This window comes from Flavobacterium azooxidireducens (assembly GCF_023195775.1).
GTDB classification, from domain to species: Bacteria; Bacteroidota; Bacteroidia; order Flavobacteriales; family Flavobacteriaceae; genus Flavobacterium; species Flavobacterium azooxidireducens.
Genome location: NZ_CP096205.1, coordinates 576,715 through 1,038,087, shown reverse-complemented (window position 1 = coordinate 1,038,087; position 461,373 = coordinate 576,715). Strand labels below are relative to the sequence as shown.

Annotated in this window: 402 protein-coding genes, 7 tRNA genes, 3 rRNA genes, 3 pseudogenes and 1 CRISPR repeat array (2 of these 416 cut by a window edge); of the genes and pseudogenes, 252 read left to right on the top strand and 163 right to left on the bottom strand. The window is 34.2% G+C overall.

Annotated elements, in window-relative coordinates:
* From ruvB to M0M57_RS04645, 4 genes are all read left to right on the top strand, one after another.
* Window positions 1–188, top strand: the final stretch of a protein-coding gene (ruvB, locus tag M0M57_RS04660) for a Holliday junction branch migration DNA helicase RuvB (protein ID WP_248435831.1). The gene continues 835 nt to the left of window position 1, outside the view; only the last 188 of its 1,023 coding nucleotides appear in the window; its start codon lies off the left edge, out of view; it ends in the stop codon at window positions 186–188.
* 74 nt (window positions 189–262) lie between these two features.
* Window positions 263–616 (top strand): four helix bundle protein, encoded by a 354-nt coding sequence (locus tag M0M57_RS04655; protein WP_248435829.1) that lies wholly within the window; start codon window positions 263–265, stop codon window positions 614–616.
* Window positions 617–690: 74 nt separating this feature from the next.
* Window positions 691–1,608, top strand: coding sequence for a tRNA epoxyqueuosine(34) reductase QueG (gene queG, locus M0M57_RS04650; protein WP_248435828.1), 918 nt, complete (start codon window positions 691–693; stop codon window positions 1,606–1,608).
* 94 nt (window positions 1,609–1,702) lie between these two features.
* Window positions 1,703–2,260 (top strand): hypothetical protein, encoded by a 558-nt coding sequence (locus M0M57_RS04645; protein ID WP_248435826.1) that lies wholly within the window; start codon window positions 1,703–1,705, stop codon window positions 2,258–2,260.
* A 276-nt stretch (window positions 2,261–2,536) separates the two neighbouring features.
* Here the strand turns inward: M0M57_RS04645 and M0M57_RS04640 are convergent, their stop codons facing one another.
* Window positions 2,537–3,538 carry an IS110 family RNA-guided transposase gene (locus M0M57_RS04640; protein WP_248435824.1) on the bottom strand — a complete coding sequence of 334 codons (1,002 nt, stop codon included), beginning with the start codon at window positions 3,536–3,538 and terminating at the stop codon, window positions 2,537–2,539.
* Between the two features lie 277 nt (window positions 3,539–3,815).
* Here M0M57_RS04640 and M0M57_RS04635 point away from each other — a divergent pair.
* Window positions 3,816–4,031 (top strand): annotated as a pseudogene (locus M0M57_RS04635) (tRNA epoxyqueuosine(34) reductase QueG); the annotation flags it as partial.
* 152 nt (window positions 4,032–4,183) lie between these two features.
* On the opposite strand, the gene uraH reads toward M0M57_RS04635, so the two are convergent.
* From uraH to M0M57_RS04595, 8 genes are all read right to left on the bottom strand, one after another.
* On the bottom strand, window positions 4,184–4,591 hold the full coding sequence (uraH, locus tag M0M57_RS04630) for a hydroxyisourate hydrolase (RefSeq protein ID WP_248435822.1): 408 nt from the start codon (window positions 4,589–4,591) through the stop codon (window positions 4,184–4,186).
* Window positions 4,592–4,615: 24 nt separating this feature from the next.
* Entirely contained in the window at window positions 4,616–5,143 is a 528-nt protein-coding gene (locus tag M0M57_RS04625; protein WP_248435820.1) for a GlcG/HbpS family heme-binding protein, read from the bottom strand.
* Window positions 5,144–5,207: 64 nt separating this feature from the next.
* A complete protein-coding gene (locus M0M57_RS04620) occupies window positions 5,208–5,777 on the bottom strand; it encodes a Crp/Fnr family transcriptional regulator (protein WP_248435818.1) in 570 nt (189 codons plus the stop codon).
* 295 nt (window positions 5,778–6,072) lie between these two features.
* Window positions 6,073–6,489 (bottom strand): hypothetical protein, encoded by a 417-nt coding sequence (locus M0M57_RS04615; RefSeq protein WP_248435816.1) that lies wholly within the window; start codon window positions 6,487–6,489, stop codon window positions 6,073–6,075.
* Between the two features lie 7 nt (window positions 6,490–6,496).
* Window positions 6,497–6,889, bottom strand: coding sequence for a GreA/GreB family elongation factor (locus M0M57_RS04610; RefSeq protein ID WP_248435815.1), 393 nt, complete (start codon window positions 6,887–6,889; stop codon window positions 6,497–6,499).
* An 18-nt stretch (window positions 6,890–6,907) separates the two neighbouring features.
* The gene (locus M0M57_RS04605; RefSeq protein ID WP_248435813.1) at window positions 6,908–8,188 is read right to left on the bottom strand and encodes a Glu/Leu/Phe/Val family dehydrogenase; all 1,281 of its coding nucleotides are present in this window, start codon (window positions 8,186–8,188) and stop codon (window positions 6,908–6,910) included.
* Between the two features lie 375 nt (window positions 8,189–8,563).
* Window positions 8,564–9,889: a sigma-54-dependent transcriptional regulator gene (locus M0M57_RS04600; protein ID WP_248435811.1), complete on the bottom strand. Its 1,326-nt coding sequence runs from the start codon at window positions 9,887–9,889 to the stop codon at window positions 8,564–8,566.
* A 5-nt stretch (window positions 9,890–9,894) separates the two neighbouring features.
* Window positions 9,895–10,986 carry a sensor histidine kinase gene (locus M0M57_RS04595; RefSeq protein WP_248435809.1) on the bottom strand — a complete coding sequence of 364 codons (1,092 nt, stop codon included), beginning with the start codon at window positions 10,984–10,986 and terminating at the stop codon, window positions 9,895–9,897.
* A gap of 201 nt (window positions 10,987–11,187) precedes the next feature.
* Between M0M57_RS04595 and M0M57_RS04590 the strand changes: the two genes are divergently transcribed.
* From M0M57_RS04590 to M0M57_RS04510, 17 genes are all read left to right on the top strand, one after another.
* Window positions 11,188–13,485 (top strand): NADP-dependent malic enzyme, encoded by a 2,298-nt coding sequence (locus tag M0M57_RS04590; protein ID WP_248435807.1) that lies wholly within the window; start codon window positions 11,188–11,190, stop codon window positions 13,483–13,485.
* A gap of 79 nt (window positions 13,486–13,564) precedes the next feature.
* Window positions 13,565–14,146 carry a Holliday junction branch migration protein RuvA gene (gene ruvA, locus M0M57_RS04585; protein WP_248435805.1) on the top strand — a complete coding sequence of 194 codons (582 nt, stop codon included), beginning with the start codon at window positions 13,565–13,567 and terminating at the stop codon, window positions 14,144–14,146.
* Between the two features lie 3 nt (window positions 14,147–14,149).
* Window positions 14,150–21,385: a T9SS outer membrane translocon Sov/SprA gene (sov, locus tag M0M57_RS04580; protein ID WP_248435803.1), complete on the top strand. Its 7,236-nt coding sequence runs from the start codon at window positions 14,150–14,152 to the stop codon at window positions 21,383–21,385.
* 71 nt (window positions 21,386–21,456) lie between these two features.
* Window positions 21,457–21,837 (top strand): glycine cleavage system protein GcvH, encoded by a 381-nt coding sequence (gene gcvH / locus M0M57_RS04575; RefSeq protein WP_248435802.1) that lies wholly within the window; start codon window positions 21,457–21,459, stop codon window positions 21,835–21,837.
* Window positions 21,830–22,204, top strand: coding sequence for a VanZ family protein (locus M0M57_RS04570; RefSeq protein ID WP_248435800.1), 375 nt, complete (start codon window positions 21,830–21,832; stop codon window positions 22,202–22,204). Before gcvH ends, M0M57_RS04570 begins: the two co-directional genes overlap by 8 nt.
* A gap of 49 nt (window positions 22,205–22,253) precedes the next feature.
* Window positions 22,254–22,976 carry an energy transducer TonB gene (locus M0M57_RS04565; protein WP_248435798.1) on the top strand — a complete coding sequence of 241 codons (723 nt, stop codon included), beginning with the start codon at window positions 22,254–22,256 and terminating at the stop codon, window positions 22,974–22,976.
* A gap of 98 nt (window positions 22,977–23,074) precedes the next feature.
* Window positions 23,075–23,851: an energy transducer TonB gene (locus tag M0M57_RS04560; RefSeq protein WP_248435796.1), complete on the top strand. Its 777-nt coding sequence runs from the start codon at window positions 23,075–23,077 to the stop codon at window positions 23,849–23,851.
* A gap of 55 nt (window positions 23,852–23,906) precedes the next feature.
* A complete protein-coding gene (gene deoC / locus M0M57_RS04555) occupies window positions 23,907–24,650 on the top strand; it encodes a deoxyribose-phosphate aldolase (protein WP_248435795.1) in 744 nt (247 codons plus the stop codon).
* 11 nt (window positions 24,651–24,661) lie between these two features.
* Entirely contained in the window at window positions 24,662–26,767 is a 2,106-nt protein-coding gene (locus tag M0M57_RS04550; RefSeq protein ID WP_248435793.1) for a capsule assembly Wzi family protein, read from the top strand.
* Window positions 26,768–26,854: 87 nt separating this feature from the next.
* Window positions 26,855–27,772, top strand: a complete 918-nt coding sequence (gene cyoE, locus M0M57_RS04545; protein WP_248436728.1) for a heme o synthase — start codon at window positions 26,855–26,857, stop codon at window positions 27,770–27,772.
* Window positions 27,773–27,774: 2 nt separating this feature from the next.
* On the top strand, window positions 27,775–28,353 hold the full coding sequence (locus tag M0M57_RS04540) for a cytochrome c oxidase subunit 3 (protein ID WP_248435791.1): 579 nt from the start codon (window positions 27,775–27,777) through the stop codon (window positions 28,351–28,353).
* 46 nt (window positions 28,354–28,399) lie between these two features.
* Complete coding sequence (locus M0M57_RS04535; protein WP_248435789.1) at window positions 28,400–29,413, top strand: cytochrome c oxidase subunit 3; 1,014 nt, start codon at window positions 28,400–28,402, stop codon at window positions 29,411–29,413.
* Window positions 29,414–29,435: 22 nt separating this feature from the next.
* Window positions 29,436–29,876 carry a cytochrome C oxidase subunit IV family protein gene (locus M0M57_RS04530; protein WP_248435787.1) on the top strand — a complete coding sequence of 147 codons (441 nt, stop codon included), beginning with the start codon at window positions 29,436–29,438 and terminating at the stop codon, window positions 29,874–29,876.
* Between the two features lie 75 nt (window positions 29,877–29,951).
* Complete coding sequence (locus M0M57_RS04525; RefSeq protein ID WP_248435785.1) at window positions 29,952–30,605, top strand: hypothetical protein; 654 nt, start codon at window positions 29,952–29,954, stop codon at window positions 30,603–30,605.
* 4 nt (window positions 30,606–30,609) lie between these two features.
* Window positions 30,610–31,299, top strand: a complete 690-nt coding sequence (locus tag M0M57_RS04520; RefSeq protein ID WP_248435783.1) for an SCO family protein — start codon at window positions 30,610–30,612, stop codon at window positions 31,297–31,299.
* 1 nt (window position 31,300) lies between these two features.
* Window positions 31,301–31,861, top strand: coding sequence for a DUF420 domain-containing protein (locus M0M57_RS04515; RefSeq protein ID WP_248435782.1), 561 nt, complete (start codon window positions 31,301–31,303; stop codon window positions 31,859–31,861).
* On the top strand, window positions 31,851–32,096 hold the full coding sequence (locus M0M57_RS04510; protein ID WP_248435780.1) for a hypothetical protein: 246 nt from the start codon (window positions 31,851–31,853) through the stop codon (window positions 32,094–32,096). Before M0M57_RS04515 ends, M0M57_RS04510 begins: the two co-directional genes overlap by 11 nt.
* Here the strand turns inward: M0M57_RS04510 and M0M57_RS04505 are convergent, their stop codons facing one another.
* Window positions 32,097–33,506: a DUF4403 family protein gene (locus M0M57_RS04505; protein WP_248435777.1), complete on the bottom strand. Its 1,410-nt coding sequence runs from the start codon at window positions 33,504–33,506 to the stop codon at window positions 32,097–32,099.
* A gap of 152 nt (window positions 33,507–33,658) precedes the next feature.
* Here M0M57_RS04505 and M0M57_RS04500 point away from each other — a divergent pair, with 152 nt between their 5' ends.
* From M0M57_RS04500 to tsaB, 3 genes are all read left to right on the top strand, one after another.
* Window positions 33,659–35,104 carry a TolC family protein gene (locus M0M57_RS04500; protein WP_248435775.1) on the top strand — a complete coding sequence of 482 codons (1,446 nt, stop codon included), beginning with the start codon at window positions 33,659–33,661 and terminating at the stop codon, window positions 35,102–35,104.
* 2 nt (window positions 35,105–35,106) lie between these two features.
* On the top strand, window positions 35,107–36,417 hold the full coding sequence (locus M0M57_RS04495; RefSeq protein ID WP_248435773.1) for an efflux RND transporter periplasmic adaptor subunit: 1,311 nt from the start codon (window positions 35,107–35,109) through the stop codon (window positions 36,415–36,417).
* 87 nt (window positions 36,418–36,504) lie between these two features.
* Entirely contained in the window at window positions 36,505–37,161 is a 657-nt protein-coding gene (gene tsaB, locus M0M57_RS04490; RefSeq protein ID WP_248435771.1) for a tRNA (adenosine(37)-N6)-threonylcarbamoyltransferase complex dimerization subunit type 1 TsaB, read from the top strand.
* Here the strand turns inward: tsaB and M0M57_RS04485 are convergent.
* From M0M57_RS04485 to M0M57_RS04470, 4 genes are all read right to left on the bottom strand, one after another.
* Complete coding sequence (locus M0M57_RS04485; RefSeq protein WP_248435769.1) at window positions 37,148–37,999, bottom strand: mechanosensitive ion channel family protein; 852 nt, start codon at window positions 37,997–37,999, stop codon at window positions 37,148–37,150. The two genes, tsaB and M0M57_RS04485, sit on opposite strands and share 14 nt — an antisense overlap.
* Before the next feature lie 86 nt (window positions 38,000–38,085).
* Window positions 38,086–38,649 carry a YtxH domain-containing protein gene (locus M0M57_RS04480; RefSeq protein ID WP_248435767.1) on the bottom strand — a complete coding sequence of 188 codons (564 nt, stop codon included), beginning with the start codon at window positions 38,647–38,649 and terminating at the stop codon, window positions 38,086–38,088.
* Window positions 38,650–38,705: 56 nt separating this feature from the next.
* On the bottom strand, window positions 38,706–40,718 hold the full coding sequence (locus tag M0M57_RS04475) for a thioredoxin domain-containing protein (protein WP_248435765.1): 2,013 nt from the start codon (window positions 40,716–40,718) through the stop codon (window positions 38,706–38,708).
* A 50-nt stretch (window positions 40,719–40,768) separates the two neighbouring features.
* Window positions 40,769–40,969 carry a dodecin family protein gene (locus tag M0M57_RS04470; RefSeq protein ID WP_248435763.1) on the bottom strand — a complete coding sequence of 67 codons (201 nt, stop codon included), beginning with the start codon at window positions 40,967–40,969 and terminating at the stop codon, window positions 40,769–40,771.
* Between the two features lie 136 nt (window positions 40,970–41,105).
* Here M0M57_RS04470 and M0M57_RS04465 point away from each other — a divergent pair, with 136 nt between their 5' ends.
* Entirely contained in the window at window positions 41,106–43,358 is a 2,253-nt protein-coding gene (locus M0M57_RS04465; RefSeq protein ID WP_248435761.1) for an inorganic phosphate transporter, read from the top strand.
* Between the two features lie 66 nt (window positions 43,359–43,424).
* Here the strand turns inward: M0M57_RS04465 and M0M57_RS04460 are convergent, their stop codons facing one another.
* Window positions 43,425–44,324, bottom strand: coding sequence for a NifU family protein (locus M0M57_RS04460; protein WP_248435759.1), 900 nt, complete (start codon window positions 44,322–44,324; stop codon window positions 43,425–43,427).
* A gap of 131 nt (window positions 44,325–44,455) precedes the next feature.
* Between M0M57_RS04460 and M0M57_RS04455 the strand changes: the two genes are divergently transcribed.
* The 3 genes and pseudogenes from M0M57_RS04455 (at window position 44,456) to M0M57_RS04445 (ending at window position 53,864) form a co-directional block, all read left to right on the top strand.
* A complete protein-coding gene (locus M0M57_RS04455; RefSeq protein WP_248435757.1) occupies window positions 44,456–52,291 on the top strand; it encodes a choice-of-anchor L domain-containing protein in 7,836 nt (2,611 codons plus the stop codon).
* Between the two features lie 7 nt (window positions 52,292–52,298).
* Window positions 52,299–53,308 (top strand): annotated as a pseudogene (locus tag M0M57_RS04450) (PorP/SprF family type IX secretion system membrane protein).
* Between the two features lie 40 nt (window positions 53,309–53,348).
* Window positions 53,349–53,864: a gamma carbonic anhydrase family protein gene (locus tag M0M57_RS04445; protein ID WP_248435755.1), complete on the top strand. Its 516-nt coding sequence runs from the start codon at window positions 53,349–53,351 to the stop codon at window positions 53,862–53,864.
* 2 nt (window positions 53,865–53,866) lie between these two features.
* On the opposite strand, the gene murI is transcribed toward M0M57_RS04445, so the two are convergent.
* From murI to M0M57_RS04405, 8 genes are all read right to left on the bottom strand, one after another.
* Window positions 53,867–54,643 (bottom strand): glutamate racemase, encoded by a 777-nt coding sequence (murI, locus tag M0M57_RS04440; protein ID WP_248435753.1) that lies wholly within the window; start codon window positions 54,641–54,643, stop codon window positions 53,867–53,869.
* 77 nt (window positions 54,644–54,720) lie between these two features.
* Window positions 54,721–55,221, bottom strand: a complete 501-nt coding sequence (locus M0M57_RS04435; RefSeq protein WP_248435751.1) for an OmpH family outer membrane protein — start codon at window positions 55,219–55,221, stop codon at window positions 54,721–54,723.
* Window positions 55,222–55,236: 15 nt separating this feature from the next.
* Window positions 55,237–56,259 carry an OmpH family outer membrane protein gene (locus tag M0M57_RS04430; protein ID WP_248435749.1) on the bottom strand — a complete coding sequence of 341 codons (1,023 nt, stop codon included), beginning with the start codon at window positions 56,257–56,259 and terminating at the stop codon, window positions 55,237–55,239.
* A gap of 41 nt (window positions 56,260–56,300) precedes the next feature.
* Window positions 56,301–59,018: an outer membrane protein assembly factor BamA gene (gene bamA, locus M0M57_RS04425; protein ID WP_248435748.1), complete on the bottom strand. Its 2,718-nt coding sequence runs from the start codon at window positions 59,016–59,018 to the stop codon at window positions 56,301–56,303.
* A complete protein-coding gene (locus tag M0M57_RS04420) occupies window positions 58,951–59,691 on the bottom strand; it encodes an isoprenyl transferase (protein WP_248435746.1) in 741 nt (246 codons plus the stop codon). The genes bamA and M0M57_RS04420 overlap by 68 nt, the downstream gene beginning before the upstream one ends.
* A 1-nt stretch (window position 59,692) precedes the next feature.
* Complete coding sequence (porG, locus tag M0M57_RS04415; RefSeq protein ID WP_248435744.1) at window positions 59,693–60,376, bottom strand: type IX secretion system protein PorG; 684 nt, start codon at window positions 60,374–60,376, stop codon at window positions 59,693–59,695.
* 143 nt (window positions 60,377–60,519) lie between these two features.
* Window positions 60,520–61,404, bottom strand: a complete 885-nt coding sequence (locus tag M0M57_RS04410) for an NAD kinase (protein ID WP_248435742.1) — start codon at window positions 61,402–61,404, stop codon at window positions 60,520–60,522.
* Between the two features lie 2 nt (window positions 61,405–61,406).
* Window positions 61,407–62,066 (bottom strand): CBS domain-containing protein, encoded by a 660-nt coding sequence (locus tag M0M57_RS04405; protein WP_248435740.1) that lies wholly within the window; start codon window positions 62,064–62,066, stop codon window positions 61,407–61,409.
* 102 nt (window positions 62,067–62,168) lie between these two features.
* Here M0M57_RS04405 and M0M57_RS04400 point away from each other — a divergent pair, with 102 nt between their 5' ends.
* The 17 genes from M0M57_RS04400 (at window position 62,169) to M0M57_RS04320 (ending at window position 78,541) form a co-directional block, all read left to right on the top strand.
* Window positions 62,169–62,882, top strand: a complete 714-nt coding sequence (locus tag M0M57_RS04400) for a pyridoxine 5'-phosphate synthase (protein ID WP_248435738.1) — start codon at window positions 62,169–62,171, stop codon at window positions 62,880–62,882.
* A 70-nt stretch (window positions 62,883–62,952) separates the two neighbouring features.
* On the top strand, window positions 62,953–63,717 hold the full coding sequence (locus M0M57_RS04395) for an alpha/beta fold hydrolase (RefSeq protein ID WP_248435737.1): 765 nt from the start codon (window positions 62,953–62,955) through the stop codon (window positions 63,715–63,717).
* 34 nt (window positions 63,718–63,751) lie between these two features.
* Window positions 63,752–64,099 carry a phage holin family protein gene (locus M0M57_RS04390; RefSeq protein ID WP_248435736.1) on the top strand — a complete coding sequence of 116 codons (348 nt, stop codon included), beginning with the start codon at window positions 63,752–63,754 and terminating at the stop codon, window positions 64,097–64,099.
* A 92-nt stretch (window positions 64,100–64,191) separates the two neighbouring features.
* Window positions 64,192–65,517 carry a trigger factor gene (tig, locus tag M0M57_RS04385; RefSeq protein WP_248435734.1) on the top strand — a complete coding sequence of 442 codons (1,326 nt, stop codon included), beginning with the start codon at window positions 64,192–64,194 and terminating at the stop codon, window positions 65,515–65,517.
* 95 nt (window positions 65,518–65,612) lie between these two features.
* Window positions 65,613–66,272: an ATP-dependent Clp endopeptidase proteolytic subunit ClpP gene (gene clpP / locus M0M57_RS04380; protein WP_112086031.1), complete on the top strand. Its 660-nt coding sequence runs from the start codon at window positions 65,613–65,615 to the stop codon at window positions 66,270–66,272.
* A gap of 54 nt (window positions 66,273–66,326) precedes the next feature.
* On the top strand, window positions 66,327–67,559 hold the full coding sequence (clpX, locus tag M0M57_RS04375) for an ATP-dependent Clp protease ATP-binding subunit ClpX (protein ID WP_248435732.1): 1,233 nt from the start codon (window positions 66,327–66,329) through the stop codon (window positions 67,557–67,559).
* Between the two features lie 231 nt (window positions 67,560–67,790).
* Window positions 67,791–69,674 carry an AHH domain-containing protein gene (locus M0M57_RS04370; protein WP_248435729.1) on the top strand — a complete coding sequence of 628 codons (1,884 nt, stop codon included), beginning with the start codon at window positions 67,791–67,793 and terminating at the stop codon, window positions 69,672–69,674.
* A gap of 4 nt (window positions 69,675–69,678) precedes the next feature.
* Window positions 69,679–70,368: a hypothetical protein gene (locus M0M57_RS04365; protein ID WP_248435727.1), complete on the top strand. Its 690-nt coding sequence runs from the start codon at window positions 69,679–69,681 to the stop codon at window positions 70,366–70,368.
* Window positions 70,369–70,430: 62 nt separating this feature from the next.
* Window positions 70,431–71,117, top strand: a complete 687-nt coding sequence (locus M0M57_RS04360) for a hypothetical protein (protein ID WP_248435725.1) — start codon at window positions 70,431–70,433, stop codon at window positions 71,115–71,117.
* 182 nt (window positions 71,118–71,299) lie between these two features.
* On the top strand, window positions 71,300–71,938 hold the full coding sequence (locus M0M57_RS04355; RefSeq protein ID WP_248435723.1) for a hypothetical protein: 639 nt from the start codon (window positions 71,300–71,302) through the stop codon (window positions 71,936–71,938).
* 244 nt (window positions 71,939–72,182) lie between these two features.
* Window positions 72,183–74,042: an AHH domain-containing protein gene (locus tag M0M57_RS04350; RefSeq protein WP_248435721.1), complete on the top strand. Its 1,860-nt coding sequence runs from the start codon at window positions 72,183–72,185 to the stop codon at window positions 74,040–74,042.
* 2 nt (window positions 74,043–74,044) lie between these two features.
* Window positions 74,045–74,791, top strand: a complete 747-nt coding sequence (locus M0M57_RS04345) for an imm11 family protein (RefSeq protein ID WP_248435719.1) — start codon at window positions 74,045–74,047, stop codon at window positions 74,789–74,791.
* A gap of 2 nt (window positions 74,792–74,793) precedes the next feature.
* Entirely contained in the window at window positions 74,794–75,615 is an 822-nt protein-coding gene (locus M0M57_RS04340; protein WP_248435717.1) for a hypothetical protein, read from the top strand.
* A 282-nt stretch (window positions 75,616–75,897) separates the two neighbouring features.
* A complete protein-coding gene (locus M0M57_RS04335; protein WP_248435715.1) occupies window positions 75,898–77,217 on the top strand; it encodes a hypothetical protein in 1,320 nt (439 codons plus the stop codon).
* Entirely contained in the window at window positions 77,138–77,560 is a 423-nt protein-coding gene (locus M0M57_RS04330; RefSeq protein ID WP_248435713.1) for a T6SS effector amidase Tae4 family protein, read from the top strand. Before M0M57_RS04335 ends, M0M57_RS04330 begins: the two co-directional genes overlap by 80 nt.
* Before the next feature lie 19 nt (window positions 77,561–77,579).
* Window positions 77,580–77,999 (top strand): hypothetical protein, encoded by a 420-nt coding sequence (locus M0M57_RS04325; protein WP_248435711.1) that lies wholly within the window; start codon window positions 77,580–77,582, stop codon window positions 77,997–77,999.
* A 119-nt stretch (window positions 78,000–78,118) separates the two neighbouring features.
* Window positions 78,119–78,541: a hypothetical protein gene (locus tag M0M57_RS04320; RefSeq protein WP_248435709.1), complete on the top strand. Its 423-nt coding sequence runs from the start codon at window positions 78,119–78,121 to the stop codon at window positions 78,539–78,541.
* A gap of 98 nt (window positions 78,542–78,639) precedes the next feature.
* Here M0M57_RS04320 and M0M57_RS04315 read toward each other — a convergent pair whose 3' ends face one another.
* Genes M0M57_RS04315 through M0M57_RS04295 form a run of 5 tightly spaced genes read right to left on the bottom strand, consistent with a single transcriptional unit; the run spans window position 78,640 to window position 81,484 of the window.
* Window positions 78,640–78,801 (bottom strand): hypothetical protein, encoded by a 162-nt coding sequence (locus M0M57_RS04315; protein WP_248435707.1) that lies wholly within the window; start codon window positions 78,799–78,801, stop codon window positions 78,640–78,642.
* Complete coding sequence (locus M0M57_RS04310; protein WP_248435705.1) at window positions 78,801–79,079, bottom strand: type II toxin-antitoxin system RelE/ParE family toxin; 279 nt, start codon at window positions 79,077–79,079, stop codon at window positions 78,801–78,803. The genes M0M57_RS04315 and M0M57_RS04310 overlap by 1 nt, the downstream gene beginning before the upstream one ends.
* Entirely contained in the window at window positions 79,080–79,313 is a 234-nt protein-coding gene (locus tag M0M57_RS04305; protein ID WP_248435704.1) for a hypothetical protein, read from the bottom strand.
* An 18-nt stretch (window positions 79,314–79,331) separates the two neighbouring features.
* A complete protein-coding gene (locus M0M57_RS04300) occupies window positions 79,332–80,858 on the bottom strand; it encodes a GH3 auxin-responsive promoter family protein (protein ID WP_248435702.1) in 1,527 nt (508 codons plus the stop codon).
* A gap of 11 nt (window positions 80,859–80,869) precedes the next feature.
* Window positions 80,870–81,484, bottom strand: coding sequence for an N-acetylmuramoyl-L-alanine amidase family protein (locus M0M57_RS04295; RefSeq protein ID WP_248435700.1), 615 nt, complete (start codon window positions 81,482–81,484; stop codon window positions 80,870–80,872).
* 89 nt (window positions 81,485–81,573) lie between these two features.
* Between M0M57_RS04295 and M0M57_RS04290 the strand changes: the two genes are divergently transcribed.
* From M0M57_RS04290 to M0M57_RS04275, 4 genes are all read left to right on the top strand, one after another.
* Window positions 81,574–82,368, top strand: a complete 795-nt coding sequence (locus M0M57_RS04290) for a DUF2797 domain-containing protein (protein ID WP_248435698.1) — start codon at window positions 81,574–81,576, stop codon at window positions 82,366–82,368.
* Window positions 82,369–82,500: 132 nt separating this feature from the next.
* Window positions 82,501–83,070, top strand: a complete 570-nt coding sequence (locus M0M57_RS04285; protein ID WP_248435696.1) for a YceI family protein — start codon at window positions 82,501–82,503, stop codon at window positions 83,068–83,070.
* A 30-nt stretch (window positions 83,071–83,100) separates the two neighbouring features.
* Window positions 83,101–84,387: a hypothetical protein gene (locus tag M0M57_RS04280; protein ID WP_248435694.1), complete on the top strand. Its 1,287-nt coding sequence runs from the start codon at window positions 83,101–83,103 to the stop codon at window positions 84,385–84,387.
* Between the two features lie 10 nt (window positions 84,388–84,397).
* Window positions 84,398–84,922 carry a YceI family protein gene (locus M0M57_RS04275; RefSeq protein WP_248435692.1) on the top strand — a complete coding sequence of 175 codons (525 nt, stop codon included), beginning with the start codon at window positions 84,398–84,400 and terminating at the stop codon, window positions 84,920–84,922.
* 74 nt (window positions 84,923–84,996) lie between these two features.
* Here the strand turns inward: M0M57_RS04275 and M0M57_RS04270 are convergent, their stop codons facing one another.
* The 3 genes from M0M57_RS04270 to sppA form a co-directional block, all read right to left on the bottom strand.
* Window positions 84,997–87,603 (bottom strand): AsmA-like C-terminal region-containing protein, encoded by a 2,607-nt coding sequence (locus M0M57_RS04270; RefSeq protein ID WP_248435690.1) that lies wholly within the window; start codon window positions 87,601–87,603, stop codon window positions 84,997–84,999.
* A 142-nt stretch (window positions 87,604–87,745) separates the two neighbouring features.
* A complete protein-coding gene (locus tag M0M57_RS04265) occupies window positions 87,746–88,381 on the bottom strand; it encodes a queuosine precursor transporter (protein WP_248436727.1) in 636 nt (211 codons plus the stop codon).
* Window positions 88,382–88,531: 150 nt separating this feature from the next.
* Window positions 88,532–90,301 (bottom strand): signal peptide peptidase SppA, encoded by a 1,770-nt coding sequence (gene sppA, locus M0M57_RS04260; protein WP_248435688.1) that lies wholly within the window; start codon window positions 90,299–90,301, stop codon window positions 88,532–88,534.
* Between the two features lie 158 nt (window positions 90,302–90,459).
* Here sppA and folK point away from each other — a divergent pair, with 158 nt between their 5' ends.
* On the top strand, window positions 90,460–91,593 hold the full coding sequence (gene folK / locus M0M57_RS04255) for a 2-amino-4-hydroxy-6-hydroxymethyldihydropteridine diphosphokinase (protein ID WP_248435687.1): 1,134 nt from the start codon (window positions 90,460–90,462) through the stop codon (window positions 91,591–91,593).
* Here folK and M0M57_RS04250 read toward each other — a convergent pair whose 3' ends face one another.
* Together M0M57_RS04250 and M0M57_RS04245 are read right to left on the bottom strand one after the other, a co-directional pair.
* Complete coding sequence (locus M0M57_RS04250; RefSeq protein ID WP_248435685.1) at window positions 91,594–93,720, bottom strand: Ig-like domain-containing protein; 2,127 nt, start codon at window positions 93,718–93,720, stop codon at window positions 91,594–91,596.
* Between the two features lie 45 nt (window positions 93,721–93,765).
* Complete coding sequence (locus tag M0M57_RS04245) at window positions 93,766–94,308, bottom strand: RNA methyltransferase (protein WP_248435683.1); 543 nt, start codon at window positions 94,306–94,308, stop codon at window positions 93,766–93,768.
* A gap of 339 nt (window positions 94,309–94,647) precedes the next feature.
* Between M0M57_RS04245 and mutS the strand changes: the two genes are divergently transcribed.
* The 3 genes from mutS (at window position 94,648) to M0M57_RS04230 (ending at window position 97,549) form a co-directional block, all read left to right on the top strand.
* Window positions 94,648–97,215, top strand: coding sequence for a DNA mismatch repair protein MutS (gene mutS, locus M0M57_RS04240; protein WP_248436726.1), 2,568 nt, complete (start codon window positions 94,648–94,650; stop codon window positions 97,213–97,215).
* Between the two features lie 138 nt (window positions 97,216–97,353).
* Window positions 97,354–97,426, top strand: a tRNA-Gly gene (locus M0M57_RS04235).
* Window positions 97,427–97,463: 37 nt separating this feature from the next.
* Window positions 97,464–97,549: transfer RNA gene (locus tag M0M57_RS04230), tRNA-Leu, on the top strand.
* 186 nt (window positions 97,550–97,735) lie between these two features.
* Here M0M57_RS04230 and M0M57_RS04225 read toward each other — a convergent pair.
* The 5 genes from M0M57_RS04225 to M0M57_RS04205 all read right to left on the bottom strand — a co-directional run bounded on the left by M0M57_RS04225 (window position 97,736) and on the right by M0M57_RS04205 (window position 103,161).
* Entirely contained in the window at window positions 97,736–98,239 is a 504-nt protein-coding gene (locus M0M57_RS04225) for a hypothetical protein (RefSeq protein ID WP_248435681.1), read from the bottom strand.
* 659 nt (window positions 98,240–98,898) lie between these two features.
* Window positions 98,899–99,096, bottom strand: a complete 198-nt coding sequence (locus tag M0M57_RS04220; RefSeq protein ID WP_248435679.1) for a hypothetical protein — start codon at window positions 99,094–99,096, stop codon at window positions 98,899–98,901.
* Between the two features lie 200 nt (window positions 99,097–99,296).
* Complete coding sequence (locus M0M57_RS04215; RefSeq protein ID WP_248435677.1) at window positions 99,297–101,444, bottom strand: S46 family peptidase; 2,148 nt, start codon at window positions 101,442–101,444, stop codon at window positions 99,297–99,299.
* Between the two features lie 21 nt (window positions 101,445–101,465).
* Window positions 101,466–101,912, bottom strand: coding sequence for a GNAT family N-acetyltransferase (locus M0M57_RS04210; RefSeq protein WP_248435676.1), 447 nt, complete (start codon window positions 101,910–101,912; stop codon window positions 101,466–101,468).
* On the bottom strand, window positions 101,899–103,161 hold the full coding sequence (locus tag M0M57_RS04205; RefSeq protein ID WP_248435675.1) for a 3-deoxy-D-manno-octulosonic acid transferase: 1,263 nt from the start codon (window positions 103,159–103,161) through the stop codon (window positions 101,899–101,901). Before M0M57_RS04205 ends, M0M57_RS04210 begins: the two co-directional genes overlap by 14 nt.
* 143 nt (window positions 103,162–103,304) lie before the next feature.
* Here M0M57_RS04205 and M0M57_RS04200 point away from each other — a divergent pair, with 143 nt between their 5' ends.
* The 5 genes from M0M57_RS04200 to M0M57_RS04180 all read left to right on the top strand — a co-directional run bounded on the left by M0M57_RS04200 (window position 103,305) and on the right by M0M57_RS04180 (window position 106,877).
* The gene (locus tag M0M57_RS04200; protein WP_248435674.1) at window positions 103,305–104,435 is read left to right on the top strand and encodes a DegT/DnrJ/EryC1/StrS family aminotransferase; all 1,131 of its coding nucleotides are present in this window, start codon (window positions 103,305–103,307) and stop codon (window positions 104,433–104,435) included.
* 13 nt (window positions 104,436–104,448) lie between these two features.
* Window positions 104,449–105,462, top strand: coding sequence for a UDP-glucose 4-epimerase GalE (galE, locus tag M0M57_RS04195; protein WP_248435672.1), 1,014 nt, complete (start codon window positions 104,449–104,451; stop codon window positions 105,460–105,462).
* A gap of 131 nt (window positions 105,463–105,593) precedes the next feature.
* On the top strand, window positions 105,594–106,313 hold the full coding sequence (locus M0M57_RS04190; RefSeq protein ID WP_248435669.1) for a hypothetical protein: 720 nt from the start codon (window positions 105,594–105,596) through the stop codon (window positions 106,311–106,313).
* Between the two features lie 115 nt (window positions 106,314–106,428).
* A complete protein-coding gene (locus M0M57_RS04185; RefSeq protein WP_248435668.1) occupies window positions 106,429–106,611 on the top strand; it encodes a hypothetical protein in 183 nt (60 codons plus the stop codon).
* Window positions 106,599–106,877 carry a hypothetical protein gene (locus M0M57_RS04180; RefSeq protein WP_248435665.1) on the top strand — a complete coding sequence of 93 codons (279 nt, stop codon included), beginning with the start codon at window positions 106,599–106,601 and terminating at the stop codon, window positions 106,875–106,877. Before M0M57_RS04185 ends, M0M57_RS04180 begins: the two co-directional genes overlap by 13 nt.
* Before the next feature lie 80 nt (window positions 106,878–106,957).
* On the opposite strand, the gene M0M57_RS04175 is transcribed toward M0M57_RS04180, so the two are convergent.
* The 5 genes from M0M57_RS04175 to M0M57_RS04155 form a co-directional block, all read right to left on the bottom strand.
* Window positions 106,958–107,212, bottom strand: coding sequence for a hypothetical protein (locus M0M57_RS04175; RefSeq protein ID WP_248435663.1), 255 nt, complete (start codon window positions 107,210–107,212; stop codon window positions 106,958–106,960).
* A gap of 60 nt (window positions 107,213–107,272) precedes the next feature.
* A complete protein-coding gene (gene fabD, locus M0M57_RS04170; protein ID WP_248435661.1) occupies window positions 107,273–108,145 on the bottom strand; it encodes an ACP S-malonyltransferase in 873 nt (290 codons plus the stop codon).
* Between the two features lie 238 nt (window positions 108,146–108,383).
* A complete protein-coding gene (locus tag M0M57_RS04165) occupies window positions 108,384–108,599 on the bottom strand; it encodes a hypothetical protein (protein ID WP_248435660.1) in 216 nt (71 codons plus the stop codon).
* Window positions 108,600–108,665: 66 nt separating this feature from the next.
* Window positions 108,666–113,012, bottom strand: a complete 4,347-nt coding sequence (locus M0M57_RS04160; RefSeq protein ID WP_248435658.1) for an Ig-like domain-containing protein — start codon at window positions 113,010–113,012, stop codon at window positions 108,666–108,668.
* Window position 113,013: 1 nt separating this feature from the next.
* Complete coding sequence (locus M0M57_RS04155; protein WP_248435656.1) at window positions 113,014–113,421, bottom strand: hypothetical protein; 408 nt, start codon at window positions 113,419–113,421, stop codon at window positions 113,014–113,016.
* 330 nt (window positions 113,422–113,751) lie between these two features.
* Here M0M57_RS04155 and M0M57_RS04150 point away from each other — a divergent pair, with 330 nt between their 5' ends.
* A complete protein-coding gene (locus M0M57_RS04150) occupies window positions 113,752–116,043 on the top strand; it encodes a hypothetical protein (RefSeq protein ID WP_248435654.1) in 2,292 nt (763 codons plus the stop codon).
* Window positions 116,044–116,114: 71 nt separating this feature from the next.
* On the opposite strand, the gene M0M57_RS04145 is transcribed toward M0M57_RS04150, so the two are convergent.
* From M0M57_RS04145 to M0M57_RS04125, 5 genes are all read right to left on the bottom strand, one after another.
* Complete coding sequence (locus tag M0M57_RS04145; RefSeq protein WP_248435652.1) at window positions 116,115–117,785, bottom strand: T9SS type A sorting domain-containing protein; 1,671 nt, start codon at window positions 117,783–117,785, stop codon at window positions 116,115–116,117.
* 203 nt (window positions 117,786–117,988) lie between these two features.
* On the bottom strand, window positions 117,989–118,702 hold the full coding sequence (locus M0M57_RS04140) for a pirin family protein (RefSeq protein WP_248435650.1): 714 nt from the start codon (window positions 118,700–118,702) through the stop codon (window positions 117,989–117,991).
* Window positions 118,703–118,940: 238 nt separating this feature from the next.
* Window positions 118,941–119,762, bottom strand: a complete 822-nt coding sequence (locus tag M0M57_RS04135; protein ID WP_248436719.1) for an IS3 family transposase — start codon at window positions 119,760–119,762, stop codon at window positions 118,941–118,943.
* A gap of 17 nt (window positions 119,763–119,779) precedes the next feature.
* Window positions 119,780–120,178 (bottom strand): transposase, encoded by a 399-nt coding sequence (locus M0M57_RS04130; RefSeq protein WP_248433141.1) that lies wholly within the window; start codon window positions 120,176–120,178, stop codon window positions 119,780–119,782.
* 123 nt (window positions 120,179–120,301) lie between these two features.
* Window positions 120,302–120,877: a Crp/Fnr family transcriptional regulator gene (locus M0M57_RS04125; protein ID WP_248435648.1), complete on the bottom strand. Its 576-nt coding sequence runs from the start codon at window positions 120,875–120,877 to the stop codon at window positions 120,302–120,304.
* 63 nt (window positions 120,878–120,940) lie between these two features.
* On the opposite strand from M0M57_RS04125, the gene M0M57_RS04120 reads away from it, so the two are divergent.
* Window positions 120,941–121,498 (top strand): sugar O-acetyltransferase, encoded by a 558-nt coding sequence (locus tag M0M57_RS04120; RefSeq protein ID WP_248435646.1) that lies wholly within the window; start codon window positions 120,941–120,943, stop codon window positions 121,496–121,498.
* 29 nt (window positions 121,499–121,527) lie between these two features.
* Here the strand turns inward: M0M57_RS04120 and purT are convergent, their stop codons facing one another.
* The 4 genes from purT to M0M57_RS04100 all read right to left on the bottom strand — a co-directional run bounded on the left by purT (window position 121,528) and on the right by M0M57_RS04100 (window position 126,579).
* The gene (gene purT, locus M0M57_RS04115) at window positions 121,528–122,694 is read right to left on the bottom strand and encodes a formate-dependent phosphoribosylglycinamide formyltransferase (protein WP_248435644.1); all 1,167 of its coding nucleotides are present in this window, start codon (window positions 122,692–122,694) and stop codon (window positions 121,528–121,530) included.
* Window positions 122,695–122,698: 4 nt separating this feature from the next.
* Window positions 122,699–124,108, bottom strand: a complete 1,410-nt coding sequence (locus tag M0M57_RS04110; RefSeq protein ID WP_248435642.1) for an AAA family ATPase — start codon at window positions 124,106–124,108, stop codon at window positions 122,699–122,701.
* 148 nt (window positions 124,109–124,256) lie between these two features.
* Entirely contained in the window at window positions 124,257–125,441 is a 1,185-nt protein-coding gene (locus M0M57_RS04105) for a pyridoxal phosphate-dependent aminotransferase (protein ID WP_248435640.1), read from the bottom strand.
* Between the two features lie 43 nt (window positions 125,442–125,484).
* A complete protein-coding gene (locus M0M57_RS04100) occupies window positions 125,485–126,579 on the bottom strand; it encodes a fatty acid desaturase family protein (RefSeq protein WP_248435638.1) in 1,095 nt (364 codons plus the stop codon).
* A 106-nt stretch (window positions 126,580–126,685) separates the two neighbouring features.
* On the opposite strand from M0M57_RS04100, the gene rsmG reads away from it, so the two are divergent.
* Window positions 126,686–127,315 (top strand): 16S rRNA (guanine(527)-N(7))-methyltransferase RsmG, encoded by a 630-nt coding sequence (gene rsmG, locus M0M57_RS04095; RefSeq protein ID WP_248435636.1) that lies wholly within the window; start codon window positions 126,686–126,688, stop codon window positions 127,313–127,315.
* 312 nt (window positions 127,316–127,627) lie between these two features.
* Window positions 127,628–128,602 (top strand): IS110 family RNA-guided transposase, encoded by a 975-nt coding sequence (locus tag M0M57_RS04090; protein ID WP_248434336.1) that lies wholly within the window; start codon window positions 127,628–127,630, stop codon window positions 128,600–128,602.
* Window positions 128,603–128,659: 57 nt separating this feature from the next.
* Here M0M57_RS04090 and M0M57_RS04085 read toward each other — a convergent pair whose 3' ends face one another.
* From M0M57_RS04085 to M0M57_RS04060, 6 genes are all read right to left on the bottom strand, one after another.
* On the bottom strand, window positions 128,660–130,933 hold the full coding sequence (locus tag M0M57_RS04085) for a T9SS type A sorting domain-containing protein (protein ID WP_248435635.1): 2,274 nt from the start codon (window positions 130,931–130,933) through the stop codon (window positions 128,660–128,662).
* Window positions 130,934–131,038: 105 nt separating this feature from the next.
* Entirely contained in the window at window positions 131,039–132,664 is a 1,626-nt protein-coding gene (gene pruA, locus M0M57_RS04080; RefSeq protein ID WP_248435633.1) for an L-glutamate gamma-semialdehyde dehydrogenase, read from the bottom strand.
* A gap of 292 nt (window positions 132,665–132,956) precedes the next feature.
* A complete protein-coding gene (gene apaG / locus M0M57_RS04075; RefSeq protein WP_248435631.1) occupies window positions 132,957–133,343 on the bottom strand; it encodes a Co2+/Mg2+ efflux protein ApaG in 387 nt (128 codons plus the stop codon).
* 2 nt (window positions 133,344–133,345) lie between these two features.
* Window positions 133,346–134,464 carry a DUF3667 domain-containing protein gene (locus M0M57_RS04070; protein WP_248435629.1) on the bottom strand — a complete coding sequence of 373 codons (1,119 nt, stop codon included), beginning with the start codon at window positions 134,462–134,464 and terminating at the stop codon, window positions 133,346–133,348.
* 3 nt (window positions 134,465–134,467) lie between these two features.
* Entirely contained in the window at window positions 134,468–135,718 is a 1,251-nt protein-coding gene (locus tag M0M57_RS04065; RefSeq protein ID WP_248435627.1) for a type IX secretion system plug protein, read from the bottom strand.
* A gap of 35 nt (window positions 135,719–135,753) precedes the next feature.
* Entirely contained in the window at window positions 135,754–135,930 is a 177-nt protein-coding gene (locus M0M57_RS04060; RefSeq protein WP_248435626.1) for a hypothetical protein, read from the bottom strand.
* A gap of 168 nt (window positions 135,931–136,098) precedes the next feature.
* Between M0M57_RS04060 and M0M57_RS04055 the strand changes: the two genes are divergently transcribed.
* The 11 genes from M0M57_RS04055 to M0M57_RS04005 all read left to right on the top strand — a co-directional run bounded on the left by M0M57_RS04055 (window position 136,099) and on the right by M0M57_RS04005 (window position 147,196).
* A complete protein-coding gene (locus tag M0M57_RS04055; RefSeq protein WP_248435624.1) occupies window positions 136,099–137,448 on the top strand; it encodes a Na(+)-translocating NADH-quinone reductase subunit A in 1,350 nt (449 codons plus the stop codon).
* Between the two features lie 10 nt (window positions 137,449–137,458).
* On the top strand, window positions 137,459–138,610 hold the full coding sequence (locus tag M0M57_RS04050) for an NADH:ubiquinone reductase (Na(+)-transporting) subunit B (RefSeq protein ID WP_248435622.1): 1,152 nt from the start codon (window positions 137,459–137,461) through the stop codon (window positions 138,608–138,610).
* 2 nt (window positions 138,611–138,612) lie between these two features.
* Complete coding sequence (nqrC, locus tag M0M57_RS04045; protein WP_248435620.1) at window positions 138,613–139,344, top strand: NADH:ubiquinone reductase (Na(+)-transporting) subunit C; 732 nt, start codon at window positions 138,613–138,615, stop codon at window positions 139,342–139,344.
* A 4-nt stretch (window positions 139,345–139,348) separates the two neighbouring features.
* The gene (locus M0M57_RS04040; protein WP_248435618.1) at window positions 139,349–140,011 is read left to right on the top strand and encodes an NADH:ubiquinone reductase (Na(+)-transporting) subunit D; all 663 of its coding nucleotides are present in this window, start codon (window positions 139,349–139,351) and stop codon (window positions 140,009–140,011) included.
* A gap of 29 nt (window positions 140,012–140,040) precedes the next feature.
* A complete protein-coding gene (gene nqrE / locus M0M57_RS04035; RefSeq protein ID WP_248435616.1) occupies window positions 140,041–140,658 on the top strand; it encodes an NADH:ubiquinone reductase (Na(+)-transporting) subunit E in 618 nt (205 codons plus the stop codon).
* A gap of 19 nt (window positions 140,659–140,677) precedes the next feature.
* Window positions 140,678–141,973 (top strand): NADH:ubiquinone reductase (Na(+)-transporting) subunit F, encoded by a 1,296-nt coding sequence (gene nqrF / locus M0M57_RS04030; RefSeq protein WP_248435614.1) that lies wholly within the window; start codon window positions 140,678–140,680, stop codon window positions 141,971–141,973.
* Between the two features lie 111 nt (window positions 141,974–142,084).
* On the top strand, window positions 142,085–142,426 hold the full coding sequence (locus tag M0M57_RS04025; RefSeq protein WP_248435612.1) for a transporter: 342 nt from the start codon (window positions 142,085–142,087) through the stop codon (window positions 142,424–142,426).
* Between the two features lie 8 nt (window positions 142,427–142,434).
* The gene (locus tag M0M57_RS04020; RefSeq protein WP_248435610.1) at window positions 142,435–142,851 is read left to right on the top strand and encodes an SH3 domain-containing protein; all 417 of its coding nucleotides are present in this window, start codon (window positions 142,435–142,437) and stop codon (window positions 142,849–142,851) included.
* A gap of 81 nt (window positions 142,852–142,932) precedes the next feature.
* Window positions 142,933–143,298: a Na(+)-translocating NADH-quinone reductase subunit F gene (locus M0M57_RS04015; RefSeq protein WP_248435608.1), complete on the top strand. Its 366-nt coding sequence runs from the start codon at window positions 142,933–142,935 to the stop codon at window positions 143,296–143,298.
* Window positions 143,252–144,295: an FAD:protein FMN transferase gene (locus M0M57_RS04010; RefSeq protein WP_248435606.1), complete on the top strand. Its 1,044-nt coding sequence runs from the start codon at window positions 143,252–143,254 to the stop codon at window positions 144,293–144,295. The genes M0M57_RS04015 and M0M57_RS04010 overlap by 47 nt, the downstream gene beginning before the upstream one ends.
* A gap of 93 nt (window positions 144,296–144,388) precedes the next feature.
* The gene (locus M0M57_RS04005) at window positions 144,389–147,196 is read left to right on the top strand and encodes a M16 family metallopeptidase (protein WP_248435604.1); all 2,808 of its coding nucleotides are present in this window, start codon (window positions 144,389–144,391) and stop codon (window positions 147,194–147,196) included.
* Between the two features lie 67 nt (window positions 147,197–147,263).
* Here the strand turns inward: M0M57_RS04005 and M0M57_RS04000 are convergent, their stop codons facing one another.
* From M0M57_RS04000 to map, 4 genes are all read right to left on the bottom strand, one after another.
* Entirely contained in the window at window positions 147,264–148,031 is a 768-nt protein-coding gene (locus tag M0M57_RS04000; RefSeq protein WP_248435602.1) for a class I SAM-dependent methyltransferase, read from the bottom strand.
* Complete coding sequence (locus M0M57_RS03995) at window positions 148,031–148,819, bottom strand: DUF3667 domain-containing protein (RefSeq protein ID WP_248435599.1); 789 nt, start codon at window positions 148,817–148,819, stop codon at window positions 148,031–148,033. The genes M0M57_RS04000 and M0M57_RS03995 overlap by 1 nt, the downstream gene beginning before the upstream one ends.
* A gap of 108 nt (window positions 148,820–148,927) precedes the next feature.
* Window positions 148,928–149,302 carry a GxxExxY protein gene (locus tag M0M57_RS03990; RefSeq protein WP_248435597.1) on the bottom strand — a complete coding sequence of 125 codons (375 nt, stop codon included), beginning with the start codon at window positions 149,300–149,302 and terminating at the stop codon, window positions 148,928–148,930.
* A 205-nt stretch (window positions 149,303–149,507) separates the two neighbouring features.
* Window positions 149,508–150,326, bottom strand: a complete 819-nt coding sequence (gene map / locus M0M57_RS03985) for a type I methionyl aminopeptidase (protein WP_248435595.1) — start codon at window positions 150,324–150,326, stop codon at window positions 149,508–149,510.
* Between the two features lie 269 nt (window positions 150,327–150,595).
* On the opposite strand from map, the gene M0M57_RS03980 reads away from it, so the two are divergent.
* Complete coding sequence (locus M0M57_RS03980; RefSeq protein WP_248435593.1) at window positions 150,596–151,882, top strand: acetyl-CoA hydrolase/transferase family protein; 1,287 nt, start codon at window positions 150,596–150,598, stop codon at window positions 151,880–151,882.
* A 105-nt stretch (window positions 151,883–151,987) separates the two neighbouring features.
* On the opposite strand, the gene M0M57_RS03975 is transcribed toward M0M57_RS03980, so the two are convergent.
* Genes M0M57_RS03975 through M0M57_RS03960 form a run of 4 tightly spaced genes read right to left on the bottom strand, consistent with a single transcriptional unit; the run spans window position 151,988 to window position 157,088 of the window.
* Window positions 151,988–153,388 (bottom strand): TolC family protein, encoded by a 1,401-nt coding sequence (locus tag M0M57_RS03975; protein ID WP_248435591.1) that lies wholly within the window; start codon window positions 153,386–153,388, stop codon window positions 151,988–151,990.
* 7 nt (window positions 153,389–153,395) lie between these two features.
* On the bottom strand, window positions 153,396–154,742 hold the full coding sequence (locus tag M0M57_RS03970) for an HlyD family secretion protein (protein ID WP_248435589.1): 1,347 nt from the start codon (window positions 154,740–154,742) through the stop codon (window positions 153,396–153,398).
* Between the two features lies 1 nt (window position 154,743).
* Entirely contained in the window at window positions 154,744–156,414 is a 1,671-nt protein-coding gene (locus M0M57_RS03965) for a peptidase domain-containing ABC transporter (RefSeq protein WP_248435587.1), read from the bottom strand.
* 2 nt (window positions 156,415–156,416) lie between these two features.
* Window positions 156,417–157,088, bottom strand: coding sequence for a TetR/AcrR family transcriptional regulator (locus tag M0M57_RS03960; protein ID WP_248435585.1), 672 nt, complete (start codon window positions 157,086–157,088; stop codon window positions 156,417–156,419).
* A 290-nt stretch (window positions 157,089–157,378) separates the two neighbouring features.
* Between M0M57_RS03960 and cas9 the strand changes: the two genes are divergently transcribed.
* From cas9 to M0M57_RS03940, 4 genes are all read left to right on the top strand, one after another.
* The gene (gene cas9, locus M0M57_RS03955; RefSeq protein ID WP_248435583.1) at window positions 157,379–160,753 is read left to right on the top strand and encodes a type II CRISPR RNA-guided endonuclease Cas9; all 3,375 of its coding nucleotides are present in this window, start codon (window positions 157,379–157,381) and stop codon (window positions 160,751–160,753) included.
* Window positions 160,754–160,796: 43 nt separating this feature from the next.
* On the top strand, window positions 160,797–161,036 hold the full coding sequence (locus tag M0M57_RS03950; protein WP_248435581.1) for a ribbon-helix-helix domain-containing protein: 240 nt from the start codon (window positions 160,797–160,799) through the stop codon (window positions 161,034–161,036).
* A complete protein-coding gene (locus M0M57_RS03945; RefSeq protein WP_248435579.1) occupies window positions 161,029–161,304 on the top strand; it encodes a type II toxin-antitoxin system RelE/ParE family toxin in 276 nt (91 codons plus the stop codon). Before M0M57_RS03950 ends, M0M57_RS03945 begins: the two co-directional genes overlap by 8 nt.
* Before the next feature lie 72 nt (window positions 161,305–161,376).
* Window positions 161,377–163,520: a CRISPR direct-repeat array (repeat unit 36 nt; unit sequence GTTGTGGTTTGATTAAAGATTAGAAAACACGATATT).
* Between the two features lie 285 nt (window positions 163,521–163,805).
* Complete coding sequence (locus M0M57_RS03940; RefSeq protein WP_248435577.1) at window positions 163,806–164,348, top strand: transposase; 543 nt, start codon at window positions 163,806–163,808, stop codon at window positions 164,346–164,348.
* Window positions 164,349–164,350: 2 nt separating this feature from the next.
* Here the strand turns inward: M0M57_RS03940 and cas2 are convergent, their stop codons facing one another.
* The 5 genes from cas2 to M0M57_RS03915 form a co-directional block, all read right to left on the bottom strand.
* Window positions 164,351–164,680: a CRISPR-associated endonuclease Cas2 gene (cas2, locus tag M0M57_RS03935; protein WP_248435575.1), complete on the bottom strand. Its 330-nt coding sequence runs from the start codon at window positions 164,678–164,680 to the stop codon at window positions 164,351–164,353.
* A complete protein-coding gene (cas1, locus tag M0M57_RS03930) occupies window positions 164,671–165,555 on the bottom strand; it encodes a type II CRISPR-associated endonuclease Cas1 (RefSeq protein WP_248435573.1) in 885 nt (294 codons plus the stop codon). Before cas1 ends, cas2 begins: the two co-directional genes overlap by 10 nt.
* Window positions 165,556–165,689: 134 nt before the next feature.
* Window positions 165,690–169,277 carry a T9SS type B sorting domain-containing protein gene (locus M0M57_RS03925; RefSeq protein ID WP_248435571.1) on the bottom strand — a complete coding sequence of 1,196 codons (3,588 nt, stop codon included), beginning with the start codon at window positions 169,275–169,277 and terminating at the stop codon, window positions 165,690–165,692.
* A gap of 5 nt (window positions 169,278–169,282) precedes the next feature.
* On the bottom strand, window positions 169,283–170,800 hold the full coding sequence (gpmI, locus tag M0M57_RS03920; protein ID WP_248435569.1) for a 2,3-bisphosphoglycerate-independent phosphoglycerate mutase: 1,518 nt from the start codon (window positions 170,798–170,800) through the stop codon (window positions 169,283–169,285).
* Window positions 170,801–170,851: 51 nt separating this feature from the next.
* Window positions 170,852–173,257, bottom strand: coding sequence for a DUF5916 domain-containing protein (locus M0M57_RS03915; protein WP_248435567.1), 2,406 nt, complete (start codon window positions 173,255–173,257; stop codon window positions 170,852–170,854).
* A 260-nt stretch (window positions 173,258–173,517) separates the two neighbouring features.
* On the opposite strand from M0M57_RS03915, the gene M0M57_RS03910 reads away from it, so the two are divergent.
* A complete protein-coding gene (locus tag M0M57_RS03910) occupies window positions 173,518–174,225 on the top strand; it encodes a murein L,D-transpeptidase catalytic domain family protein (RefSeq protein WP_248435565.1) in 708 nt (235 codons plus the stop codon).
* Here M0M57_RS03910 and M0M57_RS03905 read toward each other — a convergent pair.
* Both M0M57_RS03905 and M0M57_RS03900 read right to left on the bottom strand, forming a co-directional pair.
* Window positions 174,214–175,788: a L,D-transpeptidase family protein gene (locus M0M57_RS03905; protein ID WP_248435563.1), complete on the bottom strand. Its 1,575-nt coding sequence runs from the start codon at window positions 175,786–175,788 to the stop codon at window positions 174,214–174,216. The genes M0M57_RS03910 and M0M57_RS03905 overlap by 12 nt on opposite strands.
* Before the next feature lie 5 nt (window positions 175,789–175,793).
* Window positions 175,794–176,243 (bottom strand): GNAT family N-acetyltransferase, encoded by a 450-nt coding sequence (locus tag M0M57_RS03900; RefSeq protein WP_248435561.1) that lies wholly within the window; start codon window positions 176,241–176,243, stop codon window positions 175,794–175,796.
* A 188-nt stretch (window positions 176,244–176,431) separates the two neighbouring features.
* Here M0M57_RS03900 and M0M57_RS03895 point away from each other — a divergent pair.
* A tRNA-Gly gene (locus M0M57_RS03895) sits at window positions 176,432–176,504 on the top strand.
* A 454-nt stretch (window positions 176,505–176,958) separates the two neighbouring features.
* Here M0M57_RS03895 and pepE read toward each other — a convergent pair.
* On the bottom strand, window positions 176,959–177,666 hold the full coding sequence (pepE, locus tag M0M57_RS03890; protein ID WP_248435559.1) for a dipeptidase PepE: 708 nt from the start codon (window positions 177,664–177,666) through the stop codon (window positions 176,959–176,961).
* 293 nt (window positions 177,667–177,959) lie between these two features.
* Here pepE and M0M57_RS03885 point away from each other — a divergent pair, with 293 nt between their 5' ends.
* The 9 genes from M0M57_RS03885 (at window position 177,960) to M0M57_RS03845 (ending at window position 185,618) form a co-directional block, all read left to right on the top strand.
* Window positions 177,960–178,712 carry a carboxypeptidase-like regulatory domain-containing protein gene (locus M0M57_RS03885; protein WP_248435557.1) on the top strand — a complete coding sequence of 251 codons (753 nt, stop codon included), beginning with the start codon at window positions 177,960–177,962 and terminating at the stop codon, window positions 178,710–178,712.
* The gene (locus M0M57_RS03880; protein ID WP_248435555.1) at window positions 178,699–179,454 is read left to right on the top strand and encodes a carboxypeptidase-like regulatory domain-containing protein; all 756 of its coding nucleotides are present in this window, start codon (window positions 178,699–178,701) and stop codon (window positions 179,452–179,454) included. Before M0M57_RS03885 ends, M0M57_RS03880 begins: the two co-directional genes overlap by 14 nt.
* On the top strand, window positions 179,447–180,199 hold the full coding sequence (locus M0M57_RS03875; protein ID WP_248435553.1) for a hypothetical protein: 753 nt from the start codon (window positions 179,447–179,449) through the stop codon (window positions 180,197–180,199). The genes M0M57_RS03880 and M0M57_RS03875 overlap by 8 nt, the downstream gene beginning before the upstream one ends.
* Complete coding sequence (locus tag M0M57_RS03870) at window positions 180,192–180,905, top strand: hypothetical protein (protein WP_248435552.1); 714 nt, start codon at window positions 180,192–180,194, stop codon at window positions 180,903–180,905. Before M0M57_RS03875 ends, M0M57_RS03870 begins: the two co-directional genes overlap by 8 nt.
* Complete coding sequence (locus M0M57_RS03865; RefSeq protein WP_248435550.1) at window positions 180,895–181,695, top strand: carboxypeptidase-like regulatory domain-containing protein; 801 nt, start codon at window positions 180,895–180,897, stop codon at window positions 181,693–181,695. Before M0M57_RS03870 ends, M0M57_RS03865 begins: the two co-directional genes overlap by 11 nt.
* A gap of 8 nt (window positions 181,696–181,703) precedes the next feature.
* The gene (locus M0M57_RS03860) at window positions 181,704–182,207 is read left to right on the top strand and encodes a DUF6702 family protein (protein WP_248435547.1); all 504 of its coding nucleotides are present in this window, start codon (window positions 181,704–181,706) and stop codon (window positions 182,205–182,207) included.
* A 56-nt stretch (window positions 182,208–182,263) separates the two neighbouring features.
* Window positions 182,264–184,519, top strand: a complete 2,256-nt coding sequence (locus M0M57_RS03855; RefSeq protein ID WP_248435545.1) for a M1 family metallopeptidase — start codon at window positions 182,264–182,266, stop codon at window positions 184,517–184,519.
* A 185-nt stretch (window positions 184,520–184,704) separates the two neighbouring features.
* Window positions 184,705–185,052: a Sec-independent protein translocase subunit TatA/TatB gene (locus tag M0M57_RS03850; RefSeq protein ID WP_248435543.1), complete on the top strand. Its 348-nt coding sequence runs from the start codon at window positions 184,705–184,707 to the stop codon at window positions 185,050–185,052.
* A gap of 2 nt (window positions 185,053–185,054) precedes the next feature.
* On the top strand, window positions 185,055–185,618 hold the full coding sequence (locus tag M0M57_RS03845) for a phosphatase PAP2 family protein (protein ID WP_248435542.1): 564 nt from the start codon (window positions 185,055–185,057) through the stop codon (window positions 185,616–185,618).
* Here the strand turns inward: M0M57_RS03845 and M0M57_RS03840 are convergent.
* The 4 genes from M0M57_RS03840 to M0M57_RS03825 are packed head-to-tail and all read right to left on the bottom strand — an operon-like array spanning window position 185,615 to window position 187,254.
* Window positions 185,615–186,256, bottom strand: a complete 642-nt coding sequence (locus tag M0M57_RS03840; protein ID WP_248435540.1) for an O-methyltransferase — start codon at window positions 186,254–186,256, stop codon at window positions 185,615–185,617. The genes M0M57_RS03845 and M0M57_RS03840 overlap by 4 nt on opposite strands.
* Before the next feature lie 2 nt (window positions 186,257–186,258).
* Window positions 186,259–186,525: a hypothetical protein gene (locus M0M57_RS03835; protein WP_248435539.1), complete on the bottom strand. Its 267-nt coding sequence runs from the start codon at window positions 186,523–186,525 to the stop codon at window positions 186,259–186,261.
* On the bottom strand, window positions 186,518–186,838 hold the full coding sequence (locus M0M57_RS03830; protein ID WP_248435537.1) for a hypothetical protein: 321 nt from the start codon (window positions 186,836–186,838) through the stop codon (window positions 186,518–186,520). The genes M0M57_RS03835 and M0M57_RS03830 overlap by 8 nt, the downstream gene beginning before the upstream one ends.
* Before the next feature lie 47 nt (window positions 186,839–186,885).
* Window positions 186,886–187,254 (bottom strand): helix-turn-helix domain-containing protein, encoded by a 369-nt coding sequence (locus M0M57_RS03825; RefSeq protein ID WP_248435535.1) that lies wholly within the window; start codon window positions 187,252–187,254, stop codon window positions 186,886–186,888.
* 106 nt (window positions 187,255–187,360) lie between these two features.
* Between M0M57_RS03825 and M0M57_RS03820 the strand changes: the two genes are divergently transcribed.
* From M0M57_RS03820 to dnaG, 8 genes are all read left to right on the top strand, one after another.
* Entirely contained in the window at window positions 187,361–188,119 is a 759-nt protein-coding gene (locus tag M0M57_RS03820; protein WP_248435533.1) for a bacteriocin fulvocin C-related protein, read from the top strand.
* A 61-nt stretch (window positions 188,120–188,180) separates the two neighbouring features.
* Window positions 188,181–189,002 carry a TlpA family protein disulfide reductase gene (locus M0M57_RS03815; protein ID WP_248435532.1) on the top strand — a complete coding sequence of 274 codons (822 nt, stop codon included), beginning with the start codon at window positions 188,181–188,183 and terminating at the stop codon, window positions 189,000–189,002.
* A gap of 116 nt (window positions 189,003–189,118) precedes the next feature.
* Window positions 189,119–190,174: a 23S rRNA (adenine(2503)-C(2))-methyltransferase RlmN gene (gene rlmN / locus M0M57_RS03810; RefSeq protein WP_248435530.1), complete on the top strand. Its 1,056-nt coding sequence runs from the start codon at window positions 189,119–189,121 to the stop codon at window positions 190,172–190,174.
* 44 nt (window positions 190,175–190,218) lie between these two features.
* Window positions 190,219–191,199 carry a polyprenyl synthetase family protein gene (locus M0M57_RS03805; RefSeq protein ID WP_248435528.1) on the top strand — a complete coding sequence of 327 codons (981 nt, stop codon included), beginning with the start codon at window positions 190,219–190,221 and terminating at the stop codon, window positions 191,197–191,199.
* 318 nt (window positions 191,200–191,517) lie between these two features.
* The gene (locus M0M57_RS03800; protein WP_248435526.1) at window positions 191,518–192,078 is read left to right on the top strand and encodes an RNA polymerase sigma factor; all 561 of its coding nucleotides are present in this window, start codon (window positions 191,518–191,520) and stop codon (window positions 192,076–192,078) included.
* Window positions 192,065–192,742, top strand: coding sequence for a hypothetical protein (locus M0M57_RS03795; RefSeq protein ID WP_248435524.1), 678 nt, complete (start codon window positions 192,065–192,067; stop codon window positions 192,740–192,742). The genes M0M57_RS03800 and M0M57_RS03795 overlap by 14 nt, the downstream gene beginning before the upstream one ends.
* Window positions 192,743–192,778: 36 nt before the next feature.
* On the top strand, window positions 192,779–193,891 hold the full coding sequence (locus M0M57_RS03790; protein ID WP_248435523.1) for a cell envelope integrity protein TolA: 1,113 nt from the start codon (window positions 192,779–192,781) through the stop codon (window positions 193,889–193,891).
* A 122-nt stretch (window positions 193,892–194,013) separates the two neighbouring features.
* Entirely contained in the window at window positions 194,014–196,002 is a 1,989-nt protein-coding gene (gene dnaG, locus M0M57_RS03785; RefSeq protein ID WP_248435522.1) for a DNA primase, read from the top strand.
* A 38-nt stretch (window positions 196,003–196,040) separates the two neighbouring features.
* Here the strand turns inward: dnaG and M0M57_RS03780 are convergent, their stop codons facing one another.
* On the bottom strand, window positions 196,041–196,670 hold the full coding sequence (locus tag M0M57_RS03780; protein ID WP_248435508.1) for a response regulator transcription factor: 630 nt from the start codon (window positions 196,668–196,670) through the stop codon (window positions 196,041–196,043).
* Window positions 196,671–196,780: 110 nt separating this feature from the next.
* The gene (gene nadE, locus M0M57_RS03775; protein ID WP_248435506.1) at window positions 196,781–197,596 is read right to left on the bottom strand and encodes an NAD(+) synthase; all 816 of its coding nucleotides are present in this window, start codon (window positions 197,594–197,596) and stop codon (window positions 196,781–196,783) included.
* 118 nt (window positions 197,597–197,714) lie between these two features.
* Between nadE and gldB the strand changes: the two genes are divergently transcribed.
* Together gldB and gldC are read left to right on the top strand one after the other, a co-directional pair.
* Window positions 197,715–198,671: a gliding motility lipoprotein GldB gene (gene gldB / locus M0M57_RS03770; RefSeq protein ID WP_248435504.1), complete on the top strand. Its 957-nt coding sequence runs from the start codon at window positions 197,715–197,717 to the stop codon at window positions 198,669–198,671.
* On the top strand, window positions 198,671–199,003 hold the full coding sequence (gene gldC, locus M0M57_RS03765) for a gliding motility protein GldC (protein WP_248435502.1): 333 nt from the start codon (window positions 198,671–198,673) through the stop codon (window positions 199,001–199,003). The genes gldB and gldC overlap by 1 nt, the downstream gene beginning before the upstream one ends.
* Here the strand turns inward: gldC and yihA are convergent.
* Both yihA and M0M57_RS03755 read right to left on the bottom strand, forming a co-directional pair.
* On the bottom strand, window positions 199,000–199,617 hold the full coding sequence (gene yihA / locus M0M57_RS03760) for a ribosome biogenesis GTP-binding protein YihA/YsxC (protein WP_248435500.1): 618 nt from the start codon (window positions 199,615–199,617) through the stop codon (window positions 199,000–199,002). The two genes, gldC and yihA, sit on opposite strands and share 4 nt — an antisense overlap.
* Window positions 199,618–199,654: 37 nt before the next feature.
* The gene (locus M0M57_RS03755) at window positions 199,655–200,419 is read right to left on the bottom strand and encodes an alpha/beta fold hydrolase (RefSeq protein ID WP_248435498.1); all 765 of its coding nucleotides are present in this window, start codon (window positions 200,417–200,419) and stop codon (window positions 199,655–199,657) included.
* Window positions 200,420–200,816: 397 nt separating this feature from the next.
* Between M0M57_RS03755 and M0M57_RS03750 the strand changes: the two genes are divergently transcribed.
* The 17 genes from M0M57_RS03750 to M0M57_RS03670 all read left to right on the top strand — a co-directional run bounded on the left by M0M57_RS03750 (window position 200,817) and on the right by M0M57_RS03670 (window position 220,014).
* Window positions 200,817–201,290, top strand: a complete 474-nt coding sequence (locus tag M0M57_RS03750; RefSeq protein ID WP_248435497.1) for a division/cell wall cluster transcriptional repressor MraZ — start codon at window positions 200,817–200,819, stop codon at window positions 201,288–201,290.
* Window positions 201,265–202,173 (top strand): 16S rRNA (cytosine(1402)-N(4))-methyltransferase RsmH, encoded by a 909-nt coding sequence (gene rsmH / locus M0M57_RS03745; RefSeq protein WP_248435495.1) that lies wholly within the window; start codon window positions 201,265–201,267, stop codon window positions 202,171–202,173. Before M0M57_RS03750 ends, rsmH begins: the two co-directional genes overlap by 26 nt.
* Window positions 202,174–202,521, top strand: coding sequence for an FtsL-like putative cell division protein (locus M0M57_RS03740; protein WP_248435493.1), 348 nt, complete (start codon window positions 202,174–202,176; stop codon window positions 202,519–202,521).
* On the top strand, window positions 202,512–204,506 hold the full coding sequence (locus tag M0M57_RS03735) for a penicillin-binding protein (RefSeq protein WP_248435491.1): 1,995 nt from the start codon (window positions 202,512–202,514) through the stop codon (window positions 204,504–204,506). The genes M0M57_RS03740 and M0M57_RS03735 overlap by 10 nt, the downstream gene beginning before the upstream one ends.
* On the top strand, window positions 204,503–205,966 hold the full coding sequence (locus M0M57_RS03730; protein ID WP_248435489.1) for a UDP-N-acetylmuramoyl-L-alanyl-D-glutamate--2,6-diaminopimelate ligase: 1,464 nt from the start codon (window positions 204,503–204,505) through the stop codon (window positions 205,964–205,966). Before M0M57_RS03735 ends, M0M57_RS03730 begins: the two co-directional genes overlap by 4 nt.
* Window positions 205,967–205,973: 7 nt before the next feature.
* Window positions 205,974–207,200, top strand: coding sequence for a phospho-N-acetylmuramoyl-pentapeptide-transferase (gene mraY / locus M0M57_RS03725; RefSeq protein ID WP_248435488.1), 1,227 nt, complete (start codon window positions 205,974–205,976; stop codon window positions 207,198–207,200).
* Window positions 207,200–208,531, top strand: coding sequence for a UDP-N-acetylmuramoyl-L-alanine--D-glutamate ligase (murD, locus tag M0M57_RS03720; protein ID WP_248435486.1), 1,332 nt, complete (start codon window positions 207,200–207,202; stop codon window positions 208,529–208,531). The genes mraY and murD overlap by 1 nt, the downstream gene beginning before the upstream one ends.
* Window positions 208,532–208,618: 87 nt before the next feature.
* A complete protein-coding gene (locus tag M0M57_RS03715; RefSeq protein ID WP_248435484.1) occupies window positions 208,619–209,929 on the top strand; it encodes an FtsW/RodA/SpoVE family cell cycle protein in 1,311 nt (436 codons plus the stop codon).
* Window position 209,930: 1 nt separating this feature from the next.
* Window positions 209,931–211,025 carry an undecaprenyldiphospho-muramoylpentapeptide beta-N-acetylglucosaminyltransferase gene (gene murG / locus M0M57_RS03710; protein ID WP_248435482.1) on the top strand — a complete coding sequence of 365 codons (1,095 nt, stop codon included), beginning with the start codon at window positions 209,931–209,933 and terminating at the stop codon, window positions 211,023–211,025.
* A 40-nt stretch (window positions 211,026–211,065) separates the two neighbouring features.
* Window positions 211,066–212,418: a UDP-N-acetylmuramate--L-alanine ligase gene (gene murC / locus M0M57_RS03705; RefSeq protein WP_248435481.1), complete on the top strand. Its 1,353-nt coding sequence runs from the start codon at window positions 211,066–211,068 to the stop codon at window positions 212,416–212,418.
* On the top strand, window positions 212,402–213,127 hold the full coding sequence (locus M0M57_RS03700) for a cell division protein FtsQ/DivIB (RefSeq protein ID WP_248435479.1): 726 nt from the start codon (window positions 212,402–212,404) through the stop codon (window positions 213,125–213,127). Before murC ends, M0M57_RS03700 begins: the two co-directional genes overlap by 17 nt.
* Window positions 213,128–213,133: 6 nt before the next feature.
* On the top strand, window positions 213,134–214,495 hold the full coding sequence (gene ftsA, locus M0M57_RS03695) for a cell division protein FtsA (RefSeq protein ID WP_248435478.1): 1,362 nt from the start codon (window positions 213,134–213,136) through the stop codon (window positions 214,493–214,495).
* Between the two features lie 54 nt (window positions 214,496–214,549).
* Window positions 214,550–216,481 (top strand): cell division protein FtsZ, encoded by a 1,932-nt coding sequence (gene ftsZ, locus M0M57_RS03690; RefSeq protein ID WP_248435476.1) that lies wholly within the window; start codon window positions 214,550–214,552, stop codon window positions 216,479–216,481.
* A gap of 116 nt (window positions 216,482–216,597) precedes the next feature.
* Window positions 216,598–217,047 carry a GatB/YqeY domain-containing protein gene (locus M0M57_RS03685; protein ID WP_248435474.1) on the top strand — a complete coding sequence of 150 codons (450 nt, stop codon included), beginning with the start codon at window positions 216,598–216,600 and terminating at the stop codon, window positions 217,045–217,047.
* Window positions 217,048–217,085: 38 nt separating this feature from the next.
* Window positions 217,086–217,159: transfer RNA gene (locus M0M57_RS03680), tRNA-Arg, on the top strand.
* 592 nt (window positions 217,160–217,751) lie between these two features.
* A complete protein-coding gene (locus tag M0M57_RS03675; protein WP_248435472.1) occupies window positions 217,752–219,380 on the top strand; it encodes a hypothetical protein in 1,629 nt (542 codons plus the stop codon).
* 37 nt (window positions 219,381–219,417) lie between these two features.
* Complete coding sequence (locus M0M57_RS03670; protein WP_248435471.1) at window positions 219,418–220,014, top strand: hypothetical protein; 597 nt, start codon at window positions 219,418–219,420, stop codon at window positions 220,012–220,014.
* A gap of 70 nt (window positions 220,015–220,084) precedes the next feature.
* Here M0M57_RS03670 and M0M57_RS03665 read toward each other — a convergent pair whose 3' ends face one another.
* Complete coding sequence (locus M0M57_RS03665) at window positions 220,085–221,323, bottom strand: NAD(P)/FAD-dependent oxidoreductase (protein WP_248435469.1); 1,239 nt, start codon at window positions 221,321–221,323, stop codon at window positions 220,085–220,087.
* Between the two features lie 112 nt (window positions 221,324–221,435).
* On the opposite strand from M0M57_RS03665, the gene M0M57_RS03660 reads away from it, so the two are divergent.
* The 35 genes from M0M57_RS03660 to M0M57_RS03490 all read left to right on the top strand — a co-directional run bounded on the left by M0M57_RS03660 (window position 221,436) and on the right by M0M57_RS03490 (window position 254,876).
* Window positions 221,436–222,956 (top strand): HAL/PAL/TAL family ammonia-lyase, encoded by a 1,521-nt coding sequence (locus M0M57_RS03660; RefSeq protein ID WP_248435468.1) that lies wholly within the window; start codon window positions 221,436–221,438, stop codon window positions 222,954–222,956.
* A gap of 28 nt (window positions 222,957–222,984) precedes the next feature.
* On the top strand, window positions 222,985–224,094 hold the full coding sequence (locus M0M57_RS03655) for a WG repeat-containing protein (protein WP_248435466.1): 1,110 nt from the start codon (window positions 222,985–222,987) through the stop codon (window positions 224,092–224,094).
* A 27-nt stretch (window positions 224,095–224,121) separates the two neighbouring features.
* Window positions 224,122–224,853 (top strand): 3-oxoacyl-ACP reductase FabG, encoded by a 732-nt coding sequence (fabG, locus tag M0M57_RS03650; RefSeq protein WP_248435465.1) that lies wholly within the window; start codon window positions 224,122–224,124, stop codon window positions 224,851–224,853.
* An 11-nt stretch (window positions 224,854–224,864) separates the two neighbouring features.
* Window positions 224,865–226,085 carry a beta-ketoacyl-[acyl-carrier-protein] synthase family protein gene (locus M0M57_RS03645; protein WP_248435463.1) on the top strand — a complete coding sequence of 407 codons (1,221 nt, stop codon included), beginning with the start codon at window positions 224,865–224,867 and terminating at the stop codon, window positions 226,083–226,085.
* Window positions 226,086–226,094: 9 nt separating this feature from the next.
* The gene (locus tag M0M57_RS03640; RefSeq protein ID WP_248435461.1) at window positions 226,095–226,352 is read left to right on the top strand and encodes an acyl carrier protein; all 258 of its coding nucleotides are present in this window, start codon (window positions 226,095–226,097) and stop codon (window positions 226,350–226,352) included.
* 5 nt (window positions 226,353–226,357) lie between these two features.
* Window positions 226,358–227,242: an LpxL/LpxP family acyltransferase gene (locus tag M0M57_RS03635; RefSeq protein ID WP_248435460.1), complete on the top strand. Its 885-nt coding sequence runs from the start codon at window positions 226,358–226,360 to the stop codon at window positions 227,240–227,242.
* 48 nt (window positions 227,243–227,290) lie between these two features.
* A complete protein-coding gene (locus tag M0M57_RS03630; RefSeq protein ID WP_248435457.1) occupies window positions 227,291–228,940 on the top strand; it encodes a phytoene desaturase family protein in 1,650 nt (549 codons plus the stop codon).
* Window positions 228,941–228,999: 59 nt separating this feature from the next.
* Complete coding sequence (locus M0M57_RS03625) at window positions 229,000–229,902, top strand: dialkylrecorsinol condensing enzyme DarA (protein WP_248435456.1); 903 nt, start codon at window positions 229,000–229,002, stop codon at window positions 229,900–229,902.
* Window positions 229,903–229,918: 16 nt separating this feature from the next.
* The gene (locus M0M57_RS03620) at window positions 229,919–231,052 is read left to right on the top strand and encodes a beta-ketoacyl-ACP synthase III (protein WP_248435454.1); all 1,134 of its coding nucleotides are present in this window, start codon (window positions 229,919–229,921) and stop codon (window positions 231,050–231,052) included.
* Window positions 231,053–231,490: a hypothetical protein gene (locus M0M57_RS03615; protein ID WP_248435453.1), complete on the top strand. Its 438-nt coding sequence runs from the start codon at window positions 231,053–231,055 to the stop codon at window positions 231,488–231,490. It abuts the gene before it with no gap.
* Window positions 231,491–231,493: 3 nt separating this feature from the next.
* Window positions 231,494–231,958: an ABC transporter permease gene (locus tag M0M57_RS03610; protein ID WP_248435451.1), complete on the top strand. Its 465-nt coding sequence runs from the start codon at window positions 231,494–231,496 to the stop codon at window positions 231,956–231,958.
* Entirely contained in the window at window positions 231,955–232,359 is a 405-nt protein-coding gene (locus tag M0M57_RS03605; protein ID WP_248435449.1) for a hypothetical protein, read from the top strand. Before M0M57_RS03610 ends, M0M57_RS03605 begins: the two co-directional genes overlap by 4 nt.
* Window positions 232,359–233,354 carry a BtrH N-terminal domain-containing protein gene (locus M0M57_RS03600; protein WP_248435447.1) on the top strand — a complete coding sequence of 332 codons (996 nt, stop codon included), beginning with the start codon at window positions 232,359–232,361 and terminating at the stop codon, window positions 233,352–233,354. The genes M0M57_RS03605 and M0M57_RS03600 overlap by 1 nt, the downstream gene beginning before the upstream one ends.
* Before the next feature lie 6 nt (window positions 233,355–233,360).
* Window positions 233,361–234,116 (top strand): ABC transporter ATP-binding protein, encoded by a 756-nt coding sequence (locus M0M57_RS03595; RefSeq protein WP_248435446.1) that lies wholly within the window; start codon window positions 233,361–233,363, stop codon window positions 234,114–234,116.
* A complete protein-coding gene (locus tag M0M57_RS03590; protein ID WP_248435444.1) occupies window positions 234,106–235,392 on the top strand; it encodes an ABC transporter permease in 1,287 nt (428 codons plus the stop codon). The genes M0M57_RS03595 and M0M57_RS03590 overlap by 11 nt, the downstream gene beginning before the upstream one ends.
* Window positions 235,367–235,816, top strand: a complete 450-nt coding sequence (locus M0M57_RS03585) for an acyl-CoA thioesterase (RefSeq protein WP_248435443.1) — start codon at window positions 235,367–235,369, stop codon at window positions 235,814–235,816. The genes M0M57_RS03590 and M0M57_RS03585 overlap by 26 nt, the downstream gene beginning before the upstream one ends.
* Before the next feature lie 7 nt (window positions 235,817–235,823).
* Entirely contained in the window at window positions 235,824–236,978 is a 1,155-nt protein-coding gene (locus M0M57_RS03580; protein ID WP_248435441.1) for a beta-ketoacyl synthase N-terminal-like domain-containing protein, read from the top strand.
* Between the two features lies 1 nt (window position 236,979).
* Window positions 236,980–237,540 carry a 3-oxoacyl-ACP synthase gene (locus M0M57_RS03575; protein WP_248435440.1) on the top strand — a complete coding sequence of 187 codons (561 nt, stop codon included), beginning with the start codon at window positions 236,980–236,982 and terminating at the stop codon, window positions 237,538–237,540.
* A 23-nt stretch (window positions 237,541–237,563) separates the two neighbouring features.
* Window positions 237,564–237,821 carry a phosphopantetheine-binding protein gene (locus tag M0M57_RS03570; RefSeq protein ID WP_248435438.1) on the top strand — a complete coding sequence of 86 codons (258 nt, stop codon included), beginning with the start codon at window positions 237,564–237,566 and terminating at the stop codon, window positions 237,819–237,821.
* 10 nt (window positions 237,822–237,831) lie between these two features.
* Window positions 237,832–239,031, top strand: coding sequence for a beta-ketoacyl-[acyl-carrier-protein] synthase family protein (locus M0M57_RS03565; RefSeq protein ID WP_248435436.1), 1,200 nt, complete (start codon window positions 237,832–237,834; stop codon window positions 239,029–239,031).
* Entirely contained in the window at window positions 239,028–240,089 is a 1,062-nt protein-coding gene (locus M0M57_RS03560; RefSeq protein WP_248435435.1) for a beta-ketoacyl synthase N-terminal-like domain-containing protein, read from the top strand. The genes M0M57_RS03565 and M0M57_RS03560 overlap by 4 nt, the downstream gene beginning before the upstream one ends.
* The gene (locus M0M57_RS03555) at window positions 240,083–240,859 is read left to right on the top strand and encodes a polysaccharide deacetylase family protein (RefSeq protein ID WP_248435433.1); all 777 of its coding nucleotides are present in this window, start codon (window positions 240,083–240,085) and stop codon (window positions 240,857–240,859) included. Before M0M57_RS03560 ends, M0M57_RS03555 begins: the two co-directional genes overlap by 7 nt.
* Window positions 240,849–241,475, top strand: coding sequence for a LolA family protein (locus M0M57_RS03550; protein ID WP_248435432.1), 627 nt, complete (start codon window positions 240,849–240,851; stop codon window positions 241,473–241,475). The genes M0M57_RS03555 and M0M57_RS03550 overlap by 11 nt, the downstream gene beginning before the upstream one ends.
* Entirely contained in the window at window positions 241,441–242,073 is a 633-nt protein-coding gene (locus M0M57_RS03545) for a hypothetical protein (protein WP_248435431.1), read from the top strand. The genes M0M57_RS03550 and M0M57_RS03545 overlap by 35 nt, the downstream gene beginning before the upstream one ends.
* A gap of 11 nt (window positions 242,074–242,084) precedes the next feature.
* Complete coding sequence (locus M0M57_RS03540; RefSeq protein ID WP_248435430.1) at window positions 242,085–242,684, top strand: outer membrane beta-barrel protein; 600 nt, start codon at window positions 242,085–242,087, stop codon at window positions 242,682–242,684.
* 18 nt (window positions 242,685–242,702) lie between these two features.
* Window positions 242,703–243,287 carry an outer membrane beta-barrel protein gene (locus M0M57_RS03535; RefSeq protein WP_248435429.1) on the top strand — a complete coding sequence of 195 codons (585 nt, stop codon included), beginning with the start codon at window positions 242,703–242,705 and terminating at the stop codon, window positions 243,285–243,287.
* A gap of 30 nt (window positions 243,288–243,317) precedes the next feature.
* Window positions 243,318–243,689 (top strand): 3-hydroxyacyl-ACP dehydratase, encoded by a 372-nt coding sequence (locus M0M57_RS03530; RefSeq protein ID WP_248435428.1) that lies wholly within the window; start codon window positions 243,318–243,320, stop codon window positions 243,687–243,689.
* A gap of 64 nt (window positions 243,690–243,753) precedes the next feature.
* The gene (locus M0M57_RS03525; protein WP_248435426.1) at window positions 243,754–244,176 is read left to right on the top strand and encodes a hypothetical protein; all 423 of its coding nucleotides are present in this window, start codon (window positions 243,754–243,756) and stop codon (window positions 244,174–244,176) included.
* 10 nt (window positions 244,177–244,186) lie between these two features.
* On the top strand, window positions 244,187–245,359 hold the full coding sequence (locus M0M57_RS03520) for a DUF2062 domain-containing protein (protein ID WP_248435425.1): 1,173 nt from the start codon (window positions 244,187–244,189) through the stop codon (window positions 245,357–245,359).
* Between the two features lie 8 nt (window positions 245,360–245,367).
* Window positions 245,368–249,039, top strand: coding sequence for an MMPL family transporter (locus M0M57_RS03515; protein ID WP_248435423.1), 3,672 nt, complete (start codon window positions 245,368–245,370; stop codon window positions 249,037–249,039).
* Between the two features lie 2 nt (window positions 249,040–249,041).
* Entirely contained in the window at window positions 249,042–250,568 is a 1,527-nt protein-coding gene (locus M0M57_RS03510) for a phytoene desaturase family protein (RefSeq protein ID WP_248435421.1), read from the top strand.
* A complete protein-coding gene (locus tag M0M57_RS03505) occupies window positions 250,565–252,220 on the top strand; it encodes a C45 family autoproteolytic acyltransferase/hydolase (protein ID WP_248435419.1) in 1,656 nt (551 codons plus the stop codon). Before M0M57_RS03510 ends, M0M57_RS03505 begins: the two co-directional genes overlap by 4 nt.
* Window positions 252,221–252,225: 5 nt before the next feature.
* The gene (locus M0M57_RS03500; RefSeq protein ID WP_248435418.1) at window positions 252,226–253,518 is read left to right on the top strand and encodes a phenylacetate--CoA ligase family protein; all 1,293 of its coding nucleotides are present in this window, start codon (window positions 252,226–252,228) and stop codon (window positions 253,516–253,518) included.
* A 33-nt stretch (window positions 253,519–253,551) separates the two neighbouring features.
* Window positions 253,552–254,364 (top strand): zinc-dependent peptidase, encoded by an 813-nt coding sequence (locus M0M57_RS03495; RefSeq protein WP_248435416.1) that lies wholly within the window; start codon window positions 253,552–253,554, stop codon window positions 254,362–254,364.
* 92 nt (window positions 254,365–254,456) lie between these two features.
* Window positions 254,457–254,876: a CBS domain-containing protein gene (locus tag M0M57_RS03490; protein ID WP_248435414.1), complete on the top strand. Its 420-nt coding sequence runs from the start codon at window positions 254,457–254,459 to the stop codon at window positions 254,874–254,876.
* Window positions 254,877–254,991: 115 nt separating this feature from the next.
* Here M0M57_RS03490 and rpe read toward each other — a convergent pair whose 3' ends face one another.
* The 6 genes from rpe to M0M57_RS03460 form a co-directional block, all read right to left on the bottom strand.
* Window positions 254,992–255,657, bottom strand: coding sequence for a ribulose-phosphate 3-epimerase (rpe, locus tag M0M57_RS03485; protein WP_248435413.1), 666 nt, complete (start codon window positions 255,655–255,657; stop codon window positions 254,992–254,994).
* 481 nt (window positions 255,658–256,138) lie between these two features.
* On the bottom strand, window positions 256,139–257,002 hold the full coding sequence (locus tag M0M57_RS03480; RefSeq protein ID WP_007804760.1) for a sigma-70 family RNA polymerase sigma factor: 864 nt from the start codon (window positions 257,000–257,002) through the stop codon (window positions 256,139–256,141).
* A gap of 78 nt (window positions 257,003–257,080) precedes the next feature.
* Entirely contained in the window at window positions 257,081–259,498 is a 2,418-nt protein-coding gene (locus M0M57_RS03475) for a TonB-dependent receptor (RefSeq protein ID WP_248435411.1), read from the bottom strand.
* A gap of 137 nt (window positions 259,499–259,635) precedes the next feature.
* On the bottom strand, window positions 259,636–261,798 hold the full coding sequence (locus M0M57_RS03470; protein WP_248435409.1) for a polyribonucleotide nucleotidyltransferase: 2,163 nt from the start codon (window positions 261,796–261,798) through the stop codon (window positions 259,636–259,638).
* 166 nt (window positions 261,799–261,964) lie between these two features.
* Entirely contained in the window at window positions 261,965–262,234 is a 270-nt protein-coding gene (gene rpsO, locus M0M57_RS03465; protein WP_112086130.1) for a 30S ribosomal protein S15, read from the bottom strand.
* Window positions 262,235–262,328: 94 nt separating this feature from the next.
* Window positions 262,329–262,784, bottom strand: a complete 456-nt coding sequence (locus M0M57_RS03460) for a GAF domain-containing protein (protein WP_248435407.1) — start codon at window positions 262,782–262,784, stop codon at window positions 262,329–262,331.
* A gap of 71 nt (window positions 262,785–262,855) precedes the next feature.
* Here M0M57_RS03460 and xrtF point away from each other — a divergent pair, with 71 nt between their 5' ends.
* From xrtF to M0M57_RS03400, 12 genes are all read left to right on the top strand, one after another.
* Window positions 262,856–263,410 carry an exosortase family protein XrtF gene (gene xrtF / locus M0M57_RS03455; protein WP_248435405.1) on the top strand — a complete coding sequence of 185 codons (555 nt, stop codon included), beginning with the start codon at window positions 262,856–262,858 and terminating at the stop codon, window positions 263,408–263,410.
* The gene (locus M0M57_RS03450; protein ID WP_248435404.1) at window positions 263,388–263,831 is read left to right on the top strand and encodes an exosortase F system-associated membrane protein; all 444 of its coding nucleotides are present in this window, start codon (window positions 263,388–263,390) and stop codon (window positions 263,829–263,831) included. The genes xrtF and M0M57_RS03450 overlap by 23 nt, the downstream gene beginning before the upstream one ends.
* 38 nt (window positions 263,832–263,869) lie before the next feature.
* A complete protein-coding gene (locus M0M57_RS03445; protein WP_248435402.1) occupies window positions 263,870–264,703 on the top strand; it encodes a restriction endonuclease in 834 nt (277 codons plus the stop codon).
* Between the two features lie 4 nt (window positions 264,704–264,707).
* Window positions 264,708–266,063, top strand: a complete 1,356-nt coding sequence (locus tag M0M57_RS03440) for an MBL fold metallo-hydrolase RNA specificity domain-containing protein (RefSeq protein ID WP_248435400.1) — start codon at window positions 264,708–264,710, stop codon at window positions 266,061–266,063.
* A 53-nt stretch (window positions 266,064–266,116) separates the two neighbouring features.
* Window positions 266,117–266,533: an HYC_CC_PP family protein gene (locus M0M57_RS03435; RefSeq protein ID WP_248435398.1), complete on the top strand. Its 417-nt coding sequence runs from the start codon at window positions 266,117–266,119 to the stop codon at window positions 266,531–266,533.
* Window positions 266,534–266,595: 62 nt separating this feature from the next.
* On the top strand, window positions 266,596–268,830 hold the full coding sequence (locus M0M57_RS03430; RefSeq protein WP_248435396.1) for a TonB-dependent receptor: 2,235 nt from the start codon (window positions 266,596–266,598) through the stop codon (window positions 268,828–268,830).
* Between the two features lie 42 nt (window positions 268,831–268,872).
* Window positions 268,873–269,217, top strand: coding sequence for a heavy-metal-associated domain-containing protein (locus M0M57_RS03425; RefSeq protein WP_248435395.1), 345 nt, complete (start codon window positions 268,873–268,875; stop codon window positions 269,215–269,217).
* A gap of 94 nt (window positions 269,218–269,311) precedes the next feature.
* Window positions 269,312–269,701, top strand: coding sequence for a hypothetical protein (locus M0M57_RS03420; RefSeq protein ID WP_248435393.1), 390 nt, complete (start codon window positions 269,312–269,314; stop codon window positions 269,699–269,701).
* Between the two features lie 76 nt (window positions 269,702–269,777).
* Window positions 269,778–272,270 carry a YbcC family protein gene (locus M0M57_RS03415; RefSeq protein WP_248435391.1) on the top strand — a complete coding sequence of 831 codons (2,493 nt, stop codon included), beginning with the start codon at window positions 269,778–269,780 and terminating at the stop codon, window positions 272,268–272,270.
* A 4-nt stretch (window positions 272,271–272,274) separates the two neighbouring features.
* The gene (locus M0M57_RS03410) at window positions 272,275–274,143 is read left to right on the top strand and encodes a proton-conducting transporter transmembrane domain-containing protein (RefSeq protein WP_248435389.1); all 1,869 of its coding nucleotides are present in this window, start codon (window positions 272,275–272,277) and stop codon (window positions 274,141–274,143) included.
* 11 nt (window positions 274,144–274,154) lie between these two features.
* Window positions 274,155–275,771, top strand: coding sequence for a SulP family inorganic anion transporter (locus M0M57_RS03405; protein ID WP_248435387.1), 1,617 nt, complete (start codon window positions 274,155–274,157; stop codon window positions 275,769–275,771).
* Window positions 275,772–275,993: 222 nt separating this feature from the next.
* Window positions 275,994–276,734, top strand: a complete 741-nt coding sequence (locus M0M57_RS03400; protein WP_248435385.1) for a DUF2490 domain-containing protein — start codon at window positions 275,994–275,996, stop codon at window positions 276,732–276,734.
* Between the two features lie 80 nt (window positions 276,735–276,814).
* Here M0M57_RS03400 and groL read toward each other — a convergent pair whose 3' ends face one another.
* The 7 genes from groL to miaB all read right to left on the bottom strand — a co-directional run bounded on the left by groL (window position 276,815) and on the right by miaB (window position 283,838).
* Window positions 276,815–278,446: a chaperonin GroEL gene (gene groL, locus M0M57_RS03395; protein ID WP_248435383.1), complete on the bottom strand. Its 1,632-nt coding sequence runs from the start codon at window positions 278,444–278,446 to the stop codon at window positions 276,815–276,817.
* Window positions 278,447–278,495: 49 nt separating this feature from the next.
* Complete coding sequence (locus tag M0M57_RS03390) at window positions 278,496–278,771, bottom strand: co-chaperone GroES (protein ID WP_248435381.1); 276 nt, start codon at window positions 278,769–278,771, stop codon at window positions 278,496–278,498.
* Window positions 278,772–278,928: 157 nt separating this feature from the next.
* Entirely contained in the window at window positions 278,929–279,261 is a 333-nt protein-coding gene (gene secG / locus M0M57_RS03385) for a preprotein translocase subunit SecG (RefSeq protein WP_248435379.1), read from the bottom strand.
* Between the two features lies 1 nt (window position 279,262).
* On the bottom strand, window positions 279,263–280,465 hold the full coding sequence (locus tag M0M57_RS03380) for a tetratricopeptide repeat protein (protein WP_248435377.1): 1,203 nt from the start codon (window positions 280,463–280,465) through the stop codon (window positions 279,263–279,265).
* A gap of 77 nt (window positions 280,466–280,542) precedes the next feature.
* Window positions 280,543–281,049: an LPS assembly lipoprotein LptE gene (gene lptE, locus M0M57_RS03375; RefSeq protein WP_248435375.1), complete on the bottom strand. Its 507-nt coding sequence runs from the start codon at window positions 281,047–281,049 to the stop codon at window positions 280,543–280,545.
* 4 nt (window positions 281,050–281,053) lie between these two features.
* Complete coding sequence (locus M0M57_RS03370) at window positions 281,054–282,316, bottom strand: sigma-54 interaction domain-containing protein (protein ID WP_248435373.1); 1,263 nt, start codon at window positions 282,314–282,316, stop codon at window positions 281,054–281,056.
* 73 nt (window positions 282,317–282,389) lie between these two features.
* On the bottom strand, window positions 282,390–283,838 hold the full coding sequence (gene miaB, locus M0M57_RS03365; protein ID WP_248435371.1) for a tRNA (N6-isopentenyl adenosine(37)-C2)-methylthiotransferase MiaB: 1,449 nt from the start codon (window positions 283,836–283,838) through the stop codon (window positions 282,390–282,392).
* A gap of 177 nt (window positions 283,839–284,015) precedes the next feature.
* Between miaB and topA the strand changes: the two genes are divergently transcribed.
* From topA to M0M57_RS03330, 7 genes are all read left to right on the top strand, one after another.
* A complete protein-coding gene (gene topA / locus M0M57_RS03360; RefSeq protein WP_248435369.1) occupies window positions 284,016–286,532 on the top strand; it encodes a type I DNA topoisomerase in 2,517 nt (838 codons plus the stop codon).
* A gap of 3 nt (window positions 286,533–286,535) precedes the next feature.
* Window positions 286,536–287,684 (top strand): formimidoylglutamase, encoded by a 1,149-nt coding sequence (locus tag M0M57_RS03355; protein ID WP_248435367.1) that lies wholly within the window; start codon window positions 286,536–286,538, stop codon window positions 287,682–287,684.
* 205 nt (window positions 287,685–287,889) lie between these two features.
* The gene (porK, locus tag M0M57_RS03350) at window positions 287,890–289,290 is read left to right on the top strand and encodes a T9SS ring complex lipoprotein PorK/GldK (protein WP_248436725.1); all 1,401 of its coding nucleotides are present in this window, start codon (window positions 287,890–287,892) and stop codon (window positions 289,288–289,290) included.
* 65 nt (window positions 289,291–289,355) lie between these two features.
* Window positions 289,356–290,000 (top strand): type IX secretion system motor protein PorL/GldL, encoded by a 645-nt coding sequence (gene porL / locus M0M57_RS03345; protein ID WP_248435365.1) that lies wholly within the window; start codon window positions 289,356–289,358, stop codon window positions 289,998–290,000.
* Window positions 290,001–290,044: 44 nt separating this feature from the next.
* Window positions 290,045–291,595, top strand: a complete 1,551-nt coding sequence (gene porM / locus M0M57_RS03340) for a type IX secretion system motor protein PorM/GldM (protein ID WP_248435363.1) — start codon at window positions 290,045–290,047, stop codon at window positions 291,593–291,595.
* Between the two features lie 47 nt (window positions 291,596–291,642).
* Complete coding sequence (porN, locus tag M0M57_RS03335; RefSeq protein WP_248435361.1) at window positions 291,643–292,557, top strand: type IX secretion system ring subunit PorN/GldN; 915 nt, start codon at window positions 291,643–291,645, stop codon at window positions 292,555–292,557.
* A gap of 61 nt (window positions 292,558–292,618) precedes the next feature.
* Window positions 292,619–293,671, top strand: a complete 1,053-nt coding sequence (locus M0M57_RS03330) for an NAD(P)/FAD-dependent oxidoreductase (RefSeq protein ID WP_248435359.1) — start codon at window positions 292,619–292,621, stop codon at window positions 293,669–293,671.
* Here the strand turns inward: M0M57_RS03330 and M0M57_RS03325 are convergent.
* The gene (locus M0M57_RS03325) at window positions 293,668–294,057 is read right to left on the bottom strand and encodes a DUF983 domain-containing protein (RefSeq protein ID WP_248435357.1); all 390 of its coding nucleotides are present in this window, start codon (window positions 294,055–294,057) and stop codon (window positions 293,668–293,670) included. The two genes, M0M57_RS03330 and M0M57_RS03325, sit on opposite strands and share 4 nt — an antisense overlap.
* Before the next feature lie 66 nt (window positions 294,058–294,123).
* On the opposite strand from M0M57_RS03325, the gene M0M57_RS03320 reads away from it, so the two are divergent.
* Window positions 294,124–296,034 carry an ABC-F family ATP-binding cassette domain-containing protein gene (locus tag M0M57_RS03320; protein ID WP_248435355.1) on the top strand — a complete coding sequence of 637 codons (1,911 nt, stop codon included), beginning with the start codon at window positions 294,124–294,126 and terminating at the stop codon, window positions 296,032–296,034.
* Window positions 296,035–296,415: 381 nt separating this feature from the next.
* Here the strand turns inward: M0M57_RS03320 and M0M57_RS03315 are convergent, their stop codons facing one another.
* Window positions 296,416–297,564, bottom strand: a complete 1,149-nt coding sequence (locus M0M57_RS03315; RefSeq protein ID WP_248435353.1) for a GNAT family N-acetyltransferase — start codon at window positions 297,562–297,564, stop codon at window positions 296,416–296,418.
* An 83-nt stretch (window positions 297,565–297,647) separates the two neighbouring features.
* Between M0M57_RS03315 and M0M57_RS03310 the strand changes: the two genes are divergently transcribed.
* Window positions 297,648–297,923: a 4a-hydroxytetrahydrobiopterin dehydratase gene (locus M0M57_RS03310; RefSeq protein WP_248435351.1), complete on the top strand. Its 276-nt coding sequence runs from the start codon at window positions 297,648–297,650 to the stop codon at window positions 297,921–297,923.
* On the opposite strand, the gene M0M57_RS03305 is transcribed toward M0M57_RS03310, so the two are convergent.
* The 4 genes from M0M57_RS03305 to M0M57_RS03290 all read right to left on the bottom strand — a co-directional run bounded on the left by M0M57_RS03305 (window position 297,920) and on the right by M0M57_RS03290 (window position 303,971).
* Window positions 297,920–298,405, bottom strand: a complete 486-nt coding sequence (locus M0M57_RS03305; protein WP_248435349.1) for a DUF1761 domain-containing protein — start codon at window positions 298,403–298,405, stop codon at window positions 297,920–297,922. The two genes, M0M57_RS03310 and M0M57_RS03305, sit on opposite strands and share 4 nt — an antisense overlap.
* Before the next feature lie 88 nt (window positions 298,406–298,493).
* Window positions 298,494–299,801, bottom strand: coding sequence for a TolC family protein (locus M0M57_RS03300; protein ID WP_248435347.1), 1,308 nt, complete (start codon window positions 299,799–299,801; stop codon window positions 298,494–298,496).
* A gap of 7 nt (window positions 299,802–299,808) precedes the next feature.
* On the bottom strand, window positions 299,809–302,904 hold the full coding sequence (locus M0M57_RS03295) for an efflux RND transporter permease subunit (protein ID WP_248435345.1): 3,096 nt from the start codon (window positions 302,902–302,904) through the stop codon (window positions 299,809–299,811).
* A gap of 5 nt (window positions 302,905–302,909) precedes the next feature.
* Window positions 302,910–303,971, bottom strand: coding sequence for an efflux RND transporter periplasmic adaptor subunit (locus tag M0M57_RS03290; protein ID WP_248435343.1), 1,062 nt, complete (start codon window positions 303,969–303,971; stop codon window positions 302,910–302,912).
* 284 nt (window positions 303,972–304,255) lie between these two features.
* On the opposite strand from M0M57_RS03290, the gene M0M57_RS03285 reads away from it, so the two are divergent.
* Entirely contained in the window at window positions 304,256–305,110 is an 855-nt protein-coding gene (locus M0M57_RS03285) for a leucine-rich repeat domain-containing protein (protein WP_248435342.1), read from the top strand.
* A 313-nt stretch (window positions 305,111–305,423) separates the two neighbouring features.
* Here the strand turns inward: M0M57_RS03285 and M0M57_RS03280 are convergent, their stop codons facing one another.
* The 7 genes from M0M57_RS03280 to M0M57_RS03250 all read right to left on the bottom strand — a co-directional run bounded on the left by M0M57_RS03280 (window position 305,424) and on the right by M0M57_RS03250 (window position 315,127).
* Window positions 305,424–307,088, bottom strand: coding sequence for a sodium/sugar symporter (locus M0M57_RS03280; protein WP_248435340.1), 1,665 nt, complete (start codon window positions 307,086–307,088; stop codon window positions 305,424–305,426).
* Window positions 307,089–307,106: 18 nt separating this feature from the next.
* Window positions 307,107–308,156, bottom strand: a complete 1,050-nt coding sequence (locus M0M57_RS03275) for a UDP-glucose--hexose-1-phosphate uridylyltransferase (RefSeq protein WP_248435338.1) — start codon at window positions 308,154–308,156, stop codon at window positions 307,107–307,109.
* Window positions 308,157–308,243: 87 nt separating this feature from the next.
* Window positions 308,244–309,425: a galactokinase gene (galK, locus tag M0M57_RS03270; RefSeq protein ID WP_248435336.1), complete on the bottom strand. Its 1,182-nt coding sequence runs from the start codon at window positions 309,423–309,425 to the stop codon at window positions 308,244–308,246.
* 1 nt (window position 309,426) lies between these two features.
* Window positions 309,427–311,757 (bottom strand): glycoside hydrolase family 2 protein, encoded by a 2,331-nt coding sequence (locus tag M0M57_RS03265; protein WP_248435334.1) that lies wholly within the window; start codon window positions 311,755–311,757, stop codon window positions 309,427–309,429.
* A 212-nt stretch (window positions 311,758–311,969) separates the two neighbouring features.
* Complete coding sequence (locus M0M57_RS03260) at window positions 311,970–312,977, bottom strand: glycoside hydrolase family 53 protein (RefSeq protein ID WP_248435333.1); 1,008 nt, start codon at window positions 312,975–312,977, stop codon at window positions 311,970–311,972.
* A 2-nt stretch (window positions 312,978–312,979) separates the two neighbouring features.
* A complete protein-coding gene (locus tag M0M57_RS03255) occupies window positions 312,980–314,062 on the bottom strand; it encodes a glycoside hydrolase family 53 protein (RefSeq protein WP_248435332.1) in 1,083 nt (360 codons plus the stop codon).
* 9 nt (window positions 314,063–314,071) lie between these two features.
* Window positions 314,072–315,127, bottom strand: a complete 1,056-nt coding sequence (locus M0M57_RS03250) for an aldose epimerase family protein (RefSeq protein WP_248435331.1) — start codon at window positions 315,125–315,127, stop codon at window positions 314,072–314,074.
* Between the two features lie 103 nt (window positions 315,128–315,230).
* Here M0M57_RS03250 and M0M57_RS03245 point away from each other — a divergent pair, with 103 nt between their 5' ends.
* The 4 genes from M0M57_RS03245 to M0M57_RS03230 all read left to right on the top strand — a co-directional run bounded on the left by M0M57_RS03245 (window position 315,231) and on the right by M0M57_RS03230 (window position 319,591).
* Window positions 315,231–316,229: a GntR family transcriptional regulator gene (locus M0M57_RS03245; RefSeq protein WP_248435330.1), complete on the top strand. Its 999-nt coding sequence runs from the start codon at window positions 315,231–315,233 to the stop codon at window positions 316,227–316,229.
* A gap of 413 nt (window positions 316,230–316,642) precedes the next feature.
* On the top strand, window positions 316,643–318,295 hold the full coding sequence (locus M0M57_RS03240) for a sensor histidine kinase (protein ID WP_248435328.1): 1,653 nt from the start codon (window positions 316,643–316,645) through the stop codon (window positions 318,293–318,295).
* A gap of 20 nt (window positions 318,296–318,315) precedes the next feature.
* Window positions 318,316–318,963, top strand: a complete 648-nt coding sequence (locus M0M57_RS03235; protein WP_248435326.1) for a response regulator transcription factor — start codon at window positions 318,316–318,318, stop codon at window positions 318,961–318,963.
* A 555-nt stretch (window positions 318,964–319,518) separates the two neighbouring features.
* Window positions 319,519–319,591: transfer RNA gene (locus tag M0M57_RS03230), tRNA-Met, on the top strand.
* Between the two features lie 312 nt (window positions 319,592–319,903).
* Here the strand turns inward: M0M57_RS03230 and M0M57_RS03225 are convergent.
* The 9 genes from M0M57_RS03225 to M0M57_RS03190 all read right to left on the bottom strand — a co-directional run bounded on the left by M0M57_RS03225 (window position 319,904) and on the right by M0M57_RS03190 (window position 326,563).
* A complete protein-coding gene (locus tag M0M57_RS03225; RefSeq protein ID WP_248435324.1) occupies window positions 319,904–320,104 on the bottom strand; it encodes a YqaE/Pmp3 family membrane protein in 201 nt (66 codons plus the stop codon).
* Window positions 320,105–320,111: 7 nt separating this feature from the next.
* On the bottom strand, window positions 320,112–321,329 hold the full coding sequence (locus M0M57_RS03220; protein ID WP_248435322.1) for a PDDEXK-like family protein: 1,218 nt from the start codon (window positions 321,327–321,329) through the stop codon (window positions 320,112–320,114).
* A 133-nt stretch (window positions 321,330–321,462) separates the two neighbouring features.
* Window positions 321,463–321,966, bottom strand: coding sequence for a hypothetical protein (locus tag M0M57_RS03215; RefSeq protein ID WP_248435320.1), 504 nt, complete (start codon window positions 321,964–321,966; stop codon window positions 321,463–321,465).
* A gap of 229 nt (window positions 321,967–322,195) precedes the next feature.
* Complete coding sequence (locus M0M57_RS03210; protein ID WP_248435318.1) at window positions 322,196–322,924, bottom strand: hypothetical protein; 729 nt, start codon at window positions 322,922–322,924, stop codon at window positions 322,196–322,198.
* A 2-nt stretch (window positions 322,925–322,926) separates the two neighbouring features.
* Window positions 322,927–323,853, bottom strand: coding sequence for a hypothetical protein (locus tag M0M57_RS03205; RefSeq protein WP_248435316.1), 927 nt, complete (start codon window positions 323,851–323,853; stop codon window positions 322,927–322,929).
* A 301-nt stretch (window positions 323,854–324,154) separates the two neighbouring features.
* On the bottom strand, window positions 324,155–324,355 hold the full coding sequence (locus M0M57_RS16785; RefSeq protein ID WP_456071405.1) for a DUF7149 domain-containing protein: 201 nt from the start codon (window positions 324,353–324,355) through the stop codon (window positions 324,155–324,157).
* A gap of 296 nt (window positions 324,356–324,651) precedes the next feature.
* Window positions 324,652–325,728 (bottom strand): hypothetical protein, encoded by a 1,077-nt coding sequence (locus M0M57_RS03200; protein WP_248435314.1) that lies wholly within the window; start codon window positions 325,726–325,728, stop codon window positions 324,652–324,654.
* Between the two features lies 1 nt (window position 325,729).
* Window positions 325,730–326,140: a hypothetical protein gene (locus M0M57_RS03195; RefSeq protein ID WP_248435312.1), complete on the bottom strand. Its 411-nt coding sequence runs from the start codon at window positions 326,138–326,140 to the stop codon at window positions 325,730–325,732.
* Between the two features lie 111 nt (window positions 326,141–326,251).
* Window positions 326,252–326,563: a hypothetical protein gene (locus tag M0M57_RS03190; protein WP_248435310.1), complete on the bottom strand. Its 312-nt coding sequence runs from the start codon at window positions 326,561–326,563 to the stop codon at window positions 326,252–326,254.
* A gap of 264 nt (window positions 326,564–326,827) precedes the next feature.
* Here M0M57_RS03190 and M0M57_RS03185 point away from each other — a divergent pair, with 264 nt between their 5' ends.
* From M0M57_RS03185 to M0M57_RS03160, 6 genes are all read left to right on the top strand, one after another.
* Window positions 326,828–328,792, top strand: a complete 1,965-nt coding sequence (locus M0M57_RS03185) for a histidine kinase (protein ID WP_248435308.1) — start codon at window positions 326,828–326,830, stop codon at window positions 328,790–328,792.
* Between the two features lie 7 nt (window positions 328,793–328,799).
* Window positions 328,800–329,549, top strand: coding sequence for a LytR/AlgR family response regulator transcription factor (locus tag M0M57_RS03180; RefSeq protein ID WP_248435306.1), 750 nt, complete (start codon window positions 328,800–328,802; stop codon window positions 329,547–329,549).
* A gap of 219 nt (window positions 329,550–329,768) precedes the next feature.
* On the top strand, window positions 329,769–330,953 hold the full coding sequence (locus M0M57_RS03175; RefSeq protein WP_248435304.1) for a hypothetical protein: 1,185 nt from the start codon (window positions 329,769–329,771) through the stop codon (window positions 330,951–330,953).
* A gap of 12 nt (window positions 330,954–330,965) precedes the next feature.
* Window positions 330,966–331,988, top strand: a complete 1,023-nt coding sequence (locus tag M0M57_RS03170; protein WP_248435302.1) for a T9SS type A sorting domain-containing protein — start codon at window positions 330,966–330,968, stop codon at window positions 331,986–331,988.
* A gap of 22 nt (window positions 331,989–332,010) precedes the next feature.
* Complete coding sequence (locus tag M0M57_RS03165; RefSeq protein ID WP_248435301.1) at window positions 332,011–332,178, top strand: hypothetical protein; 168 nt, start codon at window positions 332,011–332,013, stop codon at window positions 332,176–332,178.
* A gap of 110 nt (window positions 332,179–332,288) precedes the next feature.
* The gene (locus M0M57_RS03160; protein WP_248435299.1) at window positions 332,289–336,329 is read left to right on the top strand and encodes a fibronectin type III domain-containing protein; all 4,041 of its coding nucleotides are present in this window, start codon (window positions 332,289–332,291) and stop codon (window positions 336,327–336,329) included.
* Between the two features lie 360 nt (window positions 336,330–336,689).
* Here M0M57_RS03160 and M0M57_RS03155 read toward each other — a convergent pair whose 3' ends face one another.
* The 5 genes from M0M57_RS03155 to porU form a co-directional block, all read right to left on the bottom strand.
* Window positions 336,690–338,363, bottom strand: coding sequence for a pyruvate dehydrogenase complex dihydrolipoamide acetyltransferase (locus tag M0M57_RS03155; RefSeq protein ID WP_248435297.1), 1,674 nt, complete (start codon window positions 338,361–338,363; stop codon window positions 336,690–336,692).
* 5 nt (window positions 338,364–338,368) lie between these two features.
* Complete coding sequence (gene pdhA, locus M0M57_RS03150; RefSeq protein WP_248435295.1) at window positions 338,369–339,367, bottom strand: pyruvate dehydrogenase (acetyl-transferring) E1 component subunit alpha; 999 nt, start codon at window positions 339,365–339,367, stop codon at window positions 338,369–338,371.
* Window positions 339,368–339,541: 174 nt separating this feature from the next.
* On the bottom strand, window positions 339,542–340,024 hold the full coding sequence (cdd, locus tag M0M57_RS03145) for a cytidine deaminase (protein WP_248435293.1): 483 nt from the start codon (window positions 340,022–340,024) through the stop codon (window positions 339,542–339,544).
* A 70-nt stretch (window positions 340,025–340,094) separates the two neighbouring features.
* Window positions 340,095–341,264: a type IX secretion system outer membrane channel protein PorV gene (gene porV, locus M0M57_RS03140; RefSeq protein WP_248435291.1), complete on the bottom strand. Its 1,170-nt coding sequence runs from the start codon at window positions 341,262–341,264 to the stop codon at window positions 340,095–340,097.
* 39 nt (window positions 341,265–341,303) lie between these two features.
* Window positions 341,304–345,167, bottom strand: coding sequence for a type IX secretion system sortase PorU (gene porU / locus M0M57_RS03135; protein ID WP_248435289.1), 3,864 nt, complete (start codon window positions 345,165–345,167; stop codon window positions 341,304–341,306).
* A 207-nt stretch (window positions 345,168–345,374) separates the two neighbouring features.
* Here porU and gldJ point away from each other — a divergent pair, with 207 nt between their 5' ends.
* From gldJ to M0M57_RS03095, 8 genes are all read left to right on the top strand, one after another.
* Window positions 345,375–347,090 (top strand): gliding motility lipoprotein GldJ, encoded by a 1,716-nt coding sequence (gene gldJ, locus M0M57_RS03130; RefSeq protein WP_248435287.1) that lies wholly within the window; start codon window positions 345,375–345,377, stop codon window positions 347,088–347,090.
* A 68-nt stretch (window positions 347,091–347,158) separates the two neighbouring features.
* Window positions 347,159–348,442: a UDP-N-acetylmuramoyl-tripeptide--D-alanyl-D-alanine ligase gene (locus M0M57_RS03125; RefSeq protein WP_248435285.1), complete on the top strand. Its 1,284-nt coding sequence runs from the start codon at window positions 347,159–347,161 to the stop codon at window positions 348,440–348,442.
* A 386-nt stretch (window positions 348,443–348,828) separates the two neighbouring features.
* Entirely contained in the window at window positions 348,829–350,106 is a 1,278-nt protein-coding gene (kynU, locus tag M0M57_RS03120) for a kynureninase (protein ID WP_248435283.1), read from the top strand.
* A gap of 115 nt (window positions 350,107–350,221) precedes the next feature.
* Complete coding sequence (locus M0M57_RS03115; RefSeq protein ID WP_248435282.1) at window positions 350,222–350,572, top strand: four helix bundle protein; 351 nt, start codon at window positions 350,222–350,224, stop codon at window positions 350,570–350,572.
* A gap of 155 nt (window positions 350,573–350,727) precedes the next feature.
* Complete coding sequence (locus M0M57_RS03110) at window positions 350,728–351,816, top strand: agmatinase family protein (RefSeq protein ID WP_248435280.1); 1,089 nt, start codon at window positions 350,728–350,730, stop codon at window positions 351,814–351,816.
* Between the two features lie 223 nt (window positions 351,817–352,039).
* Window positions 352,040–352,849: a hypothetical protein gene (locus M0M57_RS03105; RefSeq protein WP_248435278.1), complete on the top strand. Its 810-nt coding sequence runs from the start codon at window positions 352,040–352,042 to the stop codon at window positions 352,847–352,849.
* Between the two features lie 72 nt (window positions 352,850–352,921).
* On the top strand, window positions 352,922–355,321 hold the full coding sequence (locus M0M57_RS03100; RefSeq protein ID WP_248435276.1) for a penicillin acylase family protein: 2,400 nt from the start codon (window positions 352,922–352,924) through the stop codon (window positions 355,319–355,321).
* Window positions 355,322–355,390: 69 nt separating this feature from the next.
* Entirely contained in the window at window positions 355,391–356,734 is a 1,344-nt protein-coding gene (locus M0M57_RS03095) for an FAD-dependent oxidoreductase (RefSeq protein ID WP_248435274.1), read from the top strand.
* 1 nt (window position 356,735) lies between these two features.
* On the opposite strand, the gene M0M57_RS03090 is transcribed toward M0M57_RS03095, so the two are convergent.
* The 3 genes from M0M57_RS03090 to M0M57_RS03080 form a co-directional block, all read right to left on the bottom strand.
* Window positions 356,736–357,101 (bottom strand): cupin domain-containing protein, encoded by a 366-nt coding sequence (locus M0M57_RS03090; RefSeq protein ID WP_248435272.1) that lies wholly within the window; start codon window positions 357,099–357,101, stop codon window positions 356,736–356,738.
* A 75-nt stretch (window positions 357,102–357,176) separates the two neighbouring features.
* On the bottom strand, window positions 357,177–357,545 hold the full coding sequence (locus M0M57_RS03085) for a DMT family protein (RefSeq protein WP_248435270.1): 369 nt from the start codon (window positions 357,543–357,545) through the stop codon (window positions 357,177–357,179).
* Between the two features lie 40 nt (window positions 357,546–357,585).
* Complete coding sequence (locus M0M57_RS03080) at window positions 357,586–359,136, bottom strand: helicase HerA-like domain-containing protein (RefSeq protein WP_248435268.1); 1,551 nt, start codon at window positions 359,134–359,136, stop codon at window positions 357,586–357,588.
* Window positions 359,137–359,330: 194 nt separating this feature from the next.
* Between M0M57_RS03080 and M0M57_RS03075 the strand changes: the two genes are divergently transcribed.
* Genes M0M57_RS03075 through M0M57_RS03065 form a run of 3 tightly spaced genes read left to right on the top strand, consistent with a single transcriptional unit; the run spans window position 359,331 to window position 360,796 of the window.
* Entirely contained in the window at window positions 359,331–359,963 is a 633-nt protein-coding gene (locus M0M57_RS03075; RefSeq protein WP_248435266.1) for a 7-carboxy-7-deazaguanine synthase QueE, read from the top strand.
* Between the two features lie 30 nt (window positions 359,964–359,993).
* Window positions 359,994–360,395 (top strand): DUF2059 domain-containing protein, encoded by a 402-nt coding sequence (locus M0M57_RS03070; protein WP_248435265.1) that lies wholly within the window; start codon window positions 359,994–359,996, stop codon window positions 360,393–360,395.
* A 26-nt stretch (window positions 360,396–360,421) separates the two neighbouring features.
* Window positions 360,422–360,796 carry an energy transducer TonB gene (locus tag M0M57_RS03065; protein WP_248435264.1) on the top strand — a complete coding sequence of 125 codons (375 nt, stop codon included), beginning with the start codon at window positions 360,422–360,424 and terminating at the stop codon, window positions 360,794–360,796.
* 141 nt (window positions 360,797–360,937) lie between these two features.
* On the opposite strand, the gene M0M57_RS03060 is transcribed toward M0M57_RS03065, so the two are convergent.
* Window positions 360,938–361,645: a class I SAM-dependent methyltransferase gene (locus M0M57_RS03060; protein WP_248435263.1), complete on the bottom strand. Its 708-nt coding sequence runs from the start codon at window positions 361,643–361,645 to the stop codon at window positions 360,938–360,940.
* Window positions 361,646–361,722: 77 nt separating this feature from the next.
* Between M0M57_RS03060 and M0M57_RS03055 the strand changes: the two genes are divergently transcribed.
* Window positions 361,723–362,220, top strand: a complete 498-nt coding sequence (locus M0M57_RS03055; RefSeq protein ID WP_248435262.1) for a YkgJ family cysteine cluster protein — start codon at window positions 361,723–361,725, stop codon at window positions 362,218–362,220.
* Window positions 362,221–362,292: 72 nt separating this feature from the next.
* Here the strand turns inward: M0M57_RS03055 and M0M57_RS03050 are convergent, their stop codons facing one another.
* Window positions 362,293–363,558: an exo-beta-N-acetylmuramidase NamZ family protein gene (locus tag M0M57_RS03050; RefSeq protein WP_248435260.1), complete on the bottom strand. Its 1,266-nt coding sequence runs from the start codon at window positions 363,556–363,558 to the stop codon at window positions 362,293–362,295.
* A gap of 84 nt (window positions 363,559–363,642) precedes the next feature.
* On the opposite strand from M0M57_RS03050, the gene M0M57_RS03045 reads away from it, so the two are divergent.
* The 13 genes from M0M57_RS03045 to M0M57_RS02985 all read left to right on the top strand — a co-directional run bounded on the left by M0M57_RS03045 (window position 363,643) and on the right by M0M57_RS02985 (window position 390,348).
* Window positions 363,643–364,878 carry an ABC transporter permease gene (locus tag M0M57_RS03045; protein WP_248435258.1) on the top strand — a complete coding sequence of 412 codons (1,236 nt, stop codon included), beginning with the start codon at window positions 363,643–363,645 and terminating at the stop codon, window positions 364,876–364,878.
* 1,029 nt (window positions 364,879–365,907) lie between these two features.
* Window positions 365,908–367,423, top strand: a 16S ribosomal RNA gene (locus M0M57_RS03040).
* Window positions 367,424–367,520: 97 nt separating this feature from the next.
* A tRNA-Ile gene (locus M0M57_RS03035) sits at window positions 367,521–367,594 on the top strand.
* Window positions 367,595–367,682: 88 nt separating this feature from the next.
* Window positions 367,683–367,756: transfer RNA gene (locus M0M57_RS03030), tRNA-Ala, on the top strand.
* A gap of 212 nt (window positions 367,757–367,968) precedes the next feature.
* Window positions 367,969–370,864: ribosomal RNA gene (locus M0M57_RS03025) — 23S ribosomal RNA — on the top strand.
* A gap of 137 nt (window positions 370,865–371,001) precedes the next feature.
* Window positions 371,002–371,110: ribosomal RNA gene (gene rrf, locus M0M57_RS03020) — 5S ribosomal RNA — on the top strand.
* Together the 16S, 23S and 5S rRNA genes with 2 tRNA genes alongside form the textbook arrangement of a ribosomal RNA operon.
* Window positions 371,111–371,802: 692 nt before the next feature.
* The gene (locus tag M0M57_RS03015; protein ID WP_248432818.1) at window positions 371,803–372,843 is read left to right on the top strand and encodes an IS110 family RNA-guided transposase; all 1,041 of its coding nucleotides are present in this window, start codon (window positions 371,803–371,805) and stop codon (window positions 372,841–372,843) included.
* A gap of 355 nt (window positions 372,844–373,198) precedes the next feature.
* Complete coding sequence (locus M0M57_RS03010) at window positions 373,199–374,677, top strand: helix-turn-helix domain-containing protein (protein ID WP_248435255.1); 1,479 nt, start codon at window positions 373,199–373,201, stop codon at window positions 374,675–374,677.
* Entirely contained in the window at window positions 374,667–375,815 is a 1,149-nt protein-coding gene (locus M0M57_RS03005) for a tetratricopeptide repeat protein (RefSeq protein ID WP_248435254.1), read from the top strand. Before M0M57_RS03010 ends, M0M57_RS03005 begins: the two co-directional genes overlap by 11 nt.
* Window positions 375,816–375,983: 168 nt before the next feature.
* Window positions 375,984–383,093, top strand: a complete 7,110-nt coding sequence (locus tag M0M57_RS03000; RefSeq protein WP_248435252.1) for a choice-of-anchor J domain-containing protein — start codon at window positions 375,984–375,986, stop codon at window positions 383,091–383,093.
* 66 nt (window positions 383,094–383,159) lie between these two features.
* Window positions 383,160–384,095: a PorP/SprF family type IX secretion system membrane protein gene (locus M0M57_RS02995; protein WP_248435250.1), complete on the top strand. Its 936-nt coding sequence runs from the start codon at window positions 383,160–383,162 to the stop codon at window positions 384,093–384,095.
* Window positions 384,096–384,113: 18 nt separating this feature from the next.
* Complete coding sequence (locus M0M57_RS02990; protein ID WP_248435248.1) at window positions 384,114–385,985, top strand: OmpA family protein; 1,872 nt, start codon at window positions 384,114–384,116, stop codon at window positions 385,983–385,985.
* 157 nt (window positions 385,986–386,142) lie between these two features.
* Entirely contained in the window at window positions 386,143–390,348 is a 4,206-nt protein-coding gene (locus M0M57_RS02985; protein WP_248435246.1) for a T9SS type B sorting domain-containing protein, read from the top strand.
* 294 nt (window positions 390,349–390,642) lie between these two features.
* Here the strand turns inward: M0M57_RS02985 and miaE are convergent, their stop codons facing one another.
* A complete protein-coding gene (miaE, locus tag M0M57_RS02980) occupies window positions 390,643–391,224 on the bottom strand; it encodes a tRNA-(ms[2]io[6]A)-hydroxylase (protein ID WP_248435244.1) in 582 nt (193 codons plus the stop codon).
* Between the two features lie 75 nt (window positions 391,225–391,299).
* On the opposite strand from miaE, the gene M0M57_RS02975 reads away from it, so the two are divergent.
* A complete protein-coding gene (locus tag M0M57_RS02975) occupies window positions 391,300–392,520 on the top strand; it encodes a glycosyltransferase family 4 protein (protein WP_248435242.1) in 1,221 nt (406 codons plus the stop codon).
* A gap of 31 nt (window positions 392,521–392,551) precedes the next feature.
* Here M0M57_RS02975 and M0M57_RS02970 read toward each other — a convergent pair whose 3' ends face one another.
* A complete protein-coding gene (locus M0M57_RS02970) occupies window positions 392,552–394,069 on the bottom strand; it encodes a glycosyltransferase (protein WP_248435240.1) in 1,518 nt (505 codons plus the stop codon).
* 415 nt (window positions 394,070–394,484) lie between these two features.
* Between M0M57_RS02970 and M0M57_RS02965 the strand changes: the two genes are divergently transcribed.
* From M0M57_RS02965 to M0M57_RS02945, 5 genes and pseudogenes are all read left to right on the top strand, one after another.
* Window positions 394,485–395,651: a PAS domain-containing sensor histidine kinase gene (locus M0M57_RS02965; RefSeq protein ID WP_248435238.1), complete on the top strand. Its 1,167-nt coding sequence runs from the start codon at window positions 394,485–394,487 to the stop codon at window positions 395,649–395,651.
* 237 nt (window positions 395,652–395,888) lie between these two features.
* On the top strand, window positions 395,889–396,902 hold the full coding sequence (locus M0M57_RS02960; RefSeq protein WP_248435237.1) for a helix-turn-helix domain-containing protein: 1,014 nt from the start codon (window positions 395,889–395,891) through the stop codon (window positions 396,900–396,902).
* Between the two features lie 222 nt (window positions 396,903–397,124).
* Window positions 397,125–399,257, top strand: a complete 2,133-nt coding sequence (locus M0M57_RS02955; protein WP_248435235.1) for a catalase — start codon at window positions 397,125–397,127, stop codon at window positions 399,255–399,257.
* A gap of 44 nt (window positions 399,258–399,301) precedes the next feature.
* Complete coding sequence (locus M0M57_RS02950) at window positions 399,302–399,751, top strand: DUF2383 domain-containing protein (protein ID WP_248435233.1); 450 nt, start codon at window positions 399,302–399,304, stop codon at window positions 399,749–399,751.
* A gap of 50 nt (window positions 399,752–399,801) precedes the next feature.
* Window positions 399,802–399,999: pseudogene (locus M0M57_RS02945) on the top strand (YciE/YciF ferroxidase family protein); the annotation flags it as partial.
* A 112-nt stretch (window positions 400,000–400,111) separates the two neighbouring features.
* Here the strand turns inward: M0M57_RS02945 and M0M57_RS02940 are convergent.
* Together M0M57_RS02940 and M0M57_RS02935 are read right to left on the bottom strand one after the other, a co-directional pair.
* The gene (locus M0M57_RS02940) at window positions 400,112–400,591 is read right to left on the bottom strand and encodes a DNA-deoxyinosine glycosylase (protein ID WP_248435231.1); all 480 of its coding nucleotides are present in this window, start codon (window positions 400,589–400,591) and stop codon (window positions 400,112–400,114) included.
* A 91-nt stretch (window positions 400,592–400,682) separates the two neighbouring features.
* The gene (locus M0M57_RS02935; protein ID WP_248435229.1) at window positions 400,683–401,174 is read right to left on the bottom strand and encodes a hypothetical protein; all 492 of its coding nucleotides are present in this window, start codon (window positions 401,172–401,174) and stop codon (window positions 400,683–400,685) included.
* Window positions 401,175–401,399: 225 nt separating this feature from the next.
* Between M0M57_RS02935 and M0M57_RS02930 the strand changes: the two genes are divergently transcribed.
* Window positions 401,400–402,041 (top strand): hypothetical protein, encoded by a 642-nt coding sequence (locus M0M57_RS02930; RefSeq protein ID WP_248435227.1) that lies wholly within the window; start codon window positions 401,400–401,402, stop codon window positions 402,039–402,041.
* Window positions 402,042–402,320: 279 nt separating this feature from the next.
* Here M0M57_RS02930 and M0M57_RS02925 read toward each other — a convergent pair whose 3' ends face one another.
* The 7 genes from M0M57_RS02925 to M0M57_RS02895 all read right to left on the bottom strand — a co-directional run bounded on the left by M0M57_RS02925 (window position 402,321) and on the right by M0M57_RS02895 (window position 408,092).
* Complete coding sequence (locus M0M57_RS02925) at window positions 402,321–402,632, bottom strand: HPF/RaiA family ribosome-associated protein (RefSeq protein WP_248435225.1); 312 nt, start codon at window positions 402,630–402,632, stop codon at window positions 402,321–402,323.
* 17 nt (window positions 402,633–402,649) lie between these two features.
* On the bottom strand, window positions 402,650–403,825 hold the full coding sequence (locus M0M57_RS02920) for a baeRF3 domain-containing protein (RefSeq protein ID WP_248435224.1): 1,176 nt from the start codon (window positions 403,823–403,825) through the stop codon (window positions 402,650–402,652).
* 332 nt (window positions 403,826–404,157) lie between these two features.
* Window positions 404,158–404,775: a DUF4142 domain-containing protein gene (locus M0M57_RS02915; protein WP_248435222.1), complete on the bottom strand. Its 618-nt coding sequence runs from the start codon at window positions 404,773–404,775 to the stop codon at window positions 404,158–404,160.
* Window positions 404,776–404,844: 69 nt separating this feature from the next.
* Window positions 404,845–405,408 carry a hypothetical protein gene (locus M0M57_RS02910; RefSeq protein WP_248435220.1) on the bottom strand — a complete coding sequence of 188 codons (564 nt, stop codon included), beginning with the start codon at window positions 405,406–405,408 and terminating at the stop codon, window positions 404,845–404,847.
* Between the two features lie 68 nt (window positions 405,409–405,476).
* Window positions 405,477–406,073 (bottom strand): YciE/YciF ferroxidase family protein, encoded by a 597-nt coding sequence (locus tag M0M57_RS02905; RefSeq protein WP_248435218.1) that lies wholly within the window; start codon window positions 406,071–406,073, stop codon window positions 405,477–405,479.
* Between the two features lie 307 nt (window positions 406,074–406,380).
* The gene (locus M0M57_RS02900; RefSeq protein ID WP_248435216.1) at window positions 406,381–406,893 is read right to left on the bottom strand and encodes a MepB family protein; all 513 of its coding nucleotides are present in this window, start codon (window positions 406,891–406,893) and stop codon (window positions 406,381–406,383) included.
* Entirely contained in the window at window positions 406,890–408,092 is a 1,203-nt protein-coding gene (locus tag M0M57_RS02895) for an NAD(P)/FAD-dependent oxidoreductase (RefSeq protein WP_248435214.1), read from the bottom strand. Before M0M57_RS02895 ends, M0M57_RS02900 begins: the two co-directional genes overlap by 4 nt.
* A gap of 430 nt (window positions 408,093–408,522) precedes the next feature.
* On the opposite strand from M0M57_RS02895, the gene M0M57_RS02890 reads away from it, so the two are divergent.
* Together M0M57_RS02890 and M0M57_RS02885 are read left to right on the top strand one after the other, a co-directional pair.
* A complete protein-coding gene (locus M0M57_RS02890; protein ID WP_248435212.1) occupies window positions 408,523–409,539 on the top strand; it encodes an AraC family transcriptional regulator in 1,017 nt (338 codons plus the stop codon).
* A gap of 347 nt (window positions 409,540–409,886) precedes the next feature.
* Entirely contained in the window at window positions 409,887–410,339 is a 453-nt protein-coding gene (locus M0M57_RS02885) for a DUF2383 domain-containing protein (RefSeq protein WP_248435210.1), read from the top strand.
* Between the two features lie 204 nt (window positions 410,340–410,543).
* Here M0M57_RS02885 and M0M57_RS02880 read toward each other — a convergent pair whose 3' ends face one another.
* The 8 genes from M0M57_RS02880 to M0M57_RS02845 all read right to left on the bottom strand — a co-directional run bounded on the left by M0M57_RS02880 (window position 410,544) and on the right by M0M57_RS02845 (window position 416,380).
* Window positions 410,544–412,088, bottom strand: a complete 1,545-nt coding sequence (locus M0M57_RS02880) for a hypothetical protein (RefSeq protein WP_248435208.1) — start codon at window positions 412,086–412,088, stop codon at window positions 410,544–410,546.
* Window positions 412,089–412,476: 388 nt separating this feature from the next.
* The gene (locus M0M57_RS02875; RefSeq protein ID WP_248435206.1) at window positions 412,477–412,686 is read right to left on the bottom strand and encodes a hypothetical protein; all 210 of its coding nucleotides are present in this window, start codon (window positions 412,684–412,686) and stop codon (window positions 412,477–412,479) included.
* 30 nt (window positions 412,687–412,716) lie between these two features.
* Window positions 412,717–413,121: a hypothetical protein gene (locus M0M57_RS02870; protein WP_248435205.1), complete on the bottom strand. Its 405-nt coding sequence runs from the start codon at window positions 413,119–413,121 to the stop codon at window positions 412,717–412,719.
* An 11-nt stretch (window positions 413,122–413,132) separates the two neighbouring features.
* Window positions 413,133–413,930 carry an endonuclease/exonuclease/phosphatase family protein gene (locus tag M0M57_RS02865; protein ID WP_248435203.1) on the bottom strand — a complete coding sequence of 266 codons (798 nt, stop codon included), beginning with the start codon at window positions 413,928–413,930 and terminating at the stop codon, window positions 413,133–413,135.
* Window positions 413,931–414,137: 207 nt separating this feature from the next.
* Window positions 414,138–414,275, bottom strand: a complete 138-nt coding sequence (locus M0M57_RS02860) for a hypothetical protein (RefSeq protein ID WP_248435201.1) — start codon at window positions 414,273–414,275, stop codon at window positions 414,138–414,140.
* A 113-nt stretch (window positions 414,276–414,388) separates the two neighbouring features.
* Complete coding sequence (locus tag M0M57_RS02855; protein WP_248435199.1) at window positions 414,389–414,685, bottom strand: hypothetical protein; 297 nt, start codon at window positions 414,683–414,685, stop codon at window positions 414,389–414,391.
* 16 nt (window positions 414,686–414,701) lie between these two features.
* A complete protein-coding gene (locus M0M57_RS02850) occupies window positions 414,702–415,760 on the bottom strand; it encodes a type I restriction endonuclease (RefSeq protein ID WP_248435197.1) in 1,059 nt (352 codons plus the stop codon).
* Between the two features lie 296 nt (window positions 415,761–416,056).
* A complete protein-coding gene (locus tag M0M57_RS02845) occupies window positions 416,057–416,380 on the bottom strand; it encodes a DUF1508 domain-containing protein (protein WP_248435195.1) in 324 nt (107 codons plus the stop codon).
* Window positions 416,381–416,796: 416 nt separating this feature from the next.
* Between M0M57_RS02845 and M0M57_RS02840 the strand changes: the two genes are divergently transcribed.
* Genes M0M57_RS02840 through M0M57_RS02830 form a run of 3 tightly spaced genes read left to right on the top strand, consistent with a single transcriptional unit; the run spans window position 416,797 to window position 418,033 of the window.
* Window positions 416,797–417,195, top strand: coding sequence for a transposase (locus M0M57_RS02840; RefSeq protein WP_248433141.1), 399 nt, complete (start codon window positions 416,797–416,799; stop codon window positions 417,193–417,195).
* A 50-nt stretch (window positions 417,196–417,245) separates the two neighbouring features.
* The gene (locus tag M0M57_RS02835) at window positions 417,246–417,608 is read left to right on the top strand and encodes a hypothetical protein (protein ID WP_248435192.1); all 363 of its coding nucleotides are present in this window, start codon (window positions 417,246–417,248) and stop codon (window positions 417,606–417,608) included.
* Window positions 417,554–418,033 carry a DDE-type integrase/transposase/recombinase gene (locus tag M0M57_RS02830; RefSeq protein ID WP_248435190.1) on the top strand — a complete coding sequence of 160 codons (480 nt, stop codon included), beginning with the start codon at window positions 417,554–417,556 and terminating at the stop codon, window positions 418,031–418,033. Before M0M57_RS02835 ends, M0M57_RS02830 begins: the two co-directional genes overlap by 55 nt.
* A gap of 223 nt (window positions 418,034–418,256) precedes the next feature.
* Here M0M57_RS02830 and M0M57_RS02825 read toward each other — a convergent pair whose 3' ends face one another.
* From M0M57_RS02825 to M0M57_RS02815, 3 genes are read right to left on the bottom strand one after another with little or no spacing between them, the layout of a single operon-like run.
* Window positions 418,257–418,922: a response regulator gene (locus M0M57_RS02825; RefSeq protein ID WP_248435188.1), complete on the bottom strand. Its 666-nt coding sequence runs from the start codon at window positions 418,920–418,922 to the stop codon at window positions 418,257–418,259.
* Between the two features lie 6 nt (window positions 418,923–418,928).
* Window positions 418,929–419,435, bottom strand: coding sequence for a sensor histidine kinase (locus M0M57_RS02820; protein WP_248435186.1), 507 nt, complete (start codon window positions 419,433–419,435; stop codon window positions 418,929–418,931).
* On the bottom strand, window positions 419,432–420,574 hold the full coding sequence (locus tag M0M57_RS02815) for a hypothetical protein (protein ID WP_248435184.1): 1,143 nt from the start codon (window positions 420,572–420,574) through the stop codon (window positions 419,432–419,434). Before M0M57_RS02815 ends, M0M57_RS02820 begins: the two co-directional genes overlap by 4 nt.
* Window positions 420,575–421,137: 563 nt before the next feature.
* Here M0M57_RS02815 and M0M57_RS02810 point away from each other — a divergent pair.
* The 3 genes from M0M57_RS02810 to M0M57_RS02800 all read left to right on the top strand — a co-directional run bounded on the left by M0M57_RS02810 (window position 421,138) and on the right by M0M57_RS02800 (window position 423,592).
* Window positions 421,138–422,007 carry a hypothetical protein gene (locus M0M57_RS02810; RefSeq protein ID WP_248435182.1) on the top strand — a complete coding sequence of 290 codons (870 nt, stop codon included), beginning with the start codon at window positions 421,138–421,140 and terminating at the stop codon, window positions 422,005–422,007.
* A 149-nt stretch (window positions 422,008–422,156) separates the two neighbouring features.
* Window positions 422,157–422,609 carry a KTSC domain-containing protein gene (locus tag M0M57_RS02805; RefSeq protein WP_248435180.1) on the top strand — a complete coding sequence of 151 codons (453 nt, stop codon included), beginning with the start codon at window positions 422,157–422,159 and terminating at the stop codon, window positions 422,607–422,609.
* 515 nt (window positions 422,610–423,124) lie between these two features.
* A complete protein-coding gene (locus tag M0M57_RS02800; protein WP_248435178.1) occupies window positions 423,125–423,592 on the top strand; it encodes a PA2169 family four-helix-bundle protein in 468 nt (155 codons plus the stop codon).
* A 232-nt stretch (window positions 423,593–423,824) separates the two neighbouring features.
* On the opposite strand, the gene M0M57_RS02795 is transcribed toward M0M57_RS02800, so the two are convergent.
* Window positions 423,825–424,202 (bottom strand): hypothetical protein, encoded by a 378-nt coding sequence (locus M0M57_RS02795; RefSeq protein ID WP_248435176.1) that lies wholly within the window; start codon window positions 424,200–424,202, stop codon window positions 423,825–423,827.
* Between the two features lie 125 nt (window positions 424,203–424,327).
* On the bottom strand, window positions 424,328–424,891 hold the full coding sequence (locus tag M0M57_RS02790) for a DUF4256 domain-containing protein (protein WP_248435174.1): 564 nt from the start codon (window positions 424,889–424,891) through the stop codon (window positions 424,328–424,330).
* Window positions 424,892–424,979: 88 nt separating this feature from the next.
* Between M0M57_RS02790 and era the strand changes: the two genes are divergently transcribed.
* Complete coding sequence (gene era, locus M0M57_RS02785; protein WP_248435172.1) at window positions 424,980–425,864, top strand: GTPase Era; 885 nt, start codon at window positions 424,980–424,982, stop codon at window positions 425,862–425,864.
* 282 nt (window positions 425,865–426,146) lie between these two features.
* Here the strand turns inward: era and M0M57_RS02780 are convergent, their stop codons facing one another.
* Window positions 426,147–426,641 carry a hypothetical protein gene (locus tag M0M57_RS02780; protein ID WP_248435170.1) on the bottom strand — a complete coding sequence of 165 codons (495 nt, stop codon included), beginning with the start codon at window positions 426,639–426,641 and terminating at the stop codon, window positions 426,147–426,149.
* A 348-nt stretch (window positions 426,642–426,989) separates the two neighbouring features.
* Between M0M57_RS02780 and der the strand changes: the two genes are divergently transcribed.
* Window positions 426,990–428,300, top strand: a complete 1,311-nt coding sequence (gene der / locus M0M57_RS02775; protein WP_248435168.1) for a ribosome biogenesis GTPase Der — start codon at window positions 426,990–426,992, stop codon at window positions 428,298–428,300.
* A 97-nt stretch (window positions 428,301–428,397) separates the two neighbouring features.
* On the opposite strand, the gene M0M57_RS02770 is transcribed toward der, so the two are convergent.
* Entirely contained in the window at window positions 428,398–428,679 is a 282-nt protein-coding gene (locus tag M0M57_RS02770) for a Txe/YoeB family addiction module toxin (protein WP_248435166.1), read from the bottom strand.
* Entirely contained in the window at window positions 428,661–428,888 is a 228-nt protein-coding gene (locus M0M57_RS02765) for a DUF2683 family protein (protein WP_248435164.1), read from the bottom strand. The genes M0M57_RS02770 and M0M57_RS02765 overlap by 19 nt, the downstream gene beginning before the upstream one ends.
* 203 nt (window positions 428,889–429,091) lie before the next feature.
* Between M0M57_RS02765 and M0M57_RS02760 the strand changes: the two genes are divergently transcribed.
* Window positions 429,092–431,875 (top strand): TonB-dependent receptor, encoded by a 2,784-nt coding sequence (locus M0M57_RS02760; RefSeq protein WP_248435162.1) that lies wholly within the window; start codon window positions 429,092–429,094, stop codon window positions 431,873–431,875.
* Between the two features lie 72 nt (window positions 431,876–431,947).
* Here the strand turns inward: M0M57_RS02760 and M0M57_RS02755 are convergent, their stop codons facing one another.
* The 7 genes from M0M57_RS02755 to M0M57_RS02725 are packed head-to-tail and all read right to left on the bottom strand — an operon-like array spanning window position 431,948 to window position 436,649.
* On the bottom strand, window positions 431,948–432,739 hold the full coding sequence (locus tag M0M57_RS02755; RefSeq protein WP_248435160.1) for a TPM domain-containing protein: 792 nt from the start codon (window positions 432,737–432,739) through the stop codon (window positions 431,948–431,950).
* On the bottom strand, window positions 432,739–433,176 hold the full coding sequence (locus M0M57_RS02750; protein ID WP_248435158.1) for a TPM domain-containing protein: 438 nt from the start codon (window positions 433,174–433,176) through the stop codon (window positions 432,739–432,741). Before M0M57_RS02750 ends, M0M57_RS02755 begins: the two co-directional genes overlap by 1 nt.
* A gap of 2 nt (window positions 433,177–433,178) precedes the next feature.
* The gene (locus M0M57_RS02745; RefSeq protein WP_248435156.1) at window positions 433,179–433,766 is read right to left on the bottom strand and encodes a LemA family protein; all 588 of its coding nucleotides are present in this window, start codon (window positions 433,764–433,766) and stop codon (window positions 433,179–433,181) included.
* 42 nt (window positions 433,767–433,808) lie between these two features.
* Window positions 433,809–434,753 carry a M48 family metallopeptidase gene (locus M0M57_RS02740; protein WP_248435154.1) on the bottom strand — a complete coding sequence of 315 codons (945 nt, stop codon included), beginning with the start codon at window positions 434,751–434,753 and terminating at the stop codon, window positions 433,809–433,811.
* A 3-nt stretch (window positions 434,754–434,756) separates the two neighbouring features.
* The gene (locus M0M57_RS02735; RefSeq protein WP_248435153.1) at window positions 434,757–435,320 is read right to left on the bottom strand and encodes a LemA family protein; all 564 of its coding nucleotides are present in this window, start codon (window positions 435,318–435,320) and stop codon (window positions 434,757–434,759) included.
* 19 nt (window positions 435,321–435,339) lie between these two features.
* Complete coding sequence (locus M0M57_RS02730) at window positions 435,340–435,669, bottom strand: MerR family transcriptional regulator (RefSeq protein ID WP_248435152.1); 330 nt, start codon at window positions 435,667–435,669, stop codon at window positions 435,340–435,342.
* Window positions 435,669–436,649, bottom strand: coding sequence for a M23 family metallopeptidase (locus M0M57_RS02725; RefSeq protein WP_248435151.1), 981 nt, complete (start codon window positions 436,647–436,649; stop codon window positions 435,669–435,671). Before M0M57_RS02725 ends, M0M57_RS02730 begins: the two co-directional genes overlap by 1 nt.
* 180 nt (window positions 436,650–436,829) lie before the next feature.
* Here M0M57_RS02725 and alaS point away from each other — a divergent pair, with 180 nt between their 5' ends.
* From alaS to M0M57_RS02675, 10 genes are all read left to right on the top strand, one after another.
* A complete protein-coding gene (gene alaS / locus M0M57_RS02720) occupies window positions 436,830–439,466 on the top strand; it encodes an alanine--tRNA ligase (RefSeq protein ID WP_248435150.1) in 2,637 nt (878 codons plus the stop codon).
* Window positions 439,467–439,485: 19 nt separating this feature from the next.
* Window positions 439,486–439,920 (top strand): lipocalin family protein, encoded by a 435-nt coding sequence (locus tag M0M57_RS02715; protein WP_248435148.1) that lies wholly within the window; start codon window positions 439,486–439,488, stop codon window positions 439,918–439,920.
* Window positions 439,921–439,955: 35 nt separating this feature from the next.
* Window positions 439,956–440,906 (top strand): GSCFA domain-containing protein, encoded by a 951-nt coding sequence (locus M0M57_RS02710; protein WP_248435146.1) that lies wholly within the window; start codon window positions 439,956–439,958, stop codon window positions 440,904–440,906.
* 156 nt (window positions 440,907–441,062) lie between these two features.
* Complete coding sequence (locus M0M57_RS02705) at window positions 441,063–441,593, top strand: DUF6252 family protein (RefSeq protein WP_248435144.1); 531 nt, start codon at window positions 441,063–441,065, stop codon at window positions 441,591–441,593.
* An 88-nt stretch (window positions 441,594–441,681) separates the two neighbouring features.
* A complete protein-coding gene (locus M0M57_RS02700) occupies window positions 441,682–442,659 on the top strand; it encodes a hypothetical protein (RefSeq protein WP_248435142.1) in 978 nt (325 codons plus the stop codon).
* 85 nt (window positions 442,660–442,744) lie between these two features.
* Window positions 442,745–442,885 carry a hypothetical protein gene (locus tag M0M57_RS02695; protein ID WP_248435140.1) on the top strand — a complete coding sequence of 47 codons (141 nt, stop codon included), beginning with the start codon at window positions 442,745–442,747 and terminating at the stop codon, window positions 442,883–442,885.
* 85 nt (window positions 442,886–442,970) lie between these two features.
* A complete protein-coding gene (locus M0M57_RS02690; protein WP_248435138.1) occupies window positions 442,971–444,869 on the top strand; it encodes a tetratricopeptide repeat-containing sensor histidine kinase in 1,899 nt (632 codons plus the stop codon).
* 74 nt (window positions 444,870–444,943) lie between these two features.
* Entirely contained in the window at window positions 444,944–445,210 is a 267-nt protein-coding gene (locus M0M57_RS02685) for a hypothetical protein (RefSeq protein WP_248435136.1), read from the top strand.
* Between the two features lie 5 nt (window positions 445,211–445,215).
* Window positions 445,216–445,866 (top strand): response regulator transcription factor, encoded by a 651-nt coding sequence (locus M0M57_RS02680; protein ID WP_248435134.1) that lies wholly within the window; start codon window positions 445,216–445,218, stop codon window positions 445,864–445,866.
* A gap of 29 nt (window positions 445,867–445,895) precedes the next feature.
* Window positions 445,896–446,588, top strand: coding sequence for a DUF4230 domain-containing protein (locus tag M0M57_RS02675; protein ID WP_248435133.1), 693 nt, complete (start codon window positions 445,896–445,898; stop codon window positions 446,586–446,588).
* Window positions 446,589–446,590: 2 nt separating this feature from the next.
* On the opposite strand, the gene M0M57_RS02670 is transcribed toward M0M57_RS02675, so the two are convergent.
* Complete coding sequence (locus M0M57_RS02670) at window positions 446,591–446,899, bottom strand: rhodanese-like domain-containing protein (RefSeq protein ID WP_248435131.1); 309 nt, start codon at window positions 446,897–446,899, stop codon at window positions 446,591–446,593.
* A 136-nt stretch (window positions 446,900–447,035) separates the two neighbouring features.
* Here M0M57_RS02670 and M0M57_RS02665 point away from each other — a divergent pair, with 136 nt between their 5' ends.
* The 15 genes from M0M57_RS02665 to M0M57_RS02595 all read left to right on the top strand — a co-directional run.
* A complete protein-coding gene (locus tag M0M57_RS02665) occupies window positions 447,036–447,605 on the top strand; it encodes a TetR/AcrR family transcriptional regulator (RefSeq protein WP_248435129.1) in 570 nt (189 codons plus the stop codon).
* A gap of 131 nt (window positions 447,606–447,736) precedes the next feature.
* Entirely contained in the window at window positions 447,737–448,810 is a 1,074-nt protein-coding gene (gene paaE / locus M0M57_RS02660) for a 1,2-phenylacetyl-CoA epoxidase subunit PaaE (RefSeq protein ID WP_248435127.1), read from the top strand.
* A 267-nt stretch (window positions 448,811–449,077) separates the two neighbouring features.
* Window positions 449,078–450,034, top strand: a complete 957-nt coding sequence (gene paaA, locus M0M57_RS02655) for a 1,2-phenylacetyl-CoA epoxidase subunit PaaA (RefSeq protein ID WP_248435126.1) — start codon at window positions 449,078–449,080, stop codon at window positions 450,032–450,034.
* Between the two features lie 72 nt (window positions 450,035–450,106).
* Window positions 450,107–450,388, top strand: a complete 282-nt coding sequence (gene paaB, locus M0M57_RS02650; RefSeq protein WP_112086245.1) for a 1,2-phenylacetyl-CoA epoxidase subunit PaaB — start codon at window positions 450,107–450,109, stop codon at window positions 450,386–450,388.
* A 108-nt stretch (window positions 450,389–450,496) separates the two neighbouring features.
* Window positions 450,497–451,249 (top strand): 1,2-phenylacetyl-CoA epoxidase subunit PaaC, encoded by a 753-nt coding sequence (gene paaC / locus M0M57_RS02645; protein WP_248435124.1) that lies wholly within the window; start codon window positions 450,497–450,499, stop codon window positions 451,247–451,249.
* Window positions 451,250–451,300: 51 nt separating this feature from the next.
* A complete protein-coding gene (gene paaD / locus M0M57_RS02640; protein WP_248435122.1) occupies window positions 451,301–451,801 on the top strand; it encodes a 1,2-phenylacetyl-CoA epoxidase subunit PaaD in 501 nt (166 codons plus the stop codon).
* Between the two features lie 31 nt (window positions 451,802–451,832).
* Window positions 451,833–452,615: an enoyl-CoA hydratase-related protein gene (locus M0M57_RS02635; protein WP_248435120.1), complete on the top strand. Its 783-nt coding sequence runs from the start codon at window positions 451,833–451,835 to the stop codon at window positions 452,613–452,615.
* On the top strand, window positions 452,605–453,765 hold the full coding sequence (locus M0M57_RS02630; protein WP_248435118.1) for a 3-hydroxyacyl-CoA dehydrogenase NAD-binding domain-containing protein: 1,161 nt from the start codon (window positions 452,605–452,607) through the stop codon (window positions 453,763–453,765). Before M0M57_RS02635 ends, M0M57_RS02630 begins: the two co-directional genes overlap by 11 nt.
* 183 nt (window positions 453,766–453,948) lie before the next feature.
* The gene (locus tag M0M57_RS02625; RefSeq protein WP_248435116.1) at window positions 453,949–454,353 is read left to right on the top strand and encodes a PaaI family thioesterase; all 405 of its coding nucleotides are present in this window, start codon (window positions 453,949–453,951) and stop codon (window positions 454,351–454,353) included.
* 202 nt (window positions 454,354–454,555) lie between these two features.
* A complete protein-coding gene (gene pcaF, locus M0M57_RS02620) occupies window positions 454,556–455,758 on the top strand; it encodes a 3-oxoadipyl-CoA thiolase (RefSeq protein WP_248435114.1) in 1,203 nt (400 codons plus the stop codon).
* Window positions 455,759–455,818: 60 nt separating this feature from the next.
* Window positions 455,819–458,314, top strand: coding sequence for a phenylacetic acid degradation bifunctional protein PaaZ (gene paaZ, locus M0M57_RS02615; RefSeq protein WP_248435112.1), 2,496 nt, complete (start codon window positions 455,819–455,821; stop codon window positions 458,312–458,314).
* A gap of 64 nt (window positions 458,315–458,378) precedes the next feature.
* Window positions 458,379–459,131: an enoyl-CoA hydratase/isomerase family protein gene (locus tag M0M57_RS02610; protein WP_248435110.1), complete on the top strand. Its 753-nt coding sequence runs from the start codon at window positions 458,379–458,381 to the stop codon at window positions 459,129–459,131.
* A 92-nt stretch (window positions 459,132–459,223) separates the two neighbouring features.
* Window positions 459,224–459,808, top strand: coding sequence for an acyltransferase (locus M0M57_RS02605; protein WP_248435109.1), 585 nt, complete (start codon window positions 459,224–459,226; stop codon window positions 459,806–459,808).
* 51 nt (window positions 459,809–459,859) lie between these two features.
* Window positions 459,860–461,143, top strand: a complete 1,284-nt coding sequence (locus M0M57_RS02600; protein ID WP_248435107.1) for a dihydrolipoamide acetyltransferase family protein — start codon at window positions 459,860–459,862, stop codon at window positions 461,141–461,143.
* Window positions 461,144–461,185: 42 nt separating this feature from the next.
* Window positions 461,186–461,373, top strand: partial view of a branched-chain amino acid aminotransferase gene (locus M0M57_RS02595; RefSeq protein ID WP_248435105.1) — the beginning only. 877 nt of this gene lie beyond the right edge of the window; the window shows 188 of its 1,065 coding nt (coding positions 1–188); its start codon is at window positions 461,186–461,188; its stop codon lies beyond the right edge, outside the window.

Below are 461,373 nucleotides of genomic sequence, written 5' to 3'. Positions count from 1 at the left end.
GCCCAGTTGGTCTATCTACGCTTGCAACTGCTGTTTCCGAAAGTGGTGAAACCATCGAAGAAGTCTATGAACCTTTTTTAATTCAAGAAGGTTTCATTATGCGAACACCACGTGGAAGGGAAGTAACCGAGAAGGCTTATAAGCATCTTGGTAAAATTAAAACCAATATACAAGGCGGTCTTTTTTAGGAGAAGACGGGAAGAAGGAAGATGGAAGAGGGAAGAAAAGCACATGTTTTGTGAATTAAATTGAATTTTTAGTTATGGGATTTAAATTTGAAAAATTAATTATTTGGCAGAAGGCGATGGATTTTGGTGAAGAAATAAATCTTTTAGCCGAAAGTTTTCCCAAAAGAGAAATTTATAATTTATCCTCGCAAATTTCTAGAGCTGCCGATTCTATCGCCTTAAATATTTCTGAAGGTTCAATTGAGCAATCAAAACCGGAATTCAATCGTTTTTTGGGATATTCTGTTCGTTCTATTGCAGAAGTAGTCACTTGTTTGCATAAAGCAAAACGGAGAAATTATATCAATCAAGGATTATTCGATAAATTATATAAAGATGCTTTTGATTTAATGAATATGACATTAGCATTCAAAGCACAATTAAAATAATAGCAGAAAGTTAGCCCGAATTTCTTCCATTTTCCCTCTTCCCGCTTCCCGCTTCCATCTTCCATCTCCCATCAATGAACAAAGATCACCTATCATCCATCATAAAATCCGAAGCCAAACGCCTCGGCTTCCTCTCCTGCGGAATCTCCAAAGCTGGTTTCCTCGAAGAAGAAGCACCAAGATTAGAAAGCTGGCTCAACAAAAATATGAACGGTCAAATGAGTTATATGGAAAACCATTTTGACAAAAGATTGGATCCAACGTTATTAGTGGATGGAGCCAAAAGTGTCATTTCATTATTGCTGAATTATTATCCTTCCGAATTTCAAAACGAAGAGAGTTACAAAATTTCAAAATATGCTTATGGACAAGACTATCATTTTGTAATCAAAGAAAAACTCAAAGAACTTTTACATTTTATTCAAACCGAAATAGGCGAAGTTTCCGGACGAGCCTTTGTTGATTCGGCTCCGGTTTTAGACAAAGCTTGGGCAGCCAAAAGCGGTCTGGGTTGGATGGGAAAAAACACCAACCTCATTACCCAAAAAGTGGGTTCTTTCTATTTTATTGCCGAATTAATTGTTGATTTAGAATTAGAATACGACAACCCAACTACCGACCACTGTGGCTCGTGCACAGCCTGTATTGATGCTTGCCCAACCGAAGCCATCGTTGCTCCGTATGTGGTGGATGGCAGCAAATGCATTTCCTATTTTACCATCGAGTTAAAAGAAAATATTCCCACAGAAATGAAAGACAAATTCGATAATTGGGTTTTTGGTTGTGATGTCTGCCAAGATGTTTGTCCGTGGAATCGTTTTTCAAAATCACATAACGAACCGCTTTTTCAAGCGAATCCCGAATTACTTTCTTTTACCAAAAAGGATTGGGAAGAAATCACCGAAGATGTTTTTAAAAAAGTATTTAAAAATTCAGCGGTTAAACGAACTAAGTTGGAAGGGTTGAAGAGGAATGTGGAGTTTTTGAAGTAAAATTTATTATTTTAAATTTTAAAAAAATAGATATGATTAAATTAATAAATTTGTAAAAAAATACCTGAAAATTTTATCTTGTTGAATTTTATATATGAAAGCAATATTTTTAAGTTTATTATTAATGCTATTAACTTCGTGTTCAAGTGAGAACGATATTATTGATTCTTCACCAATAACTAATTATACTTGGGTTTTAAATTCTTTCAAAACTAGTGTTCCAATTGATCTTAATAGAGATGGTGTCACCTCTACAGATATGGTATTAGAATTTGAATGTATAAAAAATGAAGGATATAGTTTCCTAAATCCCGGTATGGTTCGATATTTTATTTCCGGATTAAATACAGAAGGTGAATTTATAAATGGTAATTTTATAATTTTCAACATCGGTTGTATTGAAGATGAAGAGTTGATTCCAACGATTCCTATTTTTGGAGACTATAAAATGATAGATAGTAATAAAATAAAATTTAAATACCATAATGTTGTTGTAGTTGAAAATGGTCCAGTTGAAGAAGAATTAACACTGGTAGAAGATAAATTGATTAAAGTAACAAATCAATTGTATCCAACAAATTATGATTCTGTAAATCAAAGGTGGATAAGAACAAATATCACAACTACTCGAGAATATATAAAAGCTTTTTAAAATTTATCAAAGATCATTTTTTTTAAGATATTATAGGTCTTTCAGCATTACGAGGTATTTGACTCTTGTTGCCTCCAAAATTTAACCCCAAAAGAATTCCCATTAAAATTTCCTTTTTCCCCTGATAACTATGGTTTAAGCAAATAAAAAATGTTAATTTTTTCATTGATATTTTGAGAATAATTCAATAAATTTGATTTAGGAAAAACACAAGTCTTGCGAAGGGGAAGAGAGTTTTTATCTTTTCCCTTTCAAAAGAAAATATGTTTTTAAAGTTTAAGCTATTTGTCTTTTCTCGTACATTTTATCTTCTCTGATACAAGCACAAACTCGATGTATTAATTTGTTTCTAACATTGTTTAATACAAGCATTTTATTTTTCCCTTCAGCAACTTTTCTTTGATAGTATTCTTTTATCTCAGAATCGTAAGTCGCAGCACAGAGAGCACATAGATGTAATTGCTTTTTTAATTTTTTATTTGCCATATAATGGACTTTAGGTTTTGCCCTGACTGATTTACCCGAAGTGTATTCAAATGGAACTACGCCTGCATAACAAGCCAATTGCCTTGGATTTGAATATAGCGTAAATTCATTAGTAAAACATATTAAAAACAAAGCAGTTATTTTACCTATTCCTGGAACTGATGTAGCTTGATTGAAAATTTTATTGATATTTTCATCTTCTATTATTAGTTCATCTAATTGCTTTTCAATTTTTTTTAAATCTTCTTCAATTCCTTTGATAGTATTTTTTTGAAATTTGTCTAACAATTTTGATAGTTCTAAATCGAAAGTTTTAAGTTCTTTAACATTACGAATCAAACAAGCTTTAGTAGTGGTTAATTTATCTCTAAGAGAAAGTAGTTTTCTAATCTTCTCTACAGACATACTAGGTGCTTTATAAATAGTTGCTTCATCAGCATTTTTCATTGCATAATAGGCAATTCTTTCAGCATCAACTTTATCATTTTTTCCACGTTGAACTCCTATACTTCGTATAATTTTAAGAGACATTTCAACCCAAAGCGAGAAGTTATAACCCGTCAAATACTTAATAATTAACTTACTATACATCCCTGTATGCTCTAAACATACAAGTGTGTTATCAAACGTTGCGTCTTGATCTTTAAGCCACTTGCATAGTGACCTAATCCCTTTGAAATCATTAGTGAATTGATTGTGAAATGTTTTCTTGTTATTACCATTCAAAATCACAACAGCATCAAAATATTCTTTTGATACATCAATACCTAAAAAATGTTTAAATTTGTTCATAAGAAAAGTTTTAAAAGGTTAGCAACCAAACATTGAATACAATCACAACCTTAATAATAGGCCTAAATGCCTGAATAACTATTTGATGCTTATTCAATATAAACTGACAAAGTCCTAATCTGGGGATAGACCTTAAATTCTTGCCACCGAACTGGTTCACTTTGTCAGTTTGGTTGTTAATCTAAAATTACGAAATTTTCAATGAACAAATCTAAAGGCTATCCGAAGTTTACAAAATACAATGCAAATGTCTTTTTTATCATAGAATGCAGAGCATGGTTGTGACGTATGCCAAGATGTTTGCCCTTGGAACCGATTCTCAAAACCACATAACGAACCGCTTTTTCAAGTAAATCCCGAATTACTTTCTTTTACCAAAAAAGATTGGGAAGAAATTACAGAAGATGTTTTTAAAAAAGTATTTAAAAATTCAGCGGTGAAAAGGACTAAGTTGGAAGGGTTGAAGAGGAATGTTGCGTTTTTGAGAGATTAATTTGTAGATTAAGTTTTTAAAGCTTTAAATTGCTTTGTCTTTCTTAAAAAATAATCCTCACAAATGAAAATGTACAATACCTCTTAAATTACTTGGGATGATATTTAAAAATAAAAATATCATCTCAAGTAATTTTTTTGAATTTGAAAAGTTTAATTCCCTCTGTAAGTGGAATAACCAAATGCCGAAAGAGTAATAGGAACATGATAATGACTATTGTCTTTTATCTCAAAAACAACTTCAATAAATGGATAAAAACTCTCAGTTTTATTTTCTTTGAAATAATCACTAGTAAAATAGGTCAGTTTGTAAATTCCATTATTGTCTTTTTCAGTACTAAGAAAGTCAGTAATTCTTCCATTTTTGTCTGTTTTCTTCTCTTCTATAAAAGTCCATACTTTTGTTTTTTCATTCATTTTCTCTAATTTAATGGATACATTCGAAGCAGGCATGCCTTTAGAAATGTCTAAAATGTGACTCGATAATTGGTGTCTACTTGTTTGAGCAAAAGAAGTCATCGAAATTAAAATAAATAGAAAGGTTGAGATTAAATTTTTCATAGTTTATGTTTTTTAAAGTTAAAATTAATTTGAAGGTTGAATACCAAATTCAGGAATCGAAGCCGATTTTGCAATAGCATCATCATTTTCAGGACTGCCTCCGCCGGCAACACCAATACTTCCGATGACTATTCCATTATGCCATAATGGAACTCCACCACTTAACAACAATAACTCCGGAAGTGTATTTAAATTTTTAGTATCATTATTGCTTTCTGCATTTCTTAATAGCATTAAGGTTGAAGTTTTAGTTGATAAAGCGGTATAGGCTTTTCGTCTGGCAGCTTCGGTATTGTGAGGGCCAACACCATCTCCTTTTACCAGTAAAACTAAAGTTCCTGAATGATCTAAGATAGCAATAGAAACATTTTTTGAGAGGCGTTGGGCTTCTTGATTAGCACGTTTCATCAATTCAAAAGCAGCATCTTGAGTCAACAAATCAACAGTACTTAAATACTTATTTTCCTGAATTGGTTTCAACTGCTCCGGTACTTTCTTTTGACTATAACCGAAAGAAGTTATAAAAACAAACAAATAGATTGAATATTTCATAGTGTATTTTTTCTGTAAAGTTACTATACAGAAAAAGCACAACTGTTGTCCTAAGTCAACGTTTTTAAAGCTTTGATTTAATTCTACTTAATGTTGAAGGGGATATTCCTAAATAGGAGGCGGCCATTTTATTTGAAACTCTTACTAGTAATTGCGGTTGATTTTTTATGACCCACTGCACTTTTTCTTTGGCATCAAAACCTTGAAATCCGTAGATTCTTTTTTGTGCTACGATGAAGCCCAGTTCAAGTATTTCGGTATAGATTTTTGCAAATTGAGGAAATTTATTTACTAATTTATAAAAATCAGTTCTTGTAATCGAAAGTAATTCAGATTTTTCAATGGTTTGTAAAAACTCCTCAGTAGGATGCTGATCAATAAAACTAGGCAATGCTGTAACAAAATTACCTTCGTAGGCAAAATACCTCGAAATTTCTTGTCCTGCATTAGTTGTTGTAAAAAGCCTTATACAACCCTTGTTGATAAAATAATAGTTTTTTGCAATGTCGTTATAACTGATTAAAATTTCATTTCGCTTAGTTTTCAAAGGTTTAAAATGAAAACAAATGAATTCAAGCGATTCTGTATCAAATTCAGCTTTTTTGTTTAAAAATAGTTTTAAGGTGGAATACATTATTAAATTTATCAAAAAACAACAACTATTACTAGATGATGTTAAATTCAAAAAGTTTTTCAGATTTAAACTGATGTAAATATAGCTAATAAATCGTCCTAAATTTCAAAATGGATTATAAATAGAATCAAATCTTAGCCATTGTATTATGGTAAAACAAAAGCTTAAACAAAAAAAAAACACCGGCAAAAACCGGTGTTGAAAAAGCAATTGTAACAAACGAAAACGTTCTACGCATAACAGATGAAAAGCAAGAAAGTATTCCAATTGCATTTTTGTTGAAAAAAATAAGAAACTAAAAACTATTTTCGCTTTTGTTATAACTGTTTATCTTTAAAAAAAGAGTTTTTTTGAGCTTTCTGTATTGGGACAAAAAGGATTCAATTTGTATTTTGAAATCCACAAAATCATTAAAATAGAACGTTTCGCATTGAATATCGTCGCATTCATTCATCCCTTCTAATTTGATGGAAAAATTGTTTAAACGTGATAAAAAAACTTCATTTTCCAATTGTTTTACATTGAGTTTAAGCGTTAACTTGTCTGAAATTAATTCTTTAATAGCTGTGTTTTTTGCTGTTTCAAAGAAGTTTTTCAAAAAAATAATTTCTTCCTCAATTCCTTCCAATTCTTCTCGCCAAAGTTTGATGTCACGATCAAGAAATTGATGTTGAATGGTATCTTGACTGTAAAATTTCTTCAATAAATTCATATCCCAATTATAGTGGTTGTTCTACTTTTATTATTTTAATAGTGTTTAATCCCGACGGGAACTCCCATTCTACTTCATCATTTTCCGCATAGCCAAAAAGAGCAAGTCCCATTGGAGCCATAACCGATAATTTGTTTTGAGATAAATCACTTTTTGACGGGATGACTAATTGAAATTTTTTCTCTCCACCAAAATCTGTTTTTATCGTAACTACAGAATTTAATCTAATTACGTCCGAAGGCATTTTAATTGAATCTACAACTTTAGCCTTTTTAATTTCTTCCATCAATTTTTCAAATGATAATCGGTATGTTTTGTCTTTTTCATTATGAATAGTTGAAAAAAGATTTTTTAAAACATCGAGTTCTTTTTTGTCAACTACTACTTTTTCGTACTTCATGATTTTTTTGATTATTATTTATGGGAAAATACCTCTTTGAATGTAGGCTGTTTCAATTCGTTTGATGGCTAGAATATAAGCCGCAGTTCGATGGTCAATTTGATCTTCGTGAACTAAATTTTCAACTTTTTTGAAAACTTCGGTCAGTTTCTTTTCAATTTTTACCATCACTTCGTCCAATGGCCAAAGTTCACCATTTCTGTTTTGAAGCCATTCAAAATAACTTCCAATTACACCTCCCGAATTACAAAGAATATCCGGAATAATTGTTACACCATTTGCCAATAAAATTCGTTCTCCTTCATTATTCGTTGGTCCGTTTGCTCCTTCGGCAATTACTTTCGACTTAATTTTCCCTGCATTTTTTTCAGTAATTTGATTACCTAACGCCGCCGGAATAATGAAATCACATTCTAAACCGAAAAAGTCTTCCGGTTCCATTTCTGTTGCTCCTTCAAAACCTTTTACCGAACCTTTTCTTGGTTTGCAATGTTCGTATAAATTGGCAACTGAAATTCCATTTTCATTAATCAAAGTGGCATGAGCATCTTGAACAGCGATTAAAATAGCACCATCATCAGTTAAGAATTTCGAAGCCCAATAACCTACATTTCCAAAACCTTGCACGATGAATTTTTTGCCTTTCAAGGTTTCTTTTCGTCCTTCAAAAAGTAATCGCAACGTGATATAAACACCAAATCCGGTTGCTCTATCACGTCCTTCTAATCCGCCTGAACCTACTGGTTTTCCGGTAACTACATGTTTATTGTTTGATCTTTCCGATGGTGATTTTGTCGACATAAATGTATCGGCAATCCAAGCCATAGTTTGTTCATTTGTATTCACATCCGGTGCAGGAATGTCGTACTCCGGCCCGATATTTTCGCCTAAAGCAAACGTAAATCGACGAGTGATTCGCTCTAATTCACTTAAAGAATAATTTCTCGGATCAATTTGAATTCCTCCTTTTGCACCACCATAAGGCAATCCGGCTAACGAGGTTTTCCAAGTCATCCACATCGCTAACGCTTTGGCATCATCAACATCCACAGTAGGATGATAACGCAATCCACCTTTATATGGCCCCAATGCGTTGTTATGTTGCACACGGTATCCGGTGAAAATTTCAATGGAACCATCATCCATTTTTACAGGAAAATGAATAATAATTTCATTGTTTGTAATTGATAAAATTTTTCGAATATTTGGATTTAAATTCATTGAATCGGCGGTTTTATCAAACTGCTCAATTACATTATCCAACATTGTTTTCTGTTTTTGTTCTTTTAAAATTTCCATTTTCTGTTTGTTTTTAACTATATTCTTCACATTCTATTTTTTTGTTTTCCATCCAAACACAATTGTTGTTGTTCAAACAATTGCTACAGATGCCAAACACCATTTTATTGTTTTTTAAATGAGATGAAACTTTAATTTTGTTCTCAAAGTTCATTTTTTCCCATAGCATTTCCTTCCCTTTTTCAAAAGAGGGGTTATTTAAGATTTCCATAATAATTGTAAACTTGTTTCGATCTACTCCAAAGCAAGGTGTGTGCCAAAAGAAATTCATTAACTATAAAGCGTTGATAATGAATAAAATGTAAATAGAGGTCGTAAAATAGAAAAATTTTTAACTGAGGAATAAACGCTCGACCGGTTCATTTCTCCCCGATTTTAGAGAAGTTTTTGACGAAGCGTTTTGCGGTCAATTTGAAGAATTTCTGCCGCTTTTGTTTTATTATTGTTTACAGCTGATAGCACTTTTAAAATGTATGCTTTTTCAATCTCGTGAAGTGGTTTTAATGGTGAACTTTCCGATGGTTGTTTGTATTTCAATTGTTTCGGAATTAAGTCAATATCAATTTCGTAGTCACACATCACAATTAATCGTTGCATAATATTTTCTAATTCCCGAACGTTTCCCGGCCAATCGTGACGAGTTAAAATTTCAATCGCTTTTGGAGTAATGGTAATGTTAGATTTTCCATACTCTTTTTCATATTTTTTAATGAACGTATTGATTAATGGTAATAAATCCGACTTTCGATTTCGTAAAGGTGTCGATTCAATACTCACAACATTCAAGCGATAATATAAATCTTCTCTGAAAGTTCCGTTTTTAATCATATTTTGCAGATTGCTATTGGTCGCAGAAATTATTCTAATTTCAATTTTTTCTGCTGTTTGCGAACCAACCATCGTGATTTCTTTTTCTTGCAAAACCCTCAATAATCTGCTTTGAACGGTTAATGAAGCGTTTCCAATTTCATCCAAAAAAATAGTTCCGCCTGCGGCCGCATGAAACAAACCTTTTTTCGTTTCATTTGCACCGGTAAAAGCTCCTTTTACATAACCAAATAATTCCGATTCAAGTAAAGTTTCAGGTATTCCACCACAATTAACGGTAATAAATGGCTGTGAAGCGAACCGGCCATTGTAGTGAATCGCTCTTGCAATAAGTTCTTTTCCGGTTCCACTTTCTCCTTCGATTAAAACAGTTACGCGATTGTCTTTTACACGTTCAATTACATCAATCAATTTATAATGTTCTTCAGAATCACCTACAATTCCGGCATAAAATGTTTCTTTTAAAACTTTTTTATCGATAGATTGATTCGAATTTTGAACAGAATTCTTCAAACAAATTTGAATAGCTTTTTTTAATTCTTCACTGGTAAAGGGTTTGATTAAATAATCTAAAGCTCCCGATTTTACAGCAGTTATGGCTGTATCAACAGATGGAAAACCTGTAATCACCAATTTTGGAATAGAAGGAAAATGTTCCGAAGCATATTTGATTAATTCAATCCCATTAATTTCAGGCATCTGCAAATCGGTAATTAGTAAATCGATGGAAGTTGATTTTAAAACCTCAATCGCCTCATTAACAGAAGAAGCTTTGTAGGCATGAAAATTAAATGATTTCAAATGGCGTTGAAGCAGTTCCAACATATCATAATTATCATCTACAATTAAAATATTTTCTTTTTTAAGTTTCATGATAATTATTTTAGAGGTAATTTAATGCTGAAAATCGTTCCTTTAGGTTTGTTGTCCAATGCTTCAATCGTTCCTTGGTGACTTTTAATGATTCCATGTACTACGCTTAATCCTAATCCGGTTCCTTCACCAAGTGGTTTTGTGGTGAAAAACGGTTCAAAAATTTTATGTTTAATTTCATCATCAATCCCTTTTCCGTTGTCTTTAATTTCTATAACAAAATGACTTTCAGTTGAAAAAACATTCACGTGAATTTCACTTTTTGGAGGCGAAACATAGATGGCATTCAAAAGTATATTAAACAAAACTTGAGTAAGTTGAATGTTGTCAATTTGTGCCTTAATATCATCATCTGCAAAACTAACTTTATAATTAATTTCACCTTTTTTAAAATTCGGGCCAAGCAATGTTAATGCCTGCATAATAATTGGTTTGACAGCAAAAACACTTTTATTTTGAGGCATTTCGCATGAAAAAAACATTAAATTTTTTACTATTTCACGGGAATAAATGGCGGCATTAATAATTTTTGCAATATCGCGATCAATTTGAGGATTATTATTTTGTTGTTTAATTAATTCAGCAAAGCCTAAAATATTTCCCAGTGGAGTATTCAATTCATGAGCAATTCCAGCGGTAATTTCTCCTAAAATTGATAGTCTATCAACCCTTTCTGCACTCCTTTTTAGATGAGCTTCTTTAAGTTGATTTTCCTTTTTTTCTAGGTAGAAACCAACTTCGTAACATACTTTTTTTAATAATTTTTTTTCATCTTCCAAAAAATCGTTTTCAGTAAAATCATCTGCCGGATAATGAATTTTTATTTCACCAACAATACTTTCATCAATGAGTAAATTATCTTTTACAAAAATTGTGTTTTCAATCTTTTCATTTGTAAAAAAGCACAAATCTTTAAAAGAAATTTCTACAATTGCCTTTTCAGAAAAACGCCAAGCTTCCTTTAGTCTCGATGCAATTGCAACAAATACTTCCTCGTTAGTCAATTCCTGTTGATTAAGAATATTTGTCACTTCATAAAGACAACTTAGTTCTTTAATTCGTTCGGTTAATTTTTCTTCTGTTGAGAATTGATTCATCTTAGTATGATTCTTATATTAATAATCGGGTAAAATTTACCCGTTTCAAAGGTATTTAAAAATTAGATTGGTTCGCTTTTTATTGAAATTAAAAATTGTTTTCTCATTTGATAAGTTTGATTTAGGTGGAAGTGAAATTTATTTTTTTTATTATCTTCAACTCTCTTACCTTTGTGAGTCAATCATAGAAGAACCAAATTCATGCACAAAGATTCAAAACGTAGAGAAGCCCTTTTATACCACGCCAAACCAAATCCCGGAAAGATACAGGTCGTGCCAACCAAAAAATATGCCACTCAACGTGATTTGTCGTTGGCCTATTCACCAGGTGTAGCCGAACCTTGTTTGGAAATAGCCAAAGATGTAAATAACGTTTATAAATACACCGCTAAAGGGAATTTAGTAGCCGTAATTTCTAATGGAACTGCGGTTTTAGGTTTAGGAGACATTGGTCCAGAGGCCTCAAAACCTGTGATGGAAGGAAAAGCGTTACTCTTTAAAATCTTTGCCGATATTGATGTGTTTGATATAGAAGTTGACACAAAAGACATTGATGCTTTCATTGAAACCGTAAAAAATATTGCACCTACTTTTGGAGGAATAAATTTAGAAGACATCAAAGCTCCCGAATCTTTTGAAATCGAACGCCGTTTGGTGGAAGAATTAAACATTCCGGTGATGCACGATGATCAACACGGAACCGCTATTATTTCTTCAGCAGCACTTTTAAATGCTCTTGATTTAGCCGGAAAAAAGGCAGAAGACATTAAGTTAGTAGTTTCAGGAGCAGGTTCGGCAGCACTAGCATGCGTAAACCTTTATCTTCTATTAGGTGTAAAGGTTGAAAATATTGTAATGTTTGATAGCAAAGGAATTTTGTATAAAAACCGTGAAGATTTATCAGAATTGCAAACCAAATATGCAAACGGCAAAATTGGCGGAACTTTACATGAAGCTTTAGTTGGAGCCGATATGTTTTTAGGACTTTCTGCAGGAAATATTTTGACACCAGAAATGCTATTATCTATGGCAAATGATCCAATTGTTTTTGCTATGGCAAATCCAATTCCGGAAGTAGATTATAACGTAGCCATCAATACCAGAAAAGACATTATTATGGCAACGGGCCGTTCAGACCATCCTAACCAAGTGAACAACGTGCTTGGTTTTCCCTATATTTTTAGAGGAGCGTTGGATGTAAGAGCAACCAAAATTAACGAAGCAATGAAAATGGCTGCTGTTAAAGCATTAGCCGTGTTGGCTAAAATGCCTGTTCCTGAACAAGTAAACATTGCGTATGGCGAAACAAAGTTGAATTTTGGTCGCGATTATATTATTCCAAAACCATTCGATCCACGATTAATTACCATTGTTGCACCTGCTGTTGCCAAGGCAGCTATGGATTCTGGAGTAGCTTTGAATCCTATTTTAGATTGGGATAAATACGAAGAAGAATTAGCTGAAAGATTAGGTTCTGATAACAAAATGGTTCGACTTTTAGCCAACCGTGCGAAAACCGACCCAAAACGAATTGTGTTTGCCGAAGCAGATCATTTAGATGTGTTGAAAGCGGCTCAAATTGTCATGGAAGAAGGCATCGGAAAACCCATCCTTTTAGGAAATAAAGAAATTATTTTAGAATTAAAAGAAGAAATTGGTTTTGATGTTGATGTGCCAATTTTAGATCCAAAAACAAAAGAATGTGATGATAAGCGAATGCAATATGCCACCACTTTTTGGGAAAGCAGAAAACGCAGAGGAATTTCGTTATTGGATGCTCAAAAGTGGATGAGAGAACGCAATTATTTTGCCGCGATGATGGTCAACGAAGGTGAAGCAGATGCTTTGGTAACCGGATATTCCAGAAGTTATCCAACCGTGGTAAAGCCAATTATGGAACTAATTGATAAAGCTCCTGGTGTTAGCCGAATTGCCACTACCAATATGATGATGACCAACCGAGGGCCGATTTTTTTCTCCGATACGGCTATCAATGTTGATCCGAGTGCAGATGATTTAGCAAAAATTGCCTTAATGACAGCCAAAACAGTTAAAATGTTTGGAATGCAACCGGTTATTGCCATGGTTTCCTATTCAAATTTTGGCTCTTCAAGCAACGAAAGTGCTGTGAAAGTTCGTCAAGCAGTTGCTTATCTTCATAAATATTATCCGGATTTAATTGTTGATGGCGAAATTCAAGCTGATTTTGCTTTAAATCCTGAAATGTTAAAAGATAAATTTCCATTTTCAAAATTAGCAGGAAAAAAAGTCAACACATTGATTTATCCTAATTTGGAAGCGGCAAATATCAATTATAAAATGTTAAAAGAGTTGTATAAAGTAGATTCAATTGGACCAATAATGTTAGGGTTAGACAAGCCTGTACATATTTTTCAATTAGGAGCTAGCGTAGAAGAAATGGTCAATATGGCAGCAGTTGCTGTGGTTGATGCTCAAGAAAAAGAAAAGCGTTACAAATCGCTCAAAGTAAGTTTTTAACTTATTTTTTAGTTATTAATCGTTTTATTGATTGGTAATTAAAGTTTTTTGTTACATTTGAAAATTACTTATTTCATCCATGATAGCTCATATACAAGGTCGTTTGGTAGAAAAATCGCCAACTGATGTGGTCATCGACTGCAACGGTGTGGGCTACCATCTACATATTTCTTTGCACACGTTTTCATTAATTCCAAATTCAGAAAATATCAAGTTGTTTACCCATCTTCAAATTAAAGAGGATGCCCATACCTTATTTGGTTTTGTGGAAAAGTCTGAACGTGAGATATTTAAATTGTTGCTTTCTGTTTCAGGAATCGGAGCAAGCATTGCCAGAACAATGCTATCTTCGATGGAACCTAAACAGATTTTGCACGCCATTGCTACGGGAGATGTGGTTTCTATTCAATCTATCAAAGGAATTGGAGCAAAAACCGCACAACGAGTAATTTTGGACTTGAAAGAAAAAGTGTTAAAAGTGTATGATTTAGACGAAGTTTCTATGTCGTCAAACAATACAAATAAAGATGAAGCGTTATCTGCTTTGGAAGTTTTAGGTTTTAACAAAAAATTAGCAGAAAAAGCAGTAGAAAAAATTGTGAGAGAAAGCCCCGACGCAACTATCGAATCAATCATTAAACAAGCATTAAAAAATTTATAGTTCTTGAAAACTACGTATAATTATAATTTTGTTGTGTCAATTAAAGCATGCTTTTTTTGGCTCATTTTACTTTTAAGTTTCACCGCATTTTCGCAAGAAGATGATGATTTAGAAACTCCCACAGATTCTGTTGGTTATAATGTTGGAAAAGTAGAATTGAACAATCCACCAAGTATTGTCTCGGCTTATACCTATGATCCGGTTACTGATCGTTATATTTACAATAGTAAGTTGGGCGAATTCAATATTAATTATCCAGTTATTTTAACGCCAAAAGAATATGAAGAATTGGTGCTTCGCGAGTCGATGCGAAATTATTTTAAGCAAAAATTAGACGCTATCGATGGTAAAAAAGAAGGCTCAGAAGATGCTAAAAAAGATTTACTGCCGCGTTATTATGTAAACTCCGGTTTTTTTGAAACTATTTTTGGAAGTAATACCATTGATGTTCAGCCACGTGGATCAGTTGAAATAGATTTGGGAGTTCGTTATACCAAACAAGATAATCCTTCCTTTTCTCCACGAAACAGAACAACTACTACTTTTGATTTTGATCAACGGATAAACATGAGTTTAACCGGAAAAGTTGGAACAAGATTAAATGTAAATGCCAATTATGACACGCAATCAACATTTGCATTTCAAAACTTAATTAAGTTAGAATATGCTCCCGAGGAAGATGCTATTCTGCAAAAGTTAGAAGTAGGTAACGTTAGTATGCCGCTAAACAATACTTTAATTCGTGGTGCACAGAGTTTATTTGGAGTGAAAGCACAGTTGCAATTTGGGCGAACAACAATTACCGGTGTTTTCTCCGAACAAAAATCACAAACACGCTCCGTAACCGCAGAAGGAGGAGGAACAGTGCAAGACTTTCAAATGTTTGCTTTGGAATATGATGCAGACAGACACTTTTTCCTTTCTCAATATTTTAGAAACAGATATGACGGTTCTTTAAGACAATATCCAATGATTGATAGCCGTGTTCAAATTACACGTATCGAAGTTTGGATTACGAATCGTCAAAACAGAGTTAATACTTCGCAAGAAGGAAATAATTTAAGAAATATTATTGCTCTTCAAGATTTAGGAGAAGCTCAATTGCCCGGATTAACCGATGCCGAAGTTGTAGGGATAGATCCAATTCCTCCAGGTTTCTTTAATGTGATGGCTAACACACCTTCCAAAAACTCTAATAATGACTTTGATCCAGCTTTGATTCAAAGTGGTAGTGGTTTGTTGCGTCCACAAATTAGAGAAATAGTAACTTCAAATGAGGGGTTCAACTATAATGCTGTTGAAGGATTAGATTATTCAAAACTAGAAAATGCCAGAAAATTAACGCCCAATGAATTTACTTATCATCCACAATTAGGGTATATTTCGCTTCAGCAAAAATTAGCAAACGACGAAGTTATTGCAGTAGCCTATCAATATACAATCGGAGATGATGTCTATCAAGTAGGAGAGTTTGGAAATGATGGTGTAGAATCAACAGTTGTAGATCCGGGAACAAATATTCCTGTAACTCAATGTTTGGTTTTAAAAATGTTAAAAAGTAATTTAACAAATGTTGATAAGCCAATTTGGAATTTGATGATGAAAAACATCTATCAAATACCGGGTGCATTTCAACTTGAACAAGAAGATTTTAGATTTAACATTTTATATTCGGACCCATCACCTTTAAATTACATTACATTAACCAATCCGTTGCCTTCGCCTGAAGATGAAGTTTCGGAAACGCCACTATTAAGAGTTTTTAACGTTGACCGATTAAATTATACAAATGATCCGCAACAAGGTGGAGATGGGTTTTATGACTTTATACCCGGTTTAACTGTTGATAGTCAAAACGGACGATTGATTTTCACCACCGTTGAACCTTTTGGTAAACACTTATTTGAAAAATTGAAATCAAGTCCTGGTGAAGATTATAACAATACAATTACGGGATATAATGCCAATCAAAATAAATATGTTTACCGCAGTATGTATCGCAGCACGCAGGCGGCCGCACTTCAGGATAGTGAGAAAAACAAATTCTTACTTCGCGGACGTTATAAATCTTCTGGAGGAGACGGAATTCCAATCGGAGCATTTAACGTACCAAGAGGATCGGTGGTTGTAACGGCTGGCGGACGAACATTGGCAGAAGGAATTGATTATACCGTAAACTATCAATTAGGAAGAGTTAGAATTTTAGACCCTTCACTTCAAGCATCTGGAACACCAATCAACATTTCGGTAGAAAACAACTCCGTTTTTGGTCAGCAAACAAGACGTTTTATGGGAGTGAATGTGGATCATAAATTTTCAGATAAATTCCAAATTGGTGCAACCTATTTAAGAATGACAGAACGACCATTTACACAAAAATCTTCGTTTGGTCAAGAGTCTGTAAACAATTCTATTTTTGGATTTAATGGAAATTATTCAACAGAAGTTCCTTTTTTAACTAGATTAGTAAATAAATTACCAAATATAGATACAGATGTTCCCTCTAACATTTCTGTTCGTGGTGAAGTCGCTTTCTTAAAACCAGGTACACCAAAAGCAGATAATTTTGATGGTGAATCAACATTATATGTAGATGATTTTGAAGGTTCTCAATCAACAATTGATATGAAATCTGCATTAGCTTGGAGCTTGTCTAGTGTGCCGCTTCATAATAATGAAAGTACCTATAATTTTGGTGAAACATTAACGGGAAGAGATACAGGTTTTAAAAGAGCAAAATTAGCATGGTACACTGTAGATCCAATTTTCTATACAAGTCAAAGGCCAAATAGTATTTCTGATGAAGAAATGGCTTTAAACAGAACAAGAAGAATCTTTATAAACGAAATTTTTCCTGTAACAGACATCGCTCAAGGACAACAAACTGTTATCAATACTTTAGATTTAACCTATTTCCCTACAGAGCGAGGACCATACAATTACAATCCTTTAACAACATCAGACAACACATTGCCAAATCCGGAAACAAATTTTGGAGGGATTATGCGAGCCATAAATTCTACTAATTTTGAACAAGGAAATGTGGAGTATATTCAGTTTTGGATGATGGATCCTTATCATGGAACAGACGAATTTAATCCGGCAAATACGGGAGAAATTTATTTGAACTTAGGAGAAATTTCAGAAGATGTTTTAAAAGACGGAAGAAAGCAATATGAAAATGGTTTGCCGGGAGTAGGCTCAACTCAGCCAACCATACCTACATTTTGGGGTAAAGTTCCTGCTTCTCAATCGCTTATTTATGCATTTGATACAGAAGATGGAAATAGAGCTCTTCAAGATGTTGGTCTAGATGGTGTTAATGATGAAGAAGAAGCTCAATTAGACGGATTGCCTGCTGTTTTTCAAGGTTTTACAGATCCGGCGGCAGACAACTATCAATTCTATTTAGATGCAACCGGAAATGTGATCGAACGCTATAAAAACTATAATGGTTTAGAAAGAAATTCTCCTGTAAATGTTTCAGATAATAATAGAGGAAATTCAACCTTACCGGATACAGAAGATATCAATAGAGATAATACGATGAATACGATTAATGCGTATTTTGAATATAAAATTGAAGTAGCTCCCAACATGGTAGTTGGTCAAAATTATATAACAGACATTGTTCCTGTTGCAGCAATTCCACCAAGCAGCAGTGGGCCTGGTTTACCTGAGGCAAGATGGCTTCAATTTAAAATACCTGTATCTCAATTTCAAAATAGAATTGGAAGTATCTCAGATTTTCGTTCCATTCGATTCATGAGAATGTTTATGACCGGATTTACAGAAGAAATGACAGTGCGTTTTGGTGTTTTAGAATTAGTACGTGGCGAATGGAGAAGATTCTTAGGTACATTAGATCCAAATGAAACTGTAGCAGAAGATGAAGATGATAATACAGCTTTTGATGTTCAATCTGTCAATATTCAAGAAAATAGCAACAGAACACCAGTTCGATATATAATGCCTCCTGGAGTTAATCGTGAGCAATTGTTCAATAACAATACCGTTATTAATCAGAACGAACAATCGCTTTCTCTTCGTGTTGCCCAAAAAAATACTAGTCTTCCTGGAGGTTTGGAACCAGAAGATTCAAGGGCTGTATTTAAAAATTTAGAGGTAGACATGCGTCAGTTTGAAAAACTAAAAATGTTTATTCATGCCGAAGCAATAGAAAATAATGTTGATGCAAATAGATTGCAAGACGATGAAATGGTTGCTTTTATCCGTTTTGGAAATGACTTTACGCAAAACTTCTACCAAGTTGAAATTCCGCTGAAAGTTACGCCTCATGGAGCAACCGTTCCAGAAGAAGTTTGGCCGGAAGCTAATGAAATCGACTTAAATTTAGCATTGCTTACTCAGCTTAAAATTTTAGCAATCAATGGAGCCAACCCTAATCCGGATGAAATTTATTTTCAAGATGAGGATCAATTGGATCCTTCAACAGCATCCAAACCCAATAAACTTCGTTTAGGGATAAAAGGAAATCCAAACTTTGGATTAGTAAGAACGTTGATGATTGGATTGCGAAATACCAAAACGGGTCAGGTTGAATTAGAAAGTATTCGAGGTGAAGTTTGGTTCAATGAATTACGTGTAGCCGGATTAAAAAATAAAGGTGGATATGCCGCTATTTTGAATGTAGATGCCAATGCCGCCGATTTTGCTACAGTTTCTGCAACCGGTAGAATGAGTACTATTGGTTTTGGAGCTTTAGAACAAGGCGTAAATGAAAGAAGTCGAGAAGACATGCAACAATATGACATTGTAACCAATATCAATGTTGGTCAGCTGCTTCCAAAAAAATGGGGAATTAATTTACCGTTTAATTATGCTATTGGCGAACAAACCATTACGCCAGAGTATGATCCTTTTAATCAAGATATCAGACTCGAACAACTAATTGACATAACACCGGATGCTGCAGAAAGAGAAAATATTGAAAAAAGAGCGGTCGATTATACCAAACGAAAAAGCATAAACTTTATCGGTGTAAGAAAAGAACGCGGAGCCGAACAAAAAGCCCGTGTGTATGATGTTGAAAATTTCACGCTTTCTCATTCGTTTAATGAGGTAGAAAAACACAATTATGAAATTGAAGATTTTATCGATCAACAAACCAGAACATCTGTAGATTATGCCCACACATTCCAAAACAAACCGATAGAGCCTTTAAAAAGCAATAAGTTTTTGAAGAAATCGCAGTATTGGAAATTATTGAGCGACTTCAATTTTAATTATTTACCATCAAATATAAACTTTAGTACAAATGTAATCAGACAGTTCAACCGTCAGCAATTCAGACAAGTTGAAGTAGAAGGAATTCCTCTATCTGCTTTGTATAGAAGAAATTATTTATTCAACTATCAATACGGTTTCAATTTCAATTTAACAAAATCATTGAAATTAAATTATACTGTTAGCAGAAGTAATATTGTTCGAAATTATTTTGACGAACAAGGATTTCCGGAAGAAGAAAATAGAATTTTTGATGATTATTGGAATATTGGTACACCCGATCAACACAACCAACAATTTGTGTTGAATTATGAAATTCCTTTGAATAAATTACCGTTTTTAACTTTCTTAAAATCCAATTATTCTTATACGGGTACTTACAGCTGGATGCGTTCTTCCGATGCATTATCAACATTTGAAACAGAAGACGGATTTGTGTATGATTTAGGAAATACTATTCAAAATTCTGGCTCTCATCGATTAAATGCAACCATGAACATGGATATGTTTTACAAATATATCGGTTTAACAAAAGGACCAAAAAAGCCGGCAACGCAACCAAAACCTGCTGCACCGAAACCGGGTGAAAAAATTGTGAGTACCAGACAGCCACAACAATCGGAAGGTAGTGTGTTTATGGATGGATTGATTGGTGTTGTAACAAGTGTAAAAAACATTCAAATAAATTATACTCAAAACGAAGGAACAGTTTTGCCTGGTTATACACAATCATTAGGCTTTTTCGGAACATCAAAACCAACTACCGGATTCGTGTTCGGACTTCAAGACGATGTGCGTTACGAAGCTGCACGTAGAGGATGGCTTACCATTTATCCAGAATTTAACCAAAATTATACGCAAGTTGTTACAAAACAATTAAACGGTACAGCAAAAGTTGATTTATTCCCTGATTTTACCATCGACTTAACGGCCGATAGAAATTATATGGAAAATTATACCGAACAATATGATGTTGAAAGCGGTATTTATAATTCAAGATCACCATATACAACAGGAAATTTTTCAATTTCAACTGTTTTAATTAAAACTTCTTTTAGTAAAAGTGATGAGTTCAATTCCGCTGCTTTTCAAGATTTCAGAGATAATCGTATAGAAATTGCTAATCGTTTGGCAGCACAATATTATATAGGTGATATTCCAAGAGTAACTGATCCGTCTAATCCTAATTTTGGTTATCCGGTAGGATTTGGAAGAAATAGCCAAGCCGTTTTAATTCCATCATTCTTAGCAGCTTATTCAGGAAAAGAATCGGGCGGAGTTTCTCTAGGTGCATTTAGAGATTTTCCTCTTCCAAACTGGACAGTAAAATATAGTGGATTAATGCGTTATAAATTCTTTAAAGATAGATTTAAGCGTTTTTCATTACAACATAGTTACAAAGCGGCTTATACAATTAACTCTTTCCGTTCTAATTTTGAATTTGAACAAAATCCTAATCAGTTAGATCAAGGAGGTAATTTCTATAATAAAACGCTGATTCAAAATGTAAACCTTGTTGAGCAATTTAATCCATTGATTCGAGTAGATTTTGAAATGCAAAACTCATTTAAGTTTTTAGCCGAAATGAAAAAAGATAGAGCATTATCTATGAGTTTCGATAATAATTTGCTTACCGAAATTCAAGGATTAGAATATGTGGTTGGACTTGGTTTTCGATTTAAAGATGTCACTTTTACCTCTGCTTTAGCAGATAATCCACAAGGTGTGATTAAAAGTGATATCAATATTAGAACAGATTTCTCATTTAGAGATAATAAAACAATTGTACGTTATTTAGATTATGATAACAATCAATTATCTGGAGGTCAAAATATCTGGTCTGCTAAATTAACTGCAGATTATGCGTTTAGTAAAAATCTTACAGCAATTTTCTATTACGATCACACTTTTTCTAAAGCAGTAATTTCTACGGCTTTCCCGTTAACCAACATTAGAGCAGGATTTACTCTACGATATAATTTTGGAAATTAACAGAAAAATTAATCAAAAAATAGTTTAAAATAATCGTATAAAAATTACATTTGTAGAAACAATTTACAATAATGAATATACCATCAAATTTAAAGTACACAAAAGACCACGAATGGGTTAGTTTAGAGGGAGACGTTGCTACTGTAGGAATTACCGATTTTGCCCAAAAAGAATTAGGCGATATTGTTTATGTAGAAGTAGAAACCCTTGATCAAACATTGGATAAAGACGAAGTTTTTGGAACTGTAGAAGCAGTAAAAACCGTTTCCGATTTATTTTTACCTTTAGCTGGTGAAATTATAGAGTTTAATGAAGACCTTGAAACCAAACCGGAAAGTGTGAACACAGATCCGTATGGAGATGGGTGGATGATAAAAATTAGAGTTTCTAATCCAAACGATTTTGCTGATTTATTAACCAGTGAAGCTTATAAAGATTTGATTGGTGCATAAAAAAAACTTTCTTATTCTTGCCTTGTTTTTTTGGATAGTATTTATCACAACATTAAGCTTGGTAAGTTTGAATGGTTTGCCGAAAGTTTCTCCTGAAAATGGAGATAAATACGTTCATTTTATATTCTATTTTGTTTTAACTTTATTACTTATTTTAACTTTGGTAAATAAGTTTGGACTAAAACGTTCAATTATTATCTCTTTCGTTATTGCTGTTTTTTATGGCATAATTATTGAAGTATTACAAGGTGTTTTAACCGAAAACAGAAGACCCGAATTAGCAGATGCTTTATTCAATTCCTTTGGAAGTTTTGTAGCAACAATTGTTGTTTACCTAAATAGAAAAAGGTTAAATTTTATAAAATAATTTTAATTTTTTTGACAAATAGCTATATTAGCAACTCAATTAACGAATTATGGAACCAAAAAAGAACTCAAATGTTGACCCTAAGCGAAATAGTTCGCTCTATTTTCAGCTTGGATTAGCTGCTATTGCTATACTTTCTTATTTAGCAATAGAATTAAAAACATATGAAAAAGACTTATCTGGTCTTGAAAAGAAAGTGGATAACAGTTTCTTAGACGAAGATGTGCCGGTTACAATGCAATTGAATACACCACCGCCACCGCCACCGCCACCGCCACCAGCTCCAGAGGTTATTAAAATTGTAGAAGATAAAAAGGAGATCAAAGAAGTTGAAATTCAATCTACTGAAACAAACCAAAAAGAAGAGGTTGTTAAAGCAGAAAGAGTGGTTGTTGCAGAAGTGGAAGAACCAGAGGTTGACGTTCCTTTTGCAATTATCGAAGACGTTCCTTTGTTTCCAGGTTGTGAAAGCGTAGCTAAAGACAAAAGAAAAGACTGTTTTCAAGAAAAAATTCAGGCTCACATTAAGAAAAATTTTACCTATCCGGATGCAGCAATAGATGCAGGTCACCAAGGAAAAGTATTCGTGAGTTTCGTAATAGAAAAAGATGGTAGTGTGTCAATTGCAAACATGAGAGCACCTTACCCAACTTTGGAAAAGGAAGCAAAAAGAATTATGACTAAACTTCCGAAGATGACTCCAGGAAAGCAAAGAGGAAAACCAGTTAGAATGACGATGAGTATTCCAATTACTTTCAAATTAGATCAATAGTTTTTAGATAAAACATACCATAATCCGCTCAATTTGAGCGGATTATTTTTTTGGCATAACTTTTGGTTTCTATTTTTTATAACTAATCCATAGAAACCATGAGAAATTTAGATGACTACCCAAATGTAAAGCACAACGGAAAAATTTACTTCCAACTTGGGCTTTTGGCAAGTTTAATTGCTGTTTATTTTATTATTGAATTAGAAACTCCGGCATCAGACCTAGATGCTTTTGAAAGAAAACAACCGATTGATCTTTCAGAAAAGGATTATATTCATGATTTTACTATTGAAAAAGAACCTCAAAAGGAAATTGCAAAAGTTGAGCCCAAGCCGAAATTAACACCTCATAAGCCGGTTGTTGATACATTTAAGCCAATTGACAACAGTAATCCTGAACCTGAAAATGTTGAAACAGCTTCACCTGATGATACGCCTTTGGAGAATCTTATCCCAACAGAAACACCAACAACTTCATTAACAGCAGACATTCCAACAGTGAAAAAAAGTTCTTATGAAGGATATGAATTAGACGAATTGCCAACTTTTGCAGCTTGTTCAGGTTTAAAAGGAGATGCTCAAAAAGTCTGCTTTAATGAACAAATGAAAAAGTACTTGCAAAGGAACTTACAATATCCTGAAACAGCACGAGAAAACAACAAACAAGGTTCGGTTTATGTAGAGTTTGTTATTAATTCAAATGGTTCAATTAGTGGTGTAAAACCTGCAAATGCGGCAAAATTCAACGATAAAGATTTAGAAAAAGAAGCCTTAAGAGTAATCAGTAAATTGCCAAATTTAAAACCCGGAAAGATAAAAGGTGAGCCGGTTAATGTGCGTTATACAATCCCAATTACATTTCGCTTAAGTAAATAAAAATATTTATAGCTAAAAAGCATCCCACTTCGGTGGGATTTTTTATTTTTACGCAATGGATATCAAACAATATTTAGATTCAACGTATTTAAAAACAGCTGAGCAAGCCGGATTGTCTTTTGAAGAAAATAAAAAAGTAGTTCAAGGTTTCATTTCCGAAGCCATTCAAGAACGCTTTAAACTTATTATGATTCGACCGGATATGGTTGCATTGGCAAAAAAAATGATTTCAGAAGCCAAATCAAAAGTGTTGATAGGAACTGTTATTGGTTTTCATGAAGGAACAGTTAGTATTGAAGAAAAACTTTCAGAAGCAAAAAAAGCTATTGAAGACGGTGCAGATGATCTGGACTTTGTTGTTAATTATGAATTGTTTAAAGTCGGTCAATCAAGTTTAGTGAAGGAAGAAGTTTTAAAATGTACACAACTCGGATTATCGCACAACAAAACTGTAAAATGGATTATTGAAGTTGCCGCTTTAACAGACCAACAAATTGTGCAATTATCTGCATTGATAAAAAATGTTGTAATTGCCAATTTTAAAGAAGACAGCTATTCGTCAGTTTTTGTAAAATCGTCTACTGGTTTTTATAAAACACAAGATAACAAACCTAACGGAGCAACAGTTTCAACCATCATAATGATGTTAGAAAACAGTTCTCCGTTGCCTGTTAAAGCAGCGGGTGGAGTACGAACGTATCAAGAAGCAATAGAAATGATTAATCTTGGCGTAAAAAGAATAGGAACTTCTTCAGCAAAAGCAATTGCAGCAGGATTGGTGGCAGATGGTAATTATTAATTAAGTCTCAAATGAAAAAATATAGTATTCTTTTAGTGCTTTTTGTTTCAGGGTTTTTGTGGTCTCAAGGCAAAAAAGTAGAACAATTTCCGGTTTTTCCATCGTGTGAAAATAAATTCAACGAAGAGTTGGAAAGTTGTTTTTATGATGAAGTACAGCAAAAAGTTTTCACAAATTTTAAAGTTCCACAAAATGTGATAGACAATAATTTTAAAGGAAATTTTATTGTTTTGTTTGAAGTTAATAGTGAAGGAAAATTCATCATGCAATATTCGGATGCTGCTTATCCTGAATTAAATGAAGAAATCAAACGAGTTTTTAATGAAATGGAACCAATTGGTCCGCCAACTTATGCAGGAAATCCAACGTATTCAAGATATTCTATTCGCATCAGTATTCCGTTGCAAGATCCGGTTCAGGCAAAATTGGCTAAAGAAGAAGCAGCTAAAAAAAGTGCTTCCGAATTTAAAGTCAATAAAAATGAATTGGATGAATATGATAATATCAAATATGAAAAATTTTCAAATCCTCAGTTTCAAAGTCATTTAAATATACCATTTTCTCACAGTAATTATGCTCAATTTGATGCAGCTTTAAATCAAGTGGGTTCAAATAATCACACATCTTCCAAACCATATACATATTCCGAAGTAAATAAATATTATAATTTGGAAGAAGCCAATCAAAAATTAATGAAAAATAAAACCGGTTGGTGGGGAAGAAAATTTTGGAACGAAAATTTAGTCGCCATTCAAGGGAAAGATTATTGGTTTACAATGAATCCTATCTTAGATTTAAGAGTTGGAAAAAGCAGCCCAAGCGAAGCAAGTTACACCTACCAAAACACCAGAGGTCTTCAAATTCAAGGTGGTTTGGGCAAGCAATTAAATTTTACAACTTCCATTTATGAAAGTCAAGGAAGATTTGCCGATTATTACAACCAATATGCCGAAAGTATTGCTCCTTCCGGAGGAAATCCAGCTGTCATTCCGGGAGTAGGAATTGCCAAAAGATTCAAAGATGATGCCTATGATTTTCCGTTATCCGAAGCAAATTTAACTTATACACCAAGCGATTTTATCAATCTTCAATTGGGTTACGGAAGAAATTTTATTGGTGATGGTTATCGTTCGCTTTTAACAAGTGATGGAGCCAGTCCGTATCCGTATTTTAAAATCAACACCACTTTTTGGAAAATAAAATACACTAATACGTATATGTGGTTAAAAGATATTCGTCCGGAAGCCACTCTCGACGGGACCTATGGAACTAAATATATGGCCAATCATTATTTAAGTTGGAATGCATCCAAACGTTTAAATATAGGTTTTTTTGAATCTGTAATTTGGACAAATACCAATGACAGAGGTTTCGATTTTAGCTTTGTTAATCCAATAATTTTCTATAGAACAGTAGAATTTAATTCATCTTCCAAAACAGGAAATGCTCTTTTGGGATTAACCGCAAAATATAAATGGAGCAATCAAGTTGGATTGTATGGTCAATTTTTAATTGATGAATTTTCATTAGCCGATGTAAAGGATGCCAATCAAAGTTGGAAAAATAAATTTGGTTATCAAATTGGAGCAAAATACTATAATGCTTTCAATGTAGAAAATCTGTTATTGCAATTGGAATATAACCACATCAGGCCTTATGTTTATTCGCATAGCACACCCATCACAAACTATGGTCACAATAACCAAAGTTTAGGGCATCAATGGGGTGGGAATGCCAAAGAAGTAGTTGCCATTGCCCGATATTTTAAAGGAAGATGGTTTGGTGATGCAAAATTAACCTACGGTGTTCGTGGTTTAGATTTTGATACAGCCGAAAATTCTTTTAATTATGGAGGAAATATTTATAAAGATTACGACGATCAAAGACCTTTTGATACTGGTGTAAGTATTGGTCAAGGAAATAAAACCACAATTATGATTGCCGATTTGCAAGCGGGTTACTTAGTAAATCCGGCTTCAAACCTAAAAGTTTTTGCCAATTTGATTTACAGAAGTTTTGATCCAACGCAAAATACGCTAACCACTTTTAAACAAGATACAACTTGGTTTTCTGTTGGATTGAGAGCAGATTTGTTTAATTGGTATTTTGATTATTAATTTAACACCAATTTTCTAATTTGTTCAATTCTTTTTAAAGTTTCTAATTTGTATCTTTGCCGAAGTTTACAAACAATGAAACAAGTCTTGAACGCAACCCAAAATTCGTTTACAATTCAATCTCTTTATTTTGATTTTAAGCAAATCACTAAAGCAGGGTTGTCTATTAGCGTTGTTTTTTCATCAATAGCAGGTTATTTTTTAGGGATTTTAGATATTTCAACCTTCAGTTGGATTACTTTGTTGATGCTTTCTGTTGGTGGATATTGCATGGTTGGAGCTTCCAATGCGTTTAATCAAATTATCGAAAGAGATTTAGATGGTTTGATGGAACGAACTAAAAACCGTCCAATTGCTGCCGGAAGAATGTCAGTAAACACAGCCTTTATTTTAGCGACGGTTCTAACCCTAATTGGATTGATAATTTTATATCTGATAAACCCTAAAACAGCGATGTTTGGGGCGATTTCAATTTTTTTATATACTAGTGTTTATACGCCATTAAAAACCCTTACGCCACTTTCTGTTTTTGTGGGAGCCATTCCGGGAGCTATTCCGTTTATGTTAGGATGGGTAGCCGCAACCGACGATTTTAGTTTAGAAGCAGGAACGTTATTTTTAATTCAATTCTTTTGGCAATTTCCACATTTTTGGGCAATTGGTTGGTTTTTATATGATGATTATAAAAAAGCAGGTTTTTTTATGCTTCCAACCGGAGAAAAAGACAAAGGAACGGCCTTGCAAATCATATTATATACCATTTGGTTGATTATTGCTTCGTTGTTACCGGCAATTTTTCCGTACATCGGAATAGTAGGAAGTCGATTATATTTAACGCCGGTTTCAGCAATTGTTGTATTTTTGCTCGGAATTTGGATGTTGTACTCCGCATTTGAATTATATAAAAAACGTGACAGCAAAGCTGCCAGAAAATTAATGTTGATTAGTGTGAGCTATATAACCCTTCTTCAATTGGTTTATATTGCAGATAAATTTTTACGATAATTATGGAAATGACCGCTCAGGAATATCAAAGTAGAAAAGGACAATCGTATAAATTGTTGCTTTGGTTTGCTATGATTAGTATGGTAATGATGTTTGCCGGATTAACGAGTGCATACATCGTGAGCACTTCGAGAAAAGATTGGCTTGAGGATTTTGTGTTGCCCCAAGCATTTATCATCAGTACCATTATAATTATCATTAGTAGTTTAACCTTTCATTCGGCATTAACTACAATTAGAAAAAATGATCGAAACAAAACATCTTTGTGGTTGTTGGTTACGTTGGCATTGGGAATTTTGTTTGTAATTTTCCAATTTATAGGATTTGGTCAAATCATAGAAATGGGCTATTTTTTTACAGGAAGTGAAAGTACAGTCAATACTTCTTTTCTATATATCATAGCAATTTTGCACATGGCTCACCTTTTTGCAGGGCTGTTGGCACTTTTAATCATAATTTATAATCATTTTAAACAAAAATACAATTCAACTCAAACCCTTGGAATTGAGCTAGGTGCAATGTTTTGGCATTTTCTTGATATATTATGGATTTTGTTGTTTTTATTTTTCTATTTTTACTAATAGAAAAAAAATGTAAATTTGGGAACTTTTTAACTAATAACTAAATATGGGAGCGACAGTTACTACAACTGAAGAAAAAATCTGGGACGGCGGAAACGAGCCAATGGGAGCAAGTTATGGCAAAATGATGATGTGGTTTTTCATTTTATCAGATGCTTTAACCTTTACAGGGTTCTTGGCAGCTTATGGCTTTTCTCGATACAAATTTGCCGATAGTTGGCCAATTGCCGATGAAGTGTTTAATCACTTTCCTTTTTTGCATGGTCATGATTTGCCGATGCTTTATGTGGCGTTAATGACTTTTATCTTGATTTTCTCATCTGTAACGATGGTGCTTGCCGTGGATGCAGGTCATCACATGAAAAAATCGAAAGTAGCTTTTTATATGTTTTTAACCGTTATTGGCGGATTGATCTTCGTTGGATCACAAGCCTGGGAATGGAAAAACTTTATTAAAGGTGAATACGGTGCAATCGAAACAAAAGGAGGAAGTATCATCCAATTTGTTGATGCAGAAGGAAAACGATATAAAGTGTCTGATTTAGCGGTTACTTTGCCAAAAGATCGTGCTCAACACGAACGTAAAAACGGTATTTGGTTTACCAGTGAAGCTTCTTTGCCGGACTATTCTGTTGCAGAAGTAATAGAAGGTTTCAAAGCCAATCCCAACATTTATGTTAGAACGCAAGAAGCCTATTTTGATAAAAATGATAAAAAGGGAGTTCATCCAACTTTAAATAAAGAGAAGCACAAAACTATTTTAACCAGAGAAGAATCATTAGCTCGTTTAAACGATGCAGTTCATGTGGTTCAAGGAGCTAGTTTGGTTAGAAATGAATACGGAAGCAAGCAGTTTGCTAATTTCTTTTTCTTTATTACCGGATTCCACGGATTCCACGTTTTTTCTGGGGTTGTAATCAACTTTATCATCTTCTTAAATGTAATTTTAGGAACGTATGAAAAAAGAAGAAGTTATGAAATGGTTGAAAAAGTTGGATTGTATTGGCACTTTGTAGATTTAGTTTGGGTATTTGTATTTACCTTCTTCTACTTAGTATAATTTTAAAAAAGTATTTAAGAAAATGGCACACGAACATAACTTAGCAATTTTTAGAGGTAGACTTAAATTTAAGTCGAATGAACAAAAAATTTGGGGTGTACTGATTTTACTGTCTATCATTACAGCAATAGAAGTAGTATTAGGTATCTATAAGCCAGCCGGATTAATGTCGCCTTGGATGACTCCTTTTGAAGGTGGTTTGGGAGCAACATTGATGAATATCATTTTATCTCCTTTCATCTTTTTGATTCCGTTAAACTTTATCTTTTTAGTTTTAACTATCGTAAAAGCCTACTACATCACATGGGATTTTATGCACATGAGAGATGAAAAAGCAAGTTTGAGAAAAGCTGTGGTTTGGACATTTGTTTTCCTTGCACTATACATCGCTTTGATCTTTTTGTTAGAAGGTGATTATATTTATGAGATTTATAAAACTTCCTTTATTAAATGGAATTTTTAACACCATATTAGTTAAATAAAAAGGTACGCATTGCGTACCTTTTTTTATTTTTGCACTAAATAAAATGCAATTGAAATGAAAAAGAATATCGTTCTGTTTTCTTTGTTTATACTTCCCATCGTAGCTTATCTTTTCTTTGCTTCCGGAGTACATAATTTTACTCATTTACCAACCGTTACAGAGTCTATTCCTGATTTAAATAACTGGAAAAATAATAAAGGAGAACAATTTTCATTAGAAGATAAAATTACCGTTTTAGTTTTTCCTGGAACACAAATTCTTTACAATAAAGGAGATGCTTTCAATTTGAATCAGAAGATTTATGAAAAAGTAATGGGTTTCAAAGATTTTCAGCTTATTTGCATTGCTCCGATTGGAACAGAAGAGCAAACGGTTGATTTAAAAGAAGAGTTAGGTAGAATTTCAGACATGTCTAAATGGAATTATGTTTTTGCATCTCCTGAAGAAATTAAGAATTACTACAGTCAATTAAATTTAATTGGTCAATTAGATGAAAATTTAAGAACACCCAATGTTTTTATCATCGATAAAGAAAGAAACCTAAGAGGTAGAAAAGGAAACAATAAAAAAGGAGAACCCGAATACAAAGAAGGTTATAACTCTATTTCAGCTGCAGATTTGCACAATGAAATGGGCGACGACATTAAAATCATTTTAGCACAATACCGTTTGGCATTAAAGAAAAATAGTGCCGACAGAAAGAAATAAGAGCATGAAAAACAAATCATACATCGGAATATCATTTATCATTTTAATTTTCGGAATTATTTTTATTCCTAGAATTATTAATCGAATTAAAAATGATGATGTTACAAAAATCGATCGATTAAATTCTCCCGGACAAGCCGAAACATCTGAAGATTTATTGGTAAAAATAGGTAAAGCTCCAAAATTCAATCTTACAAATCATAACGGAGAAACCATTACCAACAAAAATTATGAAGGCAAAGTTTATCTTGTTGAGTTCTTCTTTTCAACCTGTCCAACTATTTGTCCGATTATGAATAAAAACATGGTGGAATTGCAAAATCATTTTGAAAAAAATCAAAGCGATTTCGGAATTGTTTCCATCACAATTAATCCTGCTCATGATACTTCCGAAGTTCTAAAAGAACATGCTAAACATTTAGGTATGAAAAATCCTAATTGGAACTTTTTAACCGGTGATAAAGAGTATATTTATGACTTGGCTAATAAAGGTTTTAGTATTTTTGCAGGAGAAAATAAAGAGAGTGATGGCGGTTTCGAACATTCTGGTTTATTTGCCCTAATTGATAAAAATGGAAACATCAGAAGTCGCAAAGACGATTTTGGAAATCCAATTGTTTATTATGACGGAATTGAAGCAACCGGAATTCAAGCTCTAAAACAAGATATTAAAGTGCTTTTAGAAGAAAAATAATATGAAAGAAAAGAACATAGACGAAAAGTATTCGATTGAAAAGAAGTTCAATGCATTAATTATTACTCTTTCCATTGCCGTTCCGGTGCTGGTGGCCATTTTATTCAAAGTAAAATTGAAAGATTACGGTATAGATGTTGAGCCATTAACCTTTTTACCTCCAATTTATGCTTTCATCAACGGTATTACTGCCATGTTGTTGATTTTAGGTGTTTATGCGATTAAAAACGGCAACAAAAAAATGCATCAAAACCTGATGCAAAGTGCAATAGCTTGTTCTGTAGTGTTTTTAGTGATGTATGTGGCTTATCACATGACTAGCGACAGTACGCCCTTTGGCGGAGTTGGAATTATTCGTTATGTTTATTTCTTTATTCTTATTTCGCATATCTTATTGTCAATTGCCGTAATTCCTTTGGTTTTGATTACCTACGTGAAAGCACTTTCAGAACGATTTGATAAGCACAAAAAAATCGCTAAAATTACTTTCCCAATTTGGTTGTATGTTGCAGTAACAGGCGTTATTGTTTATTTAATGATTGCACCGTATTATGTTTACTAAATTTTTAAAATACATTTTCGGAGTTTGTATTTTCCTTATCGGATTTTCCTCTTCTGCTCAATGTGCCATGTGCCGAGCAGCTTTGGAGAGTGCAGGAGATAGTTCTAAAGCAGAAGCCGTTAACGACGGAATTGTCTATCTCATGGCTTTTCCATACATCATGGTTGCCATTGTTTTTTATGTGGTTTATCGAATGAAATATAAAAAGAAACCGGCTTCAGAAATAACTTCCTGATTATTCAATCCCATCAATTTTTACATCCACTTGACCGCTTCCTTTTATAAAAGCTAAGATGGCTTTGTTGGTTAACTGAATTTTTTGAAACTCAAAATCATTCAACGTTCCATTTACAAAAACTCCTTTCATCGGTGAATAATTTTGAAGATATTGCATCACATTGGCTTTTCCTTCATCCAAATTAGGTTTAATAGAATAACGACAACTCTCCTGAATTTTTCTCAAAACATAACCTTGAGCCAACCAATTGGCAGAACGAACCAAGAAACTTTTCGTGTTTAAAACATAATCTAATTGATCAAAATAAATTTCTTTTGTTTCTTCATTATATTGAGGAAATCCTGCTAAATATACGGTGCCGTTGATGCTTCCAAGCATGTCCAATGCAATAATCATTTTGCCGTTTTTATGCCAAAGATCAACTTTAGTTACCTTTACTTTTTGCTTTCCATCACCAAATTCTTGACCTTGAAAATTTTTAGTCATAATTCTCGAAGCATCTGCGTAAGTAGAAACCGCAATAATATTAGCAGAAATATGATCCGGCATTTTAGTAACCGGTTTTAGTACAATTTTATTTTTATCAAATTTTTTCTCGGGAGTTTTTCCAACAATTGTTTCCATTGAACATTTTAAACCCATGTCTAATTTGATTTCCTTTTTTTGTAAAATGGCATCAGTTACATAAAGTTCTATCGGAACAATTCTGAGCCAACTGGCATATTGTTCACTCATTTCAAACGGCGTGGCAATTTGGTCTAATGCATCTAAAACTTGAGGTTTAAAATTCAGCGATTCTTTAATTGAATCGTCTATGCTTTTTTCAATTTTCGATTTAAAAAGTCGCACAGCCGGATTAATAATATACGTAATTGGAATGTTTTTCCCGGCAATCACCACAGAAGGACTTTCGGTCCAGTCCAGCGATTTAATCTTTGTGTTTGTTTTAAGTTGCCAATTCGTCAAACCAACATCGCTAATTAACGTGACAACGCCATTGAGGTTAAATTCTTTGGTGTCATAAAGACTAATTCCCATTTTTTCAAAACCATAACGGTATTTTCCATTCACTTTTAATGGTAAAGTGGTTTTTATTTTGGTAATATTTCCGTCTTTTTCCATTTCAATTTTAATGGGAGCTTGTTTCCAAACTTTTAATTCTAAATCATCATCTTTTAAAATAGAATCGTTGTATATCAATCCATTCAATAATTTGTTGGTTTGATTTTCAATATCCTTAAGTTGAATAGTAACCGGAAGATTAATGAATGAAGTTGTTGTTTCATATTCAACCGGATCCGCATTATCGGGTTCTGGTTTAATAAGGTCTAACTTTTTTGCAGTAGAACAAGACGATAAAATAACAATTATAACAAAAAGTATAACGGGAATTAAAAGATATTTCATTGTTTCAAATTTCATTTGAGAGTGTAAATGTAATTTATTTTCAGATTTTTTCATTTTGTTGTAACACAAAAATAATTTAAGCGTCCTATGGGTATAAAATTCTAATGAATTAAATTTGTATTCTAATGCAGCAACTATTTCAAAAATTTCTAATGAAAAGTTCGACAATAAAAAAAATGGTTTGGTTTTGGATAGTTTTATTCGGAATTACATCCCATTCTCAATCTAAAAAATGGACATTGGATGAGTGCGTAAATCATGCACTTGAAAATAATATTTCCATCAAAAACACAGCACTTGATAAAGAGTTGGCCGATATTGAACGAAGTGCAGCTATCGGAAGTTTTCTGCCTTCAGCCAATGCAACGGCATCTCATTCTTGGAATATCGGTTTAAACCAGAATATTACAACGGGTTTGTTAGAAAATCAAACTACGCAGTTTACATCTGCCGGTGTGAATGTTGGGGTTGATATTTATAACGGACTTCAAAATCAATACCGACTTCGTAGAGCGAGTTTATCTCAAATTGCGAGTCAGTATCAATTAACTAAAATGCAGGAAGATGTTGCTTTAAATGTAGCGAATGCTTTTTTGCAGATTTTATTCAACAAAGAAAATTTAAAAGTTCAACAGGAACAATTGCTCAATAACCAAAGGCAAATGGAGCGTTCTGAACAGTTATTGGAGGCCGGTGTTATTCCAAGAGGCGATTTGATGGATATTAAAGCCACCGTTGCAACAAGTGAACAAATGGTTATTAATGCTGAAAATATATTGTTGATTTCAAAATTAAGTCTTGCCCAGCTTTTACAAATAAAAGATTTTAAAGATTTTGATATTATCGACAGAGAATATGAAGCGACTCAAACACCATTGTTACTTCAAACTCCGGAAGCAATTTATCAAAAAGCAAAAGAAACAAGAACAGAGCTAAAAATTGCTCAAACTAATTTAGAAATTGCAGAAAAGGATGTTTCCATTTCAAGAGGGGCTTATCAACCAAGATTACAAGGTTTTTATAGTTTTAGCACCAGAGCTTCCAACTTAGATCGTGTAACGGGAATTGAATTGAATCCTTCCAATCCAACTTCTGTAATTGGTGTGGTGGAAGGAACAAATCAAAATGTTTTGCAACCCAATTTCAATGCAGTTTTAGGTAATCCTGCACCTATTTTTGATCAATTTGATGATAATAAAGGTCAGAATTTTGGGGTTCAGTTAACGATTCCGATATTTAATGGATTTGCCACCCGAAACAATGTGCAACGTTCAAAAGTGGCTTTGGAGAGAAGTAAAATTGCGTATGAACAAGAAGAATTAACCTTAGAAAGAAATGTTTTTACAGCCTTTACAGATGTAAAAGGAGCGTTGAAATCCTATGAAGCAGCTATCACAACAGTAGAAGCCAGACAAGAAGCCTATAATTATGCCAAAGAACGTTTTGAGGTTGGTTTAATGAATGCCTTCGATTTCAATCAATCGCAAACGTTGTTGGTTAACGCACAATCAGAAGTTTTAAGAACCAAATACGATTATATCTTTAGAACCAAAATTTTAGAATTTTATTTCGGAATCCCAATTATTCAAAAACCATAATTATGTCAAAAAAAGTAATATATACCTTTTTAGGAGTCGCAGTAGGATTGATAATTCTGTTAGTAGTACTTTCAAAATCCGGAGTCATCGGCAATAAAAACAAAGGAAAAGAAGTTGAAACTGCCGCTGTTAATGAAATGACGATTGTTGAAACCGTTTCGGCAACCGGAAAAATTCAACCGGAAACAGAAATTAAAATATCTTCTGAAGTTTCGGGAGAAATTATTGAATTGCCAATTAAAGAAGGTCAATTAGTTAAAAAAGGCGATTTGTTGGTTAGAATAAATCCCGATTTATACACGTCTAGCTTAAACAGATCTGTGGCTGGATTATCGAACACAAAAGCAGGTTTGAGTCAGGCAGATGCAACGTTTAAAGAAGCCCAAGCGAATTATAACCGAAATAAAACACTATTTGATAAAGGAATTATTTCTAAATCAGAATGGGATAGAGTAGTGGCTACTTTTGAAGGTGCACAAGCAGCAAAACAAGCAGCTTATTATGGAGTACAGAGTGCCGCAGCGACTGTAACAGAAGCTAAAGATAACTTAGGCAGAACAACCATTTATGCTCCGGCAGATGGAACAGTATCGTTACTTTCAGTAGAATTAGGTGAACGCGTTTTAGGAACACAGCAAATGACCGGAACAGAGATTTTGCGAGTTGCCAACTTAAATAATATGGAAGTAGAAGTAGATGTAAATGAAAATGATATTGTAAAAGTAAGTGTTGGCGATTCTACCAACATTGAAGTAGATGCTTATTTGAAAAAAGAATTCAAAGGAATTGTGACAAGCATTTCAAACTCTGCCAGCAACGCCGTTACTGCCGATCAGGTAACCAATTTTAAAGTGAAAGTTAGAATTCTAAAAGAATCCTACATGGATTTGTTGGAAGGAAAACCGGAAAGTTATTCTCCATTCAGACCCGGAATGACAGCAACGGTTGATATTATTACCAAAAGAAAAGAAAAAGTAATCGCTGTTCCAATTAGTGCAGTGGTTATGAAATCGGATACGTTGGGTTCAAATAAAATTGAAGTGAAACCAGAAGATGGAAATAATGAATCATCTGTAGTTCAAAAAACAGATAAAAAATTAGAGTGTGTTTTTGTGAAAGACGGTGATAAAGCAAAAATCAGAATCATTAAAACCGGAATTCAAGACGATTCCAATATCGAAGTAATTCAAGGTTTGAAAAAAGGAGATGTGGTGATTGTTGGGCCTTATACAACTGTTACCAAAGATTTGAATTCAGGAGATTTAGTCTTTATAAAAACGGAAGAAGAAAAAACCAAGGAAAAGAAAAAATAACTTCGGTTTAAAAAATTGAAAAGGAAATTAGATTAAAATTTAGTTTCCTTTTTTTTATGTCTTATTTTTGCAACTTCAATTTCAATTATGGCATATATACTTAACATAGAAACATCAACCAAAAATTGTTCTGTTGCTTTAGCAAAAGCGGGTGAAATGATTGTTTGCAAAGAAATAGCAGAAATGGGTTATTCACATGCAGAAAAGTTGCATGTTTTTATTGAAGAAATTTTAACCGAAGCCAATTTGAAATTCTCAGATTTAAAAGCCATTGCTGTCAGTCAAGGTCCGGGTTCCTATACCGGTTTGCGTATTGGAGTTTCTGCAGCAAAAGGATTGTGCTACGCATTAGATATTCCTTTGATTGCAGTTGATACATTAGAAGTTTTGGCTTCTCAAATTTCAATTGAAGAAGGTGTGATTGTTCCAATGATTGATGCCAGACGAATGGAAGTTTATTCGGCAATTTTCGATAAAAATCATCAAAAAATTAGAGATATAAAAGCAGAAATTCTAAACGAAGAATCATTTTCAGACATGAATGAAACTATTTATTTTGTTGGGGATAGTTCTCAAAAAGCGAAAACACTTCTTCAAAAAGATAATTTTGTGTTTGTTGATGATGTTATTTATCCATCCGCAAAACAAATGACTAAAAAAAGCTACACCCTATTCGCGAATAATCGCTTTGAAGATGTAGCTTATTTTGAACCTTTTTATTTAAAAGATTTTATGATTTCTTAGGAAGAGCTTCTTTAATATGAATATCGCGTTGCGGAAACGGAATTTCAATACCATTTTCATCAAACCTAAGTTTTACTTGTTCTAAAATATCGGAACGCATTACAAAAAAGTCGGGTAAATTTGCCCATGGTCTTACTGCTAAGTTGATTGAACTATCGGCTAAATCACTTACCAAAACTACAGGAGCAGGGTCTTTTAAAACAGAAGGATGATTTTCCATCACTTCCATCGCAATTTGTTTCGCCTTTTTAATATCAGAACCATAACTAATACCTATTACTAAATTGGCTCTTCGAGTTGTAGCATAAGAATAGTTGATAATTGTGCCATTTGATAAAGCTCCATTGGGCACAAATATAATTTGATTATCAACCGTTGCTAATTGAGTAACAAAAATTTGAATTTGTTTCACAGTTCCCGAAACACCTTGTGCCTCAATAAAATCGCCTACTTTAAACGGTTTGAACATGATGATTAAAACACCACCTGCAAAATTAGACAACGAACCTTGTAAGGATAAACCAATTGCAAGACCAGCTGCACCAATTATCGCCACAAAAGAGGAATTTTCAACCCCAAGCCTCGATATTACGGTTACAAAAAGTAGAATTTTTAATGTCCAAATTAAAATATCAGCTAAAAATTTTGACAAAGTTGGTTCCATATCCCGCTTTGTCATGATGCTCATGATTAATTTTTTAATCAAGCGAATAGCCGTCCAACCAATGACTAAAATTATAGTGGCAGAAATTAATCTTGGCGAATATTCCATCAAAACCTTGGTAAAATAATCCCAATATTTTGTTACGTAATCAGTGTTTACAACAATTAAATCCATAAAAAAACTCTCAAATCATTTAGTGATTTAAGAGTTGCAAAGGTATAATTTTTAATAAAGGAATCCTTTTAAAGAAAACTTAAAATTTAGTCAGCATTTTCGTCTGCTGCACGCTTAATTTCATCTACTTTTTCTTCTAAATCTTCCGAAACTTCTTCTGCTTTTTCTTCAAAAGTTTCAACAACTTCTTCTACTTTTTCAGTTGCTTCTACTGCAACTTCTGTAGCTTTTTCTTTTACCTCTTCCACTGTTTCTTCTACATTTTCTACAACTGTTTCAGATGTTTCTTCTGCTTTTGCTATAAAATTTGAAGCAGTTTCTTGTGTTTCTTCTTTTGCTGAGGAAGTGAACGAACTTACTTTTTCTTTTACATCATCCACCACATTTTCGATAGCATCACCAGCTTTTTCGGCATATTCTGAAACTGTTTCTTTTGCTTTTTCTGCAAAATCTTCTACTTTTTCTTTTACTTCAGGATAAGATTCCTTTACGTTTTCAACAACTTTCTCAACATAATCTTCAGCTTTTTCAGCATATTCTGATGCTTTAACTTTTGCTTGATCCAAAACTTCTTCTGCTTTGTCTACTGTTTCCGATGCTGTTTGTTTGGCCGAACCAAACAAATTTTTAAAAAAACTTCCTAGTCCCATGGTGTTTATTTTTTAGTGAGTGTCAAAACTACTAAATTTCATTAACTTTTTTATAATTAGTGATTTAAATCTTTGTAAATAGCAGAAATATTATTTTTTGGAGCTAAACACATTTTATTTTGACAGAGATAAAATAGCGTTTCATTTTCTACAAATCGGTTTTGTAAAAAGGGTAAATCTGATTTTTTTTCACTTCCTGAAAGCACTACCGAAGGGAAATAATTTTGATTGATGTCTTTCAAATGAATCAAACTCTCTTTTCCGCAAATAGCTAATTCTTTTTGATACTCCGAAAAATGTAACGCTGCCATTAACCAATTAGAAAAAGCAGAAGGATAATCAATCGATGGAACAACTTGTGCAATCATTTGACGAGAAATTTCTTCGTAATGCGAATTTTCAAAATATACACTAAGTTTAAACAAATTGCTCGCCATAATCGAATTGGAAGCCGGAATCACATTGTCTTCCAGTTCAAAATGATTAGAAATCAGAGCTTCATCCAAATCAGAAGTAAATCGGAATAATTGCTTTTTTTCATCATAAAAATGATCCAAACAATAATTGGTTAAATTTTTACTGTGTAAAAGCCAAGTTTCGTCAAAAGTGGCTTCGTAAAGAGCAATAAAGCCATCAATTACAAATGCATAATCTTCTAAAAATCCATTGATGGAAGGTTTTTCATTTTTGTAAGTGTGCCTCAAATTTCCATCGGAAGACCAAATTTTATTCACAATAAAATGAGCATTTTTTATGGCTATTTTCAGATGATTTTCATTTCCTAACGCTTTATAAGCATCCACAAAACCTTTTAGTAAAATGGCATTCCATGATGTAATGCATTTGTCATCCAATCTCGGTTTTGGTCTTTTTTCTCTTGTTTTGTAAAGAATTTGTTCCCAGTTTTTCTTTTTCAAATGAAGTTCATCAATTGAAATGTGATTTTTCTCTGAAATTTCATCCAAACTTTTATTCTGAATCAAAACATAATTTCCGTGTTCCCAATGTCCGAAGTCATTGATATTAAAAACTTCTGAAAACAATTCAAAGTCGTCTTGTATTAGATTTTTTATTTCATCAATTTTCCAAACATAAAAAGCACCTTCTTCCAAATGATTTTCAGTAGTTAAACTATCTGCATCCAAAGCAGAAAAAAAAGCTCCTTCATTTGTTAACCATTCTTTTTCAATGAAAGTGGTGGTTTTTTCGATTATTTCTTTATAAAGTTCATTTTTTGTCAATTTGTAAGCATTCGCATAAAGCGATAAAAGTTGACCATTGTCATAAGCCATTTTTTCAAAATGAGGAACGTGCCATTTCACATCAACCGAATAGCGTGAAAATCCACCATCAATCGTGTCGAAAATTCCGCCATAAGCCATTTTGGTCAGTGTTAAATCGACATATTCTAACAGTTTTTCATTTTGAGTTATAAAACCATACTGCAACAAAAATTGATAATTCGTTGGCATCATAAATTTAGGAGCACGAGAATAGCCGCCAAATTCCCAATCGAAACTTTTTTGCCATTTTGCTAAGAAAGTATCTAAAATAGTGATGTTAAATTCAGTTGATTTTTCTTCAGTTAAACCTAAAGTTTCAATTCCTTCATGTAATTTTTCGGCATATTCAATTAGTTTTTCGGGTTGTGATTGATACAATTCATGCAATTGTTCCAATGTATTAACCCAATCATTTTTTCTGAAATACGTTCCGCCCCAAACAGGTTTTCCATCCGGAAGACAAACTACATTGAGTGGCCAACCACCACGACCTGTCATGAGCTGAACGGCTTTCATATAAATGGCATCCACATCAGGTCGTTCTTCGCGATCGACTTTAATGTTGATGAAATGTTGGTTCATGGTATTTGCCACTTCTTCATTTTCAAAACTTTCGTGTTCCATCACATGGCACCAATGACAAGCAGAATAACCAATGCTGATTAAAATGAGCTTCTGATTTTCTTTCGCATTAGCTAATGTTGTTGAATTCCACGCTTTCCAATGCACCGGATTGTTGGCATGTTGAAGTAGGTACGGACTTGTTTCTAATTTTAGTTCATTCATATAAAAAAAGCGTTCCTTTTGAGAACGCTTAAAATTACGATTTTAATTGATTATTCTAATTCAAAAGTGATTTTTAAATTCACTCTAAACTCTGAAACCTGACCGTCTTTCACAGCTGCACTTTGGTCTTGCACATAAACAGAACGGATGTTTTTTAATGATTTTGCTGCTTGAGCAACTGCTTTGCGTGTAGCATCCTCCCAACTAACTTCTGAGCTGGAAAGGACTTCGATTACTTTTAATACTGCCATAATGATATGATTTAAGAATTAAAGGTAATGAATTTTGATAAAATCTCAAAAAAAAGCATCTTAAATTGATAACATTCGCTTAACATTAGATTGAAATAGTTAACGGAATTTTGCATTAAATTATTAACCATTTGTAATGGAACAAATTTATGTAGTGATGCTCGTGGTTTTGGGTGTCTTGGCTTTAATTGATTTGGTAGTTGGCGTAAGTAATGACGCTGTAAATTTTTTAAATTCGGCCATTGGTTCAAAAGCGGTTTCCTTTAAAACAATCATGATTGTTGCCAGTATTGGAGTAGCTTGTGGAGCTCTTTTTTCCAGTGGAATGATGGAGATTGCCCGAAGCGGTATTTTTGTTCCTTCCATGTTTAGTTTTAATGATGTCATGATCATTTTTCTGGCAGTAATGATAACCGACATTCTTCTTTTGGATGTTTTTAATTCGATGGGATTGCCTACTTCTACAACAGTTTCCATTATTTTTGAATTATTAGGAGCAGCTGTTTGTTTGGCACTTTATCATATTTATATTTCTGAAGATAGTACCAGAAGTTTAGGAGATTATATCAACACCAAAAAAGCAACAGAGATTGTATCGAGTATATTGCTTTCGGTTGCATTATCGTTTGGATTAGGAAGTTTGGTTCAATATGTTTCGAGGTTAATATTTACTTTTCAATATGAAAAAAGGATAAAATATATTGGCTCTCTATTTGGTGGATTAGCCATTACTGCGATTACTTTTTTCATTTTAATAAAAGGTCTAAAAGGAGTTTCATTCATTGGAAAAGAAACACATGTTTGGATTCAGGATAATCAAATGATGATTATTGGAATCAACTTTTTATTTTTCACATTACTATCACAACTTTTAATTAGTGTATTTAAAATAAATATTCTTCGAATAATTATTGTTATCGGAACTTTTGCATTGGCATTAGCTTTTGCAGGAAACGATTTAGTAAACTTTATTGGTGTGCCTATTGCGGCATATAATTCCTATGAAATTTTCTCAGCTTCAGGACTTTCAGGCGATAAATTGATGATGGGTGATTTGGCCAATGAAAATATAGTAGCTCCCTTTTATTTTCTTGCTTTTGCAGGGTTGGTGATGGTGGTTACACTTTGGACATCCAAAAAAGCTAGAAGCGTTATTGAAACCGGAGTAAACTTATCCCGCCAAGGTGATGGTGTTGAAAAATTTTCACCAAATATGTTGTCGCGATTTATTGTGAGAAGTGGCGTTTATTTAGGACAAGGGATTAATTATTTTTTACCTCAATCTGTTCAGATAAAGATTGATAAACAATTTGAAAAACCGGAAGTAAAAGGTAAAAAACGCAAAGATGAGCCTGCTTTTGACATGGTAAGAGCATCCGTAAATTTGATGATTGCCAGTATTTTGATTTCCATAGGAACATCCTTAAAGTTGCCTTTATCAACCACTTATGTAACCTTTATGGTTGCTATGGGAACATCTTTTGCCGATAGAGCTTGGGACAGAGAAAGTGCCGTGTACAGAGTGGCAGGAGTTTTTAATGTAATTGGTGGATGGTTTGTTACGGCTATGGTTGCTTTTATTGGAGCATTTGTTATGGCATTTATCTTAAAAACAGGTGAGGTTTATGCGTTCATCGGATTGTTGGTTTTATTAGCAATTATTCTTTATCGTAGCTCTAGAAGACATTCTAAAAAACAAAAAGAAGCAGATGATTTAGTTAAGTTAAAGCGTGAAGATATTGTCACAATCAATGAAATTATCAGTGAAAGTTCACATCAAATTTCAAGAGTAATCGGTGCTACTAATAATGTGTACAGCGATGTTATTGATAATTTAGGTTTGCAAGATTTAGCCAAATTAAAAGAAAACAAAAAATCACTTAAAAAACTCGAAAAAGAAGTTGATGAACTGAAAAGCAATGTTTATTATTTCATTAAAAATTTAGATGAAACTTCGGTTGAAGCAAGTAAGTTTTACATCATGATTTTAGGCTATTTGCAAGATATGATTCAGTCGTTGGCGTTTATTACTCAAAATAGTTATTCGCATATTAATAACAATCACAAGCAATTAAAATTTAATCAAATTAGAGATTTAAAAAGTATTGATAACGATTTGCAAAAGCTTTTTGATTCATTAGAAACTATTTTTAAAGACCAAAGTTTTGATAAACTCGATGGTGTTTTAAAAGAAAAAACACAAATTCTGAATAATGTTTCAGAATTAATCCAAAAGCAAATTACTCGAATCAGAACAGTAGAAACCAGTCCGAAAAACAGTAAATTATACTTCGGATTATTACTTGAAACAAATGATTTGATTAAAGCAACCATGAATTTACTCGAACTTTTTCAAGAATTCAATATCCATGTAAAGAGTAAAAAATAATAAAAGCACAAAAAAAATCCTTGAAATGTTCATCTTCAAGGATTTTTTGTTTATTATAGTTTTGATTTATCCGTTAATCGCTTCCACTTTAATCGCTTCGTCATTCAACATATCTTTCAACATATTTTCAATACCGTTTTTTAATGTAAAAGTTGAAGATGGACAACCACTACATGCTCCTTGTAAAACAACTTTTACACGCTTTTCACTTTCGTCATACGAATCAAAAAGAATATTTCCGCCATCTGCTTGAACGGCCGGTTTTACATATTCTTCTAAAATATTAATAATTTGTTGCGAAGTTACATCCAACGATTCAAAATTAGAAATCGCTTGCTTTTCTGAACTTGCAGCGGTTGAAAGCAGACTTACATTGATGATTTCATTCCCGTTTTCAACATATTCTTTAATGAATGAACGAATTTCATTTGAAATCTCAATCCATTCAATACTCGCAAATTTGGTGATTGAAATATAATTTTCATCAATAAAAATCTCCTTTACATATGGAAATTTAAATAATTCTTTTGCTAATGGTGAAGCAATCGTTTCATCTATGTTTTTAAATTCGGCTGTTTTTGTTGTTAATAATTTATTTGCAACAAACTTGATAACCGCTGGATTTGGCGTTGTTTCAGCATAAATTGTGATAGGTTGTTTTTTGGTTGAAGTTTCAGATTCTATAACAATTTTTCCACCTTTGTCAACATATTCTTGAATTTGTTCTGCCACGGCATCTTTTACATCATCCCATTGAACAATACTATACCTTTCTATCGCAATAAAATTTCCGGATATAAAGACAGTTTTAACAAAAGGCAAATAAAATAATTGTTGTGCTAACGGACTTTCACCTGCTTCATCAATATTTTTAAATTCATAGCTTTTATTTTTTGTAATAAAATCAGGAAATTCAAATTTAATGATGGCCGAATTTTGGGTTTCTTTTATCGATAATTTAGTCATTTGAGCTTTTTTCTGCAAATTTAACAAAGTTATTTTTTGTATTTGGTTATATTTGAACTTTAAATTTTTATTAACACAACTTTACCAAGTGTTTTGACAATCATGATTGTTGAAACATTTTTTTAATAACTATGAAAAAACAACTACTTCTATTTATTCTTTTTATTTTTCCGTTTTGTGTTCATGCACAGTTGTTTGTGAATAACACAACGCTTACTCCGGCAGAATTAGTTCAAAATACGCTCTTGGGAAATGGATTAACAGTGTTTAATGTTACCTTTAATGGCAGTGCAGCAAACGCTAATGTTCCAAGAGATCAGGTTGGTTATTTTACTACTGGTGTTACTTCAACTAATTTAGGTTTAGTTTCTGGTGTCATATTGGCACCTGGTCAAGCTAATTATGCAATTGGTCCAAATAATTCCGATGGTTTCGACCCACCTGCTGCTACTGCTAATCCGGTTGTGGGAGACCCCGATTTAGCGATGCTAACTAATCAAGGCATAAGAAATGTAGCTGTTTTAGAATTTGATTTTATTCCTTCGGGTGTTGAATTAGATTTTAATTTTGTCTTTGCATCAGAAGAGTATCCTGAATTTGTTGGTACTATATGGAATGATGTCTTTGGTTTTTTTTTAAGTGGCCCCGGAATTACAGGTCCGTATAGTGGAGGAATAGCTGCTAATATTGCCTTAATTCCTTCTACTACTATTCCTATTTCAATCAATAATGTGAACGGTGGGTTTGCGAATGGATGTCCTACAACACTGCCAGGAGGAGCGAATTCAACGTATTATGTTAATAATTGTGGAGGTACATCTATACAATATGATGGTTTTACAACTGTATTAACGGCATCAGCAGATGTTCAATGTGGTGAAGTTTATCATATTAAATTAGCAATTGGAAATGCTTCGGATGATGCTTATGAGTCTGCTGTTTTTCTTGAAGCCAATAGTTTTAATGTTAATCCAATTGATTTAGGTTTTGATCTTGTTGGAGGGTCTGCTTTGTGCGAAGAAGATACAAAAGTATTAGATACAGGTTTAGACCCTTCAGATCCGCATGAGTGGTATTTAGGTACTGATTTAATAGTGGGAGAAACAGGGCCAACACTTACTGTTACTGAACCCGGCGTTTATACAGTTATTGCTTATCCATATGGCCCGGCTTGCCCTGTAACAGATACTATTACGGTAGAATTTTTTCCGCCAATTCCGGTAGCAGAGCCTATTGATCTGGTGATTTGTGAACCTGATAATGTTTTTGATTTAACGATTAATACTCCGATTGTTTTAAACTCATTAGACCCATTTTTATTTGAATTAAATTATGCACTTTCTATTGAAGATTTAGAATTGTTTAATTATATCCCAAATCCATCGACGTATGTGAGTTCCGGTTCTGGGGAAATTATATTTGTTGGTGTGGTTGATGTTTTTGGCGGAGGTGGATGTTCTAGTATTCAGTCTTTCGAATTAATTCAATCCCCATGTACACTTGATCCTCAAGTTAATGATTTAGTTTTATGTGATGAAGTTACTCTAGATGATGACTTTGAATTTTTCGATTTAACCCAAAATGATGCACTTGCTTTAAACGGTTTAGATGAAACTTTATACGAAGTTACTTATCATAATACACAATTAGATGCAGATACAGGTGATTTTCCAATTTCTCCAGCTAATAGTTATAATGGAACAAATGAAACAATTTATGTTCGGGTTGTAGAAATTTCATTTCCTTCAAATTATGGGACCAATTCATTTACGTTAACTGTAAATCCTTTACCATTTATAGCCGATGTAGTTCAGACTATTTGCTCAGAAGGTATTTTCTCAGTAACACCGGTTTCAAGTGGTTCAGATATAGTTCCAGCAGGAACCACTTATACATGGACAGCTGCAGTCGCTGCAGGAATAACTGGAGCTTTAGATGAAGCGACACCACAAACAAGTATAAGTCAAATTTTAACTAATACTACTAATGCTCCGATTGATGTAGTTTATAGTGTTACAGCCTCCATAGGAACAGCACCGAATATTTGCACTGATACTTTTGAAATAACCGTCACAGTAAACCCCAACCCAACCGTTACAGTCAATAGTCCATCTGTATGTGATGGTACATCCGCTACTGTTACAGCCACCCCAGGAGTAGCAGGTAGTTATGATTATGTTTGGAGTGTTCCATCAGGGCCAAATCCGGGTAATGTAGCTAGTTTTACAACCGCCATTGCAGGTGTTTATAGTGTAATTATCACTGATACGGTAACCGGTTGTTTTTCCGCAAGTGCTTCGGGCACAGTAACGATAGATCCAAATCCAACAGTCACAGTTAATAGCCCAAGTGTTTGTGATGGAGCAGCGACTACTGTCATCGCAACCCCAGGCACAGCGGGAACTTATGATTATGTATGGACAATTCCTTCCGGAAGCAATCCGGGCAATGTAGCGAGTTTTACCACTACAATACCCGGTGTTTATAGTGTTATTATTACAGATACAGTAACCGGCTGTTTTTCAGCGAGTGCATCGGGTACAGTAACATCCAATCCAAATCCGACAGTTACAGTCAATAGTCCAACGGAGTGTGAAGGCACGCCTGCGACAGTTACTGCCACACCATCAGGAGCCAGTACTTACGATTATGTATGGACAGTTCCTTCCGGAACTAATCCTGGTAATGTTGCAAGTTTCACCACCACAATAGCAGGTGTTTATAGTGTTATTATTACTGATACAGTTACGGGTTGTTTCTCAGCGAGTGCCTCAGGAACAGTGACAATAAATTTAAATCCAACCGTTACAGTCAATAGTCCATCGGTATGTGATGGTACATCCGCTACTGTAACAGCCACCCCAGGAGTAGCAGGTAGTTATGATTATGTTTGGAGTGTTCCATCAGGACCAAATCCGGGTAATGTAGCTAGTTTTACAACCGCCATTGCAGGTGTTTATAGTGTAATTATCACTGATACGGTAACCGGTTGTTTTTCTGCAAGTGCTTCGGGCACAGTAACGATAAATCCAAATCCAACAGTCACAGTTAATAGCCCAAGTGTTTGTGATGGAGCAGCGACTACTGTCATTGCAACCCCAGGCACAGCAGGAACTTATGACTATGTATGGACAATTCCTTCCGGAACCAATCCGGGCAATGTAGCGAGTTTTACCACTACAATACCCGGTGTTTATAGTGTTATTATTACAGATACAGTAACCGGCTGTTTTTCAGCGAGTGCATCGGGTACAGTAACATCCAATCCAAATCCGACAGTTATAGTCAATAGTCCAACCGAGTGTGAAGGCACTCCTGCGACAGTGACAGCAACACCAGGAGTCGCGGGGAGTTATGATTATACATGGAGCGTTCCGTCAGGGCCTAATCCTGGTAATGTTGCAAGTTTCACCACCACAATAGCAGGTGTTTATAGTGTTATTATTACTGATACAGTTACGGGTTGTTTCTCAGCGAGTGCCTCAGGAACAGTGACAATAAATCTAAATCCAACAGTAAGTGTCAATAGTCCATCGGTATGTGATGGTACATCCGCCACTGTTACAGCCACCCCAGGAGTAGCGGGTAGTTATGATTATGTTTGGACAGTATCATCAGGACCAAATCCGGGTAATGTAGCTAGTTTTACAACCACCATTGCAGGTGTTTATAGTGTAATTATCACTGATACGGTAACCGGTTGTTTTTCCGCAAGTGCTTCGGGCACAGTAACGATAAATCCAAATCCAACAGTCACAGTTAATAGCCCAAGTGTTTGTGATGGCACAGTAGCTACCGTAATTGCAACCCCGGGTACAGCAGGAAGTTATAATTATGCTTGGACAATTCCTTCCGGAACCAATCCGGGTAATGTAGCGAGTTTCACCACTACAATTGCGGGTGTTTACAGCGTGATTATCACTGATACAGTAACCGGCTGTTTTTCAGCGAGTGCATCGGGTACAGTAACAATTAATTCAAATCCAACAGTAACAGTAAATTCTCCAACAGTTTGTGCGGGAGATTTAGCCACGTTAACTGCTACGCCAAGTACACTGGGTACCTACGATTATGTATGGACAGTGCCAACTGACGCCACAAACCCAGGCAATGTAGCGAGTTTTAACACAGCAGTAGAAGGTGTTTACAGTGTAGTTATCACCGATACGACAACAGGTTGTTTCTCAACAAGTGGCTCAGGTACAGTAACGTTGTTACCCTTGCCAACAGCAAGTGTATCGGGCGATATAATAATATGTCCAACGGGAGAAGCCACGATTACTTTCACCGCTACACCGGGATCTACGATAGAATATACCATCAATACGGGAGGCGTTCAAACCCAAGTAATAGATGCTTCCGGTATTTATACCATAACAGATACCTATACCATAACAACCACTTATACGTTAATTGGTGTTTTCACCAATACAATTCGGGTTTGTTCGGTGCCGCTCAATCAAACTGCTACAGTAACCGTTGCACCTGCTCCACTAATTTTTACTCATCCTGATTTAGTGCTTTGTGATGATAATAATGATGGACGAGGTCTATTTAATTTGGCTCAAACCGAAAATATTATCACAGGCGGAGCTACTGGATTAACAGTAACGTATCATGAGACGTTAACTGATGCTCAATTAGGCGGAGCACCGATACTGAGCCCTGCAAATTATTTATCGCTTAATCCATGGCTTCAAACCATATATGTTCGAGTGATAAATACAGGAGCAACCGATTGTCCTTCAATTACCACGTTTAATTTAATTGTTAATCCATTCCCGGTAATCAATACGACTCCGGATGATTATGCGTTGTGTGATGATGATACGGATGGTGTTCAAGTATTTGATTTATCTTCTCGTTTAACTAATATTTTAGGCGGATTAGATCCAAGTTTACATACGGTAACATTCCACCCAAGCCAGGCGGAGGCAATTGTTGGCACACCACAACTTCCACCGTCATATAGCAGTTCAACACAAACTATTTGGGTTCGTGTGACCATTAATGCCACGGGTTGTTATGATGTAGCACCATTAGAATTAGTTGTTAATCCGTTACCGATTGCTAATTTGCCAACACCATTAACCTTGTGTGACGACAATAATCCGGGAGATGAAGAGGAAGAATTTGATTTAACGCAAGCCATTGCCGAGATTGTGGGCACACAACAAGGATTAGTGGTTACGTTCCATTTCACGTTGCTTCAAGCACAACAAGGCACCAATGCGTTACCTACATTATATACAAACACGTCTAACGTTCAAACTATTCATGTTCGGGTGCTTAATCCGGTTACGGGATGTTATTCGACCACTACTTTAGATTTACGAGTAGAACCACTTCCAATATTACTTATTCCGATTAACCCAATCACGTTGTGTGACGACAACAATGACGGTTTGGCTACTTTTGATTTAGGAGCACTTATACCGGACTTACTCAATGGAGCAACGGATATTACTGTTACCTTCCACGAAACCGAGCAAGAGGCATTGGATGGTAATAATGATTTACCGCTTTCATACTTAACAATTTTGCCATGGCAACAGTTTATTTATGTTCGAGCAGAGCATAACACAACAGGTTGTGTGCGAGTGATGATGCTTGAACTAGTAGTAAACCCAAGCCCGGAAGTACCAACAAATTTACCGGATATCGTTCAATGTGATACCGATGGTAATCAGCAAAACGGCTTTAGTACCTTTGATTTAAGTGTTCAAACGCCCATTATCTTAGCTGCTCAAAGTGGAGCTGCTTCAGATTATCAAGTGGCTTATTTTACATCACAAGCTGATGCAATTGGTGGTACTTCAGCCATTGCGAATATAACAACGTATCAAAACACAAGCAATCCACAAACCATTTGGGTACGAGTGACTGATATTGCCACAGGTTGTTTCCATACGGGAAGTTTCAATTTGATTGTAAACCTGCCTTTGGCACTCACCATACCGGATCCGATATCGTTGTGTGATGAGGCTTTACCAAATAATCAATTTACAGTATTTGACTTAACTATCCGCAATAATGCAATTACTAATAATTTAGGAGGTTATACCGTTACGTATTATCCAAGTTATCAAAATGCGTTGGATAATGTCAATGCAATTCAAGACCCAACGGCTTATACTAATGCAGTTGCAGCAGTGCAAACCTTAGGGGTGAAAGTGACGAGTGCGGCGGGATGTTCGAGCTTTACGACTTTAACCATTCGAGTAATTCCAAGACCGGAACCACTATTTGATCCGGCACCGATAGAAGAGTGTGATGACAATAATCCGGGTGATGGTTTAGAAAATTTTGATCTAACTCAGCGAGCGATTTATATCTTAAACGGAGCTAGTTTAACAGAGTTTTCTTTGACGTATTTTGAGAGTTATGCTGATGCAGAAACAGAAACTAATCCGATTCCTGTTCCAACTAGCTATGACAGTACAAATCCAAATACACAAACCATTTATGTTCGTGTAACCAGAATACCAACCAATCCGATGGAGCCAAGATGTTATGAAATTGTAGAGCTTCAATTGATTGTTAATCCGCTACCGGATATTGTTTCGCCGGTTAATTTATACCAATGTGTGGCAATAGATCAACCGATTTTACCATTCACATTAAGTTTAGCCAATGAAGATGTTTTGGGAGCCAATCAAACTGAGGCCGACTTTAGCGTAACGTATTATGCATCACAGGCTCATGCAGATGCGGGTAGTCCACAATTGCCAAACACGTACCCAAGTACAAGTGTTCAAGGCACACCGGAGACTATTTATGTAAGAGTAGAGAATAAAATCACAGCATGTTTTATTGTTGGAACAGTAGATTTAGTGATTGAAGAAGGAACCTTTGCTAATCCAATTCCGGTAGATGATCCGGCCGTAACCAAATGTGACGATCAAGATGCTGATAACGATGGTTTAGCTGCGTTTAATTTAGATGCAGATGTAACGCCACTACTATTAGGAGCTACTATAACACCACCAAATAATTATGCAGGCACAGTGGTTTACTATTTTGAAAGTCTTACTGCAGCACAGCAAGCAGCAGAAGAAAACGATTATAGTGGAGCACTATCAGGAACTGATTTAACAGCCTTTGTCAACACTACTCCTTTTAGTCAGGAAATCTATGCTGTTTTGGTGAACCCAAACACGCAAAGTGGCTGTCCGAACATTGTTCCGGTAACCTTGACAGTGCATAAAATACCTGAGCCAACGGTTCAAGACGACTTTATCTGTACCGATCCGATTACAGGCGATGTAATTAGAGAAGCTATTTTAGAGAGTGGATTAGATCCATTAACACATAATTTTGTATGGACAGATTCACTTGGCAATGAACTAGGTACCGATGCAAACTTGACGGTAAATACTCCGGGAGCTTATACCTTAACTGTTACAAATAACGAAACGGAACCAAAATGTTCAAACACGATAACAGTGAATGTGGTTCAGTCCGAGCAAGCTACCTTGAGTTATGTGCAGAGTAATTATTTTACCGACAACGCCACTATAACGATCATTGCAAACGGAATCACGATTCCGGATCAAGGCAATGCGAATTATGTGTATAGTTTAGACAACGGACCATTTCAAACCAGTAATGTGTTTACCAACGTGAGTGCGGGAAGTCACCTTGTTACAGTTCGAGACTTAAATGGTTGTGAAGATGCTACGATCGAAGTATTTGTTGTAGATTATCCAAAATTCTTTACACCAAATGGAGACGGTTATAATGACACTTGGAATATTTTTTCGCTAAGAGACACCAATCCTAACGCAAAAATTTATATATTTGACCGCTATGGAAAATTAATCAAACAAATTATTCCTGCAGGTCAAGGATGGGACGGAACATTCAACGGTCAAAACCTCCCTTCAAACGATTACTGGTTTACAGTAGAGTACCTGGAAAACGATCAAACCAAAACATTTAAAGCACATTTTTCATTAAAAAGATAGAAACCCCATGAATCTAAATCTTAATTTTAAAAAATCTTATTTACTAATAGTATTGTTTATTTCGCAATTCTCGTTTTCTCAAGAAGGAATAGCGGTGTATTCAGATTATTTAACAGATAATTATTACCTTATTCACCCATCCATGGCTGGAGCTGCAAATTGTGCAAAATTAAGAGTTACGAGTAGAGCTCAATGGTTTGGTCAAGAAGATGCTCCTAGCTTGAGCACAGTAAGTTTTAATGCTGGTGTTGGAGAAAAATCTGGGGTTGGAGCCATTTTGTTTTCTGATAGAAATGGTTATCATTCACAAAAAGGAATTAAATTAACGTATGCTCACCATATCATGTTCTCACGAAGTGAAATTGATTTGAATCAGTTGTCGTTTGGTATTAGTGGGGCTTTAGTTCAAAGTCAATTAGACGAAACATCTTTTATTAATAACCAACCTTTTGATCCAATTATTGGAGGGATTTATCAAAAGGATTCTTACTTTAATTTAGATTTGGGAGCATCATATAATTATTTAGAATTTTATGCTCACTTTACTGTAAAAAATGCAATTGCAAATGTTAGACGAGAAATTTATACTGAGTTTGAATCAGATAATTTAAGAAAATTCTTGTTGAGTGCCGGTTATGTTTTTGGAAGCAGCGATCGTTTGCAATGGGAACCATCTATTTTATTTCAGTTAGTGGAAGAAACAAAGGAGAAATCTATCGACTTAAATTTAAAAGTTTATAAAAATGTAGATTTTGGAAAAATTTGGGGGGCTTATCTTATAGAAGAAGTTTTGACGGTGCTCAATATGTTGATGGGAATAGCGTTAACGATCAACGTTTGCAGTATTTTACCCCAATAGTTGGTGTTAACTACAAACAGTTTATGTTTGCTTATACTTATTCATACTTAACAGGTAATGTTCGTTTTGATAATTCTGGTTTCCACCAAATCACTTTGGGTATGAATTTATTCTGTAAAAGAGAGAAATATCAATGTAACTGTCCTGCAATTAACTAATAAATTATATCCTGGCTCTTGTCAGGATTTTTTTTGATCTATGATAATTAAGTCTGTAAACGGGAAATCCCCTGTTATTCCAAGTGATTGTTATGTGGCTGAAAATGCTACTATTGTTGGAGATGTTCAACTAGGTTCTTTGTGTAGTATTTGGTTTAATGCTGTGTTGCGTGGTGATGTTCATTTTATTAAAATTGGCAACAAAGTAAATATTCAAGATGGAGCTATTATTCATTGCACATATCAAAAGCATCCTACAATCATAGGGAACAATGTTTCTATAGGGCATAATGCCATTGTTCACGGTTGTACTGTTCATGATAATGTTTTAATCGGAATGGGAGCAATTGTAATGGATAATTGTGTGATAGAAAGTAATTCAATCATTGCGGCCGGTGCTGTTTTAACTCAAAACACACATGTTGAATCCGGAACTATTTATGCTGGTGTGCCGGCAAAAAAAGTAAAAGATATAGATCAATCGGATTTTGCTGGTGAAATAGATCGGATTTCGAATAATTATGTAATGTATTCCGGTTGGTTTAAGGACGAATAGTTCTAAAAGTCTTTTTCTATTACCTGATATTTATTTTTCAGAATCGATTTTAATACCTTCGGATTATAGTTGGTATAAAAGATTTGCGAGCTTTTCTTCTGTTTGCTAAGTAAATCCATTTCTAATAAAATATTCTTCGTCTGACGTGCCACAGCATCGCCTGAATCAATAATTTTGATGTGTTTTGGAATGATTTTTTTTATCTGAGGAATCAAATAGGGGTAGTGACTACACCCTAAAACCAAGTAATCAATATTGGCCTCGACCATTGGTTCCAAATAACTTTTGAGTAAAAGAGTCATTTCTTCTGAATTCATTTTGCCTTCTTCAATCAGTTGAACTAAACCAAAACCAACTTGCTCAATAATTTTTGTTGTTGGATAGTTCAAAACACTTTGGCTAAATAATTCGCTACTCAATGTTCCTTTGGTTGCTAAAATGCCAATTGTGTGTGTTTCTGAGCTAATTGCGGCGGGTTTAATGGCAGGTTCAATTCCAATAAACGGAACGTCATAACTTGCTCTCAGTTCTTTTATTGCGTTTGTAGTGGCTGTATTGCATGCTACAACAATTAGTTTTGCATTTTGATTTAATAAAAATTCAGTATTTTTTTTGCTAAGAGCAATAATTTCATCTTTCGATTTTTGTCCGTACGGAGCATTTTTGCTATCCGCTAAATATATAGTGTCTTCGTTTGGAAGCAAAGTATTAATTTCTTTCCAAATGGAAGTTCCGCCAATGCCGGAATCAAATAGACCTATGGGTGCTGAATTTGTCATACTTCAAAAATAAAAAAAAACTGCTCAATTCCCGTTAGTTTGGGTGAGCAGTTTTTATATTTTTTTTGATTAGTTTTTTAGAAACCTAAATCTTTTTTAACATCACTAGTTAAATCTGTTCCATCTGCAAAGATGGCAGAGTTTACGTCTAAAACATAGTTGAAACCTTTTGCTTTTCCAACTTTAGCAATAGAAGCTTTGATTTTTTCCATTAATGGTTTTGCCAAATCAGACTCTTTTTGTTGCAACTCTTTTTGAGCAGTTTCTCTGTAATCTCTGATTCTTTTTTCCATATCCTGAACTTCTTTCGCTCTTTCTTCGTTTACTTTTTCAGTAACTTTTCCAGCTTCTTCATCATATTTTTTCAATTTAGCATAGTATTCATCAGCCATTGTTTTGAATTCTGCATCATACTGTTTGCTAAGCGTTTCTAATTGTTTCTGAGCTTCAATCATAGCTGGCATTTTCGTAATCAACTCATTTGTATCTACATGTGCTATTTTTGTTTGTGCAGTAGCAGTTTGACTTGCACTGAAGAATAAAATAGTCGCAATAAATAAAGTTTTCAATTGTTTCATCATTTCTAGTTATTATTAATTATTGTTTTGTTTTTCTTTGTTCTCGTTTTGTTTTTCTTCTCTTGCTTTTTTAGCGGCTTCTCTATCGGCTAATATTTTTTGTTTTCTTTCTTCAATTTGTTTTTTTCTTTCGTCTAATTTTTGTTGTCTGTCTTCTTCGGCTTTTTGTCTAGCTTCTGCTGCTGTAGTGGTTGTGTTTTTTGTTTCTACATTACCATCTGTTTTTTCTTCAGTAGAAGAATTGCTATCACTTGTTTTCTCATCTTTATCAGAAACTGTGCCATTCTTTTTGCCGTCACGTTCTTCTTTCATTTTTGCACGTCTGTCTTCAAAGTCTTTTTTCTTTTGTTCGGCAAGTGCTTTGCGGGCTTCAACAACACTGTCACGTTTGTTTTTTCGATCTTCAAGAATTTTTTTACGTTCTTCTAATGCTGGATTAGTATCGTCTTTGTAATCTTCAATACGTTCTTTTTCTTCTAGTGCTTTAAGTTGTTTTTTACTCATTTGTTCACGCTTTGAAGCACGGGTTAACGAACGAATTACTCGGTCGCTAATGTCGTGTCTTTTGGCCGCAAAAAGCACTGTTAAATCGGAAGATTTATCTAAGATAAAATCGAATTTTTGAGCTTCTGCTAAATCTTGAACAGCTGTAAAAACTTGATCTTGAATTGGTTTAATCAATACAGCTTTTTGCACAATTAAATCACCGTTTGGACCAAATCTTTTTTGTTGGTAATCCATAAGTTCTGTTTCAAGAAACTTGATTTCCTCTTCTTTTTCTTCAATCAATTCCTTTGTTAATAGTACTCTTTCGTTGTTGAGACTTTCTTTAAACGCATTGATTTCATTTTGTTTGGTTTCAATTTCTTGTTTCCATCTTTGAGCTTTTAGCTCTAATTGGTTTTTAGCTTCAGTGTAATCCGGCACATTTTGAAGGATATATTCCATATCAATATAACCAATTCTAACACCTCTGGTTTGTGCTTCAACAGCAAGTCCAGATAGTGTTAATAGTAATAAAAAAACTAATTTCTTCATATTCTTTAAAATTATCATGTAAATATAACAGAAATTAACAATTAAAATTGTTGTCCGATGATAAAATGTGTTTCCCAGCCATTTTTAATTGTCTGACCTGGCAATGCATCAAAGCCGTGACCGAAGTCAATTCCTAATAAACCAAAGGCAGGCATAAATACTCTTAGACCCAAACCGGCAGACCGTTGAAGTTTAAACGGATTGTATTCTTGAAAAGTATTATATGAAGCTCCAGCTTCCAAAAATCCTAAAACATAAATGGATGCGGCAGATTTCAATGTTATTGGATAACGAAGTTCCATTGTGAACTTATTATAAATTGTACCACCATCTACAGGTGATAAAGATTGGTTTGGATAACCTCTTAACTGGATAATTTCTCTTCCGTCTAAGGCAAAGTTTGCTAAGCCGTCTCCACCAAGGAAGAAACGTTCAAATGGCACTAATCCTCTTTCGTTGTTGTAGGCTCCCATGAATCCAAATTCGCCTAGGGTTCTAAATACAAGGGCATTTTGATTCGTTCCGGCAATTTTTGTGTACCAATCTACTTTTAATTTAATTTTATAAAATTCTAACCAATTAAATTTTTTCTGATCCACTTTTGCTCTATCAACGGCGGCATCTTCAAAACTATCAACTCTGTTTCCTCCTGCAGCATCAACATAATCTCCAGGCGAAACTAAATTTTCATTTGAATCAAAATATGATTCTCCTGTGTGTCTTAGTTTGTATTCTGCTTCGTTTTCTAAATTTTTATAATCTACACCATTAAATAATGAATAGGGTGGAGTGAATTTTGCGGTGATAGAAAATTCAGAACCATAGACAGGGAAAATTGGATTAACTCCTTTGTTATTTCTTGTTAGTCCAATGGTATAAGCTAAATTTCTTGCTGATCCATCTCCAAAAGTAAATAAACCGGTGTTGTAATTATTCAAATCATAGTATTGAAAACTTACCGATTGTGATAATACGAAGAAATCATCCGGCACAGTCAATCTTTTTGCAATACCGACAGAAAGTGATGTAATGTTGAAACTTCTACTTCTATCCACATCTCTGGTTTGAAAATTATTTAAAAATTGTTTACTGTGTGATAAAGATGTTGAAAATTGAATTGGTTTTTTCCCACCTAACCATGGCTCAGAAAACGTTAAGCTGTAGGTTTGAAAGAAAGAACTTCCTTGTAAACGCAAAGACATACGTTGTCCATCTCCCATTGGCAGGGGTTTGTAGGCATCTTTCTTAAAAATATTTCTAGCCGAAAAATTATTGAATGATAGTCCAAGTGTTCCGATGAAACCTCCACCACCATAACCTCCTTGAAGTTCAATTTGACTCGATCCTTTTTCAACAAGATTGTATTCAATATCAACGGTTCCTGCAGCTGGATCTACATTTTTAAATTTTGGATCAATCGCTTCCGGATCAAAAAATCCTAACTGACCAATTTCACGAATGGTTCGTACTAAATCTTCTTTGCTGTACTTTTGTCCTGGTTTTGTACGTAGTTCACGATAAATTACGTGGTCATTTGTTTTATCATTACCAACCACAGTGATTTTATTAAAGTAGGCTAAAGGTCCTTCTAAAATTCTGATTTCAAAATCAATAGTGTCATTTGCGGTGCGAACTTCTACAGGATTAATTGTTGAAAATAAATATCCGTTATTTTGATATAAATTGGTAATGTCGTTTGCTTCAGGGTTTTTCTTGTTGGCAATTCGCTCTTGAAGCATTACACCATTGTAAGTTTCCCCTTTTTTAATGCCTAATACACGACTTAATCCTTCGTCTGTATAGATTGTGTTTCCTAAGAATTTTATATCACCAAAATAGTATTTTCTTCCTTCTTCTACCTTTATCTTAATATCTACGGTATTCTTTTTGTTGTTAAAAATTACACTGTCATAGATAATTCGGGCATCGCGAAAACCTTTTTCTTTGTATTTGTCAACTAAGCTAACAAGGTCTTCTTTGTATTTGTCTTTGATAAATTTTGAGCCTTTCCAAAATCTTCCTGGAAATTTAACTTTGGTATTAGACATGGCACCTCTTAGTTTTCCGTCTTTTATCTCTTCGTTTCCTTGAATATCTATGCTGGAAACTTTGATTTTTTTACCTTTATCAACATTGATTACCATTTTTACTTCGTTTCCACTGGTTGTGTCCGGGATGGTGTTAATGGCTACCTTAGTATTATAAAAACCATCTTTTTTATACTTATTTTCAATAGTAGTTTTAGTGGTGGTAATTAAATTTTCGTTTACAACTTTGCCTTTAGTTAAGTTAACTTCTTTAAGTAAAGTTTCGGCTTTGTTCTTTTTTAACCCTTGAATTTTTGCTTCATTTAATTTAGGAAGTTCTACCATATTTAATTCTAAGAATATGGTGTCTCCTTTGATTCTATTGATATACATATCAATATCACTGAACAAGCCTAATTTTCCTAGTTTTTTTATAGCTGTACTAATTTCTTCTCCAGGAACAATAATTTTTTGTCCTTTTTCCAAGCCGGAAAATGTAACAACGGTTTGCTCGTTAAAAGTAATTTTACCGGTTACTTCTACACCGCCTAAAATGTATTGGGAGCCTCTTTCATAAGTTGAAGATTCTTGTGCTTTTAACTGAAAAATACTTCCCAAAAAAAGTATTGCAAAAAATGACGTAATGTTTCTCAACACGTTTCTTTTATTTAATTTGTTCACTTGTTTTTCCAAACCTACGTTCTCTTTTTTGATAACTAATGATAGCTTCATATAAATGTTGTTCTCTAAAATCCGGCCAAAGCACATCGGTAAAATATAATTCTGCATAGGCAATTTGCCACAACAGAAAATTACTGATTCGATGTTCTCCACTGGTTCTGATTAATAAATCAACATCGGGTAGATTGTGTGTGTAAAGATGTTGATTAATAATTGTTTCATCAATAGATTCTGGCGAAATTATATTATTTTTAACTTTATCACTTATAGTTTTTATTGCGGAAACCAACTCTTCTCTGGATCCGTAACTCAAAGCGAGTGTTAAAGTCATTCGTTTATTTTCCTTGGTTTTGTTAATTACTTCTAAAAGTTCTCTGTGTGCAGTAGTAGGTAAAAGCGATATATTGCCAATAGAATTTAGTTTAATTTCGTTTTTTTGAAGTGTTTTCAACTCTTTTTTCAATGATTTTATTAATAAATTCATCAAAGTGTCTACTTCTAATTTGGGACGATTCCAGTTTTCGGTTGAAAAAGCATACAAAGTAAGGTTTTCAATTCCGAGTTTTGCACAACTTTCAACCGTTTCTCTCACTGATTTGGTACCTTTTTCATGGCCAAAAGCACGGAGCATTCCTTGTTGTTTTGCCCAACGACCATTTCCATCCATAATGATGGCTAAATGTTTTGGTAAATTGTCTTTATTTATGTGCTCTTCTAAAATCATTTTATTCCGGACAAAAACATGGGTTTTCTCCAAATGTATAAGTTAATGTAAATCCGGTAAACATATACCAATCTTTACTATTTATATTTCCAAATTGTAGTGGTGTTAGGTTTTCGTTTTTTGGATTACTTCCGTCTAAATTGTCTGTAAACGTAAAACGTGCTCCAACTTCTAAACCAATAACTAAATCTCTTGTTAATTTTGTTTTTACACCAAGAATCATCGGTATAGCTAGTGCTCCTTCCTGATAATCTTCGGTTGCTTTACTGTCAGTGTAATATAATTCTTTGTATGCAAAATAACTCAAACCAGTGTAAACATAAGGTGTGAATTGTGGTTTCATACTATGTAAATCAAATTCAAAAAAATTAAATTCCATTCCGGCTGAAGCTTCATGAATGGTGTTTTTGAAATTATATCCTCTCAAATTTCTGTCTGCTACATCAGAATCCAAATCATTTGATTTTATTTTTCCGTAGGTATAACTAAAACGATAAGTGTGTCTGGTACTTCGGTTCCATTTATAAACTATTCCTAAAGCAACATCGTTTGGAGCAATATAGGTAGTTGGCCCAACATCACCAATATAATTAGCTCCTCCGGCAAAAATACCAATTTCGTTAATTTGGGCATTTAATCCGGCGTAAATGAGCGTAAAAAATAATGCAATCTTTATTCTATTCATCTATTTTTGAAATAGCGTGCAAATATAACAATTATGACTAGTTTACAGTCAAATAATTGCGATTTATCACAAATTAATTTCAAAAAAAACGGAAATAAAAGAGCGGTAGTATAGTTGAAGAGGTTTATTTTTTTAAAATGAAGTTAATTTCTTTTGTCAACACCCCATAATAATTTGTTGCGAAGGGTTTTTAGAAACGTTTCATCCAGTATTTCAACCATGTTAATTTTAAATTGTGTTTTTTTGATGGTTAACACCGTTTCGTTATTCATGGTTGCGATTCTGCTGTCTAAGGAGACCAAAAATTGAGGTTCTCTTCCCGAAACTTTTAAAATAATTTCAGTCTTATCAGGAATAACCAATGGTCTTGCGTTTAAATTGTGCGGAGCGATAGGTGTGATGACTAAACTTTTTACATCCGGTGTTAAAACCGGTCCACCACAACTTAACGAATAACCGGTAGATCCGGTTGGCGTAGAAATGATTAAGCCATCTGCCCAATACGAAGTTAAATATTCTCCATTTAAGTACGTTTCAACCGTAATCATCGAAGTGGTATCTTTTCTACTGACAGAAATTTCGTTTAAAGCAAAATTAATGTCTTTGATTTCAGGGTTTTTTGGACTACTGTCTATACTTAATAATGTTCGTTTAGAAACAGTGTAATTTTTATTTAGAATCGATTGCAAAAATAATTCGATGTTGTCTTTTTGAACTTTTGCTAAAAAACCTAATCGTCCCGCATTAACTCCCAGAATAGGAATTCCGGAATTTCTGACATAGGTTATAGCTCTAAGAATAGTTCCATCACCACCAATGCTTATCAAAAGATCAAAACTGCTGTCTAAATCTTTGTAGGTAGAAAATGTTTTGTATTCTTTTTTCAGAATTTCTTCGGCGTACAAAATTTTCAAAAAAGCGGCTTCTATCACTAACTCAACATGATTGTGGTTTAAATAAACAAAAATGTCCTTAATAATGGGTCGAGTATCGTTTTGATAATATTGTCCGAAAATGGCAATTTTCATGTTTAGATATTTAAGTATTTATCTAAATAATCTGAACGTTCTTTCAAATTGTTCAGATAGGTGTCTTCTTGATGATCTGAAATAATTTCGTAGTTATATCGTCTAAAGGTTTGAATAATTTCATTCATTCCGCCAAGCGATAATTTTATAGTGATTTCTACAAATTCTGCATTTGCATCTGAAATAAAAATTCCCAAAATCTTACCATTGTTAGTTTCAACAATTTGAGCAATTTGACTCATAGAAAAATCAATTGTTGGTTTTTTTACGATAATAATACCGCCTTGTTCCTTTAAAAATGGTGTTTCAGCAAAAAATTGAACAATATCATTCAATTCATAATAACCTAAATATTTGTTGTGGTCATCTAAAACCGGAATTAAGTTAGTGTGATTTTGAGCAAAAACCTCCAAAACATCCAACCAAATCATATTGTTTCGGGCAAAAAAACCTTCTAACGTATAGCGGTAGTCAATTGCCGATTTGTGGTTGTCAAAGGTGATGACATCATCGGCAGCAATGCTTCCAATATAAATTCCTTCTTGAACAACAGGAAAATGTGAAAACGTTAAATCGGCAAAAAAACTTTGAATAGATTCAATGGTTTCCTTACTGTCAAAAGGTTTAAAATCGTTGTTTATATAGTTCGTTATTTCTAACATAGCCATTTAATTTCGTTGCAAAATAATCAAAAAATACTATAAAAGAGCATGTTTTAGTTTGTATTTTTGCAATCATTTACTAATTCAATCGTTTCTAAATACATGACAAAGTTAAGTGTAAATATCAATAAAATTGCAACCCTACGAAATTCAAGAGGTGGAGATACACCAAATGTTATGCAAGTAGCCAAAGACGTACAGCGTTTTGGAGCTCATGGTGTCACAATCCATCCTCGTCCGGATGAGCGTCATATTCGTTATCAAGATGCCCGAGATTTAAAACCGATTGTTTATACGGAGTATAATATTGAAGGGAATCCGGTTCAAAAGTTCATTGATTTGGTTTTGGAAGTAAAGCCCACACAAGTCACTTTGGTGCCGGATGCCGATGATGCTATTACTTCCAATGCCGGTTGGGATACCATTAAAAACAAAGATTTTTTAATTGAAGTGATTCAAGAATTTAAACGAAATAACATTCGAACTTCTATTTTTGTTGATCCGGTTTTATCGATGATTGAAGGTGCAAAAATCACCGGAACAGACCGAATTGAATTATACACTGAAGAGTTTGCTCATCAATACAGTTTAGGAAACAAAGCCGGAATTAATTCATATGTTGAAGCAGCAATTTTATCCAATCAACTCGAAATGGGCGTGAATGCCGGACATGATTTAAGTTTGGATAATATTCAGTTTTTAAAAGAAAATATTCCGGGATTGCTTGAAGTTTCTATCGGTCATGCATTAATTAGCGAATCACTTTATTTAGGAATCGAAAATGTAGTGAATATGTATTTACACAAGCTTAAATAGATTGAATTCATAGACCTGACAGGTTTTTAAAACCTGTCAGGTCTAAAAAACGATATTAAAAAATAGTAAAATGTTATATTCAAAAATAGAAGGAGAAGGAAAACCATTGATAATTTTACACGGTTTTCTTGGTATGTCTGATAATTGGAAAACACTCGGAACACAATTTGCAGAGCAAGGTTTTCAAGTTCACATGCTCGATTTGCGAAATCACGGAAGAAGTTTTCATTCGGATGATTTCAATTATCAAGTGATGACCGAAGATATTCTGAATTACTGTCAATTTCATAAACTACAAAAAATTGATATTATTGGTCATTCGATGGGAGGGAAAGTGGCTATGTTTTTGGCAACAAATCATCCTGAATTGATTGATAAATTAATAGTTGCTGATATTGGCCCAAGATATTATCGTCCGCACCATCAAGACATTTTAGAGGGATTAAATGCGGTTGATTTTTCTTTAAAACCGGAAAGAAGTGAAGTAGATGAAATTCTAAAAAAACACATTCCAGAAGTTGGAACTCGTCAATTTTTAATGAAAAGTTTATATTGGAAAGAACCCGGACAATTGGCATTTCGATTTAATTTGGATGTTTTTAATAAGGAAATTGAGCAAGTTGGAAAAGCTCTTACGGAAGAATCACATTTTGAAAAACCAACTTTGTTTATCAGAGGCGGAAATTCAAGATACATTTTAGATGAAGATTTTGAAGCAATTAAAAATCAATTTCCAAAAGCTGAATTTGAAACAATTCCAAACGCAGGTCATTGGTTGCATGCCGAAAATCCGCAACTATTTTTTGAAATTGTGATGAAATTTTTAAAACCTTAATATTTTTTTTGTAATTTTAATAAAAATTAAATTTATGGGTTTACTTCTTCGAATTCTTATCACAGCAGCATTAGTAATGCTTATTTCAAATTTTTTACCGGGAGTAACGGTCGAAAGTTATCTGCAATCTATTTATGTAGCTATCATTTTAGGGTTACTTAATTTGTTTATCAAACCAATCATAGTGTTGTTCACCTTGCCGGTAACCATCCTAACATTAGGGCTTTTTCTGCTAGTAATTAATGCTTTTATTGTTTTAATATGTAGCAGTATAGTTGGCGGTTTTGAGGTAGAATCGTTTTGGACAGCATTATTTTTCAGTATAATTTTATCCATATTTCAATCGGTCGTTTATAAATTAACTGCAGGAGAAGATAAATAACAACTCTGAATTGTTAAAATTCAAGTTATTAGTATTGGTTGGGTGGCGAAAAATTTGTACTTTTGCCACCCAATTTTAGTATATAAATAGAGATGAATATCACAAGAACAAATGTGGACGCTTTGAATGCGGTGGTTACCGTGGCGGTTTCCAAAAATGATTATGCTTCTAAAGTAGAAAAAGTATTGGCAGATTATCGAAAAAATGCTTCAATTCCGGGTTTTAGAAAAGGAGCTGTGCCAATGAGTTTAATTCAAAAACAATACGGAAAAGCTGTTTTGTTGGAAGAAGTAAACAAAGTGTTACAAGAAAACTTAAACAACTATTTAGTTGAAGAAAAATTAGATATTTTAGGAAATCCTCTTCCAAAAGTTACAGAAGATTTTGATTGGGAAAAAGAAGATTTTACTTTTGATTTCGAATTAGGATTAGCTCCTGAATTCTCAGTTGATTTAGCTGCTAAAAACAACATTACATCTTTCAAAATTATTGCAGATGATAAAATGTTGAACGATCAAGTGGAGAGAATTCAAAAACAATACGGAAAATTAATTTCAAAAGATACCGTTGAAGAAGGTGACGATTTGAATGTAACGTTCACAAACGAAGCAAACGGAATCAATAATACAGCTTCTATCTCTTTGGATGTTTTTAAAGATAAAAAAGCAGCTAAAAAATTCATTGGAAAAAAAGTAGGTGATGTAGTAGAAATCGGGACCAAAGGTTTATTTGATGATGACCATAAATTAATGGATTATTTAAAAGTAGATCACGATTTAGTGCATGGTTTAGATATTGAAGTTTCGGCTAAAATTGAAGGTATTACAACTAGCGAAAAAGCAGAATTAACACAAGAATTATTTGATAAATTGTTTGGTGAAGGAAATGTTTCTTCGGTTGAAGAAGTAAAAGCCAAAATCAAAGAAGATGCCGAAAAGCAATTTGCTCAACAAGCGGATCAAAAATTCTTAAACGATGTTACCGAATTTTTATTAGAAAGCACCAAATTTGATTTACCATCAGAATTTCTAATCAAATGGTTACAAAATGCAGGTGAAAAACCATTGACTGAAGAAGAAGCAAGAGAAGAATTTGCAAAATCAGAAAGAGGTCTTCGTTATCAATTGATTGAAGGTAAGATAATGACTGAGAATAACTTACAAATCACTTTTGAAGATTTAAAAGCATTTACATCTGAATTAATCAAAAAACAAATGGCTCAATTTGGTCAAATGAATCCAACACAGGAAGACATTGACGGAATCGTAGCTCGCGTACTTTCTAACCAAGACGAAGTAAAAAGATTGTCTGAGCAAGTGATGAGCGAAAAGATGTTAGGTCTTTTCAAAGAAAAAGTAAAAGCGAAGTCAAAAGAAGTTTCCTACGAACAGTTCGTTAAAGAAATGTACGGAGAATAAGTATTTTCAAAAAAAGTAGTATATTTGGGCGTCGAATGTTAATTCGACGCTCATTTACGTTTAAAAGAGCAAACAAAAAATTAGCCTATTTTAAAATGAACTTCGGAAAAGAATTTAAAAAATTTGCTACCAAACACCATGGTGTTAACAGCATGTACTACGATAAAATTGTAAGCGGAATGACCCCTTACATCATTGAAGAACGTCAGATGAATGTTTCACAATTAGACGTTTTTTCACGTTTAATGATGGACAGAATTATCTTCTTGGGAACAGGAGTAGATGATTATGTGGCGAATATTATTCAAGCACAATTATTGTTTTTAGAGAGTGTTGATGCTTCTAAAGATATTCAAATTTACATCAATTCACCGGGCGGAAGTGTGTATGCAGGATTGGGAATTTACGATACAATGCAGTACGTAAAACCTGATGTAGCCACAATCTGTACAGGTATGGCCGCTTCCATGGGAGCTGTTTTATTGTGTGCCGGTGCAGAAGGAAAACGTTCGGCATTACCCCATTCAAGAGTAATGATTCACCAGCCATCGGGCGGAGCTCAAGGAGTTGCAACCGATATGGAAATCAACTTGAAAGAAATGTTGAAGTTAAAAAATGAATTATACGAAATCATTGCCAAGCATTCCGGTCAAACTATTGAAAAAGTTTACCAAGATTCTGAACGCGATTATTGGATGATTGCTGATGAAGCCAAAGAATACGGAATGATTGATGAAGTTTTGAGAAGAAAATAAAAGTGGTTTTGGAATTTAATTATTCCATAAACCCATAAATGATTACCAAAAAAAATGGCAAAAGAAATGTTGGAATGTTCTTTCTGTGGAAGAAAGAAACCCGAAACAAATTTGTTAATAGCCGGAATTGATGCTCACATTTGTGATAAATGCATCGAGCAGGCACACGGCATTGTTTTAGAAGAACTGAAACAAAGCAAGCATTCTCATGGTTTGGGCGATTTGGTACTCAAAAAACCAAAGGAAATCCGTGCTTTTTTAGATGAGTATGTAATTGGTCAAGACCAAACTAAAAAAGTAATGTCTGTGGCGGTTTACAACCATTACAAACGATTGATGCAAAAAAGTAATGACGATGATGTTGAAATTGAAAAGAGCAACATTATCATGGTGGGTCAAACCGGAACCGGGAAAACATTAGTAGCCAAAACCATTGCTAGAATGTTAGGCGTGCCGCTTACCATTGTTGATGCAACAGTTTTAACCGAAGCAGGTTATGTAGGAGAAGATGTTGAAAGCATTTTAACTCGCTTATTACAAGTAGCCGATTATGATGTAGCAAAAGCCGAAAGAGGAATCGTTTTTATTGATGAAATTGATAAAATTGCCCGTAAAAGTGATAATCCATCCATCACTAGAGACGTTTCTGGTGAAGGAGTTCAGCAAGCATTATTAAAGTTGTTGGAAGGAACCGTTGTAAATGTTCCACCAAAAGGAGGAAGAAAACATCCGGATCAAAAGTTTATTGAAGTAAATACACAAAATATCCTTTTTATTGCCGGCGGTGCTTTTGATGGCATCGAACGCATTATTTCAAAACGACTAAATCGTCAAGCAGTGGGTTACAGTGCTTCGGCTAATTTGGATCAAATCGATAAGGATAATTTGATGCAATACATCATCCCAAAAGACATCAAAGATTTTGGATTAATTCCGGAAATTATTGGTCGTCTTCCTGTTTTGTCCTACATGAATCCGTTAGACAGAGAAACCCTTCGTTCCATTTTAACAGAACCAAAAAATGCTCTTATCAAACAGTATAAAAAATTGTTTGAAATGGATGGTGTAGAATTTTCTATCTCAGAAGAAGCTTTAGATTATATCGTAGATAAAGCCTTGGAATACAAATTAGGAGCTCGTGGATTGCGATCGCTTTGCGAAGCCATTTTAACCGATGCAATGTATGATTTACCAAGTTCTGATGAAAAAATATTACACATCGAAAAAAGCTATGCCGAACACACGTTGAACAAAAACATGTTACAACGATTAAAAGCTGTTTCTTAGAATTACTTACTATATTAAATTATACTAATCCTGAAGTTTTTGCTTCAGGATTTTTTGTTTGGTAAATTAATTGAGTTAAACCAAAAATTTATTATTTTTAAACTATAATAAAAATCCCCATTTGTAGGGATTGATTTGTATAAAATAAAATCATAAAATTGTCAAGAGTTACATTTTATGATAAATGATAACCGCCAAACACTGAATTATAAACCAATAAATATATTTATCATGAAAAACAATTTTAATTTACTACTCGGCATTATCGCTACGTTTTTATTATTCATTTCCTGCGACAAAGATTTTTACGAAGATGTTGAGTTGCAGAAAAACAATTTAGAATCAATTGATGTAAAAACAATTACCTATGATGAGTTTAAAAGAAAACTAAAATCATTAGAAAACAAGCCGGCTGTAAAAATGATTATAAATAATACAAATTCAACAAATCATTATGCCAGATCTGAGGATGATTCTGATATCGAAATTTTTACAGACGTAATCAAGGAAATAACCTCAGGAACTTATAAGTCTTATACGATGTATATTAAAACATCGGACACGATAGCCAGTAAATTTTACAATCTTACTTTAGAAGAGAAAGAAGGAAACACCGCTGCATTTATTACAAAATATAGCCCTACCGAAAATTGGTTAAATGACAAAAACCAACCTTTTGAAGGTGACATTAGAACATTCCGAGTAATTGAACCAGGCCCTGGTGGTTCTATCAAGTTTACACACATTGATGAAAATGTAGCAGGAGGTTCAAGTTATCCATTTGATTGTGATGGTTATGTACAAACGTCAATAGTTTTAGAACCATATCAGTGTGGATGTGGACCCGAACATTGGCCATGGCAAACTTGTGAATGTACTAATAGTCATCCTGGATATACCCCTAATCTTTATTATGAATGTATTCCTAATAATTTCGGAAATCCAGGAACTGGAAATCCAGGGTCTGGCTATTCACCTGGAGGAAGTAGCCCTGGTTCATCTCAACCCGGCGAACCATCTAACAACTCACTAACAACAATTGTGGGTGTGCCAGATATGCCACGAGTGAGTTATTTAACAGAGCCGTTGTCATTAGATGCCCGTCAAAATGATTATTTAGTTGATAATCCAGATGTTGAATACCAGTTGGGCAGTTATATAGATCAAAATACAATTAATGATGTAATCGATCCGGCGGCAATGGCATTTGCACAGGAGCTGATAGATTTAGCTAGATTTGAACCCAACCAAGCGGATGTTCCAAATTTAGTTAGTTTAAGTATTATAACAAAAAATCATGGTTTGGACAATTCTTTAAACAATGACTATATTAACCAAATTGATCCATATGTTGATTTAGATTTAAGTAGTTTAAGTGAAGAAAATCATGAACTTATATTAATAAAACTACAAGTTAAATATCAAGTATTAAAAGCGTTAAATCCAACTTGGTCAGAAGGAACACTAGTATGGGAAACTTTAAAAGAAGCTATTCATATGGGGCTAGATGTTTTGGGTTTAGTTCCTTTGCTTGGGGAACCAGCTGATTTATTGAATGGTGTGTTATATTCACTTGATGGAGATACTTTAAATGCAAGTTTAAGTTTTGCAAGTGCACTACCAATTGTAGGTTATGGTTCTACTGCAACAAAATTTGGTCTTAAGGCAAAAAACTATTATAACGCAGCAACAAACATAGCATCAAAAGAAGTTTTGGTTTGGAAAATAACTTCTAATATAATTTCTTTTGGCGATAGGGCTCAACTAAGAAATGTTTTAGGCCTAGGCTCTTTTGCTTCAAACGGGCTGCATGCACATCATTTAATTCCTTGGGACTTTAGAAACTGGTCAATAATTCAAAAGGCGGCAAAATCTGGGGATGCTTGGCACATGAATGATATTATTAACGGCATTCCATTACCTTCAACTAATCATTTAACAGGGCATAATCTTTATAACAATAAGATCGGGCAAAAATTAACACAGCTGAATGCAATATCGAACACACCACAAGAAGCATATGTTAATTTAGTTAATTTTACAAATCAAGTAAAGACTTTGATTCAAAACAATCCAAATATGAATTTAGGTCAAATTGCAAATCTAATTAATTAGAAAAATGAAATACTATTGGTGTAAAGAGAGTATAAATACAAGAGAAATAGGAATATATCCACAAGCACTTTCAGCTAAGAATATTCTTGATTTTAATGAATTTCGATTTGGTGTTGACGAGCCGATTCAAAGACAATTTACTTTGCCCGAACCGATTTTGCAAAGTAAGGCAAAAGAAACAACCCACCTTTCCGTAGTTTCTATTGATTATTCTGTTTTTTTAGTTTTAAAGAACTATTTTATAGATTTTTTAAAAGATTTTAAAATAGCAGATTTTCAATTTTGGAGTATAGATGTTCATCATAAAAAGCAGCTTCTAAAAGATTATTCTTTATTTCATCTTTCTTACCCAAGTCAAAAGGAGATTATTGATTTTGAAAAATCGAAATTTGAAATTAATGAAGACTGGGTTATGAGAAATAGTATCGGTGAAGTTGTAAAGTTTTACAATTATGAAGATTATCATGCAGAATTGAAAAAGCACACTACTCCTCCTTTTTTACTTGCTCACGAACTTGTATTAGATTTTTCAAAACAAGAAAATGATATTTTAAGGTTAGCAAATATGCCGATGACAGGTTTAGGATATTATGTTTCTGAAAGGTTAAAAAATGCTATTGAAGAAAAAAGATTTACTGGTTTTGCATTTCAGGAAATAGAAGAAATGGATAAAAGAATAAAGGTTATATATTAGATTATTCAATATCTGAATAAGAATTTGCAACAAATATCAAATCTAATTCAATATCCATAAAAATGAAATATTATAAATTAAATTATAATTCTTTGAACACAAAAGAAACAGGAACTCAATTTCAGAGTACTGAGGGAATTATTGGAGATATACAAAGTGATTTTATTCCATTTGAAGGCAAAATTAATTTTGCCTTCAAATTACCTGAACCTTTTTTAGAAAAAAAAGCAAAACAGACAACCTATCTCAATGTTATTATGATTCCAAGTTGGTTTAATGTTTTTAAGGATTATTTTATTGATTTTCTTAATGGATTCAAAATTGGAGAATACCAAACGTGGAGATTAAAAGTTCATCAAAATGGCAAAATTATTAATGATTATTGTTTGTTCTTCTTGAATAACACAAAACAAAATGAATTGGTCAAGTTTGACGAAAGCGAATTCTATTTAGGAAAATACTCTGATTATATGTATGTTGGAGAGGATATTAAAATTTTAAATTATGAAAACTACCTAGATATTTTAGATGTAATGAAAAACGATAACGACAACTTTATTAAATGTAGAAGTATTGTTCTAAATTTAAAAAAAGTGAAAGAAGATTTTTTTAGAATAATTAATGTTCCTTCATGTTCTGGCTTCTATGTATCTGAAAGGTTGAAAAATGCTATTGAAGAACAAAGATTTACAGGTTTTGCATTTAATGAAATAGAAGAAATTGATAAAAAGATAAAAGTTTTATATTAAAAAATGAAAAAAATATTATACTGTTATTATGCTTCTTTATAGCAACAATAGCAAATTCCCAAAGCAAAATAATTATTCCAAAAAACGGAAAAATTACTTTTTTTAAAAAAGAAGTTATCACCGATAAAGTAAAACACAATGAATCGTTAAGAACTTTTATCCCTGAACTTATTCAACAATCAATGAAATCAGTGTTAAAAGAAAGAGAGTTAAGTGGTGAAATGGTTGATTCTACAAATCTAAATACTTTATCTGGAATGCTTATGGATGAAAGTGTAACCGAACTTTTTATGAACGAGCTTTTAAGCGAAGAGGATGATAGACACGTAAAATACCATCATATTTATAAAAACGAATCTATTTATGAATATGTAACATCATTTGATTATCCTATTAAAGATTATTACAAGTTTATTGATACAAAAACAGCACTAGAAAAAAATGTAAGTCATGATTCCATTACTGTTGTAAAGCCAGAAGAACCGTACGGCTATTCTTTTGATGAAATTATTAAATTGGAAGAATTTAGAAATGAAATCAGGGAGATAAATAGCTTTAAATGCTTTAAAGTATTGTTAGAATATAAATTCGGAGAAAATGCGGATGAAGGTTTAGGCGACCAAGATTATATTTCTTTTGTGAATTCAAAAAAACAAACAAAAGAATTGTGGGTTACCGAAAACATTAAGTCGCATTATCATCCGGTTTTAAAGTATAAATCAATTCTTGAAAAATATTATCCTTTAGAAATTTCTGAGTTTAGCGAAGCAATGAATGGCATTAAAACAATGTATATTATTGATGAATTTGATTTAAAGTAGTTTTATAGGTTGACTATTAAAATCAATCAAATCAAACTAATCCTGAAGTTCTTGCTTCAGGATTTTTTTGTTTGGTAAATTAATTGAGTTAAACCAAAAATTTATTATTTTTAAACTATAATAAAAATCCCCATTTGTAGGGATTGATTTGTATAAAATAAAATCATAAAATTGTCAAGAGTTACATTTTATGATAAATGATAACCGCCAAACACTGAATTATAAACCAATAAATATATTTATCGTGAAAAACAATTTTAATTTACTACTCGGCATTATCGCTACGTTTTTATTATTCATTTCCTGCGACAAAGATTTTTACGAAGATGTTGAGTTGCAGAAAAACAATTTAGAATCAATTGATGTAAAAACAATTACCTATGATGAGTTTAAAAGAAAACTAAAATCATTAGAAAACAAGCCAGCAGTAAAAATGATTATGAATAATACAAATTCAATACGTCATTTTGCAAGATCAGGCGATGATTCTGAAATTGAAATTTTTACAGACGTAATCAAAGAAATAACCTCAGGAACATACAAATCTTATACGATGTATATCAAGACATCGGACACGATAGCCAGTAAATTTTACAATCTTACTTTAGAAGAGAAAGAAGGAAACACCGCTGCATTTATTACAAAATATAGCCCTACCGAAAATTGGTTAAATGACAAAAACCAACCATTTGATGGAGGAATAACTACCTTTAGAGTAGAACCAGGTCCTAGTGGCTCAATTAAATTTACACATTTTGATGAAGGAGGTGGAGGAACAAGTTATCCACCGTATTGCGATGGTGTAGTTGTTGCCACAACAGTGTTTACAGAAGTATTGTGTGGTTGTGGCCATACATGGCAAGATTATTTAATGAATCTTTGTACAGGTTGTACAACTGGTTATCCATCTTTTCCAAGTTTTGCACAATCTACTTTATATGAATGCATTTCTACACCAGGATCTGGCTATTCACCAGCAGGCGGAAGTAGCCCTGGTTCATCTCAACCCGGCGAACCATCTAACAACTCACTAACAACAATTGTGGGTGTGCCAGATATGCCACGAGTGAGTTATTTAACAGAGCCGTTGTCATTAGATGCCCGTCAAAATGATTATTTAGTTGATAATCCAGATGTTGAATACCAGTTGGGTAGTTTTATAGACCAAAATACAATTAATGATTTAATAGATCCGGCGGCGATGACATTTGCACAGGAATTAATTAAAACATTAGAAGAATTTAATTCTGAAAATGAAGACACTTCACTATTATTGGATGTGACAAAATCAACCATTTATGCATTTAATAATGGTTATTTTACTCAGCCTCTTGATGATGGGTTTTTTAATTATATAGATGATTATTCATCATTAGCTTATACGGATCCAAATACAGCTATCAACTTTGCGAGAATGTTCGTTGCTCATTGTGCTGTTATTAAGCAAGAGAACCCTACTTGGTCACATGTTAAAGTTTTTGCAAGAGCTTATGTTGATACTGTTCAATTGCTTTTAGATTTTGCTGGACTAGTACCCGCAATAGGTGAGGTTGCTGATTTAGCAAATGGTACAATTTATTTAATTCAAGGAGACGGTGTAAATGCGTCACTAAGTTATGCTTCTGCAATACCTGTAGCAGGTTGGTTTTCAGCCGGTGTAAAGTTTGCAAAAAGAGCAGACGGATTGAAATATTTGGTTAAAGGAACAAATAATTTAATTACTTTTGGAGCTTACAATAGTAAAAAATTCAGACAGGCTTGCGGAATTGCTACAGGTGATGCAACCAAACAAGCTCATCATCTCATACCAAGAGGTTCGCAAATAATTGAACATGAAGTGGTACAGAGAGCAGCGAAAGCAACTAATAACGGTGGTTTTCATATTGACCAAGCATTAAATGGGGTTGCTGTTGCAACTTGGAGAAATCAACCTAATCATCCAAATTACAACAACAAAATTTACACAAAATTACAAAACTACATTCAACAAAACCCTAGTGCGACACCAACTCAATGTTATAATCAATTAATGGTTATTTTAAATCAAGCAAAACAAGCTGTCATTAATAATCCAAATACACATTTAAACGATTTAGTTTTTTAATTATGAAACATTATAAATTGAATTTCACTTTAAGCACAAAAGTTAGAGGCAATAGTGATTATGTGAAAAAAAATCATATAAAAATTCCTAATGAAAAAATGTTTTGGGAAGAGCCTAAATTTATTGGAAGTATTAGAAATGAAAAAATTGATTTTCAACCATATCTTTTAGATATTGAACTTTTTCCAAATTCTAACGTTAATGATTTAATAATGGATGGAGGGCCTATATCTACTAAATTAATTATAAGTGGTAAATTGAAGTCTATTATAGAAGAATACAGAAAGTCAGGGATGCAATTTTTTAATATTAATATTCTAAAAAAGAATGAAGTGTTTTCAGATTACTGGATATTAAATATGTATGAGTTTAATCAAGAATTTATAGATTTTTCAAAATGCAAAATTATTTATCAAGAAAAGGAGGCAGATTTTGAAGTTTCTTATTTAATAAATGAGAAAGTTGTTTTTATTAGTAATCAAGATGAATTTTATGCACTTATTAAAAAAGCAAGAATAAAAGATGAAATTATTTGGATAGAAAAATTAGAATTAAATAATGTCAATGAAGACTTTTTTATTCTCAAATATGTAAATGGTGGTGTTGGATATTTTGTTTCCGAGACACTTAAACAAGAAATAGAAGATGCCGGTTGTACCGGCATCGAATTTCAGCCAGTAGAATTAAGTTATAACGAATGGACAGCTCCCGGAGGCGAAAGAGAACAAGTGTATGGGCAATACTTTTAAACATGAAAAAATATAATTATCAAACTTTAATAAAACTACTTTTCTTATTCCTATTAACAATCCTTTTTTCGTTTTGCAACGCTAAAAAAGAAGTTTCAAAATATAAACCAATTGAGATAAAAGAAATTGTATTTAAAAAATCAACAACAAATGATAAAGATTTGTTAAGTAAATCGATGAAAGATTTTAATGAAAAATTAATCGTTGAATTAAAGAATTCTATAACAGAAGAAATCAAAGAACAAAATCAAGATAGTAATCTAGAAGAAATAAATCAAAAAATAGATTCTTTAAATCCTTTTTTAGAAATGGTGTCTTCTGAACTGTTTATTTCTAACAATGAATTCAATCATTTTAGATTTCAAGATTCTTTAATTGTATCCTACGTAACCATAAATAACAAAATCCATGGTGATTACAGAATAATAAATAGAAATAAAAACACATTTCATTATTTGGCAAAAATTGATTCGACAACTACTTATTATAACTATACTCCTTATAAATATAGAGATGAAAAAGGATTGATAATTAACGAATTTAGGAATGAAAAGAAAATTATTCAAGGTATTGAGTGTTTTAAAATTGTTGTAAGAGCTCAAGACGATATTGGTAATGAAGAAATGCCAGATTTTTTCCAAAACCTAACAACAGAATATACAATGTATGTAACTGAAAGAATAAAATGTTCTTTTCATCCTGTAGTTTGGTATAAAATTATTTTGGACAAATACTATCCGTTGGAAATAGAAGAATCTAATGAGGTTTTAAAAGGTTCTGTCATTAAGTATGAACTAGAAAAGTTAGTTTTAAATGATTATTAAAAGTCAACGAGAATTAAAATTCACTTTTGATATAAAGCAAGATAAGGTTGACTATTAAAATCAATCAAATCAAACTAATCCTGAAGTTCTTGCTTCAGGATTTTTTTGTTTGGTAAATTAATTGAGTTAAACCAAAAATTTATTATTTTTAAACTATAATAAAAATCCCCATTTGTAGGGATTGATTTGTATAAAATAAAATCATAAAATTGTCAAGAGTTACATTTTATGATAAATGATAACCGCCAAACACTGAATTATAAACCAATAAATATATTTATCATGAAAAACAATTTTAATTTACTACTCGGCATTATCGCTACGTTTTTATTATTCATTTCCTGCGACAAAGATTTTTACGAAGATGTTGAGTTGCAGAAAAACAATTTAGAATCAATTGATGTAAAAACAATTACCTATGATGAGTTTAAAAGAAAACTAAAATCAGTAGAAAACAAGCCAGCAGTAAAAATGATTATGAATAATACAAATTCAATACGTCATTTTGCAAGATCAGGCGATGATTCTGAAATTGAAATTTTTACAGACGTAATCAAAGAAATAACCTCAGGAACATACAAATCTTATACGATGTATATCAAGACATCGGACACGATAGCCAGTAAATTTTACAATCTTACTTTAGAAGAGAAAGAAGGAAACACCGCTGCATTTATTACAAAATATAGCCCTACCGAAAATTGGTTAAATGACAAAAACCAACCATTTGATGGAGGAATAACTACCTTTAGAGTAGAACCAGGTCCTAGTGGCTCAATTAAATTTACACATTTTGATGAAGGAGGTGGAGGAACAAGTTATCCACCGTATTGCGATGGTGTAGTTGTTGCCACAACAGTGTTTACAGAAGTATTGTGTGGTTGTGGCCATACATGGCAAGATTATTTAATGAATCTTTGTACAGGTTGTACAACTGGTTATCCATCTTTTCCAAGTTTTACACAATCTACTTTATATGAATGCATTTCTACACCAGGATCTGGCTATTCACCAGCAGGCGGAAGTAGCCCTGGTTCATCTCAACCCGGCGAACCATCTAACAACTCACTAACAACAATTGTGGGTGTGCCAATAATTAGACCAGCTGTAACTTATTTAGCTGATCTTCTATCTCTAAACGGCAGACAAATTACTTTTCTATCTAACAATCCGGTTATTGAAGGTCAAATTAGTAATTATATTAGTGAAAATACGGATAGTAACAATGTGGTTAACCCTGAAGCAATGGCGTTTGCTTTGGAGCTGATTAATCTAGCAATTCAAAACCCCACATTTTATACATCTGAAAACATAATAAATTGGTTTTTTACTCCAAGGGAGGGTCAGGATTTTTTTTATGACGCAACTTTTTGGGATAATCCAAATTTAAGTTTCCCTCAGCAAGACTTGCCAACATGGGATGATTTTGATTTGGCATATCCTAGAGATAACGGTGCAGATTTGGTGCTAATAGTTGGAGGAGCAGTACAACAAGCTTATAATGATTATCCAAGTCTATCTCGTGGGTATTGTGCTAAAAGTTTCAAGAGCATTAAATTATTCTGGAATAACAATCCCACAAATTACTACAACTGCAAATAATCCTGGGACAATTCAAGGAAATGATGGGAAGTATTACTTTTTAAATGCCAAAGCATTGAATAAGTGGATGAAGAAAACATTTGGCACAAATCCAGCAACAAGTTCTACTCCTTATAATAAAAATCATATTCATATAGATGGTAGTGAAGGAGGAGAAAATGGTATAAATTTCCCTAGTTTAGTCTCTGGTTTAAAGGGAATTTATTCAATGGTTTCCACTAATCCTCAATGGGCTTCTGGTCATGCTGATTTAATTCAAGACGGATTATGTGTTTTTGGTTGTCATTTTCAGGACACACCTCCTGTACCAATAGATTATATTGACATATGGGTTTTAGAATAATAATTAAACTTTATTTAAGATGAAAATATATAATGTTATTTTAGTAATTCTACTTACTTGTTCATGTAGCTCAAATAAACGAGATAGTTTTTCATATGATTACAAATCAAAAGATTTTTGGATAAACAGTTACAAATATGAAGTGTTTTATGGATGTATTAAAGAAGGTTTGGTTAATGATAGTTTAAGAATCATATTGAAGGATAAAGATTTGTTTAATCCAAATTCTGATTTAGATTTTTTAACCATAGATAATGCAAGAGAGAAGGGAAAAAAAATCATCAGAGATATGCCTGATGTATATATTAAAATAGACTCAGGAGAAGAAAAATTGAAAACGAAGAATTTTATTTTATTCAATTGTCTAAACTACTATAAAAGTAAAGAACTTGATTCAATAGCGAATAATGCGTATAAAATCTTCCAAAGTAAGCAGTAAAGAACAAATAACCGGACACGCAGATATTTTGTATGAAAATGGAACATGTCTAGCAAATTGCAATCTACAAATGCCAAATTTTCAAAGAATAGATATTTGGGTTTTAAATTAGATCACATATGAAAAAAGTATCATTATTAATTTGTATATTTTTATTTTCGTGTAAAAGCTTAAATAAAAACATTATAACCGAAAAAAATCAAGTTCAAAAAGAAGAGGAAAATTATGTTTTTATATTTAAGGAAAGTGTTTTATTTAATTGTTTGAGATGTTCTTATGGTGACTCGTTAATAAAGATAATTTCTAAAAAGGAATTATTTAATAGTTATGACGATTTTAATTTAAATTTAGAGAGTTATAAAAATTCAAAAAAAATAGCATTTGAACATTGTAAAAAAATAGGTGAAGTAGAGTATAAATTTGATGACTATAAAGAAGGTCAAAATTATTATTTATCACATTGTTTAAAACTTTATAACAGCAAATATTTAGATTCAATTGCCCAATCTGAGTTTAGAGAAAAAGGTTCTGTTGGTTATTAATTTCAAATTGCTTTTGTTTTATAAAATGAATTTAAATTTGAAAGGAATATATTCCATGGTAATAAGTCAAGGACAAATAATTGGTCATGCTGATAAAATCAAACTAATCCTGAAGTTCTTGCTTCAGGATTTTTTATAGGATTAATGTTGTAATTTTCCTTTTCAACATTAATATCACAACCTCTTGGTCCACAACCGAGTCTTCTTGGTCCACAAGAACAGAATGTGATTAAAAATAGAAGTAAAAGTAATTTTTTCATTAAAATAAATGATCAGATTGATTGAATAAAAACGTAATAATTTCTAAATTTTTGTTTTCTATTCTGTAAATCAATGAAATATGTTTATTAACAACACATATGTGAAAATTCTCAATTTTAGATTTTGGACAGATATGATTATGATGAGCTATTTTTGAAATCAATTCAACTGTTTCTGTTTCAAATTTTTCAACAATCGAAAAATTCCATTTTTCAAAAAGCTGTTCGATGATTAATAGATAATAATCCTTAGCTAATTCAGACCAAATAATTTTCATTTATTTTTTTAACGTTGATATTTTCTTTTTGGCTAATAACATTACTTCTTCCTGCGAATAAGTTCTTCCGTTTTCTAAATCATTTATTCCTTTTTGAATTTCTTTTTTTTCTTTAAGAGAAAGATTTTCATACCAATCATTATCTTCTACAATAGAAACAAAATCCATGCTTTTTAATAACTCTAAAAAGAAGGAGTACTTATTGTCTTTTATTTTGATAGTCAATTGTTTCATGTTATAAAGATATAATTTTTACACTTGTTCCGCAAACTGCATTCGTAATAATTGCTCCAAATATGTCCGCTCATTCGATAACCTCGGAATTTTATGCTGTCCGCCTAATTTATCCCTTTCTTTTAACCAATCATAAAACAAATTTGGTCTGGCAACATTGATTACTAGTGGATTTAACGTCATGTTATTACGCCTTTTTGCTTCATAATCAGAATTCAGCGATTGCAACGTGTCGTCTAATATTTTTCTAAAATAGTTAATGTTTTCAGGTGATTTTTTAAATTCAATTATCCATTCATGAGCTCCTTTTTCCTTACCATCCATAAAAATAGGGGCAACCGTGTAGTCAATTACTTCCGATTCGGTTTCATGACAAGCTTTTGCAATGGCTTGATCGGTGTTTTCCACAATCAATTCTTCTCCAAATACATTGATAAAATGCTTAGTTCTTCCGGTAACTCTAATCCGATACGGATTTAAAGAGGTAAACCGAACCGTATCACCAATCAGATATCTCCATAAACCGGAATTGGTAGTAATTACAAGAGCATAATTTTTAAATAATTCTACTTCCGCCAAACGAACAATTTTTTGTTCAGGAGTACCAAAGGTATCCATCGGAATAAATTCATAAAAAATTCCGTAATCCAACATCAACAACAATTCGTTGGAATTATTCAAATCCTGAATGGCAAAAAAACCTTCGGAAGCATTGTATATTTCGTAATAATTAAAATCGTTACTCGGAAACAGTTTTTTATATTGTTCACGATACGGATCAAAACTTACACCACCATGAAAATACACTTCAGCATGAGGCCAAATTTCCAATAAATTTGTTTTACCGGTTTCTTCCAACACTTTATTTAGTAAAACCAACATCCAAGAAGGAACGCCGGCTAGACTGGTTACATCTTCATAAATTGTTTCCTGAACAATAGCCATCAATTTAATTTCCCAATCGCCCATGAGCGAAACTCGGTTGCTGGGTGTGGAGCTAAATTCGGCCCAAATAGGCATATTGTCAATCAAAATAGCCGACAAATCGCCAAAAAAAGTATTGTTATCTTCGTATAATTCCTTACTGCCACCTAAGCGAAGACTTTTTCCTACAAACAATTGCGAATCTTCATTATTGTTTAAATACAAACTCAATAAATCTTTGCTGGCTTTGTAATGGCAATTTTCCAAGGCTTCGTTACTCACCGGAATAAACTTGCTTTTGGCATTGGTAGTTCCGCTGGATTTAGCAAACCATTTAATGGAAGTTGGCCAAAAAATATTTTGCATTCCTTTGCGAGTTTGTTCAATCATCGGTTCTAAATCTTCATACGTAGAAACAGGAACTCGCTCTGAAAAGGTTTGATAATTTTTTGCTGAATGAAAGTCGTATTGTCTGCCAATAACTGTATTTTCCGATGTTCTGAGTAACGAAAGAAGCAATTCTTCCTGCACTTCATTCGGGTATTTCATAAACAATTCAATTTGATGAATCCGTTTTTTTAAGATCCAGGTAGCAATTGAATTGATGATGGGTAGTGGCATTGTTTAGTTGATTATTGTTTTAATTTTGATGCAAAATCGATAATGGTAAGTGCAATTTTGTTTTGACCTTCTTCGCTAGTGATAAATTTTCTATCTTCTTCGTTTGAAAGAAAACCTAATTCTAATGTGATAGCCGGAACTTCAGTTTTACTAAGTAATAAAAAAGGAGCATTTTTAACTCCGCGATTATTCATCGATGTGTTTTGAGCAATTTCATCTACAAGTTTAAGAGCTAATTCATTTGATTTTTCAAAAGCAACTGATTTGTCTGAAACAAAAGCTTCAACGCCACTTGCTGTTTCATTTTTAGTGTAATTAGAATGAAGCGAAATAACTAAATCAGGTTTGTGAATAGTAATAAATTCTACTCTATCTTTTAACGATAAAAAATAATCATCTGTTCTTGTAAAAAGAAAAGTAACTTCAGTATTGGTGTTTAAAACATTGATTTTGTCTGAAATCTGCTTCATTAATTCTTTTTCCAACACTAATTCAGAAGTTGAACCATGATCGTGACCACCATGTCCGGCATCAATAATTACGGTAATTTTTTTATTATCATCTGATGTGAATGACAAATTTAAGAAGACTGCTAAAACGAAAATAATTTTGATGAGGTTTTTCATGGTAATTGAATTATTGGTTAACAACTCCTATATTTACGCTAAATTAGTAAAATTATTGTTAACTCCACTTACAAATAGCAAATTCAAAAATGACATACGAAGGCGTTCTAACGAAAATGCAAACCGAACTCGGTAATCCAATTCAATATTATTTGGTGTTTGAAAACAGTTTTTTAAACCTCAATCAATTGTTAGACAAAGAAATGGAAATTACATTTCAAGGTTATCAATGTTTAAATTGCGGAAAGAAAAAGAAAATTTTCCGTCAAGGTTTTTGTTATGATTGTTTTATGTCGAGTCCGGCAGTGGGTGATTGGATTATGAAACCAGAGTTAAGCACGGCTCATTTAGACATTGAAGACCGTGATTTGGTGTATGAAAAAAAAGTACAATTGCAACCGCATGTTTTGTATTTGGCCCTTTCAAGCGAAGTTAAAATTGGCGTAACCCGAGGAACACAAGTGCCCACCCGCTGGATAGATCAAGGAGCTTCACAAGCCATTCCTATTGTGGAAGTTCCCAATCGCTATTTGGCCGGAATTGCCGAAGTTGCCTTAAAAAACCAATATGTTGACAAAACAAACTGGCAAAAAATGCTCAAAAATGAAATTCTTCAAGTTGACTTAATTCAAGAAAGACTGAAAGCGGGAACTTATTTACCACAAGAAGTAAAAGAATATTTCTCAGATCAACATCCAAATATAGTTGAACTGCACTATCCTGTATTAGCTTATCCTAAAAAAGTAACGAGTCTAAGTTTAGATAAAATTCCAAACTTTAAAGGAAAACTTTCAGGAATTAAAGGTCAATATCTACTCTTTCAAGATGGAACTGTTTTTAATATCCGAACCTTTGAAGGGTATGTTGTTAAAATTCAAATCTAGTTGTTAACTATTACGATTTCGAAGCTTTATCCTTTAAATAATATATAAAATTCTATATAAAGACTGACATTCGTCATGTTTTTTACGCTTATTTGGGCGGAAATTTGTCTCATAATTCAAAACCTCACAATTATGAAACGATTATTCAACCTAGAAAAAGGCATTTTGCTATTGATTTTCATAGCAACTTCTACCTTCGGTTTCGCTCAAAAGACACTTACACTTGATGCAAAACCACAATTAAAAATTTCCGGAACTTCCAGTTTGCACGATTGGGATATGGTTTCAGAATCGGCTACCGGAAAATTGGTAGCAACTGCTGAAGGAAATAAATTGATAACTATTAATTCTCTAGTAGTAGAAATGCCGGCCGAAAGCATCAAAAGTGGTAAAGGCGGAATGGACAAAAATGCCTACAAAGCATTAAAAACGAATCAATTTAAAACTGTAAAATTTGATTTAAAATCATCAACTAAAAATGCTGATGGTACTTGGAATTTTACCGGAACATTCGCCATCGCAGGAGCAACCAAATCGGTAACGTTAAAAATCAAAGAAACTACAATAGGAGGTCAATCTGTTTTGGAAGGAAGTTATTCTTTTAAATTGACCGACTACAAAATCACACCACCAACCGCTTTAATGGGAACCGTTAAAACCGGTGATGATGTTAAAATAAGTTTTACACTAAAATTCAAATAAATCTAAATTCAACCTCTAATTAATTAAAAAATGAGAAATCTATTTACACTTGCTCTTGTATTGATAAGTACATTAGCTATAGCACAAAAACAACAGTATCAATTAGACAATTGGCGGCCTTATGATAAAACTGGATTATCCATGTTTGAGGCTCCAAAAGACACAACATCTACGTTTGAAAACGTGAAAGTAAGAATTGGCGGAGCATTTGCTTTGCAATACCAAGCATTAGATCATGAAAATAATGCCGATGTAGTTTTAAATGCAAATAATGTTAACACCAATCAATTAGTAAACTTGGGTAACAACTTTAACTTAGCAACAGCCAATTTAGATATTGATGTGGCTTTGTATGATGGTGTAAACCTTCACTTAAGAACCTATCTTTCTTCTCGTCACCACCCGGAACCTTATGTAAAAGGTGGATATATTCAAATTGATAAATTAGACTTTATCAGCAAAGGATTTATGGCAGAAACAATGAAAAATCTTACCATCAAAATTGGTCACATGGAAAACAATTATGGTGATGCTCATTTTAGAAGATCAGACAATGCCTTAGCGATTTATAATCCATTTGTGGGTAACTATATCATGGATGCTTTTACAACAGAAGTTGGTGCAGAACTATACTACCGCAAAAACGGCTGGATTGGAATGGTTGGTGCCACAAACGGTAAATTAAACCAAACAACCAATGCTCCCGGCGTAACAAGTCCATCTGTAATGGCAAAAATAGGTTATGATAAACAATTGAACACCGATTTACGATTCAGATTAACAGGATCTTTGTATAACACTGCTCAATCTGCAAGAACATACCTTTACGGAGGTGACCGTGCAGGATCTAGATATTACTTTGTAATGGAAAACACATTGGCTACATCTTCTGCAAATTACTCTTCAGGTTTAATTACTCCTGGTTTTACAAATGAGTTAACAGCAATTATGATTAATCCATTTGTGAAATACAAAGGATTAGAGTTCTTTGGTATGGTTGAAAAAGTAAGCGGAAAAACAAGAGCAGAAGTAGATGAAAGAGATTTTACTCAACTTGGAGCAGAGTTAATCTACCGTTTCGGTAAAAATGAAAACCTTTATGTGGCCGGTCGTTACAACAACGTAACTGGAGAAACTGCAGCCAGCGAAGATGTAGACGTGACTCGTTTCAATATTGGTGGCGGTTGGTTTATGACAAAAAACATTTTGGTTAAATTTGAATATGTTAATCAAAAGTATGATGGTTATGCTAAAACAAATATCTTAAACGAAGGAAAGTTTAGTGGATTTGTTGCCGAGGCAGTAATTGCATTCTAAAACAAACAATATGCGTGTTTTTGGTCTCATATTAGTTGTAACAGCAGCACTGTTTTCAACACCTAAAGATTATCTGTTGGTCAGTACAAAACAGTTCACTGTTCAAGGTACTACTTCAATTGGAGGTTTTGAATGTAACTACGATATGAATGCTAAAGACACGCTGTTTTTTAATCAACCCAAAAGAACGAAGAAAATCTCACACAGTGTTCCGGTCAAAAGTTTTGGATGTGGTAATTTTATTCTAAACAATGATTTTAGAAAAACATTAAAAGAAAAAGAATTTCCTAACGTAACAATTGAGTTATCAAATTTTAGAAAGAATAATGAAAATTACAGTTGCGATTTAACATTGAACTTGGTTGGAAAACAAAAAATATATAAAAATCTCCCTTTGAAGTATGATAGAAATCAATTGATTGGAAATATAACATTACAGTTCAGCGATTTCAATCTCACTCCTCCAAAAAAAATAGGAGGTATGATAAAAATAAATGAAGAAATTAAATTGTTTGTGAGTTTACAAACAGAATAGTAGAGTTAGTTATTTAGTTTAAAAAGAACCCCAAATTGCACGTTTCAATTTGGGGTTGCTTTTTTATTCTTTTTTTACTCTTTTTTCTTTTTATTAAATAAACTGTTTAAACCTTCTTTCACTTTATCTTTCACAGCTTCTTCAGTTTTGGTTTTCACCTCTTCTTTGGTTGCCGGAGTTGTGGTTTTTGTAGTGTCTTTCGGGTCTTTGTTTTGGTTTAACAAATTGCCCAAAGCAGAAGTTCCTTGGTTTATAAGTTTTTGTTTCTGATAATCCACTAATTGATTCACTAATTTTGTTGTGGCTTGTTTGGTATCAGTACTTATTTTTGGATTAGAAAAATTACCGGTAAGCAATGCCGTAATCGGAATTGATTCTACTTTAGCAGCATCGGCCGGAGATAATTTTGCAATTAAACTATTAATTTCTGTTCCCAAATATTTAGCCGGTACATCAAATTTTACATTATAATTCATTGCTTGATCAAAACCGTGTGAACCACCCACATTTAAAGTGATGTCTTGGTATTTGATGTCAAACGGTTTCACGTTTACTTTTCCGTTTTCAAAGGATAAACTTGTTTTTAAATCATTCAAATTTACTTTTTTCAAATCAATAAAATTCACTTGATTGTCCAAAGCACTAAGCAAAGTTGAGTTGGAAGCATTCACCGTTGTAGAAAGTAACTGCCCAACCAAATCTCCTGTTAAAGATTTTAAATCCGGTGTCATTTCTTTCGCATCCAAATTACCTGAAAGTTTAATAGTAGAATTCAATTTTCCATTGATGATATTAGCAATCGGAGCAATGCTTTTCATCATATCCAATTGCGTAAATGTTTCACTAATGTTTACTGAACTTAAATCCAAATTCATCGCAAATGTTGGCACTTTTGTTTTGGTGGAAACATTTCCGTTTACACCAATCATACCACCAAAAATGTTTGTTTTCACATTTTCTAAGGTAACTCGTTCATCTTTCACAATTAACTTTCCTGAAACATCTTTCAACGTTAAATTATCATACAAAACAGTGTTGGCTTTTGCGTTTAACGTAACATCTAAAAAAGCAGGAATCTTCATGGCTTCGCTTGGTTTCTGACCTTCTTTGGTTGGTTCTTCTGTTGTCATAAAATCATTCACAGCCAATTGATTAGAACTCATGTTGAAATTTCCTTTCAAATTCTGATCGTTAAATAAATAACCATAGAAATTTTCTAAAATACCATTAACATTAATGTCGCTTTTTCCGGTTTGTGCCGCAAATTTCTGTAGGTTCAACGTACTTGGATTAAACTGAACAATCGCTTCGCTAATGTTCATTCCTTTTCCGTTTTCATCGGTATATTTAAATCCGGTAACACTTACCAATCCTGCATTTTGAATGTTTTGGTATTGCTCTTTTTCCACCGATTGCATATCAAATTTTGTTGTTACATCTGCTTTTAAAATTCCTGAAAGCGGCGTGTCTAACTTAATTGGATAGGCTTTGCTGAGGTTTCCTAAATTAATTGTTCCTTTCAAAGCCGCATCAACCAACGGGTTTTCTGAAACATTTCTAATATTTGCCTTCGCATTAAAAACATCTTGATCAATCTTAAACGACAAATTATCGATGTTCACATACGTGTCGTTCATCAAGCCGGTTTCGTTTTTAATTTTTGTATCAATAACGATGTTTTCCACTTTTTTAGGTAAGTCAGGAAACTTAAATGATGCATTGTTAGATGCAATTTCCAAATTAAACTTCGGAATCGTTGTCTCAGAATACAATCCTTTTGCAAAACCCGAAACTTTAAAATCTCCCGTAGTTTGAATTTTATCTAAATCACCTTTATATGCCGACGGAACCAATCCTAAAAAGTTTTTAAACGATGAGGTTGGGGTGTTAAACGTTAAGTCATATTGTTGTCCGGCTTCAACCAATTGAATAAAACCTGTAAATTTTAAAGGCAATTTGTTAATCAATGCTTCATTGTCTTTAAACTCATATTTGCTGTTTTCCAAATCAATTCCCAACACGGCATCCAACGTTAAAGAAACGTCTTTCATATAATTGGTTTTGTCCATATCCAAACTCATCATGGCGTTGGTTTCAGTATCTAAATCCAATTTAGATGCTGCAAAATTTCCGGTTCCGGTGTGATTAATTTTATCAACAACCATCTTGATTTTTGAACTTTCATCCAAAAAAGTAAATTTCAAATTTTCAATCGAATAACTCTGAATATTCATCGCAAAAGGCTTGCTGTCCGAAGGTTTTTCTTCTTGATCATCTTTCATAGCAATATCAAAATTGCCAATTCCGTCTTTGTTAAAAATGATGTTCACAATGCCATCCACACTCGAAAACGATTCCAATTCCATCGCTTCTCCATCCGATTTAAACAATTCTTTCACCGACATTTTCAGGTTCAATTCACCTGAATAAAACAGCGTATCGCCTTCAAACGGAGCTTTATTAATAATGCTCAATTTGTCAATCGTTACATTGGCACGCGGAAAACTCTTAAACAAACTCAAACTCACATTTTCAAACGCCACATTGGCATCCACATTTTCGTTAATCGATTTCAACACTAATTGCTTGATTTTGTCTTTAAACAAAAACGGTGCAGCAGCCAAAGCAATAATGACTACCAACAAAAAAATACCTAAACCTTTTAAAATTTTCTTAATCATAATTTTACATTTATTTATATGGAGCGAATCTATAGTTGTGTTTGGTTCCGTAATTCCTGCCCTCCTTTCTAGTCTCGTTTAAAAAAACGAGAGCTAACCAGTCGGTCAGGGCTAGGCGGGTTTCCATTTTCGTTTTCAGCGGTTATTCCAAACTTAGCTCTTCGCCACGAGCAAGGTTAAATCGCTTTTGAAAATAATACACCGCAACATACAAAACGGGTGTGTCTAGAATGGCTATCAGCACTTTAAACAAAAAACCGCTCAGTAATAATCCGGGAAACAAATCCCAACTCAATATTTTAAAACTACATAGCAAAAATAATACCGCAAATGTATCAACAAATTGTGATGTAAAAGTAGAAAAGTTATTTCGCACCCAAAGCATTTTTCCTTTGGTTACTTTTTTCCAAAAGTGAAAAATATAAATATCGATGTATTGTGCCGCCAAATAAGCAATCATCGAGGCTAGCACAGCAAGAGCAGTTTGTCCAAAAACTTTAGAAAACAAAACATCATCAACCGGAGAATTTTCTATCGCAGGAGCAGCATTCGCCACATAAATTATCAACAACGAAAACACTGAGGCAAAAATTCCCGTGGTCACCACTTGATTGGCCTTTTTCTTCCCGTAAACTTCCGAGATTATATCAGTAATTAAAAAAGTAATCGGGTAGGGCAAAATTCCCACCGAAATCTCAAACCGATAAAGACCGAAAAAATCCCAATAAAAAAATTTCTGAAAAATTAAATTCGACACCACCAACGAAGCAATGAACATGGCTCCCAGCGTGAAATAAATTTTATAGGCAAACAACTTGTCTTTTGTTTCCAAATCTTTTTTTAACAAAAATAATAAATTAGAAAGGAAACAGTTGTTAACTAAATTAAAAAAACCTGACAGTTTTTAGTTGCTGTCAGGTTTCTATAATTATTTAATTTTTAACTCAAAAGGCATCAGCGTTTGAATGCCGGTTCGAGCCGTTGTTCTTTTTACTTGTTGTAGTGTTTGATAAGCTTCTTCGCCAATTTCTTCCTTAATCATAGCTTCTTTCGATTTCATAAACGGAATGCCATTTTTGTCACTTAAAAATTGCATAAACGACTTGTCAAATTCGGGATAGTTTTCGGTTTTATATTTTTTTATTTTTGCCAACGTAGCAGCTTCGCTTAATGCTATATCTAAACCACCTAATTTGTCAACCAAACCATTTTGCAATGCTTCAGTTCCGGTCCAAACTCTTCCTTGGGCAATGGCATCTACTTGTTCAAAAGTCATTTTTCTTCCGGTAGCAACGCGGTTTACGAAAATAGTATAAATGTTTTCTACAGATTCTGTCGTTATTTCTTTAAACTTTTCATCAATCGGTTTAAATGGGCTGTAGCCAATAGCATGATCGTGGGTTTTTACTTGCGAGGTGCTAATTCCGATTTTTTTAGACAATTCGGTCATATTCGGCAATACACCAAACACACCAATCGAACCGGTAATTGTGTTGGGTTCTGCAATAATTTTATCGGCATTACAAGCAATATAATAACCACCCGAAGCAGCTAAATTACCCATAGAAACCACAACCGGTTTTACTTTTTTGGTTAATTCAATTTCTCTCCAAATTAATTCCGATGTCAAAGCACTACCACCCGGACTGTCAACACGAATCACAATGGCTTTCACTTTTTCATCTTTTCTGGCTTCTTGCAATGAAGTTCTCATAGCACCTTCGCCAATCACATTCACATCGCCATCGCCACCCATGATTTCACCTTGAGCATAAATAATGGCGATTTTGTCTTTAGAATCTACGTTTTGAGGGGTTTTCGAAACGTTTTTAGCATAATCCATAATAGCTATGCTTTTGTAGTCTTCGTCTTTTTTTACTTTCAAGGCTTTTTTAATTCCGTCGTGGTACTGATCTTCATAACCAATTTTGTCAATTAGTTTTTTAGATTTAGCCATTTCAGGAGTTCTAGCCGATAGTTTATTTGCAATACTGTTTAATGAATCTACCGAAATATTTCTGCTTTTAGAAATATCACTTACAATTGAACTCCAAGCCGAGTTCAATAAAGCCGAAATTTGTTCTCTGTTGGCGTCACTCATTTCGTTTTCCAAAAACGGTTCAACTGCACTTTTGTATTTTCCATGACGAATTACTTCCATTTTTACGCCGGTTTTTTCCTGAATGTCTTTGAAAAACATGATTTCAGAAGCAAGACCTTTAAAGTCCATTTCACCCACAGGATTCATATAAATCGTATCAGCAACAGAATTAATGTAGTATTCACCTTGCGTAAAATAATCTGCATAGGAAACAATAAATTTTCCTGTTTTTTTAAAGTCAATCAATTTGTCTCTCAACGCTTTCGATTGAGCTAATCCTAAACTGCTTTTGCTGTTTAAGATAGAAATTCCTTTGATTTTATCATCGGTTTTGGCGTTATCAACAGCGTTTAACACATCAATTAAACCAACTGAGGCTTCTTCATTTAAAATAGTTACCCAAGGATCGGTAAATTTTCCGGTATAATCTAACGATACATTTTCCATATCTAAAACCAAAACGGAATTAGATTCTACTTTTGCAACATCAGAACCGCTGCCGGCAATTGCTCCAACAATCATTATACCAAAAAATAATATCATAAAGAATACAAATAATCCTATGATGGTGGCTAATACATTTCCTAAAAATTTCATTTTATACTTATTTAATTGAATATTGTTTCCTAATTAGTAGTCTTTCATTGCATTATGTTACAGGTTGTGTTGAAAGAAATTCATAATTACAGAAACTTATTAACAGGATTGGCAAAGATACTTTATTTCTGAAATAGTTTTAGTTATTTTGCTCTACCATGAATAATCAAAGCCAAGTTATTTTATCGTTAGGAAGCAATTTAGGTAACCGTTTGGAAAACATCCAGTTGGCTATCATTTCAATTCATAAAACCATTGCTACAGTAGTCAAGGTTTCTTCGTTATATGAAACACCTTCGTGGGGTTTTGATAGCGAACCGTTCTATAATTGTGCTTTGGTTTTGCAAACGTCAAAAGGAGCAGAACAAATTTTAGACGAAGTGTTACAACTCGAAACCAAATTAGGAAGAGTTCGAAATAACGAAGAAGGCTATCTGCCGAGAATAATTGATATTGATGTAATTACCTATAACGAGGAAATTATCAACACCGAAAGATTAAAAGTTCCGCATCCACATATGCAAAACAGAAAATTTGTTTTGTTGCCCATGCGTGATTTGAATTTGGATTGGCGTCATCCTATTTTGCAAAAATATTTGCCGGAATTAGTTGCTTTGGCAGAAGACAAAAGCAATTGCAAAGTGGTGCAAAAATTAGAGGCTCCCCTTGAAAAAATTAATCTTCAACAGTTTAATTACATTGCCATTGAAGGAAATATCGGAGCCGGAAAAACTACTTTGTCCTCCAAAATTGCAGAGGATTTTAATGCAAAATTAGTGTTGGAACGTTTTGCAGACAATCCTTTTTTGCCTAAATTTTATGAAGATCAAAGTCGGTATGCTTTTCCTTTAGAAATGTCTTTTTTGGCCGACAGATACCAGCAATTATCGGATGATTTAGCTCAATTTGATTTGTTTAAAGATTTCATCGTCGCCGATTATCATATTTTTAAATCCTTAATTTTTGCTAAAGTAACCTTGGCAGAAGATGAATTCAGGTTGTACAAAACCATGTTTGACATCATCCATAAAGAAATGCCAAAGCCGGATTTGTATGTCTATTTGTATCAAAATACAGATCAACTTTTAGAAAATATCAAAAAAAGAGGCAGAAGTTATGAAATGCAAATTCCCGCAGAATATTTAGAAAAAATCAATCAAGGCTATTTAGATTTCATCAAAACACAAACCAATTTAAATGTGTTAATCATTGATGTTTCCGATAAAGATTTTGTGAACAATCAAGAAGATTATGTTTTTATCTTAGATCAAATTCAAGCAAAATTGCACTAATTATCGCAATAGCGAAAAATGTCCTTTTCGCTCAGGAGTTGTGTCATCAATTTTCAAAACATACCAATAATCATTAGCCGGAAGTTTTTCACCTTCAAAAGTTCCGTCCCAAAACGGATTAGAAGGAGTAATTTGTTTGATTAATTTTCCGTAACGATTAAAAATTGTTATCGATGAATTTGGATAAAACTCCATTCCTTCCAAATAAAAGATATCATTAAACCCATCACCGTTGGGTGAGAAAAATTGTGGAACTAAAATCACTACAAAAGTTTGCTCGTCTGAATAACCGCAATTGTTAATTCTCTCCCGAACATAAGCTGTGTATAATCCACCTTCGCCAACGGTAAATAAATTAGAATCCTGATAATTAAATCCATCAATAGAGTATTCATATTCTCCATTTCCAGTGGCAATGATTTCAACAGAAGTATCATTTACAACAACTGTTTCAATCACCGGAATATCATATTGAACAATAGTAAAGTTTTTTGTTTTAGAACAATTTCCCGCTGCCAAAGAAGTGACAACAACCGAATAATTAGCATTGTTATTCACTTGAATGGATTGCGAAGTTTCTCCGGTTGACCAAAGATACGTAGCATTTGAAACACCTGCGTTTAAAGTAATCACACTTCCTTCGCAAAGCGTAACCGTTTCATCTTCCACATCCGGCAAATCATAAACAAGTACGTTTAGAGGAATTCTATTCCCTGACGAACATCCGTTATTAAAGGCTTCCACATAAAATGTAGTATCTTCTGAAAGAATAGGTGTGGTAAATGTATTTCCTGAACCTAAACTAGTTCCTCCAGTTTCTGCACTATACCAACTTATTGTTCCTGCAGTAGTAGAAGCAGTTAGAATAGCCGAATTCTCTCCACACACAGGATTCGGGTCAACAATGATAACTTCCGGAATTTCATTTATCGTGGCTTGTACAGCAGTTCTTGTTCCAGTTGTACAACCCACTTCAAACGCATCAATATAATATGTTGTAGTTTGAGTTAAATTGGGTGTAGTAAAACTGTTTCCGGTAGCTATTGGGGTTCCTCCGTTTGGAGTAGTGTACCATTTGACTGTTCCGGCAGAAGCATTCGCTGTTAGCGTTACCGAACCCTCTCCACACCTTGATTGACCAACAGAAGAAATAATACTCGGAATAGTAATGGTTGTACTTGTTGAAATCTGCAAAACCGGATCGCCGGGCATTCCGCCATATTCCACGATGTATCCTTTCGGCTGATAGTCGCCACTTGCTTCCCCTGTGTTGCTTAAATCATTCCATGAGCCGGGAATACCAACTCCAGGAGCAGTTATGTGTGCATAATCTTCATCACCTGCATTATTTGGCTCGCCATTATTCCAATTGGCATAATTGGGTGTTGTGCCATTCACGCCACCATTCCAAAAAATGGTTCCGGCTTCAGGTCCGGTCATCCATCGCCAAACACCTTCATTTGCTTCATCGCTTCCGCCAATCCAACCGGCACCGGCTGCTTGTTCGCCGGAAAGTTGAGCTTCATCGGCTGCTGTGATGGTGGCTAAATAGCCTTGCAAACCGTAGTAAGTTCTATTAGCAGCGGCTGTTCTTGCTGCAGACCATGTAATTCCTATATTGGGAACATATTCATAATAATGACCATTTGACGGCAGGTAGTTTGCTTGCCCTACTGTAATTGAAAAAGTTCTGACACCAGTAGGATTTGCAGAAGAATTTGAAAAAACCACATCTTCAATAGCAGCAATTAAATCTACATAAGTTGGCTGTCCGGCAGAACCGGTTAAAGTTAGTTTTCCGGTGGGAGCATCCCAATTAAAAACAATAGAGGGATGAGTTCCGGTTAAAGTCAATATATCTTGCCCAAAAACATAACCAGATGAAATTTGAATGTAAATGGCATCAATTCCAGTATCATCTGGGTCAGTTATGCTCATGTTGGTGACAATATTTATTTGCGAACCCGGACAATAAATTTGATTTCCTGTAGCAATTAAAATTGGAGCATCATTTAAAAGGGTAGGCTTTTTACTTGATAGTGAATTTACATTCATCAAAGAAGAAAAAGAGCCAAGGCATAAAAATAAAGCTATAAAAGTATAGCGAAGTATTGGAAATCCGTTCATTTTGTAAAAATAGGAAAATGAGAACAAAAATTGAATAAACAATTGCTAATTTCCTTTTAAAACAATGAGCTTTTTAAATAAATCCCACACGACAATTCCGGCACTAACTGAAATATTTAAGGAGTGTTTTGTTCCCAATTGCGGAATTTCAATCACACCGTCACATTTTTCAATTGCTTGTTGCGAAACGCCTTTGACTTCGTTACCAAAAATCAAAGCATATTTTTTGCCTTGTTCAACTTTAAAATCATTCAACATAATCGAATTTTCTACTTGTTCGATGGCAAAAACGGAGATTTCTTCTGCTTTCAATTGATCAATCACCGTCAACACTTCTTTTTGATATTCCCAAGTTACTGTATCGGTTGCTCCTAAAGCCGTTTTGTGAATTTCCTTGTTGGGAGGAGTGGCTGTAATTCCGCACAAATATATTTTTTCAATCAAAAAAGCATCCGAAGTTCTAAAAACCGAACCAATATTATGCAAACTTCTAATGTCATCTAAAATAATGATGATGGGTGTTTTTTGAGCTTCTTTAAACTCATCAATATTTTTGCGTTCCAGTTCAGAATTGGCCAATTTTCTCATCTTGCAAAAATAAGTAATGAATTTGAATTTTTACATTTGATATTGAAATTGATTTTTGAAATTGTCATTGAAATTGTCATTGAAATTGTCATTGCAATTGATTTTTTGTCATTGCCATTGATTTTTGTAATTGTCATTGAATTTTGTAATTGTCATTGAATTTTGTAATTGTCATTGAATTTTGTAATTGTCATTGAATTTTGTAATTGCTATTGCCATTGATTTTTGTCATTGCTATTGCATTGAAATTTTATTTCCGTATTTTTGAAACCAAACCTAAAACCAACAAAATTGTCAGCCAAAGCTACCGTCGTCAAAGAACCGAAAGAAACGCCTTTAATGAAGCAATATAACGAAATCAAACGGAAATATCCCGATGCTTGTTTGTTGTTTCGCGTAGGGGATTTTTATGAAACGTTTGGCGAAGATGCCGTTCGGGCTTCACAAATTTTAGGCATTGTTTTAACCAAAAGAGGTGCCGGTTCTGAAACTGAAACTGCTTTAGCGGGTTTCCCACATCATTCGTTAAATACCTATTTGCCAAAATTAGTCAAAGCCGGACTTCGAGTGGCGATTTGTGATCAATTGGAAGATCCAAAAATGACTAAAACTATTGTGAAACGCGGTGTGACCGAATTAGTCACTCCGGGTGTTTCAATGAATGATGAGGTGTTGCAATCCAAATCGAATAATTTTTTGGCTTCGGTTTATTTTGGTAAGAAGCAAATTGGCGTTTCATTTTTGGATGTTTCAACAGGCGAATTTTTGACATCTCAAGGAAATGAAGAATACATAGACAAATTATTACAAAATTTTAGTCCAAGTGAAATTTTAGTAACTAAAAACCATAAACAACATTTTAGAGAAGTTTTTGGCGAAGATTATCACACTTTTTTTCTGGAAGATTGGGTGTATAATGAAGACTATGGCAATGAAGTGTTGACCAAACATTTTCAAACCAATTCTTTAAAAGGATTTGGAATTGAAGAAATGCAAGAAGGAATCGTCGCTTCGGGTGCGGTTTTGTATTATTTATCGGAAACACAACACAATAAAATTCAGCATATTACGTCAATTCAACGCATTGCGGAAGATGCGTATGTGTGGATGGATCGATTTACCATTCGAAATTTAGAATTGTATCACAGCACCAATCCCAATGCAGTTACGTTGTTGGATGTGATTGACAGAACCCTTTCGCCGATGGGTTCACGATTGTTGAAACGTTGGTTGGCTTTACCGTTGAAAGATGCAACTAAAATCCAATCTCGTCATGAAGTGGTGACTTTTTTAAAGGATAATTCGGAAGTTTTACAGAAAATTCAATACCAAATTAAACAGATTTCTGATTTGGAACGGTTGATTTCCAAAGTCGCCACCGGAAAAGTTTCGCCTCGTGAAGTGATGAACCTTTGTCATTCGTTGGATGCGATAATTCCAATTAAAACTTTGGCTTTGGCAAGTGCAAATGAATCGTTAAAAGCGATAGGCGATAGTTTACACGCTTGTGATTTACTTCGTGAAAAAATCAAAACGACGTTAAATCACGATGCACCGGTTTCCATTAACAAAGGAAATGCGATTGCGAAAGGAATTCATCCCGATTTAGATGAATTGAGAGCTATTTCAACTTCCGGAAAAGAATATTTGGAAGGAATTGAGCTGAGAGAATCACAAAAAACAGGAATTTCATCATTGAAAATTTCGTTTAATAATGTTTTTGGTTATTACATCGAAGTTAGAAATACGCATAAAGATAAAGTTCCAACGGAATGGATTAGAAAGCAAACCTTAGTGAATGCCGAACGATATATTACGGAGGAATTAAAAGAATACGAGATAAAAATTCTTGGAGCAGAAGACAAAATTCACCAATTGGAATCGCAATTATTTGAACAATTGGTGATTTGGATTGGCACCTACATTAAACCCGTTCAGTTGAATGCGGCTTTAATTGCTCAGTTGGATTGTTTGAATTCATTTACGCAATTAGCGATTGAAAACAAGTATGTTCGACCAATTTTGGATGATTCGTATGAATTAGAAATCACAAATGGTCGTCATCCTGTCATTGAAAAACAATTGCCGGTTGGTGTTCCGTATATTGCAAATGATGTTTTTTTGGACAGAGATTCGCAACAAATTATTATGATTACGGGTCCGAATATGTCGGGGAAATCGGCTATTTTGCGACAAACGGCTCTAATTGTGCTGTTGGCTCAAATGGGAAGTTTTGTTCCGGCAGAAGCAGTTCGAATGGGTGTGGTAGATAAAATATTTACCAGAGTAGGAGCGAGTGATAATATTTCGATGGGTGAATCGACTTTTATGGTTGAGATGAATGAAACTGCTTCGATTTTGAATAATATTTCTGAACGAAGTTTGGTTTTGTTGGATGAAATCGGGCGAGGAACCAGCACGTATGACGGAATTTCGATTGCGTGGGCCATTGCAGAATATTTGCACGAACATCCTAACCGACCCAAAACGTTGTTTGCCACACATTATCACGAGTTAAACGAGATGGAAGTCACATTTGACCGCGTTCAGAATTTTAATGTTTCCGTAAAGGAATTGAAAGATACCGTTCTTTTTATTCGAAAATTAGTGAAAGGCGGCACCGAACACAGTTTTGGTATTCACGTTGCTAAAATGGCGGGAATGCCACAAACCGTGATTCAAAAAGCACAAAAGATTTTAAAGAAATTAGAAAAAAATCATTCGAGTGAAGAATTATCCGGCATAAAATCTCCGAAGGATGAATTACAGCTTAGTTTTTTTAATTTAGATGATCCATTATTGGAAGAAATCAAAGAAGAAATTCTAAACTTAGACATAAACACGTTAACTCCCGTTGAAGCTTTAATGAAATTGAACGAAATTAAGCGAATGTTGACCAAAAAATAAATGCTATAACTTTAACATTCAAAACATTAGTTTTTGAAGTAAATTTTTTTGCAAAAAACGCTTGTAAAAGTAAATAATTATAGTACATTTGCATCCGCATTGCTAAACAAGTAGTGCAGTTCTTTTAAAAACCTGTACGCGAAAATAGCTCAGTTGGTAGAGCGCCACCTTGCCAAGGTGGAGGTCGCGGGTTCGAATCCCGTTTTTCGCTCTTCTACCTTATAGTGCAAGCAGTTTGCTCGCATCAGGCTCGAGTGGTGGAATTGGTAGACACGCTGGACTTAAAATCCAGTGGGCAGTAATGCCCGTGCGGGTTCAAGTCCCGCCTTGAGTACAAAAGCTTCATTTGTTTTTACAAGTGGAGCTTTTTTTATTGATTTATTTTGAAATTTATTTGATAATTAAGCAGAAATCTTTGTCAAAGTTTTAAACTTTGACAAAGATGAAATGTGGTTTAAAAAAAGATTACTTCACTGTAATAACAATCTTGTGAAAGCATCAAATCTTTGTTGCTTATCAATTATTCGATACTTTTTACTATTGCTTCAACTTTAATTTTGAACTCTTCGTGATTAAGTTTGGTGATAAGATTATTTGTCTTTTTTACAAATTCAGAAGCTAATTCTTTGTCTTTAATTTTATATTTTATTTCTTCTCTGAATACTAGGTTTCTTGTATATAAAATGTCTGGATTAGATTTATCAAGAATTTTAAAACGATAATTTTTTTTACTTTTTTTTGTTATTATTTTATATTTTTTTGTGTTTTTGAACTCAATTTGAAGACTATCAGACACCAGTTTGTTTTCGGCTAGTTTCAGAGTATCTTTAGTTACGCCCCAAAAAATTCCCATTCCAGAGGGGTATCTTTCCAAGAGATAAGTTGTATCACTAATTTTTAGAAGAACATTTTTTTGACGAATCAAAAAACCTCTTTTATTTGATACAAATAATTCTGAGTATGATGGTTGTGCATAGATTGAACAAGTGAATATGAGTAAAATTTGTATTAAATTTTTTTTCATTTTTTATTCAACGGTTAGAAGTTTGTTTTGACTTACTTACTTACTTTTATAAAAATATAAATTTTTTGTGAATCTTTGTCAAAGTTCAAAACTTTGACAAAGATGAATTTGCTATCAAGGTTTAGTTTTGCCAAAAAGTAAAAAAAGCACAAAGTTTTGGATGACTTATTTGAGGGAAGGCTGCCAGCTTTGGCGGGAGATTTCTATTTCGACTTCGTCATCTTGCGAAATGACAAGATTGTGGGAGAGGCAGATTCTGAAAACTGGGACTGCGACTGAAAACTCTACTTTTTTGTAAATTATTTTCCTCTGAAATGCTTTGTTGTACTGAAACCGCGTGAGGGATTGAAGTGGAAAGCCCGCAGGACAAAGGTTGAGTTTTTGCGGGTTGTGCCGGCGACCAAAGAAGCCGAGCAGAACCCGATAAAAACCAACCTTTGGACGAGGACTTGGAACGAAAGCCCGACCCGGAGCTTGTCGGAGGGGCACGCCCAAAAAAGATTGTTAGATTGTTAGATTTTTGGATTTTCAGAAGTTGAGGAAGATTTTTTATAAGAAAAGTTGAAGGAATGATCTGTGAATGCTATAATTTCCTTCACTTTAGAGCAAAAAAAATCCCGAACAAGTCGGGATTAGTTTTTTTGTTAGCTTGTTGCTAATTACTGAGCTGGAGTTTCAGCTGGAGCTTCTGTAGTTGTAGCAGCAGAATCAACTACTTCAACAGCTTCTTCAACTGGTACAGCAACTTCTTCAACTACTTCTGTAGTAGTTTCTTCAACTACTTCAGTTTCTTTTTCTTTACAAGATACTACTGTTAAAGCAGCAACAAATACTAAACTTAAAATTACTTTTTTCATCTTACTTTATTATAAAAGGTTAATTATTAATTCGGAGCAAAGATATAAATTTTTTGGTTCAACAAAATATTTTACGAAATATTTTTAAAAAAAAATAAACTATTTGTGTTTCAAACGTTTGAGTCCCCATTTTTAGGGTGTTTTTAAATAGTAAACCCCTTTTTCGAAAGGGGTTTATGTAAGATTTTAGTCTGAAAATATTATTTTTTAGCTTTTTTGCCCACTACTTTCATTTCATTTATCAAATGTTTCGCTCCGGCATACTTGTCAATCACGAAAAGTACGTAACGAATGTCGACCATAATGTTTCTGCAAATGGCCGGATCATAATAAATATCGCTCATAGTTCCTTCCCAAACGCGGTCGAAATTTAAGCCGATTAAGTTTCCGTTTTTGTCTATTGCCGGACTTCCTGAATTACCTCCTGTAGTGTGATTTGTTCCGATGAAATTGACAGGAAGTTTTCCGTTTTCGGCATATTGTCCGTAATCTTTGTTGTTGTATAATTCAATCAACTTTGGCGAAACATCAAATTCGTAGTCGCCCGGAACGTATTTTTCCATCACACCGTCTAAATAGGTCACCGGACTGTAATAAACCGCGTCGCTAGGTGCGTAGCCTTTTACTTTTCCATACGTTACACGCAACGTTGAGTTAGCATCCGGGAAAATGCGGGCTTCTTTTGGACTTAATTCCAAAATTCCTTTCATATACGTGCGTTGCAAAGCGGTATTTTTAAGGTTGATTTCTTCGTATTTTGGAACTACGTTTTTGGTGTAGGCTTCGGATAACATTTTTACGAATGCAAATCCGCTATCGTTGTTTAATTTCTCAAGAACGGTTTTGGCATCTCCCGTTAACAATTCTTTTAAGCCATTGTAATTGGTTAATTTTGAAGTTTTATAGATTTCAGTTGTTTTGGCTTTTAAATCTTGGTTTAACAAACCTTCGGGTAAAAATTGTTTTGGCGATTTGGTGGCGTACAATTCAATTAATTGCTCCATTACTTTTTCGTCAACAGTAGCATTGAAATCTTTGTATAAATCGGCAAAACCGGTGATGAAATTTTCTTTTCTATCCATAAACGCTTGTTCGCCTCTAGTTTTGTGAAGGTTTTCCAACTGTACCAAACGGTAACCAAAACTCAATAATTCGGTGTTACGCATTACGACTTCCATAAAATAATCACGGCTTAATGCATACGGAGCGATTTCAGCGTAATTTTTCTCAAATTCTGAAAGTAAGTTGCCGTATTCAGCTTGTTTTCCGGCTTTCGCCACTTTATTCATGAAATCTTTTTCAAAATCTTTTTTGATTTGAACCGCATTGGATTTTTTTAAACCTTTGGTTTCGCCGATCCATTTTTTCCAATAATTGGCAACCGAAGCGTATTTGGCAGCATATTGAATTTTAATCGCTTTGTCTTTTCGCATAAAACCGTCTTGTACTTTCAAGGCGGCATCACGAATTTCGATTTTGGCAGGATTGAGTTCGTTGACAATTTGTTCAACAGCAACAGCCGGCAAATATTCTTGCGTTCTTCCCGGATAGCCGAAAACCATTGTGAAATCATCTTCTTTTACACCGTCAATAGAAACTGGGAAAAAGTGTTTTGGCGTATAAGGAACATTGTCTTTGGAATATTCTGCCGGACGATTGTTTTTGTCGGCGTAAATTCTGAACAACGAAAAATCTCCGGTATGACGAGGCCAAACCCAGTTGTCTGTATCAGAACCAAATTTTCCGATGGATGACGGCGGAGCACCTACTAAACGAACATCTTTATAGGTTTCAACCACAAACCAGATGTATTGATTTCCGTCATAAAACGTTCTTATTCGGTTTTCTTGCCAACTTTCTTTAGGTAAAGAAGTGGTTAAAGCTGAAATGTTTTCTTGAATTTTTTTCTGTTTGTCTGCTTCGTTCGAAATGGATTGCGTGTTTTCCAAAACTTTTGAAGTGACATCTTCAATTTTGACGATGAATGTTACCACTAGTCCTTCGTTTGGAAGTTCTTCGTCTAAACTCATTGCCCAAAAACCTTTCTCTAAATAATCATTTTCAACGGTAGAATGGGATTGAATTTCGCCGTAACCACAGTGATGATTGGTTAATAAAAGTCCTTTAGAAGAAATCACTTCCGATGTACAGCCGTTGTTGAAATGCGGTACAGCGTCTTTCATACTCGATTTGTTCACGGAGTAAATATCTTCGGCAGACATTTTCATGCCGAGCGATTTCATTTCTTTTTCGTTCATTCCTTCCAAAAGTGACGGAATCCACATACCACCTTGTTGGGCAAATGCAGAAAAGGAAAGAAACAGGATGAGTAAGCGTAAAAATTTCATAATGAGTTGTTTAGTAAGTTCTTATTTTACAGTGTGTTTGAATAATTTTCGTTTGTGTTCTTCGAAATCGTTTGCAATATACAATTTTTGAGCAGGATGATTATGTGGTTCCACCTCCAAATAGATGATTTTTAACGATAATTTATGAGCTTCTTGGCGAATGAAATGGAGCGTTTGTTTGCCAAAGCCTTTTCCTTGAGCAGTATTTTTGATGTATAATTCGTCTAAAAAAGCAATTTTTCCTCGGTATTCGAAACTGAAAACGAAGGTGAGAATGACATAGCCAACGATTTCATCTTCATTCAAAATTAGCCAAGCTTTTCCGAGGTTTTCATCTTCAAGAAATTGATGAAAGAGTTTTTTGGATGTTTCGATTTCAAAAGGATAATTGTCGATGGCGTAAAATTCCTTCATCATTTGAAGGATTTCATCAATCTCTGATGCGGATAAAGGTTTAAAGGTTGTCATTATCTAAATGGTTTAAAATAACGTCCGATGCACCTTTGTTCATTTGCACGAAAGTGCTGCAAATATGACCTTTTTCGTGTCGGATATCTTCGTTGGAAAGTAAGGTGGAGAAAGTTTCATTCAATTCATTTTGATTGGAAATGGAAACGCAACCTTCCATATTTACTAATGCGGTCGCTTCGGCAAAATGAGAATAATTGGGTCCGATTACAATGGGAATGCCAAAAGTTGCCGGTTCTAAAATGTTGTGCACACCTGGATTTCCGAAGCCACCGCCAACGTAGGCAATGTCGGCGTAGTTGTAGATTTTGGTTAAGATGCCGATGGTGTTGATGATGAATACGTCATATTCCCGTAGGGACAGGTCGCGACCTGTCCGTACATACAATTCCAATTCCGAAAATAAAATTGATTTTTTTGTAATCGATTTTTGCAATTCCGAAATTTGTTCCGATTTAATATTATGTGGAGCAATAATGAATTTCACATTTTCAGATGAATTATTAATGAAATTCACCAATAATTCTTCATCTTTTGGCCACGAACTTCCAATAACAATGGTGGTTGTGTTGTTTTTGAATTCTTCAATAAAATCTAGTGTATTATCTCTTTCCAAAATCGAAACTACGCGATCAAAGCGAGTATCGCCGGAAATTTTCACATTTTGATAACCTAACGATTGTAATAGTTTTTTGGATGATTCGTTTTGTACAAAAAAGAAGTCGAAAGCAGTTAAACATTTTCTATAAAATCCGCCATACCATTTAAAAAACACTTGATTTTTTCTTAGAATTCCTGAAATTAAATAGGTTTTAATGTTTCTGTTTTTTAACTCATTCAAATAATTTGGCCAATATTCATATTTGATAAAAAACACCAACTCCGGATGAACTAAATCTAAAAATTGTTTGGCGTTTTGTTGCTTGTCTAAGGGTAAATAAATCGTTAAATCAGCAATTATGTTGTTTTTTCTAACTTCAAAACCGGAAGGCGAAAAAAATGTCACAATAATTTTATGATTAGGAAATTTAATTTTGATTTTTTCCATCACGGGAATTCCTTGTTCAAACTCGCCTAAAGAAGCGGCGTGAAACCAAATCGTTTTATCATGCGAAGAAATTTTCTGTCTGATTTGCTCAAAAACTGATTTTCTTCCATCCACAAAAAGTTTCATTTTCGGATTGAAAAGAGCAACGATTTTCAGTAAAAATCCGACAAAATGAACCAATAAATTGTATAAAAAAAACATATAGCTAAAATTGTGTCGCTAAAATACATCACTTTAAAGAATTTTCATTGTTATAACTTCCTAAATAATTACTTTTGTTATATTATTAAGGTGAACTCATTCAAAATGAAAACATCTTGCACTTTAAAATTAAATAAAAAGTAATGCGTAAACTTCAAATGGTTGACTTAAAAAGTCAATATGATAAAATTAAGACTACGGTTGATGCTTCAATTCAAGAAGTTTTAGAAACCACAACCTATATCAATGGACCGAAAGTACACGAATTTCAAAAAAATCTGGAAGATTATTTAGGAGTAAAGCACGTGATTCCGTGTGCAAATGGAACAGATGCTCTTCAAATTGCTATGATGGGATTGGATTTAAAGCCCGGAGACGAGGTCATCACAGCCGATTTCACGTTTGCCGCAACGGTAGAAGTAATTGCCTTATTGCAATTAACGCCTGTTTTGGTAGATGTTGATATGGTGAATATGAACATTTCATTAGACGGAATCAGGAAAGCAATTACATCAAAAACCAAAGCCATCGTGCCGGTTCATTTATTTGGAAGAGCTGCCAATATGGAAGCGATTATGCAAATTGCCAACGAACATAATTTATATGTTATCGAAGATAATGCACAAGCAATTGGAGCAGATTATACCTATCCGGACGGGACAAAAAAGAAAGTAGGAACAATTGGTCATGTGGGAGCGACTTCCTTTTTCCCTTCAAAAAATTTAGGTTGTTATGGTGATGGTGGTGCAATTTTTACGAATGATGATGCTTTGGCTCACACCATTCGAGGAATAGTAAATCACGGAATGTATGTGCGTTACCACCACGATGTCGTGGGTGTGAATTCTCGTTTAGATAGTATTCAAGCAGCGGTTTTAAATGCAAAATTGCCTTTGTTGGATAGTTATAATGCAGCTAGACAAAATGCAGCTCGAAGTTATTCAAAAGCATTTGAAGGGCATAAAAATATCGTTGCACCAACTATTTGTGAAGTGTGTGATTGTCACGTTTTTCATCAATATACTTTACGAATTATTGATGCTGATAGAAATGCGTTGATGGATCACTTGCAAAGCAAAGGAATTCCGTGTGCGATTTATTATCCTATTCCGTTGCATTCACAAAAAGCGTATGCTGATGTTCGTTATAAAGAAGAAGATTTTCCGGTAACAAATCAATTGGTAAAAGAAGTAATTTCGTTGCCAATGCACACCGAATTAGATGATGAGCAAATTAAATTTATAACGGATTCAGTTTTAGAATTTTTCAACTAATCATATAAAAAACATGAAAGTACTTGTAACCGGAGGCCTTGGATTCATTGGTTCTCACACAGTTGTAGAATTACAAAATGTAGGTTTTGAACCTGTAATTATTGATAATCTATCTAATTCTTCCATTGAAGTTTTAGATCGAATTACTAGCATTACCGGAAAAAAACCGCTTTTTGAACAAATGGATTTACGAGATAAAACTTCGGTTCAAAATTTTTTCAAAAAGCACAATGATGTTTCGGGTGTAATTCATTTTGCCGCTTCCAAAGCAGTAGGCGAAAGTGTTGAAAATCCGTTGTTGTATTATGAAAATAACATCAATGCGTTGGTTTATATTTTACAAGAATTACAACAAAAGGAAGAGGCACATTTTATTTTCAGTTCCTCATGCACTGTTTACGGTCAAGCCGAAAAGATGCCAATTACCGAAGATGCATCAGTTCAACCAGCCATGTCGCCTTATGGAAATACTAAACAAATTGGGGAAGAAATTATTACAGATGTGGTAAAAGTTTCGAATATCAATTCAATTCTTTTGCGGTATTTTAACCCGATTGGAGCTCATCCAACAGCAGAAATTGGTGAATTACCGATTGGTGTTCCTCAAAATTTAGTGCCATTTATCACACAAACCGGAATTGGATTACGACAAGAATTATCTGTTTACGGAGATGATTATCCAACACCGGACGGAACAGCCGTTCGCGATTATATACACGTTGTCGATTTGGCAAAAGCTCACGTTGTTGCTTTACAACGATTAATCGAAAAGAAAAATGCATCAAAAATTGAAACGTTCAATTTAGGCACGGGAACCGGAAGTTCTGTTTTGGAAGTAATTACTGCTTTCGAAAAAGTTTCAGGAAAAAAATTGCCCTATAAAATTGTTGGTAGGAGAGAAGGAGATGTTACTTCTGCATATGCCAACACAGACAAGGCTAATAACGTTTTGGGATGGAAAGCACAATCAACATTAGAAGAAAGTTTGGCGAGTGCTTGGAAATGGGAACTGAAAATTAGAAGTTAAGTTTTTTTAAATAAAATCATCTAAAGTCTAAAGTAAAATTTAGACTTTTTTTGTAAAAAAAATAGGATTTTTGCTTTGAAATTTAAAAAATTAATTGACATTTGTCTTTTTAACATAAAATTTATTTAATAATGAAAAAATTAATTGTTTTTGTATTTGCCTCCTTTTTGATTTCATGCAGTAGCGATGATGGTTTTGAGAATGCTAATGGTAGCGTAGATAAAAAATACGTTACAAAAACCACAACAACCGGAAACGGTGATTCAAATGTTTCAACTGTCACTTATGACACAAATAAAAAAGTGCTTACTGCATCAGATGGTGAGCAGATTAAATATTTTACCTACAGGAGTGACGGAAGTCTCGAAAAGATATCAGGTGGTGGAGATAATCTATTTACAAGTGAAGTAATCTCAACTATTTATGATGCTTATGAAATTGGGGATATTTTACAGTATGATTCAAACGGAAATCCAACAGTTTTAGAATTATATGAAGATGATTATTGGTCAGGAGAAAGATATGTTTATACTGCTACCATTTCTTATGATGACAAGCCCTTTACATTTTATCACACACTTGATGCTGCGGGTATTATAGATGTTTTAAATAGTACTCAATTAAATTTCGGAATGGCACCATCATCTCCAGAAATTATCATGGCAAAATTATTGTTGCCAGTAAATAACCCTTACCGAGCAATCATAAAAGATGAGGATAATGTTGAAATTGGAAGGGTAGAAGTAAGTTATAATTATGGTACAGACAAATACCCAATATCATCAACAGTTGTAATTAATGATGATGGTTATGTTGATCAATATAGCGTTCTATATGAGTATTTACCGTAAAGGTTAATGAATTTATTAGAAAATAATAGACAAAGGAGCTGATTTTATAGTCAAGCTCCTTTTTTTAAACTTGATTTCATACTTTTTTATTAAATTTGTTCAAAATCAAAGCAGTATGAAAGATAAAAAGCCAAAAAAAGACAAAGTTGAAGAGCCAACTTCCCTCTACGAAAAAACCAAACCTCAAGGAATTGGTGAAGATTTTGATTTTGATAAAGAGTTTGAAAAAGGATTAACACCAGAACAATTTAAAGCCGAAATGACCAAACGTATAAAAGCCTATCCTTGGAAAAAGTAATTTTTAAAAATGAAGTTCTACTCTACCTTGACGAATTAATTTATCTTCTTTTTGCAGAGGAATATTTTGCATATCCTGAAAATGCAGTGATTTATGTGAATAAAATTGTAGATTTTACAATAAATGAAATATCAACTTTTCCTCACAAGAAAACTCCATTCAAGTTGAAAAATCTCGGTAGTCGTTATATTTTCTACAAATCAAATTCAAGAACTACTTGGTACATTTTTTTCGAAAATCATAAAAACAAAATTCTTGTCACCTGAATTTTAAATAATCACTCTCCTTTAGCCAACGATATAAAATAAAATATCCTCACTTTGTGGGTGAGGATATTTTTTTAAAATTATTCCGCTGCGTTTTTCAGTTTTTCTTTACCGTTTTCAACAGCCTCTTCTGTTTTTTCTGCAGCATTTTCTAAAGCTTCACCTGTTTCATTCGCTGCATTTTCAACTGCATCTCCGGTTTCGTTTGCAGCATTTTCAATATCGTTTCCAACAGATTCAACTGCATCTTCTACTTTTTCTTCAGTTGTTTTTTCTTTACAAGAAACCACAAATAATGATCCCATCAATACTAATCCTAAAAGTGTTTTTTTCATTTTTGTTTATGTTTTAAAAGTTAATAAATCCTAATTATCAAATCAAGTGCCAAACTTAAATTAGGCCGAGATTGTTTCCACTTCTTTGTCAATCTTATTCACTAAGCCAACCAACACTTTTCCGGGTCCAACTTCTGTAAAGCTAGTCGCACCATCGGCTATCATTTGTTGAACCGATTGCGTCCATCGCACCGGAGCCGTCAATTGAATAATCAAATTCTTTTTTATTTCCTCCGGATCAGAAACCGCACTCGCTGTTACATTTTGATACACTGGGCAAATCGGTGTAGAAAAAGTCGTCGCTTCAATCGCAGCAGCCAATTCTTCTCTTGCCGGTTTCATCATTGGCGAATGAAATGCTCCGCCAACAGGCAAAATCAACGCACGTTTTGCACCTGCTTCTTTCATTTTTTCGCAAGCCAATTCCACGGCTTTATATTCGCCTGAAATTACTAACTGTCCCGGACAATTGTAATTTGCCGCCACCACAACACCATCAATCGAAGCACAAATATCTTCCACAATTTTATCTTCTAAATTCAAAACCGCAGCCATTGTAGAAGGGGTGATTTCACACGCTTTTTGCATTGCCAACGCACGTTTCGAAACCAATTTCAAGCCATCTTCAAACGACAATGCTCCATTGGCAACCAACGCCGAAAATTCGCCTAACGAATGTCCCGCCACCATATCCGGTGCAAAATCGGTTAAGGTTTTAGCCAAAATTACCGAGTGCAAAAACACCGCCGGTTGTGTAACCTTAGTCTCTTTCAATTCCTCAGCCGAACCTTCAAACATAATGTCTGTAATTCTAAAACCCAAAATATCATTGGCTTTTTCAAACAATTCTTTCGCCAAAGCCGAGTTTTCATATAAATCCTTACCCATTCCGGTAAACTGAGCTCCTTGTCCAGGAAAAACGTATGCTTTCATATACTATTCTAAAAAATTAATTCATTAAAGTTATAACAAATGTACTATTTATTTTTTTTGGAGCCGCAGCGTTTGGGCTTTTTTGGAATCGCAGTTCCCGCTGTCCGTTCCAATTTTTTGTTTTTCTGAAAAAAAACAAAAAGATTTCCACTACCATCGGGAGCAGAAAGGAAATTATTCGCATTTTTGGAAACAAAAAACCCGACAAATTTGCCGGGTTTAAGAATATAAAGTGATATTAGATTTTGTTTATTTTCTTCTGTCTTTGAACAACATAGAAAGCGAAAACAATTCCAATAATTATTAAATAAATTAAAGCAGTATCTATTGGAGCTCCCGGTAGTGGATCATCATCAGTTGGATGTGGGTCAATATCGTCATCTGCAAATAAACTGATAGGAAAACTTAAAATAAAAAGCGTTACTATCCAGTTGTAGAAACTTTTGTTTTTCATGGTATTTAGTTTTTTGGAAATTTTTATAAATTGTAATCCGGCGAACCAACACCGGATTACAACAAGTTATAGTGCTTTTTTAACTAACGTTTTATTGATTTTAACAAGCAAAACTTGATCTGCAAAATTGTTTTGACAAATAAACGTATCTGAATTTACATCTTTCTGATTCAACAACAATCTTCCTGTTAAATCATAAATCTCAATTTCATTGATTTCAAAGCCTTTTGATTCAACAGTTATTGTTTGTTTTACATTGTCTTTATAAACAATCCAATTGGAATTGTTTAAACTAGTTTCATCAATTGATAAAGGTTCGTTTTGATATACAATTTCAAAACGGTTTTCAAAAGTTCCAATTTCAGTTAAGAAAGTGTAATCAGCTTCACTAAGATTATGTATAATTCCTAAGTTCAAATCTCTTAAATAAATGATTTGATCATTTTCAAACAATCCATCTTTTTTACTAATATTAATTGTAAAAGTACCGGCATGCGTAGCTTTAAATCCTAAAGGAACAACATCCTGAACATCAAAAGGCAAACTTCTTCCTTGAATAACATACTTTTCATTGTCAATCAAACTGTAAATTGAATTATCAGAATAGCCAAACAATTTTGCATCAATTTGATGATCTACAGCCATTGTTGCATTTTCAACATAACCTAATAAAATTTGATTATAATTTGTTGTGCTATCATTTAAATTTAGCCACATACGGTGCTTTTCGGTATCAGCAGATCTAAAGAACTGACCATTACTGTTCGGGATACGCAAGTCATTTGTAAATTGTAATAAGAATTGTTGCTCTGCTTTAATAACAAAACCTTGTCCCACTTGAATAATTCCGTCTGGTTCTTCACCTCCGGCTGCAGCCATAGTTCCACCCATAGTTGTGAAAGAAGCATAATTATTAGCTGCATATTCACCATCAATTGGCGGAGCTTCGTGAGTCCAAAAATGCAACGAGGCAACATTACTATTACTGGATAAAAATTCTTCGGCATCAATTGGAGAAGGATAAGGATTTCCAACATAATTGTAGCCTAAATTATTGGCGGTTACATTAATTCCTATATCTCCATTGTTCGGACGACCGTAAAATAAACCTTCAAATACAGTTGGTGTTGCTGTTTCATTATACGAATTATAGGTGTTTGGAGCACGTACAGAATATCCTCTTCCAAGTTCAAATACTGAATTTGTTGCAATTCCGCTTGCGGAGAATGCATTGGCAGTTTCATCATAAAAATACACTCTTCCAAAAACGGTTCCAACAGCAAAGTCATACAGTTTCTGATTCTCTACCGGAGAACCCCATCCTGTTGCTTCCAATCTGAACATCGGATTACTGTTTTTATTAACTGATATTTTACCAACATTTGAATTCGTAGCCGTGTTCTGTGTTTGAACTAAATAACCATCGTTTTCAATTGTAAACGTGGCCAAAGTTTCTTCGGTAATAGCATCAACAGCTAAGTTTACTGTTTCAGTTACAGTTAAAGTTGCTTCACTTTGTACTAATAAAGAAGCATTCTCTAATAATGTAAGTGATTTTGCAAAACCTTCATTTCCGGTTGAGAGAATTGGTGCATTGGTTACGTCTGCAATCACAACACAATTTGATGAAGTAGGTACTCCACTTGGAGTCCAGTTATCTCCTGTGTTCCAATCTGTACTTACAGATCCGTTCCAAGTTTTAGAATTTATAGTTGCTGTTATTTCTATTCGTTCCGATTCGCAACTTCCTTCGGCAGCCGCAACATAAAACAAAGTTGTTTGTGCTAAACTCACCGTATAAGTAAATCCTGTGTGAACCAAATTCCCACCTGTTTCAGCATCATACCAATTAACTGTATAAATTCCGTCATTGCTCGTTTCAGCAAATAAAGTAACATTTCCAGGCTCACAAGTTGATGCTCCTTCAGTAAATATAATTTCTGCATCAGTTGGAGTGAATGTGGCGGTTACGGCTACGCGAGCTGATTCACATTCGCCATTATATGAGCTAACATAGTAAGTCGTGGTTTGTGTTAAAACAGGAGTTGTCCATTCGCCAATTGTAGTCGTGTCAACTAAGTTTCCACCAACTTCGGCATCATACCAACGGTATTCTGTGGTTGAAGTAGAACCTTCTGCTTCTAGCGTTATAGCACCACAACCTGAGCCATTTGATACAGAATCAATTGCAGCCGTACAAGGATTTTCAAATTCCACCGCCCAGTCGTGCAATGTTACAGTTGATGTCCCGCTTAAGGTTGCTACCAAACGAATTTGGTCATAAGCAGTCATTCCTGATAAATCGTGTGTTTTTTCACCGTCTCCACTTGCTGTAATGTTTGTATAACCTGCAACATCTGCCCACGTAGAGCCATTGTATTGCTGAATTTTTAATGCAACATTTCCTCCATTAAGCGTTTGGTTCCATTTTAGTTCACCATATTCCGTTACGTTTTGAACAGAAGCTAAATAGATTGGTGTTGAAGTAGCTGTTCCGTTTGGTGAAGCGATCGCTTGAACATTATCAAGGTATAAGTATCTTTCTGCATAATCGTTACCCGTAAAGTACATTATTATTTTCAATAGCTTATTGCCGGTAAAGCCATAAGATTCAACATTAATATTAATAGCATTACCTGTTGTTAATGTTGAATTAGGAGTCCAAGTGTGTACTAGCGTACCATCAGTATAACCTGTTTGGTTTGTTTCTGAAACATAGACTCTAAGTTGTGCTATAAATGCACTACCGCCCGTAGCTTCATAACCAGCATCTAAACTAATGTTTGATATTCCGTTCATGTTTAATGATTGGTAGGCTCCTGCTGCATCTCCATTAAAGTTACCAAACGAACTAGGATTACTGTTATAGATGTTTAAAGCATTTGCTCCTTGTGTGTTTCCATAAGGTTCTGAAGCAACAGTAAACCAACTTGGCTTTAATATTGTCCAGCCAGTTGTGCCTGTTTCAAAACTTCCATTAGTGACAACATTTCCACCACCACTTGATAACACAATATTATTACTACTGTTGGCCAATGTTCCGGAATGCGTAGCTGTTGCCAACTGTGCTTGAGTAGTTTGTAACCAAGAAGGAGTTGTGGCAGATGTTGTATGTGTAAAGCTATACGTTTCTGTTGACCAACTGCTCCATACATTCGCAGCTCCTCTTACTCTTGCTCTTACATAATATGTTGTGTTATCACTTGGAGTAAAACTGTTAGTAAAAGAAAAGTTCGCCGCTGTATTAATTGGATAAGTTCCTGTAAAAGTTTGTGTCCAACTTGTACCACCCGAAAATGTTGGGTTTGTATTAATTTCTACTTGATAATCTGTAGCTGGGTCGGTGGCATGACTCATTCTGAAAACAGGCGTAGTCGTATTAGTGCTACTGTTGTTAAACGTGAGTTGCTCGCTACCACCCGTATTACTAAAAGAAACATTGGTAGGAACTCCTACTTGTTGCCATTGCCAAGTAATACTTGAATTTTGTGCAATTGTAAAAGTAGCAGAACCACCAGTACCCGTTGCAGGTACACTTCCTGTTCCTGTCCAGCCCGTTACATTATATCCCGCTCTTGTTCCTGATGTTGCCGTAACCGATGCATTATTTGCAAAAACGTGAGGGCCATTTGCGTAGGTTGCTCCAGTGTAAGCTTGGGCTACGGTTAGGGTTCTGTCGGTAGCAAGAGGAGTTCCTCTGACAATAATGTCATCTACAATAAATCCGCCGCCTGTACCATCACATTGGTCAACTACCATTCTAAATGCCAGTCTGAAATTTGCTTGATTATTTCTTGTAGCTGGTAAAGTTAAAGTAGTTGTTTGAACACCTGAATTTCCATAATACAATCCACTAGGAAATGTACCATGAGCACCAGTTGTTCCACCTTGACCGCCAGTTTGATCCATTAACCAAGTTGAACCTCCATCTATTGAAGTATTGATTGTTCCGTAGTCATAAACGATACCTCCGCCAACTTCACCTAAACATCTCCACTTAAATTCTACTGTAATATTTTCATAGCCAACTGTAGATAAACCCACATGAGCCCATCTAGTTGTAGTAGGTATTACAGAACAATTAGCTCCATCCCAAGTTCTAAAAGGTTGATTTGTAACATTTGGATTGTTCCCATTATAGAAACCCATACCTAATGAACGACCGGAAATAGGTAATACGTTTGCATTTCCACCAGATATATTATTGGAAAAATTCCACATATGTCTATAGTTACCATATTGTGCAGCAGTGCTACTTGCTCTCCATCCATTAGTTCCTCCTTCTGAAACTATGGTATTTGTGTATGATCCGTTATTGCCATCAAAATTTTGTTGATAAATAATTGTCTGAGCATTTGTGATGGTTTGGATTAGGCAGAATAATCCAAGGATACAGGAGTATAAATTTTTCATATTACTCAGATTTTATTTTTAAATTAATTGTATTGATTTCTTGAGTATAATCTTCATTTGTAAAAGATCCACTTTGTGAATAAAGATTTTTTATACGTGTTTTTGAGGTAGATTTTTTTTCAGAATTTGATTCTACAGATTGTTCCAAAACCTGACTGTCTAGTACATTTTGATTTGGAGGAAGATTTGTTTCCTTTTTGTCATGTGTGTTACTTCTTAATTCCGATAAAATACTATTTTGAATAGTATGAGAATTGTTTTCCTGAATAATAGCGGATGGAACATCCTTTGCAATTCTGTTTAAAGAATTTTGAGCATTCCCCAAAAAAGGCAGTAAAAAAAGAAACAAAAAGCCTACGGTGTAGAGCAAAGAAATTTGTTTCCTGATAGAATGAGTAGTTCTAATCATGATAATGAAAATTGTTGTTAAAAGTTTGTTTTCGGAATAGCAATAACTCTATTTATTCTTAAAAGAAAAGAACAATATTGCCGAGGTTAAGAAATTGAATAGTTGGGGAAAAATTCTGAGCAAACATATATAAACTTTTGTCAATAAGCAAAATATAAAATTATAATTGATGAATTGTATGAAAATATCGATAAAAGTTGCTTTTTTGCTATTTTCAACTATTCATAATTATGAAAAAGTAATTTGTTTTTAAATTTTGTGATAATAATTACAGTGTTTTGCTTTTTTATTCAATATTTTTATATATTTGACAACAAACTAAATCCAAAAATGAATAAATTTTACTTAATCCTAACACTAGTGTTAGCAGGATTTTTGCATCCTGTTTTTGCTCAAGTAGGCGTGGGGACCACAACACCCCAAGGAGCATTAGATGTCAATTCTACTACAAACGGAATGTTAATTCCACGTGTTACACTTACCTCTGCCATTGTTGCTAATCCTGTCGTAAATCCGCAAGGCGGAGCTTTACAAAATGGAACTTTAGTTTACAACACTGCTACAAACGGAACTGCTCCTAACAACGTTGTTCCCGGCTTTTACTATTGGTTAACCAATCGTTGGGTTGCCATCGGCGGAAGCATTCCTGCTCCAACCGATGCATGGGCAATTAGTGGAAATGCCGGAACAAATTCTGGAACAAATTTTGTAGGAACTACAGACAATGTAGATTTACATTTTAGAACAAATGGTTCCAATAAATTTAGATTACCTTCTGCATCAAACCAAATTTTAGGTTATGGAGGAAGTTCTGCCTCGCCAACGTATAGCTGGGATGGTGGTACAGATACCGGAATGTGGCTACAAGGAGCAAATACAATTCGTTTTTCTACTGGTGGTACTGCTCGTTTCCAAATTCCTAATGAATTTCAAGTTCATGCCATGAATAGAGGAACTGCACTTTTACCATTTTATAGTTTTTCTGCCGATGCAAATACCGGACTTTTTAGCCCTTCTGCTGATAATTTAGGATTATCTACAAATGGTGGAGAAAGAGTTAGAATTACCAATACGGCGGTTGGTATTGGTGTAACCACACCCAATGCAGCCTTAGATGTAACATCAACAACAAGTGGTTTTATTGCTCCCAGAATTATCCTTACCGCTACAAATGTTGCTGCACCGGTAGTAAATCCAAATGGTGGCGGTGCACCGCTAGCGGGAACGATTGTTTATAATACAGCAACAGCTGGCACAGCTCCAAATAATGTGACCCCTGGTTATTATTATTGGGATGGAGCTAGATGGGTTAGAATGGAAGGAGGAGCTACGGCAAGTGCTCATAACACTTTAGACCTTGCATATGATGAAGGAGGTGCGGGTGCCGGAAGAGCAATTGTTGCCGATGCAGGTTCGGTTTTAATTTCTGGAAACAATAGTGATAGCGGACTACAAATAATTAATAATTCTACTGCAAGTGGAGTGAGTGGACAATATAATTCTGTTATTAATAATGGTACAATTGCTTATGTAGCCGATGTCAATGCAGATGGAGTAGGTGTTTTGATAGATCATAACGATACAAATAATCCCTATTCTGGACTTCAAGTAACTACCTTGTCAAATAATACAAATTCTGCAGGAATATATGCAAGCTCTGTTGGTACATCATCTGCCCTAGCTATTGAAGGAGGTTTTGGAGGCACCTCAACAATAGACGCAATGACATCAACTAATTTTAGAACAAATGGTGGTGCCGCTATTGATGCTTTGGGGGCAATTGGAATCCGCTCTACAAGTCAAGTAAATGGCGGTTCTGCTTACAGTGGTTATTTAAATGCAACGCAAGGAACTGCCGGTCAGTTTAACGGTGCTGGCACAGGTTCTTTAACTCCGAGTTCTTTATTTACGGGTAATCAAAGATACGGTCTTGTTTCTCAAGGAACTCTTGTGGGAACGAACTCCTCTTTTACGGGAACTGTGGGGGCTGCTTTTGAAGGAGTTATGAGTTATTATGGTTATAATATATTATTTTCTACCGCTATTGCGTTTAATGACTTATGGGATATTTATTTTAGATCTTCTCAACCTAACTCAAACAAGACATTAATAGCAAATGTTATTGGACCAGGGGTCAATGCTACAACTATTAAAAAGGACGATAAGACTTTTGTGATGCCAGCTGTTTCTGCACCAGAAAGTTTGTTTCAGGATTATGGAACAGGAAGATTAATTAACGGACGTGCTCAGATTAAAATTGATGAAATTTTGTCCGATAATATTTTGGTTGATGAAAGACATCCTTTAAAAGTTTTTATTCAGTTAGAAGGAGAGTGTAACGGTGTTTATGTAACTAATAAATCCGCAAAAGGATTTGATGTAATTGAATTAGCTAACGGAAATTCAAATGTAGAATTTTCATATTCTTTAGTTGCCACAAGAGCATCTGTTAAAATAACTAAAGAAGACGGAAGTCAATCAGAATTAAACTATTCTGCAAGATATATGAATATTGATGCAGAACCAACTACAATACCTTTAATAGAAGATAAAGGAAGTGATAGAACAAACCCAATTAAAAAATTAAATCAATCCAAAAAGGAAATAGAAAGTAAAAAATAAATCATCTTTAACAAAAACAAAAAGAGGAGCTGTCTAAACAACTCCTCTTTTTTTATCTTAAAACTTTCCGCTTAATTCTTCACAAATTTTTGATTAACAACTGATCCATTATCTAAAGTAATTTGAACAGCATAAATTCCGTTTGCTAACGAAGAAACAACTATGCTGTTTGTTCCGTTTGATTTTGCTACAGATTGCCCTAGCATAGAGATAACTTCAATAGATTCAACATTATAATCCGACTTAACAAATAATTCTGATTGAACCGGATTTGGATATAATCCAATGCCTTTTGAAGCATCACCAACGCTCATAGTGCTTTCAGTATAATTAATAACTAAATACGGTTTTTCATCTGTATCCCAACCAGAGGCAATTAAATATTCACCTTCAAAAAAGTCTCCTTGTGGCATAAATCCAACCGAAAAATAATTTTGGGCTAATTGATTTTGAATGTCTATGGCTATTTGATTTGCTGTAATAGTATGATTTTTCCAACCAATTGTGTTTAATGGTGCAGTAATTACCGGAGAATATCCGTTTTGATTAATGGTGTTATAAAGCGTTGTTCCGTTTGCAGTTACCGGATTTATAGTAGAAGGTATTTGAGAAATTACCATTGAATGTCCGTTAGCTGGGCTGTAATCAGGACTGCCATCTTCAATATAAAAATGAATAGTTGTTCCGGCATCAATGGTAGCATCATCAGGAATTGAAGTGGTGTTAAATCTCGCCCATCCTCTTAAAAAATCTTCTTGCCCTAAAAAATCTTCATCTCTTCCAAAGCTAATAAAACTATCAACTTTATATCCATCAGAAGAATAAACACATCCGGTGTGCATTTCAACTTCATCTGGATAAGTTGTTACGGTTGGATCAACTAATATTGGAAATGTTCTGGCTTGGCTTAATAACCAACTTGTTTTTACTTTTGTTAAAATAGTTAATCGGTTTCCGCTTGCAAATACGTCAATAAATGTATTTTTTTCACGTAATTTTCTTTTCCCTCCATCAACAGAATAGGGAGATTCATATAATAAAACAGCATTGTTTTTTTCGTCAAATATATAGATACCTTTTTCTGTTGAAATATGTTTCCATGTTTCTGGAAGTAAAATTTCTTCCGAAAAAACTAAATAATCTGCACCAACAGGAGCATTTGCAATTGCATTTTGTGATGGGATGATGAAGTTTAATTTTCTTTTGCCATTTGTGATTTTGAATTCGGCATCAATTTCTCCAAAAATGTTATTATAGCTTGCTTTGTTATTGTTTACAACAATTGTTGAGTTCGATTGATCAACAGTTGCTGTAAGCTGACCATTAACTTCCCAATGCATTTTTGTATTTAAAAATTCAGAGACTGTTTTTCCTTCAATCTTATTTTGAATTCCATGAGCAGAAGTTGCTCCAAAATGAGATTCCATCAAATTTTCAGTATTGGCATAAGGATAATTCGTGTTATTACTATTTTTAATTGATGTGTTAATGGGATGAAAACTACCGTCTTTTCTATAGTTAATAGGTGATGTGCCTATTGCTGCTGAAAAAGTTCCGTTTTCATTTAAATAATGGTTAGCAAATAAATCACGTTTTGAAATTATTTCTTCTCCTTTCATCGATTTTAATGGAGATTCAACCTGTTGAGCAAAAGTAATACTAGAAGAGAGTAGAGCAAGTGCCAAAATCGATTTACTCAACATCTGCTTGACTTGAGTTGTTTCAAATGTAAAATTGTTCATGTAAAATTGTTTAAGATTATTGATTTAGTTTTCAGGGTAAACCTAACAAAAAAAAGTTAAATTATGAAATAATTATAAGTAAATTCGCTTGTTTATTGAATTAATTAACTAATTATGTTTTGATTTTGTTTATAAATACTAAAAGAAAAGACCTGACAATTCTTAAAAAAAAGCCAGGTCTAAAAAATCAATCAATCAATTATTTACTCCATCGGAACATCCATCAACAAAATTTCTGCATCCGAAGTAGAAGTAATTTCTAACTTTTCAGTATCCCAGACACCTAACGCATCGCGGGTTTCTAAAGTCTGACCGTTAATTGTTACACTTCCCGAAATCACAAATGCATAAACACCATTTCCCTCTCTTTTTATAGTGTAATTTTCAGTCAATCCTTTTTCAAATTTACCTAAATGAAACCAAGCATCTTGGTGAATCCACACACCGGCATCTTCCGGATTTGGCGATAAAATTTGTTGTAATTTGTTTTGTCGGTCGTTTACGTCCAACGTAATTTGTTGGTAACGAGGTTCCACATTTTGCTTATTTGGAAACAACCAAATTTGCAACAATTTTGTTCTTTTATCCGCATTCGGATTAAACTCACTGTGTCTGATTCCGGTTCCTGCACTCATCACTTGAACATCGCCAAACTTAATGGTTTCAGTGTTTCCCATACTGTCTTTGTGAGCCAAATCGCCTTCCAAAGGAATTGTTATAATCTCCATATTATCGTGTGGATGAGCTCCAAATCCCATTCCACCGGCAACAGTATCATCATTCAACACTCTCAAAACACCAAATTGAACTTTATCCGGATTATACCAATTGGCAAAACTAAAACTGTGGTAAGCATTCAACCATCCATGATCGGCATGACCTCTTTCATTGGCTTTGTGTAAAATTGTATTTTTCATAACTAATAGATTTGTTGTTATTTATAGTACAAATTTACAACCATAAGAAGGGTTTAGCACTTAATGTAGATTAAGAAAGTTGTCGGTTGTCCGTTGTCGGTTTGTAAATCCCTAAATAAGGTTGACCGGTTTTTAATACTAATGTTTAAATTTATCACTGATCAAAAATAAAAGTTATTCTGAAATTTTTAGCCCTTTTAACTGGCTAAAAAAATTTTGGAAATAACTTTTATGATTTTTATCCCGAACCATTGTCATAGATTTCAATAATTGGATTTTTATAATTCTTTTTGAAACAATTTTCATAAAACTCTCTCGGTGTCATTTTGTTTAAATTTTTATGAATCCTCTTTTCATTATAATGCCAAACTGCTTTGCTTATATTTCTTTGTAATTCCTCAAATGTTTTTGGCTTCCAATAATCCAAATATTCTTCTTTAATTGTTCTGTTTATCCTTTCAGCATAAGCATTATCTTGAGCAGAAATTGCCATACTGACTCTTGAACCCCTTGACTTTAATAGATTTATATACTCATGATATAAATATTGACTTCCCCTATCGGAGTGATGAATTTTTGGAGCATCATACTCTTTCAAAGCTATTTCTAACGCTTCAAGGTTTGCTGTTCCTCTCATATGGTTAGATATTCTGTGACCAACAATCAACTTTGTATATACATCAACAATAAAAACAGCATAATAAAATCTTTCCCCCAAAGCGATATAGGTAATATCTGATTGCCATATTGTTGACGGTTTATTAACCAAATATCCTTTTATTAAATTTGGATATTGATTTGCAATGGAATAAGTTGTCCGTTTGTAATTCTTTTTATACTGAACTCTAAATCCTAAATCCATCATAATATCTATAAACCTATCTCTTCCTAAAAACTCTGGTCGAAGTACGTAATACATTTTTTCAACCCCACAACCCGGATGCTCTTTCCTTAATTCTTGAGCTTCGATTACTAATTTCTCTACTTTTTCGGTGAATAATTTTTGTTCTTTACAATATTTATTCACAGCTTGTTTAGATATAGTAACAACCTTGTACAGACTATTTAAAGAGAAACTTACTTTTTCTTTGTTCTCTCTAAACCATTGGATTGTAGGGTGCTTGAGTTTTTTTTAATGTCAATATTTAGCTCATCTTTGGCAATATCAATCATCTTTTCCAAATACTCAATCTGAATTTGCTTCTGACCAACTATTTGCTCCAAACTTTTAATTTTCTGCTCTAGCTCTTTTAGCTTTTGAGTGTTACTTTCTTTCATCTCAACAACCCGTATTCCTTTTTTGTTAAAGGTAGAAAATTTATAAATCCATTGATAAATAGATTTATTACAGATACCATATAATTTTTCTAATTGATAAACACTGTAAATTCCGCTTTCATATAACGAAACTATTTCCTGTTTAAACTCGGTAGAATAAAATCGATACTTCTTAATTTTTCTCAAATTTGCTTTCATATAAGTTGACTTTTGTGGTCAACCTATATCAGGGACGTACAGTTATCAGAGAACAGAGAACAGACAACAGACAACCGACAACAGGCAACAGAGAACAGACAACGGATAACAGACAACCGAAAACTACTTCCTCAACATCCGACTTTTCATCTTACTAAAAAACTCAGGAGTTACACCTATATAAGAAGCAATCTGTTTTTGAGGTACTTTTTGAATGAGTGTGGGGTATTTTTTGCAGAATTTTTCAAAACGATCTTCAGCAGGCAAACTTAAATTATCCATCAAGCGTTCTTGATGAGCAACCAAGGAGTTTTCGGTTAAAATTCTGAAAAAGCGTTCGAGTTTCGGAATTTCAAAATACAATTGTTCTTGGTTTTCTTTGGATAACAAAACCACTTCCGAATCTTCTAAAACTTCAATAAATAAATTGCCCGGTTTTTGAGAAAGTAAGCTGTACATATCGCCAATCCACCAACCTTCGCAGGCAAAATGTAGCACGTGCTCCACAATATTGTCATTAATATTGAAACTTCTCAGCAATCCCGAATTGACAAAATAAGAATGTTTGCAAATTTCTCCGGCATTGTGCAAAATGGTTTTTGCTTTGAAGTGTTGAACTTCGATTTTTGATAAAAACAGTTGTTCCTCGTCTATAGTTAAGGAAATGTGTTTAGAAATGTTTTGAAGAATGGATTTCATTAAGTCAAAAATACAATTTTAATTTTATAGAAATGGTATCTTTGAAAGATTGAAATTTAAAGAATGAAAACCGAAAAAGATAAAATGTTAGCCGGCGAAATTTATTTTGCAAATGATAAAATTTTAGTTGCAGAACGATTACGTGCCAAAAAGTTATTACATAAATTAAATGTGACCGAATATGTAATGAATGGAAATGCAAGAAATATTCTTCATCAACTGATGCCAAACGCTCATAAAAGACTGTATGTTGAACCACCATTTCACTGTGATTATGGTTATAATATTCATGCAGGAGAAAATGTGTATTTCAATGTCAATTGTGTCGTTTTAGACACGATGAAAATAACGATTGGTAACAATGTTTTCTTTGGTCCAAACGTTCATGTTTACACAGCAACACATCCTCTAAATCCAATTGAACGACGAACGGTTGAGTTTTCAAAACCAGTTTCAATTGGCAATGATTGTTGGATAGGCGGAAATACAGTGATTTGTCCGGGTGTTACAATCGGGAATGGTTGTACAATCGGTGCCGGTTCGGTTGTTACAAAAGATATTCCCGATAATTCATTAGCCGTTGGAAATCCTGCAAAAGTGATAAGAAAGTTAAGCTTTTGATGGATGTTAAAATGAGAATTTATGTTGATTTATGAATGAACAGAAACCATTTTAGCGGCTGTTTTTGCATTTTCTACAATATCTTCCATCTGAGTTTCTAACGAATCATTTACCAAAGCAACACCCATTCTGCGATAAGGTCGTGAAGTAGGTTTCCCAAAAATTCTGAAATCTGTTTTTGGTAAAGCGGCAATTTTTTCAATTCCGGAATAAGTAGGATGATTTGAATTTTCAGTAGCTAAAATAACCGCACTTGCTCCTGCTTTTTCTAACGTAATTTCCGCAATTGGTAAACTCAAAATTGCTCGTAAATGCAATTCAAACTCATTAAAATTTTGCGTTCCGGCTAAGGTAACCATTCCGGTATCGTGTGGTCTGGGCGATAGTTCTGAAAAATAAACGCCTTCATTTGTCAAGAAAAATTCGACTCCAAATAACCCGGCTCCACCTAATGCTTCAGTCACCTTGCGAGCCATTTCTTGAGCTTCCAAAATGTCTTTTTCAGAAACGTTTGCCGGTTGCCAACTTTCTTGATAATCGCCTCGTTCTTGTCGGTGACCAATTGGTGCACAAAATAAAGTGGGTAAATTATTGTTTTGCGTTACGGTTAATAAGGTGATTTCGGAATTAAAATTGACAAACGCTTCCACGATTACTTCTACTACATCACCACGAGAACCTTCCACGGCATAATTCCAAGCTTTGGCAATATCTTCGTTTGATTTGATAGTCGATTGACCTTTTCCGGATGAACTCATTAATGGCTTAACCACACACGGAATGCCGACTTCTGAAACCGCTTTTTCTAATTCTTCTGCTGAAGTGGCGTAACGATAATTTGCTGTTCGTAAGCCTAAATCATTCGCAGCCAAATCACGAATGGCTTTTCGATTCATAGTAAAATTTGCTGCTTTCGCAGATGGAACAACGGTTATGCCTTGTTTTTCGTAGTCATAAAAACGTTCTGTTCTAATGGCTTCAATTTCGGGAACAATGAAATCGGGTTGGTGTTTGGCTACAATTCGATCGAGTTCGGCACCGTCTAACATATTGATGATTTCAAAACTGTGAGCCACTTGCATCGCAGGAGCATTTTCATAACTATCGACAGCAATGACGGTTTGGCCAATTCGTTGTGCAGCGATGACAAATTCTTTTCCGAGTTCTCCGGAACCGAGTAGGAGGATTTTTTTCATTTTTTTATTCTTGAAATAAACAATCCATGTTCAAATCGTTTTGAACATAACCACTGTTTTCATTAATTTTTAAACCATAGGTTGTTAACATAGATAAAAATACAGCTTTTTTTGTTTTTGTCTCTCTTTTGAAAACACCAATTTTTTGCCGTAATTCACTACTGTATTTTGCCGTAATCAAATAATCTTCCTGAGAATATTTAATTTCAAATAAGTTAATTACTTGGTCGCGTCTGTCGATTACTAAATCTATTTGGACATTTTGTTCTTCAGTACGGCTTATCCAACTAGATATTTCAGTGTAAACACCACTTATTCCCAATGCTTTTTTAATTTCTGAAATGTGTTGTAAACATACTATCTCAAAGGCATATCCACTCCAAGCACGTACTTTAGGATTGTCAATATTATGAAGCCAATATCCTTTTTTAATTTTATTTTTTTCTAAAAAGTTGTGGTAAAATAAACTGTATGCATCAGTTAATTGATATAAACTATTTCTTTTTTTCTTTCCGAAGGGTTGATAAACTCGAATAAAATCTGAAAGTTCCAAATCATTCAAAATAGCACTTAGAGTTCCGCCTGTTTTGAACTTTGCAATTTTGACAATTTCATCACGAGTTAGACCCTTGTTTTTAGTTGCTAATGCTTTTACAACACTTATATAATTTTCAGGATTTGAAAACAATGCTTGATATAGATTTTGATATTCTTGATATAACAATCCACTTTCATCAAATAATAAATCATCAATACATTGATCAATACTTTTGCCTTTTTCTATTCCTTCTAAATAAAAAGGAACACCACCAAAAACCATATACGCCTTTACAAGTTGATAACGATTGAATGCGATGTTTTTACTTTGAAGAAATTCTTCTGTTTCTGCTAAATTGAATGGTTTTAAGTTGATTTTGTGCGTTACTCGATTATGTAAACCGCCTTTGTTATTGAATATTTTTTTAACAATCCAAGATGTGGCGGATCCACAAACAATCAATAATATGTCTTTTCTGTGTGCTGCCCAGCCATTCCAAAAATGTTCTAAAGCAGAAAGAAAATTTGATCTTGGCGTGTCTAACCATGGTAATTCATCAATAAAAATTACTTTTTTTTCTTTTTTTGACGCTACTAAAACTTTTTTCAAAATTTCAAAAGCTTCCAACCAATTGTTTGGTTGAGGTGTTTTTTTTGATGAATAGTATTGTAAAGAATTTGAGAAAGCTTCTAATTGCTCTGTCATTCCTACATTTGCGATTCCTGTATGTTGAAATGCAAAAGTTTTAAAATAGTTTTTGATTATGAAAGTTTTTCCAATTCTCCTTCTCCCATAAACAGCTACAAAATGAGACTTTTCTTCCTCATAAAGTCTCTTAAATACTGCTTTTTCTCTATTTCTACCAATGGCTTCCATTCAATTATAATTAGCCACAAATATAATAAAAAATTAATTTATGGCTAATTATGATGTAGAATGTTTAGTATGTTAAAAAAAATAATCAGCCATAAGTGGTTAAAAATATACACTTATGGCTGATTATAAACGGATGTTTTTTGAGATACTATGCTAAAACTTCTTTGATTCTTCGCATTGCTTCGGTGAGTAATTCTTCGCTGGTTGCGTAGGAAAATCTTATGCAATCAGGGTTTCCAAAGGCATCTCCGGTTACGGTCGCTACGTTGGCTTCGGCAAGCAAATACATCGAAAAATCGGTTGCATCTTTGATTAAAGTTCCGCGTAATGTTTTTCCGAAGAATGACGATACATCCGGAAATACATAAAATGCACCTTCTGGAACGTTGATTTTTAGACCCGGAATTTCTTTGATTAAACCTACGACTAAATCTCTTCTTTTATGGAAAGCTTCCACCATGTAATTCAACACTTTTGGGTCGGCATCCACAGCGGCAATCGTTGCTCGTTGAGCAATAGAATTGGCTCCGGATGTGACTTGACCTTGCATTTTTGTACACGCTTTTGCGATAAATTCCGGTGCTCCGATGTAACCGATTCTCCATCCTGTCATCGCGAATGCTTTGGCGACACCATTCACAGTGATGGTTCTTTCAAACATTCCCGGAACGGAAGCAATACTGCAAAAAGTTCCAGAAAAATTGATGTGTTCGTAGATTTCGTCGGCTACTACATAAATGTTTGGATACTTTTCCAACACTTTGGCAATGGCTGTAAATTCTTCACGGCTATAAACAGATCCGCTTGGGTTGCAAGGCGAGCTGTACCAAATCATTTTGGTTTTTGGTGTGATGGCTTTTTCTAATTGTTCGGCGGTGATTTTGAAATCACTTTCTACTGAAGTTGGGACTTCAACCGGAATTCCACCTGACATTTTGATGATTTCGTAATAACTCACCCAATATGGAGCGGGTAAAATTACTTCATCACCATCATTCAACATACATTGAGCAATGTTGTAAAGTGATTGTTTTGCACCGGTGGAAACCACAATGTTTGCCGGTTTGTAATCTAAATTGTTATCTCTTTTGAATTTTCGGCAAATGGCTTCTTTTAATTCGGCATAACCATCAACAGGCGAATAAGTGCTGTAATTTTCGTCGATTGCTTTTTTTGCCGCTTCTTTAATAAAGTCGGGCGTGTTAAAATCAGGTTCGCCTAAACTTAAACTGATGATATCTTTTCCTTGAGCTTTTAATTCTCTCGCCAAGGCTGCCATAGCTAAGGTTTGAGAAGTAGATAAATTGTTAATTCTATCCGATAACGAATTCATTGTAGTTGTGTTTTGTGTGTTTAAATTTTAAAAAGTAATCTACTTATGCCATTTGAGGTTCTTGACCCAACTCTTTCAAATGTTTGAAGTGAGCGATAACTGCAGCTCTCATCGTTTTGAATTCGTGATAAGGCAGATCACATTCTTTGGCAGTTTCTCTCACAATATCAGCAATTTTACCGTAGTGAACGTGACTGATATGAGGGAAAATATGGTGTTCGATTTGGTGATTTAAACCACCGGTGTACCAGTTTACTATCCAGTTTTTAGGAGCAAAATTGGCAGTCGTGAACAATTGGTGAATTGCCCAGGTATTTTCGATTTCACCAACTTCGTTTGGAACCGGATTTGTGGTTTCATCAACAACGTGAGCTAATTGGAAAACGATGCTTAAAATTAAACCGGCTGTATAATGCATTACTGCAAAACCAAGAATAACTTTCCACCAAGTGATTCCCATAACCATTGGTAATACTAACCAAATTGAGAAATAAATTACTTTAGTAATGATTAATGTTGTCCAAAGAATTTTAGGACTTTTAGGTTCACCATATGATAATTTACGTTTTAAATAGGCTCTCATTTGTTTGAAATCGGTAGTGATTGCCCAATTGAATGTCAACAAACCATATAAGAAAACAGAGTAATAATGTTGAAATTTATGAAAATATCTCCATTCTGATTGTTTTGAAAAACGGATAACTCTACCAGCATCTAAATCTTCGTCGTGACCAACTATATTGGTATAAGTATGATGTAAAACATTGTGTTGTACTTGCCAATTGTACACATTTCCGGCTAGAATATAAATGCTTCCACCCATAATTTTGTTCAACCAAGGTTTGTTAGAATACGAACCGTGATTTCCATCGTGCATTACGTTCATTCCAACGCCAGCCATTCCAACACCAATTACGACGTTAAGTAATAGATACGTCCAAAATGGCATATCCATAGCCAAAAGGAAGAAGTAAGGAGTTAAAAAGATAGTAAACATCACGATTGTTTTCAAGTGAAGTTTCCAATTTCCGGTTTTTTGTATGTTATTTTCTTTGAAGTAGTTGTTCACTCGACTATTAAGCGTTCTAAAAAACTTTAGATTGTCGTCTTTAGAGAATGTTGGAATTGTGGTATTCATGTAATTAAAAATTTTTTCAAAGGTAAGTATTAATATAAATCATAACGTTGAACAAACAATAAAATTTCAACACCAAAATGTTTACTTTTGTTAAAAATAGCACAATATGGAAGAAATTTTGAAGTATTTTCCTAACATTACTGAAAATCAGGTTGTTCAGTTTCAAAAATTAGGCGAATTGTATCCCGAATGGAATGCCAAAATCAACGTAATTTCCCGAAAGGATATTGATGAATTGTATGTGAAACACGTTTTACATTCATTAGGAATTGCCAAAGTGATGGAATTTCAACCGAAATCGACTGTTTTGGATGTGGGAACCGGCGGTGGTTTTCCCGGAATTCCGTTAGCGATTTTGTTTCCGGAAACTCGTTTTTATTTGATTGATGTAATTGCCAAAAAAATAAAAGTGGTTAATGAAGTGGCTACTGCGTTAGGTTTAAAGAATGTAAAAGCAGAACAATTGCGTGCCGAAAATGTCAAAGGTGATTTTGATTTTATCGTTAGTAGAGCAGTCACAAATATGCCGGATTTTGTTTCTTGGATAAAAGACAAAATTAAAAAACAAAACAACCACGAACTTAAAAATGGTATTTTGTATTTAAAAGGTGGCGATTTAACAGAAGAATTGAAAGATTTTCCAAAAGCAACGGAATTTAATTTAGCCGATTATTTTTCGGAAGAGTTTTTTGAAACGAAGAAAGTGGTGCATTTGCCGTTGAAGTTTAAAGTGTAAAAACCATTTAAATACTTCGCCTTTTTGTGTCATTTCGACGAAGGAGAAATCACATATCGTTTACCTACTTTATGTGATTTCTCCTTCGTCCTTTAGATTTGTTTTTAGAAAAAATCAATAAATTTATGATTGAGAAAGGAAGCAAAAGTACACTATTCCTGCGTCAGAGTTAATTACTCATATTTCGATTAAGACTTTAGCTTCCCTTTTCATCAAAGACTCAAATAGAAATTAGGGAACCAGACCCATTATTAAGGAGTTGAGCTTATGATGAATTTCTCAAATCACTTGTTTAACGTTAAAAGCAAAGTTATGAAAAACATTATTATTGGCATTGACATCAGTAAGAAGACTTTAGACATTTGTATCAAAGATGAAAAAGTTTCCTATTTTACTATTGAAAACAAAGTACAGAGTATTAAGCGTTTTTTTAAAATTTATTCTACTAGCTATCCTATTGTAGCTATGGAAAATACGGGTAAATATAATTGGAATTTGTTGCAGGTCTTGGAATCTCACAACTTTAAAGTTTATATCATATCACCCTTACACTTAAAGAAGAGTATGGGCCTTACAAGAGGAAAAAATGACAAGGTTGATGCACTTCGAATTTGTAATTTTATCGAGAAGAACCATCAAGAAATTACACAATGGAAACCTTCATCCTTGACAATCAGAAAAATTAAAGTACTGCTTACAGAAAGAGCAGCAAGAATAAAAATGAGAAAACAATTGACGAGCCAGCAGGATGACTACAAACTGATGAAAGGAATTAATATGGACAAGGAATTGCTGAAATTAAATTTGCAACTTGTTAAGAGTATTGATATTCAAATTAAAAACATAGAAAAAAGTATAGAAGAAGTTATCTCTAGTGAATCAGATTTAAAAAATAATTATCAATTGATGAAGTCTGTTCCTGGTGTAGGTAAAGTGCTCTCGTGGATTATTTTGGCAAAAACGGAAGGGTTTACAACTATAACAGATCCAAGGAAAATGGCCTGTTATAGCGGAGTTGTTCCTTTTGATTTTCAGTCAGGCACATCAATAAAGCGAAGATCCGGAGTGTCAAGGCTTGCTGATAAAACAGTTAAAAGTGTCTTGCATCTAGGAGCGATGAGTGCTATTAGGAATGATAATGACTTAAGAAATTATTATCTTCGAAAAGTAGAAGAAGGTAAAAATAAAATGAGCGTTAGAAATGCAGTTAGAAACAAAATAATACATCGGGTTTTTGCAGTAATTAAAAACCAAATTCCTTATCAAAAAAATTTGGTTTTATCATAGAAATCGAAATGACACGACGGAGTCTATTTCTGTTTTAAAGAAATATAATCATAAAAATTAATTTTTAATCAACTTCTGCACAAAATTTCTTTCAGCAGACTCAATTTTAATCAAGTAAAATCCGTTCGATAAATTGACATCCAATTGATGATTTCCTTCAATTGAAATGTTATTTTGAGAGAAAACTTTTTTCCCCGAAGCATCAACAATCGAGATAGTTACGTTTGAAAGTAAGCTAGAACTATACATTTCAATCGTATTTTTAATTGGGTTTTTGATTAAAAACGTTTCAGATAAAATAGGTTGTTCAACAGATAAAGGTTCGTTTAAAATTTCCTCTAAAGCAAATTCTACATTTCCGGCGGATAACGTCACGTGATCTTCATTTTCTGTTGGTACAAAAGTAGCGGCAAAAGGTGTAATTGAGGCATCAGTCACATTTGCATACCAATTTGGATTAGAAATTGCCAACGAACTCAACGTTGGAATAAAACAAAAACGATCGATAGCCAAATTGTCTAAAAAGGCATCTAAAGTTGGATTTCCACTTCCGGCTTCAGCAAAATCAGCGACATTAAACATTCCGCCCGGAGCAGAATCTAATCCGGAAGATGTTGCCGGAGAGGTTGCATTCGCCTGACTTGAAAATATCGTTAACCAAATAAATACAAATTGTTGTCCTCTAAATCGGCTTACCAATTGATTTGAAACGCCTGCCGGTGGTGTAAAACGCACATCAAATCTTGCTCTTTGCGTGTCAGTTGCATTCACAATATAATCGTTTAATACAAACATTCCCGGGGTTCCGGTCATGGTTCCGCTTCCGCTTCCGTTGCTAATGGCAACATTTCTTGTTTCTGTTGGGAAACCCATTGTGTTTAATTCATTTTGAAAAGCTGTTCTAAAATTCGGAGCTCCGGTTGGTAATTGAGTGGCATTATCAAACTCGGTTGCACTTCCGGTTTGCAAATGGCCGGTGTAATGATCGAGTAACATTTGTTTGGCTGCCGGACTTGACAACACACTATTCACAATTTCTTGAAGCGTTACATCTCCCAACGGACCGTTTGCCATATAATTAAAAAGATGTTGAAACCCAATGGGTACATTAGCACCTAAATGCGGCGAATCAAATGAAATATACAAACGAGTATCGTGTTCCATATCGTTTTGTTCCATATATCGCAAGGCATAACGCGAGATGAGTCCGCCCATACTTGGTCCGATCACGACATTTTTTTCTGTTCCAACTTTTTGAGCATTAATTTGATTGATAAGTTCTACTAAAATCATTGCGTTTCGTTGAATAAAATCGGCACCACCATCAATCACAATTCCGTCTGCGGGAGAATATTGCGGAAAGTTTAGTACAACGATGTCAAAACCTTCGTTGCGAACAATATCGGCTAAGTTTTGATCTGTTCCGCCATAATTCAATAAAGAGTAAATTAATTCTGTGTTTCTCGTGTCGCCCGGATCAAAACCATCAATTAGAAAAATGGGTTTATCTAAAACTTGATCAACATTATCTAGGTAAATTTCATATTCGCCTTGACCTAAATAAGCCGCACTTTCGCCGTAACCTTGATACGGAATTGATGCGGTAATTGTTTCTGCTAAAATTTCATTTCCGTTGCGATTGGCAATGGTTGAACTTCCTTGAATTTCGAAAGTTGATTTGATGATTTTACTTTCTCCGTTGGTGAATTCAATTTTAAATGAAATTGATTTTTTACCGGAAGTTCCAAAATCCACATGAATTGGTTGATTAATGATAACTGTCTGCCAAAGACTTTCGTCGATAAAACTGATATAAATAGCTTGAATATTTTTGGAAGTTGTGTTGAAAATATTTTTGTCTTTCAGAATAAATTCAACTGTTTTATTTTTTGATCTGGAAACCAACGGAGCCATCAATGCAATTTCGTGGTTTTGAAAAGCATCGGCTGATGGATTATTCAAAACAAATTGATTGTTATTTTTTGAAATAGTATTGTTTTCTAAAGCTTCTGTTTTGATGGTTTCCACTTCGGAAATTAAAATAGAAAGTGGAATTTGTTTAGTAAAAAAAGCATCATCTGCTTCTTTTTTCAGAATTTCATATTTTGGCAATCGCTGTAAATAATCAGCTCGTTGAATTTCGTGATAAACTTGTCTGAAGTACATCGCAGAAATTTCATCCTTTTTGGTTTTGGTGATTTTAGAAATATCGAAAACTTGATCGTACAAAATCTTAGTTTGTGTATGTTCTTTCAATAAATCATATTCTCCTTTTTGAGCAAAAGAAAATAAAATTGAAAATAAAGCGAAAATCGTAATTTTTGTTTTCATTAGCGAGAGATGATTTTTGAAGTTAATAGGTTTATTTCTATCAAATATAAAAAAAAGTCCGAATAATTAACATTCGGACTTTTAAATTTTTTGATTTATACTTAATTAACCCAAGAATGGATAACGGTAATTTTCAGGTGTAACAAACGTTTCTTTGATTGTTCTTGGCGAAACCCAACGTAATAAGTTCTGTGCAGAACCTGCTTTGTCGTTTGTTCCGGAAGCTCTTGCCCCTCCAAAAGGTTGCATTCCAACAACGGCTCCGGTTGGTTTGTCGTTCACGTAGAAGTTTCCGGCACAATTTTCTAAAGCTTGTGTTGCTTCGGTAATAGCATAACGATCTTGACTGAAAACAGCTCCGGTTAAGGCATATTCTGAAGTTTCATCAATTAACTTCAGTGTTTCTTTCCATTTATTATCGTCATAAACATAAATGGTTAAAACCGGTCCGAATAATTCGGTTTCCATTGTGGCATATTTTGGATTGGTGGTTAAGATAACCGTAGGTTCGATAAAATAACCAACTGATTTATCATAATTTCCACCGATGATTACTTCGGCATCTTTGTCTTTTTTAGCTTGATCGATGAATTTAGCTAATTTATCAAATGAACCTTCGTGAATTACAGCGGTGAAGAAATTTGAAAAATCTTCCGGTGAACCCATTTTGATGGTTGCCATTTCCGATTTTAATTCGGCTTCAACTGCCGGCCACATACTTTTTGGAATGTAGGCTCTGGAAGCTGCTGAACATTTTTGTCCTTGAAATTCAAACGCACCACGAATTAATCCGGTAGCTACTTGTTTTACATTCGCACTTGGATGAGCGACAACGAAATCTTTTCCGCCTGTTTCGCCAACGATTCTTGGATAAGTTTTGTATTTGTGAATGTTGGTTCCGATTTTTTTCCAAATTTCTTTAAACACGAAGGTTGAACCGGTGTAATGAACTCCGGCAAAATCGGCGTGATCAAAAATAGTATCTGAAATCATCACAGCATCTCCAAAAACAACGTTGATAACACCATCCGGAACACCGGCTTCTTTGAAAACATCGATAATTATTTTTGCTGAAAATACTTGACTATCACTTGGTTTCCAAATCACAACGTTGCCCATCATGGCAGCACTGGCAGGAAGATTGGCGGCAATAGCTGTAAAGTTAAATGGCGTAATAGCATACACAAATCCTTCTAACGGACGGTATTCTACGCGATTCCAAACTGAAGAATCGGAAGCGGGTTGATCGTTATAAATTTGTGTCATGAATTCGACATTGTATCGCAAAAAATCAATTAATTCACACGAAGCGTCGATTTCAGCTTGGTGAATGGTTTTGGACTGAGCGATCATTGTGGCGGCATTGATTTTGGCACGATACGGTCCGGCAATCAATTCGGCAGCTTTTAAGAAAATAGCGGCACGTTGTTCCCACGGCATAGCTGCCCAAGCTTTTCTTGATTCTAATGCGTTTGTGATTGCTTTTTCTACGTGACTTTTTTCGGCTAAATGATAGGTTCCTACGATGTGTTTGTGATCGTGTGGAGCCGTCATGTTACGCGTATTTTTGGTGCGAATTTCTTCGCTACCTATATATAATGGTACATCGATTTTGCTGTTCCACATTTCTTTGTAAGCCATTAAAACAGCTGCTTTTTCAGGACTGTTGGGAGCGTATGATTTTACGGGTTCGTTAATGGCTTTGGGTACGTGAAAAAATCCTTTTAACATAAGTGTGTTGTTTGATTATTAGACATTTTGGTAATTATATAATTCTTTCTGTGTGAATTATGTAATGGAACACAAAAGTACAAAGGTTTTTTTGAATTTTTGATAACTGTGTTTGTATTTTAGGGAATTGTTAGCACTCTCGCCTAGCCCCGATAGAAGTGGAAAGCCTTTTGTGAAGAAAACCTATTTTTTCTTGGTTTGGCAGAGCGACCTTGGGAGCTACTGCCGGACCTTTGAAAAAAAGGTTTTAGAGCAAAAGCTTGTAGCGGATAGCGGGAATAGCTTCTGAAAATTAATTTAAAGCAAATGGAGCTCCTAACTTGAAAGTAGGCACAATCACTCTGAAATTGCGGGTTGACGTGAAATTAATCATATTAAAATGACCTCGCATTGCACCGAAAGGCGATGACAATAAACAACCTGAACTATAGGTGTGACTTTCGCCGGGTTTTAGAACGGGTTTTTTTCCTATAACGCCTTCGCCATCAACGATTTCGTTGTGGTTTAGTGAGTCGAAAATTTCCCAATGACGCGACATCAATTGCACGGAATCTTTGCTGTGGTTTTCGATGGTAATGTGGTAACTAAAGGCAAAATGAAGCTTGTAGTTCTTGAAGTAAGTTCCTTCAAAACTAGTAGTAACTGAAATTTTTATGCCTCTTGTAATTTGTGAAACCATGATTAATACAACAAAAATCCTATAAGTAAAACCAAAAGTGCTACAAATGAAGCAGTTGTTGGTAATAGAAAGTTCAAAATTACAAATTTTAAAATTGTTTTCCACCTACTTTGTTGATAAAAATTTCTTAAAGATTTGTAGAAATAAATGGGCGTTATGATTAGAAATATCCAACCTAAGTCTAAACCTGTAATTAGACCGATAATCTCCTTTGTAAATATGAGTAAAAACATGAAACTCATAAAATTGAAAACAAATACCATGTGTTCTGCATAGGATAGTTTTTTTCTATAATACAAAACAGCAAAAACAATTGTTAAAAAGGGTAAAGAGATAAATAAAATAAAAGGCATTTTTTCTAACAAATAGTCAAAAAATAGCTCAAAACCGTTTTTACCATAATTATCCTCTTCATCCAATTTTTTAAATTGATACGTTTTTTTGAGTAAATATAAATTCCATTTCGATTTTTCATGTTTTAATGAATCGAGAATTTTAGGCGGATAGGTTGTTTTAGAATGGTCAAAAAAATTGGCATATGTTTGAACTTTTCGAGACGTTCTCTTTAAAAAACCAAAATCGGCAATTTGTTTTTCGGTGTAAAATTTTTGTTTTTTTACTGTGTCTTTTTTTATTTCAACATTTCCGAGGTTGATTTGAACGGGAGAATTCGGGTCGTTTAAATCGAGTTGATCGTTAGTTGTTTTTGTTGAATCTTTTTCTTGATTTTTTTCTTCGCTTTTTTTGATGGTAGTTTGCTCCAAATCAACAATTGTTTCATCGTTAAATTTGGTCACTAATCCACTAAAAATAAAATATATTAAGGAAACACTTAAATAAAAGCGAAACGGATTGGCATACGTTTGTCTTTTACCATCAATAAATTCTTTTGCAGCTTTTCCCGGTTTGGTAAAAAGTTTGATTATTGTGTTTCTAACTTTAGAATCGTATGCATAGAAATTAGCCAAAAACTCATCTACAAAGTCTTTTAGACTTAGTCTTTTGGTGGTGTTTTTTTGCCCGCAATTGGGACAAAATTTATCTGAAATGTCTAGCGGATGGTTGCAGTTTAAGCATTTTAATCCGCGGTAATTTTTAATTTCTCTTGTAGATTCAGACATATATTATTTAATAATATCAACCGAACTTGCCATTCCTTTTCCGATTACACGGTCAAAACGGTCGTTGTTGGCACGGTAATAAACTATACAAAAATAATTATTTTCCGTTTGAAAAAAGTTGCCATCTAATGCATTTTCAAAATCTACTCGGCCATTAGAATCGGCTAATGTGTATTCATAATTTGTAAAACCTTGTTTTACAATCAAGGCTTTTTCATAGATGCCTTTTTCTTTATTATAATCCATTTTATATTCCGGTGTCAAAGCATAATTGTTGAACATTCCGGTTATATAAATATCTTTTTTGCCGTAATAGGTAGGGGCACTTAGGGTGAAGAACACCCAAGAATAATCAGCTTCTACGTCAACATTTTCTCGTGCACCAACGTTGTTAATTAAAAAGTTTCCGTTGTAATCCGGAAAAAAAGTATATTCTAAATTTCCACGAGTGGAATTAGGCATTAGATAAGTGTTATAAATTCCTTTTAATTCAATATAACGAACATTGTTCACGGCATTTCTAATGTCTTTATTCTCATAAAACAAAAATTCATTTCCTGCCCAAAACTGTGTTTCTTTATCATATTTATAAATCAAATCGTTGCCTAGCGTAAACATTGGTTTTACGTTGGTAATGGCGGTATTCCAAATACCGTTTTTCAACAGCATAATTTTAATGTTCTGAATCGGATTCTGCAACAACATATTATTAGGCAAAATCGAAAATTCTAAATTGTGTTTCTGATTCAAGACCCGAACGTCACGAGCACTTTTCACCTGCATAGGAACCGAAACCAAATCTTCATACAAAATAAATTTTCGCGTAAAAACCACTTCCTGATTATTGTTCATGATTTTCAACATATAGTTTCCACTCACTTTAAAACCTTTCGTGAATTGATTCGGAAACGAAACCCGATAATGCGAATACAATTGCAACGTATTGAACGAATTTTCATAATCCATGATGCGTTGATTGTCCAAACCAACAATATATTCGTTCAAATTCAACTGCGATTTAGTCCAATTATAATCGCAATGCGTGATCGTGTAGTAGTAATTTGCTTCATCGCCATACAAATCATCAAAAACAAATTGAAACGGATCGCCCAACCTAAAAATCGGAATCGCGTTAATGTTATTCTGAATAAACGTAGCCGTTTTAATGTTATAAGGCGGAGCAATTTCTTGTTCAGCTTGAGCCAAAGAAACACTACTAATAAAACAAAAAACGAGTAAAAAAAGGTTTCGCATGAGAGAATTTTTTAATCAAAAGGTAAATATACTATTTATTTGCTAACATAAAAGATGCCACATAATTTTCCGATACAATATTTTTTAAATTTCTTGGAGCGAATGGTTCGGGCTTTTTCAGCCAACCATGTTCCTGCTTTTTGCCATAGTTTTTGTTCTGAACACCAGAACAAAAAGCTATTGGCTTCAATCAGGGCTAAGAAGGAATTCATTAAAAGCGAATCATTTCAATTGAAATTAAAACACTATTTAGAATTAATATAAATAAATGAAAAACCATTAGACATTTGTTAATCATGTCGTTCAATTGTTATTTAATTTTTAAATTTGCACCGTTTAAAATTATGTAAAACTATTTACTAATCATATCTTCATAAAATATGTCAAAAGACATTCGAATCAAGAAAGGGTTAGACTTAAAACTCGTTGGAGAAGCAGAAGCAAAAGTTGATGCAACTTCACGATCACAAGTTTATTCCATAAAGCCTTCTGATTTTCATAAAGTTACACCAAAGCTGGTGCTTAAAGAAGGAGCCGAAGTTAAAGCAGGAGAAGTCATTTTTTATTCCAAAAACGATGAAGCAGTGAAATTTGTTTCACCCGTTTCCGGAAAAATTAGTGAAATCAAGCGTGGAGAGAAAAGAGTTATTTTGGAAATCAACATTCTTGCCGATGCTCAAGACACTTTTGTGGAGCACGGAAAGAAAAATCCAAAAGAAATGTCAGCCGAACAAGTTAAGTCACATTTGCTTGCTTCCGGTTGTTGGCCTTTTATCAAACAACGTCCGTATGATGTTGTAGCAACTTCCACCGATACTCCAAAAGCAATTTTTATTTCCGCTTACAATTCGGCACCATTATCTGCCGATGTTGAAGTGGCTTTAAAAGATAAATTAACTCAATTTCAAGCCGGAATTGATGCTTTATCAAAATTAACCCAAGGAAAAGTTCATCTTTCGGTAAACGGAAAAGTAAATTCAATTTTCAGTTCTGTTTCAGGAGTAGAATTACATAAAGTTTTTGGTCCGCATCCATCTGGAAATGTTGGTGTTCAAATTTCAAAAATTGACCCAATCAATGCCGGAGAACGCGTTTGGATTGTTGCTCCACAAGACGTTGCCATCATTGGTGATTTATTCTTAACCGGGAAATTTGATGCAACCAAAGTAATAGCATTAACCGGTTCAGAAGTAACAAAACCACAATATTATACCGTTCGAATTGGAGCTCAAATGAAAGAAATTGTTTCCGGAAAATTAGCTTCAGACAATGTTCGAATCATTTCCGGTGATGTTTTCACAGGCGATAAAGTTTCAGCAAACGGAAATTTAGGCTATTATTCAAACACTGTAACGGTTATTCCGGAAGGAAATCAATACAGAATGTTTGGTTGGTTGCCATTTGCAGGAGTAAACAAACACAGTATGCAACGTACTGCTTTATCTTGGTTAATGCCGGGTAAAAAATATGTTGCCGATACTAATTTAAACGGTGAAGAAAGAGCATTAGTTGTAACAGGCGAAATGGAAAAAGTAATGCCGTTGGATATTTATCCAATGCAATTGCTAAAAGCTTGTTTGGCAAATGACATCGATAAAATGGAAAGTTTAGGAATCTACGAAGTAGCTCCTGAAGATTTTGCTTTGATAGATTACACAAATACTTCAAAGTTAGAAGCACAAGTAATTATCAGAGAAGCATTAGATTTAATGATTAACGAAGTAGGTTAAAAATATAGCTATGAAGTTTTTAAGAGATAAAATAGACCAAATAAAAAAGCCTTTCGGAAAAGGTGAAAAATTGGAAAAATTTGCACCGGCTGTCAATGCATTGGACACATTTTTATATGTTCCAAATCACACAACAAAGCACGGAGCTCACATTAGAGATGCAGTTGATTTAAAGCGTACCATGATTACGGTGGTTTTAGCTTTAATTCCAGCATTAATTTTTGGAACTTGGAATGCAGGTTACCAAAGTTTGTCGCAAATTCAAGAAGTAGTTCCGTTTATGGATGCTTTAATTCACGGAATGTGGAAAGTATTACCAATGATCGCCGTTTCTTACGGAGTTGGATTAGGAATTGAATTCTACTTTGCCATCGTAAGAGGACACGAAGTAAACGAAGGATACTTAGTAACCGGATTATTAATTCCGATGATTATGCCAATCGACTTACCTTTATGGATGTTGGCATTGTCGGTGATTTTTGCCGTTATTATCGGTAAAGAAGCCTTCGGAGGAACCGGTATGAATATTTTAAATCCTGCTTTAACAGCGAGAGCATTTGCCTTCTTTGCTTATCCTACTTATATGTCTGGAGATAAAGTTTGGGTTTCTGATGCCACTACAACGGATGCAATTTCTGGAGAAACAATTTTAGGAAAATTAGCTGCTGGGCAAGAAGCAGGTTATGATACGTGGAGTATGTTTGCGGGAACCATACCGGGATCTATTTCAGAAACATCTGTACTTTGGATTCTAGTTGGTGCTGCGATTTTAGTCATCACCGGAGTTGGAAGTTGGAGAATCATTGTCAGCGGATTTTTAGGAGCTGCGTTTACCGCTTTCTTATTCGAATTATGGGGAGCAAATCCTTTAATGAACTTTGGTATGAGCCACCTATTAGTAGGAGGTTTAGCATTTGGTATCGTATTTATGGCAACAGATCCTGTATCTGCCGCTCAAACAACCAGAGGAAAATGGATTTATGGCTTCTTAATTGGATTCTTTAGTATTCTAATTAGAGTTTTCAATCCGGCCTATCCGGAAGGTGTGATGATGGCGATATTGTTACTGAATGTATTTGCACCAACCATCGATCATTATGTGGTGGAAGGTAACGTCAAAAGAAGAAAGAAAAGAGTTGCTAAACAATTAAAAACTGCTTAATCATGGATAGAAATAGTAACGGATATACGTTTTTATTTGCCGGAATTATGGTGGTAGTCGTGGGAGCTTTGTTAGCTTTTGCAGCTACTTCATTAAAGCCGATGCAAGATGTCAACGTAAGAAATGAAAAAATGCAAAATATTCTAACTACTGTAGGAGTTACCGGAATCAGTAGAGAAGAAGCACAAGCAAAATTTGATGAAGTAATCAAAAGTGGTTATTTAATTAATGCCGATGGTACTGCTACGGAAGATAGACAGAAAACGTTTGAAATTGATTTAAAAACGGAAGTAAAGAAAGATGTAGCTCAACAAAAATTTCCACTATTTGTAGCAGAAAAAGATGGAGAAACTTTTTACATCATTCCGCTTCGTGGAGCAGGTCTTTGGGATGCAATTTGGGGTTATGTTTCTTTAGAAAAAGATATGAATACGGTAAAAGGTGTTGTTTTTGATCACAAAGGTGAAACACCTGGTTTAGGAGCTGAAATTACTCAGCCTTGGTTTTTAGATCGTTTTGTAGGTGAAAAAATATTTACAACCGAAGGTCAATTAGTTGGAATTGAAGTAAAGAAAGGATACACTGGCGGAAACGATAAAGACGATAATAAAGTAGATGCAATCTCTGGTGCAACGATTACCGGCGATGGAGTATCAGCGATGATCAAAGAAAGATTATCTCATTACGGAAATTATTTTTCCAGTCAAAAATCTAAACTTGCACTAAAAAATTAGCATTATGTCAGAAGAAAAAGAACCGTTGTTCTCAAAGAAAAATAGAACATTGTTGTCTGATCCATTCAATGATAACAATCCAATCACCGTTCAAGTATTAGGAATTTGTTCTGCATTAGCAATTACTGTTCAGTTAAAACCGGCTATCGTTATGGCAATTTCGGTATTAGTAGTTTTGGCAGCCAGTAACGTAATTGTATCGTTAATCAGAAATTTAATTCCAAACAGAATTAGAATTATCGTTCAACTTGTAATTGTTGCTTCATTAGTAATTTTAGTTGACCAAGTTTTGAAAGCATTTGCCTATGATGTTAGTAAACAATTATCAGTATTCGTAGGTTTAATTATTACCAACTGTATCGTAATGGGACGTCTGGAAGCTTTTGCTTTAGGAAATGGACCATGGAAATCATTTTTAGACGGAATTGGTAATGCTTGGGGTTACGGAGTAATTTTAATTGTAGTAGCGTTTTTCCGTGAATTACTTGGTTCTGGCAAATTGTTAGGTTATGAAGTTTTAGGAAACGTTACTGATAAAACCGGACTATATGCTTACGGATATGAAAATAACGGTTTGATGTTATTATCGCCAATGGCATTAATAGTAGTTGGAATCATCATATGGATTCAACGTTCAAAAAACCGTAAATTAATTGAAAAACACTAATCATAGCGTAGCTATTAAATTATTATAACATGCAAGAATTAGCAAGTTTATTTGTAAAAAGTATTTTCATCGAAAATATGATTTTCGCCTACTTCTTAGGAATGTGTTCCTATTTAGCAGTATCAAAAACAGTTAAAACAGCCGTAGGTTTAGGTGTTGCTGTAATTTTCGTATTAGCGATAACAGTTCCAATCAACTACTTATTGGATAATTATTTATTAAAACAAGGAGCTTTAGCATGGTTAGGTGAAGATTATGCTTCTTTGGATTTAAGTTTCCTTAGTTTCATTATGTTCATCGCAGTAATTGCTTCTATGGTGCAATTAGTGGAAATGGTTGTTGAAAAATTTGCACCGGCACTTTACGGAGCTTTAGGTATCTTCCTTCCATTGATCGCAGTTAACTGTGCGATTTTAGGAGGTTCGTTATTTATGCAACAAAAAGATTTCGGAGGAATTTCTGAAGCAGTAACCTATGGCTTAGGTTCAGGTATCGGATGGTTCTTGGCCATTCTAGCTATTGCTGCTATTCGTGAAAAAATTGCTTATTCACACGTTCCTGCTCCATTACGTGGATTAGGTATTACTTTCCTCATTACAGGTTTAATGGCGATTGGTTTTATGAGTTTCATGGGAATTAAAATATAATTAAATAAGATACAATATAATGAATACACCAGTAATCTTAGCCAGTGTTGTAGTTTTCCTAGTCATCGTTTTCCTTTTAGTGGGAATGTTGTTAGGAGCCAAATCAAAATTACTTCCGTCGGGTCCGGTAAAAATTAAAATTAACGGAGAAAACGAATTAGAAGTAGAATCAGGAAATACACTACTTACTACACTTGGAAACAGTAAAATATTTCTTCCATCTGCCTGTGGTGGTGGTGGAACTTGTATACAATGTAAATGTATTGTAACGAATGGAGGAGGATCAATTCTTCCAACAGAAGAACCACATTTTACAAGAAAAGAAATTGCCGAAGGATGGCGATTAGGTTGTCAAGTTAAAGTAAAAAACAATATGGTTATCGAAGTACCTGAAGAGGTTTTCGGTATTAAAAAATTCGAAGCAAAAGTATATTCAAATTACAACGTTGCTTCGTTTATCAAAGAATTTATTGTTGAATTACCGGACGATATGCATTATGAAGCAGGCGGATATATCCAAATTGAAATTCCTAAATGTGAAGTAAAATATTCCGATATTGATATTGCTGCTCATCCGGAAGAACATCCTGGTGAACCTGACAAATTTAAAGCAGAATGGGATAAATTTAATTTATGGCCATTAGTAATGAAAAATACTGAATTGGTTGAAAGAGCTTACTCAATGGCTTCTTACCCAGCAGAAGGAAGAAAAATTATGCTAAATGTTCGTGTGGCTACTCCACCTTGGGACAGAGCTAAAAATGGTTGGGCATCTGTTAATCCCGGAATTGCATCATCATACATTTTCTCAAGAAAAGCAGGTGATCCTGTAATTGTATCGGGACCTTATGGAGAATTTTTCATCAACGAAAGTGAAGCCGAAATGCTTTATGTGGGTGGTGGTGCCGGAATGGCTCCAATGCGTTCACACTTATACCACCTTTTCAGAACCGTAAAAACAGGAAGAAAAGTGACCTATTGGTATGGTGGTCGTTCAAAACGTGAATTATTCTATGTTGATCACTTTAGAGCTTTGGAAAAAGATTTCCCTAACTTTAAATTCTATATGGCTTTATCTGAACCATTACCGGAAGATAACTGGAAAGTAAAAGACGGAACAAGTGGAGAAGGAGATGGTTTTGTTGGATTTATTCACAACGTTGTAATTGACAACTATTTGTCTAAACACGAAAATCCGGAGGATATTGAATTGTATTTCTGTGGTCCACCAATGATGAACAATGCCGTTCAGAAAATGGGAGAAGACTTCGGAATGCCACCGGAAAATATCCGTTTTGATGACTTTGGAGGATAGTCCAATTTTAATAATAATACTTAAACCGATTCAGAAATGAGTCGGTTTTTTGCTTTTTGTAATGTTTTTTATCATAGATTTGTTAATATTTATACACACATATTATTTATTATGAAAAAAACATTCAAAATCGCAGCTTTATCATTATTGATGGCTGCAGCCGTTGTTTCTTGTAAAAAGAAAGCAACAGAGCCTGTTTCAGTTGAAACACCAGTAGAAGTTGTAGAACCAACTCCAGTCGAACCCATTCAAGTTGAAACTGTTTCTGCAGTTTCTCCAGAAGTTGTGCAAAAAGTAAACGATGCTTTAAAGGATTTTCCTAACGTAAAAGCAGAAGTTGTCAATGATGAACTTACCATTACCGGTAAAGTTACTCCGGATCAAGCCAGAAAAATCAAAATGTCTATTGATGCTTTGAAAGTTGGTAAAGTAAATTATAACTATACTAATTAATTCAAACTATGACATTATCAAATAAATACGCAGGCGTTGTAGCAGCTGCTCAATCTGCAGGAATTAATAATTTGCAAGTAGTTGAACAAGATGGAATTCTTTATGTTTCAGGAACAACTTCATCTAATAAAGGAAAAGATGCAGTTTGGGATGCTTTAGGCCTAATCGATCCAACTTTTTCTGCTAGCGATATCAATGTTGATGTTCAAGTAGCTGGTTTAGCACCGGGTACATCTTTAGTCGTAGCTACTGAAAGTAGTAACTTAAATATTAGAAGAGAAGCATCCACAGAAGGAGCAATTGTAGGTAAAGCTGCAAAAGGAGAAGTCGTAGTTTTAGTTGAACAATCATCAGACGAATGGTGGAAAATTAGAACCAAAGACGGCGAAGAAGGTTATGCCTACGCAAGGTATTTAAGAGCATAATTTTTTAATCAAAAATTATAAACCGATTCAGAAATGAGTCGGTTTTTTTATGAATAACAATTAAAAACTTACCTTTGTGAAATGGAAATTTTATCAGATCAAGACCTCCACAACATTGCGATGAATTATGTTGGTAAAGAACTCGAAAGCCAAGGATTTGATTTCATTGCAGTCAATAGTCAACTAAAGCGTCACCCTCAATTTGTTTGTGTGGATAAACCAACCAACACATTGCATTTTGTTTTGGTGACCGTTTTTAATTATCCAAATAATCCCGAAGAATACGATTCAATTTGGATGGAAACGTTTAAAGAACACGCTGTTAAACTCAAAGCAAAAGTCCTTTATGCCGGAGTCGGAATTGCCAATGCATCAGATTATGAAAAACCAGTTACAAAAAATGAAGATTATATCATCAATTACAATGGAATTAAAGAAATTAGTTAGTGTTTTCGTTTTTGCATTATTGCTATTTTCCTGTCAAAAGGAAGAAACAGAAAAAGTTTTTATTATCCAAGGAGAAGCTCAGGGAAGCACTTATGCTGTAAAATATGTCAGTAAAAGCGAAATAATTAACAAACAAAGCATCGATTCTCTTCTGCTCGCTTTTGATATGTCGCTTTCAACATATCGACCGGATTCCAAAATTTCCAAAATCAACGAAGGAGATTCAACAATTGTTGTAGATGATTTTTTTATAGAAACTTTCAAAGTATCACAACAAATTCACACTGAAACAAATGGACTTTTCGACCCAACTATTGGTGTTTTAGTGAATGCTTACGGTTTTGGTCCAACCAAAGAAAAAATCGATTTAAATCAATCCAAAATTGATAGTTTATTACAATTCGTTGGTTTTGATAAAGTCAAATTGAATGAAAATAAAACTATTTCAAAAAAATTCAATGAAACTTATTTTGATTTTAATGCCATTGCTCAAGGTTATTCAGTTGATTTAGTGGCGGATTTTCTAAAATCAAAAGGCATTCAAAATGGTATTGTAGAAATAGGTGGTGAGATTTTCGCTTTTGGAAAAAATAACGTTGAAAATAAAAATTGGGTAATCGGAATTGATGATCCAACTCAAAAACCGGAAGAACGAACACTGATTGCCAAAATTAAATTAGAAAACCTCGGAATGGCAACCTCCGGAAATTACAGAAAAGTAATGACAGATTCGGTATCCGGACAAAAATTCGTTCACATAATAAATCCAAAAAACGGACTTTCTCAAAAAGGAATAATTTTAAGTGCAACTGTTTTATCTCCAAATTGCATTGAAGCAGATGGTTATGCAACAGCATTTATGATTATGGAAATGGAAAACATCAAAAAGCTACTTCAATCAAGATCTGATTTATATGTTTTGCTAATTTACGCTGATGAAAAAAATCAAATTCAACAATTTAAAACAGATAATTTCAAGAAACTTATTTTAGAATGATTCTAAAAGTAGGGTTTTTCGTTAAAGAAAATATAATAAATAATTAGAAATCGAGTTATTCTTCTAAATTTATAATCCAATAAATATAATTTTATGAAGAAACTTAACAAATTATTACTGTTTTTGTTAGCATTACCATCGTTAGTATTCGCACAAGAACTAAAACTTGACAGCCAAATTCCGATGGATCCATCGGTAAAAACCGGAAAACTTAAAAACGGTTTGACCTATTACATCAAAAAGAATGCAAAACCCGAAAACAAAGTTGATTTAAGACTTGTTATCAATGCTGGTTCGATTCTTGAAAATGATGACCAACAAGGCTTAGCTCACTTCATGGAGCACATGTGTTTCAACGGAACAAAAAATTTCCCAAAAAATGAATTAGTAGATTATTTGCAAAGTATCGGTGTAAAATTCGGTCAACACTTAAACGCTTACACAAGTTTTGATGAAACCGTTTATTTTTTACCTATTCCGTCCGATGATCCTGCAAAATTGGAAAAAGGTTTTCAAATTATTGAAGATTGGGCTTTCAATACAACCTTAACACCAGAAGAAATTGACAAAGAAAGAGGTGTTGTTTTAGAAGAATACAGAATTGGTTTAGGAGCAGATAAACGTATGATGGGTCGATTTATGCCTAAAATGATGTACAATTCTCATTATGCAAAACGCCTTCCTATCGGTCAAAAAGAGATATTGGAAAACTTTACCTATGATAAAGTGGTTAGCTTCTACAAAGATTGGTATCGTCCAAATTTAATGAGCGTTATCGTTGTTGGCGATATTGATGTGACTGAAATGGAGAAAAAAATTATCGCTCATTTTTCTAAATATAAGAATCCTAAAAATGAACGTCCAAGAACTAAATTTGATGTTCCAAATCACAAAGAAACATTTGTAGCAGTAGAAAGTGATCCTGAAGCTGCTTTTACACAAGTTCGTTTGTTGTATAAAGATTATGAAGAACCAAAAGTTGTGAAAACGATTGGTGATATGAAAGATGAATTAACTATCGGTTTATTTGCTACAATGCTAAACAATCGTTTAGAAGAAAAGAGAAATTCACCAAACCCACCTTTCACATACGGATATTCATACTACGGTGAAACGTATGCTAAAACAAAAAAAGCTTTCCAATCGTTCGCAATGGTTCCACAAGACAAACAATTGGAAGCTTTAAAATTATTAGTGGAAGAAAATGAAAGAGTAAAGGCTTTTGGTTTTACAGCTGGTGAATTAGAAAGAGCCAAAACTGAATTTTTATCTCAAATCGAACAACAATATAACGAAAGAGACAAAACAGAATCAGAAAGTTATGTGTGGGAATACCAAGGCAATTTTTTACAAAACGAACCGGTTCCCGGAATTGAATGGACATTTACAACCATGAAAAAACTATTGCCAACTATTTCAGTAGAAGAAACCAATAAATTAATTAGTGGCTATATCAAAGAAGATAACAGAGTAATTATTTTAACCGGACCTGAAAAAGAAGGTATGGTTAAACCAACTGAGCAAGAAGTTTTAAATTCTATTAAAGTTGATAAAGCCTCAATCACTGCTTATGTTGATGAAGCTGTTGCTGAAAGTTTACTTAGAAATCCTGTAAAAAAAGGTTCTGTTACCAAAAAAGAAACCAATGATAAAATAGGAACAACTACGTTAACTTTATCAAATGGAGCAAAAGTAACTTACAAAAAAACTGATTTTAAGAACGACGAAATTCTTTTTGAAGCTCTAAGTTTTGGAGGTTCAAATTTAATTGGTAACGAAGAATACGAAAAAGTGCAATGGGCAATGGGCGGACTAACGGAAGCCGGTTTCTCTGGAATGAAATTGAACGACATCAATAAATTTATGACTGGTAAAATCGCTAGAGTTAATCCGTATGTGGGAGGTACGCAAGAAGGTTTTAGAGGTTCAGCAGCACCAAAAGATTTGGAATATCTTTTCCAAACAGTATATGCTTACTTTACTGATTTGAATTTGGATAAAGAAGCGTTTGAAAGTTATAAAATCAAACAAAATGGTTTTATGGCTAATATGAAAGCTATGCCAACGATGCATTTTCAAAATGAACTATATACCTATTTGAATCAAAATAACCCGCGTTTTAAAGGAATTATTCCGGATGATGCCGCTTGGGAAAAAACTGATTATGAGTTGGCTTACAAAAAATTCAAAGAGCGTTTTGCCAATGCAGGAGACTTCCATTTCTATTTTGTTGGAAACATTGACGATCAAAAATTAGAAGAATTTGCAAGTCAATATTTAGCATCCTTACCATCAAATGGAACATCTGAAAAAGCAGTTGATTTAGGCTACAGAATGTTGAAAGGCGACTTGAAAAAGGTAGTTAAAAAAGGGAAAGATCCAAAAAGTACCGTTAACATTATGTTCTATGGTGATTGTACGTATGATGCAAAAGAAGCTTTGGCTTTAAGAGCTGCCGGAGAAGTTCTAACCATCAATTTAATTGAAGAACTTAGAGAAAATGAAAGTGGTGTTTACGGAGCGAATGCGAGAGGAAGCATGAGCAAAGTGCCAAACGGAAGCTATAATTTCACAATAAATTTCCCTTGCGGACCGGAAAATGCAGAAACATTAGCACAATCTGCCTTAAGAGAATTGAACAAAATCATCGAAAATGGCCCGGATGAAAAAGACTTAAACAAGTTTAAAGAAGCTGAAAAATTAGATTACAAAGAAAAAATCAAGCAAAATAACTATTGGATGTCTTATCTAACCCGTTCATTTACTTACGGAGTTTCAGCAGATGAAATTTTACAAGTAGAACAAAAAATTGATGCAGTTACTGCAAAAGATATTCAGGCTGTGGCTAAAAAATACCTTTCAAAAGATAAGGTTGTGGCGATGTTAATGCCGGAAGAATAAAACACTAATTATATGATTTTATTTACTAGCCCACGGTTTCAACCGTGGGTTTTGTATATTTAAAAATCTAATTTTTAAAACAAACCGGAATAATTTCCCCTTTTGCCAAACAATATTTTTCCACCAATTCAGGCGAAATTTTGGAAGTGTAATCTTCTTCCACAACTCTAAAACCAATGCTTCTCAATTTGTCAAAATAATCTCTGCCATAAACACGAACGTGGTCATATTGACCAAAAATTTTTGCTCGTTCTTTTTGATCCGTAATAGAATCATCTGAAAAAGTAACAGCTCTTGATAAATCTTGCGGAATCTGGAAAATCCCCATTCCACCAGGTTTTAAAACACGATATAATTCCTGCATCGCTTTTGTGTCATCCGGAATGTGCTCCAAAACGTGATTACACAAAATCACATCATACGAATTATCTTCAAACGGAAGATTGCAAATATCCGCTTTCACATCCGCTAAAGGCGAAAATAAATCAGTAGTAGTATACTCTAAATTCTTTTGATTTCTGAAACGTTTATAAAAAGCTTGTTCAGGAGCAAAATGCAGTACTTTTTTTGGAGCTGTAAAAAAATCAGTTTCTCTATTCAAATACAACCACAACAACCGATGTCTTTCCAACGAAAGTGTACTCGGTGACAAAACATTATTACGCTGTTTTCCATAGCCATAAGGTAAAAACATCCTAAAACTTTTCCCATCAATTGGGTCGGTAAACCGATTTCCTTTCAACAAAAATTCCAAGACAGGTCTTGCCACATAACTCAACCTAATGAGAATCGGTCGCGGAATAGTATTTAGTATAAACTTAAAAACTTTTTTCATTACATCTTAGTTAAAAAGAAGATTATGACAAAAAGAAATGAGAAGATAATCATTACTCCTAAATACAATCCAAAAAATAAAAGGACATATTTAATGCCCGAAAAAATGGTTCGTTTTAAATTTTGATTGTACAATTTCTTTAAAATGTATACTGTATAAAATACAAATACAATCATAAAAAGAGTAGCATAACTTTGAAAAGTCATACCTAATAAGCTAACCAATAGTACTTGTAAAGCCAACGATATAAAACCTAGATTTGTTTGAATGTAGCTATTGAAAACTAAATGCTCAAAGAAATTATGACCTCTTTTATGATAAACTATATAACTTGTAAGTGCATAAATAGGCATAAGTAGTAAAACCAAAAAGTTATAATAGTTCATCATAGCCTCCATAAAAGGCTTCATATCAATCTTTGGAGCGTTAGCACCATTTGAAGAACTTTTAGAAACTTCATTAGAAATTCCATCAGAATATTCCATGATAGATTCCATCGGGAAAAACTTATAGAAAAAAACGGCTACAGTTGCATATAAAATAATATACGAAAACGGGTGAAAATATTTCTTTCTTGCTCCACTAATATACGCCTCTAAAACATCTTTAGGATTTTTGAACATACCAAAAAAGGTTCTCCAAAAATTATTATCCCAACTAAAAAACGGACCAATAAATTCCTCCCAAGTTCCTTTTAAAGAAAGTCTTTCATCAACTATTTTAGCACCGCAATTAGGGCAATATCTTGCATTAGGATCGATGGAATAATCACACGTTTTACAATTCATAAGTTGAATGTTTTATGGTAAATGTAAATGCTTTTTTTGTTTTTTGACACGGATTTCACGGATTTCACGAATTTTAAAATTTCACAGAGAAAAGGATTGCGTAAAATATTATAGAATAACTCTTTGGTGCTTTAAAGAATCTTCTCCAAAGTTCACTAAAAGACCTAACTTATTTTTTGAAGCAGCTAAATAATTTAAAGTTTGTTTAATATCGCTTTTGGTTAAACATTCTATTGCCTTAACCTCAAGAATTATTTCGTCAAAAACCACAAAATCTGCATTATAATATCTTGAAAGAAAGATTTCTTTGTATTCAATTCGATAACTTTTTTCTCTTTCATAGGGAATACCATTCATTCTAAATTCGTATTCCAAAGCATCTTTATAAATAATCTCAGAATGACCTTTCCCTAAAATTTTATGAACCTCCATACAAAGTCCAATAATTTTATACGTTTCTTCTTTTAAATATAAATCAATCATAAAAGAGTATTTAAAAAGGCTTAGAAAAAAAAATAAAATTTTAGAGGCTCTGTGTAATTGATTAATTCGTGAAAATTCGTGAAATCCGTGTCAAAATTAAAATTCTTAAGAGTTTAGTATGATTTAAAGCTTCCCAAGTTCTGTGTAATTTTAATCCGTGAAAAGCCGTGACACGAGCGAAGCGAACTGACGAAGTAAATCCGTGTCAAATCACCAAAGGTAACTTTCTAAACTCCTTCTCCTCATCACTCACAATCCCCAACGCATCATACACATATTGAAACGTAGAAAGCAACTCCGGTTTTCCATCAATCAACGCCACATTGTGCTCAAAATGAGCACTTGGCTTCATATCAGCTGTCAAAATTGTCCAACCGTCTTTCAACTGTTTGATATTTTTTGTTCCCATATTAATCATCGGCTCAATCGCAACCACCATACCTTCTACAAACAATTTTCCGCGACCGCGTTTACCATAATTCGGCATTTCCGGATCTTCGTGCATTTTTCGTCCCAATCCGTGACCAACCAATTCTCTCACAACACTATAGCCATTTGATTCGCAATACGTTTGAATCGCATTTCCCACATCTTCCACACGATTTCCCGCCTTAAATTGGCGAATACCAACATACAACGATTCCTTCGTAATTTTCAATAACCTTTTTGTTTCCGGTGCCACATCGCCAATCTCAAAAGAATAGGCGTGATCACCATAAAATTCATTCTTCAAAACTCCGCAATCCACCGAAATCACATCGCCACTTTCCAACGGTTTATTGTTTGGAATCCCGTGCACCACCTGAGCATTCGGACTCATACACAACGAATTCGGAAAATCATACAACCCCAAAAACGCAGGAACGCCACCGTGGTCACGAATAAATTCTTCCGCCAATTTATCTAAATAAAGCGTTGTTACACCAGGCTTAATCTCCTTTGCAATCATACCAAGCGTTTTCGAAACCAGTAGCGAACTCTCTCGCATCAACTCAATTTCTTCTCGGGTTTTCGGAATAATCATAATCAAAATTTAAAGAGGCAAAGGTAAACAAATTTATCATTTTTTTTAAGAAGCAAAATCCCGCTATCCGTTCCAAGCTTTTTTGTCTTGTTGCGTTTTTCTAAGGCAAAAAAAGAGCTTCCGTTGGTCGCTTTTTTTTACCAAGAAAAACTGCAACAATCCTGCAAAAGGCTTTCCACTACTATCGGGGCTAGAAATCCCAAAAACAATGAGAATTATCAGGTTTTAAACAGTTTTTCACCCTTATCTTTGTTCAAAATTTAGGAAATATGAGTAAATATGTCACCGCAGAACAAGCAGTTCAAGTAGTAAAATCCGGCGATAGGGTTTACGTTCAGGCTGCAGCTGCATCACCAACCGTTTTAACCAAAGCATTAACCCAACGAGCATCCGAACTAAAAAATGTAGAAATTTGTCACCTTCACACCGAAGGCGAAGCACCGTATGCCAATCCGGAATTAGCGGCAAGTTTTCACGTCAATTCTTTTTTTCTAGGAGCCAATGTACGTCACACACTTAAAGCCGGAAACGGTTCGTATACACCGGTTTTTTTAAGTGAGTTGCCTAATTTATTTCGAAAAAATGTATTGCCATTAGATGTTGTTTTTATACACGTTTCACCACCGGATAGACATGGTTATTGTTCCTTGGGTGTTTCTGTAGAAGCTTCCGTGGCTGCTATCGAAAACGCAAAAATTGTTATAGCACAAGTTAATCCGCAAATGCCAAGAACCTTTGGCGATGGAATTCTACACGAATCTGAAATAGATTATTTAGTGGATGTAAACGAAACTATTTATACGCATGGCATTGAAACTTTTACGCCAGAAGAAGAAAAAATTGGAGAATATGTTGCTTCCTTAATCGACGATAGAAGCACACTTCAAATGGGAATTGGATCTATTCCAAATGCCGCATTGAGCAAATTAGGCAATCACAAAGATTTAGGATTGCACACCGAAATGTTCTCAGATGGTGTGATCGATTTAATTGAAAATGATGTCATCAATTGCAACTACAAAGGAACAACTCGCGGACGTGTTTTGGCAACTTTTTTAATGGGATCACGGCGTTTATATGATTTTGTAGATGATAATTCATTTATCGAGATGAAGGAATCTTCGGCTGTCAATGATACCGCAAGAATCCGTAAAAACCCAAAAATGGTCGCTATCAATTCTGCCATCGAAGTCGACGTAACCGGGCAAGTTTGTGCCGATTCCATCGGAGGAAAAATGTATTCAGGAGTAGGAGGTCAAATGGATTTTATGCGAGGAGCTTCATTGAGTGATGGCGGAAAAGCAATTATTGCACTGCCATCTCAAACAAAAAGAGGAGAAAGTAGAATTGTACCGTTTTTAAAACAAGGAGCAGGTGTTGTTACGACTCGTTCACACGTTCAATACATCATCACAGAATACGGAATCGCAAACCTTTACGGAAAAACACTCAAACAACGTGTAGCAGAAATGGTCAAAATTGCCCATCCTAACCACCGAGAATGGATTGAAAAAGCATATTATGACATGATGGAGATTAAAAAGGTTATTTGTTAATTACATTCATAATTCATCTTCGCCACAAACTCAATTTTTTATTTGATTACAAGTTTACTTAACCTGGCAGATTTTTAAAATCTGTCAGGTTTAAATCATTTAAAATTAATTGTTAAACTGCGGATTCGCTATCAACTTAAACAAATCTGCATTGGCAACAAAAAACCGAAATTCGGTTTCAATTTGTTGCAAACTTGTACTTAGCAAACTGTTTTCTCTGGAATTAATTAAGAACAATGAACTTTCTCCATAAAAAAACATTCTTTCTTCGGCATCGAGCATCGTATTAAAATCATTCACCAATTCACTTGCAATTGAAATCTGATTTTTTAAAGACCTAATTTCTTCCAATTGATAATCGATTTTGTTTCTGAGCACTTGATCTTCAAATTTCAAATCTAATTCAGCATCTTGTAGTTTCAATTTGGCAATTTTAAAATTTCCTCTTTCTTTCCTTAAAAATAAAGGAAAACTAAAGTTTACTCCATACTTATAATTCACAGTATTAAAATCGCGAACAAATTCCGGTTCAGATAAATAATTGTAATTTAAATTGATCGTCGGTTTCAGTAAATCGCCTTTTAACCGTTTGTCAACCTCTAAAATAGAAACCTTATTTTGTAACGATCGAATCTTCGGATGATTTTGAAAATCGATATCGGCCAATAATAATCCGTTTGTTTGTAATGTATTTTCAACCTTTTTTTCTAATTCACTTTCCGGTGAAATGCCATCTTGCAATTCTACCGGAAGATTATTTTCAAACCATAAAAAATTTGATAATTCCAGTTTCGATTTAAGCAATTTCAACCGTGATTGTTCTAAACTTAATTTTCTGGATTTCACTAAAATTCCGGCTTCAATGCTATCAATCGCAGGTCGATCTCCGGCAGTGATTAATCCTCTAATTCCATTAAATCGTTCTTCTGAATTTTTTAAAAAAGTTTCATATAATTTGTATTCATTATAACTCCTATACCAATTAAAATAGCTATTTGCAGCTGCATAAAGTACATTGGCAACTTCCAAATCTCGTTCGGCTTGCGATAAATTAGCATAAATTTTGGCTTTTCTCAAATCGGCCATTCGGTTATTAATCAGCAAACCTTGACCAAGCGGAACAGAAATTCCTGCCATTGCCAAACCGTTTGGAGGTACAGTATTTTGTGGATTCAAATACACACCTTCCATTTGATCAAATCCGGCTTTAATTTCAATTCCATACCAAGTCGGAATTTTAAACGTAGCATTCAATAAATCATAATATTCCGTCGATTTGAATTGTTTGTTTTCATAGTCCACTTCAATTTTAGGATCAAATCCGCCACGAGCGGCAATAATTCCGGCTTGAGCTTGACTCACTTCTAAGTTGGCTTGTTTTACCAAAGGATGAAATTGTTTGACATAACCCAAATACGCATCCAACGTCAAAATGGAATCTGCTGGACTATTTTGCGACCAAGAAATAGCTGAAAAAAACAATAAAATTGGCAAAATTCTTTTCATCAAATACCTATTTTTTAGTTTCATTGGTTTGTGTTGGTGTATAAAAATTCGGTGGAAATCCGTTTAATTTTCGCCATAATTCATACCAAATCGGAACATTGTCTAACAAAGCAAACGTTTGAGCACCCGCACCAATGTTGAGTTCTTTTGGCCAAGGTTTATCCTTTGGATCTTGAGCAATTAAAACGCGGTATTTTCCATTTACACTAATAAAATTTTCGACAGCAATAATTTCACCGCCAAATGTTCCGTAGGAAGAATTGGGCCAGCCGCTAAAAACGATGGTGGGCCAACCGTCAAACCAAACACGCACTTTTTCACCTTTATGAATTAACGGCATATCGATGGGTTGAATATACGTTTCAACAGCAATATCATATTTTGATGGCATGATACTCACCACCGGTGTTCCTTCTTTAATCGTTTCGCCAATTCCGGATTGCAAAGCTCTGTTTACATAGCCGTTTTGAGGAGCTTTAATGTAATAAAGTTCGTTCCGCATTTTGTAATTTGTGACCTGATTTTGTAATTTATTCACCTGAGCTTCTGTGTCAAATTGACTACTTAATGCGGTAAAACGTTCACTTTGAGCTTTCGAAATTTTATCGGTATATTCTGCTGTGATTCGATTAATTTCAACTTTTGCATTGATTAATTCGTTTCTAGCAGTTAACAATTTATTTTGTTGCGTAATGATTTTAGCTTCCGAATCTTGTAATTTCAATCGCTTGTCTTCCACATCAGTCATCGGTTTTAGACCTTCTTTATTTAAATCTTCCGAACGTTTAAATTGGGTTTGAGCGATTTTAAGTTGTGTTTTCACCGCTTCCAAATCCATACTATCACTTTTTACCTTTAGAAGCGATTGTTCAATTTTATTTCTGGCTTGTTCTAATTTTAAAATTCGTTCACGTTCAATCGCTGTAATTTGAGCTGAAAGTGAATTGGCTTTTCCTTCATACGATTCTTCCGAAAGCATTTTCGCCTTCATTTGGTTTTCGGTATTGTCCACCAAATTTGGATCGAAATAATCTTCTTTTACTTCAGAAATAAATAAAATCGTGTCGCCTTTATTCACATATTGACCTTCGGCCACATACCATTTTTCAATTCTACCGGCAATGGCTGTGTGAATGGTTTGCGGACGTTGTTCCGGTGAAATGGTGGTGACAAATCCATTTCCTTGAATGTTTTGCGTCCAAGGCAGCAAAACAAACAGAAAACTTCCGATAAAAAACCAAATTAAAATGCGATTAAACGTTTTAAAATAACGTCTTTCACCCAATTTACGAATGGTTTTAAATCGAGATAAATTTACTTTTTCGTTGATATTATTTTTAGCGATATTCAGCATATTACTTAGTATCAGAAATTAATTTTCCTTTTTCTAATGTGATGATTCGGTCACATTTTTGTTTCCAGTATTCATTTTTAGATGTAACAATTACCGTCCAATTATTTTCTTTTGACAGAATAAAATCGATAATTTCTCTGCTTTCATCTTCATCCATTTTATCAAAAGGATTTTCTAAAAACAGCACTAGTGGATCATTTACAATTGCCCTAGCCAAAAGAATTTTTTGTGCTAAAGAAGAAGGTAGTTGCTTTCCTTCGGTTAGAATTTTTTCATCTAATCCTTTGGGCATCTTTTTTATTACTTCGGCTAATTTTATTCTTTCTAATATTGATTTTAATTTTTCAGTAGAAATATCAGGATTTTTAAACGTAATATTTTCCAAATAAGAACCTTCAAATAGTGATTGACCTTCTGTAATTACGCCAATTTGAGCACGGTATTGTTCGATGTTTATCTTATTATAATGTTCGTCATTAATATAAATCGAACTTCCATTGCTGTGAATTAATCCTGCCAAAATGCGAAGCAGTGTTGTTTTTCCGGAACCGTTTCTTCCCTCCAAATATATTCTTTCACCTTGATGGATATGGGTTGAAATTGCATTTAAAATCTTTTTCGTGGAGTTCGGAAAAGCATAATTTAATTCATCAATTTCAAAATGAATATTTTTATAACAGTAGGTGTTTTCAGCAGTTTCTTCTTCTTCAATTTCCATATCAACTACTTGTCCGATTTTTTCGATTGACGTTAATACATCATAAAAAGTTTCTAATCCAACAATTATTTTCTCAACAGAATTAATTACCAAAAGAATGATGATTTCGGCAGCCACAAACTGACCGATATTTAATTGTTGATTGATTACCAAATAACCTCCAATGAGTAATAAACCAGATGAAATTAAAGCCTTAAAACCAATCAATTGTATGAATTGTCGTCTGATAACTTCAAAATGACTTTCTCTGGATTTGAGGTATTCGGTTACTAATTTATCGTTTTTAGTCAACGCAAATTCCGATTCGATTTTACTTTTAAATCCAAAATAATTTCGAGCAATTTCTTGAATCCAATGAGCTACTTTGTATTTGTATTTTGATTCGGTTAAACTTGTTTTTAAACCTGTTTCAAAGGAAATTCTGAAAATTAAATACAAAACAATAAATAATAAAAGCCCAAACAATATAAAAAGCGGGTGATAAATCGATAGCAAAAGTAGTCCGAAAACAATTTGCAGCAATGATTCTGAATAATCTAACACTAATTTGGCAACACTTTTTTGAACTGTTATGGTATCAAAAAAGCGATTGGCTAATTCGGGAGGATAATTGTTATGAAACTCGGTATGTTTGATTTTTGGAAATCGATACGAAAATTCAAAAGACGATCGAATGAATATTTTTTGTTGAATGGTTTCTGTAATTCTAAGTTGCATTAAACGCAAAATTCCGTTAAAAACAACGCCTAAAATCACAACTGCAACTAGAATTATCCACGACAGACTCACTCTTCCGCCTTGAATAAGGTTGATGATGGCTTGAATTCCTAATGGTAATGAAAGACTAACAATTCCTGAAAAAATGGCATAAAAAAACACTTGATAAATGTCTTTTTTGTCTAGTTTTAGGAGGTTGATAAAACGTTTTAAAGGCGATTTTGATGCTTTTTCCATAATTAGTTAATCTGTTTTAAAACTAAGTTTTTGAAAAATTCAGTCGGCGTAATTTCATCCGAACAGTCTGTTATCGATTTAAAGTGACTTTTTAAAAAATGTTGGTGCAAAGCTCCTTCCACAACAGTGGAAATTAAGCTTTTAGCATAAGGAAAAGTTGGGTTTACCTCGTTCACCATTTCTATAATTCGGTTAATGACACGTTTGTAAATTAAAAAATAGCCTTCTTTGTTTTCATCATCTACCTCTTTGGTTAGATAGGATTTTGAAAATTCACAAATGATGATTTTATTTAAAATAACTTCGTTAATGTGTGGTTGATTTGTATCACTGATAATTTCTTCGGTTACAATTTCAATGGCTCTCATCAATTTATCTTTTGGGTTAGAAATACTGTTGGTAGAAAGCACTAATTTGAATTCTATCCAACCCCAATACCAAGAACTAAGGTACAACAAAAGTTTGTGTTTGCTTTCAAAATAGCGATAAATTGAACTTTCATTTGAACCAATTTTTAGCCCCAATTTTTTAAAAGTAAAATTATCAAACCCGATTTCATCTATCAATAGAATACTGTTTTCAAGTATTTTTTTACCCAATTCAGAAGTCTCCGGGTCCTTAACATAGATTTTGGGACTAATGTTTATTTTGATGCCATCTAGAATATTCTTCATACGCCAACTTTTACAAAAGTAAATTAACAACGCAAAAGTAATAGTATTGCTATTGATTTTGAAATTGATTAACTTAATTTTGGGAATTGTTTGATATAAAAAAAGTCCCACCGAAGCAGGACTAAAGGTTAAAACCTACGGCATATAGCCTTATTGTGATAAGATTAAAGATTAGAAAGTTTAATCTGAGACAAATATAGAAAAAACTTTTTTTGGTTGGATTACGGGTTTCCGTAAAATTGTTAATTTTCTTTTTATTACTTTTAAAAATTGTTTAAAATTAGGTTATTATGGCAAAGATTTTAGGGTTGGATTTGGGAACGAATAGTATTGGGTGGGCATTGATTGATGATGCTCATAATAAAATTTTAGGTATTGGAAGTAGAATATTTCCAATGGGAGTTGAAAATTTGGGCGAAGGAGAAGGAAGAGAAATGTCGAAAAATGCTGGAAGAACTGGAGCAAGAGGTGTTCGTCGTCAATTTTTCAGAAGAAGATTGAGAAAGAAAATTTTACTAAAAGCACTTTCAGAAAATAAAATGTGCCCAATGGTTGCGTCTGATTTTGAAGATTGGAAAAAAACTAAAGAATTTCCATCTGAAAAATTATCAAATTGGTTTTCGTTAAATCCTTATGAATTGCGTCAAAAAGCATTGAATGAAAAATTATCTTTAGAAGAAATTGGTAGAATTTTTTATCATTTAATACAAAGAAGAGGATTTTTGAGTAATAGCAGAAAAGGCGGAACAGATGACGGAGCTATTTTTAAAGGAAATCCAAAAGAAGGAAAAATTGGTATTATAGAAACACAAGAAAACATTCAAGATAAAACGTTAGGCTCTTATTTATTTGAAATTTATCCAAAAGAAAATCAACCTTTTCAAGATGGTTTGGAACGAATTCGTAACCGATACACAACTCGTAAAATGTATGTTGATGAGTTTGAATTGATTTGGAACAAGCAATCTCAGTTTCATTCTAATCTTAATGAAGATTTAAAAACATTATTTGGCGGAAGAAAATTAGAAGGTTATAAAGAAGATGGAATTTTATTTCATCAACGACCATTGCGTTCACAGAAGCATTTAGTGGGTAATTGTTCTTTTGAGCCAACGAAAACCAAGTGTCCACTTAGTGCAATTCCATTTGAGCAATTTAGAGTTTGGCAATGGCTAAATACGGTTGAATATAATGGAAAGAAAATTTCGCAAGAAGAAAAGGAAAAAATTGTAGAGTTTTTGTTTGCCAATGAAAAGCCGGAATTCAAAAAAATTAGAAAAGCTATTGGAAAAGAAAGTGCTGAATTTAAATTTAATTATAAAGATGAAGATAAAATAGTTGGAACTCATACTATTTCTAATTTATCCAATAAAAAGTATTTTGGTAAAAAATGGTTTGAATTTTCAGAAAAGGAACAAGAGGATATTTGGCATGTTTTGTATTTTTTTGATAGTAAATCTAATTTAAAAGAATATGCTATTAAGAACTGGAATTTTACGCAAGAACAGGCTGATTCTATCTCAAGATTTAATGTTAAAGATGGCTATTCCAATTTAAGTAGAAAAGCAATTTCGAACATACTACCGTTTTTGCAAATAGGATTTACTTATGATGTTGCTGTAGTTTTAGGAGGAATTAAAAATGTTTTTGGCTCCGATTGGAATAAATTATCAGAAGAAAAACGTAATTATTTAATAGATAATATTGAAGGGATTGTTCGTTCCAAAACAAAAGGTGGATTTATTGAGATAATTAAAGATATTTTACGAAATGATTACAATATTTCAGACAACCAACTTCGTAAATTATATCATCATTCCGCAACTATTGATGTTTCAGAATTATTAGAAAAATTACCATTAGGAAAAGAAGCTGACAAAGAAATTCAAGCTATTCGAAATCCTATTGTAATTACGGCACTTTTTGAATTAAGAAAATTAGTTAATGAACTAATTGAGGTTCATGGTAAGATTGATGAAATAAAAGTAGAAATGGCTCGTGATTTAAAAATTTCAAAATCACAACGAAACAAAATACGAAAAGAACAAAATAGATTAGAAAGAGAAAATGATAGAGTAAAAGACAGATTAGTAGAAAATAATATCAGAATTACTCACGATAATATTTTGCTTTATAAACTTTGGGAAGAATGTAAAAAAACGTGTCCATATACAGGAAAACCTATTTCGGTTACCCAATTATTTACCGGAGAAGTTCAAATTGAACACATTCATCCTTGGAGTCGCTCGTTAAACGATAGTTTTGGTAATAAAACGTTGTGTTATGCCAAAGAAAACATTCTTAAAGGGAATAAAACACCATTTGAATATTATGGAAACGATGAAATCAATTGGTCGGCGATAAAAGAGAGAGCATTAAAATTATTTTCAGATACTAAAGAATATCCAAATGCATATCAAAAATTTAAACGGTTTGTTCAACAGAAGTTTGATGATGATTTTTCTTCAAGACAATTAAATGACACAAGATATATAAGTAAAGAAGCCAAAAATTATCTTTCAAAAGTATGTAGGCATGTTATAGTTTCACCAGGTCAAGCCACTTCAAACTTGCGTCAGAAATGGGGAATGAATAATATTTTGAATGATGAAAATGCAAAAACACGTGAAGATCATCGTCATCATGCTATTGATGCTTTGGTTTTGGCTTGCACAAAAGTTTCGTATGTTCAAGAATTATCAAGATGGAACAGATACAATAGAAATTCAGAATTGAAGAACTTTCCATTGCCTTGGGAATCGTTTAGAAGAGATGCAGAAATAGCAGTAGAGAAAATTTTAATTTCTCATAAAAAAGCTTCCAATGATATAACTGTTAGAAGACACATTACAGAAAAAAATGGAATTAAACATAAAAATGTTGGTGTTGCGGCTCGGGGACAATTACATAAAGAAACCGTATTTGGTAAAAGAAATTTTAATGGAGAAGAAGCTTTTCATGTTAGAAAATCAATTGATAGTTTAGAAACAGCCAAACAAATTGAAAAAGTTGTTGATGAAACAACAAAATTGTTGATTTTAAAACGGGTGAATGAGCTTGGAGGCTTTGTAAAAGATAAAGTTCCAGCCAATACTTTTTTCATTGTTGACGAAAAAGGAATAAAGCAACCACAAATATTTTTATCCAATAAAAATGGAGCACCAGTTCCAATTTTAAAAGTCAGAGTAAAAGAGAATATTGGTGGAGCAGAAAAACTGAAAGAAAATGTGAATCAATGGGTAAATCCAAGAAACAACCATCATGTTTTAATTTATAAAGATGAAAAAGGTAATTTAAAAGAAGATGTGGTAACTTTTTGGACTGTTGTTGAAAGAAAAAGAACGGGACAATCGGTTTATCAGTTACCATTGGATGGGGAAGAAATTGTAACAACTTTGCATATTAATGATATGTTTTTGTTGGGATTACATGAAGACGAAATAAATTGGATAAATCCCAATTATGAAGTATTGAAAGAACATTTATATAGAGTACAGAAATTTACTTCTGGAGATTATTATTTTAGAATTGCAAAAACCTCAACGATTAATAATGATAATGAACGAATTTATATTAAGAATTTTTTGAATGGTAAAACAGGTTGGTTTACATATAATCCAATAAAAGTAAAAATTTCAGTATCAGGGAAAATAAAAAATTTGTAAAATTATTTAGTGGTGTATATTTACACCACTAAATAATTTTATTATGGCAAGACAAAGTATCACTTTAGCCAATCAAAACGATGAATGGTTAAAAGAACAAGTAGCTAAAGAAGAATTTACAAGTAAAAGCGAAGCGGTAAATTATCTCATCAAACAAGCACGAGAGCAAGATGCTTATGTGGAATTTGTGCGAATGAAAATTGAAAAAGCAGAAAAAAGCGGTTTTAGCACAAAAAGCAAAGAAGAATTATTAGCAGAAATTAAAAAAAAATTGAATGTATAGTTATAGACTTAACATTCAAGTTGAAGAAGATTTGACTCGGATTTTTGAATATAGTATTGGTCAATTTGGATTGGAACAAGCCAATAAATATTACGAAATGTTTTTTGAATGTTTTTCTAAAATAGCTTCAAATCCATTTCTATTTCCCAATGCTAATCATTATAAAAAAGGATATCGCTATTGTGTTTGCGGAGTCGATACCATTTTTTATAAAATCAAAGCCGATGAAATAGAAATCATGGCAATCATTGGCAGACAAAATTTTTAAAATTTCATTGACATAAGTTTTTCAAACTCTTAAACAACTCAAACCACAACGGAGTTTCTACGCAGTCACTCCGTTGTGGTTTGATTAAAGATTAGAAAACACGATATTGGTATAGAAATAGACATAAAATCAATATATGTTGTGGTTTGATTAAAGATTAGAAAACACGATATTAATGTGTCCTACAACGGTATTAAATACTCGGTTGTGGTTTGATTAAAGATTAGAAAACACGATATTACAAAAAACTCTATCCCCTACACTTGCATTGTTGTGGTTTGATTAAAGATTAGAAAACACGATATTATCATTACCATGGGTTCTGTGATGACCATAGTTGTGGTTTGATTAAAGATTAGAAAACACGATATTAGGAGAAATATCAAACATTCAATCGAATACGTTGTGGTTTGATTAAAGATTAGAAAACACGATATTCAATTGAAGGAATGGGTAATCTATTATCAGTTGTGGTTTGATTAAAGATTAGAAAACACGATATTATTTGATAGTCTTAGTATTCAAGCTGAACAGTTGTGGTTTGATTAAAGATTAGAAAACACGATATTTGAAAAATCAATAGTTCATCACTTAGGGAGGTTGTGGTTTGATTAAAGATTAGAAAACACGATATTTTGGTATAGTGATTGAAATAACAACAGAGAGTTGTGGTTTGATTAAAGATTAGAAAACACGATATTATGTAGATAGATTTCACATAGTGACCTCCGGTTGTGGTTTGATTAAAGATTAGAAAACACGATATTTGGGTATGAGCAGACGTTTAACCCGCTGTGTTGTGGTTTGATTAAAGATTAGAAAACACGATATTTCTTTGCGTAATCAAGTATTTCATCCCACTGTTGTGGTTTGATTAAAGATTAGAAAACACGATATTTAATAAGCCGCAATAGTCATGTAAGGTTCTGTTGTGGTTTGATTAAAGATTAGAAAACACGATATTACGTTCGATAAACCCACCTAATCCACCATTGTTGTGGTTTGATTAAAGATTAGAAAACACGATATTCAATAGTACAAAATGAAACTCACTTTACTTGTTGTGGTTTGATTAAAGATTAGAAAACACGATATTATACAGTCTATTCTTTGCCAACTTGTTTTTGTTGTGGTTTGATTAAAGATTAGAAAACACGATATTATTTTTATTATGAATCATTTCCAAAACAATGTTGTGGTTTGATTAAAGATTAGAAAACACGATATTGCTGTTTTCTTTATTGCATCTGATTCACTTGTTGTGGTTTGATTAAAGATTAGAAAACACGATATTGATAGAAAATTATTCCTTTTGGTAAATAGGTTGTGGTTTGATTAAAGATTAGAAAACACGATATTAAAACGCACCAATAAACACAATACAGCGGTGTTGTGGTTTGATTAAAGATTAGAAAACACGATATTTTGTGGTGTTTACGTCAACAATTAAGCGATGTTGTGGTTTGATTAAAGATTAGAAAACACGATATTCGTTGTTTGTCATGTGAACGGCTGCAACTTGTTGTGGTTTGATTAAAGATTAGAAAACACGATATTTTACTGACGAGGCTAAAAAAGAATGGATGCGTTGTGGTTTGATTAAAGATTAGAAAACACGATATTGATTTAGCTATTATGTCAGATGAAATGTTTGTTGTGGTTTGATTAAAGATTAGAAAACACGATATTTCCAACCGTTGTTGTTTTCGATGTTACGTGTTGTGGTTTGATTAAAGATTAGAAAACACGATATTTTGTTTTTATAAGTAGCTTCGTTTGGTATTGTTGTGGTTTGATTAAAGATTAGAAAACACGATATTCGTTTGGAACGATACAAACACAACGGAAAAGTTGTGGTTTGATTAAAGATTAGAAAACACGATATTCATAGCCTTTAAGAACATAAGCGGGTTCTTGTTGTGGTTTGATTAAAGATTAGAAAACACGATATTGCATCAATACCCGCCCCAATTGTTACAGTAGTTGTGGTTTGATTAAAGATTAGAAAACACGATATTCAACAGTTAGATCAATTACGCTTCCAATTCGTTGTGGTTTGATTAAAGATTAGAAAACACGATATTTGTACCCAATAGAATTCTTTGGGACAACTGGTTGTGGTTTGATTAAAGATTAGAAAACACGATATTCCGTCAATATTAAATAGTTTCTATACAGAAGTTGTGGTTTGATTAAAGATTAGAAAACACGATATTAGTTGGCTCGTTACCTTCTAATAATCAAGAGAATATCGGGGTATGTCGTGATAAAAAATGCTTCTTTTTTGCAGTGATAAGGCAAGATTGAAGCATTTTTTTATTTGTGTTGCGTAGGGACAGGTCGCGACCTGTCCGTACATGCATCCTGAAATCATTATCCTGAAAATCGTTATTCTAATAATCATCATCCTGAAATTTTGTATTAAATGGTTGATTTTTATAAGTTTGTAATTGAATTTTTTTAGTATTCATTATCAAAGCCATTTAAAAAATATATAAACCATGAAAAATCGAAAAAGTAATCGAATGAAAGGATTCGATTATTCCAGTAATAATTTATATTTTGTCACAAGTTGTGTGAAAAATAATTTGTGTTGTTTGGGTCGTGTGATTGCCGTAGGGACAGGTCGCGACCTGTCCGTACAATCATCCCTGTCCGAAGTTAATCCAGAAATAGAATGTAAAGTTGAATTAAATCAATATGGATTAATTGTTGATGAAAAAATCAAATGGTTAATGAGTCAGTATGAATATGTGGATATTCATAATTATATTGTTATGCCCAATCATTTTCATTTAATCATAGAAATTGACAGTCAAAAAGTAGTGGAAAAGGAAATTAAAATAAAATCATTATCAAGTTTGATGGGGGCAATGAAAACAAAATCATCCAATCAAATTCATGAATTAGGTTTTAAGGATTTTGCATGGCATCGTTCATTCCATGACCATATTATTAGAGATGAAAAAGCTTATGTCAATATATTTAATTATATTTCAAATAATCCTACTAACTGGTTGAAAGATAAGTTTTATCAAAAATAAATTTAAAACAACTCCAACTGCGTAGGTTGCGGAGCTTTTGGCACTTCGGCTTTGCCCCAAAAATTTAAAATATTGCCAAATTGTTTATCGGTTATTCGCAAAACACTCACTTTTCCTAATGGTGGCAAGAGTTTATGAATTCGTTTTTCGTGCACATCCGCACTTTCGCTACTCGCACAATGACGCACATAAACCGAATATTGCATCATACTAAAACCATCTTTTAGCAAGTTGTTTCTAAAACCGGAAGCATTTCTTCGGTCTTTTTTGGTTTCGGTTGGTAAGTCAAAAAATACAAATAGCCACATAATTCGGTATCCGTTTAGCTCCATAATTTTGGATATTTTATTTTCTTTCGATCGCCCGAATAACATTGCTGTAAGGAACTGGCTGTTTTTTGCAATGCAACCATAAGCGGACTTTTCTCTTCTTTAAAATAGACCGTTCGGGTTAAAATTTGTAAGAGTTCAGATTTAAGTAAAGTATTCAGTTCCTGTTCATCATAGTTTTGCATTAATTCAAAAACCTTTTCATCCACAATTGGGCGAAATGGTTCCATAATGTCATCGGCTAATGCAAAAGCATTGTACTTGCTTTTGTGATGAATGCCAAGTGTGTTGAGCAATCCACTTCCCGACAAAGCTCTTGCAGTGGCCGCTCTTAAAATAGCATAGCCGTAATTGAGAAAATTGTTTGGATAATCGCCAAATCGTTCTCGTTTAAAATCTAAATCAAAAAATGATTTCCAATATTGGCTCGCCGCCACACCTTCCATATTGGTTGTGTCGCCACTTTGCACTTTGGAAGCCAAAAACTCAAAATGATTTTTTGAACCGCTTATTTTTTCTAATAAAATGCCTTGGTTTTTAATTTTTTCAACTATGGTTTGTTGCCATAATTGTTTTTTTAAAGGTGCAGAAGCATCAATTTGTTTTTTAAAAATCTCTTGTTGGATATGATGACTATTGAGGTTCAAGAACATCCCATTTGGCAAATGATTTGTATTGCAAATAATAAAAGATGAATTGTTTTCAATGAGTAAATTCATAGCCGGAATACTTATATAAATCTCGGGATGATCTAACACAATAAATCCAATGTCTTCTATAGGAATTGTGGCTTCTCTTTCTTCTGTTTTGATAACTAATTGAAGATTTTTATAGGAAAGAGAAGCTTTTTTTTCGAGTAAAATTGTTTTTTTTAACATAAGAGTTGTTGTTTTCTTATGCAAATTAAAAAAGTTAATCGATTCATTTTTACGGGAATCCGTAAAGGTAGATTTCAAAAAAAATCATTTCAGTAATGAAACCGAAATGATTTTTTATATGATGTTTGTTTTTTCTATCGTTTCAAACTAAAATTAGATCTAAATTCTTGCTTTACTCCATCCTTAGTATAAATCGCTTTAAACCAATAATCGTCAGACGGCATTGGTCTTCCGTTAAAAGTTCCATCCCATCCGTTGCCGTTTTGACCAATTTCTTTCAGTAATTTTCCATAACGGTCAAAAATATAAACATGGTTAATTTCGATAATTGGTGAGCCAATAACTTTCCAACTATCGTTAAAACCATCTCCGTTTGGAGTGAAAAATATAGGAAAATCTAAAACAGTAAACGAGGTGCTTATTTCATCGCAACCAAATTTATTGCGAACTTTCAAGACAAAATCACCTGCCGGAATATTGGTAAAAATTGGACTTTCTTGCCATAAATCCGGAATTATAGAATATTCATAATCCGCAGAAGTTGGTGTAGCCGTTGCAGTGATTGTATTCTCATTTTCAAATCTAATTAAGTTTTGTGGGGAAACCGTAACAGCGTTTGGAGTTAAAGTTTTTATCGTTGTAAAATTAAAAACGCTCGAACAAAGTGCCGCATTAGAAATGTTTGTTACTAAAACTGAAAAATTTCCTTCGATGTCAGTTGAAAATGTGCTTGAAGATTCTCCTGAAATTTCATTTCCTGAAAGAGCATCAAATTCGGTAAACCATGCAAAAGTATAATCGGTTTCATTTAATAATGTTCTAATAAACGCCTCTCTCAAGATATTTCCATTTTCATCCACACAAATATAATATGGAAATGTTCTCAGATTATTTTCCGGAAACGGACGAACATAAAGGTCTAATTCTAAAACTCTAAAACAGGCTAATCCAGTCTCACTATCAAAATTGGTGGTGCTGGTTACACGGACATAAATTGTTTGAAAATCCTTAATTGTATTGGTGAAATTTGTTGGATTTTGAATGAAAAAATTGTTGTTGCTTTGAGCATCAGTAAAATTTTCATAATATCTGATAACAATATTATTTAAGTTAGAAGGTCCTGCAATTTCTGCAATTCTTTCGGTTAAGTCAAAAGCATAAAACCCGCTATCATCACAATTTTCAATAGGAGTTGGGTTGTTTAAACTTCCAGGAATTGTTACTACCGCTAAACTTAAAGTAGTGGTAGAAAAACAATTGTTATTAGTTGGGTCAACTACTTTTACAAAAATAGTTTTTGTAGCAGATTGATAAGCATCCGGCTGTGGAATAAAATTATCTGCTGTTAAATCGGCAGGAGTCTCATAATAGAATACTTGATAATCGCTGTTTCCGCCCGTAATTTGATTGTTTCGAAGTGTTAAATCAAACGTTGAAACCATATCGCCACATATAGAAATCGGATTTGGATTAAAAATAACCGGATTTGGAAAAACTTCAATAGTGAAATTTATAATCGAAAAACATTGTGTTGCCGTATCAAATAAACGAACAAAAATGTCGTTTTCGCCAACCGGAAATGCTTGCGGAATATTTTTATTTAAAGCACCAGAATTGTTTTCTGCCAATAGAAATGTTCTGAAATAAGTTGTTTGGACAGTTGGATTTTGGTTTAACAGAGCTTCCGCATCAAAACTATTTAAAACAATACTTTCATTTTCACACAAAGCAATGGAAGCAACAGTGTTTTGAAGAGGTGGCGTAATTATTTCTACTTGAAAAACACCAACGCCTTCGCAAATAGTATTGGTTTCAATTCGTGCATAAATAGTTTGAATTCCAACCGGAATTTGCGACAAATTTGTTAATTGATTTGTTTTTACAGAAGCATCTGTATCTGTTAAGTAAAAAGTAATTTCAACCGGATTGCCGCCAAAAAAGTTAGTTCGGATAATGTTTTCCTGAGTTGAAAAATTCACCAAACCATAATTTTGATTCAAAACCGGACAAACAGGAGCCATATTTGGATAGGATGATAAACTCGTAGGATTTACTGTCAAAGCAATGGTTGCTACAGTGGTTGAAGTACAATTTGGAGTTGCATTTTCATTCACCGCAATCACATAAATGGTTTGGTTCGCTGTTGAATTCACAAACGCTTCGGGAGTCAAAATCGGTTGCGTTAAACCGCTATCTAAAAAATAAAACAAGGTTAAACCGGAAACATTGTTGGTGATTTGATTATATGCTTCGGTTAAATTTGTAGTGGCAATTCCATCATTGTTTGGAGCAATATAATCACATTGTTCAACTATAATTGGGCTTGTGTTTAATACCGGAACTGGATTTATTTGAACGGAAACAGTATTCGAATTTCCTACACAAATTCCTTCTTCTGTAACTTCTAAATAATAGGCTGCGGTTGAATTATTAGCTTGAATTGCCGTTGAAACAACCAATGTGTTTCCATTTGCACCAGCAATCGGATTGTTGTTTTGATACCATTGATAGGTTAGATTATTCAAATTTCCGCTATTAGCAATTGTAGAAGTAATCGTAAAACTATCATTATCACAAATCGAAGCATTGTCTAAAATACTAACTTGAGGCGTGTCGTAAATAAAAATTGAGTTAGAAATAACTTCGTTACAACCACCGTTTTTTATGCCCAAATTATACTTTCCGGGAAGTGTTGGTGTAAAGCTATTATTAGAAATACCAGAAACAGGCACATCATTTCTATACCATTGATAAATTGGATTATCAATTAATTGATCAAATAAATTTTGGTTCAAAATAGTGCCTTGTAAAACCGGATTTGAAGTTAAACATACTGTTGCAGAATTCTGTATAGAAATATTCGGTAAAACAAAGAATTTTAATTCAATTTCAGCTTCACTGACAGGTAAATTAGTTAGATCAACCGTTGGGTCGGTACTATCATAAGTGGTTGTTTCTACTCGATAGATGCCGGATTCTGCAATGTTGGCTAATGTGTTTGTGCTTATTGTGCTATCTGTAATTGTACTTAACACTACATCATTTCTATACCAAGTATAATTAAAACGTAAATCCCCGGGATTTCCATCAAAATCGGTTACGTCAATTCTCGCAGTGATACTTTTTGTCTGTGGTTTACAGTATTCAGTTTGTGTGATTTCGTTTCCGCTATCGTCTATGATTTCTACCGAAGATAAAAAACTACAATCTGAACTTCCGGTTCCATCAATTTGCGAAATAGAAATTTGTCCTGATTGGTTAGAATAATTGTCGATCAAAAGCACATATAATTCACCAGTTTGTCCGTTTGGAATAGAAACAATTTCGATGCTGCTATCAGACCAACTGCAATCTACTTCTCTTGAAATATTGAGCTGGCTACAAACGTTTGATAAATCTGTAAACGGTCCCCAAAGCACAAAATCAACATCAGTACCAATACCGGCATCATTCACTTGACTAATTTGTAAAGTAATACTTCCGGGTGTTTGAATTTGAATAAAAAACCAAGTTGGTCCTCTAAAAGCAGCACCTATACAAGTGGTTGAGAAACTCTCGCTATTGGCACCTGTTGAATTTTGAAACGGAATGCTTGTAGCACACGATTGATAAGATTCAAAATTTGCTTGAAATTCTTGACAACTAGGAGCACCTCCTTGAGCAAAAGCGTCTTGGATGATTAAAAGCCAAAGTAGAACGAAAAAATTATAAATTGATTTCAATATATTTACAGTAAGGAATGCCTTGTCATAGCATCAGGTTTTTCTATTCCCATCAAGTCTAAAACGGTTGGAGCAATGTCGCCTAAAACACCATTGTTAATTGTTTTTAAATCGTTGTCAACCAAAATCACCGGAACAGGATTGGTGGTGTGAGCTGTGTTTGGTGAGCCATCTGAGTTCATCATTGTTTCACAATTTCCGTGATCGGCAATAACGATGGTGGTGTAATTGTTTGCCAAAGCCGTTTCGATTACTTCTTTTACACAAACATCTACTGCTTCACAAGCTTTTATGGCTGCTTCCATCACACCGGTATGACCAACCATGTCGCCGTTAGCAAAATTTAAACAAACAAAATCAACTTCTCCTTTTTTGAGTTCTTCTACCAAGGCATCTTTTAATTCAAAGGCACTCATTTCAGGTTTCAAATCGTAAGTGGCTACTTTTGGTGAGTTTCTTAATATACGGGTTTCGCCTTCAAAGGGTTCTTCTCGACCACCTGAAAAAAAGAACGTTACGTGTGGGTATTTTTCTGTCTCTGCAATTCGGATTTGTTTTTTATGATTTCTTTCTAAAACTTCTCCCAACGTTTCTGTGATATTATCTTTGTTGTAAATTACTTTGATGTTTTTATACGTTTCATCATAATTCGTTAACGTTACATAATACAAATCCAACTGATGCATATTTTGTTCATGACAATCAAATTGAGTTAAAACTTCAGTTAATTGACGACCTCTATCGGTTCTGAAATTGAAGAAAATAACAACGTCACCGTTTTTTATGGTGGTTAATGGTTTGTCATTTTCATCGACCATCAAAATAGGTTCAATGAACTCATCGGTTATATCATTAGCATAATTATCTTGAATACTATCAATAGCATTTTGAGAATGCTTTCCTATTCCATTCACCAATAAATCATACGCCAATTTTATTCTTTCCCATCTTCTGTCTCGATCCATAGCATAATAGCGACCAATAACGGATGCTAATTTTGCAGTGGTATTTTTGCAATAATTTTCTAATTCTGATATAAATCGAACACCTGATTTTGGGTCAACATCTCGACCATCTGTAAACGCATGAATATAAACATTGTTTAAACCAAAATCTTGTGTAGCATCAACCAATCCTTTTACATGATCAATGTGTGAATGCACGCCACCATCTGAAACTAATCCTAAAAAATGAACATCTTTATGATTTGTTTTGGCATATTGAAAAGCTTCTTGCAACACTTTTTCGTTGTTCAAGGTCTTATTTTGAACAGCCAAATTAATTCGAGTAAGTTCTTGATAGATAATTCTCCCGGCTCCTAAATTCATATGACCCACTTCGGAATTTCCCATTTGACCTTCGGGAAGACCAACATTTAAGCCATCAGTGCGTAATTCGGCATTGGGATAATTTTGGTATAATGAATCAATAAATGGCGTGTTGGCATGGTCAATAGCAGAAACTTTTGGGTCCGGCGAATGTCCCCATCCGTCTAAAATCATAAGGATTACTTTCTTGTTCATAGAAAAAATTTTAAACAAAGATAATGAAACACAGCTTTCTGAAAGAATGATTTAGACTTTTTTAAACCAGTTTTTAGCTTTGTTGTAATCAATAAAATAGCGAACACTCACAGAAAAAACGTGGTTGAGATTATCTTCAAACACATTGTTGAAATTTGAACCATAGCTTTTATCAATGTCGTTGGAAAAATTCTGAGCATTATTGCGATAAAGTGCTGTAATTTGACTTCCCGGAGCAAACCACCATGAATACGACAAATCAAAATTCCACAAATTAAAATTAGCATCTTTATCGGAAGCATAGCTGTTGTTTGGTGTGAAAGTTCCATCTTCCAATAATGTATGAAATTGAACATTTTCGGCAAAAGACCAGTAATGTCTAGTGGTTAAATTCAATGTCATTTTGTTGTTGATGGCATATTTCCCTGAAATGGAATTGGTCAATGTTGTTCGATTTCTTTCTGCTAAAATAATGTCGTTTTCAGAAAAATCTACCCAACCGATATCGCTGTTTTGACGGTTATAATTGGTTGAATAAATTAACGTCAATTTGTCGTTAAAACGATATCTTGGACTAATAAATAAACCATAGTTTATCCGATTTTCTTGATCAAAAATTCTAATAGAAGGTTCAATGTCTAATGCAAATTTTCTATTATAATTGGATGAAAAATAAACCCAAGCATTTCCAGTAGCCGGAAAAGCCAATGGTCTGCCCGGAACTCTTGATTCATAAAAATTATAGGTTACAAACGGACTTACTAAAAACCCATAACCTATAAAATCATTTTTTAATGTACTGGAATTTACATTCAAATTAATCCAATGATCTTGAGCTTTTCCGGTGGTATTTTCAAGTTCAATGTAGTAATTTGTATTTAGGTTAAAGGAATTGAATCGTTTGGTGGGATTCAAAATACGGTAATTAAAATTCGCAGCTAAGTTGTGATAATTCGTTACAAAATTAATTCCTAAATCGTTAATGTCAAATTCTTTAGAAACATATTGCGAAGCAATTGAATAACGGTATTTTCCGAAGGTTTTTCCAAAATTTACAAAAGTAGAATAGCCATTTCCTTTTTCATCATCATAAATGCTGCTCATTTTTAAATCGCCGGAAAAATTATATTTGTTTCCTTTTGAATTGATGTCATACACAATTCCGGTTACGTTGGCATCTCTAAAATCACCAACACGAGTTACATTGGTGTTGATAAAGGAAACAGATGAATTTTGGTTGAAACGTTGATCAAAAACCAAAACATTATAATTTGTTAATGGTTCAACCAATTCATTCCGAATTTCATTTGTATCAGTATTTCTGATTCTGGCATAGGTTTTTTCGGTAATAGCATTTAAAAAACCAATTCCCAAACCTTCTGCTGTTCTTCCGGAAACTTTTAAAGCATTCAGAAGATTTACAGTGTTTGGATAAGCTTCAACTGTTTCGTTTTGATTTGTAGCAGGGTAAGAAGAAGGTGCTCCGCCAATTCTTCTGGAATAAACCAAATTTCCTTTGGAAAACAAATCAGTTCCTTCGGTAAAAAAAGGTCTGTTTTCATTGAATTGTTGTTCAAACGGACCTAAATTTAATTCTACATTATCAAAAGCAGTTTGCCCAAAATCTGGAACTAGAATCGCATCTAAGGTAAAAGAATCATTGATGCCGTATTTAATATCCATTCCGGCTTTAAAAGTGCTTTCTGTTACCAAATTGTTTGATTCAACATAACCTGATGTATAAGGAATTAAGAATAATCGGGTAGGGGTTTTGATGTTTTCAATTCCTTCCAAAATACCGGCTTGATTAATTACTGAACCAACCGCTCGGTCGATTTTACTCCATGTTACTTTTTGCCTAAAACGACGAATTTCTCTAAAAAAATTCACACCCCAAGTTTGAATGTTTTCTTCCGAAAAGCGAAGAGCGGCATACGGAATTTCCATTTCTACCACCCAACCAAAATCAGTGATTCTCACTTCGCTATTCCAAATCGCATCCCAGGAAAAATCTTCGTTGTTTTCGGTCGCTAAACAATCCATTTGAACTCCGGAAGCGGAAACGAAAAAGCGAAAATCTTGCTGACCGTCGTTAAATCCATTGATGAAAATTCCGAAATGATCTGCGGTTCCAAAAATATCCCGTTGTGTTATTTCTTTTTCTATTTTGGATGCTTCATTGTCATATAAAATAGCTCCTATGTAAATAGCATTGTCATCATAAATCACTTTAACTTCCGATTTTCTTTCTGGAGATTCCGGCATACCATTGTCCGGTTCGAGCATAATGAAATTATTGGCTACAGGTGTTTTCATCCAAACAGCTTCATCTAATTTTCCATCAATGGAAATAGATTCATTGACACGAAGAGCAGTTGTTTTTTTCTGACTATGCGATTGGGTTGTTCCTATTATAAAAATTAAAACGATAGAAAAGAGTGGCCTGATTGAATTCATAATTCAAAATTAACTATTGGATTTATAGTAACAATTACTTTATCATTTCATTAAGAAATATTTTATAAAGACGTTAAAGTTTCGTTATGTTACATTTTCGCGATACGAATTGTAGTTTTTTTCCGTTTTCTGATTGGTTCACTCTTTGAAAGTGAGCTAATTTCCAAAAAAGATGATATTTAGTTTAAAATAATTTGGTTTTAAACTTTTAATTTATATTTTTGGCATCCCAAGTCTAATTTTTAACCTGTAGATTACCAATGAATTACAAGATTTTATCGGTTTTGTTGTTTGGATTATTTTCATTTACAACACCATCAAATAATACCACAGACCCTAAAATTATCGCATCCAATAGCAAAGTAACTTTTGAATCAAAAGTGATTTCTTTGTATAATAATTTAGATGCTAAAAATTTTAAACTTCCGCAATTAGAGAGTTTTACCAAGGCTTTAGAGGGTTTTTACCAACTAAAGCAAAAAGGTTTAATTCAAAATGATATCCTTACGCTTGTCGATTTTAGTTTGTCTGCCAATTCCAAAAGAATGTGGGTAATTGACATGAGCACCAACACGGTTTTATATCATTCCTTAGTGGCACACGGAAGAAATTCAGGTGAAGAATTTGCTACCGCTTTTTCCAATAAATCAGAATCATATCAAAGCAGTTTAGGTTTTTACTTAACCGGAGAAACGTATCAAGGAAAGCATGGTCTTTCACTTCGTTTGGATGGTTTGGAAAGAGGAATTAATGACAAAGCTCGCGAAAGAGCGGTTGTGATTCATGGTGCAGATTATGTGTCTGAGCAATTCATCAAACAAAACAAACGTTTAGGAAGAAGTCAAGGTTGTCCAGCGTTGCCGGTAGAATTGAACCAAGAAATTATCAAAACGATAAAAGACAAATCATGTTTGTTTATTTATCATCCGTCAAGAAGTTATAAAGTTGCTTCGAAGTTAATTTCGTAGTTTTTTATACAATTCGGCATCCAAACCGTAAATATCATCTCTAAAAATTAGTAGATTTTTATCGCTCCAAGCTGTCCAATATAAAAGATGCAGGTAAATTGGTTTGGTAAAACTTACATTTTTTGTTTCTGATTCAGCCAACACTTCATCAATTTTTTCTTTATTCCAATTTTCAGGATCATCAAGAAGATATTCGGTTAATTCAAACGGATTTTGAACCCTAACACAGCCTGAACTCAACGAACGATTCTCTCGTTCAAAATATCCTCTTGTGTTCGTGTCATGCAGATAAACTGAAAAGCGATTTGGAAACATAATTTTAACCAATCCGAGCGAATTGAAGCTTCCCGGAGATTGCACATAACGGTACGATCTTCCTTTGGCCGGATTCCAATCATACGGACTCACAACAGTGCTTCCGCTATAAATTGTAATGTTTTTGGAAGCAAAATAACCTCTGTTTTTGGTAGCTGCCGGAATCACGTCTTCTTTTAAAATTGTGGGAGGAACGGTCCAGGTTGGATTAAAAACCACATAACTCAATTTGGAAGACAAAATAGGCGTGCTTCTACTGGCTTTTCCCACAATAATTCGGTGTGTTTTTACCGTATCTTTTTCTTTCACCACCTGCAACGAATAGTCGGGAATGTTGATGATGAGGTATTCTTTTTCAAAATTTCGCGGAAACCATCGCCAGCGTTCCATGTTGGCAATAATTTGTTCTTTTCTTTTTTGTTTGGTAAAATTCAGCGAGGCAATTGTTCCTTTTCCAATTACGCCGTCGGGAGCCAAACCGTGCCGACTTTGGAAATTTTTAACGGCATTAAACGTAGTTTCATCATAAATGTTAGTCAACGAATCCGGTTTTTTCATGTCGTACCAATAGGCAAGTCGTTTTTTTACTTCGATTAACACATCATTTGTATCATTTAGTACAATTTTGTCTTTGATTTCCAGTTTTTTGAAATTTTCATCCGGAAATTGATTGATTATTTTCAAACTGTTTTTTAGTTTTTGATAAACAATATGTTGAGGTTTAACTTCGTTTACCGCAAAATCAAACGAATCTTTTCGCTGAAAATTCAAAAGCAATTGTTGCACATCGATTTTGTTTTCTTTTAAATCCCAATCTTTGTATAATTCTTTAGGGTTTAAAGAACCTTTGGCCGTTTTTTCTACATATTTTTTTAGATTTTGCGTAAGCATCAAATCATATTCAACCAATTCTTTATCAGATAACGATTGAATTGATTTTTCGAGTTTTGTAATTTTTTTTAAATCGAAATCTTTTGAATTTAAACCTTCTTCTTCCACAGTATTCAAAATAGTTAGAAGGGATTCTCGACAATTGAATGCCAACCAAAACGTTCTGTTTTCATTCGATTGATAGAATGTAGCAACAATAGAATCGTTTGTTTTTGAAATGAAAGTTGAATCAATTGCCAATACTTTTCCTTCGTCGGTAATTTCAACAGGAAGAGGTTTTTTGGTGGAATCAGGGTTTTTTTTCTTGTTGCAAGAAATCAAAACGAGTACAAAAAAAAGTAGGTAAAAATGCTTCATAGCAACTAAGAAATCGGGTTCATTTTTTTATACATAACAAAATGAGTGCCAATATCGCCAATTTCAAAAGGATTTCCGTGAACGGAATAGCCTGTTTTTTCATAAAACGGAATGGCGTTTTCGCGGGCGTTGAACCACAATACATTACACTTATATTTTTCTGCATGCAATTCGGCTTCGTGGAGTAATTTTTCGCCGTAGCCTCTTTTTTGATGATGTTTTAAGACTGCCATTCCCCGAATTTGAAACTGCGTTTTTTCTTCAAAGGCTTCGTTTTTGTTTTTAAAAAGTGAAACAACACCAATTAAAGCACAGTTAATATACAAACCAAGATGAATGGTTGACTGCAAATTATCTCCTTCAAAGTGGCAGGTTTCCACCGGTTTTCCTTCCCGAAGAACGGGATGCCGCACAGAATAAGTATCCAAAGCCGTTATTTCTTTTAAAGTAAGCATAATTTTTGTCGTAAAACTTGGAAAACTAAAGGTATAACTTTTTCAGAATAAATTGGTTATAAATTCTGTTAGCTTTTTAATAATTTTTTTGAAAAAAAATTTGCAACAAAGAAAACTATTTGTCTATATTTGCACTCACAAACGCAGTTCATCGAACACCAATGAAAATAAGCCTTTGTGAGATAAATGCGGAAGTAGCTCAGTTGGTAGAGCTCCAGCCTTCCAAGCTGGTTGTCGCGAGTTCGAGCCTCGTCTTCCGCTCTGCTAAAACCTCAAACGAAAGTTTGGGGTTTTTTGTTTATATAAAAATGATTGTTGATTAGCATTTCTTTTCTTAGCGGATAATTAATTTAATGAAAATAAATACCTCAATTAGTTCAAAAAACGCCTGCATTTACTTTTTTAGCATTTTTATCTCGGTTTTTTGCTGGAATTTTTACTTCTGGCGAGCAAAGAGTTATTTTGTATAAATCAACTATTTCTTTTGAAAACAAATTTCTTCCCTAGCACTCATTCGCGTGAGGGATAGCAGCGGAAAGCCCACAGAGAGGAGGCACGACGAACGAGGACTTGCAGCGAATAGCCCGACCCGGAGTTTACGGAGGGGCACGCCCAAGAAAAGATTGTTAGATTGTTGGATTTTTAGATTTTTGAATTGCTTTTTGTAATTGAAATTGATCTTTGCTATTGCCATTGATATTTGAAATTGTCATTGCTATTGAAACTTCCCCATCTCACTCCCACTTTCCACCTCAATCGCTTCCTGATTCTGCCGAAATAATCGTGCGGATAATTCTCCTTTTAACACAATTTGATCTCCTTTTACATCGAGCCAGCTGCCTTCTCGCAAACCAATCACAGGTTGTTGATTGAATTGATGAAATTCTTTGATGCGTGTTTCGCGAGTTTCGCCCATGTGTTTCGACTGCAAATCGGCATCGAAGTAGTGCGGATTCAAATTAAACGGAATGGCTCCCAACGTTTCAAAACTCGGCGGATAAATAATCGGCATGTCGTTGGTGGTTTGCATCGTGAGTCCGCAAATGTTGCTTCCGGCACTGGTTCCCAAATAAGGTGTGCCGTTTTCGATGGCTTTTTTGAGCGTTTGCATTTGGTTGTTTTGGTGGAGTTGCGTAACGAGTAAAAACGTGTTTCCGCCTCCGGTAAAAATACCTTCTGCTTTTTCTATAGCTTCGGTTGGATTATTGAATTCGTTTAGACCTCTCACTTCTTTGTTCAGCAAGGCAAAAAATGTTTTTACTTTTAGCGTATAATCATCATGCGAAATTCCGCCCGGTCTGGCATACGGCACAAAGAGAATAGTTTTGCATTGGGCAAAATGAAGGGTTATTTCGGGTAACAAATAATCGAGATAATTTCCGCCATGTAGGGTAGAAGTGCTGGCAATAAGTAGGTTTTTCATGTGTATTGTTTTTACAAAAATACGCATCGAGGCGATTCAATTTTCATCAGATTAACAAAAAATTACAAAGTTGTTGGGAAATTCTTGGCAAGGATTTGTAATACTTTTACTTTAAATAGCACATGCAACAAAATTATGTTTTCAGATAAGTTTTTATTTTTTTCTCGCAAAGTCGCAAAGACGCGGTGAATGCTTTGCGTTTTTGCGACTTTGCGAGAAAAAAATGATAAGTAACAAAATGAATATGCTTCAAGATTTTGCAGTTGAGTTACGAGTGCTTGAATTTTAACTTTATGACCAAAAATTACTTCTTCCTTTTAATGCTGTTTACCTCGCTAAGCTGGTCGCAAGACACGATTACAAAGGTATGTAAAGGTAAAATTATAACCGATTCTAATCAGTTTCAGGATATTCACATTATTAATCTTAGCACCAAACGAGGTTCTGTTTCTTCTAAAGAAGGATATTTTACGATTCAAGCCAAAAAAGGCGATACATTGGTTTTTTCTGCCGTGCATTTGGTTGGTTTAGAAGTAGTTTTGGATGATGAAAACTGGGAAAATGAGCTGCTCATCATCAAAATGGAAAACGTAACGGAGCAGTTTGATGAAGTGATTGTGCAAGCTTATCCGCATATTAATGCAGTTAGTTTAGGCATCATCCCCAAAGGACAAAAAAGTTATACGCCGGCTGAAAGACGGTATAGTGCTGCTTCCAATTCCAATGCACAATTGGGTTTAAATACTTCTTTTTCTGTAGATCCGATTATTAATATGTTTTCTGGAAGAACGGCAATGCTTAAAAAAGCATTGGAAACGGAAGGAAAAGTAAATTTAATTTCTCGAATCAAAGAGTTGTTTGATGATGCGTTTTTGACTCAAAAATTGTCGCTTCCTTTGGAATATTTGAATGGTTTCCGTTTCTTTATCGTAGAAGATGCTAATTTTATCAATTCAATTAAACGCGATAATAAAAATTTGGCCACTTTTTTGATAGGAGAATTAGCAGAAAAATATAAAAACATCCTGCTCAATGAGCAAAAGTAAAATTGTACTAATCGGTTTTTTGTTTTGGGTTCCGTTGTTGTTTTCGCAAACCATTATCAAAGGGAAAGTGGTGGTGAAAGAGCAATCGGCCGAAGGTATTCATGTGCTTAATTTGGTTTCGGAAAAAGCAGTGATAACCAATGCAAACGGTGAGTTTTCGATTGATGTTAGCGAAGATGATTTACTCGTTTTTTCTGCTGTTCATTTGGATTATTGGCGAAAGAGTATTTCGGCAAAAGACATTAAAAACGGTTTTATTGAAGTGCAAATTACACCAAAAGATATAAAATTAGAAGAAGTTGTTGTAACAGAATATACCAAAATTAATGCTCAGAATTTGGGAATCATTAATTATAAACCGAAAACGTATACACCGGCAGAACGTCGATTGAAAACCGCAACCGATTTAGATCCAACGTTGGGAGCAGGAACAATGGTGGGCGGATCAATTTCGTTGGATCCATTGCTTAATTGGATTTCCGGCAGAACAAAAATGCTAAAGTCAGAACTGGAAGTGGAAAGAAAAGAATTTCTCCGCATCAAATTAGATAATTGGAATCAAAATCTGTTTTATATCAATGAATTGAATATTCCAGAGGAATATGTGGACGGATTCAAATATTTTGTTGTGTATGATGAAGAGTTAACCGGTTATTTGAATTCAAACAGCAAAGTGCTCGGAAATTTCAGAATTACTCAATTAGCAGATGAATTTTTAACCTATTTGAAAGCGGATGAATAGAACTTTATTTTTCTTACTATTTTCGTTTTTTACAACAACTTTTGTTTTGGGTCAAAAGCAGATTCATGGTGTTGTAAAAGTTGAAAACGCTTCCGCAGAAGGCATTCACATCACCAATTTAGTCTCTGAAAAATCAACGGTCACTAATGAAAAAGGCGAGTTTTGGTTAGATGTAAAAGAAGATGATTTACTTGTTTTTTCTGCGGTTCATTTGAATTATTGGCGAAAAAGTATTTCGGAAAACGACATCAAAAATGGCTTTATTGAGGTAATTATGACCACAAAAGAGCAAAAATTAGAAGAAGTAGTCGTGACAGAATACACAAAAATCAATGCTCAAGATTTGGGAATTATTGATTATAAACCAAAAAAATATACGCCGGCAGAAAGACGATTGCGAACCGCCGAAAAATTAAAATGGTATAGTCCGCTTCTAATTCCGTTAGGTGGAATGAGTGTTGACGGGCTTATTAATCAAATCAGCGGAAGAACCAATCAATTAAAAAAAGAGGTTCAAATTGAAAAAAAGGAGTTATTACTAAAAAAGTTGAACGATTGGTATGAAAATGAATTCTACGTCAATCAGCTAACTATTCCTGTAGAATATATAAACGGTTTCAAAGTTTTTGTAGTTTATGATGAAGAATTTATAGACTACCTTAATTCTAATGATACTATTAACGGAAGTTTGCGTATTTCTAAATTAGCAGTTGAATTTTTAACGTACCTTAACACCGATGAATAGATTTTTTTTGTATCTTATAATCTCAATTTTAACCACGGTTTTTAGCTATGGTCAGAAAACAATTTATGGTGTTGTAAAAGTTGAAAACGCTTCTGCGGAAGGAATTCACGTTACCAATTTGGTTTCAGAAAAAGCAGCCATTACCAATGAAAAAGGTGAATTTTGGTTGGATGTAAAAGAAGACGATTTGATTGTTTTTTCTGCTGTTCATTTAAATTATTGGCGAAAAAGTATTTCTTCAACCGACATCAAAAACGGCAAAATAGAAATTGTAATGTCTGCCAAAGTAAGTGAATTAGAAGAAGTGGTGGTAACAGATTATTCCAGAATCAACGCAAAAGATTTAGGGATAATAAATTACACACCCAAAACATATACATCGGCTGAAAGAAGGTTGAGAACCGCTACAACAGGACTTTTAGATCCTTTGTTAAATTGGATGTCAGGTAGAACCAAACAATTGAAAAAGGACATCGGAATTGAAAAAAAGGAATTTATGATTAGTTGGTTAGATGATAATTTTGAAGACACAGATTTCACTAATACATTCAAAATTCCAAAGGAATATGTAGACGGATTCAAATTTTATGTGGTGGAAGATATTGATTTAGCCCAAGCCATACAAGCCAAAAATAAATCACGTGTCACCTTTTTGTTAGGCGAATTGGCACAAGACTTTTTAAACTATTTAAACAATGAAAAATAACAAACTACTACTCTTACTGACTTTACTTTTTGCTCAATTTTCTTTTGCTCAATTGGGTTCAAGAGAAATTATAAAAGGACAAATTATTTCCGAAGCAACAGCAATCGATAATGTTACTGTGTTTAACATTTCATCCAACAAAGGAGCGGTAACCGATAATTTAGGCTTTTTTACGATGTATGCCAGACCATCGGATACGTTGGTTTTTTCGAGTGTGATTTTTAAATCGAAAAAATTGGTTTTAACCGAACACGATTTCAAAGTCATCATTTTAAAAATTAAATTAGAAGAGTTTATCAATGAATTGGATGAAGTTATTGTAACGCCTTCAACCCTTACAGGTAATCTAGAAAAAGATGCCAAAAACATCAAAGTTACCGATAAACAAAGTGCTTTTAACAGCAGCGAAATTTCCGATATGCAAATGGAAAAAGATTTTCAATCTACGCAATTTAACACCGCCATGCCAAGCGATTTGTCGATTCCGTATGGGATGGATTTTGTAAAAATTGGAAAAATGGTTGGCAAACTTTTTGGATATGAAAAAAGTAAAAATCAACCCATTGTTTTCACCTCAAATAAAAATTTCCAAGAAGCAGTGAAAGACAAATTCACCTATCATTTTTTCACAGAAACCTTAGGTTTAAAACAAGAAGAAATTGGTTTGTTTCTCAATTATTGCGACTCCGACCCTAAAGTCAGAAAACTATTGGCAACCGACAAAGAAATCGATTTAATTGATTTTTTAATCAGTAAAAGCAAAGAATACAAAAACCTTCCAAAAGATTAATTCTTACGATGAAAAATAAAAGATTTCTTCTTTTTTTGATTGTATGTTCTCTTGCCATTTCGTCTTTTGAAATGCACAAATTCTATGTTTCGGTCACACAAATTAACTTTGCTCAAGACAAAAAAGCCATTCAAATTACTAGCCGAATTTTTATTGATGATTTGAATAATGCCTTAGAAAAAAAACATAAGAAGAAATTTTACATCGGATCAACCAAAGAATCAGTCGAAGAAATTCAAATTTTGAAGAATTATTTCAGTGAAAATTTTTCAATAAAAGTCAATAGTAAATCAAAACCAACCGTTTATTTAGACAAAGAAATTGAAGATGATGTGATTATCTTATATCACGTTATCCGAGATGTTTCTAAAATTAATTCGTTAGAAATAAAAAACACCACACTTTTTGACTTCCTTCCCGAACAACAACACATCATTCACACCCAAATTTCAGGTAAAAAACTGAGTGCTTTGCTCACTTTTGAAAACCGTGAAGAGTTGTTAAAATATTGATAAATAGTCAACAGCATCCGTAAAATGTTTATTTTAGACGATTCAAAAAAACAAGCATGAAGAAGTTTTTATTTTTGGGTTTGCTTCCAGCATTGTTATTTGCCCAGGAAAAAACCGAAACCAAACGCGAGCCGGGTCATTATGATACCAATAAATTCAGTCAGATGTATGACTTATTGGCAACGCCCAATATGTTCAGAACGGCTTCCGGTGCTCCGGGACCGGCTTACTATCAACAGCAAGCCGACTATAAAATGGACATCGTTCTAGATGATAAAAACAAACGTTTAGACGGTGTTGAAACCATTACCTATCACAACAATTCTCCAGATGAATTAGAATATTTATGGGTTCAATTAGACCAAAATATGCGTTCTCGTCAATCGAAAACACCATTAATCGAAAGCCAAAAAATGGACGGTTCTATTCCTGTGGATGGTTTTGTGAAAAAATATATGAATGAAGGTTTCGATGGCGGTTTCAACATCGATTATGTACATGATGAGGCAGGAAAACCACTTTCGCATACCTTCAATCAAACGATGATGCGAATTAATTTGCCAACACCTTTAAAACCAAATCAAAAAGTTTCTTTCTCTATCAAGTGGTGGTACAACATCAATAATTATAGAGTAGATGGCGGTCGTTCAGGCTACGAAGAATTTGAAAAAGACGGTAACAGATTGTACGTTATTGCTCAATTTTTCCCAAGAATGGCGGTTTATAATGATGTAGAAGGTTGGCAAAATATGCAATTTTGGGGTCGCGGCGAGTTTGCTCTTCCTTTCGGAAATTATGACGTTAACATCACGGTTCCTGCCGATCACGTGCTAGAAGCAACCGGCGTTTTACTCAACCGAAAAGATGTTTTTACATCCGAACAAATCAAACGCTACGAACAAGCTGAAAAAACATTTGATAAGCCGGTTTTAATCATCACACCGGACGAAGCAAAAGCCAATGAAAAAGGTTTTTCTACCAAAACAAAAACGTGGAAATTTAGGGCAGAAAACGTGCGTGATTACGCCTTTTCAACATCTCGAAAATTCATTTATGATGCGATGGCGGTGAAATTGGATACCAAAAATGTGATGGCGATTTCACTTTATCCAAACGAAAGTAATCCGTTATGGGAAGAATTTTCAACTCGTGCAGTTGCTCAAACCTTGATTACGTATTCACGTCACACATTCGATTATCCGTACCACAAAGCCATTTCTATTTCTGCCGAAGATCAAGGAATGGAATACCCAATGATTTGTTGGAATTACGGTCGTCCCGATGCCAACGGATTTGTGTCAGACCGTATCAAATACGGAATGATTAGCGTAATTATCCACGAAATCGGACACAATTATTTCCCAATGATTGTCAATTCCGACGAACGTCAATGGTCTTGGATGGATGAAGGTTTGGATACATTTTTGCAATATTTAGCCGAACAGGATTTTATCGAAAATTACCCATCAAGTCGCGGTCCGGCGAGCAAAATAGTTCCTTATATGAGTGGCGACCAACGGTTTTTAGAACCAATTATGTCCAACTCTGAAGGCATTCACCAATTTGGAGCCAACGCTTATTCCAAACCTGCAACCGGATTAAATATTTTGCGTGAAACCATTATGGGTCGCGAGTTGTTTGACCACGCTTTTAAAACCTATGCCAACCGTTGGAAATTCAAACATCCAACTCCGGAAGATTTCTTCAGAACGATGGAAGACGCTTCTGCCGTTGATTTAGATTGGTTTTGGAGAGGCTGGTTTTTCTCCACCGATTACGTCGATATCGGCATCAAAGAAGTCAAACAATTTTTCGTGACCGATGAACCAACGGCCGAATTGAAAGACGTAAAAGCCCGCAGAGGTCGTTTCGGAACTGCGACCGGACCTTACGTTTATTTGGTCGAATCTAATCATAAAGAACTCAAAAGTAATCGTAAAAAAGCATTAGCAAACGAAGATATTAGTTCGCTAAACGACTTTATTTCAACCAAGTTCTCAGCCGAAGAAAAAGCAAAATTAAAATCGCCAAAATATTTCTACGAAGTAGAATTTGATAAACCGGGCGGAATGATAATGCCAATTATCGTTGAGTTACAATTTGAAGACGGAACATCAGAAACACATCACTTTCCTGCACAAATTTGGCGAAAAAGCAATCAAACGGCTACTCGTGTTTTTGCAACAGAAAAGCCAATCAAAAAAATTCAACTCGATCCAAAACTGGAAACAGCCGATATTGATGTTACCAACAATACATGGCCAAAAGAAGCAGTAAAATCAAAATTTGACGAATTAGATAAATCAAAATAAGAAGCTAATCCTGCTATCCGCTTCAATCTTTCAGCAAAAAAAGTTATTTTCTAAAACCCAAAAAGAGCTTCCGTTGGTCGCTTTTTTGGGTTAAGAAAAATATACTTTTTTTCGCTTCAAGGATTTCCGCTACTATCAGGGCTAAAAAATCTTCGTACATTTGTAGTCAAAATAACAATAGTATTATGTTTGGAATAGGAGGAGGAGAATTCATACTCATCATATTAGTGGTACTCATGCTTTTCGGATCCGATAAAATTCCCGAAATAGCCAGAACATTGGGCAAAATGTTTCGTCAATTGAAACACGCCACCGATGATATTAAAAGCGAAATCCAAAAAAGTGCCGAAGCTAACGGAATAGATACCAATAGCCTTACCGGCGGAATTTCGGAAGAAATTGATAAAGTAAAACAAAGTTTTAACGATACTGTCGATTCTACTACTGGAGTCGATACCAACTTTACAACTGAAATAGAAAAAGTAAAAGAAGACATCGAAGAAATCACCGGACCCATCAAAAGACAATTTTAACCTTGGAAGAACTCATTCAACTCGACAAAGATTTATTTCTTTTTCTCAATAATTTAGGCTCAGAGCAATGGGACAGATTTTGGTTAATCATTACCAAACAAATCTATTGGTCGCCCATATTTATTTTTGTTTTCTACTTTATCATCAAAAAAATCGGTTGGAAACAATTCGGAGTTTTAGTGCTTTTTTTGGCGGCTTTAATTACATTCACAGATCAATTAACTAATCTTGCAAAATTTAGTTTTGAACGTTTACGGCCTTGTAACGACCCTAGTTTAGATGGGCAAATGAGAGAAGTGTTAATTCGCAAGTCATTTGGCTATTTTTCCGGGCATGCTTCCAATTCGATGGCAACAACAACTTTTATTTTCTTATTATTTAGAAAACACTTCAAATACATATTTTTGTTATTCCTCTTTCCGTTAATTTTTGCCTATAGTCGCATTTATCTTGGTTTGCATTTTCCGGGTGATATTTTAACAGGATACCTTTTTGGAATGTTTTTAGGAACTTTATTTTATCGATTTTATAAAATAATCCAGCCCAAATATTTTCCTGCTTCTTAAAGTACCCGACTCACCGTCAACCCATCTCGAATAGGCAACAACACCGATTCCACTCTTGGGTCATTGTTCAATCGTTGGTTATATTCCAATAAAATTTTAGTACTCAAATCGCCTTCTTTCAAAGGTTCAACTACCTTTCCGGACCACAACACATTATCCGATAAAATGATGCCACCTTTGCTCATTTTCGGAACTATTAATTCATAATAGTTGAGGTAATTTTCTTTATCCGCATCAATAAAAACTAAATCAAATTCCGTGTCTAAAGTTGGAATAATATCCACAGCTTCACCCAAATGTTGCACAATTTGATTACCCCAAGGCGATTTATCAAAATATTTCCGTTGAAAATCAACTAATTCTTCTTTAATATCAATGGTATGAACGATGGCGTTTTCTTGCATTCCTTCACATAAACATAAGGTAGCATAACCAGTATAAGTGCCGATTTCCAAAATAGAAGTTGGCCGAATTAATTTGGATAACATACTCAAAACCCGTCCCTGAAAATGACCACTCAACATCCGTGGCAATAAAATTTTCTGATACGTTTCTTTATTTAATTGTGCCAATAATGCCGGTTCATCTTGCGAATGAGCCGCGACGTAATCTTCTAAATCTTCGGAAAGGAAATGCATAATTATTTACTTTTTTCTGGATTGTGGCGTGAATTAAACACCCGAATTATAAAAATGGTATGATTTGAAAATCGATAAAGTAGTTTGAAATTGTCAACAATGATTCTTCTGCAATCATTTCGATATTCATCAATTTGAAATTGTTCTGCAAAAGTAATCTCTTTTGGAGCATTAATTAATCTAATCATCAATGATTTGGAAATATTGTTTTTTATTTTGTTCAAATCATTACGAGAATTCAAAGTCCAAAAAATCGAATAGTTATTCATTATACCAACTTTCAATTTCTTTTTCTAACTTTTCTTGACTTATTACTCTGTTGTTTTTAATGTCGTTTAGACCTTCTTCAACTTTGTTATTATAATCTAAGAGATTTAATGCTTTTCCATCTGCATCATAACCAATGATTTTGTTTTCGGTTTCAGAGAGTATTTTCTCAGTTGGTTCTTCCACTAAAGATAATGGAGGTTCAGAAGTTTCAAACTTATTTTCAATAATTTTTTGGATTGTAAGCAAGACGGTTTTATCTTCTTCTTTGAGAATAAGGCGTATAATTTCTAATTTAAGTTCATTTATATTCATTACAAAAAAAGTTTATATATCAAAAATACAAAACAAAATTATACAAATCAGTTTTCTAAATTTAATCTTTTTTCTAATTGTTCAATTCTTTTTATCATATTTTCTAGAATACCTTCGGGCATTGAATTGTTTAAAACTTCAATTTTACCAACAATTATATTATTATTTTCATTCTTTTTAAAAATAAATTTTTCTTTATCACTATCTAAGAAATAATCAAAACCAACATTGAAAACTTCACAAATTTTTTGCATAACAATAAAATCAGGAATCGTTTTACCTACTTCAAAATTTGATACAGAAGTTTGAGCAATTTGTAGATTATCTGCTAATTCTTCTTGACTCATTTTATTTTTTATTCGTAGTTTTCTAATTTTTGTACCTACATTCATAAGTTTTATTATTTTATTGCTCAAAAATAGCAATTATTTGTTTGATTTTATTAATATTATGATGAGGTGAAATTCAATTCGTAATTAATTTAGCTCTATATATATTTATTAACACAAAATTATTTACATTATGAGAAAAGCAGAGCTTAATTTAGATTTGAGAAAATCAGAAAAAAATCAGTGTTTTTGGAATGCAATATTTCAAAAACCGAAATGTTTATTTGGTATAAATATGACATCAATAGTTTTATATATGTCATTTTCATTCTTTATAATTGGTTGTAGTACTGAAGATAACATGTCTTACAGTGAAGATGCTAAAATTGATTCATGGGTAAAATCAAATAAATCAAAATTTGATGATATAAATCTCAAGGATATTTCAGGTTACATCGGAGAGGAGCAAAGAGCTATTTTTAGATTTATTGATGAAGATAATAGAAAATCAATTTGGATTGAAAAATTTGAATTACTAAAAATAAATAATCCAAATCAAAAAGATATATTTGAAAAAGTTTTTAATCATATAAGTAAGATGAAATTTGACAAGTCACTTTCAAATGATGATTTTATTTTTTTTAACAATATTATTGAAGAAGGACGTCAAAGATTTAATTGGTCTGATGAATTTATAGGAATTACTTTTTGTTCGTTTGAGTTTTATAATTCTGATTCTGAATATAATATTCATTCTACAGCAAGAGACGTTTTAACTCATAATCATGATGATGGATCTAATGGAGGGGGCGGACTGCCAGTGTGTAATTGTAAGTGGGGAGGTATGTTTGCTTGTGGACCAAACACCTGTAGTAAAGGTAACTGCAGAGACGATAATCAAAAAGGATGTGGGTTTTTATTGTTGGAAGATTGTACTGGTAAATGCAGATAAAAAAAACAGCGTCTTTTCCAAAAATGAACTTTTTGGAAAAGACGTTTTTAAATTGAATTTAATGAAATATTTTCTATACATAGTTCTTGTTTTTTCTAATCAAACTTTAATTGGTTTAATTAATCCATATTATAGTTTTTATTTGCCTACTTTTCAAATAGCTGTTTTTTTTATAACTCTTGCTTACCTTAAATTTGGAATTAATTTAAATAAATATTTTATGTATTTTTCATATTCATTTATTTTAATCTTATTCCATATTTTTAATTTAGTTGATTTTCAAAAAATTTTGTTTTTTATTGTGCTTACACCTATTACAATATATCTTGCTCATCGATTTTATAAAAGTTCATTATTAAAAAAAGCAATCACTCTCATTGTTGTGTTTATTTATTCTTGGTTTTCGGCAACTATTTTAATGAGTAATATTTTTTCATACAATAATTATAAAAAAAATTATGAAAAAGATATCGCAATCAACTTTTATGATTCAAATAAAGAGGTTATTGAATTTGATAAAAATAAAATCTATGTATTAGATTTTTGGACAACAAGTTGTGGTATTTGTATCGAAAAATTTCCTGATTTTGATAAACTAAAGAAAAAGTATGCTTCTAACAATAATTTAGAGTTTTATACTGTAAATGTTTCTTTAAAGAATGATGATATTGAGAGAACAAAATCATTTATTGAAAATAAAAAATACTCTTTTCATAATTTATACCTACTTTCAAGTGCTGATGCAATTAAGATTAATGTTTTTGAGTATCCAACAATAATAATAGTTAAGAACAACAAAATAGTTTATAATGGTTATCCCAGTTATGATCGAACTGTTGTTTTTAATAACATAAATGATGTTATTGATGGTTTTGTTCATTAATATAATTGATAAAAAATAAAAAGTCATCTCTTTTTTTATTGGCAAAAGTTTTAAGATTTCAATTTATTTATAGCATTAAAGCTTATATTGAATTGAAAACCTTTTAAATTTGCACCATGAATACCACCAAAAAAGACATTCGGGCATTGACCAAAATACAACTACGGGATTTTTTTGTAGCTAACGGCGACAAAGCTTTCCGTGGCAATCAAGTGTATGAATGGTTGTGGAGCAAAAAAGTATATTCTTTTGAAGATATGACAAATGTTTCCAAAGAAACCCGTCAAATGTTGGAAGATAATTTTGTCATTAACCACATCAAAGTAGATCAAATGCAACGCAGCGAAGACGGAACTGTGAAAAACGCCGTTCGTTTGTATGATGGCTTGGTGGTTGAAAGCGTTTTGATTCCCACCGCAACCAGAACCACCGCTTGTGTTTCCAGTCAAGTAGGTTGTAGTTTAGATTGTAATTTTTGTGCCACCGCTCGTTTAAAGCGAATGCGAAATTTAAATCCCGACGAAATTTACGATCAAGTGGTTGCCATCGATAACGAAAGTCGTTTGTATTTTGATCGACCGCTTTCTAACATCGTTTTTATGGGAATGGGCGAACCATTGATGAATTATAACAACGTCATCAAAGCCATTGAAATGATTACTTCGCCGGAAGGATTAGGAATGTCGCCAAAACGAATCACACTTTCTACTTCGGGGATTCCTAAAATGATTAAAAAAATGGCCGATGAAGAAGTCAAATTCAAATTAGCCGTTTCGCTTCATTCTGCAATTGATGAAATTCGTGCTGAAATTATGCCTTTTTCCAAAAGTTTTCCGCTGAAAGAATTGCGTGAAAGTTTAGAATATTGGTATCAAAAAACTAAAAGCAAAATCACTTATGAATATGTGGTTTGGAAAGGAATCAACGACGATAAAAAATCGATTGATGCATTGGTGAAATTCTGTAAATATGTGCCGTGTAAAGTCAATTTAATCGAATACAATCCAATTGATGACGGGATGTTTCAACAAGCTTCGGATGCTGCTTTGGACGAATATGTGAAAGCATTAGACAAAATTGGCGTGATTGCCAAAGTTCGAAAAAGTCGCGGAAAAGACATTGATGCCGCTTGTGGTCAGTTGGCGAATAAAAATGAAGCCGTATCTGAATAATTCCAGTTGTGATTTTCTAACTTTCTAACTATCTTTGAACTTTCATGAAAATCACCGAACAAATTAAGCAACCCATCATCAAAGAGATGGAACTTTTTGAAAAAAAGTTCTACGATTCGATGTCTTCCAAAGTGGCGTTGCTCAACCGAATCACCTATTATATCGTGAACCGAAAAGGAAAACAAATGCGTCCGATGTTTGTTTTCTTAACCGCCAAAATGGTTTCCGAAGGTTTAATAAACGAACGAACCTATCGGGGTGCTTCGGTTATCGAATTAATTCACACCGCCACATTAGTGCATGATGACGTGGTGGACGACAGCAATCGCCGTCGTGGATTTTTCTCCATTAATGCGTTATGGAAAAACAAAATCGCTGTTTTAGTGGGCGATTTTTTACTATCTAAAGGATTACTGCTTTCGATTGATAACAATGATTTTGATTTATTGAAAATCATTTCAGTTGCCGTTCGTGAAATGAGTGAGGGTGAATTACTTCAAATCGAGAAAGCCCGAAGATTAGATATTACCGAAGACGTTTACTACGAAATCATCCGTCAAAAAACAGCTACGTTAATTGCGGCTTGTTGTTCGCTCGGAGCATGTTCTGTTTTGCCCGAAAATCAGGAAATCGTAGAACGAATGCGAAAATTTGGGGAACTTATCGGAATGGCATTTCAAATTAAAGATGACTTGTTTGACTATACCGACGATGCCATCGGAAAACCCACCGGAATTGACATCAAAGAGCAAAAAATGACATTGCCGTTGATTTATACTTTAAATAATTGTACGCCAAAAGAAAAAAGTTGGCTTATCAATTCCGTTAAAAACCACAACAAAGACAAGAAAAGAGTAAAAGAGGTAATCAATTTTGTGAAACAAAGCAACGGACTGGTTTATGCAGAAGAAAAAATGATTACTTACCAACAAGAAGCTCTCCAGTTATTGAATCACTTTCCAACATCACCTTATAAAGATGCTTTGATTTTGATGGTGAATTATGTTATTGAGAGGAAGAAGTAGTGTTCAGTTGGCAGTTTTAGTTGACAGTCACAGTCGCAGTTTGCAGTCACAGTTTGCAATCGTAGTTTTGTCATTTCGCAAGATGACGAAGTCGAAATAGAAATCTCCTGCGAAGCAGGCAAAACTATTTTTACAATAAGTGCTAATTATATTTAATTAATTTTAAACTATTGATTTTTAATTTGTTGCAACTTTTTTCATTTTTTTTTCAAAACCCATGCAACTAAATTCAAACTTCATTCGTCTATGTAAATAGAACACTAATTAATCTGTAAAGCCTGAAAACTGCGACTGAAAACCGCGACTGATTTTGTAAAAATGAAAGTAATCAACTTACATCAAGACGAGAAAAACACAATCCGATTAGCTGTCGAAAATAACCGGCATGCTCAACATCAGATTTACACAAAATTTTCGCCAAAAATGTTGGGCGTTTGCAGACAATACATCAAAGATTTGCAGCAAGCAGAAGATGTCATGATTACCGCTTTTATGAAAGTTTTTTCAAGTTTAAAAAATTTTGAGCACAAAGGCAGTTTTGAAGGTTGGATTAGACGAATTATGATTAATGAATGCATTTCGTTTATCAGGGTTCAAAAGCAAGTGAAATTTATAGAAGATGAAACTTTTTTTGAAGAAAGACATAACGACATCGAAAGCAAATTTTCAGTTGATGATATTCAGTTTCTCATCGATAGTTTACCGGATGGATATAAAATGATTTTTAATCTTTACGCCATCGAAGGTTACAAACATCAAGAAATTGCCGAAATGTTGGGAATTAATGAAGGAACATCAAAATCGCAATTGTCACACGCCAGAAAGATGCTTCAAAATCAGATTAACAGATTAAAAAATTATGACAATGGAACCGAATAACATAGATAAACAAATCAAAGAAAAGTTGAATCAACGAGAAATTCAACCTTCGTCAAATGCTTGGGATCGTTTGGATGCTATGCTTTCGGTAGAAGAACAAAAACCAAAAAGAAGTTATAAATGGCTTTCTATTGCGGCAGTTTTTGTTGGATTTACGATGTTTGGAATTTTTATGATGAACAAAGAAAATTCAACTGAAAATGTAATTCCAACCAACCAAATTGTTTTGGAAAATGAAACTAAATTGATTGAAAATGAGTCAACTCCTGAAATAGAAAATTACTTACCAGAAGTAAAAGAAAATGAAGCAGTCGTTCATCAATCAACAAAAAAAATAGAAAAACCATCCGCTGAAATAGATCCTAAAAAAGATTTTTTATTGGATAATCATTCAAAAAAAGAAGAAACAATTGTTGAAAATCAACCCAAAATATCTACTCCTAAATATATCAATGCCGAATCACTTTTAGCCGAAATTGAAACCGGAGAAAAGATTGAAATTCCAAACATTTCAAAAAAACCATCCGTAAAAGTTGATGCAAATGCGTTGCTTTCTTCGGCAGAAAAAGAAGTAGATGAAACATTTAGAGATAAAGTTATTCAATCGATTAATAAAAAATACAATTCGGTAAAGTCAACCTTGGCCAATCGAAATTACGAGTAAAAACAATCAAATCACGAACAGTTAAATTTTAAAATTATGCAAAAAATTATCCTTTATGCAGCAGTATTGCTATGCACGTTAGTTACCCAAATGTATGGACAGGAAACATTTGATGGCAGAGCAAAAACTATTTCAGAAAACATCAAAAAAATCACTAATCAAGAAAAAGAAGCTCTTAAACAAGAAGTGGAAGACATCAATAAATTGTTAGAAAACGGAACAATTTCAACCGAAAAAGCAGAGTCGGAAAAACGAAAAGCAGCCGAAGTAAGAGCCAAAAACATTGAAGAAAAAGTAGCCATCGAAGAAGCTAAATTACAACAACTGATAAAAGATGCAGTTGATGGTAAAGTAAAACATTCCGAAGAAAAGGTAAGAGGCGGAACCACCATTATTCTAGGTTCGAGTGCAAATGATTCTATTGGTGAAGATCATACCGAAATTAATATTGGTTCAATGAAAATTTTCAAAGGCGAAAAAGAAAAATTCAAAAGAAATTCTAAACGAACTACGTCTCAATTTGTGTTTGCTTTTGGGTTAAATAACCTTGTAACCGATGGCGATACCGGCTCGTTGGAAGACAGCGATTACCGCGTTTGGGGTTCACATTTTTATGAATGGGGTTTGACTTACAACACCAGAATTTTCAAGAACAACAACTTGTTACATGCCAAATACGGTTTGTCATTAATGTATAACAATTTGCGTCCAACCAATAATCGTTACTTCGTAAGAAATGGAGAGCAAACCAATTTAGAAGAATTTGATTTAAATTTAAAAGAAAGTCGTTTTAGAAATGTAAGTTTGGTTTTACCACTTCATTTAGAATTTGATTTTACACCAAAATCGGTTAGCGAAAACGGTGATGCGAGATTTAGATCACACAAAAGTGTCCGACTAGGAATTGGTGGATATGCCGGATTTAACGTAAAATCAAAGCAAATTCTAAAATTCAATGAAGATGATGTTCGTGTAAAAGTAAAAGAAAAAGGAGATTTTAATACATCTGATTTTACCTATGGTTTGTCAACCTACATCGGTTATCGTGCCACAAGTTTGTATCTAAAATACGACTTAAATCCAATGTTTAAAAACAATACAGTCGATCAAAACAACATTTCGTTAGGGTTACGTTTCGATTTCAATTAAAATTTGTTTGAGTTAATATACATTTGTTTAAAGGTGTTTCATTTTGAAGCACCTTTTTTTTATTTTTAATTCCTTATTTTTAAAAACTGAATTGTACTTTTACAGGCTACGAAAAAACACCAATGATTAAGCAAAACACCATCGATTTAGTTTTTGAAACCGCCCGAGTTGAGGAGGTGATTGGTGATTTTGTCCAGCTCAAACGTGCCGGTAGTAATATGAAAGGATTGAGTCCGTTTTCCAATGAAAAATCGCCTTCGTTCATGGTTTCTCCGGTAAAGCAGATTTGGAAAGATTTTAGCACCGGAAAAGGCGGAAATTCTGTTACTTTTTTGATGGAACATGAGCATTTTTCGTTTCCGGAAGCCATTCGCTACTTAGCCAAAAAATACAATATCGAAATTGAAGAAACCGTTTCAAGTGACGAAGATAAGCTGGTTGCCAATGAAAAAGAGAGCATGTATTTGGTTTCCGAATTTGCCAGCAAGTATTTTCAACATGTTTTATGGGAAGAAGAAGAGGGCAAAGCTATCGGATTATCCTATTTTAAAGAACGCGGTTTTACTAACGAAACAATCAAAAAATTCAATTTAGGTTATTCGCCAAACACGTGGGATGCGTTGACCAAAGAAGCTCTCGGAAAAGCCTATAAATTAGAATTTCTTGAAAAAACCGGACTCACAATTGTTGGAGAAGACAAACAATTTGACCGATTCAAAGGTCGTGTGATGTTCCCCATTCAAAGTATGTCGGGAAGAGTGCTCGGTTTTGGTGGACGAATTTTGACGAATGATAAAAAAGCCGCCAAATATCTAAATTCTCCCGAAAGCGAAATTTACCATAAAAGTAATGTGCTTTACGGAATTTTTCACGCCAAACAATCCATTGCGAAACTTGATAATTGTTTTTTGGTGGAAGGTTATACTGATGTGATTCAAATGCATCAAGCCGGAATTGAAAACGTAGTTTCTTCTTCCGGAACGGCTTTAACACCAAACCAAATTCGATTAATTAATCGTTTAACGAAAAATATTACTGTTCTTTTTGATGGTGATGCGGCGGGTTTACGAGCATCCATTCGGGGAATTGATTTGATTTTGGAAGAAGGAATGAACGTTAAAGTGTGTTCTTTTCCTGATGGCGACGACCCGGACAGTTTTGCTAAAAAAACACCGTATGATGAATTGGTGAAGTATTTGGATGAAAATGCTAAAGATTTTATTCAGTTCAAAGCTTCTTTATTGATGCAAGATGCAAAGAATGATCCCATCAAAAAAGCCGATTTAATTAGGGATATGGTGATTAGTATTTCAAAAATTCCGGATCGAATTAAACGTGAAATCTACATCCAAGAATGTAGCCGAATCATGGATATTTCTGAAGATGTTTTGTTTAGCACGTTGGCACAAATGGCTCAAAAAGATTTGTCTGAAGCCAACAAAAAATTCAAACAAGAGCAAAAAGTATTTGATGTTGTTAAAAATGATTCAACCGAAACCATCGCTAAAATTGATGTTGTTACGTTATTGGAAAAATCAATTCTGGAAATTCTACTATTATATGGTCACCATGAAGTGGAATTTGAAAATGTTTTTATTCAATTTGATGATAACGGAAAGGAAATTGAAACCATTGAAAAAGTTAATCATAAAATATACGAACGCATTTATTTGAGTTTACAAGAAGACGAAATTGAATTGGCTAATCCGATTTTTAATGCCATTTATATTGATTTAGTTGCACAATTTCATCAAAATGAATCGTTTGATAAAAATCATTACCTCAATAATTTAGTTCCCGAGCATGCAGAAGTAGTTACGGATATTTTAATGAATGATGAAAAATATCAATTGCATGGATGGTTGGATAAAAAGCAAGTTTTTGTAAAAGAAAAAGACGATTTCGAAATTCTTTCTCGATTGGTTACCGAAACAATCGTAACATTTAGAGAATACTTAATCAATAAACTGAATCGTGAATTGATGCTTCAAATTCAAGAAGAAACTCCCGAACTTTCGCCGGAAGAAATTATCACGATGATAAATGATTACAACAAGTTAAAAGTTAACATCACTCGACGAATTGGCAGAATGCGTTCGGATTATAACTAAAAAAAGACCCCAAATCGAGGTCTTTTTTCTAAGTATTTTTACACAATCTCCAATGTTTTTGCTTTGTTAACTAAATCGACCAAGTTAGTCACATTTAATTTTGTGAGCAGTCTCAATTTATAGGTACTGATGGTTTTTTCATTCAGTCCTAAAATTTTAGAAATTTCATTGTTCTTTTTTCCATCACTTAAGAATCGTAATACCTCAATTTCTCTGTTAGAGAGTTTTCGATAGAGTCTTTCGCTCTTATTTTGTTTAGCAATCAGAGCTAAACTTTTCTTAATAGCATCGTTAAAAATAACGGCACCATTATTTACTTTTACAATTACGTTTCCAAGTGTTTCTAATTTAGATGTTTTGTGCAAATAGGCAGAAACACCCGCTTTTAGTGCGTTTGGAGCATAAATGTTTTCAGAAAGATTACTGAAAATAATAATTTTAGTACTCGGAAACTCCTTGAGTATATACTTTACTAAGTTGATACTCGTTAGCCCTTCAAGTTCCAAGTCTAAGACTAAAATGTCAATAGGCTTAATTTTAAGCATGTCTAAAATCATATTGTAGTTACCAACATGGCCTACAATACTAATTTCAGCATGGTCTTTAAAGTACGATTTAACACCGAAGTGAACTACGGGTTGATTATCGGCTAAACAAACTTTAATCATGATAAGTGGTATTTTAGTTAGAAAATGATTAATATTTTTTTAGGGCTGTTAAAGATACTATATTTTTTTTTAATGGAATGTAATTCTGACAAATTATTTTAAGAAAAATTTTAGATTTCTCTTAAATATTTGGGAATTTCACAAACAGGTATCGGGTTCATCTTGTGTTTGTTAGCGTTATTGAGCCTTTTGTAAATGTTAAAGACTTCTAAATTTCTTCCATTAAAATCTGTAGTATTTTTTCCCGCTTCGTCTTGAAGCATTGCCCATTCTAATTCGTTGTAACTTGCTCCTAATTGGTCTTCATCCGAACGATCATCACCAAATAAGCCATCTGTTGGAGCAGCAATTAAAATTGATTCCGGTACTTTTAAAAATTTCCCAAGAGCATAAACTTCCGATTTCATTAAATCGGCAATCGGACTCAAATCTACTCCGCCATCGCCATATTTTGTATAAAAACCCACACCAAAATCTTCTACTTTATTTCCGGTGCCGGCAACAAGTAGTCCGTGAATTCCTGCAAAATAATATAACGTTGTCATTCTTAATCTTGCTCTCGTGTTGGCTAGTGATAAATTTAATTTAACCTCATTTTCAGAAGTTGGAACATCTTTTTTAAATTGTTCAAACGTATTGCTTAAATCAACAGAAGCACTTTCAACATTAGGAAAACGTTGTTTTAACTGTGCAATATGCTCCTTTTTTCGACTAACATGAGAAGCAGCTTGATGTATTGGAAGTTCAAGACAAAGTGTTTTTAAACCCGTTTGAGCACAAAGTGTTGAGGTTACCGCACTGTCAATTCCTCCTGACACACCCACAACAAAACCATTTACTTTTGCGTTCTCCGCATAGGTTTTTAACCAATTAACAATGTATTCATTTACTTCTTCTACTTTAATTGTAGTGTTTTTTTGTGTCATCTTATTCAAGTTATACGATTTGGCACTGTATATTTGCAATTCAATTTTAAAAAGTAAAAGTAGAAAAATCAAATTGATTTTCTAAATCAATTTAAAGTTATCATAATTCAAATTTAAAATGAAAAGAATCGTATTAATTTTTCTGTTGATTATAGTTGCTTCTTGCGATAAAAAGTCAAAAATAGAAAAGCAAATAGAAGAAATTCCGGTTTCGTTAACAGTCGAACGTTTTGATAAAATTTTTTATGAAACGCCTGTTAAAGATTTTCAAAAAATGAAAGCAGAATATCCGGCTTTTTTTCCAAGTCAGTTTCCGGATAGCATTTTTATTAGTAAAATGACAGATCCTTTATATCGTGAATTGTATGATGAAGTGCAAAAAAAGTACAGTGATTTTACGCCTGTTCAAGAAGAGTTAGAAGAGGTTTTTCGTTATATAAAATTTTATTTTCCCAACCAAAAAACACCTTCAAAAGTAACCACTTTGATTTCTGAAATGGATTATCAAAATAAAGTGATTTATACTGACAGTCTTTTGTTGATTTCGTTGGATTTGTATTTAGGAAAAGAACATAAATTCTATGAATTTCCTGATTATTTTCGTCAAACCTTTCAACGTTCGCAGATTATGCCTGATGTGGTTTCCGATTTTTCCCCGCGAGTGATTGCTCAACCACGAGAAAAAACATTTTTAGACCAAATGATTTATTTTGGAAAAGAAATGTATATCAAAGACTTAATTCTTCCTAAGTATGAAGATTTTGATAAAATAGGATATTCAAAAGAGCAGCAACTTTGGTGCGAAGAAAACGAAGGCGAAATTTGGCGATACTTTATCGAAGACAATATATTGTATGATTCTGATACCAAATTAGTGCAGCGTTTTATTGCTCCGGCACCATTTTCTAAATTCTATCTCGAAATTGATGCTGAGTCGCCGGGAAGAACCGGAGTTTGGATTGGCTGGCAAATTGTTCGTTCGTTTATGAAAAATAATGAAGTATCTTTGGCTGATTTTTTAGCAATGGATGCAAAAGAAATTTTTACCCGTTCAAAATATAAACCCAAAAAATAATGAGTTTGATTACCTCCGAAATAAAGTTTGATGTTACGTTAGATGAAAATAAAGTGCCTGAATCTTTAAAATGGACTGCCAAAGACGGTGGCATCGAAAACCAAGAAACCAAAGCAATTATGTTATCTGTTTGGGATTCAAAATCAAAAGAGTCTCTGCGAATTGATTTATGGACCAAAGACATGCCCGTGGATGAAATGAAAATTTTCTTTCATCAAACCTTAGTAGCAATGGCCGATACGTTTCAACGAGCCACAACCGATGATAAAATGGCCGACACAATGCGGGACTTCTGTGAGTATTTTGCTGAAAAATTAGAATTGAAAAGTTAGAAACTATCGTTTTTAAACATTTCTTGATTAATTTCATCAATAAACGAAAGTAATTCTTCTTTTCCGGTAGATTCTGTTGCAGAAGTAATAAAGTGTTGTGGCATTTCTTCCCAACCGCTGGCTAAAACTTGTTTTCTGTAAGCTTCAATGTGTGAATGAATTCGGGTTTTGCCAACTTTATCTGCTTTGGTAAAAATAATGCAGAAAGGAACTTCGGTCACGCCTAAATAAGTAAAAAATTCCAAATCAATTTTTTGAGCTTCTAATCGAATGTCTATCAATACAAAAGCACAAACCAATTGTTCTCTTTTTTCAAAATAATCAGTCACAAATTGTTGAAAGACTTCTTTTGATTTTTTAGAAACCTTTGCATAACCATAGCCAGGCAAATCGACCAAAAACCAATTGTTATTTATTTTAAAATGATTGATTAATTGTGTTTTTCCTGGTTTAGAGGAGGTTTTTGCCAAACTTTTGTGGTTGGTCAACATGTTAATCAAGGATGATTTTCCCACGTTCGATCTTCCAATAAAAGCATATTCCGGAAGCGGGTCTTTCGGACATTTACTCACTTCAGAATTGCTGATTACAAATTCGGCGGTATTAATTTTCATAGTATTTATTTAAAACAAAAAAGTCCATTCGGACTCTTTATAGTTTATTTTTTTCTAACCACTCCAGCATGATTTTATTAAACTCATCAGGATGTTCCATCATCGCTGCATGACCACAATTGTCTACCCAGTATAAGTCGGAATTTGGTAGTAACTTGTGAAATTCTTCTGCGACTTCAGGTGGCGTGACTTTATCGTCTTTACCCCAAATCAAACAAGTTGGGGTTTGCATTTTTGGCAAATCTTTTGCCATATTATGTCGAATGGCACTTTTGGCAATAGTTAGTGTTTTGATTACTTTAATGCGGTCATTTACAATTGCAAAAACTTCATCTACCAATTCTTTTGAAGCCATTTCAGGATTGAAAAATACATTTTGGGTTTTTAGTTTGATGTATTCATAATCACCTCTTTTTGGATAACTATCACCCATGGCACTTTCATAAAGTCCTGAGCTTCCGGTTAGTATTAATGCGGCAACTTTTTCAGGATACATTTTTGTGTGATATAAACCAACATGACCTCCCAATGAATTTCCCAATAAAATAACGCGTTCAAATCCTTTGAAAACAATAAAGTCTTTTACAAATTTTGAAAAAGCTTTTACGTTGGTTTTTAAAATGTTTTGTGTGTATAATGGAAGTTCAGGAATAACGACTTTATATCCATTTTTTGGAAAAAAATCAGCTACTCCGCCAAAATTGCTCAAACCGCCCATAAGACCGTGCAAAACAATAATTGGAGTTCCTTCTCCGGCTTCAAAATAAGTATATTTTCCTTCTTTCTTAAAGTTTTCTTTCATCAAAAATGAGATCTTTCAATTCAACACAAATATATGATTTTATCCATAAAAAAGAAGAATTGTACTGTTTATTTGAAATGAATTTTAGGGTTTGATTAAAAAAAATGCACCAATTGGATAAGTGGTTAATTATCAACATTTTTTCAAGTCAAGTCAATTCATCCAATATAACACAAATCATATAAAAACTGAAGCCAGTTTGTTAAACTGTTGAATATTTTCTTTCAAACTGTACAATTCTAAATGTTTTGTTAAATAATGTGCAATAATTCAGTTGGTTACCTCGAAATCGTTTTGAAGAGCAAAGTGGTAAAACTTATTAACAAAGTGGTATTTTGTGGTAAATTGTGGTAAAATGTTTTTATATTTGCTATCAAACCATCAAAATTGTAACTCCTTGAATACCATTGTTGGAACATATGAATGTAAAGTCGATGCCAAAGGAAGGCTGCTCTTGCCTGCTCCTTTGAAAAAGCAGTTGGCTGCTTCATTGCAAGATGGTTTTGTCTTGAAGAGATCGGTTTTTCAGCCGTGTTTGGAATTGTATCCGATGGCAGAATGGAACGTTTTGATGAATAAAGTAAACAAACTCAATCGTTTCGTAAAAAAGAATAATGATTTTATCAGACGATTTACGGCAGGAGTGAAAGTGGTTGAAATTGACGCATTGGGTCGTTTGTTGGTTCCGAAAGATTTAGTGGTTTTTGCCTCTATTTCCAAAGATATTGTGCTGTCTTCGGCAGTTAATATTGTGGAAATTTGGGATAAAGATTTATATGAAAAGTCAATTGATGATGCAACAATCGATTTTGCTGATTTGGCAGAAGATGTAATGGGAAATGTTAATGATGATGACAATGGAATATCATAATCCGGTTTTATTAAAAACATCCGTAGAAGGTTTGGCAATCAAGCCGGACGGAGTTTATGTAGATGTGACTTTTGGTGGTGGCGGACATTCAAAAGAGATTTTGAGTCAGCTAGGTCCGGATGGGAAGTTATATGCTTTTGATCAGGATGAAGATGCGATAGCGAATGCTTTGCCAGATGAACGTTTCAAATTGATTAATGAAAATTTTAGAAACATCAAACGCTATTTGCGATTTTATGGTGTGAAAGAAGTAGATGGAATCTTGGCCGATTTAGGTGTTTCTTCTCATCAATTTGATGTAGCCGAAAGAGGTTTTTCTACCCGATTTGATGCTGAACTCGATATGCGAATGAGTCAAAAGGGCGAGTTAAATGCTTTTATGGTTGTGAATGAATATGATGAAGCTACGCTTAAAAAAGTATTTGCAGAATTTGGTGAATTATCCAATGCAGGAGCGATTGCCAACACCATTATAAATGCCAGAAAAGATATTCCAATCAAAAATACGGAACAATTAAAACAAGTTCTTTCAAAATTTTTACCGGCTCACAAGAGTCATAAAATATTAGCTCAGATTTATCAAGCGATCCGAATTGAGGTAAATCAAGAAATGGAAGTTCTAAAAGAATTCTTAGAACAATCATTAGATATTTTAAAGCCTGGCGGAAGATTAAGTGTGATTTCGTATCATTCTCTCGAAGATCGTTTGGTGAAAAGATTCATGAAAAACGGAATGTTTGAAGGCGAACCGGAACGTGATTTCTTTGGAAATTATTCAGTTCCATTCAAATCAATAGGAAAGTTGATTATTCCGGATAATGCGGAAATTAAAATAAATAATAGAGCTCGTAGTGCCAAATTGCGAATTGCTGAGAAAAAGTAAATGAAAGCCGGAATATACGACATATTAAAAGCAAGATTTCTGGTTAACCAAGATGCGGTTAAAAACTGGCGATTCATCGTTTTTTTAATTGCATTGGCAATGGTAATGATTGCAAATATTCATCATTACGAAAAAAAAATATTCAGAATTGTTGAATTAAATAAAGAAGTAAAAGAATTGCGATCAGAATTTGTAGATCGTCGTTCGGAATTAATGAAATTAAAAATGGAAAGCACTATTTCAAAAAAAATGGAAGAAAAAGGAATATTTCCTTCTACAGTGCCTCCAACAAAAATAAAAGTGGTTAAACCTAAAGAAAAAACATTAACAGAAAAAATATGGAAGTAACAGATAAACATATCTCTTACCGAATTTATTTGGTTGCCGTAGTCGTCTTTTTGATGGCTATTGGTGTTGCTGTTAAGTTAACCAATATTCAATGGGTTGAAGGCGATTATTATCGAAAATTAGCCAAAGAACGAAGTGTAAAAAACTTCGTAATACCTGCAAATAAAGGGAATATTTATTCTTCTGACGGAAGTTTATTAGCCACTTCTATTCCAAATTATAAAGTTCGTTTTGATGCGGTGGCTCCCAAAAAAGAAGATTTTGATAAAAACCTTCAACCGCTTTGCGATTCATTGTCAAAACTGTTAGGAAAATCATCACAGTTTTATAAAACGGAATTTTTACGAGCGAGATCAACAAAAAACAGATACTATTTGGTAGCTAGAAATTTGAGCTATACCGAATACATGAAAATCAAAAGTTTTCCGCTGTTTAACAAAGGAGCTTATCGTGGCGGAATCATAACCGAGCAAAAAACAGTTCGTGAACATCCAATTGGTTTGGTAGCCGAGAGAACTATAGGTTATGAGCGAATCAGACCAAACGGAACTCCGGACGGAAAAGGAATCGAATGGGCGTTTAGAGATTATCTAAATGGTAAAGATGGAAAACGACTCATGCAAAAAATGGCAAAAGGTCAATGGAAACCTATTCGCGACGAAAATGAAGTAGAACCACAAGATGGTTATGATATTATTTCTACTATCGATGTATATATTCAAGACATCGCTCATCATGCTTTGTTAAAGCAGTTAGAATACTACGAAGCAGAACATGGATGTGTGGTTGTGATGGAAACAAAAACAGGAGAAGTAAAAGCAATTTCAAATTTAGGAAGAGATAAAAATGGCCAGTACAGTGAAACTGTAAATTATGCGGTTGCCGAATCACATGAGCCGGGTTCTACCTTTAAATTAATTGATTTAATCGCTCTTTTTGAAGATAAGGTAGCAGACACAAGTGATATTTATGATACTAAGGGTGGCGAAATATCCTATTACAACAGAAAAGTGCGTGATTCTAAAAAAGGCGGTTACGGTAAAATTTCCTTGGGAAGAGGTTTTGAATTGTCATCCAATACGGTATTAGTTCAAGCTGTTTATAATAATTACAAAAGTAATCCGCAGAAGTTTGTTGACCATATCAAACGCATGAAACTGCACGAGCCACTTGGTTTACAAATAAAAGGAGAAGGAAAACCAATTGTTCCTCAGCCAGGAGAAAAAAATTGGTATGGCACCACTTTACCTTGGATGGCTTATGGTTATAATGTTTCAATGACACCACTTCAAACCTTAACATTATATAATGCTGTGGCAAACGATGGTGAAATGGTCAAACCATTATTCGTAAAGGAAATTAAAGAATGGAACAAAACCATTAAAAAGTTTGATAAAGAAGTGATTAATCCAAAAATTGCCTCACAAGAAACAATCGACAAAATAAAAGCCGTTTTAGAAAATGTAGTCAAAAAAGGAACGGGTTCTAAATTATATTCCAAAGATTTTTCGATGGCAGGAAAAACAGGAACAGCCCAAATGGGTTATTCAGACAAGGCTAATTTGTATTATGCTTCATCATTTGTGGGTTATTTTCCGGCAGATCAACCAAAATATTCGTGCATTGTTGTCGTGCACAAACCAAGTAAGTCAAAAGGATATTACGGAGCAGATGTTTCCGGACCGGTTTTTAAACGAATTGCACAAAAAGTGTTTACCGATGTTCCTTCTACCAACGAAGTGAAAAGTTTGGAGAAAAACATTCCGATACAGGATAAAAATTATGATACATATTATGCTAATTCATCCAAAGAACTAAACACCATTCCAAATGTAAAAGGAATGTCTGGTATGGATGCAATTGCCTTGTTAGAAAATTTGAAAATAAAAGTGAAAATTATAGGAATAGGAAAAGTAAAAAAACAATCTATTCAACCCGGAGAACCATTACTAAAAAACAGCACAATTATATTAGAATTATCGTGATAACGCTAAAAGACATATTATATAAAGTAAGCATTGAAGCTGTAAAAGGTTCAACCGATGCCACCATCAATAAAATTGAATTTGATTCCAGAAAAGTGGAATTGAATGATGTTTTTGTGGCCATTCGCGGAACTGTTTCAAACGGACACGATTTTATCGAAAAAGCTCTTAATCAAGGTGCAGCCGTTATTGTTTGCGATACTTTCCCAGAAATAATTGTCAATGGAGTAACTTATATTCAAGTGAAGGATACCAATTTAGCATTAGCTTTCTTGGCATCAAATTATTATGAAAATCCATCCCAAAACTTAAAATTAGTTGGAATTACAGGAACAAATGGCAAAACCACCATTGCTTCTTTGTTGTATCAATTGTTTAAAAAAGCTGGTTATAAAGTAGGATTGCTTTCTACAGTAAAAATTTTGGTTGATGAAGAAGAATTTCCAGCCACACATACTACTCCGGATTCACTAACGATAAATTATTATTTGTCAGAAATGAATAAAGCCGGTGTTGAATTCTGTTTTATGGAAGTCAGCTCACACGGAATTCATCAAAAAAGAACAGAAGGTTTGCTATTTTCCGGCGGAATTTTCACAAACCTTTCCCACGACCATTTAGATTATCACAGCTCATTTGCCGAATATAGAGACGTAAAAAAATCATTTTTTGATTATTTGCCAAAAACAGCTTTTGTGTTAACGAATGTAGATGATAAAAACGGCAATTTGATGTTGCAAAACACGAAAGCTAAGAAATTAACTTATGCTCTAAAATCGTATGCCGATTACAAAGCTTCCATTTTAGAAAATCAGTTGAGCGGATTATTATTGAAGATAAACGGAAACGAAGTTTGGGTAAAATTAATCGGAACGTTTAATGCCTATAATTTACTCGCAATTTATGGAACTGCTGTCGAATTAGGGTTGGATAGTTTAGAAGTTTTACGATTATTATCCGAATTAGAAAGTGTTTCAGGACGTTTTCAATTCATCGTTTCAGATGATAAAATCACCGCCATTGTTGATTATGCTCACACACCCGATGCGTTGGAAAATGTGTTAGGAACAATCAATGACATTCGAACCAAAAACGAACAATTAATCACAGTTGTGGGTTGCGGAGGAAACAGAGATAAAACGAAACGTCCGATAATGGCCAATATTGCATCGACGTTAAGCAATAAAGTCATTTTAACGTCAGACAACCCAAGAGACGAAGACCCAACCGACATTTTAATGGATATGGAAAAAGGTGTTGAACCACAAAATCATCGCAAAACACTATCCATTTTAGATAGAAAACAAGCCATCAAAGTAGCGTGCCAATTGGCAAAACCAAACGATATTATTCTGATTGCCGGAAAAGGTCATGAAACCTATCAGGAAGTCAAAGGAGTTCGTCATCATTTTGACGACATGGAAACCGTAAAAGAACTATTAGAAGAACGAAACCAATAGAACCGATATGCTGTATTATTTATTTGAATATTTAGACAAAACACTCGATGTTCCCGGAACAGGAGTTTTTCAGTACATTACATTTCGTTCAGGTTTGGCGGTTCTTTTATCGCTTTTAATTTCAACCATTTTTGGAAAGAGAATTATCAATTTTCTTCGAAATCAACAAGTTGGTGAAACAGTTCGTGAACTAGGTTTAGAAGGTCAAACCCAAAAAGCCGGTACACCAACCATGGGTGGATTAATAATTATTTTAGCCACCTTAGTTCCGGTAGTTTTATTGGCAAGATTGGATAATATTTATATCATTTTGTTGATTGTCACCACATTATGGATGGGAACTATTGGTTTTATTGATGATTATATTAAAATTTTTAAAAAGGATAAAGAAGGTTTAAAAGGAAAATTCAAAGTTATTGGTCAGGTTGGTTTGGGTTTGATAGTTGGTTCAGTTTTGTATTTCAATCCGGGCGTTACTGTTCGAAAAGATACTCAGTTAACCAATATTCAAACAACCACACAAACAATCGTTGATCCTGCTGCTTTAGAAGAAAAATCAACAGCAACAACAATTCCATTCTTCAAAAATAACGAATTTGATTATGCTGATTTGTTATCGTTTTTAGGTGATGGTTACGAATCTTGGGCTTGGTTAATTTTTATTCCGATAGTAATTTTTATCATCACAGCCGTTTCAAACGGAGCCAATTTAACAGATGGAATTGATGGTCTCGCAGCCGGAACATCCGCAATATCTGTCCTTACACTTGGGATTTTTACATTCGTTTCGGGTAATATCATTTTTTCAAATTACCTCAATATTATGTACATCCCCAATTCCGGTGAAATGACAGTGTTTATCTCCGCATTTGTGGGATCACTCATCGGATTTTTATGGTACAACAGTTATCCGGCAGCCGTTTTTATGGGCGATACAGGAAGTTTAACAATAGGCGGAATCATTGCGGTAATCGCCATTGCCATTCGAAAAGAATTACTGATTCCGGTCATCTGCGGAATTTTCTTAGCCGAAAATTTATCTGTAGTGTTGCAAGTCAGCTACTTTAAATATACCAAAAAGAAATTTGGTGAAGGAAGACGAATTTTTCTCATGTCGCCCTTGCATCATCATTACCAGAAGAAAGGCTATCATGAAAGTAAGATTGTAACCCGATTCTGGATTGTTGGAATTTTGTTAGCCATTTTATCAATCGTAACCTTAAAATTAAGATAATGCGATTGGTTGTTTTGGGAGGAGGAGAAAGTGGGGTAGGAACCGCCATTTTAGGAAAGAAAAAAGGATATGATGTTTTTCTATCCGATTTTGGAAAAATAAAAGATAATTACAAAGAAGTTCTGTTGCTTAATGAGATTGCATGGGAAGATGAAAAACATACCGAGAAACTGATTTTAAATGCAGATGTGGTAATGAAAAGCCCCGGAATTCCTGATAAAGTGGCAATTGTCAAGAAATTGAAAGAAATGCAAATTCCGGTTATTTCAGAAATTGAATTTGCATCCCAATTTACAGATGCTATCACCATCGGAATTACAGGAAGTAATGGAAAAACAACCACAACAATGCTCACGTATCATTTGTTAAAATCCGGTGGTTTAAATGTAGGATTGGCAGGAAATATAGGAAAGAGTTTCGCCTGGCAAGTAGCCGATGAAGATTTTGATGTGTATGTGTTAGAATTAAGCAGTTTTCAATTAGACGGAATCATTAACTATAAACCGCATATCGCCATTCTCACAAATATCAGCCCGGATCATTTGGACAGATATGACTATAAATATGAAAAATACATCGCTTCAAAATTTAGAATAACAATGAATCAAACCGAAGATGATTATTTGATTTATGATGCAGATGATGAAGCAATAACCGATTGGTTACAAAACAACAAAACAAAAGCACAATTAATTCCATTTTCGCTTAAACAAAAGCACCAAATGGGAGGATTTATAAACAACGACACTATGGAAATGTACATCAACGAAGAAGAATTTACAATGGAAACCAAAACAATGGCTTTGGAAGGCAAACACAACATGAAAAATGCAATGGCAGCAACCTCGGTAGCTCAACTGATGCGAATCAGAAAACAAACCATCAGAGAAAGCTTGTCTAATTTTCAAGGTGTTGAACATCGTTTGGAGCGTGTATTGAAAATTCAAAATGTGCAATACATTAATGATAGTAAAGCAACCAATGTAAATGCCACATTTTTTGCTTTAGACAGCATGTCCACACCTACCGTTTGGATTGTGGGTGGCGTTGATAAAGGAAACGATTACTCCGAATTAATGTCGATGGTTCGCGAAAAAGTAAAAGCAATCATTTGTTTAGGTGTTGATAATAAAAAAATTATAGATGCTTTTGGAAATGTAGTCGATGTAATGGTGGAAGTAACTTCCATGAGTGATGCCGTTCGAACGGCTCAACATCTAACAGAAAAAGGCGATACTGTCTTATTATCACCAGCTTGTGCCAGTTTCGATTTATTCGAAAATTATGAAGACAGAGGAAGACAATTTAAGCAAGCAGTTCGGAATTTATAAGAGAATGGTTTTAAAAACTTTTTGTCATTTCGCAAGATGACGAAGTCGAGATAGAAATCTCCTACGAAGTAGGAAAAAAAGCAAAACATGTTAGCACTAATAAAAAGTTTAAGAGGAGATAAAGTCATTTGGGCATTAATAGCCCTATTGGCTCTGTTTTCATTTATGCCGGTTTTTAGTGCCAGCAGCAATTTGGCTTATGCCGGAAAAGGAACGGGAAACACAGTTAGTTATCTGATTAAACACTTGGTACACGTTGCTCTTGGTTTTTTTATTGTTTACCGAATTCATAAAATTCCTTATCATTATTTCAGAAGTATTTCTAGAATTTTATTGCCATTTATTTGGCTATTACTTGCCTACACATTGTTTAAAGGAACAGTAATTGCAGGTGCTAACGCAAGTAGATGGATTCAAGTGCCGTTTGTTGGAATTTCGTTTCAACCTTCTACGTTTGCATTTATTGTGTTGATGATTTTTGTGGCTCGCTACTTATCCAAAACAAGAGAAGAACCACTCACATTCAAATCATCATTCATCGATTTATGGCTTCCGGTCGGAATCACGTTGATGTTTATTCTTCCTGCCAACTTCTCCACTGCAGCATTGATTTTTGCAATGGTTTTAATGTTGGTTTTCATCGGAAAATATCCATTAAAATATATCGGAGCAGTGTTGGGAATCGGAATCGTTTCTTTTGCCTTTTTTATTCTGATAGCAAAAGCATTTCCAAATCCTTTAACAACTCGTGTCAATACATGGGAAGCTCGTATCGAACGATTTTTTAATGATGATGTCCAAGATCCGGACGAAGTATATCAAATTGAAAGAGCCAAAACTGCTATCGCAACCGGTGGCATTTATGGATTAGGACCGGGAAAAAGCGTTCAGAAAAACTTTTTACCTCAATCTTCTTCCGATTTTATTTATGCCATTATTGTGGAAGAATTCGGATTAGCCGGCGGATTAGCAATTCTTGGAATTTATCTTTTACTGTTTTTCAGAATCGTTATTGCCGCTCACAAAGCCAATACATTATTCGGAAAATTAGTCGTCGTCGGACTCGGTTTTCCCATCGTGTTTCAGGCGATGATTAATATGGGAGTTGCTGTAGAATTATTGCCCACAACCGGACAAACACTTCCGCTAATCAGTAGTGGAGGAAGTTCAATTTGGGTAACTTGTTTGGCGTTGGGAATCATCATCAATGTAACCAAAAAAGAAGAAGAAATTGCTGCCGAAAATAAAGAAAAAGCCATGCGAGATGCAGCTCTTCAAAAAATGATTGACAAGCAATTGAAAGAAGATGAAGAGGCATTGATAAAATCTGATGAAGAAAAGGATGAAGATTATTCTATCGAAGATAATCCAATGAATGCAGTTTTAAACAAAAGTTAAGATGAGCAGTTTTAAATTCATATTAAGTGGTGGCGGAACCGGTGGACATATCTACCCGGCGATTGCTATTGCCAATGAATTGAAAGCTCAATTTCCGGATTGTGAAATTTTGTTTGTTGGTGCAAAAGATAAAATGGAAATGCAAAAAGTGCCACAAGCCGGATATCCAATAAAAGGGTTGTGGATTGCGGGTTTACAACGAAAATTGACCTTGCAAAATTTAATGTTTCCGGTAAAAGTTATTGATAGTTTAATAAAATCAAGACGTATCATAAAAGCATTCAAACCGGATGTGGTTATAGGAACCGGAGGCTTTGCTTCAGGACCTTTATTGCGTGCGGCTTCTGTCATGAATATTCCAATTGTGGTGCAAGAGCAAAACTCTTTCCCGGGAATTACCAATAAAATTTTAAGCAAAAGAGCTTCTGTGATTTGTGTGGCGTATGACAATTTAGAACGCTTTTTTCCAAAAAATAAAATAAAATTAACGGGAAATCCTGTTCGCGAAGATTTGCTTTCCATTGATAATAAACGATTGGATGCGTTGACTTATTTCGCTTTAGATGCAACAAAAAAGACCTTATTGGTTTTGGGAGGAAGTTTAGGATCAAGAAGAATAAATCAACTTATTGCAAAAGAATTGGATTTTATAACCAATCAAAATATTCAAGTGATTTGGCAGTGTGGTAAACTTTATTTTGACGAATACAGTCATTTTAATGAAAAACCGAATGTAAAAGTTGTTTCGTTCATCGACAGAATGGATTTGGTTTATGCAGCGGCAGATATCATCATTTCCCGTGCAGGTGCATCTTCAGTATCGGAACTTTGTTTAGTGGGCAAACCGGTCATTTTTATTCCGTCTCCCAACGTGGCAGAAGATCATCAAACTAAAAATGCAAAAGCAATTGTAGATAAAAACGGAGCAATTTTGTTAAAAGAAAGTGAGTTAGACGGAAAATTTCAACCTGTTTTTTCTCATTTAATTGACGATGAAAATCATCAAATAGAATTAGGTAATCAAATCAGGAAATTGGCGAAACCCAATGCAACACAAGATATAGTTAAAGAAATTAGTAAACTAATAAAGAAATAAAGAAGACTTTGTGTCTTTTAGCCTTTGTGGCAAAAAAAATATGAATCTAAATCAAATCCATAACGTTTATTTCATAGGAATCGGAGGAATCGGAATGAGTGCCCTTGCCCGCTATTTCAGTTTCTTAGGAAAAGAAATTGCTGGCTACGATAAAACCGAAACTGAATTAACCAAAGAGTTACAAGCGATTGGAATGCAGATTCATTTTGATGATAACATTGATAAAATTCCATCTGGTTTTGATAGAGAAAACACGTTGGTAATTATCACTCCGGCAGTTCCAACTTCGCATAGCGAGTGGAATTTCTTCAGAGAAAATGGCTATGTCATCAAAAAAAGAGCAGAAGTGTTAGGAATCATTACCAAAGACACGTATTGTTTTGCGGTTGCAGGAACACACGGGAAAACAACAACTTCCAGTATTTTAGGACATGTTTTGTATGAATGTGGCGTCGATGTAACCGCATTTTTAGGCGGAATTGTAGAAAATTATAATTCCAACCTAATCGGAAACGGAAAAACAGTTACCGTGGTGGAAGCTGATGAATTTGACCGTTCCTTTCTTCACCTTCATCCAAACATGGCATGTGTAACCTCAATGGATGCCGATCATTTGGATATTTATGGAAATTCAGATGAAATTGAAGCAACTTTTGTAGAATTTGCAGACAAAGTGGAAGATAAAAAATTGCTTTTCACTCCAAAAAGTTTACCACTTAAAGGAATGAAAATTGGAATCAACGAAGAAGCAGATTTTACGGCTTTCAACATCAGAATAGAAAATAGTGCTTATGTTTTTGATGTAAAAACACCATCCGAAACAATTAAAAATATACATTTCAATTTGCCCGGAAGACACAATTTAATGAATGCTCTCATGGCTTTGGCAATGGCTAAAACATATGGATCCCCAACCGACGGTATTGCCAGAGCTTTGAGCACATTCAACGGAATTAAACGTAGGTTTTCCTATCAAATCAAAACAGAAAAATTGGTTTTTATTGATGATTATGCACATCATCCTACTGAGATAAATGCGGTTCACCAAGCCGTTAGTGAATTGTATCCCCAACAAAAAGTGTTGGCTGTTTTTCAACCGCATTTGTTCAGTAGAACGAAAGATTTTGCAGATGATTTCGCTAAAAGTCTTTCGCAATTTGATGAAATTATTTTATTAGATATTTATCCTGCAAGAGAACTTCCCATGGAAGGAATTACCTCACAATGGCTATTGTCTAAAATCGATAATCCAACCAAAAAATTAGTAACAAAAAATAGTTTAATAGAGGCAATTTTAGCCTCAGATGCAACCGTAATTGTAACCATCGGAGCAGGTGATATTGGCGAATTAGTTAAACCGATAAAAGAGCGATTAAATGAAAAAGTACTTTAACTGGACAAATTTGCGTTTAGTGCTGATGGTCATGCTTTTGGCTTTTTTGTATTCATTTACATCCAAAAGAAATGACAACAGAAAATTGCAAAATGCTACTGTTGAATTTCAAGATGGCGAGCAACTTTTTGTAACACATGAAACGGTTAATAAATTGTTAATAGAAAATAAAAAAGATGCTTCCAGTATACGGAAAGTTGCGTTAGATTTGAATAATTTGGAGAATACCATCAATCAACACGACATGGTTGAAAAAGCGGAAGTTTTCGTGAGTGTAGATGGTCATTTAAAAGCAGTTGTCAAGCAGAAGACACCAGTTGCTAGAATATTTGAAGGCAATGGTTCGTATTATATTGATTATAAAGGAACTAAAATGCCATTATCAGCTATTCACACTGCTCGTGTTCCGCTTGTTTCGGGGGGGATAAACGACAAAAACAGAGAAGATTTAAACGAATTATTTCGAATGATTCATGACGATGAGTTTTTGAAAAAAAATATCATTGGCATTCAAGTTCTGCCGTCCGGTAGCTTGAAAATGAAGAATAGAAATTTTGATTATGATATTGATTTTGGAAAAACCATCAACATGGAAAAGAAATTTAGGAATTATAAAGCCTTTTTTCAAAAAGCAGTTTTAGACAGTTCCATCCATGGTTACCAACTAATTAATCTGAAGTTCACGCAACAGGTAGTTTGCACAAAATAGAAGCACATGAAAAATGAAAACATCGCAGTAGGTTTAGACATCGGTACCACAAAAATTGTGGCCATGATTGGTCGTAAAAACGAGTATGGCAAACTCGAAATCTTAGGTGTGGGAAAATCCAAAAGTTTGGGTGTTCACAGAGGAGTGGTTAACAATATTACGCAAACTATTCAGTCTATTCAAACGGCTATTGCAGAAGCAGAAGAAAATTCGGGCTACATGATCAAAGACGTTGTGGTGGGAATTGCGGGTCAACATATCCGTAGCATTCAACACAGCGATTATATCAGTCGTAGCAATCCGGAAGAAGTAATTTGCGACAAAGACATTGAGCAATTGATTAATCAAGTGCACAAATTGGCTATGTTGCCTGGTGAAGAAATTATTCACGTATTGCCACAAGAATTCAAAATCGACGGTCAAGCAGAAATCAAAGAACCTATCGGAATGTATGGCGGAAGGTTAGAAAGTAGTTTTCATGTAGTGGTTGGTCATGCCGCTTCCATCCGAAACGTGGGTCGATGCATTCAAAGTGCCGGAATTGAATTGTCTGGTTTAACACTAGAACCACTTGCTTCTTCTGATGCGGTTTTAAGTCAAGAAGAAAAAGAAGCCGGAGTAGCTTTGATTGATATTGGTGGTGGAACTACCGATTTAGCTATTTTTAAAGATGGAATAATCCGTCACACAGCTGTAATTCCTTTCGGAGGAAATGTGATTACCGATGATATCAAAGAAGGATGTTCAATCATCGAAAAACAAGCCGAATTGCTAAAGGTAAAATTCGGATCAGCTTGGCCTGGAGAAAATAAAGACAACGAAATTGTTTCTATTCCGGGATTAAGAGGTCGTGAACCAAAAGAAATTTCACTAAAAAATCTTTCAAAAATAATTAATGCTCGTGTAGTTGAAATTATTGAACAAGTTTTTGATGAAATTAAAACCTATGGATGTGATGATCCTAAAAAGAAATTAATTGCCGGAATTGTTTTAACCGGAGGAGGTTCGCAATTAAAACACATTAAACAATTGGTAGAATATATCACCGGAATGGACACCAGAATTGGCTATCCAAACGAACATTTAGCCGGAAATTCTGACGAAGAAATGTCAAGTCCGTTATATGCTACTGCGGTGGGATTAATGATGAATAGTATCAACAATAACACCAAAAGTGCCATTTTGATGTCAGAAATGGAGCAATCACTTCCAAAAGAAGTAAATGTTGAAGAACCAAAAATTGAGTCTGTTGCCGAAACCCCAAAAGCAGCAGAACCAAAAAATGAAAGTACAGAGAATAAAATCAAACGTTCTTTCTTTGATAAGTATGTAGAAAAGATTAAAGAATTTTTAGATAATGCGGAATAGAACCTAATTCTGCACTATTGAAAAATTTAAAATGAATTAGAAAAACCAAGTAGTATGACAAGCAACTCAGATTTTGGAAACATTTCATTTGATTTACCTAAAAATCAATCAAATGTAATTAAAGTAATTGGTGTTGGCGGAGGCGGAAGCAACGCCATCAACCACATGTTTAAACAAGGGATTAAAGGAGTAGATTTTGTGGTTTGTAACACCGACTCACAAGCACTTCAAAACAGCCCTGTGCCTAACAAAATTCAGTTGGGTGTAAACCTTACCGAAGGTCTAGGTGCCGGAGCAAACCCGGAAGTAGGCCAACAGTCTGCCATAGAAAGCATGGAAGACATTGATAAATTATTGGATAGTAACACCAAAATGATTTTCATTACCGCAGGAATGGGTGGTGGAACCGGAACCGGTGCAGCTCCAGTAATTGCTCAAATGGCTAAAGATAAAGATATTTTAACGGTAGGAATTGTTACGATTCCGTTTCAATTTGAAGGTAAAGTTCGTTCGGAACAAGCGATGTCCGGAGTAGAACGTTTGCGTAAACAAGTTGATTCATTGATCGTCATCAATAATAATAAATTAAGAGAAGTGTATGGAAATCTTGGTTTCAAAGCCGGATTTTCAAAAGCAGATGAAGTGTTAGCCACTGCTTCTCGCGGAATTGCAGAAGTAATTACGCACCACTACACGCAAAACATCGATTTAAAAGATGCAAAAACCGTGTTGTCAAACAGCGGAACGGCTATCATGGGTTCTGCCATTGCCGAAGGTGAAAACAGAGCCAAAGATGCCATTGTTTCTGCTTTAGATTCACCGTTATTAAATGACAATAAAATTACAGGAGCCAAAAACGTATTGTTGCTTATCGTTTCTGGTTCAACCGAAATTACGATTGACGAAATTGGTGAAATTAATGACCATATTCAAAATGAAGCTGGTCATAACGCCAATATCATTATGGGAGTTGGTGAAGATGATTCGTTAGGAGATTCTATCGCAGTAACTATCATTGCTACGGGTTTTAATGTGGAACAGCAAAAAGAGATCGTGAATGCTGAGCCTAAAAAAATAATTCATTCGTTAGAAGAGAATCAAACCAATACGATCGACTTGAGTCAAAAAATTGTGGCTCCGATTTTAGATGTTGCCATTGAAAAAGAGACACCAAAAGCTGCTACAGAAGATAAAATTGTTTTTGAATTAATTGATGAAATGGAAGTGGTAGAACCTAAAATGGTTTCCGAACTAATTCCAACAACCGATTTAATCAGAAATATAGATGTTACGTATGAAATCGTTTCACCTTTTTCAGAAAACCATTTGTTTGCTACAACACCGGAAGTTCGTGAAATTATCGTAAAAGAACCTGAATTTGTGATTGTTGAAAAAGAACAAGTAGCCTTATCTTTTGACTTGTCAATTGAAAAAAAGGTTGAAGCAGAAGTGGAAAAAACAGTTCTATTTGAATTGGATCCAATTGCGACAAACGAAATTATTGTGAATGAACCAAAACAGGTTATTCCAATGACGGAAGTAAACGAAACCGGCGTAGTGCGTTATTCTTTAGAAGAATACATGGAAGTTGAATCGGAACTGGTGAATTCTAAACCAATCGTAAATGTGGTGGAAGAACCGATTAATGAAGAAATGAATATCACGATGAAAAAAGTGGAAACACCTTCCTCTTTCACCCCTTCATTTGATGAAATCAATCCAACAGCAGAATTAACCATCGAAGAAACGTTGAAAATGCGTGCCGATGAAAGAAGAAAAAAATTAAAAGAATTCAATTATAAGTTTCACAACAATTCTTCTCGTTTAGATGAGATGGAAAAAGTACCGGCTTACAAAAGAATGGGAGTGGATTTGCCAACGAATTCACCTGTAAATAATCAATCCAGAACATCGTTGGGAACCGATAGTAATAATGATACTCAATTGAGATCAAACAATTCTTTTCTGCACGATAATGTGGATTAACTAACTCAAACAAATCCTTTTTAGCCCGAAAATCAGAACATGGTTTTCGGGTTATTTTTTTTATCTTTGCAGGCCTTAAGAATTAATTTCAAAGGATAATTTAAAAATAGATAGATATGAGTTTGCAAAGCCAAATCAATGAAGAAATTAAAAATGCTATGCGTGCCAAAGATACAATTGCGTTAGAATCATTACGTGCCGTTAAATCAGCTATTTTGTTAGCATTAACAGAAGGCGGAGCAAAAGATGAATTGTCTCAGGAAGATGAAATTAAACTTTTGCAACGATTGGTTAAACAACGCAAAGACAGTGCAGCAATTTATGTAGAGCAAGGCAGACCAGATTTGGCAGACCCAGAAGTTCAACAAGCAGCAATTATCGAAAAGTTTTTACCTAAACAATTAAGTGAGTCAGAGGTGGAAGCAGTTGTATCTCAAATCATTGCAGAAAACGCATTTTCAGGAATGGCTTCAATGGGTCAGTTAATGGGGATAGCCTCTAAACAATTGGCCGGAAGTGCAGACGGAAAAACAATTTCAACAATTGTAAAAAAGCTTTTAGCATAACATAATTTATTTGTAGATTCGCATTCTCAAAATAAAACGGCCTCGTAGTTCAACTGAATAGAATATCAGATTTCGGCTCTGAGGGTTACAGGTTTGAATCCTGTCGAGGTCACGAATGAAACAAATAGGGGAGTCAAAATTCTCAAGCTTGCTTGAGAATTTTGACTCCCCTATTTGTTTCTCAAAGCGGAGCTTTGAGGGATGGCTGCAAGCAATCCTTTTGTCATAAAGTAATGTTTCCAAGCAAGCTTGAGAATTTTGACTCCCCTATTTGTTTTTCAAAGCGGAGCTTTGAGGGATGGCTGCAAGCAATCCTCTTGTTATAATGAAATTTTTCCAAGCTTGCTTGAGAATTTTAAACATCCTATTGGTTTTTCAAAGCGGAGCTTTGTCAGGAAGGACGAAGTCAATCCATATTCGTGTGTACACTTATACATGATTTCTATAGTTGTTTTTCTCAAAACTAAGTTACAAGGAGAAAAAACAATCCATTCATAATCAAAAAAATAATACTCCTAGTTTTTCTTTTTTTATTAAATCAATCAACATTTTTATATAAGTAATTGTTTTTCAATTTTTTAAAAAAATATTATTTGTGTCTGTGAAAATATTTCATATAAAACTCACAATAATTCAACTAAATAATGTATTTATGCAATTAATTCCTAATAATTCAATTAAATAACCACGTAAATTCTTAGTTCATGAAAAAATTATTACTTGTTTTTTGTATTTTTATCTCAATGATGAGTTACTCTCAGAAGAGTCTTTCAACTGATTATTCGTATAAAGCTAGTCAGCCTTATAAAGTTTTTGATGCTTCAAGCAAATATTATTTTGCCAATGGAAATGAGGCAATGACAGTGAAAGTTCATAAAGATGAAGTGTTGATTCAAAAGTTTGATGCAACTAAGCCGGCTTTTTTAAAAGAAAAATTATACGAAAAAAGATTTCCTAAAAATTTCTCTTTAGAGAGCGTTTTGGAATTGAACAATAAATATTATTTGTTTTATTCTTCATGGGATGGGGATAAAGAAAAAGAACAACTTTTCTACAATGAAATCGATTTCAAAAGTGGTGAGTTTGTAGGAGAACCAAAATTGCTTTTTGATGTGAAGGGAAAACTTGCAGGTTCTATGGTAGCAGGAGGATTTATGAATTTTTCGGTTGGAGTTACTGATAAATTTGATTTTTTATTGTCTCACGATAAAAAAAATATGCTAGTTCAATACAGAAAAAAACCTGAAGTAAAAAGAGATGTTAATAGTTATGATATTATTGGTTTGCATGCTTTTGATGGAGATTTAAAAAATACATCCAGCAACGAACTGAAAATGCCTTACACTGAGAGAAGAATGGATAATTTGGATTATCACTTAGATAATTATGGGAATTTATATTTGTTAACAAAAGTTTTTCATGATGACAGTAATAAAGATAAAAAGAAAAAGAAAGATGAAGAAGCTAATTATCATTTAGAATTGTTTATGATTAAAGCAGGCACAAATAAGATCGATATTACAAAATTTGAAAATAAATCAAAGTTTATCAATAGATTATGGATTTTTGATACTTCCAAAGATTTTCTGGTAGCGGGTGGTTATTTCAGTAACGGGAAAGGAGATAAAAGTGATTCAGATGGGATTTTAGCTTTTAAAATTAGTCAAGACGGCAAAATTTATGATGAAGTTTACCACGATATTCCCTTAGAACTTTTAAATCAAAATGAAAGTAAGAAAGTGGTTAAGAAAAATGAAAAAAAAGAAAAAAAGGGGGATGGAGCTAAGTTTACGAATCTAAAGCTGAAGGATTTGGTTGTTAATCCGGATGGGAGCATGATTTTGGTTGGTGAACAAGAATTTATAACCTATCATACTAGCGGAACCGGAAATAATATGAGAACTTATACAAGACATCATTTTCAAGACATTTTTATTTCAAAAATTAGCGTGAGCGGTCAGTTAGATTGGATGAAAAAAATTCCTAAATCTCAAATTGGAAGTTCTAAAGGAGGGATGTCATATAAATATTTTAATGCCAATAACAGTCATTACCTTGTTTTTCTTGATAATGTTAAGAATATCGACCTTGAAGATGATAAGGTTCCTGCGGTTCACCAAGATGGAAAGGGTGGTTATTTAACGTCAGTTAAAATCTCTGATGCAGATGGTTCATATAAAAAAGGATCAATTTTAAATGCTAGAGATGTTGAAGATTTTAAATTACACCAATTTTCAACAAATAGAGTTTTTAAGGTTTCAGAAAATTCATTTATGTTTGAATCATACAAAAAACAAAAAGAAGACATTATGATTAAAGTTGAATTGAATTAACCAATTAAAATATGTTTAATCTATAAATAAATAAACAATGAAAAAAGTAGTATTTTTTGCAGTTTTGTTAATTTCTTGTGCAATGAGTGCACAGAAAGTAAAAGTTTTATCCGGTAATCTAAAAAATCTCAAAGGAATTTCTGAGTACAATTTAACTTTTGATTATAAAGACATCAAAGTGGATAAGTTTAAGACAGAAGAAGAGTTTTTGGCTGATAAAATGAAAAAGAGAGAAGAAAAAGGAACAGATGAAGATTTTAGAAAATCTTGGTTTGCCGACAGAGAGGATAGATATGAGCCAAAATTTATTGAATCTTTTAATAAAAGATTTGAAAACGGAGAGATTAGAGTTGGAAAAGAGTTAAGCAATGCAAAATATACCATGAATGTTAAAACAGTTTGGATTTCTCCCGGTTTTAATGTTGGTGTTGTTAGAAGAGATGCTTATGTTACAGGAATTGTTACAGTTTTTGAAACAGCTAATCCATCCAATGTTTTGGTTTCTATTGAATATGAAAAAACGCATGGAGAAGGAGCAATGGGATTCGATTTTAATTCAGGACATCGAATTTCTGAAGGATATGCCAAGATGGCTAAGGAGTTAGCACAAGGAATTAAGAAGAACACTAAATAATAGAAGTTTACTATTGAAAAAGCCGTTGAAATTTAGTTTTCAACGGCTTTTTTATTATATAAAACTGATTTTAAGCTTCCTTCTCCATATTAATCATATGTGCCATATTCTTAATTACATTGTCATGTTTTTTAACAAAAGGATTGGTATCGTCCCAAACATATCCCGCCAAAACTGCACAGATTTTTCTTTTTACATCTGGGTTTTCCGGTTGATGGAAGAATAAAGTTTGTAAATTACCGGTGTACCATTCTTTTACATAAGTGGTAAACACACCAATACCTCTTTTCATATAACCTGTGAATTCAGTTTCCCAATCAACGGTTTCACCTTTAAATTCTTTATGTATTAATTTGGCTGCCAAAATCCCGGATTCGGTTGCAAAAGCAACTCCTGATGAAAAAACAGGATCTAAAAATTCAGAACTGTTGCCGGTTAATGCAAAACCATCACCGTACATTTTTTTTACTGAACGGGAATAATTTTCCAATTTCACCGGTTCAAACAAGAAATCTACATTACCAAAACGTTTAATGTAATAGTCAGATAATTGAATGGCATTTTTCAACGCATCGGCATTATTTTTATCCGATAAAGAATTGATAAAAGTGGTTGGGCCAACTACACCAAGACTCGTGTTTCCATTCGAAAACGGAATAACCCACAACCAAACTTCCGTTTCTAAAATATCAAACGAAATCAAAGTTCCTTCTTCACCTTCCGGACGATTCACATCTTTAACATGCGTAAAAATAGAAGAATGAGGGTCTAATTTCGAAGGAGTATCCAAGTCTAATAAACGAGGTAAAACCCTTCCATAACCGCTCGAATCAATAATAAATTTTGCTTTTATTTCTTTTAAATTTCCTTCTTTATCTTTGATAACTGTTGTTGAATTCTTTCCTTCAAATGATACAGAAATCACTTCGCTTTCAAATTCTAGGTCAATCCCTTTTTTAAGGACTTCTTGAGCTAAAGTATTGTCAAAATCAGCTCTGGGCACTTGCCAAGTCCAATCCCAACCTTCCGAATACTTATCGCTAAAATCAAATACACAAATTTCTTCACCACGAATAAAACGAGCACCTAATTTCTTCTCAAAATTCATAGCATCAAGTGCAGGAAATAATCCAACTTCATCAAAATGATCCATTACTCTGGGGATCAAACTTTCACCAACAACCAATCGCGGAAATTTTGTTTTTTCAACAACTTTCACCGAAACACCATTATTATATAGATAGGATGCCGAAACACATCCTGATGGTCCAGCTCCAATTACCAAAACATCTACTGATTCTGTTGTCATTATTTCTTTTTTTTGTATTTTAGAATATAGTATCTTTGTCGCTCAAATGTAATTACATTCCCAGTAAATTAAAAATAAAATCATAAAAAAATTAGTAAACAAAATAACTATAATGAGTGTCATTGGAGAGTATTTAGACTTGCAACAATTTGTGTCAATCGTTTTTAAAAATGATAAAGCAGAAATAAGTGATAAAGTTTTAGAAAGAGTAAAAGAAAGTTATAGTTTTTTAAAAGAGTTTGCTCAAAACAAAGTGATTTATGGCGTTAATACAGGCTTTGGGCCTATGGCTCAATACCGTATTAAAAAAGAAGATCAAATTCAATTGCAATATAATTTGATTAGAAGTCACTCTTCAGGAACAGGAAAACCATTAAATCCATTCTTTGTAAAATCGGCTATTTTAGCTAGATTAAATACACTTTCATTAGGAAATTCAGGTGTTCATCCGTCGGTTATTCATTTAATGAAAGAATTCATCAACCGAGATATTACACCTTTAATTTTTGAGCATGGCGGAGTAGGTGCAAGCGGAGATTTAGTTCAATTAGCTCATTTAGCATTGGTTTTAATTGGTGAAGGCGAAGTGTTCTATAAAGGCGAAAGAATGTCAACCCAAGAGGTTTTTGAAATTGAAAATCTTAAGCCTATTCAAGTAGAAATTCGTGAAGGTTTAGCCTTAATGAATGGAACTTCGGTTATGACAGGAATTGGTGTTGTTAACGTTTTTCATGCCGAAAAGTTAATCGATTGGGCATTAAAAAGTTCATGTGCTATCAATGAAATTGTTTCCGCATACGATGATCATCTGTCTGCTGAATTAAATGAAACAAAACTTCATTTCGGGCAACAAGAAGTCGCTAAAAGAATGCGAAATAATTTAAAAGACAGTCAACTCATCCGAAAAAGAGAAGATCATCTTTATTCCGGTGAAAATAATGAGGATATTTTTAAAGAAAAAGTACAAGAATATTATTCGTTGCGTTGTGTACCGCAAATTTTAGGACCGGTTTTAGATACAGTAAAATCAGTTGCTTCTGTCTTAGAAAAAGAAATTAATTCGGCCAATGATAATCCGATTGTTGATGTAAAAAACAAACATGTTTATCATGGTGGTAATTTTCATGGCGATTATATTTCACTTGAAATGGACAAGTTAAAACTCGTAATTACAAAATTAACCATGTTGTCTGAAAGACAATTAAATTATCTTTTGAATTCAAAATTAAACGAAATTTTGCCTCCTTTCGTGAATTTAGGTACCTTAGGCTTCAATTTCGGAATGCAGGGAGTTCAATTTACCGCCACATCAACTACAGCAGAAAATCAAATGTTGTCTAATCCAATGTATGTGCACAGTATTCCTAATAACAATGATAATCAGGATATTGTAAGTATGGGAACCAATGCAGCGGTGATTACTGGCAAAGTAATTGAGAATGCTTTTGAAGTGTTAGCCATCGAAATCATAACGATTGTTCAAGCTATTGATGCGTTGGGATATGATAACAAGGTTTCATCTGTCACTAAAAAGTTATATGATGATGTGCGTGCAATCGTACCGCAATTCAAGGAAGATCAAGTAATGTATCCGTACATTCAAAAAGTGAAAGAATATTTAATGTCAATATAAGTTAGTACTAACCAAAATATTTATAAACATGAAAAAGCTTACTCTTTTAGTAGTGTTGTTTGCTCAATTTATAACAGCACAAGAACTTGCTTTAGTGAAGCAAGGTGACAAATATGGTTACATCTCTAAAAATGGAGAATATGCCATTTTACCTAATTTTAAAGATGCTAAAAATTTTTCCGATGGATTGGCTGCCGCTTTAGACAACGGGAATTGGGGATTTATTAATTCAAAAGGAGAATGGGTTATTCCGGCTACTTTTACCAAAGTAAAATATTTTAATAGCGGACTTTGTCTGGTTGAAAAAGAAAAAAGATGGTTCTATATCGATAAAACCGGAAAAGAAATACAAATGCCGGCATCCGAAAAATTGTATGATTTTGAAGATGGTGTGGCATTCATCCGTCAAGGAGAAAATGTAGGTTTGATTAATCCAAAAGGTGAAGTGATTCTACAACCAAAATACCAAGTAATAAAATCTTTTGAAGGAAACTACGCCCGTGTGAAAAATAACGACAAATGGGGAATTATTGACAAATCCGGCAAAGAAGTAGTAAATACAGAATATGACGAAATTGGGAATTATCATAAAAACACAACTTGGGCTAGAAAAGGAGAAGCGTTTGGATTAGTAAAGGCAAATGCATTCAAACAAGTGGAAGGAGCCGATAAAATTTGGGATTTCCATTCGGATGATTTAACCTACGCTAGAAAAAATAAAAAAATGGGCTTCATCGATTTAAATGGCAATTGGGTAATCGAACCAAAATATGATAAAGTTAGAGCTTTTTCAAAATCATTAGCTCCTGTTTTAGAAGGAAAAAAATGGGGCTACATCAATACCAAAGGTGAGTTTGTAGTTCAACCGATGTATGATGATGCCGAAGTTTTTTCTGCAGATGGTTTAGCCGCCGTAAAATCAAAAGATTGGGGATTTGTTGATACAACCGGAAAATTAGTAATTCCAACAAATTATCAAATTACCGCTGTTGGTTTTAGCATGTTTAATAGCGAAGATAAAGGATTTGTAAATGGTTTAGCAAGAGTAAAAGCAAACAAGAAATGGTGTTTTCTAAAACCTGACGGATCAATTTTAGGAAATCAATATTTTGATAACGCCGAACTTTTTCAAAAATAAAATAAGAATAAAAAGTATAATTATAGTATGAAGTGTGCATTAGTAACCGGTGGTTCAAGAGGAATTGGTAGTGCAATTTGCCAAAAATTAGCAGAAGAAAGCAATTACCACATTCTCATCAATTACCACAGTAATAAAGAAGCTGCCGAAAAAACGCTTCAAGAAGTAATCAGCAAAGGAGCAACAGGAGAGATTATTCAATTTAATGTTTCCGATGCTCAGGCAGTTACTGCTGCTCTAACAGATTGGCAGGAAAAAAATCCGGAAGCCATTGTAGAAGTTATCGTAAATAACGCCGGAATCACAAAAGACGGTCTTTTTATGTGGATGACGCACGATGATTGGAGCAATGTGGTAAACACTAGCTTAAACGGGTTTTTTAACGTAACAAACTTCTTTATCCAAAAAATGCTTCGCAATAAATACGGTCGAATTGTAAATATGGCTTCAGTTTCCGGTGTAAAAGGAACTGCCGGTCAAACCAATTATTCTGCCGCAAAAGGAGCAATCGTAGCTGCTACAAAAGCATTGGCTCAAGAAGTAGCTAAACGAAATATTACAGTGAACGCAGTAGCTCCGGGATTCATTCGTACAGACATGACAAGTTCGCTTGACGAAAAAGATTTAGTTAAACTAGTGCCTGCCAACCGCTTTGGTGAGGCAGAAGAAGTGGCCGATTTAGTGAGCTTTTTAGTTTCTAAAAAAGCAGGATACATTACAGGTGAAGTAATTAATATTAATGGTGGGATATATTCTTAACTAAAATAAGAATGGATAGAAGAGTCGTTATTACCGGAATGGGAATTTATTCCTGCATTGGAACTTCGTTAGACGAAGTAAAACAATCGCTCTATGAAGGTAAATCAGGAATTGTTTTTGACCAAGAAAGAAAAGATTTCGGATTTCGTTCAGCCTTAACCGGAAAAGTTCCTAGACCCGATTTGAAAGCTTTGCTTACACGTAGACAGCGAATCAGCATTGGTGAAGAAACCGAATATGCCTACATGGCAACCATTGAAGCTTTGCGAAATGCAAATATCGATGACAGTTTTTTTGACACAAACGAAGTCGGAATTCTCTACGGAAATGACAGTGTTTCCATGGCAATTATTGAAGCAACTGATATAATTAGAGAGAAAAAAGATACAACTTTAATTGGTTCAGGTGCAATTTTTAAATCGATGAATTCTACTGTAACAATGAATTTATCTACGATTTTCAGATTGCGAGGAATCAATTTAACCGTAAGTGCAGCTTGTGCAAGTGGTTCGCATTCAATTGGATTGGGTTATCATTTGATAAAAAGTGGTTTACAAGACACCATTATTTGCGGTGGAGCTCAAGAAATAAACAAATATGCCATGTCGAGTTTTGATGGATTAGGTGTTTTTTCTCTTGACGAAGCAAATCCATCCAAAGCATCCAGACCATTTGACGCTTCTCGCGATGGATTAGTACCAAGCGGTGGCGGGGCAACTTTAATTTTAGAAAGCTATGAATCGGCCGTAAAACGAGGAGCTCCAATCATTGCCGAAGTAATCGGTTACGGATTTTCTTCTAATGGAGGTCATATTTCTACACCAAACGTTGATGGACCTTCCACAGCTATGAAACGTGCGATGAAACAAGCAAACGTTACACCCGATCAAATAGATTATATCAATGCTCACGCCACTTCAACTCCTGTTGGAGACGGTAATGAGGCCAAAGCAATTTTTGAAATTTTTGGAGAAAATAATACGCCTGTAAGTTCTACAAAATCAATGACAGGTCACGAATGTTGGATGGCCGGAGCCAGTGAAGTAATCTATTCTATCCTCATGATGCAACATTCTTTTATTGCTCCAAACATCAATTTTGAAAATCCCGACGAAGATTCTGCAAAATTAAATATTGTGAAAAGTACAATAAATTCAAAAATTAATATATTTTTGTCGAATTCCTTCGGATTCGGGGGAACAAATTCAGCACTTGTAGTTAAAAAAGTATAATTTTACAAAATGAATAAAGCAGATATTATTGAAACTATCAATGGTTTCTTAGTAGAGGAGTTTGAGGTGGATGGAGATACAATTTCTCCCGAAGCAAATTTAAAAGACACACTTGGATTAGATAGTTTGGATTATGTGGATTTGGTTGTTACAATCGAATCTAATTTTGGTGTAAAGCTAGGCGAAGCAGACTTTGTGGGAATAGCTACCTTCCAAAACTTTTATGATTTAATTGAAAATAAGATTAAAGTAAAAGAAAAAGTATAACCGTCATGAGCAAGTGGGACGGAAAATCGAGAGGAACACTACTGGGTTATAAAATTTTTGTTTTTTGTATAAAGAAGTTAGGAATTAAAGCATCATATTTTGTGCTTTACTTCGTAGCTTCTTACTATTTTCTATTTCTAAAGAAAAGCAATCAAGCCATTGGTTATTATTTCAAAAACAGATTAGGTTATTCGAACTTTAAAACCAAAATTGCTGTTTTTAAAAGTTATTTCACTTTTGGTCAAACAATCATCGATAAAACCGCCATCTCTGTCGGACTTCGTCATCGATTTACCTATGAATTTGATGGAATTGATGTGCTGAAAAATCTCTTAGCTCAAAAAAAAGGAGGAGTGCTTATTAGTGCTCACATTGGAAATTTTGAAATTGCAGAACATTTTTTTGCAGACATCGACTTAGATTGTCAAATAAATCTGGTTACCACAGACTTAGAGCATACCATCATCAAAGAATATTTAGATGGAATTGCTCATAAATCTTCCATAAAATTTATTTTTGTAAAAGAAGATATGTCGCATATCTTTGATATTAATAATGCTTTGGCAAACAATGAATTAATTTGTTTCACAGGCGATCGCTATTTTCAAGGAACAAAATGTTTAACGGAAGAAATGCTCGGCAAAGAAGCAAATTTTCCGGCAGGACCTTTTTTAATCGCATCCAGATTGAAAGTTCCTGTAGTTTTTGTTTATGTAATGAAAGAAAATAACCTGCATTATCACCTTTATGCCAGAGAAGCACACGCAAAATACCGAGACGAAAAAGGATTGCTCAAAACATACATAGAAAGTGTGGAATCTATGCTAAAAAAGTATCCGTTGCAATGGTTTAATTATTTTGATTTTTGGGATGATATAAAAAGTAACTAATTAATGATAGCTAATCAAATTTTATTTAGCTAAATACCAACATAAAGTATGGAAGAATTTGATTCAATCATTATTGGTTCAGGAGCCGGCGGATTAACAACTGCTCTTTGTTTAGCTCGTGCCGGTCAAAAAGTTTTAGTGTTAGAACAACACGATGTTCCCGGCGGGTGGTGTCATAGTTTTACGTTAAACGGTCAACGTTTCAGCCCCGGAGTTCATTATATAGGATTATTGGGCGAAGGTCAATCTACCAACCAACTCTACAAAAGTCTAGGCATTGCCAATGATCTGATTTTTTTCAGAATGAATAAAAATGGTTACGATCATTGCCACATTGGTGATTATCGATTTGATTATCCGGCTGGTATTGAAAATCTTAAAAATAAACTCGCTTCGGAATTTCCTCATGAAGCAAAAAATATCAAAGAATACCTTTCGTTAATTGAAAAAGTGAACTACGAACTTCAGCTAATTCCCAAATTAAAAGGGCTTTGGCAAAAAATAACGGTTCCTTTTCGCACGAAGCATTTTGGAAAATTTGCTTTATTTTCCCTAAAAAGAGTTATTGACTGGCATATAAAAGATCCGATGGTTAAAGCAATTTTAAATGCTCAATGTGGCGATCACGGACTTCCTCCAAACAGAGCAAGTTTTCCCGTTCATTGTTCGGTTATGAATCATTATTTTGAAGGAGGTTATTATCCGATGGGCGGCGGTGGTGGAATCGTAAAAGCCATGACAACCAAAATTAAAAGTTTTGGCGGAGTAATTAAAACACAGCAAAAAGTCTGCAAAATTTTACTCGAAAATAAAAAAGCAATTGGTGTAGAATTGCAAGATGGAAAACGTTTTTATGCTAAAAATATCATTTCAAATGCAGATCCATCGACTACTTTTTTAAAATTTATCGGAAAAGAAAATTGCAGTAAAAAATTACTCAAAAGACTTGATAAAACTCGCTATTCTGTAACTTCATTGATTTTGTTTTTAACGGTAGATATTGATGTTACTCTTTTTGGTATTGATTCCGGAAATATCTGGAAATTTAAAAATGAAGATATCGACGGACATTTTGAAATCCTTACCAAAGGAAACATTACTGATGGCGATGAATTTCCTGCTCTGTTTATGAGTTGCACAACACTCAAGGATCCGGTAAGTTTTAACGGAAGATACCATAATTTTGAAATTGTGACGTATGTTGATTTTGATAGTTTCAAACAATTTAATCAAGATGATTACCACACACCGGAATACGAAGTGTTTAAAAATAAAGTCATCGAGAAATTTCTAAATACGATAGAAACTATAATTCCGCCTATTCGTCAACATATCGTGCAAGCCGAATTGGGAACTCCTAAAACAAACCAATTTTACATCAACAGCACCAGAGGAAATGTATACGGTACCGAAAAAACATTACGACAAATAGGCCCTTTTGCCTATAAAAATCAAACCGAATTTGAAAATCTCTATTTGTGCGGAGCTAGTACTTTATCACACGGTGTAACAGGTGCAAGTTATTCGGGTTTAGAATCCGCCGCAAGAATATTAAACTGCAAATCAACTGATTTTCTCATAGAAGATGAATCGCAAAAAATAACCATTTTTGATGCTGAAGATTCTTCCACTTGGAATGAGTATGTGTTAGCCAAACGAGAAGATAAAATCAGGACTTTTAAAGAAGTAAAAATTTAATAGAATTGATTTAAATTTTTTTAATATCTTTAAAAACCAACGAAAGGAACAATGAAGTAATGAAAAACGTTATTGTAATCTATTACACGCAATCTGGTCAATTAGCAGAAATTGCCCAAAATATAGCCAAACCACTCTTGAATGACGAAGAGATTTCGGTTACTTTTTATAACATTGAAATGGAAAAACCTTTTCCTTTTCCATGGCCTAAAGCTGATTTTTTTGATGCTTTTCCCGAATCTTTTTTGCAAATACCGGCACCTATTCATCAACCTTCTCATGAAATTTTAAGTAAAAAATATGATTTGGTTATTTTGGCTTATCAAGTTTGGTATCTAACACCTTCTATTCCAATTAATTCATTTTTAAAAAGTGATTTTGGTCAGCAAATCCTGAAAGATACTCCGGTAGTTACTGTAATTGGTGCCAGAAACATGTGGATAATGGCTCAGGAAAAAATGAAAATTAGTTTAAAAAACGCAAATGCTAAATTAGTCGGAAATATTGCTTTGGTTGACAGACATATCAATCACATTAGCGTTATCACCATCGTGCATTGGATGTTTACCGGAAAAAAAACAAAATATTTAGGTTTTTTTCCTAAACCAGGAGTTTCAGATGAAGAAATTTCAAATTCATCAAAATTTGGAGAAATCATCGTAAAACATTTAAAAATAAATCAATTTGAATCACTTCAAAAAGAGCTTGTTGCCAATGATGCTGTAGAAATTAGACCATTTTTAATTGAAATGGATAAAAAAGCCAATAAAATGTTTACCAAATGGGCCAATTTTATCATCACAAAAACGGATTCAAGACCAACATGGTTAAAATTCTTTAACCTATATTTGTTTGTGGCGATATGGATAATTTCACCAATTGTATATATATTGCACCTTTTTTCAATTCCATTTAAAACTAACCAAATTAAGAAAGAAAAAACTTACTTTAAAGGAGTTTAATCTGCCAACTGAATATATGTTTGAAGTTTACATAACAAAATCTGGAAAATTTTTGCCAAACAAAGCTGTTTCTAATGACGAAATGGAATCTTTTTTGGGTTTAATTAATAATTCCGCTTCAAAAGCAAGAAAAATAATTCTTCGTAAAAACGGGATTGTTTCAAGATATTATGCTTTAGATGAAAATAGTATTCCAACACATACAAATGCTGAGTTAACAAATTTAGCAATAGAAACGCTGTATGATGATTCATTTAAATCAACAGATGTCGAAGTGCTTTCTTGCGGAACATCTACTCCGGATAACTTATTGCCATCTCATGCAGCAATGGTTCACGGTTTGATGAAAAATAAATCGGTAGAATTAAATTCATCTTCCGGAGTATGTAATGCCGGAATGAATTCGTTGAAGTTTGGGTTTCTTTCTGTCAAATCCGGAAATTCAAAAAATGCCATTTGTACTGGTTCAGAAAGAGTTTCAACATGGTTGCTTGCTGATAAATATGAAGCAGAAATTGTGCATGAGCAAAGCATTGAAGAACATCCCATTTTAGCATTTAAAAAAGATTTTCTTCGTTGGATGTTGTCCGATGGAGCCGCTGCTTTTTTATTAGAAAATAAACCAAAAGGCGAAAATCCATTAAAAATTGAATGGATGGAAGCTTTCTCATACGCTCATGAATTGGAAGCATGTATGTATGCCGGTGGCGATAAATTAGAAAATGGAGAAATCAGACCATGGAGTGATTTTCATTCAAATGAATGGTTAGAAGAGTCGATTTTTGCTATCAAACAAGATGTAAAATTATTAGATAAATATATTTTGGAAAAAGGAGCAGAAAGTATGAAAGCTGCTTTGGACAAAAATAATATCAATCCGGATGAAATAACCTATTTTCTTCCACACGTTTCTTCGCATTATTTTGTGGATAAATTGGCAAAATCATTAGCCGAAAGAGGAGTGGAAATTCCGATGGAAAAATGGTTTATGAATTTAAAAGATGTAGGAAATGTTGGTTCTGCTTCCATTTATTTGATGGTGGAAGAAATCATGAATTCCGGAAAATTGAAAAAAGGAGATAAATTATTGCTTTCAGTTCCTGAGAGTGGTCGTTTTTCGTATGCTTATGCCTATTTAACTGTTTGCTAAATGGAAAATGTGGTTTTACCTATTTTAGATAAAAACTTTGTAGAAAATTTAATTCCGCAAAAATTTCCATTTGTCATGGTGGATAAGCTCATTGATTTTAAGGAAAATGAAATTGTGGTGGGTTTGACAGTTCCTGAAAATAACATTTTTGTAAAAGATGCAGTTTTTCAAGAATCAGGTTTAATTGAACACATGGCTCAATCAGTAGCTCTATACACCGGATATCAGTTTTATTTGAAACAACAGCCTGCTCCGGTGGGTTATATTGGTTCAATAAAAAGTATTGAAATTAATCAATTGCCAAAATTGAATGATGAAATCGAAACAATTGTAACGGTTCTTCATGAATTTATGGGTGTAACTTTGGTCGATATTTCATCTAAATTAAACGGAGTTGAAATTGCCAAAGGACAAATGAAAACTGTTTTAGCAAATTAAACTATGCAACCGCTGGAAAATTTAATCGAAATACAAAATTATCTACCGCATCGTGCACCGATGTTGATGGTTGATTATATTGTTGAGTTTAATGAAGATGAGGTTGTGACAGTTTTTGAAATTAAAAAGGATAATCTTTTTGTTGTGAATTCTTTTTTTTTAGAAATTGGATTAATTGAAAATGCGGCTCAAACCTGCTCCTCAATTGTTGCAAAATCCTATTTTATTGATGATAATCACAATGAAAAAGAAGATGTTAGTGTAGTTGGTTTTATCAGCGGAATAAAAAAATTGCAAGTTCATTCCTTACCACAAGTTGGAAATACTATTCAAACCAAAGCAGCTCTAATCTCTAGATTTGATGCCGACGAATACAAAATATGCAGTATGAAATGTACCACTTATTTTGAAACAGAATTACTCTTTGAAGCCGAGTTGAACCTCTTTATCCAGAAAACGAATCAATGAAAAAGGAAGAAGTACCTCAGGATAAGGGCAATTTGTCCAAAAATAACATCAAAGAATTGTGTTATGCAACCGATGAAAACGGCAATTATACCACTGCCTTAAGCACCGGTTGGGAACCAAAAACCATCGCTTTGCAAAATTCTCTTCAAGATATAAATGAACGAATAGAAAAAGCAAAAGAAGATGTGAAAAATGGCATTTCAAGTCCAATTGTTTACTTCATGGAAGTACATAAAATGGATTGGGTTGTTTTATCTTCTTATGTGGGAATGTGGATTTGGAGAATAAAAAGACACAGAAAACCATCCGTTTTTAAACGATTAAGCAATAAAGTCTTATCAAAATATGCCGAAGCTTTTGAGATTTCGGTCGAAGAGCTAAAAAACTTTAAAGGAGAATAATGGAAACAAATTTTATTCATCATCAATCCGCTCATTGCGAAAATGGTGTTGCTTCCAATCTCTTGAAGCATCAAGGAATTAATATTAGCGAACCAATGGTTTTTGGAATTGGTTCCGGAATCTTGTTTTTCTATCTTCCAATTTTAAAAGTCAATCATGCTCCGGCAATTAGTTATAGACCAATGCCCGGTTTTATTTTTAACAGAGCTGCCAAAAGACTCGGAATAAAAGTAAAACGCATTAAATTTTCAAACGAAAAAAGTGCTCAAATTGCATTAGAAGAAAATTTAAAAAACAATATTCCAACCGGACTTCAAGTTGGGGTTTATAACTTAACTTATTTTCCTGACGAATATCGTTTTCACTTTAATGCTCACAATTTAGTGGTTTACGGTAAAAAGGACAATCACTTTTTAATTAGTGATCCAGTAATGGAAACCGTAACCACATTAACAGAAGCTGAACTGGAAAAAGTACGTTTTGCCAAAGGTGCATTAGCTCCAAAAGGACAAATGTATTATCCCATTCATATTCCCACAGAAATTGATTGGGAGGGAGCCATTAAAAAAGGAATCAAAAATACCTGCCGTGAAATGTTGGCACCAATTCCGATTGTGGGTGTAAAAGGAATCCGAATGGTCGCCAGAAGCATTCCAAAATGGGCCGATAAAAAAGGAAATAAAATAGCCAACCATTACCTTGCTCAAATGGTTCGTATGCAGGAAGAAATTGGCACCGGAGGTGGAGGTTTTCGTTTTATTTATGCCGCTTTTTTACAAGAAGCTGCTCCAATTCTAAAAAATGAAAAATTGTATGAACTTTCCAAAGAAATGACTAGAATTGGTGATTTGTGGAGAGATTTTGCTGTGAATGCTTCCCGAGTTTATAAAAACAGAAGTAGTCAAACAGATGTTTATAACAGTCTTTCAAAAGAACTTTTGCACATTGCCGATTTAGAAGAAAATTTCTTTAAAACGCTTAAAAAAGCAATTTAAGCTTTCATGAAAAAATCCATAATTCATATCGAACAGCTTTTTAAAAAGTATAAAGATGCCGATGATTTTTCTATAAATAATCTAAATTTAGTTATTGAAGAAAAAGAAATCTTTGGGTTATTGGGACCAAACGGAGCAGGAAAAACTACGTTGCTTTCCATTCTTTGCGGATTAATCAAACCTACTTCAGGGAAATTTTCCATCAACGAATTAACCTATCAAAAAAACGCAACAGAAATTAAAAAATTAATGGGCGTTGTTCCGCAAGAATACGCATTATATCCAACCCTGACAGCAAGAGAAAATTTGTTGTATTTTGGAAGTATGTATGGGTTAAAAGGAAAAGAATTAAAGTCAAAAGTGGAACAATCGTTGGATCATTTAGGTTTATTGAAATTTGCCGATAAAAAAGTAGAAACTTTCTCAGGCGGAATGAAAAGGCGAGTAAACCTGATTGCCGGAATTTTGCACAATCCGTTGATTTTATTTTTAGATGAACCAACCGTTGGAGTAGATGTTCAATCTAAAAATGTAATTATCGATTACCTGAAAGAACTTAATTCTAAAGGGACAACTATCATTTATACTTCTCATCATTTAGTTGAAGCTCAAGATTTTTGTACGCAAATTGCCATAATCGACCGCGGTAAAATTTTTGCACAAGGAACGCCAAAGCAATTGATTGCCGAAACTGAAAATGCTTCCAATTTAGAAGACGTTTTTATTTCATTAACCGGAAAAGAACTTCGCGATGTTATATAAGTTTTTCATGTCGGTTTACAAAGAAACGCTACTACTCAAAAGAGATTTTGGCGGTTTGGTAATACTTTTTGTTATGCCATTGATACTTATCATCACTATCACACTCATTCAAGATGGTACTTATAAATCGATGTCTGATGTGAAGATTCCAATTTTGTTGGTGGATAATGATAATGATACAATTTCAAAAACAGTTCGTAAAAATCTAAATGAAAGCGGTTCGTTTGAAGTGCTAACGCAATTAAACGGAAAAAATATTACTGAAGAAGTTGCTCAAGAAGCCGTTTTTAAAGGAAAGTATCAATTAGCTATCATAATTCCGGAAAAATTGAGTGCTGATTTACAACTAAAAGTAAATCAAAATGTGGATCGAATCGTAAGTTCATTTGGCTTAACCGATTCACTTTCTTCCAGTATTGAAAATCAAAAAATAGAACCCAAGGAAATAAAGTTATATTTTGACCCCGCAACGCAATTGTCGTTTAAAAATGGAGTAAAAAATGCCATTGACCGAATGATTTCTCAAATTGAAACGAGTTCCATTTACACCACTTTTCAAGAACAATTGGGCGAAGGCGACGAACCCGTTTTTGAACAAGAAAGTTTTATTTCCTTCAAAGAAATTGTGCCAACTATCGATAACAAAGAAATTTTACCCAACTCAGTTCAGCACAATGTGCCGGCTTGGACGTTGTTTGCCATTTTTTTCATCGTAGTGCCGCTTTCCATCAATATTGTAAAAGAAAAAAGTCAAGGAACACTTGTGCGATTAATCACTAATCCTGTTCCTTATGCCGTTGTTATTGCCGGAAAAACAGCAACTTATTTGGTAATATGTATGATTCAATTCTATTTGATGGTTGCTGTTGGAATTTATCTTTTTCCACACATCGGCTTACCTGCTCTTGACGTAAGCGGAAAATTATTTTTAATGAGTATCGTAGCCATTTTTGCCGGATTAGCAGCAGTTGGTTTCGGAATTTTATTGGGAACATTAGCCAAAACCCAAGAACAATCGGCACCTTTTGGAGCAACTTCAGTGGTGATTTTAGCAGCGATGGGAGGAGTTTGGATTCCGGTTTTTGCCATGCCAAAAGTGATGCAATTCATCGCACACATTTCGCCAATGAATTGGGGATTGAACGCTTTTTATGATGTTTTACTTCGTAATGGCGGTATTTTAGAAATTTTGCCCGAAATAAGTTTATTACTTTTGTTTTTTATAATTACAGTAACCATTGCAATCGCTTATGACAAAAAGAAAAGAGCAGTATGATGAAGCTTCGCAGTTAACCATTTCCAAAGATATCAGAGTTCGATTTAACGAAACTGATCCGCTCGGAATTGTTTGGCATGGCTATTATATCACCTATTTTGAAGATGGGAGAGAAGCCTTTGGTCGTGAACACGGAATTTCCTATCTCGATGTGCATAAATATGGTTTTACAACTCCAATTGTAAAATCGGTTTGCGAACATAAATTGTCTTTACGTTATGGTGATGTAGCTCGAATTGAAACAACCATTGTTGATACTCCGGCAGCAAAAATGATTTTTAGATATAAAATTTTTGATGCCAATAATGAAATTGCCTGCACTGGTGAAACAATTCAGGTTTTTGTGGATGTAAACGGAAATTTGTCACTCAATAATCCTCCATTTTATGAAGAATGGAAACGAAAAGTGGGCCTTTTAAAATAATTTTTTGATGAACAATAAAAGTGTCTATATTACCCAAACTAATTGCATCACTCCGTTAGGTTTTGATGTCAATTCCAATTGGGATGCACTTCAGCAAGGAAAAAGCGGCATTCAGTTACATAAAAATATTGGAAATTTAGAACAATTTTACGCTTCGATAATTTCAACTTCTAAGTTGGATGAGGTTTTCAATAAAGCTGTTTTTCCTTTTTCTGTTTCGGATAAAAAGTATACCAAATTAGAAAAAATGTTGCTGTTGGCTTTATTGCCTTTGGTTGAGAAAAATAGAATTTCTAACCGAACGGCTTTTGTTTTTTCTACTACAAAAGGAAATATAAGTTCTTTAGAATTAGATTCAAATCCGGTAAAAGAAGCTCAATTGGCTTTCTTAGCCAAAAAAATAAGTTCATTATTTGGCTTTACAACAGAACCCATTGTGCTTTCAAATGCATGTGTTTCAGGAGTTTTGGCAATTGCAGTCGCTAAACGAATGATTCAAGTAGGTGTTTATGACGATGCTTTTATTTTAGCAGGTGATGAGGTTTCGGAATTTGTATTGTCAGGATTTAGTTCCTTTCAAGCCATGAGTGAATTGCCTTGTAAACCGTATGATTCAGAACGAAATGGAGTAACTTTAGGTGAAGCAACTGCAGCAGTTTATTTAACTTCGGATAAAGATAAAATTACTTCAAATGATATAAAAATTTGTGGAGATGGAGCAATAAACGATGCCAATCACATTTCTGGGCCATCAAGAACCGGCGAAGGATTGTTCAGAAGTATCGAAAGTGCTCTGAATGAGGCAAATATTAAAGCCGAAGAAATCAATTATATTTCCGCACACGGAACCGCTACTTTATACAATGATGAAATGGAAGCAATTGCATTCAATAGATTACATTTGCAAAACGTTCCGGTAAACAGCCTCAAAGGATTTTACGGTCACACGTTGGGAGCTTCCGGTTTGTTGGAAACAGTTATCGCAATAGAAAGTGCCAAGCGAAATCAATTGATTTTATCAAAAGGATTTCAGAATGACGGAACAACCCAATCTATTGCTGTGATTAAAGAGAATAAAACGGCTGAAATCAATTGTTTTTTAAAAACTGCCTCTGGTTTTGGAGGGTGCAATACAGCTGTAATTTTTGAAAAGATAAACTAATTTGGAAAACCAATTTACCATAACAACTTCTTGCATAATTGAAGCAAATACAATTTTTATCAATGATGAAAAAGTGTTTGAATCAGACGAGGATTCATTTGTAGAATTTGCTAAGTCTGCTTATAAAAATTTCGGAATTAATTATCCAAAATTTTTTAAAATGGACAATTTGAGTAAATTAGCATTTTTAGCATCAGAAATGGTCTTAAATGAACAAATAGTTGCCGAATCAGAAAACAATATTGCTTTGGTTTTTGCTAACCAATCATCTAGTTTAGACACCGATGTAAAGTACCAGCATTCCATTGATGACAAGGGAAATTATTTTCCAAGTCCTGCCGTTTTTGTTTACACATTACCAAACATTTGTGTAGGAGAAATAAGTATTAAACATCAGTTGAAATCTGAAAATGCTTTTTTTGTTTTTGAAGAAAATAATGAAGTATTTTTGACGCAATATGCCAAATCACTTTTACAAAGTAAAAAAGCATCAAAAGTGCTTTGCGGATGGGTAGAATATTTTGAAGAAAAGTATTTGGCAAAACTATTTTTAGTAGAATAATAAAACAAAGAACAAATAATAATATGGAAGCATTAAAGCAAGAATTAAAAGCAAAAATTATTGCAGCATTAAATTTAGAACACATTTCAGTAGAAGAATTTGATGATAACGAAACATTGTTTGGAGACGGAATTGGTTTAGATTCAATCGATGCTCTCGAATTAATCGTTTTGTTAGACAAAGATTACGGTATTAAATTAACCGATCCAAAAGAAGGAAAAACCATCTTTCAATCGGTTGAAACAATGGCTAATTATATCGCTGCAAATCGTACAAAATAAATAATTGTTAATGAATAAAAGAGTTGCAATAACCGGAATGGGAATCATTTCTTCAATAGGAAATTCTGTTGAAGAAAACTTTCAATCGTTAAAAAACGGTAAAACCGGAATTTCTACTATCGAAAATTTAGAAACAATTCACAAAGAGGTAATTATGGTGGGCGAAATTAAATTAACCAACCAACAATTAGCTCAAAAACTCAATTTGTCTCAAGACAACAATTTTTCCAGAACAACTTTATTAGGAGCAATTGCTGTTTGCGAAGCTATTGAAAATGCCAACATTAGCAACATAAACGATTGCCGTAGCGGATTTATTTCTGCCACAAGCGTTGGCGGAATGGATTTAAACGAAAAATATTTTTATGATTATTATCAAGATGAATCAGTCAGACGATTCCTCAATAGTCATGATGCGGGCGATTCTTCTCATCAAATAGCCGATTATATTGGTTTGAAAGGAATGGTTACAACCGTTAGCACGGCTTGTTCTTCTGCTGCAAATGCCATTATGTTAGGTTGCAGATTAATTCAATCCGGGCAATTAGACCGAGTGATTGTGGGCGGAACCGATGCTTTAGCGAAATTCACAATCAACGGATTTAAAACGTTGATGATTTTGTCTGACACATACAACACACCTTTTGATAACGACCGAAAAGGTTTAAATCTCGGTGAAGCAGCTGCTTTTTTAGTGTTAGAATCCGATGAAATTGTTCAAAAAAACAATAAAAAAGTATTGGCTTATGTCAGCGGTTTTGGAAATGCCAACGATGCTTTTCATCAAACTGCTTCATCTGAAAATGGCGAAGGAGCGTTTTTAGCGATGCAAAAAGCATTCAAATTGGCTGATTTGAAACCGGAAGATATTGATTACATCAACGCTCACGGAACGGCAACACCAAACAACGATTTGTCTGAAGGAAGAGCCATTTTGAGAATGTTTACAGATAATGTGCCGGATTTTAGCTCCACAAAAGCATTTACAGGTCACACATTAGCAGCTGCTGCTGCAATCGAAGCAGTCTATAGTGTCTTGGCTTTACAGCATAATTTGGTTTTTCCGAATATGAATTTTAAAAAACCAATGGAAGAATTTAATTTGATTCCACAAACCACATTGAAAGAGAAATCGATCAATCATGTGCTGTCGAATTCGTTTGGTTTTGGAGGAAATTGTTCAACTGTTCTATTTTCTAAAAACAAATGAAAAAGAGTTATATCAATGGTATAGGATGCATTTCGGCTCAAAAAGTAGTTGATTCCAATTTTTTATCAGAAGTTGAAATCAATACAACAGAAACAGTTTTGAATGCCAAACAACCTTCTTATACCGAAGTTATTTCGCCTTCTTTCATTAGAAGAATGGCTAAAGGGGTAAAAATGGGAATTTTTACATCAACACAAGCCTTAAAAGAAGCCAATCTTGCTCTCCCGGATGCCATTATAACCGGAACCGGAATGGGATGTTTAGAAGATTCTGAAAAATTTCTTAAAGCCATTTTAGATAATAATGAACAGTTTTTAACGCCAACTTCTTTCATACAATCTACGCATAATACGGTTGCAGGACAAATTGCACTTGGGTTACAGTGCAAAGGATATAATTTTACGTATGTAAACGGAGCAGTTTCTTTTGAAACAGCATTGTTAGATGCTAAACTTCAAATTGAAACAGACGAAGCTAATTCGGTTTTAGTAGGCGGAATTGATGAAACAGCTCAACACAATATTGATGTGCAACGTATTGCAGGTAAAATTAAAAAGCAAGAAGATGCACCGTTTTCAGTTTTAAATCCAACTTCTAAAGGAATGATTTTGAGCGAAGGAGCAAGTTTTTTTGTGCTTGAGAATCAGCAAAAGGAAAGTTCTTATGCAACGTTGGAAGCTATTTCCATCCTAAATTCATTGGAAGTTGATGAAGTTCAGGATTATGTAAAAACATTTTTAAGTGATAATAAAATCAATCCAAACGATTTAGATTTAGTTGTACTTGGCAATAATGGTGATGTGGAATTTGATGTATATTTTAATCAAGTTAGCGATTTATTGAACACAACTCCTCAAGCTTATTACAAACATTTAAGTGGTGAATTTTACACTGCTTCGGGGTTCGGACTTTGGATGGCACTGAATATGTTGAAATTACAAACTATTCCCACCGATGTAAAAATGAATTCTGCTGAAAAAGGAAATTATCAAACCGTTTTACTTTACAATCAATACCGAGGAAAAGACCATAGTTTAACCTTACTCAAAAAATGCTAAAACATAAAAAAATAGTTCTTTTTTGTGTTGCTGTTGTATTGGTTTTGTTTACTCTCACCTTTTTTACAGCAGTTCATTGGACAATTTTTTTACTTCTTTTTTTAGTTTGGTTGGGATTAACCGCTTGGGGTTCTTTTGATATTCGATTAAACTATTTTACCAAAGCGTATTCTTCAAAACCAAATTCTACTACAAAGGAAATTGCGTTAACATTTGATGATGGTCCGCACGAAATGACCGAAAAAGTACTGGATTTGCTGAAAAAATTCAACGTGAAAGCCACTTTTTTTTGCATCGGAAAACAAATTGAAAATAATCCCGAACTTTTTAAAAGAATTATTTCTGATGGTCATTTAATTGGCAATCACAGTTATTCCCATTCTGAAAATTTCGGATTTTTTTCTTCTCAAAAAGTTGTAGATGAAATTACCAAAACAAATAAATTGGTAGAACAATTATCAGGTATTAAAATGAATTTTTTCCGTCCACCGTTTGGTGTAACCAATCCAATGATTTCCAAAGCAGTTTCAGAAACTAAACACCTTGTGGTTGGTTGGAATATTCGCTCTTTAGACACGGTTTATGAAGATGAAAATACTATTTTCGAACGCGTAAAAAATAAAATTAAACCGGGCGGAATTATTCTTTTGCACGATACTTCTCAAAAATCAGTAAATGTATTGGAACGGTTATTGCTATTTTTGAAATCAGAAAATTATTCCATTGTTGCAGTGGATGAACTTTTAAATCTTTCGGCTTATGAAAATTAGGATATTGCTTTTTGTTTTATGTATGAATTTTTCTGTTTTTGCTCAAGAACAGAAAATGTCAGCAGCTGAAATTTCTACCTTTAAAACTTCGGTTGAAAAAGAAACCAAAACAATCAAATCATTAAAAACCGATTTTGTTCAATATAAACACTTGAGTTTTTTATCAAAAGACATTGAAACTTCAGGTAAAATGTATTTCAAATCGCCTAATTTACTGAATTGGCAATATACCAATCCTTATCAGTACAGCATTGTTTTTAAAAATAATAAAGTCTACATTAATGATCAAGGTAAAAAAAGTAGCATCAATGCAGGAAACAGCAAGATGTTTGAAAAAATTAATAAATTGATAGTAGGAAGCGTGAGCGGAAACTTGTTTGATGACGAAGAATTTTCAATCGAATATTTCAAAAACAAAGAATTTAACATCACCAAATTAACACCTAAAACGGCTACTATAAAAAAGTATATTAAGTTGGTAGAATTATATTTTCCAATCGGAGAATCAACTGTTTCTCAAGTAAGATTAATTGAACCATCGAACGATTTTACCAAAATTGTATTTAAAAATAAACAGCTAAATGTCAAAATTGATGATGCGGTTTTTAATCATTAGTAGTTTGTTTGTGTTGTTCATTTCATGCAAAACGTATGAAATTACAAATACAACCAAGATAGAAAGTAACCAAAAAAACTTTCAAAATCTCTACTTCTCCGATTCTGAAAAAGATTATGTTTACAAAGCCAGCATTGAAGTTTACGGAAAACAGTTAGGAGGAATTTTTGTTGCAAAAAAAATGAATGACACGCTTCATCGTGCCGTTTTAACTACAGATTTTGGCAATACGTTACTTGATTTTGAAGTATCTGAAAACAGTTTTAAAGTGAATTATTGTGTAGATGAATTGAATAAGAAAATTGTGCTCAACACTTTAAAAGATGATTTTAGGTTAGTTTTTAGACAAAATCATAAAGTAGAAGAAGTTTTTGAAAATCAATCACATACAATTTACAAAGTAAACGATGGTAAACGATTCAACTATTTGTATGAAAGTAAATCTGAAAAAAAGTTAATACAACTCTCACATACAACCAAAACAAAAGAAAAAGTTGTTATTCGCTTTGAAGGAAAAAACACTACTTTTGCCGAAAAAATTAACATTGAGCATAAAAATATCAAGTTAAAAATTGAATTAAATCAAATTAGTAATTAAATAATCAAGTTATGAAAAGAATAGTTATTGCATTATTGTTTTTCTTCGGATTAACACAAGTAAACGCTCAAGTAACCTTTAAACCGGGACTTAGAGCAGGTTTGAATTTGTCTAAAATCACACAATCAGACGCTTCCACACGAACCGATTTTTATATTGCAGGTTTTGGAGAATTGAAACTTACAAAATACTATACTTTGCAACCTGAAATTAGCTATTCTAAACAAGGTGGAAATGATGTGTTAGTTGAGGTTTATAACAATCAAACAGGTAATTATGATGCTTTTAAACAAGATATTTCTGTTGATTATATTTCTTTCGCTATTGTGAATAAATTTACGTTTAATGATAAATTTAACATGCATTTCGGACCAACAATCGACTTTCAAGCGGGACAAAGCAGATTTACTCAGTCGGATGTTGATTTAGCCTTCTTGTTAGGATTAGGGTTTAATGTTACTAAAGATTTATCAATTGAAGCCAGACTTAAAAAAGGAGTTATCGATATTTATGAAACAGATTATTTTAGCAATAATTCGTATGATGTTGGGAATTATAACACCAACTTTTTGTTTCAATTAGGCGTTTCTTATACTTTTGACTTAAAATAAACTTTAAATATTTTAATCATGAAGAAGTGTTTAGCAATTTTCGTTTTTATTTTTTCAGGAACTTTGGTTTCAAATGCACAATTTGAGTTTAAACCGGGAGTGAGAGCCGGGGTAAATATTGCAAAGGTCACAAACTTTGAAGTTGATTCAAAAACTGATTTTTTTGTTGGTGGTCAATTTGAATTAAAATTTGTAGATTTCTACTCTTTACAACCTGAGGTAATTTATTCAAGACAAGGGTTTAAAGCAGACAATGACAACTATTCAATAGACTATTTATCTTTGGGAATTACAAATAAATTTACTTTTGGGGGTGGATTTAATGTTTTAGTTGGCCCAACTATCGATTTTAAAGTAGGTGATAATTTACCAACTTTTTTTAGTGATGAATTAATAGGAGTTGATTTTGCTCTAATGGGTGGAATTGGCTATACTTTTAAAAACGGATTAGCTGTTGATGTTCGATTCAAACAAGGTTTAGTCGATATATTTGGCGATAATTATAATGAATACAACGATGAAAACGGGAACGGAAATTTTGATGATGTGAGATTAAATCAGTTATTTCAATTCGGCGTTTCGTATTCTTTTGATTTAAAATAAAAAACGTATATTTCATATAAAAATAAACCCATGTTACTAAAGGATTTTTACACAGTTGAAAATATCGATAAAATTTCAGATGAAAAATATAATGCTACTGTTTTTTTAAACAAAGAACATGCCATTTTCAAAGGTCATTTTCCCGGAAATCCAGTAACGCCGGGTGTTTGTATGATGCAAATTATCAAAGAACTTTCTCAAGAAATCTTGGGAAGTTCTTTGATTTTAAAAAGCTCTTCAAATGTCAAATTCATGGCATTAATTAATCCGGAAGTAAATGCAAAATTACGTTTGGAGCTCGATTTAAGCGGAGATTTAGATTCTGAAATTAAAGTAAAAAACACTACTTTTTTTGATGAAACCGTTGCGTTAAAATTATTCAACACCTACAAAAAAGCATAATTTGAAGTTTTTATTTTCCATAGTATTCCTAATTTTTTTCTCCGGTAGTCAGGATCTTTCAATCGTGAGAGAAAATTATATTCAGGCTTCAAAATCAAAGGAAAATGCTGAAGAATTCAATGATTCCATGGCAAATTATGCCGGCGATAATAAAACAATGTTGGCCTACAAAGGTGCTTCAATCGCTTTGAAAGCAAAATTTGCATCAGACAGAAAAACAAAAAAAGACCTTTTTACAAAAGGAATTCAAATTCTTGAAAAAGCATTGAAAGCAGATCCAAACAATGCCGAAATTAGATTAATCAGGTTAAGCATTCAAGAAAATACACCAAAAATCCTTAATTACAAAGGCAACATTCAAGAAGATAAACAACTTATTTTAACTACATTTGATAAACAAAACAAATCCTTAAAAGAACATTTGTTAACGTTTATCAACCAATCACAATCGTTTACCGCACAAGAGAAGGAGTTATTGAAAAACTAACCCTAATTTTATGAATGAAATCCACATCAATAGTAAAATTCAAGCGGAAACGTGTGTTATTATTCCAACCTATAACAACCAAAAAACGCTTCAACGAGTTATTGATGGAGTGCTCAATTATACGCAAAACATCATCATCGTAAACGATGGTTCTACCGATGAAACGTTTTCAATCTTAAAAAAATATACTCAACTGACTCAAATTCATTTTCCTGAAAATAAAGGAAAAGGAGTTGCTTTGCGGGAAGGATTTAAAAAAGTAAAACAATTAAATTATAATTTTGCCATTACGATTGATTCTGATGGACAGCATTTTCCGCATGATATTCCCCTTTTTTGGAAAGCTTTGGAAGAAGAAAATAGAGACGTTTTACTCATCGGAAGCCGGAACATGAACCAAGACGGCGTGCCCAAAAAAAGTAGTTTTGGCAATAAATTTTCCAATTTTTGGTTTTGGTTTGAAACAGGTATTAAACTTGACGATACGCAATCAGGTTATCGATTATATCCATTAAATTCGATACCTAAGAAATTCTTTACCCGAAAGTTTGAATTTGAAATCGAAGTCATCGTTCGTACAGCATGGAATGGAATTCCGGTAAAAAATATTCCCATCAATATTTTATATGATCCAAATGAACGGGTTTCACATTTTCGTCCGTTTCGTGATTTCAGCCGAATTAGTGTGTTGAATACGGTTTTGGTAATCATCACACTATTTTATATCAAACCAAGAGATTTTTTTCAAAAATTGGTAAAAAAAAAGTTTAAAGATTTCATTCGCGAAGATGTCTTAGCCAGTTCAGATTCAAACATCAAAAAAGCAACTTCCATCGCTTTGGGTGTTTTTATCGGAATTGCTCCTTTTTGGGGTTTTCAAACCATTTTGTCCATTTCTTTGGCCGTTTTATTTAGGTTGAACAAAGCTTTATCTTTCGCTTTTTCAAACATAAGCTTTCCGCCAATGATTCCGTTTATTATTTTTGGGTCATTAGAAATAGGGTCTTTTTTTGTGGGAAATACAAAACCGCTTCAATTTGATCATTCTATCACATTGGATGTTGTAAAATCCAATTTAACACAATATCTTGTGGGAAGTTTTGTGTTAGCAACTGTTACAGCAATTGTTTTTGGACTTGGAAGTTATTTGCTACTTTCGCTGACCAAAAAATCGACTAATTAAAAGGAAGCATGCATCAATTTTTTATTGCCATTTATCGCTTTGTCGAGCGAAAAAAAATCTTGGCTATTGCAATGGCAGTTGCTGTGTTGTGCTTTTTTGGGTTTTTTGCAGCTCAAATTCAATTTGAAGAAGATGTTACCAGAATTATTCCCAAAAGTGATAAATCGGATGTAACGGCAAAAGTGCTTCAGCAAATTAATTTTTCAGATAAAATAACTGTCATTATCGAAAAAGATAAAAATGGTTCAGAAGAGGATTTGATTGAAACCGCTACTGCATTTTTAGAAAAAACAACTTCACTAAATCAATATATTGAGGAAATTCAAGGAAAAGTGGATGATGATAACATTCAACAGACCATTGAATTTGTGTATGATAATTTACCACTTTTTTTGGATGAATCCGATTATGCATTAATTGATAAAAAACTTAATAACGATAGTATTTCTGTTCAGGTTGAAAAAAACTATAAAACCCTTATTTCTCCAACTGGAATTGTAGCCAAGGATTTCATTCTAAATGACCCGCTCGGCATTTCTTTTATGGGTTTAAAAAAATTACAGGAACTCAATAGTGGCGATGATTTTCAATTGAAAGATGGTTTTTTACTTACCAAAGACAATTCCAAACTATTACTTTTCATTAGCCCAAAATTAGCCGGAACCGAAACCGAAAAAAGTCAGTTGTTTGTAGAGAAACTACAAGAAATTCAGCAACAGCTTAACGATGAATTTAAAGGAAAATCCGAGTTAACCTATTTTGGGTCTTCCTTTATAGCGGTTGCAAATGCCAAGCAAATTAAGCAAGACATAATGAAAACGATAATCATTTCATTAAGTCTATTGGTCTTGATTTTAATATTTTTTTACCGAAATATTTTAGTGCCAATTATCATTTTTCTACCAACTGTTTTTGGAATTGCAATCGCTTTGGCTGTTTTGTGTTTTATGAAAGATAGCATTTCGGCAATTTCATTGAGTGTGGGAGCCGTTTTGTTGGGTGTCACCATTGATTATTCACTGCACATTCTCACGCATTACAAACACAACAACAATGTTGAAACGCTTTATAAAGACATTGTAAAGCCATTGCTCATGAGCAGTAGCACCACAGCAATTGCCTTTTTGTGTTTGCTCTTTGTGCATTCGGAAGCTTTGAAAGATTTAGGAATTTTTGCAGCGGTTTGTGTCATGGTTTCGGCTGTTTTTTCGCTTTTAATTGTACCACATTTATACAAACCAAAAGTGAAAATAGAAGAGCAATCTAGTTCTGTTTTAGATAAAATTGCTTTTTTTTCGTTCCATAAAAATAAATTTTTAATCATTTCTTGTTTGATAATTATTGTGGTAAGCTTGTTTACGTTTAAAAATGTAACCTTCAACAACAATTTATCCGAACTGAATTATGTTCCTGATGAAATTAAATTGGCAGAAAGCAAATTAGAAAATGCGACAAATTTAACTTCAAAATCAATTTATCTCACTTCTTACGGGAATACGATTGATGAAGCCTTGGCTCATGCCAACACAATTTATAAAGACCTAAGCGAACGAAAAGAAAACAAAGAAATATTAACTTTTAGTTCCATAGGCGGATTGGTTTTGTCAGAAAACGATCAAAAACAAAAAATTGAAAAATGGAACACTTTTTGGACTCCTAAAAAGAAAGAGTTTCTCGAAAAAAGTTTGATTGCAAACGGCGAATCATTCGGATTTAAAGAAGAAACACATCAGCAATTTTTTACTTTATTAAAAGAAGATTTTGCAACCATACAATTCAGCGATTATGAAGCAGTAAACGCGTTGTTTTTAAAAGAATTTGTTTCTAAAAAAGAAGGTTTTTACACAATTTCTTCTCTAGTCAAACTGAATTTGAATGAAAGAGAACAATTTGTGGAAGCTATTTCAAAGAATGAAAATCTAGTCATAATCGATCGAAAACACATGAACGAAACCTTTTTAGGTCAGTTGCGTGATGATTTTACAAACTTGATAAACTATTCTTTAATTGCTGTTTTTATAATTCTTTTTGTGTTTTTTAGAAGAATTGAATTAGTGATTCTGAGTGCCATTCCAATCATCATTACCGGAATTGTAACTGGTGGCTTAATGAATCTATTCGGATTGCAGCTCAATATTTTCAGCACTATTGTTTGCACGATGATTTTTGGATTGGGAGTCGATTTCAGTATCTTTATGACTAGTGCTTTGCAGAAAGAACATACCTATGGTAAAAGTGTTTTGCCCACTTACCGAGCTTCTATTTTAATGGCGGTAATCACAACAATTTTGGCAATTGGAGCTTTAATTTTTGCGAAACATCCCGCTCTAAAATCAATTTCAACAGTTTCTTTAATCGGGATTTTTTCAGCATTAATTATCACATTTGTTTTCTATCCGATTTTGTTTGCCATTTGCATTACTAACCGACCAAAAAAGGGGAAATCACCTATTTCACTTCGATTGCTGGTTCATTCTACATTGTCTTTTATTTATTATGGAACGGGAGGTTTAATTTTTTCTTTCTTTGGAAGAATCATATTGTACTTATTGCCCGTGAATGCCAAAACAAGAACAAGTTGGTTTAGAAAAATCATTTCTAAATTCATGAAATCGGTTTTATATTCTAATCCGTTTGTTAAAAAGAAAATTCTGAATTTGCATGGTGAAAAGTTCGAGAAATCGGCTATCGTAATTGCCAATCATACTTCTTTTTTAGACACGTTAGCAACCGGAATGGTGACGCATCGTGTGATTTATTTGGTAAATGATTGGGTGTATAAATCGCCTGTTTTTGGTGGAGTGGTTCGCTTAGCAGGCTATTATCCTGTTTCGCAAGGACTCGAAGGCGGTGTTGAGCATTTGAAAAAAAGAGTCGAACACGGTTATCTTTTGATGGTTTTTCCGGAAGGAACGCGTTCTGAAGACAATGATATTAAGCGTTTTCACAAAGGAGCATTCTATTTGGCAGAACAGTTTGATTTGGATATTTTACCGATTTATATTCATGGAAATGCAGAAACTCTTCCCAAAGGAGATCATATTATTTATGATGAAAACATTACTGTAATAATTGGAAAACGAATTGAAGCTTCAGACACTTCTTTTGGAGTAAATTATTCCGAAAGAACCAAATCGATTAATAAACTTTTCAGACAAGAATTCGCTAAAATTAGAAGTGAAAGAGAAGATGAAAATTATTTTAAAAATAAACTCTTTTTGAGTTTTCTCTATAAAGAATCAGAAATTATTAAAGCTGTAAAATCTGATTTTGAAAAGAATAAAATGATCTATTTCAATCTAAATGATGATATTTCTTCGTCTGCAAAAATTCTTCATTTTGCGAATGATTATGGTCAATTAGATGTTTTGCTCACCTTGCAACAAGCCAAAAGAAAGATTCAAAGTTATATTCTAGATGAAGAAAAAAGAAGTGTAGCAAGAACTAGTTATTTAGTCAAAAAACGTGATATTTGTTATGTTGAGGAATTGACGGAAATTGGTAATTTTGATACCTTACTAATTTCTTCAAAAACAGAAGAATCAATTTTGACTGATTATATTTCTAAGCCGAAAAAAATCATCTTACTGAATAATTTTGAATTGAAAGATGCTATTCTAAAAGCCGGATTTAATATTTTAAAAGAAGAAACAACCAAATTAGTTTTTATTAAACCGTGAATTTGAAAAAGAAATATGATGTTGTCATTGTGGGAAGCGGTCTTGGCGGATTAGTTTCAGCCATTATTCTTGCCAAAGAAGGAAAAAGTGTTTGTGTCTTAGAAAAAAACAACCAATTTGGTGGTAATCTGCAAACCTTTGTTCGCGATAAAACTATTTTTGATACCGGAATTCACTATATCGGCGGTTTGAATAAAGGCGAGAATTTACACAGTTATTTTTCATACATCGGAATCATGGAACATCTTAAACTAAAAAAGATGGATGAAGATGGTTATGATGTCATTACTTTTGAAGGCGATCCGAATCAATATCCGCATGCTCAAGGGTATGAAAATTTTGTGCAACAATTGTTGAAATATTTCCCGGATGAAGAAGAAGTGCTCAGAAAGTATTGCGAAAAACTGGTTTATGCATGCGATTCATTTCCGCTTTATAATTTAAAAAATGAAGGTGGTTACCAAAACGAAGTGCTTTCCATTAATGCAAAAGCCCTTTTGGATGAATTAGTTCCCAACGAAAAATTAAGAGCAGTTTTAGCCGGTTCCAATTTTTTGTATGCCGGAGATGATTACAGAACGCCTTTTTATGTGCACGCTCTTTCTGTAAATTCCTATATTCAAAGCTCTTGGCGATGTTTAAATGGAGGAAGTCAAATCACAAAACAACTTATCAAGCAATTTAAAAAATTTGGTGGCGAAACCTATAAACACAACGAAGTAGTTGGTTTTGGTTATGAAGACGGCAAATTAATTTCTGCAAAAACTAACAACGGAAACGAATATTTTGGAGATATTTTTATTTCTAATATAGAACCTAAAACAACGTTGAAATTAATAGGAAAGGATAAGTTCAGAAAATCGTATTACGACAGAATTCAGGGTTTAGAAGCAATTGTTGCTCCATTTAGTATTTATATTGTGTTGAAATCCGAGTGTTTGCCTTATCGAAATTACAATAATTACCACGTAAAAGATGCAGCTCGAATTTGGAAAGCAGCCGAATATACACAAGAATCTTGGCCGGAATGTTATATGGTTTCGATGAATGTTTCAGAAGAAAATCAAGTTTGGGCAGAAAGTTTAACCGCCATAACCTACATGCGTTTTGACGAAGTAAAACAATGGGAAAACACCAAGAATACAGTTGCTAATAAAGAAGATAGAGGAGAAGAATATGAAAAATTCAAGAACGATAAAATTGAAATTTTTCTAAAAGAAATCGAAAAGAAAATGCCAAATATCAGAGAATGCATTAAATCGGTTCATGCTTCTACGCCACTTTCTTACCGAGATTATATTGGCGGTCATAATGGAAATTTATATGGTTATGTAAAAGATTCAAACAACCCAATGGTAACTTTTATTTCCCCAAAAACTAAGATCGAAAATCTTTTTCTTACTGGTCAGAGTATCAGCATGCACGGCGTTTTAGGTGTAACAATTGGAGCTGTAGTAACTTGTTCTGAAATTCTCGGAAAAGAATATTTGGTCAATAAAATAAACAACGAACTCAAAGCAAAGGAATGAAAATTGTATTCAAAATAATACTTTTCCTTTTTATTGGAACCACTTTTTTGTCGTGTGGAATTTCCAAATCGCTGCAGGATAAACCACAATTAGCATCTTCTAAATTTGAGAAACCAATCATCGAAAAACGGAATGATTCTCTTTTTGTCTCAGGCGAAAATTTTTTAATAAAAAACAAACAGCAACTTTGGGAACTCCATGTTACCGGAGATGAATTACAAAGAGGATTATTAATTGGAGGTTTATCGGAAGATTTATTTTTAAATCAAGAACGTATTTTTTTTTCGAAAATACAGGAAATGGTTCCGTCAACGTTCAAACAAAAAGTATTACGGCAATTTCTAAAATGGTATAACCGAAAACTTTATCTGCATATTCCGGAAGAATTTAAAACAGAAATCTACGGTATTTCAGAATATGCATCAAACGATTTTAATTCTATCGCACCCAAATACCTCAGAAATCTCTACCTTCACGGAGCACACGATATTGGCCATGCTTTGCAGGATTTGGCTTTGGTAGGCTGTTCTTCCATGGCGGTTTGGGGCGATAAATCGGAAGATGGTTCGCTACTCATCGGTAGAAATTTCGATTTTTATGCAGGAGATGATTTTGCAAAAGATAAAATAATTCTGTTCGTTAAACCTGAAAAAGGAATTCCGTTTATGAATGTTACTTGGGGCGGAATGATTGGTGTGCTTTCCGGAATGAATGCTGAAGGATTAACCGTAACTATCAATGCAGGAAAATCGGATATTCCGTTGGTTGCAAAAACGCCAATATCAATTGTAACCAGAGAAATTTTGCAGTATGCTTCCACGATAGATGAAGCAATTGCGATTGCCAAAAAAAGAGAAGTGTTTGTTTCCGAATCAATTATGGTGGGAAGTGCCAAAGACAAAAAGGCAGTTTTGATTGAAATGGCTTCCGATAATTTTGATGTTTATGAAGTTGAAAATTCTAATCAACTTGTTTGTTCCAATCATTTTCAAAGCAAAGCGTATCAATCAGATGAGCGAAATGTTGAGCATATCAAAGAAAGTCATTCCAAATATCGTTTTGATAGAATGAATGAATTGTTGGATGAAAAAGATAAAATGAATCCACAAAAAATGGCCGAAATTCTCCGAAATAAAGATGGACTTGCCGAACTCAAAATCGGGTTTGGAAACGAAAAAGCTCTCAATCAACTTCGGGCTCATCATGCCGTGATTTTTAAACCGGAACAATTGATGGTTTGGGTTTCTTCCAATCCCTATCAATTGGGCGAATTTGTAGCGTATGATTTGAATGAAGTTTTTAGTAAAATGAAAGGAGATTTTACTGTTTCTGTCAAAGAATCCGCAATTATTCCAAAAGATGATTTTTTAAACACGAAAGAATATGCCGATTATGAAAAGTTTAGAATTTTAGATAGAAAGTTAGATAAGGTTTTAAAAGAAAAGTTAACTTTGGAAACAGGGTTTGCTAAGGAATATCAAAATTTAAATCCTGATTTTTGGTTGGTTTATTCCAAAATAGGTGAATATTATTTCCAAAAAGGATGGTATAAAGCAGCTGAAATTGAATTTAAAAAAGCTCTCGAAAAAGAAATCACAACCCTTCCGGATAGAAAAAAGATTGAAAATTATTTAAAGAAAATTAATAAATAAACAGAATGATTCCAGCAATAGAAAAGGCTTCGGTTGAAGAAATTTATGCATTTCAGAGTGAAAAGCTCAAGGAATTGTTGGCTTATTTGAATCAAAATTCACCTTTTTACAAACGACTATTTTCTCAATATAAAATTGATGTTGATTCAATTCAATCACTGGAAGATTTGCAGCAAATTCCGGTGACCACTAAAACGGATTTACAGGAATTTAACGACGACTTTTTTTGTGTTACCCGAGACAAAATTATTGATTACGTTACCACTTCTGGAACATTAGGAAGTCCGGTAACTATTGGTTTAACTGATAATGATTTGGAAAGATTAGCCTATAATGAATCCATTTCTTTTCAATGTGCCGGAATTCAAAAAGGCGATGTAGTTCAGTTGATGACCACGATGGATCGACGATTTATGGCCGGATTAGCTTATTTTTTAGGTTTACGAAAACTAGGAGCGGGTGTCATTCGAGTGGGTTCCGGAATTCCTGAATTACAATGGGATTCCATTTTAAAATACAAACCGGCCTATTTAATTTCAGTACCTTCTTTTTTATTGAAACTGATTGAATATGCCGAAAATCATCAAATTGATTACAAATCATCAAGTGTAAAAGGTGTAATTTGCATTGGCGAAGCCTTGCGTGATCAGGATTTTAATCCCACTTTGCTTTCGGATAAAATCACACAAAAATGGCCTATTCAGTTGTTTTCTTCTTATGCTTCTACAGAAATGAGTACGGCTTTCACCGAATGTGAAACTTTTCATGGCGGTCATCATCATCCGGAATTAATTATTGTGGAAGTGTTAGATAATGACAATAAACCCGTTAAACAAGGCGAAACAGGAGAGTTGGTCATTACCACATTAGGAGTAGAAGCCATGCCGCTTTTGCGATTTAAAACCGGTGATATTGTTCAGTTGCACACCGATGCTTGCCAATGCGGAAGAAATTCATTGCGTTTGGGTCCGGTGGTTGGTAGAAAACAACACATGATTAAATATAAAGGAACCACTTTGTATCCGCCGGCTATGCACGATTTGCTCACTTCTTTTGAAGCAATTGAAAACCATGTTATCGAAATTTTCACTAACGATTTAGGAACAGATGAGATTTTAATTAAAATTGTTACTCTCAATAATTCGGAGGAATTTATTCACGAAGTGAAAAATCATTTTAAAGCAAAATTGAGAGTTACTCCAAAATTGGAAGTGGTGACTAAAGAAGATTTATTACCGATTATTTTTTCTCCGGAAAACAGAAAACCAACTACGTTGATTGATAAAAGAACGAATTAGTAAATTGATAAAATAACCAGAAAAAGCATAGTGATGGATGACATGAACGTTTTTATTTTGGTTGTTTTATTATTAGGATTTGTCTTGATTTCAATTGTTGTTTTTTATGTTGTAGAGTATTTTTATGCCAAACTATTTCACAAACCAATTTTTGTACATTTCTATTTTATACCAAAAAAGTTGACACAAGAGCAACAGCGAATTTTGCGACAGAAAATTACTTTTTATAACCGTCTATCCAATAAAAAAAAGAAACATTTTGAGCATCGGTTGGCTACTTTTATGGCCAATTATCAATTTATTACCAAAGAAGAATTGGTTTTAAATGAGGAAATAAAAGTTTTCATTTCAGCCACAGCGGTCAAGTTAACTTTTGGAATGCGAAAGTATTTGATCGATGTTTTTGATAAAATTATAATTTACCCTGAGCCTTATTATTCCACTTCTAATGATGCTTGGCACAAAGGCGAATTTAATCCGAGAATGAAAGCCATTGTCTTTTCATGGAAAGATTTTTTGGAAGGATATGAATACCACAATGATAATCTGAATTTAGGTTTGCATGAATTTGCACATGCCATACATTTTCACGGGTTGAAACGAACAGACAAGAGCTCAATTCTTTTTGCCAGAAATTATAATGCAATTTTAGATTATACGGCTCAAAAACAGGTGGCTCAGAAATTAATAGAATCTAATTATTTTCGAATTTATGCTTTTTCAAACAGTTTTGAATTTATAGCCGTTTTGTTGGAACATTTTTTTGAAACACCGGATGATTTTAGAAGAGAATTTCCGGAATTGTATGAAAAAGTAAGAAAAATGATAAATTTTCAGTTTGAATAAGATACAAAAAAAGTCTCAATTAAACTATGATATCTGTCATTTGTGTGTGTTCATTTAATGCTGAAATTTGTTTAGAATTAAAGTAGATTAAGATGAAAAAGCAGGTTCCGGTTTCGACCATAATGACAAAAAATGTTATCAAACTCAATTTAACGGATGATTTGACTAAAGCAGAAATGCTGTTTAAAAAGCACCATATTCGACACATTCCGGTTGTCAATAGCAATAAAATTATCGGAATGTTAAGTTATACGGATTTACTGCGAATTTCATTCGTAGATGCCGTTGACGACGATGATGAAGTGGTTGACGTAACTGTTTATAATATGTTTACCGTTGAACAAGTAATGGCAAAAAAGTTAGTGACAGTTGCACCGGAAACCACCATCAAAGAAGTGGCAGAAATTTTATCTACAAGAGAGTTTCATGCACTTCCCGTTGTGGAAGGCGATTTGTTGGTTGGTATTGTGACAACTACGGATATTATAAAGTATTTGTTGGAACAGTATTAGGGAATTTAATTTTTAAAGCTTTTCGAGAATTGATTTGTGTGATTTCTCCATGCAGTGTGTCATTTCGACGAAGGAGAAATCACATAACGTTAAACTTAAATTTAGTTCAAAAATTCTAACAATTTTCCAACAACTTCTTCAAATCCGATATTGTCTGAGTCGGATTTTCTGATTTAAAAACAAAGTTTCCTGCCACTAACACATCGGCTCCGGCTTCGGCTAGTTGTTGGGCATTTTTATTGGTTACTCCACCATCAATTTCAATTAAAGTTGAAGCGTTGTTTCTTGTGATGATTTCTTTTAGTTCTTTTACTTTTTTATAGGTTTTTTCGATGAATGATTGTCCTCCAAAACCAGGATTGACACTCATTAGACAAACCAAATCAATGTCGTTAATAATGTCTTCTAATAAACTAACCGGCGTATGCGGATTCAAAGCAACTCCAGCTTTCATTCCTTCGGCTTTAATGGCCTGAAGTGTTCTGTGTAAATGTGTGCAAGCTTCATAATGCACAGTCAGGTTGGTTGAGCCTAATTGAGCAAATGTTTTGATATAGCGATCGGGATCGACAATCATTAAATGCACATCGATTGTTTTTTTGGCATGTTTAGCAATAGCTTCTAAAACCGGCATTCCGAAAGAAATGTTTGGCACAAAAACCCCATCCATAATGTCGATGTGAAACCAATCGGCCTCACTATGATTAATCATTTCAATATCGCGTTGTAGGTTGGCAAAATCGGCTGCTAAGACAGAAGGAGCAATTAGTGTGTTTTTCATTGTGTTGTTGTTTGTAGGGACAACTCGCGAGTTGTCCGTACGAGTTGTTTGTGCAAAAGTAAAATTTTAAAGGCAAACGGGGAAGTCTTTTGTTTAAAACCTGAATTTTCTTTTCAGCACTGAGTTGCGTGAAGGATTGAGCAATTGTTTGAGCTCTTTTTTTATTGTGTAACGCAGTGGAACAATGAAAAAAAGCGAGTGCGAAAGCCTGACCCGTAGCTTGTCGGAGGGGCACGCCCAAATAAAACATTAATTTATATAAAAAGCAAAACTCCGGAAACCCGAGCGAAGCGAACAGACTGGAGTTTTGCTTCCTAAAAAAGCAAAACTCCGGTAATCAGCCGGAGTTTCAATCATCAATCAAAAAACGAACAGTTTAAACTGTTTGTAATTTTACTATTTTTAGTATATACGTGTCAATTTTAGACTCGCAAAATACGAATTACTTTTATAAATCAAAGGCAATTGGTATAGAAAAAATTTATCCTAAATAAGTTTTTAATATTTTACTTCTTGAGGTGTGTTTTAATCTACGGATTGCTTTTTCTTTAATTTGACGAACACGTTCGCGGGTTAAATCGAAGGTTTCTCCGATTTCTTCTAGGGTCATTGGGTGTTGATCGCCTAAACCAAAGTACAAACGAACTACGTCTGCTTCTCTTGGGGTTAGGGTTTCTAATGAACGTTCGATTTCTGTGCGAAGTGATTCATGAATCAATTCTCTGTCAGGATTTGGTGACTCACCTGAACGCAAAACGTCATATAAATTTGAATCTTCACCTTCAACTAAAGGAGCATCCATGGATAAATGACGACCGGAGTTTTTCATTGACTCTTTTACATCATTTACAGTCATATCAAGTTCTTTTGCAATTTCTTCAGCAGAAGGTGGTCTTTCGTTAGATTGCTCTAACAAAGCATACATTTTGTTGATTTTGTTGATAGAACCAATTTTGTTTAATGGCAAACGAACGATACGCGATTGTTCTGCCAATGCTTGAAGAATCGATTGACGAATCCACCATACTGCGTATGAAATGAATTTGAATCCACGGGTTTCATCAAAACGTTGTGCGGCTTTTATAAGTCCTAAGTTTCCTTCGTTAATTAAATCGGGAAGTGTAAGTCCTTGATTTTGATATTGTTTAGCAACAGATACCACGAAACGCAAATTAGCTTTGGTCAACTTTTCCAAAGCACGTTGATCGCCGGCTTTGATGCGTTGAGCTAACTCTACCTCTTCATCGGCTGTAATTAAATCAACCTTTCCAATTTCTTGTAGGTATTTGTCTAGGGAAGCAGTTTCACGATTAGTAACCTGCTTGGTGATTTTAAGCTGTCTCATTTATTTTCTACTTGAATAATAGTTTCATGTAGTTATACGTAAAGAGATATATAAAAGTTACAAAAAGCAGAAAAAAAATTATTTTAGGCGATCTTTAATTTCTTCGTTGCCTGTTTCTCGTTGGTTTACTGTAAGTTTTTTATTTCCAAATTTATAGGTTACACCCAATAAAATTTTTCTTTCGTCATAATAGCTGTTGTTGAGTTGTCCAACATTATTTACAACACTAGTGAAATCGGCTTGGTAACTTCTGAAAACATCGGAAGCCATTAGAATAAAGTTCAATCCTTTTTCTTTGATAGAATAACGAAGTCCAAGATCGAGTTTGTTGTATTGTGTGGCGGAAAAATAGTAATCTCTTCGGGCACTATGAAATTCATAGTTTACCTCGGCTTTGAGTGATTTGTTTTTGTTTAAGTTGAATGTATTGTAAGTGTAAAAATGATATTGAAATCCATTTCTTGCTTCAGTGGGAACATCTTTGATAAAGGCTGTTACATTGTTGTAGCCATTGATTGTGTTTGAACTTTCCCACCAAGAAATTTTATCAAAATAGTAAGTGATAGTACCACCAAATTGGTATCGATCTACGTAATTATCTCTGAAATAGCGTAATGTTGTTTCGTTATCGTTTGTTTCAACGATGGGTAGTTGCATACTTCCGTCAATTGTATTGGAATAATAAATTTTGAAACTTAGGTTTTCTTTGAAATTGTAATTTATTTCATAATTGTCTGTAAACGAGGGTTGTAGAAATGGATTTCCTTCTGCGTAGGTAAATGAATTTATATACACTTTAAACGGATTCAAATGCCAAAAGATAGGGCGACCAATTCGTTTGCTGTAATTAACTGAAAAATTGTGGTTTTCGTTTGGGGTATAAGTGAGATACATCGTTGGAAAAATACGGTCGTAACTGAAATTGTTTTCCTGATTTTGTGTGACATCCAGTGAAGTTGTTGTGCCCTCAACAATTGTGTTTTCATACCGAAAACCGATTTGTGTTTGCCATTTTTCGCTGAGTGATTTTTTAAAGTTTACATAGGCAGATTGCGTGTTTTCAGAATAATCAAAATCGTTAGTTTGATTAATGTCTAAAATTGGAGTTCCGCTGGAGAGATTAAAAAAAGCAATATCACTTTTGTTTTTTACAAAGCTTAACTTTCCACCAAAACCATAGGTTGCCCATTTGGTTGGTAAATCGAAATCTATTTTTCCGCTGTAGTTTAAAATGTCTTGCAAGCTTGTGTTATTAGCGATAAAACTTGAACCAATTTGAACATTTTCAGGTGAAAATTCACTGGTTGTAAAAACTCTGTTTTGATCATCTGTATATTTAAAATAATCAAAATCAACCGAAATTTGTTTGCCTAATGTGTCAAGTTTTTGAACATAGTAAACGTTTAACGTGTGATTAGAACTTTCATTTTTATTGAAACCATTTGTATAAAAAGTAGAAGTAATGTCGTTGGAAGAATTATCTCTAACAGCCGTGATATTTCTGTCGGCCGTATCCGGATTGTCGAGTAATCCGATGTATTTTGTTCCAATACTGGCTTTATCAGAAATTTTATAATCTAATGTAAAGGCTAGTCGATTGATGTCGCGGGTGTCTTTTCTTTTGGTGCTTCCTTCCCAACTTTCTGTTTCAAATTGGTTAGATAAGTTTTCCCAATATTTATCATGTCCGGTTTGTCTGATGTAATCGGTAAAAAGACTTAATTTATTTTTATTAAAAGTAAAACTCACTCCGCCCAAATAGGAAGGATACGAATTTTGCATGTAATAATTACGAAGATTTACTGCCCAAGAATCTTCGGGAGCTTTTTTTAATTTGATATTGATTAAACCACTGTTTCCCTGTGCATCATATTTTGCCGGTGGAGTTGTAATTACTTCAATGTTTTTGATATTTTCTGAACTAATACCTCGCAAATAATTGATTAATTCGTTACCGGATAAATTGACCATTTTATCATCAATCATTACACTAACAGTACTTTTTCCAACAATGCCAATTTGATTTCCTGAAATAAACACACCTGGTGTACCTTTTAGTAATTCAAAACCATCGCTGCCGGTAGAACGGATACTGTTTTCTACATTAAAGACTGTTCGGTCTACTTTGTTTTCAATAACCCGTTTTTTGGAGGTAACTTCAACTTCTCTCAATTGCGTAGAATTGTCGAAAGATTCAAGCGTACCTAAATCGATATTTTTATCGAGGTTAAAATCAGTTTGATAAATAACTGTTCCAACAAAATAAAAACGAAGAGAATATAAACCCGGTTTATTTTTAATAGTAAAGTTTCCATCACTATCAGTAATGGCAGAATTAACTATGTTTCCCTCACTCAACAATATAATTTCTGTTCCTTCAATACCTGTTTTGTTCTCGTCGATAATTTTTCCTGTAATTGAATATTCCTGGCCTAAAACAGTTGTTAAACATAGTAAATGAAGAAGAAGTATTGTTCTTTGTATTGAGGAAGTCATAGTTTTTTTTGTGGCTTGTTATTGCAAATATATAATAATTGTTAATATATTCACAAATGTAGTAGTTGAATTACAAATAAATCCACAAAAAAACCCGATTCTGTTTTGAATCGGGTTGAGATATGAGTTAATTAAAATTAATCCTTTTTAGGCGTAATTTTATTTTCTTCTGATCTTGGAGGTCTTGGCAAAAGAGCTTTTCTTGACACTTTCTCTTTTCTTGTTTTTGGATCTACGCCTAAGTATTTCACTTGGAATATATCGCCCATGTTTACCACATCGGTTACATTTTCGGTTCTTTCCCAAGCTAACTCAGAAACGTGTAATAAAACTTCGTTTCCTGGAGCGGCAGTATATTCTACAACAGCACCAAAATCTAACATTTTAATTACTTTTACTTCGTAAGCTTCACCCATTTGTGGTTTGAATAGTAACGAATCAATTTTAGCTAAAACTGCTGCAATTCCATCCGGATCTGTTCCTAAGATTTCAACAACACCTTGCTCATCTACTTCGTTAATAACAATCGTTGTTCCGGTAGCTTTTTGTAATTCTTGAATTACTTTTCCTCCAGGTCCTATTAATGCACCAATGAAAGCACCCGGAATGGTACGCATGATGATTTTTGGAGCGTGTTTCTTAACATCTTCTCTCGGAGTAGCAATCGTTTCAACCAATTTGCTTAAAATATGTAAACGACCTTCACGAGCTTGATCTAACGCTTGCTCCATGATGTCATAACGCAATCCGTCAATTTTGATATCCATTTGACAAGCGGTGATTCCGTCTGCTGTTCCGGTTACTTTAAAGTCCATATCACCTAAGTGATCTTCATCACCTAAAATATCAGACAAAACAGCAAATTTTTGACCATCTGTAATCAATCCCATCGCAATACCTGAAACAGGTTTTACCATTTGAACTCCTGCATCCATTAAAGCCATTGTTCCTGCACAAACTGTTGCCATAGAAGAAGAACCGTTTGATTCTAAAACTTCAGAAACAATTCTGATTGTGTAAGGACATTCGGCAGGAATCATATTTTTTAAAGCACGTTGAGCCAAGTTTCCATGACCAACTTCTCTTCTGGATGTTCCTCTTAACGGTTTTGCTTCACCGGTTGAGAAAGGAGGGAAGTTATAGTGCAAGTAGAATTTTTCTTCACCTTGTTCTGATGGAGAGTCAATTTGATTTGCTTCTCTTGAAGTTCCTAAAGTTACAGTAGCTAAAGCTTGTGTTTCACCACGTGTAAATAAAGATGAACCGTGAACAGATGGCAAATAATCGATTTCACACCAAATTGGTCTGATTTCAGTTGTTTTTCTTCCGTCTAAACGAATTCCTTTTTCAAGAATTACATTACGAACAGCTTCTTTGTTTGTTTTGTAGTAATATTTTCCAACTAAACCGGCTAAGTCTGCATTTTCTGCATATTCTTCTTCAGTAAATAAAGCTTTACACTCTTCTTTCACTAAAGCAAATTTTTCAGTTCTTTCGCTTTTTCCGGAAGCTGCTTGAGCAATTGCATAACATTTGTCATACGCAGCTGCTTTTACTTTGGCATAAACTGCTTCATCTTCAGGTTCACCTTCGTAAGTTCTAATTTCTTTTTTGCCAAAAGCTTCTTGTAAACGCAATTGAGCATGAATTTGAACTTTGATAGCTTCGTGAGCAAATTTAATGGCTTCCACCATTTCTTTTTCTGAAATTTCTTTCATTTCACCTTCCACCATGGCTACTGAATCCAAAGAAGCACCAATCATCATATCGATGTCTGATTGTTCTAATTGAGTTCTGCTTGGGTTGATGATAAATTTTCCATCAACACGAGCAACACGTACTTCAGAAATTAAATTGTAAAAAGGAATGTCAGATACTGCTAAAGCTGCAGAAGCTGCTAAACCAGCCAAAGCATCAGGCATTACATTTTCGTCATGACTCATTAATTGAATCATTACTTGTGTTTCTGCATGATAATCATCCGGGAAAAGTGGACGTAAAACACGGTCAACAAGACGCATGGTTAATACTTCACTGTCGCTAGGACGAGCTTCTCTTTTGAAAAAACCACCCGGAAATCTTCCTGCAGCAGCAAATTTTTCACGATAATCTACTGTTAAAGGTAAAAAATCTACGTTTGGATTTGCTGTTCTGGCAGAAACAGCTGTAGCTAAAAGCATACAATCGCCTAGGCGAACCACTACAGAACCGTCTGCTTGTTTCGCTAATTTTCCGGTTTCGATCGAAATGGTTCTTCCATCTCCTAAATCGATAACTTCTTTCGTTACGTTTGGAATCATAAAAATTCTAATTTGGTATTAATTATTAGGTTTCGTTGTGTTGTTGTGTGTAGTTGTTGTGTAACCCAATGAAAAACCAAACTTTTTTATTCCCTACCCAAAAGGTTAATGGGAACTTTACTTTAAAATATATAAAACAAAAAGGGGCACAAAGCCCCTTAGTTGATTATTTTCTAATTCCTAATTCTTTAATTAACTCACGATATTTTACAACATCTTTTTTCTTTAAGTAGTCAAGAAGACTTCTTCTTTTACCTACTAAAAGTACTAATGAACGTTCAGTGTTGTAATCATGACGATTTTTTTTCAAATGCTCAGTTAAGTGAGCGATTCTAAAAGTAAAAAGGGCAACTTGTCCTTCTGTAGAACCAGTGTTTTCAGCTTTTCCTCCGTGTTTTGCGAAGATTTCCGCTTTTGTTTCTTTCGTTAAATACATTCCAATATTATATTAAATGATTTTTATGTATGAATTTAGGATTTTCCTAATTCGGTTGCAAAGGTACTTTTATTTTTTAAATGGACAAGTTTTTCTAAAACAACTTTGCAACTTCTTCGTTTACAAATTCCAGAAATTTTTCATCTTTTTTAGAGAATGGATCCAGCACATGACTGTCGATATCGATTTGACCAATGTTTTTTCCGTTTACAAAAAGCGGAACAACAATTTCAGACTTTACGGTAAAACTACAAGCGATATAATTTTCTTGGGCAGAAACATCAGGGACGACAAAATTTTTGTTGGAAACGGCTACTTGACCGCAAATTCCTTTTCCAAACGGAATAACGGTATGATCGGTTTCTGCTCCAACATATGGTCCTAAATGCAGAGTTTGGGCTTCGTGATTGGCAAAATAAAATCCGACCCAATTATAATAATCTACTTCGTCATGAAGTAACTGACAAATTTTTTGTAGTTTTTCTTCTCGTGAAAGATCAAACAAAGTTGAAATTTCACTTATTTTTGGTTTTAGGGCATCCAAATTCATAGGTTAAATTTTTTACAAAGTTAAAACTTCAAAACTGCATTAATTTACATATTTTTGTTAAAAATTACGTTTTGAAAAAATACATAATTCAATATAAGCCATTTTTGATTTTTTTATTAAAATTCTTCTTGAGTTATCTTATTCTAACGTTTTTGTATCAATTTTATTTGAATTCCTTTGATAGTTCTTCGTTAGAAGTAGATTCAATTACGCAACTAGTTAGTGTTCAAACGCAACAAACTATTGAACTTTTTCAATATAATTCGTATTTAGAGCCTCATCCCAAACAAAATTCGACCATGCTTTTTGTAGAAGGAAAAAATGTTGCCAGAGTTGTTGAAGGTTGTAACGCCATTAGCGTAATTATTCTTTTTATCGCTTTTGTGATTGCATTTAAAGGAAATTGGAAAAAAACAGTATTGTTCATCTTGGCGGGTTCAATTCTAATTTATGTACTCAATATAATCAGGATTGCGTTAATAGCCATTGCTTTGTATCATTATCCACAACATGAACATCTTTTGCATGGCGTTATTTTTCCGTTGTTTATTTATGGCGTTGTGTTTTTGTTGTGGGTGATTTGGGTAAATAAATTTTCAGTTTATGCAATACAAAAAAAAGCCTAAAATAGTTGATTTCCTTTTGATTGCATTATGCGTGCTTGCTTTGGCATTCATTCGTTTTTTTGAAGAAACTTTGTTTTATGATCCATTTTTAAAGTATTTTAAAAGCGACTACCTCAATTTGCCTTTTCCGGATTTTAATGGTATCGGACTTTTTTTTAGTTTGTTGTTTCGCTATGTTTTAAATGCTTCTTTATCTATTGCGGTGATTTATTTTTTGTTTAAAGATGTATCGCTTACCAAATTTGCTTCGATACTTTATCTGTTGTTGTTTATACTTCTGATTTTGATGTTTTTTGGCGTTGTTTTGTTTTTTGATGAAAAAAGCAATTTTATACTTTTCTATGTGCGAAGATTTATCGTTCAACCATTATTTTTAGTGCTTTTTGTTCCCGCTTTTTACTTTCAAAAAAAACATTCATAACTCTTTTTTTTGTACCTTTAAGGTAAGATAAATGAGTTATGAAAGTCACTAAATTTTCAGGCGAATTAGTTTTATTTGATAAAGAAAAACTTCAACATTCTTTGCGAAAATCAGGAGCTGATGAAAATGCTGTATTTCAAGTGATGCATGAAATCGACAAGCAATTATACGAAGGAATTCCAACCAAAAAAATTTACAAACTCGCTTTTCAATTACTTAAAAATTTTTCCAATTCTCATGCGGCTCGTTATAATTTAAGATCGGCAGTGCAAGCTCTTGGTCCCGCAGGGTTTTATTTTGAAAAATTTGTTGCAAAATTATTTGAATTAGAAGGATATCAAACACAAACCAATTTAATTTTGGATGGAAAATGTATTTCTCATGAAGTGGATGTTTTGCTCAAAAAAGGAAATGTAGTTTCGATGATTGAATGTAAATTTCATGGAAACCAAGATGCAAAATCCGATGTGAAAGTTCCGCTTTATATTTTATCTCGATTTAATGATTTAAAAGAAAAAGAGTTTTCGGTTTTTAATGCTAATTACCAAATTGAACATTGTTGGATTGTAACCAATAATCGATTTACCGATGATGCCATAAAATTTGCAATTTGTTCAAACTTGAATTTATTAAGTTGGGATTATCCAAAAGGAAACAGTTTGAGAAACAAAATAGATTCTGCTCAAATTTATCCTGTGACTTGCTTGACAACTTTATCGCAGCTTGAAAAAGATAAATTATTAATGCAAGAACTCATCACCGTGAAAGATTTGATTAATAAATCGGAATGGCTTTCAAAAATCGGGTTGAGTAAAAATCGTATCAAAAACATTCTAAAAGAAGCAAATCAATTGTGTAATGTAATTCATTAAAATCATGAAAATTCATTTTTTAGGAGGAACAGGAACCGTGACAGGATCAAAAACATTGGTCGAACATAATGAAACCCGCATTTTAATCGATTGTGGTCTGTTTCAGGGAATCAAATCATTGCGTGATTTAAATTGGCAACCGTTGGCAATCGAACCTGCTACGATTGATTTTGTGTTGCTCACGCATGGCCACCTTGATCATTGCGGTTGGTTGCCGTTATTGATAAAAAATGGTTTTAAAGGGAAAATATTTTGTACCGGTCCAACCAAACAAATTGCCAAGCTCATCTTAACCGACAGTGCAAAAATTCAGGAAGAAGAAGCATCAAAAGCAAATCAGGAACATTTTTCTAAACACAATCCGGCCGAACCTTTATATACTGTAGTTGATGCAGAACGAGTAACATCTTTTTTTAAAGTGGTTGAAAAAGATATTGAAATTCGTTTAACAGACGAAAGTTGGTTTACCTTTTTTCAATCCGGACATATTTTAGGAGCTTGCTCAATCAAATTAAATATAAATGAAAAAGTTTTGGTTTTTTCCGGAGATGTGGGTCAAGAAGATGATGTGTTGATGTATCCGCCCAAGAAACCACAAAAAGCCGATTATGTGTTTTTAGAAAGCACTTACGGCAATCGTCTTCATCCACAAAATGATGTGTTGTTGGATTTGGAAATGATTATCAATACAACCATCAACCGAGGAGGAAATGTGGTGATTCCGAGTTTTGCAGTCGAACGTGCACAAACAGTTATGTATCTTCTTTGGCAATTGCGTTTGCAAAATCGAATTCCGGATATTCCTTATATTATTGATACGCCAATGGGAATTAAAGTATTGGATATTTTTAATGATAATCCGAAATGGCATAAATTAAATCCAAATCAATGTGAAGAAATGTGCAGTATGTTTTCGATGATTTCCGATTTTGAAGACACTGTCAATGCCATTTATGACAAAAGACCAAAAGTGGTTATTGCCGCAAGCGGAATGATTACCGGTGGAAGAGTTTTGTCTTATTTAGAACGATACATCGTTAAACCTGAAAATACCGTAATGCTGGTTGGGTATCAAGCTGAAGGAACTCGCGGAAGAAAATTAGTAGAAGGAGCCAAAGAAATCAAATTTTTCGGAAAATATTATCCGGTTGAAGCAGAAGTTGTCTTGGTAGAAGGGCTATCCGCACACGGCGACCAACAAGATTTACTTAATTGGTTGAGCGAATTAAAACAAAAACCTCAAAAAATATTTTTAGTTCACGGCGAAAATGAAGCGGCCGACACCTTACGAACAAAGATTTTTGACACGTATGGAATTGAAGCAACTGTTCCGCTTTTGGGTCAAGTTGTTGAGATTTAATTCAATTAACAGATTTTTTTGAAGCTAGTAATCAAAAAAAGTACCTTTGCACTATGAACTTCAAAAAGTGCACCAGTATAATTATGGCTTTTTATCTGCTGATCTCTTCCAGCGGATTGGCCTTTAATGTGCATTATTGTGGTGATACGATTGCTTCAGTTTCCTCAGTTTTTACTACAGAAGAACCTTGCGTGATGGACGTTCATCCGGAAGAAAAATCATGTTGTGCAGCTTCTTCAGACAGTCACGACGGTTGTTGTTCTGATGAAACAATTCAAGCCGATTTTGATGATGTAGTGATAAAACAACTGCAGTTTGACTTCGATTATGTTTCGGTTTTACCAAGTGTTGAATTTTCTTTTTATACCAATAGAGTAGGGCTAATCAATCAGCAATTTTTTGATTATTATTGCGATGCAAATGCTCCGCCACTCTATCAATTGTATTCCCAATTTGTTTTTTACGCCTGATTTTAGATTAAACTACGTTTCACTTTTGTGAAAAAATCACGTTTAATTTAAAATCATTTTTAATGAAAAAACAACTTATAATTTCATTATTTTTATTGTTTTCCACTTTACTTTTTTCGCAAGAAAATGTCACGGGGAAAATTACTTTTGATGATAATCAGCCTCTTCCGGGAGCAAATATTTATTGGCAAAACACACAAATTGGTGCCGTTTCAGATGATAAAGGAAATTTTTCGATTCCTTTTACTGCCGAAAACACGGTTCTGGTAATTAGTTATGTAGGTTTTCAAACTGTTACTTTAGCGATTACTGAACCTAAATCAATTACACAAAATTTAGAATTTGACACTACTTTAGATGAAGTTACTTTGACCAAAGTCAGAAAGTCTCTTCAAAAGAATTATATGGCTGCGGCCAACGTTCAAACGATGACAAGCAAGGAATTGCTCAAAGCAGCTTGTTGTAATTTATCCGAAAGTTTTGAAACCAATCCGTCCATAGATGTCAATTTTTCGGATGCAGTTTCCGGAAGTCGTCAAATTCGAATGTTGGGATTAACAAGTCCTTATATTTTGATGACAGAGGAAAATATTCCGGCTATTCGTGGTGCTTCGCAGGCGTATGGACTTTCGTTTGTACCCGGAACGTGGGTGGAAAGCATTCAAATTACCAAAGGAGCAGGTTCTGTGGTTAATGGATTTGAAAGCATTTCGGGTCAGATTAATTACGAAATGATTAAACCGCAAGATGATATTCCGTTCTTTTTGAATGCGTATGGTTCAACTGATTCGCGATTTGAATTGAATACGCATTTTAATAAAAAATTGAATGATAAATGGGCAACCAGTTTGTTTCTTCATGGAAATGCGAGAGTTTCTAAAAACGACATGAACGACGATAGTTTTTTGGATAATCCAATCGGTCAACAAATTAATATGATAAATCGTTGGCAATATACCGATGCCGAAAATGGCTGGGTGAGTTTCATCAATTTTCGTTATATGAATGATGAAAAACAAACCGGTCAAGTTGATTTTGATCCGGATAGGGACAGAGGAACAACTAATTTTTGGGGTTCAGAAATCAATACAGAAAAGTTAGATATTTCATCAAAAATAGGTCGTGTTTCAACGGAAGTTCCGTGGCGAAGTTTCGGGTTTCAAAACGCATTCAATTACCATAAACAAGATTCGTATTTCGGCTTAAATCAATATGATATTACGCAACGAAGTTTTTATTCTAATTTGATTTATAATTCTATTATTAGCAATACGTTACACAAATTTGCAACGGGTTTAAATTTTACTTACGATCAGTTTGATGAGGTGGTGAATGTTTCCGATTTCAGTAGAATTGATAATTCCGTAGGTGCTTTTTTTGAATATACTTATTGCAATGATGACGATTTGAGTTATGTTTTAGGTGGTCGAATTGATTACCACAATCGATTAGGAGTTTTTGTCACGCCAAGAGCTCATTTAAGATACAAACCTTTTGAAAAAACAACTTTCAGAATTTCTGCCGGAAGAGGAAAAAGAAGTGCTAATATTTTTGCCGAAAATCAACAACTTTTTGCTTCATCACGTCAATTTCAAATTTTGGATACAGGTGGAGAAATTTATGGTTTGGATGCTGAAATTGCTTGGAATTACGGCGTTAGTTTTTTACAAGGATTTAAAGTATTTGGAAAAGAAGCTGAGTTTTCAGTCGATTTTTACCGAACGGATTTTCAAAATCAAGCCATTGTAGATGTTGATAATACTCCGCAACAAGTACTTTTTTATAACCTTGACGGAAAATCATTTGCCAATAGTTTACAAGTGGATTTGAGTTATGAAATTTCACATCATTTCAATATTCGAACAGCGTATAAATTTTATGATGTTCAAACCGATTATACCATTGGTTTAGTTGAAAGACCTTTGCAAGCCAAACATCGTTTTTTTACAAATATCGCTTATGAAACGCATGTAAAGGAAAAAGGTCAACAATGGAAATTTGATTTTACTTACAATTGGTTAGGAAAACAACGTTTACCAAGAACCCAGTCGAATCCGGAAGAATATCGTTTGCAGGAGTTTACTAATCCGTTTTCGGTGATGAATGCACAAATAACCAGAACATTTTCTAAAACATTTGAAATCTATCTTGGTGCAGAAAACCTTGGAAATTATCAACAAAAAAATGCAATTTTAGGAAGTAATGACCCTTTTGACTCATATTTTGATAGTTCAATGGTGTATGCTCCGGTTTTTGGAGCAATGTTTTACACAGGTTTACGTTTTAAAATTCAATAGCAAAATTCAATTTCAATATCAATAACAAAAAACAATAATAAAATGAAAAAAATAATTTTAGTACTGATGATTTCTTTAATGGGAATTTCAGTTCAGGCTCAAGAAAAGAAAAATAAAAATGCCAAACACGACATCGAAGTAAATGGCAATTGCGACATGTGCAAGAAACGCATCGAAAAAGCCGCATTGTCTGTCAAAGGAGTAAAATCGGCCACTTGGCATGAAGATCATCAAGATTTACATTTAATATTGGATGAAACAAAATGTACGGTTGACCAAGTTCACGAAGCAGTAGCAAAAGTGGGTCACGATACAGAAAAAGTTAAAGCAACCGATGAAGCTTACAATAATTTGCACGGCTGTTGTAAGTTTGAAAGAAAGCAATAAATTAAAAGTTCCGATATCGTTATCGGAACTTTTTTATTTAAATTCATTTTAAATCGAAAATTAATCTAATTTTACATCGTTTTAGGTAAATAATGTGAGAACAATAAAATCAGTTTTAGAAAAAAACAAAGGATTATTTTCTTTCCTTCTGGTCTTTGTTGTGCTATATACAGGATCTATCAGAGGATTACTATTTGCTGATTTAGCTCAGAATCACGTAACCTCTCAAAAAGATTCTTCAAACAATCACTCCGAATGTGATATTCATGCAGCTCATACAGCAATATTTACTGCTGTTAACCAAGCAAAAACTACAGAATCTGAAATTGACGAAGTTCATTTAGATTTTACATTTCCAAAATCCAATGTATTTACTTTAATTTTTGAAGAAAGACAGTTTTTCTGTCAATTTCTCACTAAAATAAATGTAGATAAATTACCTCTTTACGACTTATACTGCAATTGGAAAATACATCTGTCTTAATACATTATTAGTTTTTTAAGATTTCAATTTTTATTGAATATCAATAACTTATGTATTAATTCAATTTCATTAATAAGTGAAAACAACTATCGATGGCTTTGATGAACATGCCGTTCTTCATCGTCTAACCCATTATTTACCGGCACAAAATCCGTTGAAAGACTTTGTGCATCACAATACGTTACACGCTTTTCAACATAAAAAATTTCATGAAGCATTAGCCAAAGCAAACACCATTTTTGGGTACAAAACCTATTTACCTTTGGCAGATTTTAGAAACCGATTCAAAAAAAATGAAATCAATGAATCCGTACTCAATTGGGTGATCGAAAAAGAAAAAGGAAAGGAGAATATTTCTGTTTGGAAAGATAAATTGCTCAATCAAAACTATGATGAATCGGTTAAAGCCAGAATCGGAAATTTGCGAGCCAATTGGAAGAAAGAATATTCCATCAACTTAGAAAAATCCACCCATAGTTTGCTTTTTAGGGTTTTGTGTAGCTATTTAGATCAAGGCATTGCACTTTGGACTTTTCCTGAAAAGGCTACTGGTTTTTTAGCTGCAATTAAAACTTTGGAACAAAATACTTCTCAAAGTTTATTTTCTTCAACAAGAGTAAAGGAATTGCTATTTAAAAATACATCCATTACAGAATTACTAGAAATTTTGGTTGGAAAGCAAGAATTATATGAATACTATTTATTTGATCAACAGTTTTCCCATCCAGGTTGGAGTGGAATGATTGCTACTATCGAAACAAATCCGAGTTCGCTCTTAGACACAAGACCAATCACTTTTGAAGAGTTGGTTAAGTTTGAATTATTGCTAGAAATAGATGTTTTAGACAAAAAATTCAATAGTAATTGGTCGCCACTCGGTTTAAAAGTTCGTTCTCATGAATATAAACTTTTTGAACCTATAAAATACAACGAATTGTTTGAGGTTCTGTCACTTTGGCAAAAGGCTTTTGAATGGAGTTTTTATGATCAAGTATTAGCAAGTGTAAAAGAAACAGAAGAAGTTTCTGTCAATTCTGCTCCGAGTTTTCAAGGATTGTTTTGTATGGATGACCGTGAATGTTCTTTTAGAAGACATATTGAACACCAAGATCCTAAAGCAGAAACGTTCGGAACTGCTGCTTTTTTCAATTTTGAATTTTATTACCAACCGGTTAATGGAAAATTTCACACCAAATTATGTCCTGCACCGGTTACACCTAAGTATTTAATTAAAGAAGAACACAGAAAGAAAAAACATGTGAAAGATTTTCATTATCACAAGCATTCTCATTCGTTGCTTTTTGGTTGGATAATTAGTCAGACGCTCGGATTTACTTCTGCTTTCAAATTGTTCCTAAATATTTTCAAACCTTCAATGTCTCCGGCTACAACGGCCTCTTTTAAACATTTGCATAAAAAGGCAAAACTGCATATCGAAAATCAAAATCTTAATGATAGAGAAAGTGATTTACAAGTCGGTTTTACCATTGAAGAAATGACGAATAGGGTAGAAGGACTATTAAAAAGTATTGGTCTCGTCAAGAATTTTTCGTCACTTGTTTACGTTGTCGGACACGGTGCTACCAGCGTGAATAACACACATTATGCCGGGTATGATTGCGGTGCTTGTTGCGGAAGACCAAGTTCTGTGAATGCAAAAGTTGCTTGTTTTGCCTCCAATCATCCAAGAGTTAGAGAAATGTTGAAAGAACGAGGAATAGAAATTCCTTTGGAAACTCAATTTCTGCCCGCTTTACACGATACAACCCGTGATGAAATTCAATTTTATGATGTAGATAGTTTAAGTGAATTGAATCTAAAGTTACATCTTCAAAATCAAGAAATCTTTTCAAAAGCACTTCAGAATAATGCGAAAGAACGTTCCAGAAGATTTGACACTATTAATTCTTCCGATTCACTTGAAAAGGTGCACAAAAATGTAAAAAGAAGATCTCTGTCGTTGTTTGAACCTCGACCGGAATTGAATCATGCCACGAACGCAATGAGTGTCGTTGGAAGAAGAAGTTTATCTAAACAATTGTTTTTAGACAGAAGGTCGTTTTTGAATTCCTATGATTATCAAATTGATCCATCAGGTGATTTTCTTGCGGTTATTTTAGGACAAGTAGCTCCAGTTGCCGGTGGAATAAATTTGGAATATTATTTTTCCAGGGTTGACAATCAAAAGTTAGGTGCCGGTTCAAAATTGCCACATAATGTCATGGGTTTAATTGGTGTGGCCAATGGAATTGATGGTGATCTTCGTCCCGGTTTACCCAGTCAGATGATTGAAGTTCATGATCCTATCCGATTGCTAGTAGTAGCAGAGCATTTTCCGGAAATTGTAAAAAATGCAATTACCAAAAATCCATCAACTTTTGAATGGTTCAAAAATGAATGGGTAAAACTTGTCGTAGTTCATCCAAAAAACAAACAACTTTTTGTGTTTGAAAAGGAAGAGTTTATCGTCTATCAAACTATTCAAAAGACAAATTACGTTCAAAATGAGTTGGAAGTTGATGTTAAAACAAAGGAGAATTTACCCATTTCAATTCTAAAAACAGCGTAAGATTATGGAAAATATACTTCAGTTTTTTTTATTGTTCCCGATTTTAGGTTTCTTAATCAGTGTGTTTTTACCTGAGAAAAAAGAGAAATTAATTTCAGGAATTGCTTTTAGTACTGTTTTTATTCAGTTTTTAGGCATTGTTTTATTTAGTGTAATTTGGATTTGGAATGATTCACCGGATTTGAATCTCAAGGAAACGACGATTTTCAGAACATCACATTACGAGTTTTTCATCGATTTCTATTTTGATAGAATTACAGCCGTTTATTTGTTTGTAGGTGCTCTTTTAACTTCATTGATAACTACTTACAGTCGCTATTACCTCCATCGTGAAAAAGGATATAAACGTTTTTTTACCACCGTTTTATTCTTCTTTTTTGGATATAATTTAGCTATTCTGTCCGGTAATTTTGAAACGTTGTTCATTGGTTGGGAAATTATCGGAATTTCATCTTTTCTATTAATTGCGTTTTACAGAGAACGCTATTTACCGGTTAAAAATGCCTTCAAAGTTTTTTCGATTTACAGAATTGGTGATGTTGGATTATTGTTAACGATGTGGGCAAGTCACCATTTGTTTCATGAAAACATCACTTTTATGAAGCTAAACAATTATGAATTAGTGAATGAACATCTTCAAAATCATTCGTTAATTGGGGTTTTTATTGCGTTATGTCTTGCTTGTGCAGCAGCCGCAAAATCGGCTCAAATTCCTTTTTCATCATGGTTACCCAGAGCAATGGAAGGGCCAACACCATCTAGTGCAATTTTTTATGGCTCACTTTCAGTTCATTTGGGAGTGTTTTTAATGTTGCGAACGTTTCCTTTTTGGGAACATCAAACATCAATGCGATTTGCGATTGGATTGATGGGTTTAACCACTAGTATTATGAGTTCGTTAATGGCTCGAGTACAGTCATCTGTAAAAAGTCAAATCGCTTATAGTTCCATTTCGCAAATTGGTATAATTTTTATTGAAATTGCTCTTGGCTTAGAAGTGTTGGCACTCATTCATTTTGCTGGTAATGCTTTTCTTCGTACGTATCAATTGTTGGTTTCTCCTTCAGTAGTAAGTTATTTGATAAGAGAGCAGTTTTACACTTTTCAACCTAAATCTGAAAAGGATAATTTTTTCTTTCCAAGAAAGATTAAAAACACACTGTATGTTCTTGCGTTGAAAGAATTTAATTTAGAAGCATTTTTGAATTTTGTGCTTTGGCGACCTTTAAAAATAATCGGTAAGTCTTTGGATTTTTTGAATATCAAAAGAGTTTATTTCTTTTTTATACCACTTTTTGCTTTGGGAACAATTTCTTATCAATTCAAAGAGATATTGCCAACTGAGTTAACTTCCGTTTTACCCGAAATTTTTGCCGGAATAGGTTTGGTATTTGTTTTTAAATCCTTCTCAGAACGTAAAAGTCCATTTCTAGCTTGGATTTTAATTGTCATGAATCATTTTTGGATTGCTTTAGCCATCGTTTTTAATGAACATGTTACAGTAAACGAAATTGCTTTTTATTTATCAGGAATTATTATTTCCGGTGCAATTGGCTATTTGGCATTGCTGAAATTAAAGAAAATGGAAAAACGAATCTTAATCAGTCAATATTTAGGACACGTTTATGAACACCCAAAATTCGCTTTTTTCTTTTTGTTGGCAACATTAGGTATCACGGGTTTTCCAATTACTTCAACGTTTATTGGTGAAGATTTACTTTTTAGTCATATCGCTAGTAATCAAGTGCTATTAGCCTTTTTTGTGGCATCAAGTTTTGTGGTTTCCGGAATTGCCGGAATCCGAATTTATGCTCGTTTATTTTTGGGACCTCATGTAAAAACATACCATGAATTACCTTATCAATCATCTTAATGTAAAATCAAATGAAAACAAAAAAATATATTCCTGCTGATGGATTGGCAGGCTTGAAAGAAAATTTTAAAACCGATGCTATTTCTGGTTTTATCGTCTTTTTACTAGCATTACCCTTGAGTTTAGGGATTGCAAAAGCGTCTGATTTCCCTCCCATTATGGGATTAATCACAGCAATTATTGGTGGAATACTCGTGAGTTTTTTCATGGGTTCACGGTTAACCATTAAAGGACCGGCTGCGGGATTAATTGTAATTGTTGCCGGAGCTGTGTCCGAATTTGGTCAAGGAAATTCTGATTTAGGATGGAAATTAGCCTTAGGAGCAATGGTAATTGCCGGATTGATACAAATTCTTTTTGGAATTTTTAAATTGGGAAAATTAGCCGATTTTTTTCCACTTTCAACCATTCACGGAATGTTGGCTGCTATCGGAATCATTATTATCGCCAAGCAAATACCTGTTTTGTTGAATGATAATCCGATGTTGGCTAAAGGAATGAATCCGGTAGAATTATTGTTGAATATTCCAAAATTCATAGTCAATCTCGATATAAAAGCCACTTTTATTGGTGTAGTTAGTTTGGTAATAATGTTAGGTTGGCCATTTATTAAAAATAAAACTATTAAGATGATTCCCGCTCCATTAGTGGTTTTACTTTTTGCTATTCCGGCCGAATTAGTAATGGATTTTGCTCACACAGAACCGCCTTATGCTTTGGTAAAAATTGGAAGTTTAACAGAGAGCATTCATTGGAACGTTGATTTTTCAGGATTTAGTCAAACGGGAGTTTTTATAAAATATGTTATAATGTTTGCTTTAGTTGGTTCTTTGGAATCATTATTAACTTTAAAGGCGATTGATTTGGCAGATCCTTTTAGAAGAAAATCAAATGCAAATAAGGATTTAATAGCGATTGGAATAGGAAATACTTTTGCCGCTTTTTTGGGAGGATTACCAATGATTTCTGAAGTAGCCAGAAGTTCATCAAATGTTACTAATGGGGCCAAAACACGTTGGGCAAACTTTTTTCACGGCGTTTTTATTCTTCTTTTTGTATTGTTAGCGGCTCCACTGTTAGAGATGATTCCAAACGCAGCATTAGCCGCGATGTTAATTACAGTGGGAATAAAATTGGCTCATCCAAGAGAATTTCTTCACATGCTTCACATAGGAAAAGAGCAATTAATTATCTTTTCAGGCACAGTTATTGTGACACTTTTTGAAGATTTATTGGTGGGAATTGCGTTCGGAATGTTGTTAAAAATGATTATTCATGTTATGAATGGCACACCAATTTCTTCCTTTTTTAAAGCCCAAACAATTGTTTCTTTTGAAGGAAATACGTATTATGTGGAAATTGATAAATCGGCCATTTTTTCAAATTATTTAGGAATTAAAAGAAAGTTGGAGGAAATTCCGCCAGGCTATCAAGTAATTATTAATTTGAAAAAGACTAAATTAGTTGATCATTCGGTTATGGAAAACTTAGAACATTTTAAACATGATTATGAAGCTCATGATGATGGAGGAACAGTAACTATTCTTGGATTGGAAAACCATAAACCATTGTCAAATCATCCGAAAGCATCAAGAAAAATGACTATAAGTTTAAACAAGATGAATTAATTTAAGTATTTATCTACTTTTACTTTTGTGGAAATAGAGTAATTTAAGCCACATTTAAAAAAAAGTAAAACGCAGAACCTTGACATCGAAATAAACAGCATTTGCTAAGACGGGAATCATACTCATAAATTAAAAGCAGAATAGTTGGTTTGTACTCAATTTCATAGTTGTTGCCTGTATGAGAAAAAGGAATTAAATTGTAAAAAAGACAGTAATATGAAAATGAATTGGATTAAAAAAAGTTACGTTCTAGTAGCACTTTTTGCTATGATTAGTAATGGTTATGCTCAGAATAAAAACGAAGATCAAGCAAACTGGTTTGCTTATGTTGGTCAAATTAAAATTGCTGAAAAAATTGGAATTCATGTCGAAGCTCAGTTTAGGCTAGATGATAATTTAAACTATTCTCGTCAAAATTTATTTAGATTGGGCGGAATCTATCATGTCAATTCAAAGTTGAATTTGGCTTTAGGATATGGTTTAATAAACACATACAGTCCAACTTTTGATGATTATTTTGGTGAAAACAGAATTTGGCAGCAATTGGTTTATAATCATAAATGGAAGGAAGATAAAAATCTAATGAATCATCGAATTCGAGTTGAACAACGATTTGTGGACAGATTGGGAGTAGTTAATCAAAATACAGAGGTTGTAGCTACTCATTATCAAAATCGATTTAGGTATTTAAACAGAAATTTGATTCATTTATCTAACTTTAAAAATTCTAATAATACGTTGTATGGAATAATCCAATCAGAAGTATTTTTGAATATTGGTACAAATAAGATTAATTCCAAATTCTTTGATCAAAACCGATTTTTCACCGGTTTAGGAATTCATTTCAAAGAACAAACCCGAATTGAATTGGGTTATATGAATCATTATTTAAATTTAAGTAGTGGTTCCGATTTAATGAATCATACGCTTTCATTTTCAATTTTGCAAAACCTAAGTATTTAATAAAAAACAAAATCCGTCAAGAATTTCTTCATGACGGATTTTTTATAGGCAAGTCTTAATACTCAAGTCTTACTGCTTAATTACATCATCCCCGGCATTCCGCCTCCCATTGGCATTCCGCCTCCGGCATTTTCTTCTTTAATATCAACTAAAGCACACTCAGTCGTTAAAATCATTCCGGCAACAGAAGCTGCGTTTTCTAAAGCAACACGAGTTACTTTTTTAGGGTCGATGATTCCGGCTTTTAGCATATCAACATATTCATCGGTTTTGGCATTGTATCCAAAATCACCTTTTCCCTCTGCTACTTTTGCAACAACAACAGAACCTTCTAAACCTGCATTTTCAACAATGGTTCTTAGCGGAGCTTCCACAGCACGAGAAACAATTTGAATTCCGGTTGCTTCATCAGCATTGTCGGCTTTTAAAGAAGCTAAAACATTTTTAGCTCTCAATAAAGCAACTCCACCACCGGCAACAATTCCTTCTTCAACAGCTGCTCTGGTTGCGTGTAAAGCATCATCAACACGGTCTTTTTTCTCTTTCATTTCTACTTCAGAAGCAGCACCAACATAAAGAACAGCAACCCCTCCGGCTAATTTAGCCAAACGTTCTTGCAATTTCTCACGATCATAATCAGAAGTTGTGGTTTCCATCTGAGCTTTGATTTGGTTCACACGATTTTTAATCAAATCACCATTTCCTGCTCCGTTCACGATAGTTGTATTATCTTTATCAATAGAAACTTTTTCAGCCGTTCCTAACATTTCTAATGTTGCATTTTCTAATGTGTAACCACTTTCTTCAGCAATTACAGTTCCTCCGGTTAAGATGGCAATGTCTTCCAACATCGCTTTTCTTCTGTCACCAAAACCTGGTGCTTTTACAGCAGCAATTTTTAAAGCTCCACGTAATTTGTTTACAACCAACGTTGAAAGAGCCTCTCCATCAACATCTTCTGCAATAATTAATAATGGTTTTCCTGATTGAGCTACTGGTTCTAAAACCGGTAATAACTCTTTTAAAGAAGAAACTTTTTTATCATATAATAGAATATATGGATTTTCTAATTCCACATTCATTTTTTCAGGGTTGGTTACGAAGTAAGGTGATAAATAACCTCTGTCAAATTGCATACCTTCTACCACATCAACGTAGGTATCCGTTCCTTTTGCTTCTTCAACAGTAATAACTCCTTCTTTACCCACTTTTCCGAAAGCAGTAGCGATTAATTCGCCAATTACTTCATCATTATTAGCAGAAATCGAAGCTACTTGTTTTATTTTTTCAGTAGAACTTCCTACTTCTTTGGCTTGTTTTCCCAAATCAGCAACAATTGCTTCTACTGCTTTGTCAATTCCTCTTTTTAAATCCATCGGATTTGCTCCTGCAGCTACGTTTTTCAAACCTTCTTTTACGATGGCTTGAGCTAAAACCGTTGCAGTAGTTGTTCCGTCTCCGGCTAAATCATTGGTTTTAGAAGCAACTTCTTTCACCATTTGAGCACCCATATTTTCCAATGGATCTTTCAATTCAACTTCTTTGGCAACCGTTACACCATCTTTGGTTACTGTTGGTCCACCAAATGATTTGCTAATTGTTACATTTCGACCTTTTGGTCCTAAAGTTACTTTTACTGCGTTTGCCAATGCATCAACGCCACGTTTTAAACCGTCGCGTGCTTCAATGTCGAATTTTATATCTTTTGCCATTTTTATAAACTATTTAAATTGTTTGTTGTTTTTAAATCCTATTATTTAATTATACGATAGCAAGAATATCATCCTCACGCATGATGAGGTAATCTTTGCCTTCCAATTTTAATTCGGTTCCGGCATATTTGCCATATAAAACAGTATCGCCAACTTTTACAGTCATAATATGGTCTTTTTTACCATTTCCAACTGCCACTACGATTCCTTTTTGTGGTTTTTCTTTGGCAGTGTCGGGAATAATAATACCTGAAGCTGTTGTTGTTTCGGCAGCAGCCGGCTCCACTAAAACGCGGTCTGAAAGGGGTTTAATGTTTACTGACATAGTTATTCTATATTATTTAATTAAATTAAGTTTGACGATTTCTTAGTAGTCAGAAATTGTGCCAATTGAAGCAAACTGACATTTTTTCAGCATAATCCTATTCAAAAAAAAATCCCGAAAAAATTCGGGACTTGATTATATAAATTCTAAAAATTTATTATTCTGTTACGGGAGCAGCTTCTGTTGGAGTAGTAGAAGGAGTTGCGGCCGGAGTTTCTGTTCTTACAGGAGTTGCATCCTTATCGATTGTAACTGTTCCGTTACCATCATTGAAAGCTAAACTTGAAAACATAATTAAAGCAATCAAAATGATGCCTAATGTCCATGTGCTTTTATCTAAAAAATCAGTCGTTTTTTGAACTCCACCAATTTGTTGAGAGTTCCCAAAAGTTGTTGATAAGCCACCACCTTTAGGGTTTTGAACCATGATAACTACGATAAGTAAAAAACAAACTACTGTTATTAATACTAAAAAAACTGAAAATCCCATGCTATTGATTATTTTGTTGTAAAATTTTGATGTCTTTAATTCGGTCTGCAAAGAAAATACTTTTTTCCGGATATTTCAAAATTAATATTTCATAAGCTTGAATTGCTTTGCTATATTTTTTTTGTTCCAAATAAACACGAGCTAATGTTTCTGTCATCAAGTGCGTTGTATCGCTTGTTTCTATTGGTTTTGAAGGCGTTTCAGCTAACTCTCTGGCAGGCGTTATTTTTGGATTAGTTTCAATAAACTTGTCAATTATTTCTAATTTTTTTAGTTTATCAGTAGTGTTTTCTTGCTTTTTTTCATCTTTTTGAACTGAATTTTCAATTGAAAAAGTTTCTTTTTTCTCTTCAATTCGTTCAATTGGTTTAAAACTTGCCAATTGCAACCATTCTTGAAAGGAGTGTTTTTCGTTTTGTAAAAAAGTAATTGGTTTTCCAATTTCCAGTTTTTCTTCAATTTCAGGAATTATTTCTTCTGGTAAAGATTCAAAACTGTTTTCATCTATCGATATTGCTTCATTTGAAATTGTTTCTTCAATAGTTTCCTCCAAAATTTCTAATCGAATAGGTTCTTCTTCGATTTCCTCTTCTTCAACCATTGTTTCAGAAATTGTTTCTTTTTCTGTTGAAATAGTCACAATTTCATCAATTTCTATCGGAGTAATTTCAGTTACTGTGATTTCTTCAGAAACTTCATCAATAACTGGATCGTTTTCCAGTCTAATAAATTCAATATCAGAAGACTCAAATTCAACGGTTGGTAAAACGGTTAATTTATCTACTTCAATTTCAGCTAATTTTGGTTCCACTTCAGGAATTTCTTCCTCAACAATTTCTTCTTTAGTTTCAATGTTTTCTTTGTCATTTTCAACTTGTGAAGGAAGTAAATGAGTTTCACTTTCAATAACTTCAATATCCATTAGCAAGGCTAACTTTTGCTCATAAATATCTTTTTCGATGATTGTAAATTCATCGGAAGTAATAAAATCAAATAAAATGCTACGATCTGTCGTGTGAGCAGCTGTTTGTTTTAGAGTGAAATTATATTTGTAACTATCTTGATTATACAATCCTTTGAGATACAACGCCCTTGCACTTTGAAAATAGGGAAAACTATCCACTACGGTTTCTAAAGCTTTTGCTTGCTTTTCGTTAACCGCATTGGGGTTATTGAGTAAGTATGTATATTCGGTTAAGTTCAAAGTTGGTTGTCTGTTGTCTTAAAAATTTATTCAAATTTATAAAAAATTAACAAGGTAAACTCACTAAATTTTATAATCTACCATTTTGCTAATGATGCATTAAAGATATCTTGTGTGATTCTTTCAAAAAGTTCAAGTTTTGCAGCGGCTAAAGTTGGCCCAATCAATTGTTGTTCTGCCGGATAATCATAGAAAAATGAAAACGATTTTTCAAAATCATCAGCTTCTTTTTTAGTATTTGTAAAACGAACCATAACCGTCATCGTTACTCTATTTTGAGCCGTTCGTTGGTCGGCAGTGGCAGTCATTGGCGAAATACGGAATCCGGTAATTTCTCCTTCATATATTAAATCGGCACCACTATTTGTTAAATTCAAATTGGTTTGATTGTTAATTAATTCTTGAAGAGCAATAGTAAAATCACGCTCAAGACCGGGTTCAATTAACTCCGCATTATTTTGAAAATAATTGACTTGAAAGGTATCTGCATCTATTTTTCCGGTTCCTGTGAAGTTGTAATATTTACAACTGTTTATGCAGATTATTGCTGTTAGAAATAGACTGTACTTGATAATTTTTTTCATGATTCTACAAATCAAATTGTTTAATTTTTCGATATAAAGTTCGCTCCGAAATACCTAATTCATCAGCCGCCGCTTTTCGTTTTCCTTTGTTTCGGTCTAATGCTTTTTTGATTAGTTCGATTTCTTTGGCATCTAAACGCAAGGTTTCTTCCTCTTCCACAGCTTCGGCAAAAAGATAATTTTGATCGTCATCTTCGTCATCAAATTCCTCTTGTTGCGAAAGGTTTTGAGTAGGAACAACACCCATTCTTGGTTCTTCAAAATCAATTTCAGTATCTTCTTTTTGACCGTATATTTTCTGAATCAGATTTTTATTGGCTTCCTGCACTTTTGCACCGCCATTTTGCATTAATTCTAACGTGAGTTTTTTCAAATCATTCAAATCGCTTTTCATATCAAAAAGCACTTTGTATAAAATTTCTCGTTCATTGCTAAAATCACTTTCCGCCTTTTTATCTTTGATAACCGCCGGAAGATTCGAACCTTCTTGCGGTAGATAAGCATATAATGTTTGGTAAGAAATGTTTCGATTGGTTTCTAAAACCGAAATCTGTTCGGCAATATTCCGCAACTGACGAATGTTTCCGCTCCAGCGATATTTCAACAATAAATCAACCGCATTGTCATCTAATTTGATGGGCGGCATTTTGTATTTCTGACTAAAATCGGCGGCAAATTTTCTAAATAATAAATGAATGTCATCTTTTCGTTCACGCAAAGGTGGCAAATTAATATCAACCGTACTCAAACGATAATATAAATCTTCACGGAATTTGCCTTTTTCAATTGCATCAAACATATTGACGTTTGTGGCTGCAACAATACGAACATTCGTTTTTTGTACTTGCGAGGAACCTACTTTGATAAATTCACCATTTTCCAACACACGAAGTAAACGAACTTGGGTTGTTAAAGGTAATTCACCTACTTCATCTAAAAAAATGGTTCCTCCATCGGCTACTTCAAAATAACCATCACGAGCACCGGTTGCACCTGTGAATGAGCCTTTTTCGTGACCGAAAAGTTCACTGTCGATAGTTCCTTCGGGAATAGCTCCACAGTTTACAGCTATATATTTTCCATGCTTTCTGTGCGAAAGGGAATGAATTATTTTTGGAATACTTTCTTTTCCAACGCCACTTTCACCGGTTACCAAAACCGAAATATCGGTAGGAGCAACCTGAATGGCTTTTTCTATCGCACGATTGAGTTTCGGATCATTTCCGATGATTTCAAATCGTTGTTTTATTGCTTGTACGGATTCCATGTTTTGTTTCAAGTTTCAGGTTTCAAGTTTCAAGTTTGGGAGTTAACCTGAAACTTGAAACCTGAAACAAAAATTAATTCATTATTTCTGAATACCCAACCGCTTCTCCAATTAATGTAGCAGCCGTACAATCGTTTATTTTTACCATCACAAAATCACCAACTTTGTAATTTTCTTTTGGAAAAACAACCACTGTGTTTTGAGAATTTCTACCGCTCCAATGCTCGGTAGATCGTTTGGATTCTTTTTCAATTAAAACTTCTACTTCTTGACCAATAAAACGTTTGGTTCTTTCTAAACCTAATTTTTGTTGTAAGTCGATGATTTCGTTTAATCGTCTTTTCTTTATTTCTTCCGGCACGTCGTCTTCCATTTTTCTGGCGGCTAATGTTCCCGGTCGTTCCGAATAAGCAAACATAAATCCGAAATCATATTTCACATATTCCATCAAACTTAAGGTGTCTTGATGATCTTCTTCTGTTTCTGTTGGAAAACCGGTAATCATATCCTGAGAAAGCGAAATGTCCGGAATAATTTCATATATTTTATCCACCAACGCCATGTATTCTTCTCGGGTGTGTTGACGGTTCATTTCTTTCAAAATTCTAGTGCTTCCGCTTTGCACCGGTAGATGAATATAATTGCAAATGTTATGGTATTTAGCCATGATTTCAATTACTTCCACATGCATATCTTGCGGATTTGATGTAGAAAAACGAAAACGCATCTTTGGAAATTGAACCGCACACATTTCAAGCAATTGAGCAAAATCAACCGCGGTAGCTTGTTGCATTTCAGTCGCTTTATCGAAATCTTTTTTCAAACCACCACCATACCATAAATAACTATCTACATTTTGACCTAAAAGCGTTACTTCTTTAAAACCTCTATCTGATAAATCTTTGATTTCTTCTAAAATACTTTGTGGTTCACGGCTTCTTTCACGTCCGCGTGTAAACGGAACTACGCAAAACGTACACATATTATCACATCCGCGAGTGATGGAAACAAATGCGTTTACGCCATTGCTGTTTAAACGAACAGGAGAAATATCGCCATACGTTTCATCTTTAGATAAAATCACATTGATGGCATCACGACCTTCTTCCACTTCTTTTAATAAGTTAGGAATGTCTTTGTATGCATCGGGACCAACGACCATGTCTACAATTTTTTCTTCTTCCAGAAATTGACTTTTTAATCGCTCGGCCATACAACCCAAAACACCCACTTTCATGGTTGGATTGATTTTTTTTACGGCATTGTATTTTTCTAAACGTTTGCGAACGGTTTGTTCAGCTTTATCACGAATAGAACAAGTGTTTACTAAAACCAAATCGGCTTCTTCCAAATTTTGGGTAGTGTTATAACCTTGTTCATACAAAATGGAAGCTACGATTTCACTATCAGAAAAATTCATCTGACAGCCGTAACTTTCTATAAAAAGCTTTTTAGTATTGCCTTCTTTTTGTTCTAAAACTAAGCTGGTTCCTTGCTTGTTTTCTTCTATTATCTTCTCCATAATCGATTTTATCTGAAATCAGTCTGCAAAGATAATACTAAAAATGAAAATGTGACAAGATGGCAGATGTTGTTTAACAAAATATTACCTCAAAAAAATAATTTAAAGCCTCATTTTATTTTCCAAAAAACAATAATTAAAAAAAAACCATACTTTTGTTGCCAAACAAACATGTACATGGCAAAGAATTTAGTTATCGTTGAGTCACCGGCAAAAGCAAAAACAATCGAAAAATTTTTAGGAAGCGATTATCAGGTAGAGTCCAGTTATGGGCACATTGCCGATCTTCCGTCTAAAGAAATTGGGGTTGATGTAGAGAATAATTTTAAACCCAAATATGAAGTTTCTGCTGATAAAAAAGCTTTAGTGAGCAAACTCAAAACGTTATCTAAAAATGCTGAAATGGTCTGGCTAGCGAGTGATGAAGACCGAGAGGGAGAAGCAATTTCATGGCATTTGGCCGAAGAATTAAAGCTAGATCCCAAAAAAACCAAGCGAATTGTTTTTCATGAAATTACTAAATCTGCCATTCAAAAAGCAATTGAAAATCCACGTTCTATTGATTATAATTTAGTAAATGCCCAACAAGCCCGAAGAGTTTTAGACCGTTTGGTGGGTTATGAATTATCTCCCGTTTTGTGGAAAAAAGTAAAAGGCGGTCTGTCTGCCGGACGTGTGCAATCGGTTTCTGTTCGTTTGATTGTAGAAAGAGAACGTGAAATTCAAGAGTTTAATGCTCAAGCCTCTTATTCGGTAACAGCAGAGTTTGCCAATGAAGCAGGAAAAACCTTCAAAGCCAAATTGCCAAAGAATTTTTCAACTAAAAAAGAAGCAGAAGATTTTCTTCAAAAAAATATTGGTTCTATATATAAGGTATCGGATTTAGAAACAAAACCTACCAAAAAATCTCCGGCTGCTCCTTTTACAACTTCTACGTTGCAACAAGAAGCAGCTCGAAAATTATATCTTCCTGTTGGAATAACCATGCAAATTGCACAACGTTTGTATGAAGCGGGACATATAACGTATATGAGAACAGACAGCGTCAATCTTTCCCAAGAAGCGATGGCTGCAGCTCAAGCTGAAATTACTCATTCGTATGGAAAAGAATTCAGCAAACCAAGAAACTTTACAAGCAAGGCAAAAGGTGCTCAGGAAGCTCACGAAGCGATTCGTCCAACGGACATGTCAAAGCATACCTTAAATATAGACAGAGATCAAGCACGTTTATATGATTTGATTTGGAAAAGAACGTTGGCTTCGCAAATGAGTGATGCAGAATTGGAACGTACCAACGTGAAAATTGAAGCTAATAATCATAACGAACATTTTGCAGCTACCGGAGAAGTTATCAAGTTTGAAGGTTTCCTAAAAGTATATTTAGAAGGAAATGATGAAGATGATGAAGAACAAGAAGGAATGTTGCCAGCGATGAAAATCAACGAACGTTTGACTAATAATTATATTACTGCAACAGAACGTTTTTCACGACCAGCAAGTAGATATACCGAAGCTTCTTTGGTTAAAAAGTTGGAAGAACTTGGAATTGGAAGACCATCAACCTATGCACCAACTATTTCAACCATCATTAATAGAAATTATGTTGAAAAAGGAAGTTTTGAAGGGCAAGAACGAAAATACAATCAACTAACTTTAAAAGGAAACGACGTTAAATCGGTAGTTTTAACTGAAAATGCTGGTTCTGACAAAGGAAAATTGGTTCCGACCGACATTGGAATAATTGTAAATGACTTTTTGGTAAAGAATTTCTCTACCATCTTAGATTATAATTTCACTGCAAAAGTGGAACAAGATTTTGATGAAATTGCCGAAGGGAATGAAGATTGGACAAAAATGATGCGAGATTTCTACAATCATTTTCATCCGATTGTTAAAAATGTTGAAGAAAATGCCGATAGAGAAAGTGGTGAACGTATATTAGGTAAAGATCCAAAAACAGGAAAGCCGGTTTCTGTTCGTTTAGGAAAATTTGGTCCGATGGCTCAAATTGGTGATATTGATGATGAAAACAAAGTTTTTGCAAGCTTAGGAACTGATCAAAATATCGGGACTATTACTTTAGAAGATGCGTTGAATTTATTTTTATTACCAAAAAATTTAGGTACATATAAAGGAGAAGAAGTAGAGGTGAATAATGGTCGTTTTGGACCTTATGTTCGTTTTGGTAAGACATTTGTTTCGTTGCCAAAAGGCGAGGATCCTTTGGATGTGACTTTAGAAAGAGCACAAGAGTTGATTGATGAAAAAAATCAAGCCGATGCTCCAATTGGAGAATATGAAGGATTGCCGATTCAAAAAGGTGTTGGTCGATTTGGTCCTTTTATCAAGTGGAACGGCATGTTTATTAATGTGAGTAAAAAATACAATTTTGATAAATTATCGCAATCCGATTTAGTTGAATTGATTGAAGATAAGCAACAAAAAGAAATTGATAAAGTTATTCATGATTGGAAAACCGAAGGGATTAAAGTTGAAAAAGCCCGTTGGGGTCGTTCGGTTATTACCAAAGGAAAAATTAAAATTGAATTGAGCAAAGATGTCGATGCAGAAAAATTAACGTTGGCTCAAGTGCAAGAATTAATTGAAAAGAAAGCCCCAGCTAAAAAAGCTCCGGCAAAGAAAACTCCAGCCAAAAAGGCACCCGCAAAAAAAGCACCGGTAAAAAAGAAATAATTTATGGCATTTGATTTTTTAGAGCCTGTTGAGGCATCGGTTTTAGACTTTGTAGAAAATCTAAATTCGCAAACGCTTGGAAAAAAAACGGTATTTCATACCAAGGAAGATTTTCCGGATTTAAATAAAATTAAAATTGCTATAGTTGGTGTTTTAGAGAATAGAGGAAGTAGTTCTTCTGAAAATGTTGATTTAAGCTTTGTAAGAAAAGAATTTTATACACTTTATCCGGGCAATTGGCATTCAACTATTGCAGACTTAGGAGATATTCCGCAAGGAAATTCGCAAGAAGATACGTATTATGCAGTTTCAAAAATTGTTTCAGAATTAATTAAGAAACAGATTGTTCCCATTGTTATTGGTGGTTCTCAGGATTTAACTTATGCAATGTACCGCAGTTATGACAATTTGGATCAAATGGTTAATTTGGTTACAATTGATAATAAATTTGATTTTGGGAAAGATGAAGCAAGAAATACTTCCGATTCGTATCTTTCTAAGATAATTATTAATGAACCAACCAATCTTTTTAATTATAGTAATTTGGGTTTTCAAACCTATTATAATTCACAAGAAGAGATTGATTTAATCGAAAAATTGTACTTCGACGCCTATCGTTTGGGGGAAGTAAGTTCTAATCTTTCGTTGGCAGAGCCCGTTTTTAGAGACGGCGATATCGTTTCCGTAGATTTAACAGCCATAAAATCAGCAGATTCAGGAAATTTTGTTACTTTTACACCAAATGGTTTTAACGGTAAGGAAATTTGTGCTTTATCACGGTATGCAGGATTAAGTGATAAAGTTTCTTCATTTGGAATATTTAATCACAATAATTTGACGAATGAAAGCGTTTTGATAGCTCAAATTATATGGTATTTTCTAGAAGGATATAATTTTAGATCGCTAGAATACCCAAATTTGAATCAGAATATATTTTTAAAATATATCGTTCCTGTTGACGACATTGAATTGATATTTTTTAAGAGTCCGAAAACAGAAAGATGGTGGATAGAAATACCATTTATTTCAAATGTTAATAATAAATTAAAAAAAAATACGTTATTGCCCTGTACGCATGAAGATTATTTGCGAGCTTGCGACCAAGAAATACCTGAAAGATGGTGGAAAGCACAACGAAAGAATCTGGTATAATTAAAGATATAATCTTACAAAAATAATAAAAAGATGCATTTCATCGACAAAATGTGTATTTTATCGATTTTTTTCTTTTTAGATTTGAAGAATATATTTAGTTTTGACACAGAAAATAAATTTTACAATAAATAATTGCATTTTTAAAAAATTATAAATAGGTTTACGGCCTTAAAAATTCGAGTACATGATAACCCAAATTTATATGAAGAAGTTCATCGCATTATCAACGATTTTAGTTACACTGGTTAGCTGCGGTTCTAGTGACAAGGGAGAACTTGTAGGAGTTCAAGGAAAAAAATGGCATCCAGAGAAACCTTATGGAATGACATTAATTCCTGGCGGAGCATTTATTATGGGTAAATCAGATGATGATTTAGCTAACGTGCAAGATGCACCAACTAAAACGGTAACTGTTCGTTCATTCTATATGGATGAAACAGAGATTACAAATAGTGAGTACCGTCAATTTGTTGAGTGGGTTAAAGATTCTACTATTAGAATGAAATTAGCTATTCTTGCAGACGAAATGGGACAAACTTCAACTGGTAACGCCGGAAAAAAAGGTGGTGGTAGCATAGGTGATTATGCTTTTGCTGACGCAGATCCCGATAAAATGACTCCTTACGACAAATATATGTATGAAAATTACTATAGTATTGGTACGGACGATGATCAATTTGCCGGTAGAAAATTGAACAGAAAAGTAAAATTGATTAAAGAAACTTCAAAATATCCTGATGAATATTACGTAGAAGTAATGGATTCAATGTATTTGCCTGCTGCAGAATCATACAACGGTTTGAGAACAATCGATGTAAATAAATTAGAATTCAGCTATACTTGGATGGATATTCAAGCGGCTGCAAAAGCTAAAACAGGAAAAAGATCAGACTTCATCAGAAAAGAAAAAGTAATGGTTTATCCAGATACAACTTCTTGGATTAAAGATTTTGCTTATTCATATAATGAGCCAATGCACAACGATTATTTTTGGCATCAAGCTTACAGTGATTATCCTGTGGTGGGAGTTAAATGGACTCAAGCCAAAGCGTTTTGTGCATGGAGAACATTAAACAAAAATACATACAGAAAGAAAAAGAAACAAGAATTTGTAAACTCTTTCCGTTTGCCAACAGAGGCAGAATGGGAGTATGCTGCCAGAGGTGGTTTAGAATCTGCAACATATCCATGGGGAAGTTTATATGCTAAAAACGACAGAGGTTGTTATTTGGCTAACTTCAAACCAAACAGAGGAGATTATGCGGCAGATGAGGCTTTGTACACCGTAGAAGCAAAATCATATGAACCAAATAATTATAACTTATACAACATGTCTGGTAACGTTTCAGAGTGGACAGATTCTTCTTATGATGCTGCTGCTTATGAATATGTTTCAACAATGAATCCTACAGTAGGTGACTTGAAAAATAAACGTAAAGTTATTCGTGGTGGTTCTTGGAAAGATGTTGCTTACTTCCTTCAAGTAAGTACAAGAGATTATGAGTATGCTGATTCTGCTAGAAGCTACATCGGATTCAGAACTGTTCAAGATTATATGGGAACACAAACCACTGGAAACAGAATGACAGGAAGATCAAAATAAACCAACAAATTAGAATTTTTAACCAACTTTATATTAATTAACTTAACTAACTAAAATTTATTATTATGGCACTTTTAAGTAAAAAAACAATGAACTTTGCTTATGGAATGGGAGCTGCGGTTGTTATCGTAGGAGCATTATTCAAAATTATCCACTTTGAAATCGGACCTTTAACAGGAAACGTGATGTTAACTATCGGTCTTGTTACTGAAGCTATCATTTTCGCATTATCTGCCTTCGAACCAGTTGACAACGAATTAGATTGGTCTTTAGTATACCCTGAATTAGCTGGTGGCGAAGCCAAAGAAAAAGGGAAAAAAGAAGAAGCTAAAGATGCTCAAGGTTTATTATCTCAAAAATTAGATGCAATGTTGAAAGAAGCTAAAGTTGACGGTGAGTTAATGACAAGCTTAGGAAACAGCATCAAAAACTTTGAATCAGCTGCAAAAGGAATTGCTCCAACAGTAGATTCAATGGTAGGTCAGAAAAAATATAGCGAAGAATTATCTATGGCTGCTGCTCAAATGGAATCTTTAAATAGTTTATATAAAGTTCAATTAGAAAGTGCTTCAAGAAATGCAGAAGCTAACAAAGAAATTGCTGACAATGCTTCTAAATTAAAAGACCAAATGCAAGCTATGACAGCTAATATTGCTTCCTTAAACAATGTTTATGGTGGAATGTTGTCTGCAATGGGAAATAAAGGATAATTAGTTTTATCAATTTAACAAACAATTTAAAAAACTAATTAGAAATGGCAGGAGGAAAATTAACCCCTAGACAGAAGATGATTAACCTGATGTACTTGGTTTTCATCGCGATGTTGGCACTTAACATGTCAAAAGAAGTACTATCGGCATTTGGATTATTTAATGAAAAATTTGAAAAATCGAATATTGCTGCGGTACAAACTAATCAACAAATCTTAGATGCTTTAAAACAAAAAGCTACTGATGATGCTGCCAACTTTGCTGAGCCGAAGAAAGTAGCTGATAAAGTGGTAGCACTAACAAAATCATTCTATGATTATGTTGGTAGTTTAAAAGCCGGTATAACAGAAGGTGTTGAGGTAGATGAAGAAACAGGTAAACTTCCTTACGAAGCAATGGATAAAGCAGATGCTATTGACTATACATGGTTCAAAGGTGATGGTTATACTGATAAAGGTAAAGAGGTTTTAGCTACGATCAACAAGTATAGAGAAGACATGAAAGCTGCAATTGGAAAAGACAAAAAATATTCTCCAATTATTGCCGATTTAGAATCAAAGTTTAATACTGATGATGTTAAAAACAAAGAAGGAATTACTGTTCCATTCTTAGATTATCATTACAGAGGTTTTCCTGGAATTGCATCATTAACTAAGCTATCTGCAATGCAAAGTGATGCTAAAACTGCTGAGTCAAATGTGTTAAATGCATTGATTGGTAATACAGCTATCGCACAAGCTTCTATGAGTAAATATAAAGCGATTGTAGTTTTAGATAAAAATGCATTCTTCCAAGGTGAAACAGTAACTGGTAGAGTTGTTTTGGGTCGTTATGATGATTCAACAGTTCCTACTAAAGTTGTAGTAAACGGAAATAATGTGCCAATTGAAAACGGTCAAGCTATTATTAAGTTTGGTGCCGGTAGCATTGGAGAGCAAAAAATTAATGGTGAATTTACCTTTATGGAAGATGGTAAACCAGTGCCAATTCCAATTGAAGGAAACTATGTTGTAGTTCCTCAACCAAAAGAAGCAACAATTTCTGCTGACAAAATGAATGTTGTTTATAGAGGTGTTGTAAACCCAATGACTATTTCTTTCGCCGGAGTTTCTGACACTGATGTAACCGCATCAGGTCCAGGTTTAAGTAGAGCTTCCGGAACAGGAAAATATAACATGAGCCCAGGTCAAGGTACTGAAGCTGTAATCAACGTTACTGCTAAATTGCCAGGAGGAAAAACGGCAAGTTCTAAAAAAGTATTCAGAATCAAAGGTATTCCTGCACCAGTAGGAACTATCGGTGGAGAAATGTATGGTGCAAAAGGTCAAAAATCGCGATTAGCTGTTTCTCAAATTGGTGCTAAACTTCCTGATTTTGATTTTGATGTTAATTTAACGGTTACTGGTTTTACATTTAAAGCTCCAGGTCAAGCTGCAGTAATTGTAAATGGTAATAGAGTAAATTCTCAATGTGAAGCTGCAATGGCTAGAGCATCAAGAGGAGATGCAGTAACTATTACTGACATTAAAGTAAAATTAGAAGGTTCTAACATTATGTTGCCTAGAACAGCACCTATCGTTTACGAAATACAATAATTTTAATACTGCCACGTTATTTATAAATAACCTACAAAAGAATAAAGATGAAGTTAAATACAATAGTAGCATGTTTGTCAATCTTGTTTGTTTCGCAAATGAGTCATGCACAGTCAAATCTGTTAAATGCAAAAACACCGGAAGAAATTGGTAAAAAAACTGCCGCTCAAATGGAGGCAGATAATGACAAGCCACTTCAATATGGCTATGTTCATGACAGAGATGTATTGATGGGTAAAATGGTTTGGGAAATCATCGATTTAGATGAGAGAGTTAATTTCCCTCTTTATTTTCCTGTTGATACTGCTAATATTGGCAAAGATAGACGATCTTTATTTGACGTGTTATTGAAAGAGATTAAGTCTGGTAGAATCACAGAAGTTTATTACGATGATTATTTCAATTCTAAAAAGACTTTGTCAGATATGTCATCTTCATTTACTTATATTGATACAACAAATGCAGGTAGAGAAGAAATTAATACTTACTTCGATGATTATAAATCTGGAGCCAAAGTTCTAGATCCTCAGTATATCGATAAAAGAGAGTTAGGTTCTATTGACGTATCTGGATACAAAATCAAAGGATATTGGTATTTTGATAAACGTCAAGGTGAAATGAAATACCGTTTATTAGGTATTTGTCCGGTTTCCCCTGAAGCTAGAGAGGTGGGTACTGATAATCCTGATGTAATCGAATTGTTTTGGGTGTATTTCCCATCAACAAGAGATGTATTACACGAATGGAAAGCATTCAACGATAAGAACTCGGCTATGCCAATCACGTTTGACCACTTGTTAAACTCGCGTCGCTTTAGTGGTGTGATTTACAAAGAAGAAAATGTGTACGGAGATAGACAAATTCAAGAATACATGAAGGATAACGCTCTTAATCAACTTTTAGAATCTGAAAGAGTGAAAGAGAAAATCAGAAACTTTGAACAAGATATGTGGAATTACTAATTCCAAAAATTAAATAACAAAAAACTCTTACTTCACGGTAAGAGTTTTTTATTTTTGCACTATGACAGATTATTTACTTGTTGGTGCCGGTCTAGCCGGAATAGCCTTTGCCGAAATCGCTCTGCAAAACAACAAATCAATTCACATTTTTGATAACAAATCGCAAAACTCGTCCACGATTGCTGGAGGTTTGTATAATCCGGTTATTTTAAAACGATTTAGCGAAGTATGGCGTTCCCAAGAACAAGTTGATTTAGGTAATCAATTTTATACTCAACTCGAAGAAAAACTGAAAGTAAAATTAGATAATAAAATTCCAATTTATCGAAAGTTGTATTCCGTTGAAGAACAAAACAATTGGTTCATAGCATCTGATAAACCAAACCTAGCTCCATTTATTTCACCAAAAATTAGTTTTGATAAATATGAAGGTATCACTTCTCCATTTGGTTTTGGAGAAGTATTGCAATCAGGATATGTTGACACAGCCTCATTATTAAAAAATTATCACGCTTATTTAGTCGAATCAAATCTTTTACAATTCGATGTATTTCAATATAAAGATTTAATTATAAAAGAAGATTTCATCGAATATAAAAATCACCTATACAAAAACGTCATCTTTGCAGAAGGATTCGGAATACATTCAAATCCGTATTTTTCAAATTTGCCGCTAGACGGAACAAAAGGTGAATTGTTAATCATCAAATCAAAAGAATTAAAACTAGATGTAATTCTAAAATCATCCGTCTTTATAATTCCTTTAGGAAATGATTTGTTCAAAGTAGGAGCAACCTATAATTGGGAAGATAAAACCGCAACACCAACCGAAGAAGGCAAAAACGAACTTTTATCTGACCTCAAATCGCTTCTTACCGCAGAATTTGAAGTAATCGAGCATTTAGCAGGCGTAAGACCAACCGTTAAAGACAGACGACCAATGTTAGGAACACATCCAAAACATCCAAAATTACACGTCCTAAATGGCTTAGGGACACGTGGCGTGATGCTTGCTCCCGATATGGCAAAAATGTTATTTGAGAATATTGAAAATGAAATTCCTTTGGATAAAGAAATAGACATCAAACGTTTTAAAAAAATCAGTTGGGATTAATGCTTAGTTTCTTTCCAATTTTTGTCATAATGAACAAACATATTAATCCAAATATTTCTCGCTAAACGCAAAATGATCGGAAAACCAAGAATCAATGTTGCAACAATCGCAATAAAAGAATGAATTAAACCAAGACCAAAAAAAACATTGGCGATGATAAAAGCAGCAACGCCAAAAGCAATACTTAATCCGTAGCTCACATACATTGCACCATAAAAAAAGGATGGTTCCATTTTATATCGTGTACCACAATGGCTACAAGTTTCGTGCATTTCAAAAATTTTACCCATTTTAAATGGATTTTTTTCCAAATACATACTTTCTTCGTGGCATTTTGGACAACTTCCTGTTAAAATGCTATTCAGTTTGGATCCTTTTTTTAACATTTGCAAAAATTTTATACAAAGGTACCATTTATACATATCATCCTTTGTAACATTTGTAACAATATTATGCTAAATATACACAATTTATCGGTCTCCTTTGGAGGAACATTTTTATTTGAAGAAGTCACTTTCCGTCTCGGATCAGGTGACAGAGTTGGACTAGTGGGAAAAAATGGTGCCGGTAAATCAACGATGCTCAAAATTCTGGCAGGCGATTTCAAACCTGATTCCGGAAGTATCGCCACCGAAAAAGAAGTAAAAATGGGTTTTCTTCGTCAAGACATCGATTTTGAACAAGGAAGAACCGTTTTAGAAGAAGCCTATCAAGCCTTCGAAGAAATCAAAAAAACCGAAAGGAGAATTGATGAAATCAACCATCAATTAGCCACTAGAACCGATTATGAAAGTCAAACCTATTCTGAATTAATCGACGAATTAAGCGATGTAAATCATCATTACGAAGTTTTAGGCGGTTATAATTATGTGGGCGATACCGAAAAAATTCTCCTAGGTTTAGGTTTCAAACGCGAAGATTTTGAAAATCAAACCGAAACTTTTTCAGGTGGATGGCGAATGCGAATTGAATTAGCCAAATTACTTTTGCAATCCAACGATATTTTGCTTCTCGATGAGCCAACCAACCACCTCGATATCGAAAGTATCATTTGGTTAGAGGGATTTTTACGCAATTTTCCCGGAGTAGTTGTGATTGTTTCGCACGATAAAATGTTTTTGGACAATGTAACCAATCGAACCATCGAAATTTCACTCGGAAAAGCCTACGATTTCAACAAACCGTATTCACAATATTTAGTTTTAAGAGAAGAAATTCGCGAAAAGCAATTGGCTACCCAAAAAAACCAAGCCAAAAAAATTGAAGAGACCGAAAAATTAATCGAAAAATTTAGAGCCAAAGCTTCCAAAGCATCAATGGCTCAATCGTTAATTAAAAAACTAGATAAAGTAGAGCGAATTGAAGTGGATGAAGACGATAATTCAGTGATGAATATTTCTTTTCCCGTTTCGCAAACGCCCGGTCGAGTAGTCATCGAAGCCGAAAATGTAACCAAAGCTTATGGCGATAAAACCATTCTAAAAGACATTTCGTTATTGGTTGAACGTGGAAGTAAAATCGCTTTCGTTGGTCAAAATGGTCAAGGAAAATCAACGTTTATCAAAGCCATCGTCAACGAATTCAAATACCAAGGCTCAATAAAACTCGGACATAACGTGCAATTGGGTTATTTTGCCCAAAATCAAGCCGAGTATTTAGACGGAGAAATCACGTTGTTAGAAACGATGGTAAACGCCGCAACCGACAGCAATCGTTCGAAAGTTCGCGATATGTTAGGTTCATTTTTGTTCCGTGGCGATGACGTAGAAAAAAAGGTGAAAGTACTTTCCGGAGGCGAGCGAAACCGTCTGGCTTTGTGTAAATTATTGCTCCAGCCAATCAACGTTTTACTGATGGATGAGCCAACCAATCACTTAGATATTAAATCAAAAAACGTTCTAAAAGCGGCTTTAAATAAATTTGAAGGAACCTTATTGTTGGTTTCTCACGACAGGGATTTTCTTCAAGGAATGGCTAACACGGTCTATGAATTCAAAGACCAAAAAATCCGTGAATATTTGGGCGATATCAACTTCTTCTTGGAACAACGCAACGCGATGAATATGCGTGAAATCGAGAAAAAAGATGTGGTTGCCAACACAAATTCTAACAAAGATTCAAAATCCATTTCCTACGAAGACCAAAAGAAAAGCAAATCGCTTCAAAACCGTTTGAGTAAAATCGAAAGCCAAATCAAGCAACTCGAAATCGACATTCAAAACGACGACAAAGCCTTGGCTTCCAATTACGACAAACACGTTGAAGATGCCAATTTCTTTGTGGCTTACAACAAGAAAAAACAAGAATTAGACAAATTATTAGAAGACTGGGAAGTAGTTCAGGGCGAAATTGATGCTATGTAGCCAATCCAGCTTTCCGTTCCAAGTTTTTATGTTTTTTGCCAAAAATTTATCAGGGTTACAAGAGCTTCCGTTGGTCGCTTTGTAACCCTGTAAATTTTAAGGCAAAAAACACAAAAAGCTTTCCACTGCAATCTGGGCTAGGGGTTGCGGGTTTGAAAGTTACGGGTTGCGGGTTTCGAGTTTCAAGTCACTTTAACTAATACAAGTTTTCATAAGCTTTGTGCCTTTCTTTCTTTGTGGCAAAAAAGTCACTGTCTTAGTCTAGTTTTGTCATTCTGAAAGATGACGAAGTCGAAAAAAGACACGAGCGATAGCGAACTGGCGAAGCAATCTCCCGCCTAGGCGGGCAAAACCCGTAACCCGCAACTTTCAAACCCGCAACTATTTAAACGGATTTCGTTCCTTCCACTCCGTCTCCGGTTCCAAATAACAAAACAACTGCTCCATTTTTCGATTAATCAACCCATTCGAATGCTGAATGTAGCCCACCATTTCCTCCGGTTTTGCACCCACCGAACTTTTGATTTCCAAAGCAGTTCTGGCAAAAATAATTTCCTTAAAACCTTTATTAATCGAATACGCAATCATATCATACAACATATTCAAATACAACATTTTTTCCCGCTGAATGGTTTCGTCATAACCTAAAAAATAGGTGTCCATCTGACTTCCGTTTTTTATCAACGTATTAAAACCGATTAGTTTTTCATTTTCAAAATAACCATAAAACAAGAATTTATCTTTCAGTTGTGATTTCATTACGCCAAAATGATTCTTAGCCAAAAAGAACGTATTGAACGGAGCATTTTTTGCCACGTGAAAATACAATTCATAAATTGTATCCTCCTGAGCAATAATTTCTTCCAAATTCATTTTTCGTTTTTCAATTCCTTCGGCTTTTTTACGGCAACGTTTGTATTGATCACGGTATTTTTTAGATAACGAAGCAATGTAATCATCAAAGGTCAACCAATTTTCAGAAACCTTGAAAACCATATTCGGTTGTGTAGAAAATTGATAAAACGGTTCAAATTCTTTCTCAGGAAAATGATTGATTTCAGTTTTATCAAAATCTTTATAAGTTGTCAAATGAACTTTTTTGCCTCTTTTTTTCAAAATCAACTTAATTTCCAATTCAGCTTGACGAAGTAATTCAATTCCTTTCTCTATTTCAATTTCATCCGAAAAAGAAAAAGCATTTTGACCCGTTAACATATTATTTCCAATAAATAAAACGTGTGAACAGAAATTTTTGAAAATAAAATTCCGAACTGCTGTCTTAACACATTTATCTCTTTCTCCGAATGATTCCAATTTGTTCAAATCCAAAAATTGAGCAAGAGCAATTCCGACTAATTTATCATTTTTGTAAAAACTGATAAAAAAGCAATCCATATTTTTGGGTTTAGACTGTTCTAAAACAGCTAAATATTCTCTCGCCAAAAAGATATTTGATGTGGCTAATGCATTCCAATCGATTGGCAAATCATTAGTTGAAGTAACTATTTTGAACAAACAGGAAGATTCCAAATGAAGAATGTTATTTTAAGCCATAAAGTTAAAGTTTGAAAAAGAATAATAAATGTTATTTAACTTTATATAAATAAAAAAAAATGAAAACATTTACTGAAAAAACGATTCAAGATGAACTTGAACAATTAAACGATTGGAAATTTAAAAATAATTCCATCCAAAAAGAATTTGAATTTAAAGATTTTTCTAAAGCTTTAGCATTTATTGTCCAAATAGGGATTTTTGCCGAAAAGCAAAATCACCATCCGGAAATTAAAAATGTGTACAACAAAGTTTCGCTCCGATTAACGACGCACGATAGCGATGGTGTAACCGAAAAAGATATTAAATTGGCGTTAGCTATTGATAAAATTTAAACCCAACCGCAAACAATTGCTCCCATAATTGTCATCACTACAATCCAATAACCGCTATGGATAAGAATATACTTCCACGATTTTCTTTCAAACAATCCATTGATAGCAATTAGCGGAAATGCGAGGAATAATCCGGACATTGATCCATGCAAAGCTCCATGTTTAAATGTTCTGAAAGCTGTGCCGTAGTCTGCCATGAATGCTGAGTAAGATGGTAAAGCAGTATCTACTAATTGCGGCCCGCCAATCATTCCTAACGCACCAAATTGATGAATGGTTAAAAGTTGCATGACCATGCCAATCATGACGGAAAAAATGTAAGTTAGCCCAAAAATTTTAACCATACTACCTTTTTTCAAATCTTCTTCGGTTAAGCCGGTTTCTTTCATCCAAGCCTTTCCAAACAAAGGACCATACCAAATAAATCCAACAAGCAATGTGGTTAATGCGGCCACAAAAACAGGGTAAAAGTTCATTTCCATACGATAAGAGTTTTTGATTATTGACTCAAATGTAGAATTTTATTAAATAACTTGTTATAGAAATGATAAAAAAAACTATTGAAAATTATTAAAAAGACAAACTTCCAGCCAATTCTCTTAAGCTGATTTCAGATTGTTTAGTCTGCAATTCTGCCGATGATAGACGAATTACAGCATTGCCATAATTTTCTTGAGCAGTTCGAAATTCAATCGGAGCAACTGACCCAATTTTGAATTTTTCTAACGTGATTTCTAAATTTTGTTTGGCAATTCCTTCATTTTTTCTTTCTAATTCAAGTAATGAAAGATTTGATAGATAGGATTGATATAACGTTGCCAATTGTGATTGAACGATTTGAGCTTGTCTTTCAATTTGCAATTGTGTATTTTCTAATTGAATTTTGGCTACTTTTTCGTTTCGGTTCTGATTGAAACCGTCAAATATATTTAGAGTTGCCGAAAAACCATACACAAAATTTCGTCCGGTAGATTCGGTAACGAAACCAAACGGTGTTTGCGAACGAATTAAATTATAACCACCTAAAAGACTAACTGTGGGAAAACGATTGGCTTTGACTTGCTTCAATTCATATTCCTGAATTTTTTTGTTTATGTATTGAATTTGAAGTTGTGGATTTTGCTTTTCTGCAGATGAAAGAAGATCCGGTAATAATAGTGAACTATCTATCGAAATAACATCTGAAACTTTAAAATCGGTATCTAAAGGACGAACCAAAAGCTCATTTAACGTTACTTTTGAAATGCTATATTGTTCATTTAATTGAATTTTGGCAGATAAATCCGCATTCAAATCAACTTCTGCATTCAACACTTCTAATTTAGAAGCTTTTCCGATTGTAAGACGATTTTTAGCTGTTTTCAAACGAAATTCAGAAACAGAAATAATGCTGTCAATCATTTTAAGTTGTTGCTGTTGAGTGGATAATGTGAAATACGTTTGATAAACAGCACTTACTCTACTCAAAACTGAAAGTTTTAATTCAGTGGCTCCTAAGTTTTGCAATTCTTTTAGCTGATTATGACGAGCAAACATTCGAAAACCATCAAAAATGGTCCATTCTATTCCAACACCATAATTAATATTTACGTTTTGAGCACCGTCAATTTCAATTTCGTTACCACTTGCTTGTGTTTGAGTCTGGTTTAAAATAGTGTTATTGTTAGTAACGGTACCATTAATATTAGGAAGCATTCCGGCATTTCCAATAGTCACATTTTCTTGATCAATTCTCAATTCATTTTTAGCGATGCGAATATCAAAATTGTTTTCAAGTGTTAGGGAAACCGCTTCTTCAAGTGTTAAAACAGGTTGAATTTGACTCCACACCGGAAATCCAATCAAGAAAATTATATAGGATAGAAGTATTTTTTTCATAACTAATTTAAACAGATTCTTTATCGTATTGGTCTAAATTATCAAACTCTGGACGATGTTTTTTCTCTCTTGACCACATTAAATAAACGGCCGGAATTACATAGAGAGTCAAAATTAACGAGAAAATTGTTCCGCCTACAATTACAATTCCCATTCCCATTCTACTTTGAGAAGCTGCTCCAATGGAAACTGCAATTGGCATCGCACCTAACGCTAGTGTTAAACTTGTCATTAAAATGGGTCGCAATCGTGACTCGGAAGCTTCCATTACGGCATCGTATTTGGATTTTCCCTGTTCGCGTAATTGGTTGGCAAATTCTACAATCAGAATTCCGTTCTTAGTTACCAAGCCAATCAGCATGACGGTACCAATTTGACTAAATATATTCCAAGTTTGACCGAATAACCATAGTGAAAATAAAGCTCCGGCAACAGCCATTGGAACAGTTAAGATGATGATAAACGGATCAATAAAACTTTCAAATTGTCCGGCTAAGATGAGGAAAATCAACAATAAAGCTAATCCAAATGCAAACATTGTATTTGAACTACTTTCAGCAAAATCGCGTGATTCTCCACCTAGGTCGGTTGTAAACGTTTCGTCTAATACTTTTTCTTTGATGCGTTCCATGGCTTCAATTCCATCACCAATACTTTTTCCGGGAGCTAATCCGGCCGAAACGGTAGCCGACATATATCGATTATTATGGAATAATTGTGGTGGACTGCTTTGTTCTTCAATTGTTACAACATTATCCAATTGGATTAATTCTCCTGATCTGTTTCGAACAAAAATTGCTGCTAAGTCTAATGGTTGATCACGATCTTTTTGATCAAATTGACCAATGACTTGGTATTGTCTTCCATTCATTAAAAAATAACCAAAACGTTGACCACTCAAAGAAAGTTGAATGGTTTGTGCTACGTCTAAAACAGAAACGCCTAATGATTCTGCTTTTTCACGGTTAATGGTAATGTAAATTTCAGGTTTATTGAATTTCAAATTCACATCCGTAATCGAAAAAGTCGGGTCTTTGGATGCTTCTTCCATAAATTCCGGAATTTTTTCTTCGAGCATTTGAAAGTTTTTTGCTTGAATTATAAATTGAACTGGCAAACCACCACGACGATTTACAGAAATAGTAGGTTGTTCTGAAACAGATGTTTTGGCATCGTTGTACCCTTTGGTTAAACCGGTCAATTTTTGTGCAATTTCTTTTTGCGAACGTTCTCTATCTGCAGGGTCAACTAACGAAAGTCGAGCAAATCCACGATTGACAGAACCGGCACTAAATCCGGGTGAAGTAACAATTAAACTCACGTTTTTTTCAGGAATAGAATCGGTAATTAGTTGTGAAACATCTTGCATAAAACGGTCCATATAATCATAGGTTGCACCTTCTGGTCCGGTTACATTCAATAAAATCATACTTCTATCGTCATACGGTGCTGTTTCTTTTTGTAACGTAACGTAAAATAAAGCCGAAAGTCCTAAACAAATAATCAAAATAGGAAAGCTCAACCATTTTTTCTTCATGAATTTTTCTAATGTCGAAGCATAACCTTTATTTAAGTTTTCATAAAAAGGTTCTGTCATTTCATAAAACTTGGAACGTTTTTGTTTTCCGCCTTTCATCAAATAAGCATTTAGCATTGGCGTTAAACTCAATGATACAAAGGCAGAAATGAGCACGGCTGCTCCAATGACAATGCCAAATTCTCGGAATAATCGTCCCACAAAACCTTCTAAAAATATAATTGGTAAAAAAACGGCAGCCAATGTAATTGAGATAGAAATGACGGCAAAAAATATTTCATTCGAACCTTTGATTGCCGCTTCTATAGGCGACATACCTTCTTCTACTTTTTTGAAAATGTTTTCAGTTACTACAATTCCATCATCCACGACCAGTCCGGTTGCTAAAACAATCGCTAATAAAGTCAGTACGTTAATGGAAAATCCACAAATATACATAATGAAAAAAGTTGCCATCAAAGAAACCGGAATATCGATTAATGGTCGAATAGCAATTGCCCAATCTCTAAAAAATAAATAGATTACTAATGTCACTAAAATTAATGCAATTAATAATGTTTCGGCAACTTCGTGAATCGCTTTTTTAATAAAAAGTGTCGTATCAATGGCTACATTAAGTTCGAAATCGCCGGGTAATTCTTTCTTTAATTGTTCGTATTGTTTGTAAAATTCTTCCGAAATATCAAGGTAATTTGTTCCCGGTTGCGGGGTTACAGCCAATCCAATCATAGTTTGACCGGAATCGCTCAATCGTGTTTCTAAGTTTTCGGCTTCTAAACTGGCTTTGGCAACATCACTCAATCGAACAATTTTATCGCCTTCGGATTTTACAATTATATTATTAAAATCTTCTTCGTTTGAGAGATTTCCTAATGTTTTTACCGTTAATTCAGTATTGTTTCCCGTTAATTTTCCGGAAGGAAGTTCAACATTTTGACTGCTTAATGCGTTTAAAACATCAGAAGCAGTACAACCATAAGCCGATAATTTGACAGGGTCTATCCATAATCGCATGGCGTATTTTCGTTCTCCCCAAATTCGAACGCTACTAACTCCGGGAATGGTTTGCAAGCGTTGCAAAATAACATTTTCTGCATAATCGGTGAGTTCCAAAACGTTTTTGTTGGCACTCTTCATCGTCATTGTCAGAATCGGATCAGAATCGGCATCAGCTTTAGATACAACTGGGGGAGCCGTTAAATCTTGTGGAAGATTTCTAATAGATTGCGACACTTTATCTCGAACGTCATTGGCTGCTTCTTCGAGATTTTTATCTAAATTAAATTCAATGGAAATCACACTTGAACCTTGTGCACTGGTAGAAGAAATATTCCTAATTCCATCAATCGAGTTAATGGCTTTTTCGAGCGGTTCAGTAATCTGTGATTCAATAATATCGGCATTTGCACCGGTATAACTCGTTTGTACCGTGATTTGTGCCGGATCAATCGATGGGAATTCACGAACGCCTAAGTAAGTAAATCCAATAATTCCAAACAATAGAATGATCAAATTCATTACAATGGCTAAAACAGGTCGCTTGATGCTTAAGGTTGATAAACTCATGCGATTTAGTTTTTGGTTAAATTAACTTTGACATCAGCACCTGGTTTTACGGCCATAATTCCTGATGTAATAAGTGTGTCGCCAATTTTTAGTCCGGATGTGACTAAAATTTCTTTTTCATTTCGATTGCCGGTTTCAATAATAACTTCTTTTGCTTTTCCTTTTTCAACAACAAAAACTTTTTTACCGTTTTGAATTGGGATAATTGCTTCAGTTGGAATTAAAATAGCATCATCTAAATTTTCCAGTGGTAATGAAATGTTAGCAAAAGTTCCGGGTATTAATTTACCTTCTTTATTTTCAGCAATGGCTCGCACTTGTAATGTTCTGGTTGTTAGTTCAACGGCAGGCTCAATGGCATAAATTGTAGCAGAATATGATTCTTTTCCTCCCGCAGTAGTAAAGCTTAATTTCGAATTAATCTTCATCAAAGAAGCATATTTTTCCGGAATTGAAAAAGTGATTTTTACTTGTGTGTTGTTAACTAATTTGGCGATTACTGTTGTGGGTGTAACATACGTACCCGGAGAAATTGATCGTAAACCTATTCGGCCCGAAAAAGGAGCAACAATAGAAGTTCGTGCGATTTGTGCCTGAATTAATTGTGATTGAGCTTTTGCTGATTGAAATTCGGCCGATGCAATTTCATATTCTTCTTGACTGATGGCTTCTTTTTCTAACAATAATTTGGCTCTTCTTTCATTTTCTGAGGCCAAATTTTGCATTGTTTTGGCTTGCGAGAATTGAGCTCTTAATTCTATATCGTTGACCTTGATTAATTGCTGACCTTTATTAACAACACTTCCTTCTTGAAAGTAAATTCCTTGGACAACACCTGAAACTTCACTTCTTAATTCAATTTGTTCGTTGGCATCAATGCTTCCGGAAAGTGTTAATTCGTTAGAAAACTTTTTAGGTTGAATCACAATTCCATTTGTATTTGCAATTGTTTTTGTAACTCCGTTTTTATTTGAATTGTCTTTCTCTTTATTACTAAAAATCCGATATACGATCAACGCAACTAATCCCACTAATAGGAGAATTAAAACAATATTTTTTATTTTCATAGTGAAGTCAAATAGGTATTGGGTTAATTATGGTATCGGACAAATTTACTTTATATAAAATTAAATGTTTTTGAGGTTAATCTTTATTTAACATAATTTACTGATAATTAACAAATGTTTGAAGACGGCATATTAATTATTTTAAACCTCTTAAAATTTTAATCATATTTTTGTAAGAAAAGTTAAAGAATATGTTATAATAAACGCATTTCATCGATAATATTTGCATTTGAACGAAATAATTATATATATTTACTTCATCAAACCCCAAATTTAATTGATACATGAAAACTTTTACATCTATATTACTCGTTTTCTTTTTAACTTTATCAGCTTTTGCCGAAGTATCTCCTTCTGAAAGAGAAGCTTTAATTAAACTGAATCAATCAACCAACGGAAGCCAATGGAAAATGAAATGGGATTTATCCGCAGCAGTTTCTACTTGGTATGGTGTTAAGATTAAAGACAATAAAGTGATTGGTTTAGCTTTGCCAAATAATAACTTAGACGGACAAATTCCTACTGAAATTTCTAAACTACAGTATTTAGAAACTTTAAACTTATTTAAAAATAACCTTTCCGGTAATTTGCCTGCTTCAATTGGTGAATTGAAAAGCCTTCAAACGTTGAATATTTCGTTTAACAAGTTAACAGGTTCTATTCCTGCTTCATTAGGTAAAGCAACTTCGTTAAAGGTTATTGAATTGTATATGAATTCACTAACAGGTTCTTTACCACAAGAAATTGGGCAATTAACACAATTGGAGAATCTTTCTCTTTTTAATAATTCATTGCAAGGAGAATTACCAAGTTCATTATATAGCTTAAAAAACTTAAAAGTTTTGATGCTCAACAGCAATAATTTCTCAGGAAAATTGAGCTATGAAATTGAAAATTTGAAAGCTCTTGAAAACTTGAGTTTATTTGAAAACAATTTTGTTGGTCAAGTTCCTTTTGAAATTGAGAAACTGGACAACTTAAAAGAAATGAATATATCATACAACAAGTTCAATGGATTGATATCGTATGCTTTGGCAAAGAAAGATACTTTCCAAATGACCATGTTAAACGATAAAGGAGTTGCGGTACGTTTACCGTTGATTACCGACAATACTGGAGTAGTAGGTACTCCGGATTAATTTTCCAAAACACAAATACCAACCCCACTAAAAAACTTGCTATCCCCAAATAGCAAGTTTTTTTATTTTGGGACAATGAGATAATGTGGCAATTTGTCAATTAGTTGATGGGTCAATTTGTCAATGTGGGAAAATGAGGGATTGCAAATTAGTGTTATCCGCTAAAGTCTTTTTGTAATTTAAGTAGTTGTATGCTAAAGTTACGTTTTTGAAAGGCTTTCGTCTTTAAGGTGTTTTCCATATACTATCCTTATTTCGGATTGGAAGATAATATAACGCATTCAACAATCAAATTAGAAAGTTAAGACAGATTTTATTTCCAAAAGAACGCATACAAGAAGACCAACACAATCATTACCGCGAAAGCACTAATGTTGAAAGTTGAAGTTGTTTTGAATGTTTCTCTTCGCAATTCAAATCCTTTGCTGTCATCAACACCTTTGTTCTGAAACCAGCTGATTAAGGCGATAATTGCCATTGTGAGTAAGGTTGTATAGCCCATTTGATCTAAGAAAGGAACACTTGGGAAAATGCCTTCTAGTGAAGTTCCGGCTGCCCATCCTTTCGGACCAATTTTAAAGAACATCGCAATTGGAATAGAGAGTAATGCTCCCCAAATTGCTGCTTTGTTTGTGGTTTTTTTCCAAAACAGACCTAATACAAAAATGGCTAAAATACCCGGACTCACCACACCGGTATATTCTTGAATAAATTGGAATGCCTGATTGATTCCGCCTAATAATGGAGCAACAATTGCACCTATTGTCAAAGCAACAGCAGCCGTAATTCGTCCTACTTTTACTGTGTTTTTATCGTCTGAGTTTTTATTGATGTATTGTTTGTAAATGTCCATCGTGAAAATGGTTGAAGTAGAATTCAGCATCGAAGCCAAAGAAGACACAATTGCCGCTGTTAATGCCACAAAAGCCAATCCTTTAAGTCCGGTTGGTAAAAACTGAATTAGCCAAGGATAAGCTTTATCAGCCGCACCATCACTCGGAATATTGATTAAACCATCTGCTCCTAAACGAGCTAACATTTCAGGATCATTTACAATTACATACGCCGCAATTCCCGGAATTACTACGATGAATGGAATTAATAATTTTAGAAAAGCCGCCAATAAAATTCCTTTTTGAGCTTCTTTTAATGATTTTGCAGCTAATGCTCGTTGAATGATGTATTGATTGAATCCCCAATAGTATAAATTCGCCACCCAAAGTCCGCCAATTAAAACGCCAATTCCCGGTAAATTCAGGTATTCGGGATTTGATTCATCCAAAATCATCGAAAATTTTGACGGTGCTTTATCGTATATAATTCCCAATCCTTCTACCATTCCTTCTCCGTTTGAGACCGTGTTTAATGCCAAATACGTTGTGGCTAAACCACCAAAAACCAAGAAAACCACTTGAATGGAATCGGTCCAAGCAATTGAAGCTAATCCACCATATAGCGAATAAGCTGCTGCAAATAATGACAATCCGATAATCGCCCACATCATATCTACACCCATCACGGTATTCATCGCCAAAGCACCTAAATATAACACAGAAGTAATGTTGACAAACACATACAACGCCACCCAAAATACAGCTAAAATGGTTTTTAAATTGGTAGAAAATCGTTTTTCCACAAATTCCGGAATGGTATAAATTCCTTTTTCAATAAAAATGGGAAGAAAATATTTTCCCACAATGATTAACGTAATGGCCGCCATCCATTCATACGAAGAAATCGCTAAACCTACTGCAAAACCTGAACCTGACATTCCAATGAATTGCTCGGCAGAGATATTAGCAGCAATCAACGAAGTTCCAATTGCCCACCACGGTAATGATTTGCTGGCTAAGAAATAATCCTCTGCATTTTTTTGATGCCCTTTTTTATCGCGAGACATCCAAAGTCCGACTCCTAAAATTAAGATAGCATAGCATACAAAAACAACGTAATCTAATGTTTCAAAACCTGTATTCATGGAAAAAGGGTTAGGTTATTATTTTAATTTATAATGCAAGGTAGGTAATTCACGTAAAACAGCTGCACTTTTTTCCGGTGAAATGTCTCGTTGAGCTTCGCCTAGCATTTCATAGCCCACCATGAATTTTTTTACCGTTGCACTTCGTAATAAAGGCGGATAAAAATGCATGTGAAAATGCCATTCCGGATGAGCTAAACGATCCGTTGGTGCTTGATGAATACCGGACGAGTAGGGGAAAGAAGTTTCAAAAAGATTGTCATATTTAACAGTAATCGTTTTTAAAATTTCGGCAAATGCCACTGTTTCCTCCTTGGTCATGGCAATGATGGTTCCGAAATGTCTTTTGCTGATTATCATTGTTTCATAGGGCCATGTTGCCCAAAACGGAACGACCACAGCAAAATGATTGTTTTCATACACCAACCGTTCTTTTGATTTTAATTCTTCGTCTAAATAATCCTTTAAAAGACTTACTTTATTTTGTTCGTAATATTTTTCAAGATTTTTTTGCGTTTTTTCCACTTGGGTTGGTAAGGACGATTGAGCCCAAATTTGTCCGTGCGGATGCGGATTACTGCAACCCATGACTGCACCTTTGTTTTCGAAAATTTGTACGTGGTTGATGAAATCGTAATTGCCTAACTCTATATATTGTTCTTTCCACGTTTGAATGACTTTTTCAATGTCACCGATTTCCATCTCAGGAATAGTCAAATTGTGCTTGGGTGAAAAACAAACCACTTTGTTAATTCCACGTTCCGGTTTGAGTTTAAAAAGGGGAGAAGTAGATGCAGAATTTTGTTCAACTTCTTCGTTTAATAAAGCCGAAAAATCGTTTTCAAACACATAGCAATCGGTGTATTCGGGGTTTTTAGTTCCGTTAGAGCGTTCATTTCCCGGACACAAATAACACGTTGGATCATATTCCGGAAGCGATTCGGTAGAATGAGTTTCTTTTTGACCTTGCCACGGACGTTTCGTTCTATGGGGAGAAACCAAAATCCATTCATCCAAAAGTGGGTTATAACGGCGGTGTGGATGTTCGTTGGTGTTGAATTGTTGCATGTTTTTTTATTTCAAAGACGCAATTTAGAATTGTTATCTTTTGTATTCGTTAAACCTGACAGGTTTCAAAAACCTGTCAGGTTTGAATTATTTAATTATTTTCGTTTTAACTTTAGAAGTTCCTTTGGCAATTTTTACTTTGTAATGATTCAACTGTATGCCGAATTTTTGTAAATAAGCTTCTGAAATTTTTACAAATAGTGTTTCTTCGCTACCTTTTTCAACTAAGTTGATTGAGCAACCACCAAAACCGCCACCCATCATTCGTGAACCGATTACTTGCTTTTCGTTTCTAACAAAATCAACTAAAAAATCGACTTCTTCGCAACTTACTTCGTATTCTTTCGATAAGCCTTCGTGTGTTTCAAACATTAGTTTACCCAGTTCTTCAAAATTATTTCGGTCTAAGGCATACACCGCTTCATTCACTCTTCGAATTTCATTTATCACAAAATGGCAACGTTTATAAATCGTTTCCTCTAATTCTTCTTTCAATTCATTCAATTGAGTTTCTGTGCAATCTCTGAATGTTTTAATGAGTGGAAATCGATTTTTTATAATCGCTAACCCTTTTTCCACTTCTTCTCTTCGGGTGTTGTAGCCTGAGGTAAGGTGCGTATGTTTTACGTTACTGTCGATTAAAAGTAAGGAATATTTTTTAAAATCTGCTGAATGGTATTCATGTTCTAATGAAGTGCAATCTAACTTGATGACTTTGTTTTTTTTGCCAAACACACTGGCAAATTGATCCATGATGCCGCATTTTACACCTACAAAAGTATGTTCTGATTTTTGACCAATCAAGGCAATTTCTTCTCGTGATAAGCCTAATTTGAATAGTTTATTCAACGCATAACCAAATCCGCATTCTAAGGCTGCTGACGATGAAAGTCCTGCTCCCATTGGAATAGTACTGCTAAACACAATGTTAATTCCTTTTAATGAAAAGTTGCGTTCTTTGAGTTGATGCAAAACCCCTAACATGTAGTTGACCCACATTTTGTCAACGGGTTTTACTTCGTCTTTCCAGTTGAACTGATAGGATTCATTCAAATCTTTGGCCACCACCGTACATTCATCATTTTCCGATTTTGAAATGGCAAAGCAAATGTATTTGTTGATGGCAGCCGGTAACACAAAACCATCATTATAATCCACATGTTCACCGATAATATTAATTCTTCCCGGAGAAAGAAAAACTGCTTCCGGTTCGTGTTGGAAAATTGTTTTAAAATGTTCCGTCGTAGCGGAAATTAATTTCTTCTTCATCTTATTTCAGTTCAAGCGTAGTTTCTTTCAGGTTGGCTGATTTAGCTTTGATTTTAATTGGTTTTTTGAAGTTTTTTGTACGAAGTAAAATCGTAGCAATACCTGCTTCGGCAGTAACCGGATTTTGTCCGATTAACTCGGCATTTTCTCCTTCAATTGAAAATTCTACTGAATTAGTTGCACCCGAAACAATGGTTCCGTTTGCATCCATAATTGAAGCATAAATAAATACAACATCAGGAAATTCCGGATTGATTTTTATGTTTGATTCATCAAAAGTCAATTGAATAGCACTTGGTGTTTCTGCCGATTTTACAGTATGTTCGCCTACTTTTTTCCCATCTAAAAACCCTTCTGCTCGTAACGTTCCTTTTTGAAAAGCAGGAATTTTAAACACAAAAGGCGGATGAGGTAATTCTTCTGAAAATGCTGTTACTGTTTGTTTTTGTTTCCCAATCAATTCATCATTCAAGTACAATGCAACTTCATCGCAATTGCTAAAAACTGTTATATCTAAACTTGATTTTTCATTCCAATAATTGGCGATATAGACCATCGGACCAGAAACTAAATCATCGTTTAATTTCACCGTTGGCGAACGTTGGCTTTGGTAGAAATAATGAGCAAATTTTGGTATTCTGAAAATATCGCTGATGCCCGAACTTTCAATATCATCGGCATAACCACGGTTATAATCAAACATTAGCCAATTGGCTTGACCAATGGTATGTTTTCCTTTTAAATTTGAATTGAAGGCTTCTTGGTAATTGAAGGCTTGTTGCAACAATCGTTTTTCGCCAAAACCACGCAATTGACGGCTCGTGCGTTCGTCTTCTTTTAAGTTTGAATAGGCGGTTTGATTGAAGCCTGCATTTTGAGCATAATATTCCCAATCGCCATATTCGGCAATAAATATTTTGCGGTTTCCTTTTTCGTAGTTGTTCCAATAGTCGGGAGCTTTTCCGTGTTGACGAGCAGGTATGTAAATGTCGTAATTCGGATTGTCTATCCAACCAGCAGTGTAAACATGAGCATAAGGCAATTCGGCTTTTAAAATTTCATTGGCTTTTTTCATGTAGGGTTCTTTGATGTCACTTTCGTTCAGCGAAACTTCCCAAAAAATAATACTTGGATGATTTCTGTCTCTTCTTGAAAAATCGCGGATTTCCTGATAGGAGTTTTCAATGAATTTTTCATCACCCACAAATTGCCAACCGGAGATACAATTCATTACTAACAGTCCTACTTCGTCACACGCATTCAAAAAAGCTTCTGTTTGCGGATAATGTGACAAACGAACAAAATCGAAACCGGCATTTTTTATTTTTACAGCATCTCTGTAATTGGCTTCGTCTGAAAGAGCATAACCAATGTAGGGATATTCCTGATGGCGATTGGTTCCGTTGATGAATATTTTTTTATCATTTAAATAGAAGCCATCTGCTTTTAGTTCTGCTTTTCGGATTCCGGTTTTGATGGTTTGGCTGTCTACGGTATTATTTTCAGAAATTACATTGACAATAACTTCATACAAATCAGGTTGTTCAATTCCCCATAAAGTGGGATTTGGAATTTCAATGTTTTGGATGATGGATTCATCAGATTTTGAAGCAATCATCACTTCTTTAGAGGTGAATTCAGTTTTCTTATTGTTAGATGAAAAAGTAATTCCTAACTTAATTTTTTTAGGTTCATCGGTTTCATTTTTTACATGTACTTTGATGATTCCGCTTGCTTTTTCATTAGAAATTTTATCAAAATGAACCAAAATTCCACCACCATTCGTTTGATTGGCATGCACCGCATCGGTGATGTAAACCGGATTGGTTTTTAGTAAATAGACATTGCGATAGATTCCGCCATAATAATTAAAATCCAATGTTTTTAAGGTTTTTCCGGGTGGGATTTGCGGATTGTCTTCGTTGTTGACTTTGACAATTATTGTGTTGTTTTTTTCTTGAACAAAATCGGTTGCATCCACTGTAAAAGGTAAATAGCCGCCTTGGTGATGGGTTACGAATTTACCGTTTATCCACACCCAGGCTTCGTGCATGACACCTTCAAAATAGAGGAATACTTTTTCGTTTTTTACTATTTCAACATCAAATTTCTTTTGATACCAACAATCGCCTTGCCATTGGTTGTTGACCACCAAAGGTTCAATTTGTGCGGTGTGTGGAATGCTTACTTTTTCCCAGTTTAATGCTGTGGAATCTTTAGTAAATGTCCAATCGGAACCAAAGTTGGTTTTTGTACGATTGGAGTTGATTACTTCTTTACCACAGGAAAAGACGACAGCAGAGGTTATGAATAGGATTAGGTATTTTTTCATTATACTAAATGATGATTATTTATTTTGACTGTATAAGTAACGTAAGTTTTAAGTCGTTTCACTCCTTGGTTTTTTTGCCACGGATCTTACTGATTAAACTGATTGGTGCTGATTTATTTTTTTATTTTTGAACATATAAATAATGTGAGTTTTAGGTCGTTTCACTCATTGGTTTTTTTTCGCCACGGATTTTACTGATTAAACGGATTTTATTAGTCTTTAAACGCATCCAAAGCAGGTGAAGGTTTTCCGTCGGGAAGCCAAGCACTCAAGTTGTATTTGCTCCAGCTTCTTGCTCCTTGTGGTTCCCAGTATAAAACGCCTAAGCCTTTGTTATTTGGTACATTTTTAACGGCTTTGATGGTAGCTTCTAATAAGGCTTTCGTGTTTTCGATTTTATCATCTTCGCCACCAACTTCCACTACCATCACTTCTTTGTTGTATCGTTTTACTAAATCGTTGAGGTTGAATTCTAGATTAGCTATCGTTTCGGTATAATCTTTTTTTACCCAAAATGGATAATAGGAAAGTCCAATTACGTCATAACGCACTTTTTGAGCGGTTGCATTGTCATAAAACGTTCTGAATTTTTGGATGTTATCGCCTTCATCCAAATGCACTATTACTTTGATGGATTTGTCTACTGCTTTCACGGCATCATAGCCTTTGTTCAATAATTTGCCTAGTTGAACCCAATTGTCAGTGCTTCCATCCGGCCAAAGCATTCCGCCCGGTATTTCGTTGCCCACTTGCACCCATTCTGTTTTAACGTTGGCTTTTTTTAATGCGGTCATTACCTCAAATGTATGATCGTAAACTGCATCAGCCAATTTATCAAACGGAAGGTCTTTCCAAGCGGCAGGTTTGTTTTGTTTGCCGGGATCTGCCCATGAATCTGAATAGTGAAAATCGATCATAATTCGGAAACCCATTTTTTGTGCTCTCAATGCAAAAGCAACGGTTTCTTCTTTGCTGCAATGACCACTTTGTGGATCATTTGAAGGATTGACAAAAACACGTAGACGAACAGTGTTCATTCCTCTGTCTTTTAATAATTGCAATGCATCTTTTTTAGTGCCATCCGTATCATAAAATTGATAACCGGTTGCTTCCATTTGGGGTAGCCAACTTACATCGGCACCTTTTGCAAATTCCTGAGCGTTACTTTTTGGTATTGATAAAAGAGCAACGAATACGATTGTTAAAACTATTTTTCTCATAATTAATCTTGGTTAAATACGGCAATTGCCGGTAGTACTTTGTTGTTAAAATCCCATAAGGCTTGGTTTTCCCACGAGGAGCCGTTGGGCGATTCATCACCTCTAAAAGCAATCCATTCTCCACCCCAATAGGCAAATCCGATACCGCTTTCGGTTTGTTGAATTACATTTTTAATGGCTAGCATATAATTTTTTTGACCTTCCGGTGTTGCCGGATAGGCGGGGATAATTTGGTCTTCTAATCCCACCACATTATTTGTCCAATCATTCCAACCTAATGTAAACGGATAGGATGTTTCGGCAACAATAACTTTTTTGTTATGGGTTTGTCCTAAGGAGTTGATGGTGGAAGTTAATTCAGAAAGATTTTTTCCGTGCCAAATCGGGTAGTAGGAAACGCCGATGTAATCATAATTAATCGGACTCATTTTATTGAAAAACCAAGTTGATCCGCTACCAATTCCGGCGTAATGAAGCATTATTTTTGTGGTTTCTGATTTTGATCTAATAGCAGCACTTGCTGCAGAAAGTAATTCTAAACATTGACTTTCATTATCGATGAGGTGACCATTTGGCCATAAAAAACCACTGTTGATTTCGTTTCCGATTTGAATGATATCGGGTTGAATTTCGGTCATAATGGTTTCAGTATAGCTGATTACTTCGTTTTTTAGGTTTGTGAAGGATAGACTTTCCCATTCTGCAGGTGTGCTTTGCTGACCCGGATCTGCCCACGTATCGGAGTAATGAACGGAGAGCCATACTTTCATTCCGGCTTGTTTTACTCGCAGAGCAAACGCTTTTACTTGATTAAAACTTGATTGATTGTCGATTGGGTTTTTCCAAAGACGAATTCTTATCGTGTTACAGCCTGCATTTTTTAATGTAGTTAACGCATTTTCAGCTTGGTTTGCACTGTTGAAATAGGTTGTGTTTTCGCTTTCAATTAATGGTAAAAAAGACATGTCTGATGCTCTGATGAAATTGTCTTCCGGAATAATGGGTTCATTTTCAGGTGTTTTTTCGTCATCGGAACAATTAATCAATAATAAAAATATTGGAAGGAATAAAAGCAATTTTTTCATAGTCTTGGATTAAATGTTTTCGAAGGCAAAAATGGTTTGATGGTAATATTGTTCTCCTTTTTTTAGAACGATAGAAGGAAAATGAGCATGATTTGGTGAATCCGGATGATGTTGCGTTTCAAAGCAAATACCGCTGTGAGTATGATAATCGGCATTTTCTTTTCCTTTGAGTAGACCGAAGCAATTACCACCCACATAAATGTGCACACTTGGTTGGTTGGTGAAAACACTCATTTTCAATTGATTTTGTTTGCTGTATAATGAGGCTGCAATTCTGTTTTTTTCATTCAAAACAAATGTATTGTCAATGGATTTCGGACATTTTTTTTCTTCTGAAAAGTCGAAAGGGCAATTGGCTACATTTAAAACTAATCCGGTTGGAATGTTTTCTTCATCGGTTTCCAACATTTTGGAGGAATTAACAAACAAGGTTTGATTGCTGATGTTGTGCTGATGTCCTTCTAAATTGAAATAACTGTGTTGCGTTAGGTTTACAATGGTGTCCTCTGTACTGAATGCGTTGTATTCCACAATTACTTGGTTGGATTCTGTGAGCATGTAGGTTACTTCAACGACCAATACGCCTGGAAAATTTTCTTCTCCATTTTGGCTTGCATATTCAAACGTAATGGAAGGGAAATCGCCATTGGTGCGTTTTTTCATCTTCCACATTTTTTGTCCGAACCCTTCTTTTCCACCATGTAATTGATGATTTCCATGGTTTTTGGTCAGGAAAATTTCTTTATCATTCAACAAAAAAGATCCTTTATTTATCCTTCCTGCTACTCTCCCAACAACGCAACCAAAGTAAGGAGCACTTGGTAAATTATATGATTTGATGTAGTCTTCTACGTTATCAAAACCCAAAACAACATCTATTTTATTGTGGTTTATTGTTGGGACTTTTATGGAAGTTATGGTTGCACCATAGTCCATTACAGCCAATTCCATTCCTTTTTTATTGGTTAAGGTATAACAAAAAACTTCTCTCCCATCTGAAGTCATTCCGAATGATTTCGTTTTTTCAGGATAGTCTAATTGAGAAATATGTTTTTTTTCTATCATTTTTTTATAGATATATCAACAAAAGTAGGAAAGTTATTTTCGATCACATACCAGTGCCTACCAGTTTTTGATTATCTTGCCACCAGTTTTTAAACTACTCTTTATGAAATTGATTGTTGTTGACACTCAGTCGGGAATTCCGAAATACAAACAAATAATTCAATCTATAGAAATTGCCATTGCGGAGAATCGACTGCAAAAAGGCGACAAACTTCCGTCTGTTAATAAAGTAAGTTTAGAATTTTCGATTTCGAGGGATACTGTTTTGTTGGCTTATGATGAGTTGAAAAAGCGAGGCATTGTGTTTGCCATTTTAGGAAAAGGTTATTACGTAAAAAGTGTTGAATTTAGTTTTGAGCAACGTTATTTTGTGTTGTTTGATGAATTAAATGCCTTTAAGGAAGATTTGTATACTTCTTTTTTGGAAACGATTGACAATAGGGCACAAGTGGATATTTATTTTCATCATTTTAATTTGGTGATGTTTCGAAAATTAATCAATGAAAGTAACGGCAATTATTCTAAATACATTATTATGCCAACCAATTTGAAAGGAGCGGCTTCCATTATTAAAACATTGCCCAAAAGTGATGTTTATATTTTGGATCAAACCAATGAAGAATTGAGTGATTATCCTTCGGTGCATCAAAATTTTGTGAAAGATATGTATTCTTTATTGTTGGAAGGAAAGTCAAAAATTGATCTGTATGAACAAATGATTTTAATTTTTCCCGGTCAAAAGGAACCGCTTGGCATGGTGGAAGGTTTTGAAAAATTTTGTTCTGATTATCACTTTTTACATCAGGTTATCTCGCATTTTGAATCACATTTTATGAAAAAAGGAACAGTTTTTGTAATTCCAAATGATCGACAATTAGTGGAAGTAATTGAATATGCTAAGGCACAAAATTTTAGATTAGGGCTTGATTACGGGATCATTTCGTATAACGATACTCCTTTAAAAAAAGTGGTTGAAAACGGCATTACGACCATTTCTACCGATTTTAAAAACATGGGAAAATCGTTGGCTGAAATGATTCTTACAAATCAAAAATTTCAACTTGAAAATGAGTGTAAATTAATCGTAAGAAAATCACTTTAAAATGACAATAATTGGATTTTTTTTACTAATTTAAACACTTGAAAACAAAGAACAAATCGTTTTTAGATCATTAAAAATCGACGAAATGTGTAGAATTAATTCTACATAACATTATTTAATTGTTCTACAGGCTTTTGTAGTTTTATTGGTATTTTTACCAGATGTAAGCATTGTTCGTAAAATCTTTTTTAAGTAGGATGGCTATGTGAGTTATCTGTGTTTTAAATATCTGTTTTTTAAGTTTTTAGGTATTTTTTTTTAAATAATGATTTATTGATTTTTTAGAGGACAGAAGTATAATTTTTTAACCAAATTCAACATTGAACAAGAATTTTTTTGATCGAATAGTTTCAACGCTATCTTCATCTAAGCACAGAAAGGCTACCCATTTAATTTTGATTGTATCCATCATATTGTTACAATTAATAGTCTTGTTGTTGTGGTATAATGAATCGGTAAACGAGAAAAAGCTAGATAAGTTTAATGAAGAAATTCATTATGCCGAAAGCTCAAATTCGTTAATTGATAATGCCAGTAATGATTTTAATGAAGCTCAAATTAGTTTGCAGGATTATCTTCAGTTTAGAGATGTTCAGTCGTTGGAAAACTATTTTTCTCTTTTAGATAAAATGACTTCCCAATTGGATACTGTTCATTTTACTACCGATGAGAATGAAAAATTAAAGCGAACGGTTAATCAACAAAAATACCTTCAGTATGCTGTTGATAAATTGAAATTTAGCATCGATTCTATTTTTAAAAACCCAGAAATTTATTTGGTTGATACGGATGGAATTCCTTTAAAATTGAATAAAATTAATTATAAGGATATTTTAGACAGTGTAGAAGTAGAATCGCATTTGGAAGCCGACAGTTTGGCCCGAAAAGGATTGTTTACAAGAGTAATGAATGCTTTATCCGGTAAGATTGAAATTAAAAAGGAGACCTTGAAACAAAAAGTTACCATGAAATATGGCAAAGTAGAGGAGTCCGGTTCGGTAGAAGAGCAGTTTGAAAATGTTTTTGAGAATTCTGATAAGCATTATCAACAGCAGTTTCAAATCATTAAAAGCAATTATGAAAAGCTTCGCAAGCGAGACGCTATGCTTATTGCTGCTAATAGAAATTTATCTGATCAGAGTAAAGCATTGTTGGATGAGTTTAGAAATTATTTTTTAAGGTTAGGAACCGAAAGTAAAGAAGGGTTTAATAAACAGCTCACGACCAATCAAACTATTCGCTTTTATTCTATTTTAGGCATCGTACTTATTATGTTAGTGTTATCGGTTTTATTGTTTTTCTTTACTCAATTAGCCTTTGAAAACGAAAGAAAATTGCTGTTAGCTCAGGAAACAATTCAACAAAACCTATCTTTTAAAAATAAAATTGTTGGCATGTTGAGTCATGAGATTCGTTCACCTTTGAGTTTGATTTCGATCTACAGCAAAAAAGTGAGTAAAAAGATTGAAGATGCAGACACGAAAGAAGTGTTTAAAACAATTCAATTTACTACAAATTCTTTATTGGTTATGGTGAATCAGGTATTGGATTTTTCTAAAAATGAAAACACACATTTGGTTTTAAACAAAAAAGAGTTTGATTTAGAATCGGAATTAAATCAGATAATAAACAATTTGAGCACATTGGTTGAAAACAGTGGGAACGTTTTAGAAGTTCAATCCAATGTAAACGAACGTTCTTTGGTTAACAGTGATGCAACTAAAATTCATCAGTTGTTATATAACATTGTTGGTAATGCCAATAAATTTACCGACAATGGCATAATTAAATTAACCGTTAATTCTCAGAAAATAAACAACAAGCAATATCACTTGAATTTTATGGTTCAGGACAATGGAAGAGGGATTTCGGAAACCGACTTGAAAATTATTTTTGAAGGTTTTTATAAAGGAATCAATTCTACTCAAATTAATGATGTTGGTACCGGATTGGGGCTCAATTTGTGTAAAGAAATTGTTGAGTTGTTTGGTGGAACCATTACTGTTGACAGCAAACCCATGCAGGGTACAAAAGTTGCGTTTACTATCCTTGTTGATAGTCTATAACCCTACTTATCAAAACAACTATGGAATATAATCAAGAAATTAACTTTTTATTGGCCGATGATCATACGGTGGTTAGACAAGGAATGTCTATGATTGTTAAAGAGTTGTATGAAAACGCCACTGTTTTTCAAGTTGAAAACTTTGTCACTATTTTAGAAGTACTAAAAAATCATCCTATTGATGTTCTGATTTTGGATATCAATTTTCCGGATGGAAATAGTATTACTATTGTTCCGGAAGTCAAAAAGCTATATCCTAACATAAAAATCATGATCTTTTCGGCTTTTGATGAATCTATTCATGCTCTTCGTTTTTTTAATGCAGGAGCCAATGGCTATTTGAATAAGTTGAGTGAAGAGGAAGAAATCAAGCAAGCTATTGCTACCTTGGTTAACGAAGGAAAATTTATTAGTGCCGTAACTAAAGAAAAGATTTTGAATTCTTATTTATTAGGAAAAAAAATAAACCCCATAGAACATTTATCCGGTCGAGAAATTGAAATTGCTCGCTTATTGGTAAAAGGTTATGGCAATCTTGAAATTTCCAATGCGTTGAATATTCAAAAGACCACCGTAAGTACTTATAAAAAGCGAATTTTTGAAAAACTACAAATCGACAATCTCGCTGCATTAATAGAACTGTTTACCTTTTTTAATGAGAAGGTTTAAAAATTATTTTTTGTAGAACAAGTTCTACTTAAATTGATAGTTTGTACTACACTCTATTGCTTTTTTTCGTTTTACATTTGTATCAGACAGTAAGGATAACTACTGTGTGCCTGTTAGACGTTTGTAATTAAAAAATTAATATAAGCCAATAAAAGTTTACTAATTTTCAGACAGAATATAAACGTTTTATTTGAGTAAAAGCAGATCGTCTGAAAAGTAAATTTTTTTGAGAAAGAATTGTAATGTTTTCTATAAGTGTTGCAAGTATTTAGTTGAATTTGGAATACACCCTGCACGTTTCAGGGTGTTTTTCATTTATATACCTTTCGTTTATGGTTTAGAGGTCAAAGGTTTACCCCGATTTGCAACGCTTACCCAATAGAAAACATAAAAATATCCGCAATATACTTGCTTTTTAGAATAATCGTTGTATATTTGCACTCACAAATCGCGGGATAGAGCAGTAGGCAGCTCGTCGGGCTCCTATCCGCCGAGGCGAACACAGGTTCAGAGTTTATTAAGACATTAGCGAATTTATAATTCGAAAACATACATCGCGGGATAGAGCAGTAGGCAGCTCGTCGGGCTCATAACCCGAAGGTCACAGGTTCGAGTCCTGTTCCCGCTACTAAGGAAACCTCATCATCTGATGAGGTTTTTTCATTTTAACGGGTTGGAGGGCTCATATCCGCCGCGGCGGACACAGGTTCGAGTCCTGTTCCCGCTACTAGGAAACCTCAGTTAACGCTGGGGTTTTTTATTTTATAGCATTTCTGTCTTGACTACTTAATGAATGGAACACGGATATGCCGATTGCATCGGATGGATTAAGTGGATTGACGCAGATTTTTGATTCGCTTTGCGAAAGCAGATTTTCACGGATTTGTGAGTGCCAAATTCGTGGCATGCATTTCAAACTTTGTAATTTTACTGTTCTTTTTTAATTCCGCTTCATCTCCTTAATAATTTTATTCGTTCTCCTATCCGCATACATCCGATTCAACGCCGTAAATGCCCAAATCACGGCAGGAATCCAACCAATGATGGTGATTTGTAGAATTAAACAAATGATACCCGAAAGTATTTTTCCTTGTAAAAGTAAGGAAAGCCAGGGGAGGAAGAAGGCGATGACGTAACGCATAATGAAATTAAATTTTAATAGTTGAATTTATAAATTCCAATATTTTTTCATAATTGTATATGTTGAAGCTAATAAACTCTTGTAAATTATCTGTCAATCTTTTTTCAACATCTTTAGGATTAATTTGAATTGAAATCAAATCATCAATTGTTTTAAAACTAAAGTTTTCCTCATTTTTCCAAACTATAGAAAATTTACCTAATGCTTGATTAATTTTTAACTGGCGATGAACTTCTTCAAATGGAAGATTTCTATGTTTTAAATTTGCAATAATTCCATAAGTTATTTCACCACCCTTCGTATTATATCTAGTATAAAAATAAGCATTATTGTTCTTTTGATGCATCAAAATATAATAATAAGGTTCATGAAAATCTGAAGGTGCTTTTTCAATTATCCAATTTGGAAAATGCTTGATTAAAGTAAGTATATAATTTTCCCAAAATTCTAAAATCACATTATTTTTTGCCTCTTCAAAATGTGAAACTATCATTTGCGATTCTCGTAAATTCTGTTTGATAAGTGCTTTTACTTCCATTTTATGATCATTTGGTAATTGATTTGTGAGCGAATTGATGAGATATAAATATTGATTTAGCGTTTCTCGAATAACGGGTTTGTTAACCATTTCTTTAATGCATTTTTCCAACCAATTTTTGATTTCAACTTTATAGGAAATGCATATAAATTGATTAGTAACCGATAAATCGTTTTTAGAATTAGTCGAAGGTTCTTTTCCGTCTAAAGTTAAATAGAGTAGAGGTGCTTTAGAATTAAATTTTGAATAACGAAGTAATTGCTTCTCCTGATCGCCAGCATTAATTTTATTTTCTATAATAATTTCATTTTTCCCATCATATAAATAAATGTCTAGTCGACCGCCATAATCTTTAATTAAATCAACTTTTCCTGCAAATTTTTCAATTTTTAGATATGCTTTTTCTGTTTGAAAGTTACTAATTATTTGATTTCTAATATCATCTTCAAAACTCTTATTAAATTTATTTCTGATTTCATTGATGAATAATTTCAAAAAAACATCTTTTTGACCGTGTTTTCCTTTTACATTTAATAGGTTTCCGATAATGGCAGAATGAATTAGTTCATTAGCCCGAACACCCAAAATATCAAATACGTTATAATGCTCTCCCGATTTTTCAGCAAATTGATCATACTTGTTTTGAATGATTTCAAGTTGTTTGAGTAAGAGATTTAGTTGATGCATTTAGGAAATTGAAATATTTTTAATTTTTTAGAAAAGGCAATAGGATGTTTTGAAAATAAGATATGGGTATGGTTGGTTTTTTTAATTTGTTGCTATGAAGTTAGGAGAATTCTAGAGGCTTGTTTTTTTGACTCTATTTTCGAATTCTTATTCCTTGTTCTTGTAATTTTAAAAGTTCGAGGGTTTCGGACATATTTTTTTCTTGAGAGGAACAAAAATCTATTAAATCGTATTGAATAACACGTTGAATACTTTCGGCATTATTAGAAACAGATTTTATCTTATGAAACAACTCCTCTTTGAAATTACCTTTATTAAAATCTTCTTCGTTTCCACAGATTACTTTATGAACCAACCAATTTCTTTGCTGTAAAAAATCGTTTAAAGCATCTTGCAAAGAAGAATTATAAAGTTTCTCTCTGATAGCAATTTTAATGGCTTGACCAAAAGTATAACACTGGTTTTGCTTTAAAAATTTATCAGCTCGTTCTTTAGTTTCTTTGGGATTCATTTTAAGAGTTATCGAATGACTTAAAGCTTGTTCAGCCATTTGAGTTTTCAATAATGCTTCTCCAAGAAAACAATACAAATTTACTTCGCTGTCATTAGCCGGTATTTTTTTAAAATTATCATTCATATTTAGTTACGTTTGTAAAATTTAGAATAACTAATAAACACTTAAATTCAACCCACAATGTAAGGTCTACCAATTTTTCTAAACACAAATTTGATTAAAAATAACTAAAAATTTTGAACTATCTTAATTTTATAGTGTTACTTCATAAAATACCGCAAAGTCTGGGACGTTTGCGGAGCATTTCATAGGGTATTTGTTCTGAACACTTTGCGTAGCGGACTGGAGCTTTTTATGCTACTGTTCTTATGGCTATAATATCAGAAATTAACCTGTCTAATATTGCATCAATTGAAGCTTTTAAAATTGGTAAATTTATAAAGTAGCCTGAGCCAAGTAATTCAGTTGGAGTGATTCTTTTTAACTCATCTATTGAAATTAATTGAGCTATAGTTACTTCATGTAATATAGAATAATTATTAATTTCATGATTAAAATAGTTTATCAACCCTTGATTTGTTCCTTGTAAAGTTGAAATATCCCAATCACTTAATTTTAAATATTCATCATGATTATATAAAAACCCTCTAATCACTTTAATACAAAAACCTACACAAGTTGTAATGTCATGCTGAGTGTTAACTAAAAAACTCTCTTTTGTAGTTGAGTCATAATATGAATCATTAAAAATAAAACCATAAACAGGTGAAACACCTATCTCTATTAATTTTTCACAATGCCCCAAAAAAGATTCAACTTCTAAATGGTGAATGCAGTTTAATTGTTTTAAGAAAATAGCTTTTTCGATTAATGGAATATCTAATTTTTCCAAAACCACATCTTTGGCTGTATAATGAAAGTAGCTTAATTCTTCTTCATAACAGATAACTAAACCAGAATGATAACATAAACCATTTTCATCTACTTCAACTGAAATAGCAACAAAATCGTTTGTTAAATCACAAGTGTTTATGTCTAACAATTCAGGTTTTAAATCTTCTAAATTATAATTTTCAAACATAATTAATAAGCTTTTCCTATTTTCTTAGACAATAATTTTTCAACATCAGATAGAATATCACCTAAATATTCATCATTCTTAAAGGCTTTGGAAATGACAAGGATTGTTCTTAAATATGTAACATGTGAAAATTCATTTAGAAATAATCTAATAAATTTCTTTGCACCAGAATAATTTTTTTGATTATAAAATTGTTCAAGTTTATTGCTGACAAAATGGAATTTTTGAGTTCCAGATTTATCCTTTAATTCTGTATAAAAATCTTTAAATTCATTGAAATACCCTTCAGATGTTCCTACATAAATATCACAGAAATTGTATTCCATAGAATCTTTTTTAGCTTTAGCATGTGCAGAAATTTTAATATTCTCATATAAAAATGCCCCAACATCTTTTGCTTGTTTCTCACTACATTGAATAGTGTAAGTTGTATTATTTGTAAATAAGTGAAAATTTGGTTTTTTACCTCCATTCAACTCTAATTTACCACTAAAAAATTCTAAATTAAAATTATTTTCTGTAACATCCGAATTTCTCTTACTTCTAAATTTTTGAGTAAATAAAGGCTTTATAGACTCAACACCTCTATTTGACTTATATGAAATATCATAATCCTCAATAGATTCTAAATTTTTGTAAATAATATTTAGACTATTTACATACTTATTTAATCTCTGAGGAGAACCATCAGCTGCATCTTTAATCTTATTGTAAACAACTTGCAAGTTGTTATCTGAACCAATAATTTTTTGAACAGCACTTCCTTCTTCTAAACCAATTTTTAAGTTTAAATCTTGTTCAAATTCAACTATAGCAATGAGTGCATCCAAAATCTCTCTTATTGATTTTGATGCATCCAAAGACATACTTCCTAATGAAATGTCTCTACCTGTTGAATCTTTTTTTAATTTAATTTCTATTGAATCCATCTTTGATGGTAAAGTGTTAATTTACAAAATTACTATTTTTTCTTATTCTTTTTGTCCTTTTTGTTAAAATAAAGATTTACCAATGAGAAGTTTTCTTTTGAACTTTTAAAATTTTATGAATATCACTTTTTAAAATACTATTGATTAATTCGATAAAATCTTGTTATAAATATTCAAAATCAATTTTATCAATAGTTAGAACTTCGTTTTTCATTTTTATTATTCTAACTCCCCTCCACAATCCCAATCTCCTCCTTACTCAACCTATACAACTCATAAACAATCAAATTAATTTCCCGTTCTAAAGAAGTCTTGGGCAACAGCTGTTTTTTGCTTCTTTTCCGGTATGGATTACTAAATCATTACGCCCTTTGGTATTGATAAAATAGTTGGGCGAATAATAGGTGTTCTTCAAAAAATCGGATATTAGATTTTTATGAAACTCTTCAAATTCACCTTCTTTACTACTGTCGAGCCTCTGAATTAAATGGTGTTTAAACAATTCAATCCCAGAGCGGTTAGGTTTAATTTAAAAAAAAGCTTTATTAAGTGCTTTGCGTGGTTCTATAAGCATGTATGAAATAAAATTTATTTCTCAAATCTATTAATTTTAAACAACTTTAACAATATAGTTCCGCAATATTAAATGCGAAACTAGATTGCTAAGGTAGAAAGTGATTTTTGATGTTCTTTACGGATTTCCGTAATTGGTTGAATCTGCTTGATTGCGATAAAAAAAAACGTAAAATATTTTTTATGGTTTAAAGAATTTGCTTAAAAGAGATTTTTTTTAAATACTTACCAAGTGATTGTATTTTTTTCATTTATACCCCATTTGATACCAATTATAGTGAGCAAATCTTGATTAGATTCCGACTTGAAATTCTTTCCAAAACCACCTACTACATAAAAACTATCATTAATTTTATATTGAATATTCCCTACTGAACGATAGTCGGAGTAATCTCCATTTCTAGTGATATATTCGTAAGCTATTGAAAATTTATTGATTTCAAATTTTACCTTACCTCCGTTATCAAAAAAATTAGTATTGTCTTGATAATTATCGTTTACGGCATTATACACAGATTTATCATTGATATATCGTGTGAAAAGATAGGCATTTATGAAATGTTTCTTCTTTTTGTCTTTACTCGTATTCAAAGCAAAAGTTAGGGTAGACCATACACCAATTCTATCTTGTTGATTTACATCAAATGTGTTGGTCGGAAATAATTGGCTGTATGCGGCAGCGGCATCTAGTGTTAGTAAAGGTTTTTTCAAGATATCGGCAAATTCATCATCAAATTCAAGTTTTATTTTTTCCATTCGCTCCAATTTCAAAGTTGAAAAATCTGGATCACTCATATTTTTTCCTTCATCAATCAATTGAGAATGAGCAAGATTAGAAAGTGTAGCAATACTTTTCTTGAAATTTTGATAGGATTTTGATAAATTAGCATTACTTTTTGAGTATAGGGTAAATAGATTAATATTTAAACCAATTGCAGCAGTTGTTATACTATCAGTTTGATTTAAAGCACCGGATAAATTTAGTCGATGAATTTTTCTCATTGTAAATTGTTTTAAATCTAAAGTGTCATCTCCTAGACCATAATATTCTAATCCGGTAATATTTTTATATGACTTATTTATAAAAAAAGTATACTCAAAGGATATTCGGGAGAGATTTTCAGTATTCAAACTAAATTCTTTTATGTTAGGATTTGATGACACTATAGTTGCTGTATTATCTAACAATGACAAAGAGTTAGGATTTGAAATTTCTGCACTCTTTACATCTGAACTAATGGAACTATTTTGTGCATTTGAAATAACAAAAAAGAGTAGTGGTATTATTAGTATATTTTTCATATCAAATCAATTTTTTTGTAATATAAACTAAGTGTTTACTAGGGATTAAATCAATTAAATCAGAGGTTGAAAATTCTTCGTGATTATCATTACAATCAAAAACACTATAGTTGAGAACTGTTTTTTTTGCTGTTTTCATAATTTCTTCTTTTGAAAGATTAGATAAGTTTTTATAACTCAAAAAAGTTTCAAAATATAATAGTCCTTTATAATGTTTAAATTTGGGTGTTTTTGGGATTGAAGCATCTGTATTGAGTGAAGGTGTTTCAAAAATTGGTTTGGTTGGCGAATAGGCATTTGGAGTATCAATGTAAACTCTTGTTATTCCTGGAATCATAGCATCAACATTAGAAATACTAAAGTTTATTGATATGGATTCGCAATTTTTGGTATTAAATTCGGAAACTGCCATATATATTTATTTTTTCGCCTACTCTATTTCCCCTTTTCGGCTACCTGGTTTATTTTTTTAAAATAGTACAAATTGATAAATTATATAAATTTATCAATTTATTGAAAATGGTTATTTATTAGGTGTTGGAGCCAATAAACCCACAATAGCACCCAACGCAGTAGATCCAACCGAAACTAAAAACTCAGGAACTTTTGCGTTTTGTGTGTCGGGTGCTCTAAAAATAATAATACTCCCCAGAATAATGGAGCCAATTAATACAACTCCCACGATAATTACGATTGTCAGGAACACCCCTTTGTTATCGATAGGTCTCTCTTTAACTTGTTCTAAAAATTGAACAGGATTTTCTTTAAACGCTTCTAATTGTTTAGGATCCTGTTCAAGTGTTTTTGCTAAATCTTTAAATTTGTTTGCTTCCATAAGTATGTTTTTAATTGAATAATCAAACTTCTAAATTAAAAACTACAAAAACATCCCTACAAATGGGTATTTTTCTCATAATCAAAATCTTACATGGAAAGATAGGTGATGAAGGATGAGAGATGATGGTAGGACATTTTCTTTTTTATGTGATATGGATTAGATCGGTTGAATTGCTCTCAACTACTAGTTAAATTTAGTTTGCATATTTTTTTATTTCCTACTTTAGCCACCAAATTTTCACAACGCTTACAAATTAACTTTATGCATAGAACTTTACGATTAGTTACCACGATAACTATTCTTTTTTTTACTTCAACTCTTTTTTCGCAAGACAGAACGATTGATTCGTTAAAATTGCTTCTTAAAAACCCCAAAGTGCATGACACCGTTAAGCTGTATGCAATACTAACGGCAAAGATGCAAAAGTATCACGAAACGGATGAAAAGCATCATATTCTCAACCGTATGCAAGGCAGCTATGCTTTGGAATGCCTTAAGAAAAAAAGTTCACCGGAAGTTCACACTGCCTATGTGCAATGCCTTGCCAATTACTACAGTAGTTTAATGGAAGAGCACAAAGCCAAAGGCGATCTTATACCAGCTTTGGCAGCGATAGACAAAAGTATTGCCCTTTTTAAATCGGAAAAATTATATAACGACATGTATTATTCCGTAATGGATAAAGGTCGATTGTATGCAAAATTTAAACATTTTGAGAAGGGAGCCGAATACCTGTTTATGGCTCTACGTTATTTTGAAAAGCATCCCGGTGAAAATCCGGTTGTAGAAATTGGATCGGTCTATTCTAACCTTGCCGGACTTTATTCTATTCAAGGCGATCATGAAAAAGCGATAGAATATGGTAAAAAAGTTATATTTTATTGTGACGCTAATAAAAGTACGGAATACTCAGAAAATAAAGAAAATACAAAATTTGTGACTTATTCTATTATTGGTGTAGCCTATCGTAACTTAAAAAAATATACCGAAGCAATAGATAATTTAAATAAAGCTTTGGCTATTGCTGAAAACTCAAATAGCTCATTTAAAGTTAGTTATGTTTTGAGTCGCCTTGGTAGTGTGAAATTGGCCGAGCAAAAATATGATGAAGCCGAAGTTTTGTATAAAAAAGCAATCGAAGGTGATTTAGACGACAAGAGTTTGGCCAATGGTTATACCGGCATTGCACAACTTTATTTTGAAAAAAAGGACTATGAACAAGCGTACTTTTATATCACAAAGGGCTTAGATCTGAGTATTAAAACAGAAAATGTCGATCTTCAAGAAGTTGGAAGCGACCTTTTGTTTAAATTGAGTGAAATGCGAAACGATTATAAAAAAGCATTGGAGATGTTTCAACTTCACAATAAAATTGTTGGCTATAAAAACGTTGAATCATCAAAAAATGAACTGGAAAAGCAACAACTCAAGTACGATTTTGATAAAAAGGAATTAAAATTGAAATTGGATGCCGAAAAGAAAGCAGCCATTAAAAACAATTGGCTTATTGCACTTTCTGCTGTACTTGTGCTATTGCTGTTAGCAGCTTATTTCTATTACAGAAACAGCAAACAAAAACAAGCCATTTCCGTTTTGGAGAAAAACCAAATTAAACAAAAACTGCTCATCACACAGATGAATCCGCATTTTATATTTAATTCTGTGCAAAATATTCGGGGTTTGATTAACAATAAACAAAACAACGAAGCCGTAAATTACCTCGACAAGTTTTCTAAACTCACCAGACAAATTCTGGAAAATTCGAATGAAAACTATATTTCGTTGGAAGAAGAGGTTGAAATGATTGAAAATTATCTTTCCATACAACAACTTCTGTATGACAATAAATTCAACTTTACCATTGATGTACAAGAAGAAATTGATAAAGAATCGATTTTTTTACCACCTATGTTGGCTCAGCCATTTATTGAAAATGCCATCAAACACGGGTTGAGCAATACTACAGAAAACGGAAAAATAGACGTTCATTTCTATTTAAAAGAAGAAAAACTGTTTTTTGAAGTGACGGATAACGGCAAAGGATTTGACACGGAGAAAAAGATAAGCAATCACAAATCGTTAGCGATGACCATTACCAAAGAACGCTTGGTTTCGTATACTAAAAACAAAGATTTTGTGGTACAAACGGATAATTTAATCACATCAGCAGGAGTTGTATCAGGAGCAAAAGTTGTTTTTGAAATTCCATATATTTACGAAAATTAAACCTACTATGTTACGAGCTATCGTTATTGACGACATTGAAAAAATAAGAAAAGATAATATTGCTATTATTAAATCTTCTTGCCCCGGTATTTCGATTATTGGTCAAGCCGAATCGGTAGCTTCGGGAATAAAATTAATCAAACAACTAGCACCCGATTTGGTTTTTTTGGATGTTGAAATGCCTGATGGAACCGGTTTTGACTTGCTTCAGAAACTAAACCCTATTCATTTTAAAGTCATTTTTATAACAGGTTATGAAGATTTTGCCATTAGAGCTTTTCGCTTTTCGGCGATTGATTATTTGTTGAAACCATTGGATAAACAAGAATTGATTGAAGCTGTAAAAAAAGCAGAAGAATTGATGAATAAAGAAGTTTTTGATGTGAAACTTCACAATTTATTTTCTAATCTTGAACGCCCTAAAAATCTTCAAAAACTCATTCTTAAAACAGCGGACAGAATTTATTCTATCAATATTCAGGATATCGTGCATTGCGAATCGGACAAAAACTATACTACTTTTCATTTTATAAATTCGCCAAAATTGATTGTTTCTACAAATTTGAAAGAGTATGAAACCTTGTTGAGTCCTCATAATTTTTTTAGAACCCACAAATCACATTTAATCAATATGGCTTTTTTTGATCATTTTATTAAATCGGAAGGCGGTAATACTATTGTGATGAAAAACAAAATTGTTATACCATTGTCGGTTCGAAAAAAAGAAGAGTTTATGGTTTTACTTGAAAATTTATAAACTCATTTTACTAAAAACGTTTCTACTCCGATTTTCTACGTTAATGTTCTAAAACATTACGTTAATTCATTGGTTAAAATTCCTGTTTTCATATGGTCTATTTTTGGCCTTGAAAATTGTTTTTCGTATTTAGAAAACTTTTTTATGGAGTTCAGAAACCATACAAACGAAGCGATTCCGAAAAGCTATATGAGTAGGAGAATAAAAAATGAATAAAAAATGAAAAAACAATTATTTTTTGTAGCTATTGCTGGTTTCTTTAGTTCAATAGCTTCTGCGGCCGATTTGTACGTTAGAGATTTAGGAGCAGGCGGTGCTTATTCGACCATAAGTGCAGCTATTACAGCAGCTAATGATGGTGACCGTATTATCATTAAGCCAAAATCAGGAAATGTACCATACTTAGAAAACATTACAATCAATAAATCATTAACATTTGTATCAGAAACAAATTTCAGCAGGTATTACGTTCAAGGTACAATTTTAATAGCTCCAGCTGTGAACAGAGTTGTAACAATAAATAATATGTACGCCTTTCAAAGTAGCATTAGTACAACATCAACTACAATTACAGGTGGTAGATCTACGATCAATATTATCAACAGTATTGCTGATAGTAACTTTGATTTAGATAATACTAAAAATGTTTCTGTACATGTTTTTGGTAGCGAGTGTACAATACTATATTTTGTTCATGGCGAAGTTGCAGGTAACAATTGTGGTCGAATTAATCTTAATAATGATATTGCACCTTTGGCAACAACGGATGTTTTTATTGTAGGTAATGATTCAGGACGTTTAGAGTCTAGTACATCAACTTATGCAGTACACATTTTAAATAACGATATTAGTGACTCAACAGGTAACCCTTTAGTCATTTCGGATTTAAAAACATCTTCAACTAACTATATACAGAATAATAGAGTTGTATCTACTTCCTATAATACAGTTCAAGTGTTGCTTAGTTCAACAATACCAAATGGAACAATTGTACTTAATAATAATATTTTAAACACAAGTGCTTCAAGCAGTTCTGTAAATAAAATTAATGTTAACACTAATAATGCAACAGTAATTGCGAATAATAATATTTCAAGTACTACTTTTAATACCACTGGAGTTGATATTTTAAATAATAATTTGGGTAATTCATCTTATACTTTAGATTTGACTACACAAACTGCAACTGGATCTATTGTAAATGGTGGACTAACAGATGAAGAATTTTATGATCTAGATTTAACAATTAATGATGTTGGTCCTTTAGGTGGATCAAACTCTTGGGCTAACTATTGGCCAATTAATCCTGGAAATAAACCAAGAATTTCATTTTTAAACACTCCAAGAAGAATTTATACAGGCACAACAGAAATGAATGCAACTGGTTCAGGATATTCTAAATAAATAAACATAAAGATGAAAAAATATATTTATAGTTTATTGTTTTGCTTTACTGTAGGAATTTGTTCTGCCCAACTTACATCTGTAATACAAGCAGAATATTTCTGGGATACCGATCCTGGAGAAGGAAATGGTATAGCAATTTCAGCAGTAGATGGAAATTTTAATAATAGCTTTGAAAGAATCGCTGTTTCTGGGTTAGGTGCTCCGAGTGTTGGATTGCATAAGTTCTCTATTCGAATAAAAGATAACACAGGAATTTGGAGTCCTGTTTTTTCAAATGTTATAAAAGTAGAGACAACAACATCACCAACAACTATTAATTTAGTTCAAGCAGAATATTTTTGGGATGCTGATCCTGGAGAAGGAAATGGAATAGCGCTTTCAACAGTAGATGGAGATTTTAATACTAGTTTTGAAAAAATTGCTGTTTCTGGTTTAAATGCGCCAAGTGTTGGGCTACATAAATTCTCCGTTAGAATAAAAGACGATTTAGGAATTTGGAGTCCTGTTTTTACAAATATTATTTATGTTGACACTACAACAACACCATCTATAGTTAGTTTATCAGAAGCAGAATATTTTTGGGATACTGATCCAGGAGAAGGAAATGGAATCGCTTTTTTAGCAACCGATGGAAATTTTAATACTGCATTTGAAAAACTTGAAAAAATAGCTATTCCAATTGTAAATCCTGTAGGGTTTCACACTTTCAATTCACGAATAAAAGATAGTAATGGGAACTGGAGTCCAATCTTTAAAAATGTAATTTACATTGAAACTGTTTTAGGAAGCGATGAATTTTCATTTTCAAAAATTGTGATATACCCAAACCCAGTTAAAGATATTTTAAACTTTTCGTTTGACAAAGAAATTACAGCCGTTTCAATCATCAATCTACTGGGACAAGAAGTGTTGTCAAAATCTCTAATCAACAGCGAAACTTCAATCGATGTTGCTAGTTTGTCTGCAGGAACTTATTTGGTAAAAGTAACTTCTACTAATGAAGTAAAAACAGTGAAAGTCATTAAAGAGTAATTGTTAATCTAAAACACTCACGATGACAACACTAAAATTAGCCACTTTTATTCCTAGCAAAACAGAACTAAAAACACGGATACTATGCGATTTAATGAACAATGGAATGACAACTTCCGAATTAAATTGGAGAAGTAATTTTATAAAAATAATAATTCAAAATAATCATTTCTTTGTTTTTAAAATTTAACATTTACATAGCTAATTTCCTATTCATAATCAATTTTAATTAGCTATGTTTGTCTCTTTTTTGAAAAAAATAAATAATCATTAATTAAAACAGTAATCATTAACCACTACATGAAAAAAATTTACTTTTTATTACTAATCCTCTTTTCAGTTTGCTCTTTCGGGCAAAACTATGATTACACTATTTATAATACCAGCAATTCTGGAATTGCAAGCAACTATGTTGGTGACCTTAAGGTTGATGCCAACGGCCTGTTATGGATAGCTTCTTTTTCCGGTGTTTCTACATTTAACGGAACCACTTTTACTAATTACAATACTGGCAATTCAGGCATTGTATCAAACTCAATTCTAAAAATTCAAATTGATGGTTTGAATAGAAAATGGATGGCAACCCAATCCAACGGAATCAGCCGTTTGAATGGAAGCACTTGGACCAATTATACAACTGCCAATTCCGGACTTCCGAATAATGCGATTAACGACATTGCGGTTGACGGTTTAAATAATCTTTGGGTAGCTACAAATTCCGGTCTAAGCAAGTTTAATGGTACAACTTGGACTACTTATAGTTCTCTCACTAATATTAATTCTGTTGCGACAGATAGTAATAATGGCGTATGGGTGTCTACAGGTAATTTATTATATAAATTTAATGGAACAGATTTTGACATCATTACCGATGGAGTTCAAAAAATACTTCGAATAGCAAACAATATCATTTATATTGACTCTTTTGATGCTTTAATGACGTATACAACAGCCGGAACATTCCTTAATCTTTATTTTCAAAACACTTCTTGTCTTGCAGGTTATCAACTTAACGCTTTGGATGTAGATAGTAGCAACAAAGCATGGATAGCATTTCAAGGAGAGGGTTTGCAAAATTTCACTGACTGCATTTCTTATACTTCCAATTCTGGTTTACCGGATAATTATATTAGTGCAGTAAGAACTCAATCTAACGGAACTATTTGGGCAGGAACATTGCAACTGGGTTTAACTAAAATGACACCTAGTGCTTCAACATGTAATGCTCCAACACAAACCTGGTCTGAAAATATTACATCAACCACTGCAACACTTAACTGGATTCCGGCTGTTCCGGCACCTGATAGTTATGTGATTCGTTATAATACAACCAATGTGATAGGAGGAATACAAGATGCAACGGCTTCTACTTCTATTTCAATAGAAAACTTAAACCCAAATGCCGATTATTATTGGTGGGTTGCCTCAGTTTGTGGCGAACAACAATCCAATTGGGTCTTGGGTGGATTCTTTGGTACACTGCAAGCAACTTGTAACCCTCCAACTAATTTAGCCGTTTCTAACATAACGTCTAATTCATCTCAGATTACTTGGACGCCACCTGCACCAGCACCTAGTTCTGGATATGAGATTTATTTTGTAACAAATAATGTTGCACCAAGTGCAAATACAACACCAACATTTACAAGCACTTCGGCCGGTATAAACATTACAAACGGATTAACACCAGGAACAACTTATTATTACTGGGTTAGATCAAATTGTGGTTCTACAAAAAGTAGTTGGGTTTCTGGAGGAAATTTTAATACAACCACTTTAACCGGTTGTAACGCCGCTTTGTATGGACAATGGCCAAATACTAATTTCACACCAGCATGTTCCGGTGCAACCGAACAAATTGTTGTAAACGCTTATGCAAGTGAATTTACAAACGTAAATATAGTAGCCGATAGACAATATACTTTTTCAAGTTCGGTTTCAACCGATTTTATTACGATAACGAACGATGCAAATGTAATTTTAGCGAGCGGAACAACGCCTTTAAGTTGGGCTTCTCAATCCACTACCGGAATGATACGCTATTATTTACATACAAATGCTAATTGTGGTGCACAAAACACAGATAGAATAAAATATATTCAATGTGTAGCTCCGGTAAGTTGTGGTTTGCCAACTAATTTAGCGGTTTCAAACATTACTTCTAATTCGTGTCGATTATTTTGGAATGCACCGACACCTGCTGCCAATTCATATGATTTATATTTAAGCACCAACAGTACTGCTCCTGTAGCAGCAACAAATGCAACGCAAGTTAGTAATGCTAATCTTATAGCAACTTTAAATGGTTTATCAGCTTCCACTACGTATTATTATTGGGTACGTTCCAATTGCAATGGTACAAGAAGTGCTTGGGTTTCCGGAGGAAGTTTTACAACTGTAGCATTTTCAAATTGTAACGGTGCAAGTTATGGATTGTATCCTGATGCCACTTTTACACCGGCTTGTACAGGAAATACGGAACTAATTATTGCGAATGCTTGGGCAGGAGAATATTCTAATGTAAATGTATTGTCAAATAAGCAATATACTTTTACCAGCTCGATCGCTACTGATTATGTTACTATTACAAATGCTACAGGAACAACAGTTTTTGCTAGTGGAGTAACACCATTAGTTTGGAATTCAAATGCTACATCAGGACTAATCAGGTATCATCTACACACCAATGCAAATTGTGGCATACAGAATACAGCGAGAGTTCGTTCGATAACGTGTTCGAATGCATCATCTTGTAATCCTCCAACTAATTTTGGAAGTGAAGTGCTATCTTCAACATCAGCTGTAATTGGCTGGATACCTTCGACATCTGCACCAAACGGTGGTTATTTATATGTATATAATACTACTCCAGTAATCGGTGGTATTGATGGAAGTACTGGTTCTACAAGTGCTGATTTAACCGATTTATTACCTAACACTACCTATTATTGGTGGGTTGCTTCAGATTGTGTAAGCAGTCTAAGTGAATGGGCTTATGGTGGTTCTTTTACCACACCTGGTTCTGCTACTAGCTGTTGGCAAACAATTAGTGCCGGTTATACCCATTCAGTAGGAATAAAAACAGATGGTACTTTATGGGCTTGGGGAGACAATGGTTACGGCCAATTAGGTGATGCAACAACAACAAGTAAAAATACACCAACTCAAATAGGCTCAGCTAACAACTGGGAAAGTGTTTCAGCTAGTGGTGGTTTTACAATAGCCATAAAAGTAGATGGATCGCTATGGGCTTGGGGAAATAACACCTTTGGTCAATTAGGCGATGGAACAACAACGAATAGAACAACTCCAACACTTATAGGAACAGCAAATAACTGGAAAAGTGTTACTATTGGAGAAGGATTTGCCTTAGCAATAAAGGATAATGGTACACTTTGGTCTTGGGGGTACAATAATTATGGTCAATTAGGTGATGGTACAACCACAAACAGAACTGTACCCACACAAGTAGGAACAGCAACTAATTGGCAAAGTACTGCGGCAGGATCTGGTTTTTCACTAGCCATAAGAACAAACGGTACGCTTTGGGCATGGGGTTATAATAATTCCGGTCAGTTAGGAGATGGCACAACCACAAACCGAATTACTCCTGTACAAATTGGAACCGAAAATGACTGGGCAAATGTAGCCGCAGGATATGCTCACTCAGTTGGATTAAAAGCGAATGGAATACTTTACACATGGGGAAATAATGCAAATGGTCAATTAGGTGATGGTACAACTACAAACAAACTGACACCAACAGGTGTATACGATCAAGTAGAAAGTATTGAAGCAGGATGGTATTATACCGTTGGAACAACAACATTTGGAAATATGTTAATATGCGGGCAAAATAATTTTGGACAACTGGGTGATAGTACTACTTCTGATAGAATCTGGGTGAGTGCTACAAATTCAACTGATCATCTACAAATTTCTGCAGGAGCATTTCATACCTTGTCATTACATACTGATGGTTCACTGAAAGTATGCGGATTAAATGGACAAGGACGATTAGGAGATGGCACTACAACTGATAGAATTTCACTAACACCTATTGCTTGTCCGACCAATAATTTAGGAGTTGATGATAGTGTTGCTAAAAATAGTAATGTAAAAGTTTATCCAAATCCAGTGAATGATATTTTAAGCATTTCATTTGAACAAGGAATTTCATCTGTTGCGATTTACAATTTATTGAGCCAAGAAGTATTTTCTAAATTAATTAATGCAAATGAAACAACTATTGATGTTTCACATTTGGCAGCCGGAACCTACTTGGTAAAAGTTGAAATTGATAATAATGAGGTGAAAACAATAAAACTGATTAAAAAGTAATTTCATTTTATAATAAATTTAAATCCCAAGCTTATGCAAATGAGTTTGGGATTTTTTTTTGATAATAAGTGGTATGCTTTGGTTTCTTTAAATTTGAGAGATGAAACATTAACCGTACTACATTTGCGTTTAGAAGCTAAATTGGTTTGTAAAGAAATTGTTTTAAATCAAATTAAAGTGTTTTTTCATATTTGAAAATCAGTTTCGGGGATTGTAATTATTGAGTGTTTTCTTTTTTATGTTGGATGTGATTATCAATTTATGTAAATGAAAAAAGTTTATTGAAACGATTTTTACATCGTAACAATAAACTTTTTAAATATAGGAATGGTTAACAGCCTTTCTTATGCTGTTTAAAACCTATGCTAACATAGTAACCGGATTTTCTAAATACGTGCGTAACGTTTGAAGAAATTGAGCACCCGTTGCACCATCAACTGTTCGGTGATCGCAAGCTAAGGTTACTTTCATTGTGTTGCCTACAACGATTTGTCCGTTTCTTACAACCGGTTTTTCGATGATGGCACCAACAGAAAGAATAGCAGAATTTGGTTGATTAATGATTGAAGTAAATTCAGTAATTCCAAACATACCTAAATTAGAAACAGTAAACGTACTTCCTTCCATTTCGGCAGGTTGTAGTTTTTTGTTTTTAGCTCTTCCGGCCAAATCTTTCACCGCAGAACCAATTTGAGATAAATTCATTTGGTCTGTAAATTTCAATACAGGAACTACTAAACCATCTTCTACAGCAACGGCAACACCAATATTTACGTGGTGATTGATAACGGTTACGTCATCTTTCCATTGTGTATTTACACGTGGATGTTTTTTCAATGCCATCGCACACGCTTTAACAACCATATCGTTAAACGATACTTTTGTATCAGGAACAGTATTGATAATTGCTCTGGATTTCATTGCTTCATCCATTGCTACTTCGATTGTTAAGTAATAATGTGGAGCTGTGAATTTAGATTCAGAAAGACGACGAGCAATTGTTTTACGCATTTGCGAATTTTTCACTTCTTCTGAATACGATTCTCCAGCCGGAACAAATGGTTGAACTGCTGTAGCAGGTTGAGAAGTACTTTCCGATTGTGCTGCTTTTTGAGGAGCGGCAGATGGCGTAAAGTTTTCTACATCACTTTTTACAATTCTTCCGTTTTCACCTGAACCTTTTACTTGAGAAAGGTTGATTCCTTTGTCTTTAGCAATTTGTCTGGCTAATGGTGAGGCGAAAATTCTTCCCGTAGATTCGGTTGAAGTTGTTGCTTCTTCTTTATCTTCTGTTGCTGGTTTTGCTTCTTCTGATTTTGCTTCGGTTTTTTCAGCTTTTGGAGCTTCACCACCTTTAGCATAATTTTCGGCAATTCCTGAAATATCTGTTCCTTCTGGTCCGATGATGGCTAAAACACTATCAACCGGAGCAGATTGACCTTCTTCAACACCAATATATAATAAAGTTCCGGAATTGAATGATTCAAATTCCATCGTTGCTTTATCGGTTTCAATTTCGGCTAAAATGTCACCTTCTTTTACGGTGTCGCCAATTTTTTTCAACCAAGCCGCTACTGTACCATCCGTCATTGTATCACTCAAACGAGGCATTGTTACTACTTTTACTCCGGCAGGAATTGCTGCTGAAGCTTTTGGTTTTGATTCTTCTGATTCAGAAGATTCTTTTTTTGGAGTTTCCTCTTTAGATGATTCTTCTTTTGAAGTTTCTTTTTCTTCTGATTTTTCTTCTGTTTTAGCAGAATTTCCTCCTTTTAATAAATCGGAAATGTCTTCACCTTCTTTTCCAATAATAGCTAAAAGAGAATCAACCGGAGCCGATTCGCCTTCTTGAATTCCGATGTGAAGCAAAGTTCCTGCATCAAAAGCTTCAAATTCCATTGTTGCTTTATCGGTTTCAATTTCGGCTAAAATATCGCCTTCTTTTACGGTATCGCCAACTTTTTTAAGCCATGTTGCTACAACTCCTTCTGTCATTGTATCACTCAAACGTGGCATGTTAATAATTTTTGCCATAGTGTTTATAGTTTATGGGGAATAAAAGGATAGTTTTCTTGTTCGTACACCACGTCATACAATTGTTGTACTTCAGGGAACGGAGAATCTTCGGCAAATTTTTCGCATTCATCTACTAAGTTTTTCACTCTTTCGTCGATGGCTTCAATTTCTGCTTCGGTAGCGTAATTATTTTCTTTGATGATATCTAAAACTTGTGTAATAGGATCAATTTTTCTATATTCTTCAACTTCATCTTTTGTTCTGTATAATTGAGCATCAGACATCGAGTGGCCTCTATAACGGTATGTTTTCATTTCCAAGAATGTTGGACCGTCTCCACGACGAGCTCTTTCGATTGCTTCGTGCATGGCTTCGGCAACTTTAACCGGATTCATTCCGTCCACTGGTCCGCAAGGCATTTCATACCCTAAACCTAGTTTCCAAACATCGGTGTGATTCGCAGTTCTTTCCACAGAAGTTCCCATGGCGTATCCATTGTTTTCACAAATAAATACAACAGGAAGTTTCCACAACATTGCCATATTGAAAGCTTCATGAAGCGAACCTTGACGTGCTGCACCATCACCAAAATAGGTCATCGTCACGCCGCCAGTATTAAAATATTTATCGGCAAACGCCATTCCGGCACCCACAGGTATTTGAGCTCCTACGATTCCGTGACCACCATAAAAACCATGTTCTTTAGAAAAAATGTGCATTGAACCACCCATTCCTTTGGAAGTTCCGGTAGCTTTACCGTATAATTCAGCCATTACTTTTCGTGGGTCAACACCCATTCCGATTGGTTGAACGTGGTTTCTGTAGGCTGTAATCATTTTGTCTTTTGACAAGTCCATTGCATGTAATGCTCCGGCTAAAACAGCTTCCTGACCATTATATAAATGTAAAAACCCTCTCACTTTTTGTTGAATGTAAACGGCAGCTAATTTGTCTTCAAATTTTCTCCAAAACTGCATGTCTTCATACCATTGCAGGTAAACTTCTTTGGTGATTTTTTTCATTTTTCTATTTCTTGAATCTTTTATGTTTGATTGTGTGTTTCACAAATAGGTTATGCACAAATTTGCGAGTAGCAAAAATAACACATACTAAGTAGATGTGAAAATTTAATCGACTTAAAATGACAAACTTTGTGAAAAGTTATTTACGATAACGTTTTAGTAAACAAATAAAATTTACAGGAAATTTTTATCAAAAACTAAAGGGAGCAAGTTGGTCAGCGAATCTGATTTGTATATTTCGCCCGATTCTCCCATAAAAAATATTTCGATTGGTGTATTTTGTTTGAATTCATATTCTGCAATCGACTGACGACAAGCTCCACAAGGTGGAATAGGAGAGGTGACCGGTTTTTCATCCGCTGTAGCTGATATGGCTAATTTTACAATTTTTGCATCCGGATAAATGGCTCCTGCTTGAAAAATGGCAACACGTTCTGCACAAAGCCCGGATGGATAAGCGGCATTTTCTTGATTGGAACCCAAGACTATTTTTCCATTATCCAACAAAATTGCGGCACCCACTCTAAATTTTGAATAAGGAGCGTAGGCTTTTTTTCTGATTTCAATCGCCATTTCCATTAGATTCTTTATTTCTGATGGCAATTGTTCTTTGCTTTCGTAAACTGAAAATTCGGTTGTAATAGTAATTTTTTTCATAATGTATAGTGGAAAAAAAATCCAAACTTCATTATTGAAATTTGGATTCTTTTTTAATTAGTATGATTGATTAATATTCGTCATATTTATCTCCAAAATTAAATGTTAAGGAGAAGCGTAATGTGTTTTCTAAAGGATTTTTAACTTTAGAAGCAGAGAATAGATACGACACGTCTAATTTAATTACGGTGTATTTGAATCCGGCTCCAAAAGAAAAATATTTTCTAGCTCCTTTTGTTTCATGCTCGTTAAAATAACCTAAACGAAGAGCAAATGAGTCTTGGTAATTATACTCTGCACCCAAAGCCCAAGTAAACTCTCTTAATTCTTCGCTAAAACCATCCGGTGCATCACCAAATGATTGAAATATTCCGGAAACCCACCCAATTCGTTGGTAGTCGTCTCTTGCTTGAATTCTTTCTTCATTAGTAATTTCGCCATCTCCATTTAAATCCGGATTTTGAGGAGTTGGCACCAATAGTTTAGTAACTTCAGCATTTAATCCGATTTTATTATATTCATCAAAAATAAAATCGAAACCTCCACCTAAACGCATGTTAGCAGGCAGGAAATTCGAATTAAGTTCGGTTACATCTTCGTCATAATTAATTTTTGGTCCTAAATTTTGGAAATTGAAACCTGCTCTCCATCTTCCGTTAAAGCTATCATAAGCCTCTTCTTCTGATTGGTAATAACCTGAAAGGTCAAAAGCAAAAGAACTAGCTGGTTTTGCATCGGTAGCTCCGTCTGGAATTCTTAATTGCGAACGAATGTATCTAAATGCAACAGATGTTGAAAAACGTTCGCTTAATTTCAATGCATATGAAACATCAACAGCCAATTCATTTGGACTTACAACTCTTGCAACGTCATCAAAATTTTCTCTTAGTTCAATATCTCCTAAACTAAAATAACGCAAACTTCCTCCAAAGGCACTTTTTTCGCTAATGCGGTTATAATAATTTAATTGACCTAATGAAATGTCATTCACTAAATCAGTTAAATAAGGTGTATAACTTACACCGATACCAATTTTTTCAGTAGCAAAAGCATATTTGGCTGGATTCCATTGTTGAGAATAGGCGTCCGGTGAAGTAGCAACGCCAATATCTGCCATACCGGCTGCACGAGCATCGGCTGCAATCAATAAAAACGGTACTCCGGTGGTGATTACTCTATCTTGAGCGAAATTGTTCTGAAATGCAAAGAGGCAAATTAAAAATACGGTTATTTTTTTCATTATAAATTCTGGATAATAATTAACAAATATAGTGTTTTCTTAAAGTATTACAAGTTTTTCTATTTTTTCTACTTTTTTATTGGTCAGGTTAGACTTTACGGTTAGTTTGTAAACATAGACTCCCTTGCCAATTTTATCGCCAAAATCGTCTCTTCCGTCCCAAGTGATTTCACGAGACAAGAACCCTTCGGTGTTGATGACTTGATTGATGGTTTTTACAATTTTTCCGGTAATAGTAAAAACCTGCACTTGAACGTCTAACGGTTCAAAAGGACGATTGTGTGAAAACCAAAATTGCGTATAACTTACAAATGGGTTTGGATAATTCAACACATTGGTTAAGCTGATTGTTTCATCTCCCACTACAATGAACTGAATTTCTGCCGAAACCGGATTATTGTAAACATCCCAAGCTCTAAAAGTTATGGTATGCAATCCCGGAGTTAAATCTCTAAACGGAAAACGAACTTTACCTTTGGTGTAATCGTTTAATTCGGTTTCGTAATAATCATTTAATATATACGGATTGTTTTCGTCTCCATCTAAAATGGCAACAATGTCATGACCAATTCCGCTGGCGGTATTAATCCCGTTTTCATCTTCTAAAAAAGCTAAGAAAATTGGACTGGCATTGGTTATTCCTCCTGAAATAAACGATTCGTCATTCATATACAGTCGAACACGTGGGCCAATGTTGTCTTCCGGAGCATTTTCGTTGATTCCTCCAATTAAAATCGAAGTGTCATAACCGGTTTGATCTTGCAAAACCGGACTAGTACTTTTGGCATAAAAACTAATTCTTCCGTTTCCAACCGGAATGGAAATGTCTTTGGGAACGATGAACTCAATTTCAAACAAACCATTGGTAACTGTAGCATTTCCTCTGAAAATTGTTTCGCCCAAGGTTTGAAAATTCATTATGATTAGGTTGTTTGAACCATCTCTTGTATTGTCATTTGCTAGGGTGCTTCGGTTAATTGATTTGTCAAATATTTGAACTGCAATATCACCATTGTAATTAGATAGTAAAGCATCTCCATTTAAATCTCTTACTTCACCTGATAATTTCACTTTACTTAATGCGTTAAAAACGAATGTAGATGAATCCGTTGGAACATCATTTACTTTTGTGAGAATGATCTTTGGTTTTGGAATGGCTAATTTTAGAGCAGGATCTCCAATGTAAAAAACCATTAATGTTTGGCTATTATAAGCGTTTTTAGCTCTACGTAAAGCTTCGGCAATGGTAGTTTCTTCACTTGAATTTGGTCCATAGCCATATAAATAGCTTGAAAACCCTTCGTTAATATCTTGTCCTGTAGTAACTCCAATTTGCCGTGTTGTTGTTATTAACGAAATGGCTCCTCCGGTTGGATTCCAATAAGTATATTCACCTGCTGTGGGTCGATATGGATTGTCAAATCGAGTAAATTCACAAGTTACAGTTACAATTAATGGATAGCGGTATTGATTATTTAAATTTTGAGCATCTGTTTTTTCAAAAATACGTTCCGATGCCAATTGATCTTCACCACCATGACCAAAATAATTAAAAACCAATGAGCCATTTTGAATTGCATTCAATAGTTCTTGTTTAAGTTTAGGATAACGTTGTCCGCCGGCAGATGCTTCTTGAACATAAGAATCTGCGTGAAATTTCAACACATTAACAAATGGTTTTTCGGCATTAATTGTGTTTCCTAAATTATCTATTCCTGTTTGAATTTGATTTTCCCAACTTTCATCAACGTCATCAGAAACTAATGTAAAATTATTTCTCCATCTACCATACGAATTAATGTCGTGGTATTGAATAACTTTATCCACCATTTCTTTTGCTTGTTGAACAGACGTAACCAACATTCTTCCAACAGCAATATCTAAGGCTTCAAACCCGGGAGTGTTACTTGCATTGAGCATTCTGCCTTCATGCGGATCCATCATACCATAAAAATCATCACTCATGGTTGAACTTAGCAGTGATTCGCTGCTTAAGCTGTGAAAGACAGGAACAATATTGGTGTTATTTGGAATTCTGTTTTTGTAATCAAACGAAGCATCACCAAACAAATTGAGGTATTTTACTCTTTTTGAATCTGTGGAAGCATTAAAATAAACATATTTAACCAAATTTCGAATGGCTCCAATGTCTTGTTTTCCCGACGAGAATTCTTGGTATATTTTGTCTAAAGTAATAACTTTAACGTTTAAATTAGAATAATTTCTATGAAAATTAGCTAATCTTTCCGCTTCAGAAGCCAAATTTGAAGGAGAAATTATCAAGTAATCAATGTCTTGAAACTGACTTTGGATATTGTTAAAAATTGTACCTTTAATGTCTTGATTAACTACTTTTGACTGCGATTCTCTCAAAGGATTGAAAAAATCGGCAGGATCAAGAGCTATGTATTTTCTAATTTCACCTAGATCTGCTTTAAATGAGAATATAGAACTTCCTTGATTCTCATATTTAGAAACATTATAAATATCTGTAATATCCCAAACCTGTTGAATTCCGGTTGCATTTGAAAGTTGAAATTCACCTACACCTATTAAAGAAGCGGCGGATTCATTTTGAAAACGAAATTGTTTTCCATACCCTTGAAGATTTCTTTTTGCTTTGGCAATCACATAATTCAAATAACCTCTTGCACTCGGCACTCCATTATTATTATATGTTAATTGTACCGATACATCTTGCGAGGAAGGAATACCAAATTGGGCGTTTCCTGTAGAAAACAAAGTTGAACTATTGGTTGGAATCGCTGTAAAATTTATGTTTTGTGATTGTCCGCCAACATTGATAGACAAATTGGAACTAGACAAAGAAATTGCCGCACTTGTAATAGTTAATTGAATGGTTGTATTGGTAACAACATTTGGGAAATTAAAATTTATAGCAAGTGGTGTTTGAGAACTGTATTGCTCACCATACCAAACTCGTCCAATCCTACCTATATTATTGAGGTCTTTTTCATAGAATTGATAATCGTCAAAGGTGGTAAAAACTGTAGAGGCTATGTCTGTTGGTTGCATTGCATCTGTTATTCTTTTTCCGCTATCTCCTTGAGCAGTTATATAATAATACGATTTATCTTCGTATAAATTAAGGTGCGTGTTACTTTCGGTATTCCAATTGTCCATTCCTTCGGCATAGAATAAAATGTAATCTTCAGAATTGAAAATTCCATCTTCTTCACCAACAAAAAGGATGGCGTTTTCGGCTAAATCGGAAGGATATTCAATACTGTTTAGCAAAGGAATCATTCTTCCGCCATTGCCATATATTTTTATATTTCTCGGGTCAACATTTGTGTTCATACCTAGCTGACTCAAGAAATTTCTTGAAATTTTATAGATTCCGGATTTTTCAACATAAAAACGATACCAATCTCCCGTTGCTAAAACAGAATTTTGAATGCTGCTAAAATCAAAGCTTGTTTCATTTCTTTGTTGGTAATTGGTTGAATTACTGTATGTAACATTAAATGATTTCACTTTCTTATAACCATCATTCGTCTTAATTATAGGAGAAAAGGTTAACAAAGCCTGTAGTAAATCCCTTGCTTTTCCATTTTTTAAACTAATATTTATGTTGCCTGGAATGTTTTTTAAAGTTAAATCTCCCAGTTCATGCTGAGCAATATTTTCAAGTACTAATGCAGATATTTTTATTGAGTTTTCATCTATGGGCGATGAAATATTGAACTTGTAATTATAAAGTATAAGTCTATTAACATCGTCAAAAAAGAAATTTTTACGTTGAAACTGTGGGACGTTTAAATGATGGTTTCCTAAGTCTAATAGCTTATTTTCCTGCCATACAACATCAATGTTAATGGTGTTTTGAGCATTACTAAACAAGCAGTTTAATACTATATATAGGAGTAGAATCTTTTTCATAACAAGAAATAAACGTAACGGATGCAAATTTATTACAAGATATACATATTTTGCAAAGTTTTAATTTATACTAAACAAAATTTTTTTGCGTTATAGGTTTGTTAAAAAGACAATAATTTTGTTCTTTTGACAAAAATTTTAAAAATCTGTTGTAATATAAAGGTTAATTAGTATATTGCGGCTCTAAATTTATTACCTACTTGACGTATGAAAGTAAACAAAATTATGACATTAAGATTGCTATTCGGATTGATAGTGATGTTTGGTTTTACTAGTTGTAGTAAAAATTCAAGCTCAAAAAATTCGTCAACAGCAACTGGTTGGAAAATCAACGATAAAAAAGGTGGTTTTCAGTACGCATCAAACTTCAAAAAGCAAGCAGCTGCCCCCGGTTTAATTGCTATTGAAGGTGGAACTTTCACTATGGGAAAAGTTCAGGACGATGTAATGCATGATTGGAATAACACTCCAAACCAGCAACACGTTCAATCATTCTTTATGGATGAAAGTGAAGTTACCAACCTAATGTATATGGAGTACTTAGATTGGTTAAAAAGAATCTTCGATCCAAATGACGAAAACTATACTAATATTTATAATGGTGCTTTGCCGGATACATTAGTATGGAGAAATCGTTTAGGTTATAATGAAACCATGACAAACAACTATTTGAGACATCCCGGTTACAAGGACTATCCTGTTGTTGGTGTAAATTGGATTCAAGCGGTTGAATTCTGTAAATGGAGAACAGACCGTGTTAATGAGGATATTTTGGAAAAAAACAAATACCTTAAAAAAGATGCAAAATTAACCGATGCAACTGCAGAAAAATCATTTAGCACAGAAACGTATATCAACACACCTTCGCAGACATTTGGTGGCGATGAAGAAATTGTACTAAAAGGCAAAGGTGGTCGTGCAAAAGCAACTACTGGACCTGACGGAGCTTCATCTGAAGCTAAAAATGTTTATGCTACACGTTCTTCCGGACTAATTCAACCAGAATATAGACTTCCAACCGAAGCAGAGTGGGAATACGCTGCTGTTGCTAATGTTGGAAACAGAGAGTATAACTTATACCAAGGTAAAAAGAAATATCCATGGAATGGTAGTTACACACGTTCAGGAAAAAGACAAGTAAAAGGTGATCAGTTAGCCAACTTCAAACAAGGAAAAGGTGATTACGGCGGAATTGCAGGTTGGTCTGATGACGGTGCAGATATCACTCAAGTAGTAAAATCTTATCCTCCAAATGATTTTGGTTTATATGACATGGCCGGAAATGTGAACGAATGGGTTGCCGATGTTTACAGACCTAGAGTAGATGATGAAGCTAATGACTTCAACTATTACCGTGGAAACGTTTACATGAAAAATAAAATTGGTGAAGACGGAAAAGTGGAATTAATTACTTCCGAAAACATCGTTTATGATACTTTAGCAAACGGAAAAATCATTGCTAGAAATCTTCCGGGTCAAATTGCTCAAGTTCCTGTTGACGAAAAAGAAACTTATTTAAGACAAAATTTCGACAAAAGTGATAACAGAAACTACCGTGACGGAGACAAACAATCGATTCGTTTCTACAAATTCGGCTCAGAAGAAGAAGGTGATGATACTGTGAGCGAAAAGAATAAAATGTATGATTCTCCAAAACATCAAGTTACTGTTGACAGTGCTTCATCTGAAATGGTTAGAAAATACGATAAATCTTCCAAAAGAACAACACTTATCGATGATAACGTGAGAGTTTATAAAGGAGGTTCTTGGAGAGATAGAGCCTATTGGTTAGATCCTGCTCAAAGAAGATTCTTCCCACAAGATATTGCAACAGACGACATCGGATTCCGTTGTGCAATGTCTAAAGTTGGACCAAAATCTAACAAGAAAACTGCTAAAGGAAAACCAAAATCAACGCGATAATTTCCTTTATTGAATAATACAAAAAGCCCTTTTTTAGGGCTTTTTATTTTTAAAACACTTTTTGTTTTATGGATATTTCACAAATTCATGCTCGTTTTTTAGAATGTTCTTCCGTTTCAATCGACACACGGAGGATAGAAAAAAATTCCTTTTTTGTTGCTCTTAAAGGAACTAGTTTTGATGCAAATTCGTTTGCCAAAGAAGCGTTGGAAAAAGGAGCATCCTATGTTTTGATAGATGATAAAGAATTTTTCTTAGATGAAAGAACAATTCTAGTTTCAAATACGTTAGAAACTTTACAAGAGTTGGCTAAGTTTCATAGAAACTATTTAAATTTACCCATTATCGCCTTAACCGGAAGTAACGGAAAAACTACAACCAAAGAACTATTTCAAGTTGTTCTATCCCAAAAATACAACACTAAATCCACGCTTGGTAACTTAAACAATCACATTGGTGTTCCGCTAACACTTCTGTCTTTTACAAAAGAAACCGAAATAGGTATAGTAGAAATGGGAGCCAATCACCAAAAAGAAATTGACTTTTTATGCAAAATCGCTCAACCCGATTATGGTTACATCACCAATTTCGGCAAAGCACATTTAGAAGGTTTCGGAGGAGTAGAAGGAGTTATCAAAGGGAAATCAGAAATGTATGATTATCTATCTCAACACAACAAAAAAGTGTTTGTAAACCTCGATGATCCAATCCAATCAGAGAAAACAGCTCAAATGGAGCAAATCACTTTTAGTACCTCAAATCCGGATAGCTTTGTTTTCATCAAAAACGTAGAAGCAAATCCTTTTGTAAAAGTAAACTACAACGAAATCGAAATCCAATCCAATTTAATTGGGTTATACAATGCAACCAACATCATTGCTGCAATTACGGTTGGAAAATACTTCAACGTTGTAATCAATGATTCTAAGCAAGCGTTAGAAAATTATAACCCAGATAACAATCGCTCTCAAATCATTCATAAAAACAGTAATAAAATCATTCTCGATGCCTACAACGCAAATCCGAGTAGCATGGAAGTAGCTTTACAAAATTTCATTCAACTGGAAAACAAAACAAAAATTGCCGTTTTGGGAGATATGTTCGAATTGGGCGAAGAAAGCCCTCAAGAACATAAAAATATTATAAAAAAACTAAGTTCAACCGCCAATTTCAACTGCTATTTAATCGGAAAAGAATTTTATGCCGTAAAAGAAAATCATCAACACCTGCATTTCTTTCCAACATTCGATGAATTTGCAGCACAATTAAAAAGCAATCCATTTCAAAATTCATTCCTGCTTATCAAAGGCTCACGCGGAATGGCATTAGAGCGAACACTTCAATACATTTAAAAATAATTTGGGCGTGTCCCTCCGCAAGCTTCGGGTCAGGCTTTCCGCTGCAAGTCCTCACAAAAAATGCCATTTTCTATAACCCAAAAAGAGCTTCCTTTGGTCGCTTTTTTGGCTTTAGAAAATTGGCATTTTTTTGTTCCGGGCTTTTCGCTTCAATCCTTCACGCAATTCGTGCTCCAATCCAAAATTCATTTTTAAAATAAATATCCTCATTCCTTATTTTCATAAAATTTGCAGTACGGACAAGTCGCGACCTGTCCCTACACATTTCTTCGTACGGACAAGTCGCGACTTGTCCCTACACATTTCTTCGTACGGACAGGTCGCGACCTTTCCCCACAATCCAAAAAATTACTATCTTTACCACACAAACAAACAACTGAATGGAATTTCAAAATACCCGCGAATTTGCACAACAATTAGACGCACAAGACGAACTTTTTAAGTACCGTGACGAGTTTCATTTCCCAAGTATAAATGGCAAAAACGTCATTTATTTCACCGGAAATTCACTCGGATTACAACCCAAACGAACCAAAACCTACGTAGACGAAGTGATGAACGATTGGGCACGCCTCGCCGTAGAAGGTCACTTTTATGCCGACAAACCTTGGTGGGATTATCACGAACGATTTGCCATTCCATTAAGTGAAATCGTTGGAGCAAAACCTTCCGAAATCACGGTAATGAATACGTTAACCGTCAACCTTCACTTGATGATGGTTTCCTTCTATCAACCTACGGAAAAAAAATATAAAATCATCTGCGAAGAAAAAGCATTTCCATCGGATCAATATATGTTTCAAAGTCAGGTGAAATTTCACGGATTCAACCCAAGCGATGCCATCATCGAAATCAAACGAAGAGAAGGCGAACACAACATACGTCACGAAGATATTTTAGCCAAAATTGAAGAAGTAGGCGACGAATTAGCATTAGTCTTAATTGGTGGTGTAAACTATTACACCGGTCAAGTATTCGATATCAAAACCATCACACAAGCAGCACAAAAAACAGGTGCTTTTGTCGGCTGGGATTTAGCTCACGCAGCCGGAAACATCGAACTTCAATTGCACGATTGGTGTGTAGATTTCGCTTGTTGGTGCAGCTACAAATATATGAATTCCGGACCTGGGAATGTATCGGGTTGCTTTATTCACGAAAAACACCACGGTGATTTTGAATTGCAACGTTTTGCCGGTTGGTGGGGACATAACAAAGAACGTCGTTTCAAAATGGAACCGCACTTTGAACCCGAATATGGAGCAAATGGTTGGCAAATCAGTAATTTACCGATACTATCTTTAGCACCCTATTTAGCATCCGCAGAAATGTTTGCCGAAGTAGGAATGACTAAATTAGTCAAAAAAAGAAATCTTTTAACGGCTTATCTTGAATTTATCCTTCACGAAATAGACGAGGAAATAGACGGAACCGAATTTGAAATCATCACACCACAAAACCAAGAAGAAAGAGCTTGTCAATTATCCGTTTATTTTCACGGACAAGGAAAAACTTTGTTTGATTATCTAATGGTAAATGGCGTTATCACCGACTGGCGTGAACCAAACGTAATTCGTTTAGCACCCGCACCATTCTACTGTTCTTTTGAAGACATGTATGAATTCGGACAAATCTTGAAGAAAGGAATTAGTAAGTAGGATTTATAGATTTTTGGATTGTCAGATTTTTAGAAAAATTCTTATAATCCAACAATCCAACAATCCAACAGTCGAACAATCTAAAAATCAACAATCCAACAATCAAAAAAAATATATGCACAGATACAAAGATTTAGAAATTTGGAAGTTAAGTAGAAAATTTTGTACACCCATTTATAAAGTGACTCAAAGTTTTCCCGAATCAGAAAGATTCGGATTAATAACTCAGTTAAGAAGAGCATCGATTTCAGTTCCTTCAAATATTGCGGAAGGCTCAGCAAAATCTTCAAACAAACATTTTTTAATTTTTTTAGAAAACGCTTTAGGTTCTTGTTATGAAATCGAAACACAATTATTAGTTTCAAATGATGTAGGATATTTAAATGATAATGATTTAAAAATTTTATCAGATGAACTTCACAAAATAACTTTAATGATTGCTAAATTTATGTCAACTTTGCGGTGAGAGAAGATAATTAGATTATTGGATTTTTAGATAATTAGATTCCTTGATTGTAGAATCTTTCTAAAAATCGAATAATCCAAAAATCGAACAATCTAAAAATCGAACAATCTAAAAGTTGAACAATCCAACAATCGAACAATCGAACAATCCAACAAATGACTAAACAAGAAATCCTCAAAACCTTCGATCCAAGCCAACCAGGCTTAGCCGATGCCACCATTTTTGGCTTACCTTTTTCTATTGAAGACAGCGAAATAATCGTAATTCCTGTTCCGTGGGAAGTAACCGTAAGCTATGGTTCCGGTGCATCAAAAGGTCCAGAAGCAATTTTAGAAGCTTCATTTCAAGTAGATTTAAATCACCAAGAATTTCCTGAATTATGGAAATTAGGAATCTTTTTAGATGAATCACCAAAAGGAATCAAAAAGAATTCAAAAAAATATAAAAAGAAAGCTGCTCCAATTATCGAAGCATTGGAAAGCGGAGCAATGTTAGATCATCATCCGGCTTTGCAAAAAAGTTTAGATAAAATCAATTATGCGTGTTCCGATATGGTGGAAGCCGTTCGTCAAAAAACATTGTATTGGTTAGAACATGGAAAAAAAGTTGTGCTTTTAGGCGGAGATCACAGTACACCACTTGGTTATTACCAAGCCTTAGCTGAAAAACACGACAATTTCGGAATTCTTCATTTAGATGCTCATATGGATTTCAGAATTGCTTATGAAGGCTTTACCTATTCGCATGCATCCATTATGTACAATGCATTACAAATTCCACATATTTCAAAAATAGTTCAAGTAGGAATTCGTGATTTTTGTGAACAAGAAGTGGATGTCGTGAAGCAACAAGGCAGTCGAGTAGTTGTACACACCGATTCGGATTTGAAAAGAGAAACGTTTGAAGGTAAAACGTGGCAACAGCAATGTGATCAAATCATTGCCGCTTTACCACAGAAAGTTTGTATCAGTTTTGATATTGATGGGATGTATCCTTGGTATTGTCCAAATACAGGAACTCCGGTTCCGGGCGGATTTTCATTTGAACAAGCTACTTATCTTTTAAGTCGATTAGCAGAAACCGATAAAGAAATCATCGGATTCGATTTAGTAGAAGTCGCACCCGGAGAAAATGATGATTGGGACGGCAATGTGGGTGCCCGAATGTTATTTCACATGTGCGGAGTGTTAGCTAAAAACAATAAAATGAATGTGGGAGAGAAAATCGTTTTTCCCAGAAATTAATAATTATATAAAATGATTGAACCCCAAAATAGTGAAGAACTACTTTGGGGTTTTTCTTTAAAAGTATCTTCGATAATTGAGTTTAAAAGTTAATGTTAAACTAAATTCAAAGCTTTATATTGGAGTTGCTTACGTAAAATCGTAACTTTAATAGATTATTATCAATTTACATTTTGGTATTATTCTTGAATACTATCAAATAGTAACACTAAAAACAAAAGTTATGCGATTCAAAAACTTAATTATACTAGCCTCCATTTCGGTTTTGTTCACGATGTGTGCACCAAGCCGTCCCGCCGTAGTTTCTCAGCCTGAACCACCGCCAATGTGGGGTCCGGTAGGGTATGAAGATGTTAGATATTACTATTTCCCGGATATGATGGTTTACTACGATGTTTACTCATCGATGTATATTTATCCGAGAGGAAACCGATGGGTAAGTGCTTATTATTTACCCAATCATTATGGACATTATGATTTATACAACACTTATAAAGTTGGATTAATGGATTATTATGGACCATCTCCTTATCATAATTTCAATATGCATAGACAACAATATGCGGTAGGAAATCAATGGCCAACGCAAGCAACAATTGGCGTTAGAGGTCAAAGTGGAAATCATTATGCACCAACTCGACCACGAACGTCGTCTGCGTCAGTTCAACCCACTAGAGGATCATCAACCCAACAATCTACTGTGAGAGGAAATTCAACTCAAACAAGTACAAGGGGAAATAATGCAGAAACACCGTCAACAACTGCACCAGCGGTAAGAAATCCGTCTGATACAAGAGCACCGGCAACAACGCCGAGAGCGACTCCAACTACACCAAGAGCCACTCCTTCAACACCAAGGGTAGCTCCGGCAGAAACACGTTCAAGTACAAGATTGCCTCAGCCTGATGCTCGTGCAGTTCGAGAAAGAACGCAGCAAATCAGACAGCAAAATAGATCCACAGCTCCTGCTCAAAGAAGTTCTGGAACAACAACTCCGACTACAACAAGAGGTGGCGGCGGTAGAGGAAATTAAGATAAACTTATCATTCAATCCATTTTAATCAATAGACATTTCTAGTATATTTGTCTATTGATTTTTATTTTTATGAAACTTCTTAAAAAAATTTCGCTTTCCGTTTTATTGATTTTGGTTCTAATTGCAGCTTTTATTTTGATTTACGGCTTTTATCTTAAACCAAAATACGATGGCGAAATGGCGTTGAATTCCATCCAAAAAGAAACGACTGTTTATTTTGATGATTACGGAATTCCACACATTTATGCTCAAACACAAAAAGATGCAATGACAACGTTGGGTTATGTACACGCTCAAGATCGATTGTGGCAAATGGAATTAATGCGAAGAATTGCACCGGGAAGATTATCTGAACTTTTTGGTTCGGTGATGCTTAAAAACGACAAGTTTTTTACTGGTTTAGGGATTGATGAAGATTCAGAAAAAGCAATTGCTCAATTGGACAAAAACAGCGAAAGTTATCAATTAACGTTGGCCTATTTGGATGGAATTAATCAATTTTTAGATGAAGGGCCATCCCCAATAGAATTTCAATTAGTAGGCGTTCCGAAGGAAAAATTCACCATCAAAGATGTGTATAATATTTTTGGCTATATGTCCTTTAGTTTTGCGATGGCTCAAAAATCGGATCCATTAATGACCGATATTCGTGATGAATTGGGAATGGACTATCTAAAAGATTTTGGTATAGACGGCTCTTTGGCTCATACCAAACTAAAAAGTTTTAAAGGGAAGTCCGAAGCCTATTCCGAAATTTCAAAATCAGTCGCTTCGTTATTGGAAAATTCACCCATTCCACCTTTCATAGGAAGTAATAGTTGGGTCGTTGGTCCACAAAAAACCAAAAGTGGAAAAGTGTTGTTTGCCAATGATCCACACATTGGTTTTTCGCAACCTGCCACTTGGTATGAAGCTCATATCGTAACACCCGATTATGAAATGTATGGTTATTATTTGGCCGGAACTCCGTTTCCGCTTTTGGGTCACAATCGTGAATATGCGTATGGTTTGACTATGTTTGAAAACGATGATATGGATTTGTTTTTGGAAACCAATAATCCTGAAAATGAAAATCAATACCTAACAAAAGAAGGGTTTAAAAATTATCAAATCATTGAAAAAATCATCAAAGTAAAAGACAGTTCGGATGTGGTTTTAAAAGTCAAAAAAAGTCATCACGGTCCGTTACTAAATGGTTTGGTTGATGGACTGAAAGAAGACAAACCCATTTCGATGTGGTGGACATATTTGCAACATAAAAATCAAATTTTGGATGCGGTTTATTCACTTTGTCACGCGAAAAATGTAGAAGATTTTCATCAAAGTATCGAATTGATTGCCGCTCCCGGATTAAATATTATGTATGGCGATGCCAAAGGAAATATCGCTTGGATAACTTCAGGTAAATTATATAAAATGCCCGAAAACGTCAATCCGAATTTTATTTTAAATGGTGCAAACGGAGAAGATGAACAGAAAAAATATTATAATTTTTCTGAAAATCCGTATTCCATCAATCCTACTTGGAATTACGTTTATTCTGCCAACAATCAAGTAGAACCCATCGATGATTATTTATATCCGGGCTATTACCTTCCGGAAGATCGTGCGAAACGAATCGTTCAATTGTTAGAACCCAAAAATGATTGGACGAAAGAAGATTTTATGAAAATGATTAATGATGATAAATCGTCTGTCGCTCCTTCAATTGTTCAAAGTATTTTAACAGGAATCAATCAAAACGATTTATCTGAAACTGAAAAAATCGCTCTAAATCAATTGAAAAATTGGAATGGAAGCAATGGTTTAACCGATGTGGCTCCGACAATTTACAATCAATTTCTGTTTTATTATCTCAAAAACACCTTTGAAGATGAATTAGGAAAAGACCGTTTTAATATTCTGTTATCCACGCATATTTTAAAACAAATGATTGCTTTTCAAATTGCTAATGAAGCTTCTCCTTGGTGGGATAATCGTTCGACGAAAGACAAAAAAGAATCTAGAAATGATATTATTTCTCTTTCATTCAAACAAACCATCGCTCATTTAGAAAAACAATTAGGGAATCAAGTTTCAGGTTGGACGTGGAATAAAGTGCATACCTTAGAACACAAACATCCATTGGGAGAAGTGGCTGCTTTGCGAAGTTATTTTAATGTGGGTTCGTTTGAAATCAATGGTTCCAACGAAGTCATCAATAATTTAATGTTCACTTTAACCGAAGAAGGTAATCATCACGTAAAATCAGGGCCATCCACTCGACGAATCATCGATTTTTCAGATATTGAAAATAGCTTGAGCATTCTCCCAACAGGACAATCCGGAAATCCTTTGAGTAAACATTACGACGATCAGGCTACGATGTATAATGAAGGGAAATTTAGAAAGATGAAAATGAATAAGGAGGAAATTGAAGCGAGTTCACGAAAGTTAATTTTTAAACCAACAAAAAACAGAAAACCATAAATTTTCTTTTATTTAGATTTGACTGAACAATTATCCTTATTTTTGTACTTGAATTTTTGATATTCATTCATGCAAACTCCTCAAAAAATTGCCGTTGTTGGTTCCGGATTAGTTGGAACTTTATTGGCAATATACCTCAAAAAATTAGGTCATACTGTTCACGTTTTTGATCGCAGTCCAGACATTCGAACGGTTGAATTTTCAGGGCGTTCCATTAATTTGGTGATGTCAAATCGGGGTTGGAAAGCGTTGGATGATATCGGCTTGACCGAAGAAATTAAAAAAATCGGAATTCCGGTTGATAAACGAGCGATTCATTTACAGGATTCAAAACTTACCTATCAAAATTATGGTAAAGAAGGCGAAGCAATTTATTCACTTTCCCGTGGTGTTTTAAATCGAAAAATGATTGATTTGGCTGAAGCCGAAGGGGTTGAATTCTTTTTTGAACACCGTATTTGGGATGTTACATTATCCGATGCCACTTTGCATATTGGAGAAACCGAAAGAGGTGAGTGGACCGATTTAAAATATGATAAAGTTTTTGGTGCCGATGGTGCGTTTTCGAGAATTCGCCACCGCATGCAACGCCAAAGTATGTTTGATTATTCGCAAAAATTTTTAAGCATCGGTTACAAAGAATTGCATATTCCGGCCAATGCGGATGGTAGTTATAAAATCGATAAAAATTCTTTACACATTTGGCCTCGCGGAAATTTTATGTTGATGGGATTGGCTAACTTAGATGGCTCGTTTACTTGCACTTTATTTATGCCATTTGAAGGAGAAAATTCCTTTGAAAGTTTACACGACGAAAAAACCTTAGTTGATTTTTTTGCAAAATATTTCCCCGATACCAAAGAAGTGATTCCCGATTTGGTGGAAGATTTCTTTAAAAACCCAAAAAGTTATTTGGTCACGATGCAATGCTATCCTTGGACGTTTAATGATAAAGTGGCTTTGATTGGCGATTCGTGTCACGCGATTGTTCCTTTTTATGGTCACGGAATGAACGCCGGTTTTGAAGATATTACGGTGTTGAACGAAATGATTTCGAAATACGGAAACGATTGGGAAACCATCTTTAAAGAATACCAAAAATCGCGAAAACCCAATGCCGATGCGATTGCCGAACTTTCTTATCGCAATTTTATGGAAATGAGTGCCAAAACTGCAGATGAGAAATTCTTATTGCAAAAGAAAATTGAAAAATGGTTTTCCGATAAACATCCCGAAAAATGGATGCCTCTTTACAGCAGAGTAACGTTCAGTTTGCAACCTTATTCAGAAGCTCTGGCCATTGGTGATTTCCAAAATAAAATTATGGAAGAAGTGATGCAAATGGAGAATATTGAAGAGAAATGGGATAGTAAAGAAGTGGAAGAGAATATTATTCAGCTTCTTTCAAAATAATTTATGCTTCCTCCCGATGCACTCTCTCAAAATCAAAAGCAGGTTTACAAATGGCAATATATTCACATACTTCATCAAACGGATTGGAATATTGAACACGAGTGTTTTTCTCAATTTTAATCGATTGACCCGCTTCTAAAACAATTACTTCGTCTTCAATAATAAATTGTTTTTTACCTTTAATGATATATGTGTATTCTTCAAATTCAGGAGTTTGAAACGGTTCACTCCAATGCGGGGGTGCAATCATATGAGCAATTGAAATTTCACTATTGCCATCAGAAGCTTTCCCGAAATGTTCTTCGATTAATTTTCCGTCTGTTGTTGGAACAATGAATGGCGATTTCTGAATTAAGTATTTTTTCATAAAAATTAATTATTTTTTTGCCACAAAGTCACAAAGTTTATCAACTTATTTTTCTTTGTGTCTTGGTGGCCATTATCACTTCCTAAAAATAAAATAAACCGCCAATACCAAACAACACATCCCCACAAAATGATTCCATTTAAACGTTTCATTTTTAAAGAAAAGCATTGAAAAGATGACGAAAATAACCAATGTAATCACTTCTTGAATTACTTTTAATTGTAATAAAGAAAACGGTCCGCCATTTCCTTCATATCCAATCCGATTTGCAGGAACCTGAAAAAAATATTCAAACAAAGCCAATCCCCAACTGATTAATACAATCGTAATCAGTCCGGCATTTTCAAACCATTTCAAGTCTTTAAATTTCAAATGGCCATACCACGCCAATGTCATAAATATATTGGAAAGTATGAGTAATCCGATGGTGAGAAATCCTTTCATATGTTCATTTTCAAATTGTCACATTGACACATTTTCAAATTTATTTCTTAAACATCTTACTCAAAATCCCCAAAGCCCCTCGAATAAAAGTAGCACTCGTCAACACTTTCACAACCGGATTTTGAGCCGTGCTTCTTCGGGTTGAAGTTGTACGAGTTGGAGCTTGTTTTGCTTGTCTACCAGCTTCTTTTTGCTTTGCCACTTCTTCAGCTTTTTTAGCAGCTTGTTCTTCCGCAGCAGTAATTTTCTTATCTAAAATTTCAAAAGCACTTTCGCGGTCAATTTCTTCGTTGTATTTTTTGGCTAATTTTGATTCAGAAATTAAACTATCAATTTCTTGAGAAGTTAACACATCCATTCTACTCATTGGTGCTCGAAGCATCGTGTCAACAAGTGGAGTCGGAATTCCTTTTTCATTCAACGCCGTTACAAATGCTTCACCAATTCCGAGTTGCGTAATCATTTCATCGGTTTTATAATAATCGGATAAAGGATAATTTTCAGACGTCATTTTAATTGCTTTCCGATCGTTTGCCGTAAAAGCTCTCATAGCGTGTTGTATTTTTAAACCCAATTGACTCAAAACACCAGCTGGAATATCTTGTGGATTTTGTGTGATAAAATAAATTCCAATTCCTTTCGAACGAATCAATTTTACGATAGTTTCAATCTGATCTTGTAATGCTTTACTGGCTTGATCAAAAATCAAATGAGCTTCGTCAATAAAAATCACTAATTCCGGTCTTCCTGCATCACCTTGTTCTGGCATTGTACTGTAAATTTCGGCTAATAAACTCAGCATAAACGTTGAAAATAACTTCGGTTTATCTTGAATATCGGTTAAGCGGATAATGTTTACATAACCATTTCCGTTTTTATCAATTCGCATTAAATCATCAATATCAAACGATAATTCTCCAAAAAACACATCCGCTCCTTGTTGTTCTAATTCGATGATTTTTCGTAAAATAGAACCGGTGGATGCTGTGGAAATTCTACCGTATTCTTTTTCAATTTCTGCTTTTCCTTCTTCCGTAATATATTGTAAAACCTTTTTAAAATCTTTTAAATCCAAAAGAGGTAGATGATGATCGTCGCAATATTTAAAAATCACAGCAACAACGCCACCTTGAGTGTCATTTAAATCTAAAATTCTAGAGAATAAAACAGGTCCAAATTCAGAAACAGTTGCTCGTAAGCGAACACCATTTTGTTTGGAAATCGTCATCAATTCCACCGGAAAACTTTTGGTTTCATAACCCAAATTAATTTTTCCATGACGTTCAGTAATAAAAGATTGTTCAATTCCAGGCATTGCAATTCCTGAAAAGTCACCTTTAATATCCATCATCAAAACGGGAATTCCATTCTTAGAAAGTTGTTCAGAAAGCACTTGAATGGTTTTGGTTTTACCCGTTCCGGTCGCTCCGGCAATTAATCCGTGACGGTTGAGGGTTTTAAGTGCGATGTTTACATGTGCTTCTCCACCAACGGGAACGCCGTCTAACATGGCACCACCAAGTGTTATAAAATCACCTTTGCAGGCATATCCGTTTATAATGTGATTACTGAATTCTTCGGCTTTACTCATGATGTTAAGATTTATATTTCAAATGTACTAAAAGGAAATGATTCAGAAAATAACATTTTAAAAAAGCAGTATATTTTCCAACAATCTAACCATCCAATAATCTAACAATCTAAAAATCGAACAATCCAAAAATCTAAAAATCTAATAATTCAACCATCCAATTCCGTATCTTTGCAAACTTATTTAATTGAAAAATGCTCCAAAAAGAAATACAATTAGCGGTTGAAAAGGGAGAAATGCTTCCGTTAATGGAAGAATTTTACACCATTCAAGGCGAAGGTTATCACACAGGAACAGCGGCTTATTTCATCCGAATTGGCGGTTGCGATGTGGGATGCCATTGGTGTGATGTAAAAGAAAGTTGGAACGCAGAACTTCATCCGCCCACGGAAACAGATATCATTGTATCCAATGCTAAAAAATATTCGGATACGGTGGTGATAACCGGTGGCGAACCGCTTACTTGGGATATGAATTCGTTAACCGATAAACTTAAAAGTGCCGGAATAAAAATTCACATTGAAACGTCGGGATGTTATCCTGTGACCGGAAAATGGGATTGGTTTTGTCTTTCTCCAAAGAAAAATAAATTACCGGTTCAAAGTGCGTATGATATGGCTAATGAATTGAAAGTCATCATTTATAATAAACATGATTTTATTTTTGCCGAAGAACAAGCGGCTCAAGTAAACCCAAATGCTATTTTGTTTTTACAACCGGAATGGAGCAAAAAAGAAGAAATGACACCGTTAATCGTAGATTATGTAATGAAAAATCCAAAATGGAGAGTATCTTTACAAACACATAAATATTTGAATATTCCTTAAAATTATTTTATAAATCAAAACAGAAAAATTATGAAAAAAACAGTTTTAACTTTTGCACTTTTATTGATTACAACAATTGGATTTTCTCAAGAAGCGTTTAAAAAAGACGTGGTTAATTATCTTGAAGTGAGTGGTCAGTCTAACACGTTTAAAATGATTACAAAAGATTTAGTAAATAATATTCCTGAAGCAAAAAAAGCTGAATTTCAAAAAGAATTAGATGCTTCTATCAATGATTTAATGAGTAAAATGGCCGATATGTATATGTCTGAATTTACGCATGATGAAATTAAAGCTTTATTAAAATTCTATGAATCTCCGGTAGGAAAAAAATTAACTGATAAAACTGAAGTGCTTTATAATAAAGGTCAAACAGTTGGTCAAGAATGGGGAATGGGATTGCAAACGATGATGATGAAATACATGCAATAAATTTCTAAAACCAATAATTTTTCTCGATGAGATTTTTGTTTTTACTTTTGCTATTGATTTTTGTAAACACTTCTGCCCAAGCTCAAATTCAAGGTGAGGATGAGGTCTATCTCAATGCCGATCTGCTAGAACCTGAGTTTCCTGGAGGAATGGATATGTTTTATACTTATTTGATGGCAAGACTTGATAAAAGCAAAATTAAACCCGGAGAAAAATTATTGGTTTCTTTTTTAGTGAATAAGGAAGGAGGTATGGAAAAGATCAAACTTTTAAAATTTGATGATATGGATACCGCCGTTGAAATTTTAAGAGCATTAAAGAATTTTCCCAAATGGAAACCTGCTCACAAAAACGGAAATCCTGTTGGAGTTGAATTGAAGATTCCGATTATATTTAATTAAAGTAATTTCAATCACATTCAAACCAAACCCACGGTTTCAACCGCCGGATTATTTAACATCCAAATCCACCCCCAACGTTTCAACCGCCGGATTATTTAACATCCAAATCCACCCCCAACGTTTCAACCGTAGGATTATAATCTACTCAAAACACAATCTCGCCAAATAATCAAAATGTTCACCTTCCAAAATTAATTCACAAGACAATCCGTTGGCAATTGCAGCATTTTCTAACGTATTATAATCGATATACATCCAATCAAATGGTTTCTCCGTTTCACCTTTATATGAAACTTTAAATTCTACTTCGCCATAATATTCTGAATCTCCGGGAATCCATTTTCCGCCATCTTCATCGTCATCAAACATATAAATGATGTCGGAACTATCTACCAAAATCTGACCATTTTCGGTCAACAAACTTTTTAGTTTCTGTAGAAATTTAGTGATGTTTTTCAATCTTCCGCACATTCCGGCACCATTCATCAAAAGTAAAATAGTATCAAATTTTTCGTTTTCCAATGTCATGACATCTTGCACTTTTACTTTTTTTAAACCTCTTAATTCGCAAGCTTTGATAGCATTAGGTGAAATATCAATCGAAGTAACATCATATCCTTTTTCTTGTAAATAAAGTGAATGACTTCCGGCACCGCAACCCACATCCAGAATTTTTCCTTTGGAAAGTTCCAATGCTTTTTGTTCGATTTTAGGCATTTCATCAAAATCACGAAATAAATAAGCAACACTCATTTCATCTGCTTCAGAAATCGAAGTTTCGGTTATCAAATCCTGCGGATCATTTCCGGTTTGGTAATCTAAAATGGCTTTTCCAAAAAGATCTTTCATAAAAAGTTTAAGAGTTTAAGAGTTTAGAAGTTTAAGCGTTTAAAAGTTGTTTAACTTTGCAATCTAAAATTGACACATTGGCACATTTTCAAATTGACACATTGGCTAAACTTGCCAAAGATAAGCATATCGAAAACAAAAAGTATTTTGATAAGTTAAAAAAGAAAACGCCCAAAAATTTAGATTATGTGATGCAAGATTTGCACGAAGCAGAATTTAAAAAGACTGATTGTTTAGATTGTGCCAATTGCTGCAAAACAACAGGGCCGCTTTTTACTTCAGCCGATATTGAACGAATTTCGAAACATTTCCGACAAAAACCACAACAATTCATTGACCAATATTTGCGTATTGATGAGGAAAATGATTATGTGTTGAAATCAGTTCCGTGTACGTTTTTAGAAAGCGATAACAAATGTTTTATCTACGATGTTCGCCCAAAAGCCTGCCGTGAATTCCCACACACCGACCGAAAAAAGTTCAACCAAATCACTGATTTAACTTTGTTAAACGTTGCAATTTGCCCTGCCGCTTATAATATTGTAGAACGAATGAAAGAGAAGCTACCTTTATGATTGGTTTGCTTTTACGAAATCTACTTCAAACAAAACCCACGGTTTTAACCGTGGGATAGTCAAAAGATATCTTTAATAAATCAAATATTTTCCTCTCACTTTCATAAACTCCTCCAGCCCTTTCTCCCAACTCTTCCTAATCTCAATCTCAGAAACACCTTCCTCAATTTGCTCCTGTAATTTTTTTGTTCCAGCCAATTTCACAAAAAATGAATTAAAAAATGTTTTTTTATCAGCAGTTGAATTATAAGCTTTAATTAACCATTTTAATTCCAAACGATTTACTTTTTGAACGGTACTCAAATTTTCACCATAGCAAAGCTTGCCATTATGCATCGGGTCTTTTGCTCCCAAATTAGGTTTCGGAGTAAAACTAAAATCAGTTTTAGCCAAAAAAGGCGAACCATAAATCTGAAATTGTTTCTCCGTTCCACGACCCACACTCACATTTGTTCCTTCAAAAAAACACAAACTCGCATACAAATTAATTGATTGATCATTAGGTAAGTTTGGCGATGGCTTGACTGGTAAACCATAAGTCATCTCATGAGTATAATTCAAACAAGGAATAACAGTCAAATTACATTGTATACCATCTTTCAACCATTTTTCGCCATTAATCATTTTGGCATATTCACCAATTGTCATGCCATGTAAAACCGGAATTGGATGCATTCCAACAAAGCTTGTAAATTCTTTTTCTAAAATTGGGCCATCAACAATACCTCCATTCGGATTTGGTCGGTCTAACACGATTAGCGGAATGTTGTTTTCCGCACAAGCTTCCATCACATAATGCAAAGAAGATATATAGGTATAAAATCTCGCACCAACGTCCTGCAAATCAAAAACCATCACATCAATTCCTTTTAATTGCTCCGGTTTTGGTTTTTTATTGTCGCCATAAAGCGAAATAATCGGCAATCCGGTTTTAGTGTCTTTTCCGTCTTTAATTAATTCTCCCGCATCAGCAGTTCCTCTAAAACCGTGTTCGGGAGCATAAATTTTTTGGAGTGTAATATTTTGTTCTAGCAAAAAATCTACTAAACTTACTTTTGTCAATTCAGAGGTTGTATTTTGAGGAACTGCTGTCGCATTAATTTTAAGTTTAGATATAATACCAGTCTGGTTAGTTACTATTCCAACCTTTTTGTCTTTCAATAAAGGTAAATAACCAGAAAAGTTTTCTGCTCCGGTCTTAATTGAAAGTTTTAATGTAGTAGTGTCTGAAATCGTACTGCTTTCTTCAGTTGTATTCATTTTTGTTTTGCTACTACAAGAAACGGTAACAATTAAACATCCTATCAGAATCAAATATGTACTTATTTTGTATTTCATAATTATTTTTTTAATCTGTAAAAATCTGTGCAATCTGTGGCAAAAAACTTTGTGTATCTTTGTCGTAACTTCAAATTATAAACATTGAATTTAGAATATTTCATAGCAAAAAGATTAACTACCGCAAAACACCATAAAAGTAGTATATCCAAACCAATAATAAAAATTGCAATCACCGCCATTGCAATCGGAATCATCATGATGATTGTTTCCGTAGCAACCGGTTTGGGTTTACAACAAAAAATACGCCAAAAAGTTTCTGCCTTTAACGGACACATTATTGTTTCTAATTTCGATGACAATCAATCCGAAGTCAGCAAAGTACCCGTTTCAACAAAACAAGACTTCTATCCCGAGTTCAAATCTGTACAAGGAATCAATCATATCCAAGCTGTAGCCAGCAAAGCCGGAATCATCAGAACCGAAAAATCTTTCGAAGGAGTCATTTTCAAAGGAGTCGGTAGTGATTACAAATGGGACAATATAAATGAATACATAGTCGAAGGAGGTATCCCAAACGTAAAAGACCAATTAAACCCCGAAGTACTCATTTCTCAGTATTTGGCCAACAGACTTTTTCTCAAAGTAGGCGATAAATTCAATACTTTCTTTATGAAAGAAGATAGTAACGAAATGCCAAACCTCAGAGTTTTCACAATTACCGGCATCTATAATTCCGGATTTCAAGAATTTGACGCTACCTATATACTGGGAGACATTCGCCACGTTCAACGAATCAATAAATGGCAACCGGACGAAGTAGGAGCCTTCGAAATATTTATCGACGATTTTAATAAAATAGAACAAAAAGGAGAAGAAGTCTACGAACAAACCTCCTATATGCTCGACAGTAAAACCATCATCGAAAAATATTATTTTATTTTCGAATGGCTGCAACTATTCGATTTCAACATCCTCGTCATTCTCGTCATCATGATTGTCGTAGCAACAATCAATATGGTCGTCGCACTCTTAGTCCTCATTCTCGAACGCACCCAAATGATCGGAATCCTCAAAGCACTTGGAGCAAACAATTGGACCGTCAGAAAAATATTTCTCTACAACGCATTCCACATTATCCTCCGCGGATTACTATGGGGCAATGTCATCGCAATTACTTTAATGCTCATTCAACAACAATTCGGAATCGTGAAACTAAACCCCGAAAACTATTACGTCAGCGAAGCACCGGTCTATTTCAATTGGCTTTACATCATCTTGCTCAACCTCGGAACAATTATAGTTAGTTTAATAGTCTTATTAATTCCGTCCTATATCATCACCAAAATATCCCCCGTAAAAGCAATCCGTTTCGATTAATTTATTAGAAGCTATTTCCCGCTTTCCATTTCAAGCTTGTTTGTCTTGTTGTTTTTTCCTAAGTCAAAAAAAGAGCTTCCTTTGGTCGCTTTTTTTCGCCAAGAAAAAATACAACAATCCTTCACAAGGCTTTCCATTTCAATCGGGGCTAGGGGAGCAGTGGTAAAAAGAAGTTTCAGGTTTCAAGTTACACGTTCCAACCAATATCAATTGATTACCAAACCAATCCGCTCCAATCCATCATAGCGAAGCTATCAAAATCCGCCCCAATCCGCGTTTAGCTTCAGCTAATCCGTCCAATCCGCGTCCCCTTGACAAGTTTCCAAAAGCTTCGTGCCTTTCTTAGTGGCAAACAACCATTGCGAAGCAATCCCATTCTGTGTATTCCGTGTTTTCTGTGAGAAAATAGTTTTCAGTCTCAGTTTTGTCATTCCGCAAGATGACGAAGTCGAAATAGGAATCTCCTGCCTTGGCAGGCAAAACCTGAAACTTAAAACTTGAAACAAAAAAAACTTTCTTGTATTTCCATCTCACAACCAGCACATTAAAAAAAACTTTCAAAAAGAGTTTAAAAAAGATTTGGAAAGCCCAAAAAGAGTACTACTTTTGCACCCGCATTCAGAGCGACGTTCTACAGAAAATTGAAGTTAAAAAAAATCTATAAAAAGATTTGGTAGGAGAGAAAAAAGAGTAGTATCTTTGCCCTCCACAAACGACAAAAAAAGGTGTAGTGACAAGTCGAGACTTGTCAGAAAAAAAGAAAAATAAATTTTTTCTTCGAAAAGCTTGCCTAATCAAAAAGAAGTTGTACTTTTGCACCCGCTTAGATGACTAGCTTACGATTTTAATCGCAGGAGCATTTAAGAAAAACAAGAAGACACGTTCATAGACATATTGAATTGACAGCACGATTAGACAGTAATGTTTAATCGAAAAAAAAGAGAGAGTAAGGTTAATCGAAAGATTAAAGAATATACCTAGTTAAACTTCGTCTAAAAAATGTAGCTAAGCAATTAGCTCAAAAAATATACGATGAAGAGTTTGATCCTGGCTCAGGATGAACGCTAGCGGCAGGCCTAACACATGCAAGTCGAGGGGTAGAGGAAGCTTGCTTCCTTGAGACCGGCGCACGGGTGCGTAACGCGTATGCAATCTACCTTGTACAGAGGAATAGCCCAGAGAAATTTGGATTAATGCCTCATAGTATATCGAGTTGGCATCAACATGATATTAAAGATTTATCGGTACAAGATGAGCATGCGTCCCATTAGTTAGTTGGTAAGGTAACGGCTTACCAAGACGATGATGGGTAGGGGTCCTGAGAGGGAGATCCCCCACACTGGTACTGAGACACGGACCAGACTCCTACGGGAGGCAGCAGTGAGGAATATTGGGCAATGGAGGCAACTCTGACCCAGCCATGCCGCGTGCAGGAAGACGGTCCTATGGATTGTAAACTGCTTTTATACGGGAAGAAACACCACTACGTGTAGTGACTTGACGGTACCGTAAGAATAAGGATCGGCTAACTCCGTGCCAGCAGCCGCGGTAATACGGAGGATCCAAGCGTTATCCGGAATCATTGGGTTTAAAGGGTCCGTAGGCGGCCTTATAAGTCAGTGGTGAAATCTCCTAGCTCAACTAGGAAACTGCCATTGATACTGTAGGGCTTGAATTATTGTGAAGTAACTAGAATATGTAGTGTAGCGGTGAAATGCTTAGATATTACATGGAATACCAATTGCGAAGGCAGGTTACTAACAATATATTGACGCTGATGGACGAAAGCGTGGGTAGCGAACAGGATTAGATACCCTGGTAGTCCACGCCGTAAACGATGGATACTAGCTGTTGGGAGCAATCTCAGTGGCTAAGCGAAAGTGATAAGTATCCCACCTGGGGAGTACGAACGCAAGTTTGAAACTCAAAGGAATTGACGGGGGCCCGCACAAGCGGTGGAGCATGTGGTTTAATTCGATGATACGCGAGGAACCTTACCAAGGCTTAAATGTAGATTGACAGGACAGGAAACTGTTTTTTCTTCGGACAATTTACAAGGTGCTGCATGGTTGTCGTCAGCTCGTGCCGTGAGGTGTCAGGTTAAGTCCTATAACGAGCGCAACCCCTGTTGTTAGTTGCCAGCGAGTCATGTCGGGAACTCTAACGAGACTGCCAGTGCAAACTGTGAGGAAGGTGGGGATGACGTCAAATCATCACGGCCCTTACGCCTTGGGCTACACACGTGCTACAATGGACGGTACAGAGAGCAGCCACAACGCAAGTTGGAGCGAATCTACAAAACCGTTCTCAGTTCGGATCGGAGTCTGCAACTCGACTCCGTGAAGCTGGAATCGCTAGTAATCGGATATCAGCCATGATCCGGTGAATACGTTCCCGGGCCTTGTACACACCGCCCGTCAAGCCATGGAAGCTGGGGGTACCTGAAGTCGGTGACCGCAAGGAGCTGCCTAGGGTAAAACTGGTAACTGGGGCTAAGTCGTAACAAGGTAGCCGTACCGGAAGGTGCGGCTGGAACACCTCCTTTCTAGAGACATAAGAAGTTTCTGGGTAAAAGAAAATAATCAAGAGATTGATTTTACTCTCGCTGTTAATTCAAATAATACAATTAAGCAAAAATACAGAGTCTCGTAGCTCAGCTGGTTAGAGTACTACACTGATAATGTAGGGGTCCCCAGTTCGAGTCTGGGCGGGACTACTATTTTAGGCTTAAAGGAAATTCTAGGGGTTGAGTGAGCCGTTATAAGTACTGTTAACTAATAACTGTTAACTGGCAACTAAAAGACGGGGGATTAGCTCAGCTGGCTAGAGCGCCTGCCTTGCACGCAGGAGGTCATCGGTTCGACTCCGATATTCTCCACAAGATTAATGTGAAAATTAATCAATTTGAAAATGTGCCAATTGACACATTGACGAATTGCCACATTAACAAAAGTTCATTGACATATTGAGATAAAACATTTAAAAAGTAGAAAATACGTAAGGTCGTAATTCATTACGATTTTATAAGAAAACGTAGAGGCGTAACACTGTTACGACTTTGCAAGGTCTTGTTATTAATAACAAGACGGCACATAAGCAAAATAAGGGCGTATGGGGGATGCCTAGGCTCTCAGAGGCGAAGAAGGGCGTGATAAGCTGCGAAAAGCTACGGGGATTGGCACACACGAATTAATCCGTAGATACCCGAATGGGGCAACCCGGCATGTTGAAGACATGTCATCCGCCGCAAGGCGAGAAGCAAACCCGCTGAACTGAAACATCTAAGTAGGCGGAGGAGAAGAAAACAAAAGTGATTCCGTAAGTAGTGGCGAGCGAACGCGGATTAGCCCAAACCAAAGTTGTTACGGCAATTTTGGGGTTGTAGGACCACGACATTTCTTGCGGATTGAATTAGAATTACCTGGAAAGGTAAGCCATAGAGGGTGATAGCCCCGTATAAGTAAGAGAAGATAAGGATAGTGGTATCCTGAGTAGGGCGGGGCACGTGAAACCCTGTCTGAATTTGGCGGGACCATCCGCTAAGGCTAAATACTCCTGAGAGACCGATAGTGAACCAGTACCGTGAGGGAAAGGTGAAAAGAACCGTGAATAACGGAGTGAAATAGATCCTGAAACCATACGCTTACAAGCGGTCGGAGCCCCTTCGTGGGGTGACGGCGTGCCTTTTGCATAATGAGCCTACGAGTTAACGTTGCTGGCAAGGTTAAGTGATTAAGTCACGGATCCGTAGCGAAAGCGAGTCTGAATAGGGCGCTTTAGTCAGTAGTGTTAGACGCGAAACCGTGTGATCTACCCATGGGCAGGATGAAGCTGTGGTAACACATAGTGGAGGTCCGAACCGGTTGACGTTGAAAAGTCTTCGGATGACCTGTGGGTAGGGGTGAAAGGCCAATCAAACTCGGAAATAGCTCGTACTCCCCGAAATGCATTTAGGTGCAGCGTTGGTCATAAAGTTATATAGAGGTAGAGCTACTGATTGGATGCGGGGGCTTCACCGCCTACCAATTCCTGACAAACTCCGAATGCTATATAATGTTTACCAGCAGTGAGGGCTTGGGTGCTAAGGTCCAAGTCCGAGAGGGAAAGAACCCAGACCATCAGCTAAGGTCCCCAAATATATGCTAAGTTGAAAAAACGAGGTTTGTCTGCCCAGACAGCTAGGATGTTGGCTTGGAAGCAGCCATTCATTTAAAGAGTGCGTAACAGCTCACTAGTCGAGCGGACGAGCATGGATAATAATCGGGCATAAGCATATTACCGAAGCTATGGATTTTACATTAATTTGTAGAGTGGTAGGGGAGCATTCTAACAGGGTTGAAGGTGTATCGCGAGGTATGCTGGACCGGTTAGAAAAGAAAATGTAGGCATAAGTAACGATAATGCGGGCGAGAAACCCGCACACCGAAAGACTAAGGTTTCCGCAGCTATGCTAATCAGCTGCGGGTTAGTCGGGACCTAAGGCGAACCCGAAAGGGACAGTCGATGGCCAACGGGTTAATATTCCCGTACTACTTATTGTTGTGATGGAGTGACGCAGTGGTGAAAGTACCGCGAACTGACGGAATAGTTCGTTTAAGGCTGTAGCTATATCCCAGATAGGCAAATCCGTTTGGGATGGTAAAGGCTGAAAGTACTCGGAGTCTTCGGACAAAGAGATAGTGTACCTAAAGGCTGCCAAGAAAAGCTTCTAAACTTAGATAATAAGTACCCGTACCGTAAACCGACACAGGTAGTCGAGGAGAGAATCCTAAGGTGCTCGAGAGATTCATGGCTAAGGAATTAGGCAAAATAGACCTGTAACTTCGGGAGAAAGGTCGCCCCGAGCAATCGGGGCCGCAGTGAAAAGGTCCAGGCGACTGTTTATCAAAAACACAGGGCTCTGCCAAATCGTAAGATGAAGTATAGGGCCTGACACCTGCCCGGTGCTGGAAGGTTAAGAGGAGATGTTATCCGCCTCGGCGGAGAAGCATTGAATTGAAGCCCCAGTAAACGGCGGCCGTAACTATAACGGTCCTAAGGTAGCGAAATTCCTTGTCGGGTAAGTTCCGACCTGCACGAATGGTGTAACGATCTGGACACTGTCTCAGCCATGAGCTCGGTGAAATTGTAGTATCGGTGAAGATGCCGATTACCCGCAGTGGGACGAAAAGACCCTGTGCACCTTTACTATAGCTTAGTATTGGTCTTGGATAAGTGATGTGTAGGATAGGTGGGAGACTATGAAGTGGCGTCGCTAGGCGTTGTGGAGTCATTGTTGAAATACCACCCTTTGCTTATCTGAGGTCTAACCCGCCTATGGCGGGGACATTGCTTGGTGGGTAGTTTGACTGGGGTGGTCGCCTCCAAAAGAGTAACGGAGGCTTCTAAAGGTTCCCTCAGCACGCTTGGTAACCGTGCGTAGAGTGCAATGGCATAAGGGAGCTTGACTGAGAGACATACAGGTCGATCAGGTACGAAAGTAGAGCATAGTGATCCGGTGGTTCCGCATGGAAGGGCCATCGCTCAAAGGATAAAAGGTACGCCGGGGATAACAGGCTGATCTCCCCCAAGAGCTCATATCGACGGGGGGGTTTGGCACCTCGATGTCGGCTCGTCACATCCTGGGGCTGGAGAAGGTCCCAAGGGTTGGGCTGTTCGCCCATTAAAGTGGCACGCGAGCTGGGTTCAGAACGTCGTGAGACAGTTCGGTCTCTATCTACTGTGGGCGTTAGAAATTTGAGTGGATCTGATTCTAGTACGAGAGGACCGAATTGGACAAACCGCTGGTGTATCTGTTGTTCCGCCAGGAGCACCGCAGAGTAGCTACGTTTGGAAGGGATAAGCGCTGAAAGCATATAAGCGCGAAACCCACCACAAGATGAGATTTCTTTAAAGGGTCGTGGAAGATGACCACGTTGATAGGCTATAGATGTAAAGGCAGTAATGTCATAGTCGAGTAGTACTAATAACCCGTAAGTTTATGTGAATAAAGTTCCCCCGGTTACGATCGGGGGAGTGAAACTTTCTACTAAATTAATTTTTATCTCAGTATGTTAAGATATTATTCAATGGATAATAAATTAAATTAATCATTGAAAAATTGCCTAAAGCAATTTAACCTTTTAAGGTGGTTATTGCGGCGGGGCTCACCTCTTCCCATTCCGAACAGAGAAGTTAAGCCCGCCTGCGCAGATGGTACTGCAATTTGTGGGAGAGTATGTCGCCGCCTTCTTTTAGAAACCCTTCATCTAACGATGAGGGGTTTTTTGTTTTATAGTTTTGTCACTGGAGGTTACGAGTTGCGAGTTGCGAGTTCGAGGGAAACTACAATGAAAATATTCTCTCACAGAAAGCACGGAAAACACAGAAATGATTGCTACGCAATGTTTGATTGCTTTTGCCACAAAAGAAAGAAAGGCACGAAGTTTTTGGTTGCGGGTTTTGCCACAAAGCAAAGAAGGCACAAAGGTTAGGATGATTGTGAAATGAAAACTGGGACTGATAACCGGGACTTTTGAGGTATTTATTTGTTTTGAAATGCTTTGATGTACCGAATTGCGTGAGGGATTGAAGTGGAAAGCCCGCAGGAGAAAGGTTTGCGTTTTTGCGGGTTGTGCCGGCGACCAAAGAAGCCGAGCACAACCCGACAAAAACCAACCTTTGGTACGATCCCGATATCTCCTATGTTTGCAAAATAAAGTTGATATTATAAATTTGAAGAAATAAAGTGAAAAGAAAGAGAGTATACCGATGGCTAAATAACTCTTGAAGTATATTGTTCGATAGATATTACCTCTTTCTTTTTTATCTTTTAGAGTTTGAACAGAATGTAAAGAATTGAGTATTGCTTAATATCTTGAATATCCAACTAGGAGAAAAGACGAAGGAAGATACATCACTTTATCAATTACTAATATTAAAAAAATGATTAAAAAATTATTAAAACAAGTCGCAGGAATTGATGTTGCTCAAAAGGAATTAGTCATTACTTTAGGCCGTATATATGAAGATTTCAACATTGAGTTATTTAGTTACAAAGTTTTTAAAAACAGTGATTCTGGAATTAAATCATTGGTTGAATGGGTAAATAAGCAAATAGATAAAGAGCTTCCCATACGTTACGTTATGGAAGCAACCGGAGTTTATCATCAAAAGTTTGCATATCATTTAGTCGATAACGGTTGTGAGGTAAGTATTGTATTACCCAATAAGATTAGTAATTACATACGAACCTTAGAACAAAAAACAGTAACCGATAAGAGTTGTTCGCAAGCAATTGCACAATTTGGATTAGAGCGAAAATTAGATCGATGGACAAAGCCTAAAAGCATTTACAGGGAGCTACAACAGCTTACCCGTGAAAGAGAGCAAATTGTTCAAGAGAGGAGTAATATTAAAAACCAAATACATGCTGAAAGTGTAGAAGCTATGCCAAATGAACGAAGTCTTGATAGGATGAAAAAGAGAATAGTATTATTGAATTTACAAGAAAAAGAAATAAAAAAAGAAATCAACGAAATTACAAAAGCTGATCTTCAAGTGTCCAATATCATCAAAAGAGTTACATCAATACCTGGTGTTGGTGAATTAACCGCAGTGACAGTTTTAGCGGAAACAAACGGTTTTGAATTAATAAGAAACAAATCTCAGCTAACTAGTTATGCAGGACTGGATGTAAAAGAAAAGCAATCAGGAACCTCAGTAAAGGGGAAGCCAAGAATATCCAAGAAAGGAAATAGGTTTTTAAGAAAATCATTGCATTTACCAGCATTAAGTGCTGTAAAATGGGATGAAAATTTTAAAAGTGTTTACGCAAGATTAGTGTCTAAACACGGTATTAAAATGAAAGCTTTGGTAGCAGTTCAAAGAAAGTTACTCGAACTAATCTATATTTTATTCAAAAATGAAACAGTTTACGATAAAGAATATATAACAAAAAATAGCGTGCAAACACAAATGGTTTAAACACGCTATAGAGACTAGTTCAGAGACTGTCTTGAAAAACAAAACTAATAAAAATTTAGATTTTATTTTGGAAATCAACACAGAATCTATCGGGATGTAACGAAAAGCCCGACCCGTAGCTTGTCGGAGGGGCACGCCCAAATTTTTTTAAAAAGTTTGTTTAACGACTCTTTTGTTAGAAAATTCTATTTATTGGTTTTCTATTCTTAAAACTGATACATTTGTAGTGTGTTTACTGACCGGTATGTATAAAAGGAGCAACTTATTTATTTGTTTTTTTGTTTCAGCATTTTTGTGTTGTGCTTTTTCGTGCCAATTTGTGTTGGCTCAGACTTCAAATCGTGATGAGATTTTTTTGAAGGCGAAAGAGTTATTGGGCAATAATCCGGATGAGACGATTAAAGTTGGTCAGCATTTGGTGAGTTTAGAAGATAATCATTCCAAAATTAGTGCGGTGAAGCGGCTCGTTTCTGAGGCATTTTTGGTGAAAGGTGACTATCACAATGCGTTGGTATATGCTTTTGAAGCGGGTTATGATTTTGAGCGATTGGTGATTGAGGATAAAATTGAAGTTTTACTGCTAAAATCTTCTATTTTGTACGATTTGAGTTTGGATGCTCAGGGTAGTACTTACTTGAAACAAGCGGGAGATTTTATTGCAATGATTGATGATTTTTCTACTAAAGAGAATTTTGAGAATAAGTTGATTTTGCATAAGATTATGGTTTTGATTCGCAAGCAAAATTTCGATAAATCGATTGTTTTGTTTAAAGAAACAAATGAATTTTTGAATGAGAATGCCGATTTGAAACAAGAATTTGATGTTGTTAAAGGTGTAGTTTATTTTAATTTGAGGCAATTGGATTCGGCTCAAATTTATTTTAATAAGGCGTTGGATTTTAGTTCTAAACGCAAAACGGAAAACTTTTTTGAGAAATCGGTTGTTTTGGCTGAAAAAAGCAAAGTATTTTTTGTCGAGAAGAATCATCAGCAAGCGATTTCATTGTTGAATGAGTCGTTGATTTTAGCAAATAAGATAAATAATGTTCCGCTTTTTAGAATGGTTAACAAGCAGCTTTCGGTTAATTATCTTGTGTTAAATGATAAGTCTAATTATCAGCGTTATAATAATGAATTTCTTATTTTGGATGGTAAGTTGGAGCAAATGGAAGAGGAATCGATTAATTCTGCGTTTAATTTAATTTCGGAAGAATATGATCTGAATTTTGTTGCAGAGGAAAATAAAGCCAAAAATAAATTATACATTTTTTTAGTTGGAACTGTTTTATTATTGGTGATTTCAATAGCTTTTTATCTCAAAAATAGTTGGAAAAGAAAACGTTTGAATGAGATTATCAAATATTTAGAGATAAGTAAAAATTTGTTTCACAAGCCAGCAACTATTGAAGTTAAACCTAGTGATAAACGAATGTTTATTCCTATTGAAACAGAGCAACTTCTTTTGGTAAAACTGAAGCGTTTTGAGCAATCAACCAGATTTACTAGCAATGATATTTCGTTGGCAACTCTTGCCAGTCAGTTTGATACGAATACGAAGTATTTGTCTGAGATTATCAATAAGCATTATGAGGATAATTTTAATACGTATATTAATAAACTGCGGATTAATTATATAATTGAGAAGTTGAAATCGGATCCGAATTATATCCACTATAAAATTAGTTATTTGGCTGAGAAGTGTGGATTTTCATCACACAGTAGTTTTGCAACTGTTTTTAAAACAATTACGGGAATTACTCCAGCCACTTTTATTGAACTTTTAAAGGAAGATTTAGAAAAGGAAAAAGACGAAGAAGTTTTAGATGAAGTGTAATGAAAACATAGTATTTGCTTTAGTAGTAGCATTATTTTTGTGTTGCTCGTCATTCCTTTTTGGTCAAACTAAGACTGAGTTTGATAGTATTTTCAGAATGTACACAATCAGTATTTATGAAAATCCGGATAGAGCTATTTTTGTTGGTGATTCGATTTTTAAAGCAGTTTCGAATTCTGACATTCAAGTGAAAGCATTGATGTTGATTTCAGCAGGTTATTCATCGAAACGAAATTATCAAAAATCATTAGAATTTTCTAATAGAGCCAATGAGCTTTCGAAAAATAGTGATGATGTTTTACTACGAATTAAAATCGTAAATAAAACTGCGATTCAGTATCAACAGCTCAAAATTTACGAAAAAACAATTCAATACCTTGATGAAGCGGAAGAGTTGATTTTGGCTTATCCGGTTAGAGATTCTGTTACTTTTTATTTGGCAAACAATTATATAGTTCGCGGTTTGGTTTATAAAGAACGATTAAACTGCGAAATCGGAATTACTTTTTTGGATAAAGGAATTAAAGAATATGCGAAAGTGAATAATTCCAATAGTATTGCCAACTCAAGTATTGCCTACTATAATAAAGGAAATTGTTATGTTTTATTAAAAAACAATGAAGCAGCTAAATTGAGTTTTGAGGAATCAATTAGTTTAGCAAAAAAAATAAGTGCCAATAGTTTGCTAGCATTTGCTCAAAAAGGCTTGGCAGAAGTTTATACTATTGAAGGACGATATCAAGACGCCATTGCTATATTGAATGAAGCTTTTGTAACTTCTAAAAGTGTGGGTGATTTAATTTTAAATCAAGGAATTTATAAAGGTTTATCCGAAAATTATCTTGCTCTCAATAACTGGGAAAATTATCAAAATTACAATCTTTTATATCTTCAGAATAGAATTAGGATTAAAGAATCAGAACGAAAATCAATCAGCACTTCATTAGCGGAAATTAAAAAAGAACAAAAAAGTAAATTAGAACAACTACTTCCTTCGTATCAATACGGAATTTATTTTCTCATATTTTTAAGTTTATTGATTATTATTTCATCAATTTTAAGTTACTTAAAAATTAAAAAAGAGAACATTTTTCTTCAAAATGTAATAGATAGATTACAAAAAACCAAAAACGAATAAGTCTATTCGTTTCAATCAAAATTTTCAATTAAAATATTGTAAATCAAATATTTATATTTTTATTTTGCCTTTCAAATTTCGGTAATTTCCAAAGTCATTACATATTAATGTATAGTAATAATATATATTTTTATCCGAACACTAACTAAACCGTTAAATGTAATGAGAATGCGAAAAAAATTACACCTATTCAGCTCAGTAAAAAAGTTTTTACTGTTATTAAATTTCAGAGAGCACGAAAATGATGCTCAATTTTTGTTGATACAAAAAAGTATCCAAAAGAAAATTATTTTACCTTTTCTGTTATTGTTTTTTTCAATAGCAAGTTACGGGCAACTCGCCACCGAATCTTTTGAAAGTGGAATTCCTGCAACATGGACACTTTTTGGAAATGGAGTAGGCTCTTCAACTTGGGGAATTTCTCCAGATGGTTATTTAGGTAGCGATGCTGCTTTTGTTAATCCGAGTTCTGAAAACATCGGACAAGGAAATACAGCCCAATACTTTTTGGTTACGCCAACTGTTTCAGTTCCTGAAAATGGAGAAATTCGGTTTTATACAAAAAGAGCAACTTCAAATACTAACGATAATGTTAGTTATCAAATCAGACTTTCTACTGCCAGTCAACCCGATATCAACGGTTTTACGGTTGTTTTGCAATCTTGGGACGGAAATGATTTGAACGATACTCAAGAAACTGAATACGAAGAAAAGATTGTAGCAATTCCATCATCTATACCTGCGGGATTAGACATTTACATTGCTTTTGTAGCAGTTAATACTCAAACCGGAGCTGTAGCTTCAGGCGATGCTTGGTTTATAGATAATATTCGTGTTATCGAAGGTTGTTTGCAAGTTGTTGCAGAAGATGTGACTTTTTCTCAAATAAGTCCGGTTTCTGCCACAGTAACTTGGACGCATCCAAACGAAACAAATTTTGATATTCAGTATGTTGAAGAAGGCGAAAGTCCTTCAGCGACTTGGAATACGATTAATGGTAATACTTTTACCTTTGATGATTTAACAGGAGAGACTACCTATGATGTTTACATCAGAACAATTTGTGATTCGGAAACTTCAAGTGAATGGGCTGGACCTTTCAGCGTTACCACAGCAGTTTATGGTTTATCGTGTGAACATCCAATCGTAATCAATGCTTCAGGTGGTAATCCATATTCTTTTGATAGTAATTTGATGTATTTTCCAAACGCAGATACAATCACATATACAACACAAGGAAATAACTGTTTACCCGCAGCAATAACAGAAAACTATTTAGAAGGAAATAAAATTTTCCTTTCCTATACACCCGATCAAGACGGTTTGATTAATATTAGTCAAATGACACTTCCTTGGTCATCCGGAACAGAATGTTGGGGAAATGCTATTTCAGGGGTTTTTATCTATGAAAATTGTGGAACTATTGGTGTAGAGTGTTTAGCTGGACTAAATACAACAAGCACTAGTCAACCTAAAACAATTGAAAATTTCCCTGTTACAGCAGGAACAGAATATGTTATTGTAATTTCAACTTCTTTTGCCGGAACAACAACAAGTGTTTGTTTTGAGTTCGATTTATCATTTACAACATGTCCTTCACCTTCTCAATTTTCATTTACAAATTTATTACAAGAAAGTGTTGTTTTTTCTTGGGATAATCCGGTAAGTATTGCAGATTCTTGGGAATATGTTGTGTTGCCAGTTGCCGATCCTGCCCCAACAGGTTCGGGAACTCCTACAGCAACGAACGAAAACATTTTAATTGATAATCTAACAGCAGGAACTTCTTATAATTTATATGTAAGACCAGTTTGTGATGGAACTCCTGGAGAATGGGGAGCACCGATTACATTTACAACACAATGTAATGTGTTTGATACTCCTTATACTACAGGTTTTATTGGTGCTTCGGCATCAAATCCTGAGCCTTGTTGGACATCTTTGGATGTAAATAACGATGGCGTAAAATGGTCATATCAAGCAGGTTGGGAAGAAGGTTATTTAGGTTATGCTACATTACAAACAAGTACAAACCAGAATTTCAATCACGATTATCTAGTTTCTCCTCAAATCAATTTTGATGGTGTTCAAAAACGCTTAAGATATTCACATCAAGTAGGATGGGGAGGAAGTTCAAGTTATAGCATTAGAATATCTACAACGGGTATTGGTGAAGAAAATTTCACTTATGTATTATTACCTGAAACAATAATTTCTAACGAATCTTGGCAAGAAGTTATCTATAACATTCCTACGGAAGTCACAGGATTAGTTAACATTGCTTGGATAGTTTCTCCGGTTGGTTCCGGTCAGGCAGCAAGTAGAATTTCTATCACAAATGTATTTATTGAAGATAAACCAATTTGTCCGGATCCAATTGCTCCAATGTTGGTTGAAGGTAGTGAAACTACTGAATCAGCTCAGTTTTCGTGGACTGTTGGTGATTTAGAAGATCAATGGGAAGTTTTGGTTTTACCATTAAATGATCCTGAACCTACAAGTGATTCAACTGGAATTATTGTTTCTGATAATCCTTATACCTATGGTGGTTTACTTCCTGCAAAAAGATATAAGTTTTATGTGAGAGCTTATTGTAGTGATGAGCATCAAAGTACGTGGGTTGGTCCGGTTAATTTTATAACCGATTGTATTTCTTTTGACACTCCTTTCTACGAGAGTTTCAATGATGAAGATGATAATACTCAAAAGTTCTGTTGGTCAATTAATAATGCCAATGCAGATGCATCAGAATGGGTAATGGGAGCCACAAATCCAGAAATTCGTGCTGGTGGTGGTTGGTTTAACCCAACAACAAGTTATGATGATTGGTTGATTTCTCCTGCCATTAATGTGGAAGGTGTAAAAGAATTAAAATTCAAATACAGAGCAAGATTTTCAATTTTTCACCCAGCTTCAAGATATGGAATTCAGGTTTTAATTTCAACAACCGATACTAATCCTGAAAGTTTTACAGAATTAGCACCGTTAGAGGTATTTACTAATATCGATTTTATCGAAAGGTCGATTTTCTTTGAAGCAAGTGGAACAGTTTACATCGCATTTAGAGTTCCGCCGGATTTTGATTTAGCTCCCGGAACTTCAATTTTAGATATTGATGATGTTTATATTGTTGACGCTCCATTATGTCCAATGCCAAGTGCTTTAACAACTACTTCTGTTTTATCGGATAATGCCAATTTAACTTGGATGCCCGGATTTGGAGAAGAATCTTGGCAAATAGTTGTTCAAGAGGCAGGTTTAGGAATTCCAGCTGTGGAAGGTGAAACAGTTTCAGCAACAACTTATAATGCAGATCAACTTTTACCTGGAACTCAATATGAATTCTATGTTCGTGCCGTTTGTACAGATACAGATAGTAGCGAATGGGTAGGGCCGTTTGTTTTCACCACACTTTGTTCACCATTTAACACACCATTTATCGAAACATTTAATTTTGATTCTACAAGCGAAAGTTGTTGGAGAATCTTAAATTTAAATGATGATGGTTTTGAATTCGCAATGAATGTAACTTCTAATACTTATGAAGGAGATCAAGCGGCCGGAATGTTCACCGGATCAAATGGTGCAAATGATGATTGGTTAATTACGCCAACCATCAACGTAACAGCAAATCAACGCTTACGATTCTTTTATAGAGTTTATAGCTCATTTTTTACAGAAGATTTAGAAATAAAATTATCTACTACAGGAATAAATCCTGAAAGTTTTACAACGGTTTTATACGATACGGAAGAAGATCCAAATCCATTAAACAATGAAGAATGGAAAGAAATGATAATCAATCTTCCTGATGGAATTACCGGAAACATCAACATAGGATGGCATATTCCAACAAAACCTGCAAGTCCAGCTGGTTATAGAGGTCAACTTTTATTTATCGACAGAGTAATTATCGAAACTATTCCTGCTTGTCCTGCTCCTTATAACATCACCATTTCTAACATTAATGATACAACTATTGATGTAAATTGGGAAACGGCCGGAACAGAAACACAATGGCAAGTAGTAGTTCAACCATACGGAACACCAGCTCCGGGAGCAACTTCTTTACCGGAATATACTCATGTTGCAAATGCTCATCCGTTTACAGTAGAAGGTTTATTGCCAGCTCAAAAATACGAAGTATATGTTAGAGCAATCTGTGAAACAGAACCGGAATGGGTTGGTCCATTAGAAGTTACAACAAAATGTAGTTTTGAAGATTTATGTGAATACACTGTTACCTTGAGCGGAGGGCCTTCTTCCGGAATTGGTGGCGGAATTGACGTCATTCAAAACGGAGTTGTAGTTCAAACCTTAAATTTCCCAACCGGAGCATGGAATGAAGAAATGCAACCGGTAGACTTTATACTGTTTTTATGTAGAGGTGTTGAATTTTCATTATTCTGGGATTCCATCGGAACAGCTCCAGGTCAATTTCCGGGTGCAACCGTAGAAGTTAAAAATTCGTTAGGTGAAATCATTTCTTCTACCGATTTAGGATTACTTCCCGCTCCAAGAAGAATTTTCTTTACCGGTATTGCTACTTGTGGCGAAATCACTTGTCCGCAACCAACCGATTTAACAATTAGTGAAACAGGAGAATTATCTTGGACAGCCGGTGGATCTGAAACTTCTTGGGAAGTGTTTGTACAACCATTCGAAAACGGAACACTTCCAATTTCGGGAACAATTGTAACAACAAATTCATACCAACCACAAGCATCAGACTTTACAGCCGGAAATAGTACTTCATATGAATATTTTGTTAGAGCAATTTGTTCTGATGATGATATAAGTTACTGGTCTGGTCCAAATGCATTTGTTAGAAACGATGCTCAGTCAACAGCGGTTACTTTAACGGTTAATGATTCTGAAATTTGTTCAGTAGCCACTCAAGCTTCCTTTAATGGAGCAACACCTTCTGCAGATGCAATGTCTTGCGAAGGAATAAATGGAGGAGATATTTGGTATGAATTCCAAGCGACTTCAACAACACATTTAATTGATTTAGATAATTTTTCAGGAAATCATTATGACAGTTCAGGAGATCTTCCTTACGGGAAAATAACATTAACATTATACCGAGTTAATGGAGGAAATTTAGAAGAAATAGTATGTACATACAACAATGCTATTGCAACAATGTACTCAACAGAATTAGTAATTGGTGAAACTTATAAATTGAGAGTAACTCAAAATGAAACAGAACTTTCGCCATATACTTTCGATATTTGTGTAAAAACAATTGTTGATCCGTGTACATTCAACGTGATAAACGGTGGATTTGAACAACCGATTGCTACAGTTGGTTTAGTAAATAATATGATTTCTCAAAACATTGTACCGGGTTGGAGAAATGATGTAATTGGCTATTGGTCAAATGGTACTTTATTTTATTTTGATGCTTTGAATACGGTTGGAACTGCACCGCAAGAAGGAGCTCAATTTATTCAAATGTTGGCTTCTGATGCTGGATTAGAACCGGATTTGAACAACATTGACGGTATGTTCCAAGACTTCGATAGTTCTGAAGTAACGCAATATGAATACAGTTTTGCTCATGCAACGCGTGGTGGAGAAAATTCAGTTGATTTATTCGTTGGTTCGCCACAAGGTCCTTTTGAATTAGTTCATCAATCTACAACCACTAGTTTAGCTTTTAATGTGTTGGAAGGAATCTATAATGTTCCTGCCGGACAAGATGTAACACGTTTCGTATTCCGATCAAGAAATGACGGTATCGGAAATCTTTTAGATGATATTAAAGTTACACCAAACAACAGAATTATAACGGAAAGTCAAACCGTAGAATGTGGTGCAGGTCCTGTAACCGTTCAAGCAAATGGAGTTGGTACTTGGGAAGCAGACGAAAATAATCCTGGTTTAACAACCTTTACTGATGTTAACGGTGGGAATGCAACCATCTCAGGTTTTGGTGCTCCGGGAGAATATGTTTTCTATTGGAGAACGCGTTATTGCGAAAATTCAATCACGGTTACTTATTTAGGTTTTGATGATGTTCCAACAGTAACTACTCCGATAGAATATTGTTTGAATGCAACGGCTCAACCATTAACTGCAACAGCAACAACTGGTTATACTTTAAAATGGTACACTGAAGCAAATGGAGGAACAGGCTCAACAACAGCTCCAACACCAAGCACAGCTGCTCTTGGTTCAACATCGTATTATGTTGTAAACGTTGATACAAACGGTTGTGAAGGACCACGAGTTGAAATCGTTGTAACTATTGTAGATTTAACCATTCCGGAAGTTGGATTTTATTATGATGCAACTACCTATTGTGTAATTGGAACTAATCCAATATTATCAACCAATCCAGGTTTTGTATCTGGTGGAACTTACATAGTGAACCCATCTACTGGATTAAGTATCAATTCTCAAGGAGCAATTGACTTATCAAACAGTGATGCCGGAACCTATGAAATTACTTATTCTGTTCTTCAAAATGGATGTATTGCTGCTAACCAAAGTTTGTTTACAATTACTATAACCGATTCAACTTTAGCAGTTGTTAATCTTGAATATGAAACACCAATTTGTCTTTCGGGAGAAAATCCAATACCAACAGATCATTCAGAAAATGGTGCATTTTCATCTGAAACATTAACTGTTAATTCTGTAACAGGAGAGATAGATTTATCTTCAGCAACAGCAGGAACACACGTAATTACTTATGCCGCTTTAACTGATGTTTCATTATGTTTAGAAGGAAATTCAACTTCATTTACCATCGAAATTACGGAAGGTGAAGAAGTGGTTATATCGCAAGAATGTAATGGAAATGAATTACTACTTTCTGTAAACGAAAATACTTCTGCCGATTATATTTGGATGGATCAAAACAACAACATTGTAGGTTCAAACGAAGCAGTATTTAATGTGAGCGATTATTTATCCGAGAATCCATCGGCTACTTTCCCACAAACATTTACACTGACAGTTGTTACTGGTGAATGTTCTAGTGAAGGTCAATATATCGTTACTTCCATGCCTTGTGTGATGATTCCAAAAGGAATTTCTCCAAACGGTGATGGTAAAAACGATTCATTAGATTTAACTGGAATGGGAGTTCAGCAAATAACCATCTTTAACCGTTATGGTAGAGAAGTGTATAATTTCAGTGGAAACTATTCCAATCAATGGAATGGTCAATCAAATGATGGGAAAGAACTTCCATCGGCAACTTATTTCTATAGCGTTGCCAAACAAGATGGAAGCACAGTAACCGGATGGATTTACATTAACCGATAATAATCATATAATTCAAAGGCAGTTTGCTTAGTTAAACTAGGCAAACTGTTTTAAAATACTAAAAAAATGAAAAAAATAGTTTTGACATTAGCCTTTGCATTGATGATTGCTCTAGATGGTCAGGCACAACAAGATCCACATTATACGCAGTATATGTATAATATGAATATCATGAATCCGGCTTATGCAGGTTCAAAAGAAAGTTTATCCGTTGGTTTATTATACCGTGCTCAATGGGTAGAAATCGAAGGAGCACCAAAAACAGGAACATTATCCATCCACAGTCCGGTTGGAAAAAATGTTGGTTTAGGATTGTCTGCCATCACAGATAAAATCGGTCCGGTGGAAGAAAACAATGTGTATGCAGATTTCTCTTATACATTGAATTTAGGTGGCGAACATCGTTTGGCTTTCGGTATCAAAGGAGGAGCAACTTTCCATAAAGTGGGTTTGTTTAGCGATATCGGAAATGGGTTTGTCCCAGATCCTGATGATCCTGCTTTCAGCGAAAATTCAAGCAATACCTATTTAAACCTTGGTTCCGGACTTTTTTATTACAACCAAAAGTTTTATGCAGCTTTTTCTGTACCAAACATGTTAAAATCAAAACATTTGGATGTAACTCAAAATGGTCAGGAATATGAATTTGGTTCAGAAGTACAACATTATTTCTTAACAGCCGGTTATGTTTTTGATTTGTCAGAAAATACAAAATTTAAGCCGTCTTTTATGATGAAATCATCATTTAACGCACCAACTTCGTTAGATGTTTCGGCAAATGTGTTATTTTTTAATAAATTTGAGTTAGGAGCAACCTATCGACTTGAGGATTCTTTCGGAGGAATGATTAACTTTGCAATAACGCCATCAATTAGAGTGGGGTATGCGTATGATCATATTGTTTCAGATTTGAATGTAACAACACCGGCTTCACACGAATTTATGTTGTTGTTTGATTTGAATTTTTCGAAGAAAATATCCATTTCGCCAAGATTTTTCTAACCAATAAAGAAACCTAAAATGAAAAAATTATATATCACAGCAGGATTGTTTTTAACGCTTATGTCCGGATTTGCTCAAAATAAGCAAACTGAAAAAGCCGATAAGTTGTTCGAAACCTATCAATATGTTGCTGCCATTGATGAATATTTAAAAATAGCTGAATCAAAAAAAGCTGATAGTTACGTTTACAAACAATTAGCCGATAGCTATTACAACGTTTACAACACAGAAGAAGCAGCAAAATGGTATGCCAAAGCAGTTGAAAAAAGTCAAGATGCAGAGACCTATTACCGTTATGCTCAAACTCTAAAATCGGTTGGAAAATATCAAGAAGCAAACAAACAAATGGACAAATTTGCTTCACTTTTGCCAACTGATCAACGGGCAAAAGATCATAAAGCAAATCCAAATTACATTCCAACTTTAGCAGATAAAACGAAGTTGTTTGACATTAAAGAAACCAAAATCAACAGCAAAGAGCAAAGCGATTTTGGAGCTGTTTTAGCGAATGATAATACGTTGTATTTTGCCAGTACGAGAAACACGTCAAACAAAACGGATAAGTGGATTAATCAACCTTATTTGGATGTTTTTTCATCAACTTTAAATGCAGACGGAACTTTGTCTGAACCACAAAAAGTAAATGAATTAAATACTGCTTTTCATGATGGTCCGGTTACAATTTCTTCAGACGGAAATACCATGTTTTTTGCAAGAGACGGTCATAGCGAAGGCGTTTTTGAAAAAGACAAAAAGAACAACATCAAAGTAGGTCAGCAAGGTCTTTACAAAGCAACAAAAGTCAATGGAAAATGGACAGATGTGCAAGCTTTGCCATTCAATAGCACTAATTATTCAGTTAGTCATCCGAGTTTGAGTAAAGATGGAAAAACATTGTATTTTGCCTCAAACATGCCGGGTGGTTTAGGAGATACTGATATTTGGAAAGTTTCTGTTGATGGAAAAAATTACGGAAAACCAGAAAATTTAGGAACAGCTGTAAATACTGCCGGAAAAGAAGGTTTCCCTTTTATTACGGATGATAATGTGTTGTATTTCGCTTCAAGCGGAAGACAAGGTTTTGGTGGTTTAGATGTTTTTAAAGTTGATATAAACAATCCATCAGAAACAATTAACATCGGAAAACCGGTAAATACTGAAAAAGACGATTTCTCATTTAGTTTCAATACAACCAAAAACATCGGATTCTTTTCTTCAAACAGAAGCGGAATTGATAACATTTTTGAAGCAAATCCGGTTTGTGCTGCCGAAGCAATTGCCATCGTAAAAGATAAAAAATCAGGAAAAGTTTTAGCTGATGCTACCGTTTCTATTTTAGATGAAAAAAGAAATGTCATCGCAACAAAACAAACCAATTCTAAAGGAGAAGTTTCGTATGATATAAATTGTAATACAGCTTATCTTTTTCAAGTAACGAAACAAGATTTCGACCCGGCTTCAGCTTCGGTTGAAAAAGTGAAATCCGGAAAAACTTCAGTTACGTTAGAATTAGAACCAATTGAAGTGATTGTTACTGACACAGAAGTTATCCTAAAAAGCATCTTTTTCGAATTCAATAAAAGCAACATTACAGAGCAAGGTGCAACCGAATTGGATAAGTTAGTTAAGGTAATGAAAGACAATCCAACAATGGAAATCTTAGTAAAATCGCATACCGACTCCAAAGGTAGTGCGGCTTATAATTTGAATTTATCAAATCAAAGAGCTCAATCAACCGTTCAGTATTTAATCTCTAAAGGAATTTCCAAAGCAAGACTTTCCGCAAAAGGAGTAGGATTATCTGAACCAAAAATTGATTGCAAAGAAAATTGTACTGAAGAGCAAGATGCTCAAAACAGACGCTCAGAATTTCTTATAGTTAAAAAATAAAATTTTTTATTACTTGTTGTTAATTAGGCTAAAGCGTATGTAATTTACGCTTTGGCTTAACATTTTTTATTTCTATATCCTCATTACAATTTGTAAGATTATACTTCGATAATTAATTTTTTTTAAAAGTTGATTGTTACAATTATTATTTGATTCAATGAAAAAGATAGTTGCCTTTATAATATTCCTTTTTTTAAACTCACTTTTTGCCCAAACTCCTAACGATTGTGTAAATGCAATCACGGTTTGTAGTGATGGAAATTTTTCTTCAAACGCAGATGGAATCGGTAATTTTCAAGAGGTTTCCGGATGTTCAAGTTTTGAACATAATACCATTTGGATAAAAATAAACATTGTTCAAGCAGGAACACTCGGATTTCATATTCGACCCAATGATACAGACATTCTAGTAGATTATGATTTTTGGGTTTTTGGACCAAATGTAAACTGCGGAAGTTTAGGAAATCCAATTAGATGTTCAACCACAAATCCACAAATGGCAGGACTTCCGAATAATCACACAGGAATGTATGGAAGCACTACTTCAACACAAAGTGGTCCCGGAGCAGACGGTAACGGTTATGTTCGATGGCTAAATGTATTGCCCGGTCAATCTTATTTTGTAGTGGTGGATAGACCAATTGGAGACGGTGGTTTTGAATTAGAATGGATTGGATCTGCCACTCAAGGCAACGGAGCTTTTGCACCACCACCAACTGCCAATTCAATTGAAGATTATGTAACCTGCAGTACCAATGCTAATACAGGGATTTTTGATTTAAACACAGTTAGAAGTTCAATAAATGCTGATTTAGTGGCAAACACAATTACATTTCACACAACCATTGAAAATGCTATCGATGGAATAGGAGCTTTGCCTAATATTTTAGCAAATTCAACCAATCCACAACAAATTTTTGCTCGTGTGAGAGATAATGTAACGGGTTGTACATCCATAACCGATTTTAACTTGGTCGTTTATCCTGTTCCGGATGCAGCTATTGCGGTTTCATCCACAGGAATTTGTCAGGGTGAACAAGTGACCGTAACTATTACCGGCACACCGAATGCAACAATCACCTATCAAATTAATGGAGAAACAAATCAAACCGCTTTGTTAGATGCTTCGGGCAGTTTTAGTTTTGATGAAATATTGAATGCTGATACAACTTATACTTTAAGTCTCGCACAAATTATCGATACGGATGGGTCAGTCATTTGTTCCCAAAATTTATCAGAAAGTATATCCGTTACGGTGAATGAAATTCAAGCTCCAACTTTTGTAACCAATTCCCCAATTTGTAGCGGTGAATCGGCAATCATAATTTTTACAGGAAAACCAAATACTGTTTTGAATTTTACAGTAAATGGAAATCCGGAGACTATAAATATTGATGGAACGGGTTCTTATACACATACCATCAACAATGTAACAACTAATCTCAATATAATTTTAGTTGACATAACTGATGTTGCTGCTCCGTTTTGTTCATTAACAGTTAATGAGCCAATAACTATTTTGGTGGAAAATGCACCAATAATTGTAAATCCTACACCTTATCTAATTTGTGACACAACCGGAAGTCCTACCACGGCTTTGTTTCAATTGGATAGTAAAAATGACGAAATCACCAACAACAATTCGGCTTTAACGGTAACTTATTTTCTGACTCAAGCTTTGGCGAATACCGGAAATCCGGCTGATGCGTTGCCTAATTCATACCAAAGTATTTCTGCTAATCAAACAGTGTATGTTAGGGTTGAATCAGCAGCGGGTTGTGCATCTTTTACCGAATTAGTTTTGCAAGTCGTGGAAGCCCCAACTGCCAATAATCCATCACCATTAAATCAGTGCGAAAACGGAACAACCGGAATTGGAACATTTGATTTGGATCAGGCTGTAGCCGAAATTATTCTGGGAAATACTTTTCCTGTTACTGTGACTTTTTATGAAACATTGGCTCAAGCTCAATTAGGAGATGATGAAATTACGCTGACCAATGCTCACAATAGTGCTTCAGGTTCAGTTTTTGTAAGAGTGCAAAGCGGTTCTTGTTTTGAAATTGTAGAATTAGTTTTGAATGTTCTTCCCAATCCAATCCTTACTTCTCCGGGAATAATTTCTGAATGTGATGATGATTCGGATGGGATAACTTCATTTAATTTAGCTAATTTAGTGAATACAATTTTGAACGGATTATCTACAACTGATTATTCAGTGCGATTTTATACCAATCAAGACGATGCGATCAATCAACCGCTGAATTTTATTTCACCAACCAATAATTACGAAAATACAACGCCATTTAATGAGACAATTTGGATTCGTTTACAAAATAACACAACCAATTGTTTTACGGTTCAAGCACTTTCGTTAGTTGTAAATATTCCATTGCAATTACCAGTCAATGCATCGCTCACAGTTTGTGATGTTGATAATGATGGCTTTGCCGTTTTTAATTTAACGAGTTCTCAAAATGCAATTCTAGTGAATGCAGCAAATCCGTCAAATTATCAAGTTCATTTTTATCATACGGAGTTAGGAGCAATAAATGAAATAGCATCTGAACTTATAAATTCTCCCGGAAGTTTTACTAATTTAATTTCAGGAAATTCAACAATTGGTGTGAGAGTTGAACATAATTCAACAGGATGTTTTAGTACAACTACATTGAATTTGAACCTGATTCCGTTACCGGATGTGAGTGCAATCACGCTTCCAAATTTGATATTATGTGATGAAGTTACGCCAAACGACTTGTCTGAAGAGTTTGATTTGACAGTTTATGAAAATCTCATCCGCAACGGAATTCCTAATTTGAATATTACGTATCACAACTCAATCGGGAATGCAAATAATGGTACAAACCCAATTGGAACAGCGGCAAACTACAATTCTCCATCCACAACAATTTATATTCGAGTGGTAAATAGTTTGAGTGTAAATCCAATTTGTTCGGTTGTTCTTCCACTGAATTTGGTGGTAAATCCGTTGCCAAGTTTGCAAGTAAATGAAATCGTTATTTGCGATGCCAATCTTTCCGGTTTTGCCGACTTTGATTTACAAGGAAAAATTCCTGAAATTTTAGGATCATCGCAACCAAGTAGCAGTTTTAGTGTTGAATTTTTTGAAGATAGTTTGGAAAATTCTCCAATTACATCCAATCCATACACGAATACAACAATTGATTTACAGATAATTTATGTAAAAATTACAAATCTCACTACGCTATGTTCAGTAATTCAACCGTTTGAATTGAAAGTAGAAGCAGGTGCTCAAGCCACACAACCCGCTATTTGGGAAGTTTGTGATTATGATGGAACAAATGACGGAATCACCACTTTTGATTTAACTACGTTAGATTCAGTCGTGTTGAACGGACAAAATCCAGCTGATTTTTTAGTGACGTATCATCTAACTGCAGGCGGAGCTTTGAACGGAACAAATGCAATAGCAAATCCGGAAAGCCATCAAAATACACTTTCTCCAAATCAACAAACGATTCATATTCGAGTAAAAAACATCAATTTTGTGACTTCTTGTGTGGCAACTACAACAGTGCTTTTACGAGTTGAAAAATTATTGGAACCGGTTGTAACTTCGATTGATGGAAGCAACACGATTTGTGTGAATTATGAAATCGGAGTTGTTGAACGAACGTTGACATTACGAAGTAGCATTCAAGGAAGTAATTATACATACACTTGGTTTTTAAACGGGAGTATAATTCCAAATGCAACGGCAAGTACGTATGTTGTAAATACTGCTTCGCCGGGAATGTATTCCGTTTTGGTTGAAAATTCGGTTTCTACTTTAGGTTGTATTTCTGATCGAAGTGATGATTTTGAAGTAATTCAGTCCGGACCGGCAGTGGTCATTGATTATCAGGCTTCGGGAGCTTTTTCTGAAAACGCAACGATTACGGTGCAAGTGGAAGGTTATGGCGAGTATTGGTTTCAGTTGAATGACGGACCAATTTTGAATAATGGCGGAATTTTTACGAATGTTCCACCGGGAATTCATTCGGTTACTGTTCACGATCAAAAAACCGAAAATCCATCGTGTGACAATGTGATTATTGAAAATATTCAGATTATTGATTATCCAAAATTCTTTACGCCAAATGGTGATGGTTATAATGACGAATGGAATATTACGGCATTGCGAAACCAACCGAGTGCTTATATTGTGATTTTTGATCGTTACGGAAAATTGATAAAATCAATTAGTCCAAATGGAGCAGGATGGGATGGAACTTTTAATGGAAATGCTCTGTTTTCAACTGATTATTGGTTTATAGTGTACTATGAAGAAAATGGTGTTTCTAAGGAATTTAAAGCTCATTTTGCTTTAAAAAGATAAAATTACAAGATTGTTTTTGATTAATTTGAATTGGTTTAGAATTACATAAGCAATGCAACTGGAGCCGTCTTGAAAGCAATTTTAAGACGGTTTTTCTTTTGCCACCAAGGAAAGAAGGCACAAAGTTTAGGATGATTGAATGTTGAAAACTGATGCTGAAAATTGATTTGATGCACGGTACCCGCGTGAGGGATTGCAGCGGAAAGCCCACAGAGAGGAGGAACGACGAACGAGGACTTGCAGCGAAAAGCCCGACCCGGAGCTTGCGGAGGGGCACGCCCAAATTATAAAAATCTATCCGTGAACAGTTTCTTTTTTGCCGTAATTGGAGATGAGTTCGCCTTCGAATTCGAGCCATTCTTGCCAACGTTTATCGACATCGACTTTTTCGGAATATTTGCGGGCAAAGCGTAAAAAAGTGGTGTAATGGTTGGCTTCGCTAATCATTAATTCGCGGTAGAAATCGGCTAATTTTTTGTCTTTTATATTTTCGGAAAGCACTTTAAAACGTTCGCAACTGCGGGCTTCAATCATTGCGGCAAAGAGCAATCGCTCGATTAAAGCATCGTTTCTGGAACCTCCTTTTTTGGTGAATTTCACGAGTTGGTTCACGTAATCGTCTTTTACTTCGCGACCAAATTCGAAACCACGTTCTTGAATAATGTTGTGTACCATTTGAAAATGTTCCATTTCTTCGATGGCGATTTTGGCCATTTCGGTAACTAATTCAACGTTTTCAGAATTGTTGGTGATGATGTAAAGTGCGTTGGACGCTGCTTTTTGTTCGCACCAGCAGTGATCGGATAAAATTTCTTCGAGGTTTGATTCGGCGATGTTTGCCCAACGTGGGTCGGTTTTTAGTTTTAATCCTAGCATAATTCTCGTGATTTTATACAAAAATAATGCTTTTTATTTGAATAGAATTGCCTCTTTTATTGCTATTTTAGTCGGATGAATGCATTGGAAAATAAACGGATTTTAATTATTGGCTTTGTTTGGCCGGAACCGAAATCGTCTGCAGCCGGAAGTAGGATGATGCAATTGATTGCTTTTTTTAAGGAAAATGGCGGGAAAATTACGTTTGCCAGCACAGCTTCTGAAAGTGAATTTTCGGAAGAATTGATTGATGTTGACAAAAAGCAAATTGCGTTGAATTGTACTTCGTTTGATGAATTTGTGTCGGAATTGCAACCGGATTTGGTTTTGTTTGATCGATTTATGACGGAAGAGCAATTTGGGTGGCGAGTGGCAGAACATTGTCCGAATGCATTGCGAATGCTGGATTCGGAAGATTTGCATTGTTTGCGTGAAGCCAGAAGATTGACAGTTTTGAAGAATAAACCGTTTGTTTTGAACAATGATTTGGCGAAACGTGAAATTGCGAGTATTTATCGTTGTGATGTGACGTTGATGGTTTCGGAATTTGAAATGGAGTTGTTGCAAACGCATTTTAAAGTGCCGTCATTATTATTGTTTTATTTGCCGATTTGGGTAGAAAAGGAAACGTTGAATTTACCGAGTTTTGAAGAACGAAGCGATTTTATGTTCATTGGAAATTTTCTGCACGCTCCTAATCACGATGCGGTTGTGTATTTGAAAGAAGTGATTTGGCCGTTGTTATTTGAAAAATTTCCGGAAGCGAAGATGACTATTTATGGAGCTTATCCAACACAAAAAATAAATTCGTTGCATCAACCGAAGATGAATTTTTTTGTTCACGGAAGAGCTGAAAGTTCATTTGAAGTGATTTCGAAGGCGAGAGTTCTTTTGGCTCCAATTCGTTTTGGTGCCGGAATTAAAGGGAAATTGTTGGAAGCGATGGAGTTTGGAACTCCGAGTGTGACTTCATCAATTGGGGCAGAAGCAATGAACGGAGATTTTTTGTGGAATGGATTTATTACTGATTTACCTGAAGATTTTGCTGAAAAGGCAATTGAATTATACCGAAATAAATCAACTTGGTCAAATGCTCAACAAAATGGTTTTGAGATATTAAAGAATCGATTTTCGAAAGATTTATTTGAAGATTCTTTTAAAGAATTTTTATCTGATAAATTTAAAAATTTGGAAAAGTATCGAAATGAAAATTTTACAGGTTTACTATTGATGCATCATTTTTTGCAGAGTACGAAGTATATGGCGAAGTGGATTGAGGAGAAGAATAAAGAGTAAAAGAAAGCGAGTCCTAAAACTCGCTTTTCAATTATTTTGCTGTTGGTAATTCCCTCGTTAACCAACCGCTTTTTCCTGCGGTGGCAATAGCGTAAGGTGCAATCCAGAATAGACCAAAAGTGTATAAAATACTATAAGTATAAGCCCAAATTGATTCTGATAAATTATATCTTTTCGCATAAAATAATACCGGAAATGTTGATATGATTAAGATGCTGGCAAGCGTTGAGCTTAAAAACAACAACGGATGGGTTGCAATAAAAAAGAACATAAAAAGCATAAAAGGATACGTCATCAATATCGTTAAACTTTGATTGATAAATAAAAGTCTAGCTCCGGCTTTCGATTCTTTTCTAAAATCGGTAAACACATATTTTGCCATCATAATGTTTTCACGAACGTTGCTTCTTCCCCAACGGATAAACATTTTGTATAAACCTTTGTATCGTTCCGGAACATTAGTCAAAACGTGTGCATTTCGTTGAAACAAAACTTCTTTTCCTTGTTTTAAAATCATATTCGTCATTGCTCTGTCTTCACCGATATCGGATGGTTTTCCCATAAAAGTTTGGTTAATCCATTCTTCCAAACAATTAAAAACGGCATCTCTTTTGTAAGCGGCTAAAGCTCCAGGTGTACAAAGTACCGAGCCTAACATACTTTCTGCCGAACGAACAAATTCGAAACTCATTACAAAACTAACGTTTAGCATTTTGGGCAACATCGCTTTTTCGTTGTTCAAAACTCGCACGTTTCCGGCAACAGCTCCACAATTTTCATTGGTTACAAACGGACTTACTAAATTACGTAACGTATCTTTTTTTATAATGGAATCACTATCGATGGTTACAAAAACATCGCCGGTTCCTAAGTTAAATCCACGGTAAAGAGCGTGTCTTTTTCCTTTGTTTTCCGGTTGTTGAAAAATAGTTAAACGATCGCCTAAATGTAATTTTGCTTGTTGCATCCAATACCAAGTGTCGTCTTTGCTACCATCATCAATGGCTAATAATTGTAATTTATCTGCCGGAAAATCACTGTTAGCAATACTCAAAAGTGTATCCCAAACTAATTTTCCTTCGTTGTACGCAGGAACAATTACCGTACAAGTTGGCAATTCTTCATCTGAGACAGATTTAATAGCTTTATATCGAAAATATAAGTAAACTTTAAATAGAAAAAAGCACGCTTTGTAAGCCAACAACGTAATGGATAAAATTAAAAAAGCCATTCCCCAAGTAGAATTCATTCGTTCTAAATTGAATTGCTCAAAACTTGGTTGTAACTCATAAACCAAAAAGGCTGCACCAATCATCATTAAAAATGTACTGATTAGTACAACTAAATTTATTGGATTGGCTTTAGACTGATTTTTATTTGAAAAAAACGATTTAAAATAATCCTCAACTTTCCAATAGGCAATTGAAACAACACGGTGAAGTGAATTACTGTAAACTGGTAAAATGAAACTATACAAAGTTTGTTCTCTGTTTCTTTTCTCTTTTAAAGAAGAGTTAGATTGGTTTGAATTTAATTTTTGGCTTTCCATCGTTATTTGAATTTGGTATTTTACTTTTTTCTTGATTTGGGTTTTTGTTTCTGTAAAAAATCCTTTTAAAAATTCTTAGGTATTTACACAAACATAATTAGCAAGCCTTATGCCTGTTTTTTAAACACCTGAAAACAAGTAGTTTGCATGAAAGATAAGTTTGTGAAAAGTGTGTAATTTTTACCCAAAAGACGATGTTTTACACAGTCGTGATGTGTGTAAAAAATGCCGACATCTAGTAGACTGCCCTTTAACAGCGAATTGTTTTTTCAAAATTTAATAGAAAGCTCCTTCAACTTTAATTATATAACATATAATTATTTTTGTGTAACATAATTGAAAACTAATGTAATAGTTTTGTTCAATATGCTCGATGCAGTCTTTTGTATTAAAATTAGAATTTAGAAAAGAGAATATGGGAAAGGAAACAGATAAAGTTTTGAAAGAACAATATGTGCCAAATGCAGAATTCTATAGTCAAATAGTAAATAGTTTACAGGACTACGCTGTTTTTACGGTGGATAGAGAATTAAACATCAATAGTTGGAATTCGGCTGCCACAAAAATATTTCAGTTTACTACCGAGGAGATTATTGGAAAACCATTCGAAATTATTTTTACAACAGTAGATATAAAAAGTGGTATTCCAAAATTAGAAATTGATATTGCTTTACAAGAAGGACGATCAAATGATGTTAGATGGCATAAACGTAAAGATGAATCTACATTTTATGCAGACGGTTTAGTTTTTCCATTGAAAAATGAAGAGGAGGAGGTAATTGGTTATGTTAAAATTTTGAGAGATATCACAGCTCGAAAAGCCTCAGAAGATGCGATCAAAAAATATTCAAAAGAGCTTGAAGAATTGAATACACATAAAGAAAATGTGCTTGCTATTTTGTCGCATGATTTAAGAAGTCCATTGGCGGGAATAATACAAGGTGCAGAATATTTAAAATTGAATTATAATACTATTGAACCTGTTTTAGTTAAAGAGTTATTGGACGAATTTCATATAGCTGCAGTAGATGAATTGGCGATGTTAGATTATCTTGTGGAATGGGCCAGAATAAAATATGCTGCCGAAGCTTTTGTTCCAACCAACATCAATTTGAATGAAGCTGTAACGAAGGTTTTTAAATCATTAAAAGAGACTGCGGCCATCAATGCAATAAATTTTAGGAATGATGTTGATGACAGTTGCATCGTTTTTGCAGATGATAAAATGGTCAATTCTATACTTCATAATTTAGTTTCTAATGCAATTAAACATTCTGAAGTTGAAGGAAAAATTGCTGTGTCGGCCAATGAAAATGAAGATATGATAATTGTAAAAATAAAAGATTCCGGTATTGGAATGTCACAAAAAAAACAAGACAAGCTTTTTTCTCCGCAATTGAAATCACTTTCCAAAGCTTTAGAAAAAGACAAAGGAGCCGGTATAGGACTATTATTAGTGAAAGGATTTTTAGAAAAAAACGGAGGTAATGTTTGGGTAGAAAGTTCTGAGGGCAAAGGAGCTTCGTTTTATTTTACATTACCCTTAAAAAAGTCGTTGTCTTTAAACAATCATGTTGTATAAAAAGAACGATGCTGGTGAAAAAATCTAAATGATAAAAAAAATAAGAAAATAGTGGAAACAATTAAATCACAATACTTTGCAATTTTGTCTTGAACAATGGTTGATTTTCAGTACGATTATAAGCTGTTTTAAAGCAAGATTTTTTAAATCCAAGCCATTTAAAATTTTACCATTAAAGTTATTCACTAAAAATTCGTTGAATCTGCAATACTATTTAAAAAAAAATTTGAAGCAAGAATGAATATAATAATAACATCTACTAATCTTTCTATTGTTTTTAAACAATTGCATAAACAATTGGGAGGTACCTTGTTGTTAAAAACAAAAGAATACATTCTAAAATTAAATAATGATATAGCGTGTGGCATCATTTCTGGAATTGCCGTTGAGAATGCAATAATCTATATTGAGTATGATATCATATTTAAAAAGGATATAACGATTCAATTTAGAAATGAGAAATCAAATTCCATTCATTTCGGTTATTGTTCTAAAGGAGAATTACTTCAGAGTTTTGATAGTAAAGACAAAAAGGATAGAATCGGTCAGTTTCAAACAGGTATATTTTCTAACACACATGATCGAAAAACTTATTTTCATTTCAAAAAAGAAAAATATAGTAACGTTTCAGTAATAACTTTAGATGCTTCTAATGTAACCGATATGGAACTACATAGTCAACTAAAAAACAAGTTTTTCAATAGTCCAAAAATTCATCAATTTTCATATATAGGTTCATTCAATTTAAAAATTGCAGAAAAAATAGAAGAACTCAATGGCATAGAACAAAACGGCTTAATTAGAAGTTTGATGATTAACAGCACTGTGTTTTTAATTTTAGCATTAGAAATTGAGCAACATAAAGCGGATGAATTGAATGATGAAAGCCAATTTTCATCTTTAACAAAGTCGAACATGGAAGCGGTTAAAGAAATTTCACAATTCATTCGAAATTATCCAGAAATTAATTACACCCTAAAATACCTTAGTCGAAAAGCCGGATTAGCACCACTTAAACTTCAACAAGGATTTAAAGTTTTACACGACAGAACAGTATCCGATTATATACGAAATGTTCGCGTTGAAGTAGCCGAAAAACTAATCAGAACAACAGAACTCAATATATCGGAAATTGTGTATAGTGTTGGATTAAGTAGTAGAAGTTATTTTTCAAAAATCTTTAAAGAAAAGTACAATTGTAGTCCAAAATATTATAAAAGTAATCAAAACACGCTCAGCATTACAGCGTAATTAATACCAACTTATTTTCCGGAAATATACCAATTGCAATTTGAAGTGTTAGTGAACCTAATTTTCATGTTGCCATTTGTTTTGTAGCAATACAATTTCTTTTGAGTTCATTATTAATTCTTTAGAGTTAATATAATCTTCAAATTAATTGGAAATTGCCTTTTATAAGTAGTTGTTTAGACGAAACTATTTTCATTTTTCTAATTAATAAAACAAACGAATATGTCTGAAAAAAATAAGACTGAAAATCAAAAAATTGACGATTTAAAAAAGCATCATAAAGATGGCGATGACAAAACATTGACCACTAACCAAGGTCTAAAAGTGAATGATACCAATAATTCACTGAAGTCAGGTGAACGAGGAGCAACGCTTTTAGAAGATTTTCTTCTACGTGAAAAAATCACCAGTTTTGACCACGAACGAATTCCGGAACGTATTGTTCACGCAAGAGGAAGTGCCGCTCATGGTGTGTTTGAATTAACGGAAAGCATTCCACAATTCAGTAAAGCAGGGATTTTTAATGATTTAAATAGAAAAACACCCGTTTTTGTCCGCTTTTCAACAGTGGCAGGATCAAAAGGTTCGCCTGATTTAGCCAGAGATGTGAGAGGTTTTGCTGTGAAATTTTATACACAAGAAGGAACTTGGGATTTGGTGGGAAATAATATGCCAATCTTTTTCATTCAAGATGCGATGAAATTCCCCGATTTAATTCATTCCGTTAAACCGGAACCGAATAACGAAATTCCACAAGCCGCTTCTGCACACGATACTTTTTATGATTTTGTTTCGCATGCCACAGAAACGCTTCACAATCATATTTGGGTAATGAGTGACAGAGCCATTCCGCGAAGTTATCGAATGATGGAGGGTTTCGGAATTCATACTTTTCGATTAATTAATGAAGAAGGAGAATCACATTTTGTGAAATTCCATTGGAAACCGGCTTTGGGTGTTCATTCCGTTACTTGGGATGAAGCCGTAAAAATGAGAGGTGCCGATGCCGATTTTCACCGACGTGATTTGTGGGATGCCATTGAATCCGGTCATTTTCCTGAATGGGAATTAGGAGTTCAAATTGTGCCGCAAGCCGATGAATTTAAATTTGAATTTGATTTATTAGATCCAACAAAATTAATTCCGGAAGAAATGGTTCCTGTTCAAATCATTGGAAAAATGACGTTAAACAGAAATCCTGAAAATTTCTTCGCAGAAACAGAACAAGTTGCTTTTTTACCAGGCCATATTGTTCCCGGAATTGATTTTACCAATGATCCGTTGTTACAAGGACGTTTATTTTCGTATAGAGATACACAACTTTCTCGTTTGGGCGGACCTAATTTTCATCAAATACCAATCAATCGACCTATTGTAGAAACACACAACAATAACCGGGATGGGATGATGCAAACAGAAATTCCAAAAGGACAAACGGCCTATTTTCCGAATTCATTGAGTGGCGGTTGTCCGCATTTAGCGAAAATTTCGGAAGGAGCATTTCACTCTTACGAAGAAAAAATTGATGCTAAAAAAATTAGAGGTCGAAGTGAAAGTTTCAATGATCATTTCTCGCAACCAGCTTTGTTTTACAGAAGTTTAGCAAAATGGGAACAACAACATGTTGCCGAAGCCTACACGTTTGAGTTAGGAAAATGTGAGCATGATTATATCAAAGAACGCATGCTTTGGTTGATTGCACAGATTGATACCGATTTGGCAAACGAAGTAGCAACCGGATTAGGTCTAAAAGTCCCTACTAAAATTGAACAGCCCATTAATCAAGCTATCGGAGCCGATGCTGAGGTGCAAAAACATCAACCCCCAGCCAAAAAGAATTATTTAGATAAATCGCCAAAACTCAGTCAAGCGAATACCAAATTTGACAGTATTGCCACACGACAAATTGCCGTTTTGGTTGCGGATGGATTTTCGATGCGTAATTATAAAAAAATGACCGATGCGTTAGAAAAAGAGGGAGCCGTTTTGAAGTTAATTGCTCCACATGGCGGTGTAGTTATCTGTGATGAAAACATGAAACACACAGTTGATGCTTCGATTATGACAACCGAAAGTGTTTTGTTTGATGCGTTATTTATTCCTGGCGGTAAAAAAGCAATTGATACAATGAAACAAGAAGCTAAATTTTTGAAATTCATTAATGAAGCCTTTAAACATTGTAAAGCCATTGCTGTGAATGCGGAAGGCGAAAGCATTTTGGATGAAACATTTGTTGCAAAATTTAAAGATGATGCCACGGTTCTAATTAACCAAGATCCGAAAGAATTTAGTAAAGCAATTGCAAAACACCGCAATTGGGATAGAATGAACGTTGCCAAAAATATACCGGTATAGACTCGTTAAACTTTAATTAGTTGTAGAACTAATTACAATACATTATGACGGAAACAGACAAAACCCTTTGTGAAGAATTACAAATGCTTTTGATATCCATTCAAGAAAACGAAAGGGGTTTTTTGACTGCCGCAATAAATACGTCAAAAAGCGAAATTAAAATTTTTTTTCACAGAAAGTCATTGGAAAGCAAAGAATTTGCCGCAGAACTCATTGGTGAATTAGATTTTTTAGATTATCCGGAAGCTGACGATGAGAGTATTTCTGCCTATGCACATCAGATATGGTTTGACTTTAGTTGGTTCTTTTCGACTTGTGATGATGAAAAAATTTTACAAAAAATAATCAACGATGAACATGAAATAGTAAAGAAATATGATGCTGTATTAACATTGATTCTTCGCCCTTCAACTCGGGTACTTTTGACTTTGCAAAAAGAGTGTATTGAAAATGATTTAAACCATAATAAAATTTTCTTTTTTTACTGCAAGTAGACAAAATCGCATACCAAAAATGATGAGGGCCCATTTTGATTCATTTGATGGATGCCGGTCTAATTGCCGAAGCACAACGAGTAGAGCACTACGAAATTTCAGGATATGGAACGGTTGTTAGATACGCAAAAGAGCTTGGTCATGACGATGTTGCTGTAAAACTGCAGAAAACGCTGGATGAGGAATATGCTGCCGATGAGAAGTTGAATAAGTTAGCAGAGAATAGACTCAACCAAAAAGCGATGTAAAAATCACTTTTTTGCTTGTACTGCCTGTATTAATTAAGAAATCTTAAACCTACTTTTCTTAATTTTACGGGCAGTATTTTTTTAAAAAAACCAAAGCCCAAATTGAACATTGTCAAATTGCCACATTCCCCCAAACATGCAACTTCTCCTCAAACGAAATTCCGGCATTCGCAGGACTAGTTGAAGGTAAAGTTATCAATTGATAGTGATTGGATACTTGAACATACTTTTTGAAATATTGTGCGGCTTTTTGTCCGTTAAAAAAGATTTTTTCAATTTTTGGATGAGCAGCTAAGAAATCAGTAAAATCATTCGGGATTTCTTGCTCAATGGCACTGTCTAAACTTCCTTCTCTAACGCAATTTTGCAGCACATCCCAAAGGGCTACGTTATTTTTTAGTACCAATTTTTTTCTAGTTTCATAATCGGTTGAGTAAGGCTCATCAAAAATTGTGAATAGTATTTTCCAAAACGCATTTCGTGGATGACCATAATATTGATTTAATGTTAATGAAGCAATTCCGGGCATTGTACCCAAAATCAATACTTTTGACTGTTGATTGGAGATGGATGGGAATGAGTGGATTTTCATTTGGATGGGATTTATGTTTTTTTAGTGTTTTGGTAGTTCACATTATTTTGATTTTTGATATGCTTAGTTTCAGAAGAAGGAAAGAAAATAATTAAAAAAGATTACTTTTCTGCAACGTTTTTATTTCTATTATTTCAGTCAATTTTTGTAGTATGCTTTTCGTAGCATATCTAAAACCTAATTCCAAAAAAATAAATCTTAATACTATAATTCCCATGACTAAACTGAATATTTCCTCAAATTTATTTTGAATTAGAGCAGTAATTATTCCAGAAAAAATAAATAAGATTACTAAAACAAATATGATTTTTAAAACTTTACCAATCTGAATTTCTAATGTCCCTTTTTTGTTTTCCAATTTTCCGTGTACAACACAAAAATCTGCATACAACTTTTTTGATAGTTTTAGTTCAAATTCATTTTCTTTAATTTCGCCAATAAATAGTTTATTACTCCAATTTGCAACATACTGTTCTTTTGATAAAGTGCAATTTTTTAATTTTGAAATAGCGGATGTGCTATCAATTTTTAATTCGACTGAATAGTTGTTTTTAGGGAATATCTTCAATTGTTTTAGATTCATTAATATAGTAGTTGTTTTCTCCACTAAAATACTAAAATATATTTCAAAACCCCCTTTTTGAATTCCAATCCCAAATTGACACATTCTCAAATTGCCACATTATCAATCCCAATGTTAACATTTACCTCAAACTAAAAACTTAACATTGCCCTTTAACACAAATGACTTAAATTTGCTTAACACGTAATTATCAATAGGTTTACAATTAATTTACAATGAAAAAATATGGAAGAAAATAAATCACCCGAAGCCACTTCAAATGAAGTAAAAAAAACAACCACTGAGAATAAGCAACCGGAGGTTAAAAAAGTAACGACTCCACGTAGAACTGCACCAAAACCTGCTGTTGCAAAACCAACTACAGCAAAGCCAGCCGCAGCAAAGCCAACTGTTTCAAAAACAACTACGCCAAAGGCGACAGCTCCAAAACCTACAGTAACAAGAGCTGCTTCAGCTAAGCCGGCTACGCCAAAAGCAACCACACCAAAAGCAACTGCTCCTAAACCTGCAACCGTTAAAACAACTGCTGCCAAAACCGTTGCTTCAAAAACACCGGCAAACGCAACACCAAAAGTGAAAGCAGTAAGTAAAGTTGAAGAAAAGGAAGTAGAAACTTCAGAATCGATTCAAAATCAACTAAAAAAATATAAAAAGATGCGAGATAAAATGAAAAAGGAATTGAAAAAGGAAAAATCAAAAAAAGCGAAAGCGAAAGAAAAAGCTAAAAAGGCGAAAGAAAATGCAAAGGTAAAAGAAAAAGCTAAAAAGGCAAAGGAAAAAGCCAAAGCGAAAGAAAAAGCTAAAAAGGCAAAAGAAAAGACTAAGAAACAAAAAGCAAAAAAAACTACTTCTAAAAAGAAGAAATAAAAAAAATAGCATTTTGTAAACTCACTTCTTTCTATCCATTTGGAGAGAAGTGAGTTTTTTTATTTAGAAAAATTATGGTTTTAAAAAGAGTAATTATGATCAGGCTTAACATTCAATTATCTTGTTTAAATTTTTTTTTACGGTAGAATGAAAGTTTTCAAAAACAATTCGATTACCTTCTTAAAAGATGTTTTTCAAAAAAAAAATTACCCCCAAAAGTTAAACACAATTGAGGGTGGATATATAGTGAGATAATCTGTTTTAAAGTTGAACTATTAGTTAGTTCTTCAATTTATCAAAGATTGTATCTAATTTGTTTTTTAGTTTTCCACTGGCAATTTTGGTGGCTTCATCAAATGAACTTGCTTGCGACGTAACGGCTATGGGTTGCACACCGGCAATGCGTGCTTCCAGCATACATCGTTTGTCATTCTGACCATCTTTGTGGCTGTTTTCATCGGTAAGGTGAACTTCTAATCGCGTTATCTTTTCTGTAAATCGGCTTAAATTACTGTTGAATAAATCGTCTAATCGTTCAACAATTCGTTGATCTTCGTCTCCAATGTTGGAAATGTTATATTGTATTTGCATGTTTATCTAATTTTAAATTAATATCTAAGGATAGCAGCGAAACCATTTTCTGTTGGCATTTGATCGGAAGGTAAAACATAAATAGTTCCTCCCATTTTTGTGACTAATTCGCTCATGTCGTCTAACAAATCATCTACTTTTGGGTTTTTGAGGTCTTTGTTTTGCATGTTTCCAGTTTCCAAGTTGGTAATTCGTTTGGCAATAATTCGGTCGGCTTCAATAAGCAATGTGTCAATTCGTCCTTCTACAGCTGCTACAGATACTGTTTTTAAATCATCGCTCCCTTTGTCTGTAGCTCGAGCTTGGTTGTATTTGTCAACCTGTTGCTCGATCTTTTCCAAATATTCCGGTTCCATGATTTCCCACGCTTTGTTTTTTAATTCTTCTAATGAAATGGCTGCCGGGTTGTGTTTGATGCCTTTGTGCAAAAGATGCGGATTTTTGTTCACTTTTTGAAATACACTATGGTGTTCTGAAAGAGCCATTAAAATTAATGGCCAGCCGGTTGGTTTAGAATACTTCTCATGTACTTCCTGAGCTACTACTCTAAAAAAGCGTTCTATATCAATATCTATTTCTTCTTTTTTTCCTCCGTGTCCGTGTCTCATGTTTACACTTTGACCACTTGTGCCACCATAGGATGCTACAGTAGTGTGTTTGTCGGTTAATTCTTCTCCTAATGCTTCTTCCATAGTTTGAGGAATAGACGAGTCCAAATTAATTTCGGTTAAATAATGATGACTTCCTTCGTATAATTTCACACTATCCATAGAGACACCTATCACATGAAAATGATCCATGGTTTGAATGTACTGACGTAAAGGTTTAGTATGAAAACTATCGGCCACAATAGCTAATTCTTCCGGCGTTGTTTGTAATCCAATCACTTCAAAAAAATCACCTGCACTAAAAATGGCTAGCCCTTTTGCGGTATATCTCCAAAATGAAGTATCGTTTTTGAGTTGTTCAAGCGGAGCTAGAAAATGCTTGATTGCCGCATTATCATGTTTTGTAGCTAATGATTCTTCCAATTTTTTTACTAAATTTTGAAATCGAATAGGATCTTGAGCATTTTCCGGATGGTGTTGATGTGTGGGCATGTAAAGTGATAGACATGGAGCTTCTTGAGGCGTTAAAAGTTTCTGAATTATTTGATGGGATACTTTCTGAATGGGGGTGGCTACTTCTTTCATAAGATATTGCTTTTAAAATTAATCTGATTAATTCAATTTAATTCAATCAAAGAAAAACTTGATTTTTGTAAAATTAACTCATTAAATAGGTAAACGTTTTACACAATTTTGAGTAAGTATTACATAATTTTACGGTGAGTTAAAATGTATAGTTAATCTGAAATTCAACTATCTCTAACCTAAGCAGATTTTCTAAAATAAATTACATAAAAAAGTGCAGCAAAATAAATTTGCTACACCTTCTCAATAGTAACCTTAAAACTAACTTTAATACATCTATATGGCTTAGAAGAGTTAACTGAGTTTTCATCAGTAAGCAATTTCAACTTTTTTTACGATTTCATTTTATCACATTCCTCTTTGCATTTTTCAGCATGTTCAAGATGTTTTTTTAACGAGGGTAGTTTGTTTGCTGCCCAAGTTCTTATTTCTTGATCTTCCGAATCGGTAGTTGCTTTTTCAAATAATGAAATGGCATCTTTATGATGTTCAACCATCATTTTGCTATAGGCTTTGCCAAAATCATTTCCTGATTTGTCTGCCAATTTGTTATAATTTTCTTGTGAATCTTCTGTATTTGTGGTTGGAATTGCCACTGATTTAGCTTGTGATAAGGCTGTAAGTTCTGTTAGCGACTTGCTGTGATCTTCTACCATCATCTTGCCCAACGCTTTAACGTGTTGCGAATTACCTTTTTCTTGAGCTAATTTTCCTAAACTGATTTCTTCTACTTGCATTTCGGCAGCTTCCATCAGGAATTTGGCATCATCGTTATTTTCAACGACTAAAATAGTTTCGTCGTCAATTTCCATATTGGTGATGTTTTCTTGTTCAGAAAGTGTTTCAGCATCTTCCGTTTTAGTATCCTTACATGAAGTTGTCAAGAATACTATTCCTGTCAAGCAAAATGCGAACAGTAGGATTGTTTTATTTTTTATCAAATTTTTCATAATCTTTTTTTTTAATTAGTTAATAAATAGGTAAGGGGTTTTTAAAGTCCCTTACCTAGTAATTTTATTCTACCAGTGGACTTCTTCGCCACGGTTATTTTTCCAATCATTTTCTAAGTATTCAGCGTCTTCACTGTTTCTTGGTGTAACTGAAATTACAACGTTTCCTTCTTTAATTCCGGATTCGTATAATTTAGCTCTTGCTTCAGGAATACCCGAACCCACTAATGCACCAATGATTCCACCCGCTAATCCACCTGCACCTGCACCTGCTAAACCTGCTGCAATTGGTCCTGCGATTAAAATTCCTAATCCTGGAATTACGACACTTGTACCCAATGCTGCGATTACACCAACGATAGCACCAACAGTTCCGCCAATTGCAGATCCTTTTCCGGCATGTTCTGCTGCTTTGGTTCCCAATTCAGTTTCTTCGGCAATATCTGTGTGATATTGGTTTTTTCTTGTTTCATCAGACATTACTAGGTTAATATCATCTGCAGCATAACCTCTTTCATGTAGTGTATTATAAGCTCTTTCCGTACTTTCACGGTCACGAAACATGCCTGTAAGTACTCTTTTTTCGGATGTTCTGTCTACTACTCCGTCATTCTCATTTCTTGAATTTTCCATTTAAAATTTGTTTTAAATTATTTATTGTGTATTTGTTAATCCGATTTCAGTTTTCACTTGATTAGTGATTATGCTTTCTTTTCTGATGCGTCTATATTGATGGTCGCCACCGCAACTTCTGTCAATTTTACATCCGCTGCTTTTTCTTCTTTTAATGTTTCATCAAGCAATTTCACTACTTCTTTCAACCCTAAAGTTTGTGCAAATTGGCTTAGTGTTCCATAAGAAGCAATTTCATAATGTTCGATTTTTTGTCCGCCTGCAATGATTCCAGCGTCACGCATTGCACCCGGTTTGCAATCATCCATAATTTCTTCCGATTCTTTTATCAAACCTGCCATGGCTTCGCATTTTGCACCAACAGCTTTTTTGTCAAGAAGTTTAAAAACTTGCTCCAAGCGTGTTATTTGATTTTCCGTTTCTAAAAGGTGACTGGTAAGTGCTTCAATTAATTTTTCTGAAGTAGCATTTTTTACCATTTTTGGTATTGCTTTAGTTAATGCTTTTTCTGCCCAATAAATATCTTTTAATCCGTCATGGAATAATTTCATTAATTGAGAAGATTGAAGTTTGTTTTCTGTAGTACCTTCTTTTTTTGGAACCGTTTTGGTAGCAGTCGATTTCATTTGACCGTTTTTACTGAATTTTGTTTTTGTAATATTCATTGGTTGTTTATTTAGTTAATAATTTGTGTTTTTTCTTTAATTAAAATGATATTACAAAGTTCAGGTTGAAGGAGTGATTTCATATTATACTATTATTTTAAATAATTGCATGATTGCCACATTAGTGAAAAACTAATAGAGGAACGACTTGATTATTAACAAGATAAATAGTGTGAAAAGAAAGTTTTTGAATGGTTTACAATACTTTTAGGTCATAATTGTATAGCCAAATTGAAAAAGAGATTGTAGAATATTTAAATAAGAAGTATAAGGCTTTTTGAAAAATAAGGAATTAAAATAGTGTGGACTAAAAATTGGAATATAATTTTCTAATTAAATCAAGTTTGGAACTATTTTCAGTTTCAATTTTAATAAAATATTTTGTCTGCCAGCGTTGCGTTTGTTGTGCTAGTTTACTGGTTGCGTTATCCCAAGGCGGATAAACTCTGATTCCTCTTTTTCCTTGTTTACCGTTGCTTGTTATGATTCCTTTTTCCACCAATACTGATTTTGGAAAAATGAATTGCCCAATTTTGTCACCGCTTTTTGAAGTAATTACAATAAAATCTATAGTGTCCGAAATGTCAAATGGTGCTGTTATACCCTCGTTGTTTCGTTTCCAAATCGTTACAAATTGACCTGTTTTGGTGGGTGTGATTTTAGAAATTCGGTATTCTACTTTATGATTGTTTAATTCAAATGAACAAGCACCATATTCACTACTTTCGGAATGCAGTTGAAAATTTGTTACAGTAAAACCGCATTTAGCATAGACGTCCAGTATGAATTTTAAATCGGAAGATAAAGTAGTTTGTTTCATCGTCCAAATCGATAATATTCCGCCAACTCATGTTCTTTCCCATTCAAGAAATCCACAATCATTTCCATTCCTTGCATCGAAAAAGTAATGCCATTGCCACCAAAACCCAACACAAAAAGTGTGTTTTCATATTCCGGACTTTTCCCGATGTAGGGCAAACCATCTTTGGTGCTGCCAAATGTTCCCGCCCAACTGAAGTCTTCAGTAAATTCTACTTCAGGCATTAACTCCAAGAGTTTCGCTTTTAATTTATCTGCTTTTCGTTCTTTGATTTTTTGTTGAAAGAATTGAAAGTTGAATTTTGAATCTTCTCCACCAATTAAAAAACGACCATCATCGGTGCTTCTCATATAAAGATAAGGATCATCGGTTGTCCAAATTAAGGTATTTTGTACATTCTTATTCAATTTAACGTCTTGTTCACTCACCGTAGCATACGTATAAAACAAATCGGCAATTTTTTCTTTGAGCAATTCGGTGCTTTCAAAACCGGTGCAACAGATTATTTTTTTGGCTTCAATCATATGATCGTTTTTCAAAATTACTTTGGGTCGAAAGCCGGTAGTGTCTATTTTTTCAATGTCCGTTTGGTCATAGACTTTCATTCCTCTCTTTACATTTAATTGGATGAGTTCATGAGCCAGTTGATAAGCATCTACACTAGCCGCCACATCGGATAGAATTCCACCATGCGTGATGAGTCCGTATTTTTTTTCAATCGTTTTGGCATCCAACCACTTTACACCGAGATTATGTTTGTTCCGAATTTCAAATTCTTTTTTCAACCAACCGGACGCTTTTTTGTTATGAGCCAAATACAAACTTTTTTGCATTTTAAATCCGCACTTGATTTTGGTTTTTTTAACCAACGCTTGTAAGTTTTGAATGGCTTCAATGCCGGCTTGATAGCATTTTACCGCAGCTTCTTCGCCAATCATTTCGGCTAATTCATACAATGGAACATCTACTTCGTATTGTAACATGCTTGTGGTGGCACTGCTGCTTCCCATGGCAATATCTCTTTTGTCAATCAACATCACTTCGTGTCCGGCTTCCATCAAAGCATGGCTAATCAAAGCTCCGGTTATTCCGCCACCAATCACCAATAGTTCGGTTTCAAGGTTTTCTTGCAACGAAGGATAGCTATATAAAATACCATTTTTTACTAACCAAAACGATTCGAATGTTCGTATACGCATACGTATGATGATTTTTGTTGATTTGACTTTACTACAAATATAATTGATAATTCAACATGAACTTCGTTGCTTCTTATTAACGCTGAAAAATATATGACAGAGGTAAAAGTTTTCTTCAATAGTTTATCGAAAACTTAAAATTATATAAAAACTCAAAAAAATCTTGTAATTCATTTTTAGTAATTTCTGTTGAATTTTGTACAATGCAATTTAGTTAAAAAATTAAATTAATAATAACATAAAAACTAAATAGATTAATTATAAATTTTAATTTAATAAAAATACAGTATTTTATTAGCTAGAATTTATTTTTTTAACTTATTAAAAATAGTAAAACAAACCTTCAAAGCCAATCAAAATCTATTTAATTTTTGCCAAAAAGTAGAACAATATGAATTGCTTCTACTAGTTGTAATTTAAGATAAGAATGATGAAAACGATTAATATTGAATCCAACACAATTGCTTCAATTTTTGATCAATTACATGCCCAATTGGGTGGTGCTTTGGTTATAAAATCGAATGAATATATTTTAAAAATAAATAATGACATTGCTATCGGAACTATATGTGGTGCTTCGGTTGAAAATGCCATTACCTACATCGAGTTTAACATAACTTTTAAGATTAATAGTTCGTTGCTTTATCTAACAGAAAATGTACATTTTTTGCATTTTGCTTATTGCTCCAAAGGAGAATTGTTTCAAAGTTTTTTTGAAAACAAAAAGAAAAATAAATTGACTCAATTTCAAACTGGTATTTTTTCAAATAAAATTGATAAAAAATCGTATTTCTATTTTAAAAAAGAGAATGAAATCAAGGTTTCAATTATTACGTTGGATGCTTCTAATGTAAATGATAGTGATTTATACGATCACCTACACTCAAATTTCTTTAAATGCCCGAACACTCATCAATTTGCTTACATTAGTTCCTATAACTTGAAAATCGCAAAGAAAATTGAAGAATTGAATGCCATTGAACAGCATGGTCTAACAAGGAATTTGCTGATTAATAGTATCGTATTTTCAATCTTGGCTTTAAATGTAGAACAACATTTGAGCGATGAATCGATTGTTACCAGTAATTCTTCTTCTTTGACCAAAAAGAATATGGAGCGAATTAAAGAAGTTTCAGAATTTATTAAAAATAATCCGGAGCTTGATTATTCCGTAAAATTCCTTACTAAAAAAACAGGACTGCCTCCACATAAATTGCAAATAGGATTTAAAATTTTGCACAACAGAACAGTGGCCGATTATATTAGAAATGCTCGTGTGGAAGCTGCCGAAAACTTAATTAGAACAACAGAATTAAACATTTCTGAAATTGTTTACAGTGTTGGATTGACCAGTAAAAGTTATTTTTCTAAAATTTTTAAAGAGAAATACGGATGGAATCCAAAACAATATAAAAAGCTATTGAATGAGCGAAGTTCATCGGCTTAAATAGTTTAAGTTTTTTAATTTTTTAAGTGAATTTTTGAATACAAATTTGCTGAAATTTTATTTTATAAATCATTTGTTTTTATGTAGTTGTCATGTATTTAAAATGGTAAGTGGTTTTTGTTAAAACGGAAACCACTTTTTTTTTGAGTTATTTTTAAACTTTTTTGCGTCATTTAGCATAGTCGAAAAAAGTTACATTTACTTAAAAAAAGAAAATAATAACGGTAATTATTAATTAAAATAAATAGTTATGATTGGCAATCATATTGACTAAGACTAGCGAAGAAACCAAATTTCTCTATTCGAAGCTGTATATCTAATTAGTATTTCTCGGAAATACAACATTTATGAAGACTATCGAAAAAACGTTAAATGACCAATTAGATGTGCTATTGGATTTGATTTTGGAAAACTATGAAGGTTTTCAAAATGCCATAAAATTTGCTTCAGACGATAACCTGAAAATTTATTTTGAAAAAAAGTCGCAAGAATCTAAAGAATTTGCCACAGAATTAATAGGTGAATTTGAATTCTTAGGTATTTTAGATGAAGACGAAAGTTTGCTAGACTACGTAAAACGAGCATGGACTTCTATAAAATGGGTTTTTTCAGCCTGTGATGATGAAAAAATCATCAACGAAATAATGACTGCCGAGCAAGAATTAATTGAAAAATATAATGCCATTCTACAATTGCAATTGCGACCTTCTACCCGAACATTACTGACTTTGCAGAAAGAGTGCATAGAAAGTAACCTTATTTATACAAAGCAGTTAATACGATTGCCGAAGTTGGGTTGATTTTTGAAGTTTAATTTTTCCAACTACACCACAAATTCGCAACTTTATTAATAAACATTATTCGATAAATCCAAAATCATACAATTGAAATTGGTTCTTATGAATTGTTGCAACTTTCAAATGTAGAAGTGAGACTTCTCGGAGCAAAGTCAAGCAGAAACATTGCTTGTTTTTCAACAGTTTTAAGTTTAGAAATAACTTTTTTTATTTGCCGTGTTTTATTATATTCATTAACGTAGTACATAAATCACAATCATCATCACCTTTTATGTTTTTTGCAATTTCAATATTATTTTGAGCAGTAGTAAAATCACCATTATAGAGCTGATAAATTGCAAATTGCATTATCAAGTTGTAATTATCGTCATCGTCTTTTAAATAACTTGATGCACTTTCTCCGTAAAATTGAGCTAATGATTTAAATCCTTTTATAAAGTTGATATGAGATAGTAATCGTAAGCTGTTAAAGTCAGAAGAGTCTATTTCTCTAATCTTTTTACAATATTCTTCGGCTTTTACAAGATCTTCACTTAGGTAATAATCAAAAGCAAGAAGAGTCAATTCCTCAACAGTATTTTCACTTTCTGTTTCGATTGCTATTTTAGTATTTAACGTTTTTCTATAATTTATTGAATCAGATTTTAAATTATAAATTAGTGAAACTACATTATAACAATCTGTTGCATTAAAATTTTCATCCTTTTTATCAATTGGAAAGACTTCAATTGCTTTATTAAAAAAGTGTAATGATTTTTCCCAATCTTCTTTCATAAAATAAAGATACCCTAAGCATTTATTTACGGTAAAGTCATTCAGTTTTTTTTGGTCTTTTAATTCACTGATTTTTTCAATTAGTTCATTGATTTTATTTTTTTCATTTGCTGTATAGTTTAATACTAAATTGTTTTTACTGTCAAGCTCAAAAAAAATAACTTTACAAAAAAGACCCATAATATGTGACATTATCCAACAATTTTCTATTTGATGATTATTTTTATATTTTAGGCGGTATTCATTGAGTAAATCATAATTAAAAATTTCGGTATGATCTTTCGTAGCATAAGTTTTTTTAAGATTTTTATCTTCTCCTATTTGCATAAATAAATTTTGTGAATTTTCAAATATTTCGGTAAAAATCAAATAAAAATAAGGGATTGAAATATTTTTGTTATCACTCGTTAACATCTCCTTAATTACTTCTCTAGATCTTTTATAATCACCATTTTTAAGCAGAATTAAAGGATAAAAAAACATTGAAATTGAATCTTTTGGATTGATTTTAAGTGACTTGTCAAAATCAAGTAATGCATTTGCATCATTGAGATTGCTCTTTAAAACTCCCCTGAACGAGTAGAAAAAAGCACTGTCTTTATCAAAATATCGAATGTCTATAGTAGTAAGTGCTTTTGAATAGTATTTATTCGCTAAATCAGATTTTTTTTTCTTTGAATAATATTCAGCAATATTGTTTAGAAAAAACGGATTAATACTGTCTGTGGAAAGCTTTTGTAATAAATCATTTAATTTTTGCTCATCATATTTTTTACCATCTGACATTTCTTCAAATGATCTATCCAAATCTTTATGTGTAATATTAAAAGAAAAAGAAGGTTTTTTGCTATATAAATCTTTGACAAGCAGAATAATGTCTTGTTTCGTTTTATCAGACAACGTAGTTGTATTTATTCCATTTTGTCCTATTATAAAGCATGGAAATAATAGTACTATTACTAAAATCAGTTGTTTCATTATGCGATATTGTTTTATTTTTTTAGTGATGGTTCACTAATTTTTTACTTCTTCTAACCTAAAATCCTTTGAAAAGCACATTCATTGTCTCAAAATTAGGGATTTAAGTTGGTTGGTACAAATGGGGCAATGTGTCAATGTGTCAATGTGTCGATGTGTCAATTTGGGAAAATGTCAATTAATTTGTGTATAATAAATAAACCTTTGTCAAAGTTCAAAACTTTGACAAAGGTTTTTATGAGATTGTTATTTGCTATGAACTTATGTTCTATTATGATTGAAAGTTGTAAAGCAGCTTATTTTTAGAAAAACAAAACCATTCCAAGCCAACTTTTTTAAGCATTCCCGTAAACTTTTTTAGGATAATATACATCGATCGCCCCCATTCTCAATCCTCCCAACCACACAACGTCAAACCCAAATCTTTTGCTTCCTTCAAAGTCACTTTTTTGGTTTCTTTTTTACAAGCACCCAAACCGCGACAAAATTCCTTTTTATGGTATTTGGTTGCGTTTTTGCTGTTGCAGATGTAAACGTCTTCTGCTACATTGGAATCTGAAAGTAACGGAAAGAGTAAAATTAAGAGTAATTTTTTCATAGTCTTGTATTGGATTATAAATATACCGTTTTATTCTGCCACCAAAAAGTATTCGTTCTCTTTTTCATCTTTAGCCAATAATTTACCATAGCCAATCCATTCTGCTGTAACCGTAAACGTACTGCCTTCGTGGTTAGTCAGTTTTCCATTGCCATATTGGTCTTTGATAGTGATGTTGCCGGATACTTTATTACCCTTGCTATCTTCGCCCACCACATCGTAGTTATACGTATAATCACCCGATTCGCCTACCCGATATTCATATTGCGTAGCAGTATCTTCGTGATAAGTGGGTTCGGCTTTTGGCTCTTCCAACACAGTGGAAGGAGCAAAAAACGGTTTGGGTTCAAGATCCGTTTCCGACTGACTTTTTTCTTTTTTACAACTGCATAGTGTAAAAAGAAAAATAGAAAAAAGAAGTAGTATTTTTTTCATACGATTGATTTTTAAAGTAATTCAAAAGAAACCCAAATCGGAACATGGTCTGAGATTTTTCGGGCATCATTTAATGTTTCAAAACGTTCATAAAATGGAATAATTCCCTGTTGAAGCACCTTTATTTTATCCGTTCGATAATACATGTTGTCAAACGGCGAAGCCAAACAATCTTGCTCAATGCAATTGGATCGCAAGGTGGTTTTCTGATTTTCAAAAGCGGGAACATACCCCATTTTTTTCAACGGATTAAATACCGAATGCGTTTCCGGACAATTAAAATCGCCCACAAAAAACAAGTTTAAATCGGGATATTCTTCCGGCAAAAATTTAAAGTACTTAATCTCCGTTTCCGGTTGTCTTTTTTTGGTAATTGCATGAAAGTTAACGATCGTAAATTGTTTATCCCGATATTGAAACGTAGCATAAAACGGTTCTCGGTCAATTTCCAACGCATACTTTTTTTCGAGCCGCGGTTGGCCAATGAGTTGCACTTTTGCCGTTTGCCATAAATACGCATAGCGTTCGGTTTTGTAGGCACTGCTACTCGTGGGTTCGCTCACAGCATAATCCCACTTGTTGCCGGTGCGGTTGAGTTCCTCTGCCAATTGAGCTACAGCTTGTGCACCACTAGGGTTGACAACTATTTCTTGCAAGGCTACGATGTCGTAGGCTTTTATTTGATTGGCGATGAATTGGATTGTGGTGTCGGATTTGGTGGAACCGAGGTTGGAGAGGTTCCAGGAGAGCAGGGCGGGTTGGGCTTGGATTGATAAAGTTAATGATAGAAAAAGTAAAATTGATTTCATAATTAAATATGATTCTTCTCAATTATTTTTGTTAGGAGTTCAATAGTTTTTTCTTGTAAAGCAATCCTTTGGTTTATTTTGAAATACCAACATACTACTTCTCTTAAAATTATAATTGATAATATTATAAATACTACTAAAATGATTAAATATAAATCTGAGTTTTCCATATTATTTCAAATTTGAAAGCTATTTTTTTAAAATTTATTATTTTAATTCATCAATTTTATTTTTCGCTTCTTCAAAAGCTTTTTCTATAGTCTCAATATTTTCAATAAAGATACTATTGTCAGAACCATATTTTTCCAATTGAAGGTACCAAGTTGCTTTCCCTTTATTAATCATATATCCCACTTTGAAACCATCAACGGTTGTAAATTTGTTTTCTAAATAATCAGGGTTAGAAAGAATGTCTTTTTCTACTTCTGATTTTAAGGAATTAATTGCTTTTACAACTTCTAATAAATCTGTATATTCAATTGATGCAATTGAAGAATTATATTTGCCTTGTTTTTCAATTTGAAAAAAAAGCTACTCAATGCACCGGAATTTATTTTTCTAATTCGTGTTTCAGATAAACCTCCGTAAAGAGATTTTATACCTGAAAGTTTGAAATCGGTAAACTTGATAATGCTTCCGGTTTTTGATGCAAATACATCAATTTTTGTTTTCTCTTTTTCAAGTTCTTTTTTTGCTTCTTGTGAGAAAGTTATCGTAGTTGCAGTTAATAGCAACAGAATTAAATAGTTTTTCATATTATTTGTTTTTAAGTTATTCTAAATCATACAAGCCCACTGTCTCCAACAACTCCTTCTCAAACAAATAAATATCATCAATGCTTTGCAACGGTTGTTTGGTTTCGGTTTTGTTTTCATGAAACAGACCAATGTATTTTTTGCTTCCGTTGAGGTGTAGTCGGCACAAAGGTTTACGGTTGTTGTCGTCCAGCAGAATGCCAAAATAGGATTGCGTGTCGCGGTGAACAATGCGTTCTACAGGAAGTTTTCGACGTAAAATGGCAATCACAATGCGGAAAGCTTCCATTTCTTCTTCGGTAGTAGTAACCCGATTGACATCTTCGGCAATCACTTCAATCTGTTCTTCTTTTTGCTTTTGAGCTTCTTTGTTGAGAGCGGCATTCAATCGGTCGTTGATTTTTTCACTAATAAATTGGTTAAACCCTTTTTGAACCAATTCTTTGAATTCTTCCACCACTTTTTCAGTCAGCCTCCCGGAATAGACTTTGTTGGCAAATAGTTTCACAAATTCCGCAGACGGGTTTTCAAGTTCGTTGTCTATTTGCTTTTTGATTTCTTTGGTATATTTGAGCGAACTGGCGTTGTTGACAATCTTGTTTACATCAAAAGTCATTTTGTGAAACTTTGCGATTTCGCTCACCACATTGTCTTTTAAATTGGTGATCTCAAATTCTAAAAATGGTTTTTCATCCATTTTATTTGTGTGCTCTAAATCGGTAAAAAATTGATAGTGAATACCATTTGTTAATAACGAGAATCGTGTTTTGGTGACATGAAAATAACGAAACAATTGTGAGTTGTGCACCGTTAGTTTTTCTTTCCAATTTTTACATTCGATAATCAAAATCGGATCGCCATTCTGAAAAATAGCATAATCTACTTTCTCGCCTTTTTTTAAACCTAAATCGGCAGTAAATTCCGGAACAACTTCGGTCGGATTAAATGAATCATACCCTAAAATATTAATAAAAGGCAATACAAAAGCGTGTTTGGTCGATTCTTCCGTATCGATTTTGTCTTTTAGCAGATTGATTTTTTCGGCTAAAGCTTTGAGTTGTGGTTGTATTTCCATGGTTATTTATTTAGTATGACATGAATTGGAACAGAAGTAACAACCATTAGTCTGATGATATGTTTTTTTAGCTTCAGCTACCGCATCTTTACAGTTACTGAATTCACCTAAATACAATCTGTTTTCTAAACTTGGTAAGAAACTACAATCAATTGTATGTACTTCATGATCACCATTTGATTGTGCAATTTTGTTTACGTAATATTTTTTCATCTGTTTTAATTTTAAAGATTAATTATCCAAACTTAAACACATTCAAAACCACTATATTACGGATTCCCGTAATTCGCTAAAATTTATTTCAATTTTGCGTTTTCTGCCAATTTTCGCACTTGGGCAATGGCTTTTTCGCAGCCGTCAAGGTGGCTGAAGAGTTCACTTACACCAATCACTTTGTTGCTTCCCATCGACCGAAGAATAAAAAAAGGGTCTTTGTTGGGCGAGATACGCTGCTCAAAGTTTTCCAGATACTGACTGTTCATTCGCACCGAAAGAATTTCTCCTAAGCAACTTTGTTTAAAATCGTGTTTGGTGCCCGTGAGCAATACACTTCCTTCAGGTGATAACAATTCATAGAACCATATTCCTGACTCGTTTTGTTGAATAACAAATTGTGGCATTTGTTGGGGTTTGGGTTAAATTTCTCCAAAAATAAAACTGATAAAAATGGGTATTTTACGGGAATCCGTAATTGAGGAATTTTTTTGTTGGAAGATGGGAGATGGAAGATGGAAGATGGGAGATGGAAGATGGAAGATGGAAGATTGAAGATGGGAGATGGGAGATGGGAGATGGGAGATGGGAGATGGAAGACGGAAGATTTCAGTTGTAGTTTAGCAAAAAAAAGTTATTCAAATGAAAATGTTCTCCGAATGAATCCCTTTTAATCCAATATAGCGAAGCTATCAAAATCCGTGAAAACCTGCGTTTAGCTTTAGCTAATCCGTTAAATCCGCGTTCCAATACGAGTTATTGGTCACTCACAGTTTTCAGACTGTACGTCCCTGATATAGGTTGACCACAAAAGTCAACTTATATGAAAGCAAATTTGAGAAAAATTAAGAAGTATCGATTTTATTCTACCGAGTTTAAACAGGAAATAGTTTCGTTATATGAAAGCGGAATTTACAGTGTTTATCAATTAGAAAAATTATATGGTATCTGTAATAAATCTATTTATCAATGGATTTATAAATTTTCTACCTTTAACAAAAAAGGAATACGGGTTGTTGAGATGAAAGAAAGTAACACTCAAAAGCTAAAAGAGCTAGAGCAGAAAATTAAAAGTTTGGAGCAAATAGTTGGTCAGAAGCAAATTCAGATTGAGTATTTGGAAAAGATGATTGATATTGCCAAAGATGAGCTAAATATTGACATTAAAAAAAACTCAAGCACCCTACAATCCAATGGTTTAGAGAGAACAAAGAAAAAGTAAGTTTCTCTTTAAATAGTCTGTACAAGGTTGTTACTATATCTAAACAAGCTGTGAATAAATATTGTAAAGAACAAAAATTATTCACCGAAAAAGTAGAGAAATTAGTAATCGAAGCTCAAGAATTAAGGAAAGAGCATCCGGGTTGTGGGGTTGAAAAAATGTATTACGTACTTCGACCAGAGTTTTTAGGAAGAGATAGGTTTATAGATATTATGATGGATTTAGGATTTAGAGTTCAGTATAAAAAGAATTACAAACGGACAACTTATTCCATTGCAAATCAATATCCAAATTTAATAAAAGGATATTTGGTTAATAAACCTCAACAATATGGCAATCAGATATTACCTATATCGCTTTGGGGGAAAGATTTTATTATGCTGTTTTTATTGTTGATGTATATACAAAGTTGATTGTTGGTCACAGAATATCTAACCATATGAGAGGAACAGCAAACCTTGAAGCGTTAGAAATAGCTTTGAAAGAGTATGATGCTCCAAAAATTCATCACTCCGATAGGGGAAGTCAATATTTATATCATGAGTATATAAATCTATTAAAGTCAAGGGGTTCAAGAGTCAGTATGGCAATTTCTGCTCAAGATAATGCTTATGCTGAAAGGATAAACAGAACAATTAAAGAAGAATATTTGGATTATTGGAAGCCAAAAACATTTGAGGAATTACAAAGAAATATAAGCAAAGCAGTTTGGCATTATAATGAAAAGAGGATTCATAAAAATTTAAACAAAATGACACCGAGAGAGTTTTATGAAAATTGTTTCAAAAAGAATTATAAAAATCCAATTATTGAAATCTATGACAATGGTTCGGGATAAAAATCATAAAAGTTATTTCCAAAATTTTTTTAGCCAGTTAAAAGGGCTAAAAATTTCAGAATAACTTTTATTTTTGATCAGTGATAAATTTAAACATTAGTATTAAAAACCGGTCAACCTTATTTAGGGATTTACAGACAACAGACAACAGACAACAGACAACAGACAACAGACAACCGACAACCGACAACCGACAACAGACAACCGACAACCGACAACAGAATCAAATAATCCCCAAATCCTTCGCAATCGCCACCAAATGCACCGGATTATTCGCCTTAAAAAGTACCTTCAATTTCCCCAAACGTTTTTCAATCGTGCTTTTACTACTTGGTTTGATGCCTTTTTCTTTAAAAACACCTTCCATGTCTTCTTGAGCAATGCCATACGAAAGATGTTTTAAGAGGTGCACATCAAAATCATCAATCTGCGTACCGGTTTTGTTTTGCAACACATGCTGCACTTCAGGCGAAATATAGGTTTTATTTTGAGCAACCGTTTTAATCGCTGTTTTAAGTTGATACAAACTTTCTCTGCCTTTGAGCACAAAAGCATCCACATTCAATTTTTCAAACAATGATTTTATGCGGTAATCTTTGTCTTCCACCGAATAGACAATGACTTTGATATTGGGTTGAATGGCTCTCACTGCTGCAATCAATTCTTCTCCGGAAGATAGTTTGCTTTGTCGTCCGTCATCCTTGAAAGACAAATCGGAAATCAACAAATCAAAAGGTTCATGATCGGCTAATGCTTTTCTGATTTTTAACAATGCTTCATCACAATATTTATCGTGTTGAAAAGAGGTCAGCTGCAATTCATTCAACACATGTTGCACAGCCAGGCTGATAGAATCTAAGTCTTCGGCGATTAAAATTTTTTGAAACATAACAATTTAGTTAGGTATGAATACGGTTGCTTTGAATCCTTTTTGGATTGCTGTGTCAAAAATAAGTCTTCCTTTGATGGCTAAAATACGGTTTTCCGCATTTTGAAGTCCCGATTTGCGATTTTGTGCTTTTTTTAACCCAATTCCGTTGTCGGTATAGGTCAGAATAAGATTGTTCTTTTGTTCCAAAAAGTCAATAACCACAAGGGTTGCCTCGCTGTGTTTTTTGGTGTTAATTAAAAATTCCTGTACAACCCGAAATACGGTAATTTTTTTTTCGGCACTCATTTTTTGCCAGTTTAGTTCCGAACTTATTTTCTTAATTACGTTCATTGAGTTATCCGAATAACTGTCAATCATTTGAAAAAAATCAGGTTCAAAATTTTCATCGGTTCGGATGTCGCTGTTTTCTTTAGAAATGTCACGTGTGCGTTGGTAGATGTGATCCATCGTATCCAAAAGCACTTCTTTCACTTCTGTTTTTTCTAAATTTTGCGTTTGAACAAAAGTCATTGCATTAAACACATCATTCGCCAATTCGTCATGAATGCGTTTGGAAATTCGGGTTTCGGTGAGATAAGTGGATTGTTGAAGTTTTCGTTTGTTTTTATCTGGTATAATTTATAGAGCAAAATAGCAATCACAACTATCAAACCAATTAAAGCCAAAAGAAGCGATTTTTGATTTTTGTATTTAATAACTTCCTGTGTCGCTTTTTTAGAATCGTATTTAATTTTTGCAAACTGATTTTTGGCAATATTTCTGGCTTTAATAATACTATCATTCAACGCAATATATTCTTGATAAAAGTGTTTGGAATCATTTGAATCACCAAACTCTGTGAGCCATTTCAACGCTTCTAACTTATCGTCCGGACTATTAGCTTTTTGCGAAGATTGATAGGCTTTTTGAGCATATTCTTTGGCTAAAAGATCATTTTTATGTTGATAATATTCAGACAAATGCATGTTTGATGCAATCAGTCCAATATTGTCATTAAGACTATCTCTTAACTTCCATGCCAAATGAAGGTTTTCAGATGCTTCTTGTTTTTGAAGCAAAAATTGAGTGTATCCCAAATTATCTAACACACGAGCAAGCTCATACGGATTTTTAGAAAGAGCATCATCTGTCAGCAAAGGAGCAAGGGTTTGAATCGCTTTTTGATATTGTTTTTCTTCAAGATAAATCAGTCCGGTGTTGTTTTGAATGATGGCTTTTTCCAGCTGATTCGTTGCTAAATCGGATGCCTTTTTATAATAATTCAGCGACTCTTCCAAGCTGTTTTGTTTGTGATAGGAAATAGCAAGAAGATTGTAAAAATAGGGAAGGTAAGTAGAACCTTGGTAGTGAGCAAGTGCTTCCGTAATGGTTTCTTCGCAGCCGTAATGATCACCAATATAATTTTGAATGGTTGCCGTTTTTAGCAACGTATAAGCCCATTGTTCATGATGATTTTCAATGTGCGATTTTGCTTGGTTGTAGTAAAAATAAGCACTGTCAAAACGGTATTTTTTTTCAAATTCTTCCGCTTTTTTACTTAAGTCTTCGTATTTTAAATAAGAAGAATGCGACGTTTTTTCATTACATGAAATTAAAAAAAGCATCAAAAAGAGAATAAAAAACGGGAAATGAAATGTATGCTGTTTCATTTCCCGAAGATATTAAATAATTGCTAGTTCAACAATTATTAAGGATTGTTTGTCAAGGGTGGAGGAGGTGGAGGAGGAGGGGTTGGAATGCCGTGTTGTCCACCCGTGTCATCCGCAGCAACAGACAGGGTTTGATCAGTTATGTCATCAGCCGAGCAAGAAGTGAAAAAACCAATTGCTGTGCAAAATAGCGAAATGAAAAGTATTTTTTTCATGATTATAAGTATTAAAATTGAACATAGTTTTTGCTGTTCGGTTTGTAAAAACCAAAGGAGCGTATCGGATTTTACCGACTTTTAAAAAATTGAGACTCAATGAAATGGTGGGAAGTGAAGTGTGCTAAAACAGAACTGTCCTGATATACTTCCCGGATAAAATTTCTGTTCTGTATAGCGACACTTTTTTTGAATCTGTTTTGTACATTTGTTCTAATTGCAGGTTAGAACAAAAACAAATTCTGAAGCAAAGGAATAGGGTTTTTGTGAGGGTGTTGATAAGGAATTCCGATGATTCCGATGATTTCCGATGATTCCGATAAATTCCAAAATTCAATTTTTACTGATATGAATAAAACTACTTTTAAGGATTATAAGCTAGCAATCAAAGAGCAATATCTGTATGCAAAAGAAAAAGATGTAAGCGGCATTCTAGAAAATCCAACACCGGCTCAACTACGTGAATTTTGTCGATTTCTTTATGAGAAAGGAATAAGTAGAAATGATGAAGAAGTTTTCCGTTTGTTCTTTGAAGCAAAAGAGGGTGAAATTTTGAAAAAGGCTATTGATAGGATTACCATAGATAAGTTTAAAACAATCATTTCTTTTTTAAAGGCAGAAAAAGATACCGATATCAGAATCAGAGTTGAACTCGCTGCGATTATGGTAGATTTTAAAGAAAGACCGTATAGAGTTTTTTCCAAATCGGAGCAAAATGAATTTGTTAAAGAGCCAATACATGTTGCCCTACCTGTTATTACACAGCCAGAGGGGCAGCAACCTGAAAAAGAAATAAGTAAGTCTAAAGGTTTTACGTATTGGCTAGGAAAAAATAAGTTCATCACCATTTTTTTACTCATTGCTTCATTGTTGGGCGGGTTTTCATTAGCCAAATTTGTGTTCCCTGAAAAACAATGCATGCAATGGCAAAATGATCATTATGAAGTGGTGGATTGCACGGATTCAGAAAAAAATCCTGTAGAAAATACTATCGTTCCGTTAGATGAAAAGTTGTTGAATTTTAGAAAAGTTGAGGTGTATGATACAACCACTTTTTTTAATAAACAAGGCAAACCACTTTATTGGTATTGCAGAGTAAAAGGAAAAAAAGAACCGGATTATTTTAATTCGCTTGGAAATGGTTGTCATCCTGAAACAGAAAAGAAACTCAATCCAATTACGCAATACATTATTAATCGATATGTTTTAGTAAAGTAATTTTAGAAAGAGGAACTCTAAAAAGTTCATTCATAAGACAATAACGAGCTTTTAATCTATTTTAAAACAACTCACAAGTTGAATGTATAAAAAAATAAACTACTTTTGCCGAAAATTAAAACGTGCCATCACGTTTGTAACTGTTATTTATGAACTCAAAAAAAATTGCCGAGTACCGCAAATTACTCGAAGTAACTAAAACTGCAACCTTAAAAGAATTGAAAACTGTTTACCGTAACAGTATGAAGGAAGATCATCCGGATACCATTGCAGATCCAATTGAACGCACCGCTGCAGAAGAAAGAAGCAAAGCCATTATTGAAGCCTATCATTTTTTGGTGAGTATTGCTCCCGAAACGCAAGAAAAAGTGAAAGACGAATATATAAAAACCACAACCACTTCCGGTATCTTAGAATTTTATATGGAAGATGGTGTCTTAAATATTCACTTTTTAGACGGAAACAAATTCGAATATTTTGGTGTTCCAAAAGTAACATACATTAAAATGGTAAATGCAGAATCGCCTTCAAGGTTTGCCAGAAGACATGTTTATAATGAATTTTTATATCGTAGTGCCAGCAAACTGGTTGTTGCAGACTAAATTAAATCGATTAAAAGTATATGAGGTGCCTATTTTAGGCACCTTTTTTTGTTTTTATAGTAGAAATAAATGCTAAAGAGTGGATAATATGTAATTTTTTCAAAAAATTATATAACAAGAAATAGAAGCTCAGGTCGCACCTTTGTAATACAATGAAGGATGTTTAACCTTAAATGAATTTACAATGAGTGATAAAGCAAGAAACATAGGTAGTCGCGAGACTAAAAACTCAGTTATGCGAGATTTAAAAAATAAATCTAAAAAGAAATCAACTCTGAGTCACAAAGAGATTCTGAAAGCGAACGATATGGAAGAACCGGATATTTGGAACTTACCAAAAGAATAATATAATAATTTAAAAGAGTGTAAAGTATGAATAATTTTTTTAGGGCATTACTTGCTGGCTACGGAGCCAAGAAGCTAGGTGGAGGTTGTTTTGGAACAATTATAGTTTTTGTTATCCTTTGGGTGGTGTTGGGGCAGTGTAGCTCATGATAATAGTAAAAATGGTAGATATGGAAAATTCTAAAACAAAAACAGTTGAAATATTAAATTCGTTAGTTGAAGTAAACAACGACCGAATTCAAGGGTATGAAACGGCTATTCGCGAAGCAAAAGATTCACAGTTAAAAGTTGAATTTTCATTATTTATTGTGACCAGTAAAAGATGTGTGATGGAATTGTGTGATGAAATTAAACGCTTGGGCGGAAGTCCTATCGGTTTAAACAAAACAAGCGGAAAGTTTTTTAAATTATGGATGGATTTAGAAAAAACAATTTCCGAAAACCTCAATCGAGCCTTGTTAGATTCATGTGTCTTTAGAGAAGACATTGCGATAGGAAATTATGATGATTGGTTGATTGATGATGTAAAAAATGAAGTAGATGAACGCCACAACATGATGATTAGAACACAACGAACTGAGCTTTGTCGTGAAAGAGAAAAATTAAAAGCACTTCGTGAACTTATATGTTCCTCTTAATATTTGCTATGAATTTGATTGATTTTTGAGAGTGAAAATGCCGCGGGTTTCCCTGCGGTATTTTTTTGTTTACTGTTGTCGGTTTTCAGTTTTCTGTTTTTCGGTTCTCTGTACCCTTTTGTCATTTTGCAAGATGACAAAGTCTAAATAAAAATCTCCTGCAAAGCAGGTTAGTTATTAAAAAAAAACCGCAGAATATATCTACGGTTCTTAAACTAAAATCTAAATTTTTTTAATTAAATCGTTTTTCTACAAATTCAACAAAATTCTCATCACTCATTTTGTTAGAAGTACATTCTGTAGCCTGAGCATTTTTGTATTGTGGAGTATCAGCTAAAAATTTAATGAACTGTTCTTGAACTTGTCCTGTACCTGTAAGATGAATTTCATCTACATTAGGCATAACAAAAGCAATTTCTTTAAAATACTTTTGCGTTAAACCAATTTCATGGTTATTAGCTGTTTTTTCACTCGAATTATATTCGGCTCCGGCATTGGAAACAGTACCTAAAACGATAAATTCGCCATTATCAACATCTTCTCTTCCAACGATGGTTGCATTGTGCGTATCCATCCAAACACCAAACTGTTTTTTGTTTTTATCAGACATAAATTTTACTTTTCTTAAAGATATGTCTTCTAAAACGGATAGAGTGTTTTTTGGGTTAATATTGTGATTGAGGAGAAGCGACTGAGTTGCTGAGATACTGAGTTGCTGAGTTTTTCACAACTATTTTATACTTTCAAAAAACCTCTAAAACCTCTCACGCCATAATACGATTGTGCTCCGTTATGATACACAAAAACCTGATTATATCGAAAATCAGCAAACAAAGCACCACCTAATTTTCTAATTTCGTCAGGTGTTTTGATCCAACTGGAAGTTTTGGTGTCAAATTTTCCCAATTGTTGTAATTCGCGGTAGTGTTCTTCTGATAAAAGTTCAATTCCCATCTCCGAAGCCATATCAATAGCGTTGTTTTCGGGTTTGTATTCTTTTCTCGAATCAAGTGCTTCGCGGTCATAACAAACACTTCTTCTTCCTTTCGGACTTTCCACAGAGCAATCAATGAAAATGTATTCACCTGTTTTTTCATCTAAACCAACAACATCTGGTTCGCCTCCGGTTTTTTCCATTACATTCAACGACCATAATTTTTCAGGATTTGATTCTAATTTAACTAGAACATCTTCCCAATTAATACTTTTATGACGATTGCTATTTTTTTCAAAACGAATTTTTAGTATATCAATTAATTCATTTTTTTGTTCAGAAGATAATAATTTGCTGTTTTTCATTGATTAAGTCGTTATAATTTCAAATTTAAAAAATAATCAGGAATAGACAAACAAAAAAAGAAACCTTACCTTTGCAAAAATTATGCACATGGCACATAAAGCAGGGTTCGTTAACATCATCGGAAATCCCAACGTAGGAAAATCAACTTTAATGAATGCCTTCGTGGGCGAAAAACTTTCCATCATTACCTCCAAAGCCCAAACAACAAGACATCGTATTTTGGGAATTGTGAACGGAGAAGATTTTCAGATGGTTTTATCCGACACACCCGGAATCATCAAACCGGCGTATGAAATGCAAGAATCGATGATGCAGTTCGTAAAATCCGCTTTTGAAGATGCCGATGTATTAATTTATATGGTTGAAATTGGCGAAAAAGAATTAAAAGACGAAGCCTTTTTCAATCGAATAATCCACAGCGAAATCCCGGTTTTACTTTTATTAAACAAAATCGACAAATCCAACCAACAACAATTGGAAGAACAAGTTGATTTATGGAAAGAAAAGGTACCGAATGCCGAAATTTTTGCCATTTCTGCTTTAGAAAATTTCAATGTCAAAGAAGTATTTGATCGTATTATCTCTTTATTACCCGAATCACCACCGTATTATCCAAAAGATACACTTACGGATAAACCCGAACGTTTTTTTGTAAACGAAACCATTCGTGAAAAAATCCTTATCAACTACGATAAAGAAATTCCGTATGCTGTTGAGGTAGAAACCGAAGAATTTATCGAAGACGAGAACATTATCCGTATTCGTTCTTTAATAATGGTTGAACGCGATACGCAAAAAGGAATTATCATTGGTCACAAAGGAGCTGCTTTAAAAAGAGTAGGTATGCAAGCCCGCGAAGATTTAGAAAAATTTTTCGGAAAACAAATCCACATCGAACTCTTCGTGAAAGTCAGCAAAGACTGGCGTAGCAATGCGTTTCAGTTGAGAAGATTGGGGTATAATCAGAAGTAGTTTTTAGTCACAGTTTCCTGTTGGGAGTTAATAGTTTGGAGTTTTTCTCCGCAATCTTGTCATTCCGAAGAATGAGGAATCTCATAAAAATTTAGTAAAAATCCGTTTAATCCTCACCCCCAACCCCTCTCCAAAGGAGAGGGGAGACGAGACGTTGAAATAACTTCTAAATTAGCAGTTATAAATCCTTTTTTATCCATTATAGCCAAGCTATCAAAATCCGTGATAATCTATTAAATCCATACAATCCGTGTTCCATTAAAAAAGCGAAGCGACAAAAAATCACTCCAAAATTTTCTCCATCAACACCTCCAACTCCCTCGCTTGTTTCAACCCTTTTTTCCGATTCAATCGTGCAATAAAATATAACAAAAACCATGCATTCACCATCGCAAACATCACCAACAAATCAAATTTGTATGATTGATCGAGCGACCATTTTGAAAACGCAATCACTGTAAAAATCACAAAAATCCCGCCCACCACAAAGTGAAGGAACATAAACATCGTCCACAAAACCGGATCGGGACCAAATAATCCGCGAACAAACGTATTGCCGTCTTCCATTTTTTCAATCTCCAAATGCAAATGCGGCGAATGTTTTTCACGCTGCAACAAACCAATATGCAACCAAATATGATGACCCGAAATCTTGATTTTATAATCCGGCTCCACCGTTTCTTTCAACTTTTCACAACTGGCCAAAATCGATTCGTAGGACTTAGTTACCACCTTATCAAATCGATACCGCAACGGTAATTGGTCATCTAAATTCATAAAAATGGGTAATAAAATTAAATACTAATTTACGAAATATTAACTTTAAACGGAAAACAAACCACTTTATTTTTACACCCAATCAAAAATCCAAAAATCCAAAAATCTAATAATCGAACAATCCAAAAATCCAACAATCAATTCTTGGGCGTTCCCTTCCGCAAGCTCCAGGTCAGGCTGTCCGTTCCCACTTTTTTTTGCCCAACATTCAAACCGCTCAGGGCAAAAAAAGAGTTCCACTTCCATCCTTAACGCAAACCCTGCTCCAAACAAAGTAAAGTGATAAAAATCAACATTTAAACTTCAAACAAAAAAGACTACCTTTGCAAAATATTAGAATTTAGAACTATGAGTACTATTGTTGCCATTGTCGGAAGACCAAACGTAGGGAAATCAACACTTTTTAATCGTTTAATCAAACGAAGAGAAGCCATTGTTGATTCCGTGAGTGGTGTTACCCGCGACCGAAATTATGGAAAGAGTGAATGGAACGGAAAAGAATTTTCGGTTATCGATACCGGTGGTTATATCAAAGGATCCGATGATATTTTTGAAGCAGAAATCCGCAAACAAGTAGAATTAGCCATCGACGAAGCTGATGTAATTATGTTTGTTGTAGATGTAGAAGAAGGCATTACACCAATGGATGATGAAGTGGCAAAATTACTTCGTAAAATTACCAAACCCGTTATTGTTGTTGTCAATAAAGTAGATAATGCTATGCGTGAAAAAGATGCATACGAATTCTACAACCTTGGTTTAGGGGAATTCATCACCATTTCCAGCACATCCGGAAGTGGAACAGGAGAGTTATTAGACGAATTAATCAACGTTTTTCCAAACAAACCCGAACCAACACAAGAAGAAATCGAATTACCTCGTTTTGCTGTTGTAGGTCGTCCAAATGCCGGAAAATCAAGTTTTATCAATGCATTAATTGGTGTTGACCGATACATTGTAACCGATGTTGCCGGAACAACCCGCGATTCCATCGATACAAAATATGACCGTTTTGGTTTCGAATTCAACTTAGTCGATACCGCCGGAATTCGCAGAAAAGCAAAAGTAAAAGAAGATTTGGAATTCTATTCTGTGATGCGTTCTGTGCGTGCCATCGAGCATTCCGATGTTTGTATTTTAATGATCGATGCCACCCGTGGTTTTGAAGGTCAAGACCAAAGTATCTTCTGGTTAGCCGCCAAAAACAGAAAAGGAATCATCATTTTGGTTAACAAGTGGGATTTAGTCGAAAAAGACACGATGTCCACTCGCGACTATGAAAATAAAATCAAAAAAGAATTAGAACCTTTTACAGATGTAACTATATTATTCGTTTCTGCTTTAACGAAACAACGTTTGCTAAAAGCTTTAGAAGAAACCGTAAAAGTGTACGAAAACAGAAAACAACGCATTTCGACTTCTAAATTCAACGATTATATGTTGAAATTAATCGAAACCTATCCGCCACCCGCTTTAAAAGGAAAATATGTTAAGATTAAATATTGTATGCAATTGCCAACACCAACACCACAGTTTGTGTTTTTTGCCAATTTGCCACAATATGTCAAAGAAGCGTACAAACGTTTCTTAGAAAACAAAATTCGTGAAAACTGGGATTTTTCAGGAGTTCCGATTGATATTTACATTAGAGAAAAATAAAAATCAGATTTATATTTAACACCATTAAGTGATTAAGGTTCATTAAGTTTTGTTGGCTTAGTGAACCTTAATCGTTTTTTGTTAGAATTTTACGACATTATTTGTCATCATAATGTCCCATAGCAGAAAGAACATAAACGGTTACGATATCTTCTTTAACTTCATAAATTAATCGATCTTTTTGATTAATTCTTCTCGACCAAAGACCTTGAAATTCGTGTTTTAAAGGTTCAGGTTTACCAGTGCCGGTGTATGGATGTTCTTTTAATTCCTTGTATATTTTATCAATTTTATTAAGAACTGCTTTGTTGCCGGATTTTTTGTGTTTTAGAAAATCTTTTTTTGCATTTTCTGTAATTTCTATTCTATACCTTCCCATATAGAGTCAGCTTCGATTATTGTTGTTTTTCCATCAATAATTTCCTTTCTTGCTTTTTCAATTTTAGCAACAAATTCTTTATTATAAGGGCTTTTGGGTTCTTCAACGATATGAACAACTTCTTTTTCTTCATAAAAAGCTTTCAAAAAAGCCAATAAAGCTTTTCCTTTTTCTGTTTTTTCGTTGATGTTTAAGGTTATAGTTGTCATAGTATTAACAATTTAAACTACAAATATAAAGTAAATTTAAAAATGCGGATTGTAATAGTATGGTAATTTTAATTTCTTCACATACTTTCATAAAAAAAATTTAATTTCAAATGTTAAATTTTTTGTAAGAAATATTCAACTAAACATACTAAAAGTGTTAATTTGCTGTTATAGAATTTTCTCACACTTATAACCACACATTTATGCACAGAAATTTTTCCGTTCTAGTTTTATTTTTATTGGTTTCCGTTTCATACAGTCAAAATTTCGTTACTGTTAAAGGAAAAATTATTGATGATTTATCCAAACTTCCTCTCGAATCGGCTACAGTTTATCTCACTTCCAAAAAAGATTCAACCGTAATTGATTATACCATTTCAGAAAAAAATGGAAATTTTGAAATAAGAACAAGGAAAAACTCTCAACCACTTATTTTAAAAGTTTCTTTTTTGGGATATGAAAATTATAGCAAAGAAATAAGTTCAATTAACGAAAATCTTGAATTAGGCGTTATCAATTTGAAAGAAGGCGGAACAAACCTTGATGAAGTAGTTGTGAAAGGCGAAGCTCCTCCCATCAGAATTAAAAATGATACGTTAGAATTTGATGCCGCCTCTTTTAAAGTAGGAGCCGATGCTAATGTTGAAAAATTACTCAAACAATTACCCGGAGTAGAAATCTCTCCGGAAGGAAAAATCACCGTAAACGGAAAAGAAGTTAACCAAATCCTTGTGAACGGAAAACCATTTTTTGGCAAAGACGGAAAAATCGCCACACAAAATCTTCCTGCAGAAATCATCGAAAAAATTCAAGTAGTCGATACTAAAACAAAATCCGAAGAATTGTCGGGCGAAACGGCTTCCGGTGAGGAAAAAACCATAAATCTTACCATACAAGAAGATAAAAATAAAGGTTTTTTCGGTAAAATTATGGGAGGATATGGTTCCGATGAACGATACGAATCCAGTTTGTTGCTCAATTGGTTTAAAGGCGAACAAAAGATTAGCGTTTTAGCTTCGGCAAACAATATCAATTCGGTCGGATTTTCGATGAATGAAATTTTTGACAATATGGGTGGCGGTAGAAATGTATCAGTTTATTCCAGCGATGATGGTTCTTTTGGAATTAACGGAATGAGTTTTGGCGGAAGTAACGGCTTAACCACTTCCAATTTAATTGGAATTAATTACGCAGACAAATGGTTTAAAAAAGTTGATGTCAATAACAATTACTTTTTTACCAATGCTGAAACCGAAAATGTAAGTCGAACTTCACGCACCAATTTATTACCAACGGAAACTACTTTTACAGAATCAAATTCAACTTCAAACCGAATTGGAAATTCACATAATTTGAGTTTTAATTTCGAAATAAAATTAGATTCAACTGCTACGATTTATGTGGAGCCAAAGTTTGTGAAAGCTTTAAATAAAGATCGTTTCAATACTAATCAAGAAACTCGTAATCAAGCAAATGAACTGTCAAATGAAAGTAATTCTAATTCATTTTCAGATGTGGATGATACTTCTTTTGAAAACAGTATTTACTTCTTTAAATCATTAAAAAAGAAAGAGCGTGGAATTTCTGCTTCGTTGACAAATGAACATAAAAAAACAAACACTTTTTCTAATTTGAATTCTTCTACATTTTACTATTTAACGGGAGAACCGGATGATATACGCGATCAAAATGTTTTTAGGGATAGAAAATTTAATAAAATAGAAACAGAAGTTCGCTACAGTGAACCCATAACGGATTCTTTAAAAGTAAGTATTGCGTCGCAGTTTACTTATTATGCTTCTCAAGATTCAGACGCTACTTTTGATTTTGATGAAGTTGCCGGAAGTTATTCTGAATTTAATGCTCCATTATCCAACGAAATTAATTCGAGTGTTATTAGAATTCATCCTTCGGCACGATTAAGTTGGAATAAAAAGAATTTGAGAGCCGGATTTGGAGCAGGTCCGGAGTTTGTTACATTTAAAAATGAATCCGATTATTTGGCAGTTAATACACGATTGAACAAAAATTATGTTTTCCCAAGAGGTTCTGCTAATTTATATTACACGATCAGCAAAGGAAAATCCATTTATGCTAATTATAATTTTAAGATGGAATTGCCATTGGCGAACCAATTTCTTCCGGTAGAAAATCTTTCTAATCCATTAAATACGATTGTTGGAAATGGCGAATTAAATCCTACTCAACAACATTCTGTTTATTCCAATTTTAATAATTATGACTGGCAATCAAGAAGCGGTTTTTTCTTTTATGGCGGAATGACAATGTCCAAAGATCAAATTGTTTCTTCAACTGTTTATGATGAAAGTTTTAGAGCTCAAACGACGTATGAAAATGTAGATAAAGGATTGAGTAGTTATATGGGATTTTCTTGGAGTAAATCGTTTAAAAAAGAAAAGAGAACATTACGCATTAGTGCCGGTTTAGATTCCGGTTACAATATTAATCAAGGATTAACCAATGCCGAATTATACGAAGCAAAAGGTTGGAAAATAGAGCCAAGAGTAAGTTTAAATTGGAGTATTGAAGATTTAGTGACCATTGCACCCTCGTATAATTACAATTTCAATTCAACCGATTTTAAAAATTATGTTATTGAAAATGCCAATAATTTTGTGCATAAATTCAAATTGGAATTCACCAGTTATTGGCCTAAGAAAGTAGTTTTTGGAAATGATTTTGGCTATACTTACAATTCCAATATTGCTGATGGTTTTCAGAAAGATTTTTATTTATGGAACACGAGTTTAGGGTATAATTTCTACAAAGACAGGTTGCTTGCTAAAGTAAAAGTGTATGATGTTCTAAACCAAAATGTAGGTGTGCGAAGAACTATTACACCAACGGCGATTACCGATGCTGAAAATATCGTTTTACAACAATATGTGATGTTTTCACTAACATACAAATTAGATAAATTTGGAGGGAAAAAGGATAATGAAGGCGGAATGTTTATTTTAGATTAAAGAAATAATTCAAAGAAAATGCCCCGAAAGTTATTGACTATTTGGGGCATTTTTTTATGATTGAATTTTATTTTACCAACTTCCGCTAGCACCACCACCGCCAAAGCCGCCGCCGCCGCCAAAGCCGCCAAATCTACCTGATGAGCCGCCGCCAAAATCACCGCCACCAAAGCTTCCGCCGCCACGACCCATACTACTAAGAATAATAACATCCATTAAATCGGGTCCGGAGAAACGACCTGAATTGCCACCACCTTTATTTTTTTTATTCGATAAAATAATAAGTAAAACAACAATAAAAATGATAATTATAATGAACGGAAAGCCATCTGGATTTTTGTTGCTCTTATCGTTTTTATATTCGCCATTCATTATTTGAATAATGGCAGAAGTTCCTTTTTCAATTCCGTTATAATAATTTCCGGTTTTAAATTCAGGTTTAACAATTTGCTCTATCACTCGTTTGGATAAAGCATCTGTTAGCAAATGTTCTGTTCCATATCCTGCTTGAATGGTTATTTTTCGATCATCTTTTGCAACTAAAAAAATTATTCCATTATCTTTTCCTTTTTGACCAATTTCCCATTTATGACCCAAATCAGTAGCATAACGAGCAATTTGTTCTCCTTTGGTACTGCCAATAATCATTACAAAAATTTCTGTAGAAGTAGAATCATAGTAGCTTTTTAACTTTTCATACAAAAATTTATATTCAGCATCAGATAATGTTTTAGTGCTATCAATGATTGGTGGAATAAATGAGGGTTTATTCGGAATTTTATGGCTTTGAGCATTTGTTGAAACGATGAACAACAAGCTCACAATAAAAAGAAATGATTTTATTATGCTATTAATTTTACTCATTATCCTTTAGAAATTTCGTTTGAGAGCTCGTTTTCATCATCTGTAAGTAGTGGAAAATATTCCTTTAACCTTTCGCCAGCTCTTAAAACACCTTTAATTAAACCTTCTTTAAATTGTTTACTTTTAAATGATTCTATCACAACATCTTTTGTACAATCCCAAAAATCATTTTCAACTTTATCATTTATACCTTTGTCTCCAATAATGGCAAATGTGTGATCGGAAACACCCACATAGAATAATACACCATTTCGAAGTTCCGTTTCATTCATTTTTAATTGATTAAAAACCTCCTGAGCTCTTTCAAGAGGTTTTAAATCGGTATGATTTTCAATGTGCACGCGAATCTCGCCAGATGTGTTTAACTCTGCCACGGCAATTGCTTTCACAATTTCTTGCTCTTCCTCGTGTGTTAAAAAGTCTTCAACTTTTGACATTTTTATTTAAAATCAAAGTTTACATCAGGGGCGTTTTCTGCACCGGCAGCTGCTTTGAAACGTTCCATTTCTTTGAAGCCCATAATTCCGGCAAATAAAACAGTTGGAAACGATTTGATTTTTTTATCATAAACATTAACCGTTTCGTTATAGCGATCTCTCACTACATTAATTCTGTTTTCTGTGCCTTCAAGTTGAGCTTGAAGTTCTAAAAAGTTTTGGTTTGCTTTTAGTTCAGGATAACGTTCAACGGTTACAAGCAAACTTTTTAAAGCTCCAGCCAAACCATCTTGCGTTTGTTGAAATTGTGACATCTGTTCAGGTGTAATGTTAGTTGGGTCAATAGTGATTGAAGTTGCTTTTGCTCTAGCTTCAATAACAGCAGTTAATGTTCCTCTTTCAAAATCAGCAGCTCCTTGAACGGTTTTTACTAAATTTCCAATTAAATCATTTCTTCTTTGGTAGCTGCTTTCAACGTTTGACCACGCAGTTTTTGCATCTGCCTGAACACTTACTAATCCATTGTAAGACGAAACAGCAATAATAACAAGGATTACTATAATCCCAACGGGTAATAACCATTTTTTCATTTTGTTTGTTTTTAAGGTTTTTGTTTATTTATTGTTTTGATGTTATACTTTTTCCAAAAAGGCAATGCGTTTTTCGATAGGAGGATGGGTGGCAAAAAGTCCGCCTAAACTACTAAAGATATTGGCATTTTTTTTATCGGGCGTATTTTCGATAAACATTTGTTTAATTTCTTCGCTTTTAACGTCTTTGATGTGGTGATGCCCTGATATTTTTTTCAAAGCAGAAGCCAATGCCCAAGGTTTTCGGGTCATAGCTGCGGCACCGCTATCGGCCATGTATTCTCTACTGCGGCTAAGTGAAAAACGGAACAACATCGTGAGTAGATACGCAACAACGGATACCACAAGAATCACAAGAATAAATTTGCCGGAGTCTTTGTTGTTTCTTCTGCCACCCCCGTAGAGCATGCTTCGGAAGGAGATTTCCATTATAAAAGTAAATATTCCCACAAAAATGATAGAAACAACAAGCAGTCTCACATCGCGATTTTGGATATGCATCAGTTCGTGGGCAATAACGCCTTCTAGTTCATCTTCTTCTAACGCCTCGATGATTCCTCGGGTGAGGGTTACGGTATAGGTCTTCTCGTCTATACCGCTGGCATATGCATTTAGAGCAGAACTTTCGATGATTTCAACTTTTGGCATTCGCATTCCTTGACTGATGCAGAGGTTTTCGACTAAATTGTAGATCTTCATATTGCTTTTTCGCTCCAACGGTTTTGCTCCGGTTGCCATAGAAATCATTTTGGTATGTCCAAAATAGGCTATGGCAAACCAAATAGCAACCACCACCATCACAAAAGGGGCAATACTTAGAAAGCTTTGGTTGATGTAATCGAGGTCATAACCGTAATCGGGTTGGTATTGCATCAGAAACACTACCGCATAGACCGACAGTAGTAAAACGGTCGGAAAAGCAATGAGTAACAACACCGATTTACGGTTGTTTCTGCGGATTTGTTCCTGTATACCTATGTATTTCACCGGTTAAAATTTAACTTCTGGTGCTTTGTCTAAATTGGCTCTCTCGGTTACACCTAAATCAAACATCGGCTCAGTTTTAAAACCAAACATTCCTGCCAAGATATTGTTGGGAAATTTTTGCACAGCATTGTTTAATTCGCGAGTAGCCGAGTTGAAGTATCTTCTGGCTGCAGCCAATTTGTTTTCGATGTCTGAGATTTCGTTTTGCAACTGCAAGAAGTTTTGGTTAGCTTTTAAATCAGGATAGGCTTCCACTTGAATGCTTAGTCCGCGTAAGGCTCCACTTAATTCTTGTTCAGCAGCGATTTTGTCGTTGATGCCGGTGGCGTTCATGGCTCGGGAACGAGCATTTGTAATGGCTTCCAGTGTTCCGCGTTCATGTTCCATATAACCTTTTACTGAACCAATCAGCTGAGGAATAAGGTCATGACGTTGCTTAAGTTGAACATCGATGTCGGCAAATGCATTTTCACGATTGTTGCGGTTGCTCACCAGTCCATTGTAGATTCCAATGGCCATAAAAGCCAGTAAAACGATAATTCCGATAACAATTAATAATCCAGTCATAGTATTTGTTTTTAGTGTATTATAATGCGTTTTTTAATTCAGTTAACTGTGCTTTTATGCCTTCTAATTTGCTGATAATTTCAAATTTATCTAGTGTTTTCTTCTGGCCTTCTTTCAAATGCGTTTTGGCACCTTCTAATGTAAATCCACGTTCTTTTACCAAATGATAAATTAACTGAAGATTTTTCACATCTTCTGGTGTAAACATTCGGTTGCCTTTGGCGTTCTTTTTTGGTTTCAGAATATCGAATTCTTTATCCCAAAACCGAATTAAAGAAGCGTTCACGTCGAATGCTTTGGCCAATTCGCCAATACTGTAGTATCTTTTTTCTGGTAAGTTCAAATGCATTAGTCGAGTGCTTGATTTTCTTGGTTAGCAATTTTTGAAATGGCAATATATTCTTCGGCAGAAATGCTTCCGTAGTAAAAATTAATTGGGTTAATCGGTTCGCCGTCTTTGTGAACTTCATAATGCAAATGCGGAGCTTCACTTCGTCCGGTGCTTCCCACATAACCAATAATGTCACCTCGTTTTACTTTTTGTCCCACTCTTGCTTTGTATTTGCTTAAATGAGCATAGTAAGTCGTATAACCAAATCCGTGTTTGATAATGATCAAATTTCCAAATCCGGACATCGAGTTATCGGCTCGTTCCACCACACCATCACCTGTAGCATAAACCGGGGTTCCTGTTTTAGCGGTAAAATCCATTCCTTGATGCATTTTTCTAATTTTAGTAAATGGGTCATTTCGATAGCCAAAACCTGAGGCAACTCTAGTCAAATCTTCATTTTTAACGGGTTGAATAGCAGGAATGGCAGCTAATAACTTTTCTTTTCCTTTGGCAAGCACTAAAATTTCATCCAACGATTTTGATTGAATGGCTAATTCTTTCGAAATCATATCTACTCGTTTGGTCGTATTGATAACCAATTCAGAATTATCAAATCCTTCCAATTCTTTGTATCGATTTACTCCGCCAAATCCTGCTTTTCGTTGTTCGCTTGGAATAGGAGAGGAGTTAAAATAAATGCGGTATAAATTGTTGTCGCGTTCTTCTATATTGGCAATCACTTCATCCAATTGATCCATTTTTTTGTTTAAAATGGCGTAGCGAAGTTTCATATTATCAATTTCACGTGCTTGCAAACGGTCTTTTGGCGTTTCAAAATAGGGTGTGTTCAATAAAATCACAAAACATAAAAACCCAAACAAAGCCGAAGAGATCAGAAATAAAGCCACGTAACCAAACTTCCTCCCTTTTTTTGGACTGATTTTTTTATAAGCTAAACTTTCTGTGTCGTAATAATACTTTACTTTCTTCGACATTTCTTAAATTATACTATTTTTGTGCTTTCAAAAGGATTAGACGAACAAATTTAAGAAATGTTTCATTCTAAAGCTAATTTAATTTTTTAAAGAGAGCATCCGATTTTAAACAATAAAAACCGTTTTTTACAGTAATTATTGTCTAACCATTTGAAAATAAACACTGAACATTTTTTTACAATGAAATCACAAGATATCCGCAACCAGTTTCTCCAATTTTTTGAAAGTAAAGGACATTTAATCGTTCCTTCGGCACCTATTGTTCTAAAAGATGACCCAACCTTGATGTTTAACAACTCGGGAATGGCTCAGTTTAAAGAATATTTTTTAGGAAATGCTGAACCCAAAAGCAAGCGGATTGCTGATACGCAAAAATGTTTGCGTGTTTCCGGAAAACACAATGATTTGGAAGATGTTGGGTTTGACACCTATCATCACACCATGTTTGAAATGCTGGGAAACTGGTCATTTGGTGATTATTTTAAGAAAGATGCTATCAATTGGGCTTGGGAATTGCTGACGGAAGTCTATAAAATTCCGAAAGAAAATTTATATGTTTCAGTTTTTGAAGGAAATCCCGAAGAAAATGTGCCTTTTGACCAAGAAGCATGGGATATTTGGAAGGAACTGATAGATGAAGACCGAATTATTTTAGGAAATAAAAAAGATAATTTTTGGGAAATGGGCGATCAGGGACCGTGCGGACCTTGTTCTGAAATTCACGTTGATTTGCGTTCTGAAGAGGAAAAAGCAAACGTTTCCGGAAAAAGTTTGGTGAATAACGACCATCCACAAGTAGTGGAAATTTGGAACAATGTTTTTATGGAATTCAATCGTAAAGCCGATGGTTCCTTAGAAAAATTACCCGCTCAACACGTGGATACCGGAATGGGATTTGAACGTTTGTGTATGGCTTTGCAAGGGAAAACATCCAATTATGATACCGATGTTTTTACGCCATTGATTGAAAAAGTTGAACAAATTACTGGATTAAAATATACTTCGAACGAGGTTAAAAATATAAGCGAAGAACAAAATAAAATCAACATTGCTATTCGAGTTGTGGTTGATCATATCAGAGCAGTAGCTTTTGCTATTGCAGATGGACAATTACCTTCCAACACCGGAGCCGGTTATGTAATTCGTAGAATTTTACGTCGTGCGATTCGTTATGGATTTACTTTTTTAAATACAAAAGAGCCTTTCATCAATAAATTAGTTGAAGTTTTGGCGAATCAAATGGGCGAATTTTTCCCTGAAATTAAATCGCAACAAAATTTGGTTACTAATGTGATTCGGGAAGAAGAAGCTTCTTTTTTGAGAACTTTGGATCAAGGTTTACAATTGTTGGAAAATGTAGTTTCAGAGACAAAAGGAAATGAAGTTTCCGGAGCAAAAGTATTTGAATTGTATGATACATTTGGTTTTCCTAAAGATTTGACGGCTTTAATTTTAAAAGAAAAAGGATTTTCGTTCAACGAAACTGAATTTGAAAACGAGTTACAAAAGCAAAAAACGCGTTCACGTGCCGCTTCTGAAGTTTCAACCGAAGATTGGTCTGTTTTAATTCCCGGAAATGTAGAAACATTTGTTGGTTATGATCAAACAGAAAATGAAGTAAAAATCACTCGAATTCGTAAAGTAGATTCAAAAAAAGACGGAATTTTATATCAAATTGTTTTAGATGCAACTCCTTTTTATCCGGAAGGTGGTGGACAAGTTGGCGATAAAGGAACTTTAATTTCAGCCAATGAATCCATTGAAATTATCGATACCAAAAAAGAAAATAATTTGATTTTACATTTTGCAAAACAACTTCCTGAAAATCTATCAGGTAGTTTTGTGGCGAAAGTGAATACTGATTTACGCACATCTACTTCCAAAAATCATTCGGCAACACATTTAATGCATTTGGCTTTGCGAACCATTTTAGGAACGCACGTGGAGCAAAAAGGTTCGTTGGTGAATCCGAATTATTTGCGTTTTGACTTTTCGCATTTTTCGAAAGTTTCTGATGAAGAAATTAAACAAGTAGAAGATTTCGTAAACCAACGAATTGAAGAGCAATTGCAACTAGTTGAACACCGAAATATTCCGATTCAGCAAGCAATGGAACAAGGTGCAATGGCTTTGTTTGGCGAAAAATATGGCGATTCCGTTCGTATGATTGAATTTGGTGACAGTAAAGAATTATGTGGAGGAATTCACGTGAAAAACACAGCAGACATTTGGCATTTCAAAATTATTTCAGAAGGTGCTGTGGCGGCGGGAATTCGTAGAATCGAAGCGATTACAGGTGATGCAGTGAAAGACTTTTACAAAAATCAAGAAAACACATTAGCAGAACTAAAAGAAACATTAAAAAATCCGCAAGATATTTTAAAATCAGTCGTTTCCTTACAAGATGATAATGCCAAATTGAAAAAACAAATTGAGCAATTATTACGTGAAAAGGCAAAAAACTTAAAAGGCGAATTAGCATCAGAACTACGAGAAATTAACGGCATAAAATTCTTAGCCAAACAAGTCGATTTGAATCCGGAAGGAGCAAAAGATTTGGCGTATGAATTAGGAAATTTAGGCAATAATTTGTTTTTAGTTTTGGCTACAGCCGAGGATAATAAACCGATGTTAACGTGTTATATTTCAAAAGAATTGGTTGCTACACATAATTTAAATGCCGGACAAGTCGTTCGTGAATTAGGAAAATATATCCAAGGCGGCGGTGGTGGACAACCATTTTTTGCAACAGCTGGTGGTAAAAATGTGGATGGAATTAAAGAGGCTTTGGAGAAGGCAATTGATTTTATTAAATAAAAAATTACGAATTACAGAAATGAAAAAATTTATATTATTTTTAGTTTTTGCAGGATTAACAATTTCTTGCAATACCAGTGATGACGAAGGATCAGCAATTTCTGAACCAACTATATTAGGAAAATGGTATATAAAAGGCGGAACTTCTAATGGTGGAGAATTCCAAAATTATAATCATGATTGTGAAACAAGCAGAGATTTTCAAGAGTTTTTTACAAACGGAGAACTTACTTTTAATGGTCACAATACAAGTTGTGAGTTAAACGAGGTTGAATCAGCTGCATGGATTTTAAATGGTAGTATATTAACTATATCTAGCTCTCCATTTGATCCAATGCTTTATGAATACACTTATATTGTTGAAAGTTTAACTAATGATGAGTTGATATTGAAACAGACGGTTAATGATCCTGAAGGGATAATTGTGTATAGATCAACTTTTACAAGAAACTAAATTATTATAAAGCTCAATAGTATTTCAGTTTTAGTATGAATTTCCGAACCCCAATCAACATTCCAAAAAGCAACCATCCCATCGATTATTATTCGAAAGTGGTTACCCTGGGTTCGTGTTTTTCAGAAAATATTAGCACCAAATTAGAGCAGTATAAATTTCAATATTATAACAATCCGTTTGGGATACTTTTCCAGCCGGATGCCATTGAAAATGTATTGTTACGTGCTGTAGAAATGCGATTATTTACCGAAGCCGATTTGTTTTTTGAAAATGAATTGTGGCATTGTTTTGAAGTACATTCTGAGTTGAATAATGCCGACAAAGACGATATGCTAATCAATTTAAATGGCATTTTAACTTATTTAAACGGACAACTTCAAGCTTGTACGCATCTGATTATCACGTTAGGAACTGCGTGGACTTATCGTTTTTCGCACACTCAAAAAAGAGTGGCCAATTGTCATAAAATTCCACAAAGCAATTTTACGAAAGAATTGTTATCCGTTGATGAAATTGTATCTTCTTTAAATAATATCCAAACTAAAATAACAGAATTCAATCCCGAAATTAATTTCATTTTCACCGTTTCACCCGTTCGCCATTTAAAAGACGGTTTTGTAGAAAATCAATTAAGTAAATCGCATTTAATTTCGGCACTACATTCTTCCATCTCTCGGTTTCCATCTTCCAGCTATTTCCTAAGCTATGAAATGATGATGGATGATTTACGAGATTATCGTTTCTATTCCGAAGATATGTTGCATCCAAATCAAACGGCAGTGGATTACATTTGGAAGCATTTTGTAGAATCACATATTTCGTACCATGTTTTTCCAATCATGACCGAAATTGAAAGCATTCAAAAAGGATTAACGCATCGTCCTTTTAATCCAAACACAGAACAACACCAGCTTTTTGTACAAAAATTGCATGAACGAATCGAACAACTTCAAGAGAAATATCCTTTTTTAAATCTGAGTTAATTTTCTGAACTTCCTTTACTTTTAGCTGTTTTTAAATATAATTTCCCTTCTCAATTTAATGACCTATTTTCAAAATACGGCATTTGCCTTATTGTACTCCTTCCTCAAAAACAGCAATTTTGTTTCGAATTATTTAACCAATTAAATACAATAATTATGAAAACAATTAAATTTATCTGTGCGTGCTTTTTAGTAACAACTTCTATTTTTTTAACGTCTTGTAGTAGTGATGATGATGGCGGAGGTGGAGGTAGTGCAGCGGCAGGAACAATTACTGCAAAAGTTGATGGGTCTTGGGTAACAAGTATGGAAATGACAACGTTTGCTTATCAAGTAGGATCTATGCTTTCAATTCAAGGAAATACAGGAGGTACTTCTAGCAAAGCGTTTGTTTTTAATATTACAACTTTTGACGGTGTAGGAACCTATGATATTGGAGGAACTTTAGGTTTAGGACAAGCAAATGCAAGTTACACTGAAATTACAGTTGATATCTCTAACCCAACTGCTTTTGAATCAAAAATTTGGTCTGCTCCTTATGAAGGTGGCGACAAAGTGGGTGAAATAAAAATTTCTGAAATTACCGATACGCACATCAAAGGCACTTTTAGTTATTCGGCAAAAAACACGGATGATGGAAGTATGAAAGAAGTAACAGAAGGTTCTTTTAATGTAGAATTTGAATAAATTTTTTTAGTGGTTTTTTATACTTCCCAATCGAAATCTGCTTTGTTTGGGAAGTTTTAATTCTCTTTTAAATTATAATTAATTTTAGATGTATATGAAAGTAGTAGTAAGTATCATAATCTGTTTGGTGTTCTCTTTAATAGTAAAAGGACAAGAATTCGCAACCAAAGACTTTTCTAAAAATTATATTCAAATGGATAGTAAAAATCCTTTTGGAAAGTCTAACAAAATTTGTTTTATTGGTGCAAATGTGACGTTAAAAACAATGGAATACCAACGTAAGGGTTCACTTAATAAAAACAGTAGAGACCATATTGACCGTTTTGCATCCATTATTGACGGAATTACGTCTGATGACGTTCAAGAGTTAGCTGATTATTTTAAATCGACTTTAGAAAACCATTTTTCAAAGATAGGCTATACAATTATTGATCCATCAACAGTCGAAAATCAAGATGAATATAAAAAGTTACTCACAAAAGAGACTAGTGTAAATGCAGGTGAATTTTTTAGTCAAATGGCAGCAGGTCAGGAATGGGGTGCTGCTGTAACATTTGCAGCGGGAAAAAAACCTATTTTTAAATATCCAAAAATGGCTATGGGAGCACATACTAAATTAGCGTCGAAAAACGATGCTATTATGGTTAATCTTTCCGTTTTGTTAGAGCCATTTTTAGTAAACTGGGATAAAAAATTTGTTTCGAAATTTTATGATTCAGAAGAGTATAAGCATACTTTCTCATTTGACCCTGTTGCACAAGTAAGTCATTTTTCAAACCTATTTACTTATGATTTACCTATGAATATAGTATCGCCAAATTGGGGAGCTTTGTCTTTTGATCCTATGTCTTACATTGCTAAAAGCAAAATAAAGTATCAATCGGCAAATGATTATGTAAAGGAAATAAAAAAAGGTTCTCCGAGTGGCGAAATAACTTATAAAGAGCAACAAGGACTCATGCTTTATACCGTTACAGTTGACAGAGATTTATTTCTAGATGCCATGAAAAAAACACTTGATGCTTATGCTTTTCAGTTAGCAGAATATGCAAAGAGCAAAAAATAAGAGTAATGTCAAGTTATAATTTCCCAATCGTAATCTGCTCGATTGGGAAGTTCTTTTTATACGACATTTGTCGTATTGTTTCACAATGTTAATTACCCGAATTTTGTCCTATTCCAACATTCAAAAAGATGAAAACAATCAAGACATTACGAATCGTGCTACTGCTTTATTTTATGATATTTGTAGTTTTACTGCTCAATTTAATTGTGATTTTAAAGTAGTTTAACTACTTAAAATCAATAATATGCAAACATTTTTTGTTAGCTTAACTACAAAAGATTAAATTTGAATAGTTTCAAAATTCAAACATTATGACAAAAAAACGAATAGCAGTTATTTTTTTCGGCTTATTTTGCATTCAACTTGTCGCTCAAGTTAGAGAGCATAAAGTAGTTGATAGTTTGAATATAAAAGCAATGGAGCTATATGTTTCCAGCACAAACAAAGCAATGGAGCTACTCGGCAAAGCTGAAAAAATTGCCAAATCAGAAAAACTAGATGAGTCGCTAGGCTATACTATTAATAATTTAGCAATTGTTTATCGTGCCAAAGGTGAATATGTTAAATCAAAACAACTCTCTCAGGAAGCACTTTCTTTGGTTAAAGGCAATTCAGTAAAAGCTTCTACTTTTAATAATATTGGAGCATGTAATCGTTCTTTAGGCTTGTATGAGGAGAGTCTAAAAAACTATTTGGAAGCATTAAAGATTTATGAAGCTACAAATGATTTAAAAGAACAAGGTATTGTAAATAACAATATAGGAATGATTTATAGTTCTTTAGAAATGTATGACAAAGCAAAAACATACCATAACAAAGCATTGTCAGTTTATAAAAAACTAAACTATAAAAAAGGATTATCTGAAGTTTATAATAATATTGCTATCGCTTTAGCAAATCAAGATAGTTTACAAAAATCATTACTTTATTTCAAATTTTCTTTAAAAATAGAAGAAGAATTAAAAGACAAAAAAGGAATTGCCGAATCAATTAATAATGTTGGAGGTGTTTACCATTACTTAGGCAAAACTGATTCTGCCTTATACTATTACAAAAAATCAGCAGAAATTGAACGTTTAATTCAAAATTTTTCCGGTGTTGCAACAAGTTATAATAATATTGCTCAATTAATGCTTGAAGAAGGAAAACCAATTTTAGCTAAAAGTTATATTGATAGTTCTTATACCTATTCCAAAAAGTCAAAAGTAGCCGAAAGTTTATTAGAATCGATTCAGAATTATGCTTATTATTTCGAAACAATTAACGATTTTAAAAATGCAAATCTTTATAATAAGAAGTACTATACAATGAGTGATAGTATTATGAAAAGTTCAAATCTAAAAACATTGCATGAATTAGAAGTTAAATACCAAACTGCAAAAAAAGACACAGAAATTGCTCAAAACAGAGCAGAATTAGCCGAAAATGAATTAAAAATTAAACAAAAAAATACAATCATTTTTGGTTCGTTGGGTTTTGCTTTTGTGTTGGGATTGTTGGGCTATCTTTTATACAATCAACAAAAAATTAAGAACAATCAACTTATCAAAGAATCCGAACTCAAAGAAGCTCTAGTTAAAATTGAAACTCAAAACAAGCTACAAGAACAACGGTTGCAGATTTCAAGAGATTTACACGATAATATTGGTTCGCAACTTACATTTATCATTTCTTCCATTGATAATTTGAAGTATTTTGATGTTGCTAAAGAAAAATTAGTCTCCAAATTTGATAACATCAGCGGCTTCACCAAAAACACGATTACCGAGTTGCGGGATACCATTTGGGCAATGAACAAAAATGCTATTTCTGTAGAAGATTTACAAATCAGAATCACCAATTTTATTGATAATGCTCAGTTGGCTACGCACGGAATTTCCTTCGATTTTTCATTTGATGACAGCGTCAATGCGTCACACGAATTTTCATCTATCGAAGGAATGAATATTTATAGAATCATTCAAGAAGCGGTGAATAACGCTGTAAAATATGCCAACGCATCTCAAATTAAAATTCTACTGAAACAAGAAAATAACAAAATGATTTTTTCGATTAACGATAACGGAATAGGTTTTTCAGAACCCGAAATAGAACTCGGAAATGGTTTAAATAATATGAAAAAGAGAGCATTAGAATTAAATGCCGACTTAAAAATCATCTCCGAAAAAGATAAAGGAACCAGCATTTTAATCAAAAAAGAAATTGCGTAGAATAAGGCAATTGCCGTATGGTATTCAGTTTTGTTTTTTACTAAATTTGAGTTCAATCAAAAAATGAAATTGTTATGAATCATTCACTTTTTGTCCTTTTTATTTTTATAAATCTCTTTTTGATTTTATATTATAAACGTCAAAATAAATCGAGCGAAAAAGAACATTTATTTCGTGTTTTTTGCATTCAAGATCAATTGATTTCTGAAAAACATAAAAAAGATAAAATGAATGATTCCATCAATAATTTAGCCGAATTGGAAGAAACTACGCAACGAAAATTAAACGCCATTCAATTGAAACTGGAATTTTTACACCTTTTTAGTAAAACTAATTTATAACAAAAATGAATATCAAACTCGCCATAATTGATGACAATAGTTTTTTAATCAAAGCCATTCGGGAAAAATTATCTTTTTTCGAAGATATTCAAATCAAATTTTCTGCTTTAAACGGAGCTGAACTATTAACCAAATTAGACGAAAATCATAACCTTGATGTTTTGTTGATGGATATCGAAATGCCAATTCTAAATGGAATCGAAGCTACGGCCATCATCAAACAAAAATATCCTCAAATAAAAGTCATTATGCTGACCGCTTTTGATAATGATGAAAATATTTTTAACGCCATCAAAGCCGGAGCCGATGGCTATTTGCTCAAAGAAGTCAATCCAACCGATTTGCACCAAGGAATCATTGAAACCTTAAATGGCGGAGCGGCGATGAATCCGTCAATTGCTTTAAAAACCTTAAAATTACTGCGAAATCCAATCGATTTTGATGCTAAAACCGAAGAAGAAGAAATCAAACTTTCTCCACGTGAAATTGAAGTATTGGAACAACTTTCAAAAGGATTAAATTACAACCAAATTGCAGATAATTTGATACTTTCGCCTTCAACCGTCCGAAAACACATCGAAAATATTTATACGAAACTTCAAGTTCACAATAAATTGGAAGCCATTCAAAAAGCCAAATCAAATAAGTTGATTTAAATTTTTATCTTCGTATAAATTTATATGCGATGGCTACACGAAGAAATCAATCCACAGAAACTCAACTTAAAAATGTACTAGTTCCGATTATTCAAGCGATTGGACGATCAGGGAAATTGATTTACATCATCATTATTGGTGTTTTGCTTTATCTCGGTTATCAGTATTTTACTCGAGAAAAAGATTCTTCTACCATCGAATACAATTCAGCTTTAATCGAAAAACAACTGCGAAATGTATCAAAATTAGTTGTTACCGAAGGAACGTATTCACAAGTAATGACATACAAAGACCAAAAGAAATATTTCATGGATATGATTTCTTTTGAAAAGAAAGCCTTAATGGTTGTGAATGCAGAAGTGACAGTTTCGTATGATTTAAGCAAAATTAAATACGATATTAATGAAACCACCAAAACTATTTCCATCACAAACATTCCCGAAGCCGAAATGAAAATTAATCCCGATATTCATTTTTACAGCATCGACGAAAGCACATTTAACCCTTTTGGCACTGCCGATTACAATAAAATTAATAAAAAAGTAAAAGCTGAAATCGCCAAAAAAATGGAAAAATCAAAACTTAAAACCAATGCCGAAAACCGATTAATCAGCGAACTTTCCAAAATATTAATTCTAACCAACACAATGGGTTGGACGTTGGAATACAATGGCGAAACCGTTTTGACACAAACCGGTTTATCCAAAAAAATTAAAACCTAATTTTATAGTTTTCGTTCCAAACTTTGCCAACCGCCACCATTCATCGATTCAATGCCATTGTTTTTTAAAATCGAATTCGCTTGAGAACTTCGCATTCCACTTTGGCAACAAACAATTACCGGTTTATTCAGTTTTTTAATTTCTTCAATCTTTGTAGAAATCGTGTTCAACGGAATATTTTTTGAACCCTTAATATTTCCCTGCTGAAATTCGCCTACAGATCTCACATCAATAATTATAGCTCCTTTTTCTATAAAGTCGCCCACACTTTCCTGTTTTCCACCCAAACCCAACATACTCAATAATCCCATATTTTCTATTTTTTTAATTTACAAATTTCTTAAATCTGTGTTCTTTCGCATTTATACCACAAAAATAACAACAATCTCAAAACCATTCCGTAACAAAAGTTACCCAATCCAAAAAAATCTTTATATTTGAAATTCTATGAAGATTACCGACCGAAAAACCGAAATCATTTCCGTTTCTGCACAACTTTTCAAAGAAAAAGGATACAGTGCCGTGACGATGCGAGACATTGCTCAAGCGATGAATATCAAAGCGGCAAGCTTATATAATCACATCAAATCCAAACAAGAAATTCTGGTTTTAATCGTCATCGAAATCGCCGAAGAATTCACCAATGTGATGAACGAAATTGTGTCTGCCGACATTACTTCCATCCAAAAAATCGAAAAAGTAATTCAATTACACATTGATATTACGTTGCGAAATTCCGATGCATTAGCTTGCCTAAATAACGATTGGATGCATCTAACCGACAACGAATTACATTATTTCATCAAAATGCGGGAAGAATACGAACAAAATTTTCGCCAAATCATCAAAAAAGGAATTCAAGACAAAGAAATTCAAAACATTAATCCGGAAGTAATCATTTTTTCAACACTTTCAACGCTTCGCACGCTTTACCTTTGGTATAACAAATCCAAAAATCTTAACGAAGCAACCCTACGCAAAAATATGTCGCAAGTCCTGCTCAACGGCATCGTGTAAGTCATTTACCGTTAACTTTGTTAATCATTTTCAAATCATTATCTTTTTTTCAAACGTTTTCGTAACTTTAAAAAATAATCATTAAATTTGCATAGTAAACTAACAATTGTTAGTTTTAATTTTTACGATTTATGGCAAAATTTCACAGCATAAAAGTGGCCGATATCTACAAGGAAACAAAAGATTGTTCCGTCATCACGTTAGATATTCCACAAGAATTACAAACCGATTTTCAATTCACACAAGGCCAACATTTAACGTTGCGAGCCTTGATTGACGGTCAAGATGTGCGTCGTTCCTATTCATTATGTTCCAGTCCAACTGAAAAAAAATGGAGAGTTGCCGTCAAAAAAATCAATCACGGTTTGTTCTCAAGCTATGTCAACGAAAAATTAAAAAAAGGAGATAGTTTGGATGTGATGTCGCCCAGCGGAACATTTTTCACCCAAATCAATCCAACCCAAACCAAAAATTACATTGCTTTTGCGGCAGGAAGCGGCATCACGCCCATTTTGTCCATCATCAAAACACATTTGGCACTCGAACCCAACGCCACGTTCAAACTTTTTTATTTAAACCGAACCGTAAAATCCATCGTGTTTAAAGAAGAAATCGAGCAATTAAAAAACACCTATTTCAACCGATTCGAAATTTTCCATTTTTTAACCAAAGAACACCGTCCGGCAGAACTATTCAACGGCCGATTTTCTTCAGAAAAAATGAAAATCATTACTAACAAAATCATTCATATTCCGTCCATCGACGAATGTTTCATTTGCGGTCCCGAAGATATGATTCATTTGCTAAAAGACGAGTTGGTCGAAGCCGGTTTGCCCAAAGAAAAAATACATTTCGAACTGTTTACCAGCGGAATAACCGAAGAAGATAAACAGCGAATCAATAAAATTATAGAGAAAAAAGTTGAAGGAACTGAAGTCACCATCATCGATGGCGGAAAAGAATTCCACTTTGATATGGACGATGATTTCGACAACATTCTCGACGGAGCCCTAGCAGCCGGTGCCGATTTACCGTTTGCCTGCAAAGGTGGCGTTTGCAGCACCTGCAAATGCAAAGTCATCGAAGGAACTGTCGAAATGAAGGTCAATTACGCACTCGATCAAAACGAAGTCGATAAAGGATTGGTCCTCAGTTGCCAAGCCGTTCCCACTTCCAAAAAGGTCGTCATCGATTTTGGCGTTTAAAAATTTTAGAAGCGAATAGCTCGGGCTTTTTCAGTAAACCATATTCCCGCTTTCCGCAGTAGTCCGCCAAGGCGGAGCTACTTGCTTCAATCGGGGCTAAAAAGGAAACCATAAAAAGTGACCTATAGATTTAAAGACCATCAAATAACGTCTCGTCTCCCCCTCCTTCGGAGGGGCTGGGGGAGGAAAAAAAATAAAATGTTTAACAATTCAACGTTTCTGTAAACTGCGACTGTCCACTGAAACCGCGACTGAAAACTAAAAATTATGTCAGAACACGAAGTAAAAAACCTAGAAGCAATCTTTGACGCAAAAATTGCCCGCGACGAAAAAATCGAGCCCAAAGATTGGATGCCCGAAAAATACCGTCAAACACACATTCGTCAAATTTCACAACACGCACACTCCGAAATTGTCGGTATGTTGCCCGAAGGAAATTGGATAACCAGAGCACCTTCGCTTAAAAGAAAAGTAGCTTTATTAGCCAAAATTCAAGACGAAGCCGGACACGGTTTATACTTGTATTCCGCTTGCGAAACACTCGGAATTTCTCGCGAAGAATTATACGAACAACTCCATTCCGGAAAAGCAAAATATTCAAGTATTTTCAATTATCCCAGCTTAACTTGGGCCGATATGGGTGCCATTGGTTGGTTGGTAGATGGTGCGGCAATCATCAATCAAGTGCCATTAACCACAACTTCTTTCGGACCATACGCCCGTGCGATGGTGCGAGTGTGTAAAGAAGAAAGTTTCCATCAACGACAAGGTTTTCAAATTATGATGACGTTGGCAAACGGAACACCGGAACAAAAAGAAATGGCTCAAGATGCACTTAATCGCTGGTGGTTTCCATCGCTAATGATGTTAGGGCCAACCGACGATGCTTCCGTTCACACCGAGCAATCGATGAAATGGAAGTTAAAACGCAAAACGAATGACGAACTACGTCAGCAATTTGTAGATCAAACCGTTCCACAAGCCGATATGATTGGTTTAACCATTCCCGATCCAACCTTAAAATTCAACGAAGAAACCAAACATTACGAATTCGGCGAACTCGATTGGGATGAATTCTGGCAAGTGGTAAAAGGTCACGGACCTTGCAACAAAGAACGAATCGCCGCCCGAAAAAACGCCTGGGAAAACGGAAAATGGGTTCGCGATGCCGCTATGGCTTACGCCGAAAAACAAGAAAGTAAAGTAGTAAAACAAGCAATATAAACTCCGTTGTCTATTATCCGTTATCTGTTTTAAACCGACAACCGACAACCGACAACCGACAACCGAAACACTATGAAAAACTGGCCTCTTTGGGAAGTATTTATACGAAGTAAAAACGGATTAGAGCACCGTCATTGCGGAAGCCTTCACGCAAGTGATGCAACAATGGCACTCGAAAATGCTCGCGATGTGTACACACGCAGAATGGAAGGCGTAAGCATTTGGGTTGTACCCTCAGCACAAATCACCGCTTCCAATCCGGAAGACAGTGCAGAGCTTTTTGAACCCGCAAAAGACAAAGCTTATCGTCATCCAACTTTTTACGAACTTCCCGACGAATTAAAACATATGTAATATCCAATCTGCAAGGTTTCCAAAATCTTGTAGGTTTAGGTAGTTTGTGAAATTTACGTATTTTTTGAATTCGTGTGAATTCGTGAAATTCGTGTCAAAATAAGAAATATGAATAACAATTTAGTTCAATATATTTTCAGCATAGCCGACAACTCATTGATTTTAGGTCAACGTCTAGGTGAACTATGCGGTCACGGCCCAAGTTTAGAAACCGACATTGCAATGACCAACATTTCCCTTGATTTATTCGGTCAAGTGCGAAGTTACTATCAATATGCCGCCAAACTAATTGGTAACGATGAAACGGAAGACACAATCGCTTTTCTTCGAAAAGAACGAGATTACAAAAACGTCCTTTTGGTAGAACAACCCAATCGTGATTTTGCCTATTCCATCGGACGACAATTTTTATTTGATGTGTATCATTTATTGTTGCTGCAAGAATTGCAGAATAGTTCAGACGCAACATTATCGGCAATAGCTAAAAAAAGCATTAAAGAAGTTTCCTATCACACCCGATTTTCATCCGATTGGATTAGAAGATTAGGCGACGGAACAGAAGAAAGTCACAACCGAATCCAAACTGCCCTCAATGATTTATGGGTTTTTACAGATGAACTATTTCTTCAAACCGATGCTGAAAAAGCAATGGTTTCAGAAGGAATTGGAGTCGATGTAAGTCAGTTAAAAGATGCTTTTCATAAAAAAGTAAGCACTATTTTAGAAGAATCAACATTACAAACACCAACCATTGAATATTTCCAAAAAGGAGGAAAAAATGGAATACACAGTGAACATATGGGTTATATTCTAACCGAATTACAATATATGCAACGCACGTATCCAAATATGACTTGGTAAAAAACTTAGCGACCTTAGCGAAAAACCTTTGTGTACTTTGCGGTTAAAAAAATGACAGAACAGATCCAACATATCGACCAAAAACTTTTCGAAATCCTCGAAACAGTTTCCGATCCGGAAATTCCGGTTCTATCGATAATGGAAATGGGTGTGGTGCGTTCTGCTAAATTACAAGGTGGAATCGTCAACGTTCAAATTACACCAACCTACAGCGGTTGTCCGGCGATGGATGTGATAGGTGATGACATCATCAAAGCCTTTCAAGAAAAAGGATTAGAAGCCAAAGTAGAACTTGTACTTTCTCCGGCTTGGACAACCGATTGGATTACTCCAAAAGGAAGACAGGCTTTAGAAAAATACGGAATCGCTTCGCCATTAAATGAAACAGCAGACAAAGAAGCATTATTAGGAAATAAAAAATTAGTAAAATGTCCACAATGTGGTTCATTCAACACAAAATTAGTCAGTCAATTCGGTTCAACAGCCTGTAAAGCATTTTTTCAATGCGAAAACTGTTTAGAACCTTTTGATTATTTTAAATGTTTAAAGTAAATCGCTCGAAGGGGTGAGGTAAAATAAAAATATGACCAATTCAATCGAATTAAAAATAAACAACAAAGTAGCCTTCATCTCATTGAATAGGCCAGAAGTATTCAATAGTTTCAACCGTGAGATGGCATTGTCTTTACAAAAAATATTAGCGGATTGTTCAACTGATAATTCCGTTCGAGCCATCGTCATTACCGGAAACGGGAAAGCCTTTTGTGCCGGACAAGATTTAAAAGAAGTCACAGATCCGGACTTAAATCCCGGTTTCAGAAAAATTCTGGAAGAACATTACAATCCAATTATTCAAAAAATCAGAACGATTGAAAAACCAATTGTTGCTGCGGTTAATGGCGTTGCTGCCGGAGCCGGAGCAAATATTGCTTTAGCTTGTGATATTGTTTTAGCTTCTGAAAATGCATCATTCATTCAAGCGTTCAGCAAAATCGGATTAATCCCTGATAGTGCAGGAACATTTTTCCTACCACGATTAATCGGATTTCAAAAAGCATCAGCTTTAATGATGTTAGGCGACAAAGTTTCCGCCGTTGAAGCAGAGAAATTAGGAATGGTTTACAAAGTAATTTCTCCTGAATCATTTTTAGAAGAAGTAACAAAAATAGCCGAAACATTAGCTGAAATGCCAACCAAAGCCATCGGTTTAACCAAAAGATTATTAAATCAGTCAATGACAAATAATTTAGAACAGCAATTAGCATCAGAATCAGATTTGCAAATTGAAGCGAGTTCATCCAACGATTACAAAGAAGGCGTAACCGCTTTTGTTGAAAAAAGAAAACCGCAATTTAATGGAAACTAATTTGAAAATAGCAGTTATCGGTTCAGGAACTATGGGTAGCGGTATCGCACAAGTAGTTGCTACAGCCGGTTGCGAAGTATCTCTCTATGACACCAATCACACGGTGTTAGAAAAGAGTAAAATCAACCTTGAAAACACCTTGTCCAAATTAGTTGAAAAGTCAAAAATTGATGAAACTGAAAAAAGCAGAATCATCAATAATATTTCGTACGCAACCACATTTGCCGAATTATCGCATTCCGATTTAGTCATCGAAGCCATTGTTGAAAATTTAGACATCAAACGAAAACTATTTTCAGAATTAGAAAATTATGTTTCACCCGAAACTATTTTAGCATCCAATACATCCTCATTATCAATCGCTTCCATCGCCGCATCTTGTCAAAAACCGGATCGTGTAATCGGAATTCATTTTTTCAACCCGGCTCCGCTTATGCAATTGGTTGAAGTCATTCCGGCCATTCAAACCAGTCAAGAAGTAGTAGAACAAACTGTTCAAACGATCACCGATTGGAAAAAAGTCGTTGCCATTGCAAAAGACACACCCGGATTTATTGTCAATCGTGTGGCTCGACCTTTTTATAGCGAAGCACTCCGAATTTATGAAGAAGGAAAAGCTGATTTCGCCACCATCGACTGGGCAATGAAAACCATCGGCGGATTCCGAATGGGACCATTTGAATTAATGGATTTCATCGGAAACGATGTCAATTACACCGTAACAGAAACTGTTTTCACCGCTTTTTATTTCGACCCAAGATACAAACCTTCTTTCACACAAAAACGACTTTCAGAAGCCGGTTTTTTTGGCAGAAAATCAGGAAGAGGTTTCTATAATTATAATTCAGAATTACCAAAACCAACCGAAGACAACAAATTAGGACAATACATCGTTGACAGAATTTTAGTGATGCTCATCAACGAAGCGGCCGAAGCTTTCTTTTTAAACATCGCTTCCGCCAAAGACATTGATAATGCGATGACCAAAGGAGTTAATTACCCAAAAGGATTACTCGCGTGGGCAGACGAAAAAGGAATCAATTGGTGTGTCGATAAAATGGATGAACTCTATCAAGAATACCACGAAGACCGCTACCGTTGCAGTCCGATTTTAAGAAAAATGAACAAAGAAAATGCAAGATTTTATTAACCCAAAATAGTCACGCCTCGTCTCCCTCTCCTTTGGAGAGGGTCGGGGAGAGGAAAAAAATATTAACACAACAAGTCACACCTCGTCTCCCTCTCCTTTGGAGAGGGTCGGGGAGAGGAAAAAGAATATAAACCCAAAATAATAACACCCGGTCTCCTTTGGAGAGGGTCGGGGTGAGGAAAAATGAAACCAACCGAAATCATAAATATAATGTTTCAAAACGATGCCTTCAGTCAATGGCTTGGCATCGCCGTAGAAGAAGTTTCCGAAGGTAAATGTGTCTTATCAATGACCATCCGTAAGGAAATGACCAATGGTTTTGGCATCGCTCACGGCGGAATCACGTATTCATTGGCAGATAGTGCTTTAGCTTTTGCAGCCAATTCTCACGGTCGTCAATCGGTGAGCATCGACACGTCGATCAATCACATTGAAGCATTGAAAGAAGGTGATAAAATCATTGCCATCGCCACAGAAAATGCTCTAAAAAATAAATTTGGGTTTTATACCATCGAAATAAAAAAGGAAGAAAAAACAGTCGCACTTTTCAAAGGAACCGTATTCCGAAGTGAAAAAGAGTGGGAATAAAATAAATAATTAGAAGCGAGTGGCTCGGGCTTTTTCAGTAAACCGTGTTCCCGCTTTCCGTTGCAATCTCGCCAAAAGGGCGAGGATTTTCACTGCAATCGGGGCTAAAGAGCCAACCATAAAAGAGTAAATTATAAAACAAAAGTCAGTTTTCACCAGTCAGCAAAAAACTGACAACCGACAACCGACAACCGACAACAATATGGAAGCATACATCATAGACGGAGTCCGCACTCCAATCGGAAGTTATCAAGGAACCTTATCAGCCGTTCGCCCGGACGATTTAGGAGCTTTGGTCATCAAAACTGTGGTAGAAAAAAATCCAAACATTCCAAAGGAAGCTTACGACGATGTCATCATGGGTTGTGCAAACCAAGCAGGTGAAGATAACCGAAATGTAGCCAGAATGTCGCTATTATTAGCCGGATTACCACATTCAGTACCGGGTGAAACCGTAAACCGTTTGTGCAGTTCCGGATTATCAGCTATAATTCACGCCAACAGAGCGATAAAAGCAGGAGACGGTCACATTTTTATTGCAGGCGGAATCGAAAATATGACTCGCGGACCATTAGTTGTCTCCAAACCATCAGCCGCTTTTGGAACGGATAGTAAAATGTACGATTCCAGTTTTGGATGGCGTTTCATCAATCCTAAAATGCATCAACAATATGGAACGGATGCTATGGGAGAAACCGCAGAAAACCTAGTTGAAAAATATAACATTTCAAGAGAAGATCAAGATGCATTTGCCTACAACAGTCAAATGAAAGCTGTAGCAGCTCAACAATCCGGTCGTTTAGCCAAAGAAATTGTTGCTGTTGAAATTCCACAACGAAAAGGCGATCCAATCCTATTTTCAAAAGATGAGTTTGTAAAACCTAATTCAACGTTAGAGGGATTGTCAAAACTTCGTCCCGCTTTCAGAAAAGAAGGAAGCGTGACTGCCGGAAATGCATCAGGATTAAATGACGGAGCAGCCGCAACCATCATCGCATCCGAAGAAGCTGTAAAAAAATACAATCTAAAACCATTAGCTCGAATAGTCAGTTCAGCAGTGGTAGGAGTAGAGCCTAGAATCATGGGAATAGGTCCGGTTGAAGCCACAAACAAAGCATTAGAAAAGGCTGGTTTAACTTTAGCCGATATGGATATTATCGAACTAAATGAAGCCTTTGCCGCACAAGTATTAGCTTGCACCAGAGCTTGGGGAATTGCCGACAACGACCCTCGATTAAATCCAAATGGTGGTTCAATAGCTATAGGCCATCCGCTAGGCGTAACCGGAGCTAGAATTGCCTATTCCGCCGCTTTAGAATTGCAACTAACCGGAAAAAGATATGCCTTGATTACAATGTGCATTGGCGTCGGACAAGGCTACGCAGCTATTATAGAACGAGCTTAAAAAAAACTTAGCGAACCTAGCGAAAATTCTTTGCGTGCTTTGCGGTTAAAAAGATAAATTATGAACAAAACACAACATTACATACTCGGAAAATGGACCACCGGAACCGGCGAAGGAATTCCTTCATTCGATGCCGTTACAGGAGAATTTATCGCTTCCACAACAGTAGAAGGATTAGATATTCCTGCCATTTTGCATTACGGAAGAACTAAAGGTGGAGAAAAACTCCGCAAAATGACCTTTCAAGAGCGTGGAAATATGATTAAAAGTTTGGCGATGTATTTAACCAAACGCAAAGAACAATTCTACGAAATCAGTTACCGCACCGGAGCAACCCGAGTAGATTCGTGGATTGATATCGAAGGAGGTTTCGGAAATTTATTTGCCAACGCATCCTTACGAAAATTATTTCCCAACCAACCCTATCACGTAGAAGGAGATCCAATCGACTTGTCCAAAGGTGGTAGATTTATGGCTCATCACATTTTAGTGCCAAAAAAAGGAGTTGCTATTCACATTAATGCTTTCAATTTCCCGATTTGGGGAATGTTAGAAAAATGTGCCGTCAATTGGATGGCCGGAATGCCGGCAGTAGTTTTACCAGCACCGGTAACCGCTTATTTGACCGAAGCAGTCGTACAAGAAATCATCGCCTCAAACATACTTCCCGAAGGAGCTTTACAACTCATCAGCGGAACAACAAAAAATATATTCGATACAGTTGAAAGTCAGGACGTAATTACCTTCACAGGTTCAGCCGCAACAGGTAGATTATTAAAAGCTCATCCGAGAATTATTCAAGAATCTGTTCCGTTTACTATGGAAGCAGATTCTTTAAATGCCTCTATCTTAGGCGAAGATGCAATTCCCGGAACACCCGAATTTGACTTATTCATCAACCAAGCCAGAAGCGAAATTACCGTGAAATGCGGACAAAAATGTACCGCAATCCGTCGAATGATTGTCCCCGAAAAATTAATAGATGACGTTCAAATCGCTCTCGCAAAATCATTAGATAAAGTAACCATCGGCGACCCGAGATTGAAAGAAGTTCGAATGGGAGCTTTAGTAAGCAAAGCCCAAGCCGATGTATTGAAAAACAGAGTAAATGAATTAGCACAAACGGCTTCAATAGTTTACGGAGATTTCGATAAAATAAACATCATCGGTGCCAATGAAAAAGGTGCTTTTGTGAGTCCGATTGTCTTGAGAGAAGACAAACCTTTTCAAAATTTATCGGTTCACGAAACAGAAGCATTCGGACCTGTTTCAACCATAATGCCCTACAAAACGTTGGAAGAAGCAATCGAATTAGCCCAAATGGGTAAAGGTTCGTTAGTGTCATCCATCGTAACCAATTCAGACGAAATTGCCAAAGAATATGTGGTTAATGCCGCTTCTCACCACGGAAGAATATTAGTCCTAAATCGTGAAAACGCTAAACAAAGCACCGGTCACGGTTCGCCATTACCCTTGTTAGTTCACGGCGGACCCGGTCGTGCCGGAGGCGGAGAAGAGATGGGTGGCGTTCGTGGAATCAAACATTATATGCAACGTTGTGCCATTCAAGGTTCGCCAACCACATTAACGGAAATCACCGGAATTTATCAACCGAATTCGGCTTACAAAGAAATTTCGCAACACCCGTTTCAATACCATTGGGAAGATATTCAACCCGGAATGTCGCTCAAAACACATAAACGCACAGTCACCGATACCGACATCATCAATTTTGCCAATTTAACGTGGGATCATTTTTATGCTCACACCGATATCACTTCGTTAGACGGAAGCATTTTTGAAAAACGAACCGCTCACGGTTATTTCATTTTAGCCGCCGCCGCCGGATTATTCGTTTATCCAAACAAAGGACCGGTTGCTGCCAATTACGGGCTCGAAGAATGCCGATTTTTACGACCAATTTACCACAACGATACCATTTATGTTCGCCTAACGTGTAAACAGAAAATTGAACGCGATGTCGCTTCAGCCGGACATCCTAGCGGAATTGTAAAATGGTTTGTGGAGGTTTTTGATGCCGAAAACGAATTGGTTGCCATCGCTACGATTTTAACAATGGTGCAGAAAAAGCAAGAAGTTTTTGTTGAAATGACCGATGAAAAAATTGCAGAATGCCTGAATAAATTAACCGAAGACACCAAACCGCAATGGGGAATTTTAACGCCGCAACACCTTTTGGAACATTTGGAACACGGTTACAGAATTATGTCGGGTGAAATTCAAGATTTCGAAATTGCAACGCCCGAAAAGATTTTGGATAAAGTGCACAATTCATTGTACAATTACGATAAATTCCCAAAAGGAACCGCTTTTCCAACAATGAAAAAAGGAGAATTGGAAGACTTAATCCACCCCGATTTTGCCACCGCCAAACAAAAATTCATCGAAGCCAGAGAAGCCTACAAAACATTTTTCAAAGAAAATCCTGAAGCCGTTCAGAAAAATATGGTTTTCGGAAATTTAAATAAATACGAATCCTATTTACTGGAAAGAAAACATTTGAACCATCATTTTGAACAATTTAATATTTTATAATTGAGAATAAACTTTGCGGTCTTTGCGTAAATCTTCGCGGACTTTGCGGTTAAAAATATAGATAATGAAAGAACCTTACGTAAAATACAACATACAAAATAACATTGCCACCATCGAGTTTTTTCATCCCGAACAAAACTCATTACCAAGTGATGTATTAAAAGATTTAGCCAACACCATCACAGAAGCCGGAAACAACGACGAAGTAAGAGTCATCATCCTCAAAAGTGGCGGCGACCGAACTTTTTGTGCCGGAGCCAGTTTTAAAGAACTAATCGCAATCAACGATGCCGAAACCGGAAAAATATTCTTCTCCGGATTTGCCAATGTCATCAACGCTATGCGAAAATGTCCGAAATTTATCATCGGAAGAATTCAAGGAAAAACAGTAGGTGGCGGAGTCGGAATCGCTTCCGCAACCGATTATTGTATGGCTACAAAATTCGCTTCAATAAAATTAAGTGAACTCAATGTCGGAATTGGACCTTTTGTGGTTTCTCCGGCAATTGAACGTAAAATGGGTGTTTCAGCGATGTCACAAATCGCCATCGATGCCAACACCTTTTACGATGCCAATTGGGCGAGAGAGAAAGGTTTGTATGCTTCCGTTTTTGAAACCATCGAAGAATTAGACGAAGCCGTTCAAAAATTTGCAGAACACCTTTGCACCTATAATCCGGAAGCAATGTTGGAAATGAAAAATATTTTCTGGCGAGGCACCGACGATTGGGATAATCTATTAGCCGAAAGAGCCGCCATCAGCGGACGTTTGGTGTTATCAGATTTCACAAAAGAAACGTTGAAGAAGTTTAAATAAGAAAGCAGAGAAAAGAAACAAGAGAAAAGAGTTTTGAGGATTAAATAGGTCTTTCTTCTTTTTTTTTGCCTCTTTCTTCTAAAAATAAAAAAATGATCTACGAATTCAAAGGGTTCATCCCCGTCATACACGAAAGCAGTTTTATCCATCCGCAAGCAGCAGTCACGGGTAATGTGATTATTGGAAAAAATGTCTATGTCGGTCCTGGAGCAGCAATTCGTGGCGATTGGGGTGAAATCATTATTGAAGATGGTTGCAATGTCCAGGAAAATTGTACCATTCATATGTTTCCGGGTAAGTCAATGATTTTGAAAGAAGGAGCACATATAGGTCACGGAGCCATCATTCACGGAGCCAATATTGGTAGAAATTGTTTGGTAGGAATGAATGCGGTCATTATGGATGATGCCAATGTGGGAGACGAATGTATCGTCGGAGCATTAGCATTTGTAAAAGCAGGAATGCAAATTCCAAATCGCAAAATGGTTGTTGGAAATCCGGCAGTCATCATCAAAGATGTTTCCGATGAAATGATTGATTGGAAAACCAAAGGAACAGCATTGTATCAACAATTGCCGTCAGAATGTTACGAATCATTGAAAGAAGTTGAGCCATTGCGTGAAATACCGGAGAATCGTCCAACGCAGGAAAAAATATACGATATTTTTAAAAAATAAAAATTCGTAGAGACGTTGCACTGCAACGTCTGTACATATAAAAATGCCAATATGCCAATAATTGAATTCAAAATGCCCAAAATGGGCGAAAGCATATCAGAAGCCACCATCATTAATTGGACAAAAAACGTTGGTGATTATATCGAAGCGGAAGAAACCTTGCTGGAAGTCGCCACCGATAAAGTGGACAGCGAAGTACCATCACCAGTTTCGGGAACAATCACCGAAATTCGTTTTCAAAAAGATGTTGTCGTAGAAGTTGGAACTGTTTTGGCGTTGATTGATTCCAATGGGAAGCAAGAGCCAAGAAGCAAGAGCCAAGAAATTATTACTGCTAATGTTGAATCTCAACCAGAAGTAACCAAACCCTCTAATATTGAATTTAAACAAGTAAGAACCAATCCAGATGCTTTTCTTTCTCCTTTAATCATCAGTATTGCTCAGAAAGAAAATCTTTCCGTAGAAGAAGTTCAAAGTATTCCCGGCTCAGGTTTGGATGGAAGAATTCAAAAAAGTGATGTTTTCAACTATTTAAAAAACAGAAAATACCCGCTACAGTCAAAACCGATATCAGAGAACCGACAACCGACAACCTTTCCTAAACCTAAAATCAATTTTATAGAAGGAAAAGACCGAATTGTGGAAATGGATCGTATGCGGAAAATGATTGCCGATCATATGGTTTATTCCAAGCAAACTTCGCCACACGTAACCTCTTATTTGGAAGCTGATGTGACAAATTTGGTGAATTGGCGAAATGAAAATAAAGATAAATTTCAGCAGAAATACGGCGAAAAACTAACATTTACACCCATATTTATTGATGCGGTGGCAAAAGCGATTCAAGATTTTCCATTAATTAATGTGTCAGTCGATGAAGATAAAATCATTGTACATAAAGACATCAATATCGGAATGGCAACAGCTTTACCAACCGGAAATTTAATTGTTTCAGTAGTCAAAAAAGCGAATGAAAAAGATATCGTTTCAATTGCTAAGGAAGTAAATCAGTTAGCACAAAATGCTCGAAATAATAAACTTAAACCCGAAGATATTCAAGGAAGTACATTCACTATTTCCAACGTTGGAACGTTTGGAAGCCTAATGGGAACACCTATCATCAATCAACCGGAAGTCGCCATTTTAGCCTTGGGGATCATCAAAAAAAGACCTGAAGTTATTACAACAGAAAAAGGAGACGAAATCGCCATCAGAAGTATGATGTTTTTATCCTTATCCTTTGATCATAGAGTAGTGGATGGATTTTTAGGAGGATCATTCTTAAAAAGAGTGGGGGATAATTTGGAACAATTTAGTACGAATATAAAAATATAATTTCTCTATTCTGTAAAAGAATTGAGAGCAAACATAAACCCAATGCAAGAAGTAATGACAGAAATTAAAGTAAAAAAAGCAGCACATTCAACAGTCGGAGAAGTTGATTTAAACAACATCGTGATGGGAAAAAAATTCACAGATCATATGTTTGTTTGCGATTATCAAGACGGCGAGTGGAAAAATCCGCGAATTGAACCGTTACAACTCATTCCAACTCACCCAGCCGC

Excerpts from the sequence above, each read along its gene's own strand:
- M0M57_RS04205 (WP_248435675.1), bottom strand. The coding sequence starts at position 103,161 with ATGTTTTTTTTATACAATTTATTGGTTCATTTTGTCGGATTTTTACTG.
- M0M57_RS03880 (WP_248435555.1), top strand. The coding sequence starts at position 178,699 with ATGAGCAAAAGTAAAATTGTACTAATCGGTTTTTTGTTTTGGGTTCCG.
- M0M57_RS03910 (WP_248435565.1), top strand. The coding sequence starts at position 173,518 with ATGAATTACAAGATTTTATCGGTTTTGTTGTTTGGATTATTTTCATTT.
- M0M57_RS04145 (WP_248435652.1), bottom strand. The coding sequence starts at position 117,785 with ATGAACAATTTTACATTTGAAACAACTCAAGTCAAGCAGATGTTGAGT.
- cas9 (WP_248435583.1), top strand. The coding sequence starts at position 157,379 with ATGGCAAAGATTTTAGGGTTGGATTTGGGAACGAATAGTATTGGGTGG.
- M0M57_RS04040 (WP_248435618.1), top strand. The coding sequence starts at position 139,349 with ATGTCAGAAGAAAAAGAACCGTTGTTCTCAAAGAAAAATAGAACATTG.
- M0M57_RS03820 (WP_248435533.1), top strand. The coding sequence starts at position 187,361 with ATGAGAAAAGCAGAGCTTAATTTAGATTTGAGAAAATCAGAAAAAAAT.
- M0M57_RS04340 (WP_248435717.1), top strand. The coding sequence starts at position 74,794 with ATGAAAAAATATAATTATCAAACTTTAATAAAACTACTTTTCTTATTC.
- M0M57_RS04225 (WP_248435681.1), bottom strand. The coding sequence starts at position 98,239 with ATGAAAAAAAATTTAATACAAATTTTACTCATATTCACTTGTTCAATC.
- M0M57_RS03090 (WP_248435272.1), bottom strand. The coding sequence starts at position 357,101 with ATGAAAAAATACTTAATTCAGAAATCGCCATTCATTGTTCCAACAACA.
- M0M57_RS03355 (WP_248435367.1), top strand. The coding sequence starts at position 286,536 with ATGGCATTTGATTTTTTAGAGCCTGTTGAGGCATCGGTTTTAGACTTT.
- porV (WP_248435291.1), bottom strand. The coding sequence starts at position 341,264 with ATGAAAAAAATAACCGTATTTTTAATTTGCCTCTTTGCATTTCAGAAC.
- M0M57_RS03805 (WP_248435528.1), top strand. The coding sequence starts at position 190,219 with ATGAAAATCACCGAACAAATTAAGCAACCCATCATCAAAGAGATGGAA.
- M0M57_RS02880 (WP_248435208.1), bottom strand. The coding sequence starts at position 412,088 with ATGAAACAACTGATTTTAGTAATAGTACTATTATTTCCATGCTTTATA.
- gpmI (WP_248435569.1), bottom strand. The coding sequence starts at position 170,800 with ATGAACAAGAAAGTAATCCTTATGATTTTAGACGGATGGGGACATTCG.
- M0M57_RS04295 (WP_248435700.1), bottom strand. The coding sequence starts at position 81,484 with ATGAAAAACCTCATCAAAATTATTTTCGTTTTAGCAGTCTTCTTAAAT.
- M0M57_RS04550 (WP_248435793.1), top strand. The coding sequence starts at position 24,662 with ATGAAAAAATATAGTATTCTTTTAGTGCTTTTTGTTTCAGGGTTTTTG.
- M0M57_RS03480 (WP_007804760.1), bottom strand. The coding sequence starts at position 257,002 with ATGAGACAGCTTAAAATCACCAAGCAGGTTACTAATCGTGAAACTGCT.
- M0M57_RS02755 (WP_248435160.1), bottom strand. The coding sequence starts at position 432,739 with ATGAGTAAAATTAATAGCATAATAAAATCATTTCTTTTTATTGTGAGC.
- M0M57_RS03565 (WP_248435436.1), top strand. The coding sequence starts at position 237,832 with ATGAATAAAAGAGTTGCAATAACCGGAATGGGAATCATTTCTTCAATA.
- M0M57_RS03755 (WP_248435498.1), bottom strand. The coding sequence starts at position 200,419 with ATGAAAGAAAACTTTAAGAAAGAAGGAAAATATACTTATTTTGAAGCC.
- M0M57_RS04175 (WP_248435663.1), bottom strand. The coding sequence starts at position 107,212 with ATGAAAAAAACACTTTTAGGATTAGTATTGATGGGATCATTATTTGTG.
- M0M57_RS03780 (WP_248435508.1), bottom strand. The coding sequence starts at position 196,670 with ATGATTAAAGTTTGTTTAGCCGATAATCAACCCGTAGTTCACTTCGGT.
- M0M57_RS04060 (WP_248435626.1), bottom strand. The coding sequence starts at position 135,930 with ATGAATTCCTTCTTAGCCCTGATTGAAGCCAATAGCTTTTTGTTCTGG.
- M0M57_RS02695 (WP_248435140.1), top strand. The coding sequence starts at position 442,745 with ATGTTAATTACCCGAATTTTGTCCTATTCCAACATTCAAAAAGATGAA.
- M0M57_RS04470 (WP_248435763.1), bottom strand. The coding sequence starts at position 40,969 with ATGGCAGTATTAAAAGTAATCGAAGTCCTTTCCAGCTCAGAAGTTAGT.
- M0M57_RS03520 (WP_248435425.1), top strand. The coding sequence starts at position 244,187 with ATGAATGAAATCCACATCAATAGTAAAATTCAAGCGGAAACGTGTGTT.
- M0M57_RS04525 (WP_248435785.1), top strand. The coding sequence starts at position 29,952 with ATGAAAAAGAATATCGTTCTGTTTTCTTTGTTTATACTTCCCATCGTA.
- M0M57_RS04220 (WP_248435679.1), bottom strand. The coding sequence starts at position 99,096 with ATGAAAAAAGTAATTTTAAGTTTAGTATTTGTTGCTGCTTTAACAGTA.
- M0M57_RS02735 (WP_248435153.1), bottom strand. The coding sequence starts at position 435,320 with ATGACTGGATTATTAATTGTTATCGGAATTATCGTTTTACTGGCTTTT.
- M0M57_RS03175 (WP_248435304.1), top strand. The coding sequence starts at position 329,769 with ATGAAAAAACAATTATTTTTTGTAGCTATTGCTGGTTTCTTTAGTTCA.
- rsmH (WP_248435495.1), top strand. The coding sequence starts at position 201,265 with ATGATGATGACAATGGAATATCATAATCCGGTTTTATTAAAAACATCC.
- M0M57_RS02780 (WP_248435170.1), bottom strand. The coding sequence starts at position 426,641 with ATGAATTTAGATGACCAATTACCGTTGCGGTATCGATTTGATAAGGTG.
- lptE (WP_248435375.1), bottom strand. The coding sequence starts at position 281,049 with ATGAAAAAAATTATCAAGTACAGTCTATTTCTAACAGCAATAATCTGC.
- M0M57_RS02805 (WP_248435180.1), top strand. The coding sequence starts at position 422,157 with ATGAACTCAAAAAAAATTGCCGAGTACCGCAAATTACTCGAAGTAACT.
- M0M57_RS03970 (WP_248435589.1), bottom strand. The coding sequence starts at position 154,742 with ATGCTGAATATCGCTAAAAATAATATCAACGAAAAAGTAAATTTATCT.
- porN (WP_248435361.1), top strand. The coding sequence starts at position 291,643 with ATGAAGTTAAATACAATAGTAGCATGTTTGTCAATCTTGTTTGTTTCG.
- M0M57_RS02690 (WP_248435138.1), top strand. The coding sequence starts at position 442,971 with ATGACAAAAAAACGAATAGCAGTTATTTTTTTCGGCTTATTTTGCATT.
- M0M57_RS02930 (WP_248435227.1), top strand. The coding sequence starts at position 401,400 with ATGGAAGAAAATAAATCACCCGAAGCCACTTCAAATGAAGTAAAAAAA.
- sppA (WP_248435688.1), bottom strand. The coding sequence starts at position 90,301 with ATGAAATTTTTAGGAAATGTATTAGCCACCATCATAGGATTATTTGTA.
- M0M57_RS03555 (WP_248435433.1), top strand. The coding sequence starts at position 240,083 with ATGCTAAAACATAAAAAAATAGTTCTTTTTTGTGTTGCTGTTGTATTG.
- M0M57_RS03715 (WP_248435484.1), top strand. The coding sequence starts at position 208,619 with ATGTTAGCACTAATAAAAAGTTTAAGAGGAGATAAAGTCATTTGGGCA.
- M0M57_RS02770 (WP_248435166.1), bottom strand. The coding sequence starts at position 428,679 with ATGGGAAGGTATAGAATAGAAATTACAGAAAATGCAAAAAAAGATTTT.
- M0M57_RS02935 (WP_248435229.1), bottom strand. The coding sequence starts at position 401,174 with ATGAATCTAAAACAATTGAAGATATTCCCTAAAAACAACTATTCAGTC.
- nqrE (WP_248435616.1), top strand. The coding sequence starts at position 140,041 with ATGCAAGAATTAGCAAGTTTATTTGTAAAAAGTATTTTCATCGAAAAT.
- M0M57_RS02820 (WP_248435186.1), bottom strand. The coding sequence starts at position 419,435 with ATGACTTTTGTTCAAACGCAAAATTTAGAAAAAACAGAAGTGAAAGAA.
- M0M57_RS04320 (WP_248435709.1), top strand. The coding sequence starts at position 78,119 with ATGAAAAAAGTATCATTATTAATTTGTATATTTTTATTTTCGTGTAAA.
- M0M57_RS03085 (WP_248435270.1), bottom strand. The coding sequence starts at position 357,545 with ATGAAAGGATTTCTCACCATCGGATTACTCATACTTTCCAATATATTT.
- M0M57_RS03210 (WP_248435318.1), bottom strand. The coding sequence starts at position 322,924 with ATGTTTGAAAATTATAATTTAGAAGATTTAAAACCTGAATTGTTAGAC.
- secG (WP_248435379.1), bottom strand. The coding sequence starts at position 279,261 with ATGGGATTTTCAGTTTTTTTAGTATTAATAACAGTAGTTTGTTTTTTA.
- M0M57_RS04055 (WP_248435624.1), top strand. The coding sequence starts at position 136,099 with ATGTCAAAAGACATTCGAATCAAGAAAGGGTTAGACTTAAAACTCGTT.
- M0M57_RS02715 (WP_248435148.1), top strand. The coding sequence starts at position 439,486 with ATGAAAAAATTTATATTATTTTTAGTTTTTGCAGGATTAACAATTTCT.
- M0M57_RS02710 (WP_248435146.1), top strand. The coding sequence starts at position 439,956 with ATGAATTTCCGAACCCCAATCAACATTCCAAAAAGCAACCATCCCATC.
- M0M57_RS03905 (WP_248435563.1), bottom strand. The coding sequence starts at position 175,788 with ATGAAGCATTTTTACCTACTTTTTTTTGTACTCGTTTTGATTTCTTGC.
- M0M57_RS04420 (WP_248435746.1), bottom strand. The coding sequence starts at position 59,691 with ATGATTTTAGAAGAGCACATAAATAAAGACAATTTACCAAAACATTTA.
- M0M57_RS02905 (WP_248435218.1), bottom strand. The coding sequence starts at position 406,073 with ATGAATATTACAAAAACAAAATTCAGTAAAAACGGTCAAATGAAATCG.
- M0M57_RS03250 (WP_248435331.1), bottom strand. The coding sequence starts at position 315,127 with ATGATAGAAAAAAAACATATTTCTCAATTAGACTATCCTGAAAAAACG.
- M0M57_RS04305 (WP_248435704.1), bottom strand. The coding sequence starts at position 79,313 with ATGAAACAATTGACTATCAAAATAAAAGACAATAAGTACTCCTTCTTT.
- M0M57_RS03900 (WP_248435561.1), bottom strand. The coding sequence starts at position 176,243 with ATGCTTACTTTAAAAGAAATAACGGCTTTGGATACTTATTCTGTGCGG.
- M0M57_RS04540 (WP_248435791.1), top strand. The coding sequence starts at position 27,775 with ATGGAAATGACCGCTCAGGAATATCAAAGTAGAAAAGGACAATCGTAT.
- M0M57_RS02680 (WP_248435134.1), top strand. The coding sequence starts at position 445,216 with ATGAATATCAAACTCGCCATAATTGATGACAATAGTTTTTTAATCAAA.
- M0M57_RS02745 (WP_248435156.1), bottom strand. The coding sequence starts at position 433,766 with ATGAAAAAATGGTTATTACCCGTTGGGATTATAGTAATCCTTGTTATT.
- M0M57_RS02635 (WP_248435120.1), top strand. The coding sequence starts at position 451,833 with ATGACCAATTCAATCGAATTAAAAATAAACAACAAAGTAGCCTTCATC.
- M0M57_RS02700 (WP_248435142.1), top strand. The coding sequence starts at position 441,682 with ATGTATATGAAAGTAGTAGTAAGTATCATAATCTGTTTGGTGTTCTCT.
- M0M57_RS03285 (WP_248435342.1), top strand. The coding sequence starts at position 304,256 with ATGAAAACTTTTACATCTATATTACTCGTTTTCTTTTTAACTTTATCA.
- M0M57_RS03980 (WP_248435593.1), top strand. The coding sequence starts at position 150,596 with ATGAGTAAATATGTCACCGCAGAACAAGCAGTTCAAGTAGTAAAATCC.
- M0M57_RS03435 (WP_248435398.1), top strand. The coding sequence starts at position 266,117 with ATGAACTTCAAAAAGTGCACCAGTATAATTATGGCTTTTTATCTGCTG.
- M0M57_RS03470 (WP_248435409.1), bottom strand. The coding sequence starts at position 261,798 with ATGATTCCAAACGTAACGAAAGAAGTTATCGATTTAGGAGATGGAAGA.
- M0M57_RS03125 (WP_248435285.1), top strand. The coding sequence starts at position 347,159 with ATGGATATTTCACAAATTCATGCTCGTTTTTTAGAATGTTCTTCCGTT.
- M0M57_RS04210 (WP_248435676.1), bottom strand. The coding sequence starts at position 101,912 with ATGACAACCTTTAAACCTTTATCCGCATCAGAGATTGATGAAATCCTT.
- M0M57_RS02895 (WP_248435214.1), bottom strand. The coding sequence starts at position 408,092 with ATGCGTATACGAACATTCGAATCGTTTTGGTTAGTAAAAAATGGTATT.
- M0M57_RS02985 (WP_248435246.1), top strand. The coding sequence starts at position 386,143 with ATGAAAAAGATAGTTGCCTTTATAATATTCCTTTTTTTAAACTCACTT.
- M0M57_RS03585 (WP_248435443.1), top strand. The coding sequence starts at position 235,367 with ATGACAAAAAGAAAAGAGCAGTATGATGAAGCTTCGCAGTTAACCATT.
- M0M57_RS03370 (WP_248435373.1), bottom strand. The coding sequence starts at position 282,316 with ATGGAATCCGTACAAGCAATAAAACAACGATTTGAAATCATCGGAAAT.
- dnaG (WP_248435522.1), top strand. The coding sequence starts at position 194,014 with ATGATTAAGCAAAACACCATCGATTTAGTTTTTGAAACCGCCCGAGTT.
- gldB (WP_248435504.1), top strand. The coding sequence starts at position 197,715 with ATGAAAAGAATCGTATTAATTTTTCTGTTGATTATAGTTGCTTCTTGC.
- nqrC (WP_248435620.1), top strand. The coding sequence starts at position 138,613 with ATGGATAGAAATAGTAACGGATATACGTTTTTATTTGCCGGAATTATG.
- murC (WP_248435481.1), top strand. The coding sequence starts at position 211,066 with ATGAATCTAAATCAAATCCATAACGTTTATTTCATAGGAATCGGAGGA.
- M0M57_RS04090 (WP_248434336.1), top strand. The coding sequence starts at position 127,628 with ATGAAAAACATTATTATTGGCATTGACATCAGTAAGAAGACTTTAGAC.
- M0M57_RS03500 (WP_248435418.1), top strand. The coding sequence starts at position 252,226 with ATGATTCCAGCAATAGAAAAGGCTTCGGTTGAAGAAATTTATGCATTT.
- gldJ (WP_248435287.1), top strand. The coding sequence starts at position 345,375 with ATGAAAGTAAACAAAATTATGACATTAAGATTGCTATTCGGATTGATA.
- M0M57_RS04140 (WP_248435650.1), bottom strand. The coding sequence starts at position 118,702 with ATGAAAAATACAATTTTACACAAAGCCAATGAAAGAGGTCATGCCGAT.
- M0M57_RS02950 (WP_248435233.1), top strand. The coding sequence starts at position 399,302 with ATGACGGAAACAGACAAAACCCTTTGTGAAGAATTACAAATGCTTTTG.
- M0M57_RS03400 (WP_248435385.1), top strand. The coding sequence starts at position 275,994 with ATGAATTGGATTAAAAAAAGTTACGTTCTAGTAGCACTTTTTGCTATG.
- M0M57_RS03550 (WP_248435432.1), top strand. The coding sequence starts at position 240,849 with ATGAAAATTAGGATATTGCTTTTTGTTTTATGTATGAATTTTTCTGTT.
- paaA (WP_248435126.1), top strand. The coding sequence starts at position 449,078 with ATGTCAGAACACGAAGTAAAAAACCTAGAAGCAATCTTTGACGCAAAA.
- M0M57_RS02725 (WP_248435151.1), bottom strand. The coding sequence starts at position 436,649 with ATGTCGAAGAAAGTAAAGTATTATTACGACACAGAAAGTTTAGCTTAT.
- cdd (WP_248435293.1), bottom strand. The coding sequence starts at position 340,024 with ATGAAAAAAATTACTATTACAACCGAATTTTCAGTTTACGAAAGCAAA.
- M0M57_RS03070 (WP_248435265.1), top strand. The coding sequence starts at position 359,994 with ATGAAAAAAACAGTTTTAACTTTTGCACTTTTATTGATTACAACAATT.
- kynU (WP_248435283.1), top strand. The coding sequence starts at position 348,829 with ATGGAATTTCAAAATACCCGCGAATTTGCACAACAATTAGACGCACAA.
- M0M57_RS04120 (WP_248435646.1), top strand. The coding sequence starts at position 120,941 with ATGAAAACCGAAAAAGATAAAATGTTAGCCGGCGAAATTTATTTTGCA.
- fabD (WP_248435661.1), bottom strand. The coding sequence starts at position 108,145 with ATGAAAGCATACGTTTTTCCTGGACAAGGAGCTCAGTTTACCGGAATG.
- M0M57_RS04435 (WP_248435751.1), bottom strand. The coding sequence starts at position 55,221 with ATGAAACAATTGAAAACTTTATTTATTGCGACTATTTTATTCTTCAGT.
- mutS (WP_248436726.1), top strand. The coding sequence starts at position 94,648 with ATGAAGCAATATAACGAAATCAAACGGAAATATCCCGATGCTTGTTTG.
- M0M57_RS03225 (WP_248435324.1), bottom strand. The coding sequence starts at position 320,104 with ATGCGTTACGTCATCGCCTTCTTCCTCCCCTGGCTTTCCTTACTTTTA.
- M0M57_RS03630 (WP_248435457.1), top strand. The coding sequence starts at position 227,291 with ATGGAAGAATTTGATTCAATCATTATTGGTTCAGGAGCCGGCGGATTA.
- porM (WP_248435363.1), top strand. The coding sequence starts at position 290,045 with ATGGCAGGAGGAAAATTAACCCCTAGACAGAAGATGATTAACCTGATG.
- M0M57_RS03245 (WP_248435330.1), top strand. The coding sequence starts at position 315,231 with ATGAAATTGATTGTTGTTGACACTCAGTCGGGAATTCCGAAATACAAA.
- M0M57_RS02610 (WP_248435110.1), top strand. The coding sequence starts at position 458,379 with ATGAAAGAACCTTACGTAAAATACAACATACAAAATAACATTGCCACC.
- galE (WP_248435672.1), top strand. The coding sequence starts at position 104,449 with ATGAAAGTACTTGTAACCGGAGGCCTTGGATTCATTGGTTCTCACACA.
- M0M57_RS04290 (WP_248435698.1), top strand. The coding sequence starts at position 81,574 with ATGACATACGAAGGCGTTCTAACGAAAATGCAAACCGAACTCGGTAAT.
- M0M57_RS03530 (WP_248435428.1), top strand. The coding sequence starts at position 243,318 with ATGTTACTAAAGGATTTTTACACAGTTGAAAATATCGATAAAATTTCA.
- M0M57_RS03540 (WP_248435430.1), top strand. The coding sequence starts at position 242,085 with ATGAAAAGAATAGTTATTGCATTATTGTTTTTCTTCGGATTAACACAA.
- M0M57_RS04530 (WP_248435787.1), top strand. The coding sequence starts at position 29,436 with ATGGCACACGAACATAACTTAGCAATTTTTAGAGGTAGACTTAAATTT.
- M0M57_RS04615 (WP_248435816.1), bottom strand. The coding sequence starts at position 6,489 with ATGAATTTATTGAAGAAATTTTACAGTCAAGATACCATTCAACATCAA.
- M0M57_RS03885 (WP_248435557.1), top strand. The coding sequence starts at position 177,960 with ATGACCAAAAATTACTTCTTCCTTTTAATGCTGTTTACCTCGCTAAGC.
- M0M57_RS03990 (WP_248435597.1), bottom strand. The coding sequence starts at position 149,302 with ATGATTGATTTATATTTAAAAGAAGAAACGTATAAAATTATTGGACTT.
- M0M57_RS03060 (WP_248435263.1), bottom strand. The coding sequence starts at position 361,645 with ATGAAAGATCTTTTTGGAAAAGCCATTTTAGATTACCAAACCGGAAAT.
- M0M57_RS03830 (WP_248435537.1), bottom strand. The coding sequence starts at position 186,838 with ATGAATATAAATGAACTTAAATTAGAAATTATACGCCTTATTCTCAAA.
- M0M57_RS03660 (WP_248435468.1), top strand. The coding sequence starts at position 221,436 with ATGAGTGTCATTGGAGAGTATTTAGACTTGCAACAATTTGTGTCAATC.
- M0M57_RS04355 (WP_248435723.1), top strand. The coding sequence starts at position 71,300 with ATGAAATCAGTGTTAAAAGAAAGAGAGTTAAGTGGTGAAATGGTTGAT.
- M0M57_RS04345 (WP_248435719.1), top strand. The coding sequence starts at position 74,045 with ATGAAACATTATAAATTGAATTTCACTTTAAGCACAAAAGTTAGAGGC.
- M0M57_RS03440 (WP_248435400.1), top strand. The coding sequence starts at position 264,708 with ATGAAAATTCATTTTTTAGGAGGAACAGGAACCGTGACAGGATCAAAA.
- M0M57_RS02800 (WP_248435178.1), top strand. The coding sequence starts at position 423,125 with ATGGAAAATTCTAAAACAAAAACAGTTGAAATATTAAATTCGTTAGTT.
- M0M57_RS03815 (WP_248435532.1), top strand. The coding sequence starts at position 188,181 with ATGAAATATTTTCTATACATAGTTCTTGTTTTTTCTAATCAAACTTTA.
- nqrF (WP_248435614.1), top strand. The coding sequence starts at position 140,678 with ATGAATACACCAGTAATCTTAGCCAGTGTTGTAGTTTTCCTAGTCATC.
- M0M57_RS03840 (WP_248435540.1), bottom strand. The coding sequence starts at position 186,256 with ATGCATTTCCTTTCCGAAGATTTAGAAGATTACGTCGCGGCTCATTCG.
- M0M57_RS04515 (WP_248435782.1), top strand. The coding sequence starts at position 31,301 with ATGAAAGAAAAGAACATAGACGAAAAGTATTCGATTGAAAAGAAGTTC.
- queG (WP_248435828.1), top strand. The coding sequence starts at position 691 with ATGAACAAAGATCACCTATCATCCATCATAAAATCCGAAGCCAAACGC.
- M0M57_RS02625 (WP_248435116.1), top strand. The coding sequence starts at position 453,949 with ATGAAACCAACCGAAATCATAAATATAATGTTTCAAAACGATGCCTTC.
- M0M57_RS04400 (WP_248435738.1), top strand. The coding sequence starts at position 62,169 with ATGACAAAGTTAAGTGTAAATATCAATAAAATTGCAACCCTACGAAAT.
- M0M57_RS03850 (WP_248435543.1), top strand. The coding sequence starts at position 184,705 with ATGTTTGGAATAGGAGGAGGAGAATTCATACTCATCATATTAGTGGTA.
- M0M57_RS02940 (WP_248435231.1), bottom strand. The coding sequence starts at position 400,591 with ATGAAAATCCACTCATTCCCATCCATCTCCAATCAACAGTCAAAAGTA.
- M0M57_RS03670 (WP_248435471.1), top strand. The coding sequence starts at position 219,418 with ATGAAAAAAGTAGTATTTTTTGCAGTTTTGTTAATTTCTTGTGCAATG.
- M0M57_RS04600 (WP_248435811.1), bottom strand. The coding sequence starts at position 9,889 with ATGAAACTTAAAAAAGAAAATATTTTAATTGTAGATGATAATTATGAT.
- M0M57_RS03330 (WP_248435359.1), top strand. The coding sequence starts at position 292,619 with ATGACAGATTATTTACTTGTTGGTGCCGGTCTAGCCGGAATAGCCTTT.
- tsaB (WP_248435771.1), top strand. The coding sequence starts at position 36,505 with ATGGCATATATACTTAACATAGAAACATCAACCAAAAATTGTTCTGTT.
- alaS (WP_248435150.1), top strand. The coding sequence starts at position 436,830 with ATGAAATCACAAGATATCCGCAACCAGTTTCTCCAATTTTTTGAAAGT.
- murG (WP_248435482.1), top strand. The coding sequence starts at position 209,931 with ATGAGCAGTTTTAAATTCATATTAAGTGGTGGCGGAACCGGTGGACAT.
- M0M57_RS03580 (WP_248435441.1), top strand. The coding sequence starts at position 235,824 with ATGAACAATAAAAGTGTCTATATTACCCAAACTAATTGCATCACTCCG.
- porU (WP_248435289.1), bottom strand. The coding sequence starts at position 345,167 with ATGAAAAAGATTCTACTCCTATATATAGTATTAAACTGCTTGTTTAGT.
- M0M57_RS03625 (WP_248435456.1), top strand. The coding sequence starts at position 229,000 with ATGAAAAACGTTATTGTAATCTATTACACGCAATCTGGTCAATTAGCA.
- M0M57_RS03735 (WP_248435491.1), top strand. The coding sequence starts at position 202,512 with ATGGAAGTAACAGATAAACATATCTCTTACCGAATTTATTTGGTTGCC.
- folK (WP_248435687.1), top strand. The coding sequence starts at position 90,460 with ATGAATAATCAAAGCCAAGTTATTTTATCGTTAGGAAGCAATTTAGGT.
- M0M57_RS02845 (WP_248435195.1), bottom strand. The coding sequence starts at position 416,380 with ATGCCACAATTTGTTATTCAACAAAACGAGTCAGGAATATGGTTCTAT.
- yihA (WP_248435500.1), bottom strand. The coding sequence starts at position 199,617 with ATGAAAATTAATACCGCCGAATTTGTAATCAGCAATTCTGAAGTGAGT.
- M0M57_RS03075 (WP_248435266.1), top strand. The coding sequence starts at position 359,331 with ATGCTCCAAAAAGAAATACAATTAGCGGTTGAAAAGGGAGAAATGCTT.
- M0M57_RS04595 (WP_248435809.1), bottom strand. The coding sequence starts at position 10,986 with ATGAATCAATTCTCAACAGAAGAAAAATTAACCGAACGAATTAAAGAA.
- M0M57_RS03080 (WP_248435268.1), bottom strand. The coding sequence starts at position 359,136 with ATGAGTAAAGCCGAAGAATTCAGTAATCACATTATAAACGGATATGCC.
- M0M57_RS04100 (WP_248435638.1), bottom strand. The coding sequence starts at position 126,579 with ATGAATACCACAATTCCAACATTCTCTAAAGACGACAATCTAAAGTTT.
- M0M57_RS04410 (WP_248435742.1), bottom strand. The coding sequence starts at position 61,404 with ATGAAAATTGCCATTTTCGGACAATATTATCAAAACGATACTCGACCC.
- pruA (WP_248435633.1), bottom strand. The coding sequence starts at position 132,664 with ATGTTAAAAGGATTTTTTCACGTACCCAAAGCCATTAACGAACCCGTA.
- M0M57_RS03795 (WP_248435524.1), top strand. The coding sequence starts at position 192,065 with ATGGAACCGAATAACATAGATAAACAAATCAAAGAAAAGTTGAATCAA.
- M0M57_RS03155 (WP_248435297.1), bottom strand. The coding sequence starts at position 338,363 with ATGGCAAAAATTATTAACATGCCACGTTTGAGTGATACAATGACAGAA.
- M0M57_RS04025 (WP_248435612.1), top strand. The coding sequence starts at position 142,085 with ATGAAAAAAACATTCAAAATCGCAGCTTTATCATTATTGATGGCTGCA.
- M0M57_RS03675 (WP_248435472.1), top strand. The coding sequence starts at position 217,752 with ATGAAAAAATTATTACTTGTTTTTTGTATTTTTATCTCAATGATGAGT.
- M0M57_RS03915 (WP_248435567.1), bottom strand. The coding sequence starts at position 173,257 with ATGAATTCAATCAGGCCACTCTTTTCTATCGTTTTAATTTTTATAATA.
- M0M57_RS03300 (WP_248435347.1), bottom strand. The coding sequence starts at position 299,801 with ATGAAAAAAATACTTCTATCCTATATAATTTTCTTGATTGGATTTCCG.
- M0M57_RS04325 (WP_248435711.1), top strand. The coding sequence starts at position 77,580 with ATGAAAATATATAATGTTATTTTAGTAATTCTACTTACTTGTTCATGT.
- paaC (WP_248435124.1), top strand. The coding sequence starts at position 450,497 with ATGAATAACAATTTAGTTCAATATATTTTCAGCATAGCCGACAACTCA.
- M0M57_RS04110 (WP_248435642.1), bottom strand. The coding sequence starts at position 124,108 with ATGGAAGCCATTGGTAGAAATAGAGAAAAAGCAGTATTTAAGAGACTT.
- fabG (WP_248435465.1), top strand. The coding sequence starts at position 224,122 with ATGAAGTGTGCATTAGTAACCGGTGGTTCAAGAGGAATTGGTAGTGCA.
- M0M57_RS02965 (WP_248435238.1), top strand. The coding sequence starts at position 394,485 with ATGGGAAAGGAAACAGATAAAGTTTTGAAAGAACAATATGTGCCAAAT.
- M0M57_RS02750 (WP_248435158.1), bottom strand. The coding sequence starts at position 433,176 with ATGTCAAAAGTTGAAGACTTTTTAACACACGAGGAAGAGCAAGAAATT.
- M0M57_RS03290 (WP_248435343.1), bottom strand. The coding sequence starts at position 303,971 with ATGAAAATAAAAAATATTGTTTTAATTCTCCTATTAGTGGGATTAGTT.
- M0M57_RS03515 (WP_248435423.1), top strand. The coding sequence starts at position 245,368 with ATGCATCAATTTTTTATTGCCATTTATCGCTTTGTCGAGCGAAAAAAA.
- M0M57_RS04520 (WP_248435783.1), top strand. The coding sequence starts at position 30,610 with ATGAAAAACAAATCATACATCGGAATATCATTTATCATTTTAATTTTC.
- M0M57_RS03995 (WP_248435599.1), bottom strand. The coding sequence starts at position 148,819 with ATGAATTGTAAAACGTGTGATTATTCCATCGATCCTAATGCAAGATAT.
- M0M57_RS03185 (WP_248435308.1), top strand. The coding sequence starts at position 326,828 with ATGCATAGAACTTTACGATTAGTTACCACGATAACTATTCTTTTTTTT.
- M0M57_RS03595 (WP_248435446.1), top strand. The coding sequence starts at position 233,361 with ATGAAAAAATCCATAATTCATATCGAACAGCTTTTTAAAAAGTATAAA.
- gldC (WP_248435502.1), top strand. The coding sequence starts at position 198,671 with ATGAGTTTGATTACCTCCGAAATAAAGTTTGATGTTACGTTAGATGAA.
- M0M57_RS02995 (WP_248435250.1), top strand. The coding sequence starts at position 383,160 with ATGAAAAAAATAGTTTTGACATTAGCCTTTGCATTGATGATTGCTCTA.
- ruvA (WP_248435805.1), top strand. The coding sequence starts at position 13,565 with ATGATAGCTCATATACAAGGTCGTTTGGTAGAAAAATCGCCAACTGAT.
- M0M57_RS04000 (WP_248435602.1), bottom strand. The coding sequence starts at position 148,031 with ATGAAAAAAGTTTTTAAGTTTATACTAAATACTATTCCGCGACCGATT.
- M0M57_RS02670 (WP_248435131.1), bottom strand. The coding sequence starts at position 446,899 with ATGGGATTATTGAGTATGTTGGGTTTGGGTGGAAAACAGGAAAGTGTG.
- M0M57_RS03190 (WP_248435310.1), bottom strand. The coding sequence starts at position 326,563 with ATGGAAGCAAACAAATTTAAAGATTTAGCAAAAACACTTGAACAGGAT.
- map (WP_248435595.1), bottom strand. The coding sequence starts at position 150,326 with ATGATTATTCCGAAAACCCGAGAAGAAATTGAGTTGATGCGAGAGAGT.
- M0M57_RS04185 (WP_248435668.1), top strand. The coding sequence starts at position 106,429 with ATGAAAGATAAAAAGCCAAAAAAAGACAAAGTTGAAGAGCCAACTTCC.
- M0M57_RS04065 (WP_248435627.1), bottom strand. The coding sequence starts at position 135,718 with ATGCGAAACCTTTTTTTACTCGTTTTTTGTTTTATTAGTAGTGTTTCT.
- era (WP_248435172.1), top strand. The coding sequence starts at position 424,980 with ATGGCACATAAAGCAGGGTTCGTTAACATCATCGGAAATCCCAACGTA.
- M0M57_RS02890 (WP_248435212.1), top strand. The coding sequence starts at position 408,523 with ATGAAAACGATTAATATTGAATCCAACACAATTGCTTCAATTTTTGAT.
- M0M57_RS03950 (WP_248435581.1), top strand. The coding sequence starts at position 160,797 with ATGGCAAGACAAAGTATCACTTTAGCCAATCAAAACGATGAATGGTTA.
- M0M57_RS04315 (WP_248435707.1), bottom strand. The coding sequence starts at position 78,801 with ATGAAAAAATTACTTTTACTTCTATTTTTAATCACATTCTGTTCTTGT.
- M0M57_RS04270 (WP_248435690.1), bottom strand. The coding sequence starts at position 87,603 with ATGATTAAGAAAATTTTAAAAGGTTTAGGTATTTTTTTGTTGGTAGTC.
- M0M57_RS03475 (WP_248435411.1), bottom strand. The coding sequence starts at position 259,498 with ATGACTTCCTCAATACAAAGAACAATACTTCTTCTTCATTTACTATGT.
- M0M57_RS02795 (WP_248435176.1), bottom strand. The coding sequence starts at position 424,202 with ATGTCTGATAAAAACAAAAAACAGTTTGGTGTTTGGATGGATACGCAC.
- M0M57_RS04560 (WP_248435796.1), top strand. The coding sequence starts at position 23,075 with ATGAGAAATTTAGATGACTACCCAAATGTAAAGCACAACGGAAAAATT.
- M0M57_RS02705 (WP_248435144.1), top strand. The coding sequence starts at position 441,063 with ATGAAAACAATTAAATTTATCTGTGCGTGCTTTTTAGTAACAACTTCT.
- M0M57_RS02990 (WP_248435248.1), top strand. The coding sequence starts at position 384,114 with ATGAAAAAATTATATATCACAGCAGGATTGTTTTTAACGCTTATGTCC.
- purT (WP_248435644.1), bottom strand. The coding sequence starts at position 122,694 with ATGAAAAAAATCCTCCTACTCGGTTCCGGAGAACTCGGAAAAGAATTT.
- M0M57_RS02960 (WP_248435237.1), top strand. The coding sequence starts at position 395,889 with ATGAATATAATAATAACATCTACTAATCTTTCTATTGTTTTTAAACAA.
- M0M57_RS04645 (WP_248435826.1), top strand. The coding sequence starts at position 1,703 with ATGAAAGCAATATTTTTAAGTTTATTATTAATGCTATTAACTTCGTGT.
- M0M57_RS04190 (WP_248435669.1), top strand. The coding sequence starts at position 105,594 with ATGAAAAAATTAATTGTTTTTGTATTTGCCTCCTTTTTGATTTCATGC.
- M0M57_RS03610 (WP_248435451.1), top strand. The coding sequence starts at position 231,494 with ATGCAACCGCTGGAAAATTTAATCGAAATACAAAATTATCTACCGCAT.
- M0M57_RS02970 (WP_248435240.1), bottom strand. The coding sequence starts at position 394,069 with ATGGAAAGCCAAAAATTAAATTCAAACCAATCTAACTCTTCTTTAAAA.
- deoC (WP_248435795.1), top strand. The coding sequence starts at position 23,907 with ATGGATATCAAACAATATTTAGATTCAACGTATTTAAAAACAGCTGAG.
- pepE (WP_248435559.1), bottom strand. The coding sequence starts at position 177,666 with ATGAAAAACCTACTTATTGCCAGCACTTCTACCCTACATGGCGGAAAT.
- M0M57_RS04445 (WP_248435755.1), top strand. The coding sequence starts at position 53,349 with ATGATAATTAAGTCTGTAAACGGGAAATCCCCTGTTATTCCAAGTGAT.
- M0M57_RS03005 (WP_248435254.1), top strand. The coding sequence starts at position 374,667 with ATGAAGTGTAATGAAAACATAGTATTTGCTTTAGTAGTAGCATTATTT.
- topA (WP_248435369.1), top strand. The coding sequence starts at position 284,016 with ATGGCAAAGAATTTAGTTATCGTTGAGTCACCGGCAAAAGCAAAAACA.
- M0M57_RS03560 (WP_248435435.1), top strand. The coding sequence starts at position 239,028 with ATGAAAAAGAGTTATATCAATGGTATAGGATGCATTTCGGCTCAAAAA.
- M0M57_RS03410 (WP_248435389.1), top strand. The coding sequence starts at position 272,275 with ATGGAAAATATACTTCAGTTTTTTTTATTGTTCCCGATTTTAGGTTTC.
- cas2 (WP_248435575.1), bottom strand. The coding sequence starts at position 164,680 with ATGGAGCTAAACGGATACCGAATTATGTGGCTATTTGTATTTTTTGAC.
- clpX (WP_248435732.1), top strand. The coding sequence starts at position 66,327 with ATGGCAAAAGAAATGTTGGAATGTTCTTTCTGTGGAAGAAAGAAACCC.
- M0M57_RS03200 (WP_248435314.1), bottom strand. The coding sequence starts at position 325,728 with ATGAAAAATATACTAATAATACCACTACTCTTTTTTGTTATTTCAAAT.
- M0M57_RS03570 (WP_248435438.1), top strand. The coding sequence starts at position 237,564 with ATGGAAGCATTAAAGCAAGAATTAAAAGCAAAAATTATTGCAGCATTA.
- M0M57_RS04495 (WP_248435773.1), top strand. The coding sequence starts at position 35,107 with ATGTCAAAAAAAGTAATATATACCTTTTTAGGAGTCGCAGTAGGATTG.
- der (WP_248435168.1), top strand. The coding sequence starts at position 426,990 with ATGAGTACTATTGTTGCCATTGTCGGAAGACCAAACGTAGGGAAATCA.
- M0M57_RS04510 (WP_248435780.1), top strand. The coding sequence starts at position 31,851 with ATGTTTACTAAATTTTTAAAATACATTTTCGGAGTTTGTATTTTCCTT.
- M0M57_RS02630 (WP_248435118.1), top strand. The coding sequence starts at position 452,605 with ATGGAAACTAATTTGAAAATAGCAGTTATCGGTTCAGGAACTATGGGT.
- M0M57_RS03160 (WP_248435299.1), top strand. The coding sequence starts at position 332,289 with ATGAAAAAAATTTACTTTTTATTACTAATCCTCTTTTCAGTTTGCTCT.
- M0M57_RS03835 (WP_248435539.1), bottom strand. The coding sequence starts at position 186,525 with ATGAATAACTATTCGATTTTTTGGACTTTGAATTCTCGTAATGATTTG.
- M0M57_RS04455 (WP_248435757.1), top strand. The coding sequence starts at position 44,456 with ATGAAAAAACAACTACTTCTATTTATTCTTTTTATTTTTCCGTTTTGT.
- M0M57_RS03000 (WP_248435252.1), top strand. The coding sequence starts at position 375,984 with ATGCGAAAAAAATTACACCTATTCAGCTCAGTAAAAAAGTTTTTACTG.
- M0M57_RS03105 (WP_248435278.1), top strand. The coding sequence starts at position 352,040 with ATGCGATTCAAAAACTTAATTATACTAGCCTCCATTTCGGTTTTGTTC.
- M0M57_RS04085 (WP_248435635.1), bottom strand. The coding sequence starts at position 130,933 with ATGAAAACAAAAATTACGATTTTCGCTTTATTTTCAATTTTATTTTCT.
- M0M57_RS03945 (WP_248435579.1), top strand. The coding sequence starts at position 161,029 with ATGTATAGTTATAGACTTAACATTCAAGTTGAAGAAGATTTGACTCGG.
- M0M57_RS03490 (WP_248435414.1), top strand. The coding sequence starts at position 254,457 with ATGAAAAAGCAGGTTCCGGTTTCGACCATAATGACAAAAAATGTTATC.
- M0M57_RS04610 (WP_248435815.1), bottom strand. The coding sequence starts at position 6,889 with ATGAAGTACGAAAAAGTAGTAGTTGACAAAAAAGAACTCGATGTTTTA.
- M0M57_RS04150 (WP_248435654.1), top strand. The coding sequence starts at position 113,752 with ATGAATAAATTTTACTTAATCCTAACACTAGTGTTAGCAGGATTTTTG.
- paaE (WP_248435127.1), top strand. The coding sequence starts at position 447,737 with ATGGCAAAATTTCACAGCATAAAAGTGGCCGATATCTACAAGGAAACA.
- M0M57_RS04245 (WP_248435683.1), bottom strand. The coding sequence starts at position 94,308 with ATGAGAAAATTGGCCAATTCTGAACTGGAACGCAAAAATATTGATGAG.
- M0M57_RS03390 (WP_248435381.1), bottom strand. The coding sequence starts at position 278,771 with ATGTCAGTAAACATTAAACCCCTTTCAGACCGCGTTTTAGTGGAGCCG.
- M0M57_RS03205 (WP_248435316.1), bottom strand. The coding sequence starts at position 323,853 with ATGGATTCAATAGAAATTAAATTAAAAAAAGATTCAACAGGTAGAGAC.
- murI (WP_248435753.1), bottom strand. The coding sequence starts at position 54,643 with ATGACAAATTCAGCACCCATAGGTCTATTTGATTCCGGCATTGGCGGA.
- M0M57_RS04500 (WP_248435775.1), top strand. The coding sequence starts at position 33,659 with ATGAAAAGTTCGACAATAAAAAAAATGGTTTGGTTTTGGATAGTTTTA.
- miaB (WP_248435371.1), bottom strand. The coding sequence starts at position 283,838 with ATGGAGAAGATAATAGAAGAAAACAAGCAAGGAACCAGCTTAGTTTTA.
- M0M57_RS04275 (WP_248435692.1), top strand. The coding sequence starts at position 84,398 with ATGCGTGTTTTTGGTCTCATATTAGTTGTAACAGCAGCACTGTTTTCA.
- M0M57_RS03165 (WP_248435301.1), top strand. The coding sequence starts at position 332,011 with ATGACAACACTAAAATTAGCCACTTTTATTCCTAGCAAAACAGAACTA.
- M0M57_RS03445 (WP_248435402.1), top strand. The coding sequence starts at position 263,870 with ATGAAAGTCACTAAATTTTCAGGCGAATTAGTTTTATTTGATAAAGAA.
- M0M57_RS02675 (WP_248435133.1), top strand. The coding sequence starts at position 445,896 with ATGGCTACACGAAGAAATCAATCCACAGAAACTCAACTTAAAAATGTA.
- M0M57_RS04480 (WP_248435767.1), bottom strand. The coding sequence starts at position 38,649 with ATGGGACTAGGAAGTTTTTTTAAAAATTTGTTTGGTTCGGCCAAACAA.
- M0M57_RS02955 (WP_248435235.1), top strand. The coding sequence starts at position 397,125 with ATGTCTGAAAAAAATAAGACTGAAAATCAAAAAATTGACGATTTAAAA.
- M0M57_RS03590 (WP_248435444.1), top strand. The coding sequence starts at position 234,106 with ATGTTATATAAGTTTTTCATGTCGGTTTACAAAGAAACGCTACTACTC.
- rpsO (WP_112086130.1), bottom strand. The coding sequence starts at position 262,234 with ATGTATTTAACGAAAGAAACAAAAGCGGAAATCTTCGCAAAACACGGA.
- M0M57_RS04165 (WP_248435660.1), bottom strand. The coding sequence starts at position 108,599 with ATGAAAAACAAAAGTTTCTACAACTGGATAGTAACGCTTTTTATTTTA.
- M0M57_RS02840 (WP_248433141.1), top strand. The coding sequence starts at position 416,797 with ATGAAAGCAAATTTGAGAAAAATTAAGAAGTATCGATTTTATTCTACC.
- M0M57_RS03460 (WP_248435407.1), bottom strand. The coding sequence starts at position 262,784 with ATGAATTTGGATGCCCTAAAACCAAAAATAAGTGAAATTTCAACTTTG.
- M0M57_RS04505 (WP_248435777.1), bottom strand. The coding sequence starts at position 33,506 with ATGAAATATCTTTTAATTCCCGTTATACTTTTTGTTATAATTGTTATT.
- M0M57_RS04010 (WP_248435606.1), top strand. The coding sequence starts at position 143,252 with ATGAAGATTATATCATCAATTACAATGGAATTAAAGAAATTAGTTAGT.
- porG (WP_248435744.1), bottom strand. The coding sequence starts at position 60,376 with ATGAATAGAATAAAGATTGCATTATTTTTTACGCTCATTTACGCCGGA.
- M0M57_RS03325 (WP_248435357.1), bottom strand. The coding sequence starts at position 294,057 with ATGTTAAAAAAAGGATCCAAACTGAATAGCATTTTAACAGGAAGTTGT.
- M0M57_RS04020 (WP_248435610.1), top strand. The coding sequence starts at position 142,435 with ATGACATTATCAAATAAATACGCAGGCGTTGTAGCAGCTGCTCAATCT.
- gcvH (WP_248435802.1), top strand. The coding sequence starts at position 21,457 with ATGAATATACCATCAAATTTAAAGTACACAAAAGACCACGAATGGGTT.
- M0M57_RS02730 (WP_248435152.1), bottom strand. The coding sequence starts at position 435,669 with ATGCATTTGAACTTACCAGAAAAAAGATACTACAGTATTGGCGAATTG.
- miaE (WP_248435244.1), bottom strand. The coding sequence starts at position 391,224 with ATGCTAGGATTAAAACTAAAAACCGACCCACGTTGGGCAAACATCGCC.
- M0M57_RS03605 (WP_248435449.1), top strand. The coding sequence starts at position 231,955 with ATGAAAAAGGAAGAAGTACCTCAGGATAAGGGCAATTTGTCCAAAAAT.
- nadE (WP_248435506.1), bottom strand. The coding sequence starts at position 197,596 with ATGACACAAAAAAACACTACAATTAAAGTAGAAGAAGTAAATGAATAC.
- ftsZ (WP_248435476.1), top strand. The coding sequence starts at position 214,550 with ATGACAAGCAACTCAGATTTTGGAAACATTTCATTTGATTTACCTAAA.
- M0M57_RS04300 (WP_248435702.1), bottom strand. The coding sequence starts at position 80,858 with ATGCCACTACCCATCATCAATTCAATTGCTACCTGGATCTTAAAAAAA.
- M0M57_RS03235 (WP_248435326.1), top strand. The coding sequence starts at position 318,316 with ATGGAATATAATCAAGAAATTAACTTTTTATTGGCCGATGATCATACG.
- M0M57_RS02685 (WP_248435136.1), top strand. The coding sequence starts at position 444,944 with ATGAATCATTCACTTTTTGTCCTTTTTATTTTTATAAATCTCTTTTTG.
- M0M57_RS02850 (WP_248435197.1), bottom strand. The coding sequence starts at position 415,760 with ATGGAAATACAACCACAACTCAAAGCTTTAGCCGAAAAAATCAATCTG.
- M0M57_RS03100 (WP_248435276.1), top strand. The coding sequence starts at position 352,922 with ATGAAACTTCTTAAAAAAATTTCGCTTTCCGTTTTATTGATTTTGGTT.
- tig (WP_248435734.1), top strand. The coding sequence starts at position 64,192 with ATGAATATCACAAGAACAAATGTGGACGCTTTGAATGCGGTGGTTACC.
- M0M57_RS02870 (WP_248435205.1), bottom strand. The coding sequence starts at position 413,121 with ATGAAAAAAATACTACTTCTTTTTTCTATTTTTCTTTTTACACTATGC.
- M0M57_RS04015 (WP_248435608.1), top strand. The coding sequence starts at position 142,933 with ATGGAAATTTTATCAGATCAAGACCTCCACAACATTGCGATGAATTAT.
- porL (WP_248435365.1), top strand. The coding sequence starts at position 289,356 with ATGGCACTTTTAAGTAAAAAAACAATGAACTTTGCTTATGGAATGGGA.
- M0M57_RS03215 (WP_248435320.1), bottom strand. The coding sequence starts at position 321,966 with ATGAATGATAATTTTAAAAAAATACCGGCTAATGACAGCGAAGTAAAT.
- M0M57_RS03600 (WP_248435447.1), top strand. The coding sequence starts at position 232,359 with ATGGAAACAAATTTTATTCATCATCAATCCGCTCATTGCGAAAATGGT.
- M0M57_RS03310 (WP_248435351.1), top strand. The coding sequence starts at position 297,648 with ATGAAAACATTTACTGAAAAAACGATTCAAGATGAACTTGAACAATTA.
- M0M57_RS03220 (WP_248435322.1), bottom strand. The coding sequence starts at position 321,329 with ATGCATCAACTAAATCTCTTACTCAAACAACTTGAAATCATTCAAAAC.
- M0M57_RS03620 (WP_248435454.1), top strand. The coding sequence starts at position 229,919 with ATGTTTGAAGTTTACATAACAAAATCTGGAAAATTTTTGCCAAACAAA.
- M0M57_RS04005 (WP_248435604.1), top strand. The coding sequence starts at position 144,389 with ATGAAGAAACTTAACAAATTATTACTGTTTTTGTTAGCATTACCATCG.
- M0M57_RS03450 (WP_248435404.1), top strand. The coding sequence starts at position 263,388 with ATGCAATACAAAAAAAAGCCTAAAATAGTTGATTTCCTTTTGATTGCA.
- M0M57_RS02790 (WP_248435174.1), bottom strand. The coding sequence starts at position 424,891 with ATGAAAAACAGCAAATTATTATCTTCTGAACAAAAAAATGAATTAATT.
- M0M57_RS03305 (WP_248435349.1), bottom strand. The coding sequence starts at position 298,405 with ATGGAAATGAACTTTTACCCTGTTTTTGTGGCCGCATTAACCACATTG.
- M0M57_RS03495 (WP_248435416.1), top strand. The coding sequence starts at position 253,552 with ATGGATGACATGAACGTTTTTATTTTGGTTGTTTTATTATTAGGATTT.
- M0M57_RS03875 (WP_248435553.1), top strand. The coding sequence starts at position 179,447 with ATGAATAGAACTTTATTTTTCTTACTATTTTCGTTTTTTACAACAACT.
- M0M57_RS03960 (WP_248435585.1), bottom strand. The coding sequence starts at position 157,088 with ATGAAGAATATTCTAGATGGCATCAAAATAAACATTAGTCCCAAAATC.
- apaG (WP_248435631.1), bottom strand. The coding sequence starts at position 133,343 with ATGGTTTCACAAATTACAAGAGGCATAAAAATTTCAGTTACTACTAGT.
- M0M57_RS03940 (WP_248435577.1), top strand. The coding sequence starts at position 163,806 with ATGAAAAATCGAAAAAGTAATCGAATGAAAGGATTCGATTATTCCAGT.
- M0M57_RS03615 (WP_248435453.1), top strand. The coding sequence starts at position 231,053 with ATGGAAAATGTGGTTTTACCTATTTTAGATAAAAACTTTGTAGAAAAT.
- M0M57_RS04265 (WP_248436727.1), bottom strand. The coding sequence starts at position 88,381 with ATGTTCATTGCTTCGTTGGTGGTGTCGAATTTAATTTTTCAGAAATTT.
- M0M57_RS03425 (WP_248435395.1), top strand. The coding sequence starts at position 268,873 with ATGAAAAAAATAATTTTAGTACTGATGATTTCTTTAATGGGAATTTCA.
- M0M57_RS03860 (WP_248435547.1), top strand. The coding sequence starts at position 181,704 with ATGAAAAATAAAAGATTTCTTCTTTTTTTGATTGTATGTTCTCTTGCC.
- M0M57_RS03320 (WP_248435355.1), top strand. The coding sequence starts at position 294,124 with ATGCTAAATATACACAATTTATCGGTCTCCTTTGGAGGAACATTTTTA.
- ftsA (WP_248435478.1), top strand. The coding sequence starts at position 213,134 with ATGAAAAATGAAAACATCGCAGTAGGTTTAGACATCGGTACCACAAAA.
- M0M57_RS03110 (WP_248435280.1), top strand. The coding sequence starts at position 350,728 with ATGACTAAACAAGAAATCCTCAAAACCTTCGATCCAAGCCAACCAGGC.
- M0M57_RS03265 (WP_248435334.1), bottom strand. The coding sequence starts at position 311,757 with ATGAAAAAATACCTAATCCTATTCATAACCTCTGCTGTCGTCTTTTCC.
- M0M57_RS04395 (WP_248435737.1), top strand. The coding sequence starts at position 62,953 with ATGTTATATTCAAAAATAGAAGGAGAAGGAAAACCATTGATAATTTTA.
- M0M57_RS03280 (WP_248435340.1), bottom strand. The coding sequence starts at position 307,088 with ATGAATACAGGTTTTGAAACATTAGATTACGTTGTTTTTGTATGCTAT.
- M0M57_RS02605 (WP_248435109.1), top strand. The coding sequence starts at position 459,224 with ATGATCTACGAATTCAAAGGGTTCATCCCCGTCATACACGAAAGCAGT.
- M0M57_RS03260 (WP_248435333.1), bottom strand. The coding sequence starts at position 312,977 with ATGAGAAAAATAGTTTTAACAATCGTATTCGTTGCTCTTTTATCAATA.
- M0M57_RS04620 (WP_248435818.1), bottom strand. The coding sequence starts at position 5,777 with ATGTATTCCACCTTAAAACTATTTTTAAACAAAAAAGCTGAATTTGAT.
- M0M57_RS04405 (WP_248435740.1), bottom strand. The coding sequence starts at position 62,066 with ATGTTAGAAATAACGAACTATATAAACAACGATTTTAAACCTTTTGAC.
- M0M57_RS04605 (WP_248435813.1), bottom strand. The coding sequence starts at position 8,188 with ATGGAAATTTTAAAAGAACAAAAACAGAAAACAATGTTGGATAATGTA.
- M0M57_RS04370 (WP_248435729.1), top strand. The coding sequence starts at position 67,791 with ATGAAAAACAATTTTAATTTACTACTCGGCATTATCGCTACGTTTTTA.
- M0M57_RS04565 (WP_248435798.1), top strand. The coding sequence starts at position 22,254 with ATGGAACCAAAAAAGAACTCAAATGTTGACCCTAAGCGAAATAGTTCG.
- M0M57_RS04465 (WP_248435761.1), top strand. The coding sequence starts at position 41,106 with ATGGAACAAATTTATGTAGTGATGCTCGTGGTTTTGGGTGTCTTGGCT.
- clpP (WP_112086031.1), top strand. The coding sequence starts at position 65,613 with ATGAACTTCGGAAAAGAATTTAAAAAATTTGCTACCAAACACCATGGT.
- M0M57_RS02855 (WP_248435199.1), bottom strand. The coding sequence starts at position 414,685 with ATGAAAAACTATTTAATTCTGTTGCTATTAACTGCAACTACGATAACT.
- M0M57_RS03115 (WP_248435282.1), top strand. The coding sequence starts at position 350,222 with ATGCACAGATACAAAGATTTAGAAATTTGGAAGTTAAGTAGAAAATTT.
- M0M57_RS02915 (WP_248435222.1), bottom strand. The coding sequence starts at position 404,775 with ATGAAAAATTTGATAAAAAATAAAACAATCCTACTGTTCGCATTTTGC.
- M0M57_RS04125 (WP_248435648.1), bottom strand. The coding sequence starts at position 120,877 with ATGAAATCCATTCTTCAAAACATTTCTAAACACATTTCCTTAACTATA.
- M0M57_RS03855 (WP_248435545.1), top strand. The coding sequence starts at position 182,264 with ATGAAGAAGTTTTTATTTTTGGGTTTGCTTCCAGCATTGTTATTTGCC.
- M0M57_RS03640 (WP_248435461.1), top strand. The coding sequence starts at position 226,095 with ATGAATAAAGCAGATATTATTGAAACTATCAATGGTTTCTTAGTAGAG.
- M0M57_RS03505 (WP_248435419.1), top strand. The coding sequence starts at position 250,565 with ATGAAAATTGTATTCAAAATAATACTTTTCCTTTTTATTGGAACCACT.
- M0M57_RS02765 (WP_248435164.1), bottom strand. The coding sequence starts at position 428,888 with ATGACAACTATAACCTTAAACATCAACGAAAAAACAGAAAAAGGAAAA.
- M0M57_RS02815 (WP_248435184.1), bottom strand. The coding sequence starts at position 420,574 with ATGAAACAGCATACATTTCATTTCCCGTTTTTTATTCTCTTTTTGATG.
- M0M57_RS03295 (WP_248435345.1), bottom strand. The coding sequence starts at position 302,904 with ATGAGTTTATCAACCTTAAGCATCAAGCGACCTGTTTTAGCCATTGTA.
- M0M57_RS04655 (WP_248435829.1), top strand. The coding sequence starts at position 263 with ATGGGATTTAAATTTGAAAAATTAATTATTTGGCAGAAGGCGATGGAT.
- M0M57_RS04485 (WP_248435769.1), bottom strand. The coding sequence starts at position 37,999 with ATGGATTTAATTGTTGTAAACACTGATTACGTAACAAAATATTGGGAT.
- M0M57_RS02910 (WP_248435220.1), bottom strand. The coding sequence starts at position 405,408 with ATGGAAAATTCAAGAAATGAGAATGACGGAGTAGTAGACAGAACATCC.
- M0M57_RS03635 (WP_248435460.1), top strand. The coding sequence starts at position 226,358 with ATGAGCAAGTGGGACGGAAAATCGAGAGGAACACTACTGGGTTATAAA.
- M0M57_RS03975 (WP_248435591.1), bottom strand. The coding sequence starts at position 153,388 with ATGAAAAGAATTTTGCCAATTTTATTGTTTTTTTCAGCTATTTCTTGG.
- M0M57_RS03095 (WP_248435274.1), top strand. The coding sequence starts at position 355,391 with ATGCAAACTCCTCAAAAAATTGCCGTTGTTGGTTCCGGATTAGTTGGA.
- M0M57_RS03015 (WP_248432818.1), top strand. The coding sequence starts at position 371,803 with ATGATTAAAAAATTATTAAAACAAGTCGCAGGAATTGATGTTGCTCAA.
- rlmN (WP_248435530.1), top strand. The coding sequence starts at position 189,119 with ATGAATACCACCAAAAAAGACATTCGGGCATTGACCAAAATACAACTA.
- rsmG (WP_248435636.1), top strand. The coding sequence starts at position 126,686 with ATGGAAGAAATTTTGAAGTATTTTCCTAACATTACTGAAAATCAGGTT.
- M0M57_RS03065 (WP_248435264.1), top strand. The coding sequence starts at position 360,422 with ATGAGATTTTTGTTTTTACTTTTGCTATTGATTTTTGTAAACACTTCT.
- M0M57_RS03740 (WP_248435493.1), top strand. The coding sequence starts at position 202,174 with ATGAAAGCCGGAATATACGACATATTAAAAGCAAGATTTCTGGTTAAC.
- bamA (WP_248435748.1), bottom strand. The coding sequence starts at position 59,018 with ATGAAGCTATCATTAGTTATCAAAAAAGAGAACGTAGGTTTGGAAAAA.
- paaZ (WP_248435112.1), top strand. The coding sequence starts at position 455,819 with ATGAACAAAACACAACATTACATACTCGGAAAATGGACCACCGGAACC.
- galK (WP_248435336.1), bottom strand. The coding sequence starts at position 309,425 with ATGAAGAAGAAATTAATTTCCGCTACGACGGAACATTTTAAAACAATT.
- pdhA (WP_248435295.1), bottom strand. The coding sequence starts at position 339,367 with ATGAAAAAAATCACCAAAGAAGTTTACCTGCAATGGTATGAAGACATG.
- M0M57_RS04050 (WP_248435622.1), top strand. The coding sequence starts at position 137,459 with ATGAAGTTTTTAAGAGATAAAATAGACCAAATAAAAAAGCCTTTCGGA.
- M0M57_RS04200 (WP_248435674.1), top strand. The coding sequence starts at position 103,305 with ATGCGTAAACTTCAAATGGTTGACTTAAAAAGTCAATATGATAAAATT.
- M0M57_RS03685 (WP_248435474.1), top strand. The coding sequence starts at position 216,598 with ATGAGTTTGCAAAGCCAAATCAATGAAGAAATTAAAAATGCTATGCGT.
- M0M57_RS04070 (WP_248435629.1), bottom strand. The coding sequence starts at position 134,464 with ATGTCTGAATCTACAAGAGAAATTAAAAATTACCGCGGATTAAAATGC.
- rpe (WP_248435413.1), bottom strand. The coding sequence starts at position 255,657 with ATGAAAAACACACTAATTGCTCCTTCTGTCTTAGCAGCCGATTTTGCC.
- M0M57_RS02900 (WP_248435216.1), bottom strand. The coding sequence starts at position 406,893 with ATGAAACAAACTACTTTATCTTCCGATTTAAAATTCATACTGGACGTC.
- M0M57_RS02865 (WP_248435203.1), bottom strand. The coding sequence starts at position 413,930 with ATGAAATCAATTTTACTTTTTCTATCATTAACTTTATCAATCCAAGCC.
- M0M57_RS04460 (WP_248435759.1), bottom strand. The coding sequence starts at position 44,324 with ATGACTAAATTATCGATAAAAGAAACCCAAAATTCGGCCATCATTAAA.
- M0M57_RS04160 (WP_248435658.1), bottom strand. The coding sequence starts at position 113,012 with ATGAAAAATTTATACTCCTGTATCCTTGGATTATTCTGCCTAATCCAA.
- M0M57_RS02760 (WP_248435162.1), top strand. The coding sequence starts at position 429,092 with ATGCACAGAAATTTTTCCGTTCTAGTTTTATTTTTATTGGTTTCCGTT.
- M0M57_RS03665 (WP_248435469.1), bottom strand. The coding sequence starts at position 221,323 with ATGACAACAGAATCAGTAGATGTTTTGGTAATTGGAGCTGGACCATCA.
- M0M57_RS02885 (WP_248435210.1), top strand. The coding sequence starts at position 409,887 with ATGAAGACTATCGAAAAAACGTTAAATGACCAATTAGATGTGCTATTG.
- M0M57_RS03655 (WP_248435466.1), top strand. The coding sequence starts at position 222,985 with ATGAAAAAGCTTACTCTTTTAGTAGTGTTGTTTGCTCAATTTATAACA.
- M0M57_RS04535 (WP_248435789.1), top strand. The coding sequence starts at position 28,400 with ATGGGAGCGACAGTTACTACAACTGAAGAAAAAATCTGGGACGGCGGA.
- M0M57_RS02825 (WP_248435188.1), bottom strand. The coding sequence starts at position 418,922 with ATGTTTCAAAAAATTTTAATCGCCGAAGACTTAGATTCTATCAGCCTG.
- M0M57_RS04215 (WP_248435677.1), bottom strand. The coding sequence starts at position 101,444 with ATGAAATTTTTACGCTTACTCATCCTGTTTCTTTCCTTTTCTGCATTT.
- paaB (WP_112086245.1), top strand. The coding sequence starts at position 450,107 with ATGAAAAACTGGCCTCTTTGGGAAGTATTTATACGAAGTAAAAACGGA.
- M0M57_RS04105 (WP_248435640.1), bottom strand. The coding sequence starts at position 125,441 with ATGAATTCGTTATCGGATAGAATTAACAATTTATCTACTTCTCAAACC.
- murD (WP_248435486.1), top strand. The coding sequence starts at position 207,200 with ATGCGATTGGTTGTTTTGGGAGGAGGAGAAAGTGGGGTAGGAACCGCC.
- paaD (WP_248435122.1), top strand. The coding sequence starts at position 451,301 with ATGACAGAACAGATCCAACATATCGACCAAAAACTTTTCGAAATCCTC.
- M0M57_RS04360 (WP_248435725.1), top strand. The coding sequence starts at position 70,431 with ATGAAATATTATAAATTAAATTATAATTCTTTGAACACAAAAGAAACA.
- M0M57_RS03405 (WP_248435387.1), top strand. The coding sequence starts at position 274,155 with ATGAAAACAAAAAAATATATTCCTGCTGATGGATTGGCAGGCTTGAAA.
- M0M57_RS04640 (WP_248435824.1), bottom strand. The coding sequence starts at position 3,538 with ATGAACAAATTTAAACATTTTTTAGGTATTGATGTATCAAAAGAATAT.
- M0M57_RS04430 (WP_248435749.1), bottom strand. The coding sequence starts at position 56,259 with ATGAAGAAATTAGTTTTTTTATTACTATTAACACTATCTGGACTTGCT.
- M0M57_RS03965 (WP_248435587.1), bottom strand. The coding sequence starts at position 156,414 with ATGGAAAAAGCATCAAAATCGCCTTTAAAACGTTTTATCAACCTCCTA.
- M0M57_RS03195 (WP_248435312.1), bottom strand. The coding sequence starts at position 326,140 with ATGGCAGTTTCCGAATTTAATACCAAAAATTGCGAATCCATATCAATA.
- M0M57_RS03180 (WP_248435306.1), top strand. The coding sequence starts at position 328,800 with ATGTTACGAGCTATCGTTATTGACGACATTGAAAAAATAAGAAAAGAT.
- M0M57_RS04365 (WP_248435727.1), top strand. The coding sequence starts at position 69,679 with ATGAAATACTATTGGTGTAAAGAGAGTATAAATACAAGAGAAATAGGA.
- M0M57_RS02600 (WP_248435107.1), top strand. The coding sequence starts at position 459,860 with ATGCCAATAATTGAATTCAAAATGCCCAAAATGGGCGAAAGCATATCA.
- M0M57_RS03645 (WP_248435463.1), top strand. The coding sequence starts at position 224,865 with ATGGATAGAAGAGTCGTTATTACCGGAATGGGAATTTATTCCTGCATT.
- M0M57_RS04250 (WP_248435685.1), bottom strand. The coding sequence starts at position 93,720 with ATGAACGGATTTCCAATACTTCGCTATACTTTTATAGCTTTATTTTTA.
- M0M57_RS03050 (WP_248435260.1), bottom strand. The coding sequence starts at position 363,558 with ATGAAATACAAAATAAGTACATATTTGATTCTGATAGGATGTTTAATT.
- M0M57_RS02920 (WP_248435224.1), bottom strand. The coding sequence starts at position 403,825 with ATGAAAGAAGTAGCCACCCCCATTCAGAAAGTATCCCATCAAATAATT.
- M0M57_RS03255 (WP_248435332.1), bottom strand. The coding sequence starts at position 314,062 with ATGAAAAAATTGCTTTTATTCCTTCCAATATTTTTATTATTGATTAAT.
- M0M57_RS03790 (WP_248435523.1), top strand. The coding sequence starts at position 192,779 with ATGCAAAAAATTATCCTTTATGCAGCAGTATTGCTATGCACGTTAGTT.
- M0M57_RS03430 (WP_248435396.1), top strand. The coding sequence starts at position 266,596 with ATGAAAAAACAACTTATAATTTCATTATTTTTATTGTTTTCCACTTTA.
- M0M57_RS03535 (WP_248435429.1), top strand. The coding sequence starts at position 242,703 with ATGAAGAAGTGTTTAGCAATTTTCGTTTTTATTTTTTCAGGAACTTTG.
- M0M57_RS03865 (WP_248435550.1), top strand. The coding sequence starts at position 180,895 with ATGAAAAATAACAAACTACTACTCTTACTGACTTTACTTTTTGCTCAA.
- M0M57_RS04130 (WP_248433141.1), bottom strand. The coding sequence starts at position 120,178 with ATGAAAGCAAATTTGAGAAAAATTAAGAAGTATCGATTTTATTCTACC.
- M0M57_RS04475 (WP_248435765.1), bottom strand. The coding sequence starts at position 40,718 with ATGAATGAACTAAAATTAGAAACAAGTCCGTACCTACTTCAACATGCC.
- M0M57_RS04625 (WP_248435820.1), bottom strand. The coding sequence starts at position 5,143 with ATGAAATATTCAATCTATTTGTTTGTTTTTATAACTTCTTTCGGTTAT.
- M0M57_RS03700 (WP_248435479.1), top strand. The coding sequence starts at position 212,402 with ATGAAAAAGTACTTTAACTGGACAAATTTGCGTTTAGTGCTGATGGTC.
- M0M57_RS03275 (WP_248435338.1), bottom strand. The coding sequence starts at position 308,156 with ATGCAACAATTCAACACCAACGAACATCCACACCGCCGTTATAACCCA.
- M0M57_RS02925 (WP_248435225.1), bottom strand. The coding sequence starts at position 402,632 with ATGCAAATACAATATAACATTTCCAACATTGGAGACGAAGATCAACGA.
- M0M57_RS02975 (WP_248435242.1), top strand. The coding sequence starts at position 391,300 with ATGAATGCATTGGAAAATAAACGGATTTTAATTATTGGCTTTGTTTGG.
- cas1 (WP_248435573.1), bottom strand. The coding sequence starts at position 165,555 with ATGTTAAAAAAAACAATTTTACTCGAAAAAAAAGCTTCTCTTTCCTAT.
- M0M57_RS03170 (WP_248435302.1), top strand. The coding sequence starts at position 330,966 with ATGAAAAAATATATTTATAGTTTATTGTTTTGCTTTACTGTAGGAATT.
- M0M57_RS04280 (WP_248435694.1), top strand. The coding sequence starts at position 83,101 with ATGAGAAATCTATTTACACTTGCTCTTGTATTGATAAGTACATTAGCT.
- M0M57_RS02860 (WP_248435201.1), bottom strand. The coding sequence starts at position 414,275 with ATGATTAATAAAGGGAAAGCAACTTGGTACCTTCAATTGGAAAAATAT.
- groL (WP_248435383.1), bottom strand. The coding sequence starts at position 278,446 with ATGGCAAAAGATATAAAATTCGACATTGAAGCACGCGACGGTTTAAAA.
- uraH (WP_248435822.1), bottom strand. The coding sequence starts at position 4,591 with ATGAAAAATTTAATCTCAACCTTTCTATTTATTTTAATTTCGATGACT.
- M0M57_RS02810 (WP_248435182.1), top strand. The coding sequence starts at position 421,138 with ATGAATAAAACTACTTTTAAGGATTATAAGCTAGCAATCAAAGAGCAA.
- mraY (WP_248435488.1), top strand. The coding sequence starts at position 205,974 with ATGCTGTATTATTTATTTGAATATTTAGACAAAACACTCGATGTTCCC.
- M0M57_RS02875 (WP_248435206.1), bottom strand. The coding sequence starts at position 412,686 with ATGAAAAAATTACTCTTAATTTTACTCTTTCCGTTACTTTCAGATTCC.
- M0M57_RS03800 (WP_248435526.1), top strand. The coding sequence starts at position 191,518 with ATGAAAGTAATCAACTTACATCAAGACGAGAAAAACACAATCCGATTA.
- M0M57_RS04335 (WP_248435715.1), top strand. The coding sequence starts at position 75,898 with ATGAAAAACAATTTTAATTTACTACTCGGCATTATCGCTACGTTTTTA.
- M0M57_RS04390 (WP_248435736.1), top strand. The coding sequence starts at position 63,752 with ATGGGTTTACTTCTTCGAATTCTTATCACAGCAGCATTAGTAATGCTT.
- M0M57_RS04155 (WP_248435656.1), bottom strand. The coding sequence starts at position 113,421 with ATGATTAGAACTACTCATTCTATCAGGAAACAAATTTCTTTGCTCTAC.
- M0M57_RS04590 (WP_248435807.1), top strand. The coding sequence starts at position 11,188 with ATGCACAAAGATTCAAAACGTAGAGAAGCCCTTTTATACCACGCCAAA.
- pcaF (WP_248435114.1), top strand. The coding sequence starts at position 454,556 with ATGGAAGCATACATCATAGACGGAGTCCGCACTCCAATCGGAAGTTAT.
- M0M57_RS02665 (WP_248435129.1), top strand. The coding sequence starts at position 447,036 with ATGAAGATTACCGACCGAAAAACCGAAATCATTTCCGTTTCTGCACAA.
- M0M57_RS03870 (WP_248435552.1), top strand. The coding sequence starts at position 180,192 with ATGAATAGATTTTTTTTGTATCTTATAATCTCAATTTTAACCACGGTT.
- M0M57_RS04285 (WP_248435696.1), top strand. The coding sequence starts at position 82,501 with ATGAAACGATTATTCAACCTAGAAAAAGGCATTTTGCTATTGATTTTC.
- M0M57_RS03545 (WP_248435431.1), top strand. The coding sequence starts at position 241,441 with ATGTCAAAATTGATGATGCGGTTTTTAATCATTAGTAGTTTGTTTGTG.
- porK (WP_248436725.1), top strand. The coding sequence starts at position 287,890 with ATGAAGAAGTTCATCGCATTATCAACGATTTTAGTTACACTGGTTAGC.
- M0M57_RS04310 (WP_248435705.1), bottom strand. The coding sequence starts at position 79,079 with ATGAAAATTATTTGGTCTGAATTAGCTAAGGATTATTATCTATTAATC.